General features: G+C 68.4%; 406 protein-coding genes and 3 pseudogenes (2 of these 409 cut by a window edge). 196 read left to right on the top strand and 213 right to left on the bottom strand.

The features are described from left to right. Positions 1-4 carry the start of a BamA/TamA family outer membrane protein gene (locus tag WHX56_RS19430; RefSeq protein WP_422393607.1) on the bottom strand. It extends 1,118 nt beyond the left edge of the window, so the window shows 4 of its 1,122 coding nt (coding positions 1-4); it begins with the start codon at positions 2-4; the stop codon falls past the left edge of the window. Next, positions 1-2,523 carry a fused MFS/spermidine synthase gene (locus WHX56_RS19435; protein WP_338878704.1) on the bottom strand — a complete coding sequence of 841 codons (2,523 nt, stop codon included), beginning with the start codon at positions 2,521-2,523 and terminating at the stop codon, positions 1-3. Before WHX56_RS19435 ends, WHX56_RS19430 begins: the two co-directional genes overlap by 4 nt. Positions 2,524-2,586: 63 nt before the next feature. Beyond that, the gene (locus tag WHX56_RS19440) at positions 2,587-4,209 is read right to left on the bottom strand and encodes an arylsulfatase (RefSeq protein ID WP_129238774.1); all 1,623 of its coding nucleotides are present in this window, start codon (positions 4,207-4,209) and stop codon (positions 2,587-2,589) included. Positions 4,210-4,253: 44 nt separating this feature from the next. After that, positions 4,254-5,282, bottom strand: a complete 1,029-nt coding sequence (locus WHX56_RS19445; RefSeq protein ID WP_338878705.1) for an HAD family hydrolase — start codon at positions 5,280-5,282, stop codon at positions 4,254-4,256. After that, positions 5,282-6,622: a hypothetical protein gene (locus WHX56_RS19450; protein ID WP_338878706.1), complete on the bottom strand. Its 1,341-nt coding sequence runs from the start codon at positions 6,620-6,622 to the stop codon at positions 5,282-5,284. The genes WHX56_RS19445 and WHX56_RS19450 overlap by 1 nt, the downstream gene beginning before the upstream one ends. Then, positions 6,619-8,130 carry a VWA domain-containing protein gene (locus tag WHX56_RS19455; RefSeq protein WP_338878707.1) on the bottom strand — a complete coding sequence of 504 codons (1,512 nt, stop codon included), beginning with the start codon at positions 8,128-8,130 and terminating at the stop codon, positions 6,619-6,621. Before WHX56_RS19455 ends, WHX56_RS19450 begins: the two co-directional genes overlap by 4 nt. Beyond that, positions 8,121-9,122, bottom strand: a complete 1,002-nt coding sequence (locus WHX56_RS19460) for a VWA domain-containing protein (protein WP_338878708.1) — start codon at positions 9,120-9,122, stop codon at positions 8,121-8,123. Before WHX56_RS19460 ends, WHX56_RS19455 begins: the two co-directional genes overlap by 10 nt. Next, complete coding sequence (locus WHX56_RS19465; protein ID WP_338878709.1) at positions 9,109-9,597, bottom strand: DUF4381 domain-containing protein; 489 nt, start codon at positions 9,595-9,597, stop codon at positions 9,109-9,111. Before WHX56_RS19465 ends, WHX56_RS19460 begins: the two co-directional genes overlap by 14 nt. Then, positions 9,594-10,529, bottom strand: a complete 936-nt coding sequence (locus tag WHX56_RS19470) for a DUF58 domain-containing protein (RefSeq protein ID WP_338878710.1) — start codon at positions 10,527-10,529, stop codon at positions 9,594-9,596. The genes WHX56_RS19465 and WHX56_RS19470 overlap by 4 nt, the downstream gene beginning before the upstream one ends. Before the next feature lie 9 nt (positions 10,530-10,538). Further along, positions 10,539-11,498 (bottom strand): AAA family ATPase, encoded by a 960-nt coding sequence (locus tag WHX56_RS19475; protein ID WP_129238768.1) that lies wholly within the window; start codon positions 11,496-11,498, stop codon positions 10,539-10,541. Positions 11,499-11,540: 42 nt separating this feature from the next. Next, positions 11,541-12,683, bottom strand: a complete 1,143-nt coding sequence (locus tag WHX56_RS19480; RefSeq protein WP_129238767.1) for a formylglycine-generating enzyme family protein — start codon at positions 12,681-12,683, stop codon at positions 11,541-11,543. Between the two features lie 348 nt (positions 12,684-13,031). Continuing rightward, complete coding sequence (locus WHX56_RS19485) at positions 13,032-13,916, bottom strand: LysR family transcriptional regulator (protein WP_338878711.1); 885 nt, start codon at positions 13,914-13,916, stop codon at positions 13,032-13,034. Between the two features lie 117 nt (positions 13,917-14,033). On the opposite strand from WHX56_RS19485, the gene WHX56_RS19490 reads away from it, so the two are divergent. Genes WHX56_RS19490 through WHX56_RS19520 form a run of 7 tightly spaced genes read left to right on the top strand, consistent with a single transcriptional unit; the run spans position 14,034 to position 20,378 of the window. Continuing rightward, positions 14,034-14,903 carry a TauD/TfdA family dioxygenase gene (locus WHX56_RS19490; RefSeq protein ID WP_338878712.1) on the top strand — a complete coding sequence of 290 codons (870 nt, stop codon included), beginning with the start codon at positions 14,034-14,036 and terminating at the stop codon, positions 14,901-14,903. Next, positions 14,900-16,261, top strand: a complete 1,362-nt coding sequence (locus WHX56_RS19495; protein WP_338878713.1) for an acyclic terpene utilization AtuA family protein — start codon at positions 14,900-14,902, stop codon at positions 16,259-16,261. Before WHX56_RS19490 ends, WHX56_RS19495 begins: the two co-directional genes overlap by 4 nt. Continuing rightward, a complete protein-coding gene (locus tag WHX56_RS19500; protein ID WP_338878714.1) occupies positions 16,258-16,572 on the top strand; it encodes an AtuA-related protein in 315 nt (104 codons plus the stop codon). Before WHX56_RS19495 ends, WHX56_RS19500 begins: the two co-directional genes overlap by 4 nt. Continuing rightward, a complete protein-coding gene (locus WHX56_RS19505; RefSeq protein ID WP_338878715.1) occupies positions 16,569-17,570 on the top strand; it encodes a 2-hydroxyacid dehydrogenase in 1,002 nt (333 codons plus the stop codon). The genes WHX56_RS19500 and WHX56_RS19505 overlap by 4 nt, the downstream gene beginning before the upstream one ends. Further along, on the top strand, positions 17,567-18,400 hold the full coding sequence (locus WHX56_RS19510; RefSeq protein WP_338878716.1) for an HpcH/HpaI aldolase family protein: 834 nt from the start codon (positions 17,567-17,569) through the stop codon (positions 18,398-18,400). Before WHX56_RS19505 ends, WHX56_RS19510 begins: the two co-directional genes overlap by 4 nt. Positions 18,401-18,445: 45 nt before the next feature. After that, positions 18,446-19,366, top strand: coding sequence for an SMP-30/gluconolactonase/LRE family protein (locus WHX56_RS19515; protein WP_338881804.1), 921 nt, complete (start codon positions 18,446-18,448; stop codon positions 19,364-19,366). Positions 19,367-19,406: 40 nt separating this feature from the next. Continuing rightward, complete coding sequence (locus tag WHX56_RS19520) at positions 19,407-20,378, top strand: Bug family tripartite tricarboxylate transporter substrate binding protein (RefSeq protein ID WP_129238759.1); 972 nt, start codon at positions 19,407-19,409, stop codon at positions 20,376-20,378. A gap of 63 nt (positions 20,379-20,441) precedes the next feature. Here WHX56_RS19520 and WHX56_RS19525 read toward each other — a convergent pair whose 3' ends face one another. Next, complete coding sequence (locus WHX56_RS19525) at positions 20,442-21,008, bottom strand: helix-turn-helix domain-containing protein (RefSeq protein ID WP_129238758.1); 567 nt, start codon at positions 21,006-21,008, stop codon at positions 20,442-20,444. 221 nt (positions 21,009-21,229) lie between these two features. On the opposite strand from WHX56_RS19525, the gene WHX56_RS19530 reads away from it, so the two are divergent. The 7 genes from WHX56_RS19530 to WHX56_RS19560 all read left to right on the top strand — a co-directional run bounded on the left by WHX56_RS19530 (position 21,230) and on the right by WHX56_RS19560 (position 28,297). Further along, on the top strand, positions 21,230-22,594 hold the full coding sequence (locus WHX56_RS19530) for an LLM class flavin-dependent oxidoreductase (protein ID WP_338878717.1): 1,365 nt from the start codon (positions 21,230-21,232) through the stop codon (positions 22,592-22,594). 7 nt (positions 22,595-22,601) lie between these two features. After that, positions 22,602-23,105, top strand: coding sequence for a flavin reductase (locus WHX56_RS19535; RefSeq protein WP_338878718.1), 504 nt, complete (start codon positions 22,602-22,604; stop codon positions 23,103-23,105). Between the two features lie 94 nt (positions 23,106-23,199). Continuing rightward, positions 23,200-24,633, top strand: a complete 1,434-nt coding sequence (locus WHX56_RS19540) for an NAD-dependent succinate-semialdehyde dehydrogenase (protein ID WP_338878719.1) — start codon at positions 23,200-23,202, stop codon at positions 24,631-24,633. Between the two features lie 135 nt (positions 24,634-24,768). After that, a complete protein-coding gene (locus WHX56_RS19545; RefSeq protein ID WP_129238754.1) occupies positions 24,769-24,981 on the top strand; it encodes a DUF3311 domain-containing protein in 213 nt (70 codons plus the stop codon). After that, positions 24,978-26,456: a sodium:solute symporter gene (locus WHX56_RS19550; RefSeq protein WP_338878720.1), complete on the top strand. Its 1,479-nt coding sequence runs from the start codon at positions 24,978-24,980 to the stop codon at positions 26,454-26,456. Before WHX56_RS19545 ends, WHX56_RS19550 begins: the two co-directional genes overlap by 4 nt. 60 nt (positions 26,457-26,516) lie before the next feature. Continuing rightward, complete coding sequence (locus WHX56_RS19555; protein ID WP_129238752.1) at positions 26,517-27,023, top strand: 6,7-dimethyl-8-ribityllumazine synthase; 507 nt, start codon at positions 26,517-26,519, stop codon at positions 27,021-27,023. Next, positions 27,020-28,297 (top strand): MFS transporter, encoded by a 1,278-nt coding sequence (locus WHX56_RS19560; RefSeq protein WP_338878721.1) that lies wholly within the window; start codon positions 27,020-27,022, stop codon positions 28,295-28,297. The genes WHX56_RS19555 and WHX56_RS19560 overlap by 4 nt, the downstream gene beginning before the upstream one ends. A 25-nt stretch (positions 28,298-28,322) precedes the next feature. Here the strand turns inward: WHX56_RS19560 and WHX56_RS19565 are convergent, their stop codons facing one another. Then, positions 28,323-29,309 (bottom strand): arsenic resistance protein, encoded by a 987-nt coding sequence (locus WHX56_RS19565; RefSeq protein ID WP_338881805.1) that lies wholly within the window; start codon positions 29,307-29,309, stop codon positions 28,323-28,325. A gap of 138 nt (positions 29,310-29,447) precedes the next feature. Between WHX56_RS19565 and WHX56_RS19570 the strand changes: the two genes are divergently transcribed. From WHX56_RS19570 to WHX56_RS19580, 3 genes are all read left to right on the top strand, one after another. After that, the gene (locus WHX56_RS19570; RefSeq protein WP_129238749.1) at positions 29,448-30,068 is read left to right on the top strand and encodes a glutathione S-transferase family protein; all 621 of its coding nucleotides are present in this window, start codon (positions 29,448-29,450) and stop codon (positions 30,066-30,068) included. Between the two features lie 66 nt (positions 30,069-30,134). Next, complete coding sequence (locus WHX56_RS19575; RefSeq protein ID WP_338878722.1) at positions 30,135-30,488, top strand: type II toxin-antitoxin system prevent-host-death family antitoxin; 354 nt, start codon at positions 30,135-30,137, stop codon at positions 30,486-30,488. Continuing rightward, a complete protein-coding gene (locus WHX56_RS19580) occupies positions 30,488-31,120 on the top strand; it encodes an AAA family ATPase (RefSeq protein ID WP_338878723.1) in 633 nt (210 codons plus the stop codon). The genes WHX56_RS19575 and WHX56_RS19580 overlap by 1 nt, the downstream gene beginning before the upstream one ends. A 21-nt stretch (positions 31,121-31,141) precedes the next feature. Here the strand turns inward: WHX56_RS19580 and WHX56_RS19585 are convergent, their stop codons facing one another. Continuing rightward, positions 31,142-31,627, bottom strand: a complete 486-nt coding sequence (locus WHX56_RS19585) for a DUF6644 family protein (RefSeq protein ID WP_129238746.1) — start codon at positions 31,625-31,627, stop codon at positions 31,142-31,144. A gap of 16 nt (positions 31,628-31,643) precedes the next feature. Next, positions 31,644-32,030 (bottom strand): DUF6152 family protein, encoded by a 387-nt coding sequence (locus tag WHX56_RS19590; RefSeq protein ID WP_338878724.1) that lies wholly within the window; start codon positions 32,028-32,030, stop codon positions 31,644-31,646. A gap of 211 nt (positions 32,031-32,241) precedes the next feature. On the opposite strand from WHX56_RS19590, the gene WHX56_RS19595 reads away from it, so the two are divergent. The 3 genes from WHX56_RS19595 to WHX56_RS19605 all read left to right on the top strand — a co-directional run bounded on the left by WHX56_RS19595 (position 32,242) and on the right by WHX56_RS19605 (position 35,312). Beyond that, complete coding sequence (locus WHX56_RS19595) at positions 32,242-32,643, top strand: hypothetical protein (protein ID WP_338878725.1); 402 nt, start codon at positions 32,242-32,244, stop codon at positions 32,641-32,643. Positions 32,644-33,029: 386 nt separating this feature from the next. After that, the gene (locus WHX56_RS19600; protein WP_129238744.1) at positions 33,030-34,379 is read left to right on the top strand and encodes an APC family permease; all 1,350 of its coding nucleotides are present in this window, start codon (positions 33,030-33,032) and stop codon (positions 34,377-34,379) included. A gap of 57 nt (positions 34,380-34,436) precedes the next feature. Then, complete coding sequence (locus tag WHX56_RS19605) at positions 34,437-35,312, top strand: SAM-dependent methyltransferase (RefSeq protein WP_129238743.1); 876 nt, start codon at positions 34,437-34,439, stop codon at positions 35,310-35,312. Positions 35,313-35,328: 16 nt separating this feature from the next. Here WHX56_RS19605 and WHX56_RS19610 read toward each other — a convergent pair whose 3' ends face one another. The 9 genes from WHX56_RS19610 to WHX56_RS19650 form a co-directional block, all read right to left on the bottom strand. Next, positions 35,329-36,633 (bottom strand): HipA domain-containing protein, encoded by a 1,305-nt coding sequence (locus WHX56_RS19610; RefSeq protein WP_338878726.1) that lies wholly within the window; start codon positions 36,631-36,633, stop codon positions 35,329-35,331. A 15-nt stretch (positions 36,634-36,648) separates the two neighbouring features. Further along, complete coding sequence (locus tag WHX56_RS19615; RefSeq protein WP_338878727.1) at positions 36,649-36,993, bottom strand: helix-turn-helix transcriptional regulator; 345 nt, start codon at positions 36,991-36,993, stop codon at positions 36,649-36,651. A 129-nt stretch (positions 36,994-37,122) separates the two neighbouring features. Beyond that, the gene (locus tag WHX56_RS19620) at positions 37,123-38,064 is read right to left on the bottom strand and encodes an LD-carboxypeptidase (protein ID WP_338881806.1); all 942 of its coding nucleotides are present in this window, start codon (positions 38,062-38,064) and stop codon (positions 37,123-37,125) included. A gap of 213 nt (positions 38,065-38,277) precedes the next feature. Further along, entirely contained in the window at positions 38,278-39,003 is a 726-nt protein-coding gene (locus WHX56_RS19625) for an RNA pseudouridine synthase (protein ID WP_129238740.1), read from the bottom strand. Positions 39,004-39,124: 121 nt separating this feature from the next. Next, on the bottom strand, positions 39,125-40,219 hold the full coding sequence (gene ydiK / locus WHX56_RS19630; protein ID WP_338878728.1) for an AI-2E family transporter YdiK: 1,095 nt from the start codon (positions 40,217-40,219) through the stop codon (positions 39,125-39,127). A gap of 149 nt (positions 40,220-40,368) precedes the next feature. Next, positions 40,369-41,469, bottom strand: coding sequence for a PepSY-associated TM helix domain-containing protein (locus WHX56_RS19635; RefSeq protein WP_338878729.1), 1,101 nt, complete (start codon positions 41,467-41,469; stop codon positions 40,369-40,371). Between the two features lie 10 nt (positions 41,470-41,479). After that, the gene (locus WHX56_RS19640; RefSeq protein WP_338878730.1) at positions 41,480-43,867 is read right to left on the bottom strand and encodes a TonB-dependent siderophore receptor; all 2,388 of its coding nucleotides are present in this window, start codon (positions 43,865-43,867) and stop codon (positions 41,480-41,482) included. Positions 43,868-43,998: 131 nt separating this feature from the next. Beyond that, on the bottom strand, positions 43,999-44,979 hold the full coding sequence (locus WHX56_RS19645) for a FecR domain-containing protein (RefSeq protein ID WP_338878731.1): 981 nt from the start codon (positions 44,977-44,979) through the stop codon (positions 43,999-44,001). A 6-nt stretch (positions 44,980-44,985) separates the two neighbouring features. Next, the gene (locus WHX56_RS19650; protein ID WP_129238735.1) at positions 44,986-45,477 is read right to left on the bottom strand and encodes a sigma-70 family RNA polymerase sigma factor; all 492 of its coding nucleotides are present in this window, start codon (positions 45,475-45,477) and stop codon (positions 44,986-44,988) included. A 166-nt stretch (positions 45,478-45,643) separates the two neighbouring features. Between WHX56_RS19650 and WHX56_RS19655 the strand changes: the two genes are divergently transcribed. Next, positions 45,644-45,832, top strand: a complete 189-nt coding sequence (locus WHX56_RS19655) for a hypothetical protein (RefSeq protein WP_287753076.1) — start codon at positions 45,644-45,646, stop codon at positions 45,830-45,832. Between the two features lie 30 nt (positions 45,833-45,862). Here the strand turns inward: WHX56_RS19655 and WHX56_RS19660 are convergent, their stop codons facing one another. Continuing rightward, positions 45,863-47,293: a transglycosylase SLT domain-containing protein gene (locus WHX56_RS19660; protein ID WP_338878732.1), complete on the bottom strand. Its 1,431-nt coding sequence runs from the start codon at positions 47,291-47,293 to the stop codon at positions 45,863-45,865. 132 nt (positions 47,294-47,425) lie between these two features. Beyond that, positions 47,426-48,460, bottom strand: coding sequence for a DNA-binding protein (locus WHX56_RS19665; protein WP_338878733.1), 1,035 nt, complete (start codon positions 48,458-48,460; stop codon positions 47,426-47,428). Between the two features lie 191 nt (positions 48,461-48,651). Here WHX56_RS19665 and WHX56_RS19670 point away from each other — a divergent pair, with 191 nt between their 5' ends. Next, on the top strand, positions 48,652-49,731 hold the full coding sequence (locus tag WHX56_RS19670; RefSeq protein ID WP_338878734.1) for a site-specific integrase: 1,080 nt from the start codon (positions 48,652-48,654) through the stop codon (positions 49,729-49,731). 37 nt (positions 49,732-49,768) lie between these two features. Continuing rightward, on the top strand, positions 49,769-51,319 hold the full coding sequence (locus tag WHX56_RS19675; protein ID WP_338878735.1) for a sensor domain-containing diguanylate cyclase: 1,551 nt from the start codon (positions 49,769-49,771) through the stop codon (positions 51,317-51,319). Positions 51,320-51,347: 28 nt separating this feature from the next. On the opposite strand, the gene WHX56_RS19680 is transcribed toward WHX56_RS19675, so the two are convergent. Further along, positions 51,348-52,082, bottom strand: a complete 735-nt coding sequence (locus WHX56_RS19680; protein WP_129238730.1) for a transferase — start codon at positions 52,080-52,082, stop codon at positions 51,348-51,350. 191 nt (positions 52,083-52,273) lie between these two features. Then, positions 52,274-52,426 (bottom strand): hypothetical protein, encoded by a 153-nt coding sequence (locus WHX56_RS19685; protein WP_165360036.1) that lies wholly within the window; start codon positions 52,424-52,426, stop codon positions 52,274-52,276. A 509-nt stretch (positions 52,427-52,935) separates the two neighbouring features. Here WHX56_RS19685 and WHX56_RS19690 point away from each other — a divergent pair. Together WHX56_RS19690 and WHX56_RS19695 are read left to right on the top strand one after the other, a co-directional pair. Beyond that, positions 52,936-53,403: a tripartite tricarboxylate transporter TctB family protein gene (locus WHX56_RS19690; protein WP_129238729.1), complete on the top strand. Its 468-nt coding sequence runs from the start codon at positions 52,936-52,938 to the stop codon at positions 53,401-53,403. Positions 53,404-53,406: 3 nt separating this feature from the next. Continuing rightward, the gene (locus WHX56_RS19695; RefSeq protein ID WP_338878736.1) at positions 53,407-54,927 is read left to right on the top strand and encodes a tripartite tricarboxylate transporter permease; all 1,521 of its coding nucleotides are present in this window, start codon (positions 53,407-53,409) and stop codon (positions 54,925-54,927) included. On the opposite strand, the gene WHX56_RS19700 is transcribed toward WHX56_RS19695, so the two are convergent. Next, entirely contained in the window at positions 54,928-55,248 is a 321-nt protein-coding gene (locus tag WHX56_RS19700; RefSeq protein ID WP_338878737.1) for a SelT/SelW/SelH family protein, read from the bottom strand. It abuts the gene before it with no gap. 71 nt (positions 55,249-55,319) lie between these two features. Here WHX56_RS19700 and WHX56_RS19705 point away from each other — a divergent pair, with 71 nt between their 5' ends. Continuing rightward, positions 55,320-56,534, top strand: a complete 1,215-nt coding sequence (locus tag WHX56_RS19705; RefSeq protein WP_338878738.1) for a multidrug effflux MFS transporter — start codon at positions 55,320-55,322, stop codon at positions 56,532-56,534. A 30-nt stretch (positions 56,535-56,564) separates the two neighbouring features. Further along, positions 56,565-57,359, top strand: a complete 795-nt coding sequence (locus WHX56_RS19710; RefSeq protein WP_338878739.1) for an enoyl-CoA hydratase — start codon at positions 56,565-56,567, stop codon at positions 57,357-57,359. Between the two features lie 13 nt (positions 57,360-57,372). Here the strand turns inward: WHX56_RS19710 and chrA are convergent, their stop codons facing one another. Next, entirely contained in the window at positions 57,373-58,629 is a 1,257-nt protein-coding gene (gene chrA, locus WHX56_RS19715; protein WP_338878740.1) for a chromate efflux transporter, read from the bottom strand. Between the two features lie 200 nt (positions 58,630-58,829). Between chrA and WHX56_RS19720 the strand changes: the two genes are divergently transcribed. Next, on the top strand, positions 58,830-59,309 hold the full coding sequence (locus WHX56_RS19720) for a carboxymuconolactone decarboxylase family protein (RefSeq protein WP_129238723.1): 480 nt from the start codon (positions 58,830-58,832) through the stop codon (positions 59,307-59,309). Between the two features lie 18 nt (positions 59,310-59,327). Here WHX56_RS19720 and WHX56_RS19725 read toward each other — a convergent pair whose 3' ends face one another. Continuing rightward, complete coding sequence (locus tag WHX56_RS19725) at positions 59,328-60,734, bottom strand: PLP-dependent aminotransferase family protein (protein WP_338878741.1); 1,407 nt, start codon at positions 60,732-60,734, stop codon at positions 59,328-59,330. 56 nt (positions 60,735-60,790) lie between these two features. Here WHX56_RS19725 and WHX56_RS19730 point away from each other — a divergent pair, with 56 nt between their 5' ends. The 3 genes from WHX56_RS19730 to WHX56_RS19740 all read left to right on the top strand — a co-directional run bounded on the left by WHX56_RS19730 (position 60,791) and on the right by WHX56_RS19740 (position 62,524). Beyond that, positions 60,791-61,249, top strand: a complete 459-nt coding sequence (locus WHX56_RS19730) for a GNAT family N-acetyltransferase (RefSeq protein WP_422393608.1) — start codon at positions 60,791-60,793, stop codon at positions 61,247-61,249. Then, complete coding sequence (locus tag WHX56_RS19735; protein WP_338878742.1) at positions 61,246-61,881, top strand: FMN-dependent NADH-azoreductase; 636 nt, start codon at positions 61,246-61,248, stop codon at positions 61,879-61,881. Before WHX56_RS19730 ends, WHX56_RS19735 begins: the two co-directional genes overlap by 4 nt. 202 nt (positions 61,882-62,083) lie before the next feature. Beyond that, a complete protein-coding gene (locus WHX56_RS19740) occupies positions 62,084-62,524 on the top strand; it encodes a hypothetical protein (protein WP_338878743.1) in 441 nt (146 codons plus the stop codon). Between the two features lie 42 nt (positions 62,525-62,566). Here the strand turns inward: WHX56_RS19740 and WHX56_RS19745 are convergent, their stop codons facing one another. Then, on the bottom strand, positions 62,567-64,144 hold the full coding sequence (locus tag WHX56_RS19745; protein WP_338878744.1) for a TerC family protein: 1,578 nt from the start codon (positions 64,142-64,144) through the stop codon (positions 62,567-62,569). Between the two features lie 726 nt (positions 64,145-64,870). Between WHX56_RS19745 and WHX56_RS19750 the strand changes: the two genes are divergently transcribed. From WHX56_RS19750 to WHX56_RS19765, 4 genes are read left to right on the top strand one after another with little or no spacing between them, the layout of a single operon-like run. Beyond that, positions 64,871-65,170, top strand: a complete 300-nt coding sequence (locus WHX56_RS19750) for a hypothetical protein (protein WP_244235156.1) — start codon at positions 64,871-64,873, stop codon at positions 65,168-65,170. A gap of 19 nt (positions 65,171-65,189) precedes the next feature. Beyond that, positions 65,190-65,903, top strand: a complete 714-nt coding sequence (locus tag WHX56_RS19755) for an MgtC/SapB family protein (protein WP_338878745.1) — start codon at positions 65,190-65,192, stop codon at positions 65,901-65,903. 59 nt (positions 65,904-65,962) lie between these two features. Beyond that, positions 65,963-66,367, top strand: a complete 405-nt coding sequence (locus tag WHX56_RS19760) for a DUF2946 family protein (protein WP_129245304.1) — start codon at positions 65,963-65,965, stop codon at positions 66,365-66,367. Between the two features lie 48 nt (positions 66,368-66,415). Further along, positions 66,416-68,560: a TonB-dependent receptor gene (locus tag WHX56_RS19765; protein ID WP_338878746.1), complete on the top strand. Its 2,145-nt coding sequence runs from the start codon at positions 66,416-66,418 to the stop codon at positions 68,558-68,560. Between the two features lie 11 nt (positions 68,561-68,571). On the opposite strand, the gene WHX56_RS19770 is transcribed toward WHX56_RS19765, so the two are convergent. Beyond that, positions 68,572-70,209, bottom strand: coding sequence for an ABC transporter ATP-binding protein (locus tag WHX56_RS19770; RefSeq protein WP_338878747.1), 1,638 nt, complete (start codon positions 70,207-70,209; stop codon positions 68,572-68,574). A 165-nt stretch (positions 70,210-70,374) separates the two neighbouring features. Between WHX56_RS19770 and WHX56_RS19775 the strand changes: the two genes are divergently transcribed. From WHX56_RS19775 to WHX56_RS19785, 3 genes are read left to right on the top strand one after another with little or no spacing between them, the layout of a single operon-like run. After that, complete coding sequence (locus WHX56_RS19775; protein WP_338878748.1) at positions 70,375-71,142, top strand: endonuclease/exonuclease/phosphatase family protein; 768 nt, start codon at positions 70,375-70,377, stop codon at positions 71,140-71,142. Continuing rightward, positions 71,139-72,332, top strand: a complete 1,194-nt coding sequence (gene clsB, locus WHX56_RS19780) for a cardiolipin synthase ClsB (RefSeq protein ID WP_338878749.1) — start codon at positions 71,139-71,141, stop codon at positions 72,330-72,332. The genes WHX56_RS19775 and clsB overlap by 4 nt, the downstream gene beginning before the upstream one ends. After that, complete coding sequence (locus WHX56_RS19785) at positions 72,329-73,360, top strand: lysylphosphatidylglycerol synthase domain-containing protein (RefSeq protein WP_338878750.1); 1,032 nt, start codon at positions 72,329-72,331, stop codon at positions 73,358-73,360. Before clsB ends, WHX56_RS19785 begins: the two co-directional genes overlap by 4 nt. On the opposite strand, the gene WHX56_RS19790 is transcribed toward WHX56_RS19785, so the two are convergent. From WHX56_RS19790 to WHX56_RS19805, 4 genes are all read right to left on the bottom strand, one after another. Further along, positions 73,344-74,453, bottom strand: coding sequence for a DUF748 domain-containing protein (locus tag WHX56_RS19790; protein WP_338878751.1), 1,110 nt, complete (start codon positions 74,451-74,453; stop codon positions 73,344-73,346). The two genes, WHX56_RS19785 and WHX56_RS19790, sit on opposite strands and share 17 nt — an antisense overlap. Positions 74,454-74,591: 138 nt before the next feature. After that, a complete protein-coding gene (locus WHX56_RS19795; protein WP_129245292.1) occupies positions 74,592-74,930 on the bottom strand; it encodes a DUF883 family protein in 339 nt (112 codons plus the stop codon). After that, the gene (locus WHX56_RS19800) at positions 74,917-75,204 is read right to left on the bottom strand and encodes a hypothetical protein (protein ID WP_338878752.1); all 288 of its coding nucleotides are present in this window, start codon (positions 75,202-75,204) and stop codon (positions 74,917-74,919) included. The genes WHX56_RS19795 and WHX56_RS19800 overlap by 14 nt, the downstream gene beginning before the upstream one ends. Positions 75,205-75,252: 48 nt before the next feature. Then, complete coding sequence (locus WHX56_RS19805; RefSeq protein WP_129245290.1) at positions 75,253-77,025, bottom strand: thiamine pyrophosphate-requiring protein; 1,773 nt, start codon at positions 77,023-77,025, stop codon at positions 75,253-75,255. Positions 77,026-77,231: 206 nt separating this feature from the next. On the opposite strand from WHX56_RS19805, the gene glgA reads away from it, so the two are divergent. Genes glgA through treY form a run of 8 tightly spaced genes read left to right on the top strand, consistent with a single transcriptional unit; the run spans position 77,232 to position 96,310 of the window. Next, entirely contained in the window at positions 77,232-78,794 is a 1,563-nt protein-coding gene (gene glgA / locus WHX56_RS19810) for a glycogen synthase GlgA (RefSeq protein WP_338878753.1), read from the top strand. A 14-nt stretch (positions 78,795-78,808) separates the two neighbouring features. Next, entirely contained in the window at positions 78,809-82,006 is a 3,198-nt protein-coding gene (locus WHX56_RS19815) for an alpha-1,4-glucan--maltose-1-phosphate maltosyltransferase (RefSeq protein ID WP_338881808.1), read from the top strand. A 16-nt stretch (positions 82,007-82,022) separates the two neighbouring features. Then, positions 82,023-85,385: a maltose alpha-D-glucosyltransferase gene (gene treS / locus WHX56_RS19820; protein ID WP_338878754.1), complete on the top strand. Its 3,363-nt coding sequence runs from the start codon at positions 82,023-82,025 to the stop codon at positions 85,383-85,385. Next, positions 85,382-87,571 (top strand): 1,4-alpha-glucan branching protein GlgB, encoded by a 2,190-nt coding sequence (glgB, locus tag WHX56_RS19825; protein WP_338878755.1) that lies wholly within the window; start codon positions 85,382-85,384, stop codon positions 87,569-87,571. Before treS ends, glgB begins: the two co-directional genes overlap by 4 nt. 6 nt (positions 87,572-87,577) lie before the next feature. After that, entirely contained in the window at positions 87,578-89,689 is a 2,112-nt protein-coding gene (gene glgX, locus WHX56_RS19830) for a glycogen debranching protein GlgX (protein ID WP_338878756.1), read from the top strand. Then, positions 89,686-91,473 (top strand): malto-oligosyltrehalose trehalohydrolase, encoded by a 1,788-nt coding sequence (gene treZ / locus WHX56_RS19835; protein WP_338878757.1) that lies wholly within the window; start codon positions 89,686-89,688, stop codon positions 91,471-91,473. The genes glgX and treZ overlap by 4 nt, the downstream gene beginning before the upstream one ends. Beyond that, on the top strand, positions 91,470-93,584 hold the full coding sequence (malQ, locus tag WHX56_RS19840) for a 4-alpha-glucanotransferase (protein ID WP_338878758.1): 2,115 nt from the start codon (positions 91,470-91,472) through the stop codon (positions 93,582-93,584). The genes treZ and malQ overlap by 4 nt, the downstream gene beginning before the upstream one ends. Next, on the top strand, positions 93,581-96,310 hold the full coding sequence (gene treY / locus WHX56_RS19845; RefSeq protein ID WP_338878759.1) for a malto-oligosyltrehalose synthase: 2,730 nt from the start codon (positions 93,581-93,583) through the stop codon (positions 96,308-96,310). The genes malQ and treY overlap by 4 nt, the downstream gene beginning before the upstream one ends. 101 nt (positions 96,311-96,411) lie before the next feature. On the opposite strand, the gene WHX56_RS19850 is transcribed toward treY, so the two are convergent. Beyond that, on the bottom strand, positions 96,412-96,588 hold the full coding sequence (locus tag WHX56_RS19850; protein WP_165360311.1) for a hypothetical protein: 177 nt from the start codon (positions 96,586-96,588) through the stop codon (positions 96,412-96,414). 171 nt (positions 96,589-96,759) lie between these two features. Then, a complete protein-coding gene (locus tag WHX56_RS19855) occupies positions 96,760-97,674 on the bottom strand; it encodes an EAL domain-containing protein (protein ID WP_287754701.1) in 915 nt (304 codons plus the stop codon). Between the two features lie 295 nt (positions 97,675-97,969). Here WHX56_RS19855 and WHX56_RS19860 point away from each other — a divergent pair, with 295 nt between their 5' ends. Both WHX56_RS19860 and WHX56_RS19865 read left to right on the top strand, forming a co-directional pair. Further along, complete coding sequence (locus WHX56_RS19860) at positions 97,970-100,093, top strand: FUSC family protein (RefSeq protein WP_338878760.1); 2,124 nt, start codon at positions 97,970-97,972, stop codon at positions 100,091-100,093. A gap of 114 nt (positions 100,094-100,207) precedes the next feature. Then, on the top strand, positions 100,208-101,041 hold the full coding sequence (locus WHX56_RS19865) for a universal stress protein (protein WP_129245269.1): 834 nt from the start codon (positions 100,208-100,210) through the stop codon (positions 101,039-101,041). A gap of 3 nt (positions 101,042-101,044) precedes the next feature. Here WHX56_RS19865 and WHX56_RS19870 read toward each other — a convergent pair whose 3' ends face one another. From WHX56_RS19870 to WHX56_RS19880, 3 genes are all read right to left on the bottom strand, one after another. Continuing rightward, positions 101,045-102,007 carry a 2-hydroxyacid dehydrogenase gene (locus tag WHX56_RS19870; RefSeq protein ID WP_129245268.1) on the bottom strand — a complete coding sequence of 321 codons (963 nt, stop codon included), beginning with the start codon at positions 102,005-102,007 and terminating at the stop codon, positions 101,045-101,047. Positions 102,008-102,166: 159 nt separating this feature from the next. Next, positions 102,167-102,319 (bottom strand): DUF3309 family protein, encoded by a 153-nt coding sequence (locus WHX56_RS19875; RefSeq protein ID WP_013393887.1) that lies wholly within the window; start codon positions 102,317-102,319, stop codon positions 102,167-102,169. Positions 102,320-102,368: 49 nt separating this feature from the next. Continuing rightward, positions 102,369-102,530 (bottom strand): hypothetical protein, encoded by a 162-nt coding sequence (locus WHX56_RS19880; protein WP_165360310.1) that lies wholly within the window; start codon positions 102,528-102,530, stop codon positions 102,369-102,371. 113 nt (positions 102,531-102,643) lie between these two features. Here WHX56_RS19880 and WHX56_RS19885 point away from each other — a divergent pair, with 113 nt between their 5' ends. Next, the gene (locus WHX56_RS19885) at positions 102,644-103,741 is read left to right on the top strand and encodes a DNA topoisomerase IB (RefSeq protein ID WP_338878761.1); all 1,098 of its coding nucleotides are present in this window, start codon (positions 102,644-102,646) and stop codon (positions 103,739-103,741) included. Here WHX56_RS19885 and WHX56_RS19890 read toward each other — a convergent pair. Then, a complete protein-coding gene (locus tag WHX56_RS19890) occupies positions 103,727-103,978 on the bottom strand; it encodes a hypothetical protein (protein ID WP_287754704.1) in 252 nt (83 codons plus the stop codon). The two genes, WHX56_RS19885 and WHX56_RS19890, sit on opposite strands and share 15 nt — an antisense overlap. 148 nt (positions 103,979-104,126) lie before the next feature. Here WHX56_RS19890 and WHX56_RS19895 point away from each other — a divergent pair, with 148 nt between their 5' ends. The 5 genes from WHX56_RS19895 (at position 104,127) to WHX56_RS19915 (ending at position 109,296) form a co-directional block, all read left to right on the top strand. Beyond that, a complete protein-coding gene (locus WHX56_RS19895; protein ID WP_129245262.1) occupies positions 104,127-104,456 on the top strand; it encodes a four-helix bundle copper-binding protein in 330 nt (109 codons plus the stop codon). A gap of 75 nt (positions 104,457-104,531) precedes the next feature. Continuing rightward, positions 104,532-104,873 (top strand): DUF883 family protein, encoded by a 342-nt coding sequence (locus WHX56_RS19900; RefSeq protein ID WP_129245260.1) that lies wholly within the window; start codon positions 104,532-104,534, stop codon positions 104,871-104,873. Positions 104,874-104,975: 102 nt separating this feature from the next. Then, a complete protein-coding gene (locus WHX56_RS19905) occupies positions 104,976-105,872 on the top strand; it encodes a Ku protein (RefSeq protein WP_129245258.1) in 897 nt (298 codons plus the stop codon). Between the two features lie 9 nt (positions 105,873-105,881). Continuing rightward, the gene (gene ligD, locus WHX56_RS19910) at positions 105,882-108,347 is read left to right on the top strand and encodes a DNA ligase D (protein ID WP_338878762.1); all 2,466 of its coding nucleotides are present in this window, start codon (positions 105,882-105,884) and stop codon (positions 108,345-108,347) included. 61 nt (positions 108,348-108,408) lie between these two features. Continuing rightward, positions 108,409-109,296: an SDR family oxidoreductase gene (locus WHX56_RS19915; RefSeq protein WP_338878763.1), complete on the top strand. Its 888-nt coding sequence runs from the start codon at positions 108,409-108,411 to the stop codon at positions 109,294-109,296. An 11-nt stretch (positions 109,297-109,307) separates the two neighbouring features. Here WHX56_RS19915 and WHX56_RS19920 read toward each other — a convergent pair whose 3' ends face one another. Then, complete coding sequence (locus WHX56_RS19920; RefSeq protein ID WP_129245252.1) at positions 109,308-109,934, bottom strand: DUF4142 domain-containing protein; 627 nt, start codon at positions 109,932-109,934, stop codon at positions 109,308-109,310. Between the two features lie 40 nt (positions 109,935-109,974). Then, positions 109,975-110,565 (bottom strand): hypothetical protein, encoded by a 591-nt coding sequence (locus WHX56_RS19925; protein WP_338878764.1) that lies wholly within the window; start codon positions 110,563-110,565, stop codon positions 109,975-109,977. A 24-nt stretch (positions 110,566-110,589) separates the two neighbouring features. Here WHX56_RS19925 and WHX56_RS19930 point away from each other — a divergent pair, with 24 nt between their 5' ends. Further along, entirely contained in the window at positions 110,590-110,955 is a 366-nt protein-coding gene (locus tag WHX56_RS19930; RefSeq protein WP_244235153.1) for a DUF378 domain-containing protein, read from the top strand. A 42-nt stretch (positions 110,956-110,997) separates the two neighbouring features. Here WHX56_RS19930 and WHX56_RS19935 read toward each other — a convergent pair whose 3' ends face one another. After that, complete coding sequence (locus WHX56_RS19935; RefSeq protein WP_338878765.1) at positions 110,998-111,246, bottom strand: hypothetical protein; 249 nt, start codon at positions 111,244-111,246, stop codon at positions 110,998-111,000. A 132-nt stretch (positions 111,247-111,378) separates the two neighbouring features. Here WHX56_RS19935 and WHX56_RS19940 point away from each other — a divergent pair, with 132 nt between their 5' ends. Then, positions 111,379-111,765: a hypothetical protein gene (locus WHX56_RS19940; RefSeq protein WP_129245246.1), complete on the top strand. Its 387-nt coding sequence runs from the start codon at positions 111,379-111,381 to the stop codon at positions 111,763-111,765. A 2-nt stretch (positions 111,766-111,767) separates the two neighbouring features. Here WHX56_RS19940 and WHX56_RS19945 read toward each other — a convergent pair whose 3' ends face one another. Continuing rightward, positions 111,768-113,150 (bottom strand): sigma-54 dependent transcriptional regulator, encoded by a 1,383-nt coding sequence (locus tag WHX56_RS19945; protein ID WP_338878766.1) that lies wholly within the window; start codon positions 113,148-113,150, stop codon positions 111,768-111,770. A gap of 179 nt (positions 113,151-113,329) precedes the next feature. On the opposite strand from WHX56_RS19945, the gene WHX56_RS19950 reads away from it, so the two are divergent. After that, positions 113,330-114,337, top strand: coding sequence for a sigma-54 interaction domain-containing protein (locus WHX56_RS19950; protein ID WP_422393609.1), 1,008 nt, complete (start codon positions 113,330-113,332; stop codon positions 114,335-114,337). A 179-nt stretch (positions 114,338-114,516) separates the two neighbouring features. Then, on the top strand, positions 114,517-115,920 hold the full coding sequence (locus WHX56_RS19955; RefSeq protein ID WP_422393666.1) for an RNA polymerase factor sigma-54: 1,404 nt from the start codon (positions 114,517-114,519) through the stop codon (positions 115,918-115,920). Between the two features lie 46 nt (positions 115,921-115,966). Here WHX56_RS19955 and WHX56_RS19960 read toward each other — a convergent pair whose 3' ends face one another. Continuing rightward, positions 115,967-118,957 (bottom strand): PAS domain-containing protein, encoded by a 2,991-nt coding sequence (locus WHX56_RS19960; protein ID WP_287752881.1) that lies wholly within the window; start codon positions 118,955-118,957, stop codon positions 115,967-115,969. Between the two features lie 105 nt (positions 118,958-119,062). Next, positions 119,063-119,770: a DUF2325 domain-containing protein gene (locus WHX56_RS19965; protein ID WP_338878768.1), complete on the bottom strand. Its 708-nt coding sequence runs from the start codon at positions 119,768-119,770 to the stop codon at positions 119,063-119,065. A gap of 276 nt (positions 119,771-120,046) precedes the next feature. Here WHX56_RS19965 and WHX56_RS19970 point away from each other — a divergent pair, with 276 nt between their 5' ends. Further along, the gene (locus WHX56_RS19970) at positions 120,047-120,346 is read left to right on the top strand and encodes a flagellar transcriptional regulator FlhD (protein WP_129244524.1); all 300 of its coding nucleotides are present in this window, start codon (positions 120,047-120,049) and stop codon (positions 120,344-120,346) included. A 30-nt stretch (positions 120,347-120,376) separates the two neighbouring features. Here WHX56_RS19970 and WHX56_RS19975 read toward each other — a convergent pair whose 3' ends face one another. Continuing rightward, the gene (locus tag WHX56_RS19975; protein WP_338878769.1) at positions 120,377-121,687 is read right to left on the bottom strand and encodes an MFS transporter; all 1,311 of its coding nucleotides are present in this window, start codon (positions 121,685-121,687) and stop codon (positions 120,377-120,379) included. A gap of 138 nt (positions 121,688-121,825) precedes the next feature. Here WHX56_RS19975 and WHX56_RS19980 point away from each other — a divergent pair, with 138 nt between their 5' ends. Together WHX56_RS19980 and WHX56_RS19985 are read left to right on the top strand one after the other, a co-directional pair. After that, positions 121,826-122,722 (top strand): LysR family transcriptional regulator, encoded by an 897-nt coding sequence (locus tag WHX56_RS19980; RefSeq protein ID WP_129244520.1) that lies wholly within the window; start codon positions 121,826-121,828, stop codon positions 122,720-122,722. A gap of 167 nt (positions 122,723-122,889) precedes the next feature. After that, a complete protein-coding gene (locus tag WHX56_RS19985; protein WP_422393610.1) occupies positions 122,890-124,548 on the top strand; it encodes a mucoidy inhibitor MuiA family protein in 1,659 nt (552 codons plus the stop codon). Positions 124,549-124,584: 36 nt separating this feature from the next. On the opposite strand, the gene WHX56_RS19990 is transcribed toward WHX56_RS19985, so the two are convergent. Beyond that, positions 124,585-125,811, bottom strand: coding sequence for an EAL domain-containing response regulator (locus tag WHX56_RS19990; protein ID WP_129244516.1), 1,227 nt, complete (start codon positions 125,809-125,811; stop codon positions 124,585-124,587). Between the two features lie 238 nt (positions 125,812-126,049). On the opposite strand from WHX56_RS19990, the gene WHX56_RS19995 reads away from it, so the two are divergent. The 6 genes from WHX56_RS19995 to WHX56_RS20020 all read left to right on the top strand — a co-directional run bounded on the left by WHX56_RS19995 (position 126,050) and on the right by WHX56_RS20020 (position 132,119). Beyond that, on the top strand, positions 126,050-127,189 hold the full coding sequence (locus WHX56_RS19995; protein ID WP_338878771.1) for a 3-deoxy-7-phosphoheptulonate synthase: 1,140 nt from the start codon (positions 126,050-126,052) through the stop codon (positions 127,187-127,189). Between the two features lie 48 nt (positions 127,190-127,237). Next, positions 127,238-127,837, top strand: coding sequence for a GNAT family N-acetyltransferase (locus WHX56_RS20000; RefSeq protein ID WP_129244512.1), 600 nt, complete (start codon positions 127,238-127,240; stop codon positions 127,835-127,837). Positions 127,838-127,910: 73 nt separating this feature from the next. Next, positions 127,911-128,390 carry a hypothetical protein gene (locus WHX56_RS20005; RefSeq protein WP_129244510.1) on the top strand — a complete coding sequence of 160 codons (480 nt, stop codon included), beginning with the start codon at positions 127,911-127,913 and terminating at the stop codon, positions 128,388-128,390. A 306-nt stretch (positions 128,391-128,696) separates the two neighbouring features. Then, positions 128,697-129,416: a response regulator transcription factor gene (locus WHX56_RS20010; RefSeq protein WP_129244509.1), complete on the top strand. Its 720-nt coding sequence runs from the start codon at positions 128,697-128,699 to the stop codon at positions 129,414-129,416. Between the two features lie 10 nt (positions 129,417-129,426). Continuing rightward, a complete protein-coding gene (locus WHX56_RS20015) occupies positions 129,427-130,296 on the top strand; it encodes a CoA ester lyase (RefSeq protein WP_338878772.1) in 870 nt (289 codons plus the stop codon). Positions 130,297-130,487: 191 nt separating this feature from the next. Further along, positions 130,488-132,119 carry an ATP-binding cassette domain-containing protein gene (locus WHX56_RS20020; protein ID WP_338878773.1) on the top strand — a complete coding sequence of 544 codons (1,632 nt, stop codon included), beginning with the start codon at positions 130,488-130,490 and terminating at the stop codon, positions 132,117-132,119. A gap of 3 nt (positions 132,120-132,122) precedes the next feature. Here the strand turns inward: WHX56_RS20020 and WHX56_RS20025 are convergent, their stop codons facing one another. Continuing rightward, entirely contained in the window at positions 132,123-132,959 is an 837-nt protein-coding gene (locus WHX56_RS20025; protein WP_338878774.1) for an IclR family transcriptional regulator, read from the bottom strand. Positions 132,960-133,075: 116 nt separating this feature from the next. On the opposite strand from WHX56_RS20025, the gene WHX56_RS20030 reads away from it, so the two are divergent. The 4 genes from WHX56_RS20030 to WHX56_RS20045 all read left to right on the top strand — a co-directional run bounded on the left by WHX56_RS20030 (position 133,076) and on the right by WHX56_RS20045 (position 139,046). Next, positions 133,076-135,430, top strand: coding sequence for a cytochrome P450/oxidoreductase (locus tag WHX56_RS20030; protein ID WP_338878775.1), 2,355 nt, complete (start codon positions 133,076-133,078; stop codon positions 135,428-135,430). 166 nt (positions 135,431-135,596) lie between these two features. After that, positions 135,597-136,460, top strand: a complete 864-nt coding sequence (gene asd / locus WHX56_RS20035; protein WP_338878776.1) for an archaetidylserine decarboxylase — start codon at positions 135,597-135,599, stop codon at positions 136,458-136,460. Between the two features lie 98 nt (positions 136,461-136,558). Then, on the top strand, positions 136,559-137,785 hold the full coding sequence (locus tag WHX56_RS20040) for an alpha-hydroxy acid oxidase (RefSeq protein WP_338878777.1): 1,227 nt from the start codon (positions 136,559-136,561) through the stop codon (positions 137,783-137,785). Positions 137,786-137,876: 91 nt separating this feature from the next. After that, positions 137,877-139,046 carry a metallophosphoesterase gene (locus WHX56_RS20045; protein ID WP_129244495.1) on the top strand — a complete coding sequence of 390 codons (1,170 nt, stop codon included), beginning with the start codon at positions 137,877-137,879 and terminating at the stop codon, positions 139,044-139,046. A gap of 5 nt (positions 139,047-139,051) precedes the next feature. On the opposite strand, the gene WHX56_RS20050 is transcribed toward WHX56_RS20045, so the two are convergent. Beyond that, positions 139,052-139,507 (bottom strand): Lrp/AsnC family transcriptional regulator, encoded by a 456-nt coding sequence (locus tag WHX56_RS20050; protein ID WP_338878778.1) that lies wholly within the window; start codon positions 139,505-139,507, stop codon positions 139,052-139,054. A gap of 91 nt (positions 139,508-139,598) precedes the next feature. Between WHX56_RS20050 and WHX56_RS20055 the strand changes: the two genes are divergently transcribed. Then, positions 139,599-140,795 carry an MFS transporter gene (locus WHX56_RS20055; RefSeq protein WP_338878779.1) on the top strand — a complete coding sequence of 399 codons (1,197 nt, stop codon included), beginning with the start codon at positions 139,599-139,601 and terminating at the stop codon, positions 140,793-140,795. A gap of 24 nt (positions 140,796-140,819) precedes the next feature. Here WHX56_RS20055 and WHX56_RS20060 read toward each other — a convergent pair whose 3' ends face one another. Together WHX56_RS20060 and WHX56_RS20065 are read right to left on the bottom strand one after the other, a co-directional pair. Beyond that, positions 140,820-141,776, bottom strand: coding sequence for a diguanylate cyclase (locus WHX56_RS20060; protein WP_338878780.1), 957 nt, complete (start codon positions 141,774-141,776; stop codon positions 140,820-140,822). 157 nt (positions 141,777-141,933) lie between these two features. Continuing rightward, positions 141,934-142,755 (bottom strand): MetQ/NlpA family ABC transporter substrate-binding protein, encoded by an 822-nt coding sequence (locus tag WHX56_RS20065; RefSeq protein ID WP_338878781.1) that lies wholly within the window; start codon positions 142,753-142,755, stop codon positions 141,934-141,936. 149 nt (positions 142,756-142,904) lie between these two features. Here WHX56_RS20065 and rocD point away from each other — a divergent pair, with 149 nt between their 5' ends. After that, a complete protein-coding gene (rocD, locus tag WHX56_RS20070; protein WP_287753570.1) occupies positions 142,905-144,128 on the top strand; it encodes an ornithine--oxo-acid transaminase in 1,224 nt (407 codons plus the stop codon). 24 nt (positions 144,129-144,152) lie between these two features. Continuing rightward, positions 144,153-145,091 carry an arginase gene (rocF, locus tag WHX56_RS20075; protein ID WP_338878782.1) on the top strand — a complete coding sequence of 313 codons (939 nt, stop codon included), beginning with the start codon at positions 144,153-144,155 and terminating at the stop codon, positions 145,089-145,091. Between the two features lie 27 nt (positions 145,092-145,118). Here the strand turns inward: rocF and WHX56_RS20080 are convergent, their stop codons facing one another. Then, positions 145,119-145,856, bottom strand: a complete 738-nt coding sequence (locus WHX56_RS20080; RefSeq protein WP_338878783.1) for an IclR family transcriptional regulator — start codon at positions 145,854-145,856, stop codon at positions 145,119-145,121. Positions 145,857-146,080: 224 nt separating this feature from the next. Between WHX56_RS20080 and WHX56_RS20085 the strand changes: the two genes are divergently transcribed. Continuing rightward, entirely contained in the window at positions 146,081-147,292 is a 1,212-nt protein-coding gene (locus WHX56_RS20085; protein ID WP_338878784.1) for an ABC transporter substrate-binding protein, read from the top strand. A gap of 28 nt (positions 147,293-147,320) precedes the next feature. Next, a complete protein-coding gene (locus WHX56_RS20090) occupies positions 147,321-148,379 on the top strand; it encodes an alcohol dehydrogenase (RefSeq protein ID WP_338878785.1) in 1,059 nt (352 codons plus the stop codon). 364 nt (positions 148,380-148,743) lie between these two features. On the opposite strand, the gene WHX56_RS20095 is transcribed toward WHX56_RS20090, so the two are convergent. Beyond that, positions 148,744-149,307 carry an RES family NAD+ phosphorylase gene (locus WHX56_RS20095; RefSeq protein ID WP_338878786.1) on the bottom strand — a complete coding sequence of 188 codons (564 nt, stop codon included), beginning with the start codon at positions 149,305-149,307 and terminating at the stop codon, positions 148,744-148,746. Next, the gene (parS, locus tag WHX56_RS20100; protein WP_129244479.1) at positions 149,304-149,789 is read right to left on the bottom strand and encodes a type II toxin-antitoxin system Xre/ParS family antitoxin; all 486 of its coding nucleotides are present in this window, start codon (positions 149,787-149,789) and stop codon (positions 149,304-149,306) included. Before parS ends, WHX56_RS20095 begins: the two co-directional genes overlap by 4 nt. 194 nt (positions 149,790-149,983) lie before the next feature. On the opposite strand from parS, the gene WHX56_RS20105 reads away from it, so the two are divergent. Together WHX56_RS20105 and WHX56_RS20110 are read left to right on the top strand one after the other, a co-directional pair. Next, positions 149,984-150,361 (top strand): DUF423 domain-containing protein, encoded by a 378-nt coding sequence (locus WHX56_RS20105; RefSeq protein ID WP_338878787.1) that lies wholly within the window; start codon positions 149,984-149,986, stop codon positions 150,359-150,361. A 60-nt stretch (positions 150,362-150,421) separates the two neighbouring features. Next, positions 150,422-151,336 (top strand): DMT family transporter, encoded by a 915-nt coding sequence (locus WHX56_RS20110; RefSeq protein WP_338878788.1) that lies wholly within the window; start codon positions 150,422-150,424, stop codon positions 151,334-151,336. Between the two features lie 7 nt (positions 151,337-151,343). Here the strand turns inward: WHX56_RS20110 and WHX56_RS20115 are convergent, their stop codons facing one another. Then, positions 151,344-151,982 (bottom strand): glutathione S-transferase, encoded by a 639-nt coding sequence (locus WHX56_RS20115; protein WP_338878789.1) that lies wholly within the window; start codon positions 151,980-151,982, stop codon positions 151,344-151,346. A 5-nt stretch (positions 151,983-151,987) separates the two neighbouring features. Continuing rightward, positions 151,988-153,142 (bottom strand): PQQ-dependent sugar dehydrogenase, encoded by a 1,155-nt coding sequence (locus tag WHX56_RS20120; RefSeq protein ID WP_338878790.1) that lies wholly within the window; start codon positions 153,140-153,142, stop codon positions 151,988-151,990. Between the two features lie 143 nt (positions 153,143-153,285). Between WHX56_RS20120 and WHX56_RS20125 the strand changes: the two genes are divergently transcribed. Beyond that, on the top strand, positions 153,286-153,897 hold the full coding sequence (locus tag WHX56_RS20125; RefSeq protein WP_338878791.1) for a glutathione S-transferase family protein: 612 nt from the start codon (positions 153,286-153,288) through the stop codon (positions 153,895-153,897). Between the two features lie 19 nt (positions 153,898-153,916). On the opposite strand, the gene WHX56_RS20130 is transcribed toward WHX56_RS20125, so the two are convergent. Next, positions 153,917-154,903 (bottom strand): LysR substrate-binding domain-containing protein, encoded by a 987-nt coding sequence (locus WHX56_RS20130; protein ID WP_338878792.1) that lies wholly within the window; start codon positions 154,901-154,903, stop codon positions 153,917-153,919. A 132-nt stretch (positions 154,904-155,035) separates the two neighbouring features. On the opposite strand from WHX56_RS20130, the gene WHX56_RS20135 reads away from it, so the two are divergent. Genes WHX56_RS20135 through WHX56_RS20145 form a run of 3 tightly spaced genes read left to right on the top strand, consistent with a single transcriptional unit; the run spans position 155,036 to position 158,224 of the window. Then, the gene (locus WHX56_RS20135) at positions 155,036-156,010 is read left to right on the top strand and encodes a Bug family tripartite tricarboxylate transporter substrate binding protein (RefSeq protein ID WP_287755723.1); all 975 of its coding nucleotides are present in this window, start codon (positions 155,036-155,038) and stop codon (positions 156,008-156,010) included. 2 nt (positions 156,011-156,012) lie between these two features. Further along, a complete protein-coding gene (locus tag WHX56_RS20140) occupies positions 156,013-157,479 on the top strand; it encodes a D-aminoacylase (protein ID WP_338878793.1) in 1,467 nt (488 codons plus the stop codon). Next, entirely contained in the window at positions 157,457-158,224 is a 768-nt protein-coding gene (locus tag WHX56_RS20145; protein WP_422393611.1) for an aspartate/glutamate racemase family protein, read from the top strand. The genes WHX56_RS20140 and WHX56_RS20145 overlap by 23 nt, the downstream gene beginning before the upstream one ends. A 126-nt stretch (positions 158,225-158,350) precedes the next feature. Here WHX56_RS20145 and WHX56_RS20150 read toward each other — a convergent pair whose 3' ends face one another. The 7 genes from WHX56_RS20150 to WHX56_RS20180 form a co-directional block, all read right to left on the bottom strand. After that, positions 158,351-159,325 (bottom strand): IS110 family transposase, encoded by a 975-nt coding sequence (locus WHX56_RS20150; protein WP_338878794.1) that lies wholly within the window; start codon positions 159,323-159,325, stop codon positions 158,351-158,353. 341 nt (positions 159,326-159,666) lie between these two features. Continuing rightward, positions 159,667-160,368: an ABC transporter ATP-binding protein gene (locus tag WHX56_RS20155; RefSeq protein WP_287755725.1), complete on the bottom strand. Its 702-nt coding sequence runs from the start codon at positions 160,366-160,368 to the stop codon at positions 159,667-159,669. Next, entirely contained in the window at positions 160,368-161,135 is a 768-nt protein-coding gene (livG, locus tag WHX56_RS20160) for a high-affinity branched-chain amino acid ABC transporter ATP-binding protein LivG (RefSeq protein WP_129244459.1), read from the bottom strand. Before livG ends, WHX56_RS20155 begins: the two co-directional genes overlap by 1 nt. Continuing rightward, complete coding sequence (locus WHX56_RS20165; RefSeq protein ID WP_165360287.1) at positions 161,132-162,367, bottom strand: high-affinity branched-chain amino acid ABC transporter permease LivM; 1,236 nt, start codon at positions 162,365-162,367, stop codon at positions 161,132-161,134. The genes livG and WHX56_RS20165 overlap by 4 nt, the downstream gene beginning before the upstream one ends. After that, a complete protein-coding gene (livH, locus tag WHX56_RS20170) occupies positions 162,367-163,293 on the bottom strand; it encodes a high-affinity branched-chain amino acid ABC transporter permease LivH (RefSeq protein WP_129244455.1) in 927 nt (308 codons plus the stop codon). The genes WHX56_RS20165 and livH overlap by 1 nt, the downstream gene beginning before the upstream one ends. A 191-nt stretch (positions 163,294-163,484) precedes the next feature. Beyond that, positions 163,485-164,600: a high-affinity branched-chain amino acid ABC transporter substrate-binding protein gene (locus tag WHX56_RS20175; RefSeq protein WP_129244453.1), complete on the bottom strand. Its 1,116-nt coding sequence runs from the start codon at positions 164,598-164,600 to the stop codon at positions 163,485-163,487. Positions 164,601-164,935: 335 nt separating this feature from the next. After that, on the bottom strand, positions 164,936-165,841 hold the full coding sequence (locus WHX56_RS20180; RefSeq protein WP_338878795.1) for a LysR substrate-binding domain-containing protein: 906 nt from the start codon (positions 165,839-165,841) through the stop codon (positions 164,936-164,938). A gap of 116 nt (positions 165,842-165,957) precedes the next feature. Between WHX56_RS20180 and WHX56_RS20185 the strand changes: the two genes are divergently transcribed. The 3 genes from WHX56_RS20185 (at position 165,958) to WHX56_RS20195 (ending at position 169,021) form a co-directional block, all read left to right on the top strand. Next, on the top strand, positions 165,958-167,118 hold the full coding sequence (locus tag WHX56_RS20185; RefSeq protein ID WP_338878796.1) for a CoA transferase: 1,161 nt from the start codon (positions 165,958-165,960) through the stop codon (positions 167,116-167,118). After that, entirely contained in the window at positions 167,115-167,927 is an 813-nt protein-coding gene (locus WHX56_RS20190; protein ID WP_338878797.1) for a citryl-CoA lyase, read from the top strand. The genes WHX56_RS20185 and WHX56_RS20190 overlap by 4 nt, the downstream gene beginning before the upstream one ends. A 77-nt stretch (positions 167,928-168,004) precedes the next feature. Further along, on the top strand, positions 168,005-169,021 hold the full coding sequence (locus tag WHX56_RS20195) for a tripartite tricarboxylate transporter substrate binding protein (RefSeq protein ID WP_338878798.1): 1,017 nt from the start codon (positions 168,005-168,007) through the stop codon (positions 169,019-169,021). 35 nt (positions 169,022-169,056) lie between these two features. On the opposite strand, the gene WHX56_RS20200 is transcribed toward WHX56_RS20195, so the two are convergent. After that, entirely contained in the window at positions 169,057-169,611 is a 555-nt protein-coding gene (locus tag WHX56_RS20200; protein ID WP_129244444.1) for a queuosine precursor transporter, read from the bottom strand. Beyond that, on the bottom strand, positions 169,608-170,441 hold the full coding sequence (gene proC / locus WHX56_RS20205; RefSeq protein WP_129244442.1) for a pyrroline-5-carboxylate reductase: 834 nt from the start codon (positions 170,439-170,441) through the stop codon (positions 169,608-169,610). Before proC ends, WHX56_RS20200 begins: the two co-directional genes overlap by 4 nt. A gap of 195 nt (positions 170,442-170,636) precedes the next feature. On the opposite strand from proC, the gene ugpB reads away from it, so the two are divergent. The 4 genes from ugpB to WHX56_RS20225 all read left to right on the top strand — a co-directional run bounded on the left by ugpB (position 170,637) and on the right by WHX56_RS20225 (position 174,976). Further along, complete coding sequence (ugpB, locus tag WHX56_RS20210) at positions 170,637-171,950, top strand: sn-glycerol-3-phosphate ABC transporter substrate-binding protein UgpB (RefSeq protein WP_129244440.1); 1,314 nt, start codon at positions 170,637-170,639, stop codon at positions 171,948-171,950. 135 nt (positions 171,951-172,085) lie between these two features. Then, positions 172,086-172,967, top strand: a complete 882-nt coding sequence (gene ugpA, locus WHX56_RS20215) for a sn-glycerol-3-phosphate ABC transporter permease UgpA (RefSeq protein WP_129244438.1) — start codon at positions 172,086-172,088, stop codon at positions 172,965-172,967. A gap of 21 nt (positions 172,968-172,988) precedes the next feature. Next, entirely contained in the window at positions 172,989-173,840 is an 852-nt protein-coding gene (gene ugpE / locus WHX56_RS20220) for a sn-glycerol-3-phosphate ABC transporter permease UgpE (RefSeq protein ID WP_129244436.1), read from the top strand. A gap of 47 nt (positions 173,841-173,887) precedes the next feature. Further along, on the top strand, positions 173,888-174,976 hold the full coding sequence (locus WHX56_RS20225; protein WP_129244434.1) for a sn-glycerol-3-phosphate import ATP-binding protein UgpC: 1,089 nt from the start codon (positions 173,888-173,890) through the stop codon (positions 174,974-174,976). 224 nt (positions 174,977-175,200) lie between these two features. On the opposite strand, the gene WHX56_RS20230 is transcribed toward WHX56_RS20225, so the two are convergent. Beyond that, entirely contained in the window at positions 175,201-176,328 is a 1,128-nt protein-coding gene (locus WHX56_RS20230) for a branched-chain amino acid ABC transporter substrate-binding protein (RefSeq protein WP_129244432.1), read from the bottom strand. 315 nt (positions 176,329-176,643) lie between these two features. Between WHX56_RS20230 and WHX56_RS20235 the strand changes: the two genes are divergently transcribed. The 3 genes from WHX56_RS20235 (at position 176,644) to WHX56_RS20245 (ending at position 186,543) form a co-directional block, all read left to right on the top strand. Beyond that, a complete protein-coding gene (locus WHX56_RS20235; protein WP_129244526.1) occupies positions 176,644-177,249 on the top strand; it encodes an RBBP9/YdeN family alpha/beta hydrolase in 606 nt (201 codons plus the stop codon). Positions 177,250-177,613: 364 nt separating this feature from the next. Continuing rightward, complete coding sequence (locus WHX56_RS20240) at positions 177,614-185,197, top strand: SDR family NAD(P)-dependent oxidoreductase (RefSeq protein ID WP_338878799.1); 7,584 nt, start codon at positions 177,614-177,616, stop codon at positions 185,195-185,197. Continuing rightward, the gene (locus tag WHX56_RS20245; RefSeq protein ID WP_338878800.1) at positions 185,194-186,543 is read left to right on the top strand and encodes an aminotransferase class I/II-fold pyridoxal phosphate-dependent enzyme; all 1,350 of its coding nucleotides are present in this window, start codon (positions 185,194-185,196) and stop codon (positions 186,541-186,543) included. Before WHX56_RS20240 ends, WHX56_RS20245 begins: the two co-directional genes overlap by 4 nt. A gap of 14 nt (positions 186,544-186,557) precedes the next feature. Here WHX56_RS20245 and WHX56_RS20250 read toward each other — a convergent pair whose 3' ends face one another. Genes WHX56_RS20250 through WHX56_RS20295 form a run of 10 tightly spaced genes read right to left on the bottom strand, consistent with a single transcriptional unit; the run spans position 186,558 to position 199,381 of the window. Next, complete coding sequence (locus WHX56_RS20250; RefSeq protein ID WP_338878801.1) at positions 186,558-188,066, bottom strand: LTA synthase family protein; 1,509 nt, start codon at positions 188,064-188,066, stop codon at positions 186,558-186,560. Beyond that, positions 188,056-188,826: an SDR family NAD(P)-dependent oxidoreductase gene (locus WHX56_RS20255; RefSeq protein WP_338878802.1), complete on the bottom strand. Its 771-nt coding sequence runs from the start codon at positions 188,824-188,826 to the stop codon at positions 188,056-188,058. The genes WHX56_RS20250 and WHX56_RS20255 overlap by 11 nt, the downstream gene beginning before the upstream one ends. Continuing rightward, a complete protein-coding gene (locus tag WHX56_RS20260) occupies positions 188,823-190,043 on the bottom strand; it encodes a capsular biosynthesis protein (RefSeq protein ID WP_338878803.1) in 1,221 nt (406 codons plus the stop codon). Before WHX56_RS20260 ends, WHX56_RS20255 begins: the two co-directional genes overlap by 4 nt. Next, positions 190,040-192,097: a capsular polysaccharide biosynthesis protein gene (locus WHX56_RS20265; protein WP_338878804.1), complete on the bottom strand. Its 2,058-nt coding sequence runs from the start codon at positions 192,095-192,097 to the stop codon at positions 190,040-190,042. The genes WHX56_RS20260 and WHX56_RS20265 overlap by 4 nt, the downstream gene beginning before the upstream one ends. Positions 192,098-192,134: 37 nt before the next feature. Further along, a complete protein-coding gene (tviB, locus tag WHX56_RS20270; protein ID WP_338881811.1) occupies positions 192,135-193,412 on the bottom strand; it encodes a Vi polysaccharide biosynthesis UDP-N-acetylglucosamine C-6 dehydrogenase TviB in 1,278 nt (425 codons plus the stop codon). 33 nt (positions 193,413-193,445) lie between these two features. Next, positions 193,446-194,531 carry a polysaccharide biosynthesis/export family protein gene (locus tag WHX56_RS20275; RefSeq protein WP_338878805.1) on the bottom strand — a complete coding sequence of 362 codons (1,086 nt, stop codon included), beginning with the start codon at positions 194,529-194,531 and terminating at the stop codon, positions 193,446-193,448. 37 nt (positions 194,532-194,568) lie between these two features. Continuing rightward, complete coding sequence (locus tag WHX56_RS20280; protein ID WP_129240829.1) at positions 194,569-196,659, bottom strand: glycosyltransferase; 2,091 nt, start codon at positions 196,657-196,659, stop codon at positions 194,569-194,571. A gap of 29 nt (positions 196,660-196,688) precedes the next feature. Beyond that, a complete protein-coding gene (locus tag WHX56_RS20285) occupies positions 196,689-197,861 on the bottom strand; it encodes a capsule biosynthesis protein (protein WP_338878806.1) in 1,173 nt (390 codons plus the stop codon). Between the two features lie 49 nt (positions 197,862-197,910). Next, positions 197,911-198,594 carry an ABC transporter ATP-binding protein gene (locus tag WHX56_RS20290; protein WP_129240827.1) on the bottom strand — a complete coding sequence of 228 codons (684 nt, stop codon included), beginning with the start codon at positions 198,592-198,594 and terminating at the stop codon, positions 197,911-197,913. Between the two features lie 13 nt (positions 198,595-198,607). Further along, positions 198,608-199,381 (bottom strand): ABC transporter permease, encoded by a 774-nt coding sequence (locus tag WHX56_RS20295; RefSeq protein WP_129240826.1) that lies wholly within the window; start codon positions 199,379-199,381, stop codon positions 198,608-198,610. A gap of 306 nt (positions 199,382-199,687) precedes the next feature. Between WHX56_RS20295 and WHX56_RS20300 the strand changes: the two genes are divergently transcribed. From WHX56_RS20300 to WHX56_RS20310, 3 genes are all read left to right on the top strand, one after another. Beyond that, positions 199,688-200,998 carry a glycosyltransferase family A protein gene (locus tag WHX56_RS20300; protein ID WP_338878807.1) on the top strand — a complete coding sequence of 437 codons (1,311 nt, stop codon included), beginning with the start codon at positions 199,688-199,690 and terminating at the stop codon, positions 200,996-200,998. 22 nt (positions 200,999-201,020) lie between these two features. Further along, positions 201,021-203,105 (top strand): glycosyltransferase, encoded by a 2,085-nt coding sequence (locus WHX56_RS20305; protein WP_338878808.1) that lies wholly within the window; start codon positions 201,021-201,023, stop codon positions 203,103-203,105. 223 nt (positions 203,106-203,328) lie between these two features. Next, positions 203,329-205,494 carry a capsular biosynthesis protein gene (locus WHX56_RS20310; RefSeq protein ID WP_338878809.1) on the top strand — a complete coding sequence of 722 codons (2,166 nt, stop codon included), beginning with the start codon at positions 203,329-203,331 and terminating at the stop codon, positions 205,492-205,494. A gap of 64 nt (positions 205,495-205,558) precedes the next feature. Here the strand turns inward: WHX56_RS20310 and WHX56_RS20315 are convergent, their stop codons facing one another. From WHX56_RS20315 to WHX56_RS20335, 5 genes are all read right to left on the bottom strand, one after another. After that, positions 205,559-206,059 (bottom strand): Dps family protein, encoded by a 501-nt coding sequence (locus WHX56_RS20315; RefSeq protein WP_129240823.1) that lies wholly within the window; start codon positions 206,057-206,059, stop codon positions 205,559-205,561. 122 nt (positions 206,060-206,181) lie between these two features. Further along, positions 206,182-207,132, bottom strand: a complete 951-nt coding sequence (locus WHX56_RS20320) for a LysR substrate-binding domain-containing protein (RefSeq protein WP_129240822.1) — start codon at positions 207,130-207,132, stop codon at positions 206,182-206,184. Between the two features lie 80 nt (positions 207,133-207,212). Continuing rightward, positions 207,213-209,303 (bottom strand): ATP-dependent DNA helicase RecG, encoded by a 2,091-nt coding sequence (gene recG / locus WHX56_RS20325; RefSeq protein WP_338878810.1) that lies wholly within the window; start codon positions 209,301-209,303, stop codon positions 207,213-207,215. A gap of 40 nt (positions 209,304-209,343) precedes the next feature. Then, positions 209,344-209,730: a Rid family detoxifying hydrolase gene (locus tag WHX56_RS20330; RefSeq protein ID WP_129240820.1), complete on the bottom strand. Its 387-nt coding sequence runs from the start codon at positions 209,728-209,730 to the stop codon at positions 209,344-209,346. A gap of 194 nt (positions 209,731-209,924) precedes the next feature. Further along, complete coding sequence (locus tag WHX56_RS20335) at positions 209,925-210,701, bottom strand: ferredoxin--NADP reductase (protein WP_129240819.1); 777 nt, start codon at positions 210,699-210,701, stop codon at positions 209,925-209,927. A 353-nt stretch (positions 210,702-211,054) separates the two neighbouring features. Here WHX56_RS20335 and WHX56_RS20340 point away from each other — a divergent pair, with 353 nt between their 5' ends. The 3 genes from WHX56_RS20340 (at position 211,055) to WHX56_RS20350 (ending at position 214,695) form a co-directional block, all read left to right on the top strand. Next, a complete protein-coding gene (locus WHX56_RS20340) occupies positions 211,055-212,098 on the top strand; it encodes a Fe(3+) ABC transporter substrate-binding protein (protein WP_129240818.1) in 1,044 nt (347 codons plus the stop codon). Positions 212,099-212,245: 147 nt separating this feature from the next. Next, positions 212,246-213,916 carry an ABC transporter permease gene (locus WHX56_RS20345; RefSeq protein ID WP_287753791.1) on the top strand — a complete coding sequence of 557 codons (1,671 nt, stop codon included), beginning with the start codon at positions 212,246-212,248 and terminating at the stop codon, positions 213,914-213,916. Between the two features lie 2 nt (positions 213,917-213,918). Further along, positions 213,919-214,695: an ABC transporter ATP-binding protein gene (locus WHX56_RS20350; RefSeq protein ID WP_129240816.1), complete on the top strand. Its 777-nt coding sequence runs from the start codon at positions 213,919-213,921 to the stop codon at positions 214,693-214,695. A 117-nt stretch (positions 214,696-214,812) separates the two neighbouring features. Here WHX56_RS20350 and WHX56_RS20355 read toward each other — a convergent pair whose 3' ends face one another. The 3 genes from WHX56_RS20355 to WHX56_RS20365 all read right to left on the bottom strand — a co-directional run bounded on the left by WHX56_RS20355 (position 214,813) and on the right by WHX56_RS20365 (position 217,466). Then, entirely contained in the window at positions 214,813-215,757 is a 945-nt protein-coding gene (locus WHX56_RS20355) for a tripartite tricarboxylate transporter substrate binding protein (RefSeq protein ID WP_338881812.1), read from the bottom strand. A gap of 28 nt (positions 215,758-215,785) precedes the next feature. Next, complete coding sequence (locus WHX56_RS20360) at positions 215,786-216,691, bottom strand: pirin family protein (RefSeq protein ID WP_338878811.1); 906 nt, start codon at positions 216,689-216,691, stop codon at positions 215,786-215,788. Positions 216,692-216,767: 76 nt separating this feature from the next. Then, positions 216,768-217,466, bottom strand: coding sequence for a pirin family protein (locus tag WHX56_RS20365; protein WP_129240813.1), 699 nt, complete (start codon positions 217,464-217,466; stop codon positions 216,768-216,770). Between the two features lie 170 nt (positions 217,467-217,636). Between WHX56_RS20365 and WHX56_RS20370 the strand changes: the two genes are divergently transcribed. After that, the gene (locus tag WHX56_RS20370; RefSeq protein WP_129240812.1) at positions 217,637-218,551 is read left to right on the top strand and encodes a LysR family transcriptional regulator; all 915 of its coding nucleotides are present in this window, start codon (positions 217,637-217,639) and stop codon (positions 218,549-218,551) included. Positions 218,552-219,191: 640 nt separating this feature from the next. On the opposite strand, the gene ntrC is transcribed toward WHX56_RS20370, so the two are convergent. The 5 genes from ntrC to rdgB form a co-directional block, all read right to left on the bottom strand. Continuing rightward, the gene (gene ntrC, locus WHX56_RS20375) at positions 219,192-220,682 is read right to left on the bottom strand and encodes a nitrogen regulation protein NR(I) (RefSeq protein WP_338878812.1); all 1,491 of its coding nucleotides are present in this window, start codon (positions 220,680-220,682) and stop codon (positions 219,192-219,194) included. Continuing rightward, positions 220,682-221,746: a nitrogen regulation protein NR(II) gene (gene glnL / locus WHX56_RS20380; protein ID WP_129240810.1), complete on the bottom strand. Its 1,065-nt coding sequence runs from the start codon at positions 221,744-221,746 to the stop codon at positions 220,682-220,684. Before glnL ends, ntrC begins: the two co-directional genes overlap by 1 nt. A 179-nt stretch (positions 221,747-221,925) precedes the next feature. After that, entirely contained in the window at positions 221,926-223,338 is a 1,413-nt protein-coding gene (glnA, locus tag WHX56_RS20385; protein ID WP_129240809.1) for a type I glutamate--ammonia ligase, read from the bottom strand. Between the two features lie 184 nt (positions 223,339-223,522). Beyond that, on the bottom strand, positions 223,523-224,746 hold the full coding sequence (hemW, locus tag WHX56_RS20390) for a radical SAM family heme chaperone HemW (protein ID WP_338878813.1): 1,224 nt from the start codon (positions 224,744-224,746) through the stop codon (positions 223,523-223,525). A 40-nt stretch (positions 224,747-224,786) separates the two neighbouring features. After that, a complete protein-coding gene (gene rdgB, locus WHX56_RS20395; protein WP_338878814.1) occupies positions 224,787-225,410 on the bottom strand; it encodes an RdgB/HAM1 family non-canonical purine NTP pyrophosphatase in 624 nt (207 codons plus the stop codon). Positions 225,411-225,614: 204 nt separating this feature from the next. On the opposite strand from rdgB, the gene WHX56_RS20400 reads away from it, so the two are divergent. After that, complete coding sequence (locus WHX56_RS20400) at positions 225,615-227,468, top strand: GGDEF domain-containing protein (protein ID WP_338878815.1); 1,854 nt, start codon at positions 225,615-225,617, stop codon at positions 227,466-227,468. Between the two features lie 150 nt (positions 227,469-227,618). Here the strand turns inward: WHX56_RS20400 and WHX56_RS20405 are convergent. Continuing rightward, positions 227,619-229,052, bottom strand: a pseudogene (locus tag WHX56_RS20405) (methyl-accepting chemotaxis protein); the annotation flags it as partial. Between the two features lie 227 nt (positions 229,053-229,279). Here WHX56_RS20405 and WHX56_RS20410 point away from each other — a divergent pair. Together WHX56_RS20410 and WHX56_RS20415 are read left to right on the top strand one after the other, a co-directional pair. Then, positions 229,280-230,440 (top strand): acyl-CoA dehydrogenase family protein, encoded by a 1,161-nt coding sequence (locus WHX56_RS20410; protein ID WP_287755125.1) that lies wholly within the window; start codon positions 229,280-229,282, stop codon positions 230,438-230,440. A 14-nt stretch (positions 230,441-230,454) separates the two neighbouring features. Next, entirely contained in the window at positions 230,455-231,837 is a 1,383-nt protein-coding gene (locus WHX56_RS20415; protein WP_129240805.1) for an MmgE/PrpD family protein, read from the top strand. 284 nt (positions 231,838-232,121) lie between these two features. Here the strand turns inward: WHX56_RS20415 and rph are convergent, their stop codons facing one another. Then, a complete protein-coding gene (rph, locus tag WHX56_RS20420; protein ID WP_287753201.1) occupies positions 232,122-232,856 on the bottom strand; it encodes a ribonuclease PH in 735 nt (244 codons plus the stop codon). A gap of 185 nt (positions 232,857-233,041) precedes the next feature. Here rph and WHX56_RS20425 point away from each other — a divergent pair, with 185 nt between their 5' ends. After that, positions 233,042-233,971 carry a YicC/YloC family endoribonuclease gene (locus WHX56_RS20425; protein ID WP_129240803.1) on the top strand — a complete coding sequence of 310 codons (930 nt, stop codon included), beginning with the start codon at positions 233,042-233,044 and terminating at the stop codon, positions 233,969-233,971. A gap of 372 nt (positions 233,972-234,343) precedes the next feature. After that, a complete protein-coding gene (locus tag WHX56_RS20430) occupies positions 234,344-235,909 on the top strand; it encodes a Fic family protein (RefSeq protein ID WP_338878816.1) in 1,566 nt (521 codons plus the stop codon). A gap of 119 nt (positions 235,910-236,028) precedes the next feature. Here the strand turns inward: WHX56_RS20430 and WHX56_RS20435 are convergent, their stop codons facing one another. From WHX56_RS20435 to WHX56_RS20450, 4 genes are all read right to left on the bottom strand, one after another. Beyond that, the gene (locus tag WHX56_RS20435; RefSeq protein ID WP_129240799.1) at positions 236,029-236,487 is read right to left on the bottom strand and encodes a hypothetical protein; all 459 of its coding nucleotides are present in this window, start codon (positions 236,485-236,487) and stop codon (positions 236,029-236,031) included. Next, a complete protein-coding gene (locus WHX56_RS20440; protein WP_338878817.1) occupies positions 236,480-237,160 on the bottom strand; it encodes a serine protease in 681 nt (226 codons plus the stop codon). Before WHX56_RS20440 ends, WHX56_RS20435 begins: the two co-directional genes overlap by 8 nt. A 37-nt stretch (positions 237,161-237,197) precedes the next feature. Next, a complete protein-coding gene (locus WHX56_RS20445; protein WP_165360148.1) occupies positions 237,198-238,685 on the bottom strand; it encodes an amino acid permease in 1,488 nt (495 codons plus the stop codon). Positions 238,686-238,904: 219 nt separating this feature from the next. Then, positions 238,905-240,404: an AMP nucleosidase gene (locus WHX56_RS20450; protein ID WP_422393612.1), complete on the bottom strand. Its 1,500-nt coding sequence runs from the start codon at positions 240,402-240,404 to the stop codon at positions 238,905-238,907. Between the two features lie 345 nt (positions 240,405-240,749). Between WHX56_RS20450 and WHX56_RS20455 the strand changes: the two genes are divergently transcribed. After that, on the top strand, positions 240,750-241,349 hold the full coding sequence (locus tag WHX56_RS20455) for a C40 family peptidase (RefSeq protein ID WP_129240796.1): 600 nt from the start codon (positions 240,750-240,752) through the stop codon (positions 241,347-241,349). Positions 241,350-241,425: 76 nt separating this feature from the next. Here WHX56_RS20455 and WHX56_RS20460 read toward each other — a convergent pair whose 3' ends face one another. Then, on the bottom strand, positions 241,426-242,196 hold the full coding sequence (locus tag WHX56_RS20460; protein WP_129240795.1) for an SDR family oxidoreductase: 771 nt from the start codon (positions 242,194-242,196) through the stop codon (positions 241,426-241,428). Between the two features lie 205 nt (positions 242,197-242,401). Here WHX56_RS20460 and WHX56_RS20465 point away from each other — a divergent pair, with 205 nt between their 5' ends. From WHX56_RS20465 to WHX56_RS20485, 5 genes are all read left to right on the top strand, one after another. Further along, positions 242,402-243,094: a c-type cytochrome gene (locus WHX56_RS20465; protein ID WP_338878818.1), complete on the top strand. Its 693-nt coding sequence runs from the start codon at positions 242,402-242,404 to the stop codon at positions 243,092-243,094. Next, complete coding sequence (locus WHX56_RS20470) at positions 243,091-244,011, top strand: c-type cytochrome (RefSeq protein ID WP_338878819.1); 921 nt, start codon at positions 243,091-243,093, stop codon at positions 244,009-244,011. The genes WHX56_RS20465 and WHX56_RS20470 overlap by 4 nt, the downstream gene beginning before the upstream one ends. A 93-nt stretch (positions 244,012-244,104) precedes the next feature. Next, a complete protein-coding gene (gene gmk / locus WHX56_RS20475) occupies positions 244,105-244,737 on the top strand; it encodes a guanylate kinase (protein WP_129240792.1) in 633 nt (210 codons plus the stop codon). 44 nt (positions 244,738-244,781) lie between these two features. Next, positions 244,782-244,985 carry a DNA-directed RNA polymerase subunit omega gene (rpoZ, locus tag WHX56_RS20480; RefSeq protein ID WP_006219679.1) on the top strand — a complete coding sequence of 68 codons (204 nt, stop codon included), beginning with the start codon at positions 244,782-244,784 and terminating at the stop codon, positions 244,983-244,985. Positions 244,986-245,007: 22 nt separating this feature from the next. After that, a complete protein-coding gene (locus tag WHX56_RS20485) occupies positions 245,008-247,302 on the top strand; it encodes a RelA/SpoT family protein (RefSeq protein ID WP_129240791.1) in 2,295 nt (764 codons plus the stop codon). 166 nt (positions 247,303-247,468) lie between these two features. Here the strand turns inward: WHX56_RS20485 and glnQ are convergent, their stop codons facing one another. From glnQ to glnH, 3 genes are all read right to left on the bottom strand, one after another. Continuing rightward, complete coding sequence (glnQ, locus tag WHX56_RS20490; RefSeq protein WP_129240790.1) at positions 247,469-248,197, bottom strand: glutamine ABC transporter ATP-binding protein GlnQ; 729 nt, start codon at positions 248,195-248,197, stop codon at positions 247,469-247,471. Beyond that, a complete protein-coding gene (gene glnP / locus WHX56_RS20495) occupies positions 248,194-248,850 on the bottom strand; it encodes a glutamine ABC transporter permease GlnP (protein WP_129240789.1) in 657 nt (218 codons plus the stop codon). The genes glnQ and glnP overlap by 4 nt, the downstream gene beginning before the upstream one ends. A gap of 88 nt (positions 248,851-248,938) precedes the next feature. Further along, positions 248,939-249,691: a glutamine ABC transporter substrate-binding protein GlnH gene (glnH, locus tag WHX56_RS20500; RefSeq protein ID WP_129240788.1), complete on the bottom strand. Its 753-nt coding sequence runs from the start codon at positions 249,689-249,691 to the stop codon at positions 248,939-248,941. A 165-nt stretch (positions 249,692-249,856) separates the two neighbouring features. On the opposite strand from glnH, the gene WHX56_RS20505 reads away from it, so the two are divergent. Further along, on the top strand, positions 249,857-250,897 hold the full coding sequence (locus WHX56_RS20505) for a C45 family peptidase (protein WP_338878820.1): 1,041 nt from the start codon (positions 249,857-249,859) through the stop codon (positions 250,895-250,897). A gap of 177 nt (positions 250,898-251,074) precedes the next feature. On the opposite strand, the gene WHX56_RS20510 is transcribed toward WHX56_RS20505, so the two are convergent. The 3 genes from WHX56_RS20510 to nudC form a co-directional block, all read right to left on the bottom strand. Further along, positions 251,075-254,695 carry a hydantoinase B/oxoprolinase family protein gene (locus tag WHX56_RS20510; protein WP_338878821.1) on the bottom strand — a complete coding sequence of 1,207 codons (3,621 nt, stop codon included), beginning with the start codon at positions 254,693-254,695 and terminating at the stop codon, positions 251,075-251,077. A 93-nt stretch (positions 254,696-254,788) separates the two neighbouring features. Beyond that, the gene (locus WHX56_RS20515; protein WP_129240785.1) at positions 254,789-255,298 is read right to left on the bottom strand and encodes a winged helix DNA-binding protein; all 510 of its coding nucleotides are present in this window, start codon (positions 255,296-255,298) and stop codon (positions 254,789-254,791) included. Positions 255,299-255,428: 130 nt separating this feature from the next. Then, a complete protein-coding gene (nudC, locus tag WHX56_RS20520; protein ID WP_129240784.1) occupies positions 255,429-256,199 on the bottom strand; it encodes an NAD(+) diphosphatase in 771 nt (256 codons plus the stop codon). Between the two features lie 278 nt (positions 256,200-256,477). Here nudC and WHX56_RS20525 point away from each other — a divergent pair, with 278 nt between their 5' ends. The 4 genes from WHX56_RS20525 (at position 256,478) to WHX56_RS20540 (ending at position 260,656) form a co-directional block, all read left to right on the top strand. Next, on the top strand, positions 256,478-257,452 hold the full coding sequence (locus tag WHX56_RS20525) for a TRAP transporter substrate-binding protein (RefSeq protein WP_338878822.1): 975 nt from the start codon (positions 256,478-256,480) through the stop codon (positions 257,450-257,452). A 7-nt stretch (positions 257,453-257,459) separates the two neighbouring features. Further along, positions 257,460-257,960 (top strand): TRAP transporter small permease, encoded by a 501-nt coding sequence (locus tag WHX56_RS20530; RefSeq protein ID WP_338878823.1) that lies wholly within the window; start codon positions 257,460-257,462, stop codon positions 257,958-257,960. Continuing rightward, a complete protein-coding gene (locus WHX56_RS20535) occupies positions 257,953-259,254 on the top strand; it encodes a TRAP transporter large permease subunit (protein WP_338878824.1) in 1,302 nt (433 codons plus the stop codon). The genes WHX56_RS20530 and WHX56_RS20535 overlap by 8 nt, the downstream gene beginning before the upstream one ends. 331 nt (positions 259,255-259,585) lie before the next feature. Then, positions 259,586-260,656: a porin gene (locus WHX56_RS20540; RefSeq protein ID WP_338878825.1), complete on the top strand. Its 1,071-nt coding sequence runs from the start codon at positions 259,586-259,588 to the stop codon at positions 260,654-260,656. A gap of 212 nt (positions 260,657-260,868) precedes the next feature. Here WHX56_RS20540 and WHX56_RS20545 read toward each other — a convergent pair whose 3' ends face one another. The 13 genes from WHX56_RS20545 to WHX56_RS20605 form a co-directional block, all read right to left on the bottom strand. Beyond that, on the bottom strand, positions 260,869-261,576 hold the full coding sequence (locus WHX56_RS20545) for an ABC transporter ATP-binding protein (RefSeq protein WP_129240840.1): 708 nt from the start codon (positions 261,574-261,576) through the stop codon (positions 260,869-260,871). Positions 261,577-261,580: 4 nt separating this feature from the next. Then, entirely contained in the window at positions 261,581-262,303 is a 723-nt protein-coding gene (locus tag WHX56_RS20550) for an ABC transporter ATP-binding protein (RefSeq protein WP_338878826.1), read from the bottom strand. Further along, on the bottom strand, positions 262,284-263,273 hold the full coding sequence (locus WHX56_RS20555) for a branched-chain amino acid ABC transporter permease (protein ID WP_338878827.1): 990 nt from the start codon (positions 263,271-263,273) through the stop codon (positions 262,284-262,286). The genes WHX56_RS20550 and WHX56_RS20555 overlap by 20 nt, the downstream gene beginning before the upstream one ends. Position 263,274: 1 nt before the next feature. Next, entirely contained in the window at positions 263,275-264,126 is an 852-nt protein-coding gene (locus tag WHX56_RS20560; RefSeq protein ID WP_129240777.1) for a branched-chain amino acid ABC transporter permease, read from the bottom strand. Between the two features lie 48 nt (positions 264,127-264,174). Continuing rightward, entirely contained in the window at positions 264,175-265,422 is a 1,248-nt protein-coding gene (locus WHX56_RS20565) for an ABC transporter substrate-binding protein (protein WP_129240776.1), read from the bottom strand. Positions 265,423-265,659: 237 nt separating this feature from the next. Beyond that, positions 265,660-266,466 carry a putative hydro-lyase gene (locus tag WHX56_RS20570; protein ID WP_338878828.1) on the bottom strand — a complete coding sequence of 269 codons (807 nt, stop codon included), beginning with the start codon at positions 266,464-266,466 and terminating at the stop codon, positions 265,660-265,662. A 107-nt stretch (positions 266,467-266,573) separates the two neighbouring features. After that, positions 266,574-267,479 carry a LysR family transcriptional regulator gene (locus tag WHX56_RS20575; RefSeq protein ID WP_129240774.1) on the bottom strand — a complete coding sequence of 302 codons (906 nt, stop codon included), beginning with the start codon at positions 267,477-267,479 and terminating at the stop codon, positions 266,574-266,576. Positions 267,480-267,527: 48 nt separating this feature from the next. After that, positions 267,528-268,877 (bottom strand): amidase, encoded by a 1,350-nt coding sequence (locus tag WHX56_RS20580; RefSeq protein WP_338878829.1) that lies wholly within the window; start codon positions 268,875-268,877, stop codon positions 267,528-267,530. Between the two features lie 86 nt (positions 268,878-268,963). Then, the gene (locus WHX56_RS20585) at positions 268,964-269,647 is read right to left on the bottom strand and encodes a DUF2848 domain-containing protein (protein ID WP_338878830.1); all 684 of its coding nucleotides are present in this window, start codon (positions 269,645-269,647) and stop codon (positions 268,964-268,966) included. Positions 269,648-269,722: 75 nt separating this feature from the next. Beyond that, entirely contained in the window at positions 269,723-271,006 is a 1,284-nt protein-coding gene (locus WHX56_RS20590) for a TRAP transporter large permease (protein ID WP_338878831.1), read from the bottom strand. Beyond that, positions 271,003-271,623 (bottom strand): TRAP transporter small permease, encoded by a 621-nt coding sequence (locus WHX56_RS20595; RefSeq protein ID WP_338878832.1) that lies wholly within the window; start codon positions 271,621-271,623, stop codon positions 271,003-271,005. Before WHX56_RS20595 ends, WHX56_RS20590 begins: the two co-directional genes overlap by 4 nt. A 161-nt stretch (positions 271,624-271,784) precedes the next feature. Next, positions 271,785-272,831 (bottom strand): TRAP transporter substrate-binding protein, encoded by a 1,047-nt coding sequence (locus WHX56_RS20600; RefSeq protein ID WP_338878833.1) that lies wholly within the window; start codon positions 272,829-272,831, stop codon positions 271,785-271,787. Between the two features lie 357 nt (positions 272,832-273,188). Further along, a complete protein-coding gene (locus WHX56_RS20605; RefSeq protein WP_129240768.1) occupies positions 273,189-274,094 on the bottom strand; it encodes a LysR family transcriptional regulator in 906 nt (301 codons plus the stop codon). A gap of 86 nt (positions 274,095-274,180) precedes the next feature. Here WHX56_RS20605 and WHX56_RS20610 point away from each other — a divergent pair, with 86 nt between their 5' ends. Both WHX56_RS20610 and fabV read left to right on the top strand, forming a co-directional pair. Then, positions 274,181-275,140, top strand: a complete 960-nt coding sequence (locus tag WHX56_RS20610) for a DMT family transporter (RefSeq protein ID WP_287755450.1) — start codon at positions 274,181-274,183, stop codon at positions 275,138-275,140. Positions 275,141-275,243: 103 nt separating this feature from the next. After that, positions 275,244-276,434, top strand: a complete 1,191-nt coding sequence (gene fabV / locus WHX56_RS20615; protein WP_338878834.1) for an enoyl-ACP reductase FabV — start codon at positions 275,244-275,246, stop codon at positions 276,432-276,434. 15 nt (positions 276,435-276,449) lie between these two features. On the opposite strand, the gene WHX56_RS20620 is transcribed toward fabV, so the two are convergent. The 3 genes from WHX56_RS20620 to WHX56_RS20630 form a co-directional block, all read right to left on the bottom strand. Then, positions 276,450-276,755: a hypothetical protein gene (locus WHX56_RS20620; RefSeq protein WP_338878835.1), complete on the bottom strand. Its 306-nt coding sequence runs from the start codon at positions 276,753-276,755 to the stop codon at positions 276,450-276,452. Positions 276,756-276,832: 77 nt separating this feature from the next. After that, positions 276,833-277,567 carry a phosphoserine phosphatase SerB gene (gene serB, locus WHX56_RS20625; RefSeq protein WP_338878836.1) on the bottom strand — a complete coding sequence of 245 codons (735 nt, stop codon included), beginning with the start codon at positions 277,565-277,567 and terminating at the stop codon, positions 276,833-276,835. A 15-nt stretch (positions 277,568-277,582) separates the two neighbouring features. Continuing rightward, the gene (locus tag WHX56_RS20630) at positions 277,583-278,491 is read right to left on the bottom strand and encodes a LysR substrate-binding domain-containing protein (protein ID WP_129240763.1); all 909 of its coding nucleotides are present in this window, start codon (positions 278,489-278,491) and stop codon (positions 277,583-277,585) included. Positions 278,492-278,736: 245 nt separating this feature from the next. Between WHX56_RS20630 and WHX56_RS20635 the strand changes: the two genes are divergently transcribed. Genes WHX56_RS20635 through WHX56_RS20645 form a run of 3 tightly spaced genes read left to right on the top strand, consistent with a single transcriptional unit; the run spans position 278,737 to position 282,479 of the window. After that, positions 278,737-279,813 carry an ABC transporter ATP-binding protein gene (locus WHX56_RS20635; protein WP_129240762.1) on the top strand — a complete coding sequence of 359 codons (1,077 nt, stop codon included), beginning with the start codon at positions 278,737-278,739 and terminating at the stop codon, positions 279,811-279,813. A gap of 13 nt (positions 279,814-279,826) precedes the next feature. Then, positions 279,827-281,473: an ABC transporter permease gene (locus WHX56_RS20640; RefSeq protein ID WP_129240761.1), complete on the top strand. Its 1,647-nt coding sequence runs from the start codon at positions 279,827-279,829 to the stop codon at positions 281,471-281,473. A gap of 22 nt (positions 281,474-281,495) precedes the next feature. Beyond that, the gene (locus WHX56_RS20645; protein ID WP_129240760.1) at positions 281,496-282,479 is read left to right on the top strand and encodes an ABC transporter substrate-binding protein; all 984 of its coding nucleotides are present in this window, start codon (positions 281,496-281,498) and stop codon (positions 282,477-282,479) included. Positions 282,480-282,603: 124 nt separating this feature from the next. On the opposite strand, the gene WHX56_RS20650 is transcribed toward WHX56_RS20645, so the two are convergent. Next, positions 282,604-283,281 (bottom strand): ABC transporter ATP-binding protein, encoded by a 678-nt coding sequence (locus WHX56_RS20650; RefSeq protein ID WP_129240759.1) that lies wholly within the window; start codon positions 283,279-283,281, stop codon positions 282,604-282,606. Here WHX56_RS20650 and WHX56_RS20655 point away from each other — a divergent pair. Beyond that, entirely contained in the window at positions 283,280-283,927 is a 648-nt protein-coding gene (locus WHX56_RS20655; RefSeq protein WP_338878837.1) for an arylesterase, read from the top strand. The genes WHX56_RS20650 and WHX56_RS20655 overlap by 2 nt on opposite strands. Before the next feature lie 535 nt (positions 283,928-284,462). Here WHX56_RS20655 and WHX56_RS20660 read toward each other — a convergent pair. Continuing rightward, positions 284,463-286,424 (bottom strand): SurA N-terminal domain-containing protein, encoded by a 1,962-nt coding sequence (locus WHX56_RS20660; RefSeq protein WP_338878838.1) that lies wholly within the window; start codon positions 286,422-286,424, stop codon positions 284,463-284,465. A 353-nt stretch (positions 286,425-286,777) separates the two neighbouring features. Here WHX56_RS20660 and WHX56_RS20665 point away from each other — a divergent pair, with 353 nt between their 5' ends. From WHX56_RS20665 to WHX56_RS20675, 3 genes are read left to right on the top strand one after another with little or no spacing between them, the layout of a single operon-like run. Continuing rightward, positions 286,778-288,070: a M20/M25/M40 family metallo-hydrolase gene (locus WHX56_RS20665; RefSeq protein ID WP_338878839.1), complete on the top strand. Its 1,293-nt coding sequence runs from the start codon at positions 286,778-286,780 to the stop codon at positions 288,068-288,070. A gap of 47 nt (positions 288,071-288,117) precedes the next feature. After that, positions 288,118-288,867 (top strand): glycerophosphodiester phosphodiesterase, encoded by a 750-nt coding sequence (gene ugpQ, locus WHX56_RS20670; RefSeq protein WP_338878840.1) that lies wholly within the window; start codon positions 288,118-288,120, stop codon positions 288,865-288,867. Positions 288,868-288,880: 13 nt separating this feature from the next. Next, positions 288,881-289,771, top strand: coding sequence for a 23S rRNA (adenine(2030)-N(6))-methyltransferase RlmJ (locus WHX56_RS20675; protein ID WP_129240755.1), 891 nt, complete (start codon positions 288,881-288,883; stop codon positions 289,769-289,771). A gap of 557 nt (positions 289,772-290,328) precedes the next feature. Here the strand turns inward: WHX56_RS20675 and WHX56_RS20680 are convergent. The 3 genes from WHX56_RS20680 to WHX56_RS20690 all read right to left on the bottom strand — a co-directional run bounded on the left by WHX56_RS20680 (position 290,329) and on the right by WHX56_RS20690 (position 293,065). Next, entirely contained in the window at positions 290,329-291,765 is a 1,437-nt protein-coding gene (locus WHX56_RS20680) for a dihydrolipoyl dehydrogenase (RefSeq protein ID WP_129240754.1), read from the bottom strand. Positions 291,766-291,964: 199 nt separating this feature from the next. Beyond that, positions 291,965-292,693, bottom strand: a complete 729-nt coding sequence (locus tag WHX56_RS20685; RefSeq protein WP_129240753.1) for a glutathione peroxidase — start codon at positions 292,691-292,693, stop codon at positions 291,965-291,967. Positions 292,694-292,864: 171 nt separating this feature from the next. Then, a complete protein-coding gene (locus WHX56_RS20690; protein WP_129240752.1) occupies positions 292,865-293,065 on the bottom strand; it encodes a heavy-metal-associated domain-containing protein in 201 nt (66 codons plus the stop codon). 124 nt (positions 293,066-293,189) lie between these two features. Between WHX56_RS20690 and cueR the strand changes: the two genes are divergently transcribed. Beyond that, on the top strand, positions 293,190-293,582 hold the full coding sequence (gene cueR, locus WHX56_RS20695; RefSeq protein WP_129240751.1) for a Cu(I)-responsive transcriptional regulator: 393 nt from the start codon (positions 293,190-293,192) through the stop codon (positions 293,580-293,582). 22 nt (positions 293,583-293,604) lie between these two features. Here the strand turns inward: cueR and rlmD are convergent, their stop codons facing one another. The 7 genes from rlmD to surE all read right to left on the bottom strand — a co-directional run bounded on the left by rlmD (position 293,605) and on the right by surE (position 300,206). Then, positions 293,605-295,047, bottom strand: a complete 1,443-nt coding sequence (rlmD, locus tag WHX56_RS20700) for a 23S rRNA (uracil(1939)-C(5))-methyltransferase RlmD (RefSeq protein ID WP_129240750.1) — start codon at positions 295,045-295,047, stop codon at positions 293,605-293,607. A gap of 117 nt (positions 295,048-295,164) precedes the next feature. After that, a complete protein-coding gene (locus WHX56_RS20705; protein WP_129240749.1) occupies positions 295,165-295,917 on the bottom strand; it encodes a TorF family putative porin in 753 nt (250 codons plus the stop codon). 303 nt (positions 295,918-296,220) lie between these two features. Beyond that, positions 296,221-296,826 carry a hypothetical protein gene (locus WHX56_RS20710; protein WP_338878841.1) on the bottom strand — a complete coding sequence of 202 codons (606 nt, stop codon included), beginning with the start codon at positions 296,824-296,826 and terminating at the stop codon, positions 296,221-296,223. 167 nt (positions 296,827-296,993) lie between these two features. Beyond that, positions 296,994-297,773 carry a 3'-5' exonuclease gene (locus WHX56_RS20715; protein WP_129240747.1) on the bottom strand — a complete coding sequence of 260 codons (780 nt, stop codon included), beginning with the start codon at positions 297,771-297,773 and terminating at the stop codon, positions 296,994-296,996. Further along, positions 297,770-298,621: a peptidoglycan DD-metalloendopeptidase family protein gene (locus WHX56_RS20720; protein WP_129240746.1), complete on the bottom strand. Its 852-nt coding sequence runs from the start codon at positions 298,619-298,621 to the stop codon at positions 297,770-297,772. Before WHX56_RS20720 ends, WHX56_RS20715 begins: the two co-directional genes overlap by 4 nt. A gap of 17 nt (positions 298,622-298,638) precedes the next feature. After that, on the bottom strand, positions 298,639-299,463 hold the full coding sequence (locus WHX56_RS20725) for a protein-L-isoaspartate(D-aspartate) O-methyltransferase (RefSeq protein ID WP_165360143.1): 825 nt from the start codon (positions 299,461-299,463) through the stop codon (positions 298,639-298,641). Further along, positions 299,448-300,206 (bottom strand): 5'/3'-nucleotidase SurE, encoded by a 759-nt coding sequence (gene surE / locus WHX56_RS20730; RefSeq protein ID WP_129240745.1) that lies wholly within the window; start codon positions 300,204-300,206, stop codon positions 299,448-299,450. The genes WHX56_RS20725 and surE overlap by 16 nt, the downstream gene beginning before the upstream one ends. A 190-nt stretch (positions 300,207-300,396) precedes the next feature. Here surE and plsY point away from each other — a divergent pair, with 190 nt between their 5' ends. Next, a complete protein-coding gene (gene plsY / locus WHX56_RS20735; RefSeq protein WP_129240744.1) occupies positions 300,397-301,035 on the top strand; it encodes a glycerol-3-phosphate 1-O-acyltransferase PlsY in 639 nt (212 codons plus the stop codon). Positions 301,036-301,062: 27 nt separating this feature from the next. Here plsY and tsaD read toward each other — a convergent pair whose 3' ends face one another. Continuing rightward, a complete protein-coding gene (tsaD, locus tag WHX56_RS20740; protein WP_129240743.1) occupies positions 301,063-302,094 on the bottom strand; it encodes a tRNA (adenosine(37)-N6)-threonylcarbamoyltransferase complex transferase subunit TsaD in 1,032 nt (343 codons plus the stop codon). Between the two features lie 75 nt (positions 302,095-302,169). On the opposite strand from tsaD, the gene WHX56_RS20745 reads away from it, so the two are divergent. From WHX56_RS20745 to WHX56_RS20755, 3 genes are all read left to right on the top strand, one after another. Further along, positions 302,170-303,462, top strand: coding sequence for an NCS2 family permease (locus tag WHX56_RS20745; protein ID WP_338878842.1), 1,293 nt, complete (start codon positions 302,170-302,172; stop codon positions 303,460-303,462). A 212-nt stretch (positions 303,463-303,674) separates the two neighbouring features. After that, positions 303,675-304,691 (top strand): LLM class flavin-dependent oxidoreductase, encoded by a 1,017-nt coding sequence (locus WHX56_RS20750; protein WP_129240741.1) that lies wholly within the window; start codon positions 303,675-303,677, stop codon positions 304,689-304,691. Between the two features lie 145 nt (positions 304,692-304,836). Next, positions 304,837-305,211, top strand: a complete 375-nt coding sequence (locus WHX56_RS20755; protein WP_129240740.1) for a thioredoxin family protein — start codon at positions 304,837-304,839, stop codon at positions 305,209-305,211. A gap of 272 nt (positions 305,212-305,483) precedes the next feature. Here the strand turns inward: WHX56_RS20755 and WHX56_RS20760 are convergent, their stop codons facing one another. The 17 genes from WHX56_RS20760 to WHX56_RS20840 form a co-directional block, all read right to left on the bottom strand. Next, positions 305,484-306,068, bottom strand: coding sequence for an IMPACT family protein (locus WHX56_RS20760; RefSeq protein WP_129240739.1), 585 nt, complete (start codon positions 306,066-306,068; stop codon positions 305,484-305,486). Positions 306,069-306,115: 47 nt separating this feature from the next. Next, a complete protein-coding gene (locus WHX56_RS20765; protein WP_338878843.1) occupies positions 306,116-306,922 on the bottom strand; it encodes a substrate-binding periplasmic protein in 807 nt (268 codons plus the stop codon). Positions 306,923-306,929: 7 nt separating this feature from the next. Further along, on the bottom strand, positions 306,930-307,703 hold the full coding sequence (locus tag WHX56_RS20770; protein WP_129240737.1) for an ABC transporter permease: 774 nt from the start codon (positions 307,701-307,703) through the stop codon (positions 306,930-306,932). Further along, positions 307,700-308,698 (bottom strand): ABC transporter substrate-binding protein, encoded by a 999-nt coding sequence (locus WHX56_RS20775; protein ID WP_129240736.1) that lies wholly within the window; start codon positions 308,696-308,698, stop codon positions 307,700-307,702. Before WHX56_RS20775 ends, WHX56_RS20770 begins: the two co-directional genes overlap by 4 nt. 68 nt (positions 308,699-308,766) lie before the next feature. Beyond that, positions 308,767-309,537 (bottom strand): ABC transporter ATP-binding protein, encoded by a 771-nt coding sequence (locus WHX56_RS20780; RefSeq protein ID WP_338878844.1) that lies wholly within the window; start codon positions 309,535-309,537, stop codon positions 308,767-308,769. 104 nt (positions 309,538-309,641) lie between these two features. Then, entirely contained in the window at positions 309,642-310,868 is a 1,227-nt protein-coding gene (locus WHX56_RS20785; RefSeq protein WP_129240734.1) for an MFS transporter, read from the bottom strand. 159 nt (positions 310,869-311,027) lie between these two features. Further along, positions 311,028-312,632, bottom strand: coding sequence for an ABC-F family ATPase (locus tag WHX56_RS20790; RefSeq protein ID WP_338878845.1), 1,605 nt, complete (start codon positions 312,630-312,632; stop codon positions 311,028-311,030). Positions 312,633-312,750: 118 nt separating this feature from the next. Continuing rightward, the gene (locus WHX56_RS20795; protein ID WP_338878846.1) at positions 312,751-313,773 is read right to left on the bottom strand and encodes an LD-carboxypeptidase; all 1,023 of its coding nucleotides are present in this window, start codon (positions 313,771-313,773) and stop codon (positions 312,751-312,753) included. Beyond that, positions 313,770-314,261, bottom strand: a complete 492-nt coding sequence (tadA, locus tag WHX56_RS20800) for a tRNA adenosine(34) deaminase TadA (protein WP_338881813.1) — start codon at positions 314,259-314,261, stop codon at positions 313,770-313,772. Before tadA ends, WHX56_RS20795 begins: the two co-directional genes overlap by 4 nt. Positions 314,262-314,271: 10 nt before the next feature. Next, positions 314,272-315,120, bottom strand: coding sequence for an HAD family hydrolase (locus tag WHX56_RS20805; protein ID WP_129240731.1), 849 nt, complete (start codon positions 315,118-315,120; stop codon positions 314,272-314,274). Between the two features lie 106 nt (positions 315,121-315,226). Beyond that, on the bottom strand, positions 315,227-315,709 hold the full coding sequence (locus tag WHX56_RS20810) for a hypothetical protein (protein ID WP_287752368.1): 483 nt from the start codon (positions 315,707-315,709) through the stop codon (positions 315,227-315,229). A 248-nt stretch (positions 315,710-315,957) separates the two neighbouring features. Then, complete coding sequence (gene mnhG / locus WHX56_RS20815) at positions 315,958-316,299, bottom strand: monovalent cation/H(+) antiporter subunit G (protein ID WP_129240729.1); 342 nt, start codon at positions 316,297-316,299, stop codon at positions 315,958-315,960. After that, on the bottom strand, positions 316,296-316,577 hold the full coding sequence (locus WHX56_RS20820) for a K+/H+ antiporter subunit F (RefSeq protein ID WP_129240728.1): 282 nt from the start codon (positions 316,575-316,577) through the stop codon (positions 316,296-316,298). Before WHX56_RS20820 ends, mnhG begins: the two co-directional genes overlap by 4 nt. Then, the gene (locus WHX56_RS20825) at positions 316,574-317,056 is read right to left on the bottom strand and encodes a Na+/H+ antiporter subunit E (RefSeq protein ID WP_287752370.1); all 483 of its coding nucleotides are present in this window, start codon (positions 317,054-317,056) and stop codon (positions 316,574-316,576) included. Before WHX56_RS20825 ends, WHX56_RS20820 begins: the two co-directional genes overlap by 4 nt. Further along, positions 317,056-318,687 carry a monovalent cation/H+ antiporter subunit D gene (locus WHX56_RS20830; RefSeq protein WP_129240726.1) on the bottom strand — a complete coding sequence of 544 codons (1,632 nt, stop codon included), beginning with the start codon at positions 318,685-318,687 and terminating at the stop codon, positions 317,056-317,058. The genes WHX56_RS20825 and WHX56_RS20830 overlap by 1 nt, the downstream gene beginning before the upstream one ends. Continuing rightward, positions 318,684-319,028: a Na+/H+ antiporter subunit C gene (locus WHX56_RS20835; RefSeq protein ID WP_062682538.1), complete on the bottom strand. Its 345-nt coding sequence runs from the start codon at positions 319,026-319,028 to the stop codon at positions 318,684-318,686. The genes WHX56_RS20830 and WHX56_RS20835 overlap by 4 nt, the downstream gene beginning before the upstream one ends. Further along, positions 319,028-321,943 (bottom strand): monovalent cation/H+ antiporter subunit A, encoded by a 2,916-nt coding sequence (locus WHX56_RS20840; protein ID WP_338878847.1) that lies wholly within the window; start codon positions 321,941-321,943, stop codon positions 319,028-319,030. The genes WHX56_RS20835 and WHX56_RS20840 overlap by 1 nt, the downstream gene beginning before the upstream one ends. 555 nt (positions 321,944-322,498) lie before the next feature. Between WHX56_RS20840 and WHX56_RS20845 the strand changes: the two genes are divergently transcribed. Together WHX56_RS20845 and WHX56_RS20850 are read left to right on the top strand one after the other, a co-directional pair. Next, the gene (locus tag WHX56_RS20845; RefSeq protein ID WP_338878848.1) at positions 322,499-323,485 is read left to right on the top strand and encodes a tripartite tricarboxylate transporter substrate binding protein BugE; all 987 of its coding nucleotides are present in this window, start codon (positions 322,499-322,501) and stop codon (positions 323,483-323,485) included. Between the two features lie 406 nt (positions 323,486-323,891). Continuing rightward, positions 323,892-324,773 (top strand): hypothetical protein, encoded by an 882-nt coding sequence (locus tag WHX56_RS20850; protein ID WP_338878849.1) that lies wholly within the window; start codon positions 323,892-323,894, stop codon positions 324,771-324,773. Here WHX56_RS20850 and WHX56_RS20855 read toward each other — a convergent pair. From WHX56_RS20855 to WHX56_RS20880, 6 genes are all read right to left on the bottom strand, one after another. After that, entirely contained in the window at positions 324,730-325,638 is a 909-nt protein-coding gene (locus tag WHX56_RS20855) for a DMT family transporter (protein ID WP_338878850.1), read from the bottom strand. The genes WHX56_RS20850 and WHX56_RS20855 overlap by 44 nt on opposite strands. 393 nt (positions 325,639-326,031) lie before the next feature. Beyond that, positions 326,032-328,656: an AAA family ATPase gene (locus WHX56_RS20860; protein ID WP_338878851.1), complete on the bottom strand. Its 2,625-nt coding sequence runs from the start codon at positions 328,654-328,656 to the stop codon at positions 326,032-326,034. Continuing rightward, positions 328,653-329,780, bottom strand: coding sequence for a DNA repair exonuclease (locus WHX56_RS20865; protein ID WP_338878852.1), 1,128 nt, complete (start codon positions 329,778-329,780; stop codon positions 328,653-328,655). Before WHX56_RS20865 ends, WHX56_RS20860 begins: the two co-directional genes overlap by 4 nt. A gap of 47 nt (positions 329,781-329,827) precedes the next feature. Next, a complete protein-coding gene (locus tag WHX56_RS20870; protein ID WP_422393613.1) occupies positions 329,828-331,651 on the bottom strand; it encodes an acyl-CoA dehydrogenase family protein in 1,824 nt (607 codons plus the stop codon). A gap of 44 nt (positions 331,652-331,695) precedes the next feature. Then, entirely contained in the window at positions 331,696-332,922 is a 1,227-nt protein-coding gene (locus tag WHX56_RS20875; RefSeq protein WP_338878853.1) for a CaiB/BaiF CoA-transferase family protein, read from the bottom strand. A 30-nt stretch (positions 332,923-332,952) separates the two neighbouring features. Continuing rightward, positions 332,953-333,918: a tripartite tricarboxylate transporter substrate binding protein gene (locus WHX56_RS20880; RefSeq protein WP_338878854.1), complete on the bottom strand. Its 966-nt coding sequence runs from the start codon at positions 333,916-333,918 to the stop codon at positions 332,953-332,955. Positions 333,919-334,106: 188 nt separating this feature from the next. On the opposite strand from WHX56_RS20880, the gene WHX56_RS20885 reads away from it, so the two are divergent. Continuing rightward, positions 334,107-334,988 carry a LysR family transcriptional regulator gene (locus tag WHX56_RS20885; protein ID WP_338878855.1) on the top strand — a complete coding sequence of 294 codons (882 nt, stop codon included), beginning with the start codon at positions 334,107-334,109 and terminating at the stop codon, positions 334,986-334,988. Positions 334,989-335,056: 68 nt separating this feature from the next. Here the strand turns inward: WHX56_RS20885 and WHX56_RS20890 are convergent, their stop codons facing one another. After that, complete coding sequence (locus tag WHX56_RS20890; protein WP_129240715.1) at positions 335,057-336,358, bottom strand: D-amino acid dehydrogenase; 1,302 nt, start codon at positions 336,356-336,358, stop codon at positions 335,057-335,059. 135 nt (positions 336,359-336,493) lie between these two features. Here WHX56_RS20890 and WHX56_RS20895 point away from each other — a divergent pair, with 135 nt between their 5' ends. The 8 genes from WHX56_RS20895 (at position 336,494) to WHX56_RS20930 (ending at position 343,342) form a co-directional block, all read left to right on the top strand. Further along, positions 336,494-336,961: a winged helix-turn-helix transcriptional regulator gene (locus WHX56_RS20895; protein WP_129240714.1), complete on the top strand. Its 468-nt coding sequence runs from the start codon at positions 336,494-336,496 to the stop codon at positions 336,959-336,961. Between the two features lie 125 nt (positions 336,962-337,086). Then, positions 337,087-337,758: a DUF502 domain-containing protein gene (locus WHX56_RS20900; RefSeq protein WP_129240713.1), complete on the top strand. Its 672-nt coding sequence runs from the start codon at positions 337,087-337,089 to the stop codon at positions 337,756-337,758. A gap of 33 nt (positions 337,759-337,791) precedes the next feature. After that, entirely contained in the window at positions 337,792-338,040 is a 249-nt protein-coding gene (locus tag WHX56_RS20905; protein WP_338878856.1) for an RNA-binding S4 domain-containing protein, read from the top strand. 31 nt (positions 338,041-338,071) lie between these two features. Beyond that, a complete protein-coding gene (locus tag WHX56_RS20910; RefSeq protein ID WP_338878857.1) occupies positions 338,072-338,647 on the top strand; it encodes a restriction endonuclease in 576 nt (191 codons plus the stop codon). 84 nt (positions 338,648-338,731) lie between these two features. Then, positions 338,732-339,109, top strand: a complete 378-nt coding sequence (locus tag WHX56_RS20915) for a DUF2784 domain-containing protein (RefSeq protein WP_338878858.1) — start codon at positions 338,732-338,734, stop codon at positions 339,107-339,109. A 124-nt stretch (positions 339,110-339,233) separates the two neighbouring features. Further along, on the top strand, positions 339,234-339,821 hold the full coding sequence (locus WHX56_RS20920) for a sigma-70 family RNA polymerase sigma factor (RefSeq protein WP_287756120.1): 588 nt from the start codon (positions 339,234-339,236) through the stop codon (positions 339,819-339,821). Further along, on the top strand, positions 339,818-340,867 hold the full coding sequence (locus WHX56_RS20925; protein ID WP_338878859.1) for a FecR family protein: 1,050 nt from the start codon (positions 339,818-339,820) through the stop codon (positions 340,865-340,867). The genes WHX56_RS20920 and WHX56_RS20925 overlap by 4 nt, the downstream gene beginning before the upstream one ends. A gap of 96 nt (positions 340,868-340,963) precedes the next feature. Then, complete coding sequence (locus WHX56_RS20930; protein ID WP_338878860.1) at positions 340,964-343,342, top strand: TonB-dependent siderophore receptor; 2,379 nt, start codon at positions 340,964-340,966, stop codon at positions 343,340-343,342. Positions 343,343-343,399: 57 nt separating this feature from the next. On the opposite strand, the gene WHX56_RS20935 is transcribed toward WHX56_RS20930, so the two are convergent. From WHX56_RS20935 to WHX56_RS20970, 8 genes are all read right to left on the bottom strand, one after another. After that, positions 343,400-344,527 (bottom strand): acyl-CoA dehydrogenase family protein, encoded by a 1,128-nt coding sequence (locus WHX56_RS20935; protein WP_338878861.1) that lies wholly within the window; start codon positions 344,525-344,527, stop codon positions 343,400-343,402. Positions 344,528-344,649: 122 nt separating this feature from the next. After that, a complete protein-coding gene (locus WHX56_RS20940; RefSeq protein WP_129240706.1) occupies positions 344,650-346,470 on the bottom strand; it encodes a glycoside hydrolase family 15 protein in 1,821 nt (606 codons plus the stop codon). After that, entirely contained in the window at positions 346,470-347,291 is an 822-nt protein-coding gene (locus WHX56_RS20945) for a glucose 1-dehydrogenase (protein ID WP_287756116.1), read from the bottom strand. The genes WHX56_RS20940 and WHX56_RS20945 overlap by 1 nt, the downstream gene beginning before the upstream one ends. Before the next feature lie 103 nt (positions 347,292-347,394). Beyond that, a complete protein-coding gene (locus WHX56_RS20950; RefSeq protein WP_338878862.1) occupies positions 347,395-348,126 on the bottom strand; it encodes an ABC transporter substrate-binding protein in 732 nt (243 codons plus the stop codon). A gap of 23 nt (positions 348,127-348,149) precedes the next feature. Continuing rightward, positions 348,150-348,920 carry an MBL fold metallo-hydrolase gene (locus tag WHX56_RS20955; protein WP_338878863.1) on the bottom strand — a complete coding sequence of 257 codons (771 nt, stop codon included), beginning with the start codon at positions 348,918-348,920 and terminating at the stop codon, positions 348,150-348,152. Between the two features lie 3 nt (positions 348,921-348,923). Next, entirely contained in the window at positions 348,924-349,895 is a 972-nt protein-coding gene (locus tag WHX56_RS20960; protein ID WP_338878864.1) for a tripartite tricarboxylate transporter substrate binding protein, read from the bottom strand. A 32-nt stretch (positions 349,896-349,927) separates the two neighbouring features. Next, on the bottom strand, positions 349,928-350,980 hold the full coding sequence (locus tag WHX56_RS20965) for an Ldh family oxidoreductase (protein ID WP_338878865.1): 1,053 nt from the start codon (positions 350,978-350,980) through the stop codon (positions 349,928-349,930). A gap of 43 nt (positions 350,981-351,023) precedes the next feature. Then, entirely contained in the window at positions 351,024-352,022 is a 999-nt protein-coding gene (locus WHX56_RS20970; RefSeq protein WP_129240700.1) for a Bug family tripartite tricarboxylate transporter substrate binding protein, read from the bottom strand. A 108-nt stretch (positions 352,023-352,130) separates the two neighbouring features. Between WHX56_RS20970 and WHX56_RS20975 the strand changes: the two genes are divergently transcribed. Beyond that, entirely contained in the window at positions 352,131-353,033 is a 903-nt protein-coding gene (locus WHX56_RS20975) for a LysR family transcriptional regulator (RefSeq protein ID WP_338878866.1), read from the top strand. Positions 353,034-353,066: 33 nt separating this feature from the next. On the opposite strand, the gene WHX56_RS20980 is transcribed toward WHX56_RS20975, so the two are convergent. The 6 genes from WHX56_RS20980 to WHX56_RS21005 form a co-directional block, all read right to left on the bottom strand. Further along, positions 353,067-354,797 carry an ABC transporter substrate-binding protein gene (locus WHX56_RS20980; protein WP_129240698.1) on the bottom strand — a complete coding sequence of 577 codons (1,731 nt, stop codon included), beginning with the start codon at positions 354,795-354,797 and terminating at the stop codon, positions 353,067-353,069. A gap of 116 nt (positions 354,798-354,913) precedes the next feature. Continuing rightward, positions 354,914-355,222 (bottom strand): DUF2160 domain-containing protein, encoded by a 309-nt coding sequence (locus WHX56_RS20985; RefSeq protein WP_129240697.1) that lies wholly within the window; start codon positions 355,220-355,222, stop codon positions 354,914-354,916. A gap of 28 nt (positions 355,223-355,250) precedes the next feature. Then, positions 355,251-356,063 (bottom strand): carbohydrate ABC transporter permease, encoded by an 813-nt coding sequence (locus WHX56_RS20990; protein WP_129240696.1) that lies wholly within the window; start codon positions 356,061-356,063, stop codon positions 355,251-355,253. After that, the gene (locus tag WHX56_RS20995) at positions 356,056-356,946 is read right to left on the bottom strand and encodes a carbohydrate ABC transporter permease (protein WP_129240695.1); all 891 of its coding nucleotides are present in this window, start codon (positions 356,944-356,946) and stop codon (positions 356,056-356,058) included. The genes WHX56_RS20990 and WHX56_RS20995 overlap by 8 nt, the downstream gene beginning before the upstream one ends. After that, positions 356,943-358,031 carry an ABC transporter ATP-binding protein gene (locus WHX56_RS21000; RefSeq protein WP_338878867.1) on the bottom strand — a complete coding sequence of 363 codons (1,089 nt, stop codon included), beginning with the start codon at positions 358,029-358,031 and terminating at the stop codon, positions 356,943-356,945. Before WHX56_RS21000 ends, WHX56_RS20995 begins: the two co-directional genes overlap by 4 nt. Further along, positions 358,031-359,122, bottom strand: a complete 1,092-nt coding sequence (locus WHX56_RS21005) for an ABC transporter ATP-binding protein (RefSeq protein WP_129240693.1) — start codon at positions 359,120-359,122, stop codon at positions 358,031-358,033. Before WHX56_RS21005 ends, WHX56_RS21000 begins: the two co-directional genes overlap by 1 nt. 210 nt (positions 359,123-359,332) lie before the next feature. Here WHX56_RS21005 and WHX56_RS21010 point away from each other — a divergent pair, with 210 nt between their 5' ends. Both WHX56_RS21010 and WHX56_RS21015 read left to right on the top strand, forming a co-directional pair. Continuing rightward, positions 359,333-360,124 (top strand): DeoR/GlpR family DNA-binding transcription regulator, encoded by a 792-nt coding sequence (locus tag WHX56_RS21010; protein ID WP_244235012.1) that lies wholly within the window; start codon positions 359,333-359,335, stop codon positions 360,122-360,124. A gap of 5 nt (positions 360,125-360,129) precedes the next feature. Continuing rightward, a complete protein-coding gene (locus WHX56_RS21015; protein WP_338878868.1) occupies positions 360,130-361,725 on the top strand; it encodes a glycerol-3-phosphate dehydrogenase/oxidase in 1,596 nt (531 codons plus the stop codon). A 546-nt stretch (positions 361,726-362,271) separates the two neighbouring features. Here WHX56_RS21015 and WHX56_RS21020 read toward each other — a convergent pair. The 3 genes from WHX56_RS21020 to WHX56_RS21030 form a co-directional block, all read right to left on the bottom strand. After that, complete coding sequence (locus WHX56_RS21020) at positions 362,272-362,871, bottom strand: HD-GYP domain-containing protein (protein WP_338878869.1); 600 nt, start codon at positions 362,869-362,871, stop codon at positions 362,272-362,274. A gap of 129 nt (positions 362,872-363,000) precedes the next feature. Further along, entirely contained in the window at positions 363,001-363,681 is a 681-nt protein-coding gene (locus WHX56_RS21025) for a type 1 glutamine amidotransferase domain-containing protein (RefSeq protein WP_338878870.1), read from the bottom strand. Then, entirely contained in the window at positions 363,678-364,727 is a 1,050-nt protein-coding gene (locus tag WHX56_RS21030) for an NADP-dependent oxidoreductase (protein WP_338878871.1), read from the bottom strand. The genes WHX56_RS21025 and WHX56_RS21030 overlap by 4 nt, the downstream gene beginning before the upstream one ends. 166 nt (positions 364,728-364,893) lie before the next feature. Between WHX56_RS21030 and WHX56_RS21035 the strand changes: the two genes are divergently transcribed. The 10 genes from WHX56_RS21035 to WHX56_RS21080 all read left to right on the top strand — a co-directional run bounded on the left by WHX56_RS21035 (position 364,894) and on the right by WHX56_RS21080 (position 374,964). After that, positions 364,894-365,622 (top strand): TetR/AcrR family transcriptional regulator, encoded by a 729-nt coding sequence (locus WHX56_RS21035; RefSeq protein ID WP_129240687.1) that lies wholly within the window; start codon positions 364,894-364,896, stop codon positions 365,620-365,622. A 4-nt stretch (positions 365,623-365,626) separates the two neighbouring features. Then, positions 365,627-366,595: an HlyD family secretion protein gene (locus tag WHX56_RS21040; protein WP_338878872.1), complete on the top strand. Its 969-nt coding sequence runs from the start codon at positions 365,627-365,629 to the stop codon at positions 366,593-366,595. Further along, a complete protein-coding gene (locus WHX56_RS21045; RefSeq protein ID WP_338878873.1) occupies positions 366,592-367,551 on the top strand; it encodes an ABC transporter ATP-binding protein in 960 nt (319 codons plus the stop codon). The genes WHX56_RS21040 and WHX56_RS21045 overlap by 4 nt, the downstream gene beginning before the upstream one ends. After that, on the top strand, positions 367,548-368,693 hold the full coding sequence (locus WHX56_RS21050) for an ABC transporter permease (protein WP_287753868.1): 1,146 nt from the start codon (positions 367,548-367,550) through the stop codon (positions 368,691-368,693). Before WHX56_RS21045 ends, WHX56_RS21050 begins: the two co-directional genes overlap by 4 nt. 6 nt (positions 368,694-368,699) lie before the next feature. Then, positions 368,700-370,178 (top strand): efflux transporter outer membrane subunit, encoded by a 1,479-nt coding sequence (locus tag WHX56_RS21055; protein WP_338878874.1) that lies wholly within the window; start codon positions 368,700-368,702, stop codon positions 370,176-370,178. A gap of 152 nt (positions 370,179-370,330) precedes the next feature. Next, on the top strand, positions 370,331-371,050 hold the full coding sequence (locus WHX56_RS21060) for a DNA-binding response regulator (RefSeq protein ID WP_287753866.1): 720 nt from the start codon (positions 370,331-370,333) through the stop codon (positions 371,048-371,050). 79 nt (positions 371,051-371,129) lie between these two features. Next, positions 371,130-371,612, top strand: a complete 483-nt coding sequence (locus WHX56_RS21065; protein ID WP_129240681.1) for a YbaK/prolyl-tRNA synthetase associated domain-containing protein — start codon at positions 371,130-371,132, stop codon at positions 371,610-371,612. Between the two features lie 15 nt (positions 371,613-371,627). Then, on the top strand, positions 371,628-373,607 hold the full coding sequence (locus tag WHX56_RS21070; RefSeq protein ID WP_338878875.1) for an FUSC family protein: 1,980 nt from the start codon (positions 371,628-371,630) through the stop codon (positions 373,605-373,607). A gap of 3 nt (positions 373,608-373,610) precedes the next feature. Continuing rightward, positions 373,611-374,402 carry an NRDE family protein gene (locus WHX56_RS21075; protein ID WP_338878876.1) on the top strand — a complete coding sequence of 264 codons (792 nt, stop codon included), beginning with the start codon at positions 373,611-373,613 and terminating at the stop codon, positions 374,400-374,402. A 127-nt stretch (positions 374,403-374,529) separates the two neighbouring features. Next, a complete protein-coding gene (locus tag WHX56_RS21080) occupies positions 374,530-374,964 on the top strand; it encodes a carboxypeptidase-like regulatory domain-containing protein (protein ID WP_338878877.1) in 435 nt (144 codons plus the stop codon). A 7-nt stretch (positions 374,965-374,971) separates the two neighbouring features. Here WHX56_RS21080 and WHX56_RS21085 read toward each other — a convergent pair whose 3' ends face one another. Further along, the gene (locus WHX56_RS21085; protein ID WP_287753861.1) at positions 374,972-375,346 is read right to left on the bottom strand and encodes an MAPEG family protein; all 375 of its coding nucleotides are present in this window, start codon (positions 375,344-375,346) and stop codon (positions 374,972-374,974) included. A 312-nt stretch (positions 375,347-375,658) separates the two neighbouring features. Here WHX56_RS21085 and WHX56_RS21090 point away from each other — a divergent pair, with 312 nt between their 5' ends. Further along, entirely contained in the window at positions 375,659-376,462 is an 804-nt protein-coding gene (locus WHX56_RS21090; RefSeq protein WP_422393667.1) for a type II CAAX prenyl endopeptidase Rce1 family protein, read from the top strand. Positions 376,463-376,475: 13 nt separating this feature from the next. Here the strand turns inward: WHX56_RS21090 and WHX56_RS21095 are convergent, their stop codons facing one another. The 4 genes from WHX56_RS21095 to arfB form a co-directional block, all read right to left on the bottom strand. Continuing rightward, positions 376,476-377,531, bottom strand: a complete 1,056-nt coding sequence (locus WHX56_RS21095) for an alkene reductase (protein ID WP_338878879.1) — start codon at positions 377,529-377,531, stop codon at positions 376,476-376,478. A 45-nt stretch (positions 377,532-377,576) separates the two neighbouring features. Further along, positions 377,577-377,918: an ArsR/SmtB family transcription factor gene (locus WHX56_RS21100; RefSeq protein WP_129240676.1), complete on the bottom strand. Its 342-nt coding sequence runs from the start codon at positions 377,916-377,918 to the stop codon at positions 377,577-377,579. A gap of 75 nt (positions 377,919-377,993) precedes the next feature. After that, the gene (locus WHX56_RS21105; protein WP_338878880.1) at positions 377,994-378,677 is read right to left on the bottom strand and encodes a DUF2238 domain-containing protein; all 684 of its coding nucleotides are present in this window, start codon (positions 378,675-378,677) and stop codon (positions 377,994-377,996) included. 2 nt (positions 378,678-378,679) lie between these two features. Continuing rightward, positions 378,680-379,096 (bottom strand): alternative ribosome rescue aminoacyl-tRNA hydrolase ArfB, encoded by a 417-nt coding sequence (gene arfB / locus WHX56_RS21110; protein WP_129240675.1) that lies wholly within the window; start codon positions 379,094-379,096, stop codon positions 378,680-378,682. 127 nt (positions 379,097-379,223) lie between these two features. On the opposite strand from arfB, the gene queE reads away from it, so the two are divergent. The 11 genes from queE to WHX56_RS21165 all read left to right on the top strand — a co-directional run bounded on the left by queE (position 379,224) and on the right by WHX56_RS21165 (position 390,228). Continuing rightward, the gene (queE, locus tag WHX56_RS21115; protein WP_129240674.1) at positions 379,224-379,856 is read left to right on the top strand and encodes a 7-carboxy-7-deazaguanine synthase; all 633 of its coding nucleotides are present in this window, start codon (positions 379,224-379,226) and stop codon (positions 379,854-379,856) included. Positions 379,857-379,884: 28 nt separating this feature from the next. Further along, on the top strand, positions 379,885-380,328 hold the full coding sequence (gene queD / locus WHX56_RS21120; RefSeq protein WP_129240673.1) for a 6-carboxytetrahydropterin synthase QueD: 444 nt from the start codon (positions 379,885-379,887) through the stop codon (positions 380,326-380,328). A 135-nt stretch (positions 380,329-380,463) separates the two neighbouring features. Further along, positions 380,464-380,940 carry a MarR family winged helix-turn-helix transcriptional regulator gene (locus WHX56_RS21125; RefSeq protein ID WP_129240672.1) on the top strand — a complete coding sequence of 159 codons (477 nt, stop codon included), beginning with the start codon at positions 380,464-380,466 and terminating at the stop codon, positions 380,938-380,940. Further along, positions 380,937-382,988, top strand: coding sequence for an FUSC family protein (locus tag WHX56_RS21130; protein WP_338878881.1), 2,052 nt, complete (start codon positions 380,937-380,939; stop codon positions 382,986-382,988). Before WHX56_RS21125 ends, WHX56_RS21130 begins: the two co-directional genes overlap by 4 nt. Next, positions 382,985-383,197: a DUF1656 domain-containing protein gene (locus WHX56_RS21135; protein WP_129240670.1), complete on the top strand. Its 213-nt coding sequence runs from the start codon at positions 382,985-382,987 to the stop codon at positions 383,195-383,197. Before WHX56_RS21130 ends, WHX56_RS21135 begins: the two co-directional genes overlap by 4 nt. A 2-nt stretch (positions 383,198-383,199) precedes the next feature. Beyond that, the gene (locus WHX56_RS21140) at positions 383,200-384,114 is read left to right on the top strand and encodes an HlyD family secretion protein (protein ID WP_287755431.1); all 915 of its coding nucleotides are present in this window, start codon (positions 383,200-383,202) and stop codon (positions 384,112-384,114) included. Between the two features lie 49 nt (positions 384,115-384,163). Beyond that, complete coding sequence (locus WHX56_RS21145) at positions 384,164-385,585, top strand: efflux transporter outer membrane subunit (protein ID WP_338878882.1); 1,422 nt, start codon at positions 384,164-384,166, stop codon at positions 385,583-385,585. Positions 385,586-385,849: 264 nt separating this feature from the next. Beyond that, on the top strand, positions 385,850-386,662 hold the full coding sequence (locus tag WHX56_RS21150; RefSeq protein WP_338878883.1) for a hypothetical protein: 813 nt from the start codon (positions 385,850-385,852) through the stop codon (positions 386,660-386,662). A 13-nt stretch (positions 386,663-386,675) separates the two neighbouring features. Beyond that, complete coding sequence (locus WHX56_RS21155) at positions 386,676-388,409, top strand: thiamine pyrophosphate-binding protein (protein ID WP_338878884.1); 1,734 nt, start codon at positions 386,676-386,678, stop codon at positions 388,407-388,409. 45 nt (positions 388,410-388,454) lie between these two features. Next, entirely contained in the window at positions 388,455-389,432 is a 978-nt protein-coding gene (locus WHX56_RS21160; protein ID WP_338878885.1) for a tripartite tricarboxylate transporter substrate binding protein, read from the top strand. 1 nt (position 389,433) lies between these two features. Then, positions 389,434-390,228 carry an SDR family NAD(P)-dependent oxidoreductase gene (locus WHX56_RS21165; protein WP_338878886.1) on the top strand — a complete coding sequence of 265 codons (795 nt, stop codon included), beginning with the start codon at positions 389,434-389,436 and terminating at the stop codon, positions 390,226-390,228. A 30-nt stretch (positions 390,229-390,258) separates the two neighbouring features. On the opposite strand, the gene WHX56_RS21170 is transcribed toward WHX56_RS21165, so the two are convergent. Beyond that, on the bottom strand, positions 390,259-391,068 hold the full coding sequence (locus tag WHX56_RS21170; protein ID WP_338878887.1) for an IclR family transcriptional regulator: 810 nt from the start codon (positions 391,066-391,068) through the stop codon (positions 390,259-390,261). A gap of 204 nt (positions 391,069-391,272) precedes the next feature. Here WHX56_RS21170 and WHX56_RS21175 point away from each other — a divergent pair, with 204 nt between their 5' ends. The 10 genes from WHX56_RS21175 (at position 391,273) to WHX56_RS21220 (ending at position 401,619) form a co-directional block, all read left to right on the top strand. Then, positions 391,273-392,457: an ABC transporter substrate-binding protein gene (locus WHX56_RS21175; RefSeq protein WP_338878888.1), complete on the top strand. Its 1,185-nt coding sequence runs from the start codon at positions 391,273-391,275 to the stop codon at positions 392,455-392,457. Between the two features lie 2 nt (positions 392,458-392,459). Then, positions 392,460-393,488, top strand: a complete 1,029-nt coding sequence (locus WHX56_RS21180) for a branched-chain amino acid ABC transporter permease (protein ID WP_338878889.1) — start codon at positions 392,460-392,462, stop codon at positions 393,486-393,488. A 16-nt stretch (positions 393,489-393,504) separates the two neighbouring features. Further along, positions 393,505-395,256 carry a branched-chain amino acid ABC transporter ATP-binding protein/permease gene (locus WHX56_RS21185; RefSeq protein ID WP_338878890.1) on the top strand — a complete coding sequence of 584 codons (1,752 nt, stop codon included), beginning with the start codon at positions 393,505-393,507 and terminating at the stop codon, positions 395,254-395,256. Then, entirely contained in the window at positions 395,253-395,975 is a 723-nt protein-coding gene (locus WHX56_RS21190) for an ABC transporter ATP-binding protein (RefSeq protein WP_338878891.1), read from the top strand. Before WHX56_RS21185 ends, WHX56_RS21190 begins: the two co-directional genes overlap by 4 nt. 26 nt (positions 395,976-396,001) lie before the next feature. Further along, the gene (locus tag WHX56_RS21195) at positions 396,002-397,384 is read left to right on the top strand and encodes an amidase family protein (RefSeq protein WP_338878892.1); all 1,383 of its coding nucleotides are present in this window, start codon (positions 396,002-396,004) and stop codon (positions 397,382-397,384) included. Positions 397,385-397,483: 99 nt separating this feature from the next. Further along, on the top strand, positions 397,484-398,494 hold the full coding sequence (gene hpaD, locus WHX56_RS21200) for a 3,4-dihydroxyphenylacetate 2,3-dioxygenase (RefSeq protein ID WP_338878893.1): 1,011 nt from the start codon (positions 397,484-397,486) through the stop codon (positions 398,492-398,494). A gap of 28 nt (positions 398,495-398,522) precedes the next feature. Then, a complete protein-coding gene (locus WHX56_RS21205) occupies positions 398,523-398,918 on the top strand; it encodes a RidA family protein (RefSeq protein WP_338878894.1) in 396 nt (131 codons plus the stop codon). 22 nt (positions 398,919-398,940) lie between these two features. Continuing rightward, positions 398,941-399,318, top strand: a complete 378-nt coding sequence (locus WHX56_RS21210; RefSeq protein ID WP_287755419.1) for a RidA family protein — start codon at positions 398,941-398,943, stop codon at positions 399,316-399,318. A gap of 35 nt (positions 399,319-399,353) precedes the next feature. Continuing rightward, positions 399,354-400,814 (top strand): 5-carboxymethyl-2-hydroxymuconate semialdehyde dehydrogenase, encoded by a 1,461-nt coding sequence (gene hpaE / locus WHX56_RS21215; RefSeq protein ID WP_338878895.1) that lies wholly within the window; start codon positions 399,354-399,356, stop codon positions 400,812-400,814. Positions 400,815-400,914: 100 nt separating this feature from the next. Beyond that, entirely contained in the window at positions 400,915-401,619 is a 705-nt protein-coding gene (locus WHX56_RS21220; protein ID WP_287755417.1) for a Crp/Fnr family transcriptional regulator, read from the top strand. Between the two features lie 15 nt (positions 401,620-401,634). Here the strand turns inward: WHX56_RS21220 and ypfH are convergent, their stop codons facing one another. Then, a complete protein-coding gene (ypfH, locus tag WHX56_RS21225; RefSeq protein ID WP_338878896.1) occupies positions 401,635-402,339 on the bottom strand; it encodes an esterase in 705 nt (234 codons plus the stop codon). 175 nt (positions 402,340-402,514) lie between these two features. Between ypfH and WHX56_RS21230 the strand changes: the two genes are divergently transcribed. The 6 genes and pseudogenes from WHX56_RS21230 to WHX56_RS21255 all read left to right on the top strand — a co-directional run bounded on the left by WHX56_RS21230 (position 402,515) and on the right by WHX56_RS21255 (position 410,292). Then, positions 402,515-404,050, top strand: coding sequence for an amino acid permease (locus WHX56_RS21230; RefSeq protein WP_129240653.1), 1,536 nt, complete (start codon positions 402,515-402,517; stop codon positions 404,048-404,050). Positions 404,051-404,055: 5 nt separating this feature from the next. Further along, positions 404,056-404,322 (top strand): annotated as a pseudogene (locus WHX56_RS21235) (DUF1016 N-terminal domain-containing protein); the annotation flags it as partial. Between the two features lie 151 nt (positions 404,323-404,473). Beyond that, entirely contained in the window at positions 404,474-405,178 is a 705-nt protein-coding gene (gene imuA, locus WHX56_RS21240; protein ID WP_338878897.1) for a translesion DNA synthesis-associated protein ImuA, read from the top strand. Continuing rightward, positions 405,108-406,577 (top strand): DNA polymerase Y family protein, encoded by a 1,470-nt coding sequence (locus WHX56_RS21245; RefSeq protein ID WP_338878898.1) that lies wholly within the window; start codon positions 405,108-405,110, stop codon positions 406,575-406,577. The genes imuA and WHX56_RS21245 overlap by 71 nt, the downstream gene beginning before the upstream one ends. Before the next feature lie 9 nt (positions 406,578-406,586). Further along, positions 406,587-409,808, top strand: a complete 3,222-nt coding sequence (locus WHX56_RS21250; RefSeq protein WP_338878899.1) for an error-prone DNA polymerase — start codon at positions 406,587-406,589, stop codon at positions 409,806-409,808. A 100-nt stretch (positions 409,809-409,908) separates the two neighbouring features. Then, positions 409,909-410,292 (top strand): I78 family peptidase inhibitor, encoded by a 384-nt coding sequence (locus tag WHX56_RS21255; protein ID WP_129244801.1) that lies wholly within the window; start codon positions 409,909-409,911, stop codon positions 410,290-410,292. Between the two features lie 25 nt (positions 410,293-410,317). Here WHX56_RS21255 and WHX56_RS21260 read toward each other — a convergent pair whose 3' ends face one another. From WHX56_RS21260 to WHX56_RS21290, 7 genes are all read right to left on the bottom strand, one after another. Then, positions 410,318-411,283: a LysR family transcriptional regulator gene (locus tag WHX56_RS21260; RefSeq protein WP_129244803.1), complete on the bottom strand. Its 966-nt coding sequence runs from the start codon at positions 411,281-411,283 to the stop codon at positions 410,318-410,320. 44 nt (positions 411,284-411,327) lie between these two features. Beyond that, positions 411,328-412,062, bottom strand: a complete 735-nt coding sequence (locus WHX56_RS21265) for an amino acid ABC transporter ATP-binding protein (RefSeq protein ID WP_129244805.1) — start codon at positions 412,060-412,062, stop codon at positions 411,328-411,330. A gap of 12 nt (positions 412,063-412,074) precedes the next feature. Then, the gene (locus WHX56_RS21270) at positions 412,075-412,764 is read right to left on the bottom strand and encodes an amino acid ABC transporter permease (protein ID WP_129244807.1); all 690 of its coding nucleotides are present in this window, start codon (positions 412,762-412,764) and stop codon (positions 412,075-412,077) included. Continuing rightward, a complete protein-coding gene (locus WHX56_RS21275) occupies positions 412,757-413,446 on the bottom strand; it encodes an amino acid ABC transporter permease (RefSeq protein ID WP_338878900.1) in 690 nt (229 codons plus the stop codon). The genes WHX56_RS21270 and WHX56_RS21275 overlap by 8 nt, the downstream gene beginning before the upstream one ends. Positions 413,447-413,448: 2 nt before the next feature. Next, the gene (locus WHX56_RS21280) at positions 413,449-414,270 is read right to left on the bottom strand and encodes an ABC transporter substrate-binding protein (RefSeq protein WP_338878901.1); all 822 of its coding nucleotides are present in this window, start codon (positions 414,268-414,270) and stop codon (positions 413,449-413,451) included. An 85-nt stretch (positions 414,271-414,355) separates the two neighbouring features. Further along, positions 414,356-415,558 carry an aminotransferase class I/II-fold pyridoxal phosphate-dependent enzyme gene (locus tag WHX56_RS21285; RefSeq protein ID WP_338878902.1) on the bottom strand — a complete coding sequence of 401 codons (1,203 nt, stop codon included), beginning with the start codon at positions 415,556-415,558 and terminating at the stop codon, positions 414,356-414,358. Next, positions 415,555-416,235, bottom strand: a complete 681-nt coding sequence (locus WHX56_RS21290; RefSeq protein ID WP_338878903.1) for an RraA family protein — start codon at positions 416,233-416,235, stop codon at positions 415,555-415,557. Before WHX56_RS21290 ends, WHX56_RS21285 begins: the two co-directional genes overlap by 4 nt. Positions 416,236-416,609: 374 nt before the next feature. On the opposite strand from WHX56_RS21290, the gene WHX56_RS21295 reads away from it, so the two are divergent. From WHX56_RS21295 to WHX56_RS21310, 4 genes are all read left to right on the top strand, one after another. After that, a complete protein-coding gene (locus WHX56_RS21295; protein WP_165360299.1) occupies positions 416,610-417,122 on the top strand; it encodes a sigma-70 family RNA polymerase sigma factor in 513 nt (170 codons plus the stop codon). 4 nt (positions 417,123-417,126) lie between these two features. Then, positions 417,127-418,140 carry a FecR domain-containing protein gene (locus tag WHX56_RS21300; RefSeq protein WP_338878904.1) on the top strand — a complete coding sequence of 338 codons (1,014 nt, stop codon included), beginning with the start codon at positions 417,127-417,129 and terminating at the stop codon, positions 418,138-418,140. A 103-nt stretch (positions 418,141-418,243) separates the two neighbouring features. Then, positions 418,244-420,775, top strand: coding sequence for a TonB-dependent siderophore receptor (locus WHX56_RS21305; protein WP_338878905.1), 2,532 nt, complete (start codon positions 418,244-418,246; stop codon positions 420,773-420,775). After that, a complete protein-coding gene (locus WHX56_RS21310; protein ID WP_338878906.1) occupies positions 420,775-421,980 on the top strand; it encodes a PepSY-associated TM helix domain-containing protein in 1,206 nt (401 codons plus the stop codon). The genes WHX56_RS21305 and WHX56_RS21310 overlap by 1 nt, the downstream gene beginning before the upstream one ends. Positions 421,981-422,069: 89 nt before the next feature. Here WHX56_RS21310 and WHX56_RS30500 read toward each other — a convergent pair. The 3 genes and pseudogenes from WHX56_RS30500 to WHX56_RS21315 form a co-directional block, all read right to left on the bottom strand. Continuing rightward, positions 422,070-422,180: pseudogene (locus WHX56_RS30500) on the bottom strand (phosphotransferase); the annotation flags it as partial. An 83-nt stretch (positions 422,181-422,263) separates the two neighbouring features. Then, entirely contained in the window at positions 422,264-422,407 is a 144-nt protein-coding gene (locus WHX56_RS30505; RefSeq protein WP_422393614.1) for a hypothetical protein, read from the bottom strand. 216 nt (positions 422,408-422,623) lie between these two features. Then, on the bottom strand, positions 422,624-423,826 hold the full coding sequence (locus WHX56_RS21315) for a GGDEF domain-containing protein (protein WP_338878907.1): 1,203 nt from the start codon (positions 423,824-423,826) through the stop codon (positions 422,624-422,626). Between the two features lie 330 nt (positions 423,827-424,156). Here WHX56_RS21315 and WHX56_RS21320 point away from each other — a divergent pair, with 330 nt between their 5' ends. Both WHX56_RS21320 and WHX56_RS21325 read left to right on the top strand, forming a co-directional pair. Then, positions 424,157-425,212, top strand: a complete 1,056-nt coding sequence (locus WHX56_RS21320; protein ID WP_338878908.1) for an RNA methyltransferase — start codon at positions 424,157-424,159, stop codon at positions 425,210-425,212. A gap of 219 nt (positions 425,213-425,431) precedes the next feature. After that, a complete protein-coding gene (locus WHX56_RS21325; protein ID WP_338878909.1) occupies positions 425,432-426,034 on the top strand; it encodes a hypothetical protein in 603 nt (200 codons plus the stop codon). 112 nt (positions 426,035-426,146) lie between these two features. Here WHX56_RS21325 and WHX56_RS21330 read toward each other — a convergent pair whose 3' ends face one another. From WHX56_RS21330 to WHX56_RS21380, 11 genes are all read right to left on the bottom strand, one after another. Beyond that, on the bottom strand, positions 426,147-426,986 hold the full coding sequence (locus tag WHX56_RS21330; protein ID WP_338878910.1) for a hypothetical protein: 840 nt from the start codon (positions 426,984-426,986) through the stop codon (positions 426,147-426,149). A gap of 61 nt (positions 426,987-427,047) precedes the next feature. Then, positions 427,048-427,659, bottom strand: a complete 612-nt coding sequence (locus tag WHX56_RS21335; protein ID WP_338878911.1) for an LON peptidase substrate-binding domain-containing protein — start codon at positions 427,657-427,659, stop codon at positions 427,048-427,050. 9 nt (positions 427,660-427,668) lie between these two features. Beyond that, the gene (locus WHX56_RS21340; RefSeq protein ID WP_338878912.1) at positions 427,669-428,079 is read right to left on the bottom strand and encodes a carboxymuconolactone decarboxylase family protein; all 411 of its coding nucleotides are present in this window, start codon (positions 428,077-428,079) and stop codon (positions 427,669-427,671) included. Positions 428,080-428,172: 93 nt separating this feature from the next. Continuing rightward, complete coding sequence (locus tag WHX56_RS21345) at positions 428,173-428,808, bottom strand: ANTAR domain-containing response regulator (protein ID WP_338878913.1); 636 nt, start codon at positions 428,806-428,808, stop codon at positions 428,173-428,175. Between the two features lie 2 nt (positions 428,809-428,810). Then, the gene (locus tag WHX56_RS21350) at positions 428,811-429,974 is read right to left on the bottom strand and encodes a transporter substrate-binding domain-containing protein (RefSeq protein ID WP_338878914.1); all 1,164 of its coding nucleotides are present in this window, start codon (positions 429,972-429,974) and stop codon (positions 428,811-428,813) included. A gap of 44 nt (positions 429,975-430,018) precedes the next feature. Continuing rightward, entirely contained in the window at positions 430,019-430,732 is a 714-nt protein-coding gene (locus WHX56_RS21355; protein ID WP_287753044.1) for an ABC transporter ATP-binding protein, read from the bottom strand. After that, on the bottom strand, positions 430,729-432,546 hold the full coding sequence (locus WHX56_RS21360) for a branched-chain amino acid ABC transporter ATP-binding protein/permease (protein WP_338878915.1): 1,818 nt from the start codon (positions 432,544-432,546) through the stop codon (positions 430,729-430,731). The genes WHX56_RS21355 and WHX56_RS21360 overlap by 4 nt, the downstream gene beginning before the upstream one ends. After that, a complete protein-coding gene (locus tag WHX56_RS21365; protein ID WP_287753042.1) occupies positions 432,539-433,372 on the bottom strand; it encodes a branched-chain amino acid ABC transporter permease in 834 nt (277 codons plus the stop codon). Before WHX56_RS21365 ends, WHX56_RS21360 begins: the two co-directional genes overlap by 8 nt. 43 nt (positions 433,373-433,415) lie before the next feature. Continuing rightward, positions 433,416-434,582, bottom strand: a complete 1,167-nt coding sequence (locus WHX56_RS21370; protein WP_338878916.1) for a substrate-binding protein — start codon at positions 434,580-434,582, stop codon at positions 433,416-433,418. Between the two features lie 35 nt (positions 434,583-434,617). Further along, a complete protein-coding gene (locus tag WHX56_RS21375; RefSeq protein ID WP_287753040.1) occupies positions 434,618-435,502 on the bottom strand; it encodes a nitrilase family protein in 885 nt (294 codons plus the stop codon). Positions 435,503-435,734: 232 nt separating this feature from the next. Next, the gene (locus WHX56_RS21380; RefSeq protein WP_338878917.1) at positions 435,735-436,079 is read right to left on the bottom strand and encodes a GFA family protein; all 345 of its coding nucleotides are present in this window, start codon (positions 436,077-436,079) and stop codon (positions 435,735-435,737) included. A gap of 93 nt (positions 436,080-436,172) precedes the next feature. Between WHX56_RS21380 and WHX56_RS21385 the strand changes: the two genes are divergently transcribed. Further along, the gene (locus tag WHX56_RS21385; RefSeq protein WP_129244841.1) at positions 436,173-436,601 is read left to right on the top strand and encodes a VOC family protein; all 429 of its coding nucleotides are present in this window, start codon (positions 436,173-436,175) and stop codon (positions 436,599-436,601) included. A 34-nt stretch (positions 436,602-436,635) separates the two neighbouring features. Then, positions 436,636-438,075: an MFS transporter gene (locus tag WHX56_RS21390; RefSeq protein ID WP_338878918.1), complete on the top strand. Its 1,440-nt coding sequence runs from the start codon at positions 436,636-436,638 to the stop codon at positions 438,073-438,075. Positions 438,076-438,091: 16 nt separating this feature from the next. Here WHX56_RS21390 and WHX56_RS21395 read toward each other — a convergent pair whose 3' ends face one another. Beyond that, entirely contained in the window at positions 438,092-439,012 is a 921-nt protein-coding gene (locus WHX56_RS21395) for an AraC family transcriptional regulator (RefSeq protein ID WP_338878919.1), read from the bottom strand. 167 nt (positions 439,013-439,179) lie between these two features. Here WHX56_RS21395 and WHX56_RS21400 point away from each other — a divergent pair, with 167 nt between their 5' ends. From WHX56_RS21400 to WHX56_RS21410, 3 genes are read left to right on the top strand one after another with little or no spacing between them, the layout of a single operon-like run. Beyond that, the gene (locus WHX56_RS21400) at positions 439,180-441,171 is read left to right on the top strand and encodes a TonB-dependent receptor (protein WP_338878920.1); all 1,992 of its coding nucleotides are present in this window, start codon (positions 439,180-439,182) and stop codon (positions 441,169-441,171) included. 18 nt (positions 441,172-441,189) lie between these two features. Further along, positions 441,190-442,212, top strand: a complete 1,023-nt coding sequence (locus tag WHX56_RS21405; RefSeq protein ID WP_338878921.1) for a class I SAM-dependent methyltransferase — start codon at positions 441,190-441,192, stop codon at positions 442,210-442,212. Next, the gene (locus WHX56_RS21410; RefSeq protein ID WP_338878922.1) at positions 442,209-443,411 is read left to right on the top strand and encodes an MFS transporter; all 1,203 of its coding nucleotides are present in this window, start codon (positions 442,209-442,211) and stop codon (positions 443,409-443,411) included. The genes WHX56_RS21405 and WHX56_RS21410 overlap by 4 nt, the downstream gene beginning before the upstream one ends. Before the next feature lie 15 nt (positions 443,412-443,426). Here WHX56_RS21410 and WHX56_RS21415 read toward each other — a convergent pair whose 3' ends face one another. After that, positions 443,427-444,626 (bottom strand): M20 aminoacylase family protein, encoded by a 1,200-nt coding sequence (locus tag WHX56_RS21415; protein ID WP_338878923.1) that lies wholly within the window; start codon positions 444,624-444,626, stop codon positions 443,427-443,429. A 58-nt stretch (positions 444,627-444,684) separates the two neighbouring features. After that, positions 444,685-445,671, bottom strand: a complete 987-nt coding sequence (locus WHX56_RS21420) for a Bug family tripartite tricarboxylate transporter substrate binding protein (RefSeq protein WP_244235145.1) — start codon at positions 445,669-445,671, stop codon at positions 444,685-444,687. A gap of 135 nt (positions 445,672-445,806) precedes the next feature. Between WHX56_RS21420 and WHX56_RS21425 the strand changes: the two genes are divergently transcribed. Next, complete coding sequence (locus WHX56_RS21425; RefSeq protein ID WP_338878924.1) at positions 445,807-446,523, top strand: GntR family transcriptional regulator; 717 nt, start codon at positions 445,807-445,809, stop codon at positions 446,521-446,523. Between the two features lie 18 nt (positions 446,524-446,541). Here WHX56_RS21425 and WHX56_RS21430 read toward each other — a convergent pair whose 3' ends face one another. Continuing rightward, positions 446,542-447,402, bottom strand: coding sequence for an IclR family transcriptional regulator (locus tag WHX56_RS21430; RefSeq protein WP_287753916.1), 861 nt, complete (start codon positions 447,400-447,402; stop codon positions 446,542-446,544). Positions 447,403-447,598: 196 nt separating this feature from the next. Here WHX56_RS21430 and WHX56_RS21435 point away from each other — a divergent pair, with 196 nt between their 5' ends. Together WHX56_RS21435 and WHX56_RS21440 are read left to right on the top strand one after the other, a co-directional pair. Continuing rightward, positions 447,599-449,236, top strand: a complete 1,638-nt coding sequence (locus WHX56_RS21435; protein ID WP_129244859.1) for a GMC family oxidoreductase — start codon at positions 447,599-447,601, stop codon at positions 449,234-449,236. Positions 449,237-449,295: 59 nt separating this feature from the next. After that, complete coding sequence (locus tag WHX56_RS21440) at positions 449,296-450,630, top strand: MFS transporter (protein WP_129244861.1); 1,335 nt, start codon at positions 449,296-449,298, stop codon at positions 450,628-450,630. A gap of 48 nt (positions 450,631-450,678) precedes the next feature. Here WHX56_RS21440 and WHX56_RS21445 read toward each other — a convergent pair whose 3' ends face one another. The 3 genes from WHX56_RS21445 to WHX56_RS21455 form a co-directional block, all read right to left on the bottom strand. Next, positions 450,679-451,689: an aldo/keto reductase gene (locus tag WHX56_RS21445; RefSeq protein WP_338878925.1), complete on the bottom strand. Its 1,011-nt coding sequence runs from the start codon at positions 451,687-451,689 to the stop codon at positions 450,679-450,681. 525 nt (positions 451,690-452,214) lie between these two features. Then, a complete protein-coding gene (locus WHX56_RS21450) occupies positions 452,215-453,267 on the bottom strand; it encodes a serine hydrolase (RefSeq protein WP_338878926.1) in 1,053 nt (350 codons plus the stop codon). A gap of 45 nt (positions 453,268-453,312) precedes the next feature. Beyond that, a complete protein-coding gene (locus WHX56_RS21455; protein ID WP_338878927.1) occupies positions 453,313-454,488 on the bottom strand; it encodes a pyridoxal-phosphate-dependent aminotransferase family protein in 1,176 nt (391 codons plus the stop codon). A 199-nt stretch (positions 454,489-454,687) separates the two neighbouring features. On the opposite strand from WHX56_RS21455, the gene WHX56_RS21460 reads away from it, so the two are divergent. Further along, positions 454,688-455,402, top strand: the 5' portion of a protein-coding gene (locus tag WHX56_RS21460; protein WP_129244870.1) for a GntR family transcriptional regulator. Its footprint extends 35 nt past the window's final position; only the first 715 of its 750 coding nucleotides appear in the window; it begins with the start codon at positions 454,688-454,690; its stop codon lies off the right edge, out of view.

A 455,402-nucleotide genomic window follows, 5' to 3' on the forward strand; every position in this document is an offset into this window, starting at 1 on the left:
TCATCTCGAGTCGGTGCCCGCCATGAACCAGCGCAGATAGGGATTCGCCTGCGCCAGTTGCGCCAACGCGCCCGCGTTCCCGGCCCACTCTTCCCTGTTCCCCCGGTAGGCCGCCAGCGCGCTGCGATAGAAGAGGTCCAGGGCGCCGCGTTCGTTTTCGATTTCCGCGCTCAAGGCCGGGCCGTCCGCGCCCAGCGGAGGTTCGCCGCGCAGCGCCAACAAGGCCGGCAGCGTGCGCACGATCTCGCGCGGCCTGACCCAGGCGGCGTACTCGATGGCGGGCCGGTCGTCCGTCACGGGCGGCGCGTCTCCCGCGAAGCGCGCCAGCCCTTCCCTGTCCGTCACCCACGTCGCCAGCAGCGCCGCCGGAGAACCGACGCCCACGTCCGCCAGCGCTTGCCGCAACCGCGGCTGGGCCATGCGCCCGGTTATCCGTCCCGCGTCCAGGGACATGGGCTGCAAGGATCCGATCAACAGCATCTCGTGCAATTCGGTGGTCCACAGCGTGGCGTGGGGAAACACCGCGATGAAACTGGCCACCAAGGCGCGCGTGTCGTCCAGGTTCTGCGTGGGTAGCGGCAGCCACTGCGCGACGACGCCCTGAGGATTCAGGCGCGCGGCCGCCAACTGATAAAAGTCGCTGGAATAGAGGTTGACCACGCCCGCGGCCGAAGGCGGCGGCGGTTCCAGGGTGATCAGGTCATAGCGTTCCTGGCTGGCCAGCAATTCGCGCCGTCCGTCACGCAAGCGGCGGTCCAGGCCCGGATCGTTGGCCGCGCCGAAGCTTCCCTGGAACAAAGCCCCCGCGCGCAGAACGCCAGGCAGCAGTTCCGCCACCACACGGCGGTCCAGGCCGGGATATCGCGACAAGGCGCCCGCCGTAATGCCGGTTCCGTAACCGATCACCAGGGCCGAACGCGGTTCGCCGGCGTGGACGATCAGCGGCAGCAGCGCCTGCAGCCGCATATAGCGCAGGGACGGCATGGCGTCGCCAGAGTTGGAAACCCCTTGGATGTAGAGCCGCCGGAAGCGCCGCTCCCCTGCGCCGCGCTCGACCACGGCGACGGTGCCGCCCTGGCTTTCCTCGTAGAACACCAGTTTGCCGTCCTTGGCGCCCGGCAGCAGCCGCGCCAGGTGATCGGACGGCAGCGCCCAGCCCAGGATCAGCGCGGAGCCCAGGAGCGCGGCCGACACCGCCCGCGCCATCGGCGCGGGGGAGCGCCAGGCCGCCGCGATGCCGATGGCGCACGCGGCCGCGGCCAGGAGGACGAGGCTTCGGACCGTACCCAGGCGCGGCAACAGCACGAAGGCCACGACCAGGGTTCCCGCGATTCCGCCCAGTGTGTTTCCCGCCAGGACCAGCCCCGCGCCCTGCCCTCGCCTGGCCGGAGGCACCGCGATGCGCAGCACGGCCGGGAACGCCGCGCCGAGCAGCAAGGTCGGCACCAGCACCACCACGGCCGCGACGACCGCGAAACGCGCGCTCATGCCGGCCAGGCCGCTGTCGCTCCAGTGCCGGACCGCGGCCTCGGCCAGCGACTGGGCGTCGATCAGCCACGGGCCCAGCAGCGCCACTTCCAGCAGCGCCGCCACGCCGGCCCCGGCGATCAGCAGCGCGAAGACGCGCCAGGGGTCGCGGAAACGCCGTTCCCAGCGCGCATAAAGCGCCGCGCCCAGCGCCAGCCCGGCGAGGTAGACGGCCAGCACAACGGAGAAGGCGAAAGTCCGCGTGCTCATGAAAGGAACCACCATCTGCGACCACAATACCTCATAGCCCATCGCGATCGCGCCCGCCGCGCTATACAGCCCGATGGCCAGCCAGGCCTCGCTCGACAGGGCTTGGGCGCCGGCGGGCCCCTCGCGAGCCGCGGCCGGCGCCTGCCGCTGTAGCGCCCAGGCGCCGGCCGCGGCGGCGAGATTCAAGCCCGCCGCCACGCAAGCCGTGCCGAATACGCCATAAGCCGGGATCAGCACGAAGGCGGGCAGCAAGGCGCCGGCGATGGCGCCGGCCGTATTGGCGGCGTACAGGACTCCGCCGGCCCGGCCGACCTGGCCGGCGCCGCAGGCCCGCAGCAATACCGGCAAGGTTCCGCCCATCAATATCGGCGGGATCGCCACCACCGCCAGCATCGCCAGCCAGGCAAGCCAGGACCACGCCTGTTCGGCGCGCGCGAACAGCGGCGCGCCATGCGCCAGCGCCCAGGTCACCCCCAGGGCAAGCAAGGCCACGCCGAGTTCGATGCCCGCGTACAGGCGCAAAGGCCGCGCGCTGCGGTCGGCCAGGCGTCCCAGCCAGGCGCTGCCCAAGGCCAGGCCGAAGAAGAACGCGCTGACGGCGACGGCGATGGCGTGGACCTCCACGCCGACGATCAGCGATAGCTGCTTGATCCATAGAATCTGGAAGATCAATGCGGCCGCGCCGGAAAAAACCAACAGGCCCGCCGGGGCCCACAGGCCGACGGCGGGCCGCGCCCGCGTGCCGGCCGAGGCTTGAGCCGGCATGTTCCGCAGCGATGAACTCATAAGTTGCCGCTCTCCAACGTTGGCGAAGCGCGGCGGCGGGTGTAACACCCGCCGCTCCCTTCCCTATTTGCCCTGCTTTTTCGACGCTTCTTCGAACTGCTTTTCGATCGCGCGGTCCACCTCGGCCTGGACCTGGTCCACGCTGAACGAGGCCGGGCGCTGGCTGGGCGGATACTCGATGAACGTCTGCAGGAAATCCGCCGCCTTCATCGACGCCATGAGAACCAGATAGTCGTTCTTGACGAGCCAGTCGTAATACTGGTTGGAGACTACGTCCGCACGCTCGTAAGGATCCATCCGCAGGTTGTACAGCTTCGGCACGCGCAAGCACACGAACGGATCTTTCCAGACAGCGAAACCGCCGGGCGCCTGTTGTTCGCAGAACACGGCCTTCCAGTTCTGGTACCGCATCGCCACCAGCAGGCCGTCGTCGTTGAAGTAATAGAAGTCGTTCCGCGCGCTGTCCGGACTCTTGCCCGTCAGGTAGTCGAGCTGGTTGTAGCCGTCGAGATGGACCTTATAGCTCTTGCCTGCGCCGTTCGGCGTCCATCCCTTCAGCAAACGCTCCTTGACGTCCGTATCGCCCACCGCGGCGAGCAGCGTGGGGAACCAGTCCAGGCCGGAAACGATGCCGGTCTTGACCTCGCCGGCGGGAACGTGGCCCGGCCAGCGGACCATCGCCGGCACGCGATATGCGCCTTCCCAGTTTGAATTCTTCTCGTTGCGGAACGGCGTCGTCGCGGCATCCGGCCAACTGAACTGGTTGGGGCCGTTGTCGGTCGTGTAGACGACGATGGTGTTGTCGGCGATGCCCAGGTCGTCCAGCTTCTTCAACAGCTTGCCCACGTCCTGGTCATGCTCCCACATGCCGTCGGCATATTCATTGCCCGGCATGCCGCTCTTGCCCCGGTGCTCCGGACGAATATGGGTGTACACGTGCATGCGGGTCGTGTTCATCCACAGGAAGAACGGCTTGTCGCCCTTGCCGTGCTTGTCCAGATAGTCGAGCGCCGCTCCCACCGTTTCGTCGTCGATCGTTTCCATGCGCTTGGAGGTCAAGGCGCCGGTGTCCTCGATCTTGCCGTCGGCGCTGGCTTTGATGACGCCGCGCGGTTGGTAGCTTTTGAAGATGGGGTCCTTGGAGTCCTTGGGCCAGTACGGGCGTTCCGGCTCTTCTTCGGCATTCAGGTGGTAAAGGTTGCCGAAGAACTCGTCGAAGCCGTGCTTGGTCGGCAGGTATTCGTCGCGGTCCCCAAGGTGGTTCTTGCCGAACTGCGCCGTGACGTAGCCATGGGACTTCAGCGCCTGCGCGATCGTGATATCGCGGTCCTGCAGGCCGACGGGCGCGCCAGGCATGCCCACCTTGGAGAGGCCGGTGCGGCGCGGCACCTGGCCGGTGATGAAGGTGGACCGCCCCGCCGTGCAGCTATTCTCGGCGTAGTAGTCCGTGAAGATCATCCCTTCCTTGGCGATACGGTCGATATTCGGCGTGGTGTAGCCGACCACGCCCCGGGTGTAAGCACTGATGTTCGCCTGGCCGATATCATCGCCGAAAATGATGAGTATGTTCGGCTTCTTGCCAGCATCCTGGCCCTTGGCCGGCGCGCTCTGGGCATGTGCTCCGCCCATCAGCGCCAAGCCGCTGGCGGCCATCAGCGCCGCTCCTATCCATCGTCTTGCTTTCATCCTGCTCTCCTTGCCCGCGTAGGGCCCCTGGTCGACAGAAACAATCAAGGCTTTTCAAACACGTAGATCCGCTTCCACTCCTTCTCCATATCGACGATCGTCCATCCCTTGCCGCGCGCCTCGTCCAAGGCCTTGTCCAGGCGGCCGAAGCTCGAATTCCGGTCGTAGGCCCACTCGCGCCTGGCGTCGGTGTGATGCACCAGGCCGGCGAAGCGCCTGCCGGGTCCGGCCGCGGTCCACTGCAGCATTTGCAGGTCGCCGTCGGAATTCCCGAACGCCAGGATCGGGCGGCGTCCGATATAGCGTTGAATCGCCACCGGCTTGCCCGGACCGTCATCGTTGAATTCCAGCTTGGGCTGGCGCATGAGCTGGAATGCGCCGCCCTCGGCCTGGAACTCGGTGGTGAAACCGGTGCCGATGACCTGTTCCGGCGGAATGCCGTAAGCCGCCTGCGTCCACGGGCGCATGAATTCGACTTCGCCGCCGGAGACGATGTAGGTCTTGAAGCCGCGGGTGCGCAGGTAGTCCAGCAGCTCCCGCATGGGCGCATACGTCATGCTGGTGTAGGGCTCGCCGGTGCGCGGGTGGCGCGCGGCGCGCAGCCAGTTGCCGACGCGCTGCGTGAACTGGTCCACGGTCATGCCGGTGTGGGTGGCGGCGACGATTTCCATCATGCCGCGTTCGCCCGACTTGGCGAGCGCGGCATGATCTCCTTCCAACACGGCCTTGAACGGTTGCTGGCGGTTCCATTCGGGATGGGACGGCGCCTGGGCGCGGACCTCGTCCAGCGCGAACAGCAGCTCGAAATACATGGGCTGCTCGCTCCAGAGCGTGCCGTCGTTGTCGAAAACCGCGATGCGGGCATCCGGCGCCACGAAATCCGGGCTTCCCGGCCGCGTCACCGCATCCACGAAATCGACGATGGCGCTGCGCGATGGCCCGTCCGCCCAGGACGGCAGATCGGCGCGCGTCTGGGATTGCGGCGCCGCGCAGCCCGCCAGCAGGCACAATGCGCACAGCCACATCCATGCGAGCCAGCGCCGCATCGGTTCGAGTTCATTGAAACGCCGCATCAGCTTCTCCCCATGCGCGCATTGCGCCCTTGGTCCACAGGATTCAGTCCGGCCGGCAAGGCGGCGCGGGGCGGCCGGCGCCTACGCCAGGCTTTGCGCCACGCGCGGCTGCGGGCCGCCAGCCGAGCCCGCCAATCCGCATGTCCTCCGCTCGCGCCGTAGACTTGCCGCAGTGCGTTTTCCGCAAGCTGGCGGTCCCCTTCTGCCATGGGCGCCAGCGCCGCGCGCAAGGCCACCGCCCCGCTGCTGCGCCGTATCCATCGATAGCAATCGCTCAGCACCGGCTGCGTACCGCGCGCTTCGCGGCGCCAGGCGAGCCAATAGCGGGTTTCGCTGGCCCGCCAGCGTGTCCGGCCAGCCCCGGCCGCGGCAATCAGGGCGCGTGCCAGCCGTCTCCACCACGTCCATCCCAGCCACAGCGCCAGTCCCGCCGCGGCCAAGCCGATGAGCGCCGGCATGGCCCATGCCGGCAAGGCCCAGCGCAGGCCATGGCGCAGCCGGGCGAGGTCGTCGGCCAGCGAGAACGGCGGCGCGGTCTGCGGCGCGGCGGCGACTTCGATCTGGCGACCGGGCAGTGTCTTGCTCTGCGGCGCGCCGCTGTGCTCGTCGGCCCAGTTCAAGGTGAGGGGCGGCAGCGCGAAACTGCCGGCTTCCTGCGCGACGTAGTCGGCCCGGTCTATCCGCTGCCCGCCCACGAAGCCGCCGCGCCCATCCGTCAGCGTGACGACCTCGGGTTCGCGCGGATAGCGCTTGAAATGCGGCACGTCCGCAAGCGGGGCCGGCGGCAGGAGCATCGCCTGCACCCCATCGGCCCGCTGGGTGACGCTGCGCGTGACGCGGCCGCCCTGCACCATCGGGTCGGGCGCCAGCGCGAACGCCTGCGTCACGGTCAGTGCGCCCACGACCTTCCCCGGCTGGGCATCGCCGCCGAACACGATGGACAAGGGCGCACTTTCGGCCGTGACCGGCGCGCCGCCCGGACCCAACTGCGCGGTCACGCTCAAGGCCGGGATCTGGATCGTGCCGGCCGACTGCGCGCTCAGCAGATAGGTGTAGCGCAGGCCGCTCAAGGCCTGGCCGTCCTGGTTGGCGCGCACCAGCTCGGCTTCGCCCGAAGGCGGAGTCACCAGTACGCCGGGCAGGTCCAGCTTGGGCAGCCGAGGCGGTTGCGTGAACCAGGTGGACGTCATCACTTCCAGTTGCAACTGGACCGTGGCGCCGGTCCGCCCCTGCGCCGCCGCCTTGGCGGTCACGCGCAGTACGGGCGCCTCCTGCGCCTGCAGCGGAACGGCCAGCGCCATGGCCAGCAACAGGCTCCAGCGGCGGACCAGGCGCATCATGGCCGCTCCCCTGCATCCTGCACCGCGAACTTGCCGCGCAGAAAGCGGGCGGGCGACAGGCTCAGATTGCGCAGCCAGATGTCCTCCGACGCCGCCTGCTGCACTCGCACCTGCGCAAGCTGGCCGGCCTGGGCGGTCTTGTCGGCGACGGTCCGGTCCGGCGGTTCGGACTGATCGCCCTGCTGTTCCTGGCTCATCGCCGCCAGCAGGCGCGTCACGATTCCGCGGTTCACGACCGCCGGCTGCCATCCCGGCTTGAGGGCCAGGGCCCGGTCGTAGGCCGCGAGCGCCGCGTCGTAGCGATGCTGCCGGACTTGCGTATTGCCGATGTAGAAATACGCCTCGGGGCTGGCCAGCCTGGAAAAGGCCGCCAACGCGGCGGCATAGTCGCCGGCCGCGTAAGCGGCCCGGCCCTTCCAGTACGGATCGTGAAAATGGCCGGCCGCCGCGCTGAAGTCGCCGCGCTCGAAAGCCAGCCGTCCTTGCTGGTCGGGTGTGAGAAAGGCGTCCGCCAGGCGGCCGGCGCGGACCTCCTGCGGGGCTGCGAAGGCGAACACGCCCGCCACCAGGCACGCCTGCCACGTCACCCGCCAACCGCGCCGCAGCGCAAGCAGCGCCAGCAAGGCCAGGGGCCAGCACAGCCAGTAGCCCGCGTCCTTCCAACGCGGCGGCCCGGCCGCGGCGTCCTGCACGGACTCGAAGTGCTGTTGCGCGTGCAGGGTGATCCAATCCAGGTCGTCGGGGGTGGCGGTCAGGCTTCCCAGGGGCGCATCCGCCGCCCGCGCGAGTTCGCGCAGGGCCGGTACGTCCATGCCTCCCTGCGCCTCGCCGCCGCCCACCGCCATGATGAGAATCTGCAGATTGCGCGCGGCCTGGGCCCGCTCGCGCACAGGGTCCGGCGCGGGCGCGCCGTCGGTCATGAGCAGCAGTGTGCCGCCGGCGCGTTCGGCCGCCAGCACCTGCGAGGCCAGATCGATGGCGCCGGCCACGTCGCGGCCGTCGCGGTCGATGAGGTCCGTGGACAGGGCCTGGACGAATAGATCCAGCAGATCCTGGTCATCGGTGGGCGGCAGCACGAGATGGCTGCCGCCCGCGTAGACGATCAGGCCCGTCTTCGCGCCGGCGCGGCGCGCGGCCAGATCGCGCACCGTGCGTTTGGCCGCCTCCAGCCGCGACGGCGGCACATCGGTGGCTTCCATCGTGCGCGACAGGTCCACGGCAACGACCAGCGGCGCCACGTTGTCCAGGAAATCGGGCTCGTCCCGCTGCCAGGCAGGCCCCGCCGCGGCCACCGAGCCCAGCGCAAGCAGCAGCGCCGCCAGGTCCAGCGGCCGGGGGCCGCGCGAGCCCGCCGTATGCAGGGTCAGATAAGGCAGCAGTTCGGGGGCGATGCCGCTGTCCCGGCCCGCCGCGCCGCGCTGCGCGCGTCCGGCCACCCACAGGGCGATGGCCAGCGCAACGCCCAACAGGCACCATGGCCGCAGGAAGTGGAAAGCGCTCAGGTCCACGATGCGCCCTCCCTGCCCTCTCCCGTTCCGAGCCGCGCCCGCAGCGCCGCCACGGCGTGCCAGAATCCCAGCAAGGCCAGGGCCGCGGCCAGCGGAACCCAGAAATACTCGCGCTTGGGCTGGTGCCTGAAGGTCTTCACTTCCTGCGGCGTCAGGCGGTCCAGGGTGCTGTAGACCGCTTGCAGCGCGGCCAGGTCGCCGGCGCGGAAGAATCGCCCGCCGGTGGCGCTTGCAATGGATTGCAGCGCGCCAAAATCCACGCGGTCTTCGCCGCCGGCCCGGGGATCGCCGATGCCGATCGTGTGCACGACGATGCGGTGCTCGGACGCGAGCCGGGCCGCCCGCGCCGGCGGTACCGCGCTGCCGGTATCGTTTCCGTCCGTCAGCAGGATCATCACCTTGTCATGCTCTTTGGCCGCGTCCAGCATGCGGATGCCCAGCCCTATGGCGTCCCCGATGGCGGTATTCGGTCCGGCCATGCCTACCGCGGTCTGGTCCAGCAGCAGGTTCAGCGTCGCGTGATCCCGGGTCAGCGGAGCCTGCGGATACGCGCCGGTGCCGAACACGATCAGTCCCAGCCGGTCGTCGCCGCGCTTGGCGATGAAGTCCGCCACCACTGCCTTGACCGCTTGCCAGCGTGTCGCGGGCCGGCCCTGGGCATCGCGGAAATCGGTGCTGTCCATGGACTGCGAGATGTCCACCGCCAGCAGGATGTCGCGCACCGGTTCGGTATGGGTCAGCGGCGGTTCGACCCACTGCGGCCGGGCCAGCGCCAGCAGCAACAGCAGCCACACCGCCCCATTCAGCCACAATTGCCCGCGGCTCGCCTGCACGCCGGGAAGCGATGGCGACTTGCCCGTCAGCTTGGCCATGGTGCCGAAAAACGGCATGCGCAACGCGCTGCGCGCCTGCACATAGGGAGGCAGCCACCGATAGGCGGCCCAGGCCAACGGCGCCGCGGCCAGCAGCCAGGGGTATTCAAGCCGCCACATGGTGCCGCTCCATCCAGTGGCGGCTGGCGGCGAGCAGCCCATGCAGATCCGCCGGGTCCAGCGCGCGCACCGCCGCGTCCGGGGCATAGGCCAGCGTCGCCAGCAGCCGGGCGCCATCCTCGGGCAACGGCGGTCCGCAACGGGCCAGCCAGGCCGTCCAGGCCTCGCCCGCCAGCGGCGCGGCCGCGCCGGAGGGTTGCGCCGCCAGCGCGGTGCGTTTGAGCAATGCGGGCAGGTCCCGCGCTGCCAGGGGGTCGGCCGCGGCTTCGGCCTCGATCCGCCGCAATTCGGACAGCGCTTCGCGGCGGTAGCGGTTCCCGCGCCACCGGCGCCAGGCGCGTGCGGCCAGCCAAACCGCCGTTGCCATCGACAGCAGCCCGAGCACCACCCATGCCCAGGTCTGCGGCCAGTAGGAAACCGGCTCGGGCAACGGCAGTTCCCGCAACTGGTCCAGGTCCGGCAGTTCGGCGCTCATGGCCGTCCTCCCGATGCCTGCCGGCCCAGTTCCCGGCGCAGTTGCGCCAGCTCGTCCTGCGCCGTGTCTATGCTCAGCAACGGCACGCGGCTGCGCCGCAGCAGCTCGGCCACCTCGCGCAGCCGGCCGCTGAAGAAATCGGCCAGCGGCTGGCGCTCGCGCCGCCGTCCCACGGCGATCTCCAGATGCAGTTCGCCCTGCGTCGCCACCAGGCGCCCTCGGCTGGGGATGTTCTGCGCCATGGGATCGAACACCAGCACCGCAATGACGTCGTTGTGCGCGGCCAGTAAGCGCAGGCTGCGCAGCGTGTCGTCGTCGGCGCCCGAAAAATCGCTGACGACGCATACCAGGCAATCGTGGGGCGCTTGCGCCAGGGCGGCGCGCAGCGCCGCGTTCAAGCCGTCCGGCCTCGGCCGGTCCGGACACTGCGCAGACAGGGCCTGGTTGGCCCGGACAAGCTCCGCAAGAAAGGCTCGCACCCGGTCGCGGCTTCGCAGCGGCTTGAAGCTGCGCTGGCCGTCGTCGTCGAATACTAGGCCGCCGACCCGGTCCCCGGCGCGGTAAGCCATCCAGGCGGCGGCCGCGGCCAGCCTTGCGGCGACCGCGCACTTGAAGGCCCGGACCGACCCGAAATACATGTGCATGCGCTGGTCCGCCAGCACCAGCGTCGGGCGGTCGCGCTCTTCCGTGTAGGCGCGCACATAGGGTTTTCCGTAGCGCAGCGACGCCCGCAGATCCAACTGCCGCAAATCGTCGCCGGCCACATAGCGCCGCAGCTCGGCGAAGTCCAGCCCGCGGCCCCTGAGCCGCGAAGCATGCAGTCCCGCCAACACGCTGCCCAGCGGTTGCCGCGCATGAAACGACAGCCCCGCCACGGCGTTTTCCAGCGCAGTGAGTTCGGCAAGCGACGGATGGACGGGATGCGATTGCATGGAGCAGCCCTATGCCGGCACCGCGACCGTGTCCAGCAGGCGGTCGATCACCGCGTCGGGCGTCACCCCGTCGCCCACGGCGTCGTAAGACAGGTGCAGGCGGTGGCGCAGCACGGCGTGGGCGACTTCGCGCACGTCGTCCGGCGAGCTGAAATCGGCGCCCGACAGCCAGGCATGCGCGCGCGCCGCCCGGTCCAGTGCAATGGCGCCGCGCGGACTGGCGCCCACCTGTATCCAGCGCGCCAGTTCGGCGTCGCCCGGGCCGCGGGTGGCGTTCACCAGGTCGACGATGTACCGGTCGACCGCCGGCGCGACGTGAACCGCCGCGACCTCGGCCCGGCATGCGAACAGGTCGTCCTGCGACAGGCGCATGGCAGCCTCCTGCCTCTCGGGCGCCTGGCGCAACAGCGCCAGCATCGCCACCTCGTCGCCGGCTTCCGGATAATCGAAGCAGATCTTCATCAGGAAGCGGTCCATCTGCGCTTCCGGCAAGGGATAGGTGCCCTCCTGCTCGATCGGATTCTGCGTGGCCAACACCATGAACAGGGGGGGCATGGGCCGGGTCGTGCCGCCCACGGTTATCTGGCGCTCTTCCATCGCTTCCAGCAGGGCCGACTGGACCTTCGCCGGCGCCCGGTTCACTTCGTCCGCCAGGATGAGATTGCCGAACAGCGGACCCGGCTGGAATGCGACCTGGTGGCGTCCTTCGGCATCCTGCTGCAATACGTCGGCGCCCGTGATGTCCGAGGGCAGCAAATCCGGCGTGAACTGGATACGGCGCATCTCGGCCGCCAGGTGCGCGGCCAATGCCTTGACGGAACGCGTCTTGGCCAGGCCGGGCAGGCTTTCCAGCAACACGTGCCCATCTGCCAGCAGCGCTACGATGATCTTCCGGATCACCTGCTCCTGGCCGAGCACCAATCGGGACACCGCCAATTCAAGCGCCAGAATGCCATCCCGGTTCGCCATGCCTCTTCCCCCATCGATAAGCTGCTCATGAAGAGCGGATACTCAACGACTGGCGATGCTGCCCTGCCGGGCCTTGGCCAGCTTCCATTGTTCTGGCGTCATGACGGTCCGGAAACCGAGATGCGACATGGGATTGAGCGGATCGGTGCCGCGCCGAGCGCTGGCGCGGTAACTGATGCAATAGGTGTCGCTGCACAGAAAGGAGCCGCCGCGCGTCACGCGTTTGGGCGCCGAGACAGGCACATTGCCATCGTCTGGATCGAAACTGTCGGCCGGGCCGGCGGGATCCGCCGGGGGTTGGCGGAATTGGGCCTGGGTCCGGAAAGCGTCCGCGCGGTACCAGTCGGCGGTCCATTGCCAGACGTTCCCCGCCATGTCATAGAGGCCGTAGCCGTTGGACGCGAAGCTGCCTACCGGCGTCGTGCCGACCTGCACCTTTTCGTCCTTGACGACCGGAAACGGTTGCTGCTGCTGGACGTCCCAGATATTGGCCATGGGCTTGCCCTGCGGCAGGAGTTCGTTGCCCCAGCTATAGGTAGCCTGTTCCAGGCCGCCGCGCGCGGCGAACTCCCATTCGGCCTCGGTGGGCAGCCGTTTGCCGGCCCATTTCGCATACGCCTGGGCATCCTCGAACGACACCTGCACCACGGGATGATCGTCCTTGCCGGCGATATTGCTGGCCGGCCCTTGCGGATGCCGCCAGTTGGCGCCCGGCACGAAACGCCACCAGCGCGAATAGTCGCGCAGGGAAACCTCGGTTTCCGTTCCGACGAACACCATGGCGCCGGGCACCAACGCGCTATCGTCGGGAGGAAGCGTGCCCGGTGGCAACTGGGGCTGCAGATCTTCCCAGCGCGGTTTCTTTTCCGCGGTGGTGACGTATCCGGTGGCGTCGACGAAGCGGCGGAATTCCGCATTGGTCACGTCATGCACGTCCATCCAGAATCCGCTGACCCGCACCTTGTGCGCAGGCCGCTCATTGGGCTGCGACATCTGATGGTCGTTGCCCATCAGGAATTCGGTTCCTGGGATCCAGGCCATGCCGGCGGGCCCGCTTTTGCCATCGCCTAGTTTGACGGTGGGAACGTCAGGAGCGGCGCCAGACCCCGCCACATATGCGCCAATCGCCCCTGTTGCCGCGAAAATAGCCGCTACGGTCAATCCGATCTTAAGCTGATGTTTCACGAGCTCTCTCCGTGACGCGAGTCAAGCTGAGAACAAGGCGCCTCGCAAAAATAGAAACGCCGCTATATTGCGCTAGATCAAAAATAATTCCGAATTCGGGACCGCGCTATCCGAAAAGCGAAAACACAAGGAAAGTTCTTTGTACCTTTTGGCTTTTGGTGTGAACAGGAGTGACGCTCCGCAGCTACGAATTGTGTTTAACCGTTTGGCGTTTTTCTGAATGTATTAATTCTGTCCAAGAAATTTCGTGGGCAAATGGAAATGGACGAGCGTCCCCCCGAAAAAGAACCTTTTTTTCGGGATCGACGTTCAGCCGCAGCAGCCGGAAGAGTGTCTCGATGTCTGTGTTCAATCTGCACCCGCCACCAACTCCCGCAACGCCTGCGCGAATCGCATAGTCGCCCGCGACTGCGGGCGATCCTTTGGAAAGATCAAACAAAGCTGCAACGCCACCTGCGGCCGGAACGGGCGCAGCACCACACCGGGCAGCGCATATTGGTTCACCGTTGCCAGGTCCACCAGCCCTACGCCCACGCCTTCCGCCGCCATCAGGCATGCCGCAAGCGAAGAATTGACTTCGACAGCCACTCGCGGGACAGGAAACCCGCCCGTTTCGCACGCTTCACGGATTCCCGCGCCGATGCGCGTGGTGGGCCCTGTCGATATTACGGTGGTCGTTTCCAGATGCTTGGGCTCCAGGATCTTGTGCCTGGCCAACGGCGACTGGCGGTGCACGGCACACACCAGTTTGGATTCCGACAGTGCCTCCATCAAGACCCCTGGATCCAGGACAGGCCCGTAGACAAAGCCGATATCGACTTCCCGCCGGGCAACGCGTTCGGTCACCAGTGTCGTCGGCAGCGACTGTATGGTGACCTGGGACCCGAACGTCTTCAGCTTGGAAATGGCCTTGGGTATATACGCGTTCACCAAGGTGGGCGCCGCGGCGACGGCCAGGCGGCCGGTCCTGCCGCCCTGCATTTCCTCGACCATCCGGTTCAGCGTCCCGATGCGGCCAAAGATTTCCTGCACGTCGGGAAACAGATCGTAGGCTTCTGGCGTGGGCTGCAGGCGCCCTCCTATCCGTTCGAAGAGCTTCAGGCCTAGCTGTTGCTCCGCATGGCGAAGCACGTTGCTGACCGAGGGCTGGGTCACGTTCAACAGGTGGGCGGCCGCCGTCACGGACCCGGACTGCATGATCGCGTAAAAGACTTCGATATGGCGCAGGTTCACAGACGGGCCTCTCAAACCCATTCATAGAATGAATAGAGTACCCAATAATAATCATTATCAGCAAATGTTCTGCAAGCTCATACTTCTTTCCAAGCTTCACCACTAGGGAGGAATGGAATGGAAACGCTGAAAGAAGATCATCTGATGTCGCGCCCCTTGACCGGCCATGGCCTGGGGGTCGAAGTGCGAGGCGTCCATCTGGGCGGCGATTTGCCGGATTCGGTGATCGAAACCTTGCGCGCGCTGTGGAGCGAGCACGCCGTGCTGGTGGTCCGCGACCAGCAGTTGGACCCGCCCGCGTTCCTGCGCGCCGCCGGGATTTTTGGGGAAATCCTGCCCCAGCAGCTCAGCAAGTTTTCGCTGCCCGAATATCCGCTGATAGGCACTATCTCCAGCCGCGATCTGCCTGTCGTGGACGGCAAGGTGCACGTGCGCGGCGAAAACTATCACACCGATCATTCGAACTTCCTGGAGCCGCCGATCGGCACCATGCTGCATGCGATCGAACTGCCCTCTTACGGCGGCGATACGCAGTTCGTGGACGTGCGCGCGGCGTACGACGATTTGCCCGAGGACTTGAAGCCGCGGATAGCCGGGCTGCGTTCCACCCATGTCTACGAAAGCAGCCGCAGTCCCCGCAAGATGGCGGAACTGACGCCGGAACAACGCGCGGCGACGGCCTCCTCCAGCCAGCCCTTGGTGATCCAGCACCCGACGAACCATCGTCCCGCGCTGTATTTGAATACGGGGCGCATGGAGGGCATAGAAGGCATGTCCGAGGAGGAAGGCTACGCGCTGATAAATTATCTGTATGAACACGCTACGCAACCGCGCTATGAATATCGGCATCGGTGGCAAGCAGGCGATTTCGTGCTGTGGGATAACCGCAGTGTGATGCACCAGGCCAATGCCGATTTCGATCCCGCGGAATATCGCTACCTTTATCGGCTGATGCTCAAGGGCGATGCCTTGAAGGGGTGGCAATGAGCCAGACGCCATCACGCCCATTGCGCATCGGCGCCGGGGCCAGTTTTGCCGACGACCGGATTGCGCCGGCCGTCGATCTCGCCGAACGCGGCGGGCTCGATTACCTGGCATTCGAGTGCCTGGCCGAGCGTACCGTGGCCCGCGAGAACCAGTCGCGGCTGAAGAACCCCAAGCTGGGCTACACCCCCAGGCTGATGGACCGCATGAGCCAGGTGCTGCCGGCCGCGCTGAAAAACGGGGTGAAGATAATTACGAATATGGGGGCCGCCAATCCCATCGCGGCCACCGAGCTGGTGCATGAATTTGCACAGAGGGAAAGCGTGGGGCCTTTGCATTCGGCCGCGGTGCTGGGAGACGATATCACCGACCTTCTGCGCGATCAGCCGGGACTTCGCCTGATGGAGTCGGGAAGTCCGCTGGAAGAACTGTTGCCGCGCATGGTGTCCGCCAATGCCTACCTGGGCGCGGACGTCATTGTCCGCGCGTTGCGCACGGGCGCCCAACTGGTGGTGACCGGGCGCGTCGCGGACCCCTCGCTTTATTTGGCGGCCGCCATGCACCATTACGGCTGGGCCTACGATGATTGGGCGCGCATGGCGGCGGGAACGGCGGCCGGGCATCTGCTTGAGTGCTGCGCACAGGTCAGCGGCGGTTGCTTTGCCAGCCCGGGCCGCAAGGAGGTGCCCGACTTGGCCAGCCTGGGGTTCCCCTTTGTCGATATGCAGCCGGACGGGGACTTCATCGTCAGCAAAATGGAGCACGCCGGCGGACGGGTCGACCTGGCGACGTGTAAAGAGCAGTTGATCTACGAATTGCACGATCCGGCGGCGTATATAACGCCGGACTGCGTGCTGGACATTACCGAACTGGAAATGCGGCAGGCCGGACCGAACCGGGTGCATATCACCGGCGCCCGGGCGCGGCCCCGCACGGACACCTACAAAGTAACGGTCGGATATGCCGATGGCTTCATTGGCGAAGGCCAGATTTCCTATGCGGGGATTGACGCGGTGGCCAGGGCGGAACTCGCGGCCAGCGTCATCAGGCAGCGCCTGGCTGACACGGGCCACCGGTACAGCGAGTTGCGCGTGGATCTGATCGGCATCAACAGCCTGCACTCCAAACGCGCGCTGGACGCGGACCCTTACGAAGTCCGATTGCGTATCGCGGCGCGCACGGCCGACCGGAAATCGGCAGAGGCCGTCGGCTTCGAGACCCGCGCGCTCCATGTGAACGGACCCGCCGGCGGCGCGGGCGGCTCCGACCCCCTGGTGAAAGAGGTATTGGCGGTGCAGTCGGTACTGATCCCGCGCACCCAGGTCGATCCGCGGGTCACCATCGAGGAGTTCCGTTCATGACATGCGTAAATGATTTGGCGCACGGCCGGGCTGGCGACAAGGGCAATACGTCCAATATCTCGGTCATTGCCTACGACGATGACGGCTGGGAGATCCTGCGTGAACACTTGACCGAAGCCGTGGTCCAGCAGGCGTTTTCGCACTTTGCCACCGGGCCGGTCATCCGTTATGAAATCCCCCGCCTGAAAGCCCTGAACTTCGTGATCCACGGCGCGCTGGGCGGCGGTGTGACGCGCTCGCTGGCCCAGGACGCGCACGGGAAATCGCTGTCCAGCTTGATGATGACCATCGAATTGCCAGGTGTCCAATGACCGGAAAATCCAGTTACTCGGTAGTGTTCATGGACGTGCTGGCGCCCGCGGTGCAGCGGGCGATCGCGTCCGTCTTCGAGCCGCCCTTCGTCGTGCGGTTCGCAATGAATTACGACCCTGCCCATCAACTCGACCTGTGCCGGTCAGCGGACTTCCTGGTTCCCGGCTGGGCGCAGCTTACGGCGGAAATGCTGGAAGCGGCCACGCGCGTCAAAGCGGTCCACAAGTGGGGCATAGGAGTGGACCGCATCGATGTCGCGGCAGCGAAACGGCTAGGTATCCCTGTCGTCATTACGGCGGGTTCCAATGCCGGTCCGGTATCGGAGTTGGCCATCGCCTTGATGTTGGCGGTGTATCGCCGGATTTACTACGTGAACCGGGAAATGCGCGCGGGGAAATGGCCCAAGTCCGAAATGCGGGAAAGCTGCTTTCAGATCCACGGGAAAACCGTGGGCTTGGTGGGTTTCGGGAACATAGGGCGAAAAGTCGCGCGCCGGCTGTCCGGGTTCGAGCCGCAGCGGATCCTGTACTGCGACCAGTCCCCTGCTCCACCGGAAATCGAGCAATCGCTGGGCGCCCGCAGGGTCGAGTTTCATGAACTTCTGGCCAGTAGCGACATCGTCAGCCTGCATGCGCCCTATACCAACGAAACGCGCCATCTGATCGGCCGCGCCAGCATCGGCCGCATGAAGAAGGGCTCGGTGTTGATAAACACGGCCCGAGGCGAACTGGTGGACGAGGCCGCCTTGGCCGATGCGTTGGCACGCGGCCACCTGCTGGGCGCCGGACTGGACGCATTCGACCCGGAGCCTCCGGATCTGGACAGCCCGCTGTTGAAGCTGGATCAAGTCATCGTCACGCCGCACGCCGGCGGCGGCGTGTTCGACAACGTGGTGCCTGTTGCCGCGCACGTGCTGCGCAACCTGAAGTGTTTCATGGCGGGCCAGCCTATTGCCCAGCAGGACGTGATCAACGCGGGAACCCGGAGACCGATATGACGGCAGCTATTTCGTCCGACGCGTCGCTGACGCTTTCCAACCCCTTGATGGACACGCTGCGCGCGGGAAAGCTGGGCCTGTCGATGATCGTGAAGCAGGTGCAGACCGTCGACATCGCGATCGCCGCCGCCACGGCGGGCTACGACGCGATAAACATCGACCTGGAACATTCCGTGATTCCGGAATCGGCCGCGGCGCAGATCTGCCTGTTGGCCCAGCGGGTGGGCGTCACTCCGTTGGTGCGCGTGCCCACCCATGATGCGCATTACATCAACCGCATCCTGGATGCAGGCGCGCTGGGTATCGTGGCGCCGCACGTCGAGTCGGCGCGGGAAGCCGAGAAAATCGCCAAGGCGGCGCGATTTGGGCCTAGCGGAGAACGCTCCGTCGCCAGCAACTGGCCGCAGCTTGGGTATAGAAAGCTTCCGGCAGCCGTTGCGCGGCAAATGCTGGATGACGCGACGACGGTGATCGTGATGCTGGAGTCGCCCAACGCCATCGCGAAAGCCCGCGAAATCGCCCAGGTTCCCGGCGTCGACATTATCCACGTTGGAACATCGGACCTGTGCGATGCGCTGGGCATTCCCGGACAGTTCTCCCATCCCCGCATCACCGACAGCCTGTCGCAGGTCGTGGAGGCGTGTGCCGGAACTGGAAAATTCGTGGGATGCGGCGGCTTGGGAAACAACCCCGAAGTCATGCAGTCCATGTTGGCGTTGGGGGTCCGTTTCCTGACCGGAGGAAATGAATGGGCGTTCATGTTGAGCGAGGCAACCCGGCGGGCGGAGATGCTGCGCGCGCTGCCCTTGCCCACGGCGGCCGCGGACTGACCGCTGCTATTGGCGAAGCTGGCAGTTTCTAACAGAGGAAAAAGCATGCGTGTGATTGCAGAAGATCTTTGGTTTCCGGAAGGCCCGGTTTGGGTGGGCGACGGCAGCCTGCTCGTCGTAGAGATTCGCCGTAAGACACTTACCCGGATTTTCCCGGACGGCCGCAAGCATGTCGTGGCGGAACTGGGCGGCGGTCCGAACGGCGCCGCCATGGGGCCGGACGGCCATTGCTATGTCGCCAACAATGGGGGCTTTGCGTTCAGGCAGCGCGCCGACGGCCGATGGGTCACCAGCGGAACGCCCGAGGACTATCGCACGGGCCGGATCGAACGGGTGAATATCGAGACCGGCAAAGTCGAAGTCCTGTACGACAAGGTCGACGGCCGCAATATCCGCGGCCCCAACGACCTGGTGATCGACAGCCACGGGGGGATCTGGTTCACCGATCCGGGCAAGACGCGGCACCGCGATTGGGATCGCGGCAGCATTTGCTATGCAAAGCTGGACGGCTCCCACATCGAAGAAAAGGTGTTTCCCATCCATAAACCGAATGGCATCGGTTTGTCGCCGGACGGAAATACGCTGTATGTCGCGGAAACCGAGACCGCGCGGCTATGGGCGTGGGACCTGGCGGCGCCCGGCCAAATGAAGCATCCCACCGCGGCGGGCCCCGAATCCCCGCATGGCAGCCGCCTGATATACGCCAGCAGCCAGTATCAACGCTTCGATTCGCTGGCGGTCGAAGCCGACGGCTCGGTCGCCATCGGAACCCTGGACCGCGGTGGAATCACCGCGGTACGGCCGGATGGCTCGGCCGAGTTCACCAAGGTGGACGGCGACACCCACATCACGAATCTTTGCTTTGGCGGCAAGGAAATGCGCAAAGCCTATGTCACGCAGTCGTACGCCGGACGACTGGTCGAAATCGATTGGCCGCGCGCCGGACTAGGCCTGTTCGAGGTCTGACGCAGCACCGACCGAAACCAGAGGGACGCAGGAGACACACATGAAAAAACTGATAACCCGCTTGCTGATCGCGTTGATTGGCGCCTGTACGTTCACCGCCGCCTGTGCGGATGACCCCTACCCCACCCGATCCGTGCGCGTATTGGTCGGTTATTCGCCTGGCGGCGCCACCGATCTGCAGGCGCGCCTGTTGGCCGAAGGCCTGCAGAAACAATTGGGCCAGTCGTTTATCGTTGAAAACCGCCAGGGCGCCTCGGGCGTGCTGGCGGCCACGGCGTTGAAGTCGCAGCCGCCCGACGGCTATACGCTGATGGTGGCTACGTCCGGCGCCATGGCCATTCCGCAGAACTTTCAAAAGCTGCCCTATGACCCGTTGACCGATTTCGTGCCCGTCGCGCAGATAGTCGCGAACGACCTGGTCATGATCGTGAACAACAAATCGCCCGCTCACGACCTGGCCAGTTTTGTACAACTGGTCAAATCCCAGAAAGGCAGCTACAGCTATGGGGTTTCGGGCCACGGTTCGATTACGCACGTTGCCGGAGAGCGCCTGAAGCAGGAGCTGGGCATCGATATGCAGGTAGTGCCCTACCGCGGCGACTCGATGGCGTTCGCCGATACGCTGGGCGGATCGGTGCCGGCGTCCTTCGTGGCCATGCCGTCGGTGGACCAGGCGGTGAAGGCCGGGCAAGTGAAGGCCCTGTTCGTGACCGGATCGAAAAGGCTGTCGGCGTTTCCGGACTTGCCGACGCTTGCCGAACTGGGCCATCCCGACTTTGTAATGAGCTCGTGGATTGCCGTGTTTGCGCCCGCCGGCACGCCCGCGCCCATCGTCAAGAAACTCTCCGATTCGATCGGGCGTGTCATGGCCGATGCCAAGTTGATCCAGATGCTTGAAAGCACAGGGTCGCGCGTCGAATACCGGAACCAGGCGGAATTCGAGAAGTTCTACCGGGGCGATGTGGACAGCTTCGCGCGGATCATAAAAGCGGCGAATATTTCGGCGAAGTAGCCCATCGGCAGTCGGCACCAGGCCGGGGGATACTTCCCCGGCCTTCTACGAGCAGGCGGCCATCTAGCGGCGGATGAGCGCAACGACATAGACACAGGCCGTGTCTTCTTTATTGTGGAACGCACAAGCCGTTGGCAGCCCCAGTTGCAGGCAGTCGCCCTGCGCGAGGACGTGCGTGGCCTCTCCTTCCTCGAACGTCAGGGTGCCGTCCAGGACCCAGATCTGCTGGTGCTGGAAGGCAAACGCGCTGGCGGGGTACTCCACCCGCACGCCTGCCGGCAGGGTCACCTGGACCAACTCAAGCATCGTCCCGTTACGGGGCGAGATCACCCTGCGCTCGTAACCCGTTTCGGGGTCTACCCATACAGATTGCGTCTGCGCCCTGCTGAGGCGTTCTCCCGTGCGTTCGGCCAGGGCCAGCAGCATGGACAGTTGCAGTCCGAAAGCCCCGGAAAGCCGGCCCAGGATCGTCGCGGTGGGGCTGGCCTCGCACCGCTCGATCTTGCTGATCATCGCCTTGGACACGCCTGACTTCTCGGCCAGGTCTCCCAGAGACCATCCCCTGGCTTCGCGCTCTATGCGCAGCCGGCTGGCAATGGCAATGGAAGGATCGGGAAGCGGGCTATTCATTATTCATGTCTAAAAATTTCGATTCCAACCTGCGATTGTATCGGCGGGACTCGAATCCATCTGCCGCTCGCCCTGCCTAGCACAAATCGCTGGCGCGGGTTTATACCTAGCATCAGTGTCTTTGATAGTAATCAAACGTCCACTATAATTAACACCTATGCCGGATAGGCGAGCCCGGTATCGCGGGCCTCAGTCACTTAGCGCAGCTTTGGAAATCAGATATGTCACGTGAAATTCGCTTCAATGCCTTCGATATGAACTGCGTGGGCCACATCCAACAAGGCTTGTGGACCCACCCGCGCGACCAGTCGATACGCCACGGGGAGCTTCAATACTGGGTAGAGTACGCGAAAAGACTGGAGGCCGGGCTCTTCGACGGCATTTTCTTCGCCGACGTGGTGGGTGTCTACGACGTCTTCGGCGGCAACGCCGATGCCGCGCTGCGCAGCGCGGCCCAGGTGCCGGTCAACGATCCCACGCTGCTCATCCCCGCCATGGCGGCGGTGACGAAGCACTTGGGGTTCGGCGTTACGTCGAACCTGACCTACGAACAGCCGTTTCTTTTCGCCCGCCGCATGTCCACGCTGGACCACCTGACGGGGGGCCGGGTGGGCTGGAACATCGTGACCGGCTATCTCGACAGCGCCGCGCGCGCGATCGGCATCGACGGCCAGATTGCCCATGATGACCGCTATGACCTCGCCGACGAATATATGTCGCTGGTGTACAAGCTGTGGGAAGGCAGTTGGGACGACGGGGCGGTGCTGGCCGACCGGACTCGGGGGATCTACGCGGACCCGGCCAAGGTCCGGGTGATCCACCATTCCGGGCCTCAGTACAAGGTCGATGCCATGCATTTGTCCGCGCCCTCCCCTCAACGGACGCCTGTGCTCTACCAGGCGGGTTCGTCCACCCGAGGCCGAAAGTTCGCGGCGACCCATGCCGAATGTGTATTCGTGAACGGCCAAAAGAAGGAAGGCGTCAAGGAAATCGTGCGCGATATCCGGGCACAGGCCGTCCAGCTCGGCCGGCGCGCGGAGGATGTGAAGGTGTTCATGGGAGCCACCCTGATCATCGGCCGGACCGAGGCCGAGGCGCAGGAGAAGTTCGAAGAATATCGCAAGTATGTCAGCACCGAAGGCGCGCTCGCTCACGCGGCGGCCTCGCTGGGGATCGATTTCGCGAAGTACGACATCGACGAACCCATCGATACGGGCAAGAGCCAGGCCATTGTCTCGAACGTCGAAGCCATGACACGCGCCAGCGGCCCTCAATGGACCCGCCGCAAGCTCTTGGAGCAGATGGTCCTGGGCAGCCGGCAGACGCCCTGGGTCGGCTCGGCGGACCAGATCGCCTCGCAGTTGATCAGTTGGAGCGAAGAGGCCGACGTCGACGGATTCAACCTGTCGCGCACCGTGGTGCCCGAGTGCTTCGACGACGTCATCCAGCTATTGATTCCCCGGCTGCAGGAACGCGGCGTCTACAAGACCGGCTATCAAGAAGGCTGCTACCGGGAAAAGCTCTTTGGCCAGGCGCGCCTTCCGGCCTCCCATCCCGCGGCGAGCTACCGCAACCAGGGCGAATAGCGACGCCATGATCGACAAATCGACCTATCGAGACGCCATGGCCGGGCTGGGCGCGGCAGTCAGCGTGATTACGAGCGAAGGCAAGGCCGGCCTGGCGGGCTGCACCGTCTCGGCCGTCTGCTCCGTGACGGACGATCCGCCCACGCTCCTCGTGTGCATCAACCGCGCGAGCAAGAATAATTCCGTGATTCGCGAAAACGGCAACCTTTGCGTGAATGTACTGGCCGGCGACCAAAGCCATATCGCCATGCAGTTTGCGTCCAAGAACGTTTCCATGGAATCGCGTTTCGCGAGCGCCACCTGGGAACGCCTGGAGACCGGAGCGCCCGCACTGGTGGGCGGAGTGGCTGCCCTCGACTGCCAGGTAATGTCGACCAACGAAGTCGGCACGCACACCGTCTTTTATTGCGAAATCAAGGCCATCCTCAATATGGCCGGCCGAGAGGGATTGATGTATTTCGGACGGGATTTCCACCGCCTGCCGCCGGCCGCGCAGACTGTCCCCGCATAGCGCCGGCCTGACACCGCGGTCTTTTCCGGACAACCCCAACGTGACTGACCGATGGCGCGCGGAAGCGTCGCCACGGTCCAATTCGGATATCAGAATGCACTTCTACCCAGAGATTCAAATGCTCATTGCCGGCGCGTGGCGCCGGGTTCCCGGGGATCCGATCACAAACCCTTCGGACGGCACAGTCATAGGCTGGGTTCCGAAGGCAGGCGCGCAAGACCTGGACGATGCCGTCCAGGCTGCCGCGCGAGGCTTCGAAATCTGGAGGAAAACGGCTCCCGCGGCACGCGCCCAAATCATGCTCGGCGCCATAGCGCTGCTGCGCGAGCGCGCGCCGGAGATCGCCCACGCCATATCCCTCGAACAAGGGAAGACGCTGGCCCAGGCCAACGCGGAGGTGCTGCGCGGTTGCGATCTGATGACCTGGGACGCAAACGAGGGGAAGCGGCTCTATGGCCGCGTCGTCCCGGCCGAGCCGGGCATGCGGCATACGGTGGTTCGCGAGCCGCTCGGCGTCATTGCGGCCTTCACGCCGTGGAACTTCCCCATGAGCTCTCCCGCCAGAAAGGTGGGCGGCGCGCTGGCGGCGGGATGCTCCATCATCCTCAAGGCCGCGGAGGAGACGCCCGCGGGCGCGGTGCTTCTGGCAAAGGCCTTCATGGATGCCGGCTTGCCCGCTGGGGTGCTGAATGTCGTCTTCGGCGATCCGGCGATGATCTCGGCGCATCTGATCGCCAGTCCCGCCGTCCGGGGAATTACTTTTACCGGCTCGACTCCCGTGGGCAAACACCTGGCGGGCCTGGCCGCGCAATATATGAAGCCGGCGATCCTGGAACTGGGCGGGCATGCCCCGGTGGTGATCTGCGAAGACGCGGACCCCGACAAAGCGGCTCTGGCCTGCGTCAAGGGTAAGTTGAACAACGCCGGGCAGGTATGCGTCGCTCCAACCCGATTCTTCGTCCATGCTGACGTTTATCAGCCTTTCGTCGACGCCATGCGCCGCCACTCGTCCGCCATCAAGGCGGGCCATGCCCTGGATCCCGCCAGCGACATCGGTCCGGTAGTGAACCAGCGCCGATTCGACGCCATTCAGGGCCTGGTGCGGGACGCGGTGGAGCGTGGCGCCCATGTCGTATGCGGCGGCGATCCTTCGCCCGGCCCGGGCCACGTCTACCCTTTCACCGTGCTCAGCGATGTGCCGGACGACGCCCGGGCCATGAACGAAGAGCCTTTCGGCCCTCTGTGCCTGATTACGCGCGTGGACAGCGTCGACGAGGCGATCGAGCGCGCCAACGCCCTGCCCTACGGATTGGCGGGCTACGCGTTCACCAGGTCGGCCGCCAACGCCTACAAGTTGAGCGACGGTCTGGAAGTGGGAAACCTGGCGATCAACCACCTCGTGTCTGCCGTGTCCGAGACGCCGTTCGGCGGAGTCAAAGAGAGCGGCTACGGCCGGGAAGGCGGAATAGAAGGCCTTGAGTGCTATACGCAGGTCAAGAGCATCTCGCATTTGATGGATTGGGGCTAGGCCCCCCATCGTCGATAAGCGGTGAGCGTCGGCCACGTTCACCGTAACAACCGCGCGCAGGGACTGTCGAGGCGATAGGTATCGCCTTGAGGCCGGCGCGCGTCCAATCACAAGGGAAAACTTGGAGTTCTATCCATGCGAGCCGTCCACACATTGGCGTTTGCGCCAGTTCTTATGGTCCTTGTAGGGCCGTTCTTCCTGAATCGCGTTACTCCGTTCCTGCTGGGAATGCCGTTCCTGCTTTCCTGGCTCACGCTATCCCTCGTTCTGACTTCGATTGTGATGGCGATCATCTACTACTCCGACCAAGCAGCGGATTCCACCGACAAGGACGATCACACAAAATGAACAGCGCACTGATCTTTATTGCATTGGCTGTCGGGGTTGCCCTGTACCTCGGGATACGGGCAAGGCGGGGCAAGGACATGAGCCTGGAACAGTGGACGGTCGGCGGCCGGGGGTTCGGCGCCGCGATCGTCTTCCTGCTGATGGCCGGCGAAATCTATACGACGTTCGTGTTTCTGGGCGGCAGCGGATTCGCCTACGGCAATGGCGCGGGCGCCTACTACCTGCTGGGGTATGGAAGCCTGCCGTTCGTGCTTTCCTATTTCATCCTTCCCGCCGTCTGGCGGTATGCGAAGGAACGCCGGCTGCTCTCCCAGCCGGACTTCTTCGCCTCGAAATACAAGAGCAACGCCATTGGCGTCCTGGTCGCGGTTGTCGGTTTCATCGCGCTCATCCCCTACCTGGTCCTTCAGCTCAAGGGCTTGGGCATCATCGTAAGCATCTCGTCCTATTCGGCGATTTCGTCGCAACAGGGCGTGATCATCGGCGCAGTCGTGGTTGCCTTATATGTGGCGCTCTCGGGCGTCCACGGCTCGGCCTGGACGTCGGTCATCAAAGATGCGCTGGTCATGCTGGTGGCCGTTTTCATGGGGCTGTACCTGCCATATCACTACTATGGCGGTATTGAAAACATGTTCGCCGCAATCGAAACGGCCAAGCCGGGTTTCCTCGCCCTCCGGGACGTGGGCCAGAGCCCCACGTGGATGGTTTCGACGGTCGTCCTGTCCACGCTCGGCTTCTACATGTGGCCTCATATGTTCATGGCCGTGTACACCGCCAAGGGCGAAGGCGTGCTGCGCAAGAACGCATTCATCCTGCCGATCTACCAGCTAATGCTGCTGTTCATCCTGTTCGTCGGCTTCTCCGCCGTGCTCCAGGTGCCCGGCCTGAAAGGCGGCGATATCGATCTGGCGCTGTTCAAGATTGCCCTGCAGACGTTCGACCCCTGGTTTGTCGGCGTCATTGGCGCGGCGGGCATCCTGACCGCGCTGGTTCCGGGCTCCATGATCCTGATGACGTCGGCGACGCTTCTTGCCAACAACGTCTACCGGCCGATGCGTCCCGGCGTGGAAGACGCCCACATCGCCCGGGTCGCGAAATGCCTTGCGCCCGTCATCATGGCGGTCGCGGTCTGGTTCACGCTGGGAGGAGGAGACACGATTGTCGCGCTCCTGCTCATGGCCTACGCATTCGTCACGCAGCTTTTCCCGGTCTTCCTGGCCAGCCTGTTGCCGTCCAATCCCGTCACCAAGCCGGCGGCATTCGCCGGAATCACTGTCGGCGTTTCGACGGTCGCCTACGTGTCCCTGACCAAGCAGACGGTCGCCAGCATGTTTCCCTTTCTTCCGGCGGCGCTGAAGGACATGAACGTCGGCATCGTTGCGCTGGTGTTCAACCTGATCGTGCTGATCGCCGTGAGCGCCATGACGCGAGGCTTCTCCACCGCTGGCCGCGTGCCTGCCAACGCTTCCTCCTAACTTCTTGACTCTTGGGAACGCGGCGCCGATCGATACGAGCGGCGCCGCGGACTTACGCCTATGCGGAATAAGACACAGATAAGACGCATCGCCTATATCCAGTCGAGCTGGCATTCCGACTTGCTGGCGCATGCGAGGCTGGCCTTCTACGAGCGGATGTCGCACTATGGATGGCCGCTGAACAGAATCGACACCTACGACGTCCCCGGCGCTTTCGAGATTCCGCTTATGGCCAAGCGGGCCGCGCTCTCCGGCCGATACGATGCTATCGTCGGAGCCGCGCTGGTCGTCGATGGCGGCATTTACCGCCACGAATTCGTGGCGCAAGCGGTAGTCGATGGCTTGATGCGGGTCCAGCTCGACACGAATGTTCCTGTATTCTCGATGTCTCTCACCCCTCATCACTTTCACTCGCATTCCGACCACGAGAACTTCTTCTCCGATCACCTCAAGCACAAAGGCCAGGAGGTCGCGGATGCGTGCGAGGGAATGCTGGGCGCGTTGCGTCGATTCGAAACCGACCTTCCGCCGAACGATGCCAACAAAGAACCGGCGGGCGCCGCATGACCGATATCGACAATGGCAATGCCGGCACCCGGGCGCAAGGAGCACCGCGCCGCGAGCCGGACCGCTGGTTTCGGCCTTCCACCATCATCGCCATCGCCCAGCTTTTGGGGACGTCCTTATGGTTCAGCGCGAATAGCGCGGCGGCGGATCTCGCAAAAGCGTGGAATGTCACCGCGGCCGACATCGGCTGGCTGACAAGCGCCGTTCAGGCCGGATTCATTACCGGAACCCTGATCATGGCGCTCTTCGGCCTGGCCGACCGATATGCGGCCAGCCGGATCTTCGCGCTGAGCGCCGTCGTCGGCGCTCTTTTCAATGCTTGTTTCGCGCTCATCGCCCAGGGGTTGCCGGAGGCCCTGGTATACCGGTTCTTTGTCGGCCTTTCCCTGGCGGGCATTTACCCGCTGGGCATGAAGCTGATCGTAAGCTGGGAGCCAAGCCGGACCGGCGTGGCGCTCGCCCATCTGGTCGCCATGCTCACCCTCGGCACCGCCCTGCCGCATCTTCTGCGCGAGCTGGGCGCCGACCTGCCCTGGCAATCCATTGTGCTTGCGTCTTCCGCGCTCGCGGTAATCGGCAGCATCCTCATCTATACGCTTGGCGACGGCCCTTTCCTGCCCGGACGCGATAGGCGCCGCGATTACGGGAAGCGGCCGTCCGCCGCGGGATCGGGCGTCCTGGCGGCCTTCAAGGTCAGAGGCTTCCGCGCGGCCGCCTGGGGCTACTTCGGCCATATGTGGGAGCTTTACGCATTCTGGACCGTGGTGCCGGTCCTGGTGGCGCGTACCGGGCTCTCGGTGCTTTTTCCCGCTTTGGGAGTCCCGGGGATCTCCTTTGCCATCATTGCCGCCGGAGCGCTGGGGTGCGTAACGGGCGGCATGCTGACCCGGCGCTACGACAGCGCGGCGGTGGCCCTGGGAGCCTTATTCATTTCCGGCTTGGCGGGCGGCATTTTCGCCTTGTTCTGGCAGGTACTGCCCCCCGCCGCGACCTTGGCGCTGATGCTGGTCTGGGGGGCCGCGGTGGTTGCCGATTCGCCGCAGTTCTCCGCCCTGTCCGCCCGCAGTTGCCCACCGGATCTGGTCGGCTCGGCCCTGGCCATCCAGAACTCCATCGGCTTTGCGATCACGGTGGTGTCGATCGCCTTGACGGCTGCATTGCTCGAGCGCGTCGGCCTGGACGCCGTGTGGATTCTCGTTCCTGGGCCGGTGGTTGGATTGCTCGGGTTCCTGCTGACCGCGCGCAAGCGCCGGACCGGGCCGGTTTCCGGATAAACCGGGCGGGCGGTTCCGGGCTTGCCTATTCGAGCGTATTCGCCGCCCGCCGCCGCCCGCCAAGCTTCGGCAGCACGCGTATGTATATCAGTTCGCTCACCAGTTCCACCAGGGTCTGCGCGACGATGACGGCCGGCAGCAGCGGCACGGCGCCCGGGATCGCCAGGCCGAGCGGAAGGACGACCAGGGAGTTCCGCGTGGCCGTGCTGAACGCCACGGCCCTTGCCTGGTCCGCCGGCAGGCGCCAGAGGCGGCCGATTCCCCAGCCGATGGCCGGCGCAAGCACGGCGAATGCGAGGTAGACCGGAGCGACCGCCCTGACCTCCTCGAACGCCGGGCCAAGCCGGGGGCCGACGGCCGCGACGACGACGAACAGCACGAGCGCGGTCGCGGGCACGGGCAAGAGGCCGAGGAGGCTTGCCGCCGTGTCCATGACCCTGCTTCGGGCGGCGGCGGCCTGGACTATGGCCGCCAGTGCCAACGGCACCGCGATGAGCCATATGAACGCGTGGATGAAGGGGCCCCAGTGGACCAGGCCGGCGGCCTCCTCGCCGAGGAAGACGCCCAGATACACAGGCAGCAGGAGCATCTGCGCGGCCAGCAGGATCGGGGTCGCGGCGAGCAGCGGGCGCGCATCGGCCCGGCCAAGGTGCGCGAACGTCACCACGTAGTCGATGCACGGCGTCAGCAGCACGAGCAGCACGCCTGCCCTGGCCAGCGGCGCGCCGGGCAGCCAGGGCAGCAGGCACGCGACCAATAGCGGAACGGCGATGAAGTTCGAAACCAGCAGCGCGGCCAGGAACCGGAGGTTGGCCATGGCCCGGCGAAGCTCGGTCAGCGGCACTTGCAGGAAGGTCACGAACAGCATGAAGCCGAGCAGCGGATCGATGGCGGGCGCCAGCGCCGCCGACGCCGGGACGCGCCGGGCCAGGACCGCCGCGGCTGCCACCGCGCCAAAATAGACGGCAACCTGCCGCTGCTCCAGGAAGTCTCTTACGCGCTGTCGCGGCATGTCGGGGGGACGGGGCTGAGTAACGAGGGCCCAATCATAAGCCTTGCGCGGCCGCGGGATCGCCGCGGCGCTCATTGCCCGGCGCGTCGAGGGCGGGGGATAATGGCTGCCCTACCCCCATGCCGAAAGAGGATGCCGATGTCCCGTTGGACCTTTTACTCCGCCCCTGGTACCTGCGCGCTTGCCACCCATATCGCGCTGCACGAAGCAGGCGCCGAATTCGACCTCGTCAAGCTGGACTTCAGCGCCGGGCAGCAGCAAAGCGCCGAATACCTGCGCATCAATCCCAAGGGCCGCGTGCCGGCGCTGGCGACCGAGCTTGGCGTGCTGACCGAGACCCCGGCGCTGCTCGCGTTCGTAGCGCAGCGTTTCCCGGAGGCCGGCCTGGCGCCCCTGGACGACCCCTTTGCGTTCGCCCGCATGCAGGAACTGACGAGCTACCTGGCTTCCACCGCCCACGTGGCGCATGCGCACAAGCGGCGCGGCGCGCGCTGGGCGGACGACCCGGCCGCGCACGAGGCCATGCGCGCGAAGGTGCCGCAGGCCATGACCGCCTGCGCCGCCTACCTTGAATCGCAGATCGCCGGCCCGTGGGTGGCCGGCGACCGCTACAGCGTGGCCGACAGCTATCTGTACACCGTCGGTAGCTGGCTGGAGGGCGACGGCGTCGACATGGCGCAGTTTCCCAAGCTGACGGCCTATCTGGCGCGCGTCGGCTCGCGGCCGGCCGTGCAGCGCGCGCGGGCCGAGGCGAGTTGATTCCCTGAAATTGGCCAAAATGGGAAATTTGGGTAAAATGGCTTGACTGTCTCCTGGAGCATCGCCATGACTGCCCAAATCGCCTATCCCTTGACTTCCCTGCCGGTCGCGGCGGCTTCGTCCGTCAAAAAGGACGGATGGCGCGGCATGATGCGCGCGCTGGCCGCCGAGGGAAAATTGCTCATCACGAATCACAACCAACCCGAGGCCGTGATTCTTTCCACGGCGGAGTACACGCGCCTGGTCGAAGCGGCGCAGGCGGCCAGGAACGCATCGCCGGATCCTCTCGTGGAATTGCGCCGCCGCTTCGATGAACGGCTGGCCGTGCTTGCCGAGGACACCGCGGGCGACGCGCTGCGCTCGGCGATGCGCTCTCCCGGCCAGCTTGGCGGCCGGGTCAAGGCGGGCTCCACGTTCTGATGGCCCGGCCGGTCATTTATGTGCTGGCCGGCGTCAACGGCGCCGGCAAGAGTTCGGTCGGCGGCTACCTGCTCTCCCAGCAGGGCGCGACTTGGTTCAATCCGGATTCGTTCGCGCGGGCGCTGGTCCAGGAATTCGGCTACCAGCAAGAGGACGCAAACGCCGCCGCCTGGGGCGAAGGGGTGCGCCGTCTGGACGAAGCGATAGACAAAGGCAGGTCTTTTGCGTTCGAAACCACCTTGGGCGGCGATACGATCACGAAACGGCTACTTGCGGCATCGGCCTCCCACGACGTCCTGATTTGGTTCTGCGGATTGCGCGACGCCGAGCAGCATATCGCCCGGGTGCGCCAGCGCGTTGCGCAAGGCGGCCATGACATCCCCGAACCCCGCATACGCCAGCGCTGCCTGACGTCGGTGCGCAACCTGCTGGCGCTGATGCCGCGCCTGGCCGAATTGCGCGTCTACGACAACAGCCTGGAAGCGGCGCTGGGCGAAGCGATACCGGAGCCCCGGCTGGTGCTTCATCAGCGGGACTGCGGCGTGCTTTTCCCGGCCTCGCTGCAGGATGCGCTGGGGACGCCGGATTGGGCCAAGCCGCTGGTCGAGGCGGCGCTCGAAGACGCCGCTTGAGGCGCCCCGCCTGTCCCGGCCTTACAAGAACCCGATCCAGCGCCCCGCCACCAGGCAGCCCAGCCACAGCAGCAGCGATGCGCCGGCCTGCGCGCGCATGGCGCCGCTGGCCCTGCCCTGGTCCAGCACCCGGGCCCAGGCCCGGCCGCGGCGCACGGCCCAGGCGTTGAGCGCGCCCGCGCCCAGCAGGCCCATCTTGACGAGAAACGCGGGGTTCTGGAGGTATTCCAGCGGGCGGACGCCAAACAGCATTGCGCCGGTCAGCACCGCCAGCGCCAGGCCGGCCGCGGCGGTGCGCGCCAGCACGGGCGCGAGCACGGCCAGGGGGCCGGGCCTGAGCAGGCCCAGCAGGCGCAGGTCCAGGGGCACGATGGATCCGATCAGCAGGCCGATGGACCCGATGTGCGCGGCGTTCACCAGCAGGTACAGCGTGCCCGACCGCCGCAGCCAGATCGAGGGCGGCATGGCTTCGAGCTGTTCCAGGGCGAGCCGCAGCAGGTCGGGCATCGTCGCGGTCCGCGGTTCAGGGCTTCTGGATGCGGCCGGGATAGATATCGTAGGTCTTGCCGCCCACCTTGATCTGCACGGCCTTCATGTGCTTGTTGGTCGAGTCCCGGTCCCGGTTGCCGATGGCGGTGACCGTATCGCCGGGCTTGGCGGAGCCTTCGACGAACCCCGCTTCTTTCGTCTGGTTGGGATTGCCCAGCTCGACGCGCCAGACCCCGTCATCGGTCCGGACGTCCAGCCAGGGATGAGGCGGCGCGATCTGGACCTGCTGCACCGTGCCCTGCAAGGTCATCTGCTCGGACTCGGCCCACGACCAGCCGTGATGCGCCATGGCCGCCATCGGCGCGGCCGCCAGCCCGGACAGCGCCAGGCCCGCCAAATGCATGCGTAGGAAACGCTTCATGTCGATGCTCCTGAGTTGAGGTGGGCTCCCTTCCCCGCGCCCGGCGCCGGCCCCGCAGGCAAATACCCAGTTTCAGTGATTCACAAGTACCCGTCCGCACGATCTAATCCCCGGTGATGAAGATTCTGCAATCTGACGGGAAATGCTGACGCCGACGAACCATTGTGCCGCCCCGCCCGCCTCGTCCGCAACGCCGCAAGCGGATACCGACGTGCCGCTGCGCGATCTGGTGTACCGGCACTCCAGCGAACTGGAACGGCTGCTGGAAGCGCACGTGCAACGCATCGATCCCGGCCTGGCGCGGGCCTTCGGGCGGCATGCGCAAAGCTATCGCGAGCTTGGCCGTGCGAAATTCTCGTCCTGGCTGTATGGCGTGACCTTGCGGTTGCTGCGCGACTCGGTGGCCGCGGGACTCGCCGGGCAGCCGGACTTCGCCCTGCGGTTCCTGGGGGGATTCCCGCAGCCGTTGGCGCGGCCGATGATCACCCTCGCGCTGTCCAGCGTCAGCTATGTAGCCTGCGCCATCTACCTCTGCAAACCGGCTTGCGCCGCGCCTCGGGATATTTCCTTGCCCGCGGACTGGGAGGCGTGCGTGGCCCGGCACCTGCGATAAGCCAATTGTTTGGCCGATTTTTATTTTGAGAAATTACTTTAAATAGTTTACTTTAAGATTGATAATAAAATTATTAAAATCAATCAGTTATAGAGTATTCTTAATGTCGTTTCACGCAGGAGGCTTTACCCGGGCCAGGGGCTTCCTGCATTTTTTCGGGAAAACCCGAAGAAACTTTTCCCGAGTCGCGCCGGTCGCTTAAATGTTCAGGAGAGCGTCAGGCGCCGTGGCCGAACGGCGCCCTCGCCCATCCCCGCCGCCTACTCGGGAGCCCCGATGACACCGTTTCCTGCGCGTTCGTCCGCGAGTTCCATCCGTTTGCTCCTGGCGCGGCGGGCGCCTCATCCGGCCGGCGGCGCTTCCCGGCGCGCGCGGAGCCCGGGACGATGAACGGCGCATCGGACGCGGCGATGGGGCGGGCGCCGGCCGGCCTGTCGGTGATGGATGCGACGATGGTGCTGGTCGGGGTGGTGATCGGCATCGGCATTTTCGGCTTTCCGCCCCTGGTGGCGCAGCACGCCGGATCCGAGGCGGCGTACATCGCGCTGTGGTGCGCGGGCGGCTTCGTGATGCTGATCGGCGCGCTGTGCTACGGGGAACTCGGCTCGGCCTATCCCGGCGCCGGCGGCGAATACCTGTATCTGACGCGCGCCTGGGGCCAGCGCGTGGGATTGATGTTCGCCTGGGCGCGCTGCACCGTGATCCAGACGGGCGCGATTGCGGTGGTCGCTTTTATCTACGGCGATTATGCGCAGCGCCTGGCGCCGTTGGGCACGCACGGCCCCGCCCTGCACGCCGCGATCTCCGTGGCGGCGCTGACCGCGCTGAACGTGGCCGGCACCCGCTATTCGAAGCGCCTGCAATGGACGTTCACCATGCTGACGCTGGCCGCGCTGGCGGCGGTGCTGATCGCCAGCCTGTCCGCCACCGGAAGCAGCCCGCTGCGAGGCGGCGAGCCCACGCCGCTGACGGGCAATCCGGCCGGCCTGATGGGGATGGGCATGGTGTTCGTGCTGCTGACCTACGGCGGCTGGAACGAGGCGGCCTACCTGAGCGGCGAATTGCGGGAGCCGGCGCGCAACATGAGCCGGGTGCTGCTGATCGGCACCGCGATCGTCACGGGCGCCTATGTCTTGATCAACCTGGCGCTGCTTCAGATCTTCGGCCTGCAAGGGCTGCGCGATACGCCCGCGCTGGGCGCGGACGTCATGCAACTGGCGGCCGGCCCCTACGCCGCCGCCCTGCTCAGTTTGACGATCTGCGCCACGGCGCTCAGCACCATCAACGGAACCATCATCACCGGCGCCCGCGTGTATTGCGCGCTGGGCCGGGACGTTCCGCGCCTGCGCCCGCTGGCGGCCTGGAGCGCGCGCAACGACACGCCGGCCGTCGCGCTGCTGGCCCAGGGCGCGATCACCCTGGCCCTGGTCGCGCTGGGCGCGTTCAGCCAGAACAGCGTGCAGACCATGGTGGCCTATACGGCGCCGGTGTTCTGGATATTCATGCTGCTGGTCGCGGGATCGGTGTGGCGGCTGAGGCGCCTGGATCCCGACCGCCCGCGGCCCTTCCGCGTTCCCCTCTACCCGCTTCCCCCCGCGCTGCTGGCGCTGGCGTGCGCCGGCCTGGTGTATTCCAGCGCCGTCTACGCGGGGGCCGGCGCCCTGATCGGGCTGGCCGTCCTGGCGGCGGGCCTGCCCATGCTGCGCCTGCTCAAGCCGGACCCGGCGCGGCGGTAGCCGCGGCGTCTCCGGGCGGCCGGCCTTCCGAGTCCCCCTACGCAAGGAGCCTACATCATGCAGATCGCGATCCCCTCCCCATCGGCCCGCGCCCGGACAGGCGCGCTTCGGTTCCGCCAGGCGATGCTGGCCTCGGCGATGGCGCTGGCCCTGGCCTGCGCCTTCGGCGCCAGCGCCCAGCCCGCGCCGAAGGCGGCGCAGACCGCCGAACAGAAGAAGGAATATGTGCCCGACGTGGGCCAGGACGGCAAGGACGTCATCTGGGTGCCCACCCCGCAGACCCTGGTGGACAAGATGCTGGACATGGCCAAGGTCACGCCCAAGGACAGGCTGATGGACCTGGGCTCGGGTGACGGCCGCACCGTCATCACGGCCGCGCAGCGCGGCCTGCGGGCCCAGGGCATCGAATACAACCCGGACCTGGTCGAACTGTCGCGCCGCAATGCAGAACGCGCGGGCGTCGGCGACCGCGCCACGTTCGTGACGGCGGACCTGTTCGCCACCGACCTGTCGAAGGCGGACGTCATCACCATGTTCCTGCTGTCGACGATCAACGAAAAACTGCGGCCCAGGCTGCTGGAGCTGGCGCCCGGCACGCGCGTGGTCTCGAACACGTTCCGCATGGGAGACTGGGAGCCGGACGCCGAGGAAACCGTCACGCAGGATTGCAGCACCTATTGCACCGCGCTGCTCTGGATCGTCCCCGCCAAAGTGCAGGGCAAATGGGACGTGGGCGGGCAGACGCTGCAACTGGACCAGCATTACCAGAAACTGTCGGGCAGGCTGGGTTCGGTCCCGATCTCGGACGCGCGGCTGAACGGCACCGAAATCGCGTTCACGGTGAACGGCGTGCGCTACCAGGGGCACGTCAACGGCAGGACGATGAGCGGCCAGGCCGCCGGCCAGGGCAACTGGTCGGCCAAGCGCGCGTAGCGGGCTGCCGGGCGCTTTAGTGGTGGCGCCACGCCATCAGCGAGGCCTCCACGTGGGCGATTTCCTCGGCCGTCATGCCGGCCATGTCGTAGAACCGCCGGCGTTCCGCCACCACCGCGCGCACGTGTTCGAGTATTTCCCTGGCCGCGGCTTCGGAGCGTAGGCCGAAGCGCCGGTACTCGCTCAGGCAGTTCTGGAACGAGCTTTCCCGGCCGGCCGCGCCGATATGCAGGTAGTGCCTGGCGGAGCCTTCCTGCGTCACCACGTCGAACAAGGGAGACAGCCGGTAGCTGTGCGCGCGCTCGTCCTTCAGGAAGCCGACGTTCTTCAGGTGGTCGTCGGTATTGTGGACGGCGACGTTCAGGATCATGCGCGCGTACAGTTCCTTCAGGTCCTGCACCGGGTTCGACGACACGCGGCGGGCGACGTCGGCCAGCCGGGCGTAGGAATACGTGGCCTTGCCGCGCGGCCCGTCCAGTTCGCGCTTGCCGATCTGCACGGACGGGCTGATGAGCGCGGCCCCGCTCAGGAAATGGCGGCGCGCGACGACGGGCTCCGCGCCCTGCCCCGCGGGCAGCCGTTCGCGGTCGAAGCGGTGCGTCAGCAGGACCGCCCCCAGGTGCGTTTCGGCCAGACGGATGTCCGGCACGGTCAGGCCGATGGCCTTGGCCATTTGCAGGTTGGCGTATTCGACTCGCTGGCGGTCATAGGAATCGCCCTTGCGCGGAAACTTGGCGATCCACATTTCGCCCTGGTCGTCGCGCACGATGGTCTTGGGGCGCGCTCCGCCGATGTCCCAGGAACTGCCCAGGATGTCGCGGTACAGGCCCTTGGGCTTGACGCCCTGGTCGATGTCGGTCAGCAGGTCGGCCAGCGACTCGAGCTGGCCGATTTCGGGCAGGCGGTAGGTCTTGCGCATGTTCGGCGTGAGCTGCCGCGCGCTGAAGAACAGCGCGCCCACGCCCATGCCCCTGCCCTTGAGCAGGACTTCGTCTTCGGTGATGCGGGCGCCGGAGTTGTCGACGCGCATGACGTTGCGCCCCCAGGCGTCGGGCGCCGCATCGAAGATCGCGCCCAGTGTTTCGTAGCGGCTCTCGGTGCGGAAGGTGGTCCTGGCGTCGACCAGCGGCAGGTTCAGCGGATCCAGCGCGAAGGCGCGCGGATCGTCCGCGTAGGACTGCACGTAGGTGAATTCAGCGAAAAAATGGTTCTCGTCCGAGTCGTCCAGCGTCAGGATGCCGGCCAGCACCGCCTCGCCGCGGATGTCGATGTAGACGAACAGTTCGCTCTCGACCGATTTGTGTTTTCTGGTGGGTGCCATGTCCGGGGCCGGCGGCTATAGCCGGGAAGGATCGGCGCGATGCGAATGCAGCGCGCCGGCGCTGCCGCGGCTGGGCCGGCGCACCGCGTCGAGCCGCTTGCCGACGCCGTCCTGTTCGGGGTCGCCCAGCGCGAAGACCTGGTCCGCGAACCCGTACTGGAGCAAGGCTTCCAGGACGAGCGTCAGCGACACGCCGCCGTCGCCGCGTTCCAGGCGGGCGATGGTGGCGCGGGACACGCCCATGCGGCTGGCCAGCGTGGACTCCGTCTCGGCGCGGCGCAGCCGGGCGGTGCGGATGTTGGCGCCGATCCGCGCGAGCGCTTCGGCGGCGTCGAAACTGGGTTCGAGCTTCTTTTTCATGACTCAATAATAGTGCTTTACAGCAGAAATTGCACGATAAATGAGTCAAGAATTGGTCTAGATATGACTCATTAATGAGTCATATCCATATATTTTGCGCCATTAATGGAGCATTTTAGGGATTTTGCCTTACACCGTCACCGCCTGTTCCAGGCGCAGTGCGCCGCGCCCCGTATCCAGGGTGACGCGGGCGCCCAGCGGCAGGGTCAGGTTCGGATTGCCGTGGCCGCTGGGCCAGCCGGCCAGCACCGGGATCCCGCGCGCCCGGAATTGATCCAGGATCAGCGGGTACAGCATGCCCTGGGCCTGCGCGTCATCCATCTGCACGCCAAGGATGCGCGTGAAGTTGCCGACCAGCACGCCCTTCAGGCCGTCGAACTTGCCCGCGGCGGCCAGTTGGCTCAGCAGCCGGTCGACCCGGGGCAGCGCTTCGTTGACGTCTTCGATGAAGAGGATGGCGTCGCGGGTGTCGATTTCGTTGGGCGAGCCGATCAGCGCGGCGATCAGCGCCAGGTTGCCGCCGATCAGCCGTCCGGTCGCGGTTCCCGGCACGAGTTCGGTGGCGCTGGCGTCCGGCGGCGGTTCGATCCACGCTCCCTGCCCCACTTGGCCGCCGACCATGGCCAGCAAGTGCGATTCGGTGGGCTCGCGTTTGCCGGCCAGCAGGTCCTGCGCCAGCATCGGGCCGTGGAAGGTGACGAAGCCGGCGTGCCGCTGCATGGCCAGGTGCAGCGCGGTGATGTCGCTGTAGCCGATGAAGGGCTTGGGGTGGCGGCGCAACAGGCTGAAGTCCAGCCTGTCCAGCAGGCGCCACGAGCCGAAACCGCCTTGCAGGCACCACACCGCGCCGATGTCCGGCGAGGCGAAGGCCGCGTGCAGGTCGTCGAGCCGTTCGGCGTCGGTGCCCGCCAGGTAATCGTAGGGGGCGTCCAGCCGCGCGCGCGAGGCGGGCATGACCTGCGCCGCGAAACCGCGCGCTTCCAGCCATTCGGCGGCGAGATCGCTGGCGTCCGGCGCGGCGGATGCCGGCGCCACGATGGCGACGCGGGCGCCCGGCTTGAGCGCGGGCACCGCCGACGCGGCGGCGCCGGCGTGGGAAACCGGGGGCGCGGGCCGGACCGGCGCCGCCGGCTGCCGCGGGGAAACCGGCGCGCGGCTGGCGCATCCGCCCAGCACGGCGGAGGACAGCCCCAGCAGGCCCGCGCCGATGAGGAAGCCCCTGCGTCCGCCGTCCAGGTTCCGGTCCAGGCCGCCGCGCGAGTCCGCCATCGTCATTCCCGCCTCTCAGAACCGTTCGTAGGGCAGGCGGTAGCGCCATTGCCCCGCCGCCAAGCCCGCCATGGGCAGGCGCCCGATGCGGATGCGCCGCAGCGCCTGCAAGCGCAGGCCGGCGGTCTCGCATACGTATTCGATGAATCCCGGCGCCGGCGTCTTCAAGGCGAAGCGCAGATGGGTTTCGTTCTGCCAACTGACCTTCATGGGAACGGCGGCGCGGCCCTCGTAGGCCAGGCCGCGCTGCAGGCGCGCCAGATCGCCCTCTTCCAGGCGGCCCGAGACCTGGGCGACGTATTCCTGTTCGACGTGGCGGCCCTCTTCCACCAGCTTGCGGGCCACGGGATATTCCTGCGTATAGACCAGCAGCCCGCTGGCGGCGCGCTCCAGGGGAGTCGCCAGCCGCAGGCCGTTGAACATGCGCTTCAGGTAGCGCTGGCCGGACCGGTCGCCCGGCATCAGGTTCCCGGGCACGATCAGGTCGCGGGCGGACCCCGGTTCGTCATTGGCGTACAGGCCGGCGGGCTTGTGCACCAGAATGGTGACGGGGCGCGCCTCTTCCAGGCGCGCGCCCGGCAGGAGGCTGACGGCCTGGCCCGGCGCGACCCGGTATCCGGGCTCTTCCACCTTTGCGCCGTCCACGGCGATCCAGCCGCCCTCTATATAGCGTTCGGCGTCGCCCCGCGAGCAGGACAGGTCCGCGGCCACGCGCTTGGCCAGGCGCACGCTCTCGCTCATCGCCGCGCCGCCTTGGGCGAAGGCCCCGCGGGCCGGTGTGGATAGGAAAGAGCGCGAACGAACGGGTGCAGCGTCATGGGGTGTTGCCGGGGGGTGTTGCCTGAAAGTAACGCATCATAATTCATGGGCCTTGGTCCGGCGTCCCCGCTTCCACGGGAACCGGCGCGGGCGCCTCGTCGATCCAGGCCTTGAGCAGCGTCTGGGTCACGGCCAGGATCACCGGGCCGATGAAGAGCCCCACGATGCCGAAGGCGAACATGCCGCCCAGCACGCCCGCCAGGATCAGCAGCAGCGACAGGTTCACGCCGCGCTTGATCAGTATCGGCCGCAGCAGGTTGTCCAGGGTCCCGACCACCAGCGCCCAGACCAGCAGCACCGCGGCCGCCAGTTTCATGTCGTTCTGGAACAGCCAGGCCACGCCGCCCAGCATGGGCAGGAGCGGGCCCAGTTGCGCCAGGCACAGCATGACCATCAGCGCGGTCAGGATGCCGGCCGCCGGCACGCCGGCGATCCACAGGCCGATGCCGCCCAGCGCGGACTGCACGACCGCCGTGACCACGATGCCCAGCGCCACGGCGCGGATCGCCATCCCCGCCAGCCGGACCGCGGACATGCCGCGCTGCCCGGCCAGCCGGTTGAAGAAGCGCAGCACGAAGTCGGCGGCCACGTCTCCCTTGAAGTAGAGGATGCCGGCGATGATGACGGTGATCAGCATGTGCATGACGAACACGCCGACGATGGCGGCATGGCCCAGCAGCCAGCGCGCGGCGCCGGTGATATAGGGTTCCAGCCGCGCCAGCAGCCCGCCTGCCCCGGCGTCCGACAGCGTCTGCCATTCGGTTGCGATCCGCGGACCCACCAGCGGGATGCTGCGGATCCAGCCGGGCGGCGCCAGCAGCGTGTAGTCGGGCAGGCTTTTGATGGTGTCCATGATCGCCCCGCTGTGCAGCGCCAGCGTGGCGATGGCCTGGTACAGAGGCAGCACGATGACGAACAGCAGGAGGAACAGCATGGCGATGGTGGCGATCCAGCGGCGTCCGCCGCAACGGCGCTGTATCGCCAGCAGCACCGGCCAGGTGGCGACGACGATGGTGCTTGCCCAGATCAGGCCGGGCAGGAACGGCCGCAGGATGTAGAGACTGCCTATCATCAGCCCCGCAAGGATGACGATGATGAGCAGAATGCGGGCAATATCGGCTGATTGGCGTGGATTCACCCACTGCTCCTGACAGGGCTTTCCGCCCTGGATGGCGGCGCATGGCGGCCCGCGGGCGGCAGCCCGGGGCGATGCGCGCCGATGCGTTCCCGACGAATTTATCCGAAATCGGGTTCCGAACGCCAGCGCCTCGAGCGCCGGCGCTGGATTCAGCGCGCCCGCCGGCCGGCGCCGCGATCGGCGATCCGCCGGACCGGCCGCCTGCGCCACCACAGCCATATCCCGCTGATGCCCAGCGCGCCCAGCGCCAGCCCCAGCAGCGCAACGATCGCCTCGCCCACGGCGCCGCCCAATTCGCCCGTGTGCAGCGGATAGAGGATGGAGTTCACCCTGGCGCCGGGGTCGAGTTCGTCCCAGCGATGGACGGCGATCACGGCGGCGCTGCGGGGATCCAGCCAGACGGTGGTGCGTCCGTTGGGATGCGGATCGCCGGGCACGCGCAGGCGCACGGCCATCGGACGGTCGGTGCGCGGGGTATAGAGCAAGTACCCGATCGTGGCGCCGGGCTGCGCCGCCAGCGCCGCGGCCGCGAGTTCGTCCAGCGGCCGGATCGGCCCGCCGCCCGGCGGCAGCGCCGGCGCGACCACGCGCGTATGGCCCAGCGCGTAGGTGATCCAGTCGCCGATCGGACGCCACGCCAGGTAGGCGCCGGTGGCGATGCTGACGGCAAGCGCCAGCGCGAGGACGGCGCCCCCATTGCGGTGCACGTCGAACAGCGCGCGCAAGGCGCCTTTGCCGAACGCCATGCGCAGCGAAGGCGGCCACTTGCGGGGCCACCAGACGACCAGGCCCGACACGCACAAGCCGGCATAGGCCAGCGCCGCCCAGGCCAGCACCGCCTTGCCGGCCTTGTCGAGCATCAGGGCGCTGTGCAGGCTGAAGAGCGCGGCGACGAAACCTTCGTCGTCGCCGCGGCGGCCCTGTTCCCCGCCCGTCGCCGGATCCAGGAAGACGATGCCGCGCCAGGCGCCGCGCACCCTCGCCTGCAGGGTCTCGCCCGCCTTTCGCGGCGGCCGGAAGGTGATCGCGGCGTCCGCCCCGAACTCCGCGGCCAGGCGGCTGCGCAGCGATTCCAGCGGCGCGGCGTCCTGCGCCGGCGCGTGGCGCGCCACGAAGTACGCCGGGTGCAGCCATTGGTCCAGGGGCCGCGCGACCGCCAGCAGCGCGCCGGTCAGGCCGGACAGGATCAGGACCCCGCCCAGGCCCAGCGCGATCCAGCGATGGCAGAACAACCACAGACGGCGCGGCATGATCGTCCGGTCAGTACGCCAGGCGGGCCTGCACGTAGATCATGCGCGGCGCGCCGACCATCCGTCCGCCGTTGGTGTCGACGTTGCGGGTGTAGTAGCGGCGGTCGAACAGGTTGTTGACGCCCAGGGCCAGTTCGCTGCCCTTCCACTCGGGCAGCCGGTAGCTGAGCTGGGCGTTCCAGACGCTGAAGCCCGGCACGCGGCCATTGCCGGCGTCGGCGGACTCGCGCTCGGTATTGGCCGTGTCGGAATACTGGCCGCTCTGCGCCGTGGTGTACAGATTGAAGGCCCAGTTGCGCAGGGTGTAGCGCCCGCCCAGCGTGCCGGTCTGGCGCGAGTAGAACGGCACGTCGTTGCCCTCGAATTCGCCGGATTTCTGGATGGCGCGCACGTAGGTGTAGTTGGCGTAGACGTTCAGGCCGGCCAGCGGGCCGGACTTGTCGAAGTCGTAGTCGATCGCGAATTCGACGCCATTGTGGGTGGTCGCGCCCAGGTTCCGGAAGACCGCCGGATTGGTGCCCGGGACGGACAGGATCTGGTTGTCGAACTTCAGGTTGAACGCGGTGAATTCGGTGTGCACCTGCTCGCCCGAATAGCGCACGCCGGCCTCCAGGGTCTTGGCCACTTCCGGACTCAGCGGATTGGACGCCGACATGGAGTTCAACTGGGTGTACTGCACGGCGCCGAACGAGGTGCTGTAGTTGGTGTAGAGCGTCAGCGCGTCGTTGACGAGGTAGGCGATGTTCAGCGACGGCAGGCCCCGGCTGTTGCGCACGTGGAACGCGGAGTCGTCGGCCGTGCCGTCGGGCTGGCGGTCGCTGCGTATGCGTTCATAGCGTATGCCCGGCGTCACGCGCCAGTTGCCGTAGGCGATGCGGTCGTCCAGATAGATGGAGTGCGCCTCGGTCTCGTTATCGAAGGTCTGGGCGGCGCCGGTCCGCAGGCCGGTCAGAAGCGATTCGGAGTAGCGCTTGTCCTGCCCGGTCTCGTGGATGTAGCGGTAGCCCACGGTCACGTCGTGCGTGGTCGGCCCCCACTCGACGCGCTGCGTGTAGCGCGGCTCGATGCCCAGGACCTGGTTGTTGCGCGGCTGGTAATCGTTGCGTCCGGTGGCGGTGTTGATGAGCGAGCTTTTGCGGGAGCTGTCGTAGTGGTAGACGCGCGCCTCGAACTCCTGCGTATCCGAAATCGAGTTCAGATAGCCGACGTCGATCTGGTCGCGCTGCCCTTTCCAGTAGTCGGTGGGATGGGTGTTCTGGAACGGGTCGTCCTGGTACTGGGCCACCGACAGGCCGCCGGGCGTCATGGATTTGACGTCGTAATGGGAGAACTTGCCGTAGATTTCGGAGGTCGGCGTGAGTTCGTAGCGCCATTTCAGCGCCACGTCGTTGTAGCGGTCGTGGCTGCCGTCGCGCCACTGCTCGCCGTTCATGCCCGAGTACATCAGGGCCACGCCCAGGCTGTTCTCGAACTGCGTGCCCAGGAAGGCCGTGTACTGCGTGTTGGTGCCGCCCTGGCTGAAGACGTTGTAGCGGGCCGAGGCGTCGGCCGTCAGGTCGCCGGTGTTCGGGATCGGGCGTGTCTTGAAATTGATCACGCCCCCGACGTTCTGCGGGCCGTAGCGCACCGCGCCGCCGCCGCGCACCACGTCGATCGATTCGATGTTGCCCAGGCTGGTCGGGGACATCACCAGATTGGGCTGGCCGTAAGGCGCCATGGCCATCGGAATGCCGTCGAGCAGCATCGTGGTGCGGAAGGAATTGCGCGGATTCAGGCCGCGGATGCCCACGTGCAGGCCGACCGAGCTGCCGGTGGCGCTGGTGCTGCCGCTGATCTGCACGCCGGGAACGCGGCGCAGCACGTCGGCGATGCTGGTCGCGCCGCTGTTGGCGATGTCTTCCCGCCGCAGCAGCGTGCGCGCGCCGCCGAAAGTCTGCACGCTGTTCTCCAGGCCCGTGCCCAGCCAGTCGCCGCTGACCTGGATCGCCTCCAGGGTGCCGGACCCGGCGGTGGCGGCGGCCGCCGCCGGGCGCGCCGCCGCGGCGCCGCGCAGCACGTAGCCCTGCCCGGGCTGCGGCACGGCCGTCAGGCCGGTGCCGCTCAGCAGCCGATCCAGTCCGGCGCCCGCCTCGTAGCTGCCTTGCAGCCCCTGGGTGCTGAGCCCCGCCGCGTCCTCGGGCCGGAACGACACGGTAATGCCGGCGGCCTTGGCAAAGTCGGCCAGCGCTGGTTCCAGCGGCCCCGCCGGAATGCGATAGGCGCGCGCGGCAGCCTGTTGGGCGGGCTGCGCCAGCACGGGCGGCGCGGCGGCGAAGGCGGCGGCCAGCGCCAGGGTCAGGGCCAGCAGGCGCGGCGCGGCGGCGGCGGCGCGCAGTCGGAGTTGATATTGCGGTCCCACGTTACACATCCCTTTCGGATCATCGATGCACGGTATGCCGGACGGACCCGGGCAAAAGGGACAGGCAAGGACAGGCTTAATTGAAAGCAAATGCAACATGGCCGCCCATGGCTGGCTGCCCGCCCGGCGGTTCAGGACGCCCGGGCGGTCACCGTGACCCAATAGCGGGTCCGCGACACCACGCGCACGCCCAGCGTCTCGGCCACGATGGCCAGCACGGCATCGGTATCGTTCAGGCGGAACACTCCCGATACGCGCAAGCCGGCCACCGCGGGGTCGCAGCGGATCACGCCGGGCCGGTAGCGCGACAGATCGTCCAGGAAGGCGTCCAGGCGCTGGTTGCTGGCCTCGATGACGCCGCGGGTCCAGCCGGGAGCGTCCTGGCTGGCGGGCCGGCGGGACTGGAACGCGCTGGCGGTAAAACGCAGGGACTCCCCGGCGTTGACGAGGCGCGGCGCGCCGCCGGCGCGCAGGCTGACCTCGACGCTGTGTTCCAGGACGGACAGCGAGGTCATCGCTTCGCCGTCATTCCATTGGCGTACCACGAACCGGGTGCCCAGCGCCCGCAGCCGGCCCTGCGGCGTTTCGATGAGGAAAGGCCTGGCCCTGCCCTGGCGGTCGGCCGCCGTCCGGACGTAGATTTCGCCGCCGCGCAGGTACAGCAGCCGGGAGGCCTCTGAATAGACGACATCGACGCCGGTGTCCGTATTCAGGAGCACCTGGCTGCCGTCGGCCAGCACCAGATCGCGGTTTTCCCCCACCGCCGTGCGGTAGTCTTCGGCCCCGCCCGGCCGCGCCACCTGGCGGTAGCCCAGCCACGCGGCGGGCAGCGCAACGCCAAGCAGGGCCAGCGTCCGGATCGCGGCGCGCCGGTTGACCCGCCTCTGGCGGGTGAGCAAGGGCACGCCCAGCGTGGGCGGAACGGCGCCGAACTGCTGGCTCAGGCGCTGCGCGCGCTGCCATGCAAGCTCGCGCTCGGGGCTCGTGCGGCGCCAGCGCTCGAAGGCCGCATGGTCTTCGGGCCCAGCCTCGCCGGAATGCAGCCGCACCAGCCAGCGCGCGGCCTCGCGGATGACGGCGGTGTCGAGCGGCGCGGATCTCTGGGTAGCCACGGCCGGTCATTGCTCCATCAAGGTCAGGCAGATCTCGAAGCCCTGGGCCATGTAGCGCTTCACGGTGCGGTCGCTCAGCCCGGTCCTGGCGGCAATCTGCGCGTAGGACAGGCCTTCCAGTTGCGACAGCACGAAGACCTCGCGCGCCTGCGGCGCCAGGCCCGACAGCAGGCGGTCCAGTTGCTGGAGCGCCTGTTGCACCGCCAGCAGGCTCTCGGGCGAGGCGTCCACTTCGAAAGGCAGCGCGGCGACCGCTTCGAGCCACGCGCGCTCGAGCGAGCGGCGGCGCCAATGGTCATTGAGCAGCCCCCGCGCGATGGTCGTCAGATAAGCGCGCGGCTGCCTCAGTCCGGAGACCTCATCGGGCTTGCGCAATATGCGCAGAATGGTGTCGTGCGCCAGATCCGCCGCCTCGTCGCCATGGTCGAGACGCCGCCGCCACCATTGGCAGAGCCAGTCATAGTGGTCTTCACAAAGGATTTGCAGGGGATTGGACATGCGCGCAGGGCCAGGCGAATTTCGATGGGAATGATACCAAGAATCGTTCTTGGTACTGAAGATTTCCCTCGGGGACGGAAGGCCGCGCGCCCCGGCGCCGGGCACGCCACTTGCCGGGGATGGGTTCCCTGCCCCGTTTCCGGCAGGCATCTCCAGGAGATACGCCATGAGGACTCTGACCACCGCCAGCGTGTTGCTGGCCCTTTTGCTGGCCGGCTGCTCCGGGGCCGGTTCCTACGGTTCCAGTTCGCCTCACTCGGGTGGCGCCACGTCCGCGGATCCGGCCAACTACCATTCCTCGAGCTTCGGCGAGCCCAACAACGAGCCCTTCCAGGGCGTCCATCCGGGGCATTAGCGCGGCCCGCCGGCGCGCGCAGCGCAGGCCCTAGTTCGCCGCCTGCGCGCCCTGTGCGCGGATCAGCGAATAGGCGATGTAGTACTTGTAGATATTGCTGACGTACTGCACGGTTTCGCGTCCGATGCGCTGCGCGGCCACGCGCTCGACGTTGTCGAACCACACGTTCGGGTCCAGCCCCTTGCTGGCGGCCTCCTTGCGCAGTTGACCGATGCGGCCCGGCCCCGCGTTGTACGCCGCGAAGGCGAACAGGCCCTTGTCCAGGTCCGTCATGGGCTCGCGCCCGTAGTACTGGTCGATCATGAATCGGATGTACTTGACCCCGCCGTGGATGTTGAATTCTTCCTGCCGGATGTCGCCCACCTTCAGGTCCTTGCCCGTGGCCGGCATGATCTGCATGACGCCGATCGCCCCGACCGCGCTCTTGGCGCCCTGGTCCAGGCGGGATTCCTGGTAGCCCTGGGCCATCATGAGCAGCCAGTCGATGCTGTATTGGTCGCCGTATTTGCGGAAAAACTCCGCCAGGCGGTGGAATTTGTCGATCTCGTCCGGGTCCGTGGCGGCCTTGACCCATTTCACGGACTTCAGGTATTTCGTCAGTTGCTGGTTGCCGAACGACGTGCCGATGCGGTGCTTTTCCATGAAGGGGTTGAGCGTCGCCGCGAGTTTCGGCGAACCCTTCCTGAAAGCGAAGGCGATGTCGTTGCCGGCGTCCACCTCCAGGTTTTCATAGACGCGGATCTGCGGGAACACCTGCTTCCAGAAATTCGCCAGATAGCGGTCGGCGACCGTGAACTTCACCAGGTCGGCGCTGGCCATTTCCAGGATGTCGTCGGTTTCGAAGACGCCCGGCGCGTCGCGGATGGCGACGGGCTCCAGGCCCCGCGCCCGCAGGTCCGCGTTCAGTTGCTGGACGCTGCCGTAGTAGCTGCTGGCGGGGTTGAGGAACACTTCCTGGCCGCTCAGGTCGTCCAGCGAATTCAGTTCCGGCGCGCCGGGCGAGGCCACGACGATTTCGCGCACGCCGGTGGCCAAGGGAGATGAGAAGTCCACGAGCTTCGCGCGTTCCTCCGTGACCGTCAGGTTGGCGGCGACGAGATCGCCCTTGCCCGCCAGCAGGTCCGGGATGAGGCGTTCGCGCGAGGTGGGCAGGAGCACCACGTGCACGCGGATGTTCCGATTCTTCAACTGGGCGTTCAGATCGTTCTCGAACGCGGTCATCAGGTCCGCCATGATGCCGCGCTGGGTGCCTCCCTTGTCCAGGAAGTACAGCGTCTTGTTGTACGGCACCAGCACCCGGACCTGGCGGCGCTTGATCATGCCGTCCAGGTCACCCGTCCAGGGTTTGACGTTGTACGCGAGGGATAGCGGATCGCCCTTGGCCTGCTGGGCGGACGCGGGCGCGGCCGGCATCAGGACGAGCGGCGCGCAAAGCAGCGCGGCAAGAAGACGGAATGACATGGTTCCCCCCGGAAATGGAGCTTGCTTGTCAATCGCGCCGCCTGGTTCGGCAGCCTGGTGCGTACGCTTACGATAATCCGAACGGGGGGATTTTTTTCACGTCCTCGAAAAGAAATCCGGGCGGCGCGGGCGTCAGGGCTGGGCGGTATTCGCCTGCGCGCCCTTGGCCGCGTCGCCCGCGGCCAGCGCCATCAGGTGCCGGGCCATTTCGCCCAGTTGTCCGTCCTTCGATTTCAGTTGCTCAAGAAAATCGGCCGCCCGGGCTTCGGCGGCGGCCAGCCTTGTTTCCAGGGCGTGTTCGCGTTCCCGGGCGGCCGCCGCGCCGCCCTGCGCGGCGGCCAAGTCGGATTCGTGGCGTATCCGGTTTTCCTGGGCCTCGGCGCGCAAGGCCTGCGCGCCCTGCTCCGCCTGGCGCCGCAGTTCCTGTTCTTCGGCCAGGGCCTTGCGGGCCTGGGCCAGTTGCTGCTGGCCGGCGGCCTGCGCTTCGTCCAGGCGGGCCTGCAGGCGCTTGACGGCGCCGCGCTCGCCGTCCAGTTCGTTCAGCCAGCGGCGTTCATGGGCCGCATGGCGGGCCTCCAGCGCTTCCAGGGCCTGCGCCTGTCGGCCGCGCGTTTTTTCCGCGTCCGCCAGCAAGGCCTGCGCGGCGGCGCGGGCATCCGCGAGCTGCACCCGATGTTGTTCAAGCTGCGCGTCGCGCTGCCGTAATTGCAGTTCGGCCGCTTGCAGGCGGTCTTCGGCGGCCGCCAATTGCGAGGCGGCCACCTTGAGCGTTTCCTGAAGGTCCTGTTCGCGCTGCGCGAGCCCGGCTTCGCGCCGTTGCAGTTGTTCCGCGTCGGCCGCCAACCTCTCGCCTTCCCGCGCCAGTTCTTCCCAGCGTTCGCGGTAGGTCCGGGCCTGCTCCGCCCGGGCTTCGGACAGGGCCGCTTCCCAGAAATGGGCCGCGGCCTGGGCGATGGGGTCCGGAATGGCCGGCGACGCGGCGAACGCGCCCGGATCCTTGATGCGCGCGCCCAGCGACCGGAACCAGGTTTCCAGATAGGGGCTGACGGTATTCGGGGAGCCGCGGCCGATCTTCTGGCGCACGCGCTCGATCGTGGGGCGGGCGCCCTCCAGCAGCAAGGCGTCGGCGGCGCTCCACACGTCTGTTTCGGTGATTCCCGTGGCCATGGGCGGACTCCGTCAAATTTTTGGCACGTGCCGGATAATTACCCACGATAATGGAACCTTATCGGGAGTAATTCTGTATCTATGTTAGATATCATACAGCATATGTATGTATATTTATAATATGCAGGATTGGCCGGAAATTCTCCGGCGCGCCCGCGCTGTAACGCCCGAATCCCTAACGCCGGAATCCGATGACCCTGACCCTGCAAGCCCCGCTGCCCGTCCTGGACCCGCGCGCGCTGGACGCCCAGGCCGACGCCGCCGTGCGCGACCTGATGCGTGAAGGCAGCTCGGCCAATACCGCCGCCAGCTACCGCGCCGCGATCCGCTACTGGACGGCCTGGTTCGAACTGCGCTACGGCCAGCCCTTCGCCCTGCCCCTTCCGCCAACCGCGGTCGTCCAGTTCGTGGTCGATCACGCGCAGCGGTCGACCGGGCAAGGGCTGCAATGGGAACTGCCGCCGGCGCTGGATCGAGAATTGGTCCGCCTGAAGGCCAAGGGCAAACTGGGCGCGCCCAGCCTGAACACGCTGTTGCAGCGCCTGTCCGTGCTGTCCAAGGCCCATGAATTGCGCGGGCACCCCAATCCCTGCCGCGACGCCCGGGTGCGCGAACTGCTGGCCAAGACGCGCCGCGCCTACGCCCGCCGCGGCGCGGCCCCCGCCAAGAAGGTCGCCCTGACGCGCGAACCGCTGCAGGCCCTGCTGGCCACCTGCGACGATTCCCTGCGCGGCGTGCGCGACCGCGCCCTGCTGCTGTTCGCCTGGGCCAGCGGCGGCAGGCGGCGTTCCGAGGTGGTGCGCGCCACGGTCGAGAACACCGCGCGCACCGCCGACGGTTTCCTGTATTCGCTGGCGCATTCCAAGACCAACCAGGCCGGCGCAAACCGCGCGAACGACCAGAAGCCCATCGTCGGCACGGCGGCGCAGGCGCTGGACGCCTGGCTGCGCGCCAGCGGGATTACGCAAGGCCCGCTGTTTCGCCGCGTGCGCCGCGGGGACGTGGTGGGCGAACCGCTGGCCGCCGCGGCCCTGCGCGACATCGTGCAGGAGCGCTGCCGGCTGGCCGGCCTGGAAGGCGATTTTTCGGCGCACAGCCTGCGTTCCGGCTTCGTGACCGAGGCGGGCCGCCAGAACGTGCCGCTGGGCGACACCATGGCCTTGACCGGCCACGCCAGCGTGGCCACCGTCATGGGCTACTTCCGCGCGGGATCGGCGGCCAGCTCCCCGGCGGCCCGGCTGCTGGACGAGCCGGATTCCGGTCCACGGTAAAATCGCGGCCAGCATCCCTGCCCGATCCGGTATCTCCATGCGAATCCACCTGCGCGGGCTTGTGCTTGCGCTCACCATATTCAGCGCCCTCGTCGCCACCGCGAATACGCTCTACGCCAGCTATCGCGTGCAGCGCGAACAGCTCATCTCGAACACGCTGGAATCCAACCGCGTCTATGCCGCCAAGCTGGCGGAGAGCGCGGGCGCCTTTCTCAAGTCGGCCCTGCGGCAGTTGGAGTACAGCGCCCGCCACCTGTCGGCCCGCATCGACGTTCCCGAACTGCTGGCCGCCGAAGCTTCGCGCCTGCAGGAACAGTCCGACAGCTTCAACACCGTCGCCATCGTGCGGGCCGACGGCATTCTCCTCGCCGCCTCGAACAGCCTGCGCGGATTCGTGGGCACCCGTGTCGACAGCGTCGGCAGCCTCGCGGCGTTGCAGGCGCGCAAGCCGCTGGTCAGCAAGCTTTATGTTTCCCTGACCGGCAAACAACTGATCAACGTCTCGCACCCTATCCGCTCGGACGACGGCCGCTACCTGGGCTATGTCGCGGGCACCATCTACCTGAGCCAGGAAGGCGCCTTGCATACGCTGCTGGGCAAGCACCATTACCAGGACGGCTCCTATCTGTATGTGGTCGACAACGAGGGCCGGCTGATCTATCACGAGGACACCGCCCGCGTCGGGGAGAGCGTGACCGCCAACCCGGCGGTGGCGGCGGTGGTGCGCGGCCAGGCCGGCGCGCAGCGCCTGGTCAATACGCGGGGCGTGGACATGCTGGCCGGCTACGCGGGCGTCCCCTTGAGCGGCTGGGGCGTGATCGCGCAGCGGCCCGCCCAGGCGACGCTGGAACCGCTGGACAAACTGATCTGGGCGTTGATCGGCTATGCGGCGCCGTTCGCCATCGCCTTCCTGCTGGCCATCTGGTGGTGCGCGCGCAAGATCTCGCAGCCGCTGTCGCAACTGGCCACCAACGTCGAGCACGAGGAGGTGGCCATCGCGATGCAGCGGGTCCAGTCCGTGAAGGCCTGGTACTTCGAAGCCCAGCGCCTGAAGCGCGCCGTGATCCGCAGCTTCACGAGCCTGCAGGATGAAATCGGCAAGCTGAACGAGGCCAGCATCACCGATCCGCTGACCGGCCTGCACAACCGGCGCGGCCTGCAGGCGGCGGTGGAACGGCTGCAGGCCGCGCGCGCGCCATTCGGCGTGATCGCGCTCGACATCGACCACTTCAAGCGGGTCAACGACACTTACGGCCACACGGTGGGCGACGAAGTGATCCGCGGATTGGCGCAGCTCATGCGCGAGTGTTCGCGCCCGTCGGACGTGCTCTGTCGCAACGGCGGCGAGGAATTCCTGATCCTGCTGCCCGGCGCCGGCGCGAAGGAAGCGGCCAACGTGGCCGAGCGGCTGCGCAAAAGCATGGAGACGCGCAGCCTGCATGGCACGTCGGGCATCACGCTGTCGGCCGGGGTGGCGCAATGGCCGTCGGCCGGCGCCGAGGTGGACGCGGCGTTCCAGGCGGCGGACGCGGCGCTCTACGCCGCGAAGCAGCAAGGACGCAACCGGGTGGTGACGCACGCGCCGTAGCGCGGCGGCGCGCCCGGCATGCGCCGGTTCAGTCCAGCAGCGGCCAGAGCCCCGGCGCGATGCGCGACCACAGGTCGGCGCTCATGGCCTCGGGCTTGCGGCCGGGCAGGCCCGTGCGGCGCTTGAGCAGGTCGCCCTTGCAGGCGAACACGATGCTGTGGGCCAGCGAGGTGTCGCTGACCTCGATGACGGATCCGGCGAAGCGCTGCCTGATGCGGCCCAGATAGCGCCGGTAGTTGAAATTCGACGCATGGAAGTTGCCCACCATCAGCCCGTTGGCGGCCAAGGCGTGGAAGCACCCGTCGTAGAACGCATCGCTGGTGAGCTGCGCCGGTATGCCGTTGATGTCGTAGCCGTCCACCAGCACCGCGTCGTACTCGTCGCGGTACCGGTGGATGAGTTCGGCGCCGTCGCCTTGCAGCACGGCGAAGCGCGCGTCGTCCTCGGGCACCAGGAACGAATCGCGCAAGGCGATGACGTGCGGATTGATCTCGAAGACGTCGATCCGGGCCGACGGCAGGTAGCGATGGCAGAACTTCGCGAGGGAGCCGCCTCCCAGCCCGATCATGGCGATCCGGCGAGGCTCGGGGTTCAGCAGCAGGAACCCCATCATGATGCGCGTGTACTCCAGGTTCAGCGCATAGGGGTCCTTGGTCCACATGCGGCTCTGGATCTCGCCGCGCGAGAACATCAGGGACCGCGACGTGGTCGTGGCATAGATGAAAGGCCTAACCGGTTGATGGCTCGATGTGCTTTCAGGCATTCCAGATACTCGCTGTCAGGGAGGGCGATGCCGGGCGGCGCCCGGCGCCCAGGCGCATGCCGCCGCCGGGCGCGGGCCCGGGCGGAAACTGCGGATGGCAAAAGCGCGGGAAAGAGAAGATCGCCCCGGACGGCGCGCCGTCCGGGGCGTTTGAGCGCAAGCGCCGCGGCGGGGCGCGGCGGAGTCAGGCCTTACGCGGAGGAACGCAGGGCTTCGGTGTCCTCGGTGGATTCGGCATCCGCGGGAACGGCATTGATGTCAGTGTCTTTCTTGGCCTCGGGCGCCTTCCAGTCCAGGGGAGGAATCTCGAAGCGCCATTTCTTGCCGACCAGTTGATGAGACATGAGCGTTCTCCTATTCAGGGCGCATGGCTTCCCCCGCACAAGCGCGATACGCGGATTCGAGCGTGCCGTGGATGCGGATCCATTGCTGGACGCGGGGGAACAACCACGCAGGCCACGCTGGCAAAGACGCGGCCGGACCTCCCGGCCCGGCTGCTGTGTGGCAGCATAATTATTGTTTTTGCTGCTAATTGTCGTATTTTAGCACGATTTTGAATGAAATAGCCAGCGGATGATGCCTGCCCGGCCATTTGGCCGCCCTCGCCTGCCCGTCGTTCCCGCCGGCGTTGCGCCGCCGAAGGTCCGAGACCGCCCGCCCGGCGCGCGCCGGACCCCGGCATGTTCCTAGGGATTTCCCCCATTTTTCGCGGAAACAAGGTAGTTCCAGGCGCTTCCCGAACTGTCTGAAAGCTGAACGGAAGTTTGGATTTCTAGACTCCCCCATTCATTACACAGTCAGCTTTTGTTCAGACACATGTCAGACGAAGGCACAACAAGGGGAGGACGAGACAATGCAATCCAAACGCAGCGCCCTGCGGCGCGAGGCGTGGGCCGCGGGCACGATGATCGTGCTGGGCCTGGGCGCCATCGCGCAGGCGGCCACGTACAGCCTGGGCACCCTGGCGCGCATGGGACCGGGGATGTTCCCCGCGATCCTGGGCGCGCTGCTGGTGATGCTGGGCCTGATCATCGCCCGGATGGCCGCGGCGCCCGCCGCCGAGGACGATGCCGAAGACCTGCCGCCGCCGGAATGGCGCGGCTGGGGCTGCATCATCGGCGGCCTGCTGACCTTCATCGTGGCCGGCAAGTACGGCGGCCTGGTGCCCGCCACCTTCGCGCTGGTGTTCATCTCGGCGCTGGGCGACCGCCAGCACACGCTGCGCAGCGCGGCCCTGCTCGCGGCGGGCGTGACGGTGCTGGGCGTGGCCGTTTTTTCGTGGGCGCTGCAATTGCAGTTTCCCCTGTTCCGCTGGGGCTGAGCGATGGACATACTCAACAATCTGATGCACGGGTTTTCCGTCGCCTTCGCGCTGGACAATCTCATGTGGGCCGTCTTCGGCGTGTTCATGGGCAACCTGATCGGCGTGCTGCCCGGCATGGGCGTGCTGGCGGCGATCTCCATCCTGCTGCCGCTCACCTACACCATGACGCCCACGGCGGCGCTGGTGATGCTGTCCGGCATCTACTACGGCTCGCAGTACGGCGGCGGCATCACCTCGATCATGCTGAACCTGCCCGGCACCGCGTCGCACGCGGTGGCGTGCCTGGACGGCAACCCGCTGGCGCGCAACGGCAAGGCGGGCTCGGCGCTGTTCATGCTGATGTTCTCGTCGTTCTGCGGCGCGTCGGTGGGCATCCTGGCCATGATCCTGTTCTCGCCGCTGCTGGTGGACGTGGCCTTCAAGTTCGGCCCCGCCGAATACTTCTCGATGATGATGCTGGGCCTGCTGGCGGGCGCGACGCTGGCCAAGGGTTCGGCGATCAAGGGCGTGGCCATGGTGGTGGTGGGCCTGCTGCTGGGGGTGGTCGGCACCGACGTCAACACGGGGACGATGCGCTTCCATTTCGGCATCCTGGAGCTGTCCGACGGACTGCAGATCGTGGCGCTGGCCATGGGCCTGTTCGGCGTGGCGGACTTCCTGAAGAACATCAACCGCATCGGCGGCGGCAAGGTCACCGCCGCGAAGATCAGCATGAAGTCGATGCGGCCGGAAGCGGGTGACATCCGGCAGTCGCGGGGCGCGCTCGTGCGCGGCACGGCGATCGGCGCCGCGTTCGGCATCCTGCCCGGCACCGGGCCGACCATCGCCTCTTTCATTTCGTACGCCACCGAAAAGAAAGTGGCGCGCGACCCGCGCCGATTCGGGCGCGGCGCCATCGAAGGCATCGCCGGTCCGGAGGCGGCCACCAGCGCCTCGACGCAGACCAGCTTCATCCCGACCATGAGCCTGGGCATTCCAGGCGATCCGGTGATGGCCCTGATGCTGGGCGCGCTGATCATCCACGGCATCCAGCCGGGGCCGCAGATGATGGTGGAGCACGCCGATATGTTCTGGGGGCTGATCGCCAGCTTCTGGGTGGGCAACGTGCTGCTGCTGCTCTTGAACCTGCCGCTGATCGGCATGTGGGTGCGCCTGCTGACCGTGCCGTTCCGCTACCTGTTCCCCGCCGCGCTGTTCTTCGTCTGCGTGGGGGTCTACAGCACGAACAACAACCTGTTCGACGTGGCGATGGTGACGGTGTTCGGCGCGGCCGGCTACGCGCTGATCCGCCTGCGGTTCGAGCCGGCGCCGTTGCTGCTGGGATTCGTGCTTGGGCCCATGGTCGAAGAGAACTTCCGCCGCGCCCTGCTGCTGTCGCGCGGCGACCTGTCGATCTTCGTGTCGCGGCCCATCAGCCTGGGTTTCGTGGTGGCGTGCGCCGGGCTGATCGCCTTGCTGGCGGCATCGGCGTTCCGGCAGCGCAGGGAGCGCGAGGCGCTGGGGTCGGAGCCGGCCGCGTGATCAGGCGCCGGGCGTGAGCGCGGGGCCGGCCGGGTGGCCGTCGATATGGCCCAGCGGCCGGCCCGGATCGAGCCGGTCGCGCACGCGCTGCTTCAGCACCTTGGCTTCGGGAAAACCGCCGTCGCTCTTGCGGTCCCAGATCAGATCGCCGTTGTAGGTGATCTGGAAGATGCCCCCGGTGCCCGGTTGCAGCACCACTTCGCCCAGGTCGATGGAAAAGGTGGACAGCAGCTCCTGGGCCATCCAGGCGGCGCGCAGCAACCACTGGCACTGGGTGCAATAAAGGATGACGATGCGGGGTCGGAGGGCGGGCGCGTTCATGCGGAAGATTCTACCTCCGTTCGTGGATAATATCGGGTTTTCCCGGGTTCGCGATGAACCCCGAGCCTGCCATGAAGTCTGCATTATCTCCCCGGGGCCAACGCTGGCTGATCGGCCTCCTGATGGGGCTGGTCACGCTCACGCCGATGGGCATAGACATCTATCTTCCGTCGCTGCCCGCCATGGCCGAGGATTTCGGCCGGCCCGTCACCGCGCTGCAAACCAGCATCACACTGTTCATCTTCGCGGTGGGCGTGGGGCAGATGCTGATCGGGCCGCTGGCCGACCGCTATGGCCGGCGGCCCGTCGCGCTGGGCGGCGCGCTGGCCTACCTGCTGGGCTCGGCGCTGGGGGCGGCCGCCGGGTCGCTGGAGGTCTTCTACGCCGCGCGCGTGATCCAGGGCATGGGTGCGTGTTCGGCTTCGCTGGTGGCCTTCGCCGCGGTGCGCGATTGCTTCAGCCCGGCCGTGGGCGCGCGCGTCTACAGCTATTTGAACGGCGCGCTGTGCACCGTGCCCGCGCTGGCGCCGATGGTGGGCGGCGCGCTGGCGGTGCACGCGGGCTGGCGCAGCGCCTTCGTCTTCATGGTGCTGTTCGCGCTGGCCCTGGCCGCCCTGCTCGCGGTCCGCTTCGAAGAAACCCGCGCGACGGCCGCCCGGCCGCGGGGCGCGCTGTACAGCCCGCGCCGCTACGCGCCCATCGCCGCGAGCGGACGCTTTCTGTATTTCGCCGCCTTCGGCATGGCCGGCATGGCGATGATCCTGGTGTTCGTGGCCGCGGCGCCGGTGGTGCTGGTGCAGCAACTGGGTTATTCCGAACTGGGATTCTCCGCCTGGTTCGGCGGCAACGCGGCTATCAACATCGGCGCCTTCTTCCTCGCGCCCGCCTTCATCGCCCGCTACGGCCGGCACACCATGGTGCGCGTGGGCATGGCCGCCCTGCTGCTGGCTTCCGCCATGCACCTCGCGGCGTGGCTGTGGATGCCCTTGTCCGCCTGGGTCTTCATGCTGCCGGTGGCCGTGCTGACCGTGGGTTTTTCGCTGGCGCTGGGTTCCGGCCTGAGCCTGGCGCTGGAGCCCTTCGCCGAACGCGCCGGCACCGCCGCCGCGGTGTATGGGCTCTTCCAGATGAGCGGATCGGCGCTCATCGCCACGGCCCTGCTCGACAGCGGCATGCCGCCGCAGGCGGCGATGGCCCTGGTCGGCGCGGCCATCGTGGCGCCGCTGCTGTGCCTGTCCGCGGGCATGTCGCGAAGGCTGGTTCCTTTTGGCGGGAACAGGCCGTAGTATCCAGGGATACCCCAACCTGGAGGCGACATGAGCATCGACGACACGGCGGAACAGCCGATCCTGGCGCGCGCGGCCGAGGGCGGCGTGGTGACGCTGCGCCTGAACCGGCCCGGCCAATTCAACGCGCTTTCCGAGGCCATGCTGGCCGCCCTGCAGGCGGAGATAGACGCCCTGGCCCGCGACGGCGATGTGCGCTGCGTCGTGCTGGAATCCACGGGCCGCGCGTTCTGCGCCGGCCACGATCTGCGCGAAATGCGCAGCCAGCCTTCGCTGGACTACTACCGTGAACTGTTCAGGAAATGCGGCAGCGTCATGCAGGGCCTGCAGGCGCTGCCCGTGCCCGTCATCGCCAAGGTGCGCGGCATCGCCACCGCGGCGGGCTGCCAGTTGGTGGCCAGTTGCGACCTTGCGATCGCCGCCGACACGGCGAGCTTCGCGGTGTCGGGCATCAACGTGGGGCTATTCTGCTCGACGCCCGCGGTGGCCCTGAGCCGCAACGTGTCGGCCAAGCGCGCATTCGAAATGCTGGTGACGGCGCGGTTCATCGACGCGGCCCAGGCCAGGGACTGGGGCCTGATCAACGACGCCGTGCCGGACGCCGAACTCGACGGGCGCGTGCGGGCGCTGGCCGGCGACATTCTGGCGAAGAGCCCGGCCGCCATCCGCCACGGCAAGCGCATGTTCTACAAGCAGCGGCAAATGGCACTGGCCGATGCGTACGACTACGCCGGCGACGTGATGGCCCGCAACATGATGGAGGCGGACGCCCGCGAGGGCATCGACGCCTTCCTGCAGAAGCGCCAGCCGCGCTGGCAGGCCTGAGGCCCGGGCCGGGCTAGCCCAGCCAGCCCAGCGCCCATCCGCCCGCCGCGGCCGCCAGCACCACCCAGGCGGGCGACCACCTGGCATAGACCAGCAGCGCGAACAGCAGCAGGGCCAGCGCGAAGTCGGCGCGGCCCAGGATGCCGCCGATCCAGACCGGGTCGTACAGGGCCGACAGCAGGATGCCCACCACGCTGGCGTTCACGCCCGCGATCATGTTGCGCACGCCGGGCCGCAGCCGCAGGCTGTCCCAGAACGGCAGCGCGGCCGCTACCAGGAGCGCGCCCGGCAGGAAGATGGCGATCAAGAGCGCCAGCCCGCCGGCCCAGCCCGACAGCGGGCCGGACGACATCGCGCCCAGGAAGGCGGCGAAGGCGAACAGCGGACCGGGCATGGCCTGCGCCGCGCCATAGCCCGCCAGGAAATCGGCGTTGGACACCATGCCGCCGGCGACCGACGCGGATTCCAGCAAGGGCAGCACCACGTGGCCACCGCCGAATACCAGGGCGCCCGCCCGGTAGAAGCCGGCCAGTTGCGCCGCCAGCGGCTCATCGCTGATCGCGGCCCAGGCCGGCAACGCGGCCAGCAGCAGCACGAACAGCGCCAGGGCCCCGTAGCCCGCGCGGCGAGATACGCCCGTCGCCTCGGAGGCCAGCGAGGGGCGCGCCGGCACCTTGAGCGCGGCGGCGCCGACGACGGCGCCCAGCAGGATGGCGGCCAGTTGCCCCAGCGCGGTCGGCAGCGCCACGGTGATGAGCGCGCAAGCCACCGCCAGCCCGGCGCGCGGCCGGTCGGGGCAGAGCGAGCGGCCCATGCCCCAGACCGCCTGCGCGACGATGGCCACCGCGGCGATCTTCAGGCCATGGATGGCGGCGGATCCGGACAGCCAGCCGAAATGCCCGAGCCCCAGCGCGAAGAGCGCGAGCGCGATGGCGGTGGGCAGCGTGAACGCCGCCCACGCGGCCAGCATGCCCGTCCAGCCCGCGCGCTTCAGGCCGATGGCCATTCCGACCTGGCTGCTGGCCGGTCCGGGCAGGAACTGGCACAGCGCCACCAGGTCGGAATACGCGTAATCGTCCAGCCAGCGCCGGCGGTCCACGAATTCGGCGCGGAAGTAGGCCAGGTGCGCCACCGGCCCGCCGAAGGACGTCAGCCCCAGGCGCAGGAAGGCAAGGAACACTTCCAGACAGGACCCCGGCCCGGCTTGCACGCGGGCGGACGCCGCGGATTGGCTGGCGACATGTTCGTCATGGGGAGGAGGCAGCGGCATGGGACTGGGCTTCGTCGACAGGCGGGGCGCAAGTATCGGCCCCCGCTTCAAGCTTATAGCCGGGCGGCGCCGCGGATTCAACCGCCGGGACATCGAACATGGCCCAGCCGGAAACACCATTCATGGCACTTCCGGGCTAGGCCAATCCGCCGCATCCTGGCGGCTCGAGATTCCTCTCGGCAACACAGACAGGCAGGAACATGACCCAACGATTGAATTACTTCGACATCTCGGCGGAATTGTCCAGGAAGTACCTGGACTTCAGCACCGCGCTCAAGAAATCCCCGATGGCCCGGGAGTTCGGCCATCTGGTCGACCTCCGCGCTTCGCAGATCAATGGCTGCGGCTTTTGCGTGGACATGCACGTCAAGCAGGCCAGGATCGCGGGCGAACGCGAACTGCGGCTGCACCACGTCGCCGTCTGGCGCGAGTCCACGCTGTTCTCGCCGCGCGAACGGGCCGCCCTGGCGTGGACCGAAATCGTGACAGCCCTGCCCGCCCATGGCGTGTCCGACGAGGCCTACAGCGCGGCGCGGGAACATTTTTCCGAGACGGAGATCTCCGACCTCACCTGGCTGATCGTCTGCATCAACGGCTGGAACCGCCTGGGCGTGACCTTCAGGACCGTGCCGGGCTCGGCCGACGCGGCCTACGGCCTGGACAAGGCCGGCCTGCAATAGGCCGCGCCCCGGCCGCCGCTACATCAATGCCCTGATGCGCAGGCCCAGTTCCCGCGCCTGCGCTTCGGACGCGATGTTGGTGAAGCTGAGCAGCAGCCCGGACTGCCCGTCCGGCGCCGCGAACCAGCGCGACAGCGCTTCCGCATACAGCCCCTGCTCCAGCATCCGCCGCGCCAGCGGCCGGTCGGCCTGGTTTCCTTCCATCCGCGCCACCAGGTGCATGCCGCCCGGCTGCGGCTCTATCCGCATGCGCGTCCCGAGCGCGGCGGCCAGCCCCGCGGCGGCCGCGTCGCGCCGTTCTCCGTAAAGCCGGCGCATGCGCTGGATGTGGCGGCCGAAGTGTCCTTCCGCCATGAAGGCGCCCAGGATCGCCTGGGTCAGCGCCGGCGCGCCGCCGGCCAGCCAGCAGAACTGCTCGAAGCGGGCGGCCTGCGCTTCGGGCACCACCAGGTAGGCCAGGCGCAAGCCCGGAAACAGCACCTTGCTGAACGTGCCCGCATAAAGCACCCGCCCCTGCGTGTCCAGGCTCTTCAAGGCCGGCAAGGGCCGGCTGACGTAACGGTATTCGCCGTCGTAATCGTCTTCCACGATCCAGGCGCCGCTGCGTTCGGCCCAATCCAGCAGCGCCTGCCGCCGCGGCAGCGAGAGCGACATGCACAAGGGGCTTTGGTGGGCCGGCGTCACCACCGCGCCGCGAGCCCGCGGCGCCCGTTCGATGCCCGCGCCGACGACGAGGCCGTCGTGGTCCACGGGCACGGGCACCGCCTGCAAACGCGCCTGTTCCAGCAGCAGCCGCGTGGGCGGATAACCCGGATCTTCCATCCAGACGCGGTCGCCCGGCTCGAACAGGGCCTGCAGAATCAGGCGCAGGGTGTGGTTGTAGCCGGAGGTGATGAACACCTGCGAAGGCTGGCAATGGATGCCGCGCGCCACTTGCAGATAAGCGGCCGTCGCGCTGCGCAGGGCCGGCAGGCCGCCGCTGGGCGGATAGGCAAGCTCTGGCGCCTGCAGGCCGCGCAACTGCCGGGCCCCGAGCCGCGCCCAGAGCTTGCGCGGGAACGCGTCCAGCGCCGGCAGCCCCATCTGGAAAGGCAGGATGCCGGAGGAGCGCGGCCAGGCCTGCTCGTCGCGCGCGGGCGCGGCGGGCGGCGGCGCCGTGGCGGCCGCCTGCGGCTGCAGGCCGGGCGACACCACCGTGCCGGCCTGGCCGCGCGCCTGGATGTAGCCCTCGGAGGCCAGCAGCGAATACGCGACTTCCACCGTGCCCCGCGCCACGCCAAGCTCCTTGGCCAGCGCCCGCGCGGACGGAACGCGGTCGCCGGGCTTGAGCGTTCCCTGGGTGATCGCGCCGCGGAAACGCTCATAGACCTGCCGGTACAAGGGGCCGTCGGCGCCGGCCGGGTCCAGGGAAGAAGGGCTGATCATGGCATAGTCCAAATTTCATTTTATGGCCCTTCAAATTATGTCATGCACTGCCTACCATGGCATCCATGACACACGACACACCCCTGCGCCATATCGAGACCCCCGACGAACTGCGGGCCTGCCTGCCGCTGATGCGCGAATTGCGTCCCCATCTGGCGGACGAGGCCGACTTCATCGAGCGCGTCGGCCGCATGCGCCATGAACGCTACCGCCTGCTGGCCGCCATGGAGGCCGGCCAGGCCGTGGCGCTGGCCGGCTACCGGTTCCAGGAAAACCTGATCTATGGCCGCTTTCTCTATGTGGACGACCTGGTCGTCTCGCCCGCTCGCCGGGGCCATCGCTGGGGCGCCCGGCTGCTGGAGGCCCTGGACGGCATCGCCCGCGACAGCGGCTGCGCCCAATTGGTGCTGGACACCGGCCTGGCCAACGCCCTGGCCCAGCGCTTCTATTTCCGATCCGGCCTGTTGACCAGCGCCATCCGATTCAGCAAGAAACCTGGAACTCCCGCCGTATGACCATCCTGCGCATCATCTGCAGCCCCCGCGGCCGCGCCTCCGAAAGCTATCGCCTGTCGCAACGCATCGTCGAGCGGATCGCCGGCGCGGCCGATGGGGCCGCGCCGTCCGTGACCGAACTGGACGCCACCGCCCTGCCCCACGTCGACCCCGACTACGCCGCCACCCTGAGCGCGCCGCAGGATCCGCCCGACGAGGTCCTGGAACGCGGCGCGCTGCGCCAATCCGCGGAATTGATCCGCTCGCTGCGCGACGCCAGCCACATCGTCATCGCCACGCCGATGCACAACTTCACGGTGCCGTCTTCGCTGAAGGCCTGGATCGATCACGTGGTGCGCGTGCGCCACACGTTCCGGATCACCGCCGAAGGCAAGCTGGGCAGCCTGTCCGACCGCCCGGTGTACGTCGCGATCTCGTCCGGCGGCGAGTTCTCGGAAAGCGGCGCGCAACGCCAGCCGGATTTCCTGACGCCCTATCTCCGGCACGTGCTGGGCACGATCGGGCTTGCGGACGTGACGTTCTTTTCCGTCCAGGGCACGGCCCGGGGCCCCGCGGCGCTGGAGGCGGCGCGGGCGAAGGCCGAGGCCGACATCGCGGCCCACGCGTTCGGCGCCCGCGCGATCGCGGCGTAGTGCGGGCGGGCCATTGCGGACTCACCAAGCCGGGCTCATCCCTATGGATACGCCCGCCGCGCAAGGGATTTCGGCCTTCCGGAGGATTTAATCGGGGCGCATTGACACTGCCGAATGACGGGCACTACGCTTTTCGCGGACCGCCTTCGCCCTAGGGCTTGCGGCCTATTCCTTCATTCGGGCTTTCGTGCAGGAGCGCGCCATGACCTTGCGTAGACCGGGCTTACTCGCCGCCATCGCCTTGGCCCTGTATGCGCTGGCGCTGCCGCGCGCCGACGCCGCGTGCAGCGACAGGAAGATCCAGTCCATGGCCGGCGACGGACGTTCGGTGAAAGCCATCGCCAAGGCCTGCAACATGCCCGCCGCCAAGGTGCGTGGCGTCATCGGGAAGGATGACGGCGACGCGCCGCCGCCGGCCGCCCGTCCCCAGGGGGCCCCACGGGCGGACAAGGCGGAACCGCCCGAGGCGGCCGGGAAGCTGCCCTCGGGCAGCGGCCTGGCCATGTGCGATTGCCAGGGCTCCGTGCCGTATGGCGCCAAGGCGTCCGAACTGCGCTGCCAGAGCGGCACGTCCATCGCCACGCCATGCGCGGGATACTGCCCGCCCAACGGCATCGCGCCCTGGCGGCGGATATGCAGTTGACCGGCGGCCGAGGGCGGCGCTGCAAAGCCCCCTGCGCCGCGGTCAATCCGCCCGGGCGGCCTCTTGCCCGGCCAGGCTGGCGCGGACCTGGTCGATGCGCAGGCCGTCGCGCCGGGTCACTTCGAAGCGCCAGTCGCGCCAGGGAATCGTCTCGCCGGCTTCGGGGATCCGCCCGCCCGCGCGCAGCAGGCAGCCCGCCAGCGTGGCGTCCGGATAGTCGTCGGCCAGCGCCGGCGCGTCCAGCAGGCGCGAGGCCTCGCCCACCGCGAGGCGTCCGTCCAGCAGCCATGAGCCGTCCGACAACTGCAACGCCTCGGGCCGGTCCTCCTGGTGCTCGGGCAGGTCGCCCGCCACCGCCGTCAGCACGTCCATGGGCGTGACCAGGCCTTCGCACACGCCGTGCTCGTCCACCACGATCAGCATGTGGTCGCGGCAGGCGCGCAGTTCGTCCAGCACCTTGAGCACCGGCGTGGTCTCCATCACGTAGCGCGGCTCGCGCGCCAACTCCACCAGGTCGATCGGGCCGGGGTTGCGCAGCAGTGGCAGCACGTCCTTGAAATGCAGCACGCCCAGCACGTTGGCCGGGTCGCGCGCGCACAGCGGCAGGCGCGAATGGCCAGTGCCGAACTTGCGCACGACGGTCTCGGGCGTATCGGCCACGTCCAGCCAGGCGATGTCGCCGCGTGGCACCATGATGGACCGCACGTCGCGTGCGCCGATGGACAGCACGCGTTCGATCATGGTGCTTTCCTCGGGCGCGAACGCGGGCTCGCCGCCGGCGCCGTCGACCAGCGCGATCATCTCGTCCGCCTGTCCGCCGTCCTGCCCCGCGGGCCGGGCGCGCAACAGGCGCAGCACGGCTTGCGCCGCGCGCTGCCGGCGGCCCAGGGCATGGGTGCCGCGGGCGCGGTTGCGGCGCGCCAACTGGTTGAACAGTTCGATCAGGATCGAGAAACCGATGGCGGCATACAGGTAGCCCTTGGGCACGTGGAAGCCCAGGCCTTCGGCCACCAGGCTGAAACCGATCATCAGCAGCAGGCCCAGGCACAGGATCACCACCGTCGGGTGGCGGGCCACGAAGCCCATCAGCGGACGGCTGGCCAGCATCATCACCGCCATCGCCAGCACCACCGCGATCATCATGATGCTCAGGTCCTGCACCATGCCCACGGCGGTGATCACGGAATCCAGCGAGAACACCGCGTCCAGCACCACGATCTGCAGGATCACCTGCCAGAACACCGCGTGCTGCGGCCGGTGGCCAGCGTCGTGCCCGGCGCCGCCCTCCACCCGTTCGTGCAGTTCCATCGTGCCCTTGAAAAGCAGGAACAGGCCGCCCAGGATCAGGATCAGGTCGCGGCCGGAGATCTCGGCGCCCAGCAGCGTGAAAAGGGGCTCGGTCAGGGTGACCACCCAGGCGATGCTGGCGAGCAGGCCCAGGCGCATGACCATCGCCAGCGTCAGGCCGATCATGCGGGCGCGGTTGCGCTGCGCGGGCGGCAGTTTGTCCGCCAGGATGGCGATGAACACCAGGTTGTCGATGCCCAGCACGATTTCAAGCACGACCAGGGTTGCCAGGCCCAGCCAGGCGGTGGGATCGGACATCCAATCGAAAATCATCAAGGTTCCACGGAAAGCGTGACGCGGCGCGACATGGCGCCGCCAGGATCGAAGGGGAAGGACGCGCGATGGGCGCAAGGCCTGCGGCACAGGCGCGCAAAGGCCCGCGGGGCGGCGCGCGGCGGAGCGCGGCAGCCCGGGCGCGGCAGGGCCGCCATGGACGGGAACGGATCGTGGGACAGGCTTGCGGCGGGCGCCGCGGCGATGCCGGGAGGGGGAGTCGGGCGCCGGCGCGGCGCCTTGTCAGAGGGAGGGTCGTCGGTCATAAATGGCGGACGGCGCCGGCTGCCGGGCGGCGTTGCGGCGGCGCATCCACCTTGCTCTCTTTCTTACTGGAACCTGAATACTACCTGAAACCTGGTTCGAACCGCGGGGAATGGCACGGAAAAATCCGGCTTTATCAGTGTTTACCCTGGCATTCGGCGAAGCCAGACGCTATACTGCCGCCACTTTCAACCCATCAAGAGATCAACGTGGACAACGACGGATGTAGTCGCAACACGACTGCAAGCGCCGCTTGACGCAGGATCCGCGGACCTGATCCGCGCCGGTCCTGCGCAAAGCCAGGAACCGGCACCCGGCCCCGATGCGTTCGGCATCCCGGCCCCCGCCCTCCCCCCTACCGCTTACCGACGCGATACGCCGGCCTTGCCGCGCGCGTATCCCGCCGGCCCGGCGGCGCATGCATGTGGCTCCCCACCGTGCTCCCCCCTCAAGGAGACGATCATGCGCATCAAGCAATTCCTGCCTTACCGATTCACCATCGTGAGCCTCGGCGCCACCCTGAACGCGCTGCGCAAGCAGCTTTACTACGAACTGCGGGACCTGGACCTGCGCGTGGTGGAGGTGCGCGTGTCGCGGGCGGACGCCAGCCAACTGGCCTCCACGGTCGTCACGCTGCGCTGCGCGCCCGAGCAGCGCAAGCAACTGGGCGCCATCGCCCTGCGGCTGGGCCAGAGCCCCGACGTGCGGCGTGTGCACTGGCAGCACGAGTCCGGCGCCGACATCGCCGTGCTGCCGGCCTGAGCGAAACAGGGAGAAGACGATGAAGAACTTCGAGAACATCCAATTCCTCACCCTGGCCAATACGCTGGTCAGCCTGCTTACCGCCTTCGTGCTGGGCTCCATCGTGGGCTTCGAACGCCAGTTCCGGCAGCGCACGGCCGGCCTGCGCACCAACGTGCTGGTGGCGGTGGGCGCGGCGATCTTCGTGGACATGGCGTTCCGGGTCGGCGGCGCCGACGGCGGCGCGCGCGTGATTTCCTACGTGGTGTCGGGCGTGGGCTTCCTGGGAGCGGGCGCCATCATGCGCGAAGGCGGCAGCATCCGCGGGCTGAACACCGCGGCCACGCTGTGGGGATCGGCCGCGATCGGCGCCTGCGCCGGCGCGTCGCTGATGCTGGAAGCCGTGGCGGCCACGGCGTTCGTGCTCGCGGCCAATACGTTGCTGCGGCCGGTCGTCAGCTACGTCAACCGCCAGCCGGTGGATGCGCAGACCACGGAAGTGACCACGGTCATCCACCTCATCGCGAAAATGGAAGACCGGCAGGCGGCCATGACCGTCCTGGAAGACGTGCTGGAATCCGAACAGTTGCCGCTGTCGGAACTGAAGATCGACCAGTTCGGCGAGCACGAAGTGGAGATCGAGGCGGCGCTGAGCGAAGCCTCGGTCGACGAGCTGGACCTGGACCGCGTGATCGCCGGCATCGCGGCCTCGCCCGCCGTGCGCACGGCATTCTGGGCGGCCCGCGCGGTATAAGGGCATAGCGGATCCCTGGGGGACGCCAGCAAGGAAAGGCTCTAGAATAGGCGCCGATCATGCGCCGTCCCCTGAGCTCCCTCGCCCGCAACGCCGCCAGCCTGTGGCTGGTGATGGCGCTGTTCGCGCTGAAGGCGATAGTGCCTCAGGGATTCATGCCCGCCACGCAGCAAGGCGGCGCGCTGATACAGCTATGTTCGGCCGCGGGCCCGATCTGGGTCGCGGGCCCGAGCAAGCCCGGCGACGCGCCCGACGAACGCCATGCGGCGCAAGCCGCGAGCTGCCCGACGGGCATCGCGCTGGCCGCGGTGGCGCTGCCGCCTTCGCCGGTGCTGCTGACCGCGGCGGCGGCCGCCATGACCCATCCGCTGGCCGCGCGGGCGCCGCCCGTCCTGGCCCGGTCCTCCGCCTTCGGCGGGCCTCTTGGGGCCCGCGCCCCGCCTTCCCTCCCGGTATCGCGCTAGATCCCGGCCGCGCTTGCGGCTGCAATCCCCAGCTTACCGAGAGTACCCATGTCTTCTTCTTCCGCCGGGACGCGCCGCGTCCCGAAGCGGCGCGCGGCCGTCTGGACCGCGCTCGCCTTCACGCCCGCGCTGGTTCCCGCGCACGCCCAGAACGCGCCCGTCGCCACCCTGCCCAGCATCTCCGTTTCGGGCGACGCGCCGCCCCTCACCCTGCTGGAACCGACCGGCACCGGCACGCTGCTCGGCCTGACGCCCTTCGAGACGCCGGCCAGCATCGAAATCATCAGCAACGAGCAACTGCGCGAACGCGGCGCCGCGACCGTCACCGACGCGATCACCCAGGCCGCCGGGATCAGCGCCATGCGCCATCCCGGCAACGGCGGCTCGTCCCTGTCTTCGCGCGGCTTCACCGATTCCAATTCGGTCGCCCAGTTGTACGACGGCGTGCGCCAGTACGGCGGCGTCGGGCAGACGTTCATCTACGATCCGTGGGCCGTGGACCGCATCGAGGTGCTGCGCGGCCCGGCCTCGGTGCTGTATGGCGAAGGTGCCATCGGCGGCGTGGTCAACGTCATCCCCAAGAAGCCCACCCGCGGGCCCATCGAGAACGAGATCCAGGCAACCGTGGGCACGCACGACACCCAGCGCCTGGGCTTCGGCAGCGGCGGCGCGCTGGACGATAAATGGTCGTACCGGCTGGACGTCAGCGGCAACCACAGCGACGCCGGCATCAGCCTGGGCGACTCGCGCGACGCCGCGGTCACCGCCGCGCTCAGGCTGGACGTGTCGCCCGAACTGAACTTCACGCTGACGCAGGCCTACGCCTGGCAGGAGCCCACCCGCTACTTCGGCACCCCGTTGATGGACGGCACGATGGACTACTCGCTGCGCAAGCAGAACTACAACGTGGCCGACAGCAAGATCATCTACCGCGACAGCCGGACCGAACTGAAGGCGGAATGGTCGCCCAATCCGGCCACCCAGGTCCGCAGCCGCGTGTACTACATCGGCAGCGACCGCGACTACCGCGACGCCGAGAACTACGCGTGGGTGCCCGGCGGCATGATCGAGCGCAGCGCCTACACCGATATCCGCCACGACCAGGAGCAGGCCGGGACCATCACCGACGCCACCTTCGACGGCCGTCTGCTGGGGCTGGCGAACAAGGTCGCGGTCGGGTTCGAACTGAACCGCGCCTCGCTCAAGCACACCAACAACTCCCCCTACTCCGGGACGTCGCTGGTGGATCCCTACGACGTGGACCACGGACGCTTCGTCAACGTCGCGGGCACCACGCCGCGCTACCGCAACACCGCCACCCAGTACGCGCTGTTCGCCGAAGACCGGCTGATGCTGACCCCCGCCTGGTCCGTGCTGGGCGGCCTGCGGTACGACCACATCGACCTGAAGCGGCGCGACCTGGTCGCCGACCAGACCGCGTTCCGCACCACCTTCACCAACGTCGGCTGGCGGGTCGGCACGGTCTACGACGTGCTGCCCACGCTGTCCGTCTACGGCCAGTACGCGCAGGCCGCGGACCCCATCGGCAGCCTGCTGCTGCTGTCGCCCGCCAACAAGGATTTCGAGCTGTCGGAGGGCAAGCAGGTGGAGGTCGGCGTCAAGCAGACGTTCTGGAACGGCAAGGGGCAATGGACGCTGGCGGCCTACCATATCCGCAAGAACAACCTGGTGACGCGCGATCCGAACGACCCGGCGCTGCGCATCCAGGTGGGCGAGCAATCCTCGCGCGGACTGGAAGCCACCCTGGGCGTGGAGCTGTCGCCCGCGTGGCGCCTGGATCTCAACGCAGTGGCGCTGCGGGCGCGCTATGACGACTTCAACGAATCCGTCAATGGGGTCAGCGTATCGCGCAACGGCAACGTGCCCACGGACGTGCCCGAACGCGTGGCGAACGCCTGGATTAGCTGGAAGTTCGCGCCTCAGTGGACGGCCAGCGCGGGCCTGCGCTACGTGGGCAAGCGCTACGCCGACGCGGCCAACCGGCTGGAGATGGCGGGCTACACCACGACCAACCTGGCGCTGCAATGGGAACCCCGGCGCGACCTGAGCCTGGCCCTGCGCGCGTTCAATGTGTTCGACCGCCAGTACGCGGAAACCGCGTACTACAACCAGACGCAGTGGCTGTTGGGCGAAGGCCGCCGCGTGGAGCTGAGCGCGAACTACCGGTTCTGAGGCCCGGCTTCTCAGGCCGCCTGGCGCAAGGCGGCCACGGCCGGGTCCCAGCGGCGGCCCGGCACGGCCGCCAGCAGCGCCTGGGTGTAGGGATGCGAAGGCTGGCCGAACACCTGCGCGCACGGCCCTTCTTCCACCACGCGGCCGTCCTTCATCACCGCGACGTCGTCGCAGACCTGCGCGGCCACGCGCAGATCGTGGGTGATGAACAGGATGGACAGGCCCAGTTGTTCGCGCAGCCGCGCCAGCAGGGCCAGCACCTGGGCCTGGACCGACACGTCCAGGGCGGACACCGGCTCGTCCGCGATCAGCACCTGCGGACGCATGGCCAGCGCCCGCGCCAGCCCGATCCGCTGGCGCTGGCCGCCCGAGAACTCGTGCGGATAGCGCCGCAGGGCATCGGGCGACAGGCCCACCAGTTCGAACAATTCGCGGGTGCGCGCCAGCGCTTCGGCCCGCGACGCGCCGTGCACGATGGGCCCGCGCGAGACGATCTCGCCCACGCGCTGGCGGGGATTCAAGGAGCCGTAGGGATCCTGGAACACCATTTGCACGCGCCTGGCGTGGGCGAGCCGCGCCGCGGCGCCCTTGAGCGCCAGGGGTTCGCCGTCCAGCGTGATGCCGCCCGCGTCGGGCAGTGCCAGGCCGAGCAAGGTCCGCGCCAGCGTGGACTTGCCGGATCCGCTTTCGCCGACGATGCCCAGGGTGGCGCCCTGGCGCAGGGTCAGCGTCACATCGTCCAGCGCGCGGGTTTCCCGGCCGGGGCGGCCCAGCCAGCCGCGCTTGCGGTAGGTCTTGGACAGGCCCTGCGTGCGCAGGATGGCCGGCGCGCCGGCATCTGGCGCGGGGCGCGTGGCGCTGGCGGCCAGCGGCGGCACCGCGCCGATCAGGGCGCGCGTGTAGGGATGCCGGGGATGCTCCAGCACCTGCTGCGCCGTTCCGCTTTCCACCAGTTCGCCGCGCTGCATCACGGCGACGCGGTCGGCGATCTCGGCGACCACGCCGAAGTCATGGGTAATGAACAGCACGGCCGTGCCCTTGCGGCGCTGCAGGTCGTGGATCAGGTGCAGGATCTGCGCCTGCGTCGTGACGTCCAGCGCCGTGGTCGGTTCGTCGGCGATCAGCAGCGCGGGTTCCAGCGCCAGCGCCATGGCGATCATGGCGCGCTGGCGCTGCCCGCCGGACAGTTCGTGCGGGTACGCGCCCAGCGCCCGCGCCGGATCCGGCAGGCGCACCGATTCCAGCAGGTCCAGCGTGCGCCGCCGGATCTCGGCGCGCGGCAGGCGCGTATGCGTGCGGAAGACTTCGGCGATCTGGTCGCCGATCGTGCGCAAGGGGTTCAGCGCCGTCATCGGCTCCTGGAAGATCATGCCGATGCGCTTGCCCCGCAGGCGGCGCAGCGCGTCGGGCGGCAGCCGCAGCAGGTCCTGCCCCTCCCAGAGCACCTGTCCGGCGCTGGCGCGGACGCCCTGCGGCAGCAGCCCCAGGATGGCGCCGGCCGTCAGGGACTTGCCCGAGCCGCTTTCGCCCACCACGCACAGGATTTCGCCGGCGTGCGCCGACAGCGACAGGCTTTTGATCGCATGCGGCCTGTCGGCGCCCGGCGGCAGGTCCACGGTGAGATTGTCGATGCGCAGCAATTCGGCCATGAGCGTTCCGCAGGAAGGAAGCTGGGAATCATAGGCGCGGCCGCGCCGGCTTGGGAAATGCGCTTTTCGCATTTGCTCATGCGGATCCCGGCGGCGCGTTACGGCCGCTTACCCGCCGGGCACGCGGCTTGCTCCGCCGTCGGGATCGCCTTTCCCGGAGCCCCCATGGCCGCCTCGCATTACATCGACGCCACCACGCTGACCGTGCTGACGGTCAACACCCACAAGGGCTTCACCAGCTTCAACCGCCGCTTCATGCTGCATGAACTGCGCGATGCCCTGCGCGAGGCCGGCCCCGATATCGTCTTCCTGCAGGAGGTCCTGGGCGAACACCAGGGACACGCCGAGCGCCATCAGGCCTGGCCCGCGCTGTCGCAGTACGAATTCCTGGCCGACACGCTGTGGACCGATTTCGCCTATGGCCGCAACGCCGTCTACCCCGCGGGCCACCATGGCAACGCCATCCTGTCGCGCTACCCCATCGAGCGCTATGAGAACCACGACGTCAGCATGGACGGCCACGAACGCCGCGGCGTGCTGCATTGCGTGCTGCGGCTGCCTGCGCTGCCCACGCCCGTGCACGCGATCTGCGTGCATCTGGGGCTGCTGGAACGGCACAGGGGCCGGCAACTGGCCCGCCTGTGCGAACTGGTGGCCCACGGCGTGCCGGCCGGCGAGCCGCTGCTGATCGCCGGCGATTTCAACGATTGGCGGCTGCGCGCCGACGGCGCGATGCGCGACTGCGGCACGCGCGAAGTGTTCACCTCGCGCCTCGGGCGGCCCGCGCGCACCTTTCCCGCGCGCTGGCCCCTGCTGCGGCTGGACCGCATCTATGTGCGCGGCGTCCGCGACTGGCAGCCGGTGCCGCTGGCCTCGCGCGTGTGGTCGCGCCTGTCCGACCACGTGCCGATCTGCGCGGAGATTGCGCTATGAACCTGTGCTGGCGCGAACACAACCGGTACACGCTGCTGGAGAACGGCACCGGCTACTTCCCCGCCGTGCTGGAGGCGATCGCCGGCGCGCGCGAGGAGGTGCTGGTCGAGACCTTCATCCTCTTCGACGACGCCGTGGGACAGGAGATCCAGCGCGCCTTGATCGCGGCGGCCCGCCGCGGCGTGAGCGTGGACCTGACGGTGGACGGCTACGGTTCCGACGAGCTGGGCGAGGCCTTCGTGGGCGCCATGACCGAAAGCGGCATCCGCGTCCATGTCTTCGATCCGCGTCCGCGGTTCCTGGGCGTGCGCACCAATGTGTTCCGCCGCATGCACCGCAAGATCGTCGCCGTGGACCGCCGCCATGCCTTCGTGGGCGGCATCAATTTCTCGGCGGACCACCTGCCCGACTACGGCCCGGAGGCCAAGCAGGACTACGCCGTGCGGATCGAGGGCCCGCTGGCCGCGGACATCGCGGACTACGCGCGCGCCGCGCTGGCCGGCGGCCGGCCGCGGCGGCTGGGCCGCCGGCCGGCGCGCTGGGATCCGATGCCGGCGGGCGACGGCGGCGGCCGCCTGGTCGTGCGCGACAACGTGGAGCACCGGACCGATATCGAACGCTATTACCGGGCGGGCGTGCGGGCGGCCCGGCACGACGTGCTGATCGCCAACGCCTACTTCTTTCCCGGCTACCAACTGCTGCGCGACCTGGCCAACGCCGCCCGCCGGGGAGTGCGGGTCAGGCTCCTGTTGCAGGGCGAACCCGACGTGCTGGTCGCCCGGCTGGCGGCCTCCATGCTGTACGACTACCTGATCGACGCCGGCGTGGAAATCTACGAATACTGCAAGCGGCCGCTGCATGGCAAGGTCGCCTGCGTCGATGGCGATTGGGCGACGGTGGGCTCCAGCAACCTGGATCCGCTGAGCCTGGCGCTGAATCTGGAGGCCAATGTGGTGGCGCGCGACACCGGGCTGAACACCGCCCTGCGCCGTAGCCTGGACCGGCTCATCGAACAGGATTGCCGGCAGATCGCGCTGCCCGCGAACTCGACCCGGCGGCTGCGGCGCCTGTGGATCGGCGTCGTGGTGTTCCACTTCCTGCGGCGCTTCCCGGCTTGGGCGGGCAGCCTGCCCGCCCACAAACCCCGCCTGCAATCCCTGCCGATGGCGGCCGAAAGGGAGACCGCATGAGAGTGTTCCGATCCACGCTGACGCGGGCCCTGCGGCACCGCTGGCCCCGGCTCAAGCGGGCCCTGCCCGCGCTGGTCCTGATCGTGGTGGCGGGATTGCTGATCCACTTCGGCCGCGCCGTCGATTGGCCGCAGGTCTGGATCTCGATGCGCAGGATTCCGGCCGGCGCCATCGCCCTGGCATCCGGCCTCGTCGTGGCGGGGTACCTGGCCTACGGCGCCATGGACTTGCTGGCCAAGCGCTACACGCGCCACACCTTGCCCTGGCCCAAGACGCTGGGCGTGGCCATGATGAGCTACGCCCTGAACCTGAACCTGGGCGTGCTGGTCGGCGGACTGGGCGCGCGCCTGCGCCTGTACGCCCGACTGGGCTGCCGCAAGTCGGTCGCCACCCGGGTCGCGCTGTTCTCGGCCGCGTCGAACTGGATCGGCTACGGCTGGCTGGCCGGCGCCCTGTTCCTCATGGGGGCCGTGCCGGTTCCGCAAGGCTGGGGCATCGGCCCGAACGTGCTGCGCCTGCCCGGCGCGGCGCTGCTGGCGCTGGCCGCCGCCTACGTGGTCTTCTGCGCCCGGGCGCGCCGCCGGACCTGGACGTGGATGGGGCAGCACGCGGCCCTGCCGGGCGCCGGCATGGCCGTCGCCCAAAGCGCCGTGGCCGTCCTGTCGTGGGCCATCATGGGCGCCATCGTCTATGTGCTGCTGCAAGGCAAGGCGAGCTACCCGGCGGTGCTGGGCGTTCTGCTGTGCACCAGCTTCGCCGCCGTCGTCATCCGCGTGCCGGGCGGGCTGGGCACCACCGAAGCGATCTTCGTGGCGGCGCTGGCGCCGCGGATCCCGGCGCACGAAGTGCTGGGCGCCGCGCTCGTCTACCGGGCACTCTATGCCTTCGCGCCCCTGTGCCTGGCGTTGCTGGCCTTTTCGCTGGCCGAACTGCGATTGCGGCGCGGGCGGCGCGCGGCGCCCGCGGCGGCGGCCCGCCCGGACCCGCCGGGCAAACCCGCCGAGGCGCCGTTCAGGGCTTCGGACTGAGCAGGTCCGACAAGGCGTTCCCCAGTTCCTTCACCGCGCCCGTCACGCCTTCGGCCGCGCCCTCGGCGCCCACGCCGACGGCATGGGCGAATCCCTGGGCCACCTGGGCGGAAAAGCCCCGGGTCACCGAGAACTTCGGATTGTCCAGGTTGCCCGCCAGCGAGAAATCGAAACGCAGCGCGCCGGTATTGTCCTTGAGCGCGGCCAGCACCGCCTTGCGGGGCAGCGAGAACAGCGCGCCCTCCCCGCTGAACTTCAGGCCGTGCAAGGCCACGGCGCCCGAGGCGCGCAGTTCGCGGTGGGCGATGGCGGTCTTCATGTCCAGGTCCATCGTGCCCGCGGCGAGCGACCCCGCGCCATTGTCCGCCAGGTACGGCGCCGCGTGGCGGATGTCCATGTTGCGCACGCTGACCTTGATGTCCGCGTCCGTGCCGCCCACGACCAGCCAGCCCTCGGCGCGCACGGTGGCCTTTCCGCCGCGCTGCGCGTCGATATCGCCGCTGAACTCCATGTCGCTGCGCTCGCCGTTCCCCGGAATGGCCACGGGGCGCAGGCGCGCCTGGACGCCGGTGAACGGAATCCGGTGCGGAGGCTTGGAAACCGCCGCGTCCTCGAACGTCAGGCGGCCGTCGCGCAGCGCCAGGTCATCGATCCGGATGGCCGCCGCGCGGCGCGCACCGCCTTCGCCGCGTTCGCCGGTGCGCAGCGCGGACTGCAAGGCCGGAGCGATGTTCATGCCGCCGTCCGCCTCGCGCACGACCGCGAAATCGAAGCCTTCGACGACCACGCGCCTGAACACGGCCTCCTGCCGGAGCAAGGCCGACCAGTCGGGTTCCAGCACGATGCGGCGCGCCCGCGCGTCCGCCATGCCGGGGCCGCCGGTCACCGCCACGTCCCGCAGCACCACCTGGGTGAATCCGACCCGCACGTCGGCAACCTGGCCGCGCGGGCCCAGCATGCTGGCGATGCGCTGCTCGGCGATGCGGACCGCGGCGAACGCCAGGACGGCAGCCACCGCGGCCAGCAGGACCACGACCGCCAGGGCGTTGCCCCAGGGCGACCGGCCGCCTCGCGAGACTGCGTTCATGCTCATCGAGCGCTCCCGAAATTAAGGTTGAGGCCGGTGCGCCGGACTCCGCTTCCGCGCAGCCTTGCGCCCGGCACAACCTGTGCATCGTCCTGGATCCGCCCCGGATCATCAATGGGCAAAAAGGATGAGGCGCGCCCGCCTTCAGCGGCGCCGGTGGTCGGACATCAGGCAGGCGCCGGCCAGCACGCCGATCAGCACCGCGCCGGCCATGCTCTTCCAGGCGTTCTGATGCACGTATTCGTCGGCGGCCTGCGACGCGTCCCGGGCGCGGTCCCAGGCGGCCCGCTCCCAGCCCTTGGCCTGTTCGCGCGCGGCTTCCAGTTGCTGCTTGAGCCGGTCCCGGGCCGATTCTATCTCGGATCCGCCATAGCTGGCCGTGCTGCGCAAGAGCGCCTCGGTCCCGGATATCAGTTCCCGGACCGTACGCGCGGAACTGTCCGCCGGATGGAACACGTCGCGCAATCTTTCATGCTTGCTCATAGGGTCTCCTTGGAAAACTCCGCTTCCGGCTCCGCCCGGCGCGGTTGCGGGCAGCGTCCGCAAGCGGCGTGCCCGCCAGCCGGTCGATGCCCGGCGTCTGCTGCGGATCCAGGCCGGGCAAGGGGTTGGGCAGGCTGTCGGGCGGCCAGTGGCCGTGCTTGTCCGTCTTGCGGCCCGAGGGATCGGGCGGCTGCTGCTCGGCCGGGCTCTGGTCCGGGGCGGGACGGCCGCCTTCTCCGGGCCGCGACGGGGTGGGCGATGTGGGCTCTGCCATGATGGACTCCTGAACGGTACGCAAAGCGGGGGAATGGCGCCGGCGGGCTCAGCCCGCCCACCATTGCTTGATCGTGGCGCGCAGCGCCGCGCCGCCCGCCGCCGCGTCTTCCTTGCGCAGCGCGCGGACATAGGCGCCGACCTGCTTGGCCGGTATGTGCGGCGGCAGCGGCGGCATTTCGGGGTCGGTCACCATCTCCAGCACCACGGGCCTGTCCGCCGCCCAGGCCCGGTCCCAGGCGGGGCCCACGTCGTCGGGCCTGTCGACGCGCATGCCTTCCAGGCCCAGCAGGCGGCCGTAGTCGGCGTAGGAAAACTCGGGCAGCCATTGCGAGTCCGCGAAACGCGGATCGCCGCCCATGACGCGTTGCTCCCAGGTCACCAGGTTGAGGTCGCCGTTGTTCAGCACCATGACGATCAGCCTGGGGTCCGCCCAGTCCTTCCAGCGGTGGGCGATGGTGATGAGTTCGTTGATGCCCAGCATCTGCATCGCGCCGTCGCCCACCAGCGCGACCACGGGCCGGTCCGGATAGGCCAGCTTGGCGGCCAGCGCATAAGGCACGCCGCAGCCCATCGTGGCCAGGCCGCCCGAGAGCGACGCCATCATGCCTTCCCGCAGGTCCACGTCCCGCGCGTACCAGTTCGCGGCGGACCCCGAATCGCAGGTGACGATGCATTGCGCGGGCAGCCGCTGCGACAGTTCCAGGAAGGCGCGCTGCGGGTTGAGCGGCCGGGCCTCGACCATCGCGCGCTCGCGCACGGTGCGGCGCCAGCGCGCCACCTGCTTTTCGATGCGCTCGCGCCAGCGGCGCGCCGTTTTCCGCTCCAGCATCGGGATCAGGGCCTGCAGGGTCAGCCGGCTGTCGCCGACCAGGCCCACTTCCACGGGGTAGCGCAGGCTGAGCTTGCGTCCGTCGCGGTCGATCTGCACCGCCCGCGCCTGGCCTTCGCGCGGCAGGAATTCCGAATACGGGAACGAGGTGCCCACCATCAGCAAGGTGTCGCACTCGTTCATCATGTCCCAACTGGGCTGCGTGCCCAGCAGGCCGATGCAGCCCGTCACGTACGGCAGGCCGTCGGGCACCGCCGCCTTGCCCAGCAAGGCCTTGGCCACGCCGGCGCCCAGCAGCTCGGCCGCCTGGCAGACCTCCGGCCCGGCCTCCAGGGCGCCCGCGCCCACCAGCATGGCGACCCGCTCCCCGCGGTTGAGGATGTCGGCCGCGTTGCGCAGGGCGGCCTCGCCGGGCACGCCCGCGTGCGAGGTCAGGCCGATGCCGGTGGGGACCATGCCGTGTTCGCGCGGCGGCGACTCCACGGCCGGCAAATCCTGCACGTCGTTTGGAAAAATGACGCAGGTGACGCCGCGCCGCTCCATGGCGATCCGCAAGGCGCGGTCGATCATGTGGCGGGCTTGCTCGGCGCTGGCCGCCATGTGCACGAAATCGTGCGCCACGTCCTTGAACAGGCTGATCAGGTCGACCTCCTGCTGGTAATCGCCGCCCAGCGCGCTGCGGGCCTGCTGGCCGACCAGCGCCACCACCGGCTGGTGATCGAGCTTGGCGTCGTACAGGCCGTTGAGCAGATGGATCGCGCCGGGGCCCGAGGTCGCCAGGCAGACGCCGACCTGTCCCGTGAACTTGGCGTGCGCGCACGCCATGAACGCGGCGCTCTCTTCGTGGCGGGCCTGTATGAATTCCAGCGGCGCCTCCGTCCGGCCGAAGGCGCCGATCAGGCCGTTGATCCCGTCGCCGGGATAGCCGTAGACCCTTTTGACCCCCCACTGCGTGAGTCTTTCGAGGACGAAGTCCGACACAGTTTTCATACCCTTCTCCCGATGTGGACGGCGCAAGGCCATGGGAAAGGGACAGCAAGCCCCATGCCGGAGCCTGCCCGCGCCCGATCGGATACATAGGGAAACATCGCGGGCGCCGGTTGAACGCGGCGCCCGGGCACGGCGCTTGCGCCTGAAACGGCTTCGGCGGACGCGTCGCTTTTTTTCCGGCGCGTCGCAACTCACCGGGAGCAGGCATGGCGAAGATCAGAACCCTGATAGTGGCGGGCGAGGCGTTTCCCCTGGCCAAGACGGGCGGCCTGGGAGACGCCATCACGGGAATGGCGCGGGCGCTGGCGCAGGCCGGCATTCCGCTGACCGTGCTGCTGCCCGCCTACCGCGGCGTGCGGGCCCGCCTGAAGCGGGTCCGCGAGGTGGCTCCCCTGCACAATCTCCCCGGCGGCGACGCAAGGCTGATCGCGGGAACCTGCCCGCAATCGGGGCTGGATTTCCTGCTGCTGGAGAACGACGCGCTCTACGACCGGGCCGGCATCTACCTGGACGAACAGGGCTGCGAGTACGGCGACAACGCAGTGCGCTACGCGGCCCTGGCGCACGCGGCGGCGCGCGTGGCCGGCGGCCTTCCGGGCATCGTCCGCCCGAATCTGGTGCACGCGCACGATTGGCACGCGGGGCTGGTGCCGCTGCTGCTGCGCGCCCAGGGCCTGCGCGATACCCGAAGCGTCATGACGATCCACAACCTGGCGTTCCAGGGCCAGTTCCCGCTGGAATGCGCGGCGGCGCTGGGCATTCCGGAACGCTGCCGCGGCAGCGACGGCGCCGCCGCCTGGGGCCGGCTGAACTTCCTGAAGGCCGGCATCCGCTACGCGGACCGCGTCACCACCGTCAGCCACACCTACGCCCGCGAGATCATGACGCCGGCCTTCGGCTGCGGCCTGGACGATCTGTTGCGCCAGCGCGCGGGGGACCTGCTGCCCATTCCCAACGGCATCGACGACATACTGTGGAACCCGGCCAGGGATCCGCAACTGGGCGCCCTGCGCTTCTCGGTCCGCGACCTGTCCAACAAGGCGCGCTGCAAGGCCGCCCTCCAGCACGAATACGGACTGGAAGCGGCGGCGGGCACGGCGCTGGTGGCCATGGGCAGCCGCCTGACCGAACAGAAGATGGCGGACGTGGCCGTGCAGGCCTTGCCCGAGGCGCTGGAACGCCATCCGGAATTGCAGGTCGCCATCCTGGGCCGGGGCGACCGGCGCCTGGAAGACGCGCTGCAGGAGCTGGCCCGGCGCTACCCGGGACGCTGCGCCGCCCACATCGGCTATGACGAAGCGGCCGCCCACCGTCTGCATGCCGGTTCCGACATCCTGCTGCACGCCAGCCGCTTCGAACCTTTCGGCCTGACGCCGCTGTACGCCATGCGCTACGGCGCGCTGCCCATCGGTTCGCGGGTCGGCGGCATGGCCGACACCATCGAGGATCCGGGGCCGCGCGCGCCGCTCTCCGCGATGGCGTCCGCCAACGGCCTGCTGTTCGACGGGGACAGCCCCGCGGCGATGTGCGAGGCGATCGCGCGCGCGGTGCATTTGCGCGAGCACGCCTTGCTGTGGCGGGCCATGCAGCGCAACGCGATGAGCGCCGATTTCAGTTGGCGCTCCGCCATCGGCCTGTATGCCAGCCTGTACCGGTCCCTGACCGGTCCCGACGCCCGCGACGCCGTTGCGGCGCGTGCCGACCGCGCCCTCGGCGCCGCCTTGGGCGCGCGGCAACAGTCCGGCAGCGCCATGCCGGCGCCCGTCTAGGGAGGGCTGCGGTGCTGCCGACCACGACCGCCGCCGTCTCCGTCCAGGCGCCCTTGCGCCTGTACCACGCGCGCGGCGGCGCGCCGGACCAGCCGCCCGCGGGCCCCGCGCTCTATGCCCGCCTGCGGCAACGCGGATTCAACGCCGTGTTGCTGCCGGCCCCCTGGCTGACAGGCCCCGACGGCGGCACGCGGGCGCCCCTTGACGCCGACCGCGCGCTCCAGGACGGGGCGCCGGTCCCCATCACGCAGTGGTTCTCGCGCACCGCCGAGGAGTTGTCCGAGCACGGACTGGCGCTGTATGTGGATATTGTGCTGGACCGTTGCGCGCGCGGCGCGGTCCCCGGCACCGCCGGCCCGGGCTGGTACCTGCCCCCGCCGCAGGATCCCGCGCTCGACCCGCGCCAGCCGGCGGAAGCGCGCCTGGTTCAATTCCTGCCGGAAGGGCCCCTGCCGCCCGGGTTCCTGGCGGCCTGGACCGCGCGGCTGGAGCGTTGGGCCGGCCATGGCGCGACGGGCTTCGCCTTCCATGCGCCGCAATCCCTGCGGGGCGAGGACTGGGCCGCGCTGGCGACGACGCTGCGGCGCCATCATCCGGGCTTGCGGCTGCTTGCCTGGGCGGCCGGACTCTCGCCCGCCGCGCTGGCCGGCCTGCGCGACGCCGGTTTCGACGGCCTGTTCTCGTCCCTGCCCTGGTGGGACTTCAAGGCCGAATGGCTGGCCGACGAAGACGCCCGGCTGCGCGCCATCGGGCCCGTGATCGCCTCGCCGCCAGGTTCTGGCCTTGCCGGCCCCGGGCCGGGCGCCCGCGGCAGGCGCGCCCTCTGGGCTGCGGCGCTGTGCGCGGACGGCCTGATGCTGGACGATGAGGACGAGCGCGCGCTGCCTGACGTGGAGGCCGTCAACCGCTGGTTCGCCGACGCGCGCCTGCAAGGGCCGCTGCGCCTGGCGGGCGGCCGGGACGGCCGCTGCACGGTGCTGTTGCGCGGCACCGCCGAAGGCGCCACGGCGGCGCTGGCCGTCAACCCCTCGGCCGGCGCCGAGGCCGAACTGGACTGGGACGCGCTGGCGCCGATGCTTCCCCCCGCCGATATCGTCCCGCTGGCGCCGCCGGTGGGCGACGCGCCGCCAGGCGAGGTCCTCGCGCCCGGGGACTGCGCCCTGTTCCTGCTCGAACCCACGCAGCCGGTGCGCGAACCGTCCCGGCGCCACCGCTCCCGCGCGGACGGCAGCGCGAGCCCGCGCATCGCGGTCGAGCGGGTCAGCCCCGCGGTGGACGGCGGCGCCTTCGCGGTCAAGTGCATTCCCCATGAACGCATCGCGGTCCAGGCGGACATCTACATGGACGGCCACGAACAGTTGGGAGCGGAATTGCGCTGGCGCGCGGCCGACGAAACGCGCTGGCGCGCCACGCCGCTGGTGCGAGGCGAAAACGACCGCTGGGAGGCCGCGTTCCGGCCGCGCCGCATCGGCGCCCACGAATTCATGGTCAGCGCCTGGCTGGACGCGTGGCAGACCTTCCGGCACGACCTCGAACTCAAGCACCAGGCCGGCCTCGATCTGCGCCTGGAAGTGCAGGAAGGCCTGCAACTGCTGCGCGATGCGCTGGCGCGGGCGGACGCGGCGTCCGCCGCCGACGCCGCGCCCGTGCGCGACGCGCTGGAGCGGCTCGGCGCGCCGGGCCCCGGCGAAGCCGAACCGCTGGCCGCGGAGCAGGTCGCGGTCCTGCTGGACGGAAAGCTCGCCCGCGCCATGCGCGCGCTCGACGACCGGCCGTTCGAGACCCTCGGCCCCCAGTCCTATCCGCTCTGGGTGGACCGCCGCCAGGCGTGCTTTTCAAGCTGGTACGAACTGTTTCCCCGCTCCCAGTCGCCGGAACCGGGACGGCACGGTACCTTCGGCGACGTCATCGCGCGCCTGCCCGACGTGCGCGCCATGGGGTTCGACGTGCTCTACCTGCCGCCCATCCATCCCATCGGCCAGCGCAACCGCAAGGGACGCAACAATAGCCTGCGCGCCGAGCCGGACGACGTCGGCAGCCCCTACGCCATCGGCGGCGCCGACGGCGGGCACGACGCGGTCGAGCCGCGGCTGGGCAGCCTGGAGGATTTCCTGGGACTGGTGGACGCGGCGCGCAACCATGGCATGGAAGTGGCGCTGGATTTCGCGATCCAGTGCTCGCCGGACCATCCCTGGCTGTCGCAGCATCCGGACTGGTTCTCGTGGCGCCCGGACGGTTCCCTGCGCTATGCCGAGAACCCGCCCAAGAAGTACGAGGACATCGTCAACGTCGCGTTCTATGGCGCCCCGCCCCGGCACGCCCGCAGGCTGGCCCTGTGGCGCGCGCTGCGCGACGTGGTGCTGTTCTGGGCCGGCCACGGCGTGCGCATTTTCCGGGTCGACAATCCGCACACCAAGCCCCTGCCTTTCTGGCAATGGCTGATCGCGGACGTCCATGCCCTGTACCCGGACGCGATCTTCCTGTCCGAAGCCTTCACGCGGCCGAAGATGATGTACCGGCTGGCCAAGATCGGCTTCACGCAGTCCTACACCTATTTCACCTGGCGCAACGGCAAGGCGGAGCTTGCCGCGTACCTGCGGGAGGTCTCGTCGCCGCCCGCGGCGGACTTCTTCCGTCCGCATTTCTTCGTCAATACGCCCGACATCAACCCCTACTTCCTGCAGACGTCCGGGCGGCCGGGCTTTTTGATCCGCGCCGCCCTGGCCGCGCTGGGATCCGGGCTCTGGGGCGCCTACAGCGGGTTCGAGCTGTGCGAGGCCGCGCCCCTGCCTGGCAAGGAGGAATACCTGGACTCCGAGAAGTACGAATTGCGCCAGCGCGACTGGCACGCGCCGGGCAACATCCGCGCCGAGATCGCCCGCCTGAACCAGATCCGCCGCGCCAATCCCGCGCTGCAGAGCCATCGCGGCCTGACCGTCGCGGACAGCGGCAACGACCGCGTGCTGGCGTTCTACAAGAGCACGCCCGGCCACGGCAACGTCGTGCTGGCGGCCATCAGCCTGGACCCGTTCCAGCCCCAGGAGGCGCGCATCGAGGCTCCGCTCTGGCTGTTCGGCCAGCCCGACACGGGCGGGATCGCCGCCGAAGACCTGCTGGCCGACAGCCGCGAGGACTGGCGGGGCAAGACCCGCGCCGTGACGCTGCACCCCGATCAACCCTATCGCGTGTGGCGCCTGTCGCTGCGCGGATGACAGCCCACTCTCTGCCATGATCAGCGAAACCCAGCCCCTCCAGGACGACGGCCTCTGGTACAAGGATGCGGTCATCTACCAGTTGCACGTCAAGTCCTTCTTCGACTCGAACGGCGACGGCGTCGGCGACCTGCCCGGCCTGGTGTCCAAGCTGGACTACATCGCCAACCTGGGCGTCAACACGATCTGGCTGCTGCCCTTCTACCCGTCGCCGCGCCGCGACGACGGCTACGACATCGCCGACTACCGCGGCGTGCATCCCGACTACGGCACCGTGGCGGACGTGCGCAAGCTGATCCGGGCGGCCCATGCGCGCGGCCTGCGCGTCATCACCGAACTGGTGGTGAACCACACCTCGGACCAGCACCCCTGGTTCCAGCGCGCGCGCGCCGCGAAGCCCGGGTCGGCGGCGCGCAATTTCTATGTCTGGTCCGACAACGACAAGGCCTACGCCGACACGCGCGTCATCTTCTGCGACACCGAGTCATCGAACTGGACCTGGGACCCCGTCGCCAACGCCTATTTCTGGCACCGCTTCTATTCCCATCAGCCGGACCTGAACTACGACAATCCGCAGGTGCTGAAGGAAGTGCTGTCCGTCATGCGGTACTGGCTGGACATGGGCGTGGACGGGCTGCGCCTGGACGCCGTGCCCTATCTGGTGGAGCGCGAGGGCACCAACAACGAGAACCTGCCCGAGACGCACCAGGTGCTCAAGCAGATCCGGGCGGTGATCGACGCCGAGTATCCGCAGTGCCTGCTGCTGGCCGAGGCCAACCAATGGCCGGAGGACGCGCAGGAGTACTTCGGCGCGGGCGACGAATGCCACATGTCGTTCCACTTCCCGCTGATGCCGCGCATGTACATGGCGATCGCGCAGGAGGACCGCTTCCCGATCACCGACATCATCCGGCAGACGCCGGACATCCCGGCCTCGTGCCAGTGGGCGATCTTCCTGCGCAACCACGATGAATTGACGCTGGAGATGGTGACCAGCCGCGAGCGCGACTACCTGTGGAACGTGTACGCGGCCGACCCGCGCGCCCGCATCAACCTGGGCATCCGCCGCCGGCTGGCCCCGCTGCTGGAGCGCGACCGCCGCCGGGTCGAACTGATGAACAGCCTGCTGCTGTCGATGCCCGGCACGCCGGTGCTTTACTACGGCGACGAACTGGGCATGGGCGACAACGTGCACCTCGGCGACCGGGACGGCGTGCGCACGCCGATGCAATGGTCGCCCGACCGCAACGGCGGGTTTTCGCGCGCGGATCCCGAGCGGCTGCCGCTGCCGGTGCTGATGGGGCCGCTGTACGGCTACGAGGCGGTCAACGTCGAGGCGCAGCAGCGCGATCCGCATTCGCTGCTGAACTGGACCCGCCGGCTGCTGGCCCAGCGCCGGCAGAGCCACGCGTTCGGACGCGGCGCGCTGCGCTTCATCTTCGCCGGCAACCGCAAGATCCTCGCCTACCTGCGGCAATGGCACGACACGACCATCCTGTGCGTGGCGAATCTTTCCAGCGCGGCGCAGCCGGTGGAGCTGCCGTTGCAGGAGTTCGCCGGCCGCGTGCCCGTCGAAATGCTGGGAGGCACGCCCTTCCCGGCCATCGGCGAACTGCCCTACCTGCTGACGCTGCCGCCCTATGCGTTCTACTGGATGGACCTGAGCGTGGACGCCGCGCCGCCGGACTGGCACGCCACCGCGCCCGCCCAGATGCCCGAGCTGGTCACGCTGGTGCTGCGCGCGCGCGGCGGCGCCGCGCTGACGGACGCCTCGCGCGAAACGCTGGAGCGCGAGATCCTGCCGCAGTACCTGGCGCGCCAGCGCTGGTATCCGGCCAGCGAGCCGCCCGCCCGCGCCCGCCTGGCCTACGCCACGCCGTTCCCGGACGCCGACGGCGAATACTACTGGGCCGAGGTCGAACCCGAGGACGGCGTCAGCGGCCTGCGTGCGCAGGCGCCCTTCGTGCTGGCCTGGGATGAAGCCGCCGCCATCCAGTACACCATCGCCCGGGTCCGCCGCGGCGCCGAGGTCGGCCTGCTGGCCGACGCCTTCCTGCAGCCCGGCTTCGTGCGCGGCGTCCTGAAGGCGCTGCGGGCCGGCACGGAACTGGACGGCCGCGGCGTCGGCAAGCCCGGCGACAAGCCCGGCGTCATCCGCTTCCTGCCGGAAGAAGGCCTGGCCGCCGTGGAGATCGCCGACGATGCCGAGTTGCAGTGGCTGACCGCCGAACAATCGAACAGTTCGGTCATCGCCGGCGGGCGGATCATCCTGAAACTGATACGCGCCGTGCGGGCCGGCGGGTCGCCCGAGGCGGAGATGACGCGCTACCTCACGCGCGCCGGCTACGCCAACGTTCCGGCGCTGCTGGGCGAAGTGCAGCGCGAGGACGCCGACGGCGTGATCCATACCCTGGCGATCGCTCATCGCTACGTTGCCAACGAAGGCGACGCGTGGAACTGGACGCTGGACACGCTCAAGCGGACCCTGGCCAATGCGCTGCTGGTCGGGCAGGACCCCGAGGAATTCGAACAAAGCCTGCAAGGCTACGCCGTCATGGCGGCGACGATAGGCGAACGCCTGGCCCAGATGCACGCGGTGCTGGCCCAGCCCACCGACGATCCCGCGTTCCGGCCGCGCCGCGCCACCCAGGCGGACGCCGACGCGCGGGCCCGCCACATCCAGCGCCTGCTGGACCGGGCGGAACAGGACCTGCGCGCGCGCTACGACAAACTCGAAGCCCCCTCCCGCGCCTGCGCCGAGTGGTACTTCGAGCACCGCGCCCGGCTGGCCGCGCGCGTGGCCGCCATGGCGCAGGCGGAATCCGGCGTCCTGTGCCTGCGCTCGCACGGCGACTTCCATCTGGGACAGGTGCTGGTGGCGCAGGCCGACGCCTACCTCATCGACTTCGAGGGGGAACCCGCCAGCGGCCTGCGGGCGCGCCGCGCCCTGGCGTCGCCCTACCGCGACGTCGCCGGCATGCTGCGCTCGTTCGATTACGCGGCCGCGTCCATCGGCCGCGCGGACGCCATGGGCGGCGCCTCGACGGACGCGAACGCCGGCGCCGGAGAGACGCCGGGCGCGCCAGCCGGGGCGGCAACCGCCGAACTGCGCGACGCGCTGCTGGCGCGCTTCCGGCTGCGCGCGGCCGAGGCCTTCCTGCAGGGCTACCGCGACGCCCGTCCCTCGGCCCTGATTCCGCCCGAGGACCGGGAGGCGGACCTGCTGGCGCTGGCCCAAGTGGAGAAGGCCGCCTACGAGGTGAGCTACGAAGCGGCCCACCGTCCGGACTGGATCTCCATTCCCCTGTGCGCCCTGACCGAACTGGCGCGCAATCTGCTGTTGTCGGCCGCGATCGACGCGGAAGGAAAATCGCCATGAACCAGGACGCCCGGACCGACTCCGCCGGCGCGCTCGACGCCGCCACGCTGGCCGCGCTGGCCGCGGGCCTGCACCGGGATCCGTTCGCCGTCCTGGGACCGCACGAGGGATGGCTGCGCGTCTATGCGCCCGGCGCGCTGGGCGTGGCTGCGCTGGACCCCGGCGGCGTCCGCGAGCCGCTGCGCGAACAGGCGCAGGGGCTGTATGTCGGCCAGGTGGCGCGGGCGCGTCCGGGCGACGGCGCCTCGTACCGGCTGGCCATCCAGTGGCCCGGCGCCGAACAGTTGACCGCGGACCCCTATGCCTTCGGCCCCCTGCTGGACGAGGCCACGCTGAACCAACTGGCCGAAGGCTCATGGCGCGCCGCGGACGAGGCGCTGGGCACGCGGCTGGCCGAGATCGACGGCGTGGCCGGCCTGCGCTGCGCCGTGTGGGCGCCCAATGCCAGGCGCGTCGCCGTGGTGGGCGACTTCAACGGCTGGGACGCCCGCCGCCACGGCATGCGCTTGCGCCACCGCGCGGGCGTCTGGGAGATCTTCATTCCCGGCGTCCAGGCCGGCGAACGCTACAAGTTCGCCGTGACCGGCGCCGACGGCCGCCAGCAACTGAAGGCCGACCCCATGGCGCGGCGCAGCGAAGCGCCGCCCGCCACGGCATCGGTCGTGGACGATCCCGCCCCGCACCCCTGGAAGGACAAGGCATGGATGCTAGAACGCCGCGAACGCCACTCTCCCGCCGCCCCGCTCTCCATCTACGAAGTGCACGCCGGCTCCTGGGCCGCGTCCGGCGAAGGCGCCTGCCTCTGGGACCGGCTGGCCGACAAGCTGCCCGCCTACGCGCGCGCCATGGGATTCAGCCATGTGGAACTCATGCCGGTCATGGAGTACCCGTTCGGCGGATCCTGGGGCTACCAGCCCCTGGGCATGTTCGCGCCCACCGCCCGATATGGGACGCCCGCCGCCTTCGCGCGCTTCGTCGACCGCTGCCACGGCGCCGGCATCGGCGTCATCCTGGACTGGGTGCCCGCGCACTTTCCCGATGACCCGCACGGCCTGGCCCGCTACGACGGCACCGCGCTGTACGAATACGAAGACCCGCGCGAAGGCTACCACCCGGACTGGCACACGCTGGTCTACAACCTGGGCCGCACCGAGGTCAAGGCGTTCATGATCGCCAGCGCGCTGCACTGGCTGCGCCGCTTCCACATCGACGGCCTGCGGGTGGATGCCGTGGCCTCCATGCTGTATCGCGACTACAGCCGCCAGCCCGGGCAATGGATCCCCAACCGCCATGGCGGCCGCGAGAACCTGGAGGCCGTGCAGTTCCTGCAGGAACTGAACGGCGCGGTGCGCGGCGAATTCCCCGACGCGATCATGGTGGCCGAGGAGTCCACCGCATGGCCGGGCGTGACCGCGCCGGTCGCCGACGGCGGGCTCGGCTTCCATTACAAGTGGAACATGGGCTGGATGCACGACACGCTGCGCTACCTGGCGCAGGACCCGGTGCACCGCAAGCATCACCACCACGACATCACTTTCGGCATGGTCTACGCATACAGCGAACGCTTCATCCTGCCGCTATCGCACGACGAGGTCGTGCACGGCAAGGGCTCGCTGCTGTCCAAGATGCCGGGCGACGCCGCGGCCCGGCTGGCCAATCTGCGCGCCTACCTGGGCTTCATGTGGGCGCACCCCGGCAAGAAGCTGCTCTTCATGGGCGGCGAACTGGCCCAGCCCTCCGAATGGAACCACGACGCCACGCTGGACTGGGACCTGCTCGACCGCCCCGGGCACCGCGGCATGCAGCGGCTGGTCGCGGACCTGAACGGCCTGTACCGCGGCCTGCCGGCCCTGCACGCGCTGGACGCCGATCCGGCGGGCTTTGCCTGGACCATTCTGGACGACGCCGACAACAGCGTGGTCGCGTTCGTCCGCCGCGGCGACGGCCAGCATCTGCTCGCCGTTTCGAATTTCACGCCCGTCGTCCGCCACGGCTACCGCATCGGCGTTCCGCTGGCGGGCCGCTGGACCGAGAAACTGAACACCGACGCCATGGACTACGGCGGCGGCGGCCAGGGCAACCGGGGCGGCGCCGGCACGGACGATATGCCCGCCCACGGCCAGCCCCAGTCCCTGTCCCTGACCCTGCCGCCGCTGGCCACCCTATTCCTGCTGCATGAAGGCTGAACGCATATGGACCCCACTCAATTGACGCGCATCCACGCCGGCCAACCCTATCCCCTGGGCGCGGTCAGCGACGGCCTGGGCGTGAATTTCGCCGTGTTTTCCGCCAACGCCACGCGGATCGAACTCTGCCTGTTCGACGCCAGGGGCCGCAAGGAACTGCGCCGCTTCGACCTGCCGGAATGCACCGACGAGATCTGGCACGGATACCTGCCCGACGCGCACCCGGGGCTGGTCTACGGCTTGCGCGCCCACGGCCCGCACGATCCGCGCAACGGCCACCGCTTCAATCCGCACAAGCTGCTGCTGGACCCCTATGCCAAACAACTGACGGGCCCGCTGCACTGGAGCGACGCGCTGTTCGGCTACCGCATGAACCACGCCCGCGCCGACCTGAGCATCGACCGCCGCGACAGCGCGCCCGCCATGCCCAAGGCGATCGTGCCGGAGGAAACGCCTTTCAACTGGGGCAACAGCAGATCGCCGGCCACGCCCTGGAGCGACACCATCGTCTATGAAGTCCACCTGCGCGGCGCGTCCATGCTGCGCGAAGACCTGCGGCCGCCGCTGCGCGGCACCTGCTCGGCCCTGGCCGATCCGCGCTTCATCGAGCACCTGCAGCGGCTGGGCGTGACCGCCATCGAACTGCTGCCGGTCCACGCCTTCCTGCAGGACCGCTTCCTGACCGAACGCGGATTGCGCAATTACTGGGGCTACAGCACGCTTTCCTATTTCGCGCCGGAACCCGCCTACCTGCAGCAGAATCCGAACGAACTGCGCCAGGCGATCCGCCGGCTGCACGCCGCGGGCATCGAAGTCATCCTCGACGTCGTCTACAACCACACCTGCGAAGGCAACGAGATGGGGCCCACGCTGTCCTGGCGCGGGCTCGACAACGCCAGCTACTACCGCCTGGTGCCGGGCGAGGAACGCCACTACATCAACGACACCGGCTGCGGCAACACCGTCAATCTCTCGCACCCTCGCGTGCTGCAGATGGTCACGGACTCGCTGCGCTACTGGGCCGCTTCCTACGGCGTGGATGGTTTCCGCTTCGACCTCGGCGTCACGCTGGGGCGGGAAGGCACCGGCTACGATCCCGGTTCGGGCTTCTTCGACGCCGTCCTGCAGGACCCCGTGCTGGCCCGGCTGAAGCTGATTTCCGAACCTTGGGACATCGGGCCGGACGGCTACCAGTTGGGCAACCATCCGCCCGGCTTCGCGGAATGGAACGACAAGTTCCGCGACGGCGCGCGCCGCTACTGGCGCGGGGACGAGGGCATGCGCGGCGAGATGGCGGCCCGCCTATGCGGATCGCGGGACCTGTTCGACCGCCGCCATCGCCGCCCCTGGGCAACGGTCAATTTCATCGCGTCCCATGACGGCTTCACGCTGGCCGACGTCGTCAGCTACGACGGCAGCCACAACGAGGCCAATGGCGAAGGCGGCAACGACGGCCACGGCGAGAACTACAGCCACAACTGGGGCGAGGAAGGCCCCACGCAGGACCCGGCCATCCTGGAGACGCGGACGCTGGCGCAGCGCGCCCTGCTCGCCTGCGTGTTCCTGTCGGACGGCACGCCCATGCTGCTGGCCGGAGACGAATTCGGCAACAGCCAGGAAGGCAACAACAATGCCTATTGCCAGGACAACCCGGTGTCGTGGCTGGACTGGACCCAGGCCCAGGGCGACGCGGGCCGGGAACTGAGCCGCTACGCGGCCCGCCTGATCGCGCTGCGCCGCGCCCATCCCAGCGTGCGCGCGGCCCGCTACGGCGACGCGAACCGGGAAGTCTGTCCGGGCGTTGCCGCCATGGCCTGGTTCGACGCCGCCGGCTCGCCGATGGACGAGGCCGCCTGGGCCTCGGACCAGGAACGCGTGCTGGCCTTGCGCCGCGCCGCCCCGCGCGAAGACGGCAGCGCCGACGTCACCCTGCTGATGCTGAACCCGGGCGATGAGGCCGTTTCCTTCCAGTTGCCCGGGCCGGCCCTCGCCTGGATCCGCGAACTGGATTCGGCCACCCTGGCGCCGGCCGCCCCGCTGGCCGAATCCGCCGTCACCGTGGCCGCGCACAGCGTGCTGCTGCTGGCCGCGGCGCACGTGCCCGGAGGCGCGCCATGACCCAGGCCTGCTCCTTCGGCGCCGTTCCGCTGGCCAGCGGCGTCACGCGCTTTCGCCTGTGGGCGCCGTCCGCGCCCGACGGGCTGGCCCTGGAAGTCGAGGGCCACCCTCCCATCGCGATGCGCCCCGGCCCGGACGGGTTCGCGCAGGCCGACGTCGATTGCCCGCCGGGCGCCCGCTACCATTACCGGCTCGATGCCGAGACCGTCGCGCCCGATCCCGCCTCCCGGCTGCAGGACGGCGACGTGCACGGCGACAGCATCGTGGCCGCGCCGGACGCCTATCCGTGGCGCCACCCGGACTGGCCCGGCCGCCCCTGGGAGGAAAGCGTGGTCTATGAAACCCACGCCGGCCTGGAAGGCGGCTATGCGGGATTGGAGGCCCGGCTGCCCGAACTGGCGGCCCTGGGCATCACCCTGCTCGAACTCATGCCCATCGCCGATTTCCCGGGGCCGCGCAACTGGGGCTACGACGGCGTGCTGCCCTATGCGCCGGACACGGCCTACGGCACGCCCGACGAATTGAAGCGCCTGATCGACACCGCGCACGGGCTGGGCATGGGCGTGATGCTGGACGTGGTCTACAACCATTTCGGTCCGGACGGCAACTATCTGCCGCGCTACGCGGCGCCTTTCTTCCGGCAGGACGTCCGCACGCCCTGGGGCGACGCCATCGACTTCCGCCAGGCGGCGGTCAGCCAGTTCTTCAAGGACAACGCGGTGTACTGGCTGACCGAATACCGCTTCGACGGCCTGCGGCTCGACGCCGTCCACGCGATCGCGGGACACGAATGGCTGCGCGAACTGGCGCGCGACGTGCGCGGACGCGTTCCGCCGGGGCGCCGCGTGCACCTGGTCCTGGAGAACGACGACAACCGCGCGAGCCTGCTGCAAGGCGACTACGATGCGCAATGGAACGACGACGCCCATCACGTGCTGCACGTCCTGCTGACCGGCGAGGCCCAGGGCTATTACGCCGACTACGCCGACCGGCCGGCGCAGGCCCTGGCGCGCTGCCTGGCCGAGGGCTGGCTGTACCAGGGCCAGCCCTCGCGGTATCGCGGCGGACAGGTCCGCGGCGAACCCAGCGGCGGACTGCCGCCCACCGCTTTCGTGCTGTTCCTGCAGAACCACGACCAGACGGGAAACCGCGCCCGCGGCGAACGCCTGGCCGCCCTGGTGGACGAGCCCGCCCGGCTGCGCGCCGCGGTGGCGCTGCAACTGCTGGCCCCGCAGATTCCGCTGATCTTCATAGGCGAGGAGCGCGGTTCGCGCACGCCCTTCCTCTATTTCACCAGCCATGCCGACCCCGCCCTGGCCCAGGCGGTGCGCGACGGCCGGCGGCGCGAGTTCTCGGCCTTCGCGGCATTCTCCGGCGATGGCGCGCAAGCCCTCCCGCCCGACCCCAACGATCCCGCCGCCTGCCTGGCGAGCCGGCCCCGCGCGGCGGGCGACGACGCGCAGGCATGGATGCGCGACTATGCCGCCCTGCTGCAATTGCGCGCCCGTCTCATCGCGCCCAGGCTGGCCGGCGCGACCAGCCTGGGCGCCGCCGCCATCGGCGGACACGGCGTCTTCGCCCGCTGGCGGCTCGCGGACGGCGCGCGGCTGGCGGTCTACGCCAATCTCGGGCCGCAACGCCAGCCCGTGCCCGCCCCGTTGCGGGCGGGCGAGGACGTGTACGGCACGCTGCTGTTCGAGTCCCAGGCCGGCGGCCGCGACGCGCTGGCCTTGGGCGAGCTTTGCGGCGACACCGCCGTATGGCTGCTGGAGGAACCCGCATGAGCCCGGCCGGCGCGAACGATCCCGGCCTGCCGGAGCTGGCGGCCATGGCGGGCATCGCGGAATACTGGACCGACGCGCGCCGGCGTCCACAGCGCGTCTCCGCCGATACCTTGCGGGCGCTGCTGACCAGCCTGGGCCTGCCCGCCGCCAGCGCGAGCGACGTCCGCGAGAGCGCGCAGCGCCTGGCCGAAGACGCCGCCCGGCTCCCGCCCCTGCTCGCGGCGCGCGGCGGCGCGTCCCTGGCGCTGCCGTCCTCAGCGCGCGGCCCCTGCCGGATCCATTGCGAATCGGGCCGCGTCGTCGAAGGCCGCGTCGTTCCGGCGCAAGCCGGCCCTGTCCTCGCCGTGCCCGACGAGCCCGGCTACCACGCGCTTTCCTTTGCCGGCGGCCAGACCGCCGTGCTGGCCGTCGCGCCCCGGCAGGCGCCCAGCCTCGCGGAATTGACCGGACAGGCCGGCGCGCGCTGCTGGGGACTGTGCGCGCAGGTCTACAGCCTGAGACGGGGGCCCGGCGCCGGCGCCCTGGGCGCCGAAGACGACTTCGGGGATTTCGGCGCGCTGCGCCAACTGGCCGTCCTGGCCGCCGAACATGGCGCGGACGCGCTGGCCATCAGCCCGGTGCATGCCATGTACGCCTCGCAGCCCGGCCGCTGCAGCCCCTACTCCCCGTCCAGCCGGCTGTTCCTGAACCCCCTGTATGCGAATCCGGCCGCGGTCCTGGGCGCGGCGGCGCTGCGCCGGGCCCAGGTCGAAGAACCCGGCGGCCCGGACGGCGCGGCCTGCATCGACTGGCCGCGCGCGGGCGCGCGGCGCCAGCGCCTGCTTCGCGCGCTGCACCGGCAGTTCCGCGCCTCGGCGCCCGCCGACCTGCGCCAGCGCTACGCCCGGTTCTGCGCCCAGCAGGGCCAGGCCCTGCGGGACCACGCCGTGTTCGAATCCCTGCATGCCGCGCGCGGCGCGCAGGCGCCCTGGACCCAATGGCCCGCGCAATGGCGCGACCCGGAGTCGGCCTGTGTCAGGCGCTATGCCCGCATGCACGCCATCGAGGTGGACTTCCACCAGTTCGCCCAGTGGCTCGCGGCCGAAAGCCTGGCCCTCGCGCACGCCGCGGGACGCGAGGCGGGAATGCGGGTGGGCCTGATCGCGGACCTGGCCGTGGGCGACAGCCCGGACGGCAGCCACGCCTGGGGACGCCAGGCGGACCTGTTGCCGCGCGTCGCGATCGGCGCGCCGCCCGACATCCACAATCCGCTGGGGCAGAATTGGGGCTTGACCGCTTTTTCGCCGCGCGCGGTCGCCGCCTCGGGATACGCCGCCTTCATCGACATGCTGCGCGCGACGCTGGCGCACGCGGGCGGCCTGCGCATCGACCACATCCTGGGCATGGCGCGGCTGTGGCTGGTGCCGGAAGGCGCGCCGCCGACCGAAGGCGCCTACCTGCGCTATCCGTTGCGGACCCTGCTTGCGCTGACGGCGCTGGAGGCGTGGCGCCACCGCGCCCTCGTCATCGGCGAGAACCTCGGCACGGTGCCCGACGGATTCGACCAGGAACTCGCGGACCACGGCGTCCTGGGCATGAACGTGCTGTGGTTCATGCGGCGGGCGCCGGACCCCGTGCCCGCCGATACCGCGGATCCGGCGCCCGGGCCGCCCTCCGCCTTCGCCGCAGCGCGGGACTGGCCGCCCGGGTCCGCCGCCATGACGACCACGCACGACCTGCCCACGCTGCGCGGCTGGTGGACCGGCCGCGACATCGATTGGCGGGTCAAGCTCGGCCTGCTGGGCCCGGACGACAGCGAAGAGACGCTGCGGCGCGGCCGCGCGGCCGACCGCGTGCTGCTGTCGCAAGCCATGGGCGGTCCGGCCGCGGCGCCGCCCTCGGAACCGCCGCTGGCGGACCTGCTGCGCTTCGTGTCCGCCACGCCCTGCCCGCTGCTGCTGGTGCCGATGGAAGACCTGGCCGGCGCGCTGGACCAGCCGAACCTGCCCGGCACGATAGACGTGCACCCGAACTGGCGCCAGCGCCTGCCCCTGGACAACCCCGCCTGCTTTGCCGACCCGGCCGCGCGCCTGCGGCTGGACGCGATGCGCGGCGGCCGGGGCCGGCCATGAGCCCGCCGGGCCGCCCCAAGGGCGAATACCGGAATGCGCGGCAGGAAGGCCATCGAGCCGGCCCGCCCCGCGCCACGGCCCGGCTGCAACTGCATGCCGGCTTCACGCTGGACGACGCGCGCGACCGCGTGGACTACTACGCGGACCTGGGCGTCAGCCATCTCTATCTGTCGCCCATCACCCGCGCCCGGCCCGGCTCCACGCATGGCTACGACGTGATCGACCACGCCGCCGTCAATCCCGAACTGGGCGGCGAGCCCGCCTTGCGGCGCCTGGCGCAAGCGGCGCGGCGGCGCGGCCTGGGGCTGATCGCGGACATCGTCCCCAACCACATGGCCGCGCATCCGGCCAATCCGTGGTGGCGCGACGTGCTGGCGCTGGGCGAGGCCAGCGCCTACTCCCGGCACTTCGACATCGACTGGCAGACGCCCGACCCCGCGCTGCGGGGCAAGGTGCTGCTGCCGGTGCTGGCCGGCCCCTATGGCGATTGCCTGGCGCGCGGCGATCTCCGGCTGCGCCGCGACCCCGATAGCGGCGAACTCGAGCTGGAAGCGCCGGGCGGACGCTATCCCGTCGCGCCGCCGTCGATACCGCGCGGGATCGACCCGCGGGCGCTCGCGCGTCTTTACGATCCCGGCGAGGAAAGCGGCCGGGAGCGCCTGCACCGCCTGCTGGAGCGGCAACACTACCGGCTGGCCTGGTGGCGCACCGCGCCCGACCAGATCAACTGGCGCCGCTTCTTCGAGATCAGCGAGCTCGTGGGCGTGCGGGTCGAGGACGAAGCCGTCTTCGACGCGGTCCATGCGCTGATCCTGCGGCTGTACGCCGAAGGCATCCTGGACGGCCTGAGGATCGACCACATCGACGGACTGGCCGCGCCGGGCGCCTACCTGCGCCGCCTGAACCAGCGCCTGGCCCAGGCATGCGCCGGCCGTCCGCCCGCTTGCGCGCAGCCGCGGGCCTATCTGGTGGTGGAGAAGATCCTGGCGCCCGGCGAAGCGCCGGACCCGCGCTGGCAAATCGACGGCACGACCGGCTACGACTTCATGGACCAGGCCGGCGCGCTGCTGCATGCGCCCGCCGCCGAAGCCCCCCTGCGCGCGTTCTGGCAGGCCCTGACCGGCGACATGCGCCCGCCGCGGGAACAGTTGGAGGCGGCCCGCCGGCGCATGCTTGCGCGGCATTTTCCGTCGGAACGGCTGGCGCTGGTGCGCAGCCTGGAGCGCATCGCGCGGCTGGACGGGCACACCCGCGACTGGAGCGCGAACGCCATCGACCGCGCGCTGTCCGCCATGCTGGCCGCTTTTCCCGTCTATCGCACCTATGCCGAGGACGGCGGGCGCGGCGAGGCCGACCGCCAGGTGTGCCGCGAGGCCTTGCGGCGCGCGGCGGTCTTGCTGGACGCCCGCCCCGGCACGGCGGACGCGGCGCTGCTCGCGCAACTGGACCGATGGCTGGACGGCTCGGAGGTGCCCGGGCTCGACGCGCCCGCCCGCGCCGAACGCGACCAGGCGCTGCGCCGCTTCCAGCAATTGACGCCGCCCCTGGCCGCCAAGTCGCTGGAAGATACGCTGCTGTACCGCTACGGGCCGCTGTTGTCGCGCAACGAGGTCGGCGCCAGCGCCGACGCCTTCGCGCTGGCGCCGGCCGCCTTCCGCGCGCTGGTCGACGCGCGCGCCCGCGCGCATCCGCACGCCATGCTCGCCACCGCCACGCACGACCACAAGCGCGGCGAAGACGCCAGGGCCCGGCTGGCCGTCCTGAGCGAAATGCCGCAGCGATGGCGGGACACCGCGCAGCGCTGGATCCAGGCGCTGCCCGCCGGCGAGGCGCCCACGCTGGCCGACCGCTACCTGCTGGTGCAGACGCTGGTCGGAGCGTGGCCGGCCGACTGGGACGCGAGCCGCGGCGCGCAGCCCGGCGACGAGGCCGCGCATTGGCTGGAACGCGTCGCGCAGTGGCAGTTGAAGGCCTTGCGCGAAGCGAAACTGCACACCTCCTGGACCGATCCGGATCCCGTCTACGAAGACGCGGCCCGGGGCGCGCTCGGCTTCCTGCTGGCCGATCCGCGAGGCCGCGAACTGCTGGGCGAGATCGCCGGGTTCGCGTTCGAACTGGCGCCGGCGGGCCTGGTCAACAGCCTGACCCAGACGCTGCTGCGCAACACGCTGCCGGGCGTCCCGGACCTGTACCAGGGCACGGAGCTATGGGATTTCAGCCTGGTCGATCCCGACAACCGCCGTCCGGTCGATTATGCGCGGCGCGAATCGCTGCTGGCCGAGGCGCGCGGCGCCGCGCCCATCGACCTGTCGGAGTCCGCCTGGCGCGGCGGCTCGGTCAAGCTGACGCTGATCCAGCGGCTGCTGGCGGCCAGGGCGCGCCTGCCGGCGCTGTTCGCCCAGGGCGGATGCGCCGCCGTGCCGGCCGAAGGCCCGCGGGCGGAACAGGTGCTTGCCTGGCTGCGCCAGCACGAGGGCCAGAATGCCCTGATCGTCGCGCCGCACCTGTGCGCGCTGCGGCTGGACGGCTATGCCCGCGGCCGGTCCGCGCAGGCGCGCGGCCATTGGGCGGACACGGCGCTGCGGCTGCCCCCGGCGGCGGCCGGCGGCGCCTGGCACGACGCGCTGGACGGCCGCCGGCTGAGGCCGCTGGCCGACGGCCGCCTGCCGCTGGCCGAGATCCTGCGCGACATGCCCGTCGCGCTGTGCCTGTCCGTCCGGAACTGACCGTCCGGCATGCAAAAGGCCCTGCCCGCGTCCCGGAGCGGGCGCGGGCAGGGCCGGCAAGACCGCGATTCCGCCCTGGGCCGGGAACGCGGTCCAGGGCGTCAGCGCGGCATCTTGCTTTGCTGCCCCGGCGCATGGCCTTGCTGCTGGCGATCCTTGTCGACCTGCTGGCCAGGCTGGCCGGATTGCTGCCCCGGCTGCTTGCGGTCCTTGGGATCCTCCTGGGCCTGCTGTTTCTGGGGCTGCTTCTGCTGATCGGGCTGGTTCTGAGTGGACATTGCAAATCTCCTGGTAAGCGGACACACTCCGCTGGACTACCAAGAGCAACCCGCGTGCCCAAACCCGCGCCGGGCAATGGCCGGCGGCACGGATGTGGGGACGGAGGAGATCGCGGGCGGAATCGGTAAAGGCCGGATCCGCCCGGTAAATTCTGCGCTGCCGCGGCCGCCCTACTGGGCGGTCACGTGGCGGGCGCGGCGCAATGGCGCGGCATCCTGCTTGACGTCTTCGTACACGTCCAGCCAAGACGAGGCATACGGCGTGGGCGCGGCCATGGCGTCGCCGCGGTCGCGCTGCGTGCGCAGGCGCATCATCAGCTCGTCCAGCGGCATCGGGCGGCCCAGCGCGAAACCTTGTCCGTAGCGGCAGCCCGCGGCGCGCAGCGCGGGAATGTCCGCCATGTTCTCGACCCCTTCCGCCACTACGCGGCGGCCGAGCCGGTTCGCCAGTTCGGCGGCGGTGCGCAGCACTTCGAACGCCACGGCGCTGCGGCGCATGCGGGTGACGAAGTACTGGTCGATCTTCACTTCGGACAATGGGATGGCGGACAGCAGTTTCAAGGACGCGTGCCCGGTGCCGAAATCGTCCAGGCTGACTTCGCAGCCGGCGTTCTCCAGTTTCAGGAGCGAGGCCCGCAGCACGTCCAGTTCGCGGATGGGCTGGTCCTCGGTCAGTTCCACGCGCACCAGGGACGCCGGCAATTCCGCGGCGTGGATGCGCCCGAGCAGGAAGTCCACCGCGCGTTCGTCCGACAACGTGGACGCGGGCGCGTTGATGGCGACGGGCACCGCGATGCCGGCGCGCCGCAAGCCGAGCAGCATGTCGATCACCCGCAGGCAGACGCGTTCGAAAAGGATGCTGTCCAGGCCCAGCCGGTTGACGGCGGGGATGAATTCGCCGGGCATGATGATGCCCAGCCGGGGATGCTGCCAGCGCGCCAGCGCCTCGGCGGATACGATCCTGCCGGTCAGCAGGTCCACCTGCGGCTGCAACAGCATGCGCAGGCCATCCTTGCCTGTAATCATGGCGGCGATCTCGTCGTCGCTTGCCACCGAGCTTGCGGAAGCCTCGTGATTCGACATCATGCCGACCCTCCTTGAGCGCCTCTGGGCAAAGCCTGCGCTGTCCGGGCGCAGAAAAGGCACATTGGACGTGAGCATTCCCAGCTATAAGGTTTTTTGTATGCGATTTCGCGCAATTGTTCCAGGCAAATTTGCGGGTTTGACGCGGTAAAGTCACACAGATGTAACCATGCGTATTGGCCCCCGCGCAACAGGGGAATATCCGGCCCCGTGGACGGACCGCATCGCGGCGTCTTGTCGACATGGTAGGGTTTGCGTCTTCCGCCCGCCGGGCGCTTTTCTGCCGTTCTCTTTCCGCGTGACGAATCTGCTTTCCCGCTGGCGCGCCTCCGCGCGCCACGTCCTGTGGCTGGACGCCCTGCAAGCCGCCGCCATCAGCGCGGCGCCGGTCATCCTGGCGGCGCTGGCGCACGAGCCCCGCCTGGGCTGGACCGCCATCGCCGCGTTCTGGGCCTGCTTCGGCGATCCCGGCGGGCCGCTGCGCCAGCGCGCCGGCGCCATGCTCGCGCTGGGCCTGATCGGCGCGCTCTTCTGCTTCCTGGCCAGCGCCAGCGCCGGTCATCTTTGGTTGCTATTGCCCCTGACCTTTCTGTGCTGCACTTTCGGCGGCCTGTTGCGCGTGCTGGGGCCGGCCGCCGCCATCGTCGGCACCTTGCTGTCGGCCGGCTTCGTCGTCGCGGCCGAACTCCCCGCGCCCACGCTCGCGGACAGCCTGTCCTATACCCTGTTCTTCCTCGCGGGCGCGGTCTGGGCCATCCTGATGACGGCCCTGGTCTGGCGGCGCCGCCCCTGGAAGGACGCGACGCTCGCCGTCGCGCATTGCTACCGGGGCCTGGCGGACTTCGCCGCGGCGCTGGCCCATCTGTACTCGGGCCTTGCGCCCGCCGCCGGCCCCCAGGCCTGGAGCGCCGTCACGCGGCCGCGGCGCAGCGCCCAGCGCGCCGCCCTGGAAGCCGCCCGGACGCGCATCCGCGAAGTGCAGGACACCCGCCCTTCCCGCCGCGCCCGCGCGCACCAGTTGCTGTACCTGCTGGACAGCGCGGAAGACAGCTTCATCGCCCTGGTGGCGGCGGCCGACCTGCTGGAATCGAACGCGCCGCGCTGGCTCGGCCGCGGCGCGGGCGCGCATCTGTCGCACGCGCTGCACCGCTATGCCGCCGTGTGCAACGCCATCGCCAGCACGTCCGACGTCAACGATGCCCGCCAGGCCGAATGCCTGCGCGAACGCCTGGCGCACTACGGCGCGGGCCTGCGCGAACTGCGCGGCAGCGCCCTGGCCCACGCGCCCGACCTCGCCAGCATGGCCCCGGTGCTGGACCGCCTGCAGCAGACCGCGCAGTCCGTCGCGCAATCGTTGTTCGACCATGGCGGCGCGCCCGCCGCGCCCGCCCGCGACCGCCTGGCGGAAAACCGCGCGCGCGGCGCCTGGCGCAGCCTGCGCCAGAACCTGCGCTTCGAGTCCGACGCCTTCCGCCACGCCTTGCGGGTGGGCGTCGGCGCCACCATCGCCGTCGCGCTGTCGAAGACCTTTGCCGTCAACCACGGCTACTGGATGTCCCTGACGCTGGTCTTCATCCTGCAACCCTACTTCGCCATCACCTGGCAGCGCACCCTGGAGCGCGTCGCCGGCAGCGTGGCCGGCGCCATCGGCGCGTCCCTGCTGGGCCTGTTGCTCAGCACGCCCTTGTCCGTGGCGCTGGCCGTGCTGCCGATCGCCCTGGGCACCTTCGCCGCCCGCACCATCCACTATGCGCTGTTCACCTTCTTCCTGACGTCCCAGTTCGTGCTGGTCAGCCACATCCAGCAGCCGGAGATCTACGAGCCCACGCTGGCCGCGCTGCGCGCCTTCAACAGCGTGCTGGGCGGCATCCTGGCGCTGCTGGTGGGCGTTCTGGTCTGGCCCGAGAAAGAGCCCCGCCAACTGGCCGGGGCGCTGGCGCGCGCGCTGGAGCGCCACGCCGACTATGCGCGGGCCCTGATCCTGCGCAAGGCCGGCGGCGGCGCGGCCCAGGACGTCGTGGGCCTGCGCCGCGAGGCCTGCCTGTCGGCCGACAACGCCGAGGCGTCCCTCCAGCGGCTGCAACAGAATCCGGTGCACCGGGACCGCAACGTCGATACGGCGGTCGGCCTGCTCAACGCCATGCGGCGCATCACCGCGGCCGGCACGGTGCTGGAGATCCAGCCGCCGCTGTCCGCGGATACGCCCGAGGCGGCCGCGCTGCGCGACTACGGGCAGGTCTTGGCGGGCGCGCTGCATCCGCGGGCGTCGACGCCCGCGCCCGGCCCGCGCCAACTGGCGCTGCCCGCGGCCATCGGCCAGGCCAGCCCCGACCTGGCCGGCCCCCTGGACCGCATCGCGCAGCAGGCGCGCCAGATCCGGCAACTGCGCGAGCGCGTGGAACGCGCGCCGCCCGCGCAATAAGCCCCGCGTTTGCGCCGTGTCCGGGAAACTGGCGGGCGCTTGACGCGAATCAATAGCCATCCTTGGCGGACGCGCAACCATATAGGTATCGGACGTTAAACCAAGGAGGCCTCCATGTATCGTCGCATTTCCGTCCACCTCGACCACGGGTTCGATTGCAAGCGCCGCACCGATGCCGCGCTGGTTTTGGCCAAGCGCCACAAGGCCGAACTGGTCGGCATCTACGCCAACGCCGCGCCGCCGCAGTACTACTACGGCGAATCCGTGCTGATGTCCCGCGCCACTTCCGTCATGAAGGAATTGCAGACGCAAAGCCGCGACGCGGTGCAGACCGGCTTCCTCGCGGCCGCTGCCGCGGCCGACGTGCCGGCCGTGGTGCGCGCGGGCGATTCCTCGCCCAGCGCGACCGTCGCCCTGCTGGGGCGCACCAGCGACCTGATCATCGTCAGCCAGGAAAATCGCCAGGACGTCGAGGCCGCCCACGAAATCGAGTTCGTCGAACAAACGCTGCTGACGGCCGGCCGCCCGGTGCTGGCGCTGCCGTCCAGCGGGGACTTCCCCGTCATCGGGGACCGCGTGCTGTGCTGCTGGGACGGCAGCCGCGAAGCCGCCCGCGCGCTGGCCGACGCCGCGCCCATCCTGCGGCTGGCCTCGAGCATGATCGTGCTGACCATGGACGAAGGCGAATCCAACGGCAAGGCCGAGGCGCCCTTCGAAGACCTGGTCACCTACTGCGTGGCCCAGGGCATGCCGGCCCCCGAGCACGTGCAGCGCGACATCAAGGGCGTCGGCGTGGGCAGCACCATCCTGAATGCCGCCGCGGACTACAGCGCGGACCTGCTCGTCATGGGCGCGTACGGCCACAGCAAGTTCCGCCAGTGGGCGCTGGGCGGCGCCACCGCGTCCATCCTGAAGAGCATGACCGTCCCGGTCATGTTCTCCCACTAGCGATCAGGCCGCCGCGCTCCGGGCGGCGCCCGCCGCCACCGGCGTCAGCACCGGCCTGCCGGCGAAATGCGCGCCGGCATTGTCCAGGAACAGCGCGACGGTGGCGTCCACGGCTTCCGGGGAACGGCCCGCGCTGTGCGGGGTCAGCACCACGTTGTCGAGCTGCCTGAGCGCTTCCGGAATGGACGGTTCGCCGTCCACCACGTCCAGCCCGGCGCCGGCTATGCGGCCTTCGGCCAGCGCCGCGATCAGGGCCTGCGTGTCGACCACGCTGCCGCGCGCAATATTTACCAGGTAGCCGCCGGGCCCCAGCGCTTCCAGCACCTCGGCGTCCACCAGATGCCGCGTGGCCGCGCCGCCCGGCGTGGCCACCACCAGGAAATCCGACGCGGCCGCCAGCGCCCGGGGGCTGTCGAAATAGGCGTAGCCGGTTTCGGGCCGGGCGCGCCGGCTGAAATAGCCGACCGGCATGCCGAAGCCGTTGGCGCCGCGCCTGGCGATCTCCAGGCCGATGGTGCCCAGGCCCAGGATGCCCAGGCGCTTGCCCGTGACCTGCGGCCCCATGAAACCATTCCAGTGGCCCTGGCGCACCCACGCGTCGGCCTGCGGCAGGCGGCGCGCGGCGCCCAGCAGCAGCGCCATCGCGTGGTCCGCCACCGATACCGCGTTGGCGCCGGGGCCGTTGGTCACCACGATGCCGCGCGCGGCCGCCGCGGCGAGATCGATGTTCTCGTACCCCACGCCCAGCGAACAGACCATCTCCAGCCTGGGCAGCGCCGCCATCTCGTCGGCGTGAAAGCCGGTGGCGCCGCGCGTGAGCACGATGCGGATCTCGCCGGCGTGCTCGCGGATCGCCCGGGCCCGCGATTCGGCGGTCGGCGCGTAAAGGGCGCGGAAACCGCGCGACTCGAAAACAGGCAGGTAGTCCTGCACGCTTTCGATCAGGACTAGCAGGGGTATGGTCATGTCGGGAATGCCGCGGATGGCGAGGCTTTGCGCGAAAACCCGGGCATCTTACGCCTCGCCACCCGCGCGCGCCACCCGCCGGCTCCCGGACCGGCAGGCAGCGCGCGGGCCCTGCCCCGGGCCCCGCGGGGACGCGGGGCCCGGGCGTTCGCCAGGCCGCTACAAGCGTCCCGTCAGCAGCATCACGATCAGCACGATCAGCAGGATGCCCAGGATGCCGCTGGGGTAGTAGCCCCAGCCCCGGCTGTGCGGCCAGGCGGGCACGGCGCCCACGAGCAGCAGGATGAGAATGATCAGCAGAATGGTCGACATGGCGGCTCCTCGTCTTTATCGATTCGAGTTCTTGGATGGCGGGCGGACATCACTTCCCTGGCGGCGTGATTTCCTTGATCGGCGGGGAAAGCGGGGGCAGATCGACGTCCGGTTCGTCGGTGTCCGGATCCACCGGCAGATCGCCGGGCGGCGAGCCTGGCGGAATCGGATCGGGCTTGGGTGGAACGTGCAGGTAAAGAGTGGGTTGCATGACGGCCTCCTGTAGGAATCCCAGCCGTCTGCAGCAAGTCCCGTTCCCGGCGGCCCGGCCGGGAACGCCGGATGCTGGTGGCGGCGGGGCCGCCCGTGCCCGCCGGAGACCGGATGAAAACTTCACGCCCCGCCCAACCCGCGCCCTCCGCCTCCGAAGAGGCGGGGCTGGTCTATGTGGACGACACCCGGAAGGGGTATGCCCGCCTGCGGCTCAACGGCCATGCGTTTGCCTATCTGGACACGCGCGGCCGGCGCATCCGCGACGCCCGCGAAATCGCGCGCCTCGATGCCCTGGCCATCCCGCCCGCCTACGAGGCGGTGTGGATCTGCCCTTCCCCGCGCGGGCATCTGCAGGCCACGGGACGCGACGCCCGCGGCCGCAAGCAGTACCGCTACCACCCCGACTGGACGGCGGTGCGCGACGCCGACAAATACCAGAGCCTGGCGGCCTTCGGCCTGGCGCTGCCGCGCATCCGGCGGCGGGCCGACCGCGACCTGCGCGCGCCCGGCCTGTCGCAGGACAAGGTGATCGCGGTGCTGGTGCGGCTGCTGGAAGCCACGCTCATCCGCATCGGCGCGCGCGAATACGCCCGCAGCAACAAGTCCTACGGGCTGACCACGCTCAAGCGCCGCCACGCCAGCGTGGCGGGGAGCCGGATCCGCTTCCGGTTCCAGGGCAAGAGCGGCGTGGCGCACGACGTCACCATGGCCGACCGCCGCCTGGCCCGCGTCATCAAGCGCTGCCTGGACATTCCCGGCCAGCAGTTGTTCCAGTACCTGGACGACGAAGGCGGCAGCCATCCCGTGGACTCCGGCGCCGTCAACGCCTATCTGCGCAGTGCCGGGGCGGAAGACTTCACGGCCAAGCACTACCGCACCTGGGCGGGCTCGGTGCTGGCCTATGCCGCGCTCCAGGCCCGTCCCGCGGAGGACGAGGACCAGGCCCGCAAAACGGTGGCCGACGTCATCCGGCAGGTGGCGCAGCGGCTGGCCAACACGCCCGCGGTCTGCCGGGCCTGCTATGTGCACCCCGCCATCCTGGACGCCTATCTGGCCGGCCGCCTGCCGGCGCGATCGCCCGCCCCGCCCGGCCCCCGGGGACTGCAAGCGGACGAACGCCGCCTGCTCGCGTTCCTGCGGGACTCCCCCGGCCCTGCCTGCGCGCGGGCATCCGGGAACGGCGGAAACGGCCGGTCAAAGAATCGATGAGCGCGCGTTCTTGGCGCGCGGCTGCGGCGCCGAGCCGTCCGCCCAGTTCGATTCGGTGCGGTTGTCGGCCACGGCCCGCTTGTCGCGCGCGGCCTCGTCCGGCGTCGAGGCCCCTGGTTTATCCGGTATGCGCGGCACATCGACGGGGCCGCGCGGCGGCAGTATCTTAGCGTTGTCTTCCGGCTGTTTGCGGGCGCGGGCGGACTTGGCTTTTCCGGGTGCGGATGCGGGTTTCATGCGTCTCTCCAATCGGGATCCGGTCTTCCATCCTACGGCGCCCCTGCATTCGAAAAAACCTTCCGCAAGGCCAAATTGCAAGCGGATGTGCCCGCTGCCGCCGGGCGCGCCGATTGCCGTTCGGCACGGCGGCTCACAAGGAGATGCAATGCGAGACCCAAATTTCGAGCAATGTGTGCAAGCCTGCTACGAATGCGCCATCGCCTGCGATGTGTGCGCCGCCATATGCCTGGAAGACGAGCCCGCGCGCATGAAGCGTTGCATCGGCCTTTGCACCGATTGCGCGGCCGTCTGCCGGCTGTGCGCCGCGATGCTGGCGCGCAACGGCGAATTCTCCACCGCGCTGTGCACTTTATGCGCGCTCGTCTGCGATGCCTGCGCGCGCGAATGCTCGCCGCATGGGGCGCAGCACTGCCAGATTTGCGCGGGCGCCTGCCTGGGCTGCACACTGGCATGCCGCGACATGCTCGAGCGCTGATTTCCGATCCCACCGCGCGGCCGTCCGGGCCGGTCCGCGCGGGCCTGTTTCCAGCCCGACCGTCAGGAGCTTTCGATGGCCACTACGAACACCCCCCTGCCTTCCGACTTCCCCGAGAACGGCCCGGACAACGGCGGCGCGCGGCGCCGCGCGCGGCACCCGGAATCCTGGATCGACGAACTGGAAGCCACGCTCAACGACAAGGAAGCCACGGACCTGGAAGCGCTCAGGTCGCGGCTGTCGGACCAACTGCGGGCCACGCGGCGCAGCCTGCGCGACGCCTCGGACAACGCCAGCGACCTGATGCGCGAAACCCTGGACTGCACCGAGGAATACATCCACGCGCGGCCGTGGCAGGCAATCGGGCTCGTCGCCGGCGCGGCCTTCCTGTTCGGGGTCGTGGTGGGCCGCCAGTAAGGCCGTGGGCCCGTCCCGGCATTCCCGCGTCCGCCGCGGTCCCGCGGCGCGCCGGGCATGCGCCTTGCTGGGGCTGGGCTTCCCTATCGACTGGAGCCGGCCATGGCGCGTACCATCTGGAAAGGCGCGATCTCGTTCGGCCTGGTGCACGTGCCTATCGTGGTCCATCCCGCGACCCGGCCGCACCGGCTGGATTTCGACTGGATAGACCGCCGCGACGACGCGCCCGTCGGGTATCAGCGCATCAACAAGCGCACCGGCAAGGTCATTGCCTCGGAAGACATCGTCAAGGGATACGAGTACGAAAAAGGCGAGTACGTCTACATGAACGACGAGGACTTCAAGCGTGCCAACGTCGCCGCCACCCAGACCGTGGAGATCCAGGGCTTCGTGGACGCCGCGGAAGTCCCCATCTATTACTACGACACGCCCTACTACCTGGCGCCGGACCGCCGCGGCGAAAAAGGCTATGCCTTGCTGCGCGAAGTGCTGCGGCAGGCCGGCAGGCTGGGCCTGGCGCGCGTGGTCCTGCACACCCGCCAGTACCTGTGCGCGCTGCTGCCGCAGGGAGACGCCCTGATGCTGATCACGCTGCGCTACGCCGACGAAATCCTGTCCGCGGACGAACTGGACCTGCCCGGCGGCAAGGCCGCCGCCCCGCCCGCGCGCGAACGCGACATGGCCATGCGGCTGGTGGACGACATGACCGGCCCCTGGGACCCGGAAGCGTACCGGGACGACTACCGCGAAGACCTGCTGGAGGCCATCGGCAGGAAGATCAAGGCCGGCAAGACCCACGCGCTGACCGAGCCCGGCGAAAAACCGCCCCGTGAATCCGCCAAGGTGATCGACCTGATGTCCCTGCTCAAGCAGAGTATCGAACAGCGCGGATCCGCCCGGAAACCGCCCGCCCCGAAGGCCGCCGCCAAGAAGCGGACGGCAGCCAAAAAGGCCCCCGCCCGCAAGTCCGGCGCGGCGGCCAGGCGCAAGGCCGCATGAGGAAAGCCCATGAGCGAACCGCTAGCCCAGTACCGCAGGAAACGCGACTTCACCGGCACCCGCGAACCCGCGGGCAAGGCCCTTCAGGCGCGCGCCGGGAGCCCGCTGTCCTTCGTGGTCCAGCGCCATCAGGCCCGCGCCCTGCACTATGACTTCAGGCTGGAGCTCGACGGGGTGCTGGTGAGCTGGGCGGTGCCCAAGGGCCCCAGCCGCGATCCCGACGTGAAGCGCCTGGCGATCAAAGTGGAGGATCATCCGGTCGAATACGGCAAGTTCGAAGGCGACATTCCCAAGGGCCACTACGGCGCGGGGCACGTGGACATCTGGGACAGCGGAACCTGGACGCCGGACGGCGATCCGCGGCGGGGGCTGGCCAGCGGCCATTTGCGCTTCACCCTGCGCGGCGGCACGCTCCAGGGCGCCTGGGCGCTGCTGCGGCTGGGCAAGGACGACAAGCAATGGCTGCTGCGCAAGCTGGACGACGAGGCCGCGGTGGAAGGCGATGACGCCGAAGCCTCGCCAGGCCGCCGCAAGCCGGCTTCCGCGAAGGCCGCCAAGACGACCACCAAGGCCGCCGCGTCCGCCAGGCCCGCCCCGGCGGGCCGCCGCGCGTCCCTGCCGGCGGCCCTGGTGCCGCAACTGGCCACGCTGGTGGACGCGCCGCCCCAGGGCCCCGGCTGGTCCTATGAAGTCAAGTACGACGGCTATCGCATCCTGTGCCGCTTCCAGCACGGGCGCGCGCGCCTGGTCAGCCGCAGCGGCAAGGACTGGACGGAACGCATGGCGCCCCTGGCGGACGCCTTGAGCGCGCTGGACCTGCCCGACGGCTGGATGGACGGCGAGGTGGTCTGCCTGGACGAACGCGGCCTTTCCGATTTCCAGTTGCTGCAGAACGCGCTGGACGGCCGCACCGGGGACCTGTCCTTCATGGCGTTCGACTTGCCGTACTGGGACGGCGCCGACCTGCGGCGCCTGCCGCTGTCCGAGCGGCAATCGCGCCTGGAAGCGGTGCTGGCCGCCCTGCCCGAGGGCGGCCCCTTGCTGATGACGCAGCGCCTGGAAGTGGCCGACGGCACGGAAGGCCGCGCGGCCTGGGCCGAAGCCTGCCGCCTGAGCCTGGAGGGGCTGATCTGCAAGCGCCTGGACGCGCCTTACGTGGCGGGCCGCGGCACGGCCTGGCTGAAACTCAAATGCCGGCCGCGGCAGGAATACGTCATCGGCGGGTATACCTCGCCCAGCGGGTCGCGCGCGCATTTCGGGGCGCTGCTGGTGGGCCTGCGCAAAGACGGAAAGCTGGCGTACGCGGGCCGGGTCGGCACGGGCTTTACCGCCGCCACCCTCGCGTCGCTGCACAAGAAGCTGCGCGCGCTCGAAACCGCGGCCAGCCCCTTCGGCGGCGAATTGCCGGGCCCCGGCCGCTACGGGCGCGGCCCCGCCGCGGTCCATTGGGTCCAGCCCGAACTGGTGGCGGAAATCCGCTACGCCAGCCTCACGCAGGACGGGCTGCTGCGCCAGGCGTCGTTCGTCGGCCTGCGCGAAGACAAGCCGGCGGACGAAGTCAGCGGCGAAAACACGGCCGATCCTCCCGCGCCCTCCGGCGCTCGGGGCGACAGGGTCGGCAACACGCTGATCACGCATCCGCGACGCGTGATCATGCATGACCCGGACACCAGCAAGCTCGACCTCGCGCGCTACTACGAGGCCGCCGGCCCCTTGATCCTGCCCCACCTGCAAGGCCGGCGCATTGCGCTGCTGCGCTGCCCGGACGGCACCGACGCCACCTGCTTTTTCCAGAAGCACATCGGCGGCGAACTGCCCGACGGCCTGGAACGCGACGGCGAGCACCTGCTGATCCGGTCGATCGAGGGGGTATTCGCCATGGCGCAGCGCGGCGTCATCGAATTCCATACCTGGGGAGCGAAAGAACCCCGTCCCGACGAGCCCGACCGCATCACGATCGACCTGGATCCCGGCCCGGACGTGCCCTGGAAGGCGGTCGCCGAAGGCGCGCAACTGGCCCGCGGACTGATGGAGGAAATCGGCCTCGCGCCCTTTCTCAAGACCACGGGCGGCAAGGGCCTGCACCTGGTCGCGCCGATCCGCCCGACCCAGTCCTGGGATACCGTCAAGGGCCTGGCGCACGCGCTGGCGAACGAACTGGCGCGCGTCATCCCGGAGCGCTTCACCTCGAATATGTCCAAGGTCCGCCGGCAGGGACGCATCTTCGTGGACTACCTGCGCAACGGCAACGGCGCCACGGCCATCGCCGCGTACTCGGCTCGCGCGCGGGCGGGCGCGCCGGTTTCCATGCCGGTCGGATGGGACGTCCTCGAACCGGGCCGCGATCTGCGCGGCGCCGCCTACAACATCCGCAACGCGGTGGCGGCCGCGCGGGAACTGGGCGACCCGTGGCGCGGCTACGAGGCGGCGCGCAAGACGGTGGGCCCGCGCATGCTGAAGAAACTGGGCCTCTAGGCACGCCGTTTGCTCGGATTGCCGCAAGGCGCCCGCCGCGCCTGCCGACCAGGAGATCCGCATGAGCAAACCCACCCACGACGCCACGGGCGCCCGCCCGCATCCCGTTCCGCCCATGCCCGCCCAGCATCTGGAAAAGCCGGGCGAGGAAGCCGACATGGCCCTCAAGCCCCAATACCAGGCGCCGGCCTACCGCGGCAGCGGCAAGCTCGAAGGCATGGCGGCCATCGTCACGGGCGGCGACTCCGGCATCGGCCGCGCCGTCAGCGTGCTCTTCGCGCGCGAAGGCGCGGACGTGGCCGTGGTCTATCTGAACGAACACGAAGACGCCGAAGACACCCGCCGCGCCGTGACGCAGGAGGGCCGCCGCTGCGTGCTGATCGCGGGCGACGTACAGGATCCGGCCTTTTGCGCGAGCGCGGTGGAACAGGCCGTGCAGGCCTTCGGCAAACTCGACATCCTGGTGAACAACGCCGCCTACCAGCAGCACACCGATACGCTGCCCGAAATCAGCGACGACAAATGGGACAAGACCCTGCGCACCAACATCACCGCCTATTTCTACATGGCGCGCTCGGCCCTGCCGCATTTGAAGGCCGGGTCGTCCATCATCAACACCGGATCCGTCACGGGCCTGCGCGGCAGCGCCAGGCTGCTGGATTATTCCTCCACCAAGGGCGCCATCCATGCCTTCACGCGGTCGCTGGCGGCCAACCTGGCCGGCCAGGGCGTGCGCGTGAACGCGGTAGCGCCCGGTCCGGTCTGGACGCCGCTGAATCCCGCCGACCAGAGCCCGGAGGCCATCAAGGAATTCGGCAAGCACACCGACCTGGGCAGGCCCGCGCAGCCGGAGGAGATCTCGCCCGCCTACGTGTTCCTGGCCTCGCCGGCCTGCGCCAGCTACATCACCGGCATCGTGCTGCCCATCACGGGAAGCGCGGGCGACTGAGGCGCGCCGGCCTACTTGGCCGCCGGGGCGATCGAGGCGGGCGCCTCGCGCGAAGCGGGCGACACCGCCGGCGCTTCGCCCTTCACCGGCGGCTGGATCCGGTCCGCGCCCGCGGGCGCGGGCGCGTCGCGCTGGAGCGCGCGGCCCATGGCAAGGTGCTCGGCCACCCCCGGCAACGACCGGACGGCGAAATCGCGGACCTCCGGATCCTCCGACTGCCGGGCCGCCGTCTCGTACAGGCGATTGGCCATCACGTGCGCATCCACCGCGGCCTTTTCGACGTAGACGAGGTCGAAGTCCGCGCCGGTCCGGTTGCGCAGTTCTTCCAGCGTGCGCCGGTCGGGCGCGCCCGGCTGGTCGGGCAGCGTGACCTGCTTGCGCAGGGCCAGCGCCTTCAGGTCCCCATTCATGGCGCGGTGCTGCTCGCGCACCTTGGCCGCGTAGGCCTTCACCTTGCTGCTCTCCGCCCGCTGCTGCGCCAGTTCCGCGGCTTCCACCTCGAACGTCCCGGAACCGGCCGCCGCCTGCAGGAAACGCGCATCCGCTTCGGCCAGGCCCTGCGCGCGCGCCGCGCCCAACGCGCCGGACAGCGCAAGCACCAAGGCCGCCGCCCCGCGCATCCATGTGGTTTTCCTCATGCTGGTCTCCTTCACTGGTCTCCTTGGCGCCCCGGGCCTCTCAACCGGCCATCGACGGCGCATCCACGCGCCGCGGCGGCCTCAAGGGATCGAAGTCTTCCCACTTTCCGTTCAGCCAGCGGCCCTGCGCCCGTTCGATGTCCCGGCCGCCGGCTTCGCTCAGCACTTTCCTCGCCGCCGCGTCGCGGTCCGGAGACACGTGCAGGGCCAGCATGACGCCGGCCTGGCGCAGACCGGGATGCACATCCGGAGCCGGCGGCACGCCGGGCCGCCCGCGGCGGCCCCTGCCGACCACCCACAGGGCGCCCGCGAGCGCGCCCAGGTAGGCGCCCACGCCGGCGGCGGCGATCACGATCAGTATCGAGGCCGCCAGGCGCGCCGCGATCAGCCCGCCCAGCAGCGCGAACAACAGGCCCAGCGCCGAGGCGCCCGCCACGGCGCCGAAGTGCCCACCCTTGGAATCGGGATCGGCCACGCGGTCGCCGCCGATGGGAAAGCGCGCGTGTTCGCCCGCCGTATTGATGTAGAAGGTATGGATATCGTCTTCGGTAAACCCTTCCGTGCAGAGTTTGCGAGCCGCCACGGCGGCTTCGTCGAAGGTGTCGAATCGGGCTGCGACGATCAAGGACATAGGGGTCTCCCGGGCATGAATGGCATGGTGGAAACCGCAGCAACTGCCGTGCCCGTCGCGGGCACGCGGATTGCTGGAGCGGATGACGGCGATTGCGAGGACACCGACATGGACATGCCCGGCGACAACGACGACTTTTCCGTACCGCAGGGCGAATCGGCGCTTGCCGCGCCCGCGAACGCGCGCGCCCTGTCGGCCCTGGACTGGGCCGCGCTGATCGCCATCGTGGCCGGCGGCCTGAACTGCGGCCTGATCGCCGCCGTGGACCTGGACGTCTTCGCGACCATACTGCCGTCCGCCATCGCCATCCGCGCCGTCTACGGATTGATCGGCCTGGCCGCGCTGCGTTGCGTGGTGCTGCTCTTCCGCCTCGGCGACGGCGCGGACTAGGGGCCACGCGCAAAAGCGCCTTGCGCGGGCCCCGGGGCCCGCCTACTTCCCTTCCGGGCGCTTGCCCGGATACTGCCCGCCCTCTTCGTATTGCGGCCCCTTGTCGTTGGGCTTCTTGTCCGAGCCGCGCTCGGGGTGCGGCGGCGGTTTGCCGAAACCCGGCTTGTCCGCCCCGAATTGTCCGCTGCGGCGCGCGGCCTCGCTCTCGTCCCGCGGGGTATTGGCCTGGGGCTTGGCCGGATCCCGCTGCGCCCGCGGCTGTCCGGTGTCGCGTTTCCTGTCGGTGTTCATGGTTGTTTCTCCGTTGAGCGGATGGCGCCTGCGCCCGACGCAAGCCGCGTGCCCGCCCGCGCCGGGAATGCGGCTTGCTTGGCTGGCTCCAGGTCCGCCGCAAGCCGGACCCTCACCCCAAAGGAGTCAACCATGAATCTGTCCAGAGCCGTTCTCCCCGCCGTGGCCCTCGGCCTTTCCGCCCTGGCCTTCCAGGCCCCCGCGCAGACCGCGCCAGGCACCGGCGCCACCGCCGTGCGCAGCAACGAACAGATCGACGATCAATACAAGCTCGACAAGAAACGCTGCGATGCGATGAAGGGCAACCAGAAGGACGTCTGCCAGGAACAGGCCGAGGCCACTCGCGACAAGGCCCGCGCCGACGCCAAGGCGGGCAAGGAAAAGGCCGAGGCCACCCATGACGCCGCCAAGACGCGCAACGAGGCGGACTACAAGGTCGGCAAGGAAAAGTGCGACGCCATGTCGGGCAATGCCAAGGACGCCTGCCTCGCGGACCTGAAGACGCGGCACGGCAAGTAAGCCTAGGGCCTGGACGGGCGTTCCGTCCGGGCCGGGGGTTCGCCCGGCAGCGCATAGCCTGCCGCGGCGTACTCCTCCAGGCGGTTGTATAGGGTCTTGGGACTGATGCCCAGCATCGCGGCCGTCTGCTTCTTCACGCCGTTGCAGCGTTCGAGCGTGGCCAGGATCAGCCGCCGGTCGGCCTCCGCCAGCGTTTCGCCCACCGGCACGCTCACCTGCCCGCTGCGCGCCGCGCCGGCCGGAGACACCTGCGGCACCAGCATGTCCGCGCCCAGCACGTCGCCGTCGGCCATGATGAAGGCGCGCCGCACGAAGTTCTTCAATTCCCGCACATTGCCCGGCCACGCATATTGCTTGAGCACCGCCAGCGCGCTGGGCGAAAAGTCCTTGTCCTTGCCGGCCTCGCGGTTCTGCGCTTCGAGGAAGCGCCGCGCCAGCAGCAGGATGTCGTCGCCGCGCTCGCGCAGCGGCGGCAGTTCGACGGGAAAAACGCTCAGGCGGTAATAGAGGTCCTCGCGCAGCTTGCCCTCCTGGACCGCCTGCTCGGGGTTGCGGTTGGTCGCGGCCACGATGCGGATATCGCAGGCGATCTCCCGGTTGGTGCCCACCCGCATGAACTGGCCGGTCTCGAGCACCCGCAGCAGCTTCACCTGCAGGTCCAGCGGCATCTCGGTGACTTCGTCCAGGAACAGGGTGCCGCCATCGGCGCGCTCGAAATAGCCTTTGTGCTGGCGATCGGCCCCGGTGAAGCTGCCGCGCTCGTGGCCGAACATCTCGCTTTCGATCAGGTTGGGCGAAATGGCGCCGCAGTTCACCGCGATGAACGGCCGCTGCCGCCGCGCGCTGAGTTCGTGGATGGCATGCGCCGCCAGTTCCTTGCCCGTGCCGCTTTCGCCGATCACCAGGGTGGTGACATTGGTGGGCGCCACGCGCCCGAGCTGGCGGTAGAGTTCGAGCATGCGCCCGGACGCGCCGTACATCTTGCCGAAACGCCCCGGTTCCTCGAACGGCATGCCGGGCAGGTCGCCGCCCGCGCCGGCCACGATGCGCGCGAGGATATCGTTCAGGCGGTCCATGCAGATGGGCTTGACGAGGTAGTCCGTGGCGCCCAGCCTCAGTGCCTGCACGGCATTGTCCACCGTCCCGTGCCCGGTCATCACCACCACTTCCGCGCTGGCGGCGGCCGCGTTCTTGAAGATGTCCATGCCGCTGCCCTCGGGCAGGCGGACGTCGGTCAGGACCAGATCGGGCGCCTGCCGTTCGAGCTGGATCAGCGCATCCTTGACGCTCGCCGCCAAGGCCACGGAAAAACCACTGTCGCGGCCGATCTCGGCCAGCGTCTCGCGTATCGCGGCATCATCGTCGACGATCAGCAGATGAGGCATTCCCTTCTCCGTGTTGCTCAAGCCATCTTCGAGGATAGCCACTCTGCGCGCGGGAAAGGTGAACATTCGATACTTTCCAACAATGTTTTCGAATGCTTGCAACTGGTCGCATATGGCGCCGCCCTCGCCCTCTACGATGCACCTAATGCGACGGCCCGCGGCCGGGCCAAGGAATCAGCATGGCAAACCGCAGCACCAGTACCGCGCGCGAGGCCGCGCCCGCGTCCGCCGCCGTCCTCATGGACGCCGCCGGCCTGTCCCCCGTAATGCAAAAGCTGGGCGCCCAGTTGCGGCTGGCGGCGGCGGCCGACGCCAGCGTCTTCATCGTGGGCGAAAGTGGAACCGGCAAGGAAATCGTCGCGCGCGCCATCCACGAGACGAGCGATCGCCGCGACCAGCCCTTCGTGGCCGTGAACTGCGGCGCGATCAGCGGCACGCTGGCCCACGCCGAACTGTTCGGCCACGAAAAAGGCAGCTTCACCGGCGCGGTGGCGCAAAACGCAGGCTATTTCGAATACGCCAGCGGCGGCACCCTGTTCCTGGACGAGGTCACCGAAATGCCGCCGGACATGCAGGTCCATTTCCTGCGCGTGCTGGAAACCGGCACGTACCAGCGAGTGGGCGGGTCCGACCTGCTGCGCGCCAACGTCCGCGTCATCTGCGCCAGCAACCGCGATCCGTCCGTGTCGGTCGCCGACGGCCGCTTGCGTCAGGACTTCCTCCACCGGCTGCTCGTCATTCCGCTGCGCGTGCCGCCGCTGCGCGAACGCGAGGGCGACGCGCTGATCCTGGCGCACCGGTTCCTGGATACCCTGAACCGCGAAAACGGCACGCGCAAGACGTTCGCGCCGCGCATGCTGGAGGCCATCGCCCTGCATGACTGGCCCGGCAACGTCCGCGAACTGCGCAACGCGGTGCAGCGCGCGTACATCCTGGCGGACGCCGCGCTCGACACCGACGTGCTGGCCCGCGCGCGCGGACAGGAGGGGGAAATGCGCGAGGGCTCCCTGAATTTCCCTGTCGGCATGCCGCTGGGACGGGCGCAGCGCGAGTTCATCCTGGCCACGCTGGCCCACCACGCCGGCGACAAGCGCCTGGCCGCCGAAACCCTGGGCGTCAGCCTGAAGACCCTGTACAACCGGCTGGACGCCTACGGCAGGGAAACCTCGGACGCCGCGGGCGCCTGAGCAATTCTTACCTTGCGCTTGTAATACCGGCGCGGCGCGGCGGGCGCCGGCCGCGCCCGCGCCCGCCGGACGGCCTGGCACGATCTTTGCATGTATATCCAAAGTGAGCCGCCAGCCGGCGGCCTCGTCCGGAGACTCGATTGGGCTACCCTACGCAAGAATTGCGCCTGCGCCAGCAGATGACGCTGGCGCCCCGCCTGCAGCAGTCCGTCAAGTTGCTGCAAATGTCCGCCCTGGAATTCACGACCGCGGTGGAACAGGCGCTGGCCACCAACCCCTTTCTCGAGGATGCCGACGAGCAGGACGCCGATTCGCCGGCCGCCGCTCCGCCTTCCGTCGCGGAGACCCGCTCCGGCCCTGATGACATCCCGCCCGAGGCGCCCGCGGCGGACGCCGATCTTCCCCCGCCCGACGCGCCCGCCTACTCGGGCGATTACCCCACGCGGGCCCACGGCGATGGAACCGCGGACCAGGCCCAGTGGGTCTGCGCCGCGCTGTCGATGCGCCAGCGGCTTTCGCTGGAATTGGGCAATTACCATCTGAAGCCGCGCGACCGCCTGCTGGCCGAATTCATCATCGACGCCCTGGACGACGACGGCTACCTGCGCACGCCGCTGTCCGGCCTGTGCGACGCGGCCCGCCCCGAGTTCGATCCAGCCCCCGAAGAAGCCGAGTGGATGGCCGCCCTGCGCCTCGTGCAGCAACTGGACGCGCCGGGCCTGGCGGCCCGCGACCTGGCCGAATGCCTGTCGCTGCAACTGGCGGCCGCGGGCGGCGCCCGGCCCGAGATCCGGGCGCTGGCGTCGCGCATCGCGCGGGACCATCTGCCGCGGCTGGCGAAAAACGATAGCGCCGGGCTGCGGCGCCTGCTGGACTGCACCGAAGACGCGCTGCGCGACGCCTGCGCGCTGATCCGCAGCCTCGACCCCAAGCCGGGCGGCCGCTACAGCGCCGACGCGCCCGCGTATGTGATTCCCGACGTGTTCGTGGACAAGTGGCAGGCGCGCTGGCGCGTGCTGCCCAACCGCCACGCCATGCCGCAGGCCCGGCTGCACCAGACCTACGCGGACCTGTTCCGGCGCGCGCGGCTGGACGACCGCAGCCCCATGGCGCAGGAACTCCAGGAAGCCCGCTGGCTGGTCCGCAACGTCGAACAGCGCTACACCACCATCCAGCGCGTGGCCGAGGCCATCGTCAAGCGCCAGCAGACCTTTTTCGAATACGGCGACGTGGCCTTGCGGCCTTTGATGCTGCGCGAGGTGGCCGACGACCTCGACATGCACGAGTCCACCGTGTCCCGCGCAACCGTGGGCAAATACATGGTGACGCCGCGCGGCGTCTTCGAATTCCGGCATTTCTTTTCGCGCGAACTGGCCACCGAATCGGGCGGCTCATGCTCCGCCACGGCGGTGCGCGCGCTGATCAGGGAAATGGTCGACGCGGAGGATCCCGCGATGCCGCTGTCCGACGTGGCGCTGACGCAGCAGCTCGCGGCCAGCGGCATCCTGCTGGCGCGCCGCACGGTATCCAAGTACCGCGGCCAATTGCGGGTGCCGCCCGCCGAACTGCGGCGGCAGCACTAGCGGCCGCGCCGCGCGGCGTCCAGGCGGCGCCTGGCCCTGGCGCCCCTCAGTCCGGTTCGCCGGGTTCCGCTTCCAGCATCCGCTGGACGCGCTCGCCCAGGGCGTCGAGCGAAAACGGCTTGACGATCAGTTCCATGCCCTGTTCCAGGAAGTTCCGGTCGCGCGCGGCATTCCCGGCATAGCCCGTCATCATCAGCACTTTCAATCCCGGATAGGCCGCCCGCGCCGCGTCGGCCAGTTGCCGGCCGTTCAGCCCGGGCAGGCCCACGTCCGTCAGCAGCAGGTCGATGTCCCGCGTGGACAGCACCAGTTCCAGCCCCGCTTCGCCGTCGGCCGCGGTCAGCACCTGCACGCCCCGCTCCGCCAGGCATTCGTGGACCATGTCGCGCACGTTCGCGTCGTCTTCGACCACGACCACCAGCGCCTGGCGCATCAGGTCGGGCACCGGCTCCGCGGGCGGATCCCGCCTCGGCGCGCGCTCCGGCGCGCCTTCGTGACGCGGCAGGAACAACCTCACCGTGGTGCCCACGCCGAGCGAACTCTCCAGCGTCGCCACGCCGCCGGCCTGCTTGGCGAATCCGTAGATCATGGACAGCCCCAGGCCCGTTCCCTCGCCCAGCGGCTTGGTGGTGTAGAACGGATCGAAGGCATGGGCCAGCACGTCGGGCGTCATGCCGCAGCCCACGTCCGACACCGACACTTCGACGAACGGCCCCGGAGGCAGGTCCGACGCCTGCCGCAGCGGCGGTTCGTCCGCCAGGGCGTTCCGCGCGGCGACGGTCAGCACCCCGCCTTGCGGCATGGCGTCGCGCGCGTTGATCACCAGGTTCAGCATGGCGTTTTCGAACTGGTTCTTGTCGCAGCGCACGGTCCACAGGCCGGGCTCCAGGTCGAAGGCCAGGCGCACGCGCTCGCCGGTATAGCGGCGGAACAGGTCGGCCATGGATTGCAGCGCCGAAGCCACGCTGAACGGCTTCGGGTCGATGGGCTGGCGGCGCGAGAAGGTCAGCAGGCGCTGGGTCAGGTGCGCCGCCCGGTTCGCCGAATCCATCGCCACCGCCACGAAGCGCAGCGCCTGCTCGGGCGAGCCCGCGCCCAGTTTGCGTTCGATCAGGTACAGGGCGCCGGTGATGCCCTGAAGCATGTTGTTGAAGTCGTGCGCGATGCCGCCGGTCAGGCGGCCCACCGCTTCCATCTTCTGGGACTGGCGCAAGGCGTTCTCGGTTTCGCGCAAGGCTTGGGCCTGTACCTTCAGGTCGGTGTCGTCCCGGCCCGTCATGTACAGGTTGTCCTGGGACGAGGATATGCTCCAGGTGATCCAGCAGTAGCCGCCGCCGCGCATGAGCACGCGGTTCTCAAGGTGGCGCACCGCCTGCTGCGATTCGCCGCCAGTCGTCCGGCCCCAGGCCGCCAGCGTCGTCGCCTGGTCGTCCGGGTGGATCAATTCCGACAGGCCCATGGACAGGAACTGCTCGGGGCTCCATCCGAGGATGGTCCGCACCGCCGGATTGACGCTCAAGAAGCGCCCCTGCCGGTCCACGACGGCCAGCAGTTCCGGGGACAGGCGCCAGATGCGGTCGCGTTCGGCGATCGCGTCCTCGACGCGCTGCTCCAGGATGCGCGCGTACTGCGACCGCTCGACGGCGTCGCACAGGCGCTCGGCCACTTCCTCGATGAAAGCGATGTCTCCGGGCCTGAGCCGGCTGCCGGCCTGCGGCCGCGCCAGCAGGGCGCCGCCATGCCTGCCCCAGCGGCGCATCGGCACCACGATCGCCCAGGGGCGGATATCGCCGTCCGCCTCCGCCAGCAAGGGTTGCAGATAGGCCGTGCGCCCGTTGCCCAGCGCGGTGTAGTACTCGTCGCCCAGTTGCCCCAGCGCCAGGGGCTCCCGGCTGTCGCGGTCCGCGCCGGACCGCCAGCACGTCGACAGGACGGGCGGCGCGTCTCCGCCGGCCCAGTCCAGCACGGCAACCAGTCCCAGCGCCAGGAGCTGGCCCAGGCCCTCGCAGGCCGCCTGCTCGATCGACACTTGCAGGTGCAGTTCGCGCATGCGGTCGCCCAGCGCCAGCAGGAAGTTCTTGCGGTGCTGGCCTTCCCACAATTCGGTTTCCGCGGTCTTGCGCGCGGTCACGTCGAGAAAGAGCGCCATGATGCGCTCCGCGCCGTCCTTGCGCACCCGGGCTTCGTACCAGGCCTCCTTGGGCGCCGGAACGGCGAATTCGAACTGGGTGGGCTCGCCGGTGTCCACGACGCGGGCGAAGGCGTCCATGATCTGTCCGGGCACGCCCGGAATCATCTCGCGCAGCGTATGCCCCAGCGTGTCCCCTTCCTTCATGCCGCTTTGCCGCTCGAAAGCCGGGTTGACCTCCAGGAACCGGAAATCGACGATGCGGCCGTCCGCGTCGCGCAAGGCTTCGCTGAGGAAGAAGGCTTCCTGCATGCCCTCGAACATGGCGCGCCACCGCTCGCCGCTTTGCCGCAGCGCCAGCTCGGTCAGGTGGCGCTCGATGGCCAGGGCGGCGCTGCGCGTCACCAGCGCGATCGCGTCGATGTCATGCGCGGACGGGGAACGGACGGTGCCGTAGTAGTTGGAAAACACCCCCAGCAGCCGGCCGTCGGGCGCCTTGATCGGCGTGGACCAGCAGGAGCGCAGGCCGTTCGCCAGCGCCAGGTCGCGCCAGCGCGTCCAGCCGGGACTGGACGCGATGTCTTCCACGTATACCGGGCACCCGCTATAGGCCGCGGCGCCCCAGGACGCCACGGACGGCCCGATGGGCGCCCGGTCCACCGCCGCGTTGTAGACCTCCGGCAGGCTGGGCGCCGCGCCGTGCAGCAGATAGGCTCCGCTTTCGTCCACCAAGGCGATCGAAGCCCGCAGTTCGACGCTGGACTGCGCCTCGATGGCGTGCAGCACGTGTTCGAGCACCTGCGCCAGCGGCACGCCGGCGGCGATGCGCTCCAACATGATGCGCTCGTCCTCCAGACGGGCAAGCGTGTCCGTCCAGGGAAGCGCGACTCGGTCTTGCTTTGTCAGCATCTCGGCCCCCTCACCAGGACGACTGTATTGCGGGGGCCGGCGCACTGCCGAAACGCTAGGTAACGCGACGCAACGTTTCCCGCCAGCCGCGGGGCGCCGCGCCGGTCAGCCGCCGATATCGGACGCTTCCTGCTCCAGCCGCAGCGCGTTCAGCGCCTCCGGCTTGTCGACCAGCACGCATTGTTTGCCGGTGCGGGCGCAGTGGTCCTTCACGCGCCAGTAGGCCCCGTGGCTGACGCAGCCGGTCTGGCAGATCACCAGGTCCGCTTCGACCAGGCTGGCCTCCAGCGCATCGCCGTCCGCGTCGCCGCCGCCGCTGTGGCCCAGGTATCGCCCGCCGGCCATTTCGACCACCTTGCGCGTCAGGGCGAGGGCCATGGCGTCCTCTCCCACGCACAGCACCGATTTGCGCCGCAGCGCGATCGCCACCGGCGCGGCGGGCCGCGCGGCCGGCGCCGCGGCGGGGGCTTCCGGCCGCCGCTCGCCGACGCCCCGCCCCTGCCAGGCCAGCCGCTCGCGCATCAGCGCCTGCACCCGTTCCATCAGTTGCGTCACGGTGCGCGCCAGCGCCACCCGCCTGGGCAGCCCCGGAATCGAGCCTTCCAGCGCCTTGCGGTCCTCGCGCGCCCACGCCAATGCCGTATCGCGCTGGATGACGGCCGCGCGCAGGCGCATGGCTTCGGCCTCCAGGTGCAGGATCCGCGCCGCCTGCGCGGTCAGCAGGCGGCTGCAATGCGATTGGGCCTGCCCGTAGGCGGCAAGCAGCGCGGCGTGCTCGCGCCGCAGGTCATGGCTATCGGAAGAAGGATTCATCGCGGCCCTCGGATCGGGAAAGTGGACGGCGCGCCCAGCGCGCCTGGCCATCTGCGATAATAAATGAGAATTACTATCTTTTATGCCTATGACCCTACCCTTCGCATGGCACCGGGAAATCCACTACTGACGCCGTCCGGTCGCTTAAATATGATCGACAATCGATACACCGGCCTGAAACCAGGTCCGGACCAGACGCCTCCTGCGAGGGCGCCAAGCGCCTTCGGGCTGCGGGCCGCCTCCGGGCAGCGGCCTCAACGACGTCAAGGGTGCCACATGCCCAAATCCGCTCAACTGCTTCACGATATACACGAAACCAACCTGATGTACCTGCTGCTGTTGCAGCGCATGGCGCGCGCGGGGGACACCGCTTCCATCGCCGGCACGGCCGTTTCCGAACGGGCCTGCCGCTGGCTGGCCGCGCAAGGGCCCGAAGACCTGGTCAAGCTGGCGCAATCGAGCGTATTGCTGGCGCGGCTGGACCTGCCCGCGCACGAGCTGCTGTCCGCCTTGAGCCTGGGCATCGACGCGGCGCTCGCGGACGGCGCGCGCGCGCCGGCGTTGACCAAGCCCTGAGCGGCGCCGCCGCCCAGGGCCCGCCTCGATTCACGAAGCGCGGCCCACCGCCGCGGCGGCCGCGACCCGGCCGGTCCGCCAGTACAGCCCGGCGCTGATCGCCAGCGCCAGCGCCAGCAGCCCGCCGGTCATCTCGGCGACGCCGCGCCACGCGCCCGCCGTCCAGAACTGGCCGCCCAGCGCGCCCAGCACGCTGGAACCCACGTAGTACACCAGCAGGTACAGCGAGGCGGCCAGCGCCTTGTAGCCGCGCGCCATCTGCCCGACCCAGCCGCTGGCCACCGCATGGGCGGCGAAGAAGCCGAAGGTGAACACCACGATGCCCGCAATCAGGACGGGAAGCGAATCCGACAGCGTCAGCAACAGGCCCGCGAGCGCCAGGCCGGTCGCCGCGCAGAGCATCGCGCCGCGGCCGTGGCGGTCCGCCAGCCGGCCGAAATAGGTCGAAGCGAAGATCCCCACCAGATACACGACGAAGATGAACCCGATGAAGGTCTGGCTCAGCGAGAACGGCGGCAGCAACAGGCGGAAGCCGACGTAGTTGTAGACGGTGACGAACGCGCCCATCAACAGGCCGCCCAGGGCGAAAAGGCCGCAAAGCGGGCCGTTCTTCAGGTGGGCGCGGGCGCCGGCGCGCACGTCGCCCCACACGCCCGCCCATCCCCTGCCCCGCTGCGGGGCGAACCGGCGCGAGGCCGGCAGCAGCCACACGAACAGCACGGCGGCCGCCATGCCCAGCACGCCCAGCGTGCCCAGCGCGGCGCGCCAGCCGAAATGGTCCGCCACCAGCCCGGTGATGACCCGTCCGGACAGCCCGCCGAAGGCGCTGCCGCTGATATACAGCCCCATGGCGAACCCCAGGGTCTCCGGCTCGACCTCTTCCGCCAGGTAGGCCATGGCGACGGCCGGCACCCCGCCCATCGCCACGCCCTGCAACGCGCGCAGGGCCAGCAGGCTGTGCCAGTCCGGCGCGACGGCGGCGACGGTGCCCAGCACCGCCGAAGCGAACAGCGACAGCGCCATGACGCGCTTGCGCGGCAGGGATTGCGAGAAAAGGCCCACGAAGAAGATGGCCACGGCCAGCAGGCCGGTGCACAGCGACAGCACCAGGCTGCTCTGCGCGGGCGACACGCCGAACGCGCGGGTGAACAGCGGCATCAGCGGCTGCACGCAATACAGCAGCGAAAACGTGGAAAAGCCGGCGGCGAACAGGGCCCATTGCGCGCGGCGCAATCCGGGCGTGCCGCGGGCGAGGTAATCGGAAGGTTGGGGAGACGGCGAGGCGGAAGGCGCGGCTGGCGCGGCGCTTTCAGGGATGGGACTGGCGGAAGGGGTAGACATCTGAATTCTCGAAAGGCGGCGGGCGGCGGGGAGCCTGTCCGCCCCAACCCGCGCATTCAAGATAGACTTTTCCCGTTCATATGTCCAATATATGCAACTGGCATCTACGATATTTAGAAACGATAGGACCGCGCAACCATGGAACTGCGCCACCTGCGCTACTTCACCGCCGTCGCGGAAGAACTGCATTTCACGCGCGCGGCGGCAAGGCTGGGCATCGGCCAGCCGCCGCTCAGCCAGCAGATCCAGCAACTGGAACGCGAGATCGGCACGCCGCTCTTCCTGCGCCTGCCGCGCGGCATCGCGCTGACCGAGGCGGGCGCGCAATTCCTCGAAGACGCGCGCGCCATCCTGGCCAGCGCCGACCGCGCGGTGGACACCGCCCGCCGCCTGGGGCGCGGCGAACGCGGCGCGATCACCGTGGGCTTCACGGCGTCGGCCGTCTTCCACCCCTATCTGCCGCGCGCCATCCGCGCCTACCGGGACCGCTACCCGGGCGTGCGCGTCACGCTCACGGAAAGCAACACCATTTCACTGCTGCGCGGCCTGCGGGCGGGCGACGTGGACGTGGCCTTCGTGCGCCCGCCCTATGTGCTGGACCCGGAATTCGACGCCGAGCGCGTGCTGGACGAACCCATGCTGGTCGCCCTGCCCCCGGACCATCCGCTGAGCCGCAAGCGCAGCCTTCCGATGGCGGCGCTGGCGGACGAGGATTTCGTGCTGTACCCGCGCCCCATCGGCGCCGGCCTCTACGACGCCATCCAGTCCGCCTGCCAGCGCGCCGGCTTCCTGCCCCGGGTCATCCAGGAAGCTCCCCAGATGGCGTCCATCGTCAGCCTGGTCGCCGCCGGGGTCGGCATTTCCGTGGTGCCCGCCGCCATGCGGCACATGGGCGCGCAAGGCATCGAGTACCGCCCCATCAAGGGCGACGCCCCGCACGCGCTGCTGGACATGGCCTACCGCCGCCACGACCGCTCCATCGCCGCGGGCAACGCCGTCGACATGCTGCGCGAGCTTGCGCATCCCGACGCCTGACGCACGGCGCCCCGGGGGGACCACCGCGCTTCCGGTAGCTCCCTGTCGCGTTTGCAATTTTCTGTAAAGCCGGCGCCAGGAGGGCAATGTAAATTGGCGCGCTCGGCGATCCGCCCTCCGGACCTGGCGGCGCCCCCATGACTCCAACCTGCCTGAAAGGTGAACCAGTGCGACGTACCCTCCTAGCCTTGGCCATCGCGACGATTCCCGGCCTGGGCTCGGCCGCCGGGCTGGCCTCTTCCATCGGCGCCGTGACCGTCTACCAGGACCGCGCCGTCGTGACCCGCGCGGCCAGCAGCGAACTGGCCGCCGGCGAACACGAGCTGGTGCTGGACAAGCTGCCCGCGTCCCTGCAGGAGAACTCCCTTCAGGTGTCGGCCAGGAGCACCGGCCAAGCCACCCTGCTCGACGTGAAGGTGCGCGACGCCTACCAGGCCGATACGCCGAACGACCGGGTCAAGCAATTGGAAGCGCAGTTGCGCGGGCTCGAAGGCCGGCAGGCCGCGCTGGACGACGAGGCCGCCGTGCTGGACAACCAGCGCGAACTGGTGCTGATGATGCAGCGCGGCGCCACCGAACCGGCCAAGGACGGCGCCCGCCCGACGCTGGACGAGCTCAAGGCCATCCAGTCGCTGAGCGCGGACACGCTGGGCAGGACGCTCGCCGGCCTGCGCCGGACCGCCGAACAGAAGGCGGACCTGGACCGCGAAATCGCGGCGGTCCAGAGCCAGCTCGGCCAGTTGCAGAATGCGCAGGGCCGCCGCAGCAAGACCGTCACCGTGCGCGTGAGCCTGGCCCGCGCGGGCAAGCTCGACCTGAACCTGTCCTACGCCGTGGCCGGCGCCCGCTGGACGCCGGCCTACGACGCGCGCCTGCGCCTGGCCGACCGCGGGGTGGACCTGGGCTACTTCGGCGTCATCCGCCAGAACACCGGCGAAGACTGGAACAACGTCAAGCTCACGCTGTCCACCGCCCGGCCGGCGCTGGGCGGCGGCGCGCCCGCGCTGCAGCCCTGGATCGTCGACGTGGCGGCGCCGCCGCCTCCCCCGCCCGCTCCCCGCCCCGCCGCCGCGCCCTCGGCCAAGCCGCAGGCCGAAGCCGTGGCCGAACGCCGGGCGCGATACAGCCCATCGCTCGCGGATGCGGCGTCCGCCACGCCCGAACCGGCGCCGCAGGACATCGAGCTGTCCACCGCCCAGGTGCAGAACGAAGCCACCAGCGCGTCCTTCCAGATCAAGAACCCGGCCACGCTCCTGTCCGACAACGCCTCGCAGCGCGTGGCCATCGCGACCGCCAGGCTGCCGGCCACGCTGCAATACCAGTCCACGCCGGCGCTGCGCCCGGCGGTCTACCTGACCGCGCAGGCCAGCAACAACACGGACTACCCATTGCTGCCCGGTCCCCTGAACACCTTCCTGGACGACGCCTTCGTCGCCTCGGGCACCCTGAAGGCGGTCATGCCCGGCGAAAAGGTCGAACTCGCGATGGGCGCGGACGACGGCATTTCGATCGAGCGCCAGTTGGTGAACCGCTATACCGAGAGCACCGGCTTTTCGGGCGGCGGCAAGCGCGTGACCTACGAGTACAGGATCACCGTGAAGAACAACAAGACCACCAAGGAGCGGGTGTCCTTCAAGGACCGCCTGCCGGTCTCGCGCAACGAGAAGATCGTGGTCAAGCTGCTGTCCCCCGCCGACCGCGAGATCAAGCGCGAAGACGACGGCAGGCTCGTGTGGGACTGGGAACTGGAACCGGGCAAGTCGCGTGAAACGGTGTTGAAGTTCTCGATCGACCATCCCGGCGACATCGAGGTGTCCGGCCTCTGAGGCATCGTTTCCTCGCGAAGCCGAACGGACGGCGGCTCAGTGGCTGCGGCAGAACTCGATGAAGGCGTCGGGCTCCAGCGGCATGGAAATGCCATAGCCTTGCGCCACGTCGCAGCCCAGTTCGCGCAGCAGTTGTATGTCGCGGTCGTGCTCCACGCCCTCGGCCACCACGCGCCGGCCCAGCACCCGGCCCATTTCGATCGCCGCGGCCACCACCGCGCGCGAGGCCGGCTCGCGGTGCATGTGCACGATGAAATCGCGGTCGATCTTGAGTTCCGTGAACGGCATGGCCGAAAACAGGCGCATGGAGGCGATGCCCGCGCCGAAATCGTCCATCGCCAGTTCGAAGCCGCGCACCCGCAACAGGTTCAGGACCGAAGACAGGGCCAGCCAGTCGGTGACGGGCTCATCCTCCGTCAGTTCGACCTTGACCAGGCGGGCCGGCAGGCCGGCCTGGCCGACGCGCTGTTCCAGCAGCCCGGGCAGGTCGCGGGTGCACAGCGTGGAGGCGGAGGCGTTGATGGCGATGGGCACGGCGATGTCCTCGGCGTGCATGCGCCGCAGCAACTCGATCACGCGGTCCGTCACCCGGCTGAACAGCATGCGATCCAGGCCCAGGCGGTGCGCGGCGGGCACGAAGTCCGCCGCCGAAATGACGCCCAGTTCCGGATGCTCCCAGCGCGACAGCGCCTCGGCCGCCAGCACGCGGCCCGTCGACAGGCTCATCTGCGGCTGCAGCACCACGCTCATGCCCTTGCCCGTGATCAGCGCGTGGCCCAGCGCCACTTCCATCACGTCGCGCCGCACCGCGTTCGGCCGCGGCGACGCCGCATCGTACTCGTCGACGCTGCGCAGCGCCGCTTTGATCGCGTGCTGCATGGCGGCCCGCGACACGGGCTTGGACAGCGCCTGCGCGGACGGGCACCCCGCCTGCAAGGCAAGCCGCACGTGCGACTGCAGCAGTTCGTCGCTGAGGCTGCTGATCCAGATGATGGGCGGCATGCTCTTGAGCCGGCCGGCGTCCACCAGCCGCCGCAGTTCGTTGGGCAGGCGCGTGCCGTCGCCCTCGCCCATGACGATGTCGCTGACGACCACGTCGTAGAACTGCCGCGACAGCGCGCCGATAGCCTCCGTGCTGCTGCCCAACCCCGCCACCCGCCGGTAACCAAGCGCCAGAAGCATATTCTGCAGGTAGGCGCGTTCGACCGGATGGTCCTCCACCAGGAGAATCCGTCGGGTCGCGCCGGCGTCGGTCTTAGGCATCGTCTACCGTCCTAGTCATATAGGGCGGGCCCTTGCAGGCGGCCGCGGGAACTCTGTGGCCACCATGCTACGGCATCCGCGCGGCGACTGTCCTTATCGCTAACGGGTTAATGCAATATCGTGGCCGATAGTCGTAGGAATCGGCCTATCAGCCGGACGGAGGCAGCCGGCCGTCGCCCCGCGGTCCCGCCGGTGCGATAATGGAAGTCTTTCCCGCATCCACGGCACGGAGCTTCCCTTGACCCGCATTGACGATCCCCTGCACGACCGCGAGGTCGGCGCGGCCGACTCCACCCAGGACAACACGCGCACGGACGACACCCGCATCAGCGCGGTGCGGCCCTTGATTTCGCCCGCGCTCCTGCAGGACGAACTGCCCGTTTCATCCGAGATCCAGACGCTGGTCGAACAGAGCCGCGCCGCGATCGCCGACGTGCTGCACGGCCGCGACGACCGCCTGGTGCTGGTGGTCGGCCCCTGCTCCATCCACGACCATGGCCAGGCCATGGAGTACGCCCGCCAGTTGCGCGCCGCCGCCGAACGGCACAAGCAGGACCTGCTGATCGTCATGCGCGTGTATTTCGAGAAGCCCCGCACCACCGTCGGCTGGAAGGGCTATATCAACGATCCGCGCCTGGACGGCAGTTTCCGCATCAACGAAGGGCTGCGCCGCGCGCGCGAACTGCTGCTGGACATCAGCGGCCTGGGCCTGCCCATCGCCACCGAATTCCTGGATCTGCTCAGCCCGCAGTACATCGCGGACCTGATCTCCTGGGGCGCCATCGGCGCGCGCACCACCGAAAGCCCCAGCCACCGCCAGCTCAGTTCCGGCCTGAGCTGTCCGCTGGGCTTCAAGAACGGCACCGACGGCGGCGTGCAGATCGCCGCCGACGCCATGGTCGCCGCCAGCGCCAGCCACGCCTTCATGGGCATGACCAAGATGGGCATGGCGGCCATCTTCGAGACCCGCGGCAACCAGGACACCCACGTCATCCTGCGCGGCGGCAAGCAAGGCCCGAACTACGACGCCGCCAGCGTCGATGCCTGCTGCGCCGCGCTGCGCAAGGCGGGCCAGCGCGAACAGGTCATGATCGACTGCTCGCATGCCAATTCCAACAAGTCGCACCTGCGGCAGGTCGACGTGGCCGACGACATCGCGGCGCAGCTCTCCCAGGGCGACGCCCGCATCACCGGCGTCATGATCGAAAGCCACCTCGAAGAAGGCCGCCAGGACCTGACGGCCGGCCAGCCGCTGCGCCACGGCGTCTCCATCACGGACGCCTGCCTGGGCTGGTCGCAGACCGCGCCGGTGCTGGACACGCTGGCGCAGGCGGTGCGCCGGCGCCGCGAAATGGCGGCGTCCCGCGCTCAGGCGTAACGATCGGCGCGGTAAGGCGCCGGATCCCGCGACGCAAAGGAACACGCCATGGCTTTGCCCCGCCTGCAACCCGTCACGCTCGATGGCGAGATCGTCCGCCTGGAACCGCTGGCCGTCCGCCACGCCGAAGACCTGGCGCGGGTCGGCCTGCATCCCGAACTGTGGCGCCTGCAACCCGAACCCGTCGATACGCCCGACGACATGCGGCGCTACGTGGACCGCGCCCTGGCCGGGCAGCGCGACGGCGCCTGCCTGCCCTTCGCCATCGTGCGCCAGGACTCCGGCCAGGTCATCGGCGCCACGCGCTATATGGACATCGCGCTCGCTCACAAGCGGCTGGAGATCGGCGCCACCTGGCTGACCCCGTCCAGCCAGCGCTCGGGCGCCAACACCGAAGCCAAATTCCTGTTGTTGCAGCACGCCTTTGAAACAATTGGTATCATACGTGTCGTGTTCAAAACGGAGTTGGGCAATGCGCAGTCCCGGCAGGCCATTCTCCGCATCGGCGGCGTCGAGGAAGGCGTGTTTCGCAAGCACCTGATCGCGCAGTCCGGGCGCGCCCGCGACATGGTCTACTTCGCGATCCTCGACGAAGACTGGCCCTCGGTCAAAGCGCGCCTGCTGGCCCGCCTGCGCCGGCCCGCCTAGGCACGGCGCCTTTCGTTCTTTTCGCAGCTTGCCCGGGCCGACGCGCCCGCCTCCCGCACTCATTTCTTCAGGTATGGATCGCACACCCATCATCCCGGCCGCCGAGGCGCGCCCCACCATTTTCATCTACACGGAAGAACAGCGCGGCAACCAGTTGGTCGAGTCGCCGGTGATCGGCATGATGTCCGACGTTTCCGGCTCGGACAAACTCATCGTCGTGCAGGATCCGCACAGCGGCCTGAAGTTCATCTACCGCATCGACCACGAAAGCAACAACCTCGACGCCGCCGCGATCACCGAACAGGAAGATTCCCGGTTCGACGGCAAGTACTCCGTCCAGATCAGCGCCACCTCGTACCGCCTGGGCACGCCCGCCAACGCGCTGAAATTGCTGCGGGGCAAAACCCAGTGGATCCAGGACAAGGGCGCGGTGCTGTCGGTCCTGCTGCAGAACGCCGCCGCCCGCAAGACCCGGTTCTCCGCGGTGCGCATCGAACGCGACCGCCTGCGCAAGGTGCCCCCGGGCGTTCCGGTGGAACGGCTGCCTACATAAAAAGCAGGTATCCACAGCGCCGGCGCTTATCCACAATTTCTGTGGATAAAACAGCCTCGGACGCACGGTTGATGGCCGTTCGGGCGATGCCGCACGGGCTGCTCATTTTTTGACCAACCCGGGTTCCGTCCGCGGCCGATGGCGCGGCGCCGCAATGGCGTTGATGATATTCTCCGCAAGCGCGGGCGATGGGGAGGCTATCGCGGCCGCGCAGGCGAATCCCGACAAGAAGCCTTACATGAAAGGAGCGGATAGCGTGTTTGCCCTTGGAGCGTCTCGTGTAAAACCGTTGGTGCCGGCGTCCCCGTGACGATCCTCATCGTCGACGACCACGGGGACTGGCGCGACACCATCGCCGAATTCATCTGCGACCTCGGCCTGGGCAACGCCATCCTCACCGCGGGATCCCTGGCGGAACTGGACCGCCTGCTGCTGACCGTCACCCCGGGCATCCTCGTGCTGGACGCCATGCTGCCGGACGGCGACGCGCTGACCCGCGTGTCGCACCTGCGCACGACCTTTCCTTCCATGGGCATCATCATGCTCACCGGCCGCCTGCTGAGCGAAGACAAGGTGTCGGGCCTGAGCCTGGGCGCCGACCACTATCTCACCAAACCCGTCAACCTGGCCGAACTGGGCGCCACCCTGGTGTCGCTGTCGCGCCGCCTGCGGGTCGTGCCGCCCGGCGGCGCCGGCGAAACCCGGTCCGCCGGCTGGCGCTTCGATCCCGCCCGCCGCGTCCTGCTGTCGCCCGAGCAAGTCTGCGTGGACATCACCGACACCGAAAGCCGCCTGATCGGCGCGCTGGTCCAGGCGGCGCCCCTGCCGCTCTCGCGCAGCCGCCTGGTCGAGGCGCTGGGCGCCAGCGCCGAGGCCTACGACACCCATCGGCTGGACGCCCACGTGCACCGCCTGCGCCGCAAGCTGCGCGCGCAGGCCGGCGGCGACATGGGCATCCGCACCGTGTACGGCGTCGGCTACGTGTGCACCGTTCCCGTGCAGATCGTCGGCGGCGCCAAACATTGAGGCCCGCCCCATGAGTTCCGCCATCCGCCCCCGCCGTTCCGTCCTCTACATGCCCGGCGCCAACGCGCGCGCGCTGGACAAGGCGCGCAGCCTGGACGCCGACGTCCTGATCCTGGACCTGGAAGACGCCGTCGCGCCCGACGCCAAGGCGCAGGCCCGATCGCAGGTCGCCGCCGCGCTGCGCGAAGGCGGATACGGACGGCGCGAATGCGTGGTGCGCATCAACGCGCTGGACACGCCCTGGGGCCGGGACGACGTCCAGGCCATCGCCCGCGCCGGGGCCGACGCGGTGCTGCTGCCCAAGGTCCAGTCGGCCGCCGAACTCGGGGCGCTGGCCCAGGCGCTGGACGCGGCCGGCGCGCCCGCCGGCCTGCCCCTGTGGGCCATGGCCGAAACGCCGCTGGGTTTCCTGCGGCTGGACGCCATTGCCTGCGGCCACCCCAGGCTGGCGGCCATCGTCGTCGGCACGTCCGATCTGGTGAAGGACCTGCATGCGCGCCACACGCCGTCGCGCGACGAAACCCTGCTGGCGCGTTCGCTGGCGGTGATGGCGGCGCGGGCCCATGGCCTGGCCGTGCTGGACGGCGTGCACCTGGACCTGCACGACGACGCCGGCCTGGCCGCGGCCTGCCGGCAGGGGCGCGACCAGGGGTTCGACGGCAAGACCCTGATCCATCCGAAGCAGATCGCGGCGGCCAACGCGGCCTTCGCGCCCACCGAGGATGAACTGGCCAGCGCCCGCAAGCGGCTGGACGCCTGGCGGGCGGCGCAGGCCGCGGGCCAGGGCGTGGCCGTGGTCGACGGCGCGCTGGTGGAAAACCTGCACGCCGAAGAGGCCGAGCGCGTGCTGGCGCTGGCCGCGGCCATCGCGCGGGCATAGCGCCCCAAGCGCGGCGGCGCGCGGCCCGGTACAATATCGCCCACGACAGGACGGCTGCCCGTCCCTTGTGCCTTTCGCGCCCGACCGCTTTCGCTTCCCGCGCGATCCCGCCCCGGTTCCCTTTTTTGCGCCGCGCCTTGTGGCGGGAGCCTTGCCGCGCGCCTGCCGCGCCACCCCCTGCCTCACGATTCATGATTCGCTTCCAACAAGTTTCACTCATGCGCGGCGTCAAGCCCCTGCTCGACAAGGTCGACCTGCTGCTGAACCCCGGCGACAAGATCGGCCTGATCGGCGCCAACGGCGCCGGCAAGTCCAGCCTGTTCGGCCTGCTGCGCGGCACCCTGCACGCCGACCAGGGGGACCTCGACTACCCCGCCAGTTGGCGCATGGCCTACGTGGCGCAGGAGACGCCGGCGCTGAACCGGCCGGCCATCGAATACGCCATCGACGGCGACGTCACGCTGCGCAAGCTGGAAGCGGAGCTGGCCGCGCTGGAAGCCGAACCCGAAAGCGCCGAAAACGGCCTGCGCATGGGCGATATCTACGCCGCGCTGGCCGACGCCGACGCCTACACGGTCCACTCGCGCGCCGAACAACTGCTCACCGGCCTGGGCTTCACGCAGGCGCAGATGCACCTGCCGCTGACCAGCTTTTCCGGCGGATGGCGCATGCGGCTGAACCTGGCGCAGGCGCTGATGTGCCCGTCCGATCTGCTGCTGCTGGACGAACCCACGAACCACCTGGACCTGGACGCCATCATCTGGCTGGAAGACTGGCTCAAGCGCTATCCGGGCACGCTCATCGTGATCTCCCACGACCGCGACTTCCTGGACGGCGTGGTCAACGTGATCGTCCACATCGACGAGCGCAAGCTCAAGCGCTACTCCGGCAACTATTCGTCGTTCGAACGCCAGCGCGCGGCCCAACTGGAACTGGCGCAGGGCATGATGGAAAAGCAGATGCGCCAGCGCTCGCACCTGCAATCCTTCATCGACCGCTTCAAGGCCCAGGCCAGCAAGGCGCGCCAGGCGCAAAGCCGCATCAAGGCGCTGGCCCGCATGGAGGAAGTGGCCCCGCTGCGCGCCGCCGCGGAATTCTCCTTCGAATTCCGCGAACCGCTGCGCGCGCCGAACCCGCTCTTGACCATGGACCGCGTCAGCGCCGGCTACCGCGCCGCCGACGAGGCGACGCAGGCCGGATCCGACAAGATCATCGTCTCCGGCATCAATTTTTCCTTGCAGGCCGGCCAGCGCATCGGCCTGCTCGGCATCAACGGCGCGGGCAAGTCGACCTTCATCAAGACCATCGCCGGCGAACTCGACACGCTGGCCGGCGACACCCAGTTCAACAAGGGCCTGTCCATCGGCTATTTCGCCCAGCACCAGGTGGAGATGCTGCGCCACGACGAATCGCCGCTGTGGCACATGACCAAGGCCGCGCCCACCGTGCGGGAACAGGAACTGCGCAACTTCCTGGGCAGCTTCAATTTCAACGGCGCGATGGCGACCAGCTCCATCGCCCCGTTCTCCGGCGGCGAAAAAGCGCGGCTGGCGCTCGCGCTCATCGTCTGGCAGCGCCCCAACCTGCTGCTGCTGGACGAACCCACCAACCACCTGGACCTGGAAACGCGCGAAGCGCTGACGACGGCGCTGGCGCAGTTCGAGGGCACGCTGGTGCTGGTATCGCACGACCGCCACCTGCTGCGCGCCACCACCGACCAGTTCATCATCGTGGCCGACGGCAAGGTCAGCCCCTTCGACGGCGACCTGGACGACTACAAGGACTGGCTCTACAAGACCAAGCTGGCGGCGAAGGCCGCCTGACCGTCAGGGCGCCCGGTAGCCCAGCAGAACGCTCGCGGCCTCGGCCTCCCGCCGGACCGCCCGGGCGATGGGGCCGTCGGGCGCGGCGTCGAATCCGCCGGTCGCGCCCAGCGCGGTCAGCGCCGCGCAAGGCCGGCCGCCGTGGTTCAGCAAGGGCGCGGACACCGCGCTGATGCCCTTCAGGTTGGTATCGCGCACCGTGGCGCACCCCTGTTCCAGTACCTGCCGGCGCAAGCGGCCGATGGGATCGGCCGGGTCGAGCTGCGCCCGCAGGTCCGCCGGCGCTCGCGCCAGTTCCGCCTCGGCCAGGGCGCAGACCCGCGCGTCGTCCTGCAAGGCCAGGAACACGCGGCCGGTCGCCGACCAGAGCATCGACAGCACCGAGCCCGTCCGCACGTTCACCGTCACCGGCAGGCCCGGTTCCTCGAAACGCACGATAGTCGGCCCCTTGTTGCCCATCACGGCGATGAAGCAGGTCACTTCCAGGCCTTCCCGCAGCCGCACCAGGCCCGGCTCGGCCAGGCGGATGGGATCGGCCTGGCGCAAGGCGGCCAGGCCCAGCAGCATCGCTTCCAGCCCCAGAAAGTACTGCTGCGTGGCGGCGTCCTGCGACACCAGCCCTTCCTCCATCAGGCTGGCCAGGTAGCGGTGCACCTTGGCCGGGCTCTCGCCCACCTGGGACGCCAGCAGCGTGAGGCTGGCGCGGCCGCCCAGCTTGCCCAGCCCCTTCAGCACCGCCATGCCGGTTTCGGCGGCCTGCACCCGCTGGCGCCGCTCCCGCGGGCGCGGCGGCTCGGCGGACGGGACGGGAACGAAGGACGGATCGGAAGTCTGGTTCATGTCGGCGCCATCGGTAGGCCGTCCGCCGGCGGCGGATACAGCCTCGGAGATTACCCCAGTTGATAAATTACGCTATGCGTATATGCTTTACGCAATTGTAATGCGGAGCGATCACCATGGCGCACCTCTCCCCGACCGACCCCGCGGCCGCCGGCAACCCCGGCGGCTGTCCCATCGACCATGCCGCGCCGGCCCGGGCCCAGGGCTGCCCGGTCAGCCCCCAGGCCGCCGAATTCGATCCTTTCGGCGACGGCTACCAGCAGGATCCGCCCGACTACGTGCGCTGGGCGCGCGAGCGGGAACCCGTGTTCTACAGCCCCAAGCTGGGCTACTGGGTCGTCACCCGCTACGACGACATCAAGGCGGTCTTCCGCGACAACCACACCTTCAGCCCCTCCATCGCGCTGGAGAAAATCACCCCTACCGGACCCGAGGCGAACGCCGTGCTGGCCAGCTACGGCTATGCCATGAACCGCACGCTGGTCAACGAGGACGAGCCCGCCCACATGCCGCGCCGCCGCGCGCTGATGGACCCGTTCACGCCGGAAGCGCTGAAGCACCACGAACCCATGGTGCGCCGCCTGACCCGCGACTACGTGGACCGCTTCATCGACGACGGCCGCGCCGACCTGGTCGACCAGATGCTGTGGGAAGTGCCGCTGACGGTCGCCCTGCATTTCCTGGGCGTGCCCGAGGAAGACATGGACCGCCTGCGCGCCTATTCCATTGCGCACACCGTCAATACCTGGGGCCGCCCCAAGCCGGAAGAACAGGTGGCGGTGGCCCACGCGGTGGGAAATTTCTGGCAACTGGCGGGCAACATCCTGGACAAGATGCGCCGCAATCCCGACGCCCCGGGCTGGATGCAGTACGGCATCCGCAAGCAGAAGGAATTTCCCGACGTCGTCACCGACTCCTACCTGCATTCGATGATGATGGCCGGCATCGTCGCCGCGCATGAAACCACCGCCAACGCCTCGGCCAACGCGATCAAGCTGCTGCTGCAGCACCCCGAGGCCTGGCGCGAGCTGTGCGAAGACCCGGGGCTGCTGCCCAACGCGGTCGAAGAGTGCCTGCGCCACAACGGTTCGGTCGCGGCATGGCGCCGCCTGGCCACGCGCGACACGGAAATCGCCGGGGTCGCGATCCCCGCGGGCGCCAGGCTGCTGATCGTGTCCTCGTCGGCCAACCACGACGAACGCCATTTCGCCGACGCCGACTTCTTCGACATCCGCCGCGAGAACGCCAGCGACCAACTGACCTTCGGCTATGGCGCGCACCAGTGCATGGGCAAGAACCTGGCGCGCATGGAAATGCAGATTTTCCTGGAAGAGCTGACCCGCCGGCTGCCGCACCTGCGCCTGGCCGAACAGCAATTCACTTACGTGCCCAACACCTCGTTCCGCGGCCCCGAGCACCTGTGGGTGGAGTGGGATCCGGCGGGCAACCCCGAACGCCGCGACCCCGGGCTGCTTTCGCGGCGCCAGCCGGTGCGCATCGGCGAACCCTCCGCGCACGCCATCAGCCGCAGACTGCTCGTCGCTTCCGTCACCCGCGCGGCCGACGGCATCGCGCGGATCCGGCTGGAATCGCCCGACGGCAAGCCGCTGCCGCGCTGGACGCCCGGCTCCCACATCGACGTCGAATGCGGCGACACCGGGATGTCGCGCCAATACTCGCTTTGCGGCGATCCGGCGGACGCGGGCGCGCTGGAAATCGCGGTGCTCCGCGAAGACGCGGGCCGCGGCGGCTCGGCCTGGATCCACCGGCACCTGCGGCCCGGCGGCAGCGTGCGCGCGCGCGGGCCGCGCAACCATTTCAGGATGGATGAAAGCGCGTCCCGCCTGATCTTCATCGCCGGCGGCATCGGCATCACGCCCATCAGCGCCATGGCGCGGCGCGCGCGCGAACTGGGCCTGGACTATCAACTGCATTACAGCGGCCGCGCGCGCGGCCGCATGGCGCTGCTGGAGGAACTGGCGCCGCTGCATGGCGAGCGCCTGCACCTGCACATCGGCGACGAAGGCCGCCGCAACGACTTCGACGCCTTGCTGGCCCGGCCCGACCCCGGCGCCCAGATCTACGCCTGCGGCCCCGAGCGCATGCTGGCCGCCTTGCGGCAGGCCTGCGCGGCCTGGCCCGAGGACGCCTTGCGCGTGGAGCATTTCCATTCCACGCTCGCCACGCTGGACCCGTCCAGGGAGCATGCCTTCGAGGCGGAGCTCAAGGATTCCGGCATCGTCGTGCAGGTGCCCGCCGGCCAGACGCTGCTGGCGGCATTGCGCAGCGCCAACATCGACGTGCAGAGCGATTGCGAGGAAGGACTGTGCGGGTCGTGCGAAGTGCGCGTGATCGACGGCGCCATCGACCACCGCGACGTGGTCCTGACGCGCGGCGAGCGCGAGGCCGGCAACCGCATGATGGCCTGCTGTTCCCGCGCCCGCGGCGAGCGCATCGTGCTGGAGCTATAGCGCCGGAAACCGTCGCGGAGATCGCGCGATCGGGCTGTCTGAAGTGGGGCTGAAAGCGTTACAATCCGCGCTCAGCGCATTACGACGTCCCGCGGCAAGGCGGGACGCGTTGTTTTGACGCCGGCGGTGCCGGCGCAAAAAGCGCCCTTTTTCCCAGCGCTCCTAGATGCCGATCAAAGACCAACTATTTCTCGCCAGCCAGTATCTCGCGCCCCACCACCTGGTGTCGCGCCTTTTCGGATACGCCTCCGACTGCCGGGAACCCGCGGTCAAGAACTGGATGATCTCGCGCTTCGTGCGGCGCTACGGCGTGGACATGCGCGAAGCCCGCCAGGAAGACCCGCTGGCCTACGATTGCTTCAACGATTTCTTCACGCGCGCGCTGAAGGACGACGCCCGTCCGCTGGACGACGAACCGGGTTCGGTGCTCTGTCCCGCCGACGGCGCCATCAGCCAGATGGGCGCCATCGAACACGGCCGCATCTTCCAGGCCAAGGGCCACACCTATGGCCTGGCCGACCTGCTGGGCGGCGACGCCGAGCGCGCCGCGCCTTTCCAGGGCGGCGAATTCGCCACCGTCTACCTGTCGCCCAAGGACTATCACCGCGTGCACATGCCGGTCGCCGGCACCCTGCGCGAAATGGTCCACGTGCCCGGCCGCCTGTTCTCGGTGAACCCGCTGACCGCGCGCAACGTGCCGCGCCTGTTCGCGCGCAACGAACGCGTGGTCTGCATCTTCGACACCGAACACGGCCCGATGGCGGTGGTGCTGGTCGGCGCGATGATCGTGGCTTCCATCGAAACCGTGTGGGCGGGCCTGGTCACGCCGCACAAGCGGCGCGTCAAGTCCGTCCGCTACGACGACGCGGCGCGCGCGTCCATCCATCTCGGCAAGGGCGCGGAGATGGGCCGCTTCAAGCTGGGCTCGACCGCCATCGTGCTGTTCGGGCCCGGCAGGATCCGCTGGGCCGACACGCCGTCGGTGCTGGGCCCCGTGCGCATGGGCGAACTGATGGCGCTGCCCGCGTAAGGCGGGCTCGTTCGCCAAAAGCGAAATTGGATGTCGGGATTTATTCGCTTTATGCGATGAATCCGCGTTGCTAGATTACGGGCTTTTGCCGGCCCGCCATGACATCCCTCCTTCCGTCCGCCACCCTCCCCAGCGCAGCCCCGGCCACCCGGCCGCTGCCGCGCGCGCTTGCGCGCCTGCTCTCGCTGGACGATTTCGAGGCCGCCGCCCGGCGGCGCCTGCCGCGTCCCATCTTCGGCTACGTCGCTGGCGCGGCGGAAGACAACCAGTCGCTGCACAGCAACCGCCAGGCGTTCGCGCGCTATGCGTTCGCGCCGCGCGTGCTCGTGGACGTATCGCGCCGCAGCCAGCAGACCGAACTGTTCGGCCGCCGCTACGCCTCGCCCTTCGGCATCGCCCCCATGGGGATCAGCGCGCTCTCGGCCTATCGCGGCGACATCGTGCTGGCCCGCGCCGCGCGCGAACAGGGCATTCCGGCCATCCTCAGCGGCACCTCGCTGATTCCGCTCGAAGACGTCATCCGCGAAGCGCCCGGCACCTGGTTCCAGGCCTATCTGCCGGGCGATCCGCAGCGCATCGACGCGCTGGTCGAACGCGCGCGCCGCGCCGGCTACGAAACCCTGGTGCTGACGGTGGACATCCCCGTGTCGGCCAACCGGGAAAACAACGTACGCACGGGCTTTTCCACGCCGCTCAAGCCCAGCCTGCGGCTGGCGTGGGACGGCATGACGCGGCCGCGCTGGCTGGCGGGCACCTTCCTGCGCACGCTGCTGTCCCACGGCATGCCCCATTTCGAGAACTCGTTCGCCACGCGCGGCGCGCCCATCGTGTCGGCTTCGGTGCTGCGCGACTTCACCGCGCGCGACCACCTGGACTGGGAGCACGTGGCGCGCATCCGCCGGCAATGGCCCGGCACGCTGATCATCAAGGGCATCCTGCACCCGCAGGACGCGGCGCTGGCCAGGCGGCACGGCGCCGACGGCATCATCGTGTCCAACCATGGCGGGCGGCAGCTCGACGGCGCGATCTCGCCGCTGCGCGCCTTGCCCGGCGTGGCCGAGGCGGCGGGCGGCATGACCGTGATGATGGACAGCGGCGTGCGGCGCGGCGGCGACGTGCTCAAGGCCCTGGCGCTGGGCGCCCGCTTCGTCTTCGTCGGCCGCCCGTTCAACTATGCGGCCGCGGTCGGCGCGGAGGCCGGCGTCTCGCACGCCATCGGCCTGCTGCGCGCCGAGGTCGACCGCAACATGGCCATGCTGGGCATCAACGATCCGCGGGAAATGAACGCGGACCTGCTGGCGCGCGAAGCGCTGCCGGCAGACTGAGGCGGCGCCGCCCCGGCGCGGCATAGAATGGCGTTTCTCTTGCCACGCGCGCCCATGCCCCTGCCGGGCATGGGCGCCTTCCGAGCCGCCCGTGTCCCTACGCCAATCCTCGTTTTTCCTGCGCTTCCTGACCCTGGGCGCGCTGGCTCACGTCTACGTGGGCGTCCGCCTGATCCCCGACGCCCTGCTGGGCGGCGAAGGATCGGCCGCCGCCATCCTCGCCCTGGTGCTGTCCTGCGTCCTGATCCCGCTGGGCATGCTGGGCCGCTCTTCCGTGCATCCGCCCTGGGGCGACCGCATCGCCTGGGTGGGGCTGTTCGCCATGGGCCTGTTTTCGTCCCTGTTCGTGCTCACGGTGCTGCGCGACGCGCTGCTGCTCGCGGCCTGGCTGGCGACGCTGCCCCTGGACGCCGCGCCGCCATGGCCCCTGCTGCGCCAGGCCAGCGCCTGGGCGGTCGCGGCCTTGGCGCTGGCCGGCACGCTCGTCGGCCTGTACAACGCGCGGCGGCGCGCGCGCGTCGTCGACGTGGACGTTCCCATCGACGGACTGCCGCCGGACCTGGACGGCTTCACCATCGTGCAGATCAGCGACATCCACGTCGGCCCGACCATCAAGAAGCGCTACGTGCAGGCCATCGTCGACGCCGTCAACGAACAATTGCCCGACATGATCGCCATCACCGGCGACGTGGTCGACGGCAGCGTGGAACACCTGGGCGCCCAGGCCAGCCCGCTGGGCCAGTTGCGCGCGCCCTATGGCGTCTACCTGGTCACCGGCAACCATGAATACTATTCAGGCGCCGCGTCCTGGGTGGCCGAATTCCGCCGCATGGGCCTGCGCGTCCTGATGAACGAACATGCCGTCATCCATCCCGCCGGCCTGCCGGTGGTCGTGGCCGGCGTGACCGACTACGGCGCCGGCGCCTACGACCCGCAGCAGCGCAGCAATCCCCGGGCCGCGCTGTCCGGCGCGCCCGCCGACGCGCTGCCCAGGATCCTGCTGGCGCACCAGCCCCGCAGCGCGGCGGAGGCCGAGCCGCTGGGCTACAGCCTGCAACTGTCGGGCCACACGCACGGCGGCCAGTTCTTTCCCTGGGGATTCTTCGTGCGCTTCCAGCAGCCCTACACGGCCGGCCTGCACCGCATGGGCAATATGTGGGTCTACACCAGCCGCGGCACCGGCTACTGGGGCCCGCCCAAGCGCCTGGGCGCGCCTTCCGAAATCACGCGCCTGCGGCTGCGCGCGGCCCCGGCCCGCTGACCGCTTCAAGCGTCGTCCGGCAGCGGGCCGCGCTCCAGGTAGCTGGTCAGCGCGATATCGCTCGTGGTGTTGGTGATGCCGTCGATCTGGTGGATGCGCGCCAGCAGCAGCTCCAGCGCCTGCGTGTCGCGCACCCGCACCTTCAGCAGCATGGCGCTCTTGCCGGTAATGGTGTGGATCTCTTCCACCTCGGTCAGTTCCGCCAGCCCCAGCACCTGCTGCGTGATGCTCCAGTTGTTGGTGTCCACGTGAATGAAGGCCAGCAGCGGCCGGCCGATCTTCGCGCCGTCCAGCCTGGCGGCGATGCCCTTGATCAGCCCGTCGCGCTTGAGCCGCTTGACGCGCTCGTGCACGGCCGGGGCGGAAAGGTTCAGGATCTTGCCCAACTCCGCATAGCTGGGAGTGGCGTCGCCGGCCAGCAGCGTTAATAGTTTTCGGTCGCGGTCGTCGAGGTCTGACATTGGAATCGCATTCTGCCTAATGGCATTCGAACTTTTATGGAATAAGGAGATATAAGCGTTAACCCTTATTTTATTCCAATAAAATTCGGGGATGCATAACCGTAGCACCCGCAACGCCCGCCCCGCCTCTTCCGTTCCCGCGCTGATGTTCGCCGTCAGCGTCGTCGGCTCCAACGGCCTGGCGCTGAGCCCCATCCTGAGCGACGTCGCGCGCTCGTTCTCCACCTCCGCGTTCACCATCAGCACCGCCATTTCCGCCTACGGCGCGGCCACGGCGGCAAGCGCCTTCTTCCTCGCCGCGCGCATCGACCGCATCGGGATCCGGCGCGCGCTGCTGATCGCCATGGCCGCGCTGATCGCCGCCCTGGTCCTGTCCGCCGCCGCGCCCCACTGGATCGTGTTGACGCTGGCCCAGGCGCTGGCCGGCGCGGCCGCCGGCGTGATCCTGCCCGCCGCCTACGGATCGGCCTCGCTGATCGCGGCGCCGGGCCAGGAAGCGCGCACGCTGGGCCGCGTCATCGCGGGCTGGTCCGTGTCGCTGGTGGCCGGCGTGCCGCTGTCCGCCCTGATCTCGGACGCCGTGGGCTGGCGCGCCACCTACGCGACGCTGGCGCTGTGCGCCGCGATCGCGGCGTTCAGCCTGCGCAGGCTGCCTGAGCGCCGCGCGGCCCATCCCGCCCCGCTGCGCCTGTCGCGCCTGCTGGCGCCGCTCTCGTACCGCGACGTGCCCGCCCTGCTGCTGGGCTGCCTGGCGTTTTCCTCGGCGTTCTACGGCGTCTACGCGTTCCTGGCGGACCACGTGCGCACCCTGCTGGCGCTGTCCGCGGGACAGGTGGGCTTCATTGCCTTCGCCTACGGCGCGGGCTTTCTGCTGGCCGGCGTGGCCGGCGCGCCGTTGATCGAACGCATCGGGCCGCGCCGCGCCCTGCCGCTGGCGCTGGCGGCCATCGCGCTGGTCTACGCGGGCCTGGTGCCGGCGGCGCATTCGCTGGCTGCGGTGCTCGCCGTCGCCACGCTGTGGGGAGCCGCCTCCCAACTGAGCCTGAACCTGCTGGTGCTGCTGCTCTCCCGCGCCCGGCCCGACGAGCGGGGCGCGGTGCTGGGCCTGAACACCTGCACGACCTATCTGGGCGCAAGCATCGGCACGGCCGCCGCCGGCACGATCTACGCGCACGCCGGCTTCGAAACGCTGGGGCTGGCCGCGGCCGCCGCGCTGGCCGCCGCGGCCCTCGGCCTGCATGGCCGGCTGAACGGCCGGCGCGCCGCGAGCGGCGAAGCCGCCGCCTGAACGGCCGGACGCCAGGCCTCAGGATCAGCCGCGGTATTCCACCGCGCAATCGCGCCCGGCCCGCTTGGCCTGGTAGAGCGCGGAGTCGGCCCGGCGCAGCACGTCCGAGGCGCTGGCGTCGCCCTCGACAAAACGGGCGATGCCGCCGCTGACGGACAGCGCCACCGCCGCCCCGTCGATATCCGCCGGATGCTGCCGCAGGCTCATGCGCAGGCGGGCGCAGATCGCATGCGCCGCGTCCCCGTCCGCATCGGCGAGCAGCACCAGGAACTCCTCGCCCCCCAGGCGGCCGATCGAGTCGCCGTCCCGCATGCAGGCGCGCAATTGTTCGCAGAAATGGCGCAAGGCGGCGTCGCCGCCCAGGTGCCCGTAACGGTCGTTGACCTGTTTGAAGTGGTCCAGGTCCAGCATCAGCGCGGTATTCGGGCCGCCCTCGCCGCGTGCGGCGGCGGCCAGCCGGTCTTCCAGACGCTTGAGGATCTCGGCGCGGTTCCAGCAGCCGGTCAGGCTGTCGACCCGCGCCATCCACGCCAGCGCCGCCTCGGTGCGCCGGCTTTCGGTCATGTCCATGCCGATATTGACCACCTTGCCGTCGGGCAGGCGGACGTTGGACCACAGGACCGCCAGCCGTTCGCCGCTGCGCGCGCGGGGATGCCATTCGCGGAATGAGCGCGACGGCTGCGGCCCGACGGTGTCGATCACCTGCTTCCTGACCTGCGGGTCGGGGTAGAACAGCGCCAGCGGGTCGCGGCACTCCTTGATCTCGGCCTCCGACCATCCAAAGCGCCGCTCGCAGGCCTCGTTCCACAACGTGCAGCGCCCGTCCGGCCCGAATGCATTGATCAGCACGGGCGCCGTCTGGAACAGGGCTTCGTATTGCGCCACCACATCGCGCAGCCGCGTCAGTTCGAGTTCAAGCTCAGCGGCGTCCGACACGGCGTGCTGGCTGCGGGCGTCGTCGTGGGGCAATGGACTTTGCATGGCTCTGCAATCGATGGAAAGGCGGGACCCATGCCGGCCGCAAGCGCCGGGCGCGCCACGGCGGCGCCGCGATGCCCGGCTGGGAATCGGGGCCAGTATACGTGCGATGCCCGCCGGCAACTGCCAAGAATCGTCAACGCCCGCCTGGCGGCAGGCCCTACCAGGGAAAGTCGATCAGATCGCCGTACAGGCTGCGCAGCCTGGCCTTGACCTCGGGCGACTGCTGGTAGATCGCGATGAACTTCAGCAGGCGCGGATCCTGCGCGCCCTGGGGCGTGGCCACCCACCGGATCGCATAGCGGCGCACGTTGACCGGGTCGGCATTGTCGAACGCCAGGCCGTCCTTTTCGTCGATGCCCGCCTGCTTGGCGAAGGTGGTGTACGTCACGGAAGCCGTCACGTCGTCGAAGGTGCGCGCCGATTGCGAACCTTCGATCTGCACGAACTTCAGCTTCTTCGGATTCGACACCACGTCCTCCAGCGCCGCCCGGTGGGCCACGCCGGGCTTCAGCCCGATCAGTCCGATGGACTCCAGCAGCAGCAGGGCCCGGCCCGTGTTCACCGGATCGTTGGGCACCGCGATCGTCGCGCCGTCGGGCACCGGATCGCCCTTCTTGAGCTTCTTGGAGAACAGGCCGATCGTGGTGGAATAGCCGTAGGCGACCGGCACCAGGTTGGCGCCGCGCCGCTGGTTGAACAATTGCAGGAAGGGTTCGTGCTGGAAGAAGTTCGCGTCCACCGAGCCGTCCGCCACCGCGATATTCGGCAGCACCCAGTCGTTGAACTCCACCAACTGGACGTCCAGCCCCTCCTTCTTCGCCTGGGCGATCGCCAGCTCGGTGGCCGCGTTCGCCACGCTGGCGATCACCCCGATCCGCAGGGGCTTGTCCTGCGCCATCGCGCTTGCCGCGCAAGCCAGGCCCAGCGCGGCCGCGGCCGCGCCGCGCGTCAGTGTCGAAAACAGTCGGTGCAGGAACATGTGGACCTTCCAGATGGAAAAACAGGGCGTGGTCGCTATTGTGCAGCAGCCGCCGGCCGCCTCCCGCAAAGGCCCTTTGTCACGCAATGGAAATCCCGCCGCCGGCCAGCGGCGCTAAGATGAAGCCAATACGTCCTCGGGAGACGCTCATGAGCGCCGTATTGACATCCCCTTCCGCCGCCATCCACCGCGATCAGGTCGAAGACCGGCTGGGCGCGCACAACTACCATCCGCTGGACGTGGTGATCGCCCGCGGCAGCGGGGTCTGGCTGTACGACGTGGACGGCCGCAAGTACCTCGACTGCCTGTCGGCCTATTCGGCCGTCAACCAGGGGCACTGCCACCCCGCCATCCTGGCCGCCATGGTGGAACAGGCGCAAAAGCTGACGCTGACCTCGCGCGCCTTCCGCCACGACCAGATGGCGCCGTTCTACGAAGACCTGGCCCGCCTGACCGGCGCGCACAAGATCCTGCCCATGAACAGCGGCGCGGAAGCCGTCGAGACCGCCATCAAGGCCGTGCGCAAATGGGGCTACGAGGTGCGTGGCGTGCCCGAGAACCAGGCGGAGATCATCGTCTGCGCCAACAACTTCCACGGCCGCACCCTGGGCATCGTCGGCTTCTCCACCGACCCCGACGCCTACGGCCACTACGGGCCCTTCGCGCCCGGATTCAAGACCGTCCCCTTCGGCGACTATGCGGCCTTCGACGCCGCCATCACGCCCAATACCGTCGCCTTCCTGGTCGAGCCCATCCAGGGCGAAGCGGGCGTCGTGCTTCCGCCCGCCGGCTACTTCGCCCAGGTCCGGCGGCGCTGCACGGAACAGGGCATCACCCTGATCCTGGACGAAATCCAGACCGGGCTGGGGCGCACCGGCAAGCTGCTGGCCGAAGAACACGAAGGCATCGAGGCCGACGTCACCCTGATCGGCAAGGCCTTGTCCGGCGGCTTCTATCCCGTATCGGCGGTGCTGTCGAACGCCGATGTGCTCGGGGTCTTCCAGCCGGGCCAGCACGGCAGCACCTTCGGCGGCAATCCGCTGGCCTGCGCCATCGCGCGCGCGGCGCTGCGCGTGCTGACGGAAGAAGGCATGATCGACAACGCCGCGGCCATGGGCGCGTACTTCCTGGAACGCCTGCGCGCGCTGCCCGGCCCCGTGCGCGAGGTGCGCGGACGCGGGCTGATGCTGGCCGTGGAACTCGAGCCCGATGCCGGCGGCGCCCGCCTGTGGTGCGAACGCCTGCAGGCGCGCGGCATGCTGGTCAAGGACACCCACGGCCATACGCTGCGCCTCTCCCCGCCCCTGATCGTGACGCGAGAGCAGATCGACTGGGCCTGCGACCAGCTTGCCGCGGTACTATCCGCCCCTTGACGCATCCCGCCCGGAGCCCGCAACTTGCACACCACCGCCCATCTGCCCAACCGCATCGCCCTCATCGGCGCTCCCACCGACATCGGCGCGGGCGCCCGCGGCGCCTCCATGGGCCCCGAAGCCCTGCGCGTGGCCGATCTCGGCCCCGTGATCGAGGCCCAGGGCTTCGAAGTGGCCGACCGCGGCAACCTGTACGGCCCCGCCAATCCCTGGCTGCCGCCCGTGGACGGCTACCGCCACCTGGACGAGGTCGCGGCCTGGAACCGCGCGGTGCACGACGCCGTCTACGCGGAACTCGGCCAGGGCAACCTGCCCATCCTGCTGGGCGGCGACCACTGCCTGGGCATCGGTTCCATCAGCGCGGCGGCGCGCCACTGCCGCGCGGCGGGCAAGAAGCTGCGCGTGCTGTGGCTGGACGCCCACGCGGATTTCAACACGAATGCCTTGACCCCCACCGGCAATATCCACGGCATGCCCGTGGCCTGCCTGTGCGGCTACGGGCCGGCGCAGATCACCGGCCTGTCCGGCCAGACCCCGGACATCGAGCCGGGCTGGGTGCGGCAGATCGGCATCCGCAGCGTCGACCAGGGCGAAAAGCGCCTGGTGCACGAAGCGGGCCTGGAAGTCTTCGACATGCGCTACCTGGACGAAATGGGCATGCGCGCCACCATGGACGCCGCGCTGGCGGGCCTGGACGCCGACACGCACCTGCACGTGAGCTTCGACGTGGACTTCCTGGATCCCGAGATCGCCCCCGGCGTCGGCACCACCGTGCCCGGCGGCCCCACGTACCGCGAGGCCCAGCTCTGCATGGAGATGATCGCCGACACGGGCCTGATGCGCTCGCTGGACGTGGTGGAATTGAACCCGGCCTTCGACGTGCGCAACAAAACGGCGGAACTGGCGGTGGACCTCATCGAGAGCCTGTTCGGCAAGTCCACGCTGATGCGGCGCGGCGCGTGATCCGCGGCCCGGCCGGATGAGCCGGCGCTAGCCCCGCCCCTGCCGGATCGCCTGCGCCGCCGCCGTCAGGCGGCCCAGATGTTCCTCTCGGCGTTCCCGCATGCGCGGCGTCGGCCCGGCCATGCACAGCGCGTACCATTCCCCGCCCAGGTCCAGCGCCACCGCCAGCCCGGTCAGGTCGGCCACGCTCTCGCCGACGTTCTCGCCCCACCCTCTTTCGGCCGCGCGCTCGACCTCGGCCCGCAGCGCCTCGCGAGTGACCAGCGTGCGGTCCGTATAGCGCGTGTAGTCGGCCGACGCCAGCGCCGCCTCGCGCTCGGCCGGCGGCAGGCGCGCCAGGATGGCCTTGGCCACCGCGCTGGTATGCAAGGGCCGGCGGGCGCCGGGCCTCGCGGTGTAGCGCACGGGCTGCGTGGCCTCCACCACGTCCAGGTAAAGCACGTCGCCGTCCTGGATCTTGGCCAGCATGACCGTCTCGTCGGCCGCGTCGCGCAAGGCGACGAGCTGCGGGCGCGCCTGTTCCAGCCAGGGGTCGCCCGCCATGATCTGCGCGCCCAGCGCATGCAGCTTCGCCGTCGGGTAATAGCCGCCGCGGCGGCGCACCTCGTACAGGTAGCCGCGCGCCGCCAGCGTGCGCACCAGCGCCAGGCAGCTCGACATCGGCGCGCCCAGGCCCTGCGCCAGTTCGGTCAGGGGCAAAGGCCGCCGCACCTGGGCGAACAGTTCGATCAATTCCAGCGTCCGTACGACGAGCTTCACTTCCATGGCGGCCACCTGTGTCCGGATTCCAGGCCGGATCGCGCGATCGGCCTAGGTAATCCACTATGTTGACTTTCCTTGTATGTGAAAATAAATTCTTGCACAGGAATTTCTATTCACCAACTAGAAATATTTTTCAGCCGGCTGGAGAACCGGCGGCCAGGCCAGATACAGAAGCGTCCAGACGAATATCGATAATTCGGCCCGCGAGCGGGCTGGGAGACAAGCAGATGCGTATCAAATCCCTGTTGGCGGCGCTGGCCGCCGCCCTGGCCGCCAGCGCCGCGGCCCATGCCCAAGCCGACGTGGTGCGCCTGGGCGTATCCAACGACCGCTCCGGGATCTATTCGGACCTGGGCGGGCTGGGCTCCGAAATGGCGGTCCGCATGGCGGTCGAGGATTTCGGCGGCAAGGTCGCCGGCAAGACCGTCCAGGTCATCGGCGCCGACAACCAGAACAAGGCCGACGTGGCCTCGGCCCTGGTGCGCCGCTGGTTCGACACGCAGAACCTGGTGGCGGTGGTGGACGGCGGCGCCAGTTCGGCCGGCCTGGCCGCGCAGGGCGTGGCCCGCGAGAAAGGCGGCACCGCCCTGATCAGCGGCGGCTTCGCCGGGGACTTCAGCGGCAAGCAGTGCAGCAACCTCAGCACCCAATGGGCGCCCGACACCTACGCGCTGGCCAACGCGGTGGTCAAGAGCGTCGTCGAGAACGGCGGCAAGTCCTGGTACTTCATCACCACCGACTACGTGTTCGGCAAATCGCTGGAAGGCAATGCCTCCCGCTTCGTGCAGAACGCGGGCGGCACCGTGCTGGGCAGCACGCGCCACCCCCTGGGCGCCCTGGATTTCGCCTCGTTCCTGGTGCAGGCGCAATCGTCCAAGGCCGACGTGGTGGGCCTGGCGAGCGCCGGCGGCGATCTGGTCAACCTCATCAAGCAGGCCCAGGAATTCGGCCTGACCGGCGGCAAGCAGCGCCTCTTGACCTTCCTGACCTTCATCAACGACGTCCAGGCGATGGGCCTGCCCGTGGCCCAGGGCCTGACCTTCCCCACCGGCTTCTACTGGGACGCCGACGACGACACGCGCGCCTGGACGCAGCGCTGGCAGAACAAAATGGGCGTGACCCGCGCCCCGTCCATCGTGCAGGCGCTGAGCTACGTCGCCACCACCCATTACCTGCAGGCCGCGCAGGCGGTGGGCTCGTTCGACGGCGCCGCCGTCAACCAGAAGATGCGCGAGTTGCCCATCACCACCAAACTGATCAAGAATGCGCGGGTGCGCCCCGAAGACGGCCGCGTCATCATGGACCTGTACCTGGTCGAAGTGAAGAAACCCGCCGAATCCAAATATGCCGGCGACTTCTACCGCATCCTGTCCACGGTGCCCGGCGAAAAGGTCTTCGTGTCCCTGGCGGACAGCGAATGCCCGTCGGTCAAGAAGTGATGAACGACACATCAAAAGGAGACAACCCATGAAGTGCTATTGCGTCGTGAACTTCCGCGAGCCCTTGCAGGAAATGGACCAGCCCACGCCCACGCCGCAGGGGTCGCAGGTGCTGCTGAAGGTCCGCGCGGCGGGCGTTTGCCACAGCGATATCCACTTGTGGGAAGGCGGCTACGACCTGGGCCAGGGCCGCACCCTGTCCCTGAAGGACCGCGGCGTCTCGCTGCCGCTGACCATGGGCCACGAAACGGTCGGCGCCGTGGTGTCGGCCGGCCCCGACGCGCAAGGGCTGGCGTCCGGCCGCAACTACCTGGTCTATCCCTGGATCGGCTGCGGCAACTGCCCGTCCTGCCGGGCCGGCATGGAAAACCATTGCCCCGCTCCCGCCTGCCTGGGCGTGCACCGCGCCGGCGGTTATGCCGACCACATCCTGGTGCCGCATCCGCGCTACCTGATCGACATCGGCGACCTGGAACCGGCGCAGATCGCGCCGTACGCCTGCTCCGGCCTCACCACCTATTCCGCGCTGAAGAAGATCGGCGCCGACGTCTACCGCGACCATCCGGTCGTGATCTTCGGCGCCGGCGGCCTGGGGCTGATGAGCCTGACGCTGATCAAGGCGCTGGGCGGCGCCGGCGCCATCGTCGTCGACATCGACCCGGCCAAGCGCCAGGCCGCGCTGGAAGCCGGCGCGCTGGCGGCCATCGACGGCGCCGCGCCCGATGCCGCACAACAGATCGTCAAGGCCGCGGGCGGCAAGCCCGTGCAAGCCGCGATCGACCTGGTGGGCGCGCCCGCGACCACCTCGCTGGCCTTCGACTTCCTGACCAAGGGCGGCAAGCTGATCATCGTGGGCCTGTTCGGCGGCGCCTCGTCATGGCCGATCGCGCTGATCCCCATGAAAGCCCTGTCCATCGTCGGCAGCTACGTGGGCAACCTGGCCGAATTGCGGGAACTGATGGAACTGGTGCGGGCTGGAAAGGTGCCTCCCATTCCGGTGCACCGCCATGCGCTCGCGGAGGCGGATAGCGTGCTGGCGTCGCTGCGGGCGGGGAAGGTGGTGGGGCGGGCGGTGTTGACAGCGTAACGTAACCCCTCCGCGTGTCTGACACCCATACGAGATGGCGTTGGAATCCAAGCCTCTCTCCCCGGGTGTCTGACACCGGCCGTATCTTGGCGGCCGTTCCAAAGTCAGCCGGTGTCAGACACCCGGGACCGTCGTCGCAGCGCACAGGGCATCTCGTACGGGTGTCAGACACGCAGAGTATGTCCCCACGTGTCTGACACCCGTACGAAATGACGTTGGAATCCAAACCTCTCTTCCCGGGTGTCAGACACCGGCCGCATCTCGACGGCCGTTCCAAAGTCAGCCGGTGTCTGACACCCGGGATCACCGTTGCAGCGCACAGGGCATCTCGTACGGGTGTCAGACACGCGGAGGGGTTACGCTGTCAGACACGCGGAGTATGTAACCTCGGATCATAAACAAACCTCTCCCGCCGCACGACTTCGATCCGCTTGGCATCCGGATGCGCCGGATTGAGAAGAAAATTGCAGTCCGGCACTCCCCGGCAAGCCACGATCGCGCTGGGTACCTGCAAGAGCGCCGACACGCCCGACGCGACCCAGTAATCGCCCGCCTCTTGCGCCGCTTCGGCGAACGGCACGGCGTCCCAGAAGGGGTAGTCCTCCTGCATCTGGTCCAGGGTCAGGATCTGCCTGCCTTCGTGCACGGCGCGCGGCACCGACAGTTCGATCAGATAGCGGTTGGCCTGTTCCGAAGCCCGCGCCGCGAAATGCACCACCGTCTCCAGCACCGCCAGGGCCACGCACGACGAGGCATAGACCACGGCCGTGCCCGGGCTGTTGTAGCGGCCGCCCACGGCCGCCGCGCCGCCGCCGGTCAGGTCGTCCGCGCGGTACTTGCCCGCCGTCGTGCCGATGCGCCACAGCGAAACGCTGGGGCTTGCTGAGCTACCTTCGTGCTCCGCCCTGGAGCGGCCCGGCAAGCTCATGCGTACACGCCCGCGGCCGCGCGGGCCAGCGTGTCCTCGACGATGCGGCTGCTGGCGTCCGAGGTCAGCAGCGACAGCGGCTTGACGTTGCCCAGCGCGGGCACGGGCGTATTCAGCCACAGCACCGCCTCTTCCTCGCTGCCCAGCACCTGGCGGGCCACGCGCACCACCCGCGCCACGCGGGCCAGGCGGTCGGATTCGCCCAGCGGCAGCATCAGGCCCTCGCGTGTCCAGCGCGACAGCGACGCCGCCTTGACCTCGGTGATCGCCATGATTTCCGACTTGGGCACCTGCAGGTAGTCGGCGGCGTCGTCCACCATCTGCGCGGGCAGGCCGCGGCTTACGTCGCGCGCCATCTCGATCAGGGGACTGTCCACCAGCCCGCGGAACAACTGCTTGGCCCGTGCAGCCCCATGGCGGGGCGGACGCTTGGCGGTCGCGCCGCGCTTGGCGGGGGATTTGCCGGCGATGGCGAGGGTCATGGCGCTCTCCTGGGTGGCCGCAGCCCAAGGCTGAGGGAATTACCAAATTGAATTCATGATATCCCATTTGGTAATCCCATGCCCAGGCCGGGCCCGGCAATGGCCGCCGCCGCCGGCTTCCCGGCATGCGCCGGATTTGGGCCTATCATAGGCGGCTGTAACACGATCGATCAGACACTAAGAAAGGACAGGCAATGACGGACCGGCAGCTCACGATACTCGCGGCGTTGAATCTCATGGTGGCGGTGGGCGCGGGGGCCTTCGGCGCCCATGGACTCAAGCGCATGATCACGCCCGAACTGCTGTCCGTCTGGCAGACCGGCGTCCTGTATCACCTGATCCACGCGCTGGGCCTGTTCGCCGTCGCGCTGCTGGGCGCCCGCTACGGTTCGCCCTTGCTGTCCGCCGCCGGCATCGTGATGTTCGTGGGCATCGTGCTGTTCTCCGGCAGCCTGTATGTCCTGTCGCTGACGGGCACGCACTGGCTGGGCGCGGTCACGCCCTTCGGCGGCGCCGCCTTCCTGGCGTCCTGGGCCATGGTGGCGCTGGCCGCCTACCGCGCCCAGGGCTAGGGCCCGCCTTTCCCCTTCCCTTCACACGGCGGCAGGAACCGCCGCTTTCCCAGGCTGTAGATGTCCACCTCCACCGCATTGCCCGCCGCCCAGAACCATTCCGCCATCGCAGGGATCGCCTGCGTGGTGGGCGGCATCTTTTTCCTGACCCTGAGCGACGCCAACGCCAAATGGCTGGGCGCCAGCTACAACCCGCTGCAGATCCTGTTCCTGCGCGCCCTCATCGCGCTGCCCTTCGTCATGGCGCTGGCGCTGTGGCTGGGCGGGCGCCGGGTGCTGCGGACCGCGCATCCGGGGCTGCACCTGGCGCGCGGCGCCATCAACGTGGTGTCCGCCTGTTGCTTCTATCTGGGCCTGCGCGCCCTGCCCCTGGCCGAAGCCACGGCCATCGCGTTCGCCGCGCCGCTGTTCGTGACCGCGCTGTCCGTGCTGATCCTGAAGGAGCGCGTGGACGGCAAGCGCTGGCTGGCGGTGCTGGCGGGCTTCGCCGGGGTGCTGATCGTGGTCCGCCCCGGCACGTCGGCCTTCCAGGCCGCCACCCTGCTGCCGCTGACCACCGCCCTGCTGTACGCGGTGATGATGATCACCGCCCGCGGCATCGGCCGCGGCGAAGGCATGCTGACGACCACCTTCTACATCGTGCTCGGCCAACTGGTATGCAGCGCGGTCGGCCTGCCCTGGGTCTGGCGCGCGCCCGCCATGGACGACCTGCCGTACTTCGGCGCCGTGGCGCTGTTCAGCACGCTGGGCCTGGCGCTGATCACGCAGGGCTTCCGTATCGGCCCGGCCTCGGTGGTCGCGCCCTTCGACTACACCGGCCTGGTCTGGGCCACGATCCTGGGCTGGATCTTCTGGCGCGAGGCGCCGGACGCCTATGCCTACCTGGGCGCCCTGTTCATCGCGGGCAGCGGCGTGTACATCGCCGTGCGCGAAGCGCGCGCCAAGGCCCGGACGCGCCGGCCCGCCACGGCCTGACGGGCCGCTATTCGGTGGGCGGCGGGAAATTCCGGCGCAGCACGCGCGCCACGTTCGGCTCCTGCGCGGCCTCCCGCGCCACCGCGCTCAAGGCCGGGCAGGCCGCCTCGAACCACGCCGGCCCCGGGCGCCAGTGCGTCATCACGGTGATGTACAGGTCCAGCGCCGAAAACCGCCGGCCCAGCATGTGCGGCGAGCCGGCCTGGCGTTCCAGCTCCTGCCACAGTTCGGCCCGCCGCGTGTGCACGCGTTCGCGCAGCAGGTCGGCGGGCGCGCCCGCGGTGGTCCATTGCGGCGGATCGTCGCCATAGGTGAACGTGGGGTAGATCGCGCCCACCAGGCGGATCAGCAGGTTCAGGAAACGCGCCCGTTCCGGCTTGTCCGCGGGCGGCGCCAGCCCGGCCTGCGGCGCCACGTCGTTCAGGTGCAGGATCATGGCCGCGCTTTCGGTCATGACTTCGCCGTCCGGCAGGACCAGGGTCGGCACCTGCCCCAGCGGATTCAGCCGCAGCAGCCGGTCGCGTTCCGGCCCGGGCTTCAGGTAGGGCACGTCCGTCAGCGTGTGCGGCACGTTGGCCAGCACCAGCGCCATTTCGACAATGGCGGATCCGCAACCCGCCGACCCGATCAGTTCATACGGTTTCATGGCATTCACCCTCCGGATTCCGCCGGCGCCACCCGCAGCAATTCGCCGGGCGAAGCGTCGGTCAGCACGTAGACATAACCGTCCGGCCCCTGCCGCACGTCGCGGATGCGGCGCTTGCGGTCGTCCAGCAGGCGCTCCTGCGCCACCACGCGGTCGCCGTCCAGCGTCAGGCGGATCAGATTCTGGTCGGCCAGCGCGCCGATGAACACGGAATTGCGCCATGCCGGAAACCGGTCCGCGTCGTAGAACGCCATGCCGCTGATCGCGGGCGACCGGGGCCACCAGTACAGCGGCGGCTCCATGCCAGGCAGGGTCTCGCCCTTGGCTTCGGGTATCGGCTGCCCGGAATAATTGATGCCGTAAGTCGCCAGCGGCCAGCCGTAGTTCCGGCCCGGCCGGATGAGGTTGATCTCGTCGCCGCCGCGCGGCCCATGTTCGTTTTCCCAGAGTTCGCCCGACCAGGGATTCAGCGCCATGCCCTGGGGATTGCGGTGCCCGTAGGACCAGATTTCCGGGCGGGCGCCGGCCTGGCCGACGAAGGGGTTGTCGGGCGGCACCGAGCCGTCGGCCTTCAGGCGCACCACCTTGCCCTGGAGCTTGCCCAGTTCCTGCGCGGTGGGCCGCTGGTTGTTCTCGCCCAGCGAAATGTACAGATAGCCCTTGCGGTCGAAGACCAGCCGCGACCCGTAGTGCAGGCCGGACGACAGCTTGGGCTCCTGGCGGAACAGCACGCGGAAATCCTCCAGGGCCGCGCCGTCGGCGGACAGGCGCCCGCGGCCCACGGCAGTGCCGCTCTTGGAGCCGTCGGACTCGGCATAGGACAGGTAGACATAGCGGTCGGCGGCGAAGTCCGGCGAGAGCGCAACGTCGAGCAAACCGCCCTGCCCCTGCGCCGCCACCTTGGGCACGCCGGCCAGCGGCCTGGACAGCCCGCCCGGCACGCGCAGCAGCCGCAGGCCGCCGGAACGCTCGGTGATCAGCACGCCGCCGTCGGGCAGGAACGCCATGGACCAGGGATGATCGAGCCCGCCCGCGACCGCGGTGACGCGGGCCGCCACGGACGGCGGTTCGGAAGCCGGCTGCGCGGGCGCCGCGAACGCCGCGGACAGGGTCAGAAGCAGGGAAAAAGCGCGCGTGTTCGCGGCGAGGCGTGGCGGCATGGACATCTCCGGCGGCAACTCGGTTGAATGCGTCGTGTCGGGGCCCGGAACGCCGGGAGCCCCCGCGGAGGGACGCGCGGGTGGCGTACCATATCGGCCAGGGACGGGTGCCTCCCGTCCTTCCTTCCAGGAGACTCCCTTACATGAAACTGTACTACATGCCCGGCGCGTGCTCGCTCGCTTCCCACATCGTCCTCGAATGGATCGGCAAGCCCTACGAAACGCACAAGCTCAGCCGCGACGAGCTCAAGGGCCCCGAGTTCCTGAAGATCAATCCGCTGGGCGCCGTGCCCGCGCTGGCGGACGGCGACTGGACGGTCACGCAGAACGCCGCCATCCTGGAATACCTCGCCGAACAGGCCCCGCAGTCCGGGCTGCTGGGCGACGGCACGGCCCGCTCGCGCGCCGACGTGCGCCGCTGGCTCGGCTTCATCAATTCCGACGTCCACAAGACCTTCTCGATGATCTTCGGCGCGCAGCGCTTCCTGGCTGAGGAAGGCGCGCAGAAGGAGCTGGCCGGTTCCGCTTCCAAGTTGCTGACCAGGCTGTTCTCGCAACTGGACGCGCAACTGGCCCGCAAGCCCTACCTGACCGGCGCCGCCCCCTCCATCGCCGACGCCTATCTCTACGTGGTGCTGCGCTGGGCGAACGCCAAGGAAGTCGACCTGTCGGGCCAGAACAACCTGGCCGCATTCTTCAAGCGCATGGAAGCCGACAAGGGCGTCCAGGCCGCGCTGAAGGCCGAAGGCCTGTAATCGCCGGGGCGCCCCGGCCTCAGCCGGCGGCGTCCGGGATTCCCGGCAGATCGCCGGACGCCCCTTCGGCCGGGCGCCCTTCCTCCAGCGTTTTCTTCACGGCCGCCAGGAAGCGCCGCGCCAGCAGCGGCGGCGCGCTCAGGTTCGAATGCGTGGCCCAGATGTCCACCCAGGCCGCCGGCCGTATCGGCCGCAGCGCCATGTGCGCGGCCTGATCGGGCGCGACGCACCAGGCGTCCACCAGCGCCGGCCCCAGCCCCTGCTGCACGAATGAGCAGGCGGTCACCGGGGAATGCACTTCCACCGCCGCCGGGCAGGCGCCCCGCTCGCCGAAGAACGGCTGGAGCGCGCGGGCCAGCGGCGTATTCTGCGGATAGCCGATCCAGGCCGCGGTCGAGAAGTCCTCGGGGCGCAGCACCTCGCGGGCGGCCAGCGGATGCGCGGCCGGCAACACGCAGATCACCGGCACCCGGGCCAGGTGCAGGGAGGTCAGATTGGGATGGTCCGGCGGCTGCATCGAGATCCCGATGTCCGCCTGGCCCGACAGGAAGTACGCGGCCAGTTCGTCGAAGGTGACGCTGCGGTAGTCCACCCGCGCGCCGGCGTTGCGGCTGCGGAAGCGGTCCAGGGCCATCGGGATCAGGCGCTGGCCGAAACTGGCGCTGGCGACGATCTTCAGCATGCCGGCGCCCGATTGCGCCAGGCTGGCGGCCAGGTCGTTCACGCGCTGGATGCCGCCGTACACCTGCTCCACTTCCGCATACAGCCGCCGCGCCTCGGCGGTGGGCGAAAGCCGGCTCTTCACGCGTTCGAACAGCCGATAGCCCAGGCGGCTTTCCGTCAACGCAAGCACCCGGCTGACCGCGGGCTGCGACACGTGCAGCATCCGTCCCGCCCCGCTGATCGAGCCGGCCATCATGATGGCCCGGAACACCTCGATCTGCCTCAGGTTCAACGGCCGTCCGGCAGTCGGCCCCACCTCGTCCGCATAGGCGTCCGCGTCCATTTTTTCCCCCGCGTTTTCGTGCCAAATCAATAACGGCCGATTATAGGTTTTCGACATTTTTCGATGACGGAGACAGACCGCCCCGGGTGTAATCTGCCGGCCTCGACCACAATAGAAACAGGGGAAACCATCATGCGCAACCTATTCTTCCGCGGCCTCTCCGCGCTGGCGCTGGGCGCGGCGCTGTCGGCCACCGCCGTCGCCGGCTATCCGGACAAGCCCATCACCTTCGTCGTGCCGTCCGCGGCCGGCGGCTCGCCCGACGTGCTGTCGCGCCTGATCACGACCCAGTTGGCGCGCGACACCGGCGCCACGCTGGTGGTCGAAAACCGCCCCGGCGCGGCCGGCAACATCGGAATCGCGCTGGTCAAGCGCGCCTCGGCCGACGGCTACACCGTCGGCTACGGCAACATCAACACCCTGGCCGTGAACCGCTCGCTGTTCAAGCGCCTGCCCTACGACGTGGACCAGGACCTGGCACCCGTCGCCCACCTGTTCGACCTGTACAACGCGCTGATCGTGCCGGCCGACTCGCCCGTCAAGAGCGTGCAGGACCTGATCGACCGCGCCCGCAAGGCGCCCGGCCGCCTGTCCTACGGCGCCTCCGGCGTGGGCACGACCGGCCACATGGGCGGCGAACTCTTCAAGAGCATGGCCAAGGTCGACGTGATGTTCATCCCGTACAACGGCGGCCCCGCCGCCATCCAGGACCTGCTCGGCGGCCGGCTCGACTACCTGTTCGTGAACACCTCGGAAGCCGCCCCGCTGGTCAAGAGCGGCAAGGTCCGCGCCATCGGCGTCAGCAGCCTGAAGCGCCTGCCGCTGATGCCCGACGTCCCGACCCTGGACGAAGCCGGCGTGAAAGGCTACGAAACCGTTTCGTGGGGCGGCGTGGTCGCCCCCAAGGGCACGCCCGACGACGTGGTGGCCACGCTGAACGCGGCCATCCAGAAGGCGCTGCAGGCCCCCGACGTGCGCGCCGGCCTGGCCACGCTGGGCGCGGAGCCCGCCTCCGGCTCGCCGGCCGAGTTCAAGCAGTTGATCGACCGCGAAACCGCCAAGTGGCGCCAGATCATCGAATCCGCCGGCATCGAGAAGCTCGACTGAACATGACGGCATCCCGCTTGCAGGCAGACTTCATCGTGGCGGGCGCCACGCTCATCGACGGCTCGGGCGGGCCCGCCCGCCAGGGCGACCTGGCCGTGCTGGACGGCAGGATCGCGGCCGTGGGCGCCTTCGAGCACCCAGCCGGCGCGCCCGTCGTCGACGGCCGGGGCCGCGTCCTGGCGCCGGGCTTCATCGATTCCCATACCCACGACGACGGCTACCTGCTGGCGCATCCCGACATGCTGCCCAAGGTGTCGCAGGGCATCACCACGGTCGTCACCGGCAACTGCGGGATCAGCCTGGCGCCGCTGGCACGTACGGAGATTCCGCAGCCGCTGGACCTGCTGGGCCCCGCCCCGCTGTTCCGCTACGGCACGTTCCGCGCCTGGACGGACGCCCTGCGCGACACCCCGGCGGCCGTCAACGTGGTGCCGCTGGTGGGCCACACCACGCTGCGCGTGGCGGTCATGGAAGACACCTCGCGCGCCGCCGACGGCGGCGAACGCGCCGCCATGCGGGAACTGCTGGAAGAAGCGCTGGACGCGGGCGCCTTCGGCGTCTCCACCGGCACGTTCTATCCGCCCGCCAGCGCCGCGCCCACCGACGAGATCATCGACGTCTGCGCCCCGCTGCGCGGACGCCCCGGGGTCTACGCCACGCACCTGCGCGACGAGGCGGACCATATCGTCCCGGCCATGGAGGAAGCGCTGCTCATCGGCCGCGAGCTGGGCTGCCGCGTCGTGTTCTCGCACCACAAGCTGGCGGGCGAGCGCAATCACGGCCGCAGCCGTGAAACGCTGGATCTCATCAGCCGCGCCGCCGCCACGCAGCCCGTGTGCCTGGACTGCCACCCGTATCCCGCCACCTCCACCATGCTGCGGCTGGACCGGGCCCGGCTCGCCAGCCGCACCATGATCACCTGGTCCAAGGGCTATCCGCAGGCCACCGGGCGCGATTTCGGCGAAGTCATGGCCGAACTGGGGCTGGACGACGAAGCGGCCATCGCGCGCCTGGCGCCGGCCGGCGCCATCTACTTCCTGATGGACCCGGCCGACGTCAACCGCATCTTCGCGCATCCGCTCACGATGGTGGGCTCCGACGGGCTGCCCTTCGATCCGCATCCGCACCCGCGCCAATGGGGCACCTTCACCAACGTGCTGCGCACCCTGGTGCGCGAACAGCGCCTGCTGTCCCTGGAAGCCGCCATCCACAAAATGACCGGCCTGGCGGCCGACCAGTACGGCATCGCCGGGCGCGGACGCCTGCGCGAGGGGTATCATGCTGACTTGGTGCTGTTCGATCCCGCCACGGTGACAGATGTGGCCACTTTTTCAGCTCCCATTCAGGCAAGCCACGGCATCCAGGCGGTTTGGGTCAATGGCAAGCGCGTCTGGGATGGGGAACGGACGGGCGCCGAACGCCCGGGCCAGGTTCTGGCGCCCGGCGATGCATTGTCTCGGAGTGAATAACGTGAATACCTATTCCCAGGGTTGTTACCTGGGTGTATTGGGCGGCATGGGGCCCATGGCCGGCGCGGCCTTTGCCCTACGCCTGGCGGCGCTGACGCCCGCCGATGTCGACCAGCAGCACATCCCCACCCTGCTGCGCAACGATCCCCGCATTCCCGACCGTTCCAGCGCCTACATGGCCGGCGGCGAAAATCCCCTGCCCCACATGGCCGAAGGGGTGCGCTTCCTGGAGCGGGCCGGCGCGCAGCTCATCGCCATCCCCTGCAACACGGCCCATCTCTGGTACGACCAGATCGCCGCGTCCACGCGCCTGCCGGTGCTGCACATCATCCAGGCCGTCATCGAAGACCTCCGGCGCCTGGGCCTGCCCAAGGGCCGCATCGGCCTGATGGGCACGGCGGCCACGCTCAAGCTGGGCCTCTACCAGCGGCACCTGGAAGCGCAGGGCTACGAATGCATCGTGCCGGACGACGACGAAGTCGAACGCTACTGCATGGGCTCGATCCGCGCCGTCAAGGCCAATCGGCTCGAAGACGCTTTTGCTCCCGCCGCCGAATGCATCGCCCGCCTGAAGGCGCGCGGCGCCGACGCCGTCGTGCTGGGCTGCACCGAACTGCCGCTGGCCGTGCCGCACGCGCTGCGCCCCAGCCTGGGCATCACGCTCACGGACTCCATCGACGCGCTGGCCCGCGCGGCCATCGCCCACTACCTGGACGAACAGGCGCAGGAGCGGGTCGCAGCGTAGGAGGCATGCGGGCACCTTGGGTAGGTGTCTGACACCCTGGGCATCATGGGGAGTGTCTGACACCCTGGGTAGGTGCCCTTCAACCTGAGCCGGCGTACCAAAGATACCGTCTTGGCCGTCAAGCGATCAGACGTAGTCTGGTCGGTATCGTGATCGGGTTTTAAGCACGCCGAAGCATAGATGCACCAGCTTTCTCATGGCCGCGCCGAGCGCGGCCATTCTGCTTTTGCCCGCCAGCAGCAGTCGCTCGTAGAGCGCGCGGATATGGGGATTGCGACGAATGCCGACGATGGCAGCCATGTAGAACGTGGCACGCACCCGAGCAGGACCGGCCTTTGACAGGTGCGCACGGCCATTGAGGCTGGTGCCCGACTGACGCTGCACGGGAACCAGCCCCAGATAGGCCGCCAAGGCCTCGGCAGACTCGATGCGTTTGCTATGCATGATCGACAGGATCGCGTTGCTGGCCTGCGGGCCGATGGCCGGGATGCTGGTGAGCAACTCCCGGTCTTCCTTCAAATCGGGATGGCGGTCGATGTGGTCATCGATGGCCCGCTCCAGGCGCTTGATCTCTTCGCGCAGGAACGCAATGGCCTTGGCGATGGAACCTTCGACCAGGACGGGCAGATCACTGAACTGCGTTTTCTCCTGCCGGTTGAGCTCACGCAACAAGTCTTTGCTCAGCGCGTTGCGCCGCGCCAGCAAGGCACGCAACTGCCGCGCATGCAGGGGCGCGGGGTGCCATAGCGCCGGCTTGAGCGCCTGACCGTAACGGGCCAGCACGTAGCTGTCGATCCCGTCGGTCTTGGAGCGCACCGCCAGCGCACCCGCGAAGTCGCGCACCTGGGCTGGATTCACCACGGAGACACTGACCGAAGCGTCATGCAGCGCGGTGGCGGCCTGTTCGTGATACTGCCCCGTCGGTTCGAGTACGGCGTGTAACTGCTGCGGCTGGGCGCCTTGCTTGGCGCACCATTGCAGCAGCGTCTGGATGCCGGCTACCGAATTGGGGACGACCTTGGTCTTGCGTTTGTCTCCTTCACTGCCCAGCAGCGCGCAATCCAGTTTCGCTTTGGAGACGTCGATTCCTAGAAAAAACATGACTTAGCTCCCTTGCCGATTCCAAAGAAGCCCGCTGCGCCCACTTGCCTTGTACATGCAGGGTCCAAATGCCCTAGGCTACCGTCCAGTGTCCAGCCGGCTCAGAGGTGCGGATTCGAGGCTTAATCTTTCGAGCAAAGTCCAAGCTTTGGGTGTCAGAACAAGCTGCTCGAATCCGCTGTGGTGATAGCTAATCACCACGGGGACCAAGATACAAGGGTGTCAGACACTGGCAGATGCCGCCTCATGCGAGGTGTCTGACACCCTGGGTAGCCGCCCTTCAACCTGAGCCGGCGTACCAAAGGGTGTCAGACACTGGCAAGCGCCACGTCCGGCCAACATCAACCTCCCAGGTACGCCTTGCGCACCTGGTCGTTGACCAGCAAATTGGCCCCGGTGTCCTGCAACACGACGCGGCCGTTTTCCAGCACGTAGCCGCGGTCGGCCACGCCCAGCGCCTTGTTCGCGTTCTGCTCCACCAGGAACACCGTCACGCCCTGCTCGCGGATTTCGCGGATGATGTCGAAGATCTGCGCGATCACCAGCGGGGCCAGGCCCAGCGTCGGTTCATCCAGCAGCAGCAGGCGCGGACGCGTCATCAGCGCGCGGCCGATCGCCAGCATCTGCTGCTCGCCGCCCGACATCAGGCCGGCGCGCTGGCTGGCGCGTTCCTTCAGGCGCGGGAACAGGCCGTAGACGTGGTCGATGCCCGCCTGGATCTCGTCGCGGTTCGAGAAGAAGCCCCCCATCTTCAGGTTCTCGGCCACCGTCAGGTCCTTGAAGACCCGCCGCCCTTCGGGCGAAATGGCGATGCCGCTGCGCATGATGTGGTGCGTGTCCTTGTGGGTGATGTCCTCGCCCTCGAACGTGATCGTGCCCACCTTCGCCCGGGGGTTGCCGCAAACCGTCATCAGCAGCGTCGTCTTGCCCGCGCCGTTGGCGCCGATCAGCGTGACGATCTCGCCCTGGTTGACTTCCACCGACACCCCGTTCAGCGCCTGGATGGCGCCGTAGTAGGTATGTATGTTTTCCAGCTTAAGCATCATTCCTCCCCCAGGTACGCCTTGATGACGCGCTCGTCGTTGCGCACCTGCTCGGGGGTGCCGGTAGTGATGGGCTTGCCGTGTTCCATGACGAGGATGCGGTCGGAAATGCCCATGATCAGGCTCATGTCGTGCTCGATCAGCAGGACCGCGACGCCGAACTCGCGCCGCAACTGGTCGATCAGCGATTGCAGGTCGCGCTTTTCCTGGGGATTCAGGCCCGCGGCCGGCTCGTCCAGCATCAGCAGGCGCGGCTTGGTGATCATGCAGCGCGCGATCTCCAGGCGGCGCTGGTGGCCGTAGGCCAGGTTGCCCGCCTCGCGGTTGGCGAACTCGCGCAGCCCCATGAAATCCAGCCACTGGGCAGCGCGCGACAGCGCGTCGGCTTCCGACTGGCGATACGACTTGAGCTTGAGCAGGCCCGGCAAGAGCCGCGACTCCACCTGGGTGTGCTGGGCGACCAGCAGGTTCTCCAGCACGGTCAACTGCTTGAACAGCCGCACGTTCTGGAACGTGCGCACCAGCCCGTGGCGCGCCACCTTGTGGCTGGGCAGGCCGGTGATGGCCTTGCCGTCCATGGTGATATCGCCCGCGGTCGGCGAATAGAAGCCGCCCACGCAGTTGAACACGGTCGTCTTGCCGGCCCCGTTGGGGCCGATGATGGCGAACACCTCGTCGGATTTGACTTCGAACGCCACGCTGTCCACGGCCAGCAGGCCGCCGAACCGCATGGTGAGCCCGGAAACTTTCAGCAATGCCTCGCTCATTTGGCCAGCTCCACGTGGGGACGCTTCATGGGCAACAATCCCTGCGGACGCCACATCATCATCAATACCATCACCAGGCCGAACATCAGCATCCGGTATTCGGCGAACTCGCGCGCCACCTCGGGCAGCACCGTCAGCAGCACGGCCGCGAGAATCACGCCCACCTGCGAGCCCATGCCGCCCAGCACCACGATGGCCAGGATCAGCGCGGATTCGATGAACGTGAACGACTCGGGGTTCACCATGCCCTGGCGCGCCGCGAAGAACGCGCCGCCGAAGCCGGCGAACATGGCGCCCAGCGTGAACGCGGACAGTTTGATGCGCGTGGGGTTCAGCCCCAGCGAGCGGCACGCGATCTCGTCCTCGCGCAGCGCTTCCCAGGCGCGGCCGACCGGCATGCGGATCAGGCGCGTCGACACGAACAGCGTGACCAGGGCCAGCAGCAGCGCCATCAGGTACAGATAGACCACCATGTGCTGGTTCTGGAACGTCCATCCCATGAAGTCATGGAACGTGGTGCCCCCTTCCGTGCTGGCGCGGCGCGTCATTTCCATGCCGAAGACCGTCGGCTTCGGAATGCCGGAAATGCCGTCCGGGCCGCCGGTCAGCGTGTTCAGGTTGATCAGCAGCAGGCGGATCATTTCGCCGAAGCCCAGCGTCACGATGGCCAGGTAGTCGCCGCGCAGCCGCAATACCGGGAAGCCGAGAATGAAGCCGAACAGCGCCGCCATCGCGCCCGAGAACGGCAGCGCCTCCCAGAAGCTCCAGCCGCCCCAGTGGTACAGCAAGGCGTAGGTATAGGCGCCCACGGCATAGAAGCCGACGAAACCCAGGTCCAGCAGGCCCGCGAAACCGACCACGATGTTCAGGCCCAGGCCCAGCATCACGTAGATCAGCACCAGCGTGGCGATGTCCACCGAACTGCGTCCGGCGAAGAACGGCCAGATCACCGCGATCGCCAGGAGCAGCAGCGCCAGCGGCTTGTGGGTCCTGGCGGGCGCCGCCGGCAAGGTCGGCAGGCCCGTCTTCAGTTTCTGGAACGGTTTGGCGATCCAGGGCCGCAGCAACTGGAACACGAACACCACCGCGGCGGCGATCGCCACCAGCGACCAGTGCGCCTCCATGGTGGTGCGCGCGCCCTGGCGGATCAGTTGCAGGCCGAATACCGGCGTGACGATGACCGCCGTCAGCACGGCCGCCATCGTGGCGTTTTTGAGATTGTTGTTCGACATCAGACTTTTTCCACCTCAGGTTTGCCCAACAGCCCGGTGGGACGGAACAGCAGGATCAGGATCAGCAGCGAGAACGCCACGATGTCCTTGTACTGCGACGAGATGTAGGCGGCCGCGAAGGTCTCGGCCAGGCCCAGCAGCACGCCGCCGAGCATGGCGCCCGGGATGCTGCCGATGCCGCCCAGCACCGCCGCCGTGAAGGCCTTGATGCCCGCCAGGAAGCCGATGAAGGGATTGAGCTTGCCGATGGTGATGGCGATCAGCACGCCGCCCACCGCCGCCAGGATCGCGCCCATCACGAACGTGAACGAGATCACGCGGTTGGTGTCGATGCCCAGCAGATTCGCCATGTGCATGTCCTGCGAGCAGGCGCGCGACGCGCGGCCCATGCGGGAATACTTGATGAAGAGCGTCAGCGCGATCATCAGCGTCACCGTGACCAGGATGATCATGATGCGCGAATACGGGACCGTCACGTCGAACTCGGATCCCATGTGGAACGTCCAGGCGCCCGACACCAGCGAAGGCACGGCCATGTCGCGCGCGCCCTGGCCCAGGGCCACCCAGTTCTGGAGGAAGATCGACATCCCGATGGCCGAGATCAGCGCCACCAGGCGCGGACTGCCCCGCACGGGACGGTAGGCGACGCGTTCGACCGAAAAGCCGTAGATGCCGGTGACGACGATGGCCACGACCAGCATCGCCGCGATGATGAACGGCATGGGCAGGCCGCTGTTGGTGCCGATGGCGGTCAGGGTGACCAAGCCGACATAGGCGCCGATCATGTAGATTTCGCCGTGGGCGAAGTTGATCATACCGATGATGCCGTAGACCATTGTGTAGCCGATGGCGATCAACGCATAGATCGCGCCCAGAGACAATCCATTGAAGAATTGCTGGGTAAGTTGGGGTATGAGGTCAGACATTATTTCTCTTGCTCCAAATAGTTCCGGCTCCGGTAGAGAGACCCGGAGCCGGAAACCTGGGCGTATTTCATAAGGGCCTGCCACCGGCCCCTGCCGGCCGCACAGCGCTTTTGGCGCATCGCTACGCGGATTACGGCAGGACGAAGACGACAGGCCCTACACGCCGGCGACCCGCCGGCGGGATCGCGAGTTTACAGCTGGGTCTTTTTGCCGTCCTTGTCCCACTTGTAGACTGCGAATTCGAAGTTCTTCAGATCGCCCTTGGCGTCGTACTCGACCTTGCCGATCCCCGTGTTGAAAGCCGTCTTGTGCATGTAGTCGGCCACCTTGGCGGGATCCTCGCCCACCGCGGTAATGCTGTCGGCCAGGATCTGCACGGCGGCGTACGCCGGCATCTGGAACGCGCCGTCCGGATCGCGCTTGGCGTCCTTGAACGCCTTCACGATGCCTTCGTTGCCGGGCAGCTTGGTGAAGTCGGCGGGCAGCGTGACCAGCAGGCCTTCGATGGCCGGGCCGGCGATCGCCACCAGGTCCTGGTTGGCCGTGCCTTCCGGACCCATGAACTGGACCTTCAGGCCCTGTTCGCGCGACTGGCGCAGCAGCAGGCCCAGTTCGGGGTGGTAGCCGCCGAAATAGACCAGGTCCACGCCGGCCGACTTCAGCTTGGTGATGATGGCCGAGTAGTCGCTGTCGCCGACGTTGATGCCTTCGAACATCGCGACGTTCACGCCTTCCTTGGCCAGGCTGTCCTTGACCTGGGTGGCCACTCCCGAACCGTAGGTCTGCTTGTCGTGCAGCACGGCGACCTTCTTGGGCTTCAGGCTCTTGGCGATGTAGTTCGCGGCGTACGGGCCTTGCTGGTCGTCGCGGCCGATGGTGCGGAAGAAGAAATGCGGCTTGATCGTGTCGGTGACCAGCGGCGAAGTGGCGCCCGGGGTGATGCCGACGATGCCTTCTTCTTCATAGACCTTCACGGCGGCCACGGTCACGCCGGAGCACGCATGGGCCACGGCGAACTTGGCGCCGGAGTTGACCACGCGGTTGGCGGCGGGCACGGCCTGCTTGGGTTCGCAGCCGTCGTCGATGAGGATGGGCTCGAGCTTCTTGCCCTTGACCCCGCCCTTGGCGTTGATGGTCTCGATGGCGGTCAGCGCGCCAGCCTGGATCTGGTCGCCGTACTGCGTATTGGGACCGGTCATGGGCTGGGGAATGCCGATTTTGATCGTGTCGGCTGCGTGCACGGCGCCGGCCAGGGCAAGCGCCCCAAGCGCGACGGCTACCGGGGTAAGACGATGCAGAAACTTCATGCGGAGTTCTCCAGCGAGGTTTTGAGCGGCTCTGTTCGATGCGGCTTATCGGGTGGGTGCCCCGTAATCCGTATCGCCCGTCGCCGGCTTCTTGGGCAAAAATACGGTGTGGCCGGTATTCTGGAAGCAAGGCGCCATACTGTCACTGCGTGTAATCCCCAATATTTTTACGACTGCCTTTAATCGTGACGCATGATCTCCGCAAACCCGTGAAATCACTGGAGAAATCGCAAACAGACCTTAATAAGGCACTGGCGCCGCGCGAAAACCTGTGCTTGTTTTTTTATTCGCGATCGCATTAATACGCTGTTTAAACAAGCATTCAAATACAGTACTTACGCGGGCCTTACGGATAATGCAGATTGGCCCATGGCGCGCCTGCGCAGCAGCGCGACAAACGCGCGGCAGGCCCGGCTCTGCGGCGCCGCGTTATTGAACAACAGACCCGGCGTGCGCATCGGCGTGGGATTCTCCATGGGGATCATGCGCAGCCCCGGGTCCGGCGCGATCGCGCTGGCGGCGGCGATGGCGCCCACGTTCATGCGCGCAACCATGCCCAGCATGGCGGCGATGGTATTCATCTCCGCGATGACCTCGGGCGTCGCGCCCGCGGCCTGAAAGCACTCGTCCAGTATCCGGCGCGTGGAAAAGCCGGCCGGCAGCATCACCAGCGGTTCGCGATGCAGTTCGATCATGCGGATGCGCCGACGGGCGGCCAGCGGATGGCTGGCCGACACCACCAGTACCAGTTCCTCGTTGAACAGAGGTTCGAACCGCAGCTCGCTGGCGCCTTCGGGCCGGTACGCCACGCCGATGTCCAGCCTGCCGGCCTCGAGTTGCTGGACGATGGCGTCGGCCGGCAGCTCTTCGATCAGGACTTTCACCCCGGGACTGCGTTGCAGCAACTGCGCCACGCAGTCGGGAATGAAGTTCAGATTGAAAGTATGGGTGGTGCCGACGCGGACCTGGCCGGTCACCAGCGCGACGTCCTGCTTGATCGCGCCCAGCCCCTGGTCGATTTCCTTGAGCGCGCGCTGGGCGTAGGCCAGGAAGGTCTCTCCCGCCTCCGTCATCACCACGCGCTTGCCGATCCGCTCGAACAGGCGCTGCCCGATCTCGTCTTCCAGTTGCCGTATCTGGTGGGACAAGGTCGACTGCGTGACGTGCACGCGTTCGGCCGCGCGCGTGAAATTGAGCGAGCCGGACAGCGCGATGAAGTATCTGAGATGCCGCAGTTCCATGCCATGCCCTCCCCATCAATCGATGGCATCAATGATGATCGAATATATTAATCATTTTTATCTTTGGTCGGGGGCCGATAGTCTTGCAGTTCGCAGCAACCGCAAGAGGAACATTCATGTCCAAGGTATTGGATGGCATCACCGTAATCGAACAGGGAACGTTCATTACCGGGCCGGCGGCCGGCATGCTGCTGGCCGATCTGGGAGCGGACGTCATCAAGGTGGAGCAGCCCGGCGCGGGCGATCCGTTCCGGGCTTTCAAGGGCGGGCTGTACAGCCCGCACTACCAGACCTACAACCGCAACAAGCGCAGCATCGAGCTCGACGCCAAGAACCCCGACGACGCGCGCGTGTTCGACGAGCTGATACGCGACGCGGACGTCTATATCCAGAATTTCAGGCCCGGCGCCGCCGAGCGCCTGAACGCGGGCGAGGAGCGGCTGCGCGCCATCAATCCGCGCCTGGTGTATTGCGCGATCAGCGGCTTCGGCCAGACCGGCCCGGCCGCCGCGCGGCCGGCCTACGACACCGTGGCGCAGGCCGCCAGCGGATTCCTCAACCTGCTGGTGAACCCGGACAATCCTCGCGTCGTGGGGCCGGCCATCGCCGACTCGCTCACGGGCTTCTATGCCGCCTACGGCATCCTCGGCGCCCTGGTCGAACGCGGGCGCACGGGCCTGGGTCGCAGCGTCGAAGTGTCGATGCTGGAGGCGATGTGCCATTTCAATCTGGACGCCTTCACCCACTTCTTCTCGGAAGGCGAAGTCATGGGCCCGTACAGCCGGCCCAGCGTATCCCAGTCCTATGCCCTGACCTGCGCGGACGGCAAGAAGCTGGCCCTGCACATGTCCTCGCCGGAGAAGTTCTGGCGCGGGCTGGCCAATGCCATGGAACGGCCCGACATCCTGCAGGACCCGCGCTTTTCCACGCGCGAAGGCCGCATCGTCCATCACGAACAATTGATCGCCGTGCTCGATGGCGTCTTTGCCGGCCGCACGCGCGAACAATGGTGCCGGCGCCTGACGGACGAGGACGTGCCGCATGCGCCGATGTACGACACGGCCGAAGCCCTGCAGGACCCGCAGGCGCGCCATCTGCAACTGGAGATCGAAGGCGCCCATCCCACGCTGGGCCCCTGGCGCACCGTGCGCTCGCCGGTCAGCTTCGACGGCCAGCGCGCCTGCGAGGTCACGCCCCCGCCCCTGCTGGGCGAACACAACGCCCAGATCCGCGCCGCGCTGGCGAGCCGCAATCCTTCCTCCCGGGACCCGTCATGAAAATAGGCAAGAACACCATCCCCCGCAGCGCCATCTGCACCTCCGACGAGCACACGATCGTGGTGCGCGGCGAAGACCTGTGCAAAGACCTGATCGGCCGCATTTCCTTTACCGACTACTTTCACCTGCTGGTCACCGGACGCCGCCCCGACGCCGCGGCCACGGCCGTGCTGGACGCGACGCTGATCGCCATCGCCGAGCATGGCTTCGTGCCCAGCGTGCAGGCCGCCCGCATGACGCTGGCGGCCGCGCCCGACGCCATGCAGGGCGCGGTCGCCGCCGGCCTGCTGGGCTGCGGCTCGGTGATCCTGGGCGCCTCGGAAACGGCCGGCCGGCTGTTCGCTGAAATCAAGGATTGCGCCGAGCAAGGGCAAACGGACCTGGACGCCGCTGCGCTCGACGTGCTCAAGCGCTACCGCGCCGAGGGCAAGGCCATCCCGGGCTACGGCCATCCCCTGCACAAGACCCGCGATCCGCGCGTGGCGCGGCTGTTCGAGGTGGCGCAGGAATGTGGCGCGGACCAGACCTACGTCCAGATCGCCGAAGCCGTGGAACGCCAGATTCCCGCGGTGCTTGGCAAAGCGCTCAAACTCAACGTGTCCGCCGCCATCCCGGCGGTGCTGCTGGGCGCCGGATTTCCGCTTCAAGCCCTGCGCGGCGTGCCGCTGCTGGCGCGCACCGCCGGCCTCATCGCGCATCTCAATGAAGAACTCCAGCAGGCGGCGGGCTTTGCGCTGTCCTACCAGGCCACCCGCGAACTGCAATACGACGGCAAGGTTCCGGCCGGATTCGGAAAATCGGACCACTAAGCACCACGACGCCGGCGCGCCCGCCGCCCCCGTGGCTGCTGGCCGCAAGCCGCGCTAAAAAACAGGAGACAACCACAATGCAACCGACCTTTGCCTGCCCGCGGGCCTTCCGCAATAGTTCCGTGCGCCGCGCTCTCGCGGCGCTGGCCCTGGGCGCCTGCGCGCTGGGCGCGGCCGCCCAGCCGGCGCGTGCCGCCGCCTTTCCCGAACGTCCGATAAAAATGATCGTGCCGTTCGGGCCGGGCACCACCACCGATACCGTGTCCCGGATGATGGCGGACGCCATGTCCAAGTCGCTGGGACAGCCCGTCATCATCGAGAACCGGGCCGGCGCCGGCGGCTCCATCGGCACCGAACTCGTCGCGCGCGCCCCGGCCGACGGCTATACCCTGGTGATGGGCACGGTCGGCACACACGCCATCAACAAGGCCCTCTATCCCAAACTGGGCTACGACCCCTTGCGCGATTTCAAGCCGGTCGCGCTGGTCGGCTACACGCCGACGCTGCTGGTGGTCGGCGCCGGCTCGCCGATACGCACGCTACAGGACCTGGGGGCCGCCGCCGCCAAGCCCGGCGGCATCAGCTTCGCCTCCGCCGGAACCGGCACCTCCGGGCACCTGGCGGGCGAACTGCTGAAATCGCGCCTGGGCGGCACCATGGTGCACATCCCTTACAAGGAAGGCAGCCAGGCCCTGACCGACGTCATGTCGGGCCAGACCCAGTTCATGTTCTACCACCCCCTGGCCGTACTGCCGCACATCAAGTCCGGCAAGCTGCGCGCGCTGGGCACCTCCGTCATGCGCCGCAGCGCATCCGCGCCGGACGTGCCGACCATCGCCGAACAACTGGGCGGCGATTTCGACCTGCAGGCCTGGTTCATGCTGTACGCGCCCACCGCCACGCCCGCCCCCGTCCTGCAAACCCTGCGCGAATCGGCGGCGGCGGCGCTGTCCAATCCGGACATCGTCGCCAAGCTGGAAGCGCAAGGCCTGGAGAAAAGCGACGTGCCCATGGCCGGCATCGACAAGTTCGGGCAGGACGAACTGGCCAAGTGGTCGGACCTGATCCGGCAATCCGGCGCCCAGGCCAACTAGGCGGGGCCGGCGCCGTCGCGGCGCCGGCTGCTTTCTCAGGCGCTGGCCGGCCTGGCCAGGTTCCACATCAACGCCCGGAACGGCGCCAGCATGCTGACGTTGACCGCCAGCTTGATCGCCAGGTCGCCCAGCATCCAGGTGACCCAGGGCGTGCCCGTGGCGGCGAAGGCCACGCTGAAGAAGACCGCGGTGTCCAGGGCGGCGCCCAGGGTGCCCGACACCAGCGGCGCGCGCCACCAGCGCTGGTCGCGCAGGCGGTCGAACACCTGGATGTCCACCAATTGCGCGCAGATGTAGGCCAGGCCCGAGGCCAGCGCGATGCGGGGCGACGCCACCCACACCGACACCGCCAGGGCGGCGGCGAAGCCGAACCACACCACGCGGCGGGCCGCCGCCGGCCCGAAGCGGCGATTCAGCACGTCGGTCACCAGGAAGGCCACCGGATACGACAGCCCACCCCAGGTCAGCCAATCGTTCAGGGGCACCTGGACCAGGATGTTCGAGCCCACCACCACCAGCAGCATGCACAGCACGGCGATGCCGAACTGCGCGCGGCTCATGGGCGGAAAGCCCCTTGCCGCCGCCTTCATTTGCCGAACTCCTCCGCCAGTTCGCGGGAACGCCGCGCGGCGGCGGCCATGGCCTCTTCCACGATGCCGGCAAAGCCCGCGGCGCCGAAGGCGTCCAGCGCCGCGGCGGTGGTGCCGCCCTTGGACGTGACGCGCTCGCGCAGGGTGGACAGCGGTTCGGAGGATTCCGCCGCCAGGCGCGTGGCGCCGGCCAGCGTGCCCAGGGCCAGCCGCTTGGCCTGTTCGGCCGTCAGGCCGACCTTCTGGCCGCCGGCGACCAGCGCCTCCAGGAACAGGAAGACATAGGCGGGGCCGCTGCCGGACAGGGCCGTCACGCCATCGAGCGCGGCGTCGCCGTCCACCCAGACCACGTCGCCCACGCTGGACAGCAGCCGGGCCGCGAGTTCGCGATCGGCTTCGCTCACGCCGCCCAGGGCCGCCAGCCCGGTCGTGCCGGCGCCCACCAGGGCCGGCGTATTGGGCATGCAGCGCACCAGGCGGCCGAAAGGCGCCTCGGGCGTGCCCAGCCAGGCGGCCAACGTATCGGCGCGGATCCCGGCCGCCACGCTTACCACCAATGTGTCGTCGCGCAACCACTGACGCGTGGAAGCCACAACGTCTTTCATGTTCTGTGGCTTGACAGCGAAAACCCACACGCGGGCGCGCGCCAGGGCCTCGTCCGGGGCCGTCGCGGTGGTCATGCCGCGGGCCTGCCAGGCGGCGTGCGCATCCTGGTTAATGTCAATGACGTGGATGCTCCCGGCGGCGCATACTTTGCCCGCGAGGCCCGATGCCAGGGCGGCCGCCATATTGCCGCCACCAATGAACGCAATCGAAAGTTCGTTTTTCATAGCCTGCGATTGTAAACGGTAGTCTCCGTGGGGAGAAAAAGGAAAAATGTTCGTTCGCGCCTAAAACGCGCAATTTGACAGGCGTTTAGACTGATGTGAAAGTCACGGTTTTGTCACAAACAATTCATAAGGTGTCGTGTTTTCCCGCGCCCGGACACCCCGGCTGCAACACGCCCAACCTGGAGGAACCTCACTATGCGATCCCACCGTATTGCCTTAACTTTTGCCGCCATCATGGCGGCTTTCGCGGGCGCCTCCGCGCATGCCGCCACCGAGATCCAGTTCTGGCACTCGATGGAAGGCGCGCTGGGCGACCGGGTGAACGGCCTTGTCGACGAATTCAACAAGAAGAACCCCGATTACCAGGTCAAGGCAGTTTACAAGGGCAACTACGGTGAATCCATGAACGCCGGCATCGCCGCGTTCCGCGCCGGCAACGCCCCCGACATCCTGCAGGTCTTCGAGGTCGGCACCGCCACCATGATGTACGCCAAGGGCGCCATCAAGCCGGTGCAGCAGATGTCCGAAGAAGTCGGCAACCCGATCGATCCGAAGGAATTCATCGGCGCCGTGGCCGGCTACTACTCGTCGGCCGACGGCAAGCTGGTGTCGATGCCGTTCAACAGCTCGACGGTGGTGTTCTACTACAACAAGGACGCCTTCAAGAAGGCCGGCCTGGACGCCGACAATCCCCCCAAGACCTGGGAAGAGCTTGCCGCCGCTGGCCAGAAGCTGAAGGCCGCCGGCCAGGAATGCGGCTACACGACCTCCTGGCCGTCGTGGGTCCAACTGGAAACGTTCTCGGCCTGGCACAACGTGCCGTACGCCACCAAGGACAACGGTTTCGGCGGCCTGGACGCCCGCATCGCCATCAATACCCCGCTGCACGTACGCCACCTGGACAACCTGGCCAAGCTGGGCAAGGAAGGCATCTTCATGTACGGCGGGCGCGGCGACGAACCGAACTCGCTCTTCATCAGCGGCAAGTGCGCGATGATCACCGGCTCGTCCGGCCTGCGCGCCAACATCGCCAAGAACGCCAAGTTCGAATTCGGCACCTCGACCCTGCCCTATTACGCCGACGTGCAGGGCGCGCCGCAGAACACCATCATCGGCGGCGCCTCGCTGTGGGTCTTCGCCAACAAGAAGCCGGAAACCTACAAGGGCGTGACCGCGTTCTTCAAGTTCCTGGCCAGCCCGGAAATCGCCGCCCGCTGGCACCAGCAGACCGGCTACGTGCCCGTCACCAAGGCCGCCTACGAGCTGACCAAGAAAGAAGGCTTCTACGACAAGAACCCGGGCACCGAAGTCGGCGTCAAGCAATTGAACGTCGAAACCACCGCCCAGTCCCGCGGCCTGCGCCTGGGCTTCCTGCCGCAGATCCGCGAGATCGAGGACGCTGAAATCGAGCGCATCGTCTCCGGCAAGGTCGCCGCCAAGGACGGCGCCGAGAACATCGTCAAGCGCGGCAACGAACTGCTGGAAAAATTCGAGAAAAGTGTAAAGTAACTCGCTTCCCGCGAAGTTTTGCGCAAGGCTTAAGGCCCTGGTTCTTTTGGGGCTTTAAGCCTATCGTATTTTGTGAAGGCGGCTTCAGGCGGCGGTGATTCCAACCGCCGCTTTTCTGTACCTTGGGTTCCCCCTATGGAAAAACGCGTCGTATTCGGGCACAAGACCTTGCCCTATCTGCTGCTCCTGCCGCAGCTCATCATTACCGTGGTCTTCTTCTTCCTGCCCGCCGGACAAGCCATGTGGCAATCCCTGCGGCTCGAAGACGCCTTCGGCCTGTCCTCCGAATTCGTCGGACTGGACAACTTCATGGACCTGTTCTCGCAACAGGCCTACCTGGATTCCTTCCGCGTCACCGCCGTGTTCTCCATCCTGGTGGCGGTCGTCGGCCTGGGCGTGTCCTTGCTGCTGGCCGTCATGGCCGACCGCGTCATCCGCGGCGCCGGGCTCTACAAGACGCTGCTGATCTGGCCCTACGCCGTGGCGCCCGCCGTCGTCGGCGTGCTGTGGCTGTTCCTGTTCTCGCCCTCCGTCGGCATCCTGGCCGTGGCCCTGCGCCAGGCCGGCGTCGACTGGAACCCGCGCCTGGACGGCAACCAGGCGATGCTGCTGGTGCTGATCGCCGCGGTGTGGAAGCAGATCTCGTACAACTTCCTGTTCTTCCTGGCCGGCCTGCAGTCGATTCCGCGCTCGCTCATCGAAGCCGCCGCGATCGACGGCGCCAGCCCCTCGCGCCGGTTCTGGAGCATCGTCTTCCCGCTGCTTTCCCCCACCACCTTCTTCCTGCTGGTGGTCAACATCATCTACGCCTTCTTCGACACTTTCGCCGTGGTGGACACCACCACGCAGGGCGGTCCCGGCACCTCGACCTCGATCCTGGTCTACAAGGTGTACAGCGACGGCTTCCGCGGCCTGGACCTCGGCTCGTCCGCGGCCCAGTCGGTGGTGCTGATGTTCATTGTGATTGCCTTGACGGTCGTGCAGTTCCGCTACGTCGACCGCAAAGTGCAGTATTGATTTTGTCCGAGGCTACAAACAATGGTTGAACGCCGTCCCTGGCTGGATATTCTGGCCCACGTCATCCTGCTCTGCGGCGTGGCGATGGTGGCATTTCCGCTCTACGTCACTTTCGTCGCGTCCACCCAGACCGCGCAGGAAGTGGCGTCCGCGCCGATGTCGCTCATTCCCGGCGAGCATTTCGTCGACAACTACATGCAGGCGCTGTTCGGCGGCTCGTCCGGCGGTTCGTCGGGCGCCCCGGTGGGCCGCATGATGTACGTCAGCCTGATCATGGCGCTGGCGATTTCCATCGGCAAGATCGCCATTTCGCTGCTGTCGGCCTTCGCGGTCGTGTACTTCCGCTTCCCCGGCCGGATGTTCTTCTTCTGGATGATCTTCGTCACGCTGATGCTGCCGGTCGAAGTGCGGATCGCTCCCACCTACAAAGTGGTGGCCGACCTGGGCCTGCTCAACAGCTACGCCGGCCTGACCCTGCCGCTGATCGCCTCGGCCACGGCCACCTTCCTGTTCCGGCAGTTCTTCCTGACGGTGCCGGACGAACTGATCGAGGCCGCGCGCATCGACGGCGCCGGCCCCGTGCGCTTTTTCCGCGACGTGCTGCTCCCGCTGTCCAAGACCAGCATCGCCGCGCTGTTCGTGATCCAGTTCATCTACGGCTGGAACCAGTACCTGTGGCCGCTGCTGGTCACCACGCAGGAAGACATGTACCCCGTCGTCATCGGCATCAAGCGGATGATCAGCGGCGGCGACAGCGTGACCGAATGGAACATCACCATGGCCACCGCCATGCTCGCGATGATCCCGCCCGCGCTGGTGGTCATCCTGATGCAGAAATGGTTCGTCAAGGGTCTGGTCGACACTGAAAAATGACCTCGCGCCCTCGCCCACCCGAACACGACTCCGAACACGAATAACACATGGCTACTCTCAGCTTCCGCAAAGTCAAGAAAACCTACGCCGGCAACGTGCCGGTCATCCATGGCATCGACATGGACGTCAAGGACGGTGAATTCATCGTCATCGTCGGCCCCTCGGGCTGCGGCAAATCCACGCTGATGCGCATGGTCGCCGGCCTGGAAACCGTCACCAGCGGCGAGATCCTGATCGACGACAAGGTCGTCAACACCCTGGAACCCGCCGAACGCGACATCGCGATGGTGTTCCAGAACTACGCGCTCTACCCGCACATGACCGTGTTCGAGAACATGGCCTACGGCTTGAAGATCCGCAAGTTCTCCAAGGACGAGATCAAGAAGCGCGTGGACGCGGCCGCCCAGATCCTGGAACTCGGCCACCTGCTGGACCGCCGCCCCCGCGCGCTGTCCGGCGGCCAGCGCCAGCGCGTCGCCATGGGCCGCGCCATCGTGCGCGAACCCAAGGTCTTCCTGTTCGACGAACCGCTGTCGAACCTGGACGCCAAGCTGCGCGTGGCGATGCGCCTGGAAATCATGAAGCTGCATCGCCGCCTGGGCACGACCAGCCTGTACGTGACGCACGATCAGGTCGAAGCCATGACCCTGGCACACCGCATGATCGTCATGTACCAGGGCGTGCCCGAGCAGATCGGCACGCCGATGGAAGTGTTCGAAAAGCCGGCCTCGACCTTCGTGGCCGGCTTCATCGGCTCGCCTCCCATGAACCTGATGGAAGTGAACGTGGCCGGCGACGGCACGGTCCAGAGCGCCGACGGCGCCCCGCTCGACATCTCGCCGCTGGAGGTGCCGTCTCAGGTCCGCGGCCGCAAGATCATCATGGGCATGCGCCCCGAACACATGCTGCTGAACACGCAGGGCGTGCCGGCGGAAGTGGAAATGGTGGAAACGCTGGGTTCCGAGCAACTGGTCCACTGCCGTTGCGGCAAGGCCACGCTGGTGGTGCGCTGCACGACGCGCCAGTTGTCCGAATCGTCGGCCAAGGTGGGCGCCCGCGTGAACGTGGGCTCGGACGGCCGCCATCCGCTGCACTGGTTCGAGGCCGACACCGGCCGCCGCGTGCAGGGGTTGTAATCGCCGGGCCAGGCCCAGTGCCTGACAGCCGGGGATGAAGGTGTCTGACACCCGAGAAGATGACCCTCAATCCGCCGGGGCATCCCGCGGGTGTCAGACACCCGGCGAATAAAGATGATCGAGGGTGTCAGACACCCGGGAACGCCTGCTGCAACCCGCGAGAACATCTCGTACGGGTGTCAGACACTGAGCCCCCGGCCCAGCGCCGACACCCGACCCTCCGCTTACTTATAAACGGTCTTCGAGCCGTCCTTGTGCCAGGTGAACACGTCGAACTGGAAGTTCGTCAGGTCGCCCTGCTTGTTCCACGACACCTTGCCGATCGGGGTATCGAAGGAATTGGCGTGCAGGTACTTGGCGACCTTGGTCGGATCGTCGGTGCCCGCGCCCTTGATGCCGTCGGCGATGACCTGGGTGGCCGCGTAGGCGGTCATCTGGAAGGCGCCGCCGGCATTGCGCTTCTTGGCTTCGAACGCCTTGACGATCTCGGCGTTGGCCGCGTTCTGCGTGAAGTCGGCCGGCAGCGTCAGCAGCATGCCTTCGACCGCGTCGCCGGCGATGGCGTTGATGTCCGGGTTGCCCGTGCCTTCCGGACCCATCCACTTGGCCTTCACGCCCTGCTCGGCCGCCTGGCGCAGCAGCAGGCCCATTTCCGGGTGGTAGCCGCCGTAGTAGACGAAGTCCACGCCCTGGCTCTTGAGCTTGGTGATGACGGCCGAATAGTCGCTGTCGCCGGCGTTGATGCCTTCGAAGATCGCGACGGGCACGCCGCCCTTCTCCAGGTCGTTCTTGACGGCGGTGGCGATGCCCTGGCCGTACGACTGCTTGTCGTGCAGCACGGCGGCCTTCTTGGGCTTGATCTTTTCCAGAACGAACTTGGCGGCGGCGGGGCCCTGCTGGTCGTCGCGGCCGATGGTGCGGAAGATGAACTCGTAGTTCTTGCCGTCGGTCAGGGCCGGCGACGTGGCCGACGGGGTGACCATGACCACGCCTTCGTTGTTGTAGATGTCGGCGGCCGCGATGGTGGCGCCCGAGCACACGTGGCCCACGACGAAACCGATCTTGCTGTTGACGACGCGGTTGGCGGCGACGGGGCCTTGCTTGGGCTCGCAACCGTCGTCGATCACGACGGTTTCCAGCTTCTTGCCGTTGACGCCGCCGGTGGCGTTGATGCGCTCGACCGCGGTATCGACCCCTTCACGGACCATATCGCCATACTGCGTGACCGCGCCGGTGGTGGGGCCGACGACGCCGATCTTGATGGTTTGCGCCTGCGCTCCCGCGGCAAACGCCAAACCTGCGGCGACGCCGAGAGCGGCGATGACCGGGGTCAGACGAAATACTGGCTTCATGTTGGACTCCTCTAATGATTTGTAATCGTTAGTTTGTGCACCGGAGCGGACGCCGGATCATTTCCAGGCTCGGCGCGCCTGCTGGACTGTCCATTGGGCGACGCTCGGCCTTGGTCACGCCCGGTTGCATTGCGATTGCACGGCAAGCATACACTGAAAAATAGCGCGTTTCGGGCCGTTTCCGGGGGGGATTTGACGCCCGTCGGGTTATTGCGCCGCCGCATTCCGCCGCGCTCCGGCTTATACCCGCCGCCGTATATGCAAAAGACGATTTATTCGTTTGCGTTACTAAGGCGGCGCGGCATCATGGCCGCCATGAGACTCCAACCGATCATCGTTCCCGGATGGAAAAACTCCGGGCCCCAACACTGGCAATCGCGCTGGGCCGAGCTGCTGCCGCACGCGCGGCGGGTCGAGCAGTCCGATTGGGAACAGCCGGCGCCGGCCGAATGGATCGCGGCGCTCGCGGCCGAAGTCAACCAGGCGCGCAGTCCGGTCCTGCTGATCGCGCACAGCCTGGGCTGCGTGGTGAGCGCCGCCCTGCCCGTGCCGCTGCGCGCCAAGGTCGCCGGCGCCCTGCTGGTGGCGCCGGCCGACGTCGAGCGCGAGGGCGCGCCCGCCTGCCTCAGGGCCTTCGCGCCCATTGCCCGCCAATCGCTGCCGTTCCAGAGCGTGGTGGTGGCCAGCGACGACGATCCCTACTGCCAGCTCGAACGCGCCCGGGGCTTCGCCCGCGATTGGGGCAGCCGGCTGGTGGTGCTGACGGGCGCCGGCCACATCAACGCCGAAAGCGGACTGGACGACTGGCCGCAGGGGCTCAAGCTCCTGGGCGCCCTGCGCCGCCGCGCGGCATGGCGGGTCACGCCTCCGCCCGAACGCATCGCGCCCATTCCCGCGCGGCCGCTTTCGCAGCATGCCTGAGCGCGGGGCCGGGCCCGGCCCCGCGCTCATGACGTGTAAACGTCCTGACAACCATGTAATAAGCCGTTCCAGCCTTGCACCCGCCGCGCCGGCGTTCCGCCGTGCGCGCCCGCGGGCCGCCCCGCCAGGCGCAACGTTGGTATTAATAATGTCGGGACTTGAAATATTTCGGGGCCGCATGGCCCCTAGAATCCCCCGGACTTGAACGCTGCCGGCGGGCGCCGCAGCCTGCCTCGACCGCGCCGCGGCGCACTCCGCGGCCTCCCCACGCCTACGCGTCCGCGGGCCCGCCCGCCGGCCTTCCCTCTTGCAGCAGAGGCTCCATCACTACGCTGTCAACCAGCTCTTGCTAGAAGGATTTCACATGGCAAAGCGTGTTGCTCTCATTGGACTCTCGTTCCGATTTCCCAGCACCGACACCGCCCGCTACTGGCCCGATCTTTTGCAGGGCCGCGATCTCATCACCGAGATCGACCCCGACCGCTGGGCCCCCGCCGCCTACCATCACCCCTTGCGCGAGCACCCCGGCACGTCCTATTCCCGGGCCGCGGGCTCGCTCGGCGACGTATCCGGCTTCGACGCCGAGTTCTTCGGCATCTCTCCGCGCGAAGCGAGCCTCATGGACCCGCAGCAGCGTCTGCTGCTGGAACTTGCCTGGGAGACCCTGGAGAACGCGGGCGTGAAGCCGTCCGGCCTGCGCGGCAGCGATTGCGGCGTCTATATCGGTGTCGCCAGCGCGGACTACGCGCACCGCGTGTCCGGCGACCTCGGCGTCGTCGACGCCTCGTTCGCCACCGGCAACGCCAGCAGCATCGCCGCCAACCGCATTTCCTACGTGTATGACCTGCGCGGCCCGAGCGTGGTCATGGACACCGCCTGCTCCTCGTCCATGGTGGCCTTCCACCACGCCTGCCGCGCCATCGAATCCGGCGAGATCTCGCAGGCCCTGGCCGGCGGGATCAGCCTGCATCTCCACCCCTACGGCTTCCTGGTCTTTTCCAAGGCCTCGATGCTGTCCCGCCAGGGCCGCTGCAACGTGTTCGACGCGGCCGGCGACGGCTATGTGCGCTCCGAGGGCGGCGGCCTGTTCCTGCTGAAGGACCTGGACCGCGCCATCGCGGACGGCGATCCCATCCTCGCGGTCGTGGCCGGCTCCGCCATCAACACCGACGGTCGCAAGTCCGGCCTGACGGTGCCCAGCGCCGACGCGCAGGCCGAACTGCTGCGCCAGGCCTATGCCCGCGCCGGCATCGGCCCGGACGAGATCGACTACCTGGAAGCCCACGGCACGGGCACGCCCGTGGGCGACCCCATCGAAACACGCGCCATCGGCGAAGCGCTGGGACGCCGGCGGTCCCCGGACCGGCCGCTGCCCATCGGCTCGGTGAAAAGCAATATGGGGCACCTGGAGGCGGCGTCCGGCGTCGCCGGCCTGGTGAAGGCCGTGTACAGCCTGCGGCATCGCTGCGTGCCCGCCACCATCGGCATCCGCGAGCTGAACCCCGCGATACGCGCCCAGGAATGGAATCTCGACATCGTCACGCGGACCCAGCCGCTGCCCGCCGCGGGGCGCCTGGTGATCGGCGTGAACTCGTTCGGGTTCGGCGGTTCGAACGCGCACGTGATCCTGCGCAGCCCGGACGACGTGCCCGCCGCGGCGGCCGGCGCGGATGCGCCCGACGCGCCCGCCGACTTTCCGCTCATCGTGTCGGGCCGCAGCCCGCAGGCGCTGCGCGCCGCCGCGCGCGACATGGCCGAGCACTTCGCGGGGCTGGACCGCGAGGCCCGCTACGACGCCGCCTTCCACGCCGCGCGCCGGCGCGACTGGCACGCGCATCGGGCCCTGGTCGCCTGCCGCGCGGACGGGGAAGACGCCGCGCAGACGCTGCGGCGCTTCGCCGAAGGCGATGCCGGCGCCGCAGTCCACACGGCGGAGCAGTTGGCCGATGCCCGAGGCCCCGTGTTCGTCTATTCCGGCAACGGTTCGCAATGGGCCGGCATGGGCCGGCGCCTCCTCGATGACGAGGATTTCCGCGCCGCCGTCGACGAGGTCGACGCCCTGTTCGCTCCCCTGGCCGGCTATCTCCTGGCCGACGAACTGGCGGGCAGCCTGGACGCGGCCCGCTATGCGCGAACGGAATTTGCGCAACCCGCGCTCTTCGCCTTGCAGGTCGGCGTCACCCGCATGCTGGCGCGGCAAGGCGTCGAGCCGGCCGCGGTCATGGGACACAGCGTCGGCGAGGTCGCCGCGGCCTGGGCCTGCGGCGCGCTATCCCTGTCCGACGCCGTGCAGGTGATCCATCACCGCAGCCGCTTGCAAGGCACGACCCAGGGCAGCGGACAGATGACCGCCGTGGGCATCGACGGCGCCAGCGCGCAGGCGCTGCTGGCCGAGCTGGGGCTCGCCGCCAGCCTGTTCGTGGCCGGCTACAACAGCTCGCGCGGCGCCACCGTCGCCGGCGACAAGGCGGCGCTCTCGCGCCTGGAAGCCGCGCTGCACGCCCGCGGCGTGGCCAGCAAGCGGCTGGACCTGGACTATGCCTTCCACAGCCCGGCCATGGACGGCCTCCAGGCCGAACTGGCGGCCTCGCTGGATGCGCTGCGCCCGGGCCCGGCGCGCTGCCCGTTCTACTCGGCCGTGGACGGCGCCGAACTGGCCGGCGAAGGGCTCGACGCCGGCTACTGGTGGCGCAACATCCGCCAGCCGGTCCGCTTCGAACAGGCGGCCTCGCGCGCTGTCGGGCAAGGCTGCAACCTCTTCATCGAAATCGGCCCCCATGCCGTGCTGCGCGGCTACGTCAACGACGCGCTCAAGTGCGCCGAGCGCGCCGGGCGGGTGCTGATCACGGCGACCCGAGGCGAAGACGACCCGGGCAAGATCCGCGCGGCCGCCGCGCAGGCCCTGCTGGCGGGCGCGGACGTGCGCTGGGACAGGCTGTTCCCGCGCCCCGGGCGATTCCACGCCCTGCCCGCGTATCCGTGGCAGCGCGAACGCCACTGGCACCCGGAAACCCCCGAATCGCTGGGCCAGCTCCAGCGGCACCACGTGCACCCCTTGCTGGGCTACCGCCTCGCCCAGCACGAGGCCGCCTGGGAAAACCAGCTCGACACGCACGTCCATCCGGCGCTCGCCGACCACGTCGTCGGCGACGCCGTCGTCTTTCCCGGCGCCGGCTTCGCCGAACTGGCGCTGGCCGCGGCGCTGCAGCGGCATCCCGCCGCGCATGCCGAGCTGGAGAACCTGGAAATCCATGCCCCGCTGCTGCTGGCGCCCTCGCCGTCCAAGCTGCTGCGCACCGCGATCGAGCCGGATGACGGCCGCGTGCGCATCCACGCGCGGGAGCTGGGCAGCGGCGACGCCTGGACCCTGCACGCCAGCGCCAGGCTGCTTTCCGAACCCTCGGATTCGCGGCTGCGCTCGCCCCTGCCCGCGCCGCCGGACCGCGCGCCCGACTTCCTGGCCGCCGACCACGAGGCGCTGACGCGCGCCGTGGGCCTGAATTACGGTCCCGCCTACCGGCTGATCGAACAGGGCTGGCGCCTGGACGCGGATACCGTGCTGGCCGTCCTGCGGCCGGACGACGGCGGCGGCGAAGCCGAAGCGTCCCACCTGGCGCCGGCGCGGCTGGACAGCGCGTTCCAACTGGCCGCCCACCTGCTGAAGGACGAGGCCGCCGCCGGCCTGGGGCTGGCCTTCGTGCCGGTCCGCATCGGCAGGCTCTCGCTGTGCGCGGGCTCGCCCGCGCCGCGCTATGCGCAACTGCGGCTGCGCCGCCGGTCCGTCCACGCGCTGACGGTCGACATCTCGCTGTATGCCGACGGCGGCGAACCGGTCGCGGCGCTCTTCGAGGTCAGCCTGCGCAGCGTGCGCCTGCTGAAGGCCGCGGGAGACCGCCTCGGCTTCGTCGAAGAGGCCATGACGCCCCGGCCACGGGCCGGCGCCGCGTCCGGCGTTCCGTTGCCGGGGCTGCGACAGGCCTTGTCCGACGCGCTGGAACGGGCCGCCGAGGACCCGTGCTACGCGCGCTACGCCGAGGAGGCCGAACCCCTGCTGGACGCGCTCTGCGAACGCTACGGCATCGAAGCGCTGCGCGCCCTGGCCAATGCCGAGGGCCGTCTGGACGACGCCGCGCTGGCAGGCCATCGCGCCCGCGCGCCGGCGCTGGCGCCCTTCCTGGACATGCTGCTCCAGCGCGCCGAAAGCGCCGGCCTGGCGACCCGGGCCGACGCCGGCTGGGCGCTGGCGCCGGAACTGGCCGGCGAACCCGCCGCCGCCGACATCTGGAACACGCTGGCCCGCGAGTACCCGGAACATTTCGGGCCGGCCCTGGCGGCCGGCCGGATCGGGCTGCGCCTGCCGGCGATGCTGCAAGGTCTGCATGCGCCGGAAGACGCGGCGGCCTCCCAGTTCACCCACCGCGACCTCGCCCATCACCTGCTCGCCGCGCCGGCCCGCCAGCAGCTTGCCCAGGCGCTGGGCGGCATCGTCGCGGCCGCCCAGGACGCCTTGCCGCCGGGACGCCGCCTGCGCCTCCTGGAGGTCGGCGCGCACGCGCCCTGGTTCGGCGCCGACTGCTGCGCCGCCCTGGATTTCCGGCGCGCCGACTACCGCTATGCCGCGGCGGACGAGGACGGCCGCGAAGCCGCCGCCGCCAGGCTGGCGGACCATCCCGACGCCAGCGTGAGCCTGGTCGGCCTTGCGGACCAAGACGCCGGCGCCGCGGACGCAGCCGTGGACCTGGCCATCGTGCAGTGCAATTTCGACAACCTGGCCGGCACCCGCGCCGCGCTGCACGAGGCGCGCGCGCGCCTCGCGCCGGGCGCCGCGCTGATCCTGGTGGCGCACCATCCCGCGCGCTGGGCCGACTTCGTCTTCGGCGCCCGCCCCTCGTGGTGGATCGACGCCGTGGATGGCGGCAAGCTTTCCATGCAGCAGACGCCGGCCTTCTGGCGCCAGGAACTACAGGCCCTGGGCTGCGCCTGCGAGCCGGCATTGGAACTCGCGCCTGGCGCCATGGCGGGAGCCTACGTGCTGTGCGCCCGCGCCGGCGAACTGCCGGAGGCCGCGCCGGCCGACCCGCAACTGCCCGCCGCGGCCGAACGCTGGCTGCTGCTGGCCGACGCGTCCGGCCCCGGCGCCACGCTGGCCGGCGAGCTGACGCGGGCCCTGCGCGCCAGCGGACGCGAGGCGACGCACCTGCCCCTGGAGGCAGGCACGTCCGCCGACTCCCTGCCCGCCCTGGCGCTGTCGGACACATACGAGCACGTGGTGCACGCCGCCGGCCTGTATGCCGGCGATGACGGCGCGCCCGCGCGCCGCTGCGCGCTGGCCGCCGCGGCCTTGCGCGCCTGCGAGCGCCACGGGCGGCCCGCCACGCTGTGGCTGCTGACCGCTGGCGCGCATCCGCCCGCCGGCACGCCGGCCGGCGGCCTCTCCAATCTGGCCGGCGCGGCCCTGGCCGGCTACGGACGAAGCCTGATGAACGAATCGTCTTCCGTCGCGGTCCGCCTGCTGGACCTGCCCGCCGCCGCGGCGGCCGCGCCGCTGGAAGCCGCCATGAACGAATTGCGCGATCCGGACACAGAGCAAGAGATCGTGCTGGCGCAGGACGGCGCACGCTACGCGCCGCGCCTGCGCGTGGCGCCCCGGCCCCGGCCCGTCCCGGACCGCGCGCCGGACCTCCGGGTGCGCAAGCTGGGATTCGAACTGCCCGGACAATTGCGCAATCTGCGCTGGGAGTCCCATGAACGCCAGGCGCCCGCCGACGACGAGGTCGAGGTGCGCGTCCACGCCACCGGCCTGAACTTCCGCGACGTCATGTACGCGCTGGGCCTGCTGGCCGACGAAGCGCTGGAGAACGGCTATGCCGGCCCCACGCTGGGCCTGGAGTTCGCCGGCACGGTCGTGCGCTGCGGCGCCGCGGTCGAAGGCTGCGCGCCGGGAGACGCGGTGATGGGCTTCGGCCCCGCCAGCTTCGGCGACTACATCACCACGGGGACGACCGCGGTGGCCGCCATTCCCGACGGCGTCTCGTTCGAGGCCGCCGCCACCATCCCCAGCACGTTCTTCACGGTGTATTACGCCCTGCATCACCTGGCGCGCCTCGCGCCCGGCGAAAAGGTCCTGATCCACGGCGCGGCGGGCGGCGTCGGCATCGCCGCCATCCAGTACGCCCAGTGGCGCGGCGCGGAAATCCACGCCACCGCGGGCACCGAGGAAAAGCGCGATTTCCTGCGCCTGATGGGCGTGTCCCACGTGTATGACTCGCGCACGCTGGCGTATGCGGAGGACATCCTCGCGCGCACCGGCGGGCGCGGCGTGGACGTGGTACTCAATTCGCTCGCGGGCGAAGCCGTGCGCCGCAACCTGGACGTGCTGGCGCCGTTCGGCCGCTTCCTGGAACTGGGCAAGCGCGATTTCTACGAGAACACCCGCATCGGCCTGCGCCCCTTCCGCAACAACATCAGCTATTTCGGCATCGACGCGGACCAGTTGCTCACCGGACGCCCAGAACTGGCGCGCCAGTTGTACGGCGAAATGATGGCGCTGTTCAACGAAGGCGCGCTGCGCCCGCTGCCCCAGCGCGTCTTCGAGGCGCGCGACATCGTCGATGCCTTCCGCTACATGCAGCAGTCGCGCCAGATCGGCAAGGTCGTCGTGACGTACCGCCGCGGCCTGCCTGAAGCGGCGGCGGACGGCCCCCGGCCCGCGCTGGCGGTCGGTCCCGACGGCAGCTATCTGGTCACCGGCGGCCTGTCCGGCTTCGGACTGCGCGCCGCGCAGTGGCTGGCCGACAAGGGCGCCCGCCATCTGGTGCTGGCCGGACGCGCCGGCCCTGCCTCCGACGAAGCCCGGCAGGCCGTCGCGGCGCTGCGCGAACGCGGCGTCCGCGTCATGGCGCAGGCCTGCGACGTGACCGACGCCGGCCAATTGGAAGCGCTGCTTGCCCAGGTGCGCGCGGACTTCCCGCCCCTGCGCGGCGTGATCCATGCCGCCGCCGTCATCGAGGACGGCCTGGCCCAGGGCGCGGACGAAGCGCGGATCGCCCGCGTGCTCGCGCCCAAGCTGCGCGGTGCGGTGCTGCTGCACGAACTGACCCGCGGCGATCCCCTGGACTGCTTCGTGCTGTTCTCGTCGGCGACCACCCTGTTCGGCAACCCCGGGCAGAGCGCCTACGTGGCCGCCAACGCGGGCCTGGAAGCCCTGGCGCGGCTGCGGCGCTCGCAAGACCTGCCCGCCACCTGCCCGCGCTGGGGCGCCATCGACGACGCCGGCTACCTGGCCCGCAACGAATCGATCAAGCAGGCGCTGCAACACCGCATGGGCGGCGCCGCCACGCCGGCCGCGCTGGCGCTGGCGGCGTTGGAGGACATGCTGCTGTCGGGCGCGGGAGACCTGGGCGTGCTGGAACTGGACTGGCATGCGCTGGCCCGCCACCTGCCCGGCGCGGCCGCGCCCCGCTACGCCGATCTCGCCCGCCTAGCGGGCGATGCCCGCGACGAGGGCGGTTCGCCGGACGACCTGCTGGCGCAGCTTGCCGGACTGGACGACGCCGAACTGGCGCCGCGCGTCGTCGAACTGCTCAAGCAGGAGGTCAGCGAGATCCTCCGCGTGCCCGTCGACAGGATCGACCCCGGCCGCTCCCTGTACGACATCGGGCTGGATTCGCTGATGGGCGTCGAACTGGTGGTGGCGCTGGAAGGCCGCTTCGGCATCCGCCTGCCCGTCATGGCGCTCAGCGAAAGCCCCACGCTCGACAAACTGAGCGCGCGCCTGATCCAGGCTCTGCGCGGCGACGCCCGCCCCGAGGGCGGCGACGGCATCTCCACGCACATCGAGCGCCTCGCCTCCCAGCACGCGGAGCAGGTGGCGCCCGAGGACATCGACGCGATCGCCCGCCGGGTGCGCGCAGGCCGGGCGGAAGCCGGGCAAGGACTGGCCCAATGACGCGCGACGCCACCGTGGACAAACGCAGCCCCGGCCTCGCCGCCGGCATCAAGCAACGGCTGATCCAGGACGCGCTGCAGCGCAAGCTGAAAAGCGCGGGCCGGCAGCCGGCCGCCGCCGCCGCGAGCGGACAGGACGTGCCCGAACAGCACTACCGCTTTGCGCTGCATCCGGGCTACCAGCAGTTGCGCATCATCAGCGAGGGCGCGGCCAGGCTGGGCGTGAGCAGCCCATTCTTCAAGCTGCACGAAGGCAACGCCGGCGCCTCCACCCGCATCGCGGGCGACGCCTATCTCAACTTCGCCAGCTACAACTACCTGGGCCTGTCCGGCGATCCGGCCGTGAGCGAAGCCGCCAAGCTCGCCGTCGACCGCTACGGCACGTCGGTCTCGGCCAGCCGCCTGGTGTCGGGCGAACGTCCCGTGCATCGCGAGCTGGAGGAGGCGCTGGCCGCGCTCTACGGCGTGGACGCCGCCGTCACCTTCGTCAGCGGCCATGCCACCAACGTGTCGACGCTGGGCCTGCTGTTCGGGCCCAACGACCTCATCGTGCACGACGAACTGATCCACAACAGCGTGCTGCAGGGCATCCAGCTCTCCGGCGCCAAGCGCCTGCCCTGCCCCCACAACGATCCCGACGCGCTCGACGCGCTGCTGCGCGTCCACCGCCGCGATTTCGAACGCGTGCTGGTGGTGCTGGAGGGCCTCTACAGCATGGACGGCGACTACCCCGACCTTCCCCGCTACGTCGAGGTCAAGCGCCGCCACCGGGTGTTCCTCATGGTGGACGAGGCGCACTCGCTGGGCGTGATGGGCGCGCGCGGCCACGGCATCCGCGAACACTTCGGCCTGGAAGGCGACGACGTGGATGTCTGGATGGGCACGCTCAGCAAGACGCTGGCGGGCTGCGGAGGCTATATCGCGGGCGAAGCCGCGCTGGTGGAGCACCTGAAGTTCCTGGCGCCGGGCTTTCTGTACAGCGTCGGCATGCCGCCGCCCGTGGCCGCGGCCAGCCTCGCGGCGCTGCGCCGCATGCGCGAACTGCCGGAGCGCGTTGCCGCGCTGCAGGCGCGGGGCGCCAGCTTCCTGGCCCGGGCGCGCCGCGCCGGCATCGACACCGGCACCAGCGCCGGCCTGGCGATCGTGCCCGCCATCGTCGGCAACTCGATCCGGGCCGCCCGCCTGTCCGCCGCGCTGTTCGCGCGCGGCATCAACGCGCAGCCCATCCTGTATCCCGCCGTCCCCGAGCAGTCGGCGCGCTTGCGCTTTTTCCTGTGCAGCGAACACAGCGAGGCCGACGTCGCCCGCGCGGTGGACGCCCTGGCCGAAGAGATCGAACGCCTGTAGGCCCGGCCCGCGGCTCAGGCCGCGGGCATCAACCCCATGTGCGCCAGGAACGCCTGTCCCAGGTCGCTGGCCGCCAGCGGAGCGGCGGGCGCCCGCGCCGTCCCGTCCGGGCGCCAGATCAGATAGTCAGTCTCGCCCGACGGCTCGCCCAGGCGCCGGTAGACGCCGGGCATGATCGGCACGTGATCGCCATAGACGCACAGTCCCGCCGGGCGCGGCAAGGCCGCGAGCGCGGACGCGAGCATCCCGAACATGGCGTCGGCGTTGCGCAGGTGGCGGCAATAGGCAACGAGGTCCCGGCAGTCCGCCGGCAGCGGCTCGCGGCAGACGGCCGCCTCATCCGCGGCGTCGACGCGCTCCCAGTGCAGCGGCCCGTGGTTCTCCATGGTGATGACGTGCACGTACAGCGGCTCGGCCCGCTCGCGCGCCAGCAGGCCGGTCACGCGCGCGGCCAGCTCCCGGTCGCCCACGTAGGGCTGGCCGGGCGCGCCGCCCTCGAAGGCCGAAATGTCGATGAATTCGTCGAACCCGAGCAAGGGCAGCACTCGGTCGCGTCCATAGAAACCGCCGTGGTACGGATGCACGCACACGGTCCGGTAGCCCAGCCCGCGCAGGTAGCCCGCCAGCGAGGCCAGGCCGGTGCGCGCCAGGCGCCGGTACGGCTGGTAGCGGTGCACGCCCTGCCGGCCCGCGTCCAGCCCCGACAGGAAGGCGAATTCGGTGCGCACGGTATTGGCGCCCCAGGACGCCACCCGCAGCGGCCCGTGCGCGCAGGCTCGCGCGCGCAGGGCGTCGAACTCCGCGAGCAGTCCGGGGCGAAGCTGGGGATAGCGGGCCCGCGGATCGAAGAATGACTCGCTCTGCACCGAGACCAGGTCCGGCAGCGCTTCCGGCGGGGCCGCCGGCGGAACGGAAAACGGCGTGGCCGGAGGCGCCTTCGTCTGCCGTTCGCTGCGCGCATAGCCCCACAGGGCCGCGGCCAGCCCCAGCCGGCGCAGGTCCTTGCGCGCCTCGAAGGTGATACGCCGCGGCCGGCTTCCCGCCGCGGCGGCGATCGCCGCGCCGCCCAGCCCCAGCGCGCAGACGCCCGCCCAGGAAAGCCCGGGCGCCTCCAGCATCAGGCCCGCGGCCAGGGCCGCGCCGGCGCCCGCCGCCGCGCCCAGCGCCCGCCAGAGGCCCAGGAACGGCAGGTACAGCCGGGGATGGCGCAGCGCGTCCGTGAAGTACTCGAAATCGGCCCAGACAAAGGGTTCCCGCAGCGCCTGGTACTTGGCGTTGTCGACCACCACGATCAGGCCGGCGCCGGCCAGCGCCAGCGCGGCCGCGAAGTACGGCCGGCGCACCAGCGCCCAGGCCAGGGCGAAGGCCAGCATCCACAGGCCGGCGTGCAGGAGCACGGCGCTGGCCGGCCTGCGCCACGGCGGCCGCGGGCGCAAAGAGAGGCAGGCCTCCAGCGCCCAGGACAGCGCCAGCCCGCCCGCCAGCGGCACCGCCGCGGCCGCGGCGAATTCATCAGGCGCCATAGCCCAACCAGCGCAGGATGCGCCCGGACAGTCCCGGCGGCAGGCCGGCCAGCAGCCAGCACCCCAGGTTCAGCGGAAACGGAAAGCTGATGCGCGCGCGGTCCGCGGCCAGCCCGCGGCGCACGCGCCGCGCGGCGCGCGCGGCATCCCATTCGAACGGCTTGGGCCCGGGCATGGCCGCGCACATCGGCGAGGTCACGTATCCCGGCATCACCACGTTGACGCGCACCCCCTGCCCGGCCAGGCCATCGCGCAGCGCCTCGCCATACGCCTTCAGCGCGGCCTTGCTGGCGCTGTAGCTGGGCGTGGCGGGCAGCCCGCGCCAGGCCGCCTGGGAACTCATGAGGGCGATCTGGCCCGCGCCCCGGCGGCGCATCTGCTCGCCCAGGGCGTGGGCGATCGCCATCGACGCCCGCACGTTGACCTCCAGCAGGCCTTCCACGTCGTCCCAGACTTCTCCCTGCCCCGGCCGCGGCGCCGAAATATTGACGCCCGCATTGACGATGGCGAGGTCCGGCGGCGCCTCGTCGGCCAGCGCGTCCAGCCAGGCCCGCAGCGCCTCGCGGTCGCGCAGGTCCAGCGCGGCGGTGCGCGCGCGCGCGCCGCGCGCCTCGCAGCGGGCGGCCAGGTCGCGCAGCACGTCCAGGCGCCGTCCCTGCAACACCAGCGTCACGCCGGGCGCGGCATATTCCTCGGCCAGCGCCTGGCCGATGGCGCCCGTGGCGCCCGTGATCAGCACGTTCAAGGCAGTCTGCGTCATATCATGTCCTCCAGCGGCGAACGCGGCCGCTGCATCCGCTCGGCCGCGCCGCGCACGGCCAGCGAAATGCCCGGCTCGCTGTAGAAGCCGCCATTGACCTGCGTGGCGTGGACCACCGCCGCCTTGAACGACCGGAACAGCGCCCGGTCCGGCGGCTCCGCCGCCCGCCAGAATTCGTCGAGCGGGCCCTGGAACGTCAGCCCTTCCAGATGATAGATGGCGCTGCTCAGCGCCACGGTCGGGCAGCCGTGTTCCAGCGCCGCCGAGCCGACCGTGCTATTGACGGTCACCACCCCGGCCGCGCGCGCCAGCAGGCTGGGCAAATGGCCCCGCTCCAGGTAGATGACGCGCTCGGCCACGCCATAGGTGCGCGCCAGTTCGCGCACGCCGGTCTCGTGGTCCGCCACGCCGGGATCCAGCGGATGGTTCTTCACCACCAGCAGGCTGTCGGCGGGCGCGTGCTGCGCGAAGGACGCGATCGTCAGCGCCGCCACCTGGCGCATGCCGTGAAAGGGCGAATGGTCCCTGATCTGCGCGTCGCCGTCGAGCTGCAGCGGCAACAGGTAGTACGGCCGCGAACCGGAGGTGACGCGCGCCACCGCCACCGCGTCGGCCTGCCCGCGCCACCGCAGCGCCGCCGCGCGCCGCAGGTAGGCGGCGTATTCGCGCGCCGCGCCATAGGGCGCGTGGCTGCGGTAGCGCGGGAAGCAGAACGGATTCAGCGCCCCGCAGAGATGGTACGCAACGTCGTGCCCCGCGCGGTTCCAGAACGGCGCCCGGAAGGGCCGCGGCTCCGGCGCGGGCGCCGCCCGAGCCGCCTCGTGATACCACGCGGGATCGCGCGGCAAGGCGGAATGCGCGTTCACGCCGCCGCGCTCCAGCGTGATCCAGTGCGGCCGGAAATAGCCCTCCTCGAACACGTGGACCCGCAGCCCCTGCCTGCGCGCCAGTTCGATCGCCGGTCGGTGCACGGGACGGCGGTCGCCGAAGAGGACGATGTCGGTCGCGGCGCGCTCCGCGAACGCGGATGCGTAGAACTGCGGCAGGGTTTGCGCGCGGCCGCGGAACGCGCGCGCGTCGCCGTTGCGCCAATAGGCGGCGTCGCCCGCGGTGAAATTCACCTTGGACACCGCCGCGCCGTCGGCCAGCAGCCGCGCGCCCAGTTGCGAGAAAAACGGGGAGCACACGCCCTGCAGGAAAAGATAGGACCGCCTCATGGCGCGAACCGCGCGCGCAGCAGCGTGTCCAGCTTGCGCCACTGGCGCCGCGCATAGCCGGCCCGCAGGCTCTTCAGCCTGCCTTCGCGCTCCAGCGCGTCGCGGGTTTCGGCTATCCGGCACAGGACCGCCTCGCAGGTGGTGTAGCCCCTGAGTTCCCAATCCCAATAGACCGGGTAGCGCAGCAAGGCCCCGGCCACCAGTTCGTCCAGCGTCAGGGCCCGTTCGCGGCGCGGGATGGCCATGCGGTCCTCGGTCAGGCCCCAGCCCGCGTAGAACGGCCGGCCATGCGTCACCACCCGCTTGCCCCGCAGCAGGGCGTCGAAACCGGAGAGCGAGGTCATGGTGTGCACCACGTCGCAGGCGTCGATGCAGGACACGACCGACGCCTCGGTCTCGACGTGGTCGGCCAGCCCGCCCAGTTCGCCTCGTGTCACCGCGCCGCGCCGGTTGCCCGAGGCCACGTCCGGATGCGGCTTGTAGACGATGTAGCCGTCGGGGTGCGCCTGGCGCGCCTGGCGCAGCAGCGCCAGGTTATCCGCCACCGGACCGCAGCCCAGCCGCACGGAAACGTCGTCCTCGACCTGGCCCGGCACCAGCACCACCTCCCTGCCCTGCGCGCGCCAGGCCACCGGCCGCGCCGGCTCCAGGTTGTACTTGGTGATGCCGTGCGCGACCATGAAGGCCCGCGCCCGGCGGGCGGCGGCCAGTTCCCCCGGCGTGAAGCGCGCGCGGTTCAAAGTCTGTTCCAGGTCGCTCGGACGGCTCGGATCGAAGTACATGCCCTGCCCGTCCAGCGCCAGGCTCAAGGGCCGTATCAGGTCCGACCCCAGGCCGACCGAGCGCACGAAACCGTCTTCCATGCGCAGCATGGGGCAGCCGGCCTGGGCGGCCAGCCGCGCCAGGCCGTCGGGCGCCCGCGCGCTCCAATGGACCAGGGCGTCCCCGGGGCCGGGCGCCAAGGCCTGCGCGCGCCGCGCGTCCGGGACGAACAGCACGCGTCCGGCCCGCAGCGACAGCATCGGCCGCACGTTGGCGGCCTTCCAGCGCCTGAAGCCCACGCAGATCATCCGGCGCGGCAGGCGCTCCGCCATGATCCGCTGCCGCAGCAGCCAGGAAATCGCGTCGAAGATGCTGCCCTGCCGGCGGCTGACCGGGTCCAGGTAGCGGGTGTAATGGAAATAGGCCGCGGCGAACAGCTCGCGCACGCTGCGCCGGCGCGTGCGCCGTGCGCACCGCTGGCGGTCGCGCGTCAGCCCCCAGCCCGCATACCAGGGCATGCCCAGGCACGTGACCGGTTTGCCCAGCAGCAGGCCCTCGAAGCCCATCTGCGAGCTGACCACGTACAGGTGGTCCACCTGCTCCAGCAGCGCCAGGGGATTCACCTCCTCGCGCAGCACCCGCGTGTCGGCGTCATCGGCGACGTGCGTCAGGTAGCCCGCCTTCCGGCCTTCGCTCACTTCGGGATGCGTCTTCACGATGCACAGCGCGCCGGGATGCTCGCGCCGCGCCGTCTCCAGCAGTTCGGCGAAGGTGGACGCGTCGGCGCCGCCCAGCGTCACACTCATGTCGCCCACCGTCTGGTCCACCACCAGCACGCACTTGCGGCCGCCGGCCGACAGCGGCGGGCAGTCGGCGCCCGCGTGGTTGTACTTGCTGAGGCGATGGGCCTTCACCAGCGCCATCGCCTCGTCCACGTCGTCCTCGATACCCGCGAGCAGGTCGAGATCCGATACCAGCATGCGTTCCAGCGCGGACGGGCGGGTCCCGTCGTAGTAGATGCCTTCCGGGTCCACCACCATCGACACCGTCGGATAGTCGGCGCCCGCGCCGAACGACCGCAGGAATCCGTCCTCCAGCGCCAGGTAGGGCACGCCCAATTGGGCGGCCCGCTTGCGCGCCGCCTGCGCCGAGGGACGCAGCCCCCAGCCCGCCACGGCGTCCGGCCGCCTGCCGTTCAGGCCCGCCAGGGCGTTTCCGCGCCGGACCGGCGCGCCCAGCAAGGCTTCCAGGAAAGGGATGCGGGCGACGCCCGCGGAATGGATTTCTATCATGCGTCAGGCCGGCGCTTGCTCCGCGTCGAAGGCGTGCTCACAGGCGCAGGTCGGACTGGTCCGCCGGCAGCACGTACTTCAGGTCATAGAGAATGTGGTCCGCCCTGCCCAGCTTGCGGATGCCCTCCGCGCCCAATTCCGTGAACTGGTGATGCGCCACGCCCAGGATCACGGCGTCGTACTTGCCCGCCTCGGGCTTGGCGACCGGCTCGATGCCGTACTCGTGCATGGCTTCTTCGGCATCCACCCACGGGTCGTACACGTCGACCGCCACGTTGTAATCGCCCAGTTCGCGCACGATGTCCACGATGCGGGTGTTGCGCAGGTCCGGGCAGTTCTCCTTGAACGTCAGGCCCATCACCAGCACGCGGGCGCCCTGCACATGGATGCGGCACTTGGTCATCGCCTTGACCAGTTGCGACACCACGTAGCCGCCCATCGAGTCGTTCAGGCGGCGGCCCGCCAGGATGATCTCGGGGTGGTAGCCGATGGATTGCGCCTTGTGGGTCAGGTAGTACGGGTCCACGCCGATGCAGTGGCCGCCCACCAGGCCCGGACGGAACGGCAGGAAGTTCCACTTGGTGCCGGCGGCCTGCAGCACGGCCTCGGTGTCGATGCCCATCTTGTTGAAGATCAGGGCCAGTTCATTGATCAGCGCGATGTTCACGTCACGCTGCGTGTTCTCGATCACCTTGGCGGCCTCGGCCACGCGGATGCTGGACGCCTTGTGCGTGCCGGCCGTGATGATCTGCCGATACAGTTCGTCGACCAGGTCGGCCACTTCGGGCGTGGAGCCGGAGGTGACCTTCTTGATGGTGCTGACGCGGTGTTCCTTGTCGCCCGGGTTGATGCGCTCGGGGCTGTAGCCGGCGTAGAAGTCCACGTTGAACTTCAGGCCCGACACGCGTTCCAGCACCGGCACGCAGTCTTCTTCGGTGGCGCCCGGATAGACGGTGGATTCGTAGATGACGATGTCGCCGCGCTTGAGCACGGCGCCGATCGTTTCGCTGGCCTTGACCAGCGGGGTCAGGTCCGGCTGCTTGTATTCGTCGATGGGAGTCGGCACGGTCACGATGAACACGTTGGCCTGGCCCAGCTCCGCGCGGTCGGCGGTGTACGTCAGTTGGGCGGCCTCGGCCAGTTCGGCGGCGCTGACTTCCAGCGTCTGGTCGAAGCCCGATACCAGGCCGTCCACGCGACGCCGGTTGATGTCGAAGCCGATCACCGGCAAGCGCTTGCCGAACTCCACCGCCAGCGGCAGGCCTACATAGCCCAGGCCGACGACGGCCAGCTTCACGTCCTGCAGGGTCCGCAGTTTCTGATTCACTTCATTTCTCCAGCAAACGAATTAATAAGTACCCACGCGCTGGCCCACGATCAGGACCTGCACGATCGGCGTAATGATCTTTTCCCATTCGTACATCGGCGCGTTGCTGACGTAGACGACGTCCTCGGGCAGCAGTTCGAACTGCTTGGCCAGGAACATGGATTCGGGATTGCGCATGTTCAGGCGGAACACGACGGGCTTGGGCGAGCCGTCCGCGGCCTTGCCGTCCAGGCGGAAGACGAACACCCCGGTGGCGTCGGCCGCGCGGTCGTTCAGGCCCCCGGCCACGCCCAGCGCGTCCAGCAGATTGGTCTGGTTGGACGGCAGCTCATGCAGGCCGGGCTTGCTCAATGCGCCCATGGCGACGAAACGCTTGAGGTTGGGCTCCACCACCAGTTCCGAGCGCGGCTCCACGGCCACGTTCCTGCCGTTGAGCAACTGGTAGTACGGAATCCGCCTCACGCTGCGGCCGTGGCGTATCACCACGTCGGCCTGATAGGACGGCAGCGTCGAGCCGCCGGCCAGCGTAATGGCGTCCAGCGCGGTCAAGGGCGCCTTGATGCCGCCGAAGCGGCCGGGCCGCGGCACGGCGCCCGCCACCAGCACGGAATTGCTGCGGTCGTCGGCCAGGTCCACCATCACCTGCGGTTGCACGGCGGCCGAGTGGCGCAAGCTGCCCTTGACCATCTCCTCGATCGCGGGCAAGGACTTGCCCTGCACCTTCAGCCGGCCGGCGTAGGGCAGCGAGATCGCGCCGTTGGCATCCACCCGCACCGCCTCGAAAACGGTGCCGCCGGCCGCCAGCGGCGCAAACAGGCCGCCTTCGACGCTATCGGCCACCAGGATGCGCAACACGTCGCCCGGCATCACCCGGATGTTGCCGGCATAGCCCTCGGAAGTGCCGCCGTCGTCCTTGCGGTTCTTGTCCAGCAGGTACGGCGCGATGGTGCCGGCCTGGAGGTCCACCACGTCGTATTGCGCGGCGCTGCCGTCCGACGGCCCGCTGAGGATGGCCGAGCGCGTCGGGCCCGAGCCGGACAGCAGGCTGCAGCCCGACAGGAGGGCCAGCACGCAGACCGCGGTAAAGCGTAAGACTCGTGTATTCATAACTCCGTTCCAGAATGCAGGCCGGGGCCCGGCGCCCTCAGGCGTTGACATAGCAATTGACGGTGGACGCGATCATCTGGTCCAGCGAGAAACGCGCCGTCGCCCAGGTGCGCGCCCTGGCCCCGATGTCGGGGTTGTTCCGGCACATCTCGCGTATCGTCTCCATCGCCCGCACCACCTCGGGCGCCTCGATCTCGCCCGAAGGCAGCGTCACGCCGGTCACGCCCTCCTGCACCGCCTCGCCGGCGCCGCCGGCCAGCGTGGTCACCACCGGCACGCCCGAGAACTGCGCCTCGATCAGCACATTGGGCAGGCCCTCGAAACGCGACAGCAGCATGAAGGCGTCGAAATGCGACAGCCAGAAACCCACGCGCCGCGAAATCCCGGTGAACAGGATGCGGCCGTCCATGCCGAGCCGCTGCGCGAACTCCTTGACGGGTTCCAGCAGCGGGCCGCCGCCCACCATGACGAAGCGCGCCTCGGGATTGGCCTGGGCGTAGCGGTGCGCGGCCTCGACCCACAGGAACGGGCGCTTGTTGTCGTCCACCCGCATGACCGTGCCGATGGTGTAGGCGCCGGCGGGCGCCTGCGCCGCGAACGCCTCCCAGGTGCGCCGGCAGTCCTCGTCCTGCGCCGCGGGCAGCGGCGCCAGCCCGTTGTAGACCACCGGAATGCTGCGCTCGTCCAGGCCCAGCCAATCGGAATAGCGCCGGGCGGCGAAGCCGGAATTGGAGCTGAGCGCCACGCCGCGCATGCCCAGGAGCGCCCGGTAGATCGTGTCGTACTCGACGCGGTAGCGGTCCGGACGGTCCACCGGCGGCATGGTGCGCACCGACAGCACGATGCGCGGCACGCCCGCCAGCAGCGCGGCCAGCGCCGTCGCGAAGATCGACCCGTCCTGCCAGATGTGCACCACCGACGGCACCGACACCCGCATCACGTCGGTCAGCTTGGTGGTGCCCTCCACGATCTGCTTGGGCAGGAAGCGCAGGTAATCGCGATAGGGACTGAGCAGCGACGAAACCTCGCAGCCTCCCCATTCCGCCATGTCCGAATAGACCGACACCGGAACGCCGGCCTCCTTCAGCGTCGCGGCGAAGAAATCGGCGCCCTCCCGGCTGCGCAGCGACCGGCATACAACCTGCACCGGACCCAGCACGGGATAGCCCGCGATCGAGCGCCCCTGCTGGATGGCGGACTGCAGGGCGACCGCGGTATTGACGAACTGCCGCTCCGCGCCGCCCGCGCCCAGCGAGCCGTTGATCATCAGCACCGGACCCACGAAGGACTCGTCGGCGGGTTCGTACTCGGCATTGCGGCGCCGGCCGATTTCCTCGAACAGTTTCTCCAGCACCAGGATGCTGACCGGCGTATCGCTGCCTTCGCCGTCCACGCCCAGGCGCCGCAAGGCGATCAGGTCGCCGTTCAGGTCCGCCAGGCGGCGCGACAACCTGCGCGCGCCCTCTCCCAGGATCTCGATGCCCTGCTCCAGCACCTGCCGGGCGCGCCACGGGTAGCCGCGCCGCACCAGCGACTGCGACCAGGCCGCGTAGCCCGTCTCGAACTTCGGATGCGTCTGCGCCAGGCGTTCGAAACACGCCGCGCCCCGCTCGGCGTCGCCGAGTTCGTCCCAGCTCTTGGCTTCAAGCAGGATGTCCTTGGCCGCGGCGCTGCCGCCGGAAAAATACAGTTCCATTTCCTTGCGCCCGGCCTCGACGCCCAATTGGCGCTTGACGCCGCGCAGCATGAGGATGAACGCGTCGGACGAATCGGGAAACCGCTGGTGGATGCCCCGCCACACGATCAGGCTGTCGTCTGGGCGGTGGGCGGCTTCCAGGCAACGCGCCACCAGCACCTGGAACAACTCGGTCTGCGGATATTGCTGCACGTAGCCGAGCAGTTCGGGCACCGCGCCCAGCGGATCGTTGGCCTTGATGCGGGACTCCAGCGCGTGGCGCGCCCGCTGCAGCAGATCGCGTTCGGGCTCCGCGCCCTCGTCGCCGGCCGCGGCCAGCGCCGCCGCCAGCAGCTCCGGCACGGCCGCGCGCTCTCGCGGTTTGCCGCCGGCGGCCTTTTCGCCGGTCTCGGCGCGCCTGGGGCGCCGCAATTTGGAAAGCAGGGAGAACATGGCTCGATTCCTCGTTGTGGCCGCCCCGGTCAGGCGTGATCCTTGATCGCGTAGGTCACCAGCACGCCGACGATCCACAGGATGAACAGCGTCAGCACGCCCAGCGCGGTATCCACGAACCGGCGCGGATAGAGCGATTCATCGGCCAACTGCGGCTGCGAGGCGACCACCGTGTACAGCACCTGCCGCGAGGCCAGCGCGCGCGCGTCCTCCAGGGCCTTGAGCGCGCCGGTGTAATAGGCTTCGGCGAACTGCCGCTGCGTCTCGGCGCCTTCGTATTCGCGCAGCAGGCCGGACAACGCGTTCTTGCCGTTGCGCTCGCCGCCGCCGCTGATCTGGTGATCGTTCAAGTCCGCCAACTGGCGCTTGAGCGCCTCGTGGCGCGCCTGCACCCGCTCATAGGCGGGGCCGCTCGTCAGCCCGCCGCGGCGCAGCGACTCCAGTTGGGCCGCCAGCGTGGCGATGTCGCCGCGCACCTTGGCGGCCAGCGCCAGATTGGCCTCGGCCTCCTTGAACGGATCCTGCACGCCGGTGCGGGCGCGCAGTTCCTGCACGCCCAGGCGGGCCTCGACCAGGCTCTTCTCGGCCAGCTTCACCTCGTCGGCGGCGAAGCGGACACTGTCCTCCCGCGATTTCGCCGACATCCGGTTCACCAGCTTCTCGCTGGAATCCAGGATGGCCTGGGCCAGCGCCAGCGATTCCTCGGGCGAGAACGCCCGCACCTTCAGGATGATGGCGCCCGTGGAAATGTCGAACTGGATGTCCACCATCCGGTTCCACTGCCGCCACAGGCCCTCTTCCGTGTCGTCCTTGTCCATGCCGTACCAGACGTCCAGCGCCGGGCGCGACCACATCTTGCGCAGGTCCAGCGTCTTGTCCAGTTCCTGCACGATCTGGCGCGATTTCACGTAGTCGACCACCGCGAAGGCGTCGACGAACAGCTCCGTGGTCATGCCGGCCGCGCCCGTCATGGGATGGCTTTGCGAACCCGCGCCCGCCACCTGCGTCTGGGAGCCCGCCCGCAGCCCGAACCGGGCCTCCGAGACGTACTGCCCCGCCGCGATGAAGAACAGGTAGATCGCCAGCAGGACCGCCGGCACGCCGATGACCAGGACCGCCGACCAGCGCAGGCGGCTCATCGTGGGCGGCGTGATGTTGTCGGGCAGCCGAGGCCCCGTATAGACTTTCTCCGTACTCGTCATTTCGCTACTCGTAGAATTTCAGCTTGCGGCGCCCGCGGGCGGCGTGGAATCAGGCGACCGCGGCGGTCTTGTCGGCCGTGCCGCTGTAGGCCGCGATGGTGTCGGGCAACGGCTTGAGCTCGCCGAGCTTGCCGTCCTTGAGGATCATGCCGGCGGAGCAGAACCGCGCCGGCGACGTGGTGACGCTGGACACGATCAGCACCGTCGCGTCCTTGGCGCGTTCGGCGAACACCTCCAGGCATTTGCGCTTGAATGCCGGGTCGCCCACGGCGACCATCTCGTCGACCACGTACATATCGAACTTCAGCGCCATGGAAATGCCGTACGACAGGCGCGCGCGCATGCTGTTGGCGTAGGTCACCACCGGCAGGTCGTACGCCCTGCCGAGTTCCGAGAATTCATAGACGAACCGTTCCACCTGCCCGACGTCGGCGCCATAGACGCGCGCGACGAAGCGCACGTTGTCGCGCCCCGTCATGTTGGGGCTGATGGCGCCGGCGAAACCCAGCGGAAAGGACACCGTGCCTTCGCGCCGGATGCTGCCGGAGTCGGGCAGTTCCATGCCGCAGATCATCCGCACCAGGGTCGACTTTCCCGAACCGTTGCCGCCCAGGATGGCGATGTTCTCGCCGCGGCGGAACGTGAAGGAAATATCGTCGAGCACGCGTTTGATGCCCTTCTTGGAACGAAAGCCCTTCGAGATATGCCTGAGTTCGAGCAAATGGCCCTCCATGAACCGGCGCAGGTCAACGCGAATGCAGGCGGCGGCGGAACGCCCGCTCCATGCACAGGCCGAGCACCACGCTGGCGATCGACCATTTGATGAGATAGGACCTGTCCAGCGTCAGCGAGCTGAAGTTCGCGAAGTAGCCTTCGCGGAACCATTCGATCGCATGCACCAACGGGTTCCAGACCAGCACGCGCCGCGCCGGATCGGGCAGCGAATCCACCAGGTAGAACACGCCGGACAGCAGGTACAACGGCCGCGTGACCGCGCTGTAGATGCGCTCCCACGACTTGAACATCACGTTCAGCACGGCGTTGTTCAGCCCGAAGCCGAACCCCAGCAGGAACGTGAAGAACGCCGCCGCGCCGCACTCCTCCACGTGCTCGGGCAGCAACAGCTTGCCGCCGAGCATCACGATGAACAGCAGCGTGAAGAAAACGATGATCCAGGTCAGGCCCTGCAGCAGCGCCTTCGCGAACACGATGTCCATGTTCGTGATGGGAGGCAGCCGCAGCAGTTGCGCGTTCGAGGAAATGGCCCGGGACAACTGCGAGGACGTGTGGCTGAACAGGAAGAACGGCATGATCCCCGTGATGAAGAACATCTGCAGGTTCCCCATGGGCGCGATGCGGCCCCATACGACGTAGATCGCCGACAGCACCGCGACGTGCAGGATCGGTTCGATCAGCGCCCACAGGTAGCCCAGCCGCGTTCCGCCGAACCGCACCCGCGTCTCGCGGAAGATCAGCGACAGCACGACCCTCAACTGCACTTGCAGCGCCGTCGCGCTCACCCGGCTGCTCCGCCTTGAATCATGTGGTCCTCTCCCGATAATCGGCCATTTTCCGGCCAGGGCCGCGAATATTCCTGGAACCGGACCGTCACAGGCCCGGATAATCGGAACGAATGATACGGGGGGGGCCGAGAAGCGCAGATTTCAATATTTATCAAATCCAATCAAACGTGGCCCGTGTCGGAACTGAAAAATAAATGCGGTATATGCGGTCCTATAATGAACGCGCCTCCTCCCTCAAATCCTGTTTTTTCAGGGACGGACCGGGTGCCGCGCCGCCCGCAGTCCGTCCCGGCGGATCAGCCATTGCTCAAGCACCTGTTCAATCTTTATCAGAAAAAAATACATCGGCTTACTCGCCGCATGCGGGTCGACGAGCTCTATGAAAAAGGGGCTGACAACGCGGTAATCCTGAACAGGATTGGATTATTTCGGACAAGCCTTGAAACAAAGCCGTCCGTTTTCCCCGAATTCGGCCTGGCGCGCCTGCGCGCGCGCCTGGAGCTGCACGGCCCGGAGGCGGCCGCCGATCCCCGCCGCTACCTCGGACGCGTTTCCGACTATGAACGGCGCCAGTACGCCCTGGCGCTCGCGCGCTGGGATCCCCGCGCGGCGGCACAGTGGCTGGCCCCCCGCGAATGGGCACTGAAGGCCGCGTTCGCGCTGGCCGAGGGCGACCTCGGCGCCGGCTTCGAGGCGGCCCGCCGGCTTGCCCAAGAATTTAGGAAATCAAAAGATTTGCATGTAATTCTTGCAGCATTGCACAGCCGGGCCGGCGAATTCGGGCAAGCCAGAAAACTATTGAACGATATTCTGACAAATACTCGCAACCCCGCCATCGACGCCGATGCCCCCCTGCGATTGGCCGATTTCATTGCGGAAAACGGGGACTCCCCGGCCTTTTCCGTTCACGAGCGGCCACTGATTTCGGTAATTATCTGCGCGTACAATGCCGCCCCCTACGTGGGCACCGCCCTGCGCTCCGTGCTGAACCAGACCTATCCTAATATTGAAATTATTTCCATAGATGACGGCTCGCACGATCACACATTCCAACATATGCGGCAGTTGGCGTCGGAAAATCCGCGTATAACTGCACTTCGCTTTCCGAATAATGGGGCCTACGCTTCCAGGAATATAGGTATGCGCCACGCCAAGGGCAGCTTCATAACCTTCCTGGACGCGGACGACATTATGTTGCCGCAGCGCATCGCGTCCCAGTTGCGCGCCCTCGAACGCTCAGGCGCGGCGGCCACGGTCAGCAGACTGATACGCATCTCGGAGGATGGACACCTTGCAGCACCACGGATCTTTCCCTTTGCACGCCACAACCCCTGCTCGCTCATGATACGGCGCTCGGTCCTGCGCGATGTCGGCGCCTTCGACGAAACCCGCTTCGGCGCCGACGAGGAATACGAGCACCGCATCGCCCTGCGCCTGGGCAGGAACGCCCTGCTGCGCACCGCCGACGTCCAGACCCTGGCGCTGCACCGCGCCGGCTCGCTGACCCAGGCTCCCCAATCGGGCCTCGCGAGCGCCGAAGGCCGGCTTGCGCGCATCGCCTACCGCGAGTCGTGGGTGCGCCGCCACCTCCACGAAGCCGCCCGGGCCCGTTGAACACACACCTTTCAGAAGACTCATGCCTCCCAGCACCGCCATCGCGAACCCCGCCCCCACCGCCGACGCCGCCGCGCGGCGGGCGCCCGCGCAGCCAGACCGGACGCGCCAGCTCGCGCAGGAGAATGAACTGATGTACGCGCGCCTCGAACAGGAGCGCGCGGCGCGGCTCCAGGCCGAAAAGGACCTGGCCGGCGTCAAGGCCCTGCTGCGCGAATCGAACCAGCAACTGGCCCGGCAAGAGCGCACACTGACCTGGCGCTTCGGCCAGGAAGTGACGCGCGCCCGCAGCCTTGCCGATTACGTCATGCTGCCCCTGCGGCTGTACAAGCTGTCCGGCGCCCACAAGCGCGAGCGGCGCCACGCGCCGCCGGCCAAGCGCCAGGCGCCGGCCGTGCTGCCCGCGGAAACGTCCAGCGCCATCAAGGAAGCGCTGGACTATGCGCGCCGCGTCCGGGACGCCGAGGTCATTCTGTGGATCTCGAAGCAGCCGTGGCCGGCGCAGACCAAGGTCAAGGTCTTCTGCGAAGTCGCCAAATGGGCCCGCAGCAGCTACCCGCATATCTCCGAACAGATCGCCGAGCAGCTCCTGACCCTGGAGCCGGCCGCCCCGCACGTCCGGCAACTGGCTTTCAGCCTCTACGACGCCGGCCTGGTGACCGCGCCGGCCAGGCTGCTCGCGCGCGCCCAGGATACCGGCGTGGAATTCAGCACGGCCGAGCAGCACCGCGCCCGGCGGGTGCGCAACGCGCACGAACTGATGTGCCGCGCCAGGCGCCGCGCGCCGCGGCCTCCGCAGGCGTTCGATTTCAACGCGGCCGGCCCCATCGTGATCGTTTCGCCCGTGTCGCTGCTGCACGGCCGCAATGCCGCCAGCAACGCCCTGCACCGCCACGCGGCGCTGCTGCATCGGCGCTACGGCGCCGTGTGCGTGATCAGCCTGGCCACGGACGACGCGGCGCGGGCGGACGCGAACCTGCGCGCGGAATTGCCGCAGACCGATATCGTGCTCGACGGCGTGGTCTACAAGGCCGTGCACGCCGAGCCCGGGCGCACGCAAGCCATCGAGGACGCCGCCGGCGCGCTGTCCGAGGCCGTGCTGGCGGCGACGGTCGGCCAGCCGCCGCGGGCCGTGCTGGCCTGGAACAGCCTGCGCTGCGCCATCGCCGCCAGCACCGCCGCGCAGACCCTGCGCGTGCCCTACGGCCTGGTCCTCCTCGGCCTCGACTACTTCCAGAAGGCCACCGCCAACCACAAACTGTCGGAACGCGGGCGGCTGGAACTCAAGCTGGTCTCGGAGGCGCTCGTCGACGCCGACCTGGTCGCCCTCGGTTCGCGCGCGATGCACGATGCCGCCCAGCAGTTGCTGGGCGGGACCCAGGAAGCCACCATCCTTCCCCCCCTGCCCTTGCCGCCGGCAAAGGCGCGCAAGGCCGCCGCGCCCGAGATCGAAGCCGCGCTGGCCGCGCTGCAAGGCAAGCGCGTGCTGGCCATGACCGACGATCATCCCGATCCGATAGTGGCGCGCGCGGTCATCGACATTTATGCGGAGATCGCCTTGCGCCGCCCGGATACCGCGCTGCTGGTGCTGAGCGATTCGAAATCCACCGCGCTCATGCACCGCCACGCCGTCTCCATCGGCCTGCACGACGACCAATTGGTTTTCCTGCCCGAAATCGGCGACCTGCCTTCGCGCGAGCAATTGCTGGCCCGCGTGGAGCTGGCGCTGTTTCCTTTCATTCCGACGCGGGCCGAAATCGCGGCGCTGCCGCCGACGGCCAGCCTGCTGGAAAGCATGGCCCAAGGCATCTGCCCGGCGGTCGGCCTTAATCCCGCATATACCGATCTCGTCGAGCCCGGGCGCGGCGGCCTGCATGTCGATTATTCACGCCCTCCCGCCGAAATCGCGCATGCCCTGCTGGACGCCCTGGAGGACCAGGAAGCGGTGCGCGCCATGGGGAAACGCGCCCGGGAACGCCTCGCGCATGAATATCCGCCCCTGGAGCAGGCCCTGGACGATTTCCTCATGCAGGCCGCCAAACCCCAGCCCGCCACGCATTCCGGCGTGCGCGCCGAGCCGCGTCTCCTGCATATGAAAATATCCTGAATAACGCCGCAACAGATATCGGGTTCTAAATAACCTGATGGGAATTGATTATTCCCGGATTTCATTTGCAGCAGTTCTTTTTATATTGTTTCTGCCCGCTCCGCGGCGGCCGTATTTTCCCCCTGAAGCCGGGAAAACAGTTACTCATACTCACTCCCCGCAGCCGGGAAGGCAATTTCTTCCTATATATTTTCGCTCTGATGTAACGAAGGAGTATCGGACAATGATTATCTCAACGATCGGATCCTGCCGTGTGGCAGGCCCCATGACCAAACTCCAGGCGCAGCGGAACTTCGTTCTGGATAATCGCCTTCTTTACGGTTTCACGCACAACACCAAGGAAACCATCCAGGCCATCCGCTACATGCGCGGCGAAACTTCGCTGCCGGAAGGCGCCTGGCCCTTCATTTCCAGCGAGCCGCTGCGCGAGTCCAATCCCGCCAGCCCCCAGCCCGCCGATTCGCGCTACGTGGTCGAAATCAGTTCGACCAAGGTGCTGGAGCTGGACGGGAAGTACCTGCAACTGGTGCGCTTCAAGGAAGCGCTGAACTTCTGCCCCGAACTCCTGAAGGTTTTCTTCGACCATGCCTCGCGCGACGCGCTGGCCAAGCGCCGGGCGGCCCTGCAGGAAGCGCCCAGCTTCTCCCACGTGCCCGAACACGTGCAGCACGCCCTGACCCACACGGTCATGCACGTGCAGAACGCGCAGGAGATCCTGGACGACCTGAAAACGATCCAGCAACTGCTGGGCGGCACGTTCGTGCTCGTGACCCACTGCAACGCGATCAACGCCGAGGGCCAGCCCATCGCCGACCGCGCCCAGATGGTCGAGACCGTCAAGCTGGCCGCAAGCACCCTGGGCATCCCCGTGATCGAGCCCGGCGCGCTGCTGGCGCATTTCGGCCAAAGCCGCGGCATGCCCGACGAAGGCCGCGACACGGCGCACTACACGCCGGCCTTCGCCAAGCTGGTGGGCCGCGCCATCTGCGAAAAACTGCTCGGCACCGCCGACCAGAACCCGGTCGCGTCCACCGAGCCGCTGGACTGGAAGCAATGCATCGAGCGCGCCAAGGCTTCGGCCCGCGAACTCGAGTGGGACAACGCCCTGCTGCTGACCAACCGCGCCATCGAACTCAAGAACGGCAGCCCCACCGCCTATGTGCTGCGCGCCCGCGCCGTGACCGCGCTGGACCAGACCGACGATATCCTGGACGCCTGGTCCATCGCCCTGTCCATCGACAGCAACCGCAGCGCCTACATCCTGCGCCAGGCCGCCGAAGGCGCGATGGAAGTCGGCGAGTACGACAAAGCCCGCGATTGGGCCGCCGAATCGCTGGGCAAGGAAAGCGACGAAAAGACCGCCCTGCTGCTGGGCCGCATCCATTCCAAGCTGGGCCAGAATTCGCAGGCCGAGCAGGCCTTCCGCAAGTACGCGGCCGGCGACGCCGTGCGCGCCCTGCGCTTCGCCTCGCGGGCGCATACCCCGCTGGCCGACGCCGCCAACATGGTGAATGCGCTCGCCAGCACGCCGGGCGTGGATCAGGCCGGCCTGGACTCGGCGCGCGCCGCGGTCCTCAAGCGCGCCACGCGCGAAGTCAAGCGCACGGGCCGGGTCGGCGCCCTGCTGCCCACGCTCAGCGCGTTCTATGCGCTGCAGTCGCTGCCGCAGGACACCCAGGAAGACCAGGACGACCAGATCAACCAGGCTTACCGGCGCCTGCTGAAAGCCTATGAAACCTATCCGGAATACCAGAACAGCACCGAGACCGTGGCGCTGCTGGGCCGCCTGGCCCACCTCGCCCCCGTGGACCCGCGCTATGTCCAGCGCGCCGCGAAGCAGCTCCAGGCGCAGGGGCACGCGCGCGCCGCCATCGAATGCTGGCAGCGCCTTGCCGGCTCCGCGCTACCGGCCGAACGCGAGACCGTCGCGCTGGCCGCGGTGAAACTGTCGCAGCTAGGCGCCCACCAGGCCGCCGCGCGCGTCTATGCGCAGTTGTCGCAAAGCGGCGCCATGGACCTGAACACCGCGCACGACCATATCGACAAGTGCCTGCGCGCGCTGGCCCGCAGCTTCCGCAAATGCCTGACGGAAGAGCGCCTGCGGGACGCCGAGGACGCCCTCAACGGCATCCAGTCGATCGATCCGTCGTATCAGGGGCTGATCTCGCTGCAGCGTTCGCTTGCGGATGCGCACAAGCGCGAATTCCTGGCGCGCCGCTCGAACTCCACCAACGCCGACGACGTCATCGCCAGCGCCCAGCGCGTGATCCAGACCTCGCCGATGGACCGCGAGGCCAATATCGAGCTGGCCATGCACAACCTGAAGAACGGCAACGTCGCGGAAAGCCGCCGCATCCTGGACCGTTTCCTGCAGAGCAACCCGGCCTGATCGGGGACGAAAAAAAAACCGGAACCGCGAGGTTCCGGTTTTTTTCATGCTGCCAGAGCGGCGGTCATTGCAGCAGGCTGCGCAGCATCCAGGCGTTCTTTTCGTGCACATCCAGGCGCTGGGTCAGCAGGTCGGCCGTGGGCTGGTCGTTGGCGGCATCGGCCTTTTCGAAGGCGGCGCGCGCGGTCTTGGCGACGGATTCGTTCGCGGTCACCAGCAAGCGCACCATTTCCAGGGCTTCCGGCACCGACTCCGGCTCGGAGATCGACGACAGCTTGCCGAATTCGCGATAGGTGCCGGGCGCGTAGTGGCCCAGGGCGCGGATGCGTTCCGCGATGCTGTCCAGCGCGTTCCACTCTTCCGTGTACTGCGTCATGAACATCAGGTGCAGGGTGTTGAACATGGGCCCCGTGACGTTCCAGTGGAAGTTGTGCGTCATCAGGTACAGCGTGTACGAGTCGGCCAGCAGCTTGGACAATTCGCCCGCGACGGCGGCGCGGTCCTTGTCCGAGATACCGATATTGATGCGCGGAACGCTTGAGGTCTTCTTGGTGGACTTGGCCATTGCTAGCTCCTATGGATGAAAGTGCAAAACAAGGATACCACTGCGGACTTGGGGAATTGAGGCGCCGCCCCAGGTTCGCGTCAACAAGGGCGCGGGTTGTTGACGGCGCTCAAATGTCGGTATCAGTCCTGCACCGCCGCCACTTCGTCCGTCAGCATCTTTACGCCGGGCAGCTCGCACGCGTAGACCGCCTGCGCCAGCGCCTCGATGGCCGCCAGGCGCGGGAAACTGCGGCGCCAGGCCAGGACCACGCGGCGTTCCGGCACGTGGCCCTCGAACGGCAGGTAGTGCAGCAGACTGTTGGCGGGCGGATGTTCGGGCACCGCGGTCACGGGCAAGACGGTGACGCCGATGCCGGCCGCGACCATGTGGCGGATAGTTTCGAGCGAGGACCCCTCGAAGGTGCGCTGGATGCCGTCGCTGGCGGCCGAGAAGCGCGACAGTTCGGGACAGACTTCCAGCACCTGGTCGCGGAAGCAATGGCCGCTGCCCAGCAGCAGCATGGTCTGCTGCTTCAGGTCCTGCGCGTCGATCGCTTTGCGGCGCGCGAGTTCGTGGTCGTTGGGCACGGCCACGACGAAGGGTTCGTCGTACAGCGGCTGCATGACCAGGCCGGCCTCGGGCAGCGGCAAGGCCATGATGGCGCAGTCGATCTCGCCCTGGCGCAGCAGTTCGACCAGGCGGACGGTGAAGTTCTCCTGCAGCAGCAGGGGCATCTGCGGCGTGCGCCCGATCTGCACCGGCACCAGGCGTGGCAGCAGGTAGGGGCCGATGGTGTGGATCACGCCGACGCGCAGGGGCCCGGCCAGCGGATCGTGCCCCTGCCGCGCGATTTCCTTGATGCTGGCGCTTTCCTCCAGCACCTTCTGCGCCTGCGCGACGATGCGCTGGCCGATGGGGGTGACGCCCACCTCGGCGCCGCCCCGCTCGAACAGCGTCACGCCCAGTTCGTCTTCCAGCTTGCGTATCGCGACGGAGAGCGTGGGCTGGCTGACGAAACAGGCCTCGGCCGCCCGGCCGAAATGCCGTTCCCGCGCTACCGCGACGATGTACTTGAGTTCGGTGAGAGTCATGGTGGACTACGCCCCCGGGGGTTGCGCGCCGGCGGCATCGCCGGCGCTCGATAGATGAAGGTTCATGGCTGGCGGCGGGTTCATGTGCGCAGGAAATCCTCGCGCCCGCGCATCCAGCGCGCCAGGTGGGCTTCGACGGCCGCCGGATGTTCGGCGCGCAGCCAGACGGCGGCGTCGCGCGCGTCCTCCGCGATGGCGGCGTCGGTTTCCAGGTCGGCGAAACGCAGGAGCGCCATGCCGGACTGGCGCGTGCCCAGGAATTCTCCCGGGCCGCGCTGTTCCAGGTCCCGCCGGGCGATCTCGAAGCCGTCCGACGTTTCGAACATGGCCCGCAGGCGTTCGCGGGCGACCTGCGACAGCGGCGTCTGGTACAGCAGCACGCAGACCGATTCGGCGGTGCCCCGCCCCACCCGCCCGCGCAATTGGTGCAACTGGGCCAGGCCGAAGCGCTCGGCGTGCTCGATCACCATGAGCGAGGCGTTCGGCACGTCGACGCCGACTTCGATGACGGTGGTGGCTACCAGCAGGTCCACTTCGCCGTCGCGGAACGCCTGCATCACGGCGGCCTTTTCGGCCTGCGGCAGCCGGCCGTGCACCAGTCCGATGCGCAGGTCCGGCAAGTCCACCCGCATGCCCTCGTAGGTGTCCACCGCCGTCTGGAGTTCAAGGGCCTCGCTTTCCTCGACCAGCGGACAGACCCAGTAGGCCTGCTGCCCGCCGCGCGCGGCCTGCGCGATGTGGGCGATGACTTCTTCGCGCCGCGCGTCCGAGACCAGCTTGGTCAGGACCGGCGTGCGTCCCGGCGGCAGTTCGTCGATGACGGACACGTCCAGGTCGGCGAAAAAGGTCATGGCCAGGGTGCGGGGAATCGGCGTGGCGCTCATGTTGAGCTGGTGCGGCACGATGCGGCCGCGCACGGTTTCGCCCTTGCGGGTGAGCGCCAGGCGCTGCCCGACGCCGAAGCGGTGCTGCTCGTCGACGATGGACAGGCCCAGGCGGTGGAATTCGACGTGGTCCTGGATCAGCGCCTGCGTGCCCACGACCAGTTGCACGCTGCCGTCGGCGGCGGCGGCAGCGGCCGCGCGGCGCGCCTTGGCGGTGAGGCTGCCGCTCAGCCAGGTCACGTTCACGCCCAGCGGCTGGAGCCACGACACCAGCTTGCGGAAGTGCTGCTCGGCCAGGATTTCGGTGGGCGCCATCAGCGCGACCTGCGCGCCGCCGGCGATGGCCTGCGCCGCGGCGATGGCCGCCACCACGGTCTTGCCGCTGCCCACGTCGCCCTGCAACAGGCGATGCATGGGGTACGGCTTGGCCAGGTCGGCGGATATCTCTTCGACCACTCTCTGCTGCGCGCCGGTCAACTTGAACGGCAGGGCTTCATACAGCCGGGCGACCAGGCCGCCGGATTCGGCGCGCGCCGGCAGCGGTTCGGCTTCCTTGATGCGCCGCGCCGCCCGGGCCGCCGCCAGCGACAGTTGCTGCGCCAGCAGCTCGTCGAATTTGATGCGCCGCCACGCCGGATGCACGCGGTCCAGCAGGGCCGCTTCGGATTCGCCCTGCGCCGGCGTATGCAGGGCGCGGATGGCCGGCTCGAAAGGCGGCAGATCGTAGCGGGCGCGCGCCTCGTCGGGCAAGGTGTCGGAGAGGTCGGCGCGGTCTAGCGCCTGCGCGATGGCGCGGCGCAGGGTCAGTTGCGGCAGCCCTTCGGTGCTGGGATAGACGGGCGTCAGCGCGGTGGGCAGCGGAGCGTCCGCGTTCGTCATGCGGGGATGGACCATTTCGCGGCCGAAGAGGCCGCCGCGGACCTCGCCGCGCGCCCGCAGGCGCTTGCCCACGCTGACCTGCTTCTGCTGGCTGGGGTAGAAATTCAGCCAGCGCAAATGGAGTTCGCCGCTGTCGTCCGCCAGGGTGGCGGTGAGCTGGCGCCGAGGCCGGTACAGCACCTCGGATTTGGTGATCTCGCCTTCGACCTGGGCCGGGAAGCCCGGCCGCAGCGCGGCGATGGGGACGACGCGGGTTTCGTCTTCGTAGCGCAGCGGCAGGTGCAGCACGAAATCCTCGGGCAGCACCAAGCCCAGGTTACGGAGCTTGCGCTCCGTATCCGTCATGGACTTGCCGGCGCCTTTGGGGTCGGCGCCGGGTCGCTTGGAAGCCGCGGCCGCGGCCGGCATGAAGGAACGAGCCCCTTGTTCGAAACGTCCCGGGCGCGCCCTAGAGGACCAGGATGGCCTCGACCTCGAACTGCGCGCCCTTGGGCAGGCTGGCCACGCCGATGGTGGAGCGCGCCGGGAACGGCTGGGGAATGATCTCGGCCATGATCGCGTTGGCGGCCGTGAACTTGCCCAGGTCGGTCAGGAACAGCGTCAGCTTGACCACGTTGTCCAGCGTGCCGCCCGCGGCGGCGATGACTTCCTGCATGTTGGCGAACGCCTGGCGCACCTGGGCGTCGAAGTTCTCGGAAACCAGGTCGCCGGTGCCCGGTTCCAGGCCGATCTGGCCCGAAAGGTAGACAGTCTTGGTGCCGCTTACGGCAACCGCTTGCGAGTAAGGGCCGACCGCGGCGGGCGCGGCGTCGGTATGGATGATTTGCTTGCTCATGGGCGGAATCCTTCAGATGACGGATAGAAGCTACAACTATCGAAGTTTAAACAGCAATAGACATTTGCGAAAGGGGCGGGATGCCGTAGGGCGGATGCGGAAAAGCGCGCCCGGGCATCGAATGCCCCGGCACGCGCAAAAAAAAAATCCACCGCGCACCCGCGGTGGATTCTTCTGCGCGGAAACGCAGCGCCTTATTTGTCGACGAACGCCCGTTCCACGACGTAGTCGCCCGGCTGCCCGACGCCCGGCGACACGGTGAAGCCGCGCTTGTCCAGCATGGCGCTGATGTCGGCCAGCATATGCGGGCTGCCGCAGATCATGGCGCGGTCGGTCTCGGGGTTGATCTGGGGAATGCCGATGTCGGCGCACAGCTTGCCGTTTTCCATCAGTTCCGTGATGCGGCCCTGGTTGCGGAAGGGTTCGCGCGTGACCGTCGGGTAGTACACCAGCTTCTCGCGGACCACGTCGCCGAAGAACTCGTTGTTCGGCAGTTCCTTTTCGATGAAGTCGGCATAGGCCAGTTCGCTGACCCAGCGCACGCCGTGCACCAGGATGACCTTTTCGAAGCGTTCGTAGACGTCCGGGTCCTTGATGATGCTCATGAACGGCGCAAGGCCGGTGCCCGTGCCGAACAGGAACAGGTGCTTGCCGGGCCGCAGGTCGTCCACGACCAGCGTGCCCACCGGCTTGCGGCTGACCAGGATGGTGTCGCCCTCTTTCAGGTGCTGCAGGCGCGACGTGAGCGGGCCGTTCTGCACCTTGATGCTGAGGAATTCGAGATTCTCTTCGTAGTTCGCGCTGGCGATGCTGTAGGCCCGCAGCAGGGGCTTGCCTTCGACTTCCAGGCCGATCATCACGAAGTGGCCGTTGTGGAACCGCAAGGCCGCGTCACGCGTGGTGGTAAAGGAAAACAGGGTGTCGTTCCAGTGGTGCACGCTCAATACGCGCTCAGTGTTGAAAGCAGCCATGTCGTATGAAGTAAGGGCGAGACAAAGTCGGGCGGGTCTGGTTTCCAGGCGGGCCCGGCCTCGCATCGCGAGGTCGTTCCGCACCGCAGAAAAGGCGCGGGCGGCATTAGGGTTGACCCTATTCTACAGGGTCTTGATGATAACTGCTCTCATTATTCCGTAATACCCTTATGCCGTATTGATGGGGATCAAGCGTCCGCGCCGTACGCTTACGAATAGTTGAACGCTGCAAAGCTTCCTGTTATTGTGCCGTTCTCAGTTGATAATCATTTTCGTTAGCAGACCGCTTTTCGAGCAGCGGAACAGCCGCCACCCGGCGCTTCCCGCTGTAGCCCTAGCCGGAGCACTTCGCCATGACCAAGCGTCCCCAATTGAATTCGCTGCTACGCGCCCTGGCGCTGGCCGGCGCCGCCGCCTTCGCCGTGCAGGCCAACGCCGCCGAGGAAGTCAGCCTGTACACCACCCGCGAGCCCAAGCTGATCCAGCCCCTGCTGGACGCCTTCGCCAAGGAAAGCGGCATCAAGGTCAACACCGTGTTCGTCAAGGACGGCCTGCTGGAGCGCGTCAAGGCCGAAGGCGCCAAGTCGCCCGCCGACGTGCTGATGACCGTGGACATCGGCAACCTGCTGGACCTGGTCGACGGCGGCGTGACCCAGTCCGTCAAGTCCGAGGCCCTGGAATCGGTCATTCCCGCCAACCTGCGCGGCGCCGACGGCAAGTGGTACGCCCTGTCGCTGCGCGACCGCGTGCTGTACGTGGAAAAGGACCTGAAGCTCGAGAGCTTCCGCTACGAAGACCTGGCCGATCCCAAGTGGAAGGGCAAGGTCTGCATCCGTTCGGGCCAGCATCCCTACAACACTGCCCTGGTCGCCTCCATGATCGCGCACGACGGCGCCGAAGCCACCGAAAAATGGCTGCGCGGCGTCAAGGCCAACCTGGCCCGCAAGGCCGCCGGCGGCGACCGCGACGTGGCGCGCGACATCCTGGGCGGCATCTGCGACATCGGCCTGGCCAACGCCTATTACGTGGGCCAGATGAAGAACGCGGAACCCGGCACGGACGCCCGCAAGTGGGGCGACGCCATCAAGGTCATCCGCCCGACCTTCGCCAACGCCAAGAGCGGCGGCACCCACGTGAACGTCAGCGGCGCCGCCGTGGCCGCCCACGCGCCCAACAAGGCCAACGCCATCAAGCTGCTGGACTTCCTGGTGTCCGAACCGGCCCAGGCCCTGTACGCGCAGGCCAACTATGAATACCCCGTCCGCAAGGGCGTGAAGCTGGACCCCGTGATCGCCAGCTTCGGCGAACTGAAGGTGGACCCGCTGCCCCTGACCGAGATCGCCAAGTATCGCAAGCAAGCCAGCGAACTGGTGGACAAGGTCGGTTTCGACAACTGATAAGCCCATGGGCGGCCACGCCTCGCGGCGCGGCTCTTCCCTGCGGCAGTGACAGACGCGCGGACCGCTTTGCGGCCCGCGCGCAGGGCCTGCTCCCTTCTTTCCGGGGGGAGCAGGCCTTGCCATTGATGCCATCGACTTTGAAGCATGCACACAGATTCCTTGCCCCGGCCGCTGCGTTTGCGCTGGACTGAACGCGGGGCCGGCTGGCTGGCCGGCGCCGCCCTGATCGCGCTGGCCGTATTGGCGCCCGTCCTCACGCTGGGCTGGTGGGCGCTGGGCGGCGAACTCGCCCACTGGCAGCATCTCGCCAGCTACGTGCTGCCGCAGGCGCTGGCGAACACCGCCATGCTGCTGGCCGGCGTCGGGGTGCTGGTCACGCTGCTGGGCACGGGCGCGGCGTGGCTGGTGACGGCCTACGACTTCCCTACCCGCCGCGTCCTGACCTGGGCGCTGCTGCTGCCGCTGGCGGTGCCCACCTACATCATCGCGTTCGCCTACCTGGACCTGCTGCACCCCATCGGCCCGATACAGACGGCGATCCGCGCGCTGCTGGGCTACGACAGCCCGCGCCAGTTCCGCCTGCCCGACCTGCGTTCCATCCACGGCGCGATCTTCGTGCTGGGCTTCGTGCTGTATCCCTATGTCTACCTGAGCACCCGCGTCATGTTCATGACGCAGGCCGCCAGCCTGCTCGAAGCCGCCCGGACGCTGGGCGCGGGCCGCGTCGCGGTGTTCTTCCGCGTCGCCCTGCCGCTCGCCCGCCCCGCCATCGTGGTCGGCGTCAGCCTGGCGCTGCTGGAAACCCTGAACGATATCGGCGCCTCCGAATTCCTGGGCGTGCAGACGCTGACGGTCTCGGTCTACACCACCTGGGTCACGCGCTCGGACCTGGCCGGCGCGGCCCAGATCGCGCTCACCATGCTGGCGATCGTGATCGGGCTGATCCTGCTGGAGCGGCACGGGCGCAAGCGCCAGCGCTACGCCAACACGCAGCGCATGCGCCCCATGCAGCCGCGCCGCCTGCACGGCCCGGCCGCGGCGGTGGCGGCGGCGCTGGGCTGGATCCCCGTGCTGCTGGGCTTTGCCGCGCCCGCGCTGTACCTCGTCGTCGAGACCTACAAGCGCCTGCACCTGGTGGGCGGCGTCTCCGACCAGTTGATCGGAGGCTTGAGCAATACGCTGATCGTGGCGTTCAGCGCCACCGTGGTCACCTTGCTGTGCGGCCTCATCGTGGCCTGGGCCGGACGCACCCTGCGCGAAAGCGCCGGCTTCAATCCCGGACGCGCCTGCGCCCGCATCGCCAGCCTGGGCTACGCGGTGCCCGGCACGGTGCTGGCCATCGGGCTGCTGACGCCGTTCGTCTGGATCGACAACGCGGTCGCCAAGGTGTTCGGCGGCGGCGGCCTGTTCCTGATGGGCTCGATGGGCGCGCTGGTGTGCGCCTACGCCATCCGCTTCCTGGCGATTTCCACCGGCGCGCTGGAAGCCGGCCTGGCGCGCATCCCGCCTTCGCTGGAACAGGCGTCGCGCCTGCTGGGCGAAAGCTCCGCGGGCACGCTGCGCCGCGTGCACCTGCCGCTGCTGCGCCCGGCGCTGGCGGCCAGCGCGCTGCTGGTGTTCGTGGACGCGATGAAGGAACTGCCCGCCACGCTGCTGCTGCGGCCCATGAATTTCGACACCCTCGCCACCTGGCTCTATGCGGAAGCCGCCCGCGGCACGTATGAGGAAGGCGCCGTGGCGGCGCTGGCCATCGTGCTGGCCGGCCTGTTTCCCGTCATCCTGCTGGCGCGGACCAATCTGAAAATGGGACATTGATCGTGCCCGATCTGTTAGAACTCGAACACCTTTCCCTGGCCTACGACACCCCCAAGGGCCTCAAGCCCGTGGTGCAGGACCTGACGCTGGGCCTGCCCGTCGGGCACATCGGCTGCCTGCTGGGGGAATCCGGCTGCGGCAAGACCACCGTGCTGCGCGCCATCGCCGGCTTCGAGCCGGTGCGCGCCGGCCGCATCCTGCTGGACGGCACGGTCATTTCCTCGCCCACCGTGCAGGTGGCCCCGGAGCTGCGCCGCGTCGGCATGATGTTCCAGGACTACGCGCTGTTCCCCCACCTGACGGTGGCGCAGAACGTGGCCTTCGGCCTGCGCAAAATGGCGCGCGCCGACCGCGCCCGGCGCGTCGAGGAAATGCTGGAACTGGTGGGCTTGGCGCATGCCGCCAACAGCTATCCGCACGAGATCTCCGGCGGCCAGCAGCAGCGCGTGGCGCTGGCGCGCGCGCTGGCGCCCTCGCCCGACCTGCTGCTGCTGGACGAGCCGTTCTCCAACCTGGACGTGGATACGCGCGAACGGCTGGCCTTCGAAGTCCGCGACATCCTGAAGACCACGGGCCACACGGCCATCCTGGTCACGCACAACCAGGCCGAGGCCTTCGCCATCGCCGACCGCATCGGCGTCATGTCCCAGGGGCGCATCGCGCAGTGGGACACGCCCTATAACCTGCACCACCACCCCGCCGACGCCTTCGTGCGCGACTTCATCCGGCGCGAGGCGCTCGAAGAGCGGCGCGAGCAGGCCTTCGCCCGCGGGCGGTAGCCTTGTCGGGAGTGGGTGTCTGACACTGGGAAGCTGTGCCAGTGTCTGACACCCCTACGAGACAGCCTTCGACCAAGGCTGCCGCCACCCGGGTGTCAGACACCCGCAATAAGCCGCTCAATCCGCCGCCAGCTTCACCTTCTGCGACAAGGCCTTGAACGCCTCGTGCTGGCTTTGGGTCAGGCGTTCCACTTCCTCGGGCGAAGACCCGTAGGGCATGAAGCCGGCCTGTTCCAGCTTGTCCTTCACCTCGGGCAGGGCCAGGGCCCACTGGAACGCTTCGCTCAGCGCCTTGGTCGCCTCGGGCGACATCTTCGCCGGGCCGTAGACCGCGAACCACGGGTCCACCACCGCGGCCTCGTAGCCCAGTTCGGCCAGCGTGGGAACGTCCGGCAGCGCCGGCGCGCGCTTGCTGCCCGTGACCGCCAGCGCATGCACCTTGCCCGCCTTGATGTGCGGCAGCGACGCCGGCAGGTTGTCGAACATCACCGGCAGGTGCCCGCCCAGCAGGTCGTTCAGGCCCTGCGCGCTGCCCTTGTACGGAATGTGCTGCATGCCCGCGCCGGTCAACTGGTCGAACATCACGCCGGCCAGATGCATGGACGTGCCGGTGCCCGGCGTGCCGAACGACGTGCCCGGATGCTGCTTCGCGTACGCGACCAGTTCCTTGACGCTGCCGACCTTCAGGGCCGGCCCGGTTTCCAGCACCACGGTGGACGCGCCCAGCATGCTGACGCCGGTGAAATCCTTGGTGGGGTCGAAGGGCATGGACGGGTAGACGAACGGGTTCAGCGCGTTCGTGGAGATCGCGCCGAAGCCGATGGTGTAGCCGTCGGGCGCGGCCTTGGCCACGGCATCCATGCCGATATTGCCGCCCGCGCCCGGACGATTCTCGACGATGACCGGCTGGCCGAGCTTCTCGGCCACCTTCTGGCCGGCGGTGCGCGCCACCAGGTCGGTGGTGCCGCCCGCGGTGTAGGGAACGATGAAGGTGATGGGCTTGGCCGGATAGCCGGCGGCGAGCGCCGAGGAGGCGCCGTGGATCAGCGCCAGCGCGGCCAGGCCGCGCGGCGGGCCTTGCGGTTGCGCGCTAGGCGCGCGGCTCGGGCAGCGGGATGTACTCGGTTTCGTCGCCCGGCACGATCTGGTCGAAGCGGTTGCGCTGCCAGTCCTGCTTCGCCGTTTCGATGCGGTCCTTGCTGCTGGAGACGAAGTTCCACCAGATGAAGCGCGGCCCGTCCAGCGGCTCGCCGCCCAGCACCGCGAAGCGCGCCGCGGTCCGGGCGCGGATCTGCACGGGGCGGCCCGGCGCGAACACGATCAGGCGGCCGCTTTCGAATTTCTGCCCGTCCACCTCGACGCTGCCCTGCGCCAGATAGGCCGCGCGCTCTTCGTGCTCGGCCGGCAGGACCACCGTCGCGCCCGCCTGCAATTGGATGTCGCCATAGAACAGCGGCGACAGCGTCTTCACGCCGGACGTCTTGCCGAAGAGCGTGCCGGCCACCACCTGCGCGCGCACGCCCTCGCCTTCGACGACCGGCTGGACGTCCAGCCCGTAGTGCGTGAAGCCCGGGTCGGTTTCCTCGTGCGTCTTGGGCAGGCCCACCCAGATCTGCAGGCCACAGAGGCGCTGCGCGGCCTGGCGGCTTTCCGGCGACGAGCGCTCGGAATGCACGATCCCCCTGCCCGCCGTCATCCAGTTGACCTCGCCGGGCAGAATGGTCTGCGTGTGGCCCGCGCCGTCGCGGTGCACCATCGACCCTTCGTACAGGTAGGTCACGGTGGACAGGCCGATGTGCGGGTGCGGCCGCACGTCGATGCCGGAACCCGGGGCGAACTCGACCGGGCCCATGTGGTCGAGAAAAACGAACGGCCCGACGGTGCGGCGCTGCGCCGACGGGATGGCCCGCCGGACGGAAAAGCCGCCCAGGTCGCTCGTGCGCGGCACCACGACGGTTTCAATCTGGCTTTCGCCGGCTTCGGACAAGGTGGACATAATGAAACTCTCCGGATGTAGGGGCCAAAGGCCATCTTAAGGCCAGCCGGGCGGAAAATTCCGCCCGGCGCAAGCGTCATGCCAGGTCGAACACCAGCACTTCGGCGTTCTTGCCGCCCGACAGCTCGACACGGCTTTCGTCCGTGATGGCGGCGGCGTCGCCGGCCGACAGTTCGGTGCCGTTGACGAGCACGCTGCCGCGCGCCACGTGGACCCAGGCGCGGCGGCCGGCGGCCAGGTCCAGCGCGGCGGATTCCGCCCCGTCGAACAGGCCGGAGTACAGGCGCGCGTCCTGGTGGATCTTCATCGAACCGTCGATGCCGTCGGCCGACACCAGGGCTTGCAGGCGGCCGCGCTTTTGCGCGTCGCTGAAGCCGCGCTCTTCGTACTCGGGCGCGATGCCGGCGACGTCGGGCTCGATCCAGATCTGCAGCATGTGCGTTTCGGTATCCGGCAGGGGGTTGAACTCGGAATGCATCACGCCGCGGCCGGCGCTCATGCGCTGCACGTTGCCGGGCAGGATGGTCGAACCGCTGCCCATGCTGTCCTTGTGCGCGATCGCGCCGTCCAGCACGTAGGTGATGATCTCCATGTCGCGGTGCCCGTGCGTCCCGAAGCCGCGGCCGGCGGCGATGCGGTCGTCGTTGATCACGCGCAGCGCGCCGAAGCCCATGTGGGCCGGGTCGTAATAGTTGGCGAAGGAAAAGGTGTGGAACGAATCCAGCCAGCCGTGGTTGGCGTGGCCCCGTTCGGCGGCGCGGCGAATCGTAAGCATTGCGGACTCCTGTTTCAATAATGTGAATGGTGGTTCGGCCCTGCGTATCGCTCCCGATCCGGGAGATTCCGCCGCAGCACCGGCATGAGTGATATTGTGCGCGTGCCATGTCCGCGGTTTGGCGCTATATTTTGACGGAACCATTCAATCAATTTGAACGATAGATCCCCATGCAGCCCATCACCCCCGAACTGCTGATCCTGGTGGACGCGATCGCGCGCCACGGCAGCTTCGCCAAGGCCGCGCGCGAGCTGGGCAAGGTGCCCTCCGCCGTCACCTATTCCATCCGCAAGCTCGAGGACGGCCTGGACGTGCTGCTGTTCGACCGGTCGGGCCACCGGGCCCTGCTGACCCCGGCGGGCGAGACGCTGTTGCGGGACGGGCGCCACGTCCTGCAATCGCTGGACGACCTGGCCTGCCGCGTCAAGCGCATCGCCACGGGCTGGGAGGTGGAGCTGCGCATCGCCGTCAGCGCCGTGCTGCCCTGGCGTCCGCTCTACGACCTGATCGAAGAGTTCCAGGCGCTGGGCAGCGCCACCACCCTGCGCTTCTCCAGCGAGGTGCTGAGCGGCAACTGGGACGCCCTGACCGCGGGCCGCGCGGACCTGGTCATCGGCGCGGGCGCGGCGGGCGAGCCCACCGGCCCGTACCGCTCGCAAGCCATGGGGCAGACGCAATTCGCATTCTGCGTGGCCGCCCACCACCCGCTGGCCTCGCTGCCGCAACCGCTCAGCCGCGCCGACATTACCCGCTACTGCGCGGTGGTGGTGGCCGACACGTCCCGGAACCTGGCGCCGCAGACGCGCGGCATCCTGGCGGACCAGCCCACGCTGGTCATGCCCACCATGCAGGCCAAGATCGACGCCCAGGTCCGCGGCCTGGGCTGCGGCTACCTGCCGCTGACGCTGGCCGCGCCGTACCTGGCGCAGGGCCTGCTGGCGGTGTGCGAGACGGACGAAGGCATGTCCCTGACGGAACACGTGGCCTACGCCTGGCGGGCCGAGCCGCCGGGCGAGGCGCTGAAGTGGTGGTTGCAGAAACTGAAGTCCCCGCGGTTGTGCGAGAGCCTGCTGGGGCTGGGGTAGTCGCGACAGGGGCCGGTGCCTGACACCCGTAACAGGCCAGTGTCTGACACCCGTACGCGATGGCCGTCGGCCCGCCGCGGTGTTTCCCGGGTGTCTGACACATCAGATGTTGGTGTCAGACACCCGGGGAGGCCTGCCTTGATCCGGAAGGGCATCTCATACGGGTGTCAGACACTGAGACACCCTGCCCCGCCGCATCACTCGTCTTCGACGCGCAGCTTGCGCGTGGTAGTCGCAACAGCCCAGTGTCTGACACCCCTACGCGATGGCCGTCGGCCTGCCGCGGTGTTTCCCGGGTGTCTGACACGCATCAGATGTTGGTGTCAGACACCCGGGAAGGCCTGCCTTGATCCGGAAGGGCATCTCATACGGGTGTCAGACACTGAGACACCCTGCCCTGCCGCATCACTCGTCTTCGACGCGCAGCTTGCGCGTGGTAGTCGCAACAAGCGCAGTGTCTGATGCCTTTAACAGGCCCAGTGTCTGACACCCGTACGCGATGGCCGTCGGCCTGCCGCGGTGTTTCCCGGGTGTCTGACACATCAGATGTTGGTGTCAGACACCCGGGAAGGCTTGCCTCAACCCGGAAGGGCATCTCATACGGGTGTCAGACACTGAGACACCACCCTGCCCCGCCGCATCACTCGTCCTCGATGCCCAGCTCGCGCAGCTTGCGCGTGATGGTGTTGCGGCCGATGCCCAGCCGCGACGCGGCTTCCACGCGCCGGCCGCGGCTGGCGTCCAGCGCGCTTTGCAGCAGGATCTTTTCGAACTGGCGCGTCAGCGTGGCCATGACCGCGGGTTCGCCGCGTTCCAGACGGTACTGCGCGTCGCGCAGCAGGGAATCCTGCCAGTTGCGCGGCGAGCCCTCGTCCATGGGCGCGGACGCCTGCACCACAGTGCCCGCGCCGGCCACCGGGGCGGCCGGACGCACCGCCGGACTCATGATCCGCTGGTGCTCCATGGCGCGGATCTCCGGCGGCAGGTCCGCCGGCTCCACCGTCTGGCCCGGCGCCATCACCGTCAGCCAATGGCAGAAGTTCTCCAGTTGGCGCACGTTGCCCGGAAAATCGAACTTGGTCAGCACGGCCAGCGCCTCGGGCGTGAGGCGCTTGACCGGCACGCCCAGGGCGCGGGCGCTGGCGGTCAAGAAGTGGCTGGCCAGGGCCGGGATGTCTTCGACGCGCTCGCGCAGCGGCGGCAGCCGCAGCCGGATCACGTTCAGGCGATGGAACAGGTCTTCCCGGAACAGACCCTGTTCGACGCGCTGCTCCAGCGGCTGGTGCGTGGCGGCCACGATGCGCACGTCCACCCGCACCGGCTGCGCGCCGCCCACGCGATAGAAGCTGCCTTCGGCCAGCACACGCAGCAGGCGCGTCTGCAGTTCGATCGGCATGTCGCCGATTTCATCCAGGAACAGCGTGCCGCCGTGCGCTTCCTCGAAACGCCCGCGGCGCAGATTGTTGGCGCCCGTGAAGGCGCCGCGCTCGTGGCCGAACAGTTCGGCTTCGAGCAGGTCGCGCGGAATGGCCGCCGCGTTCAGCGCCACGAAGGGGCCGCCGGCGCGCACGCCGTGCCCATGCAGGGCGCGGGCCACCAGTTCCTTGCCGGTGCCGGATTCGCCCGTGATCAATACCGTGACCTTGGACTGCGCCAGCCGGCCGATGGCGCGGAACACTTCCTGCATGGCGGTGGACGAGGACTGCGTCATCATCCAGCGTTCATTGTTCTGCGCCGACTCGCCCTGCCCCTCGGGGGTTTCGGGCTGCGCCGACTCCTGCATGGCGCGCTGGATCAGCGCGACCGCCTCGTTCACGTCGAACGGCTTGGCCAGGTAGTCGAAGGCCCCGCCCTGGAAGGCGGACACGGTGCTGTCCAGATCGGCGAACGCGGTCATCACGATCACCGGCAGGCCGGGATGGCGCTCCTTGAGCTGGCGCAGCAGCTCCAGGCCGTTGCCGCCGGGCATGCGGATATCGGACACCAGGGCGACCGGGGTTTCGCGCGACAGCGCCTCCAGCACGTCGGCCGCCTGGGAAAAACTGCGGGTGGGGACGCCGGCACGGGCCAGCGCCTTTTCCAGGACCCAGCGGATGGCCTGGTCATCATCGACGATCCATACGGGTTTCATCAGTGTGCAGGCTCCATCGGAAGGACCAGGCGAAACTCGGTGCGCCCGGGTCGGGATTCGAATTCGATGATGCCGCCATGCTGCTGCACGAAGTCCTGGGCCAGGCTCAGCCCCAGCCCGGTGCCGCCGGCCCGGGCCGTGACCAGCGGATGGAAGATGCGGTCGCGGATGTGGTCCGGCACGCCGGGACCGTTGTCGATGATGGACAGCACCAGCGCCAGGCGGTGCTGCTTGTGGGCCAGCATGACCTGCCGCGCCACGCGCGTGCGCAGGGTGACGACACCGGGTTCGGTTTGCGGCCCCTGGGGCCGCGCGACCAGTTCCTGGGCGGCGTTGCGCGCCACGTTCAGGACGGCCTGCATCAGGCGGGCGGCATCGCCCTTCAGGTCGGGCACCGACGCGTCGTAGTCGCGCAGCAGCGTGACGTCGTTGCGGAACTCGGCCTGGATCAGCGCGCAGACGCGCTCGCAGATTTCATGGATGTTCACCGGACGCGCGTTCAGCGGCACACGTTGCGGGCCGCTCAGGCGGTCCACCAGCGCCTGCAGGCGGTCGGCTTCGGAAATAATGACCTGGGTGTACTCGGCCAGCGCCGCGCTCGGCAACTCGGCCTCGAGCAATTGCGCGGCGCCGCGCAAGCCGCCCAGGGGATTCTTGACTTCATGCGCCAGGTTGCGCAGCAGTTCGCGGTGCGCCTCGATCTCGTCGACCAGCCGGTGGTTGCGGTCGGCCAGCACGCGCTGTTCGATCTCGCGCGTTTCAATCAGCACGGGCCAGCGCTGGCCCGTCAGCCCCACCGTCGTCACCGAGACTTCCACGGATTCCGTGGCGCGGCGCAACGAGGCCAGTTGCCTGACGTCGGCATAGCGCCCGGCGGCGGCGCGGTCGATCGAGGATTGGATGTTTTCCGGACTGTCGAACAGCGTGGCGGCGGAGTGCCCGCCCAGTTGCTTGCGCGAGCGGCCGAACAGGTCTTCGGCGGCCGCGTTGGCGTATTCGATATGACCGCGTTCGTTGACCAGGAAAACGGACGTGGCTAGCAGATCGAGAGCTTCTACATTCATTTTTCAACATACCCGAATGTGAGGGGAAAGCGGAACGCGACGGCGCCAGCATCCGGCCGCCGCCCGCCGGGCCGGGGCCTGGCGGGCGATCCGTCGAACCGCGTCCTGGCGGTGCGCGTGGCGTGGGCCCTGGTTTCTGCCTACATCATCGCGCTCCCGCCAGGTACAGCCTCAAAGCATCAGAGGCTGTAGTACATGTCGAATTCGACCGGGTGCGTGGTCATGCGCAGGCGGTTCACATCGCCCATCTTCAGGTCGATGTAGGCCGACAGCATGTCGTTGCTGAACACGCCGCCGCGGGTCAGGAACTCGCGGTCGCTGTCCAGGGCTTCCAGCGCCTGCTCCAGCGAGGAGCACACGGTCGGGATCTTGGCGTCTTCTTCCGGCGGCAGGTCGTACAGGTTCTTGTCGGCCGGATCGCCCGGGTGGATCTTGTTCTGCACGCCGTCCAGGCCGGCCATCATCAGGGCCGAGAAGGCCAGGTACGGGTTGGCCAGGGGGTCCGGGAAGCGCGCTTCGACGCGGCGGCCCTTCGGGTTGCCGACGTACGGAATGCGGATCGAGGCCGAGCGGTTGCGGGCCGAGTAGGCCAGCTTGACCGGGGCTTCGTAGTGCGGGACCAGGCGCTTATACGAGTTGGTGCCGGGGTTGGTGATGGCGTTCAGCGCGCGGGCGTGCTTGATGATGCCGCCGATGTAGTACAGCGCGAATTCCGACAGGCCGGCGTAGCCGTTGCCCGCGAACAGGTTCTGGCCGTCCTTCCAGATCGACTGGTGCACGTGCATGCCCGAACCGTTGTCGCCGACGATGGGCTTGGGCATGAAGGTGGCGGTCTTGCCGTAGGCGTGGGCCACGTTGTGAATGATGTACTTGACGATCTGCGTCCAGTCGGCGCGCTGCACCAGCGTGCTGAACTTGGTGCCGATTTCCAGTTGGCCGGCGCCGGCCACTTCATGGTGGTGCACTTCGACCGGCACGCCCATCTGTTCCATCAGCAGGCACATTTCCGAGCGCATGTCCTGGAAGGAATCGACCGGGGGCACGGGGAAGTAGCCGCCCTTCACGGCGGGACGGTGGCCGGTGTTGCCGCCTTCGAAATCCAGGCCGGTGGACCAGGAGGCCTCTTCCGACTTGATCTTGACGAAGGTGCCGGACATGTCGGTGTTCCAGGTCACGCCGTCGAACACGAAGAATTCGGGTTCCGGACCGAAGTAGGCGGTGTCGCCCAGGCCGGAGGACTTCAGGTAGGCTTCGGCGCGCTTGGCCAGCGAGCGCGGATCGCGGTCATAGCCCTTCAGGTCCGAGGGTTCGACGACGTCGCAAGACAGGATCAGGGTCGGCTCTTCGCGGAACGGATCCAGGTTGGCCGTCGCCAGGTCGGGGATGAGCAGCATGTCGGAAGCTTCGATGCCCTTCCAGCCCGGGATCGAGGAACCGTCGAAAGCCTGCCCGCTTTCCAGCTTGTCTTCATCGATCGCGGAGGTGGGCACGGAAACGTGGTGCTCACGGCCGACCGTGTCGGTAAAGCGGAAATCCACGAATTTCACTTCGTTGTCGGCGATCTGTTTCAGGACGTCTTTCGGGCTTGCCATGTCATCTCCATTAGATAAAAGGGTCGAGGGCCTTGCCCTTCGACTGGCATAAACCAAATAAGCAATATGCGTGCCAGGTTTCTCCCCAGGGATTCCCGGGGAGTGGCGGCACGGTCAGGGGAAAACAAGGCACCACTATGGTGCACATTATGGGGCACGAATGCCCCACTGTGGTGCCTGAACGCTACAGGAACATTTCCTGGAGGTCATTGAGGAACCGCCAGCCCAGCGGCGTCGCCCGCAGGCGGGTGGGATCGGCGTCCAGCAGGCCCCGTTCCGAGGCTGCCTCCAATTGGTGCGCGATGACGGCGAGCGACAGGCCGGTGCGCTCGCCGAAGCTCGTAGCGGCCACCCCGTCCTTCAGGCGCAGCGCGTTCAGCATGAATTCGAACGGCAGTTCGTCCGGCCCGACCTGCCGGCTTTCCGCGATATGGCTGCCGTCCCGGGCCATCGCGGCCTGCATCCAGGAATCCGGGCCGCGCAGCCGGGCTTCGCGCACGATCCGGTCATGGAAGGACAGCTTGCCGTGGGCGCCCGGGCCGATCCCCAGGTAATCGCCGAATTCCCAGTAGTTCAGGTTGTGCCGGCAGCGGGCGCCCGGCCTGGCATAGGCCGACACTTCGTAGCGGGCCAGGCCGGCGGCCGCGAGTTCCACCTCCACCGCGTCCTGCATGGCCGCGCTGGTGTCGTCGTCGGGCAGGTCCTCGGGCGGGAACTTCGCGAAGACGGTGTTGGGCTCCATCGTCAGGTGATAGAGCGACAGGTGTTCGGTGCCGAACGCCACCGCCTGCCGCAAATCGGTCAGACAGGCCTCCAGCGTCTGGCCGGGCAAGGCGAACATCATGTCCAGGTTCACCCGCGGCGCGGCGCGCTGCGCCATTTCAATGGCCGCCCTGGCCTGCGCGGCGTCGTGGATGCGCCCCAGCTTCTTGAGCTGGGCGTCGTCGAAACTCTGGATGCCCAGCGAAAACCGCGTGACGCCGCTGGCGGCGTAGTCCCGGAAGCGGCCAGCTTCCGCGGTGCCCGGATTGGCCTCCATGGTGATCTCGGCGTCGGGCCAGAGGTTCAGATAGGCGCGCAGCATGGCCAGCAGCTCGTCGAGCCCGGCCGAAGACAGCAGGCTGGGCGTGCCGCCGCCAAGGAAGACCGACACCACCTGGCGCCCCCAGATGGACGGCAGCGCCTGCTCCAGGTCGCTGCGCAGCGCGTCCAGGTAGGCGCGTTCGGGGATCTCGCCCCCTGGCGCCGCATGCGAATTGAAGTCGCAATACGGGCATTTGCGCACGCACCAGGGCACGTGCACGTAGATCGACAGCGGCGGCAGGCTGGTGAGCGCGGCGCCGGACGGCGGCTTCGGGCGCGACGGCGACGCGCCCATGTCGTTGCGGATGGGAATGATGATGGACATGCGTGGTTCCTGGACCGGGCGCCGCGCGCGGCGCGCGGCCTCAAGCCTGGCTCAGCTTGCCGAGCAATTCGCGCAGCGCGCGGGCGCGGTGGCTGAGCCGGTTCTTTTCCTCCGGGTCGAGGCTGGCGGCGGTGAGCGCCAGGTCGGGCAGGTAGAAATGCGGATCGTAGCCAAAGCCGTTGGCGCCTTCGGGCTGGTCGATGATCTCGCCGTGCCACAGGCCTTCGCCGATGAGCGGGCGGGGATCGTTCTCCGAACGCACCAGGGCCAGCACCGCGACGTACCAGGCGCCGCGGTCCGCCACGCCCTCCAGCTTGCGAACCAGCAGCGCATTGTTGGCCTGGTCGGACTTTTCGCCGCCGTGCATCTTGGCGTAGCGCGCGGAGTACACGCCCGGCGCGCCGTCCAGCGCGGCCACGCACAGCCCCGAATCGTCCGCCAGGGCCGGCAGGCCGGTCAGGCGGCTGGCATGGCGGGCCTTGGCCAGCGCATTTTCGACAAAGGTGACGTGGGGCTCTTCGGCCTCGGGCACGCCCAGCTCGCCTTGCGGGACCAGTTCGATGCCCAGGGGCGCGAACAGGGCGGAAAATTCGCGCAGCTTGCCGGCGTTGTTGGACGCCAGCACGACGCGGCGCAGGGATTCGGGAATCTTGGGAGCAGTCATGGGGCAAATTGTATAGGCGGCGGCCTGCGCGCGCCGCCAGCGCGCGCAATACCCCTGCGGGGCGGATGGGCAAGATCGAAATCGCTGTTGACAGCCGTATGTCGACGCCGGAAGATGGCGCGCCAGTCGTCGGCGCAACAACGCAGACATATTTTGTTGTCAATATGGCCAACTTGTCACTGATCGTATCTGAACGCACCGGCGATGGACCCTATTCACGCTTTGCCCCGGCCGGCCGCGGCCCGCGCTCCCTCCTCCAACCGGAAGTGCGCGCCCGCGCACGTGAACCTCGCCGGGATACTGCGCGAACGGCTGCTGCGCCCGCGCTTCCAACCCGTCGTTGACCTGTCCCACAGCCGCGTCTACGGCCACGAAAGCCTGATCCGGGGGCCCGACGACACGGCGCTGCATTTTCCCGACGCGCTGTTCGCGGAAGCCCGGCGCCAGGGCCTGCATCCGCAACTGGAACTGGCCAGCTTCCGCGCCGGCGCCCAGGGCTTCCAGAGGCACGACGCCGCCGGCATGCTGTTCCTGAACCTGTCCGGTTCGGCGCTGCTTCATTACTGGACCCTGTGGGGCGAGGAAATGCCCCGGCGCCTGCTGAAGGATTGCGCGCTCGCGCCGTCCAGCATCATCGTCGAACTGACCGAGCAGGATCCGCTGTCCGAACACATGGCCGAACTGGCCGACGCCTTCGCCTGCCTGCGCGAGTCCGGCATGCGCGTGGCGCTGGACGATTATGGCGTGGGCAATTCCAACCTCCAGTTGTGGTCCGAGATGCAGCCGGACCTGGTCAAGATCGACCGCTATTTCTTCGACGGCATCGGGCAGGACGAGCGCAAGCAGAACATGGTGCGCGCCATCCTGAAGGTGGCGCAGCATCTGGGCACCGCGGTCGTGGCCGAAGGCATCGAGACCGCCGAGGACCTGGCCGTGGTGCGCGACCTGGACATCCGCTACGCCCAGGGCTGGTTCCTGGGCCGGCCGGAAGAAATGCTGCTGACCGAACTGGCCCCGCCCCTGCGCGACTCGCTGCGCGTGCGGACGCCGGCATCCCAGCCGCAGCGCGCCGTCGGCGGCACCGCCGCCAGCCTGCGCGTCGAGGCGCCGGCCGCCCTGCTGCCCGAACACACCAACGACGACGTGCACCGGCTCTTCATCGAGAACAAGAACATGCATGCCGTGGCGGTCGTGGATGCCGACAACCGGCCGGTGGGCATCGTCAACCGGCGCGACTTCCTGGAACACTACGCGCAGCGCTATACCCGCGAACTGTTCGGCCGCGACGCGTGCTCGACCTTCATGAACGCCGAACCGGTGCTGGTGGACCTGAACGTATCCATCGACCAGCTAAGCCACGTGCTGATCTCCGAAGACCAGCGCTACCTGATGGACGGCCTGATCATCACCCGCGACGGCCGCTACGACGGCCTGGCCACTGGCGAAACGCTGGTGCGCTCGGTGACGGAGATGCGCATCGAGGCGGCGCGCTACGCCAATCCGCTGACCTCGCTGCCCGGCAACATCCCCATCAGCCGGCACATCGCCACGCTGCTGGAGGACGCGGACGACTTCACGGTCTGCTACGGCGACCTGAACAATTTCAAGCCCTTCAACGACGTCTACGGCTATTGGCGCGGCGACGACATGATCAGGCTGACCGCGGAAGTCATCAAGCGCCACTGCGATCCGCAGCGGGACTTCGTCGGCCACGTCGGCGGAGACGATTTCGTGGTGCTGCTGCGCAGCCCCGACTGGATGGAGCGCGCCCGCCGCATCATCGCGGAATTCAACGAGCGCGCCATGGACCTGTATGACGACGAAGGCCGCCGCAACGGCGGCATCGAAGCCGAAGACCGCTACGGCGTGCCCCGCTTCTTCCCGTTCGTGACGCTGGGGGTGGGCGCCCTCACCGTCACGCCGTCGCTATGCGAGCGCATCCGCCCGGAGGACATCGCCTCGGCCGCCGCCCACGTCAAGCACAAGGTCAAGCACGGGAACCTGTCGCTGGTGACCGAGCGCTACGCCGGCGCCCCGCTGCCGCGGTTCGACAGCTAAAGCCTGCCCCGCGCCGGCCTGGCCCGGCGCGGCGATCCGGAACACCGCCACCGCCCGGCGCAGGCCCTGCGCCTGGGCCTCCAGGGCCGCGGCCGCCGCCGCGGTCTGCTCCACCATGGCGGCGTTCTCCTGCGTGGACCGCTCGATGTCGGCCACCGCGTCGTTCACCGAGGCGATGCCGGCCGCCTGTTCCGCCGTGGCGCTGGAAATCTCGGCCACGATCTGCGTCACGCGGTCCACCGACACGACCATGTCGCGCATGGTGTCGCCGGCCAGGCCGACCTGCCGCACGCCGGCCTCCACCCGCGCGGCGGAGTCTTCGATCAGGCCCTTGATCTCCCTGGCCGCCTGCGCGCTGCGCTGCGCCAGCGAGCGCACCTCGCCCGCCACCACCGCGAAGCCCTTGCCCTGCTCGCCCGCCCGCGCCGCTTCCACGGCGGCGTTCAACGCCAGGATATTGGTCTGGAAGGCGATGCTGTCCACCACCCCGACGATCTCGCCGATGCGGCGCGCGCTGTCGGCGATGTCCCGCATGCTCCGCACCACCTCCTCGACGGCCTGCCCGCCGCGCTGCGCCAGTTGCGTGGCGCCCAGCGCCTGCCGGTTGGCCTGGTCGGCGTTGCCGGCCGTCAACTGCACGGTATGCGCGAGCTGCATCAGATTGGCGGCGGCCTCTTGCAGCGAACCGGCCTGGCGGGCGCTGCGGTCCGACATATCGGCGCCGCCGGCGGCGATCTCGCCGGAGCCGGTATGGATTTCCTCCACCCCGCGCCGCACCGACGCCACCGCGGCCGACAGGCCGGTCTGCATGCGACGCATGGCGGAATACAGCACGCCGATCTCGTTGTCGCCGCGCAGGGCGATGGCGCCCGTCAGGTCGCCGTCCGCGATGCGGTCGAAGTGCGCGCCGGCCTCGTTCAGCGGACGCAGGATGCCGCGGCGGAACGCCAGCCGGATCGCCACGGCCAGGAGCAGCACCGCCGCCAGCACGCCGGCCGCCACCGCGATCACGCGTTCCAGCATGAGGCTGGCGCCGGCCACCGCGGCCTGCCCCTGTTCCCGCGCGTAGGCCTGGTAGGCGTCCGCCTGCTTGACGTAGCCCGCGCCGCTGCCCGGCAGCACCTTGTCGGCCAGCCGGTTGACCTCGATCCCGTTCCAGCCCTTGATGGCCGCCAGCATGGGCGCCAGCGTCCTGTCCGCGAAAGCGGCGTGGGCGGCCAGCACCTCGCCGAACAGGGGCGCGCCCCGCGCGCTGGCGTCCGGGTTGGCGCGCAGGCGCGCCAGGCTGGCCGCGGCCTGCTTGAGCAGCGTGTCGGCGTGCGCCAGCGACGCGTCGCGCGCCTCTTCCAGCCCGCCTTCCATCGCCGTCTTGGCGTCCGTCAGCGCGGCGCGGGCCTGGAACAGCCGGCTCGTCATGTCCGCCAGATCGCTGGCCCGTTCGATGCTGCCCCGGCCCAGCGCCTCGATCGCCGCGCGGTTGTCGCGCAATACGGCGATGCCGGCTGCCGCCGCGGCGGCGAACAGCACCACAAACAACGCAAGAATGGCCGACAACGCCGTCGTGACCCTGATGTTTTTCCGCATATCCGTCCGTGTGTTACCTCGCCGCCCGCGGCGGCCTCGGCGGAATTATGGACACCCAGTTTGGCAATTTCTTGACACAACCCCGCGGCGGAGCTGACAAACTCCCGTCATCAAACCGCGCTTTTGCGAACAGGAACCCCGTATTAACCAATTGTGAATTGGCACGGACGGCGCCTTGCGGCACATTCAACCCTGTACCGAACCCTTCCCCATCCAGAAACAGTCTCATGACCAACGCCTCCCACGCCTACCAGGACATCCGCGAAGCCGTGCGCGATCTCTGCGCCCAATTCCCCTCCGAATATTTCCGCAAGGTCGACGAAGAACGCGGCTACCCCGAAGCGTTCGTCCGCGCGCTGACCGAAGCGGGCTGGCTGGCGGCCCTGATCCCGCAGGAATACGGCGGGTCCGGCCTGGGCCTGACCGAAGCGTCGGTCATCATGGAGGAAATCAACCGCAGCGGCGGCAACTCCGGCGCCTGCCACGGCCAGATGTACAACATGGGCACGCTGCTGCGCCATGGTTCGGAAGCCCAGAAGCGCGAATACCTGCCGCGCATCGCCGCGGGCGAACTGCGCCTGCAATCGATGGGCGTCACCGAACCCACCACCGGCACCGACACCACCAAGATCAAGACCACCGCCGTCAAGCGCGGAGACCGCTACGTCATCAACGGCCAGAAGGTCTGGATCTCGCGAGTGCAGCACTCCGACCTGATGATCCTGCTGGCCCGCACCACGCCGCTGGAACAGGTCACCCGCAAATCGGAAGGCATGTCGATCTTCCTGGTGGACCTGCATCACGCCGTGAAGCACGGCATGACCATCCGGCCCATCCCGAACATGGTCAACCACGAGACCAACGAACTCTTCTTCGACAACCTGGAAATCCCCGAAGAGAACCTGATCGGCGAAGAAGGCAAGGGTTTCAAGTACATCCTGGACGGCCTGAACGCCGAACGCACCCTGATCGCCGCAGAATGCATCGGCGACGGCTACTGGTTCGTGGACAAGGTCACCGCCTACGCCAAGGAACGCATGGTGTTCGGCCGCCCCATCGGCCAGAACCAGGGCGTTCAGTTCCCCATCGCGCGCGCCCACATCAACGTGGAAGCGGCCAGCCTGATGCGCTATGAAGCCTGCCGCCTGTTCGACGCGCACCAACCCTGCGGCGCGCAGGCCAACATGGCCAAGCTGCTGGCGGCCGACGCCTCCTGGGAAGCGGCCAACGCCTGCCTGCAATTCCACGGCGGCTTCGGCTTCGCCAACGAATACGACGTCGAGCGCAAGTTCCGCGAAACCCGCCTCTACCAGGTCGCGCCCATCTCGACGAACCTGATCCTGTCCTACGTCGCCGAACACATCCTGGGCCTGCCCCGTTCCTTCTGAGCCGCCAGCCATCCATGACCGCAGCCAAAGACACCCCCCACCTGAGCGCCGAACTCGCGGCCTTTGCCGCCAACCTGCGCTACGAAGACATCCCCGCGCCGGTCCTGCGCCGCGCCGAAGACCTGCTGCTGGACTGCCTGGCCTCCATCCTGGCGGGCGCCTCGGCGCGCGCCGTGCAGGCCATCGACCGCTACGCCGCCGCCATGGGCCCGGCCGACGGCGCCAGCGAAGTCCTGATCACCCGCCGCCGCACCACGCCGCTGTTCGCCGCCATGGTGAACGCGGCGGCCGCCCACGTGGTCGAACAGGACGACGTGCACAACGGTTCCGTGTTCCACCCCGCCGCGGTCGTGTTCCCGCCCGCGCTGGCCGTGGCGCAGGCGCTGGGCCGCTCCGGCCGCGACCTGCTGGTGGCCGCCGTCGCCGGCTATGAAGTGGGCATCCGCGTGGGCGAATTCCTGGGCCGCTCGCACTACAAGATCTTCCATACCACCGGCACCGCCGGCACCCTGGCCGCCGCCGTCACCACCGGCCGCCTGCTCAACCTGTCTCCCGAAGCGATGCTGAACGCGCTGGGCTCCGCCGGCACCCAGGCCGCGGGCCTGTGGGAATTCCTGCGCGACGCAGCCGACTCCAAGCAACTGCACACGGCCAAGGCCGCCGCCGACGGCATCACCGCCGCCTACCTGGCGCAGGACGGCTTCACCGGCGCGCGCCACATCCTGGAAGGCCCGCAAGGCATGGCCGCCGGCATGTCCACCGACGCCGACCCCAGCCGCCTCTGCGACCGCCTGGGCGAGCGCTGGGCGCTGGCCGAAACCTCGTTCAAATTCCACGCGTCCTGCCGCCACACCCACCCGGCCGCGGACGCGCTGCAGCAGGCGCTGCGCGACAACAACCTGGCCGAGGCCGACATCGAACGCGTCGTCGCCCACGTCCACCAGGGCGCCATCGACGTGCTCGGCCCCGTCGTCAATCCCCAGACCGTGCACCAGTCCAAGTTCTCGATGGGCACCGTCCTGGCCCTGATCGCCCGCCAGGGCCGCGCGGGCCTGGCCGAATTCGACGCCGGCCTGGACGACCCCGGCGTCACCGCCTTCCGCGGCAAGGTCGAAATGGAACTGGATCCGGAAGTCGACGGCGCCTATCCGCAACGCTGGATCGGCAAGGTCACCGTCTACACCCGCGACGGCCGCAAGCTGCACAGCCGCGTGGACGAGCCCAAGGGCGACCCCGGCAACACCTTGAGCCGCGCCGAAATCGAGGACAAGACGCTCAGCCTGGGCCGCTACGCCGGCGCCGCCACCGAACCGGAACTGCGCGGCCTGATCGACGCGATCTGGAACCTGGAAAGCATGGACAAGGTGGACGCGCTGCTGCCCAGGAAAGCAGGCTGACGCGGCGGCGGATGTCTGCACGGCCGGTGCCAGATCAGTGTCAGACACCCGGGCAGCGACACGGCAATCCAAAGATCAACGCATACGGGTGTCAGACACCGAAAAGGACGCTCTTCAGATCAGTGTCAGACACCCATACGAGACGTGCTTACGGCCTGAAGCAGAGCCTCGCGGGTGTCTGACACCCACGCACATGGACGTGTCAGACACCCGGGAAGCGACGCGGCAATCCAAAGATCAACGCATACGGGTGTCAGACACCGAAAAGGACGCTATGCGCGATGTCAGGCCAGCGCCGCTCTCTGCGCGCGCACCAAGCCGGCGATGCCGCCTTCGGCCAGCATCAGCATCGTATCCAGTTCGGCGCGGGTGAAGGTCGCGCCTTCGCCCGTGCCCTGCACTTCGACGAAAGCGCCGCTGCCCGTCATGATGACGTTCACGTCGGCGTCGCAGGCCGAATCCTCCTGGTAGTCCAGGTCCAGCACCGCGCGGCCTTCCACCAGGCCGACCGACACGGCGGCCACCGCGTCGCGGATCGGATTGGCGGCGAGATCGCCGCGCTTCATCAGCAGGGCCACCGCATCGGCGGCCGCCACCCAGGCGCCGGTGATGCTGGCGCAGCGCGTCCCGCCGTCGGCCTGCAGCACGTCGCAATCCAGGTGCAGGGTGCGCTCGCCCAGCGCCTTCATATCGAACACCGCGCGCAGGCTGCGTCCGATCAGGCGCTGGATCTCCTGCGTGCGGCCGCTTTGCTTGCCGCGCGCCGCCTCGCGGTCGCCGCGCGTGTGCGTGGCCCGCGGCAACATGCCGTATTCAGCGGTTACCCAGCCTTCCCCCTTGCCCTTCAGGAAAGGCGGTACCTTTTCCAGTACGCTGGCCGTGCACAGCACGTGGGTATTGCCGGCCTTCACCAGCACCGAACCTTCGGCATAGCGCGTAAATCCGCGTTCGAGGCTGAACGGCCGCAATTCGTCGACGGCGCGGCCCGAAGGACGGGCGATGGAAGGGGCAATGGTCACAGGCAGGCTCCAGACAGGGCTTCGATTGGCCGCATTGTACGGGCTGCCGCCACAGGAAACCGCCGCTTGGAGTATCCTGCCGCGATATATCCGGTTCGGCGCCCCCGGCCCGTCCCAGCACGCGCGGGATGGCGGGCATCGGCGCCACCGGTCCCCAATACAAGCATCACCAGGACACGCACATCATGATTCGCAGCATGACCGCCTTCGGCAACGCCCGAGCAGACCTGGAACAAGGCACGCTGGCGCTCGAATTGCGCAGCGTCAATAGCCGGTTCCTCGATCTGTACTTCCGCTTGCCCGACGAATTGCGCCACGTCGAAACGCCGCTGCGCGAACTCCTGACCGCCAACCTCGGGCGCGGCAAGGTCGAAATCCGCGTTTCCTACACGCGCAACGCCAGCACCGACCTGTCCAAGCTGGACCCCGCCTGGCTGGAAAGCCTGGCCGAGCAGCTACAGGCCGCCCGCCGCATCGTCCCCGACATCGCCCCGCCCCGCCTGGTCGAACTGTTCAACTGGCCCGGCCAGCGCGCCAACGACGCGCTGGATCCGCAGGCCTGGGGCGCGGCCTGCATGCAGGCCGCCCAGCAGGCGCTGACCCAGCTCCAGGAAGGCCGCGCGCGCGAAGGCGAGCGCCTGGCCGGCATGATGCGCGAATGCGCCGACGGCGTGGCGCGCATCGTCGACACGGTGCAAACCCACCTGCCACAACTGCTGGCCGACCATCGCGACAAATTGGCGGCCAAGCTGCGCGAAAGCGTCGAATCCGCCTTTCCCGGCGGCTTCACCCACATCTCCGGCGCCGAGCTTTCGGAACGGCTGTCGCAGGAAGCGAACCTGTTCGCGCTGCGCATCGACGTGGCGGAAGAACTGTCGCGCCTGCGCTCGCACCTGGAAGAGCTGCGCCACCTGCTCACCGACGGCGGCGGCAAGCCATCGGGCAAAAAGCAGGCCGGCAGCGCGGGCAAGCGCCTGGACTTCCTGTTCCAGGAAATGAACCGCGAGGCCAACACCCTGGGCTCCAAGGCCGGCAGCATGGACGTCACCCGCGCCGCCATGGATTTGAAGCTGCTGATCGAACAGATGCGGGAGCAGGCGCAGAATATCGAATAGCCTGACATTCCCCAATGCTCGACAGGGCGGCCAGGAGGCTGCCCTACCTGCATCCAACCCGTTGCCGCCATCCGCGATAGGTCCGCTTGGAAAGTGGCCTATCGAGACCCTCGCGTCCCGCGTCTCCGCACAATCGAGCGGAACCCTCAAACCGTCATCGAAGCGCTGGCCTGAACTTATCGTTCACACCGCTTCCGCCCGCGCGAGCGGGCCGACCTTCTCCCGTCGCGTTTCTTTGTTTTCTCTAGCGGAAAGCCCCCCATTTTGGTGAACACAGAAAAGTAGTGTGTGGACAAATCACAAAACTAGTGTAGTGACACATCACAATAATAGTGAAATAATAAACCTTAAAATTAGTGTAACCATCGAACCATGGCGACTTCCAACGAAAAACTTGCCGCATCCCTCGAACAGCTCAAAGCTATCCAGGACAGCGGCCAGCGCGTCGTTCGAGGCTCCGCCTTGTCGCGGACCCATCGGGAGCGTTTGAGCAAGGCAGGATACCTACACGAGGTCATCAAAGGCTGGTATCTACCCGCCCGGCCAGACCTCTCCACCGTTAGCATCGAAGGCAGCACCGCCGCATGGTTCGCCGGAATGCGCGACTTCGTCGCCGGCTATTGTGACTCCCGTTTCGGGGAGCATTGGCACCTCGGGCCCGAGACCTCCCTGTTGCTGCGTTCGGGCGAGCGCACCCTTCCCCGACAGCTACAGGTCTGGTCCATCTCGGGCAATAACCAGTTGGTGCAATTGCCCCACGGTTGTTCCTTGTTCATCTATCGCGCGCCCGGGCTGCTGCCTGCCGAGCCCCACGCGGAGAATCAAGGTATCCGGCTCGTGACTCTCACGGATGCGCTCGTTGCCGTGTCTTCCGCATTTTTCGTGCAACAGCCGTTGGCCGCGCGCATCGCGCTGGGGATGGTCGACGACACCTCGCCACTGCTGCGGCGGCTACTCGACGGTTCCCACTCCGTCATCGGCGGACGGTTGGCGGGCGCGTTTCGCGCAGTGGGCCGGGCCGATTTCGCGAACAACATTGCCGATACCCTGCGCGGGGCCGGCTACACGGTTCAAGAGGCCTCGCCGTTCGATGCGCCGCCAGCGCCACTGATCGCGGACCGTCCCGTCTCGCCCCACGTGCAACGCCTGCGCCTGAATTGGGCGGCCATGCGTGAATCCGTGATCGCCGCGTTCCCTACCCCTGCACCCTTGCCCACCAATCAGGCCCGGATTATCAAGGACATCGAAGCACGCTACGTGGCGGACGCCTATCACTCGCTGTCCATCGAGGGCTACCACGTTACGGCGGACTTGATCGAGAAGGTCCGCAACGGCGCCTGGGATCCGGAAGGCTCGGATCGTCAACAACGCGACGCCATGGCGGCCAAGGGATATTTCGAGGCCTACAAACTCGTCAAGGACTTCATATCCCGGACACTGCAACAGCAGGCGAACCAGGCCCGCCCTCAAGGCCTGCGCGAAGCGCTGGGCGCCTGGTACCTGGCGCTCTTCAGCCCCAGCGTGCAAGCCGGCCTGCTCAAGCCTTCGGATCTTGCTGGATGGCGCAATAACCAGGTATTCATTCGCGGCGCTTTGCACGTCCCCCTTGCCAAGGAAGCGGTGCGCGAATGCATGCCCGTGCTGTTCGAACTTATCGAAAACGAATCGCATCCGGCCGTCCGGGCCATTCTTGGGCATTTCCTGTTCGTCTTCATCCACCCCTACATGGACGGCAACGGCCGGCTGGCCCGATTCCTGATGAATGCCCTGCTCGCCACCGGCGGCTACGTCTGGACCGTCATCCCCGTACAACAGCGGCAGGCCTACATGCAGGCGTTGGAGCGCGCAAGCTCCTACGGCGAGATTGAACCGTTCGCGAGCTTTGTCGCGCAATTGACTCGACAGCAGGCACTGCACCCCTTGCCGCGGCCCGGCTGATCTGCTCAATTGCAGCCGCCGGCCCCGCCTGTGCGGCCGCCCCAACTATTTGCGCCCAAGCCTTGCTAAAGCCGTTGATGCAGAAATACATGCAAGAGCGGAATATGTCGCGCTTGGCTTCACTGTTTTGCTGGGCGATTGACCTCGCACCACGCATTTCTTGTGATCTTGAGAGCCCCCATTACTGCGACCGTTACAGCGCCAACGACCACACCGACAGCCACGTGGAATTGTGCAGCCACTGCTGTAGCAATGATCAACACCACATGCTTGATCGTTGCGATCCCGTCCTTGCGCTCATTGGAGTACTTCTTGGACGCAGTGCAAAAAAGATCGAATAATTCCGCTTTGATCGCACCCCACATGCTCTGACGATTTTCCCTTGAGCCAGTTCCTGTCAGGAGCATAAGACCGGCATCGACTTGCTCTCCGGTAAGGCCAAGGCCGATCGCATCAAAATCCTTATCGCTGTCCGCGGCGGACTCAAGTGCGGAAAGAATGATAGACCGCTGATATCCGGGGACCAACTCGTCGACGATTTCTCGAAACGCTCCCGCGTCGTACTGGAAGTCAAACATGGAGCCCCTCCGCTGTAAGCAATGCCAGCGCATGGCTCACGGCAGTGGCATACGAAATCATGCTTTCAGTACCCAGTGCGTGATTGCCAATGCGTATTGATGCACCGGTACCAGTCGGGCTAAAGCGCCGACTGATGATGCCGATGATTCGGTTACTTGCCAGATCGATCAGCGGCCCCCCGCTGCTCCCTGCCTCTGCCATCGAATCAAGAAGGAACTGCCTGGAGCCATTGGAAGCAAGCACTTTCGAGCCTAGAATTGTTCCCGACACCTTCAACGCGTGCTGACCATTTTGGACATGCGGAAATCCGAGATAACAAACACTGGCCCCTACGGGCGCCAGGTCATCGGAGCCAAAACCATCGGGCGGAACCCTTACCCCCACCGCGACTTCCATCTTGAGCAAGGCGACGTCGTTCGCAGCATCGAACTGGGCAACCGTGACCGGCGAGAACGTGCAGCTTTCCAACACGCTGCGATTGAACTGATCCACTGGCGCCGGCATCACGAAGCCCAGCTCGTCCGTCAAGGAAAACGTATGTGCGGCGGTCAGCAGATACCCCTTTTCGTGGCAAAGAAATGCCGTGCCCAGCATGCCGATCGTCTTGTCATCGATCCGACGGGCAAGCATGACACAACCGCCACCGTGGCGTTTTGCAATCCCTCTGAACATTTCCCCTCCTTCCCTGACGTTTCCCAACAGCCCTCGCTCAGCGCGCCTCGCCCGCCGCGGGTTCGCCGCGCAGCGCCGAGTCCAGGTATTGGCTGCGCGCCCGCGCATCGGGGAAGCGCATGTCGCGGTAGCTCACGAAGCGCGAGCCGCGCGCCAGCCGGTAGCCCGCCCAGATCAGCAGGAACAGCGGGATCCCGATATAGGTCGCCACCGCGCCGCCCCAGTCGATCCTGTCCTGCAGGAAAGCCTGGTAGTTCTGGCCCAGGGTGATGACCAGGCACAGCACGAAGGCGAAGATCGGGCCGAACGGAAAGAACGGCGACACATAGGGCAGATCGGCCAGGTTGTGGCCCTGCTTGAGGTAGCCGCGGCGGAACCGGTAGTGGCTGATCGCGATGCCCAGCCAGGCGATGAAGCCCGTCATCCCGGAAGTATTGAGCAGCCAGATGTAGACGGCGTTGGGGCTGAAAACAAAGGTGAAGAAGCACAGGGCCGCCACGGCGGTCGTGGCCAGCAGCGCCCACAGCGGCACGCCGTTGCGCGAAATGCGGCCGAAGATGCGCGGCGCCTTGCCATCGCGGGCCAGGCTGTAGAGCATGCGCGTGGCCGCGTACATGCCCGAGTTGCCCGCCGACAGCACGGAGGTCAGCACCACCGCGTTCATGACCGAAGCCGCCCCCAGCAGGCCCGCGCGTTCGAAGATCAGGGCGAACGGGCTGACGCTGATGTCCTCGACCTCGTTGCGCAGCAGGTGCGGATCGGTATAGGGAATCAGCAGGCCGATCACCAGGATCGCCATCACGTAGAACAGCAGGATGCGCCAGAACACCTGCCGCACCGCGCGCGGCAGGTTGCGGGCCGGGTCCTTGGATTCGCCCGCGGCGATGCCGATGAGTTCGGTGCCCTGGAACGAAAAGCCCACCACCATCGCCACGCCGATCAGCGCGGCGAAGCCGCCCGCGAAAGGCGCGTCGCCCACCGTCCAGTTGGCCAGGCCGCCGGCTTCCCCGCCGCGGATGATGCCCAGCAGCATCATCACGCCCATGGCCACGAAACCCAGCACCGCGACCACCTTGATCAGGGCGAACCAGAATTCCGCCTCGCCGAAGCCGCGCGCCGACATCGCGTTCAGCCCGAAGGTGACCGCCAGGAACAGTGCGCTCCAGTAGAACCCCGGCACGTCGGGGAACCAGTACGCCATGACGAGCTGCGCGGCCACCAGGTCCACCGCCACCGTCACCGCCCAGTTGTACCAATAGTTCCAGCCCAGCGCGAAGCCGAAGCCGTCCTCGACGTAGCGGGCGCCGTAGGTGGAAAAGGATCCGGACACCGGCATGGCCGCGGCGAGTTCGCCCAGGCTGGTCATCAGGAAATAGACCATGATGCCGATCAGCACGTAGCCCAGCAACGCGCCGCCCGGGCCGGCCTTGGCGATGGTCGCGCCGGAAGCCACGAACAGCCCGGTGCCGATGGACCCGCCCACCGCGATCATGGTCAGGTGCCGCGCGGACAGGGTGCGGCGCAGTTCGGACGGCCGGCCGGCCTCCGCCCCGCGCGTGCCGCCGGCGCGGCGTTCATCGTGTTCCGATGGTGCCAAAATGCATTCCTTCAGGTCATGAAGGCACGGGCGCGTTGCGCGCCGGGTGCCTTGGGATTTCCAAGCAACCGGCGAGAATAGCGCAAGAGGCCCCGGCAGGCGAAATGGGGGCACCTGGGGGACGGATCAACCGGCCCTGGCGCCCGCCTACTGGAAGGCCGTCTCCATGAAGGTGCGCAGCTTGCGCGAATGCAGCCGTTCCGGCGGCATGCCGCGCAGGCGCTCCAGCGCCCGGATGCCGATTTCCAGATGCTGGTTGACCTGGCGCCGGTAGAAGGCGCTGGCCATGCCGGGCAGCTTCAATTCGCCGTGCAGGGGCTTGTCCGACACGCACAGCAAGGTGCCGTAGGGCACCCGGAAACGGAAGCCGTTGGCGGCGATGGTGGCGGACTCCATGTCCAGCGCGATCGCCCGGGATTGCGCGAAGCGCTCCACCAGTTCCAGGTGGTCGCGCAGTTCCCAGTTGCGGTTGTCGATGGTGGCGACCGTGCCCGTGCGCATGATGCGCTTCAGGTCCCAGCCCGACAGCCCCGCCACCTCTTCCACCGCCTGCTCCAGCGCCACCTGCACTTCGGCCAGCGCGGGCACCGGCACCCAGGTGGGCAGGTCGTCGTCCAGCACGTGGTCTTCCCGCACGTAGCCGTGCGCCAGCACGTAGTCGCCCAGCCGCTGCGAATCGCGCAGGCCGGCGCAATGGCCCAGCATCAGCCAGGCATGCGGCCGCAGCACGGCGATGTGGTCGGTGATCGTCTTGGCGTTGGACGGACCCACGCCGATGTTCACGAGCGTGATGCCGGAGTGGTCGCCGCGCACCAGGTGGTAGGCCGGCATCTGCGGCAGGCGGACCGCCTGGTCCTCGTCGCCCGGACCGCTTTCGCCGCGCCGCGTGATCCGGTTGCCCGGCTCGACCAGCATCTCGTAGTCTTCGTTGCCGCTGGCCATCAGGGCGCGGGCGCGCGCGCAGAATTCGTCCACATAGAACTGGTAATTGGTGAACAGGACGAAGTTCTGGAAGTGCGCCGGGGCGGTCGACGTGTAGTGCTGCAGGCGGTGCAGCGAATAATCGACGCGCTGGGCGGTGAACGGCGCCAGCGGCTTGGGCTCGCCCTCTTTGCCGCGCCAGGACCCGTTCACGATGGCGTCGTCCGTCACCGCCAGGTCCGGCACGTCGAACAGGTCGCGCAAGGGGCGCTTGAGCGCCTCCAGGTGTTCGCCTTCGACGTATGCGCCTTCGGGAAAGGCGAAATGCAGGGGGATCGGCGAATCGGACTCGCCCACTTCCACCGCCACGCGGTGGTTCTGCAGCAACTGGCTCACCTGCTCGATCAGGTAATCGCGAAACAGCGCCGGCTGCGTGACGGTGGTCTGGTAGATGCCGGGCTCGGCCACGTGGCCGTAGGAAAGCCGCGTATCGATCGGGTCGTAGGTTTCCACGACGATGCGGATGGCCGGGTAATAGGCGCGGGCCCGCTCGCGGCCGTTGCTGGCGCCTTTCAGGACGTCGCGGAAGGCGGCGCGCAGGAAAGCGGTGTTGCGCGCGTAGATTTCGATCAGCCGATCCACCGCCGACACGGCGTCCTGGAAAGGCGCGAAGGGCATGGGATCGGGCCGGTTCATGGAGGACAACGGGTGTACTGCGTTCATCATCGAGCTTTGCTCCGCTTTCTTATGCGTGTTTCAGCGGCCGTTCCCGGCTTGCCATGCCGGAGGGGCCGTTCCCGCCGATTATGCCCGACCCGGCGGCGGAAGAAGCGTCACATTCCGGCGCCCGCGCGCCGGTTTCGCCCCGCCCGCGGCGGCCGCTTCGGGAGCGGCGGCGTTCCGCGATGGCGGCGGGCCAGAATGCTGCATTGCACTACAAATGTAATGAAACATTATTCTATTACAATGCCATGGCATTCCGGGTCATGCGTCCCGGGACAGCCCCCTTTCCGCCGGCTTGCCTGCCCAGGCAAAGCCATGCCGCCCACTCCGAATTCCTGAAGTGACGTAATGACGCCGCCCACGCGAAAAGCCCGAATTGCCAATTTCCGCATTCCCGTATTCCTGTCAGCGCCCATCATCGCGCTGACCCTCTCCTGGATTCCCGACGCCGCCCAGGCGTCCCTCCGGTCCGAACAGGCCCGCCCCACGCTCAACGGCCTGCGCCTGGCGCAGGAGCCCACGGTCCCCACCCTGCGCGACCGCGTGGTGCAAGCGGGCCTGGAAGCGATCGGCACCCCCTATAGCTGGGGCGGAGACGACGCCGAAGGTTTCGATTGCAGCGGCCTGGTGCTGTACGTATTCCGCGAGATCGCCGGGCTGGAACTCCCCCGCACCGCCCGCGCCCAGCGCACCGCCGGCGAATCCGTCGGCAACAAGAAGGAACTGCGTCCCGGCGACCTGGTGTTCTTCGCCACCCGCGGCCGAGGCGTGACCTCGCACGTGGGCATCTACATCGGCCAGAACAAGTTCGTCCATGCGCCGCGCCGCGGCACCAAGGTCCGCGTGGATGAAATGCAGAATTCCTATTGGACCAAGCGCTACGTCGGCGCGCGGCGCTACCTGGATACGAAACAGGGCCAGATGCTGGCCCAGGCCTCTCCCCGCTGATACGGCGCCCGGGGCGGCACCGCGGCCTGCCGCGGCTCGTCCATGACTGACGGGCCGCCGCAGGCCGGAGGCGTTTTCAGCCCCGCCCGACAAAGGGCATGTTGGTGGCCATGATGGTCATGAACTGCACGTTGGCTTCCAGCGGCAGGCGCGCCATCGCGGCGACCGCCTGCGCCACGTGCGCGACGTCCATGCGCGGCTCCACCTTGGTGCTGCCGTCCGCCTGCAGGATGCCCGCCGCCATGCGCTCGGTCATCTCGGTCGCCGCGTTGCCGATGTCGATCTGGCCGCAGGCGATGTTGTAGGGGCGGCAATCCAGCGAAATCGACTTGGTCAGCCCCGTCACCGCATGCTTGGTGGCGGTATAGGCAATGGAGAACGGCCGGGGCGCATGCGCGGATATCGAGCCGTTGTTGATGATGCGGCCGCCGCGCGGGCTTTGCGCCTTCATCACCCGGATGGCGGCCTGCGCGCACAGGAACATGCCGGTCAGGTTGGTGTCCACCACCTCGCGCCAGACGGAGACGGGCAGCTCTTCGATCGGCATGGCCGGCGCGCCGCGCCCCGCGTTGTTGAACAGCACGTCCAGGCGGCCGTATTCGCGCTGCGTGGTGTCGAACAGATCGCGCACGGCCTGCTCGTCGGATACATCCGTGGGCACCACCAGCGCCCGCACGCCGTCCTCGCCCGCCGCGGTGCGAGTCGCTTCGAGCGGATCGCGGCGGCGGCCGGCCAGCACGACCCGATAGCCTTGCGCCAGGAATTCCAGCGCCACCGCGCGGCCTATGCCGGTGCCGGCGCCAGTGACCAGCGCTACGCGCGGGGGTTCGATCTCGTTCGTCTGCATCGGATTCTCCCTGTTATCGATCCGCGAAATGCTACCCGAATCGCCTGTCCGATGCTGCAAGCGAAGGTACCAGCCGCGACACACTTTTCACGTGCTGCGCGCAAGCAAAAATTTCATCTTCGTATTGATCGGCCGCAAGTATTTATATAATTTCCGGGAATTAGCTTATTACCAAAAATCCAATAAACAATCCGGAGCAGATTCCATGACCCCACGGTCCCTCCCCGGCGCGCTCGCCCTGGGCGCGCTGTTCGCCGCCGCGGCCGGCGCCCAGCCCGCGCCCGACGGCAAGCAGATCAGCGCGCAGGGCGCGAACGGCGCGCCCGCCTGTATGACCTGCCACGGCGCCCGCGGCGAAGGCAATCCCGCCGCCGGTTTCCCGCAATTGGCGGGCATGGGCGGCCGCTACCTGGAGGAACAGTTGAACGCCATGGCCACCGGCTCGCGCGTCAGCCCCCTGATGGCCGCCACGGCCAAGGCGCTGGATCCCGCGCAGCGCCAGGCCGTGGCGCGGTACTACGCCGCGCTCCCCTCGCCGCTTAACATCGACCGGCTGGCCGCGACCGCCATGCATCCGGCCAGGCCGGCGGACGCCGGCGCCTGGCTGGCCACCCGCGGCGCCTGGGACAAGAACGTGCCGGCCTGTAATCAATGCCATGGACCCGGCGGCATCGGCGTGGGCGAGAACTTCCCCGCCCTGGCCGGGCAGCCCGCCGCCTACATCGCGGGCCAGTTGCGCGCCTGGCGCCAGGGGCAGCGCCCGCCCGGCCCGCTGGGCCTGATGCCGGCCGTGGCCACCCGTCTGTCCGAGGACGAAATCGACGCCGTGTCCGCCTACTACGCCGGCCTGCCCAAGGCGGCGGAATCCGCCAGCGCCTCCGCCGGAGCCAAGCAATGACCGCCATCCGCCTGCGCCTCCTGTTCGCCGCCGCCGGCCTGGCCGCGTCCGCGTCCCTGCACGCCGCCGAACCGCGTCCCGCCTTCACCCCGCCGTCGGCGGCCTCGCTGCCCGACACCGAGTTCGGCAAGACCGTGCGCGAGGGCGAGCAGATTTTCCTGCACACGCCGCAACTGGCCGGCAAGTTCGTCGGCAACGACCTGAACTGCGCCAGTTGCCACCTCGACGCGGGCCGCCGGCCCGATTCGGCGCCGATGTGGGCGGCCTACGTGCTGTACCCCGCCTACCGCGCCAAGAACGGCCACGTCAACACGCTGGCCGAGCGCCTGCAAGGCTGCTTCCGCTTCAGCATGAACGGCAAGGCGCCGCCGGCGGACGACCCCACGCTGACCGCGTTGCAGACCTATATGTTCTGGCTGGCGAGCAAGGCGCCCACCGGCGTGGCGCTGGAGGGCCAGGGCTACCGCAAGCTGCCGCCGCCCGCCCGCAAGGCCGACTACCTGCGCGGCGACGAAGTCTACGCGCAGTACTGCGCGGTCTGCCACGGGGCCGAAGGCCAGGGCCAGAAGAACGGCAAGCACTGGGTCTTCCCGGCCCTGTGGGGGCCGGATTCCTTCAACTGGGGCGCGGGCATGCACCAGATCGGCAACGCCGCCGGCTTCATCAAGGCCAACATGCCGCTCGGGCAGGCCGGCATGCTGAGCGACCAGGAAGCCTGGGACGTCGCCTACTTCATGAACGCGCATGAACGTCCGCAGGATCCGCGCTACGCGGAGTCGGTTGCCGCGACCCGCGCCAAGTACCACGACTCCGACGACTCCCTGTACGGCATCGAAGTCAACGGCCACCTGCTGGGCAGCGGCGCGCCCGCGCCGGGCGGCAGGCTGAACGCGGCCGCCTCCGGGGCCGGCGGCTGACGGCGCATCGCGCGGCGCGGCGGGGTTTTCCGCCTGCCGGGCCGCGCGATTTGCTATCCTTGCAGTCTCAGCATTACGCCTCAGTCACAATCCATGCACGCCAACCCCGGAAACGTCTTCATGGTCGTCGCGCCCAGCGGCGCCGGCAAGTCCAGCCTGGTCAAGGCCTTGCTGCAGCAAGACCCCTCCATCCTGCTTTCCATTTCCAGCACCACCCGCGCGCCCCGCCCCGGCGAAGAAGACGGCCGCGAATACCGCTTCGTGTCCACCGAGGAATTCCAGCGCCTGCGCGACGGCCAGAACCTGCTGGAATGGGCGGAAGTGCATGGCAATTTCTACGGCACGCCGCGGGACCGCATCGACGAAGCCACGCGCGCCGGGCGCGACGTGCTGCTCGAAATCGACTGGCAGGGCGCGCGCCAGGTCAAGCAGCGTTTCCCGGGCGCGATCGGCGTATTCGTGCTGCCGCCGTCCATCGAAGAACTCGAAAGCCGGCTGAAGGCGCGCGGCCAGGATGAACCGCAAGTCATCGCGCGCCGGCTGATGGCCGCGGGCGGCGAAATCGCCCACGCGCCTGAATGCGAATATGTTATTATTAATCAAGAATTTAGCGTAGCCTTGTCGGAACTGACTCAAATCGTCAGCGCCGCGCGGCTGCGTTTTTCGTCTCAGGCCGCCCGCCACAGCCAGTTGTTCTCGCAACTCGGCATCCCGGCCGAACACTGAGCCGAACGCATTCTCCCTATCCTCCATCAGCACCAGGTGTCCTAATGGCTCGCATTACCGTCGAAGACTGTCTGAATCAAATCCCCAATCGTTTCAAGCTCACGCTGGCCGCAACCTACCGCGCTCGCGAGCTGGCGCAAGGCCATGCCCCGCGCCTGGACAGCAAAGACAAGCCCACGGTCACTGCCCTGCGCGAAATCGCGGGCGGCCTAACCGGCGTGGAAATGCTGCGTAAAGTTCCCACCTGATCATCTCCGGGGGGCGGCAAGCATGGCTTTTCCCGGGCTGAAGTACGCTTCCTCTGGTCTGCTTGCCGCGCTGCGCGCCGGCTCCCGCCTTGGGCGCCGTACGGGCAAGAAAGACAAGAATCCCCCCGCGCCGCCGTCCGTCGCCGCCCAGGAAGCGGCGGACGCGACCGCCTCTCCGGTCGCTTCGCTGGCGCCGCTGACCGAAATCATCGGCAGCTATCTCGACAAGAAAGATGTAGAACGCGTGCGCGAAGCCTACCGCTTCGCGGACCAGGCGCACCTGGGCCAGTTCCGCGCCAGCGGCTCGCCCTACATTTCGCATCCCATCGCCGTCACCGAGATCTGCGCGGGCTGGAAGCTCGACGTGAACGCCTTGTCGGCCGCCCTGCTCCACGACGTGATGGAAGACCAGGGCATCGCCAAGCACGAGCTGGCCGAGAAATTCGGCCCTGAAGTCGCCGAGCTGGTCGACGGCCTGTCCAAGCTGGACCGCCTGGACTTCGCCACCAAGGCCGAACAGCAGGCCGAGAGCTTCCGCAAGATGCTGCTGGCGATGGCCCGCGACGTGCGCGTCATCCTCATCAAGCTGGCCGACCGCCTGCACAACATGCGCACGCTGGATGCGGTCAACCCCGAGAAGCGCCGGCGCATCGCGCGCGAAACGCTGGACATCTACGCGCCCATCGCGCACCGCCTGGGCCTGAACCTGCTGTTCCGCGAACTGCAGGACCTGTGCTTCGCGGCGATGTACCCGAACCGCTACCAGGTGCTGTACAAGGCCGTGCTGGCCGCGCGCGGCAACCGCCGCGAAGTCATCACCAAGATCGCCGATTCGGTGCGGGCCGCGCTGCCCGCCGCCGGCATCGAGGCCGAAGTCACCGGCCGCGAAAAGACGCTGTTCGGCATCTACCGCAAGATGGTCGACCAGAAAAAGTCGTTCTCCGACGTGCTCGACATCTACGGCTTTCGCGTCATCGTGCACACGCTGCCCGAGTGCTACCTGGCGCTGGGCACGCTGCACCAGTTGTACCGGCCGGTGCCCGGCAAGTTCAAGGACTACATCGCCATTCCCAAGGTGAACGGCTACCAGTCCCTGCACACCACCCTGGTCGGGCCCTATGGCACGCCGGTGGAATTCCAGTTCCGCACGCGCGACATGCATCACGTGGCGGAAGAAGGCGTCGCTTCGCACTGGCTCTACAAGGGCGCCGACCTGACGCTCAACGACCTGCAGAAACGCACGCACCAGTGGCTGCAATCGCTGCTGGACATCCAGAGCCAGACCGGCGATTCCGGCGAATTCCTGGAACACGTCAAGGTCGACCTCTTCCCCGACGCGGTCTACGTGTTCACGCCGCGCGGCAAGATCATCTCGCTGCCCCGCGGCGCCACGCCGGTCGACTTCGCCTACGCGATCCACACCGACATCGGCAACCAGGCGGTGGCGGCCAAGGTCAACGGCGAGTTCGTGCCGCTGCGCACCGAACTCAATAGCGGCGACACGGTGGAAATCGTCACGTCTCCCGCCTCGCGGCCCAACGCGCAGTGGCTCAACTACGTGCGCACCGGCCGGGCCCGCTCCGAGATCCGCCACTATCTGCGCACGGTCAAATACGAGGAATCGGTGGCCTTCGGCGAACGCCTGCTGGGCCAGGCGATGCAGGAACTGCACATGCCGCTGCCCGCCACCGACGACCCGGCCTGGCAGAAGCTGGCGCGCAGCACCGGCGCCAGTTCGCGCGAGGAAATCCTGGCCGACATCGGGCTGGGCAAGCGCCTGGCGGCCGTCGTGGCCCGCCGCTTCGCTCCGGAACACCAACTGGTCGCCACCACGGCCGCGGCCGTGGACGAACTGACCTCGGCGCGCAGCGCCCCCATCCTCATCCAGGGCAACGAAGGCCAGGCCGTGCAGTTGGCGCCTTGCTGCGGCCCGCTGCCTGGCGACCCCATCGTCGCGGGCATGCGCATGGGGCACGGGCTGGTGGTGCATACGGCCGACTGCCCCGTCGCCCTGCGCCAGCGCCTGCGCGAACCGGAACGCTGGATCAACGTGGGCTGGGACGCCCACACGGCCAAGCACCTGGCCACCCGCCTGGACATCGTCACGCGCAACGAACGCGGCGTGCTGGGACGGCTGGCCGCGGAAGTCACCGCGGCGGACGCCAACATCATGCACGTCACCATGCACGACGACGCGGTCTCGACCGTATCCCTGCATCTGACGATCCAGGTGGACAGCCGCAAGCACCTGGCGCAGGTCATCCGCGCCATCCGGCACGTGCCGCAGGTGCAGAAGATCGTGCGGGTGAAGGGGTAGTTTTTTTGTGGGGGGGTGTCTGACACCCGGGAAACGTTGTTGCTACTTGAAGGCCGTCTCGTAGGGGTGTCAGACACCTTGACGGGGTGGCCAGGTGTCTGACACCCCTACGAGACGCCGCTCCAAGCCGAGCATACGCCCACGGGTGTCAGACACCCATCCAACCTCAAGCCACGTGCTGCAAGAAATCCTTCAACCGCTGGCTCGGCGGATTGCTCAGCAGTTCGGCCGGCGGGCCGTCGTGGGCGATCTTGCCGGCGTCGATGAAGATCAACCGGCTTCCGACCTTGCGCGCGAATTCCATTTCGTGCGTCACGACCACCATGGTCATGCCCTCTTCCGCCAGATCGCGCATGACCTTGAGGACTTCGTGGCGCAGTTCGGGGTCCAGCGCCGAGGTGGGCTCGTCGAACAGCATCAGCTTGGGCTTGATCGCCAGCGCGCGGGCGATCGCGACGCGCTGCTGCTGGCCGCCGGAGAGTTCGGCCGGATAGTGGTTCATGCGCTCGGCCAGCCCGACCTTGGCCAACAGGCTCTCGGCCAGCTTGCGCGCTTCGGCGCGGCCCTGGCCGCGCGTGTGCACCGGCCCGAACATGACGTTCTCCAGCGCCGTCATCTGCGGAAACAGGTTGAACTGCTGGAACACCATGCCCGCTTCGCGCCGGATCTCGCGCACTTGCGCCGCCCCGCCCTTCACGCTCAGGCCATCGACCAGCAGGTCGCCGTCGTTGATGGTCTCGAGCACGTTGATACAGCGCAGGAAAGTGGACTTGCCGGATCCGGACGGGCCGACCACCACCACGACTTCGCCCGCGTCGATGTTCAGCGAAATGCCGTCGAGCACCGTGGATTCGCCGAAGCGCTTGGTGACGTTGTGGAATTCAACCATGCTCATAGTATGCGCATCCTCTTTTCCACCAGGTGCAGGCCCAGCGCCATCAGACCCGTCAGGATCAGATAGACGATGGCCACCGCCGACCAGATCTCGACCGCGCGGAAGTTGCTCGCCATGATTTCCTGGCCCTGGCGGGTCAGTTCGGCCACGCCGATCACGATGAAGAGCGAGGAATCCTTCAGGCTGATGATGCACTGGTTGCCCAGCGGCGGAATCATGCGGCGAAACGCCACCGGCCCGATGATGTGGAAGAGGATTTTGTGGAACGGCAGCCCCATGGCCTGCCCGGCTTCCTTCAGGCCCTTGTGCACCGACAGCAGCGAGCCGCGCACGATCTCGGAAATGTACGCGCCCGAATTGATGATGAGCGTGGCGATCGCGGCCCATTCCGCGTCCACCCGGATGTCGGCCAGCAAGGGCAAGGCGAAGTAGATGAACATCACCTGCACCACTATCGGGGTGCCGCGGATGACCGCGACGTAGATCTGCGCGATCGCCGACAGGATGGGATGCCCGTAGGCGCGCGTCACGCCCGATAGCGCCCCCAGCAGGAAACCGCCGAACAAGCCCCAGAAGGTGATCTTGATGGTCATCAGCGTACCCTCGAGCAGATTGGGTAGCGCGTCTCTGATTACAGCCCAGTCGAACTCCACGATGTTCCCCCCTGGTTCCGGCGTCGCGGCCGGCTACGGCCGGCGCCCGCGGAAGGCGGGCGCCCCGAAAGCGATTCGAACCCGGCGGTCAGGGCTTCTTGCCGAACCACTTCTCGTAGATGGCGTCGTACTGGCCGTTGGCCTTCAGCGTGGCGAGCGCCTTGTTCACTTGCGGAACCAGGTCGCTGCCCTTGGGGAAGGCGATGCCGTAGAAGTCGCCGCTCTTGACCGATCCGATGACCTTCACGCGGCCCTTGCCCGCCGTGTTGGCGTAGTACTGGACGTTGGGGGTGTCGTGCACGGCGGCGTCCACGCGGCCCGTGGCCAGTTCGAGATAGGCGTTGTCGATGTTCGGGAACAGCTTGAGCTTGGCTCCCGGCACCTGGGCCTTCAGGAAGTCCACGGTGGCGGTGCCGGTCTTGACGGCGACGGTCTTGCCAGCCAGGGACGCGGCATCCTTGATGTCGGTGTTCTTCTCGCCCACCAGGATGGCCAGGCCGCTTTCGTAGTAGGGGTCGGAGAAGTCGATGACCTTCTTGCGGTCGTCGCGGATCGTGATGCCGGCCAGCGCGGCGTCGATGTTCTTGGTCTGCAGGCCGGGAATGATGCCGGCGAAGTCCATCGGCTGCAGCTTGTACTTCAGGTTGAGTTCCTTGGCGATGGCCGCCCAGAGATCCACGTCGAAGCCCGTATAGGTGTTGCCCTGCTTGAATTCGAACGGAACGAAAGCGGTATCGGTGGCCACCACCAGTTCCTTGCCCTGGGCGTGGGCGCCGGAAACGGCGCCGAACATGGCCACGGACAGGCCGACCAGCGCGGCGGCGACTTTGCGTTTGATCATGAAACTCTCCTCTTGGGGACCGTCGGCACCCCGGGGTTGTTGTAGGGCATGATTCCTGGGCCGCGCCGGGATCTCCGGAGCAACTTACCGGGAATCTTAACGCATCCGTCCCCACCCGGCAGAGCTTAGAAAAATTACAATCCGCAGGACACCCGGAGAATCCCCATGGCCTACAAGTACGTACGCATCGCCGGAAACCGGCGCCAGGTCGGCCTGGCGCTGGGCAAGCTTGCCCGCCCCATCATGTCCGCGTATCTGGAGCAAAGCGGCGCCTGGGAGGCCCTGCGGCCATGGCGCGGCCACCCCTTCCTGAGCGAACTCGCGCAGCAGGCGCGGGCGGCGCTGCCCGCCGTCTGGGAAGAACTGGAGGGGCTGGCCGAAGGACTGCGCCTGCCGGTCGAGGACGTGCTGCTCTGGCACTGCCGCGGCGACCTGCTGCACAGCACGGCCGACGGTTGCACCTCGGTGGCGCTGAAGACCGCGGACGGCGCGCGCTGGATCGCGCACAACGAAGACGGCGACCCGTATCTGCGAGGGCGCTGCCACCTGGTCGACGTGGCGCTGGACGACGCGCCCGGCTACCTCAGCTTCTACTATCCCGGCTCCCTGCCCGGGCACACCTTCGGCGCGAACCGCGCCGGCCTGGTCCAGACCATCAACAACCTGCGCACGCGGCAGCGTCATCCCGGCGTGCCGCGCATGCTGCTGGCGCGCGCGGCGCTGGATTGCACCACGCTGGACGACGCCCTCGCGCTGCTGCGCGACCTGCCCCACGCGGGCGGCTTCCACCATCTGCTGGGCGCCGCCGGCGATCCCCGGCTCTTCAGCGTCGAGACCGCGCCGGGCGCCATCTCCATCCTCGAAACCGGCACCCGCTACGGGCACGCCAACCACATGGTGCACGCCGAGACCCGCGGGCTGGCGCAGATCGTGACCGATTCGTCGCGGGCGCGGCAAAACCGCATCGAAAGAATCGTGGACGGCTGGTCGGCCGGGACCGGCAGCGCGGACCTGCTCGCCGCGCTGCACGATACCGAAGGCGAACTGCCCATCCTGCGCACCGCGCCGGACGACCCCGACGACGAGAACACCCTGGCCACCGCGGTCTTCGAGATCCGCGACGACGAGGTCACGCTGCGGGTCTACGACCGCAAGGACAAGGCCGACATCGCGCTGGACGTGATGTCCGACCCGGACGAGGCGTAGGATGGGTGGAGCGCGGCAGTTCCTGGGTAAGAGCCCCGATGCTCAACGCGCGAAACCCATGCGGCAGGAAATAGACTGTGTTGGTCATCGGCCAAAAAACAGTCTGCCCACGGCAGCATGGGTTTCGCGCGTTGAGCATCGGAGTTCTTGCTTAAGAACTCTCGCGCTCCACCCATCCTACAGCCCGTACCCGCCGCCTCCCGGTGTTTCGATCACGAACACGTCGCCGGGCCGCAGTTGCGCGCTGTCCTGCGGGCCCAGTTCCTCGACGGTGCCGTCGGCGCGCTCGACCGAATTGCGGCCCATCGCGCCGGGCTGCCCGCCCGCCAGGCCGAACGGCGCATAGCGGCGGTTGTTCGACAGGATGGCGGCGGTCATGTCCTCCAGGAAGCGGATGCGGCGCACGCCGCCCTCGCCGCCGGGATAGCGCCCCGCCCCGCCCGAGCCCTTGCGGATCTCGTAGGATTCCAGGCGCACCGGGAAGCGAAACTCCAGCACTTCCGGATCCGTCAGGCGCGAGTTGGTCATGTGCGCCTGCACCACCGACGTGCCGGCGAAGCCCTCGTCGCGCGGACCCGCGGCGTCGATGCGGACCGGGCCGGCGCCCGTGCCGCCCGAGATGGTCTCGTAATACTGGTGGCGCGCGTTGCCGAACGTGAAGTTGTTCATCGTGCCCTGGCTGGCGGCCAGCACGCCCAGCGCGCCGTACAGCGCGTTGACGATGCACATCGACGTCTCCACGTTGCCCGCCACCACCGAGGCCGGCGGGTTCGGGCGCAGCATCGAGCCTTCCGGCAGGATGATGGACAGCGGCACGAGGCAGCCGTCGTTCAGCGGGATGTCGTCGTTGACCAGGGTGCGGAACACGTACAGCACCGCCGCCACGGCGATCGCGCCGGGCGCGTTGAAGTTGTTGTCCAACTGCGGCGAGGTGCCGGTGAAGTCCACCACGGCGCTGCGCGCCGCGGTGTCCACCCGCACCGCCACGCGGATCACCGCGCCGTTGTCCAGCGGGTATTCGTAGCTGCCGTCCTTCAGCACCGAGATCACGCGGCGCACGGCTTCCTCGGCGTTGTCCTGCACGTGCCCCATGTAGGCGCGCACCACGTCCAGGCCGAAGTGGTCGCACATGCGCAGCAGCTCCTGCACGCCCTTTTCGTTGGCGGCGATCTGCGCGTGCATGTCGGCGATGTTCTGGTCCGGGTTGCGCGCGGGCCAGCGGCCCGAGCCCAGGATGTCGCGCGCGGCCTGTTCGCGGAACTCGCCGTTCTTCACGAGCTGGAAGTTGGTGAAGAGCACGCCTTCGTCTTCCACCGTCTTCGAATCGGGCGGCATGGAACCGGGCGTGGTGCCGCCGATGTCGGCATGGTGGCCGCGCGACCCCACGTAGAACAGGATCTCGCGCCCGCCGCGGTCGAACACCGGCGTGATGACCGTCACGTCGGGCAGGTGCGTGCCGCCGTGGTACGGGTCGTTCACCACGTAGGCGTCGCCCGGCATCATGCGGCCGGCATTGGCGTTCATGACCGTGCGCACCGACTCGCCCATGGAGCCCAGGTGCACCGGCATGTGCGGCGCGTTGGCGATCAGGCGGGCCTGGGCGTCGAAGATCGCGCAGGAGAAGTCCAGGCGCTCCTTGATGTTCACCGAATAGGCCGTGTTCTGCAGGCGGTAGCCCATCTGCTCGGCGATCGACATGAAGAGGTTGTTGAATACCTCCAGCATGACCGGATCGGCCTGGGTGCCGACGGCGCGGCGTTCCGGACGGGCCTCGACGCGGCGGATCACGAAATGGTCCTGCCGCGTCAGCTCGGCCTGCCAGCCGGCCTCGACCACCGTCGTCTGGTTGGGCTCCGAGATGATGGCGGGCCCCGCCACCACGTCGCCGCCCGCCATGTCCTCGCGCACGTACAGGGGCGTGTCGCGCCAGGCGCCGCCGCTGTACATCTGGACCTTGCGGCGGGCGGCAAGCGCGCCCTCGCGCACGCGGGACGCGGCGGCTTCGGCGACGCGTTCGCCGCCGCCGGTGGCCTCGACCGAAATGGTCTCCACCACCAGCTCGCGGTTCGGCATCAGGAAGGAATAGCGCTGGCGATAGGCCGCCTCGAAATCCTTGCGCGCCTGCTCCAGGTCCGAATAGGCCACTTCCAGCGCCGTGTCGGTGCCGCGGTACTTCAGGTGCAGGCGGCGCTGGACGCCGATATCGCTTTCGGCCACGTGCTGGCGGCGCAATTCGCCGACCGCCTGGCCCGCCAGTTCGTCCAGTTCGCCCTCGAGCGCCCGCATCAGATCCGCGTCGAGGATCTTCTCGACCGTCTTCTGGCGCATGTCGGTCTGGTCGGCCAGGCCCATGCCGTAGGCCGACAGCACGCCGCCCAGCGGATGCGCGAAAACCGTGGTCATGCCCAGCGCGTCGGCGACCAGGCAGGCATGCTGGCCGCCCGCGCCGCCGAACACGGTCAGCGCGTACTCGGTCACGTCATGGCCACGCTGCACCGAGATGCGCTTGATGGCTTCAGCCATGTTGCCCACGGCGATTTCAAGAAAGCCCTCGGCCAGTTGCTCGGGCGTCATGTCGCGGCCGGTGGAGGCGCGCACTTCGCCGGCCATGGCCTGGAAGCGCTGGACGACCGCGTCGCGGTCCAGCGGTTCGTTGGCGTCCGGGCCGAAGACCTTGGGGAAGAAGTCGGGCTGGATCTTGCCCAGCAGGACGTTGCAGTCCGTCACGGCCAGCGGGCCGCCCCGGCGGTAGCACGCCGGGCCGGGATTGGCGCCCGCGGAATCGGGCCCCACGCGCAGGCGCGCGCCGTCGAAATGCAGGATCGAGCCGCCGCCCGCGGCCACCGTATGGATGCTCATCATCGGCGCGCGCATGCGCACGCCGGCCACCTGGGTTTCGAATTCGCGCTCGAACTCGCCGGCATAGTGCGACACGTCGGTGGAGGTGCCGCCCATGTCGAAGCCGATGACCTTCGGAAAGCCCGCGGCCTCGCTGGTGCGCACCATGCCGACGATGCCGCCGGCGGGCCCGGACAGGATCGCGTCCTTGCCGCGGAAGCGGTGCGCGTCCGTCAGGCCGCCGCTCGATTGCATGAACATCAGCCGCACGCCCGGCAGTTCGCCGGCCACCTGGTCCACATAGCGCTTCAGGATGGGCGACAGGTAGGCGTCCACCACCGTGGTGTCGCCGCGCGAGACGAACTTGATCAGCGGGCTGACCTCGTGCGAGGCCGACACCTGCGGAAAGCCGATATCGCGGGCGATGCGGGCGGCGCGCGCCTCGTGCCCGGGCGTGTGCCAGGCATGCATGAAGACGATCGCGACGGCGCGGATGCCCGCGTCGTAGGCGGCCTGCATGCCGGCGCGCAGGCCGGCCTCGTCCAGTTCGCGGATCACCTCGCCGTCGGCCGCCACGCGCTCGTCGGCCTCGAACACCGACTCGTACAGCATTTCGGGCAGCATGACATTGCGGTCGAACAGGCGCGGCCGGTTCTGGTACGCGATGCGCAGGCCGTCCCGGAAGCCCCGCGTGGTCACCAGCAAGGTGCGCTCGCCCTTGCGTTCGAGCAGCGCGTTGGTGGCCACCGTGGTGCCCATTTTCACGCATTCGACCTGATCGGCCGGCACCGGCTGCCCGGGCGCGATGCCCAGCAGCTTGCGGATGCCGGCGACCGCCGCGTCGCGGTACTGCTCGGGGTTTTCCGACAGCATCTTCGCGGTGGTGGTGGTGCCGTCGGGCTGGCGCGCCACGATGTCGGTAAAGGTGCCCCCACGATCAATCCAGAATTGCCACTTCATAGGTGTCCTCGAGTACAAGAGGCCGCCGCGGCGCGCAGGGCCGCGGGCGGGTTGCTGATGACGGGGCATGCCCCGGATGTTGATGAATGCAGCTCAGAGAGAGGTGGCCGCCCGCGCCGCCTGGTCGTACAGGCCCGACAGCGCGCGCAGCGTATGCGCCAATTGGCGGCTGAATTCCAGCCCGCCCCCGCCCGGCGCGTCCAGGCCGGAGGTCAGGCATTGCTCGCGGATTTCGGCATAGCGCTTGAGGACGGCCGCGCCCTCGTCCGTCACGCTGTAGAACACTTCCTTGCTGCTGCGTTCGCCCTTGACCACGCCGATGCGCTCCAGTTTCTTGAGCGCATAGTTGACGATGTGGGTGTCTTCGACGTTCAGCGTGAAGCAGATGTCCGCCAGCTTCTTGGGACGCTGGCGGTGGTAGACGTGATGGAACACCATCACGTCGGTGGGCGTCAGGTCGGGCAGGCCCGCCGCCGCCATGCAGCGCACGGTCCAGCGGTCGAAGGCGTGGCTGGCGATCATCAGCCCGAACTCCACCTCGGACAGGTCGGGCGCGCTGCCGCCGGCGAGGTGGGCCGAGGATGCGATCAAAGCGGAGGTCATAGGAGGCGCAAGCCGAGTTTATCTGCGTGAAATACTAATAATTTATCTATGTTTCATCAATAAAAAATTAGCACCGGGCAGCAAAATTCCCCTCTTTCGAGGGAATACCCCTAGGACCAGGAAGGCGGTCTTACGGCGCGGACCAGCCCATGGGCAGGTTGGCGCGGATGAGCGACCCCGCGATGGAGATGCGCGCGGCGATCTCGGGCATGGGGTCGCCCGGGCCGAACCAGCGCGCGTCGGCGATCTCGTCCTCCTGGACGCGAATGTCGCCGGACACGTAGTCCGCCGTGAACGCCACCATCAGCGAATGGGGGAACGGCCAGGACTGGCTGCCGAAATACTGGAGATTGCCGACCTTCAGGCCGACCTCTTCGTAGACTTCGCGATGGATGGTTTGCTCGATGCTTTCGCCCGGTTCGACGAAGCCGGCCAGCGCCGTGTAGCGCGCCGTGGCCGTGGTGGTGTGCCGCGCCAGCAGGATGCTGTCGCCCTTGCGGATCAGCACCATCATGGCCGGCGAAATGCGTGGATACGCCGAGAAGCCACAGGACGGGCAGCGCAGGCAGAATTCCGTGGGCACGCGCTGCGCCGGTGTTCCGCAGACGCCGCAGAACCGGTGCGTGCGCGCCCATTCCGCGATCTGGTAGGCGCGGCCGGCCAGCGCCATGCGTTCGTCGTCCAGCACGCCGAACAGCGAGCGCAGTTTCCGGAACGCATAGCCCTGGGGCGCGTCGACGCCGGGCTCGACGTGCACGGTGCGGTGGGGAGATTCGGGCAGCGCCCATATCGGCTGCAGGATCTCGGCCCGCAGGCCGATCCGTTCGCATAGCGCCATGTCCGGCAGGACGCTGGACGCCTCTTCGATCAACAACTCGTCACGACGGAAAACGAAATTCACGCAAGCCTCGGCACATGCACTCGATAGCGCAATCTTAGAAGAAAAACGGCCGTTCCGGCAGGCGCGAACCGGCCTTGCGCAAAGATTGAACCCTCAAGCATCGCCCCTGCCCCGCCCCCTAGGAATAACCCGTAAAGATGCGATTTCCCGCGCCCCGCTGCCGTGCGGCAACTTAGAATGGCACGGCTTTTCAGCCGCGCGTCATCGCTGCGGCGCTCTCTTTCGCAATGCCTATCGGGCACAACCCGGCGTTACCATTCGCAAAGAAGGACCACCCCATGCACAAGAAAATCTCCCTGTTGGCTGGCAGCATCGTCCTGGCGTTCAGCGCGGGCGCCCAGGCTCAGACCAAGTGGGACCTGCCCACCGCCTACCCGGCCAGCAACTTCCACGTCGAGAACCTGACTTCCTTCGTCAAGGACGTGGACACCCTGTCCGAAGGCAAGCTGAAGATCACGCTGCACAACAACGCGTCGCTGTACAAGGCGCCCGAGATCAAGCGCGCGGTGCAAGGCAACCAGGCCCAGATCGGCGAAATCCTGCTGACCAACTTCGCCAACGAAGACCCGATCTACGAACTGGACGGCCTGCCCTTCCTGGCCACCGGCTATGACGCTTCGTTCAAGCTGTACCAGGCGCAGAAGCCGTTCCTGGAAAAGAAGCTGAACGCGCACGGCATGACCCTGCTGTATGCCGTGGCCTGGCCGCCCCAGGGCATTTTCGCCAACAAGGACATCAAGCAGATCTCGGACATGAAGGGCCTGAAGTGGCGCGCCTACAGCCCGGTGACGGCGAAGATCGCCGAACTGGTCGGCGCACAGCCGGTCACGGTGCAGCAGGCCGAGCTGGCGCAGGCCATGGCCACGGGCGTGATCGATTCCTATATGTCCTCGGCGTCCACGGGCTACGACACCAAGACCTACGAGTACATCAAGAAGTTCTACGACACGCAGGCCTGGCTGCCCAAGAACGCCATCATCGTGAACAAGAAGGCGTTCGACGCATTGGACCCCGCCTCGCAGGCCGCCCTGAAGAAGGCCGGCGCGCAGGCCGAAGAACGCGGCTGGAAGCTGTCGCAGGAAAAGAACAAGTGGTACCAGGAAGAACTGGCCAAGAACGGCATGGAAACCATCAAGCCCACCGTCGAACTGAAGGAAGGCCTGTCGGTGATCGGCAAGCGCATGCTGGACGACTGGCTCAAGAAGGCCGGCGCGGACGGCCAGGCGATGATCGACACCTACAAGAAGCAGTGATCTCCCCATGCGCCGCTTCCTAGATGGTCTTTACGGCGCGGCCGGCCTGCTGGCCGGCCTGTGCACGATCGGCGTGCTGGTGTCGGTGCTGGCCGCGATCGTCGCGCGCCAGCTTGGCTTGAACATCCCGGGCACGGACGCCTATGCCGGGTACTTCATGGCCGCCGCCGGCTTTCTGGCCCTGTCCAGCACCTTCAAGCACGGCGAGCACATCCGCGTGACGCTGCTGCTCAATTCGCTGCGGCCCGCCGCCGGCCGCAGGCTGGACATCTTCGCCCTGTCGGTCGGCTGCCTGCTGGCCGCCGCCTTCGCGTTCTTCAGCATCAAGCTGACCTACGACTCCTGGCAGTTCAACGACATCTCCACGTCCAACGATGCGACGCCCCTGTGGATCCCGCAGGTCAGCATGGCCGTCGGCACGGTGCTGTTCCTGGTCGCCCTGATCGACGAACTGATCCGACGCTCACGCGGCCTGGCCGCCGCCACTTCGCAGCAAACCCATGAATGAACTTCTCGTCATTACCCTATTGGTCGTCTCGATCTTCGTCCTGCTGGGCTGCGGGGTCTGGGTCGGCCTGACCCTGGCGGGAACGGCGTGGATCGGCATGGAGATTTTCTCCAGCCGCCCCGCGGGCGACGCCATGGCCGTCACCATCTGGGGCGCGTCCTCGAGCTGGACGCTGACCGCCCTGCCGCTGTTCCTGTGGATGGGCGAAATCCTGTTCCGCACGCGCCTGTCCGAGGACCTGTTCAAGGGGCTCGCCCCCTGGCTCAACCGCCTGCCCGGCCGCCTGCTGCACACCAACGTCATCGGCTGCGCGATCTTCGCGGCGGTCTCGGGCTCTTCCGCGGCGACCTGCGCCACGGTGGGCAAGATGACCATCCCCGAACTGACGCGCCGCGGCTATCCCGAGGAGAAGATCCTCGGCACGCTGTCGGGCGCCGGCACGCTGGGCCTGCTGATCCCGCCCTCGATCATCATGATCGTGTACGGCGTGGCGGCGGACGTCTCCATCGCCAAGCTGTTCATCGCCGGCATCGTGCCCGGGATCCTGCTGGCCCTGCTGTTCATGGGCTACATCGCCTGGTGGGCGATCCGCAATCCGGGCCAGGTGCCGCCGGCGGACCCCGGCCTGACCTTGATGCAGAAGCTGTCGCGCTCTCGGCACCTGATCCCGGTGATGCTGCTGATCGGCGCGGTGCTGGGCTCCATCTACACCGGCATCGCCACCGCGACGGAAGCCGCGGCGGTCGGCGTGGTGGGCGCGCTGATCCTCTCGGCGCTGCAAGGCTCGCTCAACCGATCCACCTTCATGCAATCGCTGCTGGGCGCCACCCGGCTGTACTGCATGATCGCGCTGATCCTGGCGGGCGCGCAGTTCCTGACGCTGGCGATGGGCTACATCGGCCTGCCGCGCGCGCTGGCGGAATGGATCGGCGGCATGGGACTGTCCCAGTTCTGGCTGATCATGGCGCTGATGGTGTTCTTCATCATCCTGGGCTGCTTCCTGGACGGCATCTCCATCGTGGTGCTGACCATGGGCGTGCTGCTGCCGACGGTGCAGGCCGCGGGCATCGACCTCATCTGGTTCGGCATTTTCATCGTGTTCGTCGTGGAAATGGCGCAGATCACGCCGCCGGTCGGCTTCAACCTGTTCGTGCTGTCCGGCATGAGCGGCAGGGAACTGCCCTACATCGCGCGCGCCTCGCTGCCGATGTTCTTCCTGATGATCCTGGCCGTGCTGCTGCTCTATGCCGTGCCCGGCATCGCGACGTGGCTGCCGCTGCACATGACGCTGTAGCCCCGCCGCGGCGCCGCTGCACGAGAAAACCCCGTTTCCGCAACGGGGTTTTTTCTTTTTTCCCCGGGCCCCGCGCCTGTTTCCGCGTTCTGTAAACCCGGGAAAACGCCGAACGAATCGTGCCCTGATCCCCCTCCAACTTTTCTAGAATCCCCAAGCGCCCATACGCCGCACCGGCATGGCGCATTTTGTGCAACCGAGGCTGCCGCCCGGACCCGCGCTCACCCGAAGCGTCGGAGCGGCGGCCCGCCGCCTGGCAACCCGCCAGGCGCAACAGGCCGGGCCAAAAGCCCGGCACAGCCAAGAACAGCTACACCTGGAGGAGCCCCGCATGAAACGCATTACCCTATCCCTCGCCCTCGCCGGCCTTGGCCTGGCCACCGGCACGGCCTCCGCCGAAACCAGCATCACCCTGTACGGCATCGCGGACGTCAGCATCCGCTACCTGAACACCAGTTCGGGCGCGGTGGGCGAGAACGGCAGCCGCGTGTCGATGGAGAACGGCGCCATTTCCAACAGCCGCTGGGGCCTGCGCGGCTCGGAAGACCTGGGCGGCGGCAACCGCGCCTTCTTCCGCCTGGAAAACGGCATCAACCTGCAGAACGGCATGGGTTCGAACACCGACAAGGCGTTCAGCCGCCTGGCCTACGTGGGCCTGGACGGCGGCCAGGTCGGCACCTTGACACTGGGCCTGCAGAACACGCCGATGTTCGACCTGCTGGCCGACTATTTCGACCCGCTGACCGTGGGCAACTACGATCAGAACGCCTGGCTGCCCGCCGCCATGTCGCGGGTTCGCACGAACAACATGACCAAGTACGCCAACACGTTCGGCGACCTCTCCGTCGTGCTGTCGTGGGCCAACGGCGAAGACTGGGACGACCACAAGGCCGGCCAGCAATACGGCGCCAGCCTGCGCTACGCCATCGGCCAACTGGGCCTGGGCGCGGCCTACCAGCAGACCTACGACGGCGCGGACTCCGACCTGCGCCAGCGCGTGTGGAACCTGAACGCGTCCTATCAGTTCGACGGCGCCAAGGTGTTCGCCGGCTACTACAACGGCCGCGACGAAACCGGCTGGGTCAACGGCGTCATGGGCGGCGCCACCACCGCCAACCTGGACCGCAAGGACAACGGCTATTTCGCCGGCGTCACCTGGCAGGCCACGCCGCGCTGGGCCATCACCGGCGCCGCCTACTACGACCAGAGCAAGAACGTCGAGGAAGACGGCGACAAGGGCAAGCGCTACGCGCTGGTCGCCGTGGCCGAATACTCGCTGTCCAAGCGCTCGCAGCTATACGGCACCGTCGACTGGAACAAGGTCAGCGACGCCGCCGGCGGGGAAATCGCCGGGAAGAGCAGCCAGGTTGGGGCGGGGGTGGGGTTTAGGCATATTTTCTAAACCCCGCGTGTCTGACACCCCGAGGAGACGGTCGGCAGGCTGAAGCCAGTGCTGATGGGGTGTCAGACACCGGCCGTATCTGAAAAACACCCCACGTGTCTGACACCGGCTGACTTTGGGAGGCCGTCCAGATTCAGCCGGTGTCAGACACCCCGCGGGCACTGGCTTCAGCCTGCCGGCCGTCTCCTCGGGGTGTCAGACACGCGGAGTATTTACATTCCCAAATAAGCCTTCCGCACCTCATCCGACGCCGCCAGCTCCGCGGCCTCGCCCGACAACGCCACTCTGCCGCTTTGCATGACATAGGCCCGCGCCGCGACTTCGAGCGCTTGCGCCATGTTCTGCTCCACCAGCAGCACCGACAGTCCGTCGTCGCGGTTCAGCGCCGCCAGCGCATCGAATACCTGCTCCACCAGCAACGGCGACAAGCCCAGGCTGGGCTCGTCGATCAGGAGGAGCCGCGGGCCGCTCATCAGGGCGCGGCCGATGGCCAGCATCTGGCGTTCGCCCCCGGACATGGTGCCGGCCAGTTGTTCGCGCCGCTCTTTCAGGCGCGGAAACAGCGTATAGACCCGCTCCAGCCGATCGCGGTAGACGCGCTCGTCGCGCACCGTATAGGCGCCCAGGCGCAGGTTCTGCTCCACCGGCTGGCGCGCGAACACGCGCGCGCCCTCGGGGATCATGGAAATGCCCTGCGTCACCAGCTTGTCCGGCGGCGTGCCGGTGATGTCCCGCCCTTCGAAGACCACGCGGCCTTCCTTGGGCTTGACCGCGCCCACGATGGCCAGCAAGGTGCTGGACTTGCCCGCGCCGTTGGCGCCCAGCAAGGCGGCGATTTCGCCCGGCCGGACTTCCAGCGACACGCCGCGCACCGCCTGCACACCGCCGTAGGCCACGTTCAGGTTCTCGACTTTCAGCATCGCATCAGGCACGGTGCTTTCTCCCCAGATAGGCTTCGATGACGGCGGGATTGCGCACGATCTCCTGCGGCGCGCCCTCGGCGATCATCTGGCCGAAATTCAGCACCAGCACCCGCTGCGCCAGGCGCATGACCACCTCCAGCACGTGCTCCACGATGATGAGCGTGACGCCCGCGGCATGGATGCCGCGCAGGATCTCGGTCAGGGCGATGGCCTCGGCCGGGTTCAGGCCGCCGGCCACTTCGTCCAGCAGCAGCATGCGGGGTTCCGTCGCCAGCGCGCGGGCGAGTTCGACCCGCTTCTGTCCGGCCACGTTGAGCTCGGCCGCGCGCACGTCCGCGCGGTCCGCCAGCCCCACCAGTTCCAGCACCCGGGCGGATTCCCGGCGCGCGTCGGGCAGCCGCGGATGGCGCAGCAGCGCGCCGACCATGGCGTTCTCCAGCACCGTCATCTGCCCGAAACTGCGGGGTATCTGATAGGTGCGGACCAGGCCCATGGCCGCCACCTGTTCCGGCCGCCTGCCGATCATCGACTGGCCGCCGAAGCTCACCGTGCCCGAGGTGGGTTCGTGGTGCCCCACCAGGCCGTTGAACAAGGTGCTCTTGCCCGCGCCGTTGGGGCCGATGATGGCGACGATCTCGCCGGCGTCCACCGACAGCGAAATGTCCTTGTTCGCCACCAGCCCGCCGAAGCGCTTGGTCAGGTTCTTAACGTCCAGCAGAGCCACGGCGCCTCCTCAATGTCACCAGTCCGCCCGGCAGGAACAGCGTGACCAGCAGAATGGCCAGGCCGAAGACCAGCAGGTCCAGCCCCATGCCCGAACTGCCCCACAGCACCCGCGTGCCCTCGGACAGCGGCAGCAGCACCGCCGCGCCCAGCCAGGGACCCACCAGCGTGCCCACGCCGCCCAGGATGGTCACCAGCACGACCTGCACGGACATCGTCAGGTTGAACATGGACTCCGGGTCGATGAAACCCACATACATGGCGAAGAATCCGCCCCACACGCCGGTCATGCCCGCGGAAATCACGAAGGCGAGCATCTTGTAGCGGTCGGCCGGCACGCCCAGGCTGCGCGAGGCGGCCTCGTCGCCGTTGATCGCGCGCCAGTAGAACCCGGTCTTGGAGTGCACCAGGAAGAACGTGGCGCAGAAGGTCAGGAACGCCAGGGCCACCGCGATCCAGTAGTACGGCACCTTGCTGCGGAACAGCAGCATCCAGGCGGCGTCCCCGATGGGCGCCTCCAGCCCCACCGCGCCGCCCGCCCATTCCCAGTTGATCAGGAGCAGCAGGCCGATCTGCAACAGCGCGATCGTGGCCATCGCGAAGTAGTGGCCGGACAGCCTCAGCGTGGGTCCGCCCACCAGCCAGGCCAGCCCCGCGCTGATCAGTCCGCCCAGCGGGATGCCCAGCAGCGGCGTGAGCTTCAGGTGGTGCAGCAGCAGCAGGGTGGTGTAGCCCCCTACTCCCACGAACACGCTGTGGCCGAAGGAGATCCGCCCCAGGAATCCGCCGACGAGGTTCCAGCACGCGCCCAGCGCGCCGAACATGATCGCCAGCAGCAGCACCTGCAAGGTGAACGAATCCGTCACCGCCAGCGGGACCAGGGCCATCATGATGGCGGCCGCGGCGGCGGCCGCGACGGGCCATTTGGGCACGCCCGAGGACGTGGTATCGATTTTCCGTGTCGTGTTCATCTCACCACCGCCCGAACAGGCCGCGCGGCCGATACCAGAGAACCAGGATGAACAGGATGTACACGCTTACCGTCTTCATCGCGGGCGCGACGAAGTAGCCGGTCATGGCCTCGATGATGCCGATCAGGATCCCCGCGATGAAGGCGCCCGGCAGCGAACCGAAGCCGCCCATGCACACCGCCACGAACGCCAGCAGGCCGAACACCGTGCCCACCGACGGGAAGACGTAGAAGAAGGTGGTCAGCAAGGCGCCGGCCAGGCCGACCGCGGCGCTGCCCAGCATCCAGACCTGCGCGTTGACGCGGTCGGGGGAAATGCCCACCAGCGCCGCCACCTGCCGGTCCTCGGCCACCGCCTGCAGGGCATGGCCCCAGCGGGTGCGGTACACCAGCACGAACAGCGCCGCCACGACCACCAGCGCGATCAGGCCGGTGACCACCTGGGGCCGCCCCAGCGAAATGCCCGCCATCGTGACGCTGCCGGACACCAGCGTGTCGGGCAGGCTGCGGTAATCGGGGCTGAAGGCGATGAAGGCGATCTGGCGCAGCACCAGCCCCAGCCCGAAGGTGGCCAGGATGACCGCCATCGCGGGCCCCTTCTGCAGGCGCCGGATGATCAGCGCATAGGTCAGGAATCCGACGAAGGCGAGCGCGACGGCCACCAGCGGCGCCGACAGCGTGGGGTCGATGTGACCCAGGGTATAGAGCCAATAGGCGGCATACATGCCCAGCATCAGGAATTCGCCGTGGGCGAAATTGATGACGTCGGTAATGCCCCAGATCAGCGCCAGCCCCACCGCCACCGCGGCATAGATCAGGCCGTTGAACAGGCCTGCCGAGAGAGCTTCGAACATGAAGTGCTCCTGTGGCGGGCCCCGCGGCCCGCCACGTCAGACTGAGGGTTACTTCCAGGCGAACGGCAGCGTGGGCAGGCTCTTGTCCGTGCGGTATTTTTCCGGCCACACCGTCTGGTAGGACGCGCCCTTCAGTTCCAGGATCAGGCCCGAGCCCTTGGTGTTCTGTCCCTTGGCGTCGAACTGCACGCCGGCCCAGGGCATGGCCACCTGCGCTTCGCCCAGGTCGGTCGCGGCGAGCGCCTTGCGGATGGCTTCGGGATCGGTGGAGCCGGCCCGGTTGATCGCGTCCGCCAGCACCAGCACCCCCTGCATCGAGCGCGCGTTGTTGCCGTTCAGGTCCTTGCCCGTCTTGGCCTTGTACATGTCGTTGATCTTCTTCAGGCCCGCCTTGGCGGCGGCGACGTCGTTGCCCCACACGTCGCGAGTGAGCACGCCCTGCACTTGCGGCCCCACCTCCTGCACGAAGCGCGAGTCGATGAACCCGGCGTCGTTGGCCAGCAGCACCGGCGGCGCGTACTTGCTTTCGCGCATGGTGCGCACGAACAGCATGGCGTCCGAGGTGTAGCTGGCGAAGATGGCCACGTCGGGCTTGGCGGCGGCCAGCTTCTGCACTTCCGCCGTCACCGACGCCGAACCCGCGCTGTAGGCGATGTTCGCGACCAGTTCGCGCTTGTACTGCTTGGCGAACTTCTCGACGGCCTTGTACGTGTTCACGCCGAAGTCGGTGTTCTCGTACACCACGGCGATCTTGGCCGTCGGCACGGCCTTCACGCCGTCCAGGAACTGCATCATATTCTCGACGAAGGTGTCGTCGTTGGGCGAGGTGCGGAAGAACCACTTGTAGCCGCGCTCGGTGAGGTCCGGGCTGCTGGATTCGCCGTTCACGTAGGGGATGCCGCGCTGCTCGGCGATGCGGCTGGCCGTCTTGGTCACGGCCGACTGGTAGGCGCCGGTCAGCGCCACCACCTTCTCCTGGTCGATCAGGCGCTGGGCGTCGGCCAGGCCCACTTCGGGCTTGCCCTGAGAATCGCCGAACACCACTTCGATCTTGGCGCCGCCCAGCGCGGGCAGCCCGCCGCCGGCGGCCAGCGGTATCCCTTCAAGCTCGGGATGCGGATTGTTGACGATGTCCACGGCCAGCTCGACGGCCGCCTTGATTTCCGAACCGGTCGACGCCAGCGCGCCTGACAGTGGATAGATCGCGCCGATACGTACGGCCTTCTGCGCCTGGGCAGGCATGGCCGCCATCAGCGCCAGACTCGCGGCGACACCCGCAATGAGCTTCATCTTCATTACTAGACTCCTGGATTGGTCCGGCTAGGTGAGAAAACAATGCAAATCCACGGGCCGCGGCGCGCCAGACAGGCGCGCGCGGACCCGCAATGGCCCGGCGGCCTCCGGTCGGGAGTTGCCAGGCCCTGAACTGTTGTCGCCATTTCCCCTTGTCCTTTGATGGATCGTTTTGGTGGCACAACCGATACTGCTGAAACGGGTCTTCCAATCGCAGCCCGCGAGCGGGCGGCGGCGCGGTCAGAACACCGCCATCCTGCTGTTGACGAGATCCGTGACCAGCATGTGGCCCGGGGCGTGGGTAATGCAGAATTCCGGGCGCACCGCCGCGACCACGGACTGGGGCGTCACGCCGCAAGCCCAGAACACCGGCATTTCGCCCGCCCGTATCTCAACGGGATCACCATAGTCCGGGCGGCCGATGTCGGCAATCCCGATCAACGCGGGGTCTCCGATATGCACGGGCGCGCCGTGGACCGAAGGAAAGCGCGAGGTGACCTGGATGGCGCGGATCGCGTCGGCGGCCTTCAAGGGACGCATCGAGACGACCAGCGGCCCGCTGAAGGCGCCCGCGGCATGCGTCGGGACGTTGGTGCGGTACATCGGCACGTTGCAGCCCTGCTCGATGTGGCGCACGGGCAAGCCGTTGTCCAGCATCGCTTCCTCGAACGAGAACGAGCAGCCGATCAGGAAGGACACCAGGTCGTCGCGCCAGACGTCGCGCACGTCGGTGGGCTCGGCCACCAGCTCGCCGTCCTTCCAGACGCGGTAGCGCGGAATGTCGGTGCGGATGTCGATGCCGCGGCCCAGTTCCGGCAGCGCGGGATCGCCCGGCTCGGACATGGCCAGCAGCGGACAGGGCTTGGGATTGCGCTGGCAGAAATGCAGGAAATCCGCCGCCAGCGCGCGCGGCAGGATGGCCAGGTTGGCCTGGACGTGGCCGGGCGCCAGGTTCGCGGTGGGGCCGGTCAACTTGCCGCTGCGGGCATCCAGCCGCGCCTGCCGGGCCAATTCCACGCTGGCGCTCGCCGCTGGATTCGAAACCATGCCTATCCCCTCGATGACGATGTCGGTATGGAGACATTGCACAGGAACCGCGGCCCGCCGTCCAATCACAAGTTGCGATAAACCCCGATCAGAATTCCTTATCAGGGTTATGCCGGATGGCGCAACGCCTCTTCCCGGGCAATCTGCTGCGCCGCCTCGGCCACGGCGCGCGGAATCTGGCTGTCGGGCCCCTGCATCCAGCAGGCCGTGTAATGCAGCGGCGGCAGGACCGGCGCCTTGACGTCCAGGATGCGCAGTTGGCCCTGGGCCAGTTCTTTGTGCAGGATGACGGGCGCGATGACGGCCGTGCCGATGCCGTCCTGCGCCATCCGCACGATCACGCTCAGCGCCGAGCTGCCATACATGCGCGGGGCCTCCACGCCGGCCTGTTGCAGCAACTGGCGCACGGCGCGGTGCGGGTCGGTGGTGGAGGAATACGTGATGACGGGCCATTCGGCCAGCCGCTTCAGCGCAACGGGCTGGCGCCCCACCTTGAGCTTGGGGCTGGCCACCCATTGCAGGGGATAGTTGCACAGGTAGAGGTTTTCGACCCGCGGCTCCTCCATCGGCCCCAGCAGGAACGCCAGGTCGATCTGGCGAGAGGCCAGTTGCGTCTTCAGCATCGTGGTGGTGTCCACCTGGATTTCGACCATCAGCGCCGGATAGGCGTCGTGCAGGTACTCCATCAGGGTGGGCAGCCAGGTGTGGACGATGGTCTCGGACACGCCCAGCCTGAGCGTGCCGCTCATGACGCTCTTGGCCCGCGCGGCCTCCTGCATGTCGCGCCGCATCTGCAGCATGCGTTCGGCATGCGACAGCAGTTCGCGGCCCTTGCCGGTCAGCTTGATGCCGCGGGTGTCGCGGTCGAACAGCCGCACGCCCAGGTCCGACTCCAGCGAGGCGATGCGCTGGGAAATCGCGGGCTGGGTGGCATTGAGTTTCTCGGCGGCGGCGCGGAAGCCGCCGAGCGTGGCCACCCAGAAGAACGTCTCGATATTGCGCAGATCGATCATGGCACCGGCGTTCGGCTATGGAGCCGCCATCTTAGCGCCTGCCCGCCGTCACAGGCCCGCGAACAGTTCCTCGACCGACAGGCCGATGGCCAGGATGCGGCGGTCCGCGCCGTTGCTGCCGGCGATCATCAGGCCGACCGGCGCGGTGCCGGCCGCCTGGCAAGGCAGCGACAGCGCGCAGCCATCCAGAAAATTGATCAGCGTGGGATTGCGCAGGATGAGGCCGTTGGCGGCGTAGTATGCGTCGTCCGAGGCCTGCAGGTCGGCCACCGCGGGCGCCACGATCGGCGTGGTCGGCATGATCAGCGCGTCGTAGCCGGCGATGCGGCGGTCCACCGCCGCGACCCAGGCCTCGCGGGCGTCCAGCAAGTCCAGGTAGTCGGCCGCGCTCATGTCCTTGCCGCGGATGATGCGCGAGACGACCCGGGGATCGTAGCGCTTGCCGGCGCGCGCGATCAGGTCCCGGTGCCAGGCCCAGGCCTCGGCGGCGGTGAAGCCGCCCTTGGAATTGATGGCCGCCAGTTCGGCGAACTCCGGGACCGCGATCTCGTCGACCAGGGCGCCCGCGCCCTTCAGCCGGGCCACCGCGGCAGCGAAGCTCTCGGCCACGTGCTTGTCGATGGCGTCCAGCGCCAGCGTGGTCGGGACGGCCAGGCGCAGGCCGCGCAGCGGCATCGCCTCCGGCACGGGGCCGCCGTCGCCCGACAGGATGGCGTCGAGCTCGGCGCAGCAGCGCACGCTGGCGGCGATGGGGCCGATGGAATCCAGGTTGGCCGACAACGGCAGCACGCCGGCCATGGAAACGCGCCAGGCGCTGGGCTTGAAGCCGGTCAGGCCGCAAAGCGCCGCGGGGATGCGCACGGAGCCGCCCGTGTCCGAACCGATGGCGGCCACCGCCATGCCGTCGGAGACGGACACGGCCGCGCCCGAGGACGAACCGCCCGGAATGCGGCCGGTGGCGCGGTCGTAGGGATTCAGGGGCGTGCCGTAATGGGGGTTGATGCCCAGGCCCGAATAGGCGAATTCGGTCATGTTGGTGCGGCCGATGACGACCGCGCCGGCAGCGATCAGGCGCTGCACGACTTCCGCGTCCGCGTCGGCCGCCGGTTCGCCTTCGCGCGCCACCGAGCCGGCCATCGTGGTTTCGCCTTCGACGTCGAACAGGTCCTTGATGCTGATGGGCAGGCCGTCCACGGCCGAGCGGACGATGCCCGCCGCGCGCAGCGTGTCGGACGCGCGCGCCTGCGCCAGCGCCGACTCGGCGTACAGCCGGGTGAAGACGCGGGCGCCCTCGCCCGCTTCGTCCTGCGCCCGGGCCAGGGCGGCTTCCGTAAGCGCCACGGAACTCGTTCGGCCCTCGCGCAGGGCCAGATTCAGATCATTCAGGGTCGAAACCATAGTCATCCCAGTGCCGCCGGGCGGCGTAAGTGCGAATGGGCGCGCCCGGCATGGGCGCGCCTGGCGATCAGCGCCGGGGGCCTGGCTCAGGCCACCACGGGCAGCGTCTCGACATGATAGCGGTGACGCAGGCTGCGCTGGCGGCGCGGATCGTGCAATTCCATCGTGAAGTCGACGGACGGCCGGATGCCGCCGATCGCGCCCACCGTGCCGCAGGTCATGCCGGCGCCTTCGGGCAGCGCGTCGGCGCCGCCGGTGTAGCCGGCGATCAGGTCCCGCGGGGTGCGCAGCGACGCCAGCGGGCCTTCCTGGTACAGGACTTCCACGCCGTTCTCGACGATGTACGAACGGATGACCAGTTCGTCCCAGTAGTCCGCCACGTCGGCCAGGCGCCATGCGCTCCTGGCCACGGGCTTCACGCAGACCTGCTTGGACATCGCCACGCTGTAGGTCTCGAGCTTGCGGTCGGTGTGGTCGGAGGCGATGCTGACGTACATCTCGCCTTCCGCCGCGAACACGAAGGTCTCGACTTCGCCCGAGGACTCCTCGCCCAGCGCCTGCACGGTCTCGTCCTGGGTCAACTGGTTGGCGGCGATGCGGTAGTACAGCGGCACGCTGCTGGGGCGCGGCACGCCGATGGCGGCCAGCTCTTCGATGTGGTGCTCGATGGCGGCCATGTCGCGGCCGGCCCAGCCGGCAACGATCACGGTGTTGAACTCGACCGCCACCTGGCGAGGCTGCGATCCTTCGATCTGGAATACGGCTTTCATATCTGTCCTGCGAAAACTAGGAGGTAAACGGCGCGGCGGCCCGCCGCGCCCGGAAGGTGTCCGTGGAAACGCGCGTCAACCGAACACGCGCGGCAGCCACAGCGCCAGGTCGGGCCAGAACGCCAGCAAGGCCAGCATCACGAACATGGCCAGGACGAACGGCAGGCTGCCGACGATCACCGCGTTCATGGATCCGCTCTTGCGCAGGCTGTGCACCACGAACAGGTTCAATCCGACCGGCGGCGTGATCAGCGCGGCTTCGACCAGCACGATGATCACGATGCCCAGCCAGATGGGGTCGAAGCCCAGCGCGATCATGATCGGCGCCACGATGGGGATCGTCGTGATCATCATGGACAGCGTTTCCATGAAGCAGCCGAGCACCAGGTAGAAGACGATCACGATCAGCAGCATCCACCCCGGCGACATGCCCAGGCCGGTGATCGACCGCGTCAGCGCGTCGGTCAGGCCGGTGGCGGACAGGACGAAGTTCAGGAAACTGGCGGCGATGACGATCAGCATGATCATGGCCGTCGAACGCATGGTGCCTTCCATCGCTTCGCGCAGCATCGACCAGGACAGGCGCCGGAACCACGCGGCCAGGACCAGCGCGCCCAGCACGCCCAGCGCGGCGGCCTCGGTCGGCGTCGCCAGCCCGGCGTAGATGGATCCCACCACCAGGAGGAAGATGCCCAGGGGCGGCGCCAGGTGCACCAGGCTCCTGAAGCGCTCGCCCCAGGTCGCGTGGATCTTCTTGCCGCCCCACTCCGGCTTGGCCAGGCAGGCGATCCCCACGGTCAGCATGAACAGCGCGGCCATGACCAGGCCCGGGATAATGCCGGCCAGGTACAGCTTGGGCACCGATGAATTGGTCAGTACGCCATAGATGACCAGGTTGATCGAGGGCGGAATCAGGATGCCCAGCGTGCCGCCGGCGGCAAGGCTGCCCAGGAACAGGGGTTCGTTGTAGCCGTACTTGCGGATCTGCGGAATCGCGACCGTGCCCACGGTGGCCGCGGTGGCCACGCTGGAGCCGGAGGTGGCCGAGAACAAGGTCGACGCGCCGATGTTGGCGTGCATCAGCCCGCCCGGCAGCCACGACAGCCACAGGCTCATCGCGCCGTACATGCGCTCCGCGAATCCCGCGCGCAGCAGGATTTCGCCCAGCATGATGAACAGCGGAATCGCGACCAGCAGGAACTCGTTGTTCGCGGACCAGGACAGTTCGCCGATCGCGCGCGACAGCGGCAGCATCGAGAACAGCGGGTCCAGCATCAGGCCCAGCACGCCGAGCGCCGCGCCCACGGGAATGGACATGCCGATCAGCACCAGCAGCAGAATCAAGGTGGTGGCGATCATGCGGCTTCTCCTTTCACCATGCGTTCGCCGGCGGCGGCTTCCTCGTCGGCCTCTTCCTGCGCCGAACGCACGCCGCAGATATGCTTCACCAGTTCGATATCGCCCGTGACCAGCGCGGCGGATGCGCGCACCAGCATCAGCGCGACGGTGATGCACATCCAGACCAGGCCCAGCATCCAGAGGCCCTGCGGAATCCACAAGGGCGTGGCCAACGGCGTGTTGGCGGCGGATTTCTGCACCCAGGAAGTCTGCACCACGTCATAGGCGTAATAGGTCAGGAACACCATGAAGACGGCCAGCGCCACCACGGAAATCCAGTCCAGCACGGCCGACACGCGCACCGGCAGATGCTGATAGACCACGTCCACGCGCACGTTGGCGCGTTGCAGCGTGGCGAAGGCCAGCGCCCAGGACGTGCTGATGGCGAAGGCGTAGCTGGACAGCTCGTCCGCGCCGCCCGTCGTGAAGCCCAGGAACTTGCGGGCCAGCACGTCGAACGAGATCAGCAGCACGCTGGCCACCGTCAAGGCGCCGCCGGCCCAGACGGCCGCGCGGGACAAGCTCTCGGCGCGCCGCAATAAAGCGCCGAGCAGGCGGAAGTGTTCGGATTGAGTCATGAATGGAACCTTTGCGGGGCGAGGCACGCATCGCCTCCCCATCGATGTAACAAGCGGCCCCATCGGGATGCCGCGGAGCCGGCTTCGCCGGTCCGCAGGCATGCCCCCCTGGGGGGGGAAGCGCGAAGCGCTTCGGGGGGGGACCTACTTTCGGGGGGGACCTACTTTTTGGCAGTCACACCCAGCGTCTTGCCGATGGTGGCGTTGAAGTCGTTCACGCATTGCGCGGAGCAACGGGCCGCCCACTTGGGCAGCACGGCGTCCTGCGTGACCTTCTTGAGCAGTTCGCGATCCGCGTCCGTGGGCTGGACCAGGACCATCTTGCCCTTGACCGGGTACGGGCACTCGGCGGCGCCCGTGTTGCAGTCATAGCCTTCCTGAGTCTGGCGCGCCGCGGCGTCCCAGATGTTGTCGACCAGCGTCTTCACATTGGTCTGCAGGAAGGTGCGCACCTTGGGATCCAGCTTGTCCCAGGCCTTCTGGTTCACGGCATGGATCTGCTGGTTCCAGTTGATCGGCAGGGCCACCAGGTGCGTGGACACCTCGTACCACTTGGCCGAGTAGCCCGACAGCGAACCCGTGATGGCGCAATCGACCACCTTGTTCTGCAGGGCCGGCACGACTTCGCCGAACGCCATGGTCACGCTGGAGCCGCCCAGCGCCTCGACGAACTCGGCGGTGGTGCGGCTGCTGGTGCGCACCTTCTTGCCCCTGAGGTCGGCCAGGCCCTTGATCTCGGCGTTGCAGAACAGCACCTGGGCGGGATAGGTGGAAATGCCCAGCAGCTTGACGTTGTTGCCTTCGCCGTACAGTTTGGCGTAGACCGGCTCGAAGGCGTCGGTGACGGCGCGCGCGGTCTTGGCGTCCGGCGCCAGGCCGGCCAGGTCGATCGCTTCGTTGATGGGGTTGTCGCTGGCGAAGTACGACAGGGTGGCGGTGCCGAACTCCACCACGCCCTGCGACATCAGGCGCAGCAGTTCGGGGCCTTTCAGGCCCATTTCGTTGAAGCCCTTGATATCCGCCGTGATCTGTCCTTTGGACTGCTCGGGAACGGTCTTCGTCCAGAACGGTTTTTCGTAATCGTTATAGGCGGTCAGGTTGCTCAATCCCCCCACGACCTTCAAGTGGGTCTTGGGCAGGTCCTGCGCCTGGGCCGCGCCGGCCAGCAGGCTGGCGGCGACGGCGGCGAAAACCAGAGACTTTTTCATGGACAAAACTCCTAGCTGGCGGGATGGTATGCCGCGCGCGGGATCCCGTTATCCTCGTCGCGCGCGGATGGCTGCCGGGAAGTCAGGAGCCCCGCGATCATTGTTGGTGCGCCGCCATTGCATCCTCAGGGCCCTGGGGCGTCCAATCGTATGTTGCGATACGGGGGTATAAATATTTCTTGGGTCTCGCCGGCACGGCGCGCGGCATTTTCCGCAAACGACGCGGCAGCGCGGCTTTGCGGGCCGCGGCGGCGGCCCGCGCGAATGCGCCCGGATGGCCCCCGATTGAAAAAGGGGCATCGTCTGCTGGGGAAAACACCTAGGGCCCGCGGCCTTCGGAAGCGCCCCGCGCAGCCCCTAGAGGGGTGTGCCGCCGTCGGCCTGGCCGGCCACTTTCTGCGCCATCTGCGCGATGATGCGCACGGCGTGGCTGTCGGGCCCCTGGACCCAGGTCGCCGTGAAACTCAGTTCCGGCAAGGGGTCCGCCTCCACCCGCAGGATGCGCAGCTCGCCCCGCGCCAGTTCCTTGCCCAGGAACACCGGCGCGATGACGCTGGTGCCGATCCCGTCCTGCGTCATGCGCACCACCATCGACATCGACGCGCTGCCGTACATGCGCGGCGCGGTCACGCCGGCCCGCGTCAGCATGTCGCGCACGACGCGGTACGGCGCGCTGTTGGACGGATACGTAATGATGGGCAGCCTGCCGATCCGCTCCAGGGTCAGCGGTTCAGGCCCCAGGTCCAGCGCGGGGCTGGCCACCCAGGCCAGCGGATACGTGCACAGCGCCAGGTTCTCGACCCGCGCCTCCAGCACGGGCCCCATCAGGAAGGCCAGGTCGATCTGGCGCGACATCAGGTGCGAACGCAGCACGTGGGTGGTGTCCACCTCGATCTCCAGCACCAGCGCCGGATAGGTCGTGTGGATCAGTTCGATCAGCGTGGGCAGCCAGGTCTGCACGATGGTCTCGGCCACGCCGATGCGCACGGTGCCGGTCATGACGTTCTGCTCCCGCGCGGCCTCGAACATGTCGCGCCGCACCTGCAGCATGCGCTCGGCGTGCGACAGCAGTTCGTGCCCCTTGCCGGTCAGCTTGACGCCGCGCGCGTCGCGCTCGAACAGGCGCACGCCCAGGTCCGCCTCCAGCGAGGCGATGCGCTGCGATACCGCAGGCTGCGTGGTGTTGAGCTTTTCCGACGCGGCGCGAAAGCTGCCCAGCGTGGCCACCCAGAAAAAAGTTTCTATGTTGCGTAATTCGATCATGAGCCTGTTCCCCCGGCGCGATGAGCGTATCATGTCAGCCGCCCGTCAGTGCCCTGGAACAGTGCCCCAAACTAAGGAGTTTTCCGATGACCCCGGCCGATAACGGTCGTCCGCGCTCCGGCGCGCCCGCCGCCCGCGGCCCGATGGTCGGGGTGCTGTTGCTGGTGCTGTCGATGTGGACCCTGTCCTGCCTGGACGCCAGCGGCAAGTGGGTAATGAACGCGGGCGTGCCGCTGCTGGTGCTGTCGTGGTTCCGCTACGCGGTGCACCTGCTGCTGGTGCTGGCCCTGGTGCTGCCCGCGCGCGGGCTGGGGGTATTCCGCAGCAACAAGCCGCGCGAGCAGATCATCCGCGGCGGCTCGATGTTCCTCGCCACGCTGATGTTCTTCACAACGCTGAGCTACATCCCGCAGGCCGAGGCCACCGCCATCAACTTCCTCGCGCCGCTGCTGGTGCTGTCCGCCGCGCCCTGGGTCCTCAAGGAACCGGCGCGCCTGTCGCGGTTCATCGCCGCCGGCGTGGCCTTCATCGGCGTGGTCATCGTAATCCGCCCGGGCGGCGGGCTGCATCCGGTCGGCACGATCTTCGGCCTGATCACCGCCTGTTGTTTCGCGGTGCAGTTCATCGCGACCCGGCGCGTCGCGGGCGACGACCCGTTCACCTCGCTGATCTGGAGCGGCGCGGTGGGCACCCTCTTCCTGACGCTCGCCCTGCCCTTCATCCTGCCGCCCGCCCTGCCGGTGCTGCGGGCGCTGGCGCCGATGGACTGGGTCCTGCTGATCTCCACCGGTATCACCGGCGGCCTGGGCCATCTGTTCCAGATCGCGGCCTATCGCCGCGCCCCGGCCTCCACGCTGGCGCCCTTCGTCTACCTGCAGATCATCAGCGCCACGTCGGTCGGCTGGCTGGTGTGGGGCCACTTCCCCGACGCGCTGACCTGGCTCGGCATCGCCATCATCTGCGCCAGCGGCATCTGCATCGGCGTGGTGGAATGGCGCCGCGGCCGCGCGCCGGCCGCGCCCCTGGCGGACGCCCGCGCCCGCTGACCGGGCGGCGGGCGTCCCGCGGGCGCCTCCCGTACAATGCGGGTCGCTCTTGCGCTCAGCGGCAGGGGCTCCTCCCCCCGGCATCCCCCGAATCGAGGCCTTCATGATCATCAAGCCCCGTGTGCGCGGTTTCATCTGCGTGACCACCCACCCCGTCGGCTGCGCCGCCAACGTCAAGAACCAGATCGACTACGTCAAGGCGCAGGGGCCGATAGCGGGCGGGCCCAAGCGCGTCCTGGTGATCGGGGCGTCGACCGGCTACGGGCTCGCCGCGCGCATCAGCGCGGCGTTCGCCTGCGGCGGACAGACGCTGGGCGTGTTCTACGAGCGGCCGCCCGAGGACGGCAAGCCCGCCACGGCGGGCTGGTACAACACCGCCGCCTTCCACGAGCACGCGCACGCCGAAGGGCGGTATGCGCAGAGCATCAACGGCGACGCCTTCTCGGACGAAATCAAACAGAAAACCATCGACACCATCAAGCGCGACCTGGGCCAGGTCGACCAGGTGGTCTACAGCCTGGCCGCGCCCCGCCGCATCCACCCCCGGACCGGCGAGGTCTTCAATTCCACGCTCAAGCCCATCGGCGCCCCCGTGAGCCTGCGCGGCCTGGACACCGGCCGCGAAGCGGTGAAGGATTCCGTGCTGGAACCGGCCACGCAGGCCGAAATCGACGCCACCGTCGCGGTCATGGGCGGCGAAGACTGGCAGATGTGGATCGACGCGCTGCTTGCGGCCGGCGTGCTGGCCGAAGGCGCCACGACCACGGCGTTCACCTACCTGGGCGAGAAGATCACCCACGCCATCTACTGGAACGGCTCGATCGGCGCGGCCAAGAAGGACCTGGACCAGAAGGTCCTGGACATCCGCGCCAAGCTGGCCGCGCGCGGCGGCGACGCCCGCGTGTCGGTGCTGAAAGCGGTGGTGACGCAAGCCAGTTCGGCGATCCCGATGATGCCGCTGTACCTGTCGCTGCTCTTCAAGGTCATGAAGGAGCAAGGCACGCACGAAGGCTGTATCGAGCAGGTGTACGGCCTCTACCGCGACAGCCTTTGCGGCCCGGCCCCGATCCTGGACCAGGACGGCCGCCTGCGCGCCGACCGCAAGGAACTCGATCCCGAAGTGCAGGACCGCGTGCAGGCGCTGTGGAACCAGGTCTCGAACGACAATATCTACCAGGTGACGGACTACGCCGGCTACAAGCAGGAATTCCTGCGCCTCTTCGGCTTCGAGATCGACGGCGTGGACTACGAGGCCGACGTCGAGCCGGCCGTGGAGATCCGCGGCCTGGTCTGACCGGATCGGGTTGCGTCAGAAGTATTCGAGCGTCACGACCTTGTGCCGCCGCACGCTGCCGTCCGGCCACGGAACCGGCGTCGAGACGCTTGTGCTGACTTTGACGCGGTTCCCGGCGGGCGTGGGCGGCCGGTCGGCGGACGCCCAACAGCTCACCCGGGGAACCGCCTTCCCCCCGGTATTGCCCTTCATTTCAACCTTGCATGCCGCGGGCTCCACGATGGCGCCGGTGAAGCGGATCATGCCGCTCTGGGCGCTGGCGACGACGGGAACCAGCAACGAGATAACAGACAACGCACGCGTCAAAGTGTGAATAGTCATGACGACTCCTGAGCGCAGGCAAGTCCGGAAGGCGGGTTCACCTTCCTTACTTCTGATTACGGCGTCGTCTTGAAAAACTATACGTCGGGAAAACAACTACTCGGCCGGAATAATTCCAGCAGCCGGTCCAGGCCGCCGGTGTCGATCGCCACGTTCACCTCCTGGCGCACCGCCGGCTTGGCGCGATAGCCCACCGACAGGCCGGCCGCGCGCATCATCGGCAGGTCGTTGGCGCCGTCGCCCACGGCGATGGCGCGCTCCGGCCCCACCCCCAGGGCCGCGCACACTTCCAGCAGCTTGCGGCGCTTTTCCTCGCCGTCGCAGATGTCGCCCCAGGCTTGCGGCAGCAGCCGGCCCGTCAGGCGGCCGTTCTCTACCTCCAGCACATTGGCGCGCACGTCGTCCAGCCCCAGGCGCAGGCGCAGCCGGTCGGTGAAGCAGGTGAAGCCGCCGGTCACCAGCAGGCAGGTCAGGCCGGCCGCCTTGCACGCCGCGATCAGCGTCTCGGCGCCCGGGTTGATGCGCAGCCGCTGTTGGTAGACCTCGTCCAGCGCGGCCTCGGGCATGCCGGCCAGCAGCGCCACGCGCTCGCGCAGGCTCTGCTTGTAGTCCACGATCTCGCCGCGCATGGCGGCCTCGGTCAGCGCCGCCACCTCCGCTTTCCTGCCCATCAGGTCCGCCATCTCGTCCAGCGTCTCGATCGAGATCAGGGTGGAGTCCATGTCGAAGGCGATGAGCCGGTAGTCCGACAACGCAAGCGGCGGCTCGATGCCGCGCCAGTGCAGGCCGGGGGTCGTCTTGGGCAACAGCATGGGGAAAGTCCTTGTCTATCCGGGTTGGGAAGGGCCCCGCCCTTGCGCGCAGAGCCATTCGATGAACAATTGCGCCGACGCCGCGGCCGGGCCGTCCGGCCGGTACAGCGCATGGATGCCGGCGTTGGGCAGTTGCGGTTCCGTGAACAGCGGCCGCAGTCGGTCGGCGCGGATATCGTCGTCCAGCAGGCACCAGGGAGCCAGCGCGATGCCCAGATCGTTCATGGCGGCCTGCATGCACAGGAATTGATGGTCGAAGACCGGCCCGGGCAATTGCGCGGGCACATCCACCTTCGCGAGCGCGAACCAGCGCGGCCAGTGGTCCATGCCGCCCGATATCTTCAGCAGCGGATGCCCCAGGCAGTCCGCCGGCGCGGCCAGCCGGTTGCGCTCGATGAAGCGCGGCGACGCCACCGGCACGTGGAAGTCGTCCAGGCAGTGTACGCAGGCCAGCTCCGAATGCGCCATGTAGCCGTGGCGGATCAGCACGTCGCTGCCGGTGTCGCCTCCCCGGTCGAGGAACGGGCGCCCTTGCGTGGTCAGTTGCACGTCGATGCCCGGATGCCGCGCCTGGAACGCCGACAGCCGCGGAATCAGCCACTTCATGGTCAGCGACGGCGTGGCGCACACGCGCAGCACGCCGCCGTAGGCAGGCGATTTCAGCTTGGCGGTGGCCGCCGCGATGCGTTCCAGGCTGGCCTGGACCTCGGGAAAATACGCCTGGGCGCAGGGCAGCAGCGCGACGCCGCGCGCCTCGCGCGCGAACAGGGGCTGCCCCACATACTCTTCGAGAATGCGGATCTGCTGGCTGACCGCGCTGTGCGTGATGCTCAGTTCGTCGGCGGCCGCGGTGAAACTGCGCAGGCGCGCCGCGGCTTCGAACACCCGCAAGGCCTTCAGCGGCGGCAGGCTCGGCCCCGCCATCTCAGGCCAGGCCCGCCCGGGCGCCCGCCCGGCGCCTCGCTGTGCTGCTCTTTCCCACGTTTACCCTTGTCGTCTATTTATTGTCGGCGCGCCATTGCCGGCGCGCGCGCCCTGTCCAGCCGCATTCTAGGGGATAGGCCGGCCGCCGACCTCTTAGAAAATCTAACGCCACGCCTTAAAAAACACTGCTGGTCGCCGGGCGGGCCCCTTCCTATGATGCCGACAACCCCAGGCAGGAACCCAACATGGCATCAATCACGGTAGACGGCATCGTCAAGACCTTCGGCGGGCAGCAGGTGCTGCGCAATCTGTCCCTGCACATCCCGGACGGCGCGTTCTATACGCTGCTGGGCCCCAGCGGCTGCGGCAAGACCACCCTGCTGCGCTGCATCGCCGGCTTCTACGCGCCCGACGGCGGACGCCTGCTGTTCGACCAGGACGACGTGACCCATGTGTCCGCGCACCGCCGCGACATCGGCATGGTGTTCCAGGACTACGCCCTGTTCCCCGACAAGAGCGCCTTCGACAACGTGGCCTACGGCCTGCGCGCCCGCGGCGTGGCGCGCGCCGAGACCGCGCGGCGCGCCAACGAAGCCCTGGACAAGGTGGGACTGCTGGCGCTGGCGGACCGCTACCCCGCGCAGATGAGCGGCGGACAGCGCCAGCGCGTGGCCCTGGCGCGCGCGCTGGTGATCCGGCCGCGCGTGCTGCTCATGGACGAGCCCCTGTCCAATCTCGACGCCAAGATGCGCCTGCAGATGCGCGACGTGATCCTGGACCTGGTGCGCGAAGCCGGCATCACCACGGTCTTCGTGACGCACGACCAGGAAGAGGCGCTGGCGATGTCGGACCGGATCGCGATCATGGACCACGGCGACATCGCCCAACTGGGCACGCCCGAGGAACTCTACGGCACGCCCGTGAACGCCTACGTGGCGGACTTCATCGGCTCGGCCAACGTGATTCCCGTGCCGGCCAGGAACGGCCAGGCCGGCGCCCCGGCCGGCCACGTCCGCTACGAACTCTGCGGGCTGGGCTTCGACGGCATGCAAGGCAGCGAGCGGCTGGGAGAGAACGGCGTGCTGATCGCGCGTCCCGAAGAGCTGGCCCTGATGGCCCCCACGCCCTACGTGCCCAACACCCTGCCCGGCAAAGTGCTGCGGCGGCAGTACCTGGGCTTCAAGACGGCCTACCGGATCGCGCTGGACAACGGCGCCGAGATCCGCGTCGAACTGCATGCCGGCAACATGGTGGCGCAGTTCCAGCCGGGCGAGGCCGTGCAGGTGCTGATCCCGGCCGACAGCCGCGTCGTCAACGCCTGAGGACGCGCCCGCCATGAAAATCCAATGGTGGCCCTGGGGCATCCTCACCGCGATCAGCCTGGCCCTGCTGCTGTTCTTCGTGCTCTATCCGCTGGGCGTGCTCTTCGGCAACAGCGTCACGGGACAGGACGGCGGCTTTTCGCTGGAGGGCTTCCAGGCCCTGCTGGCCGACTCGCAGTACGTCGAGGCTTTCGGCAATACGCTGATCCTGGGCCTGGCGGTCACGGTCTGCACGGTGCTGGTGGGCGTGCCGTTCGCCTACATGGTGGCGCGCTACGACTTCCCGCTGAAGAACCTGGTGGCCATCCTGCCGGTGCTGACCATCGTCATCCCCGAGATCATCGTGGGCCAGTCCTGGCTGCTGATCCTGGGCAACAACGGCATCCTGACGAACCTGCTGGGCGATGCCGGCATCTCGCTGCCGTCGTTCTACGGCTGGACGGGCATGCTGTTCTCCATGACGCTCGTCTACTACACCTACATCTACCTGGGCGTGCTGGCCGCCTTGCGCGGCTTCGACGGGCAACTGGAGGAAGCGGGCCTGAGCCTGGGCACGCCGCCGTTCCTGACCAAGCTGCGCGTGCTGGTGCCGGTGCTGCTGCCCGCGGTGCTGGTCAACGCGCTGGTCGTATTCACGCTGGTGGTGGGCAACTTCGCGCTGGCGATGCTGCTGGGCAGCCGCGTGCCGCTGCTGTCCGTCATGACGTACAACACCTTCGTGAGCGAAATGGGCGGAAGCCCGACGCTGCAGAGCGCGATGTCGGTGGTGTCCATCGCCATCGTCGCCATCGTGCTGTTCTTCCAGAAGCGCGTGGTCGAGCGCAAGGTCTACACGATGACGCAGGGCCGCGCCCCGGCGGCCGTGCGCGTGCGGTCCTGGAACGCCATGCTGTATACCGGCGGCGTGGGCCTGGTGATCTTCATTTCGCTGCTGCCGCTCATCGTCGTCTTCATCGCGGCGTTCACCAAGACCAGCGGGCCGGTCATGCAATGGGGGCAATGGTCCCTGGCCAGCATGCAGCGCGCGCTGCACGGGGCGCCGGAACCCATCCTGAATTCGCTGAAGTTCGCGTCCCTGGCCACGGTGCTGGGCGTCGCTTTCGCGGTGCTGGTCAGCTACCTGACGATCAAGAAGCGCAGCGCGTCCACGCAGGTGCTGGACTACATCGTGGTGCTGCCGCTGACCATCTCCGGCACGGTGCTGGGCATCGCCCTGGTGCAGACCTTCAACACCGGCTGGCTCGTGCTGGCGGGCACCTCCGGCATCATGGTGCTGTGCTACACGGTGCGGCGCCTGCCCTTCGCGGTCCGCAACGCCTCGTCAGTGCTGTTCAACATTCCCGAGTCGATCGAGGAAGCCTCGATCAGCCTGGGCGTATCCCCGCTCATGACCTTCTTCAAGGTGGTCCTGCCCGCCATGAAGGCGTCGATCATCTCGGCGGCCATCCTGATGTGGCTGACGACGATCTCCGAGCTGTCGGCGTCCATCGTCGCCTACAGCGGCGGCCTGGAGACGATGCCCATCGCCATCTTCCGCCAGGTCGACGGCGGCAGGCTGGGCATGGCGTCGGCCTACGGCGCGGCGCTGGTCACCGTGATCGTGCTGCCCATCATCGTGTCGGTCAAGGCGTTCCGCATCAAGCTGTTCTCCGGCAAATAACCCACTCGCACAGAGGCTACCCATGCAACTCAAGCACCTCCTTCAGTACAGCGTCCTGGCCGCGGCCCTGGCAACCGGCGCCGCCCATGCCCAGAATGTCGTGCTCTATTCGTCCAACAACACGGAAACAATCGAAACCGCGCTGGACGCGGTGAAGATGAAGTCGCCCAAGCTGAACGTGCAGCCGGTCACCGGCGGCACGGGGACGATGATGAAGCGCATCGAGGCCGAGTCGCAGAATCCGCGCGGCGACCTGTTCTGGAGCGGCGGCTTCGGCACGCTGGGCGCGTACCGCCAGCACCTGCAGCCCTACCGTCCGGCCGACCTGGACAAGGTCCCGGCCGAATTCCGCGGCCCGGACGACCTGTGGGTGGGCACGAACGTGCACGTGATGGTGATGATGGTCAACGAGCGCCAGCTCAAGGGCCTGCCCGCCCCCGCCACCTGGTCCGACCTGATGCAGCCGCAGTGGAAGAACAAGTTCGCCATCACCGATCCGTCCAAGAGCGGCACCGCCTACATGCTGGTGTACGGCCTGTACAAGCAGTTCGGCCAGGAAGGCCTGGACAAGATCGCGGCGAACGCGGTCGTCACCGCCTCGTCCGGCACCACCTACAAGGGCGTGGCTGCCGGCGAGTACGCCGTGGGCATGACGCTGGAATACGCCGCGCAGGAGTACGTGGCCGGCGGCCAGAAGGAAATCAAGCTGGTGTACCCGACCGAAGGCAGCTACCTGGCGCCCGAAGGCATGTTCATCATCAAGGGCGCGAAGAACCTGGACGCGGCCAAGGCGCTGTACGACGGCCTGCTGAGCAAGGAATCTCAGGAAGCGCAACTGGTGAAGAACTTCCGCCGCCCGACGCGCACCGACGTGGCGGTGGCCAGCCTGACCACCCTGCCCGACCTGAAGACCATCAAGATCTTCCCGGTCAGCCAGGAAGCCGCGGCCACCGAGTATGAAGCGGTGGTGGCGGCCTGGAACCAGGCCGTGGCGAAGGCAAAGTAAGAGAAGCCCCCACGCCGCACTCGCTTCGCTCGCTTGCTGCCCCATCTTGGGGCGGCCCGGCGGCGGGGCGGCTATTTTTGCGCTGCGCGGGCTTGTAGCTCCCCTAGAAGGACCGCCCGCGGTGTCAGGCGCCGTCGGCCATCCGGCCCGCGGCCAGCACCAACTGGCGTCCGCAGCGGGCGGCGAGGTCGGGATCGTGGGTCACCAGCACCAGCGTGGTGCCGTGCTCGCGGTGCAGGTCGAACATCAGGTCGATGACCGTCACCCCGGTGGCGGCGTCCAGGCTGCCGGTGGGCTCATCGGCGAACAGCAGGTCGGGCCGCACCACGAAGGCGCGGGCGAGCGACACGCGCTGCTGTTCGCCGCCCGACAGGGTGCGAGGGTAATGATGCAGGCGCGCGCCCAGCCCCACCCGCTCCAGCATGGCCTGCGCCGCCTCGCGGGCGGGCTGCCCGGCCAGCTCCAGCGGCAGCATCACGTTCTCCAGCGCGGTCAGGTTGGGCAGCAACTGGAAGGACTGGAACACGAACCCCACGTGATTGGCGCGCAGCCGCGCGCGGCCGTCCTCGTCCAGGGCGAACAAGTCCTGCCCGGCCAGGCGCACGCTGCCCGTGCTGGGAACATCCAGCCCCGCCAGCAGTCCCAGCAAGGTGGACTTGCCCGAACCGGAGCTGCCGGTGATGGCCACCGCGCTGCCGGCCTCGACCGTAAAATCGATGTCTTCCAGGATAGACAGCGTCCCGCCGGCATCGGCCACCCGTTTGCCCAGCCCTTTCACCTCGATCGAATTCTTGCTATCCATGCGCCTATTTTCCCGTCTGCTTCTTGTGTCCGCCGCGGCCTTCGCGGCCGTGGTTCCCGCCCACGCTCAGACCGCCGCGGCGGCCCAGGGTTCCGCGCTGCGCACCGTCCTGGTCCTGGGCGACAGCCTGTCGGCCGAATACGGCCTCAAGCGCGGCACCGGCTGGGTGCCGCTGCTGTCGGCCCGCGTGTCCGAACAATACCCCAACTACCGGGTCGTCAATGCCAGCATCAGCGGCGACACGACCAGCGGCGGCGTCGCGCGCCTGCCCGCCCTGCTGCGCCAGCACGCGCCGGCCGTGGTGGTGCTGGAACTGGGTTCGAACGACGCGCTGCGCGGCCTGCCCCTCGCGATGACCGAACAGAACCTGCGCGCCATGGCGCAGGCCGCCCGCCAGGCCGATGCCCGGGTCCTGATCGTCGGCATGCAGATCCCGCCCAACTACGGCCGCGACTACACCCAGCGTTTCGCCCAGGTGTTCCCCACGGTCGCCAAAGACGAAAACGCCCGGCTCGTGCCCTTCCTGATGGAAGGTATCGCAACGAACCGGGCGATGTTCCAGGCTGACGGCATCCATCCCAACGAGGATGCCCAGCCCCAATTGCTGGACAACGTGTGGCCGACGCTGCGGCCGCTGCTGGACTGAGGCGCCGGGCTCGCCGGTGTCAGGCACTTTCCGGATGGTGTCTGACACCCCATGCACGGCGTCTCAGGCTGAAGGGCATCTTTCCAGGGGTGTCAGACACATGCCTACAGCGCTGAGACCGGCGCCATTCGCTGGTGTCTGACACCCTGGGCACGGCGTCTCATGCCGAAGCGCCTCTTCCTGGGTGTCAGACACTTTCCGAGAAGGCTGAGACCGGCGCCATTCGTCGGTGTCTGACACCCCGCACACGGCGTCTCAGACTGAAGGGCATCTTTCCAGGGGTGTCAGACACTTGCCTACAGAGACACTTTCCGAGAGGGCTGAGACCGGCGCCGTTCCTTGGTGTCTGACACCCCGCGCACGGCGTCTCAGACTGAAGGGCATCTTTCCAGGGGTGTCAGACACTTGCCTACAGAGACACTTTCCGACAACGCTGAGACCGCCGCCATTCGCTGGTGTCTGACACCCTGGGCACGGCGTCCCGTGCCGAAGCGCCTCTTCCCTGGGTGTCAGACACTATCCGGAAGGGCCGCGATCAGCCCGCGGCCGGCTGGTCGCCGCGGATGACCTCGGCGGCGGCGGGCAGCACCTGCACCTTGTACTCCTCGCGCAGCATGCGGATCATCGCTTCGTTCTCGGCCTGGCCCCAGGCGCCCGACAACTGCTGCGCCAGGCGCTCCTTGTCGGCCGGGTCGACCTTGCCGGCCTCGACCTTCTCCAGGCGCACCAGCGTGTAGTCCGCGCCCGACTGCACGCCGGTATAGGCGGGCAGCGTGCCGGCGGACAGGCGCATCACGGCGTCCAGCACCGGACGCGGCAGGTCCTTGGGATCCTGGCGCGACACGGCCACGGGCGCGGCGAAACCTTCCGGCGCGGCGGCCGGGTTGGCCTTGTCCTCGGCCAGGGCGGCCTCGCCGGCCTTCTTGGCGGCTTCCGCCGAGCGCTCGTCCAGCAGCCTGGCGCGGATCGACTCGGCGACCTTGTCCAGCGGCGGCACGTGCGCCGGCTCGACCGCGGCGACGCGCACGGCCAGCATGGTGTCGGGCGACAGTTCGATCACGCCCGAATTCTGCTTTTCGCGCAGCACGTCGGGCGAGAACAGCACCTGGCGCACGCGGGGATTGTCCAGCAGCGCGGCGTCGGGGCTGTCGGCGGCCGAGCCCGGGCCGGCCTTGTCGGCGGGCAGCAGGCCTTCGCGGGTCACGCCGGACGCGGTGCGCAGCTTCAGGCCGACGGTGTCGGCGGCGGGCTGCAGGCTGTCGCGCTGGTCATAGACCTGCTTGTTCAACTGGCTGGCCATCTCCGAGAAACGCACGGCCGCGATCTGCTTGCGGACTTCGGCGGTGATCTGGTCCTTGACCTCGGCCAGCGGCTTGACGGCGGCGGGCTGGATTTCGGTGACCTTGACGATGTGCAGGCCGGACGGGCTTTCGATCACGCCCGAGACCTGGTCCTTGGCCTGGCCGAAGATGGCTTTCTCCAGCGGGCCGGACAGCATGCCGGGAGCGAGCCAGCCCAGGTCGCCGCCATTGGCGGCCGAGCCCGCGTCCTGCGAGTTCTTGCGCGCCAGTTCGGCGAACTGCGCCGGGTCGGCGGCGGCCTGCTTCGCCAGGTCTTCGGCCTTGGCGCGGGCGGCCTTGCGGGCCTCTTCCGTCGCGCCGGGAGCCAGCTCGATCATGATGTGGCTGGCGCGGCGGCGTTCGGGCTGGCCGAAGCGGTTCTTGTTCTGTTCGTAGTAGGCGGCGAGATCCTCGTCCTTGACCTGCACGCCCTGCGTGGCGGCGGCCTCGTCCAGCACCACGTACTGGACCTGGACCTGTTCGGGAACCTGCAACTGCTGCTTGTTGGCGTCGTACCAGGACTGGATGTCGGCCGGGCTGACGCTGACCTGCGAACGGTAGTCCGAGGCCGCGAAGCGGCGAAGCTGCACCGTGCGGATCTGGGTCAGGGCCGTTTCGAGCGAGGCCACGACCTCGGCGGGCGCGCGGGCCGACTGGCCGACGGGCTCCAGCACGCGGGCGACCGCCAGGTCGCGGCGCAGGCCGGCTTCGAACGACGTGGGCGACATGCCCTGCGCGGCCAGCACCTGGCGGTAGCGCTCGGCCGAGAAGCGGCCGTTGTCCTGGACTTCCGGAATCGCGGCGATGGTGTTGCGCAGCGTTTCATCGGACACCGAGAAACGGTTGTCGATGGCGACGTTGGCCAGCAGGCGCTGATTGATCAACTGGTTCAGCAGGCCTTCGCGCAGCGCCGGCGTGTCGATCACGGCCGGGTCGAACTGCGCGCCCAGGCGCTGGCGGAACTGCTCGAGCTGGTTGCGGTGCGCCTGGTCAAACTCGGCGCGCGAAACCGGCTGCCCGGCGACCGTGGCCAGTTCCGGCTCCTGCCGCATGAAACTGTCATAGCCTTGAATCCCGACCAGGAAGAAGGACGGCACGATCAGAAGCAGCAGAATGAGCTGCATCCAGCGCCGATGGCTGCGAATAAATTCGAACATGGAATCCCTGTTGCCGCGCCCCGGGGGGTATCCGCCCGGAGCCGCACGAAAACGCATAAAAAAAGGCGAACCCGATTCGCCCTATTCCCATACCGGTCATGACCGGATCAGCGGGCGGATTTTAGCATTTCTCATTCGTCCTGGAGGCCCGACGGCGCTCGGGGCCGGTTCCCCCGGGCAGAAGCCCCGCGCGGGCACGCGATCGGCCCGGGAACCCGGCCCGGCCCGCATGGAATCGGAGCGCCGTCAACCCGGGGAATCACCATTTCCGCGGCCCCGCCCGCCCCGTATCGTGGCCTGTCAGGGTTTGCCCGAAGCCGGGCCCCGTCCCCCACGCACAGAGGTTATCGCCGATGCCGCTCCCGTCTCTTCGCCCGCTCGTCCTGCGCGCCTGTACCGCCCTGGCCTTCCTGGGCGGCGCCCACGCCGCGCTGGCCGCGCCGGTCGCCGCCGTCCATGAAGCCGCCCAGGCGCAGCGGCAAGGCATGCTGGACACCATGCGCGACCTGGTCGGCATCGAATCGGGCAGCAAGGACGTCGAAGGCGTGGAACGCATCGCCGGACTGATCCGCGACCGCCTCAAAGCGCTGGGCGGTACCGTCGAGATCCTGGCCGCCACCGACGTCTTCCGCCTGGACGACACGCCCGAGAAGGTCGGGCCCATGGTCCACGCCGAGTTCAAGGGCAAGGGCGACAAAAAGATCATGCTGATCGCCCACATGGATACCGTCTATCGCAACGGCATGCTGAAGGACCAGCCCTTCCGCATCGACGGCGGCAAGGCCTACGGGCTGGGCATCGCCGACGACAAGCACGGCGTGGCGCTGATCCTGCACACCGTCGCCCTGCTGCAGAAGCTGGGCTTCGCGGACTACGGCACTCTCACCGTGCTGATCAACGGCGACGAGGAAATCAGCTCGCCCGGCGCGCGCAACACCATCACCCGCCTGGGCGCCGACCAGGACGCCGTCTTCTCGTTCGAAGGCGGCGGGGCCGAGGCGCGCCTGACGCTCGCCACCAGCGGCATCGGCGCGGCCTACCTCACGGTGCAGGGCAAGACCTCGCATGCCGGCGCCCGCCCCGAAGGCGGCGTCAACGCGCTCTATGAACTGGCGCACCAGTTGCTGCAACTGGACAAGCTGTCCAGGCCCGAGGAAGGGCTGAAGCTGAACTGGACCGTGGCCCAGGCCGGCACCAATCGCAACGTCATTCCGGGCCTGGCCACCGCCCAGGCCGACGCCCGCGCGCTGCGCGTCTCCGATTTCGACGCGCTGTCGTGCAGCCTGGAGGAAGGCATCCAGAAGAAGCTGCTGCCCGAATCGAAAGTCAGCGTGAAGTTCGAAGTCCGCCGCCCGCCGCTGGAGGCCACGCCCGCCTCGCGCGCCCTGGCCCGGCACGGCGTAGAGATCTACAAAGAGCTCGACCTGCCCCTGAAAGTGGTGGACCGCGCCAGCGGCGGCGGCACCGACGCCGCCTTCGCCGCCCTGAAGGCGCGCGGCCCCGTGATCGAGGGCATGGGGCTGAGCGGCTTCGGCGCCCACTCGAACGACGCCGAGTACATCCAGATCGACAGCATCGTGCCGCGCCTGTACCTGGCGGCGCGGATGATCATGGACGTCTCGCAGGGCAAGGCGCCCGCGAAGTAGGAGTATCCTTGCAACCCTGTCCAAAAGAACCTGATAGCAACACCCCCATGAGCGCAACCCTCCCCTCCTGGCCCTATTCCCGCTACATCGCCCACCGCGGCGGCGGCCGGCTGGCCCCGGAGAACACGCTGGCCGCCATGCGCGTCGGCGCCGAGCACGGTTTCACGATGTTCGAATACGACGTCAAACTGAGCAGCGACAACGTGCTGGTGCTGATGCACGACGACGACGTGGACCGGACCTCCAACGGCACGGGCCCGGCGGCCGCCAAGACCTACTCGGAACTGGCCCAACTGGACTTCGGAAGCTGGCACTCGGCCGCCTATGCGGGAGAGCCGCTGCCCACCTTCGCCGCGGTCGCCCGCTATACGGTCGCCAACGGCATCGCCAGCAACGTCGAGATCAAGCCTTGCCCGGGCCGCGAAGCCGAAACCGGCCGCGCCGCGGCGCTGGCGGCCCGCCAGTTGTGGCAAGGCGCCGCCACGCTGCCGCTGCTGTCCTCGTTCGCCGAGGAATCGCTCGCGGCCGCGCGCGAGGCCGCGCCGGAACTGCCGCGCGCCCTGCTGGTGGAAAAAGTCCCCGCCGACTGGCGCGAGCGCCTGGCCAAGTACGAATGCGTGGCGCTGAACATCAACCAGAAGGACGCGACCCGCGAACTCATCGATGCCGTGCACGCCGCCGGCTACCGTATCGCGGCCTGGACCGTCAACGACCCGGAACGCGCGCGCCTGCTGCTCGACTGGGGCATCGACGGCATTTTCACCGACGAGCTGGCCGCGATCCGGCCGGCCGCCTGAGGCAGAGCGCCCCGTGTTCAGCTATCGCCACGCCTTCCACGCCGGCAACCACGCCGACGTGCTCAAGCACGCCATCCTGGTCCACACGCTGGATTACTTCAACAAAAAGGACGCGCCCTATTGGGTCGTGGACACGCACGCGGGCGCCGGGCTGTACAGCCTGGACAGCGACTGGGCGTCCAAGACCTCGGAATTCGCGGACGGCATCGGCCGCCTCTGGGAAGCCCAGGACCTGCCCCCGATCCTGGCGGACTATGTGGCGCGCGTCCGCGACTACAACACCAACGGCCGCCTGAAGCGCTATCCCGGTTCGCCGTGGCTGGCGCTGGACGCCATGCGTCCCTCCGACCGGCTGCGCCTGTTCGAAATGCATCCCACCGAGATCGACACGCTGGTCTCCAACCTCGAGCACCAGGGCCGCACGGCGCTGCGCCAGACCACGATCTACGGCGACGACGGCTTCGAGGGCGTCAAGGCGCTGCTGCCGCCGCCCACCCGCCGCGGCATGGTGCTGATCGACCCTTCGTACGAAGACAAGAACGACTACCGGCGCACGCTCATCACCGTCAAGGAGTGCGTCAAGCGCTTCGCCACCGGCACCATCGCCATCTGGTATCCGCTGGTGCAGCGCCGCGAGGCCAGCGAGATGGCGCGCCACTTCGAGAACCTCAAGGTCAAGAGCTGGCTGCACGCCACGCTGACGGTCAAGAAGGCCGCCATCGACGGCTACGGCCTGCACGGCAGCGGCATGTTCCTGATCAACCCGCCCTGGACGCTGCACGACGCCCTGAAGCCGGCCATGCCCTACCTGGCGCGCACGCTCGGCCAGGACGAGCGGGCGGGATTCACGCTGCAATACCGCGAGAATCCCTTCCCCGTTCCCAAGAAACACGCGGACGAGTAAGTCCGGCGGGCGGCATTGCGGCAAGTGTCTGGCACCCTGATGAAATGCCGGAACAGGTGGAAACGATCTTGCCGAGTGTCTGACACGGGGTGCGGGTGTCAGACACCCGGGAGGCGCCGTGACGAAATGACGTGCGTCCCGTACGGGTGTCAGACACCTGGATCAATGCCGGGCGCCTGACACCCATCGCTGCGGCAAGTGTCAGACACCCTTATGAAATGCCGGCCCAGGTGGAGACGGTCTTGCCGGGTGTCTGACACTGGGTGCGGGTGTCTGACACCCGGGAGGCGCCATAGCAAAATGACGTGCATTTCGTACGGGTGTCAGACACCTGGATCAATGCCTGGCGCCTGACACCCATCGCTGCGGCAAGTGTCTGACACCCTTATGCAATGCCCGAACAGGTGGAGACGATCTTGCCGGGTGTCTGACACGGGGTGCGGGTGTCTGACACCCGGGAGGCGCCATAGCAAAATGACGTGCATCTCGTACGGGTGTCAGACACCTGGCCCCGTGCCGAGCGCCTGACAGCCATCGCGGTCCGGCCTTTACTCCCATCAAGCCAATTCGCTTTCCGGTTCCTCGCGGCGCAGCGCTTCCTGCGCCCGTGCCAGCTTGGCCGCGGCGTCGCGCAGCGCGGTGCGCAGGCCCTCTTCAATCACGGGGTGATAGAACGGCATTTCCAGCATGCGCGCCACGGTCAGTTCCTGCTGCACCGCCCAGGCCAGCAGGTGGCCGATGTGCTCGGCGCTGGGGCCGACCATCTCCGCGCCCAGGAAACGCCCGGTCTCGATGTCCGCGTAGACGTGCAGCATGCCTCGGTTCTTCAGCATGACGCGCGAACGTCCCTGGTCGCCGAAATCCACCTCCCCGGTCACGAAGGTGCCCGGGATCAGCCGCGCGTGGCCCTTGCCGGCGAGCGCGATCTGCGGGTCCGAAAACACCACGGCCAGGGGCGCGCGGCGCAGGCCCTGGCGCACTTCCGGGTAGCGGGCCGCGTTCTCGCCGGCGATGCGGCCTTCGTCGGCCGCCTCGTGCAGCAGCGGCGCGTCCGCGTTGGCGTCGCCCGCGATGAAGATGGGCGAGTCGCCCGCCTGCATGGTTTCGCGGTCGAACACCGGCACGCCTTGCGCGTTCAGCGCCAATGAGGTGTTCTCCAGGCCCAGCCCGTCCACGTTGGCGCGGCGGCCCGTGGCGACCAGCGCGTAGTCGAAGCGCTCGGTGCGCTCGCTATTGTCCAGTGCCACATAGCGCACTTCGACCTCGTCGCCCACGCGGGAGGTCTCCAGCACCCGGGCGTCCGGATCCAGGTAGAACTCGCGCTGGAAAACCTTGCGCGCGGCCAGGCGGACCTGGGGATCGCTGATGCCTCCCAGGCTGCCGCTGACTCCGAACACGCGCACGTCCACGCCCAGCCGGGCCAGCGCCTGTCCAAGCTCCAGGCCGATCACCCCGGGGCCGAACACCGCGACGCGGCGCGGCAGGTCGTCCCACGCGAACACGTCGTCGTTCACCACCAGCCGGTCGCCCAGCGCGCGGAACGGCGGCGGCACCGAAGGGCGCGAGCCGGTCGCGATGACGACGCGGGAGGCATGCACCTCGGTATGCTCGTCGACGCGCAGCACTGTGTCGGACAGGAAGCGGGCGTAGCCGCGCAGCTTGTCTTCGGCGGGAATGTTCTCGACGCCTTCCAGCACGAAGCCGACGAAACGGTCGCGTTCGCGCTTGACGCGGTCCATGACCTCGGCGCCATCCACGCTGATTTCGCCGTTGACGTGCACGCCGAAGGCTTCGGTGTGGGCAGCGCCATGGGCCGCCTCGGCGGCGGCGATCAGCAGCTTGGACGGCATGCAGCCCACTCGGGCGCAGGTCGTGCCATAAGGGCCGCCCTCGATCAGCAGCGCGCGTTTGCCCGCGGCCTTGGCCGCGCGGTAGGCGGCCAGGCCGGCGGTGCCGGCGCCGATGACGGCGATATCGGTATGCAGAGTCTTCATGTCTGGGTATCTCCCGGTATGTCGTGGAGCAGGATTTGCAAGGCGCATTCCGCCTTGTTGCGCATCCTCGGGACGAACGCCGTCCCGCGGCGCCGTCGGGGGCCGCGCGAAGATGCGGAACAAGGGAAATTCGGGGATGCCGGGCCGCGGGGCGGCCCGGCCGGCGGACAGGGGCTGGCGCCCCTGCCCCGCCAGGCGCTTAGGCGAAGTGCGCCTTCAGGTCTTCCAGGCCGCCGACCAGCGAACCGTTGATGAACACCTGCGGAGCGGTGCCCTTGCCGGACACGGCGCCGATCACGCGGCCGCGGACCTTGTTTTCCAGCGGGATCTCGATCGAGTCGTAGCCCTTGGCGTCCAGCAGCGCCTTGGCTTCGACGCAGAACGGGCAGCCCGGCTTGGAGAACACGACCACCTGGTCGGGCTTCTTCGCCGACGGGGCGAAGTGGGCCAGCATGGTGTCGGCGTCCGACACTTCGAACGGGTCGCCTTCCTTTTCCGGCTCGATGAACATCTTCTGGACCACGCCGTCCTTGACCAGCATCGAATAGCGCCAGCTACGCTTGCCGAAACCCAGGTCGCTCTTGTCGACCAGCATGCCCATGCCTTCGGTGAACTCGCCGTTGCCGTCGGGCAGCAGCGTGATGTTGGCGGACTCCTGGTCCTTCGCCCATTCGTTCATGACGAAGGTGTCGTTGACCGACACGCACACAATGCTGTCCACGCCGGCGGCGAAGAAGGCGGGCGCCAGTTCGTTGTAGCGCGGCAGGTGGGTGGAGGAGCAGGTCGGCGTGAAGGCGCCGGGGAGCGAAAAGACCACGACGGTCTTGTTCTTGAACAGATCGTCCGACGTGACCTTCTTCCAGGCATTTTCCTGGCGGACGGGGAACGTTACGTTCGGGACACGTTGGCCTTCGCGGTTTTGCAGCATTCAAACTCTCCTTGGGTTGCGGGGTCTTGTTCAACCACCATGGAAGGAATGATAAATCTTAACTATCAATTAATCAAATTTAATAAACTAAATTGATTAATAGTTTTAAACAATGAAGAAAATAAGGCCGCCAGACGCCAACTATCATAACGCGGCCGGCGGCCAGGGAGACTACACGCGCGACGGCGCGTAGCCGGCCTCGCGGATGGCGGCCTCGATCTTGTCCGCCTCGCCGGCGCCCGTCACGGTCACGCGGTGCGACGGCAGGTCCACGGTCACGGTCGCGCCCGGCGCGGCCTGGTTCACCGCGCCGGTGATGGTCTTGACGCAATGGCCGCAGGTCATGTCGGGCACTTGGAACTCGATGCTCATGTCTATCTCCAGAGGAATTCAGGACAGGCGGACGCGGTTCCGTCCACCGTGAACACAGCTTAAACCTTCCAATTGTGTCAAGATCAAGCGTAGAATGGGCCGTACCGACGACAGGAGTCCCGCCATGAATATCGGCCAGGCAGCGAAAAGCTCCGGCATTTCCGCCAAGATGATCCGCTACTACGAAGGCATCGGCCTGATCGGGCCCGCGGTGCGCACGGATTCGGGCTATCGCGTCTACAGCGAGCACGACCTGCACACGCTGCGCTTCGTGCGCAGGGCGCGGGACCTGGGTTTTTCGGTGGAACAGATGAACGAGCTGCTGGCGCTGTGGAAAGACCGCAGCCGCGCCAGCGCCGACGTCAAGCGCATCGCGCTCGAACACGTGCAGGAGCTGGAGCGCAAGGCCGAGGCGCTGCGCGACATGGCGGCCACGCTCAAGCACCTTGCCCAGCACTGCCACGGCGACGACCGGCCGGACTGCCCGATTCTCGACGGCCTGGGCCGCTCGCACTGACGCGGCGCCCAGGCCCGCCGGATCAGCCTTCGGCCGGCACGGCGGCGGCGGCTTCCGCCGCGGCCGCGGCGGCCAGCTTGGCGGCTTCGTCGGCGGCGGCCTTGGCGGCGCGCTCGCGCGCCCGTTCCTTTACGTCGCGCACGCCTTCCGCGTCCAGCGACTCGAATACGGCGATGGATTCCACGTGGCCCGTGTGCGGGAACATGTTGATCACGCCCGCGCTCTTGAGCACGTAGCCGCCTTCATGCACGAGGATGGCCGCGTCGCGCGCCAGCGTGGCCGGATTACAGGACACGTAGACGATGCGGCGCGGGCGCTCTTGCGGCGCCAGTTCCGACAGAGCCTGCGACACCGCGTGCGCCCCTTCGCGCGGCGGGTCGATCAGCATGCGGTCGAAATAGCCCAGGCCGCGCAGCCAGTCCACGTCCACTTCGAACAGGTTCAAGGTCGCGAAGCTGGTGCGATCGCCCAGGCCGTGGCGCGACGCCGCGTCATGGGCGCGGTCGGTCAGCGCCTTGCTGCCTTCCACGCCCACGGCCTCGCGGGCCTGCGTGGCCAGCGGCAGCGTGAAGTTGCCCAGGCCGCAGAACAGGTCGGCCACGCGATCGGTCGGCTGCACTTCCAGCAGCGTCAGCGCGCGCGACACCATCGCGCGGTTGATGGCGTGGTTGACCTGTGTGAAGTCGGTGGGACGGTACGGCATGCGCAGGCCGAATTCCGGCATGGTGTAGGCCAGCGTGTCGTCGTGCTCGCGCTCGAGCGGATGCACCGTGTCCGGGCCCTTGGCCTGCAGCCACCACTGCACGTTATGCCTGGCGGCGAAGGCGCGCAGGATGGCGATGTCGCCGTCGGTCAGCGGCAGCAGGTGGCGCAGGACCAGCGCGGTCACGCCTTCGCCCAGCGACACTTCGATCTGCGGCATGCGGTCCGGCGCCGACATCGAGGCGATCATCGCGCGCAGCGGCAGCAGCAGGTCGCTGACGTGGCGGGGCAGCACGTGGCATTCGCGCATGTCGGCCACATAGCTGCTCTTGCGTTCATGGAAGCCGACCAGCACCCCGCCCTTCTTCGGCACGACGCGCACGGACAGCCGCGCGCGGTAGCGGTAGCCCCAGGTCGGGCCTTGCAGCGGCGCCAAGATGCGCGCGGGGCGCAGCTTGCCGACGTGCCAGAACGTGTCTTCCAGCGAACGCTGCTTGATGGCCACCTGCGTGCTGGGTTCCAGGTGCTGCATGGCGCAGCCGCCACAGACGCCGAAATGCGGGCAGCGCGGCACGACGCGCTGGGAAGACGGCCGCAGCACTTCATCCACGCGCGCGATCTCGTACGAAGGCTTGCGGCGCACCGTGACGGTCGAGACCCGCTCGCCCGGCAAGGCGCCTTCCACGAATACGACTTTCCCGTCGCGGCGGGCGATACCCCTGGCTTCCAGGTCCAGGGATTCGATACTCAAAACGTCAGACATCTCACGCAGTCCAGAATTACACGCAACCCAATATTGTAAAAGGACTGCGGCCAATCCCGGAAATGGCCCGCGGCGGGCCGCCGGCGGCCGGGAGGCGCCCCGGCCGCGCAAGCCGCGTCAGAAGGAACGCGACACGGAGAAGACCGCGCCCAGGCGGCCCGAGGGGTGGCCGTACTTGGTCGGCAGCCAGTTGTCCTTGGTGGCCCCCACCGCGGCCAGGCCCAGGATCCAGCCCTTCAGGTCCTTGGTCACGCCGACCTTGTAATCGACGTAATGGCCGATGGAGTCGCCGTCCATGTTGACCTGGTTCTTGAGCTTCTGGTAGCCCAGGTGGCCGACCACGCCCCAGCCGTCACCCAGGTCGAAGTTGGCCGTGCCGTCCAGGTACCAGGTGCCCTTGCTGTCGGGCGTGCTGAAGAAGTCGCTGGGCGTGTAGGAATACTTGAGGCTGTAGCTGTCGTAGGAGACGCCCAGGTACAGGTCGGTGTTGTTGTAGTTGCCGCCCTTCGGGGAGCTGGAACCGGGGTAGTAGTAATGCAGCACGCCCGCGTCCAGCGCGAAACCGCCGCCGACGTCGCCCTTCCAGCCGCCGTAGAAGTCCATTTCCAGGTTGCCGTCGGTGAACACGAAGTCGGAAACGTTGGAATTCCAGTTACCCAGGTAGAAGCCGGAGCTGTGGGTCAGGTCGAAGCCCAGTTGCGCGGCGGGCCGGAAATCGGTCTGCGAATAGCCGCGGAAGCGATAATCGCTGGCGATGGTGGCGTTGCCGCTGAGCGAAAAGCCGCCCCCCAGGTCGGTGGGTTCGGCCTGCGCCGACGCGGCGAAACAAACGGCAAGCACAAAAGGCAAGGCGGGCAGCGTCTTCTTCATGGTGCGGAGTCCTGATCGGATTTAACGAGGAGGCGGACGGCCTGAGGCGCATCCATCGGGCCGGCTCTACGGTATTCGTGACCGGTTCCCTATCCATGAAGCAATGTCCGTGCCAGCCCGCGGCGGGCGCATGCCGGGCGCGGGACGCACCAGGAACGTGCAGGCGCGGGCCGCCGGGCCCGTCCCGTGCGTCAAAATGGGGAGCGCGCGCCATGCTGGAGCATTCGGCGACAAAAAACCCCGGCACGCGCGGGCGTGTCCGGGGTCCGGGTGGACGGCCGGCCTGGCGGCCGGCCGCGGCGCTTACTTGGCTGCCGGCGCGGCGGGCGGCGCGGCATCGACGGGGCCCCTGCCCTTGCCGTGGCGCGCTTCCATCTTGGCGTGGCGTTCCTGCATCCTGGCTTCGCGGTCCTTGAGCATCTTGGTCACCTGGCCGCGCTGGGTGTCGTTCAGGCTGTCCCAGACCGCCAGCCACTGGCCGCGGACCTGCTTGGCCTGCGAGCCGAAGGCCTCGCGCGATTTCTCGGATTGCTCGACCAGCGCGTGCGGATCCAGCTTGCCGCTGTCCAGTTGCGCCTTCAGCAGGTCATGGCGCTTGCCGCCGGAAGCGCGCATCGCTTCATGCAGGCTGCGCTGGCCGTCCTGGGCGGTCTTGAACAGCGCCTGCTGCTTGTCGTCGAGCTTCAGTTCGGCGACCTGCGCCTTGGAAACGGGCCCCAGGCCGGGGATGAACAGGCCGTCGCGCATGCCTTTGTGGAAACCGCCGCCGTGATGGCGTTCGTGCATGGCGGCGGGGCCGCCGTCGGCCGGAGGAGGAGGAGCAGCCATAACGGTGCCGGCCACCAGGCCGCCCGTCGCGGCGACAAAAGCAAGAGCGGCCAAATTGGAGCGGATAGCGAATCGGGACATGAAGGTCTCCTGTGAGTGAAGAAAGCGAGACCATTGTGCGATCGGGCCCGTTTCATCCGGGTTTCGTCCGCGCAAGCCATGTTTCAGTCGATTGCGCCTGGCGGAGACGCGAAGACGGGGCCGCGCGGGCCCCGTCTTTCACTGCGCGCATTGCCCGCGCGGGACGCTCAGGCGGCGTCCCAGGCAGCCATGTATTCCTTCCAGTGCGGCGCGTCGCTGGCGCTCAGGGTATCGCGCACCAGCGCGATCTCCGCCTCGTAGGCGGTGCGGTCGAGTTCGCCGCGCAGGAAACGGAAGCGGCAATACACCAGCCAGGTGTTGACCACGTCCGTTTCGCAATAGGCCCGCACTTCGTCGGCGCGGCCCTGGCTCCAGGCTTCCCACACCTTGCTGCCGTCCATGCCCAGCTTGCCGGGAAAGCCGCAAAGCTTGGCCAGCTCGTCCAGCGGCGCGTTGGCGCGGCCGTTGTACTTGGCCAGCAGGTCCATCAGGTCCAGGTGGCGGGAGTGGTAGCGCGAAATGTAGTTGTTGAACTTGAAGTCGCGGTCTTCCTCGCCCATGTCCCAGTAGCGCGGCGCGGGCACGCCCTGGATCAGGCTGCGGTAATGCAGCACCGGCAGGTCGAAGCCCGAGCCATTCCAGCTCACGAGCTTGGGCGTGTAGCGCTCGATGGTCTTGAAGAAGCCCGCCAGCAAGGCGGCCTCGGGATCGTCGGGCTGGCCCAGCGTCTTGACGCGGAAGCCCTGGTCGTCGCGGAACACGCAGCCCACCACCGCCACTTTGTGCAGGTGCAGCGGCAGGAAATCGTGGCCCACGGCCTCGCGGCGCGCCGTCAGCGCGCGTTCGACCACTTCCTGGTCGGAGACCTCGGCCCCCCAGCCGTTGAGCTTGCGCAGCCCGTCGGCGTCGGGGATGGTTTCCAGGTCGAATACCAAGGTGGGCGTCATTTCGGGGGCAGGTATTGCATGGGATCCACCGGCGTGCCCTGGCGGCGGATTTCGAAGTGCAGGCGCGGCGACGTGGTGTCGCTCTGGCCCAGTTCGGCGATCTTGGCGCCGCGCTTGACGGTCTGGCCGGTCTTCACCAGCACCGCGCGGTTGTGCGCGTAGGCGGTGATGAAACCGTTCTGGTGTTCGACGATGATCAGGTTGCCCAGGCCGCGCACGCCATTGCCGCTGTACTTGACGAGCCCGTCCGCCGCGGCGGTGATCGGGTCGCCCAGCGCGCCGGCGATGTCGATGCCCTTGCTGCTGGCGTTGAAGCCCTGCACGATCTGCCCATTGGCCGGCCAGGTCCAATTGATGACGCCGGCATCCGCCGCGCGCGTGGCGGGCTTGGTCTCGACCGGAGCGGGCGCCGGGGTCGGCGTGGTTTCAGGCGGCGGCGCCGCGGTTTCGGGTTGATCCAGCGGACGCGGCTGCGGCTTGGCGCCGCCGACCGGCGCGGTCTGCGCGCCGCCGCCCGCGCTGCCGGACATCTTCAGCACCTGCCCGACGGAAATCTGGTTGGGGTCGCTGAGGTTGTTCCAGCGCTTGACGTTCTCGATGTCGACGTTGTTGGCGCGGGCGATCTTGTACAGCGTGTCGCCCGGCTTGACCACATAGGTGCCGCCGGGCTGTGCCGAAGGCGAGGATTGCCCGCCGGTCATGTCGACCACCGGAGCGCGGGTACCTTTGGATGCGCAGCCGGCCAGGATGGCCAGGCTGAGCGCCCCCGCGACGAAGAGCGGGCGGCGCAGGCGCGTCGCGGACGCGCCCAGAGCGATATCGGTCAGTTGCAACTGCCCGTTGAGCATACGTTTCTCCTGTTTGCTCAAGATTGTATTCCGGCCCGTAGCGGCACAAAGCGCACGGCCTCTAGTTCAGTACGTTTCCAACTGGCCGCGCCTGTGCGTTCGATCAGAACCAGGCGCTGGTTGGCGCCCCCTTCAGGAGCGATCAGGCGGCCACCCGGCGCAAGCTGCGAGAGCAGTGCTTGCGGGATGGCGAGGCCAGCGGCAGCCACAACGATAGCATCGAACGGCGCCACGCCGGGCAGGCCCAGCATGCCGTCGCCGTATATCAGCCGGATCCGCGTGGTCAGCCGCAAGGCGCGCAAATGCTCGCGCGCCAGTTCGTACAGCCCGCGGATGCGTTCGATGGAATGCACCTCGCGCACGAACTGCGCCAGCACGGCGGCCTGGTATCCGCAGCCCGCGCCGACTTCCAGCACGCGGGTGGGCGCGCGGTCTTCGCACACCGCCGCGATCATGCGCGCCACCACCCAGGGCTGGGAAATGGTCTGCGAGTGGCCGATGGGCAGCGCCGCGTCTTCGTAGGCGCGGCTGGCCAGCGCCTCGTCCACGAACAGGTGGCGCGGCACCGCGCCCATGGCGGCGAGCACGCGTTCGTCGTTGATGCCCTGCGCGCGCAGGCGCTCCACCATCGCCTGGCGCAGACGGTCGGAATTCAGGCCCAGGTTGCCGCCGGACGCGGGCGCCGGCGCCTGGGTCTGCCGCTGCAGCGTGGCGGCGGAGATGCGGGTGTTGCTGTTGGCCGGCGTGACGCCGGGGCTGAGCCGGCCCGAGTCGTAGCGGACCGGGCCGGTGCGCCCGGGCACGGCCTGCGACACGTCCGGCTGGCTTATGCGTTTGCGCATAGCGGCTCCGCCCAGGCACGGATCTCGTCGAGCTGGCTGTGCTGGGTGAGATCCAGCCGCAGCGGCGTGACGGACACCGTGCCCTGTTCGACTGCATGGAAGTCCGTGCCCGGCGCGGCGTCGGCCGCCAGGCCCACGGGACCGATCCAGTACACCGTATCGCCGTAGGGCGTGGTGGTGCGCACCACCGGCTGCGAGGGATGGCGCTTGCCCAGGCGCGTGACCGCGAAACCGTGCATGTCTTCGAAGCGGCGGCTGGGGATGTTGACGTTCAGCAGCACCGGCGCGGCCAGGGGCTGCGCCAGATGGCGTTCGACGACCAGGCGCGCGGCGCGCGCGGCGGAATCGATGTGCTCCCAGCCTTTCTCGGCGAGCGAGAAGGCGATGGCGGGAATGCCGAACAGGTAGCCTTCGCTGGCGGCGGCCACGGTGCCCGAGTACAGGGTGTCGTCCCCCATGTTGGCGCCGTTGTTGATGCCGGACACCACCAGGTCCGGGCGCGCGTCCATGAGCCCGGTGAGGGCCACGTGCACGCAGTCCGACGGCGTGCCGTTCACGGCGATGAAGCCGTTGGACGCGGTGCGCACCGACAAGGGGCGGTTCAGCGTCAGGGAATTGGACGCGCCGCTGTGGTTGGTCTCGGGCGCGACGACGGTGAGATCGCCCAGCCCTTGCAGCGCCGCGACCAGCGCTTCGAGCCCAGGGGCCGAGTAACCATCATCGTTCGAAACCAGAATTCGCATTATGCATCCGAAAGAAAATAAGACACTGATGGACGTGTCGGATTGTACCGTCCGCGGCCGCCATCCGGATGACGGCGTTGCGGGCCGCCACCCGCGCCCCGCTCGATAACCCGTAGCCGGCCCCGGCGCGGAGCGCGGTAGAATCCGCAGCGATTACGACACCATTACGACAATAACGGACTCCCTTTCCATGGCGATAACCGCACCCTCCCTGGCGTTCAACGTTGCGCTCATCCTGCTGGCCTACCTGATCGGCTCCGTCCCCTTCGCCGTGGTGGTCAGCAAGCTCATGGGCCTGCAGGACCCCCGCAGCTACGGTTCCAAGAACCCGGGCGCCACCAACGTGCTGCGCACCGGCAACAAGACCGCCGCCGCGCTGACCCTGCTGGGCGATGCGGCCAAGGGATGGTTCGCGGTCTGGCTGGCAGAAAAACTCGCCCCCGGCATCCCCGCCGGCGCGCTGGCGGCAGTGGCGCTGGCCGCTTTCCTGGGGCATCTGTACCCCGTTTTCCTGGGTTTCAAGGGCGGCAAGGGCGTGGCCACGGCACTGGGCGTGCTGGTGGCGATCCAGCCCTGGCTGGCGGTCGCCACGGCGGCCACCTGGCTGATCGTCGCCATCTTCTTCCGCTATTCGTCGCTGGCCTCGCTCGTGGCCGCGTTCTTCGCGCCCGTGTACTACGTATTCGGCTCGGGCCTGGCCTGGTACGCGCAGCCCGCCATGGGCGTGGCGCTGGCCATCATCGGGATCCTGCTGTTCTACCGCCACCGGGCCAACATCGTGCGCCTGCTCCAGGGCACGGAAAGCAGGATCGGCGGGAAGAAGAAGTAGGCCGGCAGACCCGCGGGCCATCGCCGTTCAGGCGATATCCGCCAGGTCCCAGCGCGGTTTTACCGTAAAGCCGTGCGCGTCCGGGTCCAGGGTCGCCAGGCCCGCCTTGACCCGCTCCGCGGCCGCGAAGGCGATCATGGCGCCGTTGTCGGTGCACAGTTCCAGCGGCGGGAAATAGGCGCGCGCCTTCAGCGGCCTGAGCGCGGCGTCCAGCTTGGCGCGCAGTAGCTGGTTGGCGCCCACGCCCCCCGCCACCACCAGCCGCTTCAAACCCGTCTGTTTCAGCGCGCGGATCGCCTTGGCGGCCAGCACCTCGACGATGGCGGCCTGCGTGGCCGCCGCCAGGTCGGCGCGGGTCTGTTCGTCCAGGCCGCCGGCCGCCTCGGCGGCCTTGACCCGGGTCAGGACGGCCGTTTTCAGGCCGCTGAAGCTGAAATCCAGGTCGCCGCTGTGCAGCATGGGGCGCGGCAGCTCGAAGCGCGCCGCGTCGCCGCTGCCGGCCAGCCTGGCCAGCGCCGGGCCGCCGGGATAGCCCAGGCCCATCAGCTTGGCGGATTTGTCGAAGGCCTCGCCCGCGGCGTCGTCCAGCGTTTCGCCCAGCAGTTCGTAGCGGCCCACGCCGTCCACGCGCATCAGTTGCGTGTGGCCGCCGGACACCAGCAGCGCCACGAAGGGGAAGTCCGGCCGCGGGTCCGCCAGCATCGGCGACAGCAGATGGCCTTCCAGGTGGTGGATGCCGATGGCCGGCAGATGGCGGGCCCAGGCGAACGATTGCGCGACGCTGGCGCCCACCAGCAGGGCGCCGGCCAGGCCGGGGCCGGCCGTGTAGGCGACCGCGCCGATGTCGGACATCTGCAGGCCCGCTTCGTCGAGGACCTGGCGGGCCAGCGGCACGACGCGGCGGATGTGGTCGCGCGAGGCGAGTTCTGGCACCACGCCCCCGTATTCCTGGTGCATGGCGATCTGGGTGTGCAGCGCGTGCGCGAGCAGGCCCCGTTCCGTACAGACGGCCGCGACGCCGGTTTCGTCGCAGGAGCTTTCAAAGCCGAGAATGATCATGGCGGCAGAGTTTACAACTGATGCGAAAATAACAACCCGCAAGCCTGCAAACATACTGGGATACTGGGGACTCGAATGCTGGAGAAGCTATTCAAGCTGCGTGAACACGGCACGACCGCGCGTACGGAACTCGTGGCCGGCCTGACGACATTCCTGACGATGTCGTACATCATCTTCGTCAATCCGGACATCCTGTCGTCGACGGGCATGGACCGCGACGCGGTGTTCGTCGCCACCTGCCTGGCCGCCGCGCTGGGTTCGCTGGTGATGGCGCTGATCGCCAACTGGCCCATCGGCATGGCGCCGGGCATGGGCCTGAACGCCTTTTTCGCGTTCACCGTCGTCAAGACCATGGGCTACACCTGGGAGCAGGCGCTGGGCGCCGTGTTCATCTCGGGCGTGATCTTCCTGTTCCTGACGATCTCGGGCATCCGGGTATGGCTGGTCAAGGGCATCCCGCATTCCCTGCGCAGCGCCATCGCCGCGGGCATCGGCCTGTTCCTCGCCATTATCGCGCTGTCCAACGCCGATATCGTGGTCGCGCATCCCGCGACCAAGGTCACGCTGGGCGACCTGACCAAGCCCGGCCCGCTCTTCGCCATCCTGGGCTTTTTCATCATCGCGGCGCTGGACGCGCTGCGCGTGCGCGGCGCGATCCTGATCGGCATCGTCGCGGTCACCCTGCTGTCCATGGCGCTGGGCTACAACGAATTCAAGGGCATCTTCGCCGCGCCGCCGAGCCTGTCGCCCACGTTGTTCAAGCTGGACATCCTGGGCGCCCTGCACAGCGGCTTCGTGCACGTGATCCTGGTGTTCGTGCTGGTCGAAGTGTTCGACGCCACCGGCACGCTGGTGGGCGTGGCCCGGCGCGCGGGCCTGATGCCCGAGAACCGGCCGAACCGCCTGGGCCGCGCGCTGTTCGCCGACAGCACCGCCATCGTGGCCGGCTCGATGCTGGGCACCAGCAGCACCACGGCCTACGTGGAAAGCGCCTCCGGCGTGCAGGCCGGCGGCCGCACCGGCATGACGGCGCTGATCGTCGCGCTGCTGTTCCTGGCCGCGCTGTTCATCTCGCCGCTGGCCGGCGCCGTGCCCGCCTACGCCACCGCGCCCGCCCTGCTCTACGTGGCCGGCCTGATGATGCGCGAATTGATCGACATCGACTGGAACGATGTCTGCGAGGCCACGCCGGCCGCGCTGACCGCGCTGGTCATGCCGTTCACGTATTCGATCGCCAACGGGATCGCCTTCGGCTTCATCAGCTACGTCGTGCTGAAGACCGCCACCGGCAAGATCCGCGACGTGCATCCGGCCACCTGGCTGGTCGCCGCCCTGTTCGTGATCCGCTACGCCTTCTTCCCGGGCTGACCGGCAACGGGAAGGCCGCCGGCCGCGATTGGCGTCGTCAATCGGGGACATAGCCGCAGACAATACAACCCGCCAGCGCATAAGGTTGCTGGCGGCCCCGGTTGATTTCGCCGATACACTCCCCATGTATCACGGTATATGGAGTCCGCCTTGCGCCTTACCCGCCCTATCCCCGCCCTGTCCTGTCCCGCCGCGAGCACGGAGGTTTCCGCATGAGCAGCCTGGCCCGCATCCCCTTTTCCGTCCTCGACCTGGCCCCGATTGTGCAGGGCCGCGACGCCGCCGACGCCTTCCGCAACACGGTGGCGGTGGCGCAGCACGTCGAGCGCCTGGGATACAAGCGCTTCTGGCTGGCCGAACACCACAACATCAACGGCGTGGCCAGCAGCGCCACCGCCGTGCTGATCGGGCACGTGGCGTCCCATACCCGCAGCCTGCGGGTGGGATCGGGCGGCGTCATGCTGCCCAACCACGCCCCGCTGATCATCGCCGAACAGTTCGGCACGCTGGAAACCCTGTACCCGGGCCGCATCGACCTGGGCCTGGGCCGCGCGCCCGGCAGCGACGGCGCCACGCAGCACGCCCTGCGCCGCGGCCCGCGCAGCGGGCTGGAATTCCCGGCGCTGGTGGAAGAACTGCGCGGTTTCCTGGCGCCCTCCCGCCCCGGCCAGCCGGTGCGCGCCATTCCCGGCGAAGGCCTGGACATCCCCATCTGGTTGCTGGGCTCCAGCGATTTCAGCGCCCGCCTGGCGGCCGAGCTGGGCCTGCCGTTCTCGTTCGCCGGGCACTTCTCGCCCGAGGGCATGGCGGCGATGCGCCTGTACCGCCACCTGTTCAAGCCTTCGGCGACGCTGGCCCGTCCCTACGCCATGATCGGCGTGCCGGTCGTGGCGGCGGAATCCGACGCCGAGGCCCGGCGCCAGGCCACCACCCAGCAACTGAAGTTCCTGTCGCTGGTGCGGGGCAACCGGCTGCAATTGCAGCCGCCCGTGGACAGCATGGACGGGCTGTGGAACGAATGGGAGCGCGAAGCGGTCAATCAAAGACTGGGCGCCGCCATCGTCGGCGGCCCGGATACCGTCCGGCGCGAACTGGAGGCCCTGGTCGCCGAAACCGAAGCCGACGAAGTCATGATCGTCTCGGATTTCTACGACATCGCCGACCGCCTGCGCTCCTTCGAGATCGTCGCGTCGCTGAAGAACGGCGCCCCCGCCCCGGCCGCGGCCTGAACGCCGCCTATCGCGCCCGCCCCGGCGCCAACCATTGCGACACGGCGGCCACCCGCTCTACTATGGCCCAAAGAGGAGCGCGGAACGCCGCCGCGCCGCCTGATCAGACACCGCTATTTCGCCGTTGATGCGGCAAGGATTCGAAATGAGTACCGTTGAACTCACCAAAGACAGCTTCCAGGACGCCATCACGCCCGACGGAACCCTGATCGTCGACTTCTGGGCGCCCTGGTGCGGCCCCTGCCGCGGCTTTGCCCCGGTCTTCGAACAGGCCGCCACCGAGCATCCGGACGTCACGTTCGCCAAGGTGAACACCGACGTCGAACAGGAACTGGCCGGCGCGCTGGGCATCCGTTCGATCCCGACGCTGATGGTCTTCCGCGAAAAGGTCCTGCTGTTCTCGCAGCCCGGCGCCCTGTCGGCCGGCCAACTGAACGAACTGCTCACCAAGATCAAGGAAGTGGACATGGAACAGGTCCACAAGGAAATCGCCGCGGCGCAAAACGGGCAGGATGCGTAGGATGGGTGGAGCGCGAGAGTTCTTAAGAAAGAACTCAGGTATCCAGCGCGCGAAACCCATGCGGCCGAAATCGCTTGTTTTCCGGCCGATGCAAAACACAATCCCCGGGTGTCTGACACCCGAGGAGGCAAGCTTCAGCTTGCACCAGCATTTCAGGGGTGTCAGACACCTTGCCTTGCCATCGGTGTCTGACACCCGAGGAGACAAGCTTCAGCTTGCACCAGCATTTCAGGGGTGTCAGACACCTGCATTGGGAGGCATCGGCGCAGAATCTACGTCACCTCCCAGCCCGCGCGGCCGCGCGTGATGTTGGCCACGGTCACGGCCAGTTCTGCGACCGCCGCGCGCGGCACCGTGAAGCGCAGCGCCGCCCCTTCCGCATTGAAATCTTCCTGCAGGATCGCGGCGCCCGCCTGCGCCAGCCGCGACTTCAGCAGCGGCAGTTCCGCGAATCCGCAGGTGCAGGCAACAGTGGCGAGATCGACGATCTCGGTCCGCTCCCCCAGCCGCAGGCAATTCGCCGCGCAGCCCCCGTAGGCGCGCACCAGTCCGCCCGCCCCGAGCTTCACGCCGCCGAACCAGCGCACCACCAGCACGGCCACCCGGTCCATGTCCTGCCCTTCGATGGCCTGCAGGATCGGGCGGCCCGCCGTGCCGCCGGGCTCGCCGTCGTCGTTGAAGCGGTATTCCTGCCCGATGCGGTAGGCCCAGCAGTTGTGGGTGGCCTCCGGATCGCCGCGCTCGGCGAAGAAACTCATGGCTTCCTCCACCGTCGACACCGGCGTCGCGTAAGCGGCAAAGCGGCTTTTCTTGATGTCTTCCTGGTAGGAACAGGGAGCGGTCAACGTGTGCGTCATGCCCGGCATTGTAAGTGCAGGCCCCGGGAGCCCGGCGCCGTCCGGCGCTAGCCGTGGCAGTCGGGGACTTCCTGGTCCAGGTACACGTCGAAGGCGACGTCGCGCGCCCATTTGGCCGTCATGGCCTTCCAGGCGCCGGCGCGGTCCCAGGCGCGCATCTCCTGGCCCAGCCAGTCGCGGCTGGCCGAATCGTCCGCGGGCAGCAGCCATACCCGTTCGCGCCTGGCGCCGTCGGCGGCCAGCGTGGACGAGAATTTCTTCCATTCCGGAAAACGGATCAGGGGATCCCAGACCGCGTCGTCCACCAGGCCGATGTCGCAGCTACCTTCGCGCACCGCGACCAGCGCATCGGACGGCACGCGGTAGGTGCGCACGACGGCGCCCCAGCTCTGCGCCAGGGCTCGCGACGCGGTCGCGGCCTCGGCCATGCAGACGCTGCGGCCGCGCGCGTCGGCCGGCCGGCGCAGGCGCGTGTCGCTGCGGATCACGGCCTTGGGGCGCGCGGCGTAGCCGGTGGGCTGCACGGCAACCGAGGCCGGCAGGCCGGCGGTGTCGTCGGCCAGCGCCAGGTCCACCTCGCCAGCCGCCAGCGCGGCCGAGGCCTGCTCCGGCGATAGCTGGCGCAGGCGCACCGGCAGGCCCAGGCTCTGCCCCAGCCTGTCGGCCATGGTGGCGTCCAGGCCGTCCGGCGTGCGGATCTTGGCGCCGGCTTCGGGCGGCGGCGCCAGGTACGGCACCCCCACCACCAGTTCCCCGCGCTCGCGCGCCGCCGCGAACGGCCCGGCCTGCGCCTGCGCGGCGGCGCCCGCCGCCAGGCAGGCGCCAAGGACGAACAGGCGAAGATGGCGGATCATGCGGGCCTCAGACGTACTGGTAGCGCAGCAGGCGGTGCTTGAGGTTCTCAAGCACGAACTGGTCGATCAGCGCCGCCAGCACCGCGATGACCAGGATATTGGTCATGACGCCGGTCATGTCGGCGATCTCGCCCGAGTAGGCCAGCGAGCGGCCCAGGCCCTTGCCGAAGCCGATCAGCATTTCCGCCGAGATCAGCGCGCGCCAGGCATTGCCGAACGCCAGTTGCGCGCCGGTGATGAGTTCGGGCATGACGGCCGGCAGGTACACGCGCTTGACCAGGCCCCAGGGCGTGGCGCCCATGACGCGCGCCGCCGCCACGTGCACGCGCTGCACGGATTCCGTGGCGTTCATCACGCTGAGCGCGGCCGGGAAGAACGCGGACAGCGCCACCACCACGATGATGGGCGTATTGCCGAACCCCATCACGATCAGGAACAGCGGCACCCAGGCGATCGACGGGATCGATTGCAGGATGACGATGGCGCTGCGCAGGACTTCGCGGAAGAAGAACAGCACCGCCGCCACCAGCCCGAAGCCGATGCCGGCGGCCAGCGCCAGGCCGTAGCCCGCGCCCAGCCGCCCCAGCGTGCCCAGCAGGCTCTGGTGGAAGGATTGCTTGCCCAGGTCCTCGAACAGGCGCTCGACCACGGTCGGCACGCCCGGCATGAGGAAGTCCGGCAGCGCGAACGACGCCAGTTGCCACAGCGCCAGGATGAACAGTACGCCCAAAACGCCCGCGAAATGCTTGCGGGCGCCGGTCACTCGGGTGGATGCGCTCAAAGCTTGCGAGCCTCTTGCCAGGACAGGTCGACGATGCTGGACACGTCGTACGGCTTGCCGTCGCGCGTCTTCAGCGAACCCTGGGCCTGCAGGATGTCGGCAATTTCCTGCATGCGGCGGGTGTCCTTGTCGGTCAGCTTGGGCGTGAAGACCTGCGTGCCGATGGCTTCGGTGATCACCGTTTCACGCGGCAGTTCGCCGCGGGTCAGGGTCTTGAGCGTGGGCTCCGCGATGAAATAGGAGGCGATCAGCTTGGAGGCCTGCGCGGGTTCTTTCTGCAGCAGTTCGATGGCCTGGTTCTGCGCGTCCAGCGCCTTCCAGACGTCGTCCTTGCGCTTGGCCAGCGTTTCGCCCGAGGTGATCACGACCATGCACGGGAACGGCCAGGCCTGGCCCACTTCGTAGATCTGCTTGACCGGCGCGATCAGTTGCGCGATGCGGTCGTAGGGTTCGAACAGGAAGGCGGCGTCCACGCGCTTGCCCACCAGCGACTGCACCGCCACCGCCGGGCTCACGCCCATGACGTTGACGTCGTCGGCACCCAGGTTGCCCTGCTTGAGCACCACGCCCTTCAGCACCACGTCGGCCGTGCTGCCTTCGGCCTGGGAAGCCAGCGTCTTGCCCTTCAGGCCGGCGATGTCCTTGATGCCGGAGTCGTCGCGCACGATCAGCGAATGGTAGCCCTGCTGCGCGCCGCCCACCACCTTCAGGTCGGCGCCCTTGGAGGCCCAGGCCACGGCGTTGGTGAAGCCCAGCACGCCGATGTCCAACTGGCCGCCCACGATGGCCTTGATCAGGTCGGTGCCCGACTTGAATTCGATCAGTTCGGAATCCAGGCCGGCCTTTTTGTAGTAGCCGCCCTCCTGGGCGACGATGGCCTGCGCGTCGTCCATCACGCGCAGGTAGCCCACGCGGAATTTCTCGGCGGCCATCGCGGGGGCCGCTGCCAGCAGCGCCGCGGCCAGCGGCAGGGACAGCCATTGCTTCAGTTTCATGAGAGGAGCTCCAGGGAATCGGGGATCGGCGGCGCGAATGCGCCGCGGGGAAGAATCCGGGTCAGGCGTCAGGCGGCCAGCGCCAGGTCGGCGTGTTCGCCCGCCCCGTCCACCGCGATGCCGAGCAGGCGCAGGATCTCGCGCTTCTCGGCCGCCAGGCCGGACAGGTCGTGGGTCTTTTCGTGGTGCGCCAGGTTGAACTCGCGCAGCACGCGCGCGGGACGCGGGCTGAATACGATGATGCGGTCGGCCAGGAACAGGGCCTCGTCCACGTCGTGGGTCACGAGCAGCACGGTGGGCTTTTCCTGGGCGATCAATTGGCGCAGCACGTCCTGCAGGCTCAAGCGGGTCAGCGCGTCCAGCGCGCCGAAGGGTTCGTCCATGAGCAGCGTCTGCGGCTGCGCGACGAACGCCCGGGCCAGCGCGGCGCGTTGCCGCATGCCGCCCGAGACCTGGTGGGGATAATAGTGTTCGAATCCTTCCAGGCTGACGCGCGCCAGCCACTGGCGAGCGGCCTCGCGGGCGCGGGCCTTGGGCGTGTTCTGGAATTCCAGCGCCAGCGCCACGTTGTCCAGCAGCGTCAGCCAGGGGTACAGCGCATGTTCCTGGAACACCAGGGTGCGGCTGGGGTGCGGGCCGGCCACGGCGCGGCCGTCGGCGAGGACGCTGCCCTGCGTGGATTTTTCCAGGCCGGCGGCCAGATGCAGCAAGGTAGACTTGCCGCAGCCCGACGGGCCGACCAGGGCGACCAGTTCGCCGGTCTTGATTTCGCTGGCAAAGTCATCCACCACGGGCAGGTCGCCGAAGTGCTTGTGGACGTGGTCGAAAGTAAGGTTCATGAACGGATCGTGGCGCGCGTGGAAACGAGCCTCAAATCTAACAATTCGTTATATGAATCCAAACGATCAATATTGAATGTCTTAACTTCTTTTAGTAATAAAGATCACGCCCCCGGGGCCGCCGGCACCGCGCGGACGGCGTGCCGCTGCAATCCGAAGGCAATCAGGAACCCGGTCAGCACCGACATGGCGGCCGCCAGGAAGATGGCCGGATAGCCGAAGCCGCTCGAAATATAGCCGGCGATGGGGCCGGTGACGCCCAGCGCCAGGTCCAGGAAGGCGGAATACGCCCCCAGCGCCGCGCCCCGGCTGCCCGCGGGCACGCGCGCCACGGCCTCGACGCCGATGGCCGGGAACACCAGGGCGAAGCCGCAGCCCGTCAGCGCGGCGCCCAGCAGCGCCGCGCCGGGATTGGGCGCCAGCCACAGCAGCAGCAGGCCGGCCGCCTCCACCAGGAAGGACACCTGCGCCACGCGGAAGCCGCCGAAGCGCGCGATGGTGCCCGCGAACAGCAGGCGCACGCCGATGAAGGCGCAGCCGAAGGCGCTCAGCGCGTGCGCCGCCCCGTCCCAGGACGAGCTGGCGTAGTACAGCGCCACGAACGCCGCCAGCGTGCCGAAGCCCACCGATCCCAGGCCCAGCGCCATGCCGTGCGGGAAGACGCGCAGCACCACGCTCTTGAACGCCATGCGGTGCCCGCCCACGATGGCGACCGCCGCCCGCGAGACCGCCATCCCCAGGCCCGCCAGGCCCAGCAGCAGCACCGCGCCGCCCAGCGCGCCCATGCTCCATTCCTTTTCCAGGTACACGCCCAGCGGCGCCCCCAGCGCCAGGCCGCCGTACGTGCAGATGCCGTTCCAGGAAATGACCCGGGCGGTATGCAGCGGGCCCACGCGGGCGATGGCCCAGGTGGCCGAACCCGTGCCCACCCAGCTTTCGCCGAAGCCCAGCGCCAGCCGGCTGGCGATGATCGCCGCCAGGCTGAGCCAGGCGCTGCGCTCGAAGGCGTAGGCCAGCAGCAGGAACACCCCGCTGGCGGCGCAGGCGGCCATGCCGATCACCACGGTCTGCTTCGGGCCGACCGTGTCCGCCATGCGGCCGGCGTGCGAGCGGCTGAGCAAGGTGGCCGCGTACTGCACGCTGATCGCCAGGCCGGCCAGCACCGAACCGTAGCCGAGCTGGCCGTGCACGTAGCCAGGCAGCACGGCCAGCGGCAGGCCGATGGCCAGATAGCAGATGAACGTGAAGAAAGCGATGGAAACGATGCGGAGCGTCAGCGTGAACGCGCCGATCTGCGCGCCATCGGGCGCGGCTTGCGAGGTGGGGGACATGAGGGAGACTGAAGAGATACCTGGCCGAAGCAGCACCAGGGTTTACCCTGATGATAGCTCAATCAGGTTTGGGTTTGCAACAGGCTGAACGCGGCGGCCAGGCGCCGTGAACCGCGCGGCCGGACACCCTCATGGCGCCTGGCCGCGCAAGCCCGGACCTCAGGCGTCGATGCCGCGCGAAGTCAGGTAGTCGTCGTAGGTGCCGCGGTAGTCGACGATCTCGCCCGAGGGCAGGATTTCGATCACGCGGGTGGCCAGGCCGGAGACGAATTCGCGGTCGTGCGACACGAAGACCAGCGTGCCTTCGTACTTTTCCAGCGCGAACTGCAGCGACTCGATCGATTCCATGTCCAGGTGGTTGGTGGGTTCGTCGAGCAGCATGACGTTGTGGCGGCCCAGCATCAGGCGGCCGAAGGTCATGCGGTTCTTTTCGCCGCCGGACAGCACCTTGGGCGCCTTGGGCAGGTCGTCCGCCGAGAACAGCAGGCGGCCCAGCACCGAGCGGATCGACTGGTCGTCGTCGCCCGGCTGGCGATGCTCGCCCATCCAGTCCAGCAGGTTGATGTCCGTTTGCAGGAATTGATCCGAGACGTCCTGGGCCATGTAGCCCAGGTCGGCGTTGTCGGACCACTTCACCGAACCCGAGTCCGGCGCCAGTTCCGTGGCCAGCAGGCGCAGCAAGGTGGTCTTGCCCACGCCGTTCGCGCCGATGATGGCGATCTTTTCGCCGGCGTCGACCATGGCCGAGAAATTGCGGATGACTGGCGCGTCGTAGGCCTTGGACAGGTTTTCGACGGTGACCGCCAGGCGGTGCATGACCTTGTTCTGCTCGAAGCGGATGTAGGGGTTCTGGCGCGACGAAGGCTTGACCACGACCTGGTCGGCCTTGATGCGGTCGATCTGCTTCAGGCGCGAGGTGGCCTGGCGCGACTTGGACTTGTTGGCGGCGAAGCGGCGGACGAAGTCCTGCAGTTCGGCGACGCGTTCCTTGGCCTTGGCGTTGTTGGACACCAGGCGTTCGCGGGCCTGGGTGGAGGCCAGCATGTAGTCGTCGTAGTTGCCGGCGTAAATGCGGATTTCGCCGTAGTCCACGTCGGCCATGTGCGTGCACACCTGGTTCAGGAAGTGGCGGTCGTGGCTGATGATGATCATCGTGCTCTGGTAGCTGTTGAGCACGTTCTCCAGCCAGCGGATGGTGTTGATGTCCAGGTTGTTGGTGGGCTCGTCCAGCAGCAGGACATCGGGATTCGAGAACAGCGCCTGCGCCAGCAGCACGCGCAGCTTCCAGCCCGGCGCGACTTCGCGCATGGGCAGGTTGTGCTGGTCGACGGCGATTTCCAGGCCCAGCAGCAGTTCGCCGGCGCGGGCTTCGGCGGTATAGCCGTCGTATTCGGCGAACTTGGCTTCCAGGTCGGCCGCGCGCATGTAGTCGTCTTCGGTCGCTTCCGGGTTCGCGTAGATGGCGTCGCGCTCGGACATGGCGGCCCACATCTCGGTGTGGCCCATCATGACCACGTCCAGCACGCGCAGGTCTTCGAACGCGAACTGATCCTGGCGCAGCTTGCCCAGGCGCACGCCCGGTTCCAGCGACACGTTGCCGCCCGACGGCTCTAGGTCGCCGCCGATGATTTTCATGAATGTCGACTTGCCGGACCCATTGGCCCCGATCAACCCATAGCGGTTGCCTTCCCCGAACTTGACGCTGACGTTCTCGAAAAGGGGCTTGGGTCCGAACTGGATGGTGAGATTGGCAGTGGATATCACGGTGTTTTGGCTGGGATCTTGGTTTTGACGTCCCCGGGCGCCCGCGAGCGCCCGGAGAAACCCGATAGTGTACCAAGACCGCCGCCGCCACGCCGCGGGCCGCCCCGGCCCGAGTGGCTCAGTGGTGGTGCTCGTCCAGCACCAGGTGCGCCAGCCCCGGCTCGGTGGCCAGGCCCACTTTCTGGCCGATCGGCAGCGTGGCCTTGGTGGCCACGTGGCCGTAGGGCAGCCCCGTCACCACCGGCACCTTGACGGTCCGGCGCAGCCAGGCCACCGCTTCGTGCAGGTCGTAGCCCTTGTCGTGGGGGGCCAGTTTGTAGTCGGAGAAACGGCCCAGCACGATGGCCTTCTGCCGGCCCAGGATGCCGGCCTGGTATAGCTGGATCAGCATGCGCTCGATGCGGTAGGGATGCTCCGCCACGTCTTCCAGGAACAGGATGCCCCCGCGCACCTTGGGCATGTAGGGCGTGCCCACCAGCGAAGTCAGCATGGCCAGGTTGCCGCCCCAGAGAATGCCGCGGCAGTCCACCGGATCGGCGTCCTGGGTCTCGAAACTGAGGATTTCCAGTTCGCCGCGCATCACTTCGCCGAACAGGGCCTCGGTCAGGTCGTCGACCTTCTTGCCGCCGAAATCGGCGACGGCGCTGGCGCCGGTATAGCTGACCGCGCCGGTCTGCGCCAGGAGGCCCAGGTTGAAGGCGGTGAAGTCACTCATGCCCACGAAGCGCTTGCCGCTATCGGCCATGGCCTTCCAGTCGATGGCGGGCAGCAGGCGGCCCATGCCGTAGCCGCCGCGGGTCACCATCACGATCGGCAGCTTCTGCTTGGCGGCCCGCGTCAGGCTGGCCAGGCGCTGGGCGTCAGTGCCGGCGAAGCGCTGGTGCTCGGCGAACGCGGTGCGGTCCACGGCCGTCTTGAACCCCTGCCGCTGCAGGCGTTCGCGCGCCAGGTCGACGGTGGCCGGATCGCGCACCGCGGACGACGGCGAGATCAGGTAGATGCCGCGCGCGTCGGGCAGCGCGTGGGCGTGGCCGTGGTCATGCCCGCAGTCGTCGCTGCATTCGTGGCCATGATCATGGCCGTGATCGTGGCTAGCGGCGGCTTTGGCGCCGCGCGGCTTGGCGGCTTTGGGGGTGCTCATGCGATGGATTCCTTGCTGCGGCGCTCGCGGAAGAACCGGCGCAGCAGTTCGCCGCAAGGTTCCGCCAGCACGCCGCCGGTGACTGAAGTGTGATGATTGAGTTTGGGAACCGAGCCCACGTCCAGCACGCTGCCGCAGGCGCCGGTCTTGGGATCGTAGGCCCCGAACACGACGCGGGACAGCCGCGCGTGCAGCATGGCGCCGATGCACATGACGCATGGCTCCAGCGTGACGTACACGGTGATGCCGGGCAGCCGGTAGTTTTCGAGCGACCGGGCGGCATGGCGCAAGGCCACGATTTCGGCGTGGGCGGTGGGGTCGTGGTCGATGATGGTGCGGTTGTAGCCGCGCCCCAGGATGTCGCCCTGCGCCGACACCACCAGCGCGCCCACGGGGACCTCACCGAGGTCGTAGGCGGCCCGGGCCTCTTCCAGCGCCAGGGTCATGAAGCCGGCGTCCTGCGCGGTCCAGGGCGGGACCGCCGCCAGGGCGTCCGACTCAACCACGGTACACCCGGGACTTCAATGCGATGCGGCCGGCCAGGCTGGTCACGGCCTCTTCCAGCCATTGGTAGAGTTCGGCCTGTTCGTCGTAGCGGGCCTGGTTCAGGTTCGACACCCGGCCCTCTTCGATGAAGCCCCACGCCCGGCTGCGCTTGTCGCGGTGTTTCGGGTCCCAGACGCCGAAGGCGTAGCCGCCGGCGCGGCGGATCAGCGAAAAGCAGGGAATGTCCGTGTAGCCGTCGCCGACGAACACCATCTGGTCGAACGGCACGCGCAGGCGGTCTTCGGGGACCTTGCGGTTGACCTCGAAGGGCTTGTTGCGGAAGTCGCGGCCGATGATGCCTTTCTGGATGTGGAACAGATAGCGCGTCTTGTCGGTAAAGCTGACGATGCGGCGCGGGAACTCGATGCCGCCGTCTGCGCCGTAGACGAATTCGGACGCCCAGATTTCGGTGAATTCATGCGCGATGGGCGTGGAGCGGACCACGTCGCCGATACCGCTGGAAATCAGGTAGAACTCCAGTTGCACTTGCGGCTGTTCGGCCCTGACGGCGGCGCGCAGGCGCTGGAACAGCGTGGGCACGCCGTCGTGCAGTTCCAGGCGGGCGCCCCAGTCTTTCAGGCGCTGTTGCGTGATGAGCCCGTGCCCGCCCTCCTGGGAAAGCCGGATCATCTGGTACAGATAGGCGGGCACGGGGTCCCAGTCCTGCTGCGACAGCAGCGGGTCGACCTCGTCCTTCCAGAAGGACGCCGTGTCCACCCCGATGCTCTCCAGGAAGCCGGACGTGCTGTCCGAGGCCAGCGTGTCGTCGAAATCGAAAACCAGGGCGATGACGTCGGACATGAATGTGCGTGAAAAAGGGGCGACAGCCGCCATTTTGCCTGAATGTGGCGGCGCCCGCGCCCCGGAAGGCCGGGAACGCGCGGTTCCGGCCCTCCTCTGCCCCGGCCTACTGGCGAATGGGCGCGCTCATGCTGCCGCTGGCGGGCGGAGGAGCCGCGCCCGGGACGCCGGAAGCGGGCGGAACCGAATCCGCCGGCACCTGGATCACCGTTTCGCGCAGGACGCCGCCGCCCTGCACGCTGCCGCGCACGTTGGTGGGCGAGGTCATCTGGGTGACGCAGTCCTGGCGCGAGGCCGCCGGCAGGCGGTTGCAGCGGTCGATCATGTTCTGCTGGTACTGGTCGGTGCTGCCTTCCTTCAGGTTCTGGCGCCGGGCTTCCTGTTGGGCCGCGCCGGCTTCGCGTATGCACGCGGCCTGATCCTGCCCGGTGGCGCCGCTCTTGCAGGCCGCCACGTCCTGCTGGTACTGGGATTGGCCTGTGCCGCGGCCGGTCGCATCAGCCGCGTGGACCGCTCCCGCGGCCAGCATCAGGCCTGCCGCGCAAAGCGTCGCCGCAAGGCGTTTGGTGTGCATGGGTCGTGTATTCATGGCCAGCTCCTTCAATAGCGATTGCACCAGAGCGGCGCGGCCCGGAGGCCGCCTCCGCTCGCTCAAGGCCTGCCCGCCCCGAAGGGCGCAGGCCAATGGCCCACTATCCCACGACAGCGAGCCGCTAAGGTGTCCAGCAACGTGAAATCGTAAGCCTACGTTTCAATTATCGCAATGCAGCATGGCATTTCCGAGGCGCGCGTCTGCTAACGCGCGTCTACTAACGTGCGTCCGCTAACGCGCGTCTACTAACGTGCGTCCCTTTCCGCATCGGCGGGGGCCAGGCGGTTGCGGTAGGTCGCGGCGCGCATCAGCAGCATCGCGGTGACCGGCGAGGACACGATCAGCAGCAAGGTGATGACGACCTCGTGGAACACCGGGCGGGCCGACAGCGCCGAGAAAACCAGGATGGACGCGCCCAGCACGCAGCCGCAGCCCATGGTGTTGCCCAGCGTGGGCGCATGGATGCGCGCGTAGAAAGTGCGGAACCGCAGCAGGCCGGCCGAGCCGGTCAGGGCCAGCAGGCCGCCGAAAACCAGCAGGATGCTGGCCGGGATGCCTGCCCACAACGGGATCTGGGCTTCTATCATGGCTCGATCACCTCGCCGCGCAAAAGGAAACGGGCCATCGCGGTGGACCCGACGAAACCGAACAGCGCGATCAGGAGCGCAATGTCGAAATACACGGACGTGCCGGAACGGATGCCGAACGCCAGCATCGTCAGCATGCCGTTGATGTAGAGCGTGTCCAGGGCCAGGACGCGGTCCTGGGCGGTGGGCCCGCGCAGCAGGCGGACGGTGGCGCACACCATGCCCAGCGCGAAGCAGACCAGGGCGAAGGACGCGGCCCAGTAAAGTACGGTGTTCATTCGAATATCTCCATCAGCGGACGCTCGTAGCGTTCCTGCACCAGCCTGATCCAGTCGCCTTCGTTCTGAAGGTCCAGCACGTGCAGCTTCAGGTGGTGGTCGTCGGTCAGGTTCACCCAGACCGTGCCGGGCGTGTAGGTGACGATGCAGGCCAGCATGGCCAGGCCGTGCGGGTCGCGCATGGTCAGCGGGATCATGATGAACCCGGGCGAAAAATCGTTGGGCCGCGGGTTCAGGACCAGCCTGCCCACGGCGATGTTGGACTTGATGATGTCCCACGTGACGTGCAGGAACAGCGGCACGGCCTTCCACAGCCGGTGCGGGCGCGCATGCAGCGGGCGCAGGCGCGACGCCGCCCAGGTGAACCAGAGCGCGAGCGCGGCGCCCAGCGCGATCTGGCCCGCGGACAGGCTCTGGTTCAGGACCAGCCACAGGACGAACAGGAACACCGGCAGGAACGCGAAATAGAGGCGGCGCATCAGCTTCCCCCCTTGAGGCCGCGCACCGTCTGCGCGGACATGACGGCCTCGATGTAGGACTTGGGCTGGTCGAGCGATCGGGCCGCGTCGTCGAGATAGGCCGACACCGGCCCGGCGCCGGCGGCCAAGCCCACGCACAGCAGCAGCAGCACGGCCACCGGGCCGGCCTCGATCACGCGCAGGCGCGGCGTGCTGCGGTCGTCGCTCGCCCAGAACACGCGGATGCCGGTGCGGCCCAGGCCGATCAGGCCGGCCAGGCCGGAAACGAGCACGGCGGCCACCAGTATCCAGGCGTCCATCGGCAGGGCCGATTCATTGGCGGCGGACACCGCGGCCGACAGCAGCGAGAACTTCGCGACGAAACCCGACAGGGGCGGCAGGCCGGTCACCAGCAGCGCGCAACAGATGAAGGCCAGCCCCAGGAAGGCCATGGCGGCGGGAATGGCCACGCCCACCACGTCGTCGGAACGGTTGACCGAGGCGGGGTCGTCCAGGTCGAAGGCGTCCAGGGTCACCGCCAGCACGTTGGCGCCGAAACTGCGGGTGCGTTCGATCAGTTCGGCCAGCAGAAAGAACGCGCCCGTGGTCAGCACCGAACTGATCAGGTAGAACAGCGCCGGGCCGGTCAGCGTCACGCCGGGCATGCCCAGGGCGGTCAGCAGCGTGCCGGCGGACACGATCACGCAGTAGCCGACCATCTTTTCCAGTTGCTGCGTGGCCAGCAGGCCCAGGCCGCCGAACAGCAGCGTCGCCAGCCCGGCCGCGAACATCCAGTCCAGGCTGAACGCCGCCGGCGCGCCCGACGGCAGCAGCAGCGAGCCGATGCGCAGCAGCGCGTAGATGCCCACCTTGGTCATGATCGAGAACATGGCCGCGACAGGCGCGCCGGCCGAGCCATAGCCCTTGACCAGCCAGAAGTTCAAGGGCCAGGCGCCCGCCTTCACCAGGAAGGCCACGCCCAGGATGGCCGCGCCCGCCTCGAACAGCATGCGGTCGGCGCCAGCCAGGTTGCCCGCGCGCTGCGCCAGGTCCGCCAGATTGAGCGTGCCCGTGACGCCGTAGATCAGCGCGATGCTGATCAGCAGCAGGAACGAGGCCGCCAGGTTCACCGCGATGTATTGCAGGCCCGCGCTGACGCGCGCCACGCCGGAACCGTGCAGCAGCAGGCCGTAGGAGGCGGCCAGCAGCACCTCGAAGAACACGAACAGGTTGAACAGGTCCCCGGTGAGGAAGGCGCCGTTCAGCCCCATCAGCAGGAACTGGAACAGGGAATGGAAATGCACGCCCGCGCGGTCCCAGCGGGCCAGCGAGTACACCAGCGAGGCCAGGCCCAGCACCGCGGTCAGCGTCAGCATCACGGCGGCAAGCCGGTCCACCACCAGCACGATGCCGAAGGGCGCGGGCCAGTCGCCCACCAGATAGACCCCTACCCCGTCGGGCCAGACGCCCGGCACGGCGCCGCCGGCGACCGCCAGCAGGGCAATGGCGGCGGCCAGTTGGGCCAGGATGGACACGAGCGCGACCGCGCCGCGCGCATAGCGGCTGGTGTCGGCCAGCAGGAGCATCGCCGCGCCCGCCAGCAGCGGGGTGACGATGGGCAATATAGGAAGATGCTGCAGCCAGAAACTCAAAATTGGGACTCCCGTCCATCAACGTGGTCGGTACCCGTGAGGCCGCGCGAGGCCAGCAGCACAACCAGGAACAGCGCGGTGGTGGCGAAGCCGATCACGATGGCCGTCAGCACCAGCGCCTGCGGCAGCGGATCCGCGTACCAGGAGGGATCGTGGGCCGCGGCCGGATCCACCACCGGCGGGCGGCCCGAGGTGAGCCGGCCCATGCCGAAGATGAACAGGTTCACCGCGTAGGAAACGAGCGACAGGCCCATGATGAACTGGAACGTCCGCGGCCGCAGAAGCAGCCACACGCCCGAGCCCGCCAAGACGCCGATCGCGACGGCGTAGATCAATTCCATCAGGCTTCCCCTGTTTGAGCGGCCGCCGCCTGGATCTCGGCGGCTGCCTTGCGTTGCGCGCGCAGCGATTGGTGGGCCAGCGCCACCAGCACCAGCACGGTGGACCCCACGACCAGCATGTACACGCCCAGGTCGAACAGCAGCACGCTGGACAGGTGCACGTGGCCGATCAGCGGCAGCGCGATGTCCCAGGACAGCGCGGCCAGGAACGGCTTGTAGGCCAGCCAGGCGGCCATCGCGGCGGAGCCCGCGAACAGCAGGCCGATGCCGATCCAATTCTGCGGGTTGAGCCGGCTGCGCGATTCGACCCAGTACACGCCGCCGACCATGTATTGCAGGATGACGGCGGTGGCGAATATCAGCCCGCCGACGAATCCGCCGCCGGGTTCGTTGTGCCCGCGCAGCAGGAAATACACCGAGATCAGCGCGGCCGTGGGCAGCAGCAGGCGCACCAGGACCGTGGGCACCATCATCGAGCCCGAGGGCACCAGGGACTTGATGTCCGGCGCGGCGGGCACGCCGCCGTCCTGGTCGATCTGCTGGCGCGGCAGGTCCGCGCTTTCGGCGGCGGGACGGAAGCGGCGCAGCAGCGCGTAGACCGTCAGCGCCACGATGCCCAGCACCGTGATCTCGCCGAAGGTATCGAAGCCGCGGAAGTCGACCAGGATGACGTTCACCACGTTGGTGCCGCCGCCGTCGGGCAGCGCGCGGTCCACGAAATAGGAGGAAATCGTCTCGCCCTGCGGACGCGTCAGCACCGCGTAGGCCAGCGCCGACATGCCGGCGCCCGCCGCCACGGCCATCAGCAGGTCGCGCAGGCGGCGGCCGCGGGCGCGCAGCGTGGCCCCCAGGCTTTCATCGTCGTCCTGCGCGATCCGCCGGGGCAGCCAGCGCAGGCCCAGCAACAGCAGCACCAGGGTCACGACCTCGACGGACAACTGGGTCAGCGCCAGGTCGGGCGCCGAGAACCAGACGAAGGTCAGGCAAGTGATCAGCCCCGCGCCCCCGGCCAGGGCCAGCGACGCCAGGCGGTGGTACTTGGCCTGGTAGGCCGAGGCCACGGCGCAGACCCCGCCCACCAGCCACAGCAGCGCGAACGCCGGGTCCACCGGGGTCAGGTGGCCCGCCCCGTCCAGCCAGCCACCCGCGCGCAGCGGCAGCCAGGCGACGAACAGGGTGCCCAGCACGATCAGCAGCATCTGCACCTGCAGGCGCGAGGACGCCAGCCAGCGCAGCAGCCAGGCGGCGACCACGCTGGAGCCGTCCAGCAGCGCCTCGAACGTGCGGCGGCCGTCCAGCCGATAGATGAAGGGCACGCGGCCGGGGTTGGCGCGCTGGTGCGCGCGCAGGGCCAGGTACAGCAGCACGCCGGCCGTGGTGGCGACCAGGCTCATGACCAGCGGCAGGTTCACGCCGTGCCAGACGGCCAGGCTGTACTCGGGCATGTCCTCGCCCAGGATGCTCTGGGCCGCGGAGGCCAGGAACGGGCCCACGGTCAGCCCCGGCAGCACGCCCACCAGCAGGCACATGAACACCAGCAGCGCGCTCGGGAACAGCATCCACCGGGGCGGCTCGTGCGGCGCGCGCGGCAGGTCGGTGGCCGGCGGGCCGAAGAACACCTGGAGGATGAAACGCAGCGAATACGCCACGCTGAACGCCCCCGCGATGGTGGCCAGGAGCGGCAGGCCGACCTGGGTGATGCTGTCGCCGCTGACGAAGGTGGTCTCGGCGAAGAACATTTCCTTGGACAGGAAGCCGTTGAGCAGCGGCACGCCGGCCATCGACGCCGCCGCCACCATGGCCAGCGTGGCGGTGATGGGCATGGCCTTGTACAGGCCGGACAGCCGGCTGAGGTCGCGCGTGCCGGTTTCGTGGTCGACCACGCCCGCGGCCATGAAGAGCGAAGCCTTGAAGGTGGCGTGGTTGATCATGTGGAAGATGGCCGCCACCAGCGCCAGCGTGCTGTTCAGCCCCAGCAGCAGCGTGATCAGCCCGAGGTGGCTGATGGTGGAATAGGCCAGCACCCCTTTCATGTCCTGCTGGAAGATGGCGGCGTAGGCGCCCAGCACCAGCGTGACCAGCCCCGCCCCGCCGATGATCCAGAACCATTCGTCGGTGCCCGACAGCACCGGCCAGAACCGCGCCAGCAGGAACACGCCCGCCTTCACCATGGTCGCCGAATGCAGGTAGGCGGACACCGGGGTGGGCGCGGCCATGGCGTTGGGCAGCCAGAAATGGAACGGGAACTGGGCGCTCTTGGTCAGCGCGCCCAGCGCCACCAGGATCAGCACGGCCGGATACCAGGGGTCGGCGCGGACCAGGTCGCCGGCGGCCAGCACGCGGTCCATGTCGTAGCTGCCGACGATGTGGCCCAGGATCAGCACGCCGGCCAGCAGGCACAGCCCGCCCCCGCCCGTGACGGTCAGCGCCATGCGCGCGCCGCGCCGGGCGTCCAGGCGGTGGTGCCAGTAGGCGATCAGCATGAAGGACGCCAGGCTGGTCATTTCCCAGAACATGACCAGTTGGATCAGGTTGCCCGACAGCACGACGCCGAGCATGGCGGCCATGAAGGCCTGGAAAAAGGAGAAAAAGCGCGGCACCGGATCTTCCGGCGACATGTAGTAGCGCGCGTACAGCACCACCAGCGCGCCCATGCCCGAGACGATCAGCGCGAACAGCCAGGCGTAGCCGTCCATCCGCAGGGTGAACTGCAGGCCCAAGGCGGGCGCCCACGGGATGTCGACCCGCACCACGCCGCCGTTGGCGACGTCCGGATACAGGCCGGCGACCAGAACCACACAGGCCAGGGCGATAAGGCCCGCCAACCAGGCCTCGGCATTGCGGGCGTTGGAAGGCAGCAGCGCGGCGCACAGGCTGCCGGCGAACGGCAGAGCGAGGATCAGGATCAGCGACATGGCGTTCCGAGAATGTCCGGGCCCCCTCCCGCCAGCGCAAGGCAGCGAAAGACGAAACAGACCGGGGATTGAAAAACGGACGGAACCCTGGCCCGGTGCGTCGCTGCACTACACGTTGCCCCGCGGGGATATCAACCAACGCCATTGAACGGCGCAGACAGAAACAAACGCAATAGCTTTCTTGCAAGACCGGCCAAGAATCTCATCCGAAAAATATCAGATTCTTGTAAGTTATGCAGAAATTTATGTGTGAACGGGGGTGATGACGACACGTTCGATGCGCAATGATTGCGCAATCGGCAAGTTTCGGCACCGATTCATCTCTTTGTCAGCATTGGGTTTTTTCCGCTATTGCCGGCTATTTCGCGCAACATTGCGTCAACGCAAAACAACCCGGTCCGTTCAGGGTCGATCCGGGTTGACCGAGGGGAGTTTCCTGTGTGGAATGGCGCCCACGAAGCGTCGGTCGGGCCCGCATCCGGGCCAGGCGCGCCTCACCGACGCCGGCCGCAGAAGCCGGCCGGGTCGGAAAATTCAATAATATGGAGAAGACTCTTGACCGTGCTGTCCCAAGCAAAGGCCGTCCTGGCCGCCGCAATCGCAGGCGTCTGCTTTAGTACCGGCGCGCATGCCGCCGACCCCTACCCCAACAAGCCCATCCGCCTGATCGTCCCCTTCGCCGCCGGCGGCACCACCGATATCGTCGCCCGCATCGTCTCCGAAGGCCTGGGCCGCGAACTCGGCCAGCCCGTCGTCGTCGAAAACCGCGGCGGCGGCGGCGGCTCCATCGGCGCCGACGCCCTGGTGCGCTCCGCCCCCGACGGCTACACCCTGGGCGTGGCCACCGTCAGCACCATGGCCACCAACCCGGCCACCAACCCCAAGAACCCGTACGATCCGCTGAAGGACTTCGCCCCCATCACCAATATGGTGAACGTGCCGAACGTGCTGACGGTGAATCCCGCCGTGCCCGCCAAAACGCTGACCGAATTCATCGCCTTGCTGAAGGCCAATCCCGGCAAGTACGCGTACGCCTCCTCGGGCTCGGGCGGCATCGGCCACCTGGACGGCGAACTCTTCAAGTCGCTGACCCAGACCGACATGGTGCACGTGCCCTACCGCGGCTCGGGCCCGGCGCTCAACGACGTGATCGCGGGCCAGGTCAACGCCCAGTTCGACAACCTGCCTTCGTCCATGCCCCACATCCAGGCCGGCAAGCTGCGCGCCCTGGCCGTGGCCGCCCCCAAGCGCCTGCCGGCGCTGCCGGACGTGCCGACCTTCGTCGAAGGCGGCCTGCCCGATATGAACAACATGGCCTGGTACGGCCTGGTCGCGCCCGCCGGCACGCCGCAGGCGGTGATCGACCGCGTCCATGACGCCGCCGTCAAGGCGCTCCAGGATCCGAAGACCGTGCAGCGCCTGGCCGACGGCGGCTCGCTGGTGGACGGCAATACGCCGGCCGAGTACGCCGCCCAGATCAAGCGCGAACTCGAACTGCGCCAGCGCATCGCCAAGGAACGCAACATCCAGTCGACGAACTGACCCCCCGCGCCCCCGGCGGCCGGCCCCTGCCGCGGGGCCCGCCCCGGGGGCCGGCGCTTGACTGTAATCGCCCGGCTGGTAGCATGTGCGACCGTGCGATCCCAATTTTCCCCCCTCCCCTGCGCCGCATGCGCCATCTGCGCCCTGCGCTCAACCCTGTTGAGCTCGCAGGAAGTCGCCGCGCGTTCCGCCTACGCGCGTTCCAAGCCCGGCTAATCGCCCGGCTCTTCCCTCTCTGAGCCTCATCCCGGCCCGCCGCCGGCTGCCTGCGCACATCCGCGCTTCGCGCAGCTCGCCGCCGGCCGGCGGACGCCCCGCCGCGTGGCCGGGCGCCGCGCCTCGTCCCGTTTCCGCATGCCTCCGGATGGCCTGCGGCCAGGCCACGCACCGACTCTTTCCAAGCGCCATGCAACTCACCAAGAATTTCGTCAAAGCCAAGAACCCCTGCGCGGGCGGCTACAAATGGTTCATCCGCGACCACAACGGCCAGGGGGACTACCAGGCCGTGCTCGATGCCCTGGTCGCCGACGGACGGGTCAGCGACGCCTGCTGGCTGCTGGACCAGTTCGGCCCCACCGACGCGGTGCTCAAGCTGGACGCGGTCGACGCCCACGCCATCGTTTTCGCGGGCACCCTGGAAGTGCGCATGGGGATCAACGTGGACACCGTCGTGCGCGCCGGACGCAGCATCGTGACCGGCGGCGGCATCCGCGCGGGCGAGACGATCATGGCGGGCGAGAACATCGCCGCGGCCGGCAACATCGCCAGCGGCGGCGACCTGCGCGCCGGCGGGGACATCAGCGCGGACTGGGGCATCGAGACCGCCACCCGCCTGGACTGCGGCGGCAACGTCCGCGCCAAATGGGACATCTGCGCGGGCCAGGACCTGGCCGTGACCGGCCACCTGCACGCCGGACAGGACGTGCAGGCGCAAGGCGCGATCAAGTGCGGCCAGGGCATCAAGGCCGGCGGCGACGTGCGCACCGAAAAGGAAATCGACGCGGCCTGCGGCATCCAGGCCGGCGGCTCCATCCTCTGCGGCGATCACCTGGCCTCCGGCTGGGGGCTGATCGCGGGCGAGGACATCCGCGCCGAAGGCGCGATCCGGGCCGGCGAAGGCGTGCAGGCCGCCGGCCTCATCGAAGCCGGCGCGGGGCACGGCATCTACGCCGGCCTGAGCGTCCGCCTGGACGCCTGGTCGGCCTGCGCCCGGGTCGTGGCGCAGGCCCGCCCGGAACAACTGGTCAGCGGGTATTGGACGGACCCGGAGCCGGGATCGCCGAACTAGCGGCGTCCCGCGCCGGGTTGCGCAGCACCAGCATCAGGCCCAGCAGGATCGCCCCCATCCCGGCCACGCTCAGCGCGGACAGGCGATTGCCCAGGATCAGGTAGTCCAGCACCGCCGTGCCGGCCGGCACCAGGTAGAACAGGCTGGTGACGTTGACCAGATTGCCGGCCTGGATCATGCGGTAGAACAGCAGGGTCGCGCCCACCGAAATCACCAGCCCCATCCACAGCAGCGGCAGGACGAAGCCCGCCACCCATTCCACGCGAATGGGCTGGAACGGCGCGAACAGCAGGCACAGCGCCAGGCTGACCGCGTACTGCAAGGGCATCACGTCCATCGGCGCCTGGCGCACCCGCTTCTGCAGGATCGCACCCAGCGTCATGCACGCCAGCGCGGCGAACGCATACGCCATGCCGGCGACCGAAAAGCGCGCCATGCCGATGCTCTGGACCATCACCATCGCCAGGCCGCAGAACGCCAGGAACAGTCCGGCCAGGCGCGCCCGCGAGTAGCGCCGTTCCAGCAGGGCCAGCGTCAGGATGGGCTGCGCGCCCAGCAGCGTCGCCAGCACGCCCGGCGTAATGCCATGGTCCAGCGCAAGCAGGTAGCAGATGGAATAGCCGCCGATCAGCAGCAGGCCCGTCGCCGCGACGGTGGCGCGCGTGCCCGGCTCGGGCAGCCAGCGCCGCCGTCGCGCGCAGATCAGCAGCAGCGCGGCCAGGGCCAGGATGAAGCGCAGCAGCAGGAACGCGAAGGCGGAGGCATGGAACAGCCCCCATTTGGCGAAAATCGCGCCGCCGCTCCACAGCAGCACGAACAAGGCGGTGGAGCCATGGGAGGTCCACGCGGATCTATCGAAAGACATGAGGTTTCTACCTGTCGAAGTCATAACAGGCTCCGCCCCTGCCCGGGCGCGGCGATCGGCCGCGTCAGGGCGCAAGCCGGCGCGCGGCGGACACGGCGCGCGTCAACGCGAGCCGGGCATCGGCGGGCAGGCTTGGGAGGGGCTGGAGTCGGGTGCGGACGGCGTCAGCCGACGACGGCCGCGGACGGCGGGCATGCGCCCGCCACCACGCCGCAAGGCGGCGAGACGGGCGGCGATACCACCGTGGAGACGACAGGAGAAAAACCGGGAGAAACCGCGGAACGCCGTGACATCGCGCGCGCGCGGCCGCCGGCTGCCGAAGCAGCGGGAGCGAAGCCGAGGAGGCGCGTGAAGTCAGGCATGCGCGTAGGCTACCGGCAGCGGGAAACGCCGTCAAGCGATCCGCCGCTGCTCCACCCCCATGTCGCGCCACGCTTCGCCGTGGCAGGTGAACATCAGGATCTGGTGCCGGGTCGCGGCGTCGAACAGCGCGCGCTTCATGAAGTCGCGCCGCGCGTCGTCCGTGTGGACCAGCGCGTCGTCGAGCAGCAGCAGCGTCGGCCGCCCGGCTTCGCGCAGCAGGTCCGCATAGGCGAAGCGCGCCAGGATGCCAAGCTGCTCGCGCGTGCCGAAGCTGAGCGCGGCCAGCGCGTCTTCGCCGCCGCCGCGGCGCAGCGCCGCGGGCAGCAAGGCGTCGTCCAGCCGCAGCTCGGCCTCGGGAAACAGCAGCGCCAGGTAATGGTTCAGGCGGCGCGCCAGCGGCGCCTGCAGCCGCTGGGTGGCGGCGGCGCGCTGGTCGGTAAGCAGTTTCAGCAGCAGGTCCAGGGCCGCGGCGCGGCGGGCCAGTTCGCCGCGCCGCCGTTCCAGGCGTTCGCAGGCCGCGGCGGCCTCGGACAGGCGTTCGCCCAGGCCCTGCGCGCCCGCCTGGTCCAGCTTGCCTTGCAGTTGCAGGATGTCGCCGTGGCGCTTGTGCTGCGCGTCGCGCTCGATGGCGGCGGACTTCTCGTAGCGCAGGACATCCTGTTCCGCCAGTTCGGGCCGATGCCCGGCCAGCGCGGCCTGCGCTTCGCGCACGCGGCGCTCGAGTTCGTCGTGGCCGCTGCGCGCCTCGGCGAGCCTGCCGGCGCGGGACTGGCGCTGCGCGGCGCGTTCGGGCGATTGCAGATCGGCGCCGCGGGCGGCGGCCTGGCCTTCGAGCAGGTGGGCGCGGGCGCCGTCGGCGTCCAGGGCGCGCTGCGCGGCCGCCAGCGTTTTCTCGGCCTGGGCCGCGACGGCCTCGGCCTCGCGCAGCGCCTGGACCGCCGCCGGCAGGTCGACGCTGGCCGTCTCGTCCGCGGCGGGCAGCCTGGACAGGCGTTCCTCCAGTTGGGCGCGGCGCGCCAGCGCCTCGTCGCGCTGGCTGCGCAACGCGTCCACGCCCCTGGGCGCATGGATGCCCAGCGTCTTGCGCATGCCGTCCAGCTCGCGCAGCAGCGCGCCGTGGCGGGCATGGCGCTGCTCGGCCTCGGCCAGCGTCTCGCCCCCCACGCGCTTGAGCAAGGCGGCGCAGGCCGCCTGGGCCTCGCCCAGCTCGCGCTGCAAGGCGGGCAGGTCCTTGCCGCCCGGCTCGATACGGAAACGGCCGACGCCAGGCAGGTCCAGTTCCGCCGCCGCCGTCAGCAGGACGTCGCCGGCGCCGGCTAGCGGCCGGCCGTCCAGGCGCGCTTCGCGCCCGGCCTCCAGCCGGTAGGACAGGCGCGTGGCGATGGCCTGCTGCTGCAACTGCAAATTGGCCACCTCGCGGTCGGCCTTGCGCAAGGCGTCGATATCGGCGTCGGACATCTCCGTGCGCACGCTCTCCGCCTTCAGCGCCGATCCTTGTTCGATCAGCGCGGCGGCCTCCTTCAGCGCGTGGTCCAGGCGTTCGATCTCGGGGTCGAGCTGGGCCAGTTGACGTTGCAGGTCGAGCCGGTCCGCCACGGCCTGCACGGACGCGACGCGCCGGCGCGCGGCGTCCACGGCATCGGCATGGGCCTGGCGCTGCTGTTGCGCGCGCGCCAGGGGTTCGCGCGACGCCTCGGCGCGGGCGCGGGCGGCGCGGGCCTCTTCGGCCAGCGCCTGGAGTTCGGCCTCGTCCTGCTGGTCGCGCCGGACCTGGTCCTGCAACAGGGCCAGGGTCTGGGCGGCCTGCGCCTGTTCGCGGCGCAGGCCCTCGAACGCTTCGCGCTCCTTGGCCACGGCGGCCAGCCGCGACCTCGCCTCGGCGGCCTTGGCCTCGAAGTCCTTCCAGGGTTCGTCCGCCTGGGCGCGCTGGTGCGCGTGGCGCAGTTCGGCCAGGCGGTCCACGTCGGCGTTCAACTGGGCCATGGCCTGCGCGCACTCGTCGCGTTCCGCCACGGCGCGCGCCAGCGCGTCCTCGGCCTCTTTGTAGACGCCCTTGGGGCGGCCGTTGCGCGCATCCAGCAGCGCGCCGCGCTCGGCGGCCACGCGCTCGTACAGGCGGTCGCCGTCGCCGGCGGCCAATTCGCCCGAGAGCTGCGTCAAGGCGTCGCGCAGATGCGCGCCCGCGTATCCCGCCGATTCCTGCAGATTCTGGCCGTCTCCCTGCTGGATCCACAGCAGCCCGGGAATGCCCGCGAGGTCGGGCTTGCTCTGGCCGCGCGCGGCCAGTTCGAAGCCCAGCAGCGCGGCCAGCGCGTTCTCGGCTTCCTCGCCGTCCAGCCGCCGCGCGCCGTCGTCGATCAGCAGTTCGCAGCGGGCGCGGGACAGGAACTGTTTTTTCAGCACATAGCTGTGGCCGGCGTGCGTGAACGCCAGTTCGACGCTGGGACGCGCGCCTGATTCGCCGCGGGGCGCCAGGTCGGCCACCTTGCTGGTGCTGTAGCGCTCCAGGAAAGCGGAGCGGATGGCCATGGCCACCGTGCTCTTGCCGGCTTCGTTCGGCCCCACGAACAGGTTCAGGCCGTCTTGCAGGCCGTCCAGCACCAGGGGCTGGCGGAACTTGCGGAATTCTTCCAGGGCGATGCGCGAGAGCTTCATTTCGCGCCTCCCGGCATGGCACTTTCGCGCTGGAACCGCAGCAGCAGCCGCAAGGCCTCGCCCGCGACCGCGGACTGCGCGGCGTCCGCCTGCAGCGCCTGCAATTGCGCCGCCACTTCGCCCACGTAGCCGCTGGCGCGCAGTTCGGCCAGGTCCGCGTCGTCCGGCTCCAGCTTCAGGCCCGACAGGTCGGGCAGCAAGGCGCGCACCTGCGCGGCGGCCCGGTCCACGGCCTGCTGCAGCGCGTCCCAGGTTTCCATGTTGACGTGCCCCTGCACGTCCAGCCGCAGCACGTCTTCCGCGCGCAAGGCGGCCATGCGCTCGGCCAGCGCCTGCGCATCGGTGGGCAGGCTCAGCGTTTCCGACCAGGCCGACCAGCGGTACTTGCCCGTGGCCAGCCGTTCCACCGCCGGCACGGCGCCGGGCGCGTCGATGCGCACGTCCAGCACGTAGCCGGGTTCGTTGCCGCGGAAGCGGTCCTGCTCGGGCGTGCCGGCGTACCAGGTGCGTTCGTCGATGGAGAGGCAGCCGTGCCAATCGCCCAGCGCCAGGTAGTCCAGGCGGGCGCGCGCCGCGCGGTCCGGCGCGATGGGATTGGTGGCGTCGATATTGTCCGGCAGCCGCCCCGCCACGCTGCCGTGCGCCAGGCCGACGCGGATGCGGCCGGGTTCGGTGTCCAGGGCGTCGAAGGCCTGGGTCGCGTCGTCGTAGGTATGGCGCTGCGTCAGGGGCGCGGCCAGGACGGCAAGGTTGATGGCCGCCAGGTCCACCACGCCCGTGGCGAGCGGCACGTGGACGTTGGCGGGGATGCAGCCCAGTTGCATCGCGCGGCTCCAGACGCTGTCGGCAAGCGCCGCGTCGTGGTTGCCGGCGATCATGACCCACGGCCCGGCATAGGCGGCCATGGCGGCGAACAGCCGGCGGATCGTGCGGTCGGACACGCCCTGCGTGTCGAACACGTCGCCCGCGACCAGCACGGCGTCCACGCCGCGCTCGGCGGCCAGCGCCGCGATGCGCGCCACGACGTCGAAGCGCGCCTCGGCCAGCATGGCGGCGTCATCGGTTTCGAACTGGCCGTACTGTCGGCCGATCTGCCAGTCGGCGGTGTGCAGGAAATGGGTCATGCGCGGGATTGTAAGAGGAAGATGCCCCTTCCCCGCACCGGACGCGCTCAGGACGCCGAGGTCAGCAAAGGCAGTACCTGGGCAAGCGTCAAGGGCCCCTCTTCCAGCAACAGCTTGTCACCTTGCGTTTCGCCTTCCTCGCCAGCAGCGCGCAAGGGGTCCGAAGCAAGCAGGCGGTGGCGCAGCAGGGCGTCGGCAAGCAACAAGCGCCTGGCGTCCACGCCTGGCTGGCAGCCCTCCCAAGCCATGAACACGGCGGCCGACACGTAGTAGAGTGCCGACGCCGCGCGGCGCACCTCAGCCTCAAGCCGCTCCTGCGTCCCAACAGCCTGCGCCAGGCCGATCGCGCGGCGAACGCAATCACGCAAGGTTGCGCGCCACGCCGCCGGCAACGCCGTCGCCTGCTCTAGCCTGTTTTCCAGCAGGGCCGACAGCGCTTCGTGCGCGCTGTCCTTGCGCACGGCCCGCTGGATCGCGTCCAGCGCATTGATATTGCTGGTGCCTTCCCACAACACGCCGATATGCGCGTCGCGCACCAGGCGGGCATTGACGAAGTCCTCGATGTACCCATTCCCTCCGCGTATCTCCATCGCGCCCGTCGCGACGGCGATATTGTCCCGGCAGGTCCGCAGCTTCAGCAGCGGCGTCAGCAGACGCAGCACCCGCGCGGCGGCCACATCGCCTTCATGGGCACGCCCCATGACTTCCGCCGCCGCCATGACCATGGACAATGCCGCTTCCGTCGGCGTCAACAGCTTGAGCAACTGCCGACGCAGCAGCGGATAGCCGATGAGGTCGCGCCCGAACGCTCGGCGGTGACGCGCGGCCAACATGGAGTCGTTCAGGCAACGACGCATCATTGCCGCCGCCCGCACGCCATGCGACAGGCGCGACAGGTTGACCTGCTCCATCATGTGCTTCAGACCTTTGTCCACCTCCCCGACCAGATACGCCAGCGCCCCTTCCAGGCGGATTTCTCCGCTGGCCATTGAACGAGTGCCCAGCTTGTCTTTCAGCCGCACGATGCGATAGGCGTTACGACTGCCGTCGTCCAGGCGGCGGGGCATCGCAAACAATGCCAGCCCACGCGTACCCTGCGGCGCGCCTTCCGGGCGGGCCAGCAGCAAGGCGACATCCGCATCCGTATGGGAGCAGAACCACTTCTCTCCATGCAGACGCCATTGCCCGCCGACCTGGCGCGCGACGGTCTCCAGGGCGCCGACGTCCGAGCCGCCCGTCTTCTCCGTCATGAACTGCGTTCCCTTCCAGAGCGTGGCCGGATCGTTCGACAGCATGCGCGGCAGCAGCTTTTCCCGCAGGGCCGGGCTGCCGAACTTCCGGATCAGGTGGATGGACGTGTCCGACACGCTGATGGGGCACATCTGGCCGAACTCGGCCTGGACGAACAGGTACTGCAGCGCATACTTCGCCGCCGGCGGCAGCGGCGCCGCGCAGCCCAGGACCCCGGCCCGATGGCTCATGGCATGGAACTGGAAGTCGCCGAAGGCGATGTGCTCCATCTCCTGGTAGGCGGGGTGATATTCGATCCAATCTTCGTCTTCGCCCCAGCGGGTACGCGCATGCAGCACGGGCGGAAACTTGTCCGCCACGGTGGCCAGCGTATTGAGGCGCCCCCCGGCCAATTGCCCCATGCGTTCGAACTGGGGCAACAGCGTGGCGTGCGCGGCGGCCGGCAGATAGAGCCTGAGCAGGTCCTGCAAGCCCCGGTCCAGCGCGAAGAAATCCAGGCCGGCGCAGTCGGGCGCAAGGTGGTGGGAACTCTGGGAAGACCGCTGCGGACGCGGGCGGACATACTCGTCATATTTGGCTTGGAATGACACGGACAGCTCCTGAAGGTCGAGGTTCGGCATCGCGCCGGACGCGGCGCGGGCAGGTACATCACGCAGGGAAAGGCTCAGATCACGCCGGCGGCGCGCAACTGCGTCAGCGCCGCCTCCGGCAGGCCAAGGCGCTGCGTCAGCACGTCTTGCGTGTGCTCGCCCAGGGCCGGGGGGCCCAGCGTGTGGTCCAGCGGCGTCTCCGAGAAGCGCATCGGGCTGGCGATGCCAGGGCATGTGCCGCCCGTGGATAGCGGCAAGTCCACCCTCAGCTTCCGGTGCACCACCTGCGGGTCCGCGAAGGTCTCGGAAAAGGTGTTGATGGGTCCGCAGGGCACGCCCGCGCGCTCCAGCCGCTCCTGCCAGGAGGCGGTGGTATCCATCGCCATCGCCCGCGACAACTGGGGCAGCAGCGTGTCGCGATGAACGAGGCGGCCGCTGACCTTGGCATAGCGCGGGTCCAGCGCCAGGTCCGGCCGCTGGATTTCCTGGCAATAGGCCGCGAACTGGCTGTCGTTGCCCACGGCCACGATCAATCGCCCGTCCCGCGTATCGAAGACCTGGTACGGCACCGCGTTGGCATGCGCGTTGCCGTAGCGCTTGGGCTCCTTGCCGGACACCAGATGATTGACGGCGGGATTGCTGCCGAAGGCCAGGATGCAATCCAGCAGGGCCATGTCGATATGCTGCCCTTGCCCGCTGCGCTCGCGCCAGGCCAACGCCGCCGCGATCGCCAGGCTGGCGTACATGCCCGTCGTAATGTCCGCAACCGCGACGCCCACTTTCTGCGGGCCGCCGCCCGGCAGCCCGTCGGCTTCGCCGGTCACGCTCATCAAACCTCCCATGCCCTGGAAAATGAAGTCGTATCCCGGGCGGTGCCGATAAGGTCCCGTCTGGCCGAAGCCCGTGATCGAGCAATAAACCAGCGAAGGATGGTCGGCGCGCAGGTCCTCGTAGCCCAGGCCATAGCGCGCCAGGGTGCCGACCTTGTAGTTCTCGACCAGCACATCGCACTGCGCGGCCAGCCCGCGCACGATGTCCTGGCCCTGCGCGGTGGAGATATCCACGGTCACGGACTTCTTGCCGCGGTTGGCCGATGCGTAGTAGCCGGAGTCCTCTCGCTGCTGCCCCTGGGCGCCCGGCATCCACGGCGGGCCCCAGCCGCGGGTATCGTCCCCGGTGCCGGGGCGTTCGATCTTGATGACCTCGGCGCCCAGGTCGGCAAGATTCTGGGTGCACCAGGGGCCCGCCAGCACCCGGGTCAGGTCCAGCACGCGTATGTGGGAAAGCGGTTTGATCGTCATGTCCAGGATCCGGTGCCCGCGGGCACGCCATTAGTCGATGCGGATGTGCGCGTCTGCGATCACGCGCCCGTAGCGGGCGCTTTCGTCGCGCATGTAGGCGCTGAACGCGTCTCCCAAATAGCCCACGGGCTCTCCTCCCGTGCGCAGCAGGGCTTCGCGCACATCGGGCTGCGCCATGATTTGCTCGATCGTGCCGCTCAAGGTCTGGACAATGGCAGGCGGCGTGCCCGACGGCGCCAGGATCCCGACCCAGGCGGACATCTTCATGTCGGGATAGCCCAGTTCCGCGGTGGTGGACAGGTCCGGCAGCACCGCGGAACGCTTGTCGCTCATCACGGCCAGGGCAGTCAGCTTGCCCGCCTGGATTTGCGGCAAACCGGTGAACGCGGGCTCGAACGTGACGGAGACCTCGCCGCCCATCACCGCGGCCTTTGCCGGCGCGCTGCCCTTGTACGGGACGTGCAAGAAATTGCTCTTGGTCCTGGACCGCAGCATTTCGCCTGCCAGGTGGGCCGTCGAACCGTTCCCATATGAGGCGTAGCTCAGTTCGCCGGGCTTGGCCCGGGCCAGATCCACGAGCTGCTGCAGCGTTTGGACGGGCACTTTCGGATTGACCACGATGACGCTGGGCGTGGTGGCGATCAGCGCAATCGGTGCGAAGCTCTTGACCGCGTCGTAGGGCAGCTTGGGATACAGCCAGGGATTGATCGTCAGGGTCGTGTTGGTCGCCGCCAGCAAGGTGTAGCCATCGGGCTTGGCGTTGGCCACCATTTCGGCGCCGATGATGGTGGCCGCGCCGGCGCGGTTCTCCACGATCACGGGCTGGCCCAGCCGTTCACCCAGTTTCTGGCCGATGACGCGCGCCACCACGTCCGTCATGCCGCCCGCCGAATACGGCACGATGAGCCGGATGGGCATGCGGGGATAGTCCTGGGCCTGCGCGGTGGCGGTCAGCGACAAGGCAGCGACAAGCGGGATTAGGGTATTGATACGCAAAACAGTCTCCTTGGTGGATCGCGGGTCTGCGCCCCGATTCATTGCCGCGTACCGCTGCGGTGAAACCCATTATTCGCGTCGTGATTTTTCTCGTCCAATATATTTTTTCGTGCTATTCATATTGATATTGGATTAATCTTTGGCCGCCGCGACGAGCGATCGCCGCGTCCCCAACCCACGAGTTGCCCATGGATCTGCGCCAACTTCGGTACTTCGTCGCCGTCGCCGAGGAACTGCACTTCGGAAGAGCCGCCAAGCGGCTATCCATCACCCAACCGCCGCTCAGCTTCAACATTCGCCAACTGGAAGCGTCGCTCGGCATGGAGCTGCTGCGGCGCACCACGCGCGAGGTGGCGCTCACGGAAGCGGGGAAAGTGATTTATCGGGAAGCGCTGAAACTGTTGACGCTGGCGCGCAGCGCAGAAGAGCAGGCGCGGCGGGCCGCCAGCGGCGAAGCGGGCGTCGTGCACATCGGCTTCGTGGGTTCGTCGTTCCTGACCAGCCTGGCCTCGGACATACGAGACTTTGCGGCGACGAGGCCGGAGGTTGAAGTAGTGCTGTACGAACTCAGCAGCTACGAACAGATCGACGCATTGCAGCGAGGCCAGATCGACATCGGAATCGTGCATCCCCGCGTCATGCCGTCCGGCATCGCCTCGCGCGTGCTGCACCGCGAGGCCTTCGCCTGCCTGCTCCCGGAAACGCACGCGCTGGCGCGGCAGGAGATCATCGACTTGCAGCAGTTGCAGCATGACGACTTCGTGCTATTTCCCAGAGACTTTTCCCCGGGCTATTACGACAAGATTCTCTCGCTTTGCGTGGAGGCCGGCTTCACGCCGCACATCCGGCACAAAGTCCGGAACATGCTGACGATCGCCACCTTGGTGTCGCACGAATTCGGCGTCTCGCTGGTGCCGGCGTCGCTGGGAAAAGTACAGTTGCCGAATCTGGCATGCCGCCCGCTTTCGCATGCCGCAAACCTGTCAGATCTGCGCGGCATCTGGCGCCAGGACGAAGAACAGCCCGCGGTGCTGGCACTGCTGTCCTGCCTGGCGGCATCGCCAGGCTAGTTCGCCCGACAGAAAAACAATGGCCCGGCCGGCATGTCGCGCCGGCCGGGCCCGGTAAGGGACCGGTATCAGGCGCCCTTGCCGCCCAGCACCAGCCGCTGATTGGACGCCGCCTTGCGGTCGTAGCGGGACAGGTCCAGGCCCTCGGTGCGGATGGCGGGGCGCTGGCCCATGACCAGGTCGGCCACCAGCTTGCCGGAGCCGCAGGCCATGGTCCAGCCCAGCGTGCCGTGGCCGGTGTTCAGGTAGAGGTTGCCGTAGCGGGTCGGGCCGACCACCGGCGTGCTGTCCGGCGTCATGGGGCGCAGGCCCGTCCAGAACTCGGCCCGGGCCACGTCGCCGCTGCCGGGGAACAGGTCGTTCACGACCAGTTCCAGCGTCTTGCGGCGGGCGTCCTTCAGGCGCAGGTCGAAGCCCGAAAGCTCGGCCATGCCGCCTACCCGGATGCGCTTGTCGAAGCGCGTCACGGCGATTTTGTAGGTTTCGTCCAGGATGGTCGAAACGGGCGCGGCGGACTCGTCCGTCATGGGGATGGTCAGCGAGTAGCCCTTGACCGGATACACCGGCAGGTCCAGGCCCAACGGCTCCAGGAAGCCGCGCGTGTAGCTGCCGAACGCGGCGACGTAGCGGTCCGCGGTCAGGACCTCGTTGCCGACGCGCACGCCCGTGACCTGGCCGCCCGCGGTGTTCAGCCCGGAAACCGATTGGCCGTAGCGGAATTCCACGCCCAGGCCCGCGGCCATTTCCGCCAGGCGCGTGGTGAAGAGCTGGCAGTCGCCGGTTTCGTCGTTGGGCAGGCGCAGGCCGCCGGACAGCTTTTCCATGGAGCGCGCCAGCGCGGGCTCGGCCGTGGCCAGGCGGTTGCGGTCCAGCAATTCATAGGGCACGCCCACTTCTTCGAGCACGGCGATATCGCGGCGGGCGGCTTCCAACTGGGCTTCCGTGCGGAACAACTGCAAGGTGCCGCGGGTGCGCTCTTCATAGTGGATGCCGGTGGACGCGCGCAGTTCGCGCAGGCAGTCGCGGCTGTATTCGGACAGGCGCAGCATGCGCTCCTTGTTCACCGAATAACGCTCGGCCGAACAATTGGCCAGCATGGCGGCCATCCACTTCAACTGGTAGAGGCTGCCGTCCAGGCGGATCGCCAGGGGCGCATGCTTCTGGAACAGCCACTTGATGGCCTTCAGGGGGATCCCCGGCGCGGCCCAGGGCGTGGAATAGCCCGGCGACACCTGGCCCGCGTTGGCGTAGCTGGTCTCCAGCGCCGCCGCGGGCTGGCGGTCCAGCACCGTCACTTTGGCGCCCTGGCGGGCCAGGTAATAGGCGGTCGTGGTGCCGATGACGCCGCTGCCGAGGACGATCACATGCATGATTCTTTCCAGTGTTTGGTTTTGTGCAGGAATTTCGGTAGTCTATGAGCCTCCTTGCAGTGAAAGGCACTGAAAAATTCGCTTTGGCAGTGGTTTTTCCCGGCTCTTTCCTGTTTTCCGATTGCCGGAAGTGAAATGCGCGACCTCGACCGTATCGACCTGAAAATCCTGGATATTCTGCAGCGTGAAGGCCGGATTTCGGTGACCGAACTGGCCGACCGGATCAACCTGTCGGCCACCCCCTGTTCCGACCGCATCAAGCGCATGGAGCGCGAAGGGGTCATCACGGGTTACCATGCGCGCGTCAACCCCGCGGCGCTGGGCAAGAACCTGCTGGTCTTCCTGGAGATCAAGCTGTCGGCCAAGTCCGGCGACGTGTTCGACAAGGTCAAGAAGGAACTGCTGTACGTGCCCGAGGTGATGGAATGCCACCTGGTCTCGGGCGACTTCGATTACCTGGTCAAGGCCCGCCTGACCGAAATGAATGAATACCGCCGTCTCCTGGGCGAAATCCTCAAGCGCCTCCCGGCATCCGCCGAATCGCGCAGCTATGTGGTCATGGAGGAGATCAAGGAGACCCTGTACCTGCCGGTGGACCGCTAGGGGCTCCCGGCGCTGGCGCGGCATCGTTCCACGCGGTTTGTTACCGGACGGCGCCGCGCCGGCTGCTATGCTGGCGGCCCTCCGGCTTGCGCCGCCGCGCACCGACCCCATTTTTTTCCTTGCCTATGACTCGTCTCTACAAATACTTCTTCCGCGGCCTGATCACCGTCCTGCCGCTGGCGCTGACCATCTACCTGCTCTACATATTCCTGGCCTGGACCGAAGCGGTGGCGCTGACCTTCCTGCGCCCTTTCATCGGCGGATTCTACGTGCCGGGCATGGGACTGGCGCTGGGCATCCTCGGCATCCTCGCGATCGGCTACCTGGTGTCCAAGGAGCGCGTGCAGCGCGTGCTGGCGCTGCTGGAAATGCCGTTCACCAACCTGCCGGTGGTCAAGAGCATCTATTCGTCCCTGAAGAGCTTCGCGGACTATTTTTCGCCCAGTTCCAAGAACACCGCCCAGCAGGTCGTGATCCTGCGCATGCCCGGCCAGCAACTGGAACTGGTGGGGCTGGTCACCCGCCGCAGCATGGAAGGCCTGCCCGAAGGGTTCTCCCAGGACGGCCGGGTGGCCGTCTACCTGCCGATGGGCTACATGATCGGCGGCTATACCGTCTTCGTGCCGCAGGAATGGGTGCAGCCCATTCAGATGTCCGTCGAGGAAGCCATGCGTTCGTCCCTGATCGCCTGGATGGCGCGCGCCGAGAACAATAACCGGCCGGCCGCGCCCGCCGTGCCGGAACCTCCGGGCGACGCCCCCGGCGCCCCGGGCGCCGGCAGCGGCGGCCAGGCCTGAGCCCCCATCCCTCTTTCATCCCCCAGGCGCGACATGCCCATCATCGAATTCATGCTTGCCGAAGGCAGCCCCTATATTGAAGTCAACCAGTTGCTGAAGGCCACCGGCGTGTGCGACAGCGGCGGCGCGGGCAAGATGCTCGTGGCCGAGGGCCGCGTGAGCGTGGGCGGCGTCGTGGAAACCCGCAAGACGGCGAAGATCCGCGCCGACCAGATCGTCACCTGCGGCGACGCGCGCATCGTGGTGCGCGCCCCCGAGGCCGCCGACGGCGACCCCGCCTGACCCTTCCGTCCCAGCAACGCCGCGAGCCGCCATGAAATTCAAGATGTCCCAGAACTCCATCTTCGCCGTCCTGCTGCGCTCGCCGTGGTGGATGAGCGCCGGGGTGGCCGTGCTGCTGTCGGCGGGCGGCTTTGCCGCCCTGCCCCTGGAATACGCCGCGATGGGCGTGTTCGCCGCAGTGCCGTTCGCGGTCATCGCCATCATGGCGGCCTGGAAGCAATTGCGCGCGCCCTCCGGCACGCGCGTGCAGGCCGTGGCCGAGGCGGCGGCCGCCATGTCCTGGGCGGATTTTTCCCGGACCGTCGAGGCGGGCTTCCGGCGTGACGGCTGCGAGGTGCAGCGCCTGCAGGTCCCCGGCGCCGACTTCGCGCTCAGCAAGGACGGCCACGTGGCCATCGTCGGCGCCAAGCGCTGGAAAGCCGCGCGCGTGGGGGTCGAGCCGCTGCGCGAACTTCAGGCGGTGCGCGAGCAGCGCGGCGCGCGCGAAGCCATCTATATCGCGCTGGGCGAGGTGTCGGACAACGCGCTGCAATACGCCAAGTCGCAGGGCGTGTCCCTGATGACGGCGCCGGAACTGACCAAGCTGCTGCGGGACCTGAAGGTCTGACGCCGCCGCGGCGCGCACCGGCTTACGATTAAAGGCGCATTCCGCCCCGTCGCGGGCGGAACGATCCACCCGAGAGCTACGCCGATGACCTATCGCATCCTTGCCGACCTGGTTCTTGTCGCGCATGGCCTTTTTGTCGCCTTTGTGATGTTCGGCGGCCTTCTTGCGCTGTGGAAACGCTGGGTCGCCTTCCTGCACCTGCCGGCGCTGGCCTGGGGCGCCATGGTGATCGGCATGGGCTGGATATGCCCCCTGACGCCGCTGGAGGTATCGCTGCGCGAACGGGCGGGGCAGGAAGGCTATGCCGGCGGCTTCATCGCACACTACGTCCTGGGCATCATCTACCCCGAAGGCATCGCCAGAACCACGCAGGTCGTGCTGGCGGCGCTGCTGATCGCCGGGAATATCATCGTCTACACCCTGTGGGCGCGGCGGCGCCGGCTTCCCATGACCCGCGCCTGATCCGGACGCCGGACGCGGCGCGCGCTTTCGTGGCGGACATCGTTTCAGCTATGCGATAATAGAGATTAATTCTCATTACAAACCCCTGAAGCGACACGGCCGCCGGACACGCAAGGCCGATAGCTTGTCCAACCAAGACCCTATCCGCCTTGCCGTGCTGGAGCGCTACTACCGCGAACTGCTGAACTTCTGCAACCGGATCATCGGGAATTCGGATGCGGCGGCCGACGCTGTCCAGGAAACCTATGCGCGCGTGCTGTCGGCGCAGCGCAAAGACCGCGACGTGACGGAACCGCGCGCGCTGCTGTATCGTACGGCGCGCAATCTGATCACCGACCAGCACCGCCGCAATGTCGTGCGCGGCCAGACCACCGGCAGCGACGCCGAGCCGGACGCCGACCTCGTCCTGGACGACCTGGCGGCCCCCTTGGCCTTCGAGCCGGAAGCGGCGGCCATGTCCGCGCAAGCGGTGGCCGCCATGCTGGACGTGATCCGCGCCCTGCCCCCGCGCTGCCGCCAGGCGTTCGTGCTGCACCGTTTCGACGGCCTGTCGCATGCCGAGATCGCCGAACGCATGGATATTTCGCGCAAAATGGTGGAACAGCACATCAAGGTGGCGATGCTGGCCTGCCGGCGCGGCAAGTCCGAATGGGACCTGCGCGCGGGCGAACGGCCATCCGCCGCCCCCAGCACCGAATTTTTACAGCCATGACCATGAATCCCGCCCAGCCTACGCTTGCACCGACAGCCTCGGCGGACGAGGCCGCGCTCGACTGGCTGATCCGCCGCAAGGACTCTCCGGACGCCGCAACCGAAGCGCGTTTTCGCGAGTGGCAGGCCGCATCGCCGCTGCACGCGCAGGCGTATGCGCGCTGGGAGCGCGATTGGAGCGAGCTGGACGCCGTTCCCGAAACCGCCCGGGCGCAGTGGCGCGCGGAATGTCCGCCCCCCGCCTCCGCCCAGCCGAACCGGCAGCGGCGCGCCCGATGGCGCCTGGCGGGCGCCGCGCTGGCCGCCTGTGCCGTGGCGGCCGTGGCCGCGCTGCTCGCGACGCCGTCCGCGCCCCAGTACCAGATGCGCTACGCCACGGCGCCCGGCCAGCAGCAGGAAATCACGCTGCCCGACGGCAGCCAGGTCGCGCTGGACACCGCCACCCGCGTCGAGGTCCTCTACACCAAGGGCCGCCGCGAAGTGCGCATGGCGGAAGGCCAAGCCATGTTCAAGGTGCAGAGCGACGCCGGCCGGCCGTTCGACGTGGTCACGGGCAACGTGCGCGTCACCGTCGTCGGCACGCGCTTCAGCGTGCGCCATACGCCGGCCACGCCCGGCTATCCGGGCGTGCACGTCGGCGTCGCGTCCGGGCACGTCCGTGTCGGCCCCGAGGCGCCCGCCGCGTGGTGGGAGTTCTGGCGCCCCGGACGCGACCGGCAGGTCACCGACCTGACCGCGGGCCAGCAGATGACGGTGGACGAGTCCGGCCTGCCGGGCCGTATCGCCCGGATCGACGCCGCCAGCGTGGCCCCCTGGCTGGACCACCGGGTCGCGTTCGACAACGCCACGCTGGCGCAGGCCCTGGCCGAGTTCGGCCGCTACGGCCACCCCGTGCCGGTCCTGGGCGACCCGCGCCTGGCGTCCTTGCGCCTGACCGGCAGCTTCGACACCCGCAGCCTCGCCACCTTCTACCGGGTGCTCCCCCAGGCCCTGCCGGTGAGGATCGACACGCGCGACGGGCTGCCGTCCATCGAACCCGCGCAATAAATTTTTCGAGATCCGAGACGCCGGACCTAGGGTTTTTTGCCGCTGCCGCGTCTACATGAGAAATGTATCCATTCTCATGACTTGACGAGGCCCTGCATGCATCACCCCCGTTTTACGTTCGCGCCGCTGACGCTGGCGCTCTGCCTGGCCCTGGCCGGCCCCGCCGCCCACGGCCAGACGGCCGAACCCCACGTCCAGATGTCGCTGGCCGCCCAGCCGCTGGGCCAGTCGCTGAACGCCCTGGCCCGCCAGGCGGGCCTGGACCTGATCGTGCGCGGCGACCTGGTGCAGGGCTTGAACGCCCCCGCCGTCTCCGGCAACCTGACGGTGCGCGCGGCGTTCGACCGCGTTCTGGCGGGCAGCGGTCTGACCGCGCGGATCGATGGCTCGGCCGTCGTCATTTCGCGCGACCCGTCGGCCGGCGCCATCCAGCAGATGGACCAGATCACCGTGACCGGCAGCGAGGAAACCGCCACCAGCCCGGTCTATGGCGCCGTCGCCCGGCGCACCTCCACGGGCATCAAGACCGACACCGACCTGCTGGAAACCCCGCAATCGGTATCGGTGGTGACGCGCGAGCAGATCGAACTGCAGGGCGCGACGGGCATCGACGAATCGCTGCGCTACACCTCCGGCGTGGTGTCGGCCGCCTACGGCCAGGACCCGCGCGGCGACTGGATCCGCGTGCGCGGCTTCGCGCCCGCCAAGTACCTGGACGGCCTGCCCCTGCCCGACGGCGTCTGGACGGCCAACACCCGCTACGAGCCCTATGCGATGGAGCGCATCGAGGTGCTCAAGGGACCGTCCTCCGTCATGTACGGCGCGCTGCCGCCCAGCGGCTTCATCAACGCCGTCAGCAAGCGCCCCCAGGCCGAGGCCGCCCATGAACTGGGCATTTCGTACGGCACCGACGACCGCAAGGAAATCAGCGGGGACTTCACCGGCCCGCTGACCGAGGACGGCAAGGTGCTGTACCGCGTCGTCGGCCTGGCGCGGGACAGCGACACGCCCAGCGACTACGGCTACGACCGCCGCTACCTCCTGGCGCCGTCGCTCACCTGGAACCCCAGCACCGATACCAGCCTGACCGTGCTGGCGATGCTGCAAGGCGCGCGCTCGCGCGGCTGGGGCGGCTTCCTGCCCGCCGAAGGCACCGTCCTGCCCAACCCCAACGGCAAGATCGGCCCCAGCTTCTACGGCGGCGAACCGGGCTTTGACCGCTACGAAAAGAACACGCAGTCGATCGGCTACCTGTTCGCGCACCGCGTGAACCCGCAGCTCACCCTGCGCCAGAACGCGCGCATGAACTGGGCCGACGTGGACCATCCCTCCGTGGGCCTGCTCGGTTTCGTGCCGGGCAGCCTGCGGACCCTGAGCCGCTATACCTACACCCCGCGCGAAGACTCGCGCGTGTTCTCGATCGACAACCAGGCCGAGTACAAGCTGGACACGGGCCCCGTTTCGCACACGCTGCTGGCGGGCTTCGACTACAAGCGCTCGCGCAACGACTACGCCGTCGGCATGGGCTTCGATGCGCCGACGCTGGACGCCTTCGATCCGGTCTACGGCACGCAGTCGATCGTCAAGCCCGCCGATACCCAGCACACGCTGCAAACGCAGCAGCAGCTTGGCGTCTACGTGCAGGACCAGATCCGGTGGGACCGCTGGGTCGCCACCCTGTCCGGCCGCCACGACTGGGTGGACACCAAGACCGACGACAGGCTGGCCAACACCTCCAGCAAGCAGGATGACCGCAAGTGGTCGGGCCGCGTGGGTCTGAACTACCTGTTCGATTCGGGCTTCTCGCCCTATGTCTCGTACGCGACGTCCTTTGAGCCCGCCATCGGCCGCACGTATTCAGGCACGCCCTTCGTGCCCGTGACGGGTTCGCAGGTCGAGGTGGGGTTCAAGTACCGCCCGACCAACAGCGAATCGCTGTACACGATGGCCGTGTATGACCTGCGCCAGAAGAATGTGCTGGTCACCGACGTGAACGCGCCCGTGTTCGGCTACCAGATCCAGCAGGGCGAGATCCGCTCGCGCGGCGTCGAACTGGAAGCCCGCGCGCAGGTGGCCGATGGGCTGACCGTCATCGGCAGCTACACGTATACGGACGCCGAGGTCAAGAAGTCCACCGACCCCGCCACCATCGGCAAGCAGGTGCAATCGCAGCCGCGGCACCAGGCCGCGTTGTGGGTGGACTATCGCTTCCCGCAGGACGTCGCCCCCGGCTTCGGCCTGGGCGGCGGCGTGCGCTACACCGGCAGCAGCTATGGGGATTCGGCCAACGAATGGCAGACCGGCTCCAACACGCTGGTGGATGCGCAGGCCCACTACACCACCGGCAACTGGCGCTTGCTGCTGACCGTGAACAACCTGTTCGACAAGGAGTACATCGCGGCCTGCAACAGCATCACCTGGTGCTACTACGGATACGGCCGCAACGTGAACCTGACGGCGCGCTACACCTGGTGATCGCAAAGCGGGAGAGCCGGCGGCGCGGGCTGAGGCCCGCGCCGCCGGCCGCCCCGCCTACAGGTTGCGCGCGATGACCAGCCGCTGGATGTCGCTGGTGCCTTCGTAGATCTGGCACACGCGCACGTCGCGATAGATGCGTTCCACCGGGAAGTCCTTCAGGTAGCCGTATCCGCCCAGCGTCTGGATGGCCGCCGAACACACCCGCTCGGCCATCTCGGAGGCGAACAGCTTGGCCATCGAGGCCTCGGTCAAGGCCGGCCGGCCAGCGGCGCGCAAGGCCGCGGCATGCAGCACCATCTGGCGCGCGGCGTGGATCTGCGTGGCCATGTCGGCCAGGCGGAACGACACCGCCTGGTGTTCCATTATGGGCTTGCCGAAGGCCTGCCGGTCGCGGGCGTAGTCGCGGGCGCATTCGAACGCCGCCCGCGCCATGCCCACCGACTGCGAAGCGATGCCGATGCGGCCGCCTTCGAGGTTGGACAGGGCGATCCTGTAGCCCTCGCCTTCCTCGCCCAGGCGGTAGGCCGCCGGGATGCGCAGGTCTTCGAAGGCGATCTGGCAGGTGTCCGACGCGTGCTGGCCCAGCTTGTCCTCCACCCGCAGCACCTGGTAGCCCGGGGTGTCGGTGGGCACGATGAACGCGGAGATGCCGCGCTTGCCCGCGCCGGGGTCGGTCACCGCGAACACGATCACGGTCTGGCCGTTGCGGCCGGACGTGATGAACTGCTTGGCGCCGTTGAGCACGTAGCCGTCGCCGTCGCGCTGCGCGCGGGTGTGCAGGCTGCTGGCGTCCGAGCCGGCCTGCGGCTCGGTCAGCGCGAAAGCGCCGATGTGCTCGCCGCGGGCCAGCGGCCGCAGGAACTGTTCCTTCTGCGCATCGGTGCCGAATTTCAGGATGGGCATGCAGGCGACCGAATTGTGCACGCTCATGATGGTGGAGCACGCGCCGTTGCCCGCCGCGATCTCTTCCAGCGCAACGGCGTACGACACGTAGCCGCTGTCGTTGCCGTCCCATTCCTCCGGCACCAGCATGCCGAAGAACCCGAGCTGCGCCATCTCGGCGATGGCGTCGGCGGGATAGTGATGGTCGCGGTCCCAGCGCTCCGAATCGGGCGCCAGGCGTTCCTGCGCAAACCGGCGCGCCATTTCCTGGACGCTCTGCTGTTCTTCCGTCAAAAGCATGCTTGTCTCTCCTGGGTGCGCCGGCCGGCGTGCGGGATCGCCGCCAGGCTCTGTCTGCGCGAAAACGGGGCCCGTCGTGGGGGCCCCGCATGACTGCCAGAATATACCGCGCCCGCCGGCTCTCAGGCGCGCGGCGCGTCCTGTTCGGCGCGCTGGCGGGCCGGGCCGACCGCCCGGCTCAGGTTGTAGGCCGTGTTCACCAGGCCGATGTGCGAAAAGCCCTGCGGGAAATTGCCGACCAGCCGCCTGCGGACCACGTCGTATTCCTCGGACAGCAGGCCCAGGTCGTTGCGCAGCGACAGCAGCCGCTCGAAAAGGCGTTCGGCGTCGTCCAGCCGGCCCTGCATCACGTAGGCGTCCGCCAGCCAGAAGCTGCACGCGAGGAACACGCCCTCTTCGCCCTCCAGGCCGTCGTCGGTATGGTCCGTGGAATAGCGCCGCAGCAGCCCGTCGTGCAACAGCCCGCGCTCGATGGCCCGCACCGTGCCCGCCACGCGCGGATCGTCGGCGGGCAGGAAGCCCACCTGGGGAATCAGCAGCAGGCTGGCGTCCAGCGCCGCCGACCCATAACTCTGCACGAAGCAGCCGCGCTCGGCGTCGTAGCCGTGTTCGCAGATGTCGGCGCGGATCTGTTCGCGCAGGCGGCGCCACGCCGCCACCGGGCCTTTCAGGCCGAAGCGTTCGCAGCCCTTCACCGCGCGGTCGAACGCCACCCAGCACATCAGCCGCGAATGCGTGAAGGCGCGCCGTTCGCCGCGCACTTCCCAGATGCCGTGGTCCAGGTCCATCCATCGGCGCGCCAGCGGTTCCAGCAGCACCTTCTGCAGGCGCCACGCTTCGGCCAGCGGCGCCAGGTCCGCCACGCGCGCGGCGTACAGGGTTTCGATGAGTTCGCCGTAGACGTCGAGCTGATTCTGTCCCGATGCGCCGTTGCCGCTGCGCACCGGCAGGCTGGACGCGTAGCCCGGCAGCCAGGGAATCTCCAGTTCCGGCAGCCAGCGCCCGCCAGCGATGCCATACAGGATCTGAAGTTGGTCGGGGTGCCCGGCCACCGCCCGCAGCAGCCATTGCCGCCACGCCTCGGCCTCTTCGCGGTAGCCGGCGTTCAGCAGCGCGTAGAGGGTCAGCGCCGAATCGCGCAGCCAGCAATGGCGGTAGTCCCAGTTGCGGTTGCCGCCCAGCGCCTCGGGCAGCGAGGTCGTGGGCGCGGCGATGATGCCGCCGGTCGGCTGGAAGGTCAGCAGTTTCAGCGTGATCAGCGACCGCAGCACCGCGTCGCGCCGCGCGTCCGCCGGCCCGTCCCAGTGGCAGCGCTTGGCCCATTCCTGCCACCAGGAGATCGTGCGGTCCATGCTTTCGACGCGGTCCGGCACGAAGTGCGGAGTGCGGTGCGAACGGTGGTACGACAGCGTGAAAGGCACCACGCGCCCCTCGTGCACGCTGAAGCGCGCCGTGGTCTTCAGATCGTGCCCTTCCAGTTCCACGGGCGTATGCAGTTCGACCGCGTCCGGCCCGGCGATGGCGCTCAGGCCGTAGTCGCGGCGCCGCACCCAGGGCACGGCCTGGCCGTAGTTGAAGCGCAGCACCAGGTCCATGTCCATCTGCACGTGGCCCGATTCGCCGCGCACGACCCGCACCACGTCCACGCGCTCGTCGTCGTCGCTGAGCGGCATGAAGTCATACAGCGTGGCGGCCCCGGAGGCGGTCTCGTAGCGCGTTTCCAGCACGGCGGTGTCGGGCACGTACCGCCGCGAGACCGCGGCGTCCTTGTCGTGCGGCGCGATGCGCCAGCGCCCGTGGCGCTGGTCGCCCAGCAGCGCCGCGAAGCAGGCCGGCGAATCGAAATGCGGCAGGCAGAGCCAGTCGATGGACCCGTCGCGCGCGACCAGCGCTGCGGAAAGCATGTTGCCGATGAGCCCGTAGTCCTCCAGCGGTTTGGACATCAGCCCGCTCCGCGGAATTCCGGATACAGCGTCATTCCGCCATCCACGAACAGGGTCGTGCCCGTGACGTAGTCGGACGCGTCGCCGGCGAGCCACAGCGCGGCGCGCGCCACGTCCTCGGGTTCGCCGATGCGGCCGTAGGGAATCAGCTTGAGCAGATTGGCCAGGCTGTCGGGCGTGTCCCAGGCGGGCCGGTTGATGGCGGTGCGGATGGCGCCCGGCGCGATCGAATTGACCCGGATCCTGGCGGGCGCCAGTTCCTGGGCCAGGGATTTCATCAGCAGGGACACGCCGCCCTTGGAGGCCGCGTAGTTCACCTGGAACGCCCAGGGAATGACTTCGTGGACCGAGCTGATGAAAAGAATGTTGCCTTGGGCCAGGCCCTGCCGCGCCGGATCCGCGGGCTGCGTCTCGAAAGCTCGGGCCGCCGCGCGGGCGCAGAGGAAATGGCCCGTGAGGTTCACGTCGATCACCCGCCGCCAGTCGTCCAGCGTCATGTCGGCGATGGGCGAAGGATGCTCGATGCCCGCGTTGTTGACGAGGATGTCCAGCCGCCCGAAATGCCGAGCCGCCTGTTCGAACAGGTGGTCCACCTCGGCTTCCCGGCTGATGTCGGCCGCCGCGGCCACGGCGTGGCCGCCCAGGCGCTGGATGTCTTCCACCACCACGGCCGCGCGCGCCTGCGAATCGCCGCCCGCCCGGTGATTGACCACCACGCGCGCGCCCGCCTCGGCCAGCGCGATGGCGATGGCCCGGCCGATGCCCGACGACGCGCCGGTGACCAGCGCGACGCGCCCTTGAAGGTCTGAACCCTGCCGCATGCCGCCTCCTGCGCGGCGCGCGCCTGGCGCCGCCGCTCGGTGTACGAGTCAATCAGGTTAGTCCCGCCCTTCCGCAGGCACAACCCCGATGCGCAACAGGGTTTTACATGGCGGGCGCGACGGCGGCCCCGGCGATGCCGTGGCGCGCGAGCGCCTCCCCGACGAAGCCGCTCGCCTTCATCTCTTCGACGAAATCCGACAGCGCCTTCTGCGCCTCGGCCCCCCGGCTCCGGGGCAGGCCCATCGCCTGCCGTATGGTCATGAAGCTGCCGGGCAGCAGCCGCAGGCCCGCTTGCTTCCGCGCGTCCGCCTCCAGTTGCTGGAGCACGCCCGCGGCCACGTCGGCGCCCTCGGCCAGGAACGTGGCGACGACGGACGGGGAAGTCGGCGCGCGCGTGATCGTGGCCCGCTTCAGTTCGCGCGTCAGGAACAGGTCGTACGCGCTGCCCTTTCCGACGGTGACGCGGTGGCCCTCGCGGTCGACCTCTTCCAGCGCCCGCAGCGGCGACTGCTCGCGCACCAGGTAGGCGCCCTGGATGAGCACGTACGCGTCGGTGAAGGCGATGCCCGCGGCGCGCAGCGGATCGATGGCGAAAAAGCCGATGTCGGCGTCTTCCCGGCTTACCGTTTCCACCGACGCGCCCGCGCTGTCCAGCACGACCAGGTCCAGGGGAACGTCCAGCTTGCGCGCGAACGCCCGCGCCAGGTCGACGGACACGCCCGCGGGCTGGCCGGACGCATCGCGCCCCGCGAGGATGGGGTTGCCCAGGTTGATGGAAGCGCGCAGGCGGCCCGTGGGCGCGAAGGTGGAAACGATGCGATTGTCCAGTTTCATGATTGCAAGCAAAGAAGAAGGGTTCAGGCGCTGCAGCGGCCCAGGGCGCCGCCGCAGCAAAGGTCGATGCGCACCGGCTCCAGCGTGTCGCCGAACCAGGCGTTGAGCGCCGCGCGGCGTTCCCCGACGTAGGCGGGCTGCCCGGCGTCGTCGAGCGTCATGCCCAGGTCGTGGCCGGGCACCAGCAAGGTTCCGGGCACCTTGCGCCACAGCGCCCAGATGCGCTCCAGCGTGGCGCGGCTGGCGGCCATGTCCGCGGTATCGTTGACGCTGCCCGACAACAATTCCGCGCGGTTCTTGGCGGCGTCCCCGGTGAACAGGACCGGCTGCCGGCGGGCGTCCACGTAGAACAGCAGGTGGCCGGGCGTATGGCCCGGCGAGGCGATCGCGCGCATCCCGGGCAGGAATGCGTCGCCGTCGCGGATCCGGCGGACGCGCTCCGAGACCGCCAGCTCGCGCACGTACAGCTCGGGCAGCGGATTGAATCCCGGAGGCTGGGCCGCCGCCCAGGCCAGTTCCTCTTCGCCTATCCAGACCTGGGCATTGGGAAACAGCGTGAAGTTGACGGCATGGTCGTAGTGCGCATGCGTCAGCACCACGTCCGTGATGTCGGCCGCCGCCACGCCGCAGCGCTCGAGGTGCTGGCCCAGCAGGTGCCGCACGCCGAAGGCGCCCACGTCCACCAGAATATTGCGGCCGCCGCCCCGCAGCAGCGTCGTCGTGCTCCAGCCCAATCCGCCGTGGCACAGCGAACGGCCCGGATAGCCCTGTATCAATACGTCGACGTCGTACATGGCCTACTCCGCCTGGACGCGCGCATCGGCGATCAGCTTGCGGTAGCGCAGCAGGTCTTCCTGGATCTGGCTGGCGAATTCCTGCGGGGTGCCCGCCACGATCTCGTTGCCGCCCTCGGTCTGGAGCTTCTGGACGACGTCGGGCAGGCGGGCGGCGCGCACCACTTCCTCGTGCAGCCGCGCGATGATTTCCGGATCCGTTCCCGCCGGCGCCAGCAGCCCCTGGAACTGCGTCACCACGAAGTCCCGGTATCCCAGTTCCTCCATGGTCGGAGTATCGGGCAAGGCCTCGGCGCGGCGCGGGCCGGACACGGCATAGCCCCGCAGCTTGCCCGAGCGCAGGTGCGGCGTGGCCGTCACCACGGTATCGAAAGTGAAGCTCAGTTGTCCGCCCAGCACGTCGGTCAGGGCCTGCGCATTGCCCTTGTACGGGATGTGCGTCAGTTGCGTCTGCGTCATGACCGACAGCAGCTCGCCGGCCAGGTGGCCGCCCGCCCCCACGCCCGCCGAACCGTAGCTCAGTTGTCCGGGCTTGGCGCGCGCGGCGGAGATCAGGTCGTCGACGCTGTGGATCGGCGATTGCTGCGGCACGACCAGCACGTACTGGTAGCTGGTGATCTGGCTGATCGGCGCCAGGTCCGCGACGGGATCGTACGGCGTCTTGCGATACAGCGACGGGTTCACGACCAGCGGCCCGCTCGCGTCCAGCAGCAAGGTGTAGCCGTCCGGCGCCGCCTTGGCCACGTAGTCCGTGCCTATCATCCCGTTGGCGCCGGGCTTGTTCTCGACGACGAAGGCCGCGCCCATGCTGACCGACATTTTCTGCGCGATCACGCGGGCCGTGATGTCGGCCGCGCCGCCCGCGACGTAAGGCACGATCACGCGCACCGGCTTGCTGGGATAGCCCGCCGCCTGCGCGGATGCCGTCAGCAGCGCGCCCGCCACGGTCGCGGCGATTGCGGCTATGTTCTTCATGTTTGTCTCCGTATTGGTATTGCCGGCGGGCGTCAGGCCGCCGGCGCGTCCGCGTGGCGGCGCAGCAGCGCCAGGACTTCCGCGCTCAGCGAAATGCCCTGCTCCTTTTGCCGCGCCATCTTCGCCAGTTCGATCTCGCCCGGCTGGATCACGGGCCTTGCGGGATCCGCCGGCGCGCTGTCATGCAGGATCCGGGCGAAATCGTTCATGCGCTCGGTGAGCCATTGCGCCGACCCGAGCCGGCGCGTATCGATCAGCAGGAAGAAATGCCCCAGGTCCTGCGGCTGGTCCGGCGCGTCCACCCATGACTTCACGTGCGTCAGGTAGGCGGCGTTGGACAACAGCCCCGCGAACAGATCGACCATCAAGGCCAGGCCGTAGCCTTTGTGCCCGCCGATCGGCAGCAGGAAGCCGTCGAGCGCGGCCTTGGGGCTGGTCGTCGGCTTGCCGGCCGCGTCGGTGGCCCAGGTGTCCGGGATCTCCTGCCCCGCTTTCAAGGCATTGCGGATCTTGGCGCGCGCCACCACGCTCATGGCCATGTCCAGCAGGAAATGGGCGCCGCCGGGATTCGGCACCGCAAAGCCGATGGGGCTGTTGCCCACCCGCGCGTCGGTGCCGCCCCAGGGCGCGATAGTGGTGGTCGCGTTGCTGCCGATGATGCTGGCGTAGCCCGCTTCCGCGGCGATCAGGCCATAGGGCGAAATGGGCCCGAAATGGTTGCTTTGCCGCGCGAAGGCCATGCCGATCCCGCATTCGCTCGCCGCCTCCATCGCGGCGCGCAGGGCGTGCATGCCGACCAGCGGCCCCACGCCGTTGTCGCCGTCCACCAGGCGCAGGCCGGGCGCGGGCCGTTCCACGCGGATATGGGCGCGGGGGTTGATGCCGCCCACGCTCAGCCGTTCGCCGTACGATTCGATGCGGCTCAGGCCGTGGGTGGACAGGCCGAACAGGTCCGCCAGCACCAGCACCTGGACCACGTCGGCGGCGTCCTGCCGCGGCAGGCCCAGGCTTTCGAATGCGCGCATGCCCAGTTCGGTCAGCTCGCCTTCGGGGATCGGGGGGGTATCTTGCGGTTGGGTACTCATGAATGTGCTTCCTGGGAAGTAACGGAAATGCGGAGGTGTCGGGTCATTCGGAGGACAAGCGCGCGTCGCGCACCACCTTCCCCCAGCGGCGCTCTTCGGCGTCGATGAAGGCCGCGAATTCGGCGGGCCCGGCCCCGGAGGCTTCGCTCGCGTCGTGGGCAAGCCGTTCGCGCACGGAGTCGGTGCCCAGCGCCTTGACGGCCGCCTGGTGCAGGCGTTCGACCACGGGCGCCGGCGTGCCGGCGGGCGCCAGCAGGCCGAACCATTGGGAACTCTCGAATCCGGGATAGCCCTGCTCGGCCACGGTGGGCACGTCGGGCAGCACCGGCAGGCGGCGTTCCGACCCCACGGCCACGATGCGGATCTTTCCCGCCTGGGCGTGCGGCAGCAGCCCGGGAGTGCCGGCCGCCGCGGCGTCGATATTGCCGGCCAGCAGGTCGCTCACCTGGGCGCCGGTCCCTTTGTAGGGCACGTGGACCACGTCGATGCCGGTCGCCGTCTTGAGCATCTCGAACGCCAGATGGCCCGCGCTGCCGTTCCCGGCGGATCCGTAGTTCAGGGCGCCGGGACGGGCCCGCGCCAGGGCCACGAATTCGGGCAGCGTCGACGCCTGGACCTTGCCGCCCACCGCGAACACCATCGGCAGCTTGGCCAGCAGCACGATGGGCGCGAAGTCGCGGCGCGGGTCGTAGGGCAGCTTGGGCACCATGGACGGGTTCACCGCCAGCGTGCCCACGTGGCCCAGGATGAGCGTGTAGCCGTCGGGCGCGGCGCGGGCCGCTTCCATCGTCGCGATCATGCCCTGGCCGCCGCCCTTGTTCTCCACGATGACCTGCTTGCCCAGGTCGCGCGACATTTCCACGGCCACGGCGCGGGCCACGACGTCCGAGCTTCCGCCCGGGCCATAGGGCACCAGCAGCCGGATCGGGCGCTGGGGCCAGTCGCCGCCCTCGGCATGGGCGGCGGGCGCGGACAAGAGCATCAACGGGGCGCAGGCCAGCGCAAGAACAAGCTGCCGGCGTAGGCGGCGGACGCGAATCATGGGGTCGTCTCCAGTGAATGCCGCGCTCGGGGCGGCTTGGGAGACATGATGCGCAGCGCGCACAGTAGTGTAAAGTGCAAAAATTAGATCAATTCTTGTCCAAAACGCATGAAATTCGATTTGGCCGATCTGCGCGCCTTCCTGGCCGTCGCGGACCTGGGCAGCTTCCGGGCCGCTTCCGAAGCCCTGCACCTTTCGCAGTCCGCGCTGTCGCGCCGCGCCGACAAACTGGAAGCCGCGCTCGGCGTGCAGTTGCTGACGCGCACCACCCGCAAGGTCGAACTGACGACCTTGGGACGCGGGTTCGTGCCGCGCGCGCGCAACGTGCTCAATGAACTGGAAAGCGCCCTGGTCGGCATACAGGACGTGGCCGAGCGCCTGTCGGGCCTGGTCACCATCGCCTGCGTGCCCTCGGCGGTGGCCTACTTCCTGCCCGGCGTGATCCGCAGCTATCACGAGCAGTATCCCCGCATCCGCATCCGGATCATCGACGAGTCCTCGTCGCAGATCCTGACGGCGGTCGCGCGCGGCGATGCCGATTTCGGCCTGACCTACATCGGCGCGAACGACGCGGACATCGAATTCAAGCCGTTGCTGGAAGAACCGTTCGTGGCGGCGGTCAGCCGCGAGCACCCGTTCGCCAGGCGCGAGTCGGTCACCTGGGCCGACCTGAACGCCCATCCCTACATCAGCCTGGCCCAGGGCAGCGGCAACCGCTTCCTGATCGACCAGGCCCTGGCGCACAGCGGCATGCGCCCCCGCCATTTCTGTGAAGTCCAGCACGTGCCGGCGCTGGTCAGCATGGTCGAAGCGGGCCTGGGCGTGGGCGTCGTGCCGCGGCTCGCCATGCCCGCGGGGGAACACGCCGCGCTGGTCAGCGTGCCGCTGCGCGAGCCCGCCATCACCCGGACCATCGGACTGATCCATTGCCGGGGCAAGGAGATCAATCCCGTGGCCAAGCTGTTCTACGATCTGTTGGCGGCCAGGGTCGGGGCGCGGCAGGATGCCTGAGCGCGCCCCGAGGGATGCCGGTGCCCCGGCCCCTTACCTGACCTTGCCCTCCTTCCACGCGTCCAGCAGCTTTTCATAAGGAATGGTCTCGCCCTTGGGCTTTTCGTTGGCGAGCTTCTTCCAGGGCGCGTGCTGGTCGGACAGCCACTTGGCGGGGTCGCTCCGGGCGTTCAGCTTCGGCGCGCACTGCGCCATCCCGGCGCGCTCCAGCCGCGCCATGACCTGGTCCATTTCGTTGGCCAGGCTGTCCATGGCGGCCTGCGGCGTCTTTTCTCCGGTGACCGCGGTCGCGACGTTCTTCCACCAGAGCTGCGCCAGCTTCGGATAGTCGGGCACGTTGTTGCCGGTGGGCGTCCACGCCACGCGCGCCGGGCTGCGGTAGAACTCGATCAGGCCGCCGTAGTTCGCCGCGTTCTTGGTGAAGAACTCGCTGTGGATGTCGCTGTCGCGGATGAACGTCAGGCCGGTGATGGACTTCTTCAGCGACACCGATTTGGACGTGACGAACTGCGCGTAGAGCCAGGCCGCCGCCATCTTGTCCGGGTTGGTGGATTTGAAGAAGGTCCAGGAACCCACGTCCTGGTAGCCGTTCTGCATGCCGTCCTTCCAGTACGGGCCGTAGGGCGACGGGGCCATGCGCCACTTCGGCGTGCCGTCGTCGTTGACCACCGGCAGGCCCTTCTTGGTCATGTCGGCGGTGAAGGCCGTGTACCAGAAGATCTGCTGGGCGATCTGCCCCTGGGCGGGCACCGGGCCGGATTCCGAGAAGGTCATGCCCATGGCCTGCTGCGGCGCGTACTTCTTCATCCAGTCCACGTACTTGGTCAGGGCGTAGACCGCGGCCGGGCTGTTGGTGGCGCCGCCGCGGGCCACCGACGCGCCCACCGGCGTGCACTTGTCGTCGGCCACGCGGATGCCCCATTCGTCCACCGGCATGCCGTTGGGCAGGCCCTTATCCGCGGCGCCGGCCATGGACAGCCAGGCGTCGGTGAAGCGCCAGCCCAGCGACGGGTCCTTCTTGCCGTAGTCCATGTGGCCGTAGACCTTCTTGCCGTCCAGTTCCTTGACGTCGTTGGAGAAGAAGTCGGCGATGTCCTCGTAGGCGGACCAGTTGGTGGGCACGCCCAGGTCGTAACCGTACTTGGCCTTGAACTTGTCCTTCAGGTCCTGGCGCGCGAACCAGTCCGCGCGGAACCAGTACACGTTGGCGAACTGCTGGTCGGGCAACTGGTAGAGCTTGCCGTCGGGCGCCGTGGTGAACTTGGTGCCGATGAAGTCCTTGAGATCCAGGTTGGGGTTGGTCCATTCCTTGCCCGCGCCGGCCATGTAGTCCGACAGCGGCAGGATGGCGCCGTAGCGGTAATGGGTGCCGATCAGGTCCGAATCGGAGATCCAGCCGTCGTAGATGGACTTCCCGGACTGCATGGACGTCTGCAATTTCTCCACGACGTCGCCTTCCTGGATCAGGTCGTGGTTGACCTTGATGCCGGTGATCTCCGTGAAGGCCTTGGCCAGCGTCTTGGATTCGTACTCGTGCGTGGTGATGGTCTCGGACACCACGCTGATTTCGTTGACTCCCTTTGCCTTGAGCCTGGCCGCGGCGTCGATGAACCACTTCATCTCGGCCATCTGCTGGTCCTTGGACAGCGTAGAGGGCTGGAACTCCGAATCGACCCACTTCTTCGCCTCGGGCTCGCCGGCCCATGCTCCCGACGTTCCGATCAGGGCGATAGCGGCCGCCATGGCGTGCATGCGCAATTTCATGACCTGTCTCCTCGATAAGCCTTCCCCTATGTGTGCTGCGGACCGCGGGCCGGGGAAGACGCTGGCCGATAGTCCTTCCGTACCGATTGCATAACAGAGGGGTCTGGCGCCCCTCTTCAGCCCTTCCTCATGACGAACGCCAGCACCAGCATCGACGCGGCGAACCCGATCCACACAGACGGGGGCTCGTCCAGCGACAGCCATTCGGCCGCCTTCTCGCCGAACCCCACGAAGGCCAGGTTGACCCAGGCCGCCGCCATCAGGCCGATGAACAGGCGGTCGCCCCGGGTGGTGCGCAGGGGCAGGAATCCCTTGCGCTCGACCGTGGGCGATTTCAGTTCCCACACCGTCATGCCGACCAGCATCAGGACGATGCAGGAAAAGAACACGGCGACGGGGGTGGTCCATACCATCCAGCTAAACATGGGGCAGCCCTCCCGCTGGCTTCCAGCGCTATACCCGGCCCATCGCGAAGCCCTTCGCGATGTAGTGCCGCACGAACCAGATGACGATGCCGCCGGGCACGATGGTCAGCACGCCCGCGGCGGCCAGCACGCCCCAATCCATGCCCGAGGCGGACACGGTGCGGGTCATGGTGGCGACGATGGGCTTGGCGTTGACTGAGGTGAGCGTGCGCGCCAGCAGCAGTTCCACCCAACTGAACATGAAGCAGAAAAACGCCGCCACGCCCACGCCCGACTTGATCAGCGGCAGGAAGATCGTCAGGAAGAAGCGCGGGAAGGAATAGCCGTCGACGTAGGCGGTTTCGTCGATTTCGCGCGGGACGCCCGACATGAAGCCCTCCAGGATCCACACCGCCAGCGGCACGTTGAACACCAGGTGCGCCAGGGCGACCGCCAGGTGCGTGTCCATCAGACCGAACGAACTGTAGAGCTGGAAGAACGGCAGCAGGAATACCGCGGGCGGCGTCATGCGGTTGGTCAGCAGCCAGAAGAACACGTGCTTGTCGCCAATGAAGCGGTAGCGCGAGAAGGCGTAGGCGGCCGGCAGCGCCACGGCCAGCGAAATCACGGTATTGATGACGACGTAGATCAGCGAATTGATGTAGCCCGAATACCAGGCCGGGTCCGTGAAGATGGTGCGGTAGTGCTCGAAGGTGAAGTCGGTGGGCCAGAACGTCAGCGTGCTGACGATTTCGGTGTTCGTCTTGAACGACATGTTCAGCATCCAGTACAGCGGCAGGATGGCGAAGACGAGGTACAGGGTCAGGAAGGCGCCGCGCCACCAGGTGTTGTTGTCACGCATTTGCGCGCTCCTCGTCGAAGCCCCCGGTCGTGCCGGCGCGCTGCATCCAGTTGTAGAGGATGAAGCACAAGAGCAGGATGATCAGGAAGTAGATGATGGAAAAGGCGGCCGCCGGCCCCAGGTCGAACTGGCCCACGGCCTTCTGCGTCAGGTACTGCGACAGGAAGGTGGTGGCGTTGCCCGGCCCGCCGCCGGTCAGCACGAAGGGCTCGGTGTAGATCATGAAGCTGTCCATGAAGCGCAGCAGCACCGCGATCATCAGGACGCCGCGCATCTTGGGTAGCTGGATATACCGGAACACCGCCATGCGCGAGGCGCCGTCGATGCGCGCGGCCTGGTAATAGGCGTCGGGAATGGCGCGCAGGCCGGCATAGCAGAGCAGCGCCACCAGCGGCGTCCAGTGCCAGACGTCCATGACCAGCACAGTGACCCAGGCGTCCACGTCGTTGCCGGTGTAGTTGTAGTCCACGCCCAGCCAGGACAGCGCGGCGCCCAGCAGCCCGATGTCGGTGCGGCCGAACACCTGCCAGATGGTGCCCACCACGTTCCACGGAATCAGCAGCGACAGCGCGATGATCACCAGCACGGCGGAGGCCCGCCAGCCGGCGGCCGGCATGGACAGCGCCAGCAGGATGCCCAGCGGGATCTCGATGGCCAGCACGGCCAGCGAAAAGCCGATCTGGCGCAGCAGCGCGCCGTGCAGCTCTTCGTCCTGCAAGACCGCCGCGTACCACTCGGTGCCGACGAACACGCGGCGCTCGGGCGAAATGATGTCCTGCACCGAATAGTTGACGATGGTCATCAGCGGCAGGATGGCCGAGAACGCCACGCACAGCACCACGGGCAGGACCAGGAACCAGGCCCGGTGATCTATGGGTTTCATCGGATCAGCTCCTCGTCGCGGTAGAAGCAGGTATGCGGATTGACGACGGACAGCCAGACCGTGCCGCCGACGGCCGCCGGGACGGCGTCGCCGCCCAGGCGGGCGCGCACCGGCGTGCCCTCGAAATCAGCCACCAGCAGCGTGTAGGTGCCCACGTCCTGCACCCGCTCCACGCGCATGGGCACGGCGCCGGGCGCGTCCGGCCCGGCCAGGCGCAGGTACTCCGGGCGCACGCCCAGCTTCACGGGGCCCGCGCCGGCCAGCTTGGCGGCCATGGAATCGGGCACGCCCGCCACGCGGCGGCGGCCCACTTCGAGCGCGCCGTCGCGCCATTGCGCGGGCAGGAAATTCATGCCGGGCGAACCGATGAAATGGCCCACGAAGGTATGCGCCGGCCGCTGGAACAGGTCGTCCGCGGTGCCCACCTGCACGGCGCGGCCCCGCGCCATCACCATGACCTGGTCGGCGAAGGTCAGCGCCTCGGTCTGGTCGTGCGTGACGTAGATCAGCGTCAGCTTGAATTCGTGGTGGATTTCCTTGAGCTTGCGGCGCAGTTCCCATTTGAGCTGCGGGTCGATGACGGTCAGCGGCTCGTCGAACAGGATGGCCGATACGTCGCTGCGCACCAGCCCGCGGCCCAGGGAGATCTTCTGCTTGGCGTCGGCCGTGAGCCCGCTGGCGCGGCGGTCCAGCACGGCGGACATCTCCAGCATTTCGGCGATGCGCCCCACCCGCTCGCGGATGCGGTCGGGCGCGATGCCGCGGTTGCGCAGCGGAAACGCCAGGTTCTCGGCCACCGTCATGGTGTCGTACACGACCGGGAACTGGAAGACCTGGGCAATGTTGCGCGCCTGCGGCGTCTTGCCGGTGACGTCCTGGCCGTCGAACAGGATGCGGCCATGCGAAGGACGCAGCAGCCCCGACACGCAGTTCAGCAGCGTGGTCTTGCCGCAGCCGGACGGCCCCAGCAAGGCATAGGCGCCGCCGTCCCGGAACGTGAATTTCAGCGGCAGCAGCGCGTAGTCTTCATCGGTCCTGGGATCCGCCACGTAGGAATGGGAGAGGTCCAGCTCGATCTGCGCCATCAGGCCGCCTCCCCCGCGCCCGCGGGCTGCCGAGGCGCGGCCAGCAAGGCGCCGTCCGCGCCGAAGGCGTAGGTCTGCGCGGGATCGAAATAGAGCTGCACGCGCTGGTCCAGCGTATAGCGGTGGACGCCGGGCAATTGCGCCACCACGCCGCCCGCCGCCGTCTCGGCGTGCACATAGGTGTCGGACCCGGAGATCTCCGCCAGCTTCACGATGCCCGGCAGGCCGATGTGGCCGGGCCGCGGCTCCACGTCCAGCGCGCCGGCGCGCAGGCCGGCGGTGATGTCCGCGCTGCCGCCGGCGTCCGGCGGCAGCGCGCGATCCACCGCCATGTCCCCGTGCAGCACGAAGCCGGCCGCCGTCCGGCGCGCCGGAAACAGGTTCATGGGCGGATCGCTGAAGGCGCGCGCCACGCGCAGGGAATTGGGGCGGTGGAAGACCTCGGCGGTGGGCCCGTATTGCAGCAGTTCGCCCGCGTCCAGCACCGCCGTGTGGCCTCCCAGCAACAGCGCCTCGCCGGGTTCGGTGGTGGCGTAGACGACCGTGGAGCGCCCTTCGGCGAACAGTTCCGACAGTTCGTCGCGCAGTTCTTCGCGCAGTTTGTAGTCCAGGTTGACCAGGGGCTCGTCCAGCAGGATGAGCGGCGCGTCCTTGGCCAGGGCCCGCGCCAGCGCCACGCGCTGCTGCTGCCCGCCCGACAGTTCCGACGGGTAGCGTTCCAGCAGGTGGTCGATGTGCAGCCGGGCCGCCATGGCGCGGACTTTTTCGCGGATGTCCCCCGCCCCGCGCAGTTTCAGCGGCGAAGCGATGTTGTCGTAGACCGACATGGACGGGTAATTGATGAACTGCTGGTACACCATGGCGACGTTGCGCTGGCGCACCGGCACGCCGGTGACGTCGGCGCCGTCGGCCAGCACGCGGCCCTCGGTGGGCCGGTCCAGCCCGGCCATGATGCGCATCAGCGAGGTCTTGCCCGCCAGCGTCGCGCCCAGCAACACCGTCATGGCGCCCTCGACCGGGGCGAGGCTCATGGGATACAGGTGCGTCTGCGAGCCGGCCCGCAAACCTACCCTGTCCAGGTTTAGCTGCATCTGATCTCCTCTACCTACTTATACGTCCCTGTTTATTCAGCGAGGACTTCGGTATTCGGTACAGCGGCTCGACCCGCGGCCAGCAGGCCACGGAATGAGCATACTCTTTCAGATCGCTTTCGTTTTTTGTGCGTTTTACTCAAGAAGCGAACAAAAAACAATCTTGCAGCGCGTCATTATTTTTCGCTTTTGTTGTTTTATCATGTGAACATGACACTGAATCCTCGACAGAGCGCGCTGATCGAAATGGTGCGGGCCCAGGGCTCCGCCACGATCGAAGAGCTCGCCAAACGCTTCGACGTCACGCTGCAGACCGTGCGGCGTGACGTCAATATCCTTTCGGAAGCCGGGTTGCTGTCGCGCTTCCACGGCGGCGTGCGAATCGAAGCCTCGACCATCGAGAACATCGCCTACCGCAAGCGCCAGGGCCTGCACGCGGCCGGCAAGCAGCGCATCGCCGAAGCGGTGGCGCGCGCCGTGCCGGACGGCTGTTCGCTGATCCTGAACATCGGCACCACCACCGAAGCGATCGCGCGCGCCCTGCTGCGCCACCGCGGCCTGCGCGTCATCACGAACAACCTGCACGTCGCCGACATCCTGTCGGACAACCCGGACTGCGAAGTCATCGTGGCCGGCGGCGTGGTGCGTTCGCGCGACCGCGGCATCGTGGGCGAAGCGACGATGGACTTCATCCGCCAGTTCAAGGTGGACATCGGCCTGATCGGCATTTCCGGCATCGAGGCCGACGGCACGCTGCGCGACTACGACTTCCGCGAGGTGCGCGTCGCGCGGACCATCATCGAACAATCGCGCGAAGTCTGGCTGGCCGCCGACAGCAGCAAATTCAAGCGCCAGGCCATGGTGGAACTGGCGCACATCTCGCAGATAGACCGGTTTTTCACCGACGCGCATCCCCAGGAACCGCTGGCGCAGGTCCTGCTGGACGCCGGCGTGCGCTGCGACGTCGCCGCGGTCCCGAATACTTTGAAGCAAACACCTTGATCTCCATGAACTCCTCCCCCGCCTCCGTCGCCCCGCCCGACCGCAACCGCCTCCTGGCCACGCTGGACAACACGCATTCCTGGGACGTGATCGTCATCGGCGGCGGCGCCACCGGCCTGGGCACCGCGGTCGACGCCGCGTCGCGCGGCTACCGCACGCTGCTGATCGAAGGCGCCGACTTCGCCAAGGGCACGTCCAGCAAGGCCACCAAGCTCGTGCACGGCGGCGTGCGCTACCTGGCGCAAGGCAATGTCAGCCTGGTGCGCGAAGCCCTGCATGAACGCGGGCTGCTCAACCGCAACGCGCCGCACCTGGTGTGGCCGCTGGGCTTCGTGGTGCCCGCCTACAACCTGCTGGACCAGCCCTTCTACGGCATCGGCCTGAAGATGTACGACATGCTGGCCGGCAAGCTGAACCTGTCGCCCAGCCGCTGGCTGTCGCGCCGCGATACGCTGGCCAACGCGCCGACCCTGGCCGAGAACGTCAACGGCCGCAAGCTGAAAGGCGGGGTGCTGTACTACGACGGCCAGTTCGACGACGCGCGCCTGGCGGTCAGCCTGATGCGCACGCTGTTCGACCTGGGCGGCACGGCGGTGAACTACGTGCGCGCCACGGGCCTGACCATGACCGGCGGCAAGGTCGACGGCGTGACGGCGCAGGACGCGCTCGGCGGCTCGAACTTCACGCTGCGCGCGCGCTGCGTGGTCAACGCCACCGGCGTCTGGGTCGACGCAGTGCGGCGCATGGAGGACAAGAACGCGCAGACCATGGTCGCGCCCAGCCAGGGCGTGCACCTGACCCTGCCGCGGGAGTTCCTGCCGGGCAATCGCGCCATCCTGATCCCCAAGACCGACGACGGCCGCGTGCTGTTCGTGGTGCCGTGGAACGGCCACACCATCGTCGGCACCACCGACACCCCGCGCGACGACCTGCCGCTGGACCCGAAGGCCGGCGGCCAGGACGTGGACTTCATCCTGGGCACGGCGGCCCGCTACCTCAGCCGCAAGCCCACGCGCGACGACGTCACCAGCGTCTGGGCCGGGCTGCGCCCTCTGGTGAAGGCCACGGGCGAGGCGTCCACCAAGTCCCTGTCGCGCGAGCACACCATCCTCGTGTCCAAGGCCGGGCTGGTGACGGTGACCGGCGGCAAGTGGACCACCTACCGCCGCATGGCGCAGGACGTGGTGGACACCGCCATCCAGCATCAGTTGCTGACGCAGGCCAGTTGCCGCACCGAATCGCTGGCGCTGCACGGCGCCTCGGGCCTGGCCCCGTCGCAGGAACACGCCGGCACCCCGGACAGCTACTACGGCAGCGACCTGGCGGCATTGAAGGCGCTGCCGGGCGCGGACCGCATGCTGGTCAAGAGCAGCGGCCTGTCGGAAGCGCACGTCCGGTTCGCCGCGCGCTTCGAACTCGCGCGCAGCGCCGAAGACGTGCTGGCGCGCCGCAACCGCGCGCTGTTCCTGGACAGCGAGGCCGCGATGCTGGCCGCGCCCGAAGTGGCGCGCATCCTGGCCGAAGAACTGGGACACGATGCCGCCTGGCAGCAGCGCACGTTGCAGGAACTGGAAGCGATCGCGGCGAACTACCGGTTGTAGGATGGGTGGAGCGCGAGAGTTCTTAAGAAAGAACTCAAGTATCCAGCGCGCGCAACCCATGCGGCCGCAATCGATTGTTTTCCGGCCGATGCCGGGCATCGTCTGCCCACGGCAGCATGGATTCCGCGGTTCTTGCCTAAGCCCCCCCGCGCTCCCCCCATCCTTGCATGATTCTGTAGCCCCCACCGAAATGTGTTCAGTGGGACCTGGGGATCGGGACACACCCATCCATCAGCCGTTTGCCCGGACTGACGTCGGTAGATATCCCACCCGGCGTGCTTGCCCGGGTGTCTGACACCCGAGGAGACAAGGCTTCGGCTTGCACCGGCGTTTCAGGGGTGTCAGACACCTGCATCGTCACCCAAATCCTCCCCCGGGGTGTCTGACACCCGAGGAGATAAGGCTTCGGCTTGCACCGGCGTTTCAGGGGTGTCAGACACCTGCATTGTTTTCGGTCGGTGCCGGGCATTGTCTGCCCATGGCCGCATGGGTTTCGCGCGCTGGATACTTGAGTTCTTTCTCAAGAACTCTCGCGCTCCACCCATCCTACGGCACCCGTAGCGGGCTGTCCTCGATCAGTTCCCCGAAGACGCGCAAGAGGCCGGGATCGCATTTGGAGCCGGCCTCCCGGTTCAGGATGCGCATGATTTCCGCATGCGGAAGCGCGGGGTGGTAGGGCCGCGCGTCGCCCAGGGCGTCGTAGGAATCCGCCAGCGAAATGATGCGCGCGTGCAGCGGGATGTCCTCGCCGGCCAGGCCGTCGGGATAGCCGGATCCGTCGAAATGCTCGTGGTGGTGGCGCACCGCCAGCGCGATCTGTTCGCGCTGCGGAATATCGCTGTGCATGATGATGCCGGCGCCCGTCGCGGCATGCGACTTCATGATTTCCCAGTCTTCCCTGTCCAGGCGCGTGGGCGAAAACAGCACGCGGTCCGGCGTGCCGATCTTGCCCACGTCGTGCAGCCTGGCCGCGATGGCGATCACCTCCTGTTCGCTTTCGGGCAAGCCGCAAGCCTGGGCCAGGGCCACGCTCAGGGCCACGACTCTGTCGCAGTGCCTGCCGGTGGCCGGATCACGCGCCCGCATGGCGGCGAACAACGCCGCCACGCAGGAGCCTTGGGAGAGTTCGGGTACGTCTGGAGGCATCGGGACTGGGACGTGCGGGCGGCCTGGCGCCATGCACATGTTTCAAGAAGCAGCGATTCTGACACAATGCGCCGCAATTCTTGCCAATCGGATCGTGTCTCGCCCCTTCTGCCCGCAGGCGGCCCGGGATCAGTTCTTGAGCCGCTCCAACAACGCTTCGGCCACCCCCACCGACGAGGCCGGATTCTGGCCGGTGATCAGCAGGCCGTCACCGACCACGTGCGGCTGCCAGTCCGGGCCGCTGGAATACAACCCGCCCAGTTGTTTCAGTTCATCCTCGACCAGGAACGGCACCACGTCGCTCAGTTGCACCGCGTCCTCTTCCGCGTTGGAAAAGCCGGTGACCTGCCTGCCCTGCACCAGAGGGTTGCCGTCGGCCGTCTTGGCGTGGCGCAGCACGCCCGGCGCGTGGCACACCGCCGCCACCGGCTTGCCCGCCGCCAGCATGGTCTCGATCAGCGACACCGACTTCGGATCTTCCGCCAGGTCCCACAGCGGGCCATGGCCGCCGGGGTAGAAAACGGCGTCGTAGTCGGCAGCCTGCGCTTCGCCCAGCGGGCGCGTCGAGGCCAGCAGCCGCTGGGCCTCGGCATCCTGCCTGAAGCGGCGCGTGTCGTCGGTCTGGGCGCCGGGATCGTCGCTCTTGGGATCCAGCGGGGGCTGCCCGCCCGCGGGCGAGGCCAGCGTGACCTTGGCGCCCGCGTCGACGAACGCGTAGTACGGCGCGGCGAACTCCTCCAGCCAGAACCCGGTCTTGCGGCCGGTGTCGCCCAGCGTGTCGTGGGAAGTCAGAACGATCAGGATCTTCATAGTGCGCTCCGTTCACCCGGGCCGACGCGCACGATGCGCTTGCCGGCGTTCTCGCCCCTGAGCAGCCCGATCAGGCCGCGCGGCGCGTTTTCCAGGCCCTCGACCACGTCTTCGCGGTACTTGACGCGGCCGTCCCGGACCAGGCCTTCCATCGCCTGCCGGAACTCTCCGTACCGGTGCGCGTATTCGTTGAAAATGATGAAGCCCTGGAACTTCAGGCGCTTGGTGAGGATCGTGCGCATCAACAAGGCCAGGCGGTCCGGGCCGTCGGGCAGGCTGGTGGCGTTATAGGCCGATATCAAGCCGCAGACCGGCACGCGGGCGCGCGGATTCAGCAGCGGCAGCACGGCGTCGAAGACGGCCCCGCCGACGTTCTCGAAGTACACGTCGATGCCCTGCGGCACGGCCCGCGCCAGGCGGCCCGGCAGGTCGGGCGCCTTGTGGTCCAGGCAGTCGTCGAAGCCCAGTTCGTCGACCGCGTAGCGGCATTTGTCCGCGCCGCCGGCGATGCCCACGACCCGGCAGCCATGGATTTTGGCGACCTGGCCGACCACCGCGCCCACCGCGCCGCTGGCGGCGGCCACCACCACCGTCTCGCCCGCCTTGGGCTGGCCGATGTCCAGCAGGCCCATGTAGCCGGTGAAACCGGGCATGCCCAGCACGCCCAGCGAATAGGACGGATGCTCGGGATCGGGGCCGAGGTGCAGCAGGCCGGCGCCGTCCGACAACGCGTAATCCTGCCAGCCCGATTGCGCCAGCACCCAGTCGCCCGGCCGGTAGTCGGGATGGCTGGATGCCTCGACGCGCGCGACCGTGCCGCCGACCATGGGTTCGCCGACCTTCACGGGTTCGGCGTAGGACGGCGCATCGCTCATGCGCCCGCGCATATAGGGATCCAGCGACAGATAGACGGTGCGCAGCAGCACCTGGCCGGGGCCGGGCTGCGGCACGTCGCCGGTTTCCAGGCGGAAGTCGCTGTCCGCCGGTTCGCCGTGCGGACGGGCGGCAAGCACGATGCGGCGGTTGAGGGAAGACGATTGCGGCATGACGGTCCAGTCTCCTACGGAAAGCCGCCCGGGCCTGGCGGGCAGCGCCCGGGGCGGCGGCATGGGGGGTCCGCCCCATTACACCATCCTTGTCGCGGGCCCCGGCGTGTAACCCTGGCGCCCGCCCCCCTTTTAATTAATTAATAATTTAATTAACATACGCGGCATGAGCCCCGTACCGCCTCCGCCCCCCCGCCGGCCCGGCCGCCCCCCGCGCCCCGACAACGCCGCCATGCGCGGCCAGTTGCTGGACCTCGCCACGGAGCTGTTCGCCGCGCGCGGCGTGGCGGCCACCACCATCGCCCATATCGCGCAGCGCGCCGGCGTCACGCCGGCGATGGTGCATTACTACTTCAAAAGCCGCGACCAGTTGATCGACGCGGTCGTGCTGGAACGGATCGTGCCGGTCATCGGCTACGTCTGGGCGCCCGTGCCGCTGGGGCAAGGCGCCGGGCAGGCGCCGGTTCCGGATCCCGCCGCCGCGGCCCGCGCCTTCATCGCCGAAATCGTCGGCCGCCTGGTCCAGTGCGCGGCCGAGCGGCCCTGGCTGCCCTCGCTGTGGCTGCACGAGGTGGTGAACGAAGGCGGCCAGTTGCGCGAACGCGTGCTGCGCCACCTGCCCTCCGACCGCCTGCACGCCTTCGCCGGCCTGATCGCCGACAGCCAGCGCCTGGGCGCCATCACCCCCGGCGTGGAGCCGCGCCTGGTATTCCTTTCCATCCTGGGCCTGACCCTGCTGCCCCTGGCCACCTCCGCCCTGTGGCGGCGCGTCTGGCAGGGCGACGCCCAGGCGCAGGCCATCGACACCCAGGCGATCGCGGCCCACGCCATCGCCATGCTCACGGGCGGCCTGTTCTCGCCGTCCGCCCCGACTACCGCCCCTCCAGGACGCTGAGACCATGCGCATCCCTCCCGCCTTGCGCCGCCCCCTGCCCGCCGCCACGGCGCTGGCCCTGCTGCTGGGCGGCTGCGGCAACGACGACGGCGCCTTCTTCCAGGGCTACGCGGAAGGCGAATATGTCTATGTGGCGTCATCCGAACCCGGGCGGCTAGCCGAACTGCCGGTGCGGCGCGGCCAGCAGGTCGAGGCCGGCGCCCCGCTGTTCGCGCTGGAGGCCGGGCGCGAAACCGCGGCGCGCGACCAGGCCGGCGCGCAACTGGCCGCCGCCGCGGCCCAGTTGGAAGACATCGCCACCGGCAAGCGCCCTGCCGAAGTGGACGTCACCCGGGCGCAGTTGGCGCAGGCCGAGGCCGTCAGCCGGCGTTCGGCCGCGCAACTGCGGCGCGACACCGACCAGTTCCGCATCGGCGGCATCGCGCGGTCGCAGTTGGACGACAGCCGCGAGCAGGCCCAGTCCGACGCGGCGCGGGTGCGCGAACTGAAAGCCCAACTGGACGTGGCCGCCCTGCCCGGCCGCGACGACCAGCGGCTCGCCCAGGCCGCCCAGGTCGAGGCGGCCCGGGCGGCGCTGGCGCAGGCGGACTGGACCCTGGCGCAGAAGCGCCAGGCCGCGCCCGCCGCCGGCCAGGTGTTCGACACGCTGTACCGCGTGGGCGAATGGGTGCCCGCGGGCAGCCCCGTCGTCAGCCTGCTGCCCCCCGGCAATATCAAGGTGCGGCTCTTCGTGCCGCAGGAAGCCCTGGGCGCCTTGAAGATCGGGCAGCAGCTCATGGTGCGCTGCGACGGCTGCGGCGATCCCATCCCGGTGCGCATCGATTACGTTTCCACCCAGGCCGAGTACACGCCGCCCGTCATCTACAGCCGGGAAAGCCGCAGCAAGCTGGTCTACATGATCCAGGCGCGGCCGGCGCCCGAGGCGGCGGCGCGGCTGCATCCGGGCCAGCCCCTCGAAGCGGCGCCCCGATGAACGCGCCGCCCGCCCCGCCGGAGGCCGGCTCCCTCGTCATCGACGTGCGGGGCCTGAACAAGCGCTTCGGCGACAAGCAGGTCGTCGACGACGTGTCGCTCCAGGTGCGGGAAGGCGAGATCTTCGGCTTCCTGGGCCCCAACGGCAGCGGCAAGACCACCTGCATCCGGCTGATGTGCGGGCTGCTGACGCCGGATTCGGGCAGCGGCACCTGCATGGGGTACGACATCCTGCGCGACAGCGAGCAGATCAAGCGGCACGTCGGCTACATGACGCAGAAATTCTCGTACTGGGACGACCTGACCATCCGCGAGAACCTGGACTTCGTCGCGCGCATGTACGGCATGCCCAGGCGCCGGGAAACGGTGGACGAGGCCCTGGAAAGCCTGGGGCTGCAAACCCGCGCCGCGCAACTGACCGGATCGTTGTCGGGCGGCTGGAAGCAGCGGCTGGCGCTGGCCGCCTGCCTGCTGCACCGGCCGCGCCTGCTGCTGCTGGACGAACCCACCGCCGGCGTGGATCCCACCGCGCGGCGCGACTTCTGGGAACAGTTGCACGAGCTGGCCGCGCGCGGCATATCGGTGCTGGTCAGCACGCACTACATGGACGAGGCCGAGCGCTGCCACAAGCTGGCCTATCTTTCGTATGGCCGGCTGCTGACGCAGGGCACGGCGGACGACGTGATCGCCGAGCAGCGCCTGGCCACCTGGGCCATCCGCGGCCACAACCTGGTGCCGCTGGCGCAGCGCCTGCGCGGCGCGCCGGGCGTGGACCAGACGGTGGCCTTCGGTTCCGCGCTGCACATCAGCGGCCGCGACGCGGCGCTGCTGGAACGCACGCTGCAAGACGCCATCGCCGGACAGGACCTGAGCCTGGAACGCATCGACACCAGCCTGGAGGACGTCTTCATCTATCTGATGAACCGCTCCGCCGACAACTACGCGAGCCCGCCATGATCCGCCGCCTGCAAGGCTTTTCCTGGTCGCGCTGGTGGAGCATGGTGCTCAAGGAGTTCCTGCAACTGCGCCGCGACCGCGTCACCTTCGGCATGATCGTGGGCCTGCCCATCATGCAGTTGGCGCTGTTCGGGTACGCCATCAACACCGATCCCAAGCAGATGCCCACCGCCATCGTCGCGGCGGACCACAGCCCCTTCACGCGCAGCTTCGTCGCGGCGATGAAATCGTCGGATTACTTCCGCATCACCGAGGAGCTGGACGACGAGGAAGCCGGACGCGCGGCGCTGGCGCGGGGCCGGGTGCTGTTCGTGCTGACCATCCCGCCGGACTTCAGCCGCAGCCTGCTGCGCGGCGAGCGTCCGGCGCTGCTGATCGAGGCCGACGCGACCGATCCGACGGCCACCGGCCTGGCCATCGGCGCGGCCACCCAGCTATCGCAGGCGGTGGCGGACAAGGACCTGACCGGCCCGCTGGCCGGCCTGGCCGGCGGCCAGCCGCCCTTCGAAGTGCGCGTGCACCGGCTCTACAACGAAGAGCAGGTCTCGCAGTACAACACCGTGCCGGGCCTGATGGGCGTGATCCTGACCATGACGCTGGTGATGATGACCGGCCTGGCCATGACGCGCGAGCGCGAACGCGGCACGATGGAGAACCTGCTGGCGATGCCGGTGCGGCCCATCGAAGTGATGACCGGCAAGATCGTGCCCTACATCGCGATCGGGCTGATCCAGGCCAGCATCATCCTGCTGGCCGCGCGCTTCGTCTTCCACGTGCCGTTCCAGGGTTCGCTGCTGAGCGTGTACCTGGCCGCGCTGCTGTTCATCGCGGCCAACCTGACGGTGGGCATCACGCTGTCGTCGCTGGCGCAGAACCAGTTGCAGGCCATGCAACTGACCATGTTCTATTTCCTGCCCAGCATCCTGCTGTCGGGCTTCATGTTCCCGTTCCAGGGCATGCCGGTATGGGCGCAATACCTGGGCAACCTGCTGCCGCTGACGTATTTCAACCGCCTGATCCGCGGCATCCTGCTCAAGGGCAACGGCTGGTGGGACCTCTGGCCCAGCATCTGGCCGCTGCTGCTGTTCACCGCGGTCGTCATGACCGCCGCCGTGAAGTTCTACCGCCGCACCCTGGATTGAGCCGCCATGTCCCGCTCCCTGCCCACGCCCTTTCTTTCCGACTTCGCGCCGCGGCGCCTGGCCCCGCTGGTCCTGGGCGCGCTGCTCGCGGGCTGCGCCGCCGGGCCGGACTTCCAGGCCCCGGCGGCCCCGGAAACCGACGCCTATCTCGCGCCCGGGGCCGGCGCGCCGTCCGGCGGCGCCCAGCGGCTGGCGGCCGGCGCCGACATCCCCGCCCAATGGTGGCGGCTGTTCCGTTCCGACAAGCTGGACGACCTGCTGCGGCAGGCCCTGCAGGCCAGCCCGACGCTGGAGCAGGCCCGCGCCCGCCTGCGCCAGGCCGGCGAAACGCTGAACGCCGAGACCGGCGGACGCCTGCTGCCCTCGGTCGACGGCAACCTGTCCGTGGCGCGGCAGAAAGTAGACCCCTCGGCCTTCGGCGTGCCGGTGGCCGAGCCGCCCGCGCCCTTCACGCTCTACAACGCCTCGATCGACGTTTCCTACACGCTGGACGTATTCGGCGCCAACCGCCGCGCGCTGGAAGGGCTGGCCGCGCAGGTGGACTACCAGCGCCACGAATTGCAGGCCGCGCGCATGGCGCTGGCGGCCAACGTGGTCACGGCCGCCATCCGGCAGGCCGACCTGAGCGAACGGCTGGACGCCACGCGCGAACTGCTGGCGGCGCAGGTCCGGCAGCGCGACATCATGCGCCAGCGCCTGGACGCGGGCGGCGTCTCGCGGGCCGACCTGAGCAACCAGGAACTGCTGGTCGCGCAGACGCGGGCCACGCTGCCGCCGCTGGACTATCAACTGGCGCAGGTCACGCACCAACTGGCGGTCTACCTGGGCCAGCCGCCGGCGGCCTGGCGGCAGCCGCCGATGCGGCTGGCGGACCTGACCCTGCCCGCCGACGTGCCCACCGGCGTTCCGTCGGCGCTGACGCGCCAGCGCCCCGACGTCCTGGCCGCCGAAGCGCTGTGGCACCAGGCCTCGGCCGACGTGGGCGTGGCCACCGCCAACCTGTATCCGCAGTTCACGCTGACGGCGAGCTTCGGCTCGCAGCGCACCCGCGCCGGCGACCTGTCCGACGGGGTGAACGTGTGGAACCTCGGGCTGGGGCTGGTGCAGCCGCTGTTCCACGGCGGCGAACTGCGCGCCCGCCAGCGCGCCGCCCAGGCCGCGTACGACGCCGCGGCGGCGGCCTACCGCCAGACCGTGCTGGACGGTTTCCGGCAGGTCGCCGACGCCCTGCGGGCGCTGCAGACCGACGGCGACGCGTTCCAGGCCCACGACGACGCGTCGCGCCGGGCGGACGAGGCCGAACGCATCGCGCAGGGCCGCTACCGCGCCGGCGGCATCAGCCACCTGAGCCTGCTGGACAGCCAGCGGCAGCAGTTGCAGGCCCGCATCGCGCGCACCGCGGCCGACGCGGCGCGCTACGCCGACACCGCCGCGCTGCTGCAAGCGCTGGGCGGAGGCTGGTGGAACGAAGCGCCCGCGCCCTGACGCGCCGCCGCGCACCACAACGGTGCGCCCGGCGTCCGGCGCGCGCCCATCTCCGAGAATTCGGGCCGGAAAGTGGCGTTGTGCGAGGTTTGGGAAATCGCTGTATCCGTTGCATCATGCAAGTGCTTATGCTGCACAGATCACAACGATTCATGAATGACCTCCTCGACTTGATCGTCTTCTCCCCCGATGCCGGTCAACGCAAGCGCCGTAGCGGCGCGCTGGCCGAAATGGGCTTCTCGCCGCGCCAGTGCGAAGATTCCAACGGCCTGTTCCGCCTGTTCCAGGCACGCCGCACCCCATTGCTCGTGATGGAAGCCGATCTTTCCGATCTGTGCATGGCCGTCGCGGGCCTGCGGGCCATGGACACCACCGCCGGCATCATCGCCATCTCCAGTTTCGATTCCCCCGAAAACCGCATCCTCGGCCTGCATTGCGGCGCCGACGCCTGCTTCCAGGCCGACGTGGGCACCCCGGAAATCGCCGCGGCGCTGCAGGCGCTGGTGCGCCGCGTGCCCGCCGCGGGCCGCCGTCCCGCCGCCGACGCCGAACCGCGTCCGCCCGCGCCCGCCCCCGAGCCCGCGGGCAAGTGGCAATTCCACGACGCCGCCTGGACGCTGGTCAGCCCGCGGGGCACGCGCCTGTCGCTGACCCAGGCCGAACGCGAATTCCTGCTCAAGCTGACGGCGTCGCCCGACAAGCGCCTGCCGCGCGGCGATTCGCCGGGCATGGACTCCCACGGCGGCCGCGAATCCGTGCGCCGCACCGACGTCGTGGTGAGCCGTTTGCGGCGCAAGGCGCAGGACATGAACGTGGAACTGCCGATCCGCACCGTCTGGGGATGGGGCTACGCCTTCACCGGGGACATCTAGACGCCCGCCGTCCGGCGTATCATGCGGCGTACGGCGCCGAATCCCGTCGCCGGCCCGATCCCCAGTGCCCGCGCCCGACATGGAAGTCTTTGAACGCCTGCAAGCCCTGCTTGCCCAGAACCACGCCCGCTACCGCCTGCTCGAACATCCCGCCGCCGGGCGCTCCGTCGAAGTCGCCGCGATCCGCGGCACCGAGGTCAGCCAGGGCGCGAAGGCGCTGGTCTGCCGCGTGAAGATATCGTCCAACCAGCGCAAGAACGTGCTGGCGGTCTTCCCGGCCGACAGGCAGGCCGACCTGGACGCCATCGCCCGCGCCGCCGGCGGCAAGAAGGCGTCGCTGGCCTCGCAGGATCTGGCGCGGGAACTGACCGGCTGCGAGATCGGCGCCATTCCTCCGTTCACCTTCAATCCCGAACTGCACCTGCTGGTGGATCCCAGCCTGCGGGAACGCCATGGCGAGATCGTGTTCAACGCCGGCCGCCTGGACGCCTCCATCCTCCTGAACACAGAGGATTACTTCCGGCTGGCCGCGCCCGACGAGGCGCCGCTGATCAAGGCCTAGGGCCATGAGGCCGCCGTGTCCCGCCCTTCGATGAACCGCGGCGCGCGCACCTCCAACATGCGCTGGCTGATGAGCCTGGCGCACATGGAGCCGTCTCCGGTCAGCCGCTGGGTGGCGCTGCGCGCCGCCCTGGCGATCGGCCTGCCCGCCGCCGCGGGCCTGGCGCTGGACCAGAGCGCGGCGGCGGCGCTGGTGTCGCTGGGCGCGCTGCCCGCCATCACCGGCGACAACGGCGGCCCCTACCGCAACCGCGCGCTGTCCATCGGATCGACCGTGTTCGGCGGCGCGCTGGGGTATTTGCTGGGCAACCTGATCTCCGGGCACGGCCTGTGGACCGCCGGCGCCATGACGCTGCTGGTGCTGGCGGCCAGCCTGGTCGGCACGTTCAACAACATCGCGGCGGTGGCCACGCTGCAGTTCGCCGTGTATGTGATCGTGGGCGCGAGCCTGACGTCCTCCCTGCCGCCCTGGCTGCCCTCGGTGCTGGTGGGGGCCGGCGGCCTGTTCGGCCTGGCGCTGACCCTGTCGGGCTGGGTGGTCAACCCCATCGCCCCCGAGCGCGCCGCGGTGGCCATGGCCTACCGCAAGCTGGCGGCCATGTTCGCGGCCATCGGCACGTCGCGCACCATGGCCGCGCGGCGCGACATGGAAGCGGCCATGACCACCGCCTACGACACCGTGCTGGCGGCCAGGCGCCGCGCGGCCGGCCCCTCGCCCCGCCTGGCGCGCCTGGCGGCCCAGTTGCAGGCCTGCACGCCGCTGACCAACGCCGCCCTGGCGCTGGCGCGCGCCGGTCGCGTGCTGCCGGCCGACTGCGCGCGCGTCATGAACCGGCTGGCCGACCGCGTGGAAAACGACGCCGTGCCGGATCCCCGCGACGACATCGCCGCGCTGCGGCGCGCGGACATGCCGCAACTGGCCGACGCGCTGGCGCAAGTGCAGCCGCTGCTGGACGGTGGCAGGCTGAGCGAGGCCGACGCCTTCGCCGGCCTGCCGCCGGCGCGGCCCCGCACGCCCTGGCGGGTGCTGGCGCGCACCTACCGGCCCGGGCCAACGACGGTGCGCTACCTGGTCCGCCTGGGCCTGTGCCTGATCGCCGCCGAAGCCGTGGCGCGGGCGGCGGCGCTGCCGCGCTCGTACTGGGTGCCGCTCATCGTGGTGGTGGTGTTCAAGCCCAACTTCGGCTCGGTCTTCGCGCGGGCGCTGCAAAGCTGCGCGGGCAGCGTGATCGGCGTGGCGATCAGCGCGACCGTGCTGGCGCTGGACCGCAACGGGATCGTCAGCCTGCTCACGGTGGCCGGGCTGGCGTCCCTGCTGCCCTGGTCCATCCGGCGCAACTACGGCCTGTTCTCGGCCATCCTGCTGCCCATCCTCATGCTGCTGATCGGCGCGTTGCAGCCGGGCAGTTGGCCGATCGCGCTGGCGCGCCTGATCGACGTGGGCGTGGCGGCGGCCGTCGTGCTGCTGGTCGGCTACCTGCCCTGGATACGCATCGAACGCAGCAACCTGGACAACGCCGTCGCCGCCGCCATGGACACGCTGGCCGCCTACCTGAACACGGTGTTCCAGGCCGATCCCGCCAGCCGGCACGGCCTGCGCGCCAGCGCCTACGCGCGGCTGTCCGATTTGCGCATCGCGCTGCAGCGCGGCCTGTCGGAACCCCGCCTGGTCAGCCGCCGGGCGCTGGCCTGGTGGCCGGTCGAAGTGGCCCTGGAACGCGTGGCCAACGCCATCTCCGACACCGCCTGGTCCGCGCCGGCGGACCAGGTTCCGCCCTCCGCGGCGCAACTGGGGCAACTGGCCGCGTCCCTGCACGCCATGAGCGTCGCGGTCGCCCAGGGCTCGCCGATGCCGCCCGCCTCCATCGCCTCGCCCTCGCCCGCGCTGCGTGACGTGGCCGCCCAGATCGAAACCCTGCGCGCGGCGCTGGCCGGCCCCGATTTCGCGGCCGCGCCCTTCCGCGCCGCGCCCGACAAACCCGCCAACCAGGTCTGAACCATGTGTCTTGCCGTACTGGCCCTGCACGCCCTGCCGGGCATCCCCGTCCTGATCGCCGCCAACCGCGACGAATTCCACGAACGCCCCACGCTCGCCGCCGCGCAATGGCCCGACGCGCCCGGCATCTACGCCGGGCGCGACGCCCGGGCCGGCGGCACCTGGATGGGCGTGACCGACAGTGGACGCTACGCGCTGGTGACCAATTTCCGCGAACCCGGCAGTTTCCTCGAGAACGCGCCGTCCCGCGGCGCGCTGGTGGAAGACTACCTGCGCGGCGCCGAGACGCCGGCCGGCTACCTGGCCCGCGTGCATGAAGCCGGCCAGGCCTACAACGGTTTCAACCTGATCGTGGGCGACACGCGCGAGGCCTGGTATCTCAGCAACCGGGACGGCGGGCCGCGCGCCCTCGCGCCCGGCGTCTATGCCTTGTCCAACCACCTTCTGGACACGCCCTGGCCCAAGCTGGCCCGCACCAAGGCGGCCTTCGCGGCCGTGCTGCGCAGCGGACCGCAGCCCGACCTGCCCGCGCTCATGGCCGCCCTGGCCGACCGCGACCCCGCGGACGACGCCGACCTGCCCGCCACCGGCTTGCCGCTGGACCGGGAAAGGCTATTGAGCAGCCCCTTCATCGTCAGTCCGAACTATGGCACGCGCAGCTCCAGCGTGTTGACGCTGCGCGACGGCGGAGCCGGACAGCTCGATGAAAGGCGTTTCGCTCCCGACGGTTCGGTCGGCGGTGAAAGCCGGCTGACGTTTTCCTGGCGCGCGGCAGGCACCGGAAACAATCGGTAGACATCGAAGGCCGCGCCCGCGCGAACTCCGCGCGGGCGCGGGGGTCGAATTTGCTGTCGCCCCCGTGGCGCGGCGACGACCGCGGCCGGCGCGAAAACGCGCCGGCCATCCTATCAAGGAGAACCTCATGAACAAGCGTATCGAACGCTGCACCATGGCCGCCGCGATGGCCCTGGGCAGCATGGCCTTTGCCGGAGTGCTGTCCACCGTCCAGGCCGGCCTGCCGCCGGTGCAGCACCAGGGCGCCGTGGAATACGTCAGCGGCGGCATCGGCCTGGACGAATCCGAGGCCATGAAGGCCGCCGCCAAGGATTATCCGCTGGCGCTGACGTTCGCCGCGCAACGTGACGGCAAGGCCGATTACGTCGCCAACGTCGGCGTGTCGATCCAGGACGCGCAAGGCAAGCCGGTCCTGCAGACCACCGCCGAAGGCCCCTACATGCTGGTGAAGCTGCCGGCGGGCCGCTACAAGGTATCGGCCACTTATAACGGCGCGGCGCAGGACCGCGAAATCTCGGTGCAGAACGGCGGCACCGCCCGCGCCGTATTCGAATGGAAATAGTCTGCCGCTAGACGCCCGCGAACAGGATCGCGATCACGAAGCCCACCCCGATCGCCCAGACCAGCGAGCGCAGCGCGCCCCAGCCCGCCAGGTACATCGCCAGATAGCCCAGGCGCACGCCCAGCCAGCAGGCCATCAGCGTGGCCACGTGCGCGACGGGCGCCTGGTTGTACAACGCGAACAGCACCGCCGCGAAGAAGAACGGCAGCGCCTCGAAGGTGTTGACCTGCGCCGCGTTGGCGCGGGCGCGCCAGCCTTCCTGGCGCGCGAGCCAGGCGCGCGGATCGTTGTTGTCGAATTGCCTGCCCCCGGCCTTGGCGATGATTGTCGATACGAAAGGCAGCAGCGCCGCCGCCAGCATCAACCACGCGATCGTTTTCATTGTGCGGTTCCTTGGTGTGCGATACGTGGGGGGACGATAACTCAAGGTTGGGGTGGGTGTCAGACCCCCGGGTGGCGGCGGGGCGGATTGACGGTTATCTCGTACGGGTGTCAGACACCTGCGATAACGGGGTGTCCGACACTTCGGGTCTCGCAGGTGTCTGACACCCCTACGAAACGGTCTCCGAACTTGCGCCGGCGTTCCCGGGTGTCTGACACCCCCCCCGCACCGCGTACACTCCCCGCTTCCCCCCCACCACCCCCACCCGTGCCCCTCCTCACCCCCTGGTCCGCCCTGTTCCTCGCCGCCGCCATGCTCTGGCCGCCCGCGACGCGGCGCTGGGCGCTGGTTGCGCTGACGGCCGCCTGGGGCTGGGCCTGGATGGACGGCGCGATCGATCCCGTGGCGCTCGCCTGGCCCGCGCTGCTGGCCGGGGCGGCGGCGCTGGTCCGGCCGGCATCGGGGCCGGCCGCGCGCGCGGCGGGGCATGCCCTGTTCCTGCTGCTGGCCGCGCTATTGTTCCTGCATCTGCTGCCGGGTTTCCACAATCTCCAGGCCATCGCCCCGGCCCCGCTGAGCGCGGACGCCGTCCCTTTCGGCATGTACCTGAACCTGGACAAGCCGCTGGTGGCGTTCTGGGTGGTGCTGGCGCTGGCGCCGCCCATGGCGGGCCGGGACGCGCGCGCCACGCTGGGCCCGGCGATCCTGGCCTGCGCCGCGGCGGCGGCCGTGTGTCTGGGATTGGCGCTGGCCCTGGGCGTCGTGGGCTGGGCGCCCAAATGGCCGGAGGCGGGAACGATCTGGCTGCTGAATAACGCCCTGCTCGTCACGCTGGCCGAGGAGGCGCTGTTCCGCGGCTACCTGCAGCAGCAATTGAGCCTGCGGTGGCGTGGACGCCCCTGGGGCGATTGGGCGGCGCTGGCCGTCGCGGCCGCGCTGTTCGGGCTGGCGCATTACGCGGGCGGCTGGCAGTGGATGCTGCTGGCCGCGCTGGCGGGCGCCGCCTACGGGGCGGCCTACCGCCATGGCGGCCTGGCCGCCGCCGTGCTGGCGCACCTGGGCTTGAACGCGGCGCACTTCGGGCTGTTCACCTACCCGATGCGCGCCGCGTTCTGAGGCCCGCGCCGCCTTATGCCGGCAAGGCCGGATAGTCCGTATAGCCTCCGGGGCCCGGCGCGTAGAACGTGGCGGGATCGGGCCGGTTCAGCGGCGCCTTGAGCGCGTAGCGGCGCGCCAGGTCGGGGTTGGCGATGTACGACACGCCGAAAGCCACGGCGTCCACCTTGCCCGCCACGATGGCGGCTTCGGCGGATTCCCGCGTATAGCCTTCATTGCCGATATAGACGCCGCCGAACGCGGCCTTGAGCGCCGGGCCCAGGCTGTCGGCGGCCTCGTGTTCGCGCACGCACAGGAAGGCGATGCCGCGCTTGCCCAGTTCGCGGGCGACGTAGCCGAACGTGGCGGCCGGGTCCGAATCGCCCATGCTGTGGACTTCGCCGCGCGGCGACAGGTGCACGCCCACCCGGCCCGGTCCCCAGACCGACACGCAGGCGTCCACCGCTTCCAGCAGCAGGCGCGCGCGGTTCTCCACCGGACCGCCGTAGGCGTCGGTGCGCTTATTGGTGCTGTCCTGCAGGAACTGGTCCAGCAGGTAGCCGTTGGCGGCATGCACTTCCACGCCGTCGAAGCCCGCCTCCTGCGCCATCCGGGCGCCGTGGCGGTAGGCCTCGACCACGCCCGGAAGCTCGGCGGTGTCCAGCGCGCGCGGCGTGACATAGGCGCGCAGCGGACGCACATGGCTGACGTGGCCCTCGGCCGCGATGGCGCTGGGCGCCACGGGCAGGTCGCCGTCCAGGAACATCGGATCGGAAATGCGGCCCACGTGCCACAGTTGCGCCACGATCCGGCCGCCGGCGGCGTGCACGGCGGACGTGACCTTGCGCCATCCCTCGACCTGCTCCGGCGTCCACAGCCCCGGCGTGTCCGCGTAGCCGACGCCCTGCGGCGTGACGGCCGTGGCCTCGGTCAGGATCATGCCGGCGCCGGCGCGCTGGGTGTAGTACTCGACCATCAGGTCGTTGGGCACGCGGCCCGGGCCGGCGTGCATGCGCGTCAGGGGCGCCATGATGACGCGGTTGGGCAACGTCAGGTCGCCGACGCGCAGGGGTTCGAATAGCTGGCTCATGCAAAATCCTTCGGCCCCGCATCCGGGGCGCTGGTCGTAGCGGGGCTACATATCCTGGTTGAGTTGCCGCAGGAACGCGGCGATAACGGCTTCGTTGCGACGGAAAAACACCCACTGCCCCACCTTCGTCGCCGAAATCAGGCCCGCGCGCTGCAAAACGGCCAGGTGCGAGGACACGGTCGACTGGGACAACCCGCAGCGGCTGTCGATATGGCCCGCGCATACGCCATGCTCGAAGGTATGGCCCGGGCGTTCCTCGAAGTACGCATGCGGCGTCTTCAGCCACGCGAGAATGTCGCGCCGCACCGGATTGGCCAGCGCCTTGAGGATGGCGTCGGCGTCGATGGCGGATACGGCGGTATCGGGGCTGGAAGAAGAGGCAGTCATATCTGAATATCGCAATTTATCGAATCTTATATCGTAACTACACGATATATAGTCATGCCCCTGCGGGGCGCAGGGCTATCGGGTGGGTTCGCGCCGCGGTTTGAGGCTGTCCGCCCAGTCGCGGGCCAGGTCCCGCCGGGCCCGCCAATTGACCAGCGCGGTAATGGCCATGGCGATGACCGCGCCGGCGGCCGCCAGCGCCATGTCCTTCTGGGCGTCCCAGATGTCGCCCTGCGTGCCCAGGTAGGCCGCGCCCAGGTCGCCGCCGACGGCGGCGGCGGCGCCCCACTCCATCAGTTCGTACAGGGCGGATGTCGACAGCGTGACGTCCATGGGCAGGAAATACGCCCAGAATCCGCGCACTTCGACCACGCGCAGGAAGATCTCGCGGATCGGATAGGCCAGCAGCAGGCCGTAGGAAAAATGCACGACGCGGTCGAAATTGTTCCGCTCCCAGCCGACCAGGCTATTGAAGCCGCGGCCCGTCAGGGCGCGCCACCAGTCGTCGTAGGGCACCAGCGAATAGGTATAGTGCGCGCCGATGGCGTGCAGGCACAGGTACAGGAAGATCAGCGTGTAGGACGTCCGCGAAAACGCGAACCAGCGGCGCGTGACCAGGAGCGCCCCGCCGAAGGCCAGCACCAGCGCGTTCTCCAGCGCCCAGTCGGCGCGGTCGTGCGGCGCGATGGCCAGCGCCAGCCAGATCGCGGCGAACAGCGCGCCCAGCGTATACAGGTAGCGCCGCCGCGCGTCGGCCACGGTCAGTCTCCCTGGACCCGGCCGCGCAGGCGTTTGACCTCGCCGTGCTGCACCTTGCGCTGGACGCGCCGGCGCTGCGAGGCCCGGGTCGGCCGGGTGGCGCGGCGCGGCTTGTCGGGCTGCGCCACCGAGCGCACCATCGCGATCAGGCGTTCGATGGCTTCGGCCCGGTTCTTTTCCTGGCTGCGGAACGACTGCGACTTGATGACGATGACGCCGTCCTTGGAGACGCGGTGGTCGTTCAATGCGCACAGCGCGTCCTGGATTTCGGCCGGCAGGCTGGACGCCCGCACGTCGAACCTCAGGTGGACCGCGCTGGACACTTTGTTGACGTTCTGGCCGCCCGCGCCCTGGGCGCGGATCATGGTGAACGCCAGTTCGCGCTCATCCAGGTAAAGGGAATCTTGGACGTGATACATAGCCCGAGAGTATATAGAGGGACGGCCGGCCGCCGGTTACCCGAAGGTTCTACCGCCCGATGCGCCGCCGCAAGTAAAATAATCCGCTTTGCCCGCTATTTCCGGCGTCCGGCCGCCGGCACCACTCATGACCTATTCCGCCAAAGAAATCTTCAAGACGCTGCAGGGCGAAGGCGCCCATGCGGGCCGCGCGGCGGTATTCTGCCGGTTTGCGGGCTGCAACCTGTGGACGGGCCGCGAAAGCGACCGCGCCAGCGCCGCCTGCACCTTCTGCGACACCGACTTCGTCGGCACCGACGGCGAGGGCGGCGGCAAGTTCGCCACGCCCGAGTCGCTGGCCGACGCCATCGCGGCATGCTGGGGCCCCGGCGCCGAAGACCGCTACGTGGTCTTCACGGGCGGCGAACCCCTGCTTCAACTGGACGCGCCGCTGCTCACGGCCGTCCACGCGCGCGGCTTCACGGTGGCCATCGAAACCAACGGCACCGTCAAGCCGCCCGCCGGCATCGACTGGATCTGCGTCAGCCCCAAGGGCTCGGCCCCGGTCGTGCTGGAACGCGGCGACGAACTGAAGCTCGTCTACCCGCAAGCCAACGCGCTGCCCGAGGCCTTCGCGCACCTGGACTTCGACCACTTTTTCCTGCAACCCATGGACGGCCCCGCGCGCGCGGCCAATACCGAGCAAGCCGTCCAGTACTGTATGCAGCACCCGCAATGGCGGCTCAGCCTGCAGACCCACAAATACATAGGCATTCCATGATTTACCCCCGTCCCCTGCGGAGCGCGCCATGATTTCCGTGACCCGCAGGCTGGAGTTCGACGCCGGCCACCGCATTCCCGACCACCGCAGCCAGTGCCGCAACCTGCACGGCCACCGCTACGTGCTGGAGATCACCCTGACCGGCGACGTGGTGCAGGCGCCGGGCGAGTCCGACAACGGCATGTTGATGGACTTCTCCGAAATCAAGCAGATCGCCAAGACCCACGTCGTCGACGTCTGGGACCACGCCTTCCTGGTCTACGAGGGCGACGCCGCCGTGCGCGCCTTCCTGGACTCGCTGCCCGGCCACAAGACGGTGGTGCTGGACCGCATCCCCACGGCCGAAAACCTGGCGGCCATCGTCTTCGATATCCTGGCGCCCCACTACCACGGCCACTATGGCGCGGACCTGCGCCTGACCCGCGTGCGCCTGTACGAAACCCCCAACTGCTGGGCGGACTGCAACGGCTGATCCCCCCGGGGTCGGCGCGGCCGGGTTTTCCATGAGTGGAAAACCCGTTCCCTATTTTCCCGATTGAGAGAATCTATGGAGATATTCGCCATTTTCAATTATTAGTAAGCTAATAGATAGGATACAATCTATTCCATGAACACGCCCTCCGACTCCCGACTCATGGCCACCACCGCCAACCTGATGGTGCTGTCGCGCGCCTACCGCGGCGCCGCCGACAAAGCGCTGGCCGACTACGGCCTTTCCCAGGCCACGGCCTGGCCCGTCATCCTGGCCGGCCGCCTGGGAGACGGCGTGCGCCAGGGCACCCTGGCCGAAGCGCTGGGCGTCGAAGGCCCCTCGCTGGTGCGGGTGCTGGACCAGTTGGTGGCCGCGGGCCTGATGGAGCGCCGCGAAGATCCGCACGACCGCCGCGCCAAGACCCTGCACCTGACCGACGCCGGCCATGCGCTGCGCGCGCAGGTCGAGGAAGTGCTGGTCGAACTGCGCCGCCGCCTGTTCCGGGGCGTCAGCGAAGCGGACCTGGAAGCCTGCCTGCGCGTCTTCGAAACCCTGAAGGTTTCGCTGGGCCGCAGCGGCGCCGGCGCGCGGCAACAGGACGAGCAGCCGTGAAACTGCCGAACGTCCGCGAAACCATCTTCTCGCTGAAGAGCTACCTGAGCGCCATCACGGCGCTCTACCTGGCCTACAGCATCGGGTTGCCGCGTCCGTTCTGGGCCATGACCACCGCCTACGTCGTGGCCCAGCCCTGGTCGGGCGCGGTGCGCTCCAAGGCGCTGTACCGCCTGACGGGCACCTTCTTCGGCTCGGCCGCCACGGTCTACATGGTGCCGCGCCTGTCGAATTCCCCGGTCGTCATGACCGCCGCCATGGTGCTGTGGGTGGGCGCCTGCCTGTACCTGTCCGTGCTGGACCGCACGCCGCGCTCGTACCTGTTCATGCTGGCGGGCTACACCGCCGCGATGATCGGCTTTCCCAGCGTGACGGACCCTTCCCTGGTGTTCGACACCGCGCTCGCCCGCGTCGAGGAAATCAGCCTGGGCATCGTCTGCGCCACGCTGATCCACAGCGTCGTGCTGCCGCGCGGCCTGGCCCCGGCGCTGACCTTGATGCTGGACAAGGCGGTGCGCGATGCCCGCAACTGGATGCACGACACGCTCAGCGGCCAGGCCGCCGAACAGAAGGACCGCGACCGCCGCGTGCTGGCCAACGACATCACCCAGTTGCGCCTGCTGTCCACGCACGTGCCGTTCGACACCGGCAATCTGCGCTGGACCTCGGGCGCGGTGCGCGCCATGCAGGACCAGATCGCGGCCCTGACGCCCGCCGTCTCCGCCGTCGAAGACCGCATGCGCGCCCTGCAGGCCGGCGGCCAGCCGCTGCCGGAAGCGGTGTCGGCGCTGCTGAGCGACATTTCCGAATGGATCAACGCGGGCGCCCACGCCACCCATGAAACCGCCGTGCGCCTGCGCGCCGCGGTCACCCGGCTCACGCCTTCGATCGACAGCCGCTCCACCTGGCGCGACGCCTTGCTGGCCAGCCTGATGACGCGCCTGCGCGAACTCATCGACACCTACGACGAATGCCTGGCGCTGCGCCGCGAAATCCGCGCCGGGCTGCAAGGCGCGCCGCTGCGCTCGCCGCGCTCCAAGCGCGCGCCCAAGACGGTGCTGCACCGCGACCGCGGCATGGCGCTGCTGTCGGCGCTGGCCGCCGGCGTGGCCATCTCGGTCTGCTGCGCCTTCTGGATCGGCACGGCCTGGAGCAACGGCGCCACCGCCGCGCTCATGGCCGCCATCTTCAGTTGCTTCTTCGCCTCGCAGGACAACCCGGTTCCCGGCATCATGCAGTTCCTGACCTACACGGTCTATTCGATCCCGCTGTCCGCGCTGTACCTGCTGGGCATCATGCCCGCCATCCATTCGTTCGAGATGCTGGCGCTGGCGATGCTGCCCACGGCCTTCGTGCTGGGCATCTTCATCGCCCGGCCCGCCAGCGCCGGCAAGGCCATGGCCATGCTGTTCGGGTTCCTGGGCACGATGGCGCTGCAGGACACCAATACCGCCGACGTCGTGTCCTTCATCGACACGCAGGTCGCGCAGTGCATGGGGGTGGCCACGGCCGCCATCATCGCCGCCATCTTCCGCACGGTCAGCGCCGACTGGAGCGCGCGCCGCATCCAGGCCGCCAACTGGAAGGAACTGGAAACGCTGGCAAGCTCGCCGCGGGCGCCCTCGCGCCATACCTACACCGCCCGCATGCTGGACCGCATCGGCCTGCTGCAGCCGCGCCTGGCGCTGGCCAAGCGCCCGGACGACGTGGTCGCCGCCGACGCGCTGAAGGACCTGCGCGTGGGCCGCGACATCACCGAACTGCAACGCGCGCGCCGCCACTTGCCCATGGCCGAGGCCACCATCGAGCCGGTGCTCGACAGCCTGGCCGGCTTCTTCCGCGCCCGCTCGGCGTGGCGGATCGGCGAGAAGACGCCTGAATTCCTGGTGCAGATCGACCGCGCGCTGTCCAGCGTCGCCGCCGCGCCGCAGGGCGCCGCCGCGCGCGACCGCGCCGTGGTCGCCCTGGTGGGCATCCGCCGCGCCTTCTTCCCCGACGCGCCCGACTACCAACCCGCCCACCCGACGCTGGAAGGCCAGACATCATGATCGGCGAATTCAATCTCTACGGCATTTACTTCCCCTGGCTGCTCGTGCTGGGCGTGGTCACCCTGGGCGTCGCCTGGGCGGTGCGCCGCGTGCTGGCCCGCGCCGGGCTGTACCGCCTGGTGTGGCACCCCGCGCTGTTCGACCTCGCGCTGTTCGTGGTGCTGCTGTATGGCGTATCCCTCATTTCCCCGCATTTTCTCCCGAGATAGGTATGAAACTCCCCAATGCCCTGCGCCCTGCCGCCATCGGCAAATTCGCGGTGACAGCCGTCGTCGTCGCCGCGGCCGCCTACGCCGGCTGGCAGCTCTGGGTGCACTATGAAGTCGAACCCTGGACGCGCGACGGCCGAGTCAAGGCCTATGTGGTGCAAGTCGCGCCCGATGTCTCCGGCCTGGTGACCAGCGTGCCCGTGCACGACAACCAGGACGTGAAGGCCGGGGACCTGCTGTTCGAAATCGACCGCGCCCGCTTCCAGCTCGCCTTCGACCAGGCCCAGGCCTCGGTGCGTTCGCAGCAGGTGGCGCGCGACCAGGCGCTGCGCGACGCCAAGCGCAACCGCTCGCTGGGCCAACTGGTGGCCGCCGAAGCCCTGGAACAGAGCCAGACGCGCCTGCAGCAGACCGAAGCCGCGCTGGCGCAGGCCGAAGTGCAACTGGACACCGCGCGCCTGAACCTCGAACGCAGCCGCGTGCTGGCCGCCAACGACGGCCGCATCACCAACCTGGACCTGCGCGCGGGCTCCTACGCCACCGCCGGCCATGGCGTGATGGCGCTGGTGGACTCCGGCTCCTTCTACGTGGAAGGCTACTTCGAGGAAACCAAGCTGCCCGGCATCCATGAAGGCGACCCCGTCACGGTGACGCTGATGGGCGATTCGCGCCGCATCCGCGGTCACGTGGAAAGCATCGCCCTGGGCATCGCCGACCGCGACCGCAGCACCGGCGCCAACCTGCTGCCCAACGTGAACCCCACCTTCAACTGGGTGCGCCTGGCGCAGCGCATCCCGGTGCGCGTGAAGATCGACGACGTGCCCCCGGGGGTGCGCCTGGTGGCCGGCCAGACGGCCACCGTGTCGGTGGACGCCAAACCCGCCCAGGCGCCGGCCGACGCGCGCCTGCCGTCCTGATCCCTTTGCCCGGTCCCAACCTTTTTATCGACGCCCAGCCGTAACTACCATGAACACCAGAAACCTCCTGCCGCTGATGCTGGCCCTCGCGCTGGCCGGATGCACCACCGTGGGCCCTGACTATCAGGTGCCCCCGGACGCGGTGGCCGAGCGGCAGAGCGCGCGGGCGCCCTTCGCGCAAGCGCAGGAAAACGTGTTCCGGCAGGAGGCGGTGCCCGGCCGCTGGTGGCGCCTGTACAACGATCCCGTGCTGGACGGGCTGGTGGAAAAGGCCCTGGCCGCCAACACCGACCTGCGCGCGGCCAGCGCCAACCTGGAGCGCGCGCAAGCCGCCTTGCGGGAAACGCAGGCGCAGCAGCAGCCCGGCATCGGCGTCAATGCCTCGCCCACCTTCGGCCACGCGTCCGGCCTGCAGGAACTGCAGCCCGGCATCGATCCGCCCGACCGCTGGTCCTACTCCGCGGGCGCCAGCGTGTCCTACCAACTGGACCTGTTCGGCCAGATCCGCCGCGCCGTGGAAGCCTCCACCGGCGACGCCCAGGCCGCGCAGGCGGCCTACGACGCCACCCGCGTCACCGTGGCCGCCGAAACCGCCCGCGCCTACGCCAATATCTGCTCGGCCGGCATGCAGCTTGCCTCCGCCCGGCATTCCGTGCAGGTGCAGAAGGAATCCCTGGACGCGGTGGCGCGGCTGCAGCGCGCCGGCCGCGGCACGGCGCTGGACGTGACCCGCGCCCGCAGCCAGCTCGAACAATTGCAGGCCAACCTGCCGCCCTTCGAAGCCCAGCAGCGCACCGCGCTGTACCGCCTGGCGGCGCTGACCGGCCAGACGCCGGCCGAAGCCTCGCCCGCGCTGCTGCAATGCGCCGCGCCGCCCCGGCTGGCCGAGACCATTCCAGTCGGAGACGGCGCCGCGCTGCTGCGCCGCCGCCCGGACATCCGCCAGGCTGAACGCACCCTGGCCGCGGCCACCGCGCGCATCGGCGTCGCCACCGCGGACCTCTATCCCAAGATCACGCTGGGCCTGTCGGCCGCCTCGGGCGGCCCGGCCAGCATGTTCGGCGACCGCGGCACGTTCAGTTGGAGCGTGGGCCCCCTGATCTCCTGGACGATTCCCAACACCGGCGCCGCGCAGGCCCGCATCGCGCAGGCGCAGGCCGGCACCAAGGCCGCGGCGGCCCACTTCGACGCGGCCGTGCTGAACGCGCTGCGGGAAACGGAAAGCGCGCTGGTGGTCTACGCCCGGCAACTGGACCGCGACGCCTCGCTGCGCGCCGCGCGCGACCAGAGCGCCGAGGCCGCCTCCCAGGCGAGCCAGTTGTTCCGCTACGGCAAGACCGACTACCTGACGGTGCTGGACGCCGAACGCACGCTGGCCACCAATGAAAGCGCGCTGGCGGCCTCGCAGGCCGACCTCAGCAACGACCAGATCGCCCTGTTCCTGGCGCTGGGCGGCGGCTGGGAAAAATAAGCCGCGGCCCTCTTCCCCTCCGCGGACGGCCTCATGCCGTCCGCCCCCTCCCTTCCCCCCGGCGTCCGCCCCGCAATACCTCCCCGCCAAACAATTTCCATAATATGGATTTGATATTGATCCATGGAAATTCGCGACAGTAGAATCGTCACAGTCCCATCAGCATCTGGAATGGGCTTCGCAACAAGAAAGCCGAGGCCCCGGATGCCCGACCGGGCGAGATGCCGGAAATTTATCCATAATATGGAATATCAACCCACCACTATGAACGCGCGCATCCTGGACAGCATCACCAAGCTCGGGCCGGCCGATGCCGGCCGGGTGGTGATCGCCGGCTCTCATGGCGGCCGCTACGCCGCCTATTGCGCGGCGCGCGGACAGGTCCGGGCCGTGGTGCTCAACGATGCCGGAGTCGGCTGGCGGCAGGCCGGCATTGCCGGCCTGGCCGATCTGGAAACCTGGGGCATCGCCGCCGCCGCCGCCGATTACCGAAGCTGCCGGATCGGCGACGGCGCCGATATGGCCCGGCATGGCCTCGTCAGCCACGTCAATGCGCTCGCGTCCGCGTTGCAGTGCCGGCCCGGCATGCCCGTGGCCGAGGCCGCGAGGCTGCTGGAGCAGGCCGTTGCGCCGCGCACCCGCCCCGAAGCCAGGGAAGAATCGCGCACCGTACTCAGAATGGCCCGCGACGGCGCGCCGCTGGTGATCGGCGTGGATTCCGTCTCCCTGCTCAACGGCGAAGACGATGGCCTGATCGCCGTCACGGCCTCCCATGGCGAAGCCCTGGCGACGCTGGGAACCGACGGCGTCGGCCCCGCCCCGAGGCTGGTCACGTTCAACGACGCAGGCATCGGCAAGGACGGCGCCGGAACGGGCCGCTTGCCGCTGCTGCAACGGCGCGGCATCGCGGCGGCGACCGTCTCGGCCGGCAGCGCGCGCATCGGCGACGCGCGGTCCTGCCATGACGAAGGCGTGATCTCCCGCGCCAACGCGGCGGCCCTTGAACTCGGCTGCCGCCCCGGCACCCCACTGAAAACGTTTATCGATGCCCTGCTTGCAGCGCGCGACATCCACTAGGAGCAAGACCCGCATGTCGGAAAAACTGGAAATCACGGGCGGCGAAGCCATCGCGCGCATGTTCGCGGCGCATGAGGTGGGCCTGATGTTCGGCATGGGCGGCTTTCAGCTACTGCCGTTCTATGACGCCGTCCGCCGCCTGAAGCTGAATCACAACCTCATCAACGACGAACGCTGCGCGGTCTTCGCGGCCGACGCCTACACCAAGGTCAGCGGCCGTCCGGGCGTATGCGACGCGACCCTGGGACCGGGCGCCACCAATCTGGTGACGGGCCTGGCCGAGGCCTATAACGCGGGCACCGCGATGGTCGCCCTGGTGGGCGATTCGCACCGGATGCACTCGTGGAAGAACATGACGCAGGAAGCGCGCCAACTGGAAGTGCTGCGCCCCGTCGTCAAGGATGTGCTGCGCGTGGAGAAGATCGAGCGCATTCCGGAACTGGTGCGTCGCGCGTTCGCGGTCGCCACCAGCGGGCGCCCCGGCCCCGTGGTGCTGGACGTGCCCGAAGACATCGCGCACGAGGTCCACGCCTTCGACGCGGACGCGTTCCATTCCAGCCCCAGCTATCGCCGCGCGCCCGCCCTGCGCTGCCGGCCGGCAAGCGGCGATCTCCAGCAGGCCGCCGCCATGCTGGCCGGCGCCGCCCGCCCCCTGATGCTGTGCGGCGGCGGCGTCCATATCAGCGACGCGGCCGACACGGTGCAGGCATTCGCCCGGCGCTTCGGCATCCCGGTGGCGCACACCATGAGCGGCAAGGGCGCCATCTCCTGCGGCGATCCCTTGAACGCCGGTCTGTTCGGCCGCTACAGCCGCATCGCCAACGAGCTGATCGCCAAGTCCGATTGTCTGTTCGTGGTGGGCTGCAAGCTGGGCGAAGTCGCGACACGCCGCTACGACCTGCTGCCGGCCGGCACGCCCATCATCCACCTGGACATCGTGGCCGAAGAATTCGACCGCACCGCCACCCCGTCGTTGCGGTTGTGGGGCGATGTGCAGGCCACGCTGCAGGATCTGGGGGAACGCATGGCGGCCCAGGCCGGCGCCCCCTCGGCCAGACGCGAGGACTACCTGGCCGAGGTCGATCAGGCCATGCGGACGTGGCGCGAGTCCGTCCATGCCAAGCTGACCGCGGCGGAGACGCCCATCGGCATGGCGCGCCTGATGCATGAAATCAACGCGACGCTGCCCGAAGACGGCATCCTGGTGGCCGACGGCGGCTTCGCCGCGCATTGGGGCGGCCTGCTGTTCGACACCAAGCGCGCCGGACGCGGCTTCGTGCCGGACCGCGGCTTCGCGTCGATCGGCTACGGCATTCCAGGCGCCATCGGCGCCGCCGCCGCGGCGCCGGGCCGCCAGGTGGTCAGCCTGACGGGCGACGGCGGCTGCAATATGTCCCTGGGCGAACTGGAAACCGCGGTGCGGATGGGCCTGGCCTTTACGCTGATCGTCGTCAACAACGCGGCGTCCGGATACATCAAGGCGCTGCAGCACCTGATGTACGGCAGCGGAAGCTACCAATCGTCCGACCTGGCGGAAACCAACTACGCCAACGTGGCGCGCGCGCTGGGCTGCAACGGCATACGGGTCGAGGATCCGGCCGCCATCCAGGCCGCGCTTCAAGCCGCCTATGCCTGCAAGGACCGCCCGACCATCCTGGACGTGGTGGTAACGCGCGACCCCGCGCACATGCTGCCCGGCGTGGACAGCCGGGCGGCCAAGATCAAGCCGGGCGACCGCATCGCCTGACGGCGGCGCCGACAACGAAAAAAACCTGAGCGAGGAGACAACACCATGAAGATCCGTACCTGGCTGACCCTGGCCGCGGCCGCCCTGGCCGTATCGGCGACGGGCGCCGCGGCAGCGCAAGGCAGCTATCCCGACCGCCCCATCCGCCTGATCGTGCCCTTCCCGCCCGGCGGCACCTCCGACGTGGTGGGCCGCATCTTCGCCGAAGCGCTGGGCCGGCAGATCGGCCAGACCGTGGTGGTCGAAAACCGCGGCGGCGCGGGCGGCACCGTGGGCACCCGGGCGGTGGCCTCGGCCCCGCCCGACGGCTACACCCTGCTGCTGGGCACGTCCAGCACCAACGGCACCAATTCGGCCGTCTATAAAAGCCTGCCGTACGATGCCGTGAAGGACTTCACGCCGGTGACGCAGATCATCCGCGTGCCGGGCGTGATCGTGGTGAACAAGGACTTTCCGGCCAAGGACTATGCTTCCTTCGTCGCCCTGATCAAGGGCGCGCCGGGCAAGTATTCCTATGCGTCCTCGGGCAACGGCGGCGCCACGCACATGGCCATGGAGTACTACAAATCGCTGTCCGGACTGGACATGATGCATGTGCCCTACCGGGGCACGGGGCCGGCGCTGAACGACGTCATCGCCGGCCAGGTCCCGATCTTGTGGGACACCGCCGCGTCGTCGATGGCGCACATCCAGTCCGGCAGCCTGCGGCCCATCGTCGTGGCCGCCAAGACGCGGCTGTCGCAATTGCCCGACGTGCCGACGTTCGCGGAAGCCGGCCTGCCGGACTACGACGCAGAGATGTGGAACGGCCTGCTGGCGCCGGCCGGCCTGCCCGCCGACGTGCTCGCCAAACTGAGCGACGCCTCGCGCAAGGCGCTGGCGGCCCCCGAGGTGCAGGCCAAGTATGCCGGCGTCGGCGCCTACGTGGTGGCGGACACGCCCGGGGAATTCAAGACCATGATCGAAGCCGACGTGGCCAAATGGAAGAAAGTCGCCGAGTTCGCGCACATTTCGGTGGAATAGCATGGGCGAGCGTCTGAAAGGCAAGACCGCCCTGGTCTTCGGCGCCGGATCCTCGGGGCCGGGCTGGGGCAACGGCAAGGCCGCGGCCACGCTGTACGCGCGCGAAGGGGCGCGGGTGTTCGCCGTGGACCTGCGCGCGGAAGCGGCCCGGGAAACCCAGCGCATCATCGAGGAAGAAGGCGGGCAATGCACCGCGCTGGCCGCCGACGTGACGGATTCGGCGCAAATCCTGGACGCGGTGAAGATGGTGCTGGCCGCCGCCGGCCGGATCGACGTGCTGCACAACAATGTGGGCATCACGGAGATGGGCGGCCCCATCGAAGCCAGCGAAGAAAGCTGGCGCCGCGTGATCGACACCAACCTGACCAGCGTATTCCTGACCTGCAAGCACGTGCTGCCGGCCATGCTGGCCCAGGGCGCGGGCAGCATCGTGAACATCTCGTCGCTGGCGTCGATCCAGGTCAACACCTATCCGTATACGTCCTACTACGCCGCCAAGGCCGGGTTGAACCACCTGACCCGCTCGCTCGCCGTGCAGTATGCGCCCCACAGTATCCGGGTCAACGCCGTGCTGCCGGGCGTGATCGACACGCCGTTGATCTACACGCAGATCGCCGGGCAGTTCGACGACGTCGAGGAAATGCGCCGGCGGCGCAACGCGGCCAGCCCCATGGGCCGGATGGGCGACGCCTGGGACGTGGCGCACGCCGCGCTGTTCCTGGCCAGCGACGAAGCCAGGTACATCACCGGGGTATGCCTGCCGGTCGACGGCGGCAAGGCCTGCGCGGGGCGCTGAGCCGCCCGGCCCTTGCCGGACGGCGGTTCCTCAGGGGCGCGGCGCCAGGTCGGCCGCCAGCTCGGCGGCGGCGCGCTGCAAGGCCGCCACCACTTCCTGCAGCCGGGCGCCGGACAGTCTGGAGCGGATCGCGGCCACGCTCAGCGCGGCCACCACGTGCTGCCCGCGGTCGAATACGGGCACGCCCACCCCCAGCATGTCGGGAATAATGCGGCCCGGGTTGAGCGCATAGCCGTTCTTGCGAGCCGCCGCGATATCGGCGCGCAGGAGATCGGTGGAAGGCAGGTCCGGCGCGGCCGAGGCGTCGTAGCGCGCCAGCACGCGTTCGATATCGTCGTTGGGCAGGAAGGCCAGCAGCGCCAGGCTGCCGGCCCCTACGCCGAGCGGACGGCGATGCCCGACTTCGAGCGTCAGGATCTTGATCGGGAAATCGCCCGTCTGGCGGTCGACGCAGACGGCCTCGTGGCCGGAACGGACGGAAAGAAAACTCGTATCGCCCGTAGACTGGGCCAGGCGCAGCACGGCCGACTCGGCGATCGCCTTGATGCCATGCCTGCTTTCCGCCGCCAGCCCGAGAATGTAGGACTCGCGGCCCAGGCTATAGGTTTTGAGTTTCGGATTCAGCGAGAGGAATCCCTCTTGCAGCAACGCGGCCAGCATGCGATGCGCGGTGGGAGGCGTCAGGCCGATATCCCGCACCACGTCGGTCAGGCCCACGCCTCGCGCGGGCGCCGCCCCCACATATTTCAGGATGCGCAGCACGCGGAAGATGCTCTGCGCGCCGCCCACGGCATCTGCGTGGCGCGACGGAATGGACGCGGAAGATTTGGCGGCTTTCATGAGGTGGACATGGTAGCCGCAAAAGCCGCGATCCGGCGCCGGACCGGCCCCTTCCGATAACCGATAGCTGAGGAAAACCCCGAGTCCGCGCGGCCGCGCTTTGTATCGCGGGATACATCCCCGCCCCCGCGTCCCTGCCAGACTAGCTCCCACCCTGACGCGTGCCGCGCCGGCACGCTGTCTTGTCCTCTTCGGGAGCTATTGATGAGCAGATTCAACCCCTTGCTGGCCTGCCTCGCGTGCGCCGGCCTTTTGCTGGCCCCGGCCGCGCATGCCGACGACCGCCCGGAACTGCGCATCGGCGTGGTCAGTTCGGTCACCGGCGGCGCCTCGGCCATCGCCACCGGCGCGGTGGCCGCCATCAACCTGATGGAAGAGCGCGCGGCGGCCGACGCCACCCTGCCGTTCCGCGTCACCTTCGTCAAGTATGACGACGGTTCCGACCCCGCGCGCGCCGTCAACGCGACGCGCAAGCTGATCCAGGAAGACCGCGTTCACCTGGTGATCTGCTGCACCACCACGCCGGCCTCGCTGGCCGTGAACAAGGTGATCGAGGAAGAGCGCGTGCCCAACCTGTCGCTGGCCGCGGCGGCCTCGGTGATCGAGCCGGCCGAGGCCCACCGGTTCACCTTCAAGACGCCGCTGACCGACCGGCTGATGATCGACCACACCGTCGACTACATGCTCAAGCAGGGCTGGAAGAAAGTGGCCTTCATGGGCCTGGAGGACTCGTACGGCGAAGGCGGCTGGGTGGAATTCAACCAGATCGCCAAGCGCAAGGGCCTGGAAATCATCGCGGCCGAGCGTTTCTCGCGCGGCGACACCAACTTCACGCCGCAGGCCCTGCGCGTCGCGCAGAAAAAGCCCGACGCGGTCTACTTCCACGCCATCCCACCCTCGTCCGCGCTCGCCACCGAGACGCTGCGCCGCGTCGGCTACAAGGGGCCGGTGCTGCACGGCGCCGGTTCCGCCACGCCGGCCTTCATCGCCGTCGGCAAGAAGGCCGCCGAGGGCGCCATCGTCGGCACCTCGGCCCTGACGGTGTACCGGCAACTGCCCGACGACCATCCGCTCAAGTCCGTCATCGCCGCCTTCATCCAGGCCTACGACGGCAAGTACGGCGCGGGCAAGACCGACATGTTCGCCGCCCAGGCCCACGACACGGTGCAGATCCCGCTGCTGGCCTACCGGCAAGTGGTGGCGGCCGGCAAGGCCGGCGACCTGGCCCAGGCGCGGCTCGCGCTGCGCGACGCCATCGAGGCCACCCACGAGTACCGCGGCGTGAATGGCTTTTTCAGCTACAGCCCCGCCGACCACCTGGGGCTGGACCGGCGCAGCACCTTCCTGGTGACGGTGAAGGACGGCAAGTTCGAACTGCTGGGTGAGTAGGGATGGATCTCACCACTACCCTGTTCCTGGCGACGGACGGCCTGACCAACGGCGCCGTCTACACGCTGGTCGGCCTGAGCCTGGTGCTGGTCTACACCACCACCCGCGTGGTCAACATCGCTCAAGGCGAATACGTGACCTTCGGCGCGCTGACGCTCGCCAGCTTCATCGAGGGCACGCTCGCGCCCGTGGTCTACGTGGTGGGCGCGGGCGGCGCGGCCTGCCTGCTGCTGGATCTGCTGCGGGCCCGGGCGGACGGCCGTTCGCCGCTGCGGCCGCTCGCCACCTACGGCGCGGCGGGCGCGGTGCTCGCCGCGCTGGCGGCGCTGGCGTGGCGCGTGCCCTCGCCCGCCCTGCAAATGCTGGCGGCGCTGGCGCTGGTCGCGTCGCTGGGGCCCATCGTCTACCGTCTGACGGTCGAGCCCAACCCGGGCAACTCCACCGTCGTGCTGGTGATCATCGGCGTCGGCGTGTCGATGATCATGCATCCGCTCGCCCTGCTGCTGTGGGGCGCCGATCCGCGCCCCGTCCCGCCCATCAGCGAGGCGCGCCTGGAACTGGCCGGCGTGGACATCGCGGCGCAGTCGCTCTTCATCATGGCGTTCTCGCTGCTGGCGGCGCTGGCGCTGTACCTGTTCTTCCGCTGCACCCTGACCGGCAAGGCCCTGCGAGCGGCGTCGGTCAACCGGGAAGGCGCGCAATACTGCGGCATCCCCGTGGTGATGGCGGGCCGGCTGAGCTATTTCCTGGCCGCCGCGCTGTCCGGCGCCAGCGGCATGCTGCTGGCGCCGCTGGTGACGGCGCACTACGAGATGGGCTTCGTCGTCGGGCTCAAGGGCTTCGTGGGCGCCGCGATGGGCGGACTGGTGAACTACCCGCTGTCGGTCGCCGGCGTCTTCATCGTGGGCGTGCTGGAGTCTTTCGCTTCTTTCCTCAGCAGTTCCTACCGCGACGCGCTGGTGTTCGCGATGGTGATTCCCATCCTGCTCTGGCGCAACAGCCGCGCCGGCGCCGACCTGGACGAACATTGAAAACGCTACTCCGCCCATGCCGATGAAACCCGAAAAACTGTACTTGCCCGGCGCCGCCCTCGCGGTGGCGGCGCTGATCCTGCTGCTGCCGACCTACTACGTCGGCCTGCTGACGCTCGCCGGCACCAATGCCCTGGTCTGCCTCGGACTGGCCTTTCTGCTGGCGGCCGGACAACTGTCGCTGGGCCATGCCGCCTTCCTGGGCGGCGGCGCCTACGCCACCGCCATCCTGGCGCGCGACTACGGCGTGCCGCCGCCGCTGGCCATCGCCCTGGCGGTGGCGGCGTGCGCGGCGGCCGCCTACGTGATCGGCCGGCTCACGCTGCGCCTGCGCGGCCACTACCTGCCGCTGGCCACGCTGGCCTGGGGCATCGCCGCCTATGTCTGCCTCGTGGCCGCCACCGACCTCACCGGCGGCGCCTCCGGCCTGTCCGACATTCCGCCGCCCCGCGTCTTCGGGCTGGAATTCGGCACCCGGGGCATGGGCGCGGCGGCGTGGATCGCGGTGGGACTGGCCTTCATCGCCTACTGCCGGATCTACCGCGGCCGCATGGGCCGCGCCGCCCGCGCCATCAAGGCCAGCCCGACCATGGCCGCGGCCTTCGGCGTGGACGTGGCCGCGGCCAAGACCCGCATCTTCGTCCTGTCGGCCGCGCTGGCGGCGCTGGCGGGCGGGCTGTACGCCTTCTACATGAGCTTCCTCAGCCCCACCTCGTTCTCCATCGGAGTCTCCTTCAATCTGCTGATCATGGTGGTGCTGGGCGGCTGCCTCCATCCGCTGGGCCCCTTGCTGGGCGTGCTGGCCTTCACCGCGATAGAACTCGCCGCGCAATACCTGATCGCCAACCTGCTGGGCATTCCCGGCCAGATGGAAACCATGCTGTTCGGGCTGATCCTGATCGTGGCGCTGCTGCGCTGGCCCAACGGCCTGCTGACCTGGGTGCGGCTGAAGCCGCCCGCGCGCCCGGCCGCCGCGGACGAGCCCGAGGCCGCGCCGCATCCCGTGTCCGCCGGCCGGCGCCTGAGCGTGGACGCCGTGCACAAACGCTTCGGCGGATTGCAGGCGCTCAAGGACGTGACGCTGGACATCCCGCCGGGACGCATCACGGGGCTGATCGGCCCCAACGGCGCGGGCAAGTCCACCCTGTTCAACGTGATGACCGCGGTGCTGCCGGCCAGCGGCGGCCGGGTCGCCCTGGACGGCGACGCGCTGCCGGCGCGGGCGCATGAAGTCGTGCGGCGCGGCGTCGCGCGCAGCTTCCAGCACGTGCAGCTCGTGCCCGAACTGACGGTGCTGGACAACGTGCTGATCGGCGGCCACATCCAGGGCAAGGCCGGCCTGCTGTCGGCCGCGCTGGGCCTGGACCGCGCCGAGGAGCGCCGCCTGGCGCGCGAGGCGCGCGCCGCGCTGGAGCTGGTCGGCCTGGCGGACCAGGCGCTGCGCCCGGCCGCCAGCCTGACCCTGGGCAGCCAGCGCCTGGTCGAAGTGGCGCGCGCGTTGATGGCGCGTCCCGGCGTGCTGCTGCTGGACGAACCGGCCGCGGGCCTGCGCGGCCCCGAGAAAACCGTGCTGGTCCAGTTGATGCGCAAGCTGCGCGACGAACAGGGCATGGCCGTCCTGCTGGTCGAGCACGACATGGAGCTGGTCATGGGCTGCGTGGACTATCTCTTCGTCCTGAACTACGGCGCGCTGCTGGCGCAGGGCGAACGCCAGGAAGTGCAGCGCAACCCGGCCGTGGTGGCCGCCTATCTCGGAGCCGAGGCATGAACGCGATCGAAGTGAGGGACCTGGCGGTCAGCTACGGCCAGGTCGACGCCCTGCACGGCATCGACTTCGACGTGCCCGAGGGCACGCTGGTGTCGCTCATCGGCGCCAACGGCGCCGGCAAGACCACCCTGCTCAAGGCGCTGATGGGCGCCCTGCCCGCCCGCGCCGGCCGGGTGCTGCTGCATGGCGACGCCCTGGGCAACGCCCCGGTCGAAGAGCGCGTGCGCCGCGGCATGTGCCTGGTGCCCGAAAAGCGTTCGCTGTTCGCCTCGATGAAGGTGGAGGACAACCTGCGCCTGGGCGCCTATGCGTTCCGCCGGCGCACCGACTTCGCCCGCGAACTGGACCGCGTCTACGCCCTGTTCCCGGTGCTGGCCCAGCGCCGCGAACAACTGGCCGGCACCCTGTCCGGCGGCGAACAGCAAATGGTCGCCATCGGGCGCGCCCTGATCGCCCATCCCCGGGTGCTGCTGCTGGACGAGCCGTCCATCGGGCTGGCGCCCTTGATCGTGCAGCAGATCATGGACGTGGTGGTGGATCTGCGCCAGCGCGAGGGCCTGACCGTCATCCTGGTCGAGCAGAATGCGCGCATCGCGCTCAAGAGCGCCGACCTGGCCTACCTGATCGAACTGGGCCGCATCGTAAAACAAGGCAGCGGCGCGGAACTCGCGCAGGATCCGGACCTGCTGGCCAGTTATCTCGGGGCCTGCGCCAACTGAGGCCGCCGACACCAGGAGCAAAAAAAATGTTGCATCAACTTCCCTTGCGCCGCCTGCGCGAACTCTATCTCCAGGGCGACGCCTCGCCCGTGGACGTGGCGCGCAGCGCGCTGGACCACGCCGAGCGCGCCAACCCGGCGCTCAATGCCTTCGCCCTGATCGACCGCGAAGGCGCGCTGGCCGGCGCGCGGCAATCCGAAGAACGCTGGCGCCGCGGCGCGCCGCTGGGCCCGCTGGACGGCATGCCGCTGGCAATCAAGGAATTCGCCGCCGTGCGCGGCTGGCCCACGCGGCGCGGCTCGGCGGTCACGTCCGACGAGCCGGCCGCGGCCCATACCGTCTTCGTCCAGCGGCTGGCCGACGCCGGCGCCGTCCTGCTGGGCAAGACGCGGGCGCCCGAATTCAACTGGAAAGGCGTCACCGACAGCCCGGCCTTCGGCCTCACCCGCAACCCCTGGAACCCGGCCCTCACGCCGGGCGGCAGCAGCGGCGGCTGCGCCGCGGCGGTCGCCGCCGGCATCGTGCGCGTGTCGATGGGCAGCGACGCGGGCGGCTCGGTCCGCATCCCGGCCGCGTTCACGGGCACCATCGGGTTAAAGCCCACGCACGGGCGGATCCCCCTGTCGCCCGTGCCCAGCGCCTTCTCGAACATCGTGCACACAGGGCCCATCGCCGCCGGCATGGACGAACTGGAAGCGGCCTATCTCGCCGCGCGCGGCGCGTCGCCGCTGGACTGGACCTCGTGCCTGGGCGCGGACGGCGCCGCCGACGCGCCCGCCGGCCGGCCGCGCATCGGCCTGTTGTCGCCCCGGCGCTGGGGCCCGCGCTGCGCGGCCCCGGTGCGCGCCGCCATGGACGAGGCGCTGGCCGCGCTGCGCGCCGACGGCATGGACGTGCTGGAAATCGATTACGACATCGAGGCGGCTTCGCGCGTCGGCCAGGACCTGTACCGGCTGGGCTGCGCGGCCGCGGTGCGCGCCGTCGCGCCCGACCTGCGCGGGCGGCTCGATCCCGGGCTGACGGCCTTCGTGCGCGGGGTCGACGACTGGCCCATTTCGCGCTACCACGCCATCTGCCAGCAGCGCGACCAGCACGCGAACGAACTGGCCCGGCTGTTCGGCCAGGTCGACCTGCTGATGCTGCCGACCGTCCCGCTGTGCGCCTTCGAAGCTGGCCGCGACGTGCCGCCGGACCAGCCCGGCGACGACTGGATGTCCTGGAACCCCTATACGCCCGCGTTCAACGCCGCCCAGGTCCCCGCCCTGTCCTACCCCGTATGGCCTGCGGGCGGCGCGCTGCCCGCCGGGGTGCAGTGGGTGGCGCCCAAGTACCGAGAAGACCGGCTGCTGGCGCTGGGCCGCTGGCTGGAGGCGCGCTTCCCCGTGCGCACCGCGGCCGAACTGGAATAGCGCGGTGTATCCCGCGATACAGACGCCGCGCCCCCATGGCGCGCAGAATTTCATCGACACGAACCGGACCGCGCCGCGAGTTCCGCAAGGAGACCCCCAATGATCGACTACGCACCGGGCAAGCCCGACTTCAACATCCTCAGACTGGGACACATCGAATACCTGGTCTCCGACCTGGCCCGCGCCCGCGATTTCTACGTGGACGTGGTGGGCCTGTTCGAGACCGAATCCGACGCCGACCACGTCTACCTGCGCGCCATCGAGGACCGCGAGCACCACAGCGTGGTGCTGACGCGCTCGCCCTCGCCCGGCATCGGCCATTTCAGCTTCCGCGTGTCCTGCGAGGAAGACCTGGATCGCCTGGCCGCCAAGTTCAAGGGCCTGGGGCTGCCGATGCGCTGGCTGGAAGCCGGCGAAGAGCGCGGCCAGGGCCGCGCGCTACGGGTGCAGGACCCCTTCGGCTTCCCGGTCGAGTACTACGCCCACATGGAACAGGCGCCGTGGATGCTGCAGCAGTACCACCTGCACCGCCACGGCTGCCCGACGCGGCTGGACCACCTGAACGTGCTGGTGCCCGACGCGCAGGCCGGCTTCGACTGGTACACGCGCGAACTCGGCTTCTACTGCTCCGAATACACCGTGTCGGCGCCGCCCGAGGAACGCGTGTGGGCAAGCTGGCTGTACCGCAAGGCCACCATCCACGACATCGCCGTGATGACGGGCAAAGGCCCCAGCGTGCATCACGCCGGCTTCTCGCTGATGGAGCCCATGGGCGTGATCCGCGCCTGCGACGCCCTGGCCGCGGCCGGCTACGCCGACAACATCGAACGCGGCCCGGCCCGCCACGGCATTTCCAACGCGCTGTTCGTCTACGTGCGCGACCCCGACGGCAACCGCTTCGAGCTGTACACCGGCGACTACCTGACGGTGGACCGCGACCAGGTTCCCAAGCGCTGGGAACTGGACAATCCGCGCCGCCAGAGCCTCTGGGGCACGCCGCCTCCGCGCCGCTGGTACGAGGAATCCATGACCGTCGCGTCGCTTGCCGACGGCCGCCCGCAACCGGTGTCCGACCCCATCACCCGCGCCATCCCGACCTATGTCGACTGACCCGACCTCCACGCAGGATTTTCCGCCCATGAACCGACAAGTCATCGTCCCGCCCACCGGCCTGCTGCCGCACCGCCCCTATTCGCCCGCCGTCCTGATCGACCGCCTGCTCTTCGTCTCCGGCCACACCGGCGCCGACCCCGTCACGCGCGCCTTCTCCGACGACATCACCGAGCAGACGGAACAGGCCTTCCGCAACCTCCGTTCCGTCATCGAGGCCGCGGGCGGCAGCATGGCGGACGTGGCCAAGGCCACCGTCTTCATGACCGACATGGACGCGGACTTCCAGGCCATGAACGCCGTGTTCAAGCGCATGTTCCCCGACCGGCCGCCCGCCCGCTCCACCGTGGGCGTGGCCCACCTGGCCCGCCCCGGCCTGAAGGTCGAGATCGAAGTGGTGGCCGTGATCGGATCGGCCGCCTGACGCGCCGCCAAGGACATACGCGATGGAAAAACAGATCATCGGCCGCGATGCCGGCCTGCCGCATGCGCCCGCCGTGGCCTGGCGCGACCTGGTGTTCGTCTCCGGACAGGTCGGCTTCGCGCCCGGCACGCGCGAATTCGCCCCCGACATCGAATCGCAGACGCGCCAGGCGCTGAACAACGTCCTGGACCTGCTGGCCGCCTCCGGCTGTGAGGCCGGCGGCGTGCTGCAGATGACGGTGCACATGACCGACATGATCGGCGAGTTCGGCGCCATGAACGCCGTGTTCCGCGAGTTCTTTCCCGACCGGCCGCCCAGCCGCACGACCGTGGGCGTCTCCCACCTGGGCCGGCCCGGCCTGAAGATCGAGATCGACGCCATCGCCGCGCGCGGCGCCTGAGCCCCGTTTCCATTCCTCCAGACCAAGAGAACGCAGTGATGATCCCCCACCTGATCGACGGCAAGGATGTCGAAAGCCCCGCCGTACTGGAAAACACCAACCCCGCCACCGGCGACGCGCTGGCCGAGATCGCGCTCGGCGGCGAACGTGAAATCGCCCTGGCCGTGGCCGCCGCCAAGGAAGCCTTCCCCAAGTGGGCCGGCCTGCCCGCCAAGGAGCGGGCCCGCATCATGCGCCGCCTGGGCGACCTGATCGAACGCCACGTGCCCGAGCTGGCCGAGCTGGAAACCGACGACACCGGCCTGCCCATCCACCAGACCTCGCGCCAGCTCATTCCCCGCGCCAGCGAGAATTTCTATTTCTTTTCCGAAGTGGCCACGCGCGTCAACGGCCAGACCTTCCCGGTCGATTCGGCCATGCTCAATTACACGCTGCTGCAGCCGGTGGGCGTGTGCGGGCTGATTTCCCCCTGGAACGTGCCGCTGATGACGGCCACCTGGAAAGTCGCGCCCTGCCTGGCGCTGGGCAACACCGCGGTGCTGAAAATGTCCGAACTGTCGCCCATGACCGCCGACCGGCTGGGCCGCCTGGCGCTGGAGGCCGGCGTGCCCAAGGGCGTGCTCAACATCGTGCACGGCCATGGCGCGGAAGCCGGCGACGCGCTGGTGCGCCACCCCGACGTGCGCACCATCTCGTTTACCGGCGGCACCGCCACCGGCCGGCGCATCGCCGAGCGCGCCGGCATCAAGCGGCTGTCGATGGAGCTGGGCGGCAAGTCGCCCGTGCTGGTGTTCGACGACGCCGATCAGGAGCGCGCGCTGGACGCGGCGCTGTTCACCATTTTCTCGATCAACGGAGAACGCTGCACGGCCGGCTCGCGCGTCTTCGTGCAGCGCTCGATCTACGACCGCTTCGCGCGCGAATTCGCCGAACGCGCCGCGCGCCTCACTGTGGGCGACCCGCGGGACCCGGGCACCAACGTGGGTTCCATGATCACGCGCCAGCATTGGGAAAGGGTCACCGGCTACATCGAGATCGGGCGCCGCGAGGGCGCCGTGGTGGCGGCCGGCGGCGGCGTGCCGCAGGGCCTGCCCGCGCGGGTGGCCAAGGGCAATTTCGTGCAGCCCACGGTGCTCACGGGCGTGGACAACCGCATGCGCGTGGCGCAGGAAGAGATCTTCGGCCCGGTGGTCTGCCTGATTCCCTTCGACGACGAGGACGAAGGCCTGCGCCTGGCCAACGACAGCCGCTACGGACTGGCCTCGTACGTCTGGACCCAGGACGTGGGCAAGGCGCACCGCCTGGCGCGCGGCATCGAGGCCGGCATGGTCTTCGTCAACAGCCAGAACGTGCGCGACCTGCGCCAGCCCTTCGGCGGCATCAAGGATTCCGGCGTGGGGCGCGAAGGCGGCGACGCCAGCCTGGAGACCTTCTGCGAAATGAAGAACGTCTGCATCTCGATGGGCAGCCACCCCATCCCCCGCTGGGGCGTCTGAACCGTCCTTTCCCAGATCCGGCCGCGAGCGGCCGGATCGTCCCTGGCCGGCCGTATAATCCGGAGGCATACAGAACGACAAACACAAATCAAGGGAAATCGTGGCCAAACCAGCGAGTGGCCCGGCGCGCCATGTCGCCACCGAAACCTGGCTGCCCCAGGGCGAACAGGCGGCCTATCTGCGCTCGCTCAGCCACGTGGGCCAGCCCGTCTCGCTGCCCAGCGGCGCCAGCCTCTTCAGCCAGGGGCAGGTCGAGAATGCCTTCTACGTGGTCGTGACCGGCAAAGTCCACGTCCACATGCTCAGCGAAGACGGCCACGAGTCCATCCTCAACATCATGGGGCCGGGCAGCGTCATCGGCGAAGCGGCCGCCTTCCTCGGACAGCCCCGCTACTCCAGCGCGCGCGCCATCGAAGACACGTCCCTGCTGCGCTTCGAGACCGGGCGCATCCCCGCCCTGGTGCGGCAGGATCCCGACTTCGCGCTGGCCCTGATCTACCTGCTGAGCGTCAAGCAGCGCCAGATGGTCGCGCGCCTGCGCCAGGCCATCTTCGACCCGCCCGAACAGCGCGTGATCCGCTTCTTCGACCAGTTCCGGCAGACCCACCAGGATGCTTGCGGCCCGCAGGCCCCGATCACGGTCAACCTCACGCACGAACAGATCGGAAGCCTCGTCGATCTGTCCCGCGTCACCGTCACCCGCGTGCTCAACCGGCTCAAGCGCGAAGGGCTGCTGGACCTGGACGGCAAGAAGATCATGCTGGCCGAAGGCTTCTCGGAGCGCATCCGCGGCGAAGCGCCCTGAACGGGGCGCGCCGGCTCAGTGCACGGTGGTGCCGTCCGGCGGCGTCTGGTTCAGGCCCAGCGCCGCCTCCCAGCTTCGCAGCGGCACGCAGGTCTGCAGGCGCATGATGGCGCGCTCGATCAGGGCCGGGTGCAGCTCGTGTCCGACGTGGGTGGCGACGTCGATGGTCGAATCGCCGTGCAGCTCCGTCAGCCGCGCCTGGGCGGCCTGGATGTCCGCCACGTTCATGACCGGATCGTCGGCCCCGTGCAGCAGATGCAGCGTGGTGTATTGCGGCGCGGACCGGGGCAACTGGGCATAGCGGCCCGAAAACGCGATGACGCGGCCGGCCATGCCGTCGTGGGCCTGGACCAGTTCCAGCGCCATGATGGCGCCCTGCGAAAACCCCGCCAGCGCCGTATCGGATTGCAGCAGGCCGAAGCGGGCCTGCGCCTGGCGCACATAGGCTTCCAGGGGCGGCAGCGCCTGCGCCACGCGCTCGGGGCGGTTTTCCTCGGTCACGCCGCGCACCGAGAACCATTGCCGGCCCGCGCCGCCGCCATCGAAGGGCTCGAAACCTTCGGGAACCAGCACCGCCGCCGCCGGAAACGCCTTGCGCAAGGCCAGGGCCAGGGGCTCCAGGTTGTCGGGCGAGCCGCCCACCCCATGCAGCAGGATGAATAACTGGCGCACCTCGGCGCCCGGATCGGGAAGAAATTCGATAGAACTGGAAGACGCCATGAAACCGCTCCATGCTGGCCTGGGGCCGCCGAACCGAGCCCCGATTGCCGCATTGTAAAATGCGCGCCCGGTGTCGGCCGAACCTTCCGGGTGCCCGGCACCAGGCGGTGCCAGGCACCGGCCGAATCCGAAGGGACACGCCCTCTCCGCCCCGGCGGCCATCACTCACCCAGCAATGCAAACACCGACCACGGAAGCCGGCGCCACGCCTGCCGGCCAGAACCAGCTACACCGCGTGCTCAAGGCGCGTCACCTCACAATGATAGCGCTAGGCGGGGCCATCGGCACCGGCCTGTTCGTCGCCTCCGGCGCCGCGATCGCGCAGGCGGGCCCGGGCGGCGCCCTGCTGGTCTACCTGACGATCGGGCTGATGGTCTATTTCATCATGACCAGCCTGGGCGAACTGGCGACCTTCATGCCGGTATCGGGTTCGTTCTGCACCTACGCGTCGCGCTACGTGGACAAAGGCTTCGGCTTTGCGCTGGGATGGAATTTCTGGATCAGTTGGGCCACGGTCGTGGCCGTGGACGTCGTGGCCGCGCAGTTGGTCATGGCGTACTGGTTCCCCGACACGCCCGGATGGATATGGAGCGTGGCGTTCCTGGCCCTGACCTTCGGGCTGAACGCGTTTTCGGCGCGCAGCTTCGGCGAGGCCGAATACTGGTTCGCCATCGTCAAGGTCGCCGCCGTGCTGTGCTTCATCGGCGTAGGCCTGGCGATGCTGGCGGGCATCATCCATGGCGGCGTCCCCGTGGGCCTGGCGAACTGGACGGCGGGCGACGCGCCTTTCGTGGGCAACGCCGCCACCTGGGTCGGCGTGGCGATGGTGGTGGCCTATTCCTTCCAGGGCACGGAACTGGTGGCCGTGGCCGCCGGCGAATCCGAAAACCCCAGGCGCAACGTGCCGCGCGCGATCAACCACGTATTCTGGCGCATCCTGCTGTTCTACGTGCTGGCCATCCTGATCATCGGCCTGCTGCTGCCCTATACCGACCCGCAGTTGCTGCGCAACGACGTCGAGGACATCGCCGTCAGCCCCTTCACCCTGGTGTTCCAGCACGCGGGGCTGCTGTCGGCGGCCACCGTGATGAACGCCGTCATCCTGACCTCGGTGCTGTCCGCCGGCAACTCGGGCATGTACGCCGCCACGCGGATGCTGTTCAACATGGCGGCCGAAGGCCAGGCCCCGGCCGTGTTCCGGTACGTGACCGGCAAGGGCGTGCCGCTGTACGCGCTGCTGGCCACGGCGCTGCTGGCCTGCCTGTGCCTGTTCAGCCTGGTGTACAGCCCCAAGGCGGTCTACATCTGGCTGCTGAACTTCGCGGGCATGACCGAATTCATCGTTTGGCTGAGCATCGCGGTCAGCCATTACCGCTTCCGGCAGGGCTACGTGAAACACGGCCACGACACCGCCGACCTGCCCTACAAGGCCGGCCTGTTCCCCTTCGGCCCGCTGCTCGCCTTCGTCCTGTGCCTGCTGGTCACGCTGGGCCAGAACTACCAGGCCTTCCTGGAAGAACGCATCGACTGGATCGGCGTGGTCTCCACCTACCTGGCGATTCCGCTGTTCCTGGCCCTGTGGCTGGGCCATCGGCTGGTGCGCAAGTCGCGCTGGATCCGGTACGAGGATATGCGTTTCGACGGGGTGGAGCTGGGCCGCGAGGCCGGCGCCCAAGCCGTCTCGCCCGTTGCGGCGGACGCCAGGGCTTAGGAGCGCTGGAGACAGCAAACGCGCGCAGTGTCAATGCGCTGATGACCGCCAGCTACTGGGAGGTCGGCCGCCGTATCGTAGAGGCCGAGCAACAAGGCAAACGGCGAGCCGGCTACGGGGAGCAGTTGATCGAACGGCTGGCAAGCGACCTGACCCAGCGGTTCGGCCGCGGGTTCAGCCGCCAGAACTTGCAGCAGATGCGGTCCTTCTTCTTGGGTTGGCCGATTCGCCAGACACTGGACGGGCGCAAGCGGTCTGGAACCGCAACGCCGGCGACGCAATGAGGGGCCCGCCCCCCTTGCCCCCTCCCAGGCGCGGACCGGCGCCCCCTTGCTGACTACTGTATATTCATACAGTTATAATCAATCGTCGGCACTTTTCTTCGATTCCCCTTTTCCCCGGAAACCGGCTTGTCCGCCCGCCATGCAGTCCCCTGAACACATCCATCCCGCGCTGTGGCGCGCCACCCAGTTGGCCCGGGGCGCCGCACGCACCGTGCCCACCGGGCATGCCGCGCTGTCGGCCGAACTGCCGGATGGCGGCTGGCCGCTGGGTTCGCTCATCGAACTGCTGGCCCCGCATCCCGGCATCGGCGAAATCCGCCTGCTGCGCCCGGCGCTGGCCCAGTTGGAAACCCGCCGCCCCATCGCGCTGGTGCAGCCGCCGCACGCCCCGCACATCGCTAGCTGGATGAGCTGGCGGCTGGACCCCCGCCAACTGCTCTGGATCGCTCCGGAAAAACCCGCCGACACCCTCTGGGCCGCCGAACAGATCCTGAAGAACGGCAGTTGCGGGGCCCTGATCTGCTGGCTGCCCCGCGTGCGCCCCGAATCCCTGCGCCGCCTGCATCTGGCCGCCCAGGCCAGCGACCTGCTCTTCGTCGCAGTGCGCCCCTCCGGGGCGGCGCAGAACGCCACCCCCGCCCCCTTGCGGCTGGCGCTGGCGCCCGCCGCGGGCGGCCTGTCCGTGCACATCCTCAAGCGCCGGGGCCCCGTCAGCGACGCGCCGCTCTATGTCGGCCTGGAACCCGGCGCCGCAACTCCTTCTTCCCCCCGCCATGCGCCTCTGGATCGCCGCCTGCCTGCGCTGCCTGCCGCTGGACGCCCTACGCCCGCACTGGCCGCATGAGGATCTGGCGTTCGCCGTCCTGGACCAGGAACGCGTCGCCGCCCTCACTCCCGCCGCCCGCCAGGCCGGCGTCAGGCCCGGCATACGCCGAGCCGGCGCGGCCGCCATCGCGCCCGAAGTCGAATTGCTGGCCCGCGACGCCCAGGCCGAAGCCGAGGCCCTGCAGGGCGCGGCGCTGGCCCTGCTTCAATACACGCCCGAAGTCGCCCTGGCGGACGACTGCACCGTGCTGCTGAACGTCGGCGCCAGCCTGATGTTCTTCCGCGGCCCCCGGGCCCTGGGCCAGCGCGTGGCCGCCACCTTGCGGGCGCTGGACCTGCGCGTCACGCTGGGCATGGCGCCCACCGCCGCGGGCGCCTGGCTGCTGGCGCACCGCCCCGGCCGACGCGCGCCCCGGCGCACCCTGACGCTGCCCACGCTGGCCCGGCGGCTGGACGCCCTGCCGCTGGCGCTGCTGCCCCAGGCGCAGGCCCGCCGCGACTGGCTGGACGACATCGGCTGCCGCACCCTGGCGGACCTGCGCGCCCTGCCGCGCGCCGGCCTGCAGCGGCGCAGCGCACCCGAACTGCTTCAGGCCCTGGACGCCGCCTACGGCCAGGCGCCCGAACTCTACCGCTGGATCGAGCCTCCGCCCCAGTTCGCGCGGCGCATCGAACTCACCGACTACGTAGAGCACACCGACGCGGTGCTGGCGGTGGCGCGCCGGCTGGCCGAACAACTGGGCGGCTGGCTGAGCGCCCGGCAACTGGCGGTGCGCCGCGTGGTGCTCAGCATGGAACACGAACGCGGCCGCCATGCGCGTCCGCCCACCGAGATGGAGCTGGCCCTGGCGCAGCCGGTCTGGCAGGCGCCGCAGATCCTGAACCTGCTGCGGGAAAAACTGGCGCGGTTCACGCTGGAAGCGCCCGTGATCGCCGTTGCATTGCTGGCGCCCGATACGGTGGAACAACCCGCCGCCAGCACCACCCTGTTTCCCGAACCCGGCGGCACCGCCGCCGACCACGCCAGGCTGCTGGACCTGCTGGTGGCGCGGCTGGGCCGCGGCCAGGTGCGCCACGCCTGTCCCGTTCCCGACCACCGCCCCGAGGCCGCCAACGCCTGGGGCGACACGCTGGCCCCCGCCCCGCGGCCCGGGCCGCTGCCCGCCTTGCTGGACCGTCCCTTCTGGCTGCTGGATCCGCCGCTACCCTTGAAGCTGTCCGGCCACCGTCCGCAATACGGCGGCCAGGCGCTGCGGCTGATGCGCGGCCCCGAACGCATCGAAAGCGGCTGGTGGGACGCCGCCCTGACCGTGCGCGACTACTTCGTCGCCGAGGACGAGGCCGCCGCGCGCTACTGGATCTACCGCGAGCGCGACGCGGAGCACGCCCGCTGGTTCCTGCACGGGCTCTACGCCTAGGATCGGTTCATGGACGACGATCTTCCCGGCGCCGCCGCCCTGGCCAGCCTGCCCGGCTACGCCGAGCTGCAATGCCAGTCCAACTTCTCTTTCCTGCAGGGCGCCTCGCATCCGGAGGAACTGGCCGCGCACGCCGCCGAACTGGGCTATGCCGCGCTGGCCATCACCGACGAATGCTCGCTGGCCGGCGTGGTCCGCGCCCACGTAGAGGCCAAGGCCCGGAATCTGCCGCTCATCGTCGGCGCCACCTTCCAACTGCGCGCCGCGCCCGACGCCGCGCCGCTGGGCCTGACCCTGCTGGCGCAGACCCGCGAAGGCTACGGCAATCTGTCCGAACTCATCACCCTGGCGCGCACCCGGGCGCCCAAGGGCGAATACCGGCTGGCCCCCGAAGACCTCTCCCATCCGCCCGCGGGCTACGGCCACCTGCGCCACCTGCCCGAGTGCCTGGCCATCCTGAGCCCCGCCTACGGCGCCGACGCCGGCCGCCTGGCGGAACAGGCCCGCTGGCTGGCGCGCGCCTTCCCCCGACGCGCCTGGGTGGGGCTGACCTTGCTGCACGGTTCCCGCGACGACCTGCACCGCGCCGCGGTCATGCACGCCGCCCAGGCCGCGAAACTGCCCGTCGTGGCGCTGGGCCAGGTGCAGATGCACCTGCGCTCGCGCAAGCCGCTGCACGACACGCTGGCCGGCATCCGCACCCGCCAGCCCGTGTCCCAGTGCGGCTACGAACTGTCCGGCAACGCCGAACAGCACCTGCGCACGCGCATGCGGCTGGCCAGCCTTTATCCGCCGGAGGCCCTGGCCCAGACGCTGGTGGTGGCGCGCCGCTGCGCGTTCTCCCTGGACGAACTGCGCTACGAATACCCCGACGAGATCGTTCCGCGCGGCCACACGCCGGTCACCTACCTGCGCCAGGAAACCCTGGCCGGGGCCGCGCGCCGCTTCCCCGCCGGGGTGCCCCAGAGCGTGGCCGCCCAGATCGAAAATGAACTGGCCCTGATCGCCGATCTCCGCTACGAAGCCTATTTCCTGACCGTCTACGACATCGTCCAGCACGCCCGCAACCAAGGCATCCTGTGCCAGGGCCGCGGCTCCGCCGCCAACTCCGCGGTCTGCTACTGCCTGGGCATCACCGAAGTGGATCCGGCGCGCGGCAACAGCCTGTTCGAGCGCTTCATCAGCAAAGAACGCAACGAACCGCCCGATATCGACGTGGACTTCGAGCACCAACGCCGCGAAGAGGTCATCCAGTACATCTACGGCAAATACGGCCGCGACCGCGCCGCGCTGACCGCCGTGGTCATTTCCTACCGGCCGCGCAGCGTGCTGCGCGATACCGGCCGCGCGCTGGGCGTGGACCCGGGCGTCATCGACGCCGTGGCCCGCGCCCACCAATGGTGGGACGGCAAAAAGGAAATGCTGCGCACGCTGGGCGCCTGCGGGCTGGATCCGGAGTCCCGGGTGGCGCGGCAATGGGCGGCCCTGGCGCAGACCCTGATGGGTTTCCCGCGCCACCTGTCGCAGCATCCGGGCGGCTTCGTGATTTCACGCGGCAAGCTCTCGCGCCTGGTGCCCATCGAGAACGCCGCCATGGAAGACCGCAGCGTCGTGCAATGGGACAAGGACGACCTGGACGCGCTGAAGCTGCTGAAAGTGGACGTGCTGGCGCTGGGCATGCTGTCGGCGCTGCGCCGCACCCTGGAGCTGGCCGGCCAGCGCCGCGGCCGGCCCTTGCGCCTGCAGGACATCCCCAAGGAAGACGAGCCCACCTACGACATGATCTGCGACGCCGACACCATCGGCGTATTCCAGATCGAATCGCGCGCGCAGATGACCATGCTGCCGCGCCTGAAACCCCGCCAATACTACGACCTGGTGGTGCAGGTGGCCATCGTGCGGCCCGGCCCCATCCAGGGCGGCATGGTCCACCCCTACCTGCGCCGCCGCCAGGGCAAGGAAAAAATCACCTACCCCAGCCCGCAAGTGGAAGGCGTGCTCAGCCGCACCATGGGCGTGCCCATCTTCCAGGAACAGGTCATGCAGATCGCCGTGGTGGCCGCCAACTTCACGCCGGGGGAATCCGACGCGCTGCGCCGCTCCATGGCGGCCTGGAAGCGCAAGGGCGGCGTGGACAAATACCGCGAAAAGCTGGTGGGCGGCCTGCTGGAGAACGGCTACACGCTGGAATTCGCCGAAGCGCTGTTCCGGCAGATCGAGGGCTTCGGCGAATACGGTTTCCCCGAAAGCCACGCCGCCAGCTTCGCCCTGCTGGCGTATTCCAGTTCATGGCTCAAGCGGCACGAGCCCGAAGCCTTCCTGGCCGCCCTGCTCAATTCCCAGCCCATGGGCTTCTACGCCCCCGCCCAACTGGTGCAGGACGCCCGCCGCCACGGCGTCTGCGTGCTGCCGCCCGACGTCACGGTCAGCGGCTGGGATTCGGCGCTTGAAACCCTGCCCTCCGGACACCCCGGCGCCCGGCGCGCCGCGCACCCGCACGCGCCTGCGGCGGACGGCCCCCGGCCCGCCGTCAGGCTGGGGCTGAGCCTGATCCAGGGCATGCGCGAGGACACGGCGCGGCGCATCGAGGCCGCGCGCGCCGCGTCACCCTTTGCCGACACCGGCGACCTGGCCCGCCGCGCTGCCCTCACCCGCCACGACCTCAACGCCCTGGCCGCCGGCGACGCCCTGCGCACCCTGGCCGGCCACCGCCGCCAGGCCAGTTGGGAAGCCGCGGCCAGCGTGCACAGCCGCGACCTGCTGCGCGACGCCGCCATCGTCGAAACCGCCGCGCCGCAACTGGCCGCCCCCTCGGAAAGCCAGGCCGTAGCCGCGGACTACCGCAGCGTGGGCCTGACCTTGCGCAGCCATCCCGTGGCGCTGCTGCGCCCCGAACTCGCCGCGCGCAATTTCCAGCCGGCCTCGGTGCTGAACAGCTACCCCGACAAGCGCGTGGCGCGCGCCTGCGGCATCGTCACCGTGCGTCAGCGCCCACAAACGTCCAAGGGCGTGATCTTCGTGACCCTGGAAGACGAAACCGGCCCCGTCAACGTGGTCGTGCGCCCGGAACTGATAGAGCGCCAGCGCCGCGAACTGCTGGGGTCCGCGCTGCTGGGCGTCTACGGGACCTGGCAAAGCATGGACGGCGTGCGCCACCTGATCGCGCAGCGGCTGGTGGATTTGTCCGGGCTGCTGGGCGGGCTGTCCACGCAAAGCCGCAATTTCCATTGACGGCCAGGCCGCCGGCGGGCGCCCGCCACGGCCCCGGTCACAGCGCGTCGCGGCTGGTCTATCATGGCTTTTTTCGACGCGTTGTTGCAAGGAGCCTTACATGATCCGCAAGCTGATCCCTTTCCTGCTGGTCGCCAGCCTGACCGCGTGCGCCAACACCGGCGCGCCGCGTTCGTCCAGCGCGCCGGCCCCCAGCTCCTCCAGCGCGTCGTCCCCGTCCGAGGCCGCTTCCAGCTCATCGTCCGGCATGTCCAGCGCCTCCGGCTACGGCTACGGAGAAAAGAGCTGCGACGCGGCGGCGCTGCAATCGCAGATCGGCCAGAAAGCCACCCCGTCCGTCATGGAAGACCTGCGCACGCGCAGCGGCAGCACCACCGCCCGCATGCTGCGCCCGGGCCAATTGGTGACCATGGAATACAACGCCACCCGCCTGAATCTGATCGTCGACGACAAGGACGTCATGACGGCCATCCGCTGCGGCTGACGCCGGAAACGGCCGCCGCCCCGCGTTACGCCTCGCGCGGTTTGGCGGCCGGCGGCACGTGGGGCAGGAACGCCCCCGCCACCTCGAAGGCGCATTCCTCGCGCGCGATATCGATCACCCGGGAAACCACCGGGTTGACGAGGTTCTTCTTGTGCACGGCGTAGTAGTTGATGGTGGGCAGGTCCGGCTGCACGTTCAACTGGCACAGCACCCCGCGCTCCACCAGCGGCGCGAAGTACGCACCCGGCAGGTAACTGATGCCCAGGCCCAGCATCGTCAACTGCGCCATCATCCCCAGGCTGTTGCAGGTCAGCACGCGCTTGACCGGCAGGCCCTGCTCAGCGAACCACGCGTCGTACAGATGCGACAGCGCCGAATTGGTGGGCTGGGAAATCACCGGATACGGCGCCAGGTCCTGGGGCGTCAGGCTGGCGGAAAAATCGATGTCCAGGGCCGGGCTGGCCATCCAGACATTGGTCACCGCGCCCAGATGGGAGCAATCGTACTGGTATCCCCAGAACGGTCCCGGCATGATGGCCAGGTCCAGTTCGTCCTGCTCCAGCCGTTCGTACAGCGTGATGCCGCCATCGATCTCCGGCATCAACTGCACGCGCGGATAGCGCAGGCTGATCTGGTTGATCAGCCCCGCCAGCCAGGTCATGCCGACCAGTTCCGTCACGCCCAGCCGCACCACGCCTTCGAAACTGGCCGGGTCCGCCATGTTCTGCACGATACGGCTGTTCAGGTCCAGCATCTGGCGCGCAAGCTCGAACAGCTTGCGGCCCTGCGGGGTCATGATCAGCTTCTTGGCGCGGCGCTCGAACAGCGGCGAGCCGGCAAAGGCCTCCAGTTCACCGACCCGCTTGGCCACCGCCGACTGGGTCGTGTGCAGCTTGCGGGAAGACGCGCTGAAGCTGCCCAGTTCGGAGCTCCAGTAAAAAGCCTCTAGCTGTTTGAGGGTGTACATCGCGGCGGTCGATGCGAAACGCATGGAAACCCTCACATTACCATCGCCGCCGCATCATCCGCGGCCACTCAGCCGCGCGGATGCAGGATGTCGGCCAGGAAGCGCTGCGCGCGCGGGTGCGACGGCGCGCTGAAGAAGCGCTCGGGCGTGTCCATTTCCAGGATCTCGCCGCCGTCCATGAAGACGACCCGGTCGCAGACGTCGCGCGCGAAACCCATTTCATGGGTCACGCACACCATCGTCATGCCGTCCTTGGCCAGGCCCTTCATCACCTGCAATACCTCCCCGACCATTTCCGGATCGAGCGCGCTGGTGGGCTCATCGAACAGCATCACCGGCGGCTGCAGGGCCAGGGCCCGCGCGATCGCCACGCGCTGCTGCTGGCCGCCGGACAGCGATCCCGGATAGGCATCGATCTTGTGCTCCAGCCCCACCCGCGCCAGCAGGCTGCGCGCCAGTTCCACCGCCTGCTTGCGCGGCTGCTTGCGGATGCTGACCGGCGCGAAGATGACGTTCTCCAGCACGCTCATGTGCGGAAACAGATTGAACTGCTGGAACACGAAGCCGATCTTCTGGCGCAGCGCGTTCAGGTCGGAACCCTTGGCGTAGATGTCCGCGCCGTCGATCAGGATGCGCCCCTTCTCGATGGGCTCCAGCCGGTTGATCGTCCGGATCATGGTGGACTTGCCCGAGCCCGACGGGCCGCACACCACCAGCACTTCGCCGCGCGCCACCGAAAGATCCACGTCCTTCAGCACATGATGCGCGCCGTACCACTTGTTCACTTTTTCTAGATTGATCACTTTGGTTCCTTGCTAGGCCATGGCGCGCGAGCGGCGGATGCGCAGGTCCAGCCAGCTCAGGCCGCGGCTCAGGCTGAAGCACACCAGGAAATAGATAATGGCCAGGATGCCGAACACCTGCAGCGGCTTGGTCAACACCAGGTTGTTCACCTGATTGGCCGCGAAGGTCAGTTCGTTGACGCTGATGACGTAGCCCAGCGAGGTCTCCTTGATGGTGGAAACGAACTGGCTCGTCATGCTGGGCAGCACGTTGAACAGCGCCTGCGGCAGCACCACGCGGCGCATCGTGGTCCAGTAGCCCACGCCGAGCGAACGCGAGGCCTCGATCTGGCCGCGCGGCACCGCCTCGATCCCCGAGCGGATCACTTCCGACAGATAGGCGCTTTCATAGACCACCAGCGCGAAAATCAGCGTCCAGAAACCGCTGATCACCTGCCCGGTCAGCTTGGGCACCACGAAATAGGCCCAGAAGATCAGCATCAGCAGCGGCATGCCGCGCACCACGTTGACCAGCGCCTTGCTGGCCGCGCGCAGCCAGCCATAGGGGCTGACGCGGGCCAGCGCGATCAAAAGCGCCAGCGGCAGCGACAGCGCCAGGCCGCAGGCGGCCAGGATCAGCGTGAGCGCCAGCCCGCCCAGCGGACCGTTGGGATATTGGCCGACCAGCAGCGTGGGCCAGTATTGGGACAGGACGTCAAGCACCGCGGCCTCCCCCGTTCAAGCGATAGCGGTCGTAGACGCGCGACCCGATGAGCATAATCAGGAAGGATCCCAGCAGGTACATGATCGTGGCGGCGCCGAAGGTGGCGAAAGTCCGGTAGGTTTCGTTTTCGATTTCGCGGGCCTGGTAGGTCAGCTCCATCACGCCGATGGCCATCGCCACGCTGGTGTTCTTGAACAACAACAGCGCGCGGCCGACCAGCGGCGGAATGGAAATGCGCAGAGCCTGCGGCACGATCACGAAGCGCATGCATTGCAGATAGCTGGCGCCCAGCGCCCGCGCCGCCTCGAACTGCGTGCCGGGAATGGCGCGCAGCCCGCTGCGGATGTCCTCCGCGATATAGGCGGCCGACCCCAGCGCCAGCGCGATCGCCGCCAGCGACATTTCCGCGTTGTGCTGGTAGAGCCACAGGCGAAAGCCCTCCGGCAGCAGCTCCGGCATGCCGAAATACCAGAACAGCACCTGCACCAGCAAAGGCACATTGCGGTGGTATTCCACATAGGCGTCAACCAGCCAGCGGCACGGCGCCAGATTGGTGGCGCGCACCACCACCAGCGTCACCGCGATCGCGAACGCCATCACCCAGGCGACCAGGAACAGTTGCACCGTGACCGCCATGCCGCTCAACAGCAACTGGTATTGGGAAGCATCAAGCAGGTCCATGATCACCCGGCGATCGGGCCGATCTTGAAACCGCGCTCCAGCTTGTACGGCGTGTCAGGCCCGAACCACTTGTCGAACAGCTTGGCGGCCGCGCCGGAAGCCTCGGCCTCGTCCAGCGCCTGGTTCACCGTTTCGAGGAAACGGGGCTCCGACTTGCGCACGCCCAGGCCCCACGGCTCGTCGAACACCGACTTGGCGATCACCGTCACGGGCGCGGTCGGCGGGCTTTGCAGCACCAGGCGCACCAGCACCAGCTCGGAGGCGAACTGCGCGTCCACCTTCTTCTGCTGCAGGGCCAGGTAGGTGGCCGAGCTGTCGCCATAGCCAATGACCTGTGACTTGTCCAGGATGCGCTTGATCTCGCGCTCCGAACTGGAGCCCTTGGTCGCGCCGACGCGGCGGCCGTTCAAGGATTCGATCGTGTCCAGGCCCGAGTCCTTGCGCACCAGCAGCTTCTGCGGGCTGACGTAATAGGCATGGCTGAAAGAGATCTGCTGCGCGCGGTCCGGCGAATAGCCCAGATTGGCGGCCAGGATGTCCACGCGTCCTTCGTTCAGTTCCGGCACGCGCGCCGCCACCGACAGGAGCTTGTAGTTGACCTTGACCCCCAGCTTGTCGGCCACCAGCTTGCAGACGTCCACGTCGTAGCCCACAAGCTGCCGCGTAGCCCCGTCCTGGAAGCTGAACGGCTGCGAAGTGCCCAGCGTGCCGCAAATCAGCTCGCCGCGCGCCTTGATATCGTCCACTTGATCGGCCTGGGCGGCGGCGCCCATCGCCAGCGTGGCCAGCCCCAGGCAGGCCGCGAAAAGAGTTTGGCGTTTCATGGTTGATTCCCCTTATTGTGTGGTGAACGGACTTGGAAACAATGTCCCCCGAAGGGGACGTCTTCATGGAATGTAGGATCCGGCCTCAAACCAGCTTGGCGCAGGCCTCGCGTATGGCGGCGCATCCCTGCCGGATGTCGTCCATCGACGCGGCGAACGACAGCCGGAACGTGCCCGGCGCGCCATAGGCGTGGCCGTCGATCACGGCAACGCCCGCCTCGCGCAGCAGATAGTGCGTCAGGTCGGTATCGGTCGCGATCACGTCGCCGGCCGGCGTCTTCTTGCCCAGCAGGCCGGAGCAATCCGGGAACACATAGAACGCGCCCTGCGGCACGACGATCTCCAGACCCGGCGTGCCGGACAGCTCCGCAATCGCCAGATCGCGGCGCTGGCGGAACACCTTGGCGAACTCCGCCACGCAATCCTGCGGGCCCGACAGCGCCTCCAGCGCGGCCGCCTGGCTGACCGACGACGCGCCCGACGTGCTCTGCGATTGCAGAATGGCCATCGCCTTGATCAGTTCGTCCGGCCCGGCGCCGTAACCGATGCGCCAGCCCGTCATCGCATAGGCCTTGGACACGCCATTGACCACCAGCGTGCGGCTGGCCAGTTCCGGCGCGACTTGCAGCGGATGCACAGTCGGCTCGTCGGTAAAATTCAGGCGTGCATAAATATCGTCCGTCATCAGCCAGACCTGCGGATGGCGCTTGAGCACCTCCGCCAGCCCGCGCAGCTCGTCGGCAGTGTAGACCGAGCCCGTCGGATTGCTGGGCGCGTTCATCATCAGCCACTTGGTGCGCGGCGTAATCGCCCGCTCCAGCGCCTCCGGCGTCACCTTGTAGCCCGTCGCCGGCGTGGTCTCCACCGCCACCGGCACGCCGCCATTGACCAGCACCATGTCCGGGTACGACACCCAGAACGGCGCCGGGATCAACACTTCATCGCCATCGTTCAGCGTGGCCGCCAGCCCATTGAAAATCACCTGCTTCGCGCCGGTGCTGACGATGATGCGCCCCACGGGGTACTCCACGCCCGTGGCTTCCAGCAAATGCTGCGCGGCGGCGCGGCGCAGCGCCACCGTGCCCTGGGCCGGCGGATACTTGGTCTCGCCCCGGTTCATGGCGGCGGTGGCCGCCTGCCGGATGTGCACCGGCGTGGAAAAATCCGGCTCCCCGATCGTCAGATCGATAATGCGGCGGCCCTGCTCGCGCAGTTCGGCGATGATGGCGCGCGCCGCCACGCTGGGCGACAGCTTGATACGCTTGATGCGGTCGGCGACGATGCTCATTTCGCGGCCCCCGTCTTCTCGGCGATGGTCTTCTCCAGCCACGGCTTGGTATACGTGCCCGCGCGCAGCTTCTCCTTGGCCACGGCCTCGTCCGCCTCCTTCTTCAGCGCCAGCGCCAGCACCGCCTCGGCGTGCTCGGCCGGGATCACCACCACGCCGTCTGCATCGCCCACCACCACGTCACCCGGGTTGACCACCTGGCCACCCACCGACACCGGCACATTGATCTCGCCCGGGCCGTCCTTGTACGGCCCCTTGTGCGACACGGCGCGCGCGAAGCAGCCGAACTGTCCTTGCGCAAACACGTCCAGGTCGCGCACCGCGCCATCGATCACAAAACCTTCGATGCCACGCGACTGCGCATCCATCATCATCAGCTCGCCCACCAGCGCATTGCTGGTGTCGCCCGCGCCGTCCACGACGATCACATCGCCCGCGCCGCCCAGCGAAATCGCCTTGTGGATCATCAGGTTATCGCCCGGGCGGGTCTTGACGGTGAGCGCCAGGCCGACGGTGCGCTGGTTGCCAGCATGCAGAGGACGGAGCCCGTCCACGCCGTATAGGCGATTCATGCAGTCGCTGATCTGGGCCGAGCCAATGGCGGCGAAGCCGGCCAGCACGTCGGGGGAGACGGCCGGGGCGGAACGAGGAAGAATGCGGTATCCGATGGGGTTCATGAGGAAATCTGCTGGGTAAATGCGTGAACGGCGTTAAGCGAACACGCATTACAAGGCCCGGGGCTGCATTCCTCAAAACGATATAAATTCCCACTCATCCAGGAATTTTATTCGTACATTCCGACGTTAAGGGTTATCCCTTATTCGTACTGCGGCGTTCCATCCTCGCCTCCGTGGGGGGGGGCTGCGGACCTGTGCCAGCGCCACCCGTGCCGCTTGCGCGCGCCCGCGTTTCAGGCCGGGTGACGGACGCCGCGCGGTTTGGAACGAGCCGCCCTGCTCATTCACTGGCGGGGCTGGCGAATCGATGAATCCGGTTGTGTACAATGAGATCACTTCTCATTTGACTATCATCTCTCTCCCATTCTCTCCTCATGCCCGGCCGGAATCCACCTATTACCGATGATTTGGCCGGGCTGTATGTCGAGCACAGCACGTGGCTTCAGGGCTGGCTGCGCAGGCGCGTAGGCGACACGTTCGCGGCGGCCGACCTAGCGCAGGACACTTTTCTGAGCCTGCTGGACCGCAAGACCACGGCAGTCGAGATCCGGGAGCCCCGTCCGTTCCTGGCGACGGTCGCCCGCCGGCTCCTCGCACACCGCCACCGCCGGCAGTTGCTCGAAACGACCTACCTCGAAGCCCTCGCCCTCCTGCCGGAAGAAGTGGCCCCCTCGCCGGAAGCGCAGCTCATGGCCGTCGAGAGCCTGCAACAGATCGACCGCGTGCTCGATGGCCTGCCTCCCAAGGTTCGAGAAGCCTTTCTGCTGGCGCACTTGGTCGAACTGAGCTACGCCGAGATCGCCGAGCGGTTGGGAACTTCGACCAGTTCGGTAAAACAATATCTGACCCGGGCCAACCGCGAATGCATGTTCGCGCTGGCGGTCTGACGGCATGGCCGCCAATAAAGACACGCTGACGCTGCCCAGCGGCCGGGTCATCAGCCGGGCCACTGCGGATGCAGCCGCGGACTGGCTCACCCTGCTGATGTCCGAAGAGGCTGGCGACGAGCAGCAACGCCAATGGCGCCAATGGCGCCAGGCGCATGTCGACCATGAGGCCGCCTGGCAGCACGTCGAATCCGTCATGGGCCGGATGAAATCGCTGGAGCGCGCGCCGGCTTACGCGGCCTTGTCGTCCTACATCGTGACCGATCAGCCGCCCTCCACCGCCCGTCGACGGGTCACCCGAATGCTCCTGTGGGGAGGGATAGCCACCGGCGCCGGGCTGCTCGCTTCGCGCACTGACACCTGGCAGGCCCGCACGGCCGACTACCGCAGCAACACAGGTGAGCAACGCGACTTCACACTAGAGGACGGTACCCGGCTGACGCTGAACACGGATAGCGCGGCAAATGTGCGCTTTGATGCGAACCAGCGCCGAATCCTGCTGGTGGCGGGCGAGATCATGATTGCGACTCGCCACGGGCCGGGGCTGGCCGATCCGCGGCCACTGTCGGTGGTGACCGCGGAAGGCAGCATCCGTTCGCTGGGTACACGGTTCACCGTAAGGCAGCACGCTGGACGGACCAGTGTGGCGGTTCTGGAAAGCGCAGTGGAAGTCTCTCCTTGGGCCGGGTCCGGCAGTGCGAGCGTGCTGCACGCCGGCCAGCAGACCCAGTTCAGCCGCGATGCCGTCGAGGCACCGCGCTCGATCAGTGAGCAGACCGACGCATGGACGCGGGGTCAGCTCGTGGCTGACGAGCAGCGGCTGGCCGAGTTCGCTGCCGAACTGGATCGCTATCGGACGGGCGTGCTGCGCGTCGATCCGCAAATCGCGAGTCTGCGCCTTTCGGGTGTCTTTCCACTGGCGGACACGAACCGGATCCTGGCCACGCTGCCCAGCGTGCTGCCGGTACGCGTGCAATGGCGCACCCGTTTCTGGGCGACGATCGTACCGGCCGATTGAGGCCCAGCGAAAAAATTTCTCGAATTGACTGCCCGATTGGCGTGTTCGCGGCACCTACCTGAGAGGGACCGGAAATTTCGGAGGTCCAATCCTGAGGAAGAACATGCCGAACCAGCACCGCGCCCACGATTCGGAGCGCCCCTATCCATCGTCTACTGCGCTTGCCGCCCTGGCGCTGACTGTCGCCCTCGTGGCCGGCGCTCCGGCCGCCGTGCTGGCGCAAGGCGCCACGCCTGCTGCAGCAGGGACCGCCACGGTCGACTTCAGGATTGCCGCCGGGCCGCTGGCTCCAGCTCTGCGTCAGTTGGCCAGCACGGCCAACATCATGTTGACCTTTACCGCCGAGCAAACCAAAGGCAAGCGCACGGCCGGCGTGAACGGCCGCCATCCCGCCGCCGGCGCGCTGAGCCTTTTGCTCGCAGGTAGCGGCCTGCGGGCCGTGCAACTGGACAATGGCGCGTTCGTGCTGCGAGTCGACGAAACGCTCGCGCCCGTCGCATCCGACGCCGCCACACTGCCCATGGTCACGGTAACCGGCACAACGGTGGCCGACGGCACTACCGAGGGCACCGATTCGTACACCACCAGCAGCATGAGCACGGCCACCCGGCTCAACCTGTCCATGCGCGAGACGCCGCAGTCGGTCACCGTCATTACCAACGAACTCATCAAGGATCAGAACCTGCAGACGATCAACGACGTGGTGCAGGCTGCCCCCGGTCTGACGTACCGGCGCTTCGGGCCGGAGCGCGCTTCCTTTTATGCGCGCGGCATGTATGTGGACAACATCATGTTCGACGGCCTGCCCGTGAGCCTGGACAGCTCTAACCTGTCGCAGGACCTGTTGTCCACGGATATGGCTATCTATGACCGCGTGGAGATCGTGCGTGGCGCCACCGGACTGGTGCAGGGCGCAGGGAATCCGTCGGCCGCCATCAACCTGGTGCGCAAGCGGCCGACCGCTGTGCCGCAGGTATCCGCCGACGTGAGCGCCGGCAGTTGGGACCACTATAGAGCCGAGTTGGACGCCTCCGGGCCGCTATCCGAGGACGGCAGCCTGCGCGGCCGCGCCGTGATCGCCACTCAGGATTATGGAAGCTACAAGCGCGGCGAAAACAGCAGTGGCCAGACTTTTTACGGGATACTGGAAAAGGATCTGACTGCCTCCACGACGCTCACGCTCAGCGCGCTGCATCAAGAGAGCAGGCTGCACGGCAATGGCTTCACCGGTTTGCCCGTGGCCCGCGACGGCAGTGATCTGGATCTGCCTCGCTCCACGTCGTATGCCAATGATTGGGAACATTGGAACAAGAACACCACCTCGGCATTCGTGGGGCTCGACCACCGATTCGGCAATGGGTGGCGGACACATCTCTCGGCCTATTACGCGCAGGCCGAGGTCGACATGCTGGGCCATTACCTAAATTACAACGTCGCCACCGACAAATACCGCCAATTAGGCGCGCGCAACGCCCATAAGGAAAAGCAGAGCAGCGTGGACCTGTATGCCAACGGTCCCTTTGAATTGCTTGGCCGCACGCATGAGCTGGTACTGGGAGCCAGCTACCGCAACATCGATTTCGACGGCAGCAGCCGCCAAGGCGTGGTTCTCTACGACAACCTCGATCTCCACGACTTCGACCCGAGCGCCGTCGCCAATCCCAACATCCCGCTGCGGGACTGGATGGACGCCGACATCACCCAGCAGAGCTTATACGCCACGACCCGCCTGAACCTGGCCGATCGGCTGAAACTGATATTGGGCGGACGGTTGGACTGGTTCGACTACAACGACACCGTCAACACGTATCCGAGCTTTACCGCCAATACGCCATCCGTCAGTGCGCACAACCGCTACCGCATCAATAACCAACTGACAAAGTACGCCGGCATCGTCTACGACTTGAACGACCAGCATTCGGTCTACGTCAGCTACACGGACATTTTCAAGCCTCAAAATTACATGGATGCCAGCAACAACCTGCTGGATCCGGTGATCGGCAAAAACTATGAAGTCGGTATCAAAGGCGAATACTTCGATGGCGCGCTGAATGCCTCGGCAGCATTGTTCCGCATGGACCAGAAAAACCGTGCCTTCCGCAGCACCGATCAGACCCAATGCGCCGGCTACCCGACTGTCGCCTGCTATTCGGCCGCAGGCGAGGTGCGCAGCCAGGGCGTGGAGTTTGAGTTGCAGGGCGCCATCACCCCCAACTGGCAGGTGAGTCTGGGCTACACGGTGGCCATTGCGCGCTATCGCAAGGATGCGAATCCCGACAATGTGGGCGAGTTGTTCGACACAGACACACCGCGACACCTGTTCAAGCTGTCGACGATGTACCGGCTGTCTGGCGCCCTGCAGGGCTGGCGCGTCGGCGGCTCGGTCTACCGCCAGGGCTCCATTTACAACGAGGGCACCACGAGCGGCGTGCCATTCCGCATCACCCAAAACGCCTACACCCTGGCCGACTTGGTGGTGGGCTGGCAGGCGACGCCGAAACTGGACGTGCAGCTCAACATCAACAATATCTTCGACAAGAAGTACTACAACGCGCTGTCCGGCAATGTGAGCTTTCCGAGCAACGTCTATGGCGAGCCGCGCAACGTGACGCTGTCGGCACGCTACCAGTTCTGATGCGCGGCGGCATGCGTGGCGCGATGGTGGTGCTGCACCGCTGGTGCGGCCTGTTCATCGCGGGTTTCCTGTTCGTCGCCGGCTTGACCGGCGCCGTGATCGCCTGGAATCACGAACTCGACGAGTGGGCCAATCCCAAGCTGTACGTGGCCGCCTCCGGCGCGGCAGCCAGTGCGCTTGCTCCTTTGGAGTTGGCACGCCGGATCGAGGCGGCTGATCCGCGCTTGCGGGTCAGCTTTGTACCGCTAACGCTGGAGCCAGGCCATACGGCGATGCTGGGTGTCGCCGCGCGCATCGATCCCGCCACCGGCGCGCCGTACGTCCTCGGCTTCAATCAACTGGCTGTGGACCCGGCCACCGGCCAGATCCAGGGGCAGCGGCAGTGGGGCCAAATATCGCTGTCGCGCGAGAACTTGCTGCCCTTTCTCTACAAACTGCACTACACCATGCACATTCCCAAAGGCTGGGGCATCGAATTCGGGGTGTGGCTGATGGGTGTGGTGTCGGCGGTCTGGATTGTCGACTGCTTCCTGGCGCTCTGTATCTCATTTCCCAATGGGCGCAACTGGCGTAAGTCGCTGAGCTTCCGGCTGCGCCAGGGCGGCGCCAAGCTCAATTTCGACGTACATCGCTCGGGCGGCGTGTGGGTATGGGGTCTGCTGCTGATGCTGGCCGTGACCTCGGTGTCGCTGAACCTGGGAACGCAAGTGATGCAGCCGCTGGTGTCGGTTTTCTCGTCGCTCACGCCCTCCCCGTTTCAATCGCGCCAGGGCAGCCGCGAGCGGGAGCTGGCCGACCCGCTGCTACGTCGCGAGCAGGCTATCGCGGCTGCCGAGGCCGAGGGCCGCCGCCGAGGCTGGACCACTCCCGCCGGGTCTCTTTTCTATGCGCAGCGCTTCGGCATTTATGGCGTGACGTTCTACACGCCGGAAGATGACCGGGATGAGAACGGCATGGGAAACAACGTGCTTTACCTGGACGGGAACACGGGTATGGTCGTCGGCGAAAAAGTGCCGGGCCAAGGCACCTGGGGCGACGTCTTCATGCAGGCCCAGTTGCCGCTGCACTCCGGCCGGCTGCTGGGCACGCCGGGGCGCGTGTTGATGTCGTTCATGGGGATTTTCGTTGCGACGCTGAGCGTGACCGGCCTGGTGATCTGGCTACGCAAACGGCGGGCACGGACGGGGCACAGGTTGCGGTCATAGGCGGCACTGCTGGTAATCGCCCAGCACCCTGCTGAGCGAAAAGCCTGCCGGCCTTCCTGATCGAACAGCGTCCACGCGATCGCGAGGTCACAGGCGGGATCACCCACCGCCGCGCATCCAAAATCAATGACGGCATGCAGCTTTCCCTCCTTGACCAGCAAGTTCCCTGCGGTGACATCCCCATGGACCCAGAGGCGCACCGTCCCAGGAAGCGCCCAACGCCGCCATATCCGCAATCCCCCCAATCGCAAGCCGACTCGCCGTCCAGCCAACCATAGACCGATCAGGGCCCCGGATAGCCGGCCGCCGGAGCCCCCAGGGCAATCGGCGCGGGGATAGGCAAGGACACCTGGGCGGCCAGTTTCGGGAGCCAGGCCTGCTCCTTTATGACTTGATCGACGTAGGCGGGCGCACTGGGGAGTCTCACCAGTGTGTCGCCACCCAGCCGGAAAGTTCGATTGTCCCAGCCGCCGGGCAATACAGGGGTAACGGGCAAATCGCGCCATTGAGGAAACTGCTGCGCGATGAGCTGTCGGACCAGATGGGTGTCGATAAACGGAACGGGCTTTTCTTGCGGCGAGACCGCTGTACCTCGACCAAATTGTCCGAGAAATCGGAGTCAATTCGGTCTGGCCTCTTTATTTCACACGATCGCTGCTTTAGGATCCTCAACCGAAACGCTGTTAAAAACCTCGGCTGATTCGATCCGGTTGCGTCCCGCCGCCTTTCCTCTATACAGAGCAGCGTCGGCCTGCCGAAGCGCATCCTCCAGGTCATGCGCGCCATGGAACGGTGGTGAAATTCCAATGGTGACCGTACAGCGCAGTACATTGCCAGAACCCGCCACTTTGATTGCCTGGCTTTCAACGCTGGCACGCAGACGTTCCGCCAAGTGGATTACACGGTCACCGTCAGCTTCCAGGAAGACAGCCACAAACTCTTCCCCGCCAATACGACCTGTCAAGTCGTCGCGACGAACCGTGGAACGGAGTATGTCTGCGACCTGGCATATCACTTCATCGCCGGCTTGATGTCCATAGGTGTCATTGATTCGCTTGAAATGGTCGACATCCAACAGTAGCAAGCGAGCCGGTCCGGCATTCCGAGAATTGAAAGACTGGGTCAGCGCATCCAGGAGCCCCCTGCGATTAAGCAGGTCTGTCATGGGATCGCGTGCCGCCATATTGCGCAGACTATCCGTCAGCCGTCGCAGTACCAGCCAGACGATGGAAGGCGGCACTATGGTAGCCAAGGTCGACATGTAGATGTAGAAGATCATTTGAAATCGACTATCCATGTGCAGCGCATCCAGGCCGCCATCTACGATTTTCAAGAACTTCAGCGCGTTCAGGATACAGATTCCGCCAATCAGAAGCGCAAAAAAGAACATCTCGCCGTACAAGTCTTTTGCGAAAGTGCGAACGCCATAGATCACGGTTATGGTCATTACAAAGAAAAGCACGCTGGCCATCGCCGCAAGCATTGCGTACCGCGCGGTGGGCCCTGCGCTCCATTGCACCAGGCATTGCGCAATGCCATAAGCCACGGAAAAGATAATCAACGAACGCCATAACCGAACTTGACGCCCAAAGAAGCGCATGGCGCCTAGCCAATAGGCGATCGGGGCAGCCAGCGTGAGGGTGTGGTTGACGACGCTCATCACGCTCCAGGCGGGTCCCCCTTCAACCAGTTGCAGAATATAGGCCAACGCCAGCAGGAGATTGCCCGCGGCGAAAAAATCCATCCCCATCCTGTTGCCGGGCAAGCGGCGGCTAATCAGTAAAAACATGACCGAAAAGCACAATAGATGTGCACACAACATGGCAACGAGAGTGGATGCAACCATAACCTTGACGTGGAGAGATGCGAAAACTCCTGCACTGGAGCTGCCGAACCATAGGCAGCGACATTAACCAGGGAAACTCGAGCCAGGTCAAGTGCAACGTGCGACTTGATTGAGGTTGGAATCAAGCCCAAAGCGGCACGCGCCGCGGTGAAATGACGCGGATAAATTCTCAGGGCGTGATTCCCCTATGACGCGATCTATGGAGGACTGCCACTCGCCGATAAGAGACCATGCGGCAGTTATCGACCTTCGCAATCTCGGCAGTAGTCGCCAACCAGACCATCTACTCTCCGACAGCCCGTTCCAGGGGCAGGGTAAAATTCGCGCCCCATGCGCTACTCCGACTTCGACCAACGCCTCGCCGCTCTCGGCGCCCTGCCCGTCCATCGCGGCCGCATCGTGCGCGTCTGGCTGAAAGGGCAAGCCCTCGACACCGGCACGCGACGGCGAAGCTCCGAGCACTTTCTGCCTCTCGCGCTGCGCGACGCCGTGCCCGCCTTGACGGCGGAACTGGACGGCCTCGCCCGCGTCCGCTCCGAACACGCCGGCAACGACGGCTCGCGCTTGCTCGTCGAACTCGCCGACGGACAGATGGTGGAAAGCGTGCTGTTGCCGCGCGACGGACTCTGCGTCTCCACCCAGGTCGGCTGCGCGGTCGGCTGCCGCTTCTGTATGACAGGCAAGAGCGGCCTGATCCGCCAGGTCACGAGCATGGAAATCCTCGCCCAGGTCGTGCTGGCGCGGCGTCTGCGCGCGGTGAAGAAAGTCGTCTTCATGGGCATGGGTGAACCCGCGCACAACCTCGACAACGTGCTCGAAGCCATCGACCTGCTCGGCACCGAAGGCAATATCGGCCACAAGAATCTCGTGTTCTCCACCGTGGGCGACCTGCGCGTGTTCGAAGCCCTGCCGCAACAACGCGTCAAGCCCGCGCTGGCGCTGTCGCTGCATACAACCAAGGCCGAACTGCGCGCGCACCTGCTGCCGCGCGCGCCGAAAATTGCGCCGGAAGAACTCATCGAACTCGGCGAGAGATACGCTCGCGACACTGACTATCCGATCCAGTATCAATGGACGCTGCTCAAGGGCATCAACGACGGCGACGACGAACTCGATGCCGTCGTGCGTCTGTTGAAGGGCAAGTACGGCGTGCTCAACGTCATTCCCTTCAATAGCCTCGAAGGAGATGACTACCAGCGCCCCGATGCCGAGCGCATCCGCGAGATCGTCCATTCTCTGCAAAGCCGTGGTGTGCTGACCAAGGTGAGAAATAGCGCCGGGCAGGATGTGGATGGCGGCTGTGGCCAGTTGCGCGCTCGGGCGGTTGGAGCGGCGCAGGTGGCCGAACTGCGGCGCAAGCGCACTGTAAAGCTGGAAGCTGCCTAGGCCCACGCTCGTCCGTGCCGTACTAATCTGAGGAACAAGTCAGGTGCTGACTACACTAGGTTATGCGTCGTAAGCCATACTTTCTTCATCGCACTATGCGAGAAACACCTTCAAAGGGAGGCCCCCTTTGCCATGTTGTCCGGGCGGTATCAGACCGAGGACGAACTTATTCCATGCAACCGCCTGCTTATCCGGACGGGGGCAGAGGAATACGACTTAGTGTTCGCTGACGATCCGGATGTTGAGGTATTTCCTGTCCCAGAAGCACATTTCGTTACCGACGTTCTCGTCAGGCGCCCCGAGCTGTGGAATCAGGCAGCTATCCGTCTTACATATCACCCATCCATTTTTGGGTCTGCGCCCATATTTGGCGTACCGTTCCGTCATGCAGTAGAAATCGCGACAAGGGCTGGTCACGCAAAATCCAAGTATTTTCTTCCCGACTCCCATAAAGAAGGCAACTATCATTCGCTGCTTCTCCATTTGCGCCAGGTGGAGGACCGGAGGGGAAAACTTCTTCAACTTGAGGCATGGCAACATCAGCCAGAAAGCAAGTTTGCACACTATCTTCATGCCATGTCGCCTGACTTCGCCTCGCACATTGTTCATTTGGACGGCGCACGAATTCAGTACTCAGATTGTGACCTCGACAAATTGCTTGGCGAAACGAAGAAGGTAAAGGGCATCTCCTATCAGAAGCTTTTTCGCCTTGATGGCCGTTTCAGCTTAGATGACATGCATACACTCGCCACTGCGTTCTTGCCCGGCGAGGAGCTATACAACGAGGCTCTTGGCGTCACCGTCCTGCCCAACGATGCATAACCCTGACATTTGTGCACAATCGGCCTAAACGCATCAGCGCTCTACGGATCCCGCGCCTTCACACCGCACTAAGCAACACTCGCAGGTTCCCCCAATCTCCGCCCCCCCCCCTTCAATCATCCCCTCCCCCCGCCCCACTCCGCGCCTCAGCCAGCGCCACCGTCAAATGCATCACCTTCTTCTTCAACTGATCCCTTTCATCCGTCAGCCGAGTCAGCAACTCCCTTAACCGCGCCACCTCCGCCGGCAAATCAGCAATATTCTCAATAGGAATATCCGGCACCGCCTCTCGTGGCGGCGGCGCCTTGGCTTGGCGCACCTCCCGAGCAGCCTGCTGTAGTTCCTTCCTGCCGCCAGCCACGGCCGCAGCCTGACGTTCAGGCGGCAACGTCGCCACCGCCGCCGCAGCATTGATGGAGATGGCGCCGTCCTTCACGGCCCGCACCAGTTCCGGCGCCGCCGCTTTCTGTATCTTCTCAATCTGCCCCAACGTATTGCTACTGATGCGCGCAGCCCGGGCCAGCGCCTGGCGGCTCAGGGCGGGCGACACGGACGCGGTGATGACCGGCGGCGGCTCACCAGAGTCTTCGTCCCAGGGCGGATCATCGGGCGCCGGCGCCGAGGCGGTTCGCGCTTGCAGGATTTCCTTCTTGCGCAACGCCAGCACCCCGCGCTGGAAGTCCGACACGCTGCGCCGGCCAAGGTGGTTTTCGATCATCCAGAGGTGCACATCCTCCATGGATTTGAACGTGGTGTTCTGGCGGGTCTCGAAGGGGATGCCGTGCTTTTGGCACAGGGCGTAGCGGTTGTGGCCGTCGACCAGCAGGTCGCCCCACAGCACCAGCGCGTCGCGGCAGCCTTCGGCCAGCAGGCTGCGCTCCAGCGCCTCGCGCTCGTCGTCGGTCAAGGGGTCTATGTAGGCGCGCAGGCCCTCGTCTATCCTGATTTCCATGGTGTCCAAAATACGGTTACGCCCAGGCCCTGTACCCACTACGAGGCCCCTTGCACAAGCACTACGCCAGCCCCTGCCCCCGCAGCACGTCCTGGACCGCCGCCAGGCGGCCGACCGGGTCGGTCATGGCCAGCAGGCGGGCCTTGTCGTCGGGCGGCAGCGGCAGCAGTTCGCACCAGCGGTCGGCGACCCAGCCGCAGTCGTCGAGCCTGAACGGCGGGCCCAGGGGCATTCTTTCGGGGGGCACGCCGTCTTGCTGCCACTGGGCCACCAACCGGCCCAGGGCGTCGGCGCTGGGTTGCATGGCTTCCGGCACGGGCATGGGCGGGTCGTCGGGAATGGGCTCGGCCTCGCCCATCCAAAGGCCGTATTTTGCCACCTCGCTGGACAGCAGCCGGAAACGGCTGGTGCCGACGCAACGCAGTTCCAGCAGGGCCGGCATGGGCGCGTCCCAGGCGTCGATGCGGGCCATGGTGCCGACGGGCGCCAGGGTTTCGACGCCTTCGGGCGTGCGGACCTCGTTGCCCGAGAGCAGGCCCACCACGCCGAATTCGCTGCCGTCGGCGATGCAGCGGCGGATCATGTCCAGGTAGCGCACTTCGAAGATGCGCAGGTGCAGCACGCCGGCGGGAAACAGCGCGTTGGAGAGGGGAAACAACGGGATCAGAGACATGGCGGCCTCCTATTTCACGATGAATGCCTCGTCGACGGGAACCTGCATGGCGGTGACCATGGCGTTGGTCTGCGAGGCCATGCCGATCACGGCCAGCAGTTCGGCGTGCTGGCCGTCGGTCATGCCCTTGGCGCGGGCGGCGGCGGTGTGGGAATGGATGCAGTAGGTGCAGCCGTTGGCCGTGGACACGGCGATGTAGATCATTTCGCGCATCAGGGGCGAGAGTTCGCCTTCGGCCATCATGACCTGCTGCTTGAGCTGCCCCCAGACGCGCTCCAGTTGCGGCGGGTCGTTGGCCAGGGCGCGCCAGAAGTTGTTCACGAAATCCGACTTGCGCGTGGCCCGGATGTCCTCGAACACCGCCCAGGCCTGGGGGTTCCGCCGGACTTCCTCGTCCGACAGCAATCGCACCGTTGTCATGGCAACTCGCTCCATCCGTGTATCAGTGGACGCGGATGCACCGGCACGGTCCGTCCGCTCAGACTGTCATTGGACTGGAAACCGGCCGCGGGTTCAAGCGGTGCTGGAGGGTCCGGGGCGGGAACCGCCCAGGCCCAGTTTTTCCATGGCTTCGCTGGCGTCGACGATCATGGCGGCCACCTCCGCCACGCTGACGCGCAGGCGCGTGGCGCGGCCGCGCATGTGCTCGTAGGCCTCGCGCTCGTCCAGGTGCTGGTGGTCCATCAGCACCCGGATCGCCTTTTCGATGACGCGCCGCGACTTGATCGTGCTTTCCAGCTTGTCGATCTTGTTCTGCTGGCGTAGCTGGAACATCCGGGCGGAACGCGCCAGCACCAGGGTGCTGAGGATGCCGGCGGAGCGGAACGGCCGCGTGAGCACGCCGTGCGCGTTGGTCTTGAGTAGCTGCTTGAGCGTGGTGGGGGTTTCGTATTCGGACAAGGCGATCAGCGTGGCCTCGACTTCGCTGGCGGTCCAGGCGGCGCTGTTGCGGCCGCATTGCGACACCTGGAAGAACACCACGTCCGCGCCCGCCGGCGGGCATTCCGGGAACGGCCAATGCAGGTGGATGCGGCAGCCGATGCGCTTGAGCTGTTCGACCAGCAGGTCGCGGTCTTCGCCGGGCGGGTACACCACGGCGACCGCCACGCTGCGCAGGTCCTCGTAGAGGCGGCGTAGGCTATGGTCCATGCTCATTTCAACCAGAACTCGTCCAGGCCGAACGCCGTCAGGTAGGGGTCGGGCTTTACCGGCACGCCGCTTTCCCAGACGATGTCGAAGCTGCCGTCCGGCCGGCACACGCCGATGCGCGGCGTCAGCACACAATGGTTGTTTTCCGCCAGGATAGACAGGCGCCCGTCCGGCGCGTCGAAGCCGACCTTGTGCACCGCCTGCACCAGCTTGCGGGTGTCCAGCGCCCCCACGCGCTGCAGGGCGCGCGCGAACAGGTGCACCTGGCTGTAGGAGGTCTCGGCGTACACGTTGGCGGGACGGTCGCCGAAGCGCTCGCGCCAGCGCGCCAGGAAGTGCGCGTTGCCGGGCGTGGCCACCGTGTTGAAGTAGGTTGCCGCGGTGATGTGCCCCACGCACAGCGCCGGGCCCACTTCGGCTACCTCGGCCTCGGTCATGGTCAGGCTGGCGATGGGGATGTTCGCCGCCGCCAGGCCGGCCTCGTGGTAGCGCTGGTAGAAGCGCTGCGCGTCCGAGCCGATCAGCGTGGAAAACACCACGTCGGGCCGGATGCGGGCGATGTCCTGGACGACTTCGAGGATGTCGCTCTCGTCGCAGTCCAGCGGCAGATAGGTTTCGTCGAGGATATCGCCGCCGTGCTCCTCAACGGTTTCGCGCATGATGCGGTTGGTCTCGCGCGGGTAGATGTAGTCCGCGCCCACCAGGAAGATGCGCGAGCCGCAGTGCTGGATCAGGTAGGCGGCCAACTGCATGCTGCCCTGGTTGGGCGCGGCGCCGGTGTAGATGACGTTGGGCGAATACTCGAACCCTTCGTAGACCGAGGCATACCACAGCAGCGAATTGCTGCGCTCGACCACCGGCAGCATGGCCTTGCGGCAATGCGAGGTGCAGCCGCCGAAGATCACGTTGACCTCGTCGTCCAGCAGCAGCCTCGCGGCCAGGCGGCGGTATTCCTCGCAGTCGCTGCGGGGGTCGTAGGCTATCGGTTCCAGCGGACGGCCCAGCACGCCGCCCAGGGCGTTGATTTCCTCCACGGCCAGCACGGTGCCGAAGAAATGCTGCGATTCCGTCGTGCCGCTGACGCCGCTGCGCGAATACAGCACGCCGATGCGCCAGCCCGGGCCGGCGGCGCCGGGATCGCGGAGCGGGGTCTCGGGTGAGGTCATGGGCGGGGTCCTGGACGGCGGGTCGGAAGCATGCGGGTTCAAGCTCATACCTTCAGATGGTCAATGATATGGCCTGCGGCGTCCGGCGCGCCAGCCTCGCCTTCGTCGACGATGGCGCCCTGCTTGAGCACCAGGTATCTATCCGCCACCCGCAGCGCGAACGCCACGTTCTGCTCCACGATGAACATGCTGGTCCCGCGGCGTTCGCGCTCCCAATTGAGCGCGCCGGCCAGCCGCTCGATCACCGAGGGCTGAAGTCCTTCCGTGATTTCGTCCAGCAGCAGCAAGGCAGGCCGCTGCATGAGGCCCCGCGCCACCAACAGCATTTTCTGCTCGCCGCCGGACAGGGTGCCGGCGTGCTGGCGCAGGCGCGACGCAAACACGGGGAACAGCTCGGCGATTTCCTCGAAGCGCTCGTCGAACAGGCTGTCGCGCGCCAGGCCCAGGCGCAGGTTGTCGCGGATGCTCAGGTCGGGAAACAGGGGCTGTTCCTGCGCCGCATAGGCCACGCCGCAACGCGCCACCTCGTGCGGCCGCAGGCGGGTCGCGTCGACCTCGCCCAGCCTCACCCGGCCGCGCAGCTTGGGCAGGTATCCCATGATGGTCTTGAGCAGCGTGCTCTTGCCCATGCCGTTCTTGCCCAGCAGCGCCGCGCAGGCGCCGCGCGGCACCGACAGCGACACGTCATTGAGCACCACCGAGGCCTTGTAGCCGCTGGACACGCCCTCCAGGCGCAAGGCCGGCGCAGCGGTCGTCATGGTTCTTCTCCCTGGGTGGACGGCGCGCCGCCCGCGTAGATGGTCCGCACCAGTTCGGACTGCGCCACCTCGCGGAAGCTGCCGTCCATGACGATGCGCCCCTGGTGCAGCACGACGATGCGGGTCGCGACCTCGGCCACGAAGTCCAGGTCGTGCTCCACCAGCAGGCAGCACAGGCCATGGCGGCGGGCCAGCGACGACAGCACCTCGCCGATCTGCGTGCGCTCGGCCTTGCTCAGGCCCGCCGTGGGCTCGTCCAACAGGATGACGCGCGGCTCCAGCGCCAGCACCATGGCCAGCTCCAGGGCCTGCTGCTGGCCGTGGGACAGGTCGCGGGCCACGCTGTCCAGGCGCTGGTCCAGCCCGGTCATGCGCAGCACCTCCAGCGCGTAGGACGGCAGCGCCAGCACCGGCGCCCGGCGCCGCCACGACGGCCGTTCGCGCAAGGTGGTGGCAATGCGCAGGCTTTCCGCCACGGTCATCGTGTCGAACACGTTGGCGTTCTGGAACTTGCGCCCCAGGCCGAAGCGCACGCAGCGCGCCGGATCGTCGCGGCGCACGGCATGGCCGCACAGTTGCACCCGCCCCTCCGAACGCTCGGCGCCGTCGGCGATGCAGCGCATCAGCGTCGTCTTGCCCGCGCCGTTCGGCCCGATCAGCCCCAGCAGTTCGCCGCCGCGGGCCCGCAGGTCGATGCCTTCCAGCACCTTCAGGCTGCCGAAGCGCTTGGCCACGCCCTCCAGTTCCAGCGCCGCCTCGCTGCCCACCGGCGCCGGGGCCTGCCCTGCCCTGGCCGCCAGCGCCGGCACGGGCGCCCCGGCCTCGCGCCGCCGCCATGGCGCCAGCAGCAGGGGCAGCAGGCCGCGCGGCAGCAGCAGGATCACCACGATGAAGGTGATGCCCAGCAGCAACTGCCACACGAACGGCATGTTGCCGCTGAGATAAGACCCCGCCACATTGATGAGGATGGCGCCCAGCACCGGGCCCCAGATGGTGCCGCGTCCGCCCAGCGCCACCCAGATGATGAGTTCCGTGCCGAACACGAAGCCCGTCAGCTCCGGCGCCACCACGCCGCTGAAGGCGCCGTAGCCGAATCCCGCCAGGCTGGCGACGACGCCGCAGACCGCCAGCAGCAGGATGCGCCAGCGGGCGGTGTTCAGGCCCAGGTAGCTGCAACGCGCCTCGTTGTCGCGCAGTGCGACCAGGATGCGGCCGCCGTCGCTGCGCGCCGCCCCCCATCCCAGCAACGCCACGACGGACAGCCCGCCCGCCGCGATCACGTACCAGGCCTCCAGCGAAAGGTCGAAGGTTTCGTAGCCGGTCAGCCCCGAGGACGACCCCGTCCAGGTGCCGCCCGACAGCACGAGCTGGGTCAGCACGATGGGCAGCACCAGCGAGATCACCGTGGCGAAGAACGGCGACGCTCCGCGGTAGAAGGACAGCCAGCCGACGACCAGCGCCAGCACGGCGGCCACCCCGGCCGCCGCCAGCGCCGCCAGCCCCGCCGTGGCTGGCGAAAAGCCGTAGTGCGTGAACGCCAGGCCCGCGGCGTACGCGCCCACGCCGAAGAACGCCGACTGCCCGAACGTCAGGTAGCCGGTATAGCCCCACAGCACGTCCACCGTCACGGCGGCCACCGCGAAGAACAGCGCCTTGATCAGCACGTTGAGCAGATAGGTGTCGAACAGCCACGGGCCGGCGGCCGTCAGGGCCAGGCACAGGCCGGCCAGCCACAGCAGGTCGCGGGCGCGCGAGGCCCGGCGCGCCGCCGCGGCCGCTTGCGGCGCGGGTTGGGCAAGCAAAGTATCAGTCATGAGCGAATCCTTGCGGACGCAGGCGCAGCGTCAGCGCCGCCAGCACCGCGATCGTGACGCCGCCCAGGATGGGGCTGACCAGCACGCTGACCAGCACCTGGCAGGCCCCGTAGACCAGGCAGGTCAGCAGCAGCGCGGTGATCGAATGCCCCGACACCATCACCAGCATGAAGGCGCTGATGAGCCAGGCCAGCCCCATGTTCGGATCCACGCTGGACAGCGGCGTGATCAGGGCGCCGGCCAGCGCCCCCAGGCCGGCGCCCAGGCCGAAGGTGATGAAGCGGATGCGCTCGGCGTTGATGCCCAGGCCGCGCGCCAGGTTCTCGTTCATGATCACCGCCCGCGTCCTCACGCCGAAGCGCGTGCCGTTGAGCAGCAGCAGCGTGGCCCCGTACACCAGCAGCGCGGCGGGGATCAGCAGCAGCCGGTAGGCCGAGTAGTCGGTGCCCAGGAAGGCCACGGCGCCCTTGACCGGCGCGTCGGCGAACTGCACCTCGCGGCCGAACGCCATGGTGATCAGTTGCCCGATCACGATGCCCAGGCCCCAGGTGGCCAGGATGGCGTCCAGCGGCCGCTTGTACAGCGGCCGCACGATCAACCGTTCCACACCCGCGCCCACCGCCGCGCCGACGGCCAGCGCGAAAGGCAGCGCCAGCCACGGGTTCAGGCCCAGTTGCGTCACGACCAGGCTGGCGTAGCTGCCCAGCGTGATGATGGCGCCGTGCGCGAAATTGACGATCTTCATGACGCCGAAGATGATCATCAGCCCGGCCGTCACGATGAACAGCATGGCCGCGGTGCTCAGGATGTCCAGCAACAATCCCATCGGGGTCTCCTTTGCCGCCCGCAGCGCGGGCGGCGCGCAAGCGCTACTTCAGGTCGGGGCACTGGGCGCCCGGGTCCACCTGGTCGAAAGTCTGCAGGATGCGGATGGACCCGTCCTGCTGCACCTGGCCCAGGCGCATGGTCAGGGCCGCGTGCCGCTGGCGGTCCATCCGGACCGGGCCGCGCGGGCCGTCCACCGACACCTCGCTCAAGGCCTGCACCACCTTCGCGGGGTCGGTGCCGCCGGCCTTCTCGACCGCGGCCTTGTACAGGAAGAATCCCTCGTACTGGGCTGCCGAGAATTCGTTGGCCGTCTTGGCCTGGCCGCCGAACTTCGCCTTCAGCCCGTCCAGGAACTTGCGGTTCTGCGGCGTGTCGATGCTGGTCAGGTAGGACGAGGACAGGTACATGCCCGCCGCGGTGTCGCCCATGGTCTTGGCCGTCCCTTCGTCGATGGCCAGATTGCCGTAGGGCATGCTCAGGCCGGCGGCCTGGATCTGCTTGGCCAGGCTGACGTTGGGGCTGCCGCCCGCGGTCGAGCTGATCAGCGCGTCGGGCTGCGCCGAACGCACCTTGGAAACGATGGCGGTCCAGTCCGAGCCGTCGATGGGCAGGTATTCCTCGCCCACCACCTTGCCGCCCTGCTTCTCGATGTATTCCCGCGTGAACTTCAGCATGCCGCGGCCGAACGCATAGTCGCTGCCGATCAGGAAGAAGGTCTTGGCCTGGCGCGTTTTCATGAAGTGGTCCACCACCGGCGCGACCTGCTGCTCCGGCACCCAGCCGTTGACGTGCATCCAGCGGCTGCACGAGCGGCCTTCGTAAAAGGAGGTGTAGATGTACGGCACCTTGCCGCGCGCGATGATGGGCAGCGCCGCGTTGCGCGCGGCGCTGGTTTCCATGGCGATGACGGCGTCCACCTTCTTCTGGAACACCAGCGTGTCGTAGGCCTTCTGCGCGCCCACCGCGCCGGAGGCGTCGTCGGCGATCTCCAGCTCGATCTGCCGGCCCAGGATGCCGCCGGCGGCGTTGATCTCGTCGGCCGCAAGCTGCGAAGCCTGCACCACGCCGGGCGCCACCACGCTGTTGGCGCCCGACAGGCCGACGGGCACGCCGATCCGCAGGGGCTGCGCGGCATGCGCGGCGGCGCCGCCGCACAACAGCGCCGCGAAGGACAATCGGGTAAGAAAACTGCAAGACGGGAACTTCATGGTTTTCTCCTTGGGGGTCGGCTATCCGCCGTTGTTCAACGCTGCGCCGGCGTATCCGCCGCGCCCAGCCGCTCGTCGTAGACATCGCAGCGCCGGTCGCGCAGCACGTGGTTGAACGCATTCAACTGGCGCCCGCGGCGCGCGGCCTTGAGGTCGACGGCGGCGAGCAGGATCTCTTCCCGGTCGGCGCTGGCCGGGCCGGCCGCGGTCCAGCCTTGCGAGCCCACGATCAGGCTGCGGCCCACGAAGGGCTGCCCGCGCTCAATGCCGACCCGGTCGGCGCACACCACAGTCAGGCCGTTGCTGTGCGCGCCCGCGATCGCCAGCGCATGCGCCATGGCCGGGCCGTCGGGGGTCTGGCCCGGCATGGGCACCCAGTTCGTCGGCACCGCGACCAGGTCCGCGCCGCGCAGCGCGAGCAGGCGGTAGACCTCGGGGAACCAGCCGTCGTAGCAGATCGCCACGCCCAGCCGGCCCAGTTCGGTATGGAACACCGGCAGGCCCAGGTCGCCCGCCTCGAAATACAGGTTCTCGTCGCCCCACAGGTGCAGCTTGCGATAGGTGCCGATATAGCCTTGCGGTCCGGCGACCAGCGCCGAGTTGTACAGGCGGTCCCCGCAGCGCTCGGCGATCCCCGCCACCAGGTAAATGCCCCGCCGTTCGGCCAGCGCGATCCAGGCGCGCGAGGACGGCCCCTCCGGCACGGGCTCGGCCAGCGCGTAGGCTTCTTCGCGGCTTTCGAACATGTAGCCGGTATTGGCCAGTTCGGGCAGCACCACCAGGCGCGCGCCCCGCGCAATGGCCTCTTCCGCCAGTTCGATGGAACGCGCCACGTTGGCGGCGACCTCGCCCATGGCCGGGGCCGTCTGCAGGCTGGCCACATAGGCCGTGGGCACGGGTTGCGGATCGGACGGTTGCATGCGATCTCCTTCGTGGAAAACAAACGAAAAAGCCCCCGACCACGCAGTGCGTGCAAGTCGGGGGCTGTTATAGCCAGACAGAATGTTCAGGCAGCAATCATTGCTGCGGGGTGCGGCAAGGGCGCGGAACGCGCCCCGATCAGTGTTGATCGTGGACAAATAATAGGGATGCGGCGGCGTCCCGAACAATAAGAGGTTTCCCGGACGACCCGCCGGGATGCGAGAATAGGCCCTAGACGCTGCGCCCGTCGTACGGTATCCGGCTCAACGCGTTCAGGTCCACCGTTTCCAGGCAGCGCGCGTTCACCGCCGCCGTTTCCTCGCCCTTGGGGCTTGCGCCGAAGCCGAAGGGCGCGCAGCCGCAGTGGGCGCAGAAGTGATGCGAAATCACGTGCTTGTTGAATTTGTAGGTCGACAGGCTGTCCGTGGACGAGGTGATGCGCAGGTTCGCGCGCGGCACGAACCACAGCAGGTAACCCTTGCGGCTGCAGTGCGAGCAATTGCACTCCAGTACCTGGGACACATCGCCGTCGACTTCGAACGCGATTCGTCCGCAGTGGCAGCTTCCTTTTTGCATGGCCGGGCTCCTTCGGTATTGTGGGTCGGGCTTCCATCATAGAGCGGCGCCGGCAGTCCTGGCACCGCCATCGTCCCACCTACCGGAGACATCATGCCCCAACTATCCGCCTATCTCAGTTTCGACGGCAACTGCGCCGAGGCCATGCGCTTCTACGAACGCGTGCTGAGCGGGCGGCTGGAAGCGCTGATCCGCTACGCGGACGCGCCGCCCGACGCCGCCATGCCGGTCCTGTCCGCCGAAGACGCCGAGCGCATCATGCATGCGCGGCTGGGCCTGGACCAGCAGACCTTGATGGGCAGCGACGCCACCGCCGGGCATCCCTATCCCGGCAAGCAGGGCGTGGCGCTGTCGCTGGCCTATCCCACGGTATCGGACGCGCAGCGCGTCTTCGACATGCTGGCCGACGGCGGCAGCATCACCATGCCGCTGCAAAAGACGTTCTGGGCCGAGGCCTACGGCGCGCTGATTGACCGCTACGGCACGCGCTGGATGGTGAGCGGCGGGCGCCTGAGCCAATGAACGCGGCCCGCCCGCTATCAAGGATCCGTACCCGATGACGCATGGAATCCACGGCACGCAACGCTGGTGGGCGCTGCTGGTGCTCTGCCTGGGCGTGCTGATGATCGTGCTGGACACCACGATCGTGAACGTCGCCCTGCCTTCGATCCGCCAGGATCTGCATTTCACCGAGACTTCGCTGGTCTGGGTGATCAACGCCTACATGCTGACTTTCGGCGGCTTCCTGCTGCTGGGCGGCAGGCTGGGCGATCTGCTGGGGCATCGCCGGATGTTCCTGGCGGGCCTGACGCTCTTCACGCTGGCCTCGCTGGCCTGCGGGCTGGCCCAGGGCCAGGCGCTGCTGATCGGCGCGCGTGCGGCCCAGGGGCTGGGCGGCGCGGTGGTGTCGGCAGTGTCGCTGTCGCTCATCATGAACCTCTTCACCGAGCCCCACGAACGGGCGCGCGCCATGGGCGTGTACGGCTTCGTCTGCGCGGGCGGCGGCAGCATCGGCGTGCTGCTGGGCGGACTGTTGACCAGCGCCCTGTCGTGGCACTGGATCTTCCTGGTCAATCTGCCCATCGGCGTGCTGGTCTATGCGCTGTGCCTGCGCCTGATTCCGGCCGCCGCGCCCGCCGCGGGCGGCGCCCGCCTGGACGTGGCCGGCGCCCTCGCCGTCACGGCCTCGCTCATGCTGGCGGTGTACGCGGTGGTCAACGGCAACGAGGCGGGCTGGGCCTCCGCGCAATCGCTGATCCTGCTGGGCGCGGCCGCCGCGCTGATGGCGCTGTTCCTGGCCATCGAGGCGCGGGTGGCCTCTCCGCTGATGCCGCTGGCGCTGTTCCGGCTGCGCAACGTGGCCACCGCCAACGTGGTCGGCGTGTTGTGGGCCGCGGCCATGTTCGCCTGGTTCTTCGTGTCAGCCTTGTACATGCAACTGGTGCTGGGCTACAGCCCCATGCAGGTCGGGCTGGCCTTCCTGCCCGCCAATCTCATCATGGCGGCGTTCTCGCTGGGGTTGTCGGCCAGGCTGGTGATGCGCTTCGGCATCCGCGCGCCGCTGGCCGCGGGCCTGTTCATGGCGGCGCTGGGGTTGGCGCTGTTCGCCCGCGCGCCTGTCGACGGGACCTTCGCGGCGGACGTGCTGCCCGGCATGCTGCTGCTGGGCCTGGGCGCGGGCGTGGCCTTCAACCCCATGCTGCTGGCGGCGATGAGCGACGTGGAGCCCAGCCAGTCGGGCCTGGCCTCCGGCGTGGTCAACACGGCCTTCATGATGGGCGGCGCTCTGGGCCTGGCCGTGCTGGCCAGCCTGGCCGCGGCCCGCAGCGCCGGCCTGGCGCAGGCGGGCGCCGCGCCCACGGCCGCGCTCAACGGCGGATACCAGTTGACCTTTCTTGCGGGCGCGGCGATCGCGGCGCTGGCGGCGGCCTTGAGCGCGGCCCTGCTGCGCTCGCGCAATCGCGCGCTGCCGGCCCGGGCGGATACGCCGTCCTGAGCGGCCGGCTGGGAATTCAGCGGCGCTTGCCGAACACGGACTTCGGCGTGCGGCCGTGAAAGCGCGTGAAGGCCGCGCTGAAATTGGCCGGATGGCGGTAGCCGACCCGGTAGGCCGCCTGCGCCACCTGGCAGCCGGTTTCCAGCAGTTCCCAGGCCCGCTGCATGCGCAGCGCGGTCAGCAGCCGGTGCGGGCTGCTGCCGTATAGCTTGCGGAAACCTTCCTTCAGCTTGAATTCGTTCAACCCCACGGCGATGCAGAGGTACTGCACGGTGAGGTCGCGGTCCATCTGCTCGCTCATGAGGGCGCGCGCCGCTTCCACGCGCGCGATGTCGGCCTGGCTGAGCCGGCCCGGCTCGGGCGCCGGCGCCAGGCCGCGCAATTGGCGGGACAGCAGCGTCAACGCGCGGATGTGCGCGTCCAGCGGATCCCCGCCCGACGCCAGTTCGGCCGCCGCCGCGGCCGATTCGGGGCTGGTCCTGATCCGCGCCAGGCAGCGCAGCCGACCTTCGCCCAGCAGCGCGTCGGCGCGCTCGTCGCCCGCGTACCGGCGCAGTATCGGTTCGCCCACCAGCAGCCGCAATTGCGATACGGCGGCGCCGCCCAGGTAGCGGCGTTCTCCTTTGCTGCGCTGGAACGCCGTGACCGTGGTGTAGCCGCCGCGGAAGTCCAGCGCCGAACCGTCGGCCCCCTGGTAGGCCGACACGCCCTGCATGGCCAGCGTGATGACCAGCGTGCGCGCGCCGTAGCCGGCCGCGTTCTCTTCGATCAGATCGCGCGCCGGCGCGTAGCGCGAATGCACCAGCGCCAGGCCGTCGTCCAGTTCCAGCCGGTCCGCGTGGCAGGCGCCCAGGTCTTGCGGCAGGGCATGGCGCAGCCAGCCCGGACGGGGGCTGCCGGCCGGCTGGGCCAGCGTGGAAGGAATGCGCAGGGACATGGTTTTTTCCTGGGGCGGCACCCGGATCGGGCCGGCCGCTCCGCTTTGCATACGAATGGATCCGGAACGCATACGGATGTTAATGATATTCGTTCGCATAAAGAAATACCATTTCCGGGACGGCCGCACAACCAGGAAGACGGCCGCGATGCCGCACAGGAATCCCGATGATGAAGCCCCTTCCCTATACGCCTGCCGCCTGCGCCTTGCTCTGGCTGGCCGGCGCGCCGGCCGCCCAGGCGCAGGCCCCCGCCGAGCTGTCCGCCATCACCGTCACCGCCGACAAGCAGGAGCGCGCGCTGGAATCGGTTCCGGCCAGCCTGTCCGTGTTCGACGGCGACATGCTGGAGGCCCAGGGCATCCAGGACCTGGAAGCCTTGCAGACGATCACCCCAGGCCTGAGCTTCCAGCCTTTCGGCCAGGCGGGCGTGAACTCCCCCGTCATGCGCGGGCTGTCCGCCAATTTCTTTTCGTTCTCGACCTCGACCTTGCTGGTGGTGGACGGCGTGCCCACGCTGACCGCGCAAGGCTATGACGACCAGTTGCTGGCCATCGACCGCGTCGAAGTGCTGCGCGGGCCGCAGTCCACGCTCTACGGACGCAATGCCGAGGCCGGCGTCATCAATATCCACACCCGCCAGCCCGACAACACGGTGCGCGGCCAGTTCTCCGTCGAATCCGGCAGCCGCGACCTGCGCGCGCTGCGCTTCGACCTGAGCGGCCCGCTGGTGGAAGACCGGCTCTACGCCAGCGTCGCCGGCACCTGGCGCAGCCAGCACGGATTCATCGACAACACCTATACCGGCAAGCGTGAGGACGACCGCGAACTGCGCAACGGCAAGCTGGCCCTGCGCTGGACGCCGTCGGCGCGCACCGACGCGACCTTGCGCTACGCGCAGCAGGATTACCGCGACGGCGCCGCGTTGTGGGGGTCGCCGGCCGCACCGCGCGCCACCGTGGCCTCGGGCACGCCCAGTTGGAACCGGTCCGTCGGCCGCAGCGCCTCGCTGTCCGCTCGCCATGATTTCGACTCGGGCCTGCGCCTGTCGTCCGTGACCGCCTGGAACGATTTCCGCGACCGCGTGCAGCAGGACACCGACTTCCTGCCGGCCGACCTGCTGCACATCGCCCGCGATCACCGCTTCCGCAATCTGTCGCAGGAGTTCCGGCTGGAAGGCGACTGGAGCGGCGCGCACTGGCTGGCGGGGGTGTACGCCGACGGCGACGACCACGACCTGCGCAACACGCAGAAAATGCCCATGGGGCTGACTCAAAGCGTGGTGAACCTGCGCGGCAGCTCGGCGGCCGCCTTCACCCATTGGACGGTGCCCCTGGCCGAACGCTGGACGCTGGAAGCGGGCGCGCGCGTCGAACGCGACGAGATCCGCTTCAGTCCGCAAGGCGATACGCGGCGCCGGTCCGACTGGACCCGCGTGACCCCGCGCGTCGCCTTGCAGTATGCGTTCGCGCCGCGCCAGCAGGTCTACGCGTCGGTGTCCGACGGCTTTCGCGCGGGCGGCTTCAACGTGTTTTCGCCGGCGGCGAACTACGCGCCCTACCAGCCCGAAACGCTGCGTTCCTACGAGATCGGCGCCAAGGGCTGGCTGTCCGGCAACCGCCTGCGCTATTCCAGCGCCGCGTATGTGATGACCGTCAAGAACATGCAGGTTCAGCAGATGCCGCTGCCCGGGCTGGTCTACGTGACCAACGCGGCGTCGGCGCGCTCGATCGGCGCGGAGTTCGAACTGGAGTATCTGGTGGGCGACGGCTGGTCGTTGCAGGCGGGCCTGGGGCTGAACCGCACGCGCTTTTCCAGCTTCCGGGACGGCGCCGCCGACTACGCCGGCAACGACAACCCCTTCGCGCCGCGGGTCAACGGCTACCTGAGCGCGCGCTACGACGCGCCCGCCGGCTGGTACGCCCAGGCCGCCCTGACCGGCACCAGCAGCGTCTACCTGGACGCCGCCAACCGCTACCGCCGCAACGGCTACGGCCTGGTCAACCTGGCGGCTGGCTTCACCTTCAGGCAGGTCGAGATCACGGCCTACGTCAACAACGCCGCCAACCGCCGCTACGACGCGGTCGGCTATCAGAACGGCATCGTCACCGTCTACAGCCCGCCGCGCGAAGCCGGCCTGCGCCTCACCTGGCGCCTCTAGCAAACAAGGAATCCAGGCATGCACACCTCTCATCCCCTGCAGCGCTATTGGGACCTGGCCGCCGCCGCGGTCCAGGGCCAGGCGCTGGACGCCGCGCTGGAACTCGGCGTGCTGGACCGGCTGGCGCAGCCGGCCAGCGCCGCCCAGGTCGCCGCCGCGCTGGAGTTGGACCCGGCGCAGACCGGCCATTTGCTGGACCTGCTGTGGAGCATGGACCTGCTGCACCGCGTGGAGGGCGACCCCGTCCTCTACCGGTGCCAGCCCCAGGCGCGCCAGTACTTATGCCAGGACCAGCCGGCCTGCTGCGCTGACGCCTGGCGCTACCGGCGGCAGGCGCTGGAGCGCTTCAGCGCCCAACTGGGCGGCCTGCTGCGCCGCGACGGGCCGCGTCCGGCCCCGTACGTGCAGACCGACGCCGCGGGCTGGGCCGAGGCCGCCCGCAAGCAGATCGGCCAGGAGCAGCGCGCCGTCGCCGTGCCGGCCGCGCTGGAGGCGCTGGCCTGCGTGCCGGGCGCAAGCGACGCGCGCCGCATCCTGGACCTGGGCGGCGGGCCGGGCCTGATCGGCATCGCCCTGGTCCAGGCCAATCCCGATGCCAGCGGCGTGGTGTTCGACTGGCCCGAGACCGCCGCCGTGGCGCGCGAGAACATCGCCCGCGCGGGGCTGGCGGACAGGCTGTCCGTGCTGGGCGGCGATCTGGCCACCGACGCCATTGGACGGGATTACGACCTGATCTGGTGCTCGTCCGTGCTGCACTTCCTGCCCGATCCGGACGCCGCGCTGCGCAAGATGCGCGACGCCCTGGCGCCGGGCGGCATGCTGGTCATGGCGCATGCCGAGATCCCCGCGGACGCGGCCGCGGCGGCCCGCGTGCTGCCCTACTACCTGCCCATGATGATGCTGGGCAGGCGCGTGACGCGCGCGGGCGAACTGCGGCAGGCCCTGGCCGATTGCGGCTTCGCGGACGTGCGCGGCTTCGATTCCGCCCGGTTTCCGCTGGCGCCGTTGCATGTGCTGTCCGCCCGCAAGGCCGCGCCATGACGCCGGCTTGGCGCAACGGGCTGCGGCAGGCGCTGTTCGGCTGGCTCAATCTGGCGCTGACCGCGCCCGGCGTGTATCTGTGGCTGGGCCTGCCGCTGGTGCTGCGCCAGCACGGCTGGTCCGGCACCGCCATCGGCCTGTTCCAGTTGGCCAGCCTGCCGACGGTGTTCAAGTTCCTTTTCGCGATGCCGCTGGACCGGCGCGGTCCGCGGCGCGGCGCCTATCGAGGCTGGACGGTGGGCCTGCTGCTGGCGTATGCGGCGATCCTGTGCGCGCTGGGCTGGCGCGAACTGCTGGACGAACGGTGGACGCTGTTCGCGCTGGCCGCCGCGGCGGCCCTGGCCGGCACCTGGGCCGACGTGCCCGTCAACGCCCTGGCGATCCGGATCCTGCCCGCGTCCGGGCGCGCCTGGGCGGGCGGCATCCGCTCCATGGCGCTGTGCCTGGGCGCCATCGCCGGCGGCGGGTTCATGCTGCTGGCGCAATCGCGCTGGGGCTGGCAGGCGCCCTTTCTCATCATGGCGGGCGCGCTGGCCCTGGGCGCGGCGCTGACCTTGCTGGTCCGGGATGGCGGCGCCGATCCGTCCGGCGAACCGGCGCCTGCGCTGGCGGCGCCTTTGCGCACGTACTTCCGGCTGGATGCCGCCCGCCGCTGGCTGCCCTTGCTGGCGCTGCTGTTTCCCTTCATCGGTTCGGCCTGGTTCTATCTGAAGCCGCTGCTGCTGGACCAGGGCCTGCCGGCCGACCGCGTGGCGTGGCTGGCGGGCGTGGCCGGCGGCGCGGTGGGCGCCGCCGCCAGCGCGGTCAGCGCGCGCGGCCTGAAGCGCCTCGGCCCCGGTATCGCGGTGCCGGTCCATGCGGCGGCTGGATTTGTCGCGCTGCTCTGCCTGGCCGCGGCCGTCGGCCTGCACGCGCCGCCCGCCGTGCTGATCGCGTGCGCGCTGGGCATCGCCGCCGCCATGGGCGCGACCGCCGCGCTGGCCTTCGGCCTGATGATGTCGCACGCGCGCCCCGGCTTGCAGGCGCTGGACTACGGCATCCAGTCCAGCGTGTTCTCGCTGACCCGGATCCTGGCGCCGCTGGCGGCCGGCCTCTTGCTGGATGCGGCCGGCCCGGCCTGGATGCTGGCCGCGCTGGCCGCCGCCTCGGCCGGCGTATTGCTGCTGGCCCTGCGGACCGCTCCGGGGCTGCGGCTGTAGCCCCGGCGGCCGCGCTCAGGGCCGCGGGCTGCGCGCCAGCCAGGCTTCGGCCAGCTTCACGAAGGCGCTGGACCCGATGGGCAGCAGCGCGTCGTTGAAGTCGTAGCTGGTGTTGTGGACCAGGCAGGGGCCCATGCCGTGGCCGGACTCGCGATGGTCGCCGTCGCCGTTGCCGATGAAGCAATAGCTGCCCGGCACCGCTTCCAGCATGAAGGAGAAATCCTCGGCCGCCATGATGGGCGTCTGGACCAGCACCTGTTCCCGGCCCACGACCTCGGCCAGGACGTCGCGCATGAAGGCGGTCTCGGCCTCGTGGTTGATGGTGGACGGATAGTGGCGGGTGAAGACGAAGTCGCACTCGGCGCCGAACATGCCGGCCACGTGTTGCGCGATCTCGCCCATGCGCCGCTCGATCAGGTCCAGCGTTTCGCGGGTGTAGGCTCGCACCGTGCCGCGCAGTTCGCAGGTGTCGGGGATGACGTTGACGACTCCGCCGGCCTGCACCGTGGTCACCGAGATCACCGCCGTCTCCAGCGGCTTCTTGTTGCGGCTGATGATGGTCTGGAACGCCTCGATCATCTGGGCTGCCGCGGGAATGGGGTCGATGGCCAGGTGCGGCATGGCCGCGTGGCCGCCCTTGCCGCGGATCGTCACGTGGAATTCGTTGTTGGACGCCAGCACCGGGCCCGGCGAAGAGGCGAAGCAGCCGACGGGAATGCCCGGCATGTTGTGCATGCCGAACACCGCTTCCATCGGGAACTTCTCGAACAGGCCGTCGCGCATCATTTCGCGCGCGCCGCCGCCGCGTTCTTCGGCGGGCTGGAAGATCAGGTAGACCGTGCCGTCGAAGTTGCGGTGGCGCGCCAGGTGCTGCGCCGCGCCCAGCAGCATGGCGGTGTGGCCGTCGTGGCCGCAGGCGTGCATCACGCCCGCGTGCTTGCTGGCATGCTCGAACTGGTTCGCCTCGTGCATGGGCAGCGCGTCCATGTCGGCGCGCAGCCCCACCGTGCGCGGCGAATCGCCGTTCTTGATCACCCCCACCAGGCCGGTCTTGCCGAATCCGCGGTGCACGGCGATGCCCCAGCCTTCCAGCAATTCCGCCACCAGGTCCGACGTGCGGTTCTCTTCGAACGCCAGCTCCGGATGGGCATGGATGTCGCGGCGGATGCCGCGGATGGAAGGCGAGTTTTCGACGATGTCTTCGATCAGGTTCATAAGGCGATGGCGGCCCCGCCAGCGGCGCCGCGATGAGGGGTTGGGAGGATGGGGGAATTCAATCGGGCTTGATGCCCAGCCTGCGCAGCACGGGGCCCGAGGCGTCCCGTTCGGCCGCGATCCGCTGGGCGAAGGCCGGCGCCGCCAGATGATACGGCAGCGAACCGTGGCTGGCGTACATCTGCTTGAGCGCGCCGTCCTGCTGGGCGCGGCCGATCTCGGCGTTGAGCCGCTGCACGATCGCGTCGGGCGTGCCCGCGCTGGCCGCGACGCCCAGCCACACCGCGCCTTCGAAGCCGCGGAAATTGCGCTCGGCCAGCGTGGGCGCCTTGCCGAAGGCGGCGTCCGGCACCGCTTCGCTGATCGCCAGCACGCGCAGCCGGCCGTCCTTGACCATGGGCTCGACCAGGGCGGTGCCGGCGAAGTACATCTCCGTGTCTCCGGCCAGCACCGAATTCAGCGCGCCGGTGCCGGTCTTGAACGGCACGTGCATGATCTCGACGCCGGCCTGTTCGCGCAGCATCTCGAACAGCACGTGCGGCGGGCTGCCGTTGCCCGAGGACGCGTAGTTCAGCTTGCCGGGCTGCTTGCGCGCCAGCGCCAGCAACTGCTCCAGCGACTGCGCGGGCATCTTGTCGTTGACCGTGAGCGCCATCGGAATGATCGCCAGCGGGCTGACCGGCCGCAGGTCGCGCTCGGGGTCGTAGTTCAGGGCCGGGAAAATATAGGGGTTCCACACCAGGTGCGCGTTGGTGACCAGCGCCAGCGTGTGGCCGTCCGCCGGCGCGGACTTGAGCTGCTGCATCGCCAGCATGCCGCCGGCGCCCGGCTTGTTTTCCACCACCACGGGCTGGCCCAGCGCGTGGTGCAGCCGCTCGGCCAAGGGCCGCGCGAACAGGTCGGGCAGGCTGCCGGGCCCGCCGTTGACCAGGATGGTCACGGGCCGGGTCGGCCAGTCGTCGGCGCGGGCCGAGGGGCCGGCGGCCAGCGCGGCCAGTGCCGCCAGGCAGCCCGCCGCGCGCCGGATGTCGTGTAGCCGTATCACCGCTTGTCTCCTGTGCGCCTGCCGCCGGCTTTGTGCCGGTCATTCTGGGCGGCGTCTTTTTCTACGATAAGCAGCATAAATCTCGGCGTCAATAATTATTATCGAGATTTTTTGCGCGCATGATAAAGTAGCGCCATGTCAGACGCCATGCTGCTTCCTCCGCTCACCCATTCCGCCTCGGCCAACACCCTGGTGGGCGCGGCCTACGTCAGCCTGCGCCGCGACATCATCCAGGGCAAGCTGCCCCCGGGCTCGCGCCTGCGGGTCGAACACCTCAAGGACGACTACGGCGTGGGCGCCGGCACCCTGCGCGAAGCGCTGGCCCTGCTGGTGTCGGACGCGCTCGTCATCGCCCACGGCCAGCGCGGCTTCCACGTCACGCCGATCTCGCTCGAAGACTTCCGCGACATCACCGAAAACCGCGTGCTGCTGGAGACCGAAGCCCTGCGACAGTCCATCGCCGTCGGCGACGACGATTGGGAAAGCGCCGTGCTGGCCGCCTTCCACCGCCTGGGCAAGGCCGAGCAGCGCCTGGCCGCCGACCCGGAAGCGCGCTTCGAGGAATGGGAACAGCGCAACCGCGAGTTCCACCGCGAACTGATCCGCGCCTGTCCCTCGCGCTGGATGCATCACTTCCTGGGCATCCTGTACCAGCAGGCCGAACGCTACCGCCGCCTGACCGTCACGCGCAAGCCCATCGCGCGCGACCTGCACGACGAACACCAGGGCATTCTCGACGCCACGCTGGCCCGCGACGCCGACCGCGCCTGCGCGCTCTTGGCCAGCCACATCCGCCTGACCTACGACGCCGTCGCGCGGCTGCCGCCCGAACTGTTCACGCCCTCGGCCTGAACCGCCGGCGCGGCGCGGTCAGCCCGCGCCGGCCCGGTGCTGGGCCAGCACCTCGCGCAGGGATTGCGCCGCCCGTTCCAGGATGGGCACGGCGCGCAGCAGTTCGTCGAGCATCACGCGGGCCGTGGGCGCGTGGCAGGCCACCGCCGCCACGACACGCTCGTCCGCGTCGCGCACCGGCACCGCCACCGCGCTCATGCCGCGCACGAATTCCTCGTTGTCGATGCCGATGCCCCTGGCGGCCAGGCGTTCCAGTTCCTCTTCGAGCCTGGCCGGGTCCGTCAACGTGCGCGGCGTGTTGCGCGTGAGCGGCAGCCGCGCCAGCACGCGGCCGCGCTCCAGGCGGTTCATGGAAGCCAGGAACAGCTTGCCGCTGGCGGTGCAGTGCATGGGCACGTGGCTGCCCACCGCGAAGAACAGCCGCAGCGGCTCGGTGGTTTCCACGCGTTCCATGTAGACCACGCGGTCGCCGTCGGGCGCGGTGAGGTTGCAGGTTTCGCCCAGGGTGCCGACCAGTTGCGCAAGCACGGCGCGGCAGGCTCGCGTGAAGGCGGACGCGCGCAAGGTGGACAGGGCCAGGGCAGAGGCCTGCGGCCCCGGCACATAGCCGTTCTCGGTGGGCGTGGCGGCCACGAAACCGGCGCGCTGCATGGCCGCCAGCAGGCGCATCAAGGTGGTCTTGGGCATGTCGAGCCGCTGCGCCAACTGAGCCAGCGTGGGCGGATGCTGGGCCCGCGCCAGATGATCCAGCACCAGCAGCGCGCGCAGCGAACGCGACGCTTCCTGCGTCTCGCCGGCCGCGCTTTCGGCCGCGCCGTCGTCCGCCCGCGCCGATGCTGCACTGCGATTTTGAAACTGAATCCGCATATTCTGTTCCACTTTTCCGCCCCTGCGCGTGTTGTGCTTTGTTCTGCGCGCCTGCTTCCTAGAATCGCCACAAATGCACGAAGGCCCGCGCTGCGCCGGACCCTCGATCCAGTATATAAGTGCGCCCCACAACGACAAGCAGGGTAAACGCGCCGTCGGACGTTCCGGCCGGGCGCGCGGCGCCCTGCTGCAGGGAGAACTTGCGGACATGTCCGATACCGTGGATTACATCGTGGTTGGGGCCGGTTCGGCCGGATGCGTGATGGCCAACCGGCTGAGCGCCAGCGGCGCGCATTCCGTCTGCCTGCTGGAAGCCGGGCCCAAGGACAGCTACCCGTGGATACACATCCCCATCGGCTATGGGAAGACGATGTTCCACAAGGTCGTGAACTGGGGCTACTACACCGACCCCGACCCCAACATGCTGGACCGGCGCATCTACTGGCCGCGCGGCCGCACGCTGGGCGGGTCCAGCGCCATCAACGGCCTGATCTACATCCGCGGCCAGCGGCGCGACTACGACGCCTGGGCCGCGGCCGGCAACCCGGGCTGGAGCTGGGACGATTGCCTGCCCTACTTCCGCAAGCTGGAAAACAATGACCTGGGCCCCGGCCCCACGCGCGGCACCGACGGCCCGCTCAACGCCACCTCCATCAAGACGCCGCATCCGCTGGTGCAGGGGTTGATCGCCGCGGCGGAAAGCCTGGGCGTTCCCCGCGTGGACGACTTCAATACCGGCGACCAGGAAGGCGTGGGCTATTACCAGCTCACCACGCGCAACGGCCGCCGCTGCTCCACCGCCGTCGCCTATCTGCGGCCCGCCCAGGGACGCGCCAACCTGCGCGTGGAGACCGGCGCGCACGCCATGGCCATCCTGTTCGAGGGCACCCGCGCCTGCGGCGTGCGCTACCGGCAGCACGGCCAGGTGCGCACCTTGCGCGCCCGCCGCGAGGTGGTGCTGTGCGCCGGCGCGCTGCAGTCGCCCCAGTTGCTGCAGCTTTCCGGCGTGGGCCCCGCCGCGCTGCTGCGCCAGTTCGGCATCGGGATCGTGCGCGACCTGCCCGGCGTGGGCGAAAACCTGCAGGACCACCTGCAGATCCGGCTGATCTACGAAACCACCCGCCCCATCACCACCAACGACCAGTTGCGCACGCTGTCCGGGCGCGCCCGCATGGGGCTGGAGTGGCTGCTGTTTCGCAGCGGCCCGCTGGCGGTGGGCATCAACCAGGGCGGGCTGTTCTGCCGCGTGGACCCGGCCAGCCGCACGCCCGACACCCAGTTCCATTTCGCCACGCTGTCGGCCGACATGGCCGGCGGCAAGGTGCATCCGTTCTCGGGCTGCACCTATTCGGTGTGCCAGTTGCGCCCCTCGTCGCGCGGCCGCGTGCGCCTGCGCAGCGCCGATCCCTTCGAGGCACCATCCATGCAGCCGAACTACCTGTCGACCGAACTGGACCGCCGCATGACGGTGGCCGCGGTCAAGTACGCGCGGCGGATCGCCGCGACCCCGCCGCTGGCCGGGATGATGAAGCGCGAATTCCGCCCCGGGCCGGACGTGCGCGCGGACGACGAGATCTTGCACTTCTGCCGCGAGTACGGCGCCACGATCTTCCATCCGTCGGGCACCGCGAAGATGGGGCCGCGCAGCGATCCCATGGCCGTCGTGGACGAGCGCCTGCGCGTGCACGGCGTGGCGGGGCTGCGCGTGGTGGATTGCTCGATCATGCCCACGCTGGTTTCCGGCAACACCAACGTGCCGGTGGTGATGCTGGCCGAGCGCGCGGCCGATTTCATATTGCAAGAACTCAGGCAGGCGCATCCGCAGGCGCTGCAGGTCGCCGCCTGAACCCCCACGGCGCAGGACGACGCAGATTGTCCGGCCGCCACCCCCAAAGGAGACTAGACATGGCCAAGCAGAACGAAGCCGCGGTGCGCAGAGTCGTCGCCGCGTCGCTGATCGGCGCCACCATCGAGTGGTACGACTTTTTCTTGTATGGCGTCGTCGCAGGCATTGTGTTCAACAAGCTGTATTTCCCCACCGGCGACCCGCTGGTCTCCACCATGCTGGCCTACACCACCTTCGCGGTGGGCTTCGTCACCCGGCCGCTGGGCGGGCTGATCTTCGGCCACTTCGGCGACCGCATCGGCAGGAAGAGCATGCTGGTGATGACCTTGATGATCATGGGCGTGGCGACCTTCCTGATCGGCCTGGTCCCCACCTACGACAGCATCGGCATCTGGGCGCCCATCCTGCTGCTGCTCCTGCGCGTGTTCCAGGGCATCGGGCTGGGCGGCGAATGGGGCGGCGCGGTGCTGATGGCCTACGAGTACGCGCCGCCCGGCAAGAAAGGCTTCTACGCGTCGCTGCCGCAGATCGGGCTGGCGATCGGGCTGTGCCTGGCCTCCGGCACGGTGGCGCTGCTCTCCACCCTGCTGACCGACGCGCAGTTCATGGCCTGGGGCTGGCGCGTCGCCTTCCTGGCGTCCGCCGCGATGGTGCTGGTCGGCATGTACATCCGGCTGAACATCAAGGAAACGCCCGAGTTCGCGGCGGTCAAGAAGAACAACGCCGAAAGCCGCATCCCCTTCGCCGACATGTTCAAGCGCTATCCGGGCAACGTCTTCAAGGGCATGGGCGCGCGCTACATCGACGGCGTGTTCTTCAACGTGTTCGGCGTGTTCTCGATCTCGTACCTGACGCAGACCGTGCAGATCACGCGCACCGAGGCGCTCATCGGCGTGATGGCCGCGGCCCTGGTCATGTGCTTCTTCATTCCCTTCTTCGGCCGCCTGTCGGACCGCGTCGGACGCACGCGGGTCTATTTCTGGGGGTCGCTCATCACCGCCGCGGCGTCCTTCCCCGGCTTCTGGCTGATGCTCAACAGCCAGGGCAGCGTCATGCTGATCTGGCTGGCCATCATCGTGCCGTTCGGCATTCTGTACGCCGCCGTGTACGGGCCGGAGGCGGCGCTGTTCTGCGAACTGTTCGACGCCAAGGTGCGCTACACCGGCATTTCCTTCGTCTACCAGTTCTCGGGGATCTTCGCCTCGGGCATCACGCCCATCATCGCGACCGCGCTGCTCAAGACGGGCGGCGGCGAGCCCTGGCTGATCTGCCTGTACGTGCTGTTCTCGGGCGTGGTGTCGGCGGTGTGCGCGTGGCTGATCGGGCGCGGCAAGCAGCCCGCGGAGGAAGACGCCGCCGCGTCCCTGCCGCCCGCGAGCCTGCGCAAGGCGTAAGCCGGGAACCGCGCCGCGCCGGGTGGATCCGGGGCGGCGCGGACCGCTTCAGGCCGCCGCCACCGGCCGGCCGTAGAACGGGTAGTTGGGATCGTTGTAGCCGTGCGACGAGGCATGGCCCGGCGTCACCCAGCCGTTCACGACGGTCTCGTCCTCGGCCGTGATCGTCACGTCCAGGGCGGCGTAGTAATCGTCCATCTGCGCCAGGGTGCGCGGCCCGGCGATGACGGCGGTGATGACCGGATTGGCCAGCACCCAGGCGGTGGCGAAATGCCCGGCCTGCACGCCGCGCGCCGCGGCGTGCGCCACCAGCTTCTGCGCGATCTGGAGGGATTCTTCGCGGAACTCGGTCGCCAGGATGCGGGAATCGCCGCGGCCCGCCCGGGTACCCTCCGCCGGCGCCTGGCCCGGCAGGTACTTGCCGGTCAGCACGCCGCGCGCGATCGGGCTGTAGGGCACCACGCCCAGGCCGTAGTGCTTGCAGGCCGGCAGGATTTCCACTTCGGGGCCGCGGTTGAGCATGTTGTAGTACGGCTGGCACACCACCGGCTGGGGCACGCCCATTTTCTCGCACAGGCGCATCACTTCGGCGATGCGCCAGCCGCGGAAGTTGGACAGCCCGAAGCTGCGCAGCTTGCCCGCGCGGATCAGGTCGCCCAGCGCCCACAGCGCCTCTTCCAGGTTCTCTTCGTGGTAGTCGCGGTGCAGGTAGAGGATGTCCATGAAGTCGGTGTCCAGCCGGGCCAGGCTGGCCTCCACCCCGCGGACCAGCCACTGGCGCGAATAGTGCGACCGGTTCGGCCCCTTGCCCACCGGGTTGCCGATCTTGCTGGCCAGCACCCAGTCGTGGCGCTGCCCTTTCAGCAGCTTGCCCACCACTTCTTCCGAGCGGCCGCCGTTGTAGACGTCGGCGGTGTCGATGAAATTCAGCCCGTGATCGCGCGCCGACGCGACGATGCGGGCGGCCTCTTCGTCGGGCGTCTGCTCCCCGAACATCATGGTGCCCAGGCATAGCGGGGATACACGGAGATTGCTGCGGCCCAGTCGGCGGTAGTTCATGGCTAGCTTCCTCTCATTCACGGAAATGGATTAGACGCGAGCATGCAACGGCAAGCCCGTGCCCGTCAAACCGGGCCCGCCGGATGCGGCCAGCCCCATCCGCATCTAGAGCATTTTGGGTTGGATTGTTGACATTCGGTTTGTGAGGCCGGAGTTCTTGAACCGCCGGGGTCCGGACTGCGGGATTCCGATGCTCGCCCCGGTGGGGCTGCGCTTCGGATCCCTCCGCCCGGCCCCCGGCTCACGGCATCCGCCCATGAAGGGGGGGAAGAATGCCCCCACGCCGCGCCTTCGGCTTGCTGCCCCCCAAGGGGGCGCTTTTTTGCCTTGGGGCGGCCCGGCGGCAAAAAAACTCGTATGACGCGACTGCCAGCCGAGGACCCCGGAGCCATCCGAAGCGCAGCCCCACCGGGGCGAGCATCGGAATGGCGCAGGGCAGCCTCGGCGGTTTAGAACCCCGACATCCGCAAGCTCGAAGCCCCCGCGCCCTAGATCCTGAACGTCAAAAACCAATTCAAAAACGCGCTAGACGCCAGCGTCCACCGCCGCCAGGATCTTGCCGAACAGCGCGTCGGCATGGGCCGAGTTCAGCCAGCGCACGATCACGACCATCTTGCGTTCGGGTTCGACCCACGTGAACGAGCTGCCCGCGCCCACGCCGAAGAAGCTGGAGGCCGGCACGCTGGGGAACACCCGGCCTTCGTGGTTCAGCCAGATGAGATAGCCGTAGTACGGCGCGATGGCGCAAGGCGTGCGCATGGCCTGGATCCATTCGGCGGACAGCACCTGCTGGCCGTTGGCCTGGCCGCCGTTGAGCAGCATCTGGCCGATCAGCGCCTGGTCGCGGGCGCTGATGGACATGCCGCCGCCCCAGTGCGAACCGCCCGGCACGGACGGCATGCGCTGGCCGTCGATCTCGACCCAGGCGTTGTCGTAGCCCACCCATTGCCAGTTTTCGCTGGCGCCGATCGGGCGCGTGACGGCTTCGCGGAAGACCTCGGGCAGCGGCTTGCGGAACAGGTGCAGAAGCGCATACGAAAGCTGATTGATGCGCACGTCGTTGTATTCCCAGTACGTGCCCGGGCGCTGCAGCGGCCGCGCGTCGCCCTTCTTGCCGTCGGGCGGCACGCCGAAGGTGACGGCGCGGTAGCGGTCGGCCTGGTCGGACACGCCGAAGCGCTCGCCTTCCCATTCGCTCGTCTGCTGCAACAGGTGGCGCCAGGTGATGTCGGCATTCTGGCCGCTGTCGAAGCCGATGCCGGGCACGCGCTTGCCGACCGGCTCGTCCACGTCCGGCAACAGGCCGCGGTCATGCGCCACGCCCGCCAGGATCGCCAGGTAGAGTTTGGCGACGCTGAACGTCAGGTCGGCGCGGTCGGGCTCGCCCCAGGACGCGACGGTCTTGCCGTCCACCACCACCACGCCCGACACCGGGCCGCGATCGTGGATGGGGCCCAGCAGGCGGTTCCAGGGCGGCGGATCGTTCAGGTGCACGCCAAAGACGCCCTTGACGCTGCGGTCCCAGGCGGATTCGTGGTCATTGGCGAACTGGATCGCCTGCTGCATGAGCGTATTCATTCGTTGTCCTCATCATCATCCACAGTGTTTTCAATCGGGGGGGCTCTATCCCACCAGGAATTCCATCGCCGCCCGCACGCCGCCCGGACGATGCGGCACGCCGGCGGCGGCCAGCCCCATCTCCACGCCGGCCAGCGTGCCGCACAGCGTCAGGTCGTTGAAGTGGCCCAGGTGACCGATGCGGAAGACGCGGTCGGCCAGCTTGCCCAGGCCCTGCCCCAGCGACATGTCGAACCGTTCCAGCACCACCTTGCGGAAGGCGTCGGCGCCGTGTCCCGCCGGCATCAGCACCGCGGTCAGCGCCGGGCTGTGCGCGGCCGGGTCCAGGCTCAGCAGTTCCAGCCCCCAGGCTTCCACCGCCAGGCGCGTGGCCTGTGCGTGGCGGCGGTGGCGCGCAAATACCTGCGACAGGCCTTCCGCCTGCAGCATGGCCAGGGCCTCGTGCAGCCCGTAAAGCAGGTTGGTCGACGGCGTGTACGGAAAATAGCCGCGCGCGTTCGCGGCCAGCATTTCGCGCCAGTCCCAGTACGAACGCGGCAGGCGCGCCCCGTCGGCCGCGGCCAGGGCCTTGGCGCTGACGGCGTTGAAAGCCAGGCCGGGCGGCAGCATCAGCCCTTTCTGCGAACCCGCCACCGTCACGTCCACGCCCCATTCGTCATGACGGTAGTCGATGGAGCCCAGGGACGAAATCGTGTCTACCATCAGCAGCGCCGGGTGCCCCGCGCGGTCGATCGCCTTGCGCACCGCCGCGACGTCGCTGGTGACGCCGGTGGAGGTCTCGTTGTGCACTACGCACACGGCCTTGATCCGGTGGTCCGCGTCGCCGGCGAGCCGGGCGCCGATGGCGGCCGCGTCCACCGGACGGCGCCAATCGCCCTCCAGGAAATCCACGTCCAGGCCCAGCCGCCCCGCCAGCTTGCGCCAGAGGCTGGCGAAATGCCCGGTCTCGACCATGAGCACGCGGTCGCCCGGCGACAGCGTATTGACCAGCGCGGCTTCCCAGGCGCCGGTGCCCGACGACGGGAAGATCACCACCGGCGCCTGGGTCTGGAACACCTGCTTGACCCCGCTCAGCACCGCCAGTCCCAGCGCGCCGAATTCCGGGCCGCGATGGTCGATGGTGGGCTGGTCGATGGCGCGCAGCACGCGGTCGGGCACGTTGGTCGGCCCCGGAATCTGCAGGAAGTGCCGGCCGGAAGGATGGTTGTTCAGGGTAAGCATGCGACGCCCCAAAGTGGAATCTTTTTGTATACCAACGAAAGGTGCCGGCAGACAAACAGTGTATGCCCAGCATTCGGACTTGCGGCATGCGCCACTCTATCCCATTGTTTTTACGTTAATAACCTAGGGTATACACCCATCAGACCATTTGCCGTCCGGGTTTATAGTTCCGCAAAACACGGGGAATATTTGTATACCAATGAGCAGCGCTTCCAGCCTGATGCCCGCTTCCGCCGCCGACGCCGCGGCCGAAACCCCGCCCCAGGCGGCGCGCGGCGCGGGCAACGGCCGCACGCTGCCGGCGACGGTGGCCGGGCAACTGCGCGAACGCATCATCCAGGGGGAATTCCCGCCCGCCTCGCGCCTGAACGAACGCGCGCTGTGCGACCTGCTGGGCGTGTCCCGCACGCCCTTGCGCGAAGCGTTCCGCCTGCTGGCCGCCGAGGGCCTGGTGCAGATCGAGCCGAACCGGGGCGCGCAGGTGGTGGCGCTGTCCGAGGCCAACATCCGCGAAGCCTTCGAAGTGATCGGCGGCCTGGAAGCCATGTCGTGCCGGCTGGCCTGCGAACGCGCCACGGACCTTGAAATCGCCGAGATCCGGGCGCTGACCTATGAAATGATGGCCAGCCACGCGCGCCGCGACCTGCCCACCTATTTCCGGACCAACCGCGAGATCCACGAACGCATCAGCCTGGCCTCGCACAACAGCCTGCTCAAGCAGTTGTACGACGCCCAGAACGCGCGCATCCAGAACCTGCGGTTCGTCTCGAACGAAAACCGCCAGAAATGGGACCTGGCGATGCGCGAACACATCGAGATGGCCGAGGCCCTGGAAGCGCGCGACGCCGACCGGCTGGCCGGCATCATGCGCCAGCACCTGCAACGCAAGTGCGAGGCGGCGCTGGCGGCCTTGC

Source organism: Achromobacter veterisilvae, from assembly GCF_037619525.1.
In the GTDB taxonomy this organism is placed as follows: domain Bacteria; phylum Pseudomonadota; class Gammaproteobacteria; order Burkholderiales; family Burkholderiaceae_B; genus Achromobacter; species Achromobacter veterisilvae.

Bases quoted from the DNA above. Each gene is read 5' to 3' on its own strand.
- WHX56_RS19435 (WP_338878704.1), bottom strand. From the start codon at position 2,523: ATGAGTTCATCGCTGCGGAACATGCCGGCTCAAGCCTCGGCCGGCACG.
- WHX56_RS19440 (WP_129238774.1), bottom strand. From the start codon at position 4,209: ATGAAAGCAAGACGATGGATAGGAGCGGCGCTGATGGCCGCCAGCGGC.
- WHX56_RS19445 (WP_338878705.1), bottom strand. From the start codon at position 5,282: ATGCGGCGTTTCAATGAACTCGAACCGATGCGGCGCTGGCTCGCATGG.
- WHX56_RS19450 (WP_338878706.1), bottom strand. From the start codon at position 6,622: ATGATGCGCCTGGTCCGCCGCTGGAGCCTGTTGCTGGCCATGGCGCTG.
- WHX56_RS19460 (WP_338878708.1), bottom strand. From the start codon at position 9,122: ATGTGGCGGCTTGAATACCCCTGGCTGCTGGCCGCGGCGCCGTTGGCC.
- WHX56_RS19465 (WP_338878709.1), bottom strand. From the start codon at position 9,597: ATGAGCGCCGAACTGCCGGACCTGGACCAGTTGCGGGAACTGCCGTTG.
- WHX56_RS19470 (WP_338878710.1), bottom strand. From the start codon at position 10,529: ATGCAATCGCATCCCGTCCATCCGTCGCTTGCCGAACTCACTGCGCTG.
- WHX56_RS19475 (WP_129238768.1), bottom strand. From the start codon at position 11,498: ATGGCGAACCGGGATGGCATTCTGGCGCTTGAATTGGCGGTGTCCCGA.
- WHX56_RS19490 (WP_338878712.1), top strand. From the start codon at position 14,034: ATGGAAACGCTGAAAGAAGATCATCTGATGTCGCGCCCCTTGACCGGC.
- WHX56_RS19495 (WP_338878713.1), top strand. From the start codon at position 14,900: ATGAGCCAGACGCCATCACGCCCATTGCGCATCGGCGCCGGGGCCAGT.
- WHX56_RS19500 (WP_338878714.1), top strand. From the start codon at position 16,258: ATGACATGCGTAAATGATTTGGCGCACGGCCGGGCTGGCGACAAGGGC.
- WHX56_RS19505 (WP_338878715.1), top strand. From the start codon at position 16,569: ATGACCGGAAAATCCAGTTACTCGGTAGTGTTCATGGACGTGCTGGCG.
- WHX56_RS19510 (WP_338878716.1), top strand. From the start codon at position 17,567: ATGACGGCAGCTATTTCGTCCGACGCGTCGCTGACGCTTTCCAACCCC.
- WHX56_RS19515 (WP_338881804.1), top strand. From the start codon at position 18,446: ATGCGTGTGATTGCAGAAGATCTTTGGTTTCCGGAAGGCCCGGTTTGG.
- WHX56_RS19520 (WP_129238759.1), top strand. From the start codon at position 19,407: ATGAAAAAACTGATAACCCGCTTGCTGATCGCGTTGATTGGCGCCTGT.
- WHX56_RS19525 (WP_129238758.1), bottom strand. From the start codon at position 21,008: ATGAATAGCCCGCTTCCCGATCCTTCCATTGCCATTGCCAGCCGGCTG.
- WHX56_RS19530 (WP_338878717.1), top strand. From the start codon at position 21,230: ATGTCACGTGAAATTCGCTTCAATGCCTTCGATATGAACTGCGTGGGC.
- WHX56_RS19535 (WP_338878718.1), top strand. From the start codon at position 22,602: ATGATCGACAAATCGACCTATCGAGACGCCATGGCCGGGCTGGGCGCG.
- WHX56_RS19540 (WP_338878719.1), top strand. From the start codon at position 23,200: ATGCACTTCTACCCAGAGATTCAAATGCTCATTGCCGGCGCGTGGCGC.
- WHX56_RS19545 (WP_129238754.1), top strand. From the start codon at position 24,769: ATGCGAGCCGTCCACACATTGGCGTTTGCGCCAGTTCTTATGGTCCTT.
- WHX56_RS19550 (WP_338878720.1), top strand. From the start codon at position 24,978: ATGAACAGCGCACTGATCTTTATTGCATTGGCTGTCGGGGTTGCCCTG.
- WHX56_RS19555 (WP_129238752.1), top strand. From the start codon at position 26,517: ATGCGGAATAAGACACAGATAAGACGCATCGCCTATATCCAGTCGAGC.
- WHX56_RS19560 (WP_338878721.1), top strand. From the start codon at position 27,020: ATGACCGATATCGACAATGGCAATGCCGGCACCCGGGCGCAAGGAGCA.
- WHX56_RS19565 (WP_338881805.1), bottom strand. From the start codon at position 29,309: ATGCCGCGACAGCGCGTAAGAGACTTCCTGGAGCAGCGGCAGGTTGCC.
- WHX56_RS19570 (WP_129238749.1), top strand. From the start codon at position 29,448: ATGTCCCGTTGGACCTTTTACTCCGCCCCTGGTACCTGCGCGCTTGCC.
- WHX56_RS19575 (WP_338878722.1), top strand. From the start codon at position 30,135: ATGACTGCCCAAATCGCCTATCCCTTGACTTCCCTGCCGGTCGCGGCG.
- WHX56_RS19580 (WP_338878723.1), top strand. From the start codon at position 30,488: ATGGCCCGGCCGGTCATTTATGTGCTGGCCGGCGTCAACGGCGCCGGC.
- WHX56_RS19585 (WP_129238746.1), bottom strand. From the start codon at position 31,627: ATGCCCGACCTGCTGCGGCTCGCCCTGGAACAGCTCGAAGCCATGCCG.
- WHX56_RS19590 (WP_338878724.1), bottom strand. From the start codon at position 32,030: ATGAAGCGTTTCCTACGCATGCATTTGGCGGGCCTGGCGCTGTCCGGG.
- WHX56_RS19600 (WP_129238744.1), top strand. From the start codon at position 33,030: ATGAACGGCGCATCGGACGCGGCGATGGGGCGGGCGCCGGCCGGCCTG.
- WHX56_RS19605 (WP_129238743.1), top strand. From the start codon at position 34,437: ATGCAGATCGCGATCCCCTCCCCATCGGCCCGCGCCCGGACAGGCGCG.
- WHX56_RS19610 (WP_338878726.1), bottom strand. From the start codon at position 36,633: ATGGCACCCACCAGAAAACACAAATCGGTCGAGAGCGAACTGTTCGTC.
- WHX56_RS19615 (WP_338878727.1), bottom strand. From the start codon at position 36,993: ATGAAAAAGAAGCTCGAACCCAGTTTCGACGCCGCCGAAGCGCTCGCG.
- WHX56_RS19625 (WP_129238740.1), bottom strand. From the start codon at position 39,003: ATGAGCGAGAGCGTGCGCCTGGCCAAGCGCGTGGCCGCGGACCTGTCC.
- WHX56_RS19635 (WP_338878729.1), bottom strand. From the start codon at position 41,469: ATGCCGCGCCGTCTGTGGTTGTTCTGCCATCGCTGGATCGCGCTGGGC.
- WHX56_RS19650 (WP_129238735.1), bottom strand. From the start codon at position 45,477: ATGTCCAATCCCCTGCAAATCCTTTGTGAAGACCACTATGACTGGCTC.
- WHX56_RS19655 (WP_287753076.1), top strand. From the start codon at position 45,644: ATGAGGACTCTGACCACCGCCAGCGTGTTGCTGGCCCTTTTGCTGGCC.
- WHX56_RS19660 (WP_338878732.1), bottom strand. From the start codon at position 47,293: ATGTCATTCCGTCTTCTTGCCGCGCTGCTTTGCGCGCCGCTCGTCCTG.
- WHX56_RS19665 (WP_338878733.1), bottom strand. From the start codon at position 48,460: ATGGCCACGGGAATCACCGAAACAGACGTGTGGAGCGCCGCCGACGCC.
- WHX56_RS19670 (WP_338878734.1), top strand. From the start codon at position 48,652: ATGACCCTGACCCTGCAAGCCCCGCTGCCCGTCCTGGACCCGCGCGCG.
- WHX56_RS19675 (WP_338878735.1), top strand. From the start codon at position 49,769: ATGCGAATCCACCTGCGCGGGCTTGTGCTTGCGCTCACCATATTCAGC.
- WHX56_RS19680 (WP_129238730.1), bottom strand. From the start codon at position 52,082: ATGCCTGAAAGCACATCGAGCCATCAACCGGTTAGGCCTTTCATCTAT.
- WHX56_RS19685 (WP_165360036.1), bottom strand. From the start codon at position 52,426: ATGTCTCATCAACTGGTCGGCAAGAAATGGCGCTTCGAGATTCCTCCC.
- WHX56_RS19690 (WP_129238729.1), top strand. From the start codon at position 52,936: ATGCAATCCAAACGCAGCGCCCTGCGGCGCGAGGCGTGGGCCGCGGGC.
- WHX56_RS19695 (WP_338878736.1), top strand. From the start codon at position 53,407: ATGGACATACTCAACAATCTGATGCACGGGTTTTCCGTCGCCTTCGCG.
- WHX56_RS19700 (WP_338878737.1), bottom strand. From the start codon at position 55,248: ATGAACGCGCCCGCCCTCCGACCCCGCATCGTCATCCTTTATTGCACC.
- WHX56_RS19705 (WP_338878738.1), top strand. From the start codon at position 55,320: ATGAAGTCTGCATTATCTCCCCGGGGCCAACGCTGGCTGATCGGCCTC.
- WHX56_RS19710 (WP_338878739.1), top strand. From the start codon at position 56,565: ATGAGCATCGACGACACGGCGGAACAGCCGATCCTGGCGCGCGCGGCC.
- chrA (WP_338878740.1), bottom strand. From the start codon at position 58,629: ATGCCGCTGCCTCCTCCCCATGACGAACATGTCGCCAGCCAATCCGCG.
- WHX56_RS19720 (WP_129238723.1), top strand. From the start codon at position 58,830: ATGACCCAACGATTGAATTACTTCGACATCTCGGCGGAATTGTCCAGG.
- WHX56_RS19725 (WP_338878741.1), bottom strand. From the start codon at position 60,734: ATGATCAGCCCTTCTTCCCTGGACCCGGCCGGCGCCGACGGCCCCTTG.
- WHX56_RS19730 (WP_422393608.1), top strand. From the start codon at position 60,791: ATGGCATCCATGACACACGACACACCCCTGCGCCATATCGAGACCCCC.
- WHX56_RS19735 (WP_338878742.1), top strand. From the start codon at position 61,246: ATGACCATCCTGCGCATCATCTGCAGCCCCCGCGGCCGCGCCTCCGAA.
- WHX56_RS19740 (WP_338878743.1), top strand. From the start codon at position 62,084: ATGACCTTGCGTAGACCGGGCTTACTCGCCGCCATCGCCTTGGCCCTG.
- WHX56_RS19745 (WP_338878744.1), bottom strand. From the start codon at position 64,144: ATGATTTTCGATTGGATGTCCGATCCCACCGCCTGGCTGGGCCTGGCA.
- WHX56_RS19750 (WP_244235156.1), top strand. From the start codon at position 64,871: ATGCGCATCAAGCAATTCCTGCCTTACCGATTCACCATCGTGAGCCTC.
- WHX56_RS19755 (WP_338878745.1), top strand. From the start codon at position 65,190: ATGAAGAACTTCGAGAACATCCAATTCCTCACCCTGGCCAATACGCTG.
- WHX56_RS19760 (WP_129245304.1), top strand. From the start codon at position 65,963: ATGCGCCGTCCCCTGAGCTCCCTCGCCCGCAACGCCGCCAGCCTGTGG.
- WHX56_RS19765 (WP_338878746.1), top strand. From the start codon at position 66,416: ATGTCTTCTTCTTCCGCCGGGACGCGCCGCGTCCCGAAGCGGCGCGCG.
- WHX56_RS19770 (WP_338878747.1), bottom strand. From the start codon at position 70,209: ATGGCCGAATTGCTGCGCATCGACAATCTCACCGTGGACCTGCCGCCG.
- WHX56_RS19775 (WP_338878748.1), top strand. From the start codon at position 70,375: ATGGCCGCCTCGCATTACATCGACGCCACCACGCTGACCGTGCTGACG.
- clsB (WP_338878749.1), top strand. From the start codon at position 71,139: ATGAACCTGTGCTGGCGCGAACACAACCGGTACACGCTGCTGGAGAAC.
- WHX56_RS19785 (WP_338878750.1), top strand. From the start codon at position 72,329: ATGAGAGTGTTCCGATCCACGCTGACGCGGGCCCTGCGGCACCGCTGG.
- WHX56_RS19790 (WP_338878751.1), bottom strand. From the start codon at position 74,453: ATGAGCATGAACGCAGTCTCGCGAGGCGGCCGGTCGCCCTGGGGCAAC.
- WHX56_RS19795 (WP_129245292.1), bottom strand. From the start codon at position 74,930: ATGAGCAAGCATGAAAGATTGCGCGACGTGTTCCATCCGGCGGACAGT.
- WHX56_RS19800 (WP_338878752.1), bottom strand. From the start codon at position 75,204: ATGGCAGAGCCCACATCGCCCACCCCGTCGCGGCCCGGAGAAGGCGGC.
- WHX56_RS19805 (WP_129245290.1), bottom strand. From the start codon at position 77,025: ATGAAAACTGTGTCGGACTTCGTCCTCGAAAGACTCACGCAGTGGGGG.
- glgA (WP_338878753.1), top strand. From the start codon at position 77,232: ATGGCGAAGATCAGAACCCTGATAGTGGCGGGCGAGGCGTTTCCCCTG.
- treS (WP_338878754.1), top strand. From the start codon at position 82,023: ATGATCAGCGAAACCCAGCCCCTCCAGGACGACGGCCTCTGGTACAAG.
- glgB (WP_338878755.1), top strand. From the start codon at position 85,382: ATGAACCAGGACGCCCGGACCGACTCCGCCGGCGCGCTCGACGCCGCC.
- glgX (WP_338878756.1), top strand. From the start codon at position 87,578: ATGGACCCCACTCAATTGACGCGCATCCACGCCGGCCAACCCTATCCC.
- treZ (WP_338878757.1), top strand. From the start codon at position 89,686: ATGACCCAGGCCTGCTCCTTCGGCGCCGTTCCGCTGGCCAGCGGCGTC.
- malQ (WP_338878758.1), top strand. From the start codon at position 91,470: ATGAGCCCGGCCGGCGCGAACGATCCCGGCCTGCCGGAGCTGGCGGCC.
- treY (WP_338878759.1), top strand. From the start codon at position 93,581: ATGAGCCCGCCGGGCCGCCCCAAGGGCGAATACCGGAATGCGCGGCAG.
- WHX56_RS19850 (WP_165360311.1), bottom strand. From the start codon at position 96,588: ATGTCCACTCAGAACCAGCCCGATCAGCAGAAGCAGCCCCAGAAACAG.
- WHX56_RS19855 (WP_287754701.1), bottom strand. From the start codon at position 97,674: ATGATGTCGAATCACGAGGCTTCCGCAAGCTCGGTGGCAAGCGACGAC.
- WHX56_RS19865 (WP_129245269.1), top strand. From the start codon at position 100,208: ATGTATCGTCGCATTTCCGTCCACCTCGACCACGGGTTCGATTGCAAG.
- WHX56_RS19870 (WP_129245268.1), bottom strand. From the start codon at position 102,007: ATGACCATACCCCTGCTAGTCCTGATCGAAAGCGTGCAGGACTACCTG.
- WHX56_RS19875 (WP_013393887.1), bottom strand. From the start codon at position 102,319: ATGTCGACCATTCTGCTGATCATTCTCATCCTGCTGCTCGTGGGCGCC.
- WHX56_RS19880 (WP_165360310.1), bottom strand. From the start codon at position 102,530: ATGCAACCCACTCTTTACCTGCACGTTCCACCCAAGCCCGATCCGATT.
- WHX56_RS19885 (WP_338878761.1), top strand. From the start codon at position 102,644: ATGAAAACTTCACGCCCCGCCCAACCCGCGCCCTCCGCCTCCGAAGAG.
- WHX56_RS19890 (WP_287754704.1), bottom strand. From the start codon at position 103,978: ATGAAACCCGCATCCGCACCCGGAAAAGCCAAGTCCGCCCGCGCCCGC.
- WHX56_RS19895 (WP_129245262.1), top strand. From the start codon at position 104,127: ATGCGAGACCCAAATTTCGAGCAATGTGTGCAAGCCTGCTACGAATGC.
- WHX56_RS19900 (WP_129245260.1), top strand. From the start codon at position 104,532: ATGGCCACTACGAACACCCCCCTGCCTTCCGACTTCCCCGAGAACGGC.
- WHX56_RS19905 (WP_129245258.1), top strand. From the start codon at position 104,976: ATGGCGCGTACCATCTGGAAAGGCGCGATCTCGTTCGGCCTGGTGCAC.
- ligD (WP_338878762.1), top strand. From the start codon at position 105,882: ATGAGCGAACCGCTAGCCCAGTACCGCAGGAAACGCGACTTCACCGGC.
- WHX56_RS19915 (WP_338878763.1), top strand. From the start codon at position 108,409: ATGAGCAAACCCACCCACGACGCCACGGGCGCCCGCCCGCATCCCGTT.
- WHX56_RS19920 (WP_129245252.1), bottom strand. From the start codon at position 109,934: ATGAGGAAAACCACATGGATGCGCGGGGCGGCGGCCTTGGTGCTTGCG.
- WHX56_RS19925 (WP_338878764.1), bottom strand. From the start codon at position 110,565: ATGTCCTTGATCGTCGCAGCCCGATTCGACACCTTCGACGAAGCCGCC.
- WHX56_RS19930 (WP_244235153.1), top strand. From the start codon at position 110,590: ATGGTGGAAACCGCAGCAACTGCCGTGCCCGTCGCGGGCACGCGGATT.
- WHX56_RS19935 (WP_338878765.1), bottom strand. From the start codon at position 111,246: ATGAACACCGACAGGAAACGCGACACCGGACAGCCGCGGGCGCAGCGG.
- WHX56_RS19940 (WP_129245246.1), top strand. From the start codon at position 111,379: ATGAATCTGTCCAGAGCCGTTCTCCCCGCCGTGGCCCTCGGCCTTTCC.
- WHX56_RS19945 (WP_338878766.1), bottom strand. From the start codon at position 113,150: ATGCCTCATCTGCTGATCGTCGACGATGATGCCGCGATACGCGAGACG.
- WHX56_RS19950 (WP_422393609.1), top strand. From the start codon at position 113,330: ATGGCAAACCGCAGCACCAGTACCGCGCGCGAGGCCGCGCCCGCGTCC.
- WHX56_RS19955 (WP_422393666.1), top strand. From the start codon at position 114,517: ATGACGCTGGCGCCCCGCCTGCAGCAGTCCGTCAAGTTGCTGCAAATG.
- WHX56_RS19960 (WP_287752881.1), bottom strand. From the start codon at position 118,957: ATGCTGACAAAGCAAGACCGAGTCGCGCTTCCCTGGACGGACACGCTT.
- WHX56_RS19965 (WP_338878768.1), bottom strand. From the start codon at position 119,770: ATGAATCCTTCTTCCGATAGCCATGACCTGCGGCGCGAGCACGCCGCG.
- WHX56_RS19970 (WP_129244524.1), top strand. From the start codon at position 120,047: ATGCCCAAATCCGCTCAACTGCTTCACGATATACACGAAACCAACCTG.
- WHX56_RS19975 (WP_338878769.1), bottom strand. From the start codon at position 121,687: ATGTCTACCCCTTCCGCCAGTCCCATCCCTGAAAGCGCCGCGCCAGCC.
- WHX56_RS19980 (WP_129244520.1), top strand. From the start codon at position 121,826: ATGGAACTGCGCCACCTGCGCTACTTCACCGCCGTCGCGGAAGAACTG.
- WHX56_RS19990 (WP_129244516.1), bottom strand. From the start codon at position 125,811: ATGCCTAAGACCGACGCCGGCGCGACCCGACGGATTCTCCTGGTGGAG.
- WHX56_RS20000 (WP_129244512.1), top strand. From the start codon at position 127,238: ATGGCTTTGCCCCGCCTGCAACCCGTCACGCTCGATGGCGAGATCGTC.
- WHX56_RS20005 (WP_129244510.1), top strand. From the start codon at position 127,911: ATGGATCGCACACCCATCATCCCGGCCGCCGAGGCGCGCCCCACCATT.
- WHX56_RS20015 (WP_338878772.1), top strand. From the start codon at position 129,427: ATGAGTTCCGCCATCCGCCCCCGCCGTTCCGTCCTCTACATGCCCGGC.
- WHX56_RS20020 (WP_338878773.1), top strand. From the start codon at position 130,488: ATGATTCGCTTCCAACAAGTTTCACTCATGCGCGGCGTCAAGCCCCTG.
- WHX56_RS20025 (WP_338878774.1), bottom strand. From the start codon at position 132,959: ATGAACCAGACTTCCGATCCGTCCTTCGTTCCCGTCCCGTCCGCCGAG.
- WHX56_RS20030 (WP_338878775.1), top strand. From the start codon at position 133,076: ATGGCGCACCTCTCCCCGACCGACCCCGCGGCCGCCGGCAACCCCGGC.
- asd (WP_338878776.1), top strand. From the start codon at position 135,597: ATGCCGATCAAAGACCAACTATTTCTCGCCAGCCAGTATCTCGCGCCC.
- WHX56_RS20040 (WP_338878777.1), top strand. From the start codon at position 136,559: ATGACATCCCTCCTTCCGTCCGCCACCCTCCCCAGCGCAGCCCCGGCC.
- WHX56_RS20050 (WP_338878778.1), bottom strand. From the start codon at position 139,507: ATGTCAGACCTCGACGACCGCGACCGAAAACTATTAACGCTGCTGGCC.
- WHX56_RS20055 (WP_338878779.1), top strand. From the start codon at position 139,599: ATGCATAACCGTAGCACCCGCAACGCCCGCCCCGCCTCTTCCGTTCCC.
- WHX56_RS20060 (WP_338878780.1), bottom strand. From the start codon at position 141,776: ATGCAAAGTCCATTGCCCCACGACGACGCCCGCAGCCAGCACGCCGTG.
- WHX56_RS20065 (WP_338878781.1), bottom strand. From the start codon at position 142,755: ATGTTCCTGCACCGACTGTTTTCGACACTGACGCGCGGCGCGGCCGCG.
- rocD (WP_287753570.1), top strand. From the start codon at position 142,905: ATGAGCGCCGTATTGACATCCCCTTCCGCCGCCATCCACCGCGATCAG.
- WHX56_RS20080 (WP_338878783.1), bottom strand. From the start codon at position 145,856: ATGGAAGTGAAGCTCGTCGTACGGACGCTGGAATTGATCGAACTGTTC.
- WHX56_RS20085 (WP_338878784.1), top strand. From the start codon at position 146,081: ATGCGTATCAAATCCCTGTTGGCGGCGCTGGCCGCCGCCCTGGCCGCC.
- WHX56_RS20090 (WP_338878785.1), top strand. From the start codon at position 147,321: ATGAAGTGCTATTGCGTCGTGAACTTCCGCGAGCCCTTGCAGGAAATG.
- WHX56_RS20095 (WP_338878786.1), bottom strand. From the start codon at position 149,307: ATGAGCTTGCCGGGCCGCTCCAGGGCGGAGCACGAAGGTAGCTCAGCA.
- parS (WP_129244479.1), bottom strand. From the start codon at position 149,789: ATGACCCTCGCCATCGCCGGCAAATCCCCCGCCAAGCGCGGCGCGACC.
- WHX56_RS20105 (WP_338878787.1), top strand. From the start codon at position 149,984: ATGACGGACCGGCAGCTCACGATACTCGCGGCGTTGAATCTCATGGTG.
- WHX56_RS20110 (WP_338878788.1), top strand. From the start codon at position 150,422: ATGTCCACCTCCACCGCATTGCCCGCCGCCCAGAACCATTCCGCCATC.
- WHX56_RS20115 (WP_338878789.1), bottom strand. From the start codon at position 151,982: ATGAAACCGTATGAACTGATCGGGTCGGCGGGTTGCGGATCCGCCATT.
- WHX56_RS20120 (WP_338878790.1), bottom strand. From the start codon at position 153,142: ATGCCGCCACGCCTCGCCGCGAACACGCGCGCTTTTTCCCTGCTTCTG.
- WHX56_RS20125 (WP_338878791.1), top strand. From the start codon at position 153,286: ATGAAACTGTACTACATGCCCGGCGCGTGCTCGCTCGCTTCCCACATC.
- WHX56_RS20130 (WP_338878792.1), bottom strand. From the start codon at position 154,903: ATGGACGCGGACGCCTATGCGGACGAGGTGGGGCCGACTGCCGGACGG.
- WHX56_RS20135 (WP_287755723.1), top strand. From the start codon at position 155,036: ATGCGCAACCTATTCTTCCGCGGCCTCTCCGCGCTGGCGCTGGGCGCG.
- WHX56_RS20140 (WP_338878793.1), top strand. From the start codon at position 156,013: ATGACGGCATCCCGCTTGCAGGCAGACTTCATCGTGGCGGGCGCCACG.
- WHX56_RS20145 (WP_422393611.1), top strand. From the start codon at position 157,457: ATGCATTGTCTCGGAGTGAATAACGTGAATACCTATTCCCAGGGTTGT.
- WHX56_RS20150 (WP_338878794.1), bottom strand. From the start codon at position 159,325: ATGTTTTTTCTAGGAATCGACGTCTCCAAAGCGAAACTGGATTGCGCG.
- WHX56_RS20155 (WP_287755725.1), bottom strand. From the start codon at position 160,368: ATGCTTAAGCTGGAAAACATACATACCTACTACGGCGCCATCCAGGCG.
- livG (WP_129244459.1), bottom strand. From the start codon at position 161,135: ATGAGCGAGGCATTGCTGAAAGTTTCCGGGCTCACCATGCGGTTCGGC.
- WHX56_RS20165 (WP_165360287.1), bottom strand. From the start codon at position 162,367: ATGTCGAACAACAATCTCAAAAACGCCACGATGGCGGCCGTGCTGACG.
- livH (WP_129244455.1), bottom strand. From the start codon at position 163,293: ATGTCTGACCTCATACCCCAACTTACCCAGCAATTCTTCAATGGATTG.
- WHX56_RS20175 (WP_129244453.1), bottom strand. From the start codon at position 164,600: ATGAAGTTTCTGCATCGTCTTACCCCGGTAGCCGTCGCGCTTGGGGCG.
- WHX56_RS20180 (WP_338878795.1), bottom strand. From the start codon at position 165,841: ATGGAACTGCGGCATCTCAGATACTTCATCGCGCTGTCCGGCTCGCTC.
- WHX56_RS20185 (WP_338878796.1), top strand. From the start codon at position 165,958: ATGTCCAAGGTATTGGATGGCATCACCGTAATCGAACAGGGAACGTTC.
- WHX56_RS20190 (WP_338878797.1), top strand. From the start codon at position 167,115: ATGAAAATAGGCAAGAACACCATCCCCCGCAGCGCCATCTGCACCTCC.
- WHX56_RS20195 (WP_338878798.1), top strand. From the start codon at position 168,005: ATGCAACCGACCTTTGCCTGCCCGCGGGCCTTCCGCAATAGTTCCGTG.
- WHX56_RS20200 (WP_129244444.1), bottom strand. From the start codon at position 169,611: ATGAAGGCGGCGGCAAGGGGCTTTCCGCCCATGAGCCGCGCGCAGTTC.
- proC (WP_129244442.1), bottom strand. From the start codon at position 170,441: ATGAAAAACGAACTTTCGATTGCGTTCATTGGTGGCGGCAATATGGCG.
- ugpB (WP_129244440.1), top strand. From the start codon at position 170,637: ATGCGATCCCACCGTATTGCCTTAACTTTTGCCGCCATCATGGCGGCT.
- ugpA (WP_129244438.1), top strand. From the start codon at position 172,086: ATGGAAAAACGCGTCGTATTCGGGCACAAGACCTTGCCCTATCTGCTG.
- ugpE (WP_129244436.1), top strand. From the start codon at position 172,989: ATGGTTGAACGCCGTCCCTGGCTGGATATTCTGGCCCACGTCATCCTG.
- WHX56_RS20225 (WP_129244434.1), top strand. From the start codon at position 173,888: ATGGCTACTCTCAGCTTCCGCAAAGTCAAGAAAACCTACGCCGGCAAC.
- WHX56_RS20230 (WP_129244432.1), bottom strand. From the start codon at position 176,328: ATGAAGCCAGTATTTCGTCTGACCCCGGTCATCGCCGCTCTCGGCGTC.
- WHX56_RS20235 (WP_129244526.1), top strand. From the start codon at position 176,644: ATGAGACTCCAACCGATCATCGTTCCCGGATGGAAAAACTCCGGGCCC.
- WHX56_RS20240 (WP_338878799.1), top strand. From the start codon at position 177,614: ATGGCAAAGCGTGTTGCTCTCATTGGACTCTCGTTCCGATTTCCCAGC.
- WHX56_RS20245 (WP_338878800.1), top strand. From the start codon at position 185,194: ATGACGCGCGACGCCACCGTGGACAAACGCAGCCCCGGCCTCGCCGCC.
- WHX56_RS20250 (WP_338878801.1), bottom strand. From the start codon at position 188,066: ATGGCGCCTGATGAATTCGCCGCGGCCGCGGCGGTGCCGCTGGCGGGC.
- WHX56_RS20255 (WP_338878802.1), bottom strand. From the start codon at position 188,826: ATGACGCAGACTGCCTTGAACGTGCTGATCACGGGCGCCACGGGCGCC.
- WHX56_RS20260 (WP_338878803.1), bottom strand. From the start codon at position 190,043: ATGAGGCGGTCCTATCTTTTCCTGCAGGGCGTGTGCTCCCCGTTTTTC.
- WHX56_RS20265 (WP_338878804.1), bottom strand. From the start codon at position 192,097: ATGATAGAAATCCATTCCGCGGGCGTCGCCCGCATCCCTTTCCTGGAA.
- WHX56_RS20275 (WP_338878805.1), bottom strand. From the start codon at position 194,531: ATGAATACACGAGTCTTACGCTTTACCGCGGTCTGCGTGCTGGCCCTC.
- WHX56_RS20280 (WP_129240829.1), bottom strand. From the start codon at position 196,659: ATGTTCTCCCTGCTTTCCAAATTGCGGCGCCCCAGGCGCGCCGAGACC.
- WHX56_RS20285 (WP_338878806.1), bottom strand. From the start codon at position 197,861: ATGACGAGTACGGAGAAAGTCTATACGGGGCCTCGGCTGCCCGACAAC.
- WHX56_RS20290 (WP_129240827.1), bottom strand. From the start codon at position 198,594: ATGGAGGGCCATTTGCTCGAACTCAGGCATATCTCGAAGGGCTTTCGT.
- WHX56_RS20305 (WP_338878808.1), top strand. From the start codon at position 201,021: ATGCCTCCCAGCACCGCCATCGCGAACCCCGCCCCCACCGCCGACGCC.
- WHX56_RS20310 (WP_338878809.1), top strand. From the start codon at position 203,329: ATGATTATCTCAACGATCGGATCCTGCCGTGTGGCAGGCCCCATGACC.
- WHX56_RS20315 (WP_129240823.1), bottom strand. From the start codon at position 206,059: ATGGCCAAGTCCACCAAGAAGACCTCAAGCGTTCCGCGCATCAATATC.
- WHX56_RS20320 (WP_129240822.1), bottom strand. From the start codon at position 207,132: ATGACTCTCACCGAACTCAAGTACATCGTCGCGGTAGCGCGGGAACGG.
- recG (WP_338878810.1), bottom strand. From the start codon at position 209,303: ATGCCGGCCGCGGCCGCGGCTTCCAAGCGACCCGGCGCCGACCCCAAA.
- WHX56_RS20330 (WP_129240820.1), bottom strand. From the start codon at position 209,730: ATGAGCAAGCAAATCATCCATACCGACGCCGCGCCCGCCGCGGTCGGC.
- WHX56_RS20335 (WP_129240819.1), bottom strand. From the start codon at position 210,701: ATGGCTGCTTTCAACACTGAGCGCGTATTGAGCGTGCACCACTGGAAC.
- WHX56_RS20340 (WP_129240818.1), top strand. From the start codon at position 211,055: ATGACCAAGCGTCCCCAATTGAATTCGCTGCTACGCGCCCTGGCGCTG.
- WHX56_RS20345 (WP_287753791.1), top strand. From the start codon at position 212,246: ATGCACACAGATTCCTTGCCCCGGCCGCTGCGTTTGCGCTGGACTGAA.
- WHX56_RS20360 (WP_338878811.1), bottom strand. From the start codon at position 216,691: ATGTCCACCTTGTCCGAAGCCGGCGAAAGCCAGATTGAAACCGTCGTG.
- WHX56_RS20365 (WP_129240813.1), bottom strand. From the start codon at position 217,466: ATGCTTACGATTCGCCGCGCCGCCGAACGGGGCCACGCCAACCACGGC.
- WHX56_RS20370 (WP_129240812.1), top strand. From the start codon at position 217,637: ATGCAGCCCATCACCCCCGAACTGCTGATCCTGGTGGACGCGATCGCG.
- ntrC (WP_338878812.1), bottom strand. From the start codon at position 220,682: ATGAAACCCGTATGGATCGTCGATGATGACCAGGCCATCCGCTGGGTC.
- glnL (WP_129240810.1), bottom strand. From the start codon at position 221,746: ATGAATGTAGAAGCTCTCGATCTGCTAGCCACGTCCGTTTTCCTGGTC.
- glnA (WP_129240809.1), bottom strand. From the start codon at position 223,338: ATGGCAAGCCCGAAAGACGTCCTGAAACAGATCGCCGACAACGAAGTG.
- hemW (WP_338878813.1), bottom strand. From the start codon at position 224,746: ATGTCCATCATCATTCCCATCCGCAACGACATGGGCGCGTCGCCGTCG.
- rdgB (WP_338878814.1), bottom strand. From the start codon at position 225,410: ATGACTGCTCCCAAGATTCCCGAATCCCTGCGCCGCGTCGTGCTGGCG.
- WHX56_RS20400 (WP_338878815.1), top strand. From the start codon at position 225,615: ATGGACCCTATTCACGCTTTGCCCCGGCCGGCCGCGGCCCGCGCTCCC.
- WHX56_RS20410 (WP_287755125.1), top strand. From the start codon at position 229,280: ATGACCAACGCCTCCCACGCCTACCAGGACATCCGCGAAGCCGTGCGC.
- WHX56_RS20415 (WP_129240805.1), top strand. From the start codon at position 230,455: ATGACCGCAGCCAAAGACACCCCCCACCTGAGCGCCGAACTCGCGGCC.
- WHX56_RS20425 (WP_129240803.1), top strand. From the start codon at position 233,042: ATGATTCGCAGCATGACCGCCTTCGGCAACGCCCGAGCAGACCTGGAA.
- WHX56_RS20430 (WP_338878816.1), top strand. From the start codon at position 234,344: ATGGCGACTTCCAACGAAAAACTTGCCGCATCCCTCGAACAGCTCAAA.
- WHX56_RS20435 (WP_129240799.1), bottom strand. From the start codon at position 236,487: ATGTTTGACTTCCAGTACGACGCGGGAGCGTTTCGAGAAATCGTCGAC.
- WHX56_RS20440 (WP_338878817.1), bottom strand. From the start codon at position 237,160: ATGTTCAGAGGGATTGCAAAACGCCACGGTGGCGGTTGTGTCATGCTT.
- WHX56_RS20450 (WP_422393612.1), bottom strand. From the start codon at position 240,404: ATGATGAACGCAGTACACCCGTTGTCCTCCATGAACCGGCCCGATCCC.
- WHX56_RS20455 (WP_129240796.1), top strand. From the start codon at position 240,750: ATGACGCCGCCCACGCGAAAAGCCCGAATTGCCAATTTCCGCATTCCC.
- WHX56_RS20460 (WP_129240795.1), bottom strand. From the start codon at position 242,196: ATGCAGACGAACGAGATCGAACCCCCGCGCGTAGCGCTGGTCACTGGC.
- WHX56_RS20465 (WP_338878818.1), top strand. From the start codon at position 242,402: ATGACCCCACGGTCCCTCCCCGGCGCGCTCGCCCTGGGCGCGCTGTTC.
- WHX56_RS20470 (WP_338878819.1), top strand. From the start codon at position 243,091: ATGACCGCCATCCGCCTGCGCCTCCTGTTCGCCGCCGCCGGCCTGGCC.
- gmk (WP_129240792.1), top strand. From the start codon at position 244,105: ATGCACGCCAACCCCGGAAACGTCTTCATGGTCGTCGCGCCCAGCGGC.
- rpoZ (WP_006219679.1), top strand. From the start codon at position 244,782: ATGGCTCGCATTACCGTCGAAGACTGTCTGAATCAAATCCCCAATCGT.
- WHX56_RS20485 (WP_129240791.1), top strand. From the start codon at position 245,008: ATGGCTTTTCCCGGGCTGAAGTACGCTTCCTCTGGTCTGCTTGCCGCG.
- glnQ (WP_129240790.1), bottom strand. From the start codon at position 248,197: ATGAGCATGGTTGAATTCCACAACGTCACCAAGCGCTTCGGCGAATCC.
- glnH (WP_129240788.1), bottom strand. From the start codon at position 249,691: ATGATCAAACGCAAAGTCGCCGCCGCGCTGGTCGGCCTGTCCGTGGCC.
- WHX56_RS20505 (WP_338878820.1), top strand. From the start codon at position 249,857: ATGGCCTACAAGTACGTACGCATCGCCGGAAACCGGCGCCAGGTCGGC.
- WHX56_RS20510 (WP_338878821.1), bottom strand. From the start codon at position 254,695: ATGAAGTGGCAATTCTGGATTGATCGTGGGGGCACCTTTACCGACATC.
- WHX56_RS20515 (WP_129240785.1), bottom strand. From the start codon at position 255,298: ATGACCTCCGCTTTGATCGCATCCTCGGCCCACCTCGCCGGCGGCAGC.
- WHX56_RS20525 (WP_338878822.1), top strand. From the start codon at position 256,478: ATGCACAAGAAAATCTCCCTGTTGGCTGGCAGCATCGTCCTGGCGTTC.
- WHX56_RS20530 (WP_338878823.1), top strand. From the start codon at position 257,460: ATGCGCCGCTTCCTAGATGGTCTTTACGGCGCGGCCGGCCTGCTGGCC.
- WHX56_RS20535 (WP_338878824.1), top strand. From the start codon at position 257,953: ATGAATGAACTTCTCGTCATTACCCTATTGGTCGTCTCGATCTTCGTC.
- WHX56_RS20540 (WP_338878825.1), top strand. From the start codon at position 259,586: ATGAAACGCATTACCCTATCCCTCGCCCTCGCCGGCCTTGGCCTGGCC.
- WHX56_RS20545 (WP_129240840.1), bottom strand. From the start codon at position 261,576: ATGCTGAAAGTCGAGAACCTGAACGTGGCCTACGGCGGTGTGCAGGCG.
- WHX56_RS20555 (WP_338878827.1), bottom strand. From the start codon at position 263,273: ATGAACACGACACGGAAAATCGATACCACGTCCTCGGGCGTGCCCAAA.
- WHX56_RS20560 (WP_129240777.1), bottom strand. From the start codon at position 264,126: ATGTTCGAAGCTCTCTCGGCAGGCCTGTTCAACGGCCTGATCTATGCC.
- WHX56_RS20565 (WP_129240776.1), bottom strand. From the start codon at position 265,422: ATGAAGATGAAGCTCATTGCGGGTGTCGCCGCGAGTCTGGCGCTGATG.
- WHX56_RS20570 (WP_338878828.1), bottom strand. From the start codon at position 266,466: ATGGTTTCGAATCCAGCGGCGAGCGCCAGCGTGGAATTGGCCCGGCAG.
- WHX56_RS20575 (WP_129240774.1), bottom strand. From the start codon at position 267,479: ATGATCGATCTGCGCAATATCGAGACGTTCTTCTGGGTGGCCACGCTC.
- WHX56_RS20580 (WP_338878829.1), bottom strand. From the start codon at position 268,877: ATGGTTTCGACCCTGAATGATCTGAATCTGGCCCTGCGCGAGGGCCGA.
- WHX56_RS20585 (WP_338878830.1), bottom strand. From the start codon at position 269,647: ATGAAAGCCGTATTCCAGATCGAAGGATCGCAGCCTCGCCAGGTGGCG.
- WHX56_RS20590 (WP_338878831.1), bottom strand. From the start codon at position 271,006: ATGATCGCCACCACCTTGATTCTGCTGCTGGTGCTGATCGGCATGTCC.
- WHX56_RS20595 (WP_338878832.1), bottom strand. From the start codon at position 271,623: ATGACTCAATCCGAACACTTCCGCCTGCTCGGCGCTTTATTGCGGCGC.
- WHX56_RS20600 (WP_338878833.1), bottom strand. From the start codon at position 272,831: ATGAAAAAGTCTCTGGTTTTCGCCGCCGTCGCCGCCAGCCTGCTGGCC.
- WHX56_RS20605 (WP_129240768.1), bottom strand. From the start codon at position 274,094: ATGATCGAATTACGCAACATAGAAACTTTTTTCTGGGTGGCCACGCTG.
- WHX56_RS20610 (WP_287755450.1), top strand. From the start codon at position 274,181: ATGACCCCGGCCGATAACGGTCGTCCGCGCTCCGGCGCGCCCGCCGCC.
- fabV (WP_338878834.1), top strand. From the start codon at position 275,244: ATGATCATCAAGCCCCGTGTGCGCGGTTTCATCTGCGTGACCACCCAC.
- WHX56_RS20620 (WP_338878835.1), bottom strand. From the start codon at position 276,755: ATGACTATTCACACTTTGACGCGTGCGTTGTCTGTTATCTCGTTGCTG.
- serB (WP_338878836.1), bottom strand. From the start codon at position 277,567: ATGCTGTTGCCCAAGACGACCCCCGGCCTGCACTGGCGCGGCATCGAG.
- WHX56_RS20630 (WP_129240763.1), bottom strand. From the start codon at position 278,491: ATGGCGGGGCCGAGCCTGCCGCCGCTGAAGGCCTTGCGGGTGTTCGAA.
- WHX56_RS20635 (WP_129240762.1), top strand. From the start codon at position 278,737: ATGGCATCAATCACGGTAGACGGCATCGTCAAGACCTTCGGCGGGCAG.
- WHX56_RS20640 (WP_129240761.1), top strand. From the start codon at position 279,827: ATGAAAATCCAATGGTGGCCCTGGGGCATCCTCACCGCGATCAGCCTG.
- WHX56_RS20645 (WP_129240760.1), top strand. From the start codon at position 281,496: ATGCAACTCAAGCACCTCCTTCAGTACAGCGTCCTGGCCGCGGCCCTG.
- WHX56_RS20655 (WP_338878837.1), top strand. From the start codon at position 283,280: ATGCGCCTATTTTCCCGTCTGCTTCTTGTGTCCGCCGCGGCCTTCGCG.
- WHX56_RS20650 (WP_129240759.1), bottom strand. From the start codon at position 283,281: ATGGATAGCAAGAATTCGATCGAGGTGAAAGGGCTGGGCAAACGGGTG.
- WHX56_RS20660 (WP_338878838.1), bottom strand. From the start codon at position 286,424: ATGTTCGAATTTATTCGCAGCCATCGGCGCTGGATGCAGCTCATTCTG.
- WHX56_RS20665 (WP_338878839.1), top strand. From the start codon at position 286,778: ATGCCGCTCCCGTCTCTTCGCCCGCTCGTCCTGCGCGCCTGTACCGCC.
- ugpQ (WP_338878840.1), top strand. From the start codon at position 288,118: ATGAGCGCAACCCTCCCCTCCTGGCCCTATTCCCGCTACATCGCCCAC.
- WHX56_RS20680 (WP_129240754.1), bottom strand. From the start codon at position 291,765: ATGAAGACTCTGCATACCGATATCGCCGTCATCGGCGCCGGCACCGCC.
- WHX56_RS20685 (WP_129240753.1), bottom strand. From the start codon at position 292,693: ATGCTGCAAAACCGCGAAGGCCAACGTGTCCCGAACGTAACGTTCCCC.
- WHX56_RS20690 (WP_129240752.1), bottom strand. From the start codon at position 293,065: ATGAGCATCGAGTTCCAAGTGCCCGACATGACCTGCGGCCATTGCGTC.
- cueR (WP_129240751.1), top strand. From the start codon at position 293,190: ATGAATATCGGCCAGGCAGCGAAAAGCTCCGGCATTTCCGCCAAGATG.
- rlmD (WP_129240750.1), bottom strand. From the start codon at position 295,047: ATGTCTGACGTTTTGAGTATCGAATCCCTGGACCTGGAAGCCAGGGGT.
- WHX56_RS20705 (WP_129240749.1), bottom strand. From the start codon at position 295,917: ATGAAGAAGACGCTGCCCGCCTTGCCTTTTGTGCTTGCCGTTTGTTTC.
- WHX56_RS20710 (WP_338878841.1), bottom strand. From the start codon at position 296,826: ATGTCCCGATTCGCTATCCGCTCCAATTTGGCCGCTCTTGCTTTTGTC.
- WHX56_RS20715 (WP_129240747.1), bottom strand. From the start codon at position 297,773: ATGACGCCCACCTTGGTATTCGACCTGGAAACCATCCCCGACGCCGAC.
- WHX56_RS20720 (WP_129240746.1), bottom strand. From the start codon at position 298,621: ATGCTCAACGGGCAGTTGCAACTGACCGATATCGCTCTGGGCGCGTCC.
- WHX56_RS20725 (WP_165360143.1), bottom strand. From the start codon at position 299,463: ATGCGCAAACGCATAAGCCAGCCGGACGTGTCGCAGGCCGTGCCCGGG.
- surE (WP_129240745.1), bottom strand. From the start codon at position 300,206: ATGCGAATTCTGGTTTCGAACGATGATGGTTACTCGGCCCCTGGGCTC.
- plsY (WP_129240744.1), top strand. From the start codon at position 300,397: ATGGCGATAACCGCACCCTCCCTGGCGTTCAACGTTGCGCTCATCCTG.
- tsaD (WP_129240743.1), bottom strand. From the start codon at position 302,094: ATGATCATTCTCGGCTTTGAAAGCTCCTGCGACGAAACCGGCGTCGCG.
- WHX56_RS20745 (WP_338878842.1), top strand. From the start codon at position 302,170: ATGCTGGAGAAGCTATTCAAGCTGCGTGAACACGGCACGACCGCGCGT.
- WHX56_RS20750 (WP_129240741.1), top strand. From the start codon at position 303,675: ATGAGCAGCCTGGCCCGCATCCCCTTTTCCGTCCTCGACCTGGCCCCG.
- WHX56_RS20755 (WP_129240740.1), top strand. From the start codon at position 304,837: ATGAGTACCGTTGAACTCACCAAAGACAGCTTCCAGGACGCCATCACG.
- WHX56_RS20760 (WP_129240739.1), bottom strand. From the start codon at position 306,068: ATGACGCACACGTTGACCGCTCCCTGTTCCTACCAGGAAGACATCAAG.
- WHX56_RS20765 (WP_338878843.1), bottom strand. From the start codon at position 306,922: ATGATCCGCCATCTTCGCCTGTTCGTCCTTGGCGCCTGCCTGGCGGCG.
- WHX56_RS20775 (WP_129240736.1), bottom strand. From the start codon at position 308,698: ATGAAACTGAAGCAATGGCTGTCCCTGCCGCTGGCCGCGGCGCTGCTG.
- WHX56_RS20780 (WP_338878844.1), bottom strand. From the start codon at position 309,537: ATGAACCTTACTTTCGACCACGTCCACAAGCACTTCGGCGACCTGCCC.
- WHX56_RS20785 (WP_129240734.1), bottom strand. From the start codon at position 310,868: ATGTCCCCCACCTCGCAAGCCGCGCCCGATGGCGCGCAGATCGGCGCG.
- WHX56_RS20795 (WP_338878846.1), bottom strand. From the start codon at position 313,773: ATGAGCACCCCCAAAGCCGCCAAGCCGCGCGGCGCCAAAGCCGCCGCT.
- WHX56_RS20805 (WP_129240731.1), bottom strand. From the start codon at position 315,120: ATGTCCGACGTCATCGCCCTGGTTTTCGATTTCGACGACACGCTGGCC.
- WHX56_RS20810 (WP_287752368.1), bottom strand. From the start codon at position 315,709: ATGAATACACGACCCATGCACACCAAACGCCTTGCGGCGACGCTTTGC.
- mnhG (WP_129240729.1), bottom strand. From the start codon at position 316,299: ATGATAGAAGCCCAGATCCCGTTGTGGGCAGGCATCCCGGCCAGCATC.
- WHX56_RS20820 (WP_129240728.1), bottom strand. From the start codon at position 316,577: ATGAACACCGTACTTTACTGGGCCGCGTCCTTCGCCCTGGTCTGCTTC.
- WHX56_RS20825 (WP_287752370.1), bottom strand. From the start codon at position 317,056: ATGCGCCGCCTCTATTTCGCGTTCCTGCCGGTGTTCCTGTTCGTCCTG.
- WHX56_RS20835 (WP_062682538.1), bottom strand. From the start codon at position 319,028: ATGGAATTGATCTACGCCGTCGCGATCGGCGTCTTGGCGGGCTCGGGC.
- WHX56_RS20840 (WP_338878847.1), bottom strand. From the start codon at position 321,943: ATGTCGCTGATCCTGATCCTCGCTCTGCCGTTCGCCGGCAGCCTGTGC.
- WHX56_RS20850 (WP_338878849.1), top strand. From the start codon at position 323,892: ATGCAACTCACCAAGAATTTCGTCAAAGCCAAGAACCCCTGCGCGGGC.
- WHX56_RS20855 (WP_338878850.1), bottom strand. From the start codon at position 325,638: ATGTCTTTCGATAGATCCGCGTGGACCTCCCATGGCTCCACCGCCTTG.
- WHX56_RS20860 (WP_338878851.1), bottom strand. From the start codon at position 328,656: ATGAAGCTCTCGCGCATCGCCCTGGAAGAATTCCGCAAGTTCCGCCAG.
- WHX56_RS20865 (WP_338878852.1), bottom strand. From the start codon at position 329,780: ATGACCCATTTCCTGCACACCGCCGACTGGCAGATCGGCCGACAGTAC.
- WHX56_RS20870 (WP_422393613.1), bottom strand. From the start codon at position 331,651: ATGCCGAACCTCGACCTTCAGGAGCTGTCCGTGTCATTCCAAGCCAAA.
- WHX56_RS20875 (WP_338878853.1), bottom strand. From the start codon at position 332,922: ATGACGATCAAACCGCTTTCCCACATACGCGTGCTGGACCTGACCCGG.
- WHX56_RS20885 (WP_338878855.1), top strand. From the start codon at position 334,107: ATGGATCTGCGCCAACTTCGGTACTTCGTCGCCGTCGCCGAGGAACTG.
- WHX56_RS20890 (WP_129240715.1), bottom strand. From the start codon at position 336,358: ATGCATGTGATCGTCCTCGGCAGCGGCGTCATCGGCACCACGACCGCC.
- WHX56_RS20895 (WP_129240714.1), top strand. From the start codon at position 336,494: ATGCGCGACCTCGACCGTATCGACCTGAAAATCCTGGATATTCTGCAG.
- WHX56_RS20900 (WP_129240713.1), top strand. From the start codon at position 337,087: ATGACTCGTCTCTACAAATACTTCTTCCGCGGCCTGATCACCGTCCTG.
- WHX56_RS20905 (WP_338878856.1), top strand. From the start codon at position 337,792: ATGCCCATCATCGAATTCATGCTTGCCGAAGGCAGCCCCTATATTGAA.
- WHX56_RS20910 (WP_338878857.1), top strand. From the start codon at position 338,072: ATGAAATTCAAGATGTCCCAGAACTCCATCTTCGCCGTCCTGCTGCGC.
- WHX56_RS20915 (WP_338878858.1), top strand. From the start codon at position 338,732: ATGACCTATCGCATCCTTGCCGACCTGGTTCTTGTCGCGCATGGCCTT.
- WHX56_RS20925 (WP_338878859.1), top strand. From the start codon at position 339,818: ATGACCATGAATCCCGCCCAGCCTACGCTTGCACCGACAGCCTCGGCG.
- WHX56_RS20930 (WP_338878860.1), top strand. From the start codon at position 340,964: ATGCATCACCCCCGTTTTACGTTCGCGCCGCTGACGCTGGCGCTCTGC.
- WHX56_RS20935 (WP_338878861.1), bottom strand. From the start codon at position 344,527: ATGCTTTTGACGGAAGAACAGCAGAGCGTCCAGGAAATGGCGCGCCGG.
- WHX56_RS20940 (WP_129240706.1), bottom strand. From the start codon at position 346,470: ATGTCCAAACCGCTGGAGGACTACGGGCTCATCGGCAACATGCTTTCC.
- WHX56_RS20945 (WP_287756116.1), bottom strand. From the start codon at position 347,291: ATGCGGCAGGGTTCAGACCTTCAAGGGCGCGTCGCGCTGGTCACCGGC.
- WHX56_RS20950 (WP_338878862.1), bottom strand. From the start codon at position 348,126: ATGAAACTGGACAATCGCATCGTTTCCACCTTCGCGCCCACGGGCCGC.
- WHX56_RS20955 (WP_338878863.1), bottom strand. From the start codon at position 348,920: ATGTACGACGTCGACGTATTGATACAGGGCTATCCGGGCCGTTCGCTG.
- WHX56_RS20960 (WP_338878864.1), bottom strand. From the start codon at position 349,895: ATGAAGAACATAGCCGCAATCGCCGCGACCGTGGCGGGCGCGCTGCTG.
- WHX56_RS20965 (WP_338878865.1), bottom strand. From the start codon at position 350,980: ATGAGTACCCAACCGCAAGATACCCCCCCGATCCCCGAAGGCGAGCTG.
- WHX56_RS20970 (WP_129240700.1), bottom strand. From the start codon at position 352,022: ATGATTCGCGTCCGCCGCCTACGCCGGCAGCTTGTTCTTGCGCTGGCC.
- WHX56_RS20975 (WP_338878866.1), top strand. From the start codon at position 352,131: ATGAAATTCGATTTGGCCGATCTGCGCGCCTTCCTGGCCGTCGCGGAC.
- WHX56_RS20980 (WP_129240698.1), bottom strand. From the start codon at position 354,797: ATGAAATTGCGCATGCACGCCATGGCGGCCGCTATCGCCCTGATCGGA.
- WHX56_RS20985 (WP_129240697.1), bottom strand. From the start codon at position 355,222: ATGTTTAGCTGGATGGTATGGACCACCCCCGTCGCCGTGTTCTTTTCC.
- WHX56_RS20990 (WP_129240696.1), bottom strand. From the start codon at position 356,063: ATGCGTGACAACAACACCTGGTGGCGCGGCGCCTTCCTGACCCTGTAC.
- WHX56_RS20995 (WP_129240695.1), bottom strand. From the start codon at position 356,946: ATGAAACCCATAGATCACCGGGCCTGGTTCCTGGTCCTGCCCGTGGTG.
- WHX56_RS21000 (WP_338878867.1), bottom strand. From the start codon at position 358,031: ATGGCGCAGATCGAGCTGGACCTCTCCCATTCCTACGTGGCGGATCCC.
- WHX56_RS21005 (WP_129240693.1), bottom strand. From the start codon at position 359,122: ATGCAGCTAAACCTGGACAGGGTAGGTTTGCGGGCCGGCTCGCAGACG.
- WHX56_RS21010 (WP_244235012.1), top strand. From the start codon at position 359,333: ATGACACTGAATCCTCGACAGAGCGCGCTGATCGAAATGGTGCGGGCC.
- WHX56_RS21015 (WP_338878868.1), top strand. From the start codon at position 360,130: ATGAACTCCTCCCCCGCCTCCGTCGCCCCGCCCGACCGCAACCGCCTC.
- WHX56_RS21020 (WP_338878869.1), bottom strand. From the start codon at position 362,871: ATGCCTCCAGACGTACCCGAACTCTCCCAAGGCTCCTGCGTGGCGGCG.
- WHX56_RS21025 (WP_338878870.1), bottom strand. From the start codon at position 363,681: ATGAAGATCCTGATCGTTCTGACTTCCCACGACACGCTGGGCGACACC.
- WHX56_RS21030 (WP_338878871.1), bottom strand. From the start codon at position 364,727: ATGCCGCAATCGTCTTCCCTCAACCGCCGCATCGTGCTTGCCGCCCGT.
- WHX56_RS21035 (WP_129240687.1), top strand. From the start codon at position 364,894: ATGAGCCCCGTACCGCCTCCGCCCCCCCGCCGGCCCGGCCGCCCCCCG.
- WHX56_RS21040 (WP_338878872.1), top strand. From the start codon at position 365,627: ATGCGCATCCCTCCCGCCTTGCGCCGCCCCCTGCCCGCCGCCACGGCG.
- WHX56_RS21045 (WP_338878873.1), top strand. From the start codon at position 366,592: ATGAACGCGCCGCCCGCCCCGCCGGAGGCCGGCTCCCTCGTCATCGAC.
- WHX56_RS21050 (WP_287753868.1), top strand. From the start codon at position 367,548: ATGATCCGCCGCCTGCAAGGCTTTTCCTGGTCGCGCTGGTGGAGCATG.
- WHX56_RS21055 (WP_338878874.1), top strand. From the start codon at position 368,700: ATGTCCCGCTCCCTGCCCACGCCCTTTCTTTCCGACTTCGCGCCGCGG.
- WHX56_RS21060 (WP_287753866.1), top strand. From the start codon at position 370,331: ATGAATGACCTCCTCGACTTGATCGTCTTCTCCCCCGATGCCGGTCAA.
- WHX56_RS21065 (WP_129240681.1), top strand. From the start codon at position 371,130: ATGGAAGTCTTTGAACGCCTGCAAGCCCTGCTTGCCCAGAACCACGCC.
- WHX56_RS21075 (WP_338878876.1), top strand. From the start codon at position 373,611: ATGTGTCTTGCCGTACTGGCCCTGCACGCCCTGCCGGGCATCCCCGTC.
- WHX56_RS21080 (WP_338878877.1), top strand. From the start codon at position 374,530: ATGAACAAGCGTATCGAACGCTGCACCATGGCCGCCGCGATGGCCCTG.
- WHX56_RS21085 (WP_287753861.1), bottom strand. From the start codon at position 375,346: ATGAAAACGATCGCGTGGTTGATGCTGGCGGCGGCGCTGCTGCCTTTC.
- WHX56_RS21090 (WP_422393667.1), top strand. From the start codon at position 375,659: ATGCTCTGGCCGCCCGCGACGCGGCGCTGGGCGCTGGTTGCGCTGACG.
- WHX56_RS21095 (WP_338878879.1), bottom strand. From the start codon at position 377,531: ATGAGCCAGCTATTCGAACCCCTGCGCGTCGGCGACCTGACGTTGCCC.
- WHX56_RS21100 (WP_129240676.1), bottom strand. From the start codon at position 377,918: ATGACTGCCTCTTCTTCCAGCCCCGATACCGCCGTATCCGCCATCGAC.
- arfB (WP_129240675.1), bottom strand. From the start codon at position 379,096: ATGTATCACGTCCAAGATTCCCTTTACCTGGATGAGCGCGAACTGGCG.
- queE (WP_129240674.1), top strand. From the start codon at position 379,224: ATGACCTATTCCGCCAAAGAAATCTTCAAGACGCTGCAGGGCGAAGGC.
- queD (WP_129240673.1), top strand. From the start codon at position 379,885: ATGATTTCCGTGACCCGCAGGCTGGAGTTCGACGCCGGCCACCGCATT.
- WHX56_RS21125 (WP_129240672.1), top strand. From the start codon at position 380,464: ATGAACACGCCCTCCGACTCCCGACTCATGGCCACCACCGCCAACCTG.
- WHX56_RS21135 (WP_129240670.1), top strand. From the start codon at position 382,985: ATGATCGGCGAATTCAATCTCTACGGCATTTACTTCCCCTGGCTGCTC.
- WHX56_RS21140 (WP_287755431.1), top strand. From the start codon at position 383,200: ATGAAACTCCCCAATGCCCTGCGCCCTGCCGCCATCGGCAAATTCGCG.
- WHX56_RS21145 (WP_338878882.1), top strand. From the start codon at position 384,164: ATGAACACCAGAAACCTCCTGCCGCTGATGCTGGCCCTCGCGCTGGCC.
- WHX56_RS21150 (WP_338878883.1), top strand. From the start codon at position 385,850: ATGAACGCGCGCATCCTGGACAGCATCACCAAGCTCGGGCCGGCCGAT.
- WHX56_RS21155 (WP_338878884.1), top strand. From the start codon at position 386,676: ATGTCGGAAAAACTGGAAATCACGGGCGGCGAAGCCATCGCGCGCATG.
- WHX56_RS21160 (WP_338878885.1), top strand. From the start codon at position 388,455: ATGAAGATCCGTACCTGGCTGACCCTGGCCGCGGCCGCCCTGGCCGTA.
- WHX56_RS21165 (WP_338878886.1), top strand. From the start codon at position 389,434: ATGGGCGAGCGTCTGAAAGGCAAGACCGCCCTGGTCTTCGGCGCCGGA.
- WHX56_RS21170 (WP_338878887.1), bottom strand. From the start codon at position 391,068: ATGAAAGCCGCCAAATCTTCCGCGTCCATTCCGTCGCGCCACGCAGAT.
- WHX56_RS21175 (WP_338878888.1), top strand. From the start codon at position 391,273: ATGAGCAGATTCAACCCCTTGCTGGCCTGCCTCGCGTGCGCCGGCCTT.
- WHX56_RS21180 (WP_338878889.1), top strand. From the start codon at position 392,460: ATGGATCTCACCACTACCCTGTTCCTGGCGACGGACGGCCTGACCAAC.
- WHX56_RS21185 (WP_338878890.1), top strand. From the start codon at position 393,505: ATGCCGATGAAACCCGAAAAACTGTACTTGCCCGGCGCCGCCCTCGCG.
- WHX56_RS21190 (WP_338878891.1), top strand. From the start codon at position 395,253: ATGAACGCGATCGAAGTGAGGGACCTGGCGGTCAGCTACGGCCAGGTC.
- WHX56_RS21195 (WP_338878892.1), top strand. From the start codon at position 396,002: ATGTTGCATCAACTTCCCTTGCGCCGCCTGCGCGAACTCTATCTCCAG.
- hpaD (WP_338878893.1), top strand. From the start codon at position 397,484: ATGATCGACTACGCACCGGGCAAGCCCGACTTCAACATCCTCAGACTG.
- WHX56_RS21205 (WP_338878894.1), top strand. From the start codon at position 398,523: ATGAACCGACAAGTCATCGTCCCGCCCACCGGCCTGCTGCCGCACCGC.
- WHX56_RS21210 (WP_287755419.1), top strand. From the start codon at position 398,941: ATGGAAAAACAGATCATCGGCCGCGATGCCGGCCTGCCGCATGCGCCC.
- ypfH (WP_338878896.1), bottom strand. From the start codon at position 402,339: ATGGCGTCTTCCAGTTCTATCGAATTTCTTCCCGATCCGGGCGCCGAG.
- WHX56_RS21230 (WP_129240653.1), top strand. From the start codon at position 402,515: ATGCAAACACCGACCACGGAAGCCGGCGCCACGCCTGCCGGCCAGAAC.
- imuA (WP_338878897.1), top strand. From the start codon at position 404,474: ATGCAGTCCCCTGAACACATCCATCCCGCGCTGTGGCGCGCCACCCAG.
- WHX56_RS21245 (WP_338878898.1), top strand. From the start codon at position 405,108: ATGCGCCTCTGGATCGCCGCCTGCCTGCGCTGCCTGCCGCTGGACGCC.
- WHX56_RS21250 (WP_338878899.1), top strand. From the start codon at position 406,587: ATGGACGACGATCTTCCCGGCGCCGCCGCCCTGGCCAGCCTGCCCGGC.
- WHX56_RS21255 (WP_129244801.1), top strand. From the start codon at position 409,909: ATGATCCGCAAGCTGATCCCTTTCCTGCTGGTCGCCAGCCTGACCGCG.
- WHX56_RS21260 (WP_129244803.1), bottom strand. From the start codon at position 411,283: ATGCGTTTCGCATCGACCGCCGCGATGTACACCCTCAAACAGCTAGAG.
- WHX56_RS21275 (WP_338878900.1), bottom strand. From the start codon at position 413,446: ATGGACCTGCTTGATGCTTCCCAATACCAGTTGCTGTTGAGCGGCATG.
- WHX56_RS21280 (WP_338878901.1), bottom strand. From the start codon at position 414,270: ATGAAACGCCAAACTCTTTTCGCGGCCTGCCTGGGGCTGGCCACGCTG.
- WHX56_RS21285 (WP_338878902.1), bottom strand. From the start codon at position 415,558: ATGAGCATCGTCGCCGACCGCATCAAGCGTATCAAGCTGTCGCCCAGC.
- WHX56_RS21290 (WP_338878903.1), bottom strand. From the start codon at position 416,235: ATGAACCCCATCGGATACCGCATTCTTCCTCGTTCCGCCCCGGCCGTC.
- WHX56_RS21295 (WP_165360299.1), top strand. From the start codon at position 416,610: ATGCCCGGCCGGAATCCACCTATTACCGATGATTTGGCCGGGCTGTAT.
- WHX56_RS21300 (WP_338878904.1), top strand. From the start codon at position 417,127: ATGGCCGCCAATAAAGACACGCTGACGCTGCCCAGCGGCCGGGTCATC.
- WHX56_RS21305 (WP_338878905.1), top strand. From the start codon at position 418,244: ATGCCGAACCAGCACCGCGCCCACGATTCGGAGCGCCCCTATCCATCG.
- WHX56_RS21310 (WP_338878906.1), top strand. From the start codon at position 420,775: ATGCGCGGCGGCATGCGTGGCGCGATGGTGGTGCTGCACCGCTGGTGC.
- WHX56_RS21315 (WP_338878907.1), bottom strand. From the start codon at position 423,826: ATGGTTGCATCCACTCTCGTTGCCATGTTGTGTGCACATCTATTGTGC.
- WHX56_RS21320 (WP_338878908.1), top strand. From the start codon at position 424,157: ATGCGCTACTCCGACTTCGACCAACGCCTCGCCGCTCTCGGCGCCCTG.
- WHX56_RS21330 (WP_338878910.1), bottom strand. From the start codon at position 426,986: ATGGAAATCAGGATAGACGAGGGCCTGCGCGCCTACATAGACCCCTTG.
- WHX56_RS21335 (WP_338878911.1), bottom strand. From the start codon at position 427,659: ATGTCTCTGATCCCGTTGTTTCCCCTCTCCAACGCGCTGTTTCCCGCC.
- WHX56_RS21340 (WP_338878912.1), bottom strand. From the start codon at position 428,079: ATGACAACGGTGCGATTGCTGTCGGACGAGGAAGTCCGGCGGAACCCC.
- WHX56_RS21345 (WP_338878913.1), bottom strand. From the start codon at position 428,808: ATGGACCATAGCCTACGCCGCCTCTACGAGGACCTGCGCAGCGTGGCG.
- WHX56_RS21350 (WP_338878914.1), bottom strand. From the start codon at position 429,974: ATGACCTCACCCGAGACCCCGCTCCGCGATCCCGGCGCCGCCGGCCCG.
- WHX56_RS21355 (WP_287753044.1), bottom strand. From the start codon at position 430,732: ATGACGACCGCTGCGCCGGCCTTGCGCCTGGAGGGCGTGTCCAGCGGC.
- WHX56_RS21360 (WP_338878915.1), bottom strand. From the start codon at position 432,546: ATGACTGATACTTTGCTTGCCCAACCCGCGCCGCAAGCGGCCGCGGCG.
- WHX56_RS21365 (WP_287753042.1), bottom strand. From the start codon at position 433,372: ATGGGATTGTTGCTGGACATCCTGAGCACCGCGGCCATGCTGTTCATC.
- WHX56_RS21370 (WP_338878916.1), bottom strand. From the start codon at position 434,582: ATGAAGTTCCCGTCTTGCAGTTTTCTTACCCGATTGTCCTTCGCGGCG.
- WHX56_RS21375 (WP_287753040.1), bottom strand. From the start codon at position 435,502: ATGCAACCGTCCGATCCGCAACCCGTGCCCACGGCCTATGTGGCCAGC.
- WHX56_RS21380 (WP_338878917.1), bottom strand. From the start codon at position 436,079: ATGCAAAAAGGAAGCTGCCACTGCGGACGAATCGCGTTCGAAGTCGAC.
- WHX56_RS21385 (WP_129244841.1), top strand. From the start codon at position 436,173: ATGCCCCAACTATCCGCCTATCTCAGTTTCGACGGCAACTGCGCCGAG.
- WHX56_RS21390 (WP_338878918.1), top strand. From the start codon at position 436,636: ATGACGCATGGAATCCACGGCACGCAACGCTGGTGGGCGCTGCTGGTG.
- WHX56_RS21395 (WP_338878919.1), bottom strand. From the start codon at position 439,012: ATGTCCCTGCGCATTCCTTCCACGCTGGCCCAGCCGGCCGGCAGCCCC.
- WHX56_RS21400 (WP_338878920.1), top strand. From the start codon at position 439,180: ATGATGAAGCCCCTTCCCTATACGCCTGCCGCCTGCGCCTTGCTCTGG.
- WHX56_RS21405 (WP_338878921.1), top strand. From the start codon at position 441,190: ATGCACACCTCTCATCCCCTGCAGCGCTATTGGGACCTGGCCGCCGCC.
- WHX56_RS21410 (WP_338878922.1), top strand. From the start codon at position 442,209: ATGACGCCGGCTTGGCGCAACGGGCTGCGGCAGGCGCTGTTCGGCTGG.
- WHX56_RS21415 (WP_338878923.1), bottom strand. From the start codon at position 444,626: ATGAACCTGATCGAAGACATCGTCGAAAACTCGCCTTCCATCCGCGGC.
- WHX56_RS21425 (WP_338878924.1), top strand. From the start codon at position 445,807: ATGTCAGACGCCATGCTGCTTCCTCCGCTCACCCATTCCGCCTCGGCC.
- WHX56_RS21435 (WP_129244859.1), top strand. From the start codon at position 447,599: ATGTCCGATACCGTGGATTACATCGTGGTTGGGGCCGGTTCGGCCGGA.
- WHX56_RS21440 (WP_129244861.1), top strand. From the start codon at position 449,296: ATGGCCAAGCAGAACGAAGCCGCGGTGCGCAGAGTCGTCGCCGCGTCG.
- WHX56_RS21445 (WP_338878925.1), bottom strand. From the start codon at position 451,689: ATGAACTACCGCCGACTGGGCCGCAGCAATCTCCGTGTATCCCCGCTA.
- WHX56_RS21450 (WP_338878926.1), bottom strand. From the start codon at position 453,267: ATGAATACGCTCATGCAGCAGGCGATCCAGTTCGCCAATGACCACGAA.
- WHX56_RS21455 (WP_338878927.1), bottom strand. From the start codon at position 454,488: ATGCTTACCCTGAACAACCATCCTTCCGGCCGGCACTTCCTGCAGATT.